Genomic DNA, 461,373 nt, shown 5'->3' with positions numbered 1-461,373 from the left:
GACTGAATGTACCACGTTCACTGTCTTGTCCAGTTAATCGTATTGGTTTACCATCTTGTGTTATTGTAGCGAAAGCTAATTGTTCTGCTTGCGCCCAATCTACTAAGCCTTCTTCTGATTCGAATGGCTCTCTACGTTTTTCTAAGACTTTATTTAACTTTTTCATTACATTGAAACCTGATGGATAATTTAACATCGCATCGTTGATTTCTTTTAAATGGTCAAAGCTAAATTCTTTGTCGTCACCTTTTAATGGATCTTGCAAGCTTTCTGGACGTTGCATTTCAGGGTTGTCCATTTTATCGCTTTTATCAATTTTATCGTGAGCCGAACGTAATGTTTTTTGCGCTTCATCCATAATTGAATTCATTTTATCTTCAGATAAAATTTGTTCTTCAACTAGTTGTTTTCCGTACAATACATCTACTGAATCGTGCTTGCGAATTTCTTGATACTGTATTGGATTGGTAATTGAAGGTTCATCCATTTCGTTATGACCATAACGACGATAACCAACTAAATCAATCACAACATCTTTATGGAATTCTTTTCTGAATGCCATTGCAATCTCAATAGCTTCGATAGTTGCTTCTACATTATCTGCATTAACATGCATGATTGGTACATCATAACCTTTAGCAATATCAGAAGAATAAGTAGTTGAACGACCATCTTCTGGTTCAGTCGTGAAACCGATACGGTTATTCGTGATGATATGCAAACTACCACCAGTAGAATAGCCATCTAAACCACCAAGGTTCATAGCTTCAAAGTTAATACCTTGACCTGGATATGCAGCGTCACCATGAATAAGAATTGGCATCGCATTGTGGAAATCTGTCGTTACAGAACCAGCTTGTTCAGTATCATCTTGACTCGCTCTTGTTTTACCTAAGACAACCGGTGCAACAATTTCTAAGTGACTTGGGTTGTTTGCTAATGATATACGTTGCTCGATACCATATGAGTCAGTTGTTTTAACACCACCTAAGTGATATTTAACGTCTCCTGACCAACCATTAGTAAGTTGCAGGCTGCCATCTTCTGGTAAATACTTCATTGGATCAGTGTGCATAAATTCGGAAATCATCATTTCATATGGCTTTTCTAGCACGTGTGTTAGAACGTTTAATCTACCACGGTGTGCCATACCAATTTGAATATTTTGAATTCCTTCATCGCTAGCTAATCTTAAAGTTTGTTGTAACATAGGTACTAGCGTATCAACGCCTTCGATAGAAAAACGTTTAGCACCTACAAAGTTTTTGTGTAAATATTTTTCAAAACCTTCAACATGTGCAAGATTTTTGAATAATTCAATTTTTTGGTTTTCATTTAGTGTGGCTTTATAAGGTGTCTCTATACGACGCTTTAACCAAACACGTTCTTTATTATTATTAATGTGCGTGTATTCAAAAGCTATTGGGCCTTTATAACGTCTTTCCATACGATCAATTGCTTCATATGCATTGTCATAAATATCTTTGAAATGTTCTGAAACAATACCGGCCGAGATAGATTCTAATGTTTCTCTGTCTAAATTAAAATCTTCAATGCTTAGCTTTGGTACATGTTTTCTTTCAGGACGATTAACAGGATAAATATCTGCCAATAAATGCCCGTATTGACGAATGTTATCAATTAATCTCATAACACGTTTAATCGTGCTGTCGCCTTTTGCATCGCCTCTATCGGCGTTTGCTTTCGTTACGATGTCTGCTTCACCGTTTTTAATAGTACTGAATAGGACTTGCAAATCTTCAGGAACTGCAGATGGATCTTCTAAATAGATGTCGTACAAATCAAGTACATAACCAAGATTTGTCCCGAAATTTACAGGTGCCTCGGAAACCTGTCTTTCGTTGCTCATTTTACACCCTCCACAAAATAGTTGAAACGCTTACAAACCAATAATAGCATTAAATCTATTCAAATAAAAGCACCAAAAGCCTGTAAAAGCTAAAAAAATAGTTTGAGATATTATTTTATAACGCCTATAAAATTATCATAAAAAATAAACCATTAAATATTAATAAATAATGGTTTATTTAACTTTTTAGGACATACAAGCTCAGTTCATTACTGGTGCACAATATTATATCTATATTGTAACAACTATTGACTAAACTAAAAAGTAATTTTGAAAGTAGTATATTGCCCTACTTCGCTATCAACTTGTATTGTACCGTTATAATATTCAATTATTTTTTGAGCGATTGATAAGCCTAATCCATTGCCGCCTAAGTTACGTGCACGTGATTTATCAACTCTGTAAAATCTATCGAATATAAATTCGATATCTTCCTTAGGAATCCCCATACCATGATCGGTAATCTCTATAGAAATTTGTTTATTTTTTAAATTAGTTTGAATTTGGATAAATTTATTGTTTTGATCATATTTAATGGCGTTATCAATAAAAATTATTAATATTTGTTCGAATTGGTAACGATTTATTTTAATATTTAATGGTTTGTCAAAAGGTTCAAATTTAAAAGTATATTCTGGGTGTAAGTGTTCCATTGATTTAATTCTTGAGTGAATCTCTTTGTTAATATCCACATTTTCAATTTCTCTATCATTAACAGAATTATTTTCTTTCGTTAATAATAATAATTCTTCTACTAATTTAGTAATTCGTGACATTTCTTCAAGCGAGATATCTAAAGACTCTTCTAAAATTGCAGGGTCTTTTTTGCCCCATCTTTGAATTAAATTTAAGTGACCTTGAATAATTTGTAGCGGCGTACGTAGTTCATGTGATGCATCTTCTACAAATTGACGCTGTTGATTAAATGATTCTTCTAATTGTGCCATCATCGCATTAAACGTATCGATGAGATGATCCGTTTCTTCATAGTTCGTCGGTAGTTCTAATTTTTCTTGGAAACCATCACGTCGTATTTGTCTCATTATGTTGGACATTGTTATGAGTGGTTTCGTGATTTGTGAAGAAACAATATAGCTAATCATAGCAGTTACAAGCGTTGCAATAACACCAAATGTCAATGCAACTAAATATAATGAATTTACTAACGCATTATAATTTTTTAAAGAATGAACAATGACACTATATCCACTAAATCCTTGCGCATCAATTTTATTAGTAATAATCAAATAATTTATTCCATGGTCTGTTTTTATTTCTTGGTGATGAAAATGATGTGCATCTAAATTGGGTGAAAAATTAATTGAATTATCATTAGATGTTTCTAATTTTAATTTTGCTTTATTATCATATAGCATTACTTTTTGATAATTTCCTAAAGATGCATTTAAATCTAACGGTGAAATATGGTCTATTGGTTTCGTTTCAAATAAATTATTAATGTCATTGGAACTGCGTTCAGCTTCACCGATTTCATTTTGTCTTAATGCATTACTGACATAAAAAATGATGATGATACTAAAGATCAATATAGTTGAAAATGTGATCGTCGTCGTTATTATCATCCATTGTGTTTTTAGTCTTCTTTTAGTCATCTTCTTATCACGTAACCTACTCCTCTTACCGTTTCAATATAGTTATCCATACCATAAGGTTTTAATTTATTACGCAAATAGCGAATATAGACATCTACGACATTTGTTTCAACTTCACTATCATATCCCCAAACGCCATCTAAGATTTGTTCACGCTGCATCACATGATTGATATTATTACCTAATAATAAAAGTAAGTCATATTCAGTTTTGGTTAAGCCCAATGTTTCACCATTTACTGTAACTTTAAATGCATCCTTATTAATAACCAACCCATTGATGTTTATTTCATTCTTTTTCGGTTGGCGTCTTAACATTGCACGTATGCGAGCAAGTAACTCTTCAATATCAAAAGGTTTTACAATATAATCATCAGCGCCATAATCCAAACCAGCTACTTTATCATAGGTATCACTCTTGGCAGTAATAATAATAATAGGTGTGCTTTGAGTTTGTCTAATTTGTCTACAAATTTCTAATCCATTTACATTAGGTAGCATTAAGTCTAATAAAATTAAATCATATGTATTACTTAAAGCTTTATCTAAACCTTGTTGTCCATCATATTCGATGTCAACGTCATAATTTTCGTGTTGTAGCTCTAATTCTATAAATCGTGCTAAATTTTGCTCATCTTCAACGATTAAAATTTTTGTCATACAACGAACTCCTTATCTATGTTATTAGGAAAATTGATAATTAATAATAGTTTATATCTATCATATATTATCAATTTATGTACGTAATTTGAAGTAACTTATTATTTTCAATGTGGCTTGATACCATACTTATCGTGGGTTGATAAAAAGTTTTAAAAAATTACTGAAATTTAATTGACAATGATTCTCAGTGTTGTATAATGTAATTGAAAATGATTATCAATTCCAAAAAGACATTCCCCCCACACATTTCGTTCTTTGATGGAATGATCATTTTCAGAAATATCCCCTTTTATATGCCCGTAAAAGACTAACGTTGCGAGTCAACGTAACATATCAAATCGGTTTTACTTCGGTAAAACCGGTTTTTTGTTTTTTATAGGTTCTTTATATTGTATATAGTTTTTACTAAAAAAACACGCAAACAGATTTTTAAAGACCTGCTTGCGTGTTAATAAGATATATATTTATATTTGTAGTTTATGTCGTAATATCAGTGTGCTTAATACGATACAAAAGGCGCCACCAATGATACCAGCTATTACATCTGTTGGATAATGAACACCTAGATAAACACGTGAAGCTGAAATCATAATTATAAATAATGCGCATAAACCAATTGTAAATGCTTTTGCTTTATCTTTCATGACGCGATTAGCAATATAAATTCCACTACCGAAAAAGGCAGTTGCTCCCATAGCGTGTCCGCTTGGGAAACTGAAACCAGAAATATCAATTAGGCGTAATAACGTTGGTCTTTCTCTGTCAAAAATATTTTTAAGAAGTGGGTTTAAAGTGCTAGATAAGCTCATTGCGATAACGAAAAATAGCGTTTCAATGTTGTAACGTTTTAACATTAAATATGCTACTAATAATAACGACAAGCATACCATAGCCCAAACTTCGCCAACTTTTGTAAATCCTAAAAATATAGTCGTTGTAATAAAACTCTCGGATGAATAAATGAATTCATATACTTCATTATCAATCCATTTACCCAGTCGTGATTCATGGAAAAATGCAATCACGCTAAATATTAAAGTGAAAATAATCAGTAATGAAATTCGTTTCCAGCGTGACATTGTTTATGCACCTTTCCTCTCTGAGTTATTGCAATGCATCTGTGATGATTTTATCAAATAAGTCGTGTCTTGTGTAACTTTCCTTGTAGGAATTCATTTGTTCTATAATTGTATCTCTATTATTTTCAATATCAATTAATTGTTTAGCTAATTTATCTTCTGTTAACTCATCTTCCATAATGTAGCTACCAAAACCTTTTTTAGCAAAGTTTTTCGCATTGTCGATTTGATCTCCACGAGATTGATCTAAGCCAAGTGGGATTAATAACATTGGTATTTTTAAACTTAAAAATTCATAAATCGCATTTGCTCCTGCACGACTAATGACAGTATCTGTGATAGCTAACAAATCAGTTAAATCGTCTTTCACGAATTCGAATTGACTATAACCTTCGCGATCTTGTAATTTTTCATCAAGTAAACCTTTACCAGTTAAATGAATAATTTGGTAAGTTTTTAATAAACCATCTAAATTGCCACGAATAATTTCATTTAACTTTCTACTACCTAAACTACCGCCCATAACAAGTAATACTTTTTTGTCATTCGAAAAGTTAGTTAATTGATAGCCTCTAGATTTATTTCCACTTTTTAAATCTTCTCGCACTGTTGCACCAACAAAATCTGCCTTATCTTGAGGTAAATATTTAACCGTATCCTCAAATGTTGTGTATATTTTCTTAGCAAATTTTAAAGCGATTTTATTCGCTAGTCCTGGTGTTAAATCTGATTCATGAATAATTGTAGGTATTTTAAGAGAACGCGCAGCAATTACAACAGGTACTGAGACGAAACCGCCTTTTGAGAATAATAAATCTGGCTTCTCTTTTTTTAATACTTTTCGAGCATCAAGAATACCTTTTAACACTTTGAAAACGTCTTTAATATTCTCTAAAGAAATATAACGTCTTAACTTACCACTAGAGATACTATGATAAGTAATATTAGGTAATTGTGATGCAATCATTTCCTTTTCGATACCGTTTTTCGAACCGATATAAAAAGCTTCATGACCTTGTTCAATTGCAGTTGGAATTAAACTTAAATTGACTGAAACATGTCCAACAGTACCGCCGCCGGTAAATGCAATTTTTGACATAATACAACCTCTATTCTTCTAATTTTTTATAATATGCATAAAATGGTTTACCTTTATTGAAAGGATGATAGTCCATTTCTGCTTCTCCAACTTTAGTAAAGCCAAATTTTGTGAATAAACTTTGAGCACGATAGTTTAATGCAAACGTATCAGTGATTAACATATGAACACCATGGTCTTCAGCTAAATTAACGGCAAAATCGAATAATTCAGTTGCGCCACCTTTATATTTAGGTGAGCTCGCCAATCTGTGTATTACATATGCATTGGTTCTATTTATTGGCCATTCAATTTTATCATACCATTCAGATTGATTTTGGTCGACCACAATAAAGCCGTATATTTTGCTATTTGATTCAAGGACGAACAATGATTCATTGTCAATATCATCAACGAAATGTTCGGATAAAGGATAGTGTTCATCCCACTGATTATTATTATCTTGTTGCATCACGGATTTCGCATCTTCTACGAGTAACATAATACTATCTAAGTCATGTTTTGTTGCAGTTCTAATCATTTTGTTACACCTCACCATTATATAGTTTATTTCAATTGTTTGATTACTTTATCTAACACAGATTCATCTTTATTAGCTTTTTGAACTAATTGCTGTGTGAACTTATCATTGGTTGTTTTATCAAACTTACCTGTCGTAGATAAATTATTTTTTTCTTGGAATGATTTAACAGCTTGTTGTAACTCAGAATCAAATTTTGTTGTTTTATTATCTACATTGTAACCTAATGCTTGTAGTCCTATTTTGATTGATTTTACATTTTTATTATCATCATTAAGTTGATAAGTTGTATTATTAGGAATTACAGTTAGTGATTGGTATGCAGGTTCTTTAATTTCAACATTAGGTTTTATACCTTTGCCATGTATATAGTGTTTATGAGGCGTTAACCATTTTAATTCTGTGTATTTGAGTAATGAACCATCTTTAAATTCTTTTGTCGTTTGAACAATACCTTTACCAAAGGTAGTAGTACCATAAACTTTGGCTTTATGGTAATCTTTCATCGCGCCGGTAAAGACTTCAGATGAACTAGCTGAGCCTTTATTCACTAATATAGCTACGTTCATATCTTTTGCCTCTTTTAGTGCATCGTTAGGTGCTTTGATGGATTCTGTATGTTTACCTTTTTCTAAAGAAACGACTGTTTTATTTTTGTCGATAAAGATATTTGCCATTTTAACAGCTTCGTTTAGTAAACCACCAGGATTATTTCTTAAATCCAACACGATATTTTTGACGCCTTGTTTATGTGCTTTAATGATTTGCGATTTAAGTTCAGCAGAAGTACCACTTTGGAATTTATTAATAGTAAACACGCCAACTTTTCCGTGTTTTTTATATTCTACACTTTTAACATGTATCGTATCACGTTTAATTTTAATATCATGTGATTGACCGTCACGTTCTACGGTTAGCGTTACGTTCGTACCTTTTTTACCACGTACTTTTTTCACCACATCTTCTAAAGGTTTACCTTTCACTGATTTGCCATCGACTTTCGTCACGACGTCCTTAGGTTTAATACCAGCCTTTTCTGCAGGTGAATCTTTCATCGGGCTCGTAATTTGTATTGTATTATGTTTCTTTTGCATTTCTGCGCCAATACCTACAAAGTCACCAGACACATCTTCATTGAATGATTTGGTTTGTTCTTTGGTCATATATTCAGAATATGGATCATGTAATTTGGTTACCATGCCTTTAATAGCAGCATCTGAAAGTTTTTTTGAATTTGTAGGTTTATAATATTCTTTATCTAATGTTTTATAAGCTTGTTCTATTTTTTTAACAGAAGTACGCTGCTCACTATTTAGGCCACTTGCCCAATGACTTATAGCAATAGTGGCAAAAACAGCGATAACTGCAGTAATTACGACAATGCCCACTAACATCAATATAAATGAACTTAATTTAAAATTAACTTGTTTCTTTTGTTTTTTAGCTGTTTGTTGATCTTCATTACTTTCTGACATTTCATCACTTCCTAATAGCTTATGTATATTAAACATAAATTTAATGACAATAAAAGTGGCTGGGATAGAACCTAAATAGATTTACCCCAGCCCCAATTATTCTACTGTAATATAATAATATAAATATAATGCAAATCTCAAATAATATCGTTATTTAGAAGCGTAACCATTCTAAATATTCTTCATATAAATCATCAAAAACAGACATAGATACAGTAAAATCACCGTGAGTTTCAATGTACTCAGAAAGCATATTGAAATCTTTTTCGTGTTTAGGAAAAGACAAATCATCAAATATTTGTTCTGCTAATTCACCTTTATCATTTTTACGTCCTCGTACTGTTAATGCAAATTGGTAAAATGAATAATTTTTCATTACTTCATTGTCACATCTACAATTTTAGTTTCGCCTTTTACTACGTTCGTAGCGTCTGCAAAAGTAACGGATGCTGTTTGATCTGAATTAGTAATAATAATTGGTGATGTTGTAGATTTAGCATTGTTTTGGATAAAGTCTTTATCGAATTTTAGAATTGGATCACCAACATTTACAGTTTCTCCACTTTCGACTAAAATCTCGAAACCTTCTCCATCTAATTGAACTGTATCTAAACCAATATGAACTAAAAGCTCTAAGCCATTTTCAGCTTTTAAACCGATTGCGTGTTTCGTTGGGAATACATTATCGATTTTACCATCGATTGGTGATACAACTTCACCTTCACTTGGTTTGACGCCGAAACCTTCACCCATCATTTTTTGTGCAAAAACAGGATCTGGAATATCGTCAATTTTTACGTATTCACCTGTAATAGGTGCATAAATTTCAATTTCTTTTTTCGCTTCTTGACCTTTACCAAATAATTTTTTAAACATAGTTAATTCGCTCCTTAATTTTTAAAATGTGGTATCAAATCTCCATAACCTAATTCTTCTAATTTATCATATGGGATAAATTGTACTGCTGCAGAATTAATGCAGTAACGTAAACCGCCAGATTCTTTAGGTCCGTCATTAAATACATGACCTAAATGACTATTTGAATCTTCTGATCTCACTTCAGTTCTAATCATGCCCATTGATTTGTCAACGAGTTCAATGATTTCTTCATCATCTAAAGCTTTAGAAAAACTTGGCCAGCCACAATCTGACTCGAATTTTTCTTCAGAAGTGAACAATGGTTTGCCAGATAGTTTATCTACATAAATCCCTTTATCAAAATGGTTCCAATATTCATTTTGAAATGGTGGTTCTGTACCATCTTCTTGTGTAACTAAATGTTCCATTTCTGTTAATTCATCTTTACTTTTCTTAATCATGTTGTTCCCCCCAATGCTTTTCTATAAACGCTTTTCTTCCTGAACCGCGTTGATATTGTTCATAATGTAACGGGTTCTTTTTATAATAATCTTGATGGTAATCTTCTGCTGGATAAAAGTTTTTATATGGTTTGATTGGTGTAATAACTGGTTTATCAAAAATTTGCTGCTCATTCAGTTGTTGTATTTTATGTTCGGCAGCTTTTTTCTGTTCTTCATCATGATAAAAAATAACAGGTTCATAATGTTCACCACGGTCGAAAAACTGACCCGTATTATCAGTTGGATCAAATGTTTTGAAATATATATCTAAAATATTTTCAAATGTTGTAACATCTGCATCATAAGTGATTTGCACTGCTTCTACATGACCAGTCTTATTTGTACTTACTTGTTCATAGGTAGGATTATCAATGTTTCCACCGCTGTATCCTGAGACTACATCTTTTATACCTGGATATGATGTAAATGGTTTAACTAAACACCAAAAACATCCTCCGGCTAATGTTGCATATGCCATAATAAGCCTCCTAAAATATATCTTGTCATAAAATTAACAATAAATTAAGAAATTTGCTATTAAAATGTTTGAAGTAATATTCATTTTTCAATATATAGCAGTTATGATTTCAATACGACTAAACCAATGGCACCTTGACCTGTATGTGCAGAAATAATAGGTGTAGTTGTATTTACATCAAAATCACTAAAATCGAATTCTTCAGAAAAATGTTTTTTTACTTTATCAACAAATTGCATAATATTAGCATGTGCTATACCAATTGCTTTAACATTATGATTTTCAATAAAGTGAGCAACTTCTTTTTTTAAAAATTGAATACTCGAATTTTGTGTGCGTGAATTGTGAACTAATTCAATTTTACCGTCTATTAATGTACCCACTGGTTTAATTTTAATCATATTTCCGATTAAACCTTTTGTTTTACTAATACGACCACCTTTTATGAGCTGATGTAACTGCCCAATGACCACATAGAGTTTAATATTTTTTTGTAACTCAATAACTTGTTTTTCAATATCTGCAACTGCTACTTGTTCGTTTTTCCATTCTACTATTTGTTTTATTTGATAACCAAGGCCATAAGAAATTGATTTAGAATCAATGACTGTAACTTTGCTGTCTGTCATTTGACTAGCTTGCACCGCTGTTTGATACGTGCCACTCAAACCGGAAGTCATATGAATACTAATTATTTCGGAACCATCTGCACCAAGTTTGTCATATAACTCAATGAATTTACCAATAGGAGGCTGACTTGTCTTAACATCGGCGTCAGCCTCTACCTTTTCTATAAATTCTTCGGAAGTAATATCAACTTGATCAATGTAAGATTCCCCATCAATCGTTAAATTAAGAGGAACTACATGTATATCATTATCTTGAAGGTATTGCTTAGATAAATCAGAAGTAGAATCTGTCACAATTTTCAATTCTGCCATAAGTTATCCTCCTTGTTGTCTCTTACGAACCAAATGTAAAAATGTGTGAGGTATTGTATTTTTATCGTCTAAAGTACCTGTTACAGATGATTCAACTTCCCAATCTTCAAAAGTATAAGGTGGGAAAAATGTATCGCCATTAAATTTATCTTCTATAACAGTAATATACATATCATCGACGACATCAATCATTTCTTCAAACAATGTTTGTCCCCCAAAAATGAATATATGACCAGTTAAATCATATATTTCATCAATTGAATGTATAACTTCAACACCTTCAGCTTTAAATGAAGTGTTTCTAGTCAATACAACGTTTTTTCTATTTGGCAATGGTTTACCTATAGATTCAAATGTTGCTCTCCCCATCACAAGCGTGTGACCAGTAGACAGTTTTTTAACGTGTTTTAAATCATTAGGTAAATGCCAAGGCAATTGATTGTCTATACCTATAACGCGTTGTTGGTCATGGGCGACCAATATTGAAAGTGTCATAATATCTTCCCCTAAAAATGTTTATTTATTATGGTTAAACCGCAATGGGAGCTTTTATTGCTGGATGCGATTCATAATTTTCAAGCGTCAAATCTTCATAATTTATATCGAAAAGTGATTTGTCGCTATTAATTTTAATAGTTGGTGCATTATAACTCTCGCGTTCGAGTTGTGTTTCAATTGCTTCCATATGATTGGAATAAATATGGGCATCACCAAAAGTATGAATAAATTCGCCTACTTCTAGACCACATTCGTTAGCAATTAAATGTGTTAATAAACTATAACTTGCTATATTAAATGGAACACCTAAGAAAATATCAGCACTGCGTTGATATAATTGGCAACTGAGTTTACCGTCTTGGACATAAAATTGGAACATTGTATGACATGGCGGTAATGCCATTGTATCAATTTCGGCAGGATTCCAAGCTGAAACGATATGTCTACGTGAATTAGGGTTTTGTTTGATTTGCTCGATAACATTAGCTAATTGATCAATATGATTGCCGTCTTTGTCTTGCCAATCTCGCCATTGTTTACCATAAACATTTCCTAAATCCCCGTATTTTTCAGCAAAAGCATCATCTTCTAATATTTGTTGTTTAAATTTAGCCATTTCTTCTTTATAGCGCGCGTTAAAGTTTTCGTCACTTTGAGCTCTATGTCCAAAATCTGTCATATCTGGGCCTTGATAGTCATCTGACTTAATATATTTTTCAAATGCCCACTCATTCCAAATATTGTTTTTATATTGTAATAAATATTTTATATTCGTATCACCTTTAATAAACCATAATAATTCGGTAGCAACTAATTTAAATGATACTTTTTTTGTTGTTAATAATGGGAAACCTTTGGATAGATCAAAACGTAATTGGTGTCCGAATTTAGAAATTGTACCTGTATGTGTTCGATCATCTTTTGATTTTCCTATTTCTAATACTTCTTCACATAAATCATGATAAGCTTTGTCAAAAGCATTTAACATTTAAATTCACACTCCTCTCAACAATAAAATACTTAGTATTAATAATATTGCATATTGTCATCGATTTAAAGTAATAATATAAAAAAACGCGATTGACTTAACTTGCCAATCGCGAAAAATGAATATAATAGTTAAATTTTTTTATTATTATGAACAATGTTCATCGAATGCATCTTTAATATCCATACAGATATCTTGTATGTCGCGACCTTCAATGTGTTCTCTAGGAATGAAATGTTTGAGTTCATTTCCTTTAAACAATGCATAAGAAGGACTTGAAGGGACTTGTTGTATATAATCTCTCATTTCTTGTGTAGCTTCTTTATCTTGCCCAGCAAAAACAGTAACCTTGTGTTGAGGTTTGTTGTCATTTTGTTCGGCAACAGTAACTGCTGCTGGACGTGCTAACCCGGCTGCGCAACCACAAGTTGAATTGATTACCACAAACGTCGTTTCGTCTTCTGATACATTATCCATATGTTCTTTGACTGCGTCAGGCGTTTCTAAACTAACAAAGTCGTGAGACGTTAATTCTTCTCGCATTTGTGTCGCTAATTCATTCATATATGCTTCATAAGCGTTCATATTAATACACTCCTAAGTTTTAAAATAATAATATTTGTGTGCTATTTATTGTTTCGATTGGCGATTTGTTTCCATACAGACCCTAGTGCTTCATCCCCATTTTCAATACGTGAAATTGCCATTTCTATCTGTAACTTAACTTCATATGCATCATCGTCAATATGTGCCTTCAAACTATCTAACTGTTCTGGTCCACCTTCATCAAATAAAAACATTGCCGCTCTCCAACGCACTATTTTCTGTGGATCGTCTAGTGCCTTTTCCATCTCTGGTAATGCTTGTTTAAAGCCTAAATCACTAAGACAATCACCTGCTGTGCGTCGTACGCCAGGACTTTTATCATTTAATCCTTTATATAAATAAGGTAACACTTGCTCATCTTCAAGCATACCTAAAAGCACTACCGCTTCACGTCTTAATGGTGCTTTTTCTTCGTCACTTAAAACACTGCCAAGCAATGGCAAATCTTCTAAAGTTGGTGTTGGAAATTGTTTTAATATTCGTAATCTGTCTTTCCAATTTTCAGCACTATTATACTCTTCCAAAGTGACATGGGTATATACTTTTTCAGGTACGACGATATCTGTATCTTGTGCATCTTTTACTAATTTATCTAGCTGCTCTTTTGGATACATCGCAGTAATTTCATCGCTGATTTCAGACATGATATCATCAAATTCACCGTATCTAATACCAAAGTCTTCCCACTTTCTCAAAAAGACAACATTATCATTTTCTTTTTGCGCAGCGAGCATACTATCTACGTATACTTCTGGTAATTGTTTACGCTTTTCCTCTTCGCTATTAGAAAGTTTAATTTGGTATGGGATTCCTTTAAACATTAAAACTTCAGCTTGTATTTCGCCAAAATGTTCGTCTGGTGTTGCTTCTTGGGTTTCGCCTATTTCATCATTTAAAGTAGAGGTAATTTGTGGTAACACTTCTTCCCAGTCGGCTTTAGGTTGTTTATCCACTGCTAAAAAGTCCATCACGTGAAAAATAGATTTTACATCGTCTAGAGCTAATAAATCATTTATAAATTGAGGTTGCCCTTCTTTAACAGCTGTATAAGTATTTGATTTATTATCTTCTCTTTTTTCACTTAACACTATTTTCATTGTATTTGGACTTGGTGTAGGTTCTACGCGTACTATTTCCATATATGTTACCTCCCTATTGTAAGTTATTTCCAATTTGTTTAATTTGTTTGCCAATTGAACATTCATTTATGCAAAAGTGATGTGCATACGTTTTACCATGTTCTTTTCTATTATGAGCCTTAAGCATACATTGATGGCAGTAAGTGTTCATTAAGTTATCAATTGCTGCAATAGCTTCTTTTTCAGAATAAGTTAGAATTGCTATTCACACTCCTATAGTTTAATAAATCAATATAGTATTGAGACATAATATTTAAAATGTGTAGCTATTTATTTCACTAATAATTTATTATTAGTTCAAAACAAGCAATTAACCACATTATAGCATTTGTAAGTTAGAATGTTGAATGCAAAAGGTTGTACATTGTAAAAGGTTAATATAAGTTGTAAAAAAATTAAAATAAGCTGTTCGGCTTTTTACGATATTGCATTTTACTTAGCAATCTATTAAAATTAATAAGTTGCATTTTGCGGTTTCTAAACACCCGCTTAATCAAAATTTAGGAGGAAATTAAATGTTTAACGAGTTATTTGGTATCTTTACTTTTATAGTTACCTTTGTATTATTAATTATTATGTACAGAATGTTTGGGAAACACGGATTACTTGCATGGGTAGCTATCGGGACAATTATAGCTAATATCCAAGTGATTAAAACGATTGATTTATTTTCTATCTCGGCTACTTTAGGCAATGTAATGTTCGCTTCGATTTATTTAGCCACAGATATACTTAATGATATTTATGGCCGAAAAGTAGCAAAGAGAGCCGTATGGTTAGGATTTAGTTCAACATTAGTAATGATTATTGTCATGCAACTATCATTACACTTTACCCCTTCACCAGTTGATACATCACAACACGCTTTAGAAACAATATTTAATGTTGTCCCACGAATCGCATTAGGTTCTATTATTGCCTATATTATTGGGCAACATCTTGATGTTATGATTTTCTCACTTATCAAAAAAGTATTTAGTTCAGATAGAACTTTTATTATAAGAGCTTACGGTAGTACTTTATTTAGTAATATTATAGATACAGCATTATTTGTCTTAATCGCATTTGCTGGTTCAATGCCTAACGCTGCAGTATTTGAAATTTTCATTACGACTTATGTATTGAAACTATTATCAACAATATTTAACGTACCTTTTGGTTATGTTGCAAAATCAATGTACCGTAGAGGCAAAATTACAAGTAAAGATGAAGGCTATTAAGCCGAAAAGAGATTGAAGTCATTCAATCTCTTTTTTTATTTAATAAATCAGTAATTTGTTTTAATAAAAATTCAAAGGTCGTATAACCTTCATTTTCTAAAAAGTGCCCTTCGTGCGGAACTTCTATAGTATCCATGTCTAATGAAGCAGACAATCTACGCGTCGCATCTATATTAACTATTGGATCAGCTGTTGCCCCTATTACTTTTATAGTTTGCGCGTTAATATTATCTAATGAAATATTTGTCTGTGAAATAAAGTCATCTAATTCTGGTATATTGGGTAATAATTCATTAAACCCAGAGATAAGGAATAAACCTTTTATAGTAGTTTCAGACGCATGATGTGATAAATAGTCTAGCGTAGTTATAACGCCTAGGCTATGTGCGACGATGATTGTTTCATTTGTTAATTTATGTGCTAAATAATCGTCTAGCGTTTGCGACCACGCTTTGTATTGTGGCTCTTCAGAGTTGGGAAGTGGTAGAATTTCTGTTGTGTAACCATATTCCAACATAGTGGTTTTTAACCATTGAAACCAATGGCTTTTAGTATTGGCTTTATAACCATGAATAATAAATAAGTTTTTCATTAGTATCTCCTTCACATTAAACAGTTATTAATTCAATTTATATATTACGATAGCATAATCTAAGATAATAACAGATGAACACGTCGTCAAGGCGAGTTAATTATTATCATATTTAGAAATTTGCTAAAATAAAGGTAATCTAAGTTAAGAGGTGTATATATTGGCTAAAATATATTTTGATGCAGCAACCGGAGGCAATCCTGGATTAAGTAGTTGTGCTGTCATAATCGTTACAGAAGAAGAACGATATATATTTGAAAATGATTTAGGTGTATTAGATAACCATAGCGCTGAATGGGCTGCATTTGAGTTTGCATTGCATTGTGCAATTGAGTTAAATATTGATAATGCTTTAGTCTTTACTGATTCGAAATTAATAGAAGATAGTGTTAATAGAGAGCAAGTAAAAAGTGATAAATTTAAACCTTATTTGAATAAAGCATTAAGCCTTGCAAATCATTTTGATTTAATGTTCGTTAAATGGGTTCCTCGTAATCAAAATAAAGAAGCAAATCACTATGCGCAACAAGCCTTATATAATAATACACGACAAACAAAGAAGCGGAAATGACAAGCTACGTCATCACCGCTTCTTTTTATTATTTGAAATGAGTGGCTAAATATTTACCGGATACATATAATTCGTGTTCTTTACAAACGTCTAAAGCATTTGTTAAAGATGTACCAAATTGCATAGCTGGTAATAATTGTGCGATATTTAATGGCACTTCTGTATGAATTTGAGCCAATGTTTTAGAGATTTTAAGATTAGTTAGATCTGCAGTGATTTTCTTTTGTTGCCCCGCAGTTAATTCATCAATGGCTTCAATGACATTTTCTACAGAACCATATTGCTGAATTAATTTAATTGCTGTTTTCTCACCAATACCTTTTACACCTGGGTAACCATCTGCACTATCTCCCATAAAGGCTTTAATGTCTATTAACTGTTTTGGTTCTACACCATACTCGTCAACGAAGCGGTCTAATGTATAGCGATTGTAAATATTAAAACCTTTCTTCGTTAACCATATTTCAACGTTTGAATTGATACATTGCAATATATCTCTATCGCCAGTTACGACATAAATTTCGTTGTCTTCAGATAAATGATGAGCCAATGTCCCTATCACATCATCCGCTTCATAATTTGTAACACCGACGTTAACAAAACCAAATTGTTCTGAAACTTCTTTGACAAAATCAAATTGCGGAATTAATTCTTCTGGCGGTGCAGGTCTATTTTGTTTGTATCCTTCAAACATTTCATTACGGAAAGTCTGTTGCCCCATATCCCAACAAACTGCTACGTGTGTAGGATTGATTTCATTTAAAGCTGTGAAAACGTGGCGTACAAAACCTTGAACCCCATTTGTAGGTATACCTTGAGAATTTTTCATAAATTGATTGTGTAAACTCGTTGCATAAAAGTGACGAAATAGTAAAGCCATGCCATCAACGAGTAAAACTTTATTAGACATTATAATAGCCTTCTTTCTTTATGTTACAAAATTTTTGCTAACTCATCATTTGTCGTTTTTAATGATTTAATTAAATCGTCATCAAGTTTAAATGATAGCAATGCTTGAATTTGAGATTGTATTTCTTGTTCTAATTGTTCGTTAAGGTCATCAACTTTGTTAGACATATCTGATACTACATGGTTAAGACCTTCTCTTAAATCAGCAATTTTGGGTTGTAATTGTGATATCGTGTTTTCGGTAATTTCTTCTTGTATTTGTTGTTGCACATTCGGTTGTATTAATTTCTTTTTCGTTAATGATTTTGGTAACGATGACAACATTTTATTGAAATCAACAGTTAAATACGGCTCATCTAAACGTAAAAATGTCGCATCCACTTCTGGTGTGATAAAGACGTGTAAATGTTCTAGTTTTTGTTTGAGTGGTGCCATCTCATTAATATATTGTTCTTCGAAATGATTCTTTATGCGTTCTACGAGTAACGATTGTTCTAAATAAAGACGTTGATGAATTTGATCTAAATAAATTTTTGTCGCTTTTTTCTTTTCTTCATTAAAATCATCGCATTTAGTCATTTGACTATTAAAGACTGAACGTACTTCATCTCGTAATTGAATTTTTAAGCGTTCTACCAGATGATAAAGTTGATCTTCAACTTCATTATCTGTACTGTTATTAACATTTTGCATTAATGAAGGTTGAATCACATTTTTACCATCATACTTACGTAATTTAGATGTTCTTTCTTCGATTTTAGATTTATTTGTTTCATATTCATCGATCATTTGCTCATATGCATTTGAAACATGATGCAATTGGTTAAGCATTTGATCCTGTAGAATATATTTTGATTCTACGACAGTGAAATGTTCTATATCATCACGTAATGATTTCATTTCGCCATCATTTCCTTTGAGCGATGCTCTACTTGATACAGAGTAAATTGTTGGGTCCATATTTACTTGAAGTAAGGCATTTCTCACATAATCATAGACTGCTGTTAAATCATCATTATTTTCTGCCAAATCAACCGCGTTAATTACCATCTTGAAAGCTTGATTAGAATTTAATTGATTCATATCTTTCATGTGTTCAATAAATTTCTTGTCATTATCTGTAAATGCATGGTTAAAGTAACTGACATATAAAATTAAATCTGATGAGGTTAAAACCTTTTCTGTTTCATTCGTATGTCGTTGGTTATTTGAGTGTAAGCCTAATGAATCGACAATAATCTTATCTTCTAGCCATGGCAGTGGTAATTTTAAGTGTACGGTATTAACGAATGTGGCATACTCGTCTTCTGCACTCCATTTTCTAATTTCATCTTTGGCAATTTTATGAGTTAAGCCTGACGCTATTTTTGTTTGATAGTCATTATAGTGTTTTTCAATTGCATTAACAAACGCAAGTTGATTTTTTTCTAATTGACCTTTTAATTTATCGTTAATAGATTCAATATACGATGGAATAGTTTCGAAAGATTGACCCGTAACCTCATAAACGCTATTAAGTTCTTCCAGTAATTGCGCTTCTGATTTTAGCGTAATTTCACTTTCTTCACCGTATGAAATTTCGGTCATGGCAGCGGTAGTAGGATTTGGCGAACTAACTAAGTAATTATCACCTAATAATGCATTAATTAAACTACTTTTACCTGCACTGAATGTGCCAAAGACACCAATTTTTACAACTTTGTTATCCATACGTTTAATGGTATTAGCAATATCTTGTTTTGTTTGTTCAAATAATGGTATTTGTTCGATTAATGATAAACCTTGTTTTATTTTACTTGTTTGATCTTCTTTAACTACTGTAGATTGTGCTTGAGCTTGTGCATGATTTTCTTGTTGTTCTTCTGTTTGAGATAAATCAAACGTAATTTCTTTTCGATCAATTAGTTTATCTAGAGAATCATCGATATGGATATAATAATGTCTGTAATTTCGAGTAGTTAAAGATTCTCTTAAGTTACGTAAAGCGATAAAATTCTCATAATCATTATAATCATCTTGAGATTCATCATTGATTTCAGACGCGTGAGATAAATTTATGGCTTTTTTAAATAGTGGATCAGATTCTTTTTTTATAAATTGTTGTATCGCTTTTAATACTTCATCACAAAATGTTAACACGTATTGATTAGTTATATTTATTTGTTCTTTATAAAGATTTTGTACAAGGCTTGGCTCTATTACATAATGTTGATTGAGAATGGCATCATTGACTTCTGAAGAGTTAATAAATCTTGTCAAAAATGACATATCTTCTCGTAATGGCTGTCTAATCTGTTGATTTACCTTATCTTGTAATTGTTCAATTACTAAATTTAGACGTTCTTCTTGAACTTCTAAAGTCTTTTTCTTTTTATTAAATAGTCCGCCTACTTTGAATTGTTTACTTAAACTTTCTAGATAGTCTCTGATTAATTCACGTGTGTCGTGAGTCATAATATAAGCATTTTCTAATATATCTTTTCTTTTTTGATATAAAAAGTTATATAACTTATCTGGATCATTTAATAATTGTGCTTCTTCACTAACTTCTTGATGTTGTTGGAAATTAATATATGCTTGGTCAAAATCTTCTTCTTCGATACCTAATTGCGTTAAAGTATCTTGAATTTCATTTTGAATATAAGATAATTGTTCGTCAGTAATAAATTTAACAATACGTTCAACATAATGTTCTAGTGTTTCTCTTTCATTATCTTTTGCGACAAGATAATCGGATAACGCATTAATTTCATTATTAGGATGTTCGTATTTTGAAACATAAAATATTTTATCTAAATTAATATCCCATTCATTGACTGATTTTTCTACGCGCTTTTTGAAGTCGTCAAAGTGCAATTCTTCATCATTATGTTTATCTATTTGATTTATAACAAAAACAATAGGTACGTTTGCTTGGTTCAGTTGCTTCATAAACTGGAAATTTAAAGCTGATTGAACATGGTTATAATCTACTGTATAAAAAATTACATTACTCGTGTACATAAATTGTTCTGTACTGGATTGGTGTGTTGAAACATTCGAGTCTACACCCGGTGTATCTTGCAAAGTGAACCCTTTATTGAATTTTGATGAAGGGAATTTAATTTCAATAGATTCTACGTCGACGTTTTGTCTGTTCATCTGTTTAACTTCATCGTATGAATCTAATTGTGTATATTGTTTATTACTTAAGTTCGCTATAAGACCCGGTTCGTCATCGACGGATACAATTGCCGTATTGCTCGTTGTAGGTACCGGAGAACTTGGTAAAATGCTTTGTTCTAATAGTAAGTTAATTAGCGTTGATTTACCTGCTGAAAAATGACCTACAAATGTGGCTGTATATTGATTTAAGTAAACTTTTTTAATTACTTGATTGATAATATGAATAAGTCTATCGTTACTAGATTTTTCTACTTCTTTTTTTAATTTATATAATATGTCGAGTTGCTCTGTGTTACCCATTTGCTGAAATCCCCTTTAATGCTTACTTATAATTATTTATATTGTATAACAAATTAACCTTTGTCTAAAGTATCACTTACATTATAGTTTATAATATTTGCTTACTTAGCGCTAATGTCTATTTAAACATAAAAAGTCCGTATATATAATCACTTTCGCATGATTACATTATACGGACTCATTTGACGGTATGACTTTTTACAGCCAAGATGGCTTATCACCTGTACTATTAGGTTTATTTATACCTATATTTTCATTGAGATATAGCTCAGGGTCTTTAGCAATATTTACAATCACTGCCGCAACACTTTTGCGTGAAACCTCAGTACCTTTGAAGGGTTCGTTTTTAGCAGTTGTTTCATAATCTATTTCATTTTTATGGCTTAGCCATGCTGGTCTTAAGATTGTGTAATCTAAACCAGAAGATTCAATAATATCAGCTGCTTCACGATAAACTTTTAATTTGTCGCTAACTTGGTCTTTGACCCATGCTCCAAAGTTACCTGGTACTTCGTCATAAATACCTAATGCAGTGACAAATACTAAACGTTTGACGTTCTTATTCGCCATAGCTTTTGCAATGACAGTAGCTTCTTTATCTAATTCTCCGGATAAACTTGCGACTACGAAATCTACATCGTCCATCGCATTTTCAACATCTTCGTAATTTGTTGCGTCCCCTTCACGAACTCTAATACGATCTGATGCATAGTCCGGTAATCTATTTGCATCTCTTAGAAATAGTCGTAAAGTATAGTTAGTGTTTTCTAAAAATGAATTTATTGCAGCTTTTGCTACTGCTCCGTTTGCCCCTAATATTAATACTCTTCTCATTATCTCACTCCTACTTAAAAAATTTAGTTAACTTTAAAGTTTGTAGCTAACGCTTAGTTTTAATATTTTAAAAATATATTTTGTAGATTGTGTGGTTTTAAGCACTATATTACTCATTACTTTTACCATAATATAGTTGAGTAAATTATTCTAGTATTAAACTCTATTTAAACGTTGTGTTTAAAGCGTTAACGATATGATGACATTATTATATTATTGTACAATTCTCATCATTAGTAAAATGAAACAACTCATAGGGCTAACGCTTAAACTATTTTAATTAAAAGAAATGTGGCATTATCTATCCTCTTGGAGCATTAATCAATGTAGTCATTGCTTAAATGACGAGGAACTTTATATCATAAAACAAGGCAATTACTACATGAATAGTAATTGCCTTGTTTTGATAGTTATATAAAATTATTGAATAACTGGATTTTTGCTTTTTTTGATTTTTAAGTATTGTGAAATGCTATAAACAATAATACCTAACCAAATAAAGATAAACGTGATAAATTGATGGATATCAAAAGGTTCTTTGAAAACAAAGACGCCTAATACAAACATCAGCGTAGGTCCAATGTATTGAAGAAAACCAGTTAAAGATAACGGGATACGTTTGGCACCTGCAGAAAATAATATGAGCGGTATTGCAGTTACGGCACCTGAGAATACAATCCATAATGTGGAAATATTCATGCCAAAACCACTATGCCCCTGTTGTGTGACATACCATAAATATATAATTCCAGCTGGTGCAGTCACGATACATTCAATTGTAATACTACTAATCGCATCAATTGGAACTAACTTTTTAATCAAGCCATATAAACCGAATGAAAAGGCTAATAATAATGAAACATATGGAAATACACCAATTTCAAATGTCATATATAAGACACCAATAAAGGCTAATGCAATGGCAATCCATTCAAATTTATTAAAACGTTCTTTTAAAAATATAAAGGCTAATAAAATACTGATTAGTGGGTTAATGTAATATCCTAAACTTGATTGTAAGACATGCCCGTTAGTTACGGCCCAAATAAAAGTCCCCCAGTTAATCGTAATCACGTACCCTGCGGCAATAATTGCGACAAGTTGTAAAGGTTGCTTAATGAGTTGATTGACGTTGTTAATAAACGGTTTCGTCTTATTAGATATAACGACTACTAATACCATAAAAATCATAGAGAATACAATTCTATATGCTAATATTTCAAAGGCACCAAATCCATGTATTAAGTCCCAATATATGGGTAAAACGCCCCATAAGAAATACGCTGCGAAGGCAAACAAAATCCCTCTTCTAAATTCATTATTCATGTAGACACCTCCGCTTTTATTTAATTAGTTTTTCGGTTTCTTTGCTCCCCAATATTGGAAGTATGTACATTCAATATAACCGTTAAATAATTTCCTTCTTTTTGTAGCTTTTTTATTTGTTAAGAACTCAAATTCTTTATTGCTTGTTAAGATATATGTCGATAGATATGGATGTTCATTCATTAGCTTACCTATATATCTATACATTTCCTCAACCTCGGCTCTATCACCTATACGTTCACCATAAGGAGGGTTACCTATTAAGGCAACAGGTTCTTCGGTATCAATTGTTAAAGTGTTAACGTCTTTAACGCTAAATTGAATAATATCACCTAAACCTACTTCTTCGGCGTTTCTTTTAGCGATTTCAATCATCTCTGGATCGATATCTGAAGCATAAATCTCGACATGACGGTCGTAATCAGCCATATTTTCAGCTTCGTTACGCATATCATCGTATAAATTGTCTGGAATAATATCCCACGATTCTGAAACGAAATCTCTATTAAAACCAGGTGCAATGTTTTGAGCGATCAGACAAGCTTCGATTGCTATCGTACCTGAACCACAAAATGGATCAATTAATGGTGTATCACCATTCCAATTAGCTAGTCTAATTAAACTTGCTGCTAAAGTTTCTTTAATTGGTGCTTCACCTTGTGCGAGTCTATATCCTCTTTTGTTTAATCCAGAACCAGAAGTATCTATCGTTAATAATGCCTTGTCTTTTAAAATAGATATCTCAATTGGATATTTAGCGCCAGTTTCATTTAACCAACCGCTTTCGTTATAAGCAGATTTTAGACGCTCAACAATTGCTTTTTTAACTATAGCTTGGCAATCTGGCACACTATACAATGTTGATTTAACGCTTTTACCTTGGACAGGAAAGCTACCATCTTGGTCTATAAAAGCTTCCCATGGTAACGATTTTGTTTGTTCAAACAAATGATCGAATGTTGTTGTAGTAAACTGGCCAACAACAATCTTGACTCTGTCTGCAGTTCTTAACCATAAATTACATTTAACTATTGCAGATTCGTCACCTTCGAAAAAGATTTTGCCATTTTCTACTGTCGTTTCATAACCTAATTCTTGTACTTCTTTAGCTACAATTGATTCAAGTCCCATTGGACATACAGCTAATAATTTATACATATTGTTTCTCCTTAAAAAAGTATATATTCTATCGTATCAAAAGTTGTTTTAAATAGATATAAGTTGAACTCCAATATTAAATATTGATTTTTCCTTTTTATAACATTAAAAAAGCTCTCCTACATGGGAGAGCTTTGCAACTAGTGATGATATTTTTGTAAGCCATGTTCTGTACCGTTGTACTCATAACGTGTTCTAGTTACACTGGTACGCAGGTGGTAACCATCTGTCTACACATTTTTAAATCGTAAAAAAATGTCTCGTTTATACGTTGAATTCCGCTAAACAAGTGCTCCTACCAAATTTGGATTGCTCACTCGAGGGGTTTACCGCGTTCCACCTTTTATATTTCTATAAAAGCTACGTCACTGTGGCACTTTCAAACTATTTTAACCATATTGAAACAACTTAGGTTATTTCGTTGCCGTCAAATTAATGCCTTGACTTATTGTTTCGTCAAGCACGAACACTACAATCATCTCAGACTGTGTGAGCATGGACTTTCCTCTATATCGCTATAGCGATTACCCAAAATACCATCTTTAGAATTGTATCACTTTATTTAAAGTTAAACAATAAAATAAAGTAGGTTTTGAAAAATTCAAAGCCTACTTTAATATGTACCGTAACGCATTGACTGCAGTTACATAGTAAGATTATTTACCAAATACTGCTTTTTCTAAGTTAGAAATACGTTTAAGAATATCTACGTTATTATTACTGTTGCTATTGTTGTTGTTACTGTTTGATGAGAAGTTTTTATTTTCTTGTGGTCTTGTTGTTGCAACGCGTAATCTTAAATCTTCAAGTTCTTTTTTAAGTTTACTATTTTCTTCGGATAGTTTTACTACCTCATTGTTTAAATCGGACATTTTTTGATAATCTGCAATGATATCATCTAAAAATGCGTCAACTTCTTCCCTTCTGTAACCACGAGTCATCGTTTTTTCGAAATCTTTTTCGTAAATATCTTTTGCTGATAGTTTTAATGAAACATCTGACATTTTTCTCTCCACCTCATTCAAAACTTTGTTCTTGAGACCATTGTAAATCGTTAATGAATTCTGTCAATTCATCAAACGTCACTATGTCACAAGTATAGTTTGTTTTATCTTTAAATTCAACTAACTTCGTTTTAAAAAACTTTGGGCTTGCCTCTTGCTCTTCGTCATAAATCAAAATTGTTTGATCTGTATGGTCTAACATAAACTGGTCAGTCTGTTGGAACTGATGTGGTCCTTCATAGTTAGTATGAAAAACACTATCCACAAAATCAGCCTGCTGTTCTATTTGCATATACTTACTTTTGTTAACATCATTCCATCTTTCTGTATGACCATAGAATGGCGTAATGATACCTAATTTCAACTCAGGATAAGTAGCTTTTAATGATAATACGACTTCGGCTGCCCATAGTTCTATACCAAGCTGACCCTGTACTAATACCCATTCTAAACCTTCGTCAATCAATTGTTTAAATTTATGTTCGATAAATTGTTTTAAATAATATACTTCAGGGGCGTCATCTTTAAAAATATTCAACTCAAAAGATTTATAACCAGTAATATAAATTGTTTTAATCATAGTGGCAACTCACTTCTCTGTATATAGCCTAAATCATATTGCACAGCCTTTAGTTTTTCCATAAACAATTTCCTACTTGTTCGTTTAAAATGACATTCAACCGACAAAGTTTCTATATTAGAAATTAAAATTTCAAACTTTTGATTGTTCATATAAGAAAGGCTTAATATTTCAGTTTTATGTGCTTTAATTTGAGTGATTAAATTATCGATATGAGTTGTAAAAGGTTTAACTACCTCATAAAAATCGTAATCCCCTTCTTCTTTGGCAATCTCATAACGCGTTTGCATAAGTTGTACATCATTTATTAAGTCATCAATAAATTGTGGCATGAGATAACCTCCTACACAATAAATTTACCATAAAAGGCATTTTGCGTCATTTATAATGTGGAATTATATTTAAATTAAAATTGTAATATTAGTTCTTAGAATGATTGTTTAATTTTAGAAAGAGCGTTAAAATATATAAGGATGTATGTAGTGCTAAACACATACATTTTTACCTTTCTCACGAGATAGTATAATCACTTAAGTTCATATACAATAGAAAAAAGTATTATGAATTTGAGACGAGTGTGGTGAAAAACATGAATTACCCTAATGGCAAACCATTTATAGATAGAAATAAGGCTCAAGTCGGACGTAAACAATCTAATCAATCTAGTAACATTGATTACGGTGGTAGAGGTATGTCACTGGAAGGTGATATTGAAAAAAGCAATACTTTTTATTTACACCATGGTGTTGCAGTGATACATAAGAAACCAACACCAGTTCAAATTGTTAACGTCGACTATCCAAGGCGTAGTAAAGCTGTGATTAATGAGGCTTATTTTAGGACACCATCTACAACCGATTATAATGGCTTGTATAGTGGACATTATGTAGACTTTGAAGCAAAAGAAACTAAAAATAAAACTTCCTTTCCACTTAGTAACATTCATGAACATCAGGTTAAGCACATGAAAGCTTGTTATAAACAAGGAGGCATCGTATTTTTATTAATACGTTTCAAATCGCTAGATGAGGTCTTTCTATTGCCCTATTCTAAATTTGAATTCTTTTGGAATAGATATAAAAATAACATTAAAAAGTCTATAACGGTTGAAGAATTTAGAAAAAATGGTTACTATATTCCTTATCAGTATCAACCACGATTGAATTATCTCAAAGCAGTTGATAAGTTGATATTAGATGAAAGTGAGGACCGCGTATGACGGAGAACAAGAGGACTTCCGATGCAAACAACAATGGAAAGTCCGAGAAAAAAAAGAATAGAAATATCAAGCGTACAGTCATTAAAATCATTGGTTTTCTAATAATTGCGTTTATCGTATTAGCGCTTGTAGGTATTTTGTTATTCGCTTATTATGCATGGAAAGCTCCTGCATTTACTGAGTCGAAATTACAAGATCCTATCCCAGCTAAGATTTATGATAAAGATGGCGATTTGATAAAAACAGTGGATAATGGCCAACGTCGTGCTCATGTGGATCTTGATGAAGTGCCAAAAAACATGAAAAATGCAGTATTGGCTACTGAAGATAATAGATTCTATGATCATGGTGCTTTAGACTATAAACGTCTATTTGGTGCTGTTGCGAAAAACCTTACAGGTGGTTTTGGTTCACAAGGTGCATCAACGTTAACACAACAAGTTGTAAAACGTTCATTCCTTACAGATCAAAAATCTATCGCACGTAAAGCACAAGAAGCATACTTATCTTACCGTTTAGAACAAGAGTATAGTAAGGATGAAATTTTCCAAATATACTTAAACAAAATTTATTACTCTGACGGTGTTTACGGTGTTAAAGCCGCAGCTAAGTATTATTTCAACAAAGATTTAAAAGATTTAAATCTAGCTGAATCAGCATATTTAGCAGGTTTACCTCAAGTACCAAATACTTACAACATCTATGATCATCCTAAAGAAGCGGAATCAAGAAAAGATACGGTACTTTATCTAATGAACTATCACCATAGAATAACTAAGAAACAAAAAGAAGAGGCGCAAAAAACGTCACTTCAAGATAACTTAGTTAAACGTACTGACAAGCAACGTGAAGTCACAGATAAGAATGAGCATCCAGAGTATGATTCGTACATTAACTTTGTTAAATCAGAATTAATGAATAATCCAGAATTTAAAAATAAAAATTTAGGTTCTGTATTAAACAGCGGCGTCAAGATTTATACAAACATGGATAAAGATGCTCAATCAACGTTACAAGATCGCATTAATAATGGTAGCTACTACAAAAATAGTGATCAACAAGTTGGTGCTTCAATCGTAGACAGTAAGTCAGGTTCACTAGCAGCAATTTCTGGTGGTCGTAACTATAAAGATATTGTAGATAGAAACCAAGCAACTGATGCACACCCTACTGGTTCTTCTTTAAAACCGTTCTTAGCATACGGTCCAGCGATTGAAAATATGAACTGGGCAACTAATCACGCGATTAAAGACGAAAGCTCTTATCAAGTAGACGGTGTAACATTTAGAAACTATGACACTAAAGGTCATGGTACAGTTAAAATTTATGATGCATTGAGAGAAAGTTTCAATATCCCAGCACTAAAAACTTGGCAAGATACAATCCAAGATGCAGGTAAAGACGCACCGAAGAAATTTGCTAAGAAAGTTGGCTTAGACTATAGTAGTGACATTGGTCCTTCTGAAGTACTTGGTGGTTCAGCTTCTGAATTCTCACCTACTCAATTAGCTTCAGCATTTGCTTCAATTGCAAATGGTGGTACTTATAACAATGCACACTCTATTAAAAAAGTTGTTAAAGAAGATGGCGACACGATCGAATACGATCATACTAGCCATAAAGCTATGAAAGATTCTACATCTTATATGCTTGCTGAAATCCTTAAAGGTACATTTGAAGCATATGGTTCAGCGTATGGACACGGTGTAGACGGCATTAACTTAGCTGCTAAAACTGGTACAGGTACTTATGGTCAGGAAACTTATCAACAGTACAACTTACCTGATGATGCAGCAAAAGATGTTTGGATTAATGGCTTTACGCCTAAGTACACTATGTCAGTGTGGATGGGCTTCAATAAAGTCAAACAAGGTGGTACTAATTCATTCGTTGGTCATACTGAACAAGAATATCCTCAATATCTATTAAAAGATGTAATGTCACAAATCAACCCTAAAAATGGTGAAGATTACAAAAAACCAGATTCAGTTGGTGGCGACAGTAAGGATAGCTTGTACATTAAAGGTCATAAGGATGATGACACTACTGATAACAAACCAACTGGACAAGGCGGAAGCAGTAGTTCAAACTCATCAAGTTCAAACAGTAGTTCAAACAGTAGTTCTAGCAATAGTTCAACTAATGCAAACAGTCAAAGTACTACAAATAGTCAAAGTACTAACAACGCAAGTCAACAATAAGACGACACTACTTCACATAGAAGTGCCAATGCGTTAACTTAGTTATTTACTTGTAACTAAACAAAAAAGGCTCCGGTCTCAATTACTGAGACCGGAGTTTTTTTGTCTTATTTGATAAGATGCGTTCATTTTTATTAATTCAGATTTTAACGTTTTCATTTGACGGTAACCCATAAAATGATATTTTCTTTGTTGCATATAGCGATAGCGTTCTAGAAAATTCATAGGAACGACTGGTAATTGTTCTAATTCATCTAAATTTAATGATTGAATGTTATTAATTTGCTTAAAATAATCGATAATTAAATCAAAGTATTTATCTAAGTATGTTTTTGCTTTATCAGATTTCAATTGCTTATGATGTGCAAAGTAATCTAACTCTGATTCTATATTATTAAAGTCATCTTTAGTAATCATATTTATCACGCTTCTTTCATTGTCGCCTTGTAACGTTTTTGGCCTTCTCTACAATCTTCAAAAAGTGGACAAATGTCACATTTAGGGCTACGTGACAGACAGTGGTATCTACCAAAAAATATTAATTGATGATGTGTTCTATTCCAACGTTCTCTTGGAACTACTTTACATAGCTTGTCTTCTACTTGTCTCACGTTATCTTTCCAACGACAGATACCCAGTCGTTTAGAAACTCTTTCGACATGTGTATCAACTGCTAATGAGGGTTCGCCAAAAGCAACACTCATAACTACGTTGGCTGTTTTTCTTCCTACACCCGCTAAGCTCTCTAATTCAGCATGTGTTTGCGGAATTTGCCCATCAAATTTGTCTAACAACGATTGGCAAAGCTTTTTAATATTTTTCGCTTTGTTTCTATATAGTCCAATAGTTCTAATATCATTTTCTAATTCCGAAATGTCTACTGCTAAATAATCCTCTGGACTTTTATATTTTTCAAAGAGTGGTTTAGTAATTTTATTAACTGCATTATCTGTCGTTTGAGCAGATAGCAAAACGGCAATTGTGAGTTCAAAAGGATTGTCATGCACAAGTTCACATTCTGCGTTTGGAAACATTTTCGCTATGACATCTATCATATTTAAAGCTTTTTTATTACTTACCATCAGGTGAACCTCCATTTAGCCAATCAACTTTCGGTATATTTTCCACAGTATGTTTCATTTTAGGTTGATTAAATTGTTGGGTAATTTTTTTAGAATCTTCAATCGTCTTCACATTATTTTTCTTCCAGTTTAATAAAATGCGGTCTAAATATTTAAACGATAATTTATTTTGACTCGACGCCTCATCTAAAGCAGCTTGAATAACATCTAAATCATGTTGATCGACATCAATCCATTGATTTAATGTTTCCATTTCAAATGGTGACAAAGGACGTCCGAAAGTTTGTTCAACATTTTGGAATAATTGATTAAAATCTAATTCATTTTGCTTAGTTTTTTGAGTAATGTCAGATTGTGTCAAAATTGAGCTTAGCTTATCGTAAAAAGGATCTAAATCCATATATTCAGTGAATTTCCCCTCTTCGTCTTTGCGTACATTAAGGTTCAATAAATCGCGTTGAATTAAGTTTTGAATAATTGCAGTAATTTGTCTGGCTTCTAAAGTTGTACCTTGTTGTAACGACTCGATCGATGGCTGCTTATTTGACGTCTCGCCGGCGTGGAGTAACTTAATCAAAATTACTAATTCAGTTTCATTAATGCCAAGTTCGTTGTAATGATAAAGGAGTTCTTTACGAATAACAACCGGTCTTGTTTTTAATTGATAGGCATTCATCCAGTTTCCCCCTTTTCAATATTAAATAAGTGATAAAAAAGTCCAGCCGTTATTATGATGACTGGACAATTTGCTTTATATTTTATGGATATAAACGATTTAGTAATCTTGGGAATGGTGATGTTTCTCTTACATGTTCTACGCCAGATATCCATGCCACTGCACGTTCTAAGCCTAGACCGAAACCACTGTGTGGTACACTACCATATTTACGTAAATCTAAATAATAGCTATAGCTTTCAGCGTCTAATTCGTGTTCGTTGATACGTTGTTCCATTAACGCTAAGTCATTGATACGTTCTGAGCCGCCAATAATTTCACCATAGCCTTCAGGTGCAATTAAATCAGCACATAGCACAGTGTCTTCATTTTCAGGGTTTGGTTGCATATAGAATGGTTTAATCTTAGTTGGATAGTTTGTAATAAATACTGGTAAATCATAATGATTAGCAATTGCAGTTTCATGAGGTGCACCAAAATCTTCGCCCCATTCAATGTCGTCGAATCCTTCTTCTTTTAAGAACGTAACGGCATCATCATAGCTAATTCTTGGGAATGGCGTTGCAACTTTAGCTAATTTTTCAGTATCACGCTCTAAAGTTTTAAGTTCGATTGTACAATTTTTTAATACTGACTGAACGATATGTGTCACGTATTGTTCTTGTACTTCTAAGCTATCATCATGGTTATAAAATGCCATTTCTGGTTCAATCATCCAAAACTCGATTAAATGACGACGTGTTTTAGATTTTTCAGCTCTGAACGTTGGTCCGAATGAAAAGACTTTACCGTGTGCCATTGCTGCAGCTTCCATATATAATTGTCCACTTTGAGATAAAAATGCATCTTCATCAAAATATTTAGTGTGGAAAAGTTCACTCGTACCTTCGGGTGCACTTGCCGTTAAAATCGGTGGATCAATTTTCGTGAATCCATTGTTATTGAAAAATTCGTACGTCGCACGAATAATTTCGTTTCTAATTTTCATAACAGCATGTTGCTTTTTAGAACGTAGCCATAAATGTCTATGGTCCATTAAAAATTCTGTACCATGGTTTTTTGGCGTGATAGGATAATCATGCGCTTCGTCTATTACCTCTATTGATTTAACTTGCATTTCGTAACCAAGATCTGAACGTGTATCCTCTGTAATAACGCCAGTAACAAAAAGTGAAGATTCTTGAGTAATATTTTTAGCTAACTGGAATGTGTCTTCTGAAACTTCTGCCTTCACTACGACACCTTGCATAAACCCAGTTCCATCTCTAAGTTGTAAGAAAGCTATTTTACCACTTGAACGTTTATTGTGTAGCCAACCACCAATTGTCACTTCTTGGTTAAGATAATTTTTTGCTTCTTTAATTGTTGTCTTCATAACCAGTCTCCTATAATTAATTTATCCTTATATATTTTAACAAAATCATTACATAACATCTAGTTAATTCAATGTAGCACGATGTTACTTTTTAATTTTATTTAACAAACGATGAAATTGTTTTATATCACCTTTGTTTTGTCTGAAATTTTCTAATGACTGTTCAAAGAAATGTTTGTAACTACTATTAATCAGTCTGTCATCAAAAGATACTAATATGCCTTTATCGTTTTCACTTCTGATTAAGCGACCAATACCTTGTCTGAAACGAGTTACTGCATCTGGTAATACATATTCTTTAAATGTAGATGTAAATTCAGATTCCATTAACCAGAATTTAGTATTATTTTGATTCATAAATGGTAGTTTGGCGATCATTACGCATTTAATACCATTTGACTGAAAATCAAAGCCTTCAAAGAATGTTCCCGTACCTAAAAGAATTGCTTTGTCAAAACTATTGAATTGTTGCACGATTTTATAATTTTGATTAGGTTGTTGCGTGAGAATGACATAGTCTTCAAATTCAGGTAGTTCATTTAATAGTTCTTGAACAAGATGCATCATTCTATAACTCGTAAAGAGTATTAAACATTTTGACTCTACTACATTGACGTATTCAGTCACATAATTAATTATCGAAGATACATAATCATTAATGTTTTTATAGTTGTATGATGCAACATCATTAGGGATAAACACCGTGGTTTGATTTGCATTATACGTGTTATTGTCAATCTCATACGTATTGAATGATACGTCTTCATTGAACCAATTTTTAAAGTTATCAAATGAATGGTTGAAAGTTAAAGTACCAGAGATAAATGTTAATGCATTAAACTTATTCAACACTTGGGACGTCAAGACATCTTTAACGTTATAATCTTTAACATGTAACTTAATAGTAGATTTTTGTGATAAGTTTTTTATAGATAAATAACTTGTATGATTATTTTTTAAACTTTGTTCAATAGCCTTAAAACGATTATTGATATATAACAGTTGCTTTCTAACTGATTTAATCATTTTGTGACTCATACCGTTGAAGAATTCTAAAGACATATTCAATTTATGAATAATTGTAGATAGGTCTTTAATGATAGGCTCACTATCAAAATGGTATACAAAATGAAGTTTGTGCATATCATCATCATGAACTTCTGAATTATGAATAGTTTTGAAAATTGTATCAAAAAGTTGTTCATTCAAATCATGTATTTCATTTATCGTAACTTTGAGACCAAAAACATCAATCGGTGGAATATCTAGCTTTTCTAAAATACGCTTTTGTTCAAGTGTATCAATAGATTTTAAAAGCTTTTCATTTTCTGTTTTACCAATTAAGCCAAGTTGATATTTTATATCTGAATAACTTAATTCATTTGTTACTTGATTTAAAGCGTAATCAGGTAAGCGATGTGCCTCATCAATGATACAATCATCAAATAATTGATAAATTGAATTATCTGGCGACGAATGTATTAAATGTGCATGGTTTGTTATACCTATTTGAATGTTATAAGCATTACGTTTAATAAAATTATAGTAATGAATATCATTTCGTACGGGTACATAAGTTTCTAATTTTTGGTCAAAATACATTTTTTGACCGCCTTTTAAATTCAGCTCTTGTATGTCACCGGTATCTGTTTCAGTAATCCATATTAATAATTGCATTTTTAATATACTTACTTCGTAATTACTCGATTCGTCTTTTAAAATTTGACTAATTAAACCTAGAGAAATATATTCATTTTTGCTTTTGATTAGCGTGGTATTCACTTTAAAGTTTAAAGCTTGCTTAATCATAGGTATATCTTTTTCTAATAATTGATTTTGTAGTAATTTCGTATTCGTTGAAATCATGACATGCTTGCCTGTTTCAATGTTATACATTAATGCTGCCAATAAATAAGCGAATGACTTTCCACTGCCTAATGGCGCCTCAATCATTGCTTTACTACTGTGCATTAATTGCTCTAATATAATTTCTGCTAGATACAGTTGTTGTGGTCTATACGTCATATCTAAACGCTCTATAATATTAGTATATAACTCTTTTAATGTGCCATTATATTCTAGGTGTGGCATTTTAAAATCTTTTTGCTTTTTATAAATGATTTGCTCAAATTTAGCAAAATGTTGTGGTAAATCCGTAGTGTGCTGCGCACGTATTAATTCAAACAGAATATCATGCAAATCATATTTAAGGTTTTTACTTAAATAATACAATTGCTTAAGCGTATCTAACGGTAATTCTGAAAATTTTTCAAAAGCTAGGATCATTAACTTAGCCGTAGTCGTTGCATCTTCGTCTGCCCTATGAGCGTTATCTAAAGGAATGTCATGCGCTTCTGCAAGTTCACTTAGTTGATAACTCTTATCTGTAGGAAAAGCCACTTTAAATAGTTCTAATGTATCTAAAACTTTGCGAGGTTTATATTTAATGCCGCAGTTTTTAAATGATTTACGGATAAAATTCAAATCAAATGCCACATTATGAGCGACAAAAATACAATCTTTGAGTTGGTTGTATATATCCTCAGCTATATCTTGAAAATATGGCGCCTGTGCCAACATATCTTCTTCTATTGATGTTAGTGCTTGAATAAATGGAGGAATTTCTAAATCTGTTTTTATCATAGAATGATACGTACCGATAATTTTGTTTTCACGCACGAAAGTAATACCGATTTGTATTATTTCATCGAAATCTAATTGGTTTCCTGTAGTTTCTAGGTCGACTACAGCGTAACACGGTTCGGTCATTATGTTTTCCTCCTTTCTGTGTTTATAATTCTATATCAGCACTCATTAGTTTTTTTATTTCGCCAGTACTGTCCTTTACAATTAAAAAGCCTTCGTTATCAATGTCTATTGCTTTACCGTTAAACTGAATATTATTCTCTGTAAATCTTAACTCTTTATTCCAGATGTTTGAAGCTTCTATGTATTCATCACGAATTGCTTCAAAGGATTTAGTATTAAATTGAGCATAACGATATTCTATATTAGTGATAAGTGATTTTAAAAATTGATAACGATTTATCTTTTCATTGCTGTGTAGTGCTATACTCGTTGCTTTTTGCTTTAATTCATCGACGAAATCTTCTGTGTGATGATTCATATTAATTCCTATACCACAAATAACCGCTTCTATACCATCACTGTTTGCGACCATTTCAGTTAAAAATCCACAAACTTTTTTGCCTTCAATGTATATATCGTTTGGCCACTTCACTTTAACTTCATCGTTGGAAAACTGTTGAATAGCGTCTCGAATACCTAAAGCTATAAATAAATTAAATTTAGTTATCATTGAAAAGGCTACCGCTGGTCGAAGCACAATTGACATCCATAACCCTTTACTTTTGGCAGAGGTCCAAGGTCTGTTGAAGCGGCCTTTACCTTGCGTTTGCTCATCGCTTAAAATTAAAAAAGATTCTTTATTCCCGACTAGTTGTTGCTTAGCTTGCAGTTGCGTAGAATTAATAGTTTCATGGACTTCTATATTATCAAAAAGGCGCTGCTCTTGAATTAATGGCACTACGATACCTTCATACCACTTGTCAGGTAACGTAATTAGTCGATGACCACGATGATTTATTGATTCAATATCGCACCCTTCATTTTTAAGTTGGTCGATAATTTTTTTGACTGAAGTTCGCGATATCTTAAGTTGTTCAGCGATATATTGTCCGGATACATATTCAAGTTGATGTTGATATAAAATATGAATGACACTTTGACTATATTTTGACATGTTCTTTCACCCATTCTAAAATTTTAGGTTTATAATTCGTTAATTGACCATCAATTATCGCAATTTCAATATTTCTCAATGCTTCTTTTATCCATGGGCCACTTCGTTGTTGAAGGCTGTCTATCAAGTCTTTACCAGAAATGTCTATATCGGATCTATCGTGAATAGGTATTTCATAAGCGACTTCACGTAAAAGTTGTTCGTTGAAAATGATTGGTGATGGCAGCGCGATATTATTTTGTTTAAATGTTTCACTGTAAGATAAAATTGTTAAGTTATAGTGTAACCCATAATCATAAATAAGTAATTTAAGTTGTTGTTTTGTATTAATAGTTTGAAGTGAAGTTAATAAATCATTATAAGTTTGGATTTCCTTCTTTTCGTTATTACTTATTTTTAATTGTCCTAGTTGGGCATTATCACTCGTTAATTTATTTTGTATTAATGCAATCAATAGATTAAATGGAAGTGGCTCGCTTATATTAATACGAGTCATATCGTATTGATTGAAGAAAGGAATATAAGCAAATGCGTTCAGTCTTATAAGATTGTGATAACTTACAGCCACATTTTTACCTGCGAATAATTTTTTAAATTCCACGATGATGCGTTCTATAGAAAGATATTCGATATTGTGAATTTGTGATTGCATACCTTCATAGGTTTTGTTGTCTAATGAAAAAGCTAATTGAGATTGAAATCTTAATCCTCTAATAATTCTAAGCGCATCTTCCTCGAACCGTTCTACTGAATGACCCACTGTTTTAATATTTTCTGCTTTGATATCTTCTTGACCATTAAAATAATCTATAACGTTATATGCTTCATCCATTGCAATGGCATTAATGGTAAAATCACGACGTTTAACATCTTCGTATAAATCACGTACAAAAATGACACCGTTAGGTTTACGATGATTTACATATTCATCTTCAGTTCTAAATGTAGTAATTTCATAACTACTATTATTAAATAATACATTTATCGTACCATGCTCTTTACCAATGGGTACGGTTTTAGGAAAAATACGTTCAATTTCATCTGGTGTAGCACTCGTAGTGATATCGATATCATGAATGTCTTTATTCATTAAATAATCTCGTACGGAGCCACCTACAAAATATGCTTCGAACCCGTGTTCTTTTAAATTTTTTATAATAGGTTTAGCATCTTCAAATAGTATATTAGTCATGATTACCCTCTAACATTTGTCTATAATAGTATTCATATTGATCAGTAATTAAATCAGATGAGAATCTTTGTTCAATGTCTTTGAGCATAGTTTGTTGAAACTTATTATACAATGTATCGTCAGTTAATAGTTTAAGCGCATATTCACTTGCTTGTGAACTATCTCCCACATCTACTAAATAACCAGTTTCGCCGTGTCTAATTACCTCTTTAATACCTCCAGCGGTAGACCCAACTGGTACTACGCCCGATTTCATCGCTTCTAAAAGCGTTAGACCAAAACTTTCTTTTTCGCTTAATAATAACACTAAATCGGCTAATTGATAAAACTCACTTACCCAATCTTGCTTGCCTAAAAAGATGATGTATTCTTCTATATCTAAGTCTTTTGCAAGTTGTTTCATGTCCATTAATTCGGGACCATCACCGATTAATAACAATTTAGATGCCATTTGCTTATGAATCTTGGCAAACGTTTCAATCACTGTGTCTATTCGTTTAACAGCTCTAAAGTTTGAGACGTGGATAATGACCTTTTCATCATCTTCAATACCATAATATTGTTTTAAATTAGTATTTCTTATTGTTGGGAACTCATTTTCCCTCACGAAATTATAAATAGGTACAATTTCTTTAGATGTTTCTATAATTTCTTGCGTTTGTTGCGCTAATGATTTACTTACACTCGTAACAATATCGCTTTCTTCGATGCCAAATTTAATTGCATTTTTTAAAGAATGGTCATAACCCAATACTGTGATATCTGTGCCGTGTAATGTCGTCATTATTTTAATATCTTTACCGGACATTTGTTTGGCTAAAATACCACATACAGCATGGGGTACAGCATAGTGCATATGTAGTAAGTCTAAATCATATTCATTTATCACTTCAGCAATTTTAGTACTAAGTGTTATGTCATATGGTGGATATTGAAATACAGCATATTGATTAACTTCTACTTGGTGGAATGTAATGTTGGGTAGAGGTTTACGAATCCTAAACGGGATATTAGAAGTAATAAAATGTATATCATGGCCTCTTTCGGCTAATTTTATACCTAATTCAGTAGCAATAATGCCTGATCCACCCATAGATGGATAGCACGTAATTCCAATTTTCATCAGGTGCTCACACCCTTTCTATCAGTCGTAACGATTTTTGTCGCGTTTGTTATATTTATCCATTGTTTCATTAAAACTCTCAGTCATATCTATATCTAGTGAATTTGCTATACATAGTAACACAAAAAGGTTGTCACCTAATTCTGCTTTAATCGTATTGTCATCTTCGCTATCTTTTTTCTTTTTTTCACCGTATAAGTGGTTAATTTCTCTAGATAACTCTCCAACTTCTTCTGTTAAGCGAGCTAAATTTGCTAAAGGTGAGAAATAGCCAGTGTTAAATTGACCAATAAACGCATCGACTTCTTTTTGCATTTCTGTCATTGATTTCAATTTAATCGCTCCTTTGTAATATCATGTCCTATTTAGTATAGACTAAATCAAAGTGCTATGCATTAATGATGCAACATCAATATCGTATTAAATTTAATGTTATAACATAAGAAAAAAGCACATCTTTTCAATTGAAAAGATGTGCTACTATAAAAATGATTAATCACTAGATCTAGCAATAAGAATAAATCTTACAAGTTCAGCTAAAGCAACTGCTGTAGATGCAACATATGTCATTGCTGCTGCAGATAATACTTTTTTAGCATGTTTGTATTCATTCTCATTAACAATATTTAGCTTAGTAATTTGTTTCATTGCTCGGCTACTGGCATTAAACTCTACTGGTAAAGTAACAATAGAGAATAACACTGCGAAAGCCATGAATGCAATACCAATCCATAATGCAGTAGTACCTATCGCACTTTGCATACTAGTTAATATGATACCAGCAATTATTGCGATGTAACCTACTGAATTACCAATAGATGCTAATGGTACTAATGCTGTTCTAAATCTTAAATAGAAATAGCCTTGTGCGTGTTGAATTGCATGTCCAACTTCGTGTGCCGCAATTGCTGTTCCAGCTACTGACGGTCTACTGAAGTTGGCTGGTGATAATACGACGACTTTTTTACGTGGGTCGTAATGGTCTGTTAAGAAACCTTCACCTTCAACAACGTCAACATCATAAATGCCATTCGCATGTAGGATTTCTAATGCAACTTCTTGACCTGTCTTACCACTCGTGGATCTAACTTGTGAATATTTTTCATAGTTTGATTTGACTTTGTGCTGCGCCCACAATGGCAGGAGCATTAAAATAACAATATATATAATATAAGATATTAAAGACAAAAATCCTCACTCCTTTATATCTTTATTTTACTGTCAACGTTAAAAATGGTCAAATGTTTTACTCTTAAAAACACGCCATAAATATAATAATAATGAGATTATGCTTAACCATATTGTTAAATAAGCTATTGCACTAAGGTGTTGTTCTATAAATGGGTAATATGGATATTGTTTAAAAACATAATCTATTACATCATTATGAAATACCCAAATCATTCCAATAACAAGCCCTACTATCGTCACTTTCATTCTAGGATAAAAAATGATAGCTTCTAATGCCATAATACCGTGAGAGATAATTAACATTAGGCCGTTTAAAAAGATTTGTCGCTCATCGATAAACATTATAATATTCATTAAAACAGCCCACACACCATATTTAAATAAAGATACGAAGGCTAAAGCTTCAATGACGGAGTTACTTTTATTAAAAATAAAAGCTAAGATAACAAAACATAAGAATAATGAAGCGGTTGGGCTATCCGGTACAAATGGGACAAACTGCCAATCAGTAACACTTAATTGTGTATCATACCAAATATAACCATAAATTGTACCTGCCAAGTTGCAAATTAATAATATCCATAATGCGACTTTATTATAAATTAAAGCGTTAATTATTGTTTTTATAGACATAGACCGTTCCTCTATGGATTTGAATTTCTAGATTTAAATAACTTTAAAATTTGAGATAATTGATAAAATTGTTCTGGTTGTCTAAATTGCAAACTTAAATCAATATTGTCTTGTAAATGTTGAATAATTGAAGATTCATGTTGTGTAGACAATGGAATTGTAAAGATATCATTCATATAAATAGCATAATATGGCGACTTTAATAATTGATATACTAATAATTCATCGAGGCGACGTTCTCTTTTACTGTTTTGAGCAAAATTAATTTTAATGTCTAGTGATAAATTAGAATTAGCAATGAACGTAAATATTTCATTGCTGTTGATAAGTATATGTTCTGTAGTTTTTAAAGTAATTGCTTCTTCATTGGCAGCTTTAGTTGAAATGTCCAATGTATTATGATCATTAATTGTTTCGTAGACGAAATGAACGTTATCAATATGTTGAGGTGAGCTTTTAATGTAGTTTAAAACCCAAACGCTTATTCTAGATTTAAATTCATATTGGAACAATAAATATTCAATAAAGTTAATTTTCATTTGGTTTAAACTTGTTGTCATTGGCGCTCACCTCACTTTACATTCATCTTATTGTATACGTTGAGCTTCTTCATGCCAAGTTTCGTTACTTGGCTCAATTTCTAATAATTGATTTAATATCGTTTTGGCAGTGTCTATTTGACCTATTTCAATTAAATAATAATAGTAATCGCTTAAAAATTCTGCCTGTGTTTGTAATGTTGGATAAGCGAGATTAAAGAAATGTTGCGCTTCTTTATCACGTTCTTCTTGTCCATAAGCATAGGCTAAATGCCACATAAATACAGGATCTAAATCTTCTTCGTCCACATACTGTAACAGTGAAATAAGAGATTCATAATCTTCTTCACTTCTAAATAAGTCACTAAGAATAAGTAATGGTTCTTGATAAGAATTATCTACATCCAATGCTTGTGTTAAAAGTGAAACACCTTCATTTGCATCGCCATGGTCTATTTCGAGTTTACCTGTCGTCACCATTAATTCTTTATAAAATTGGCTTAGACGTAAACCTTCTTTACCGATTTCGATAGCGTCCGCATAATTATGTTCTTGTTCATGTAGTTGTTGTAAGAAAAAGTACCCTTGTAAAAAGTCTGGGTCTTTAGATAATAACGTTTGAACTAATTTAATAGCCTCTTGTGTTAATTCGTTTTTATCGTACGCTATTGCTTTTTTAAAGTAATCTTCAGAGTTCATTTCATCGTCGTTTATTTCATCGAACATTTTAATAGCGTCACTGTAGTTACCACTTTGTAAACTACAATCGGCAATACGTGAAAATAAATTAACGCCATTAATTTCATATTCACCTGTTTCGAGTACTGTCTCATATTCTGAAGTTGCTCTTAAGTATTGGCCATCATAATATAATATTTCAGCCAAAGCGAAATGAATAATTGGATCGTTAGGTTGTAATTCACGTGCTTCAGTTAATTTATCAATTGCTACTTCTAACATGTTGAGTTGTTGATATAAATCAGCTTCTAACATTAACTTTTCTGGAGATACTTCTACTTCTGTTAAATATTCTAAAGCCTCATCAGTTTGGTCTTCGGCTATAAGGCCATCGATTAAATAAATTAATAATTCACTTTCGTCTGGATATTTATTATAAAGTGTTCTAAAGACCTCAATAGCTTGTGGTGTTAAACCAAAATTAAATAAAGTCTCACCTAAAATAAATAAAGCATCATCATTTGTAGAACTTAATGCATCATTAACACGAGTATCTAAATTATCCAATTTTTGTACATTGATATCGTCTATAAGTTTATAGATATCTTGCATATAGATTATCCCTCGTTTTCTAATTGTTTTAATGTTGATAAGAATCCTGGGAACGAAACATTAACTGCATTAAATTGTTCAATCGTAAGTGACTCAGTTGTTAATAATGAAGCGATTGCTAACATCATACCGATACGATGATCAGTAAAACTGTCGACAGTAGCTGTTTGTTCTAATTTAGAAGGATGAATAATTAAACCATCATTTGTTGGTTGTAATGTAAAACCTAATAAATTCAACATATTGGCAGTAGTATCAATACGGTTTGTTTCTTTAACCTTTAATTCTTCGGCATCTTTTATAACACTACTGTTTGCTGCTTGCGTACATAGTAAAGCAATAATTGGCATTTCATCAATTGCTCTAGGTACTAAGTCACCTTCGATGTGAATGCCTTTTAACTGTGGCGTGTATTGAACTCGGACTGATGCAGTGGGTTCTGGCCCTTCAGTGACATTAAATAATTCAATGTTCCCTTCCATTTTTTCAACGATATCTATAATACCTGAACGGGTCGGGTTAATGCCAACATTATGAATTGTAACATCACTTCCAGGAGTGATTAAACCTGCTACAATAAAATATGCTGCTGAAGAAATATCTCCTGGCACAGTGAAGTCAGCGGGTGTAATATGGCTGATGGCATTAGGTTGTGTATGGAGCGTATTGCCAACTACTTCTATAGGTATATTGAAATGTTTAAACATTGTTTCGGTATGGTTACGCGTAATATCTATTTCTTCAATCGTCGTAATTTCTTTTGAAAATAGACTAGCAAAAAGGATAGCACTTTTAACTTGCGCGCTTGCTACTTCCATTTGGTAATTTATGCCATATATTTGAGCTGGTTTAATAATTAATGGCGTGTAATTATCATCAATACCTGTTATATGAGCGCCCATTGAAGTTAAAGGCTTCATAATTCTATCCATAGGTCTCTTACCTATGGACTCATCACCGGATAATACAGATTCAATACCAAGGCCACAAAGCAATCCTGCAACTAGACGTGTCGTCGTACCAGAATTACCTGTATACAGTACTTGGTGTGGCGTTTGGAAGTGCGCATATCCTGGAGAATCTATAGAAATTGCATCATCAGTAACTGTAATATCAACGCCCAAGCGCTTGAAAATTTCTACAGTGCGTAAACAATCTTCACCTAATAAAGGTTTATATATCGTTGTTTTGCCCTTAGCTAATGATCCTAATATAATGCCTCTATGCGTCATGGATTTGTCTCCAGGCACTTCAATTTCGCCCACTAAAGGACCATTTATGTTTATTGTTTCACTGTTGCTCAATATAGTCACCTACTTAAAATATGATTGTAAAGTTTCGAAAGCTTGTTCATGTATTTGTTTATTAACATGTTGAACCACTGGTTTACCAAAATCTTCTAGTAATACCATTTGTACGCCCTCAAAGTCATTCTTTTTATCGTTCAACATCAAATCATATAAAATATCAAAATTAAACTCTGCAATAAGCTCTAATGGATAATGAAGCGCAGTTAGATAATTAATAAAATGTTGAATATCAAAATTAGTATTTAATTGCTTGTTTGAGACGATAAATTGATAAATTAAACCTATCATGATGGCATGACCATGCGGTATTTTATGGTTATACTCTACAGCATGACCAAAAGTATGACCAAGATTTAAAAATTTACGAACGTTACTTTCTTTTTCATCTTGAATAATAATATTTAATTTAGTTTCAATACCTTTATAAATATAATAATCTATGTTTGTTAGCTGATGTAGATTATCACTATTATCGTATTGTTCTTCTAAAGCAGTTACAGCATCTTTATCATTTAATAATGCATGTTTGTATACTTCAGCATAACCACTAATTACTTCGCTATAAGGCAAACTATCTAAAAAGTTCAAATCATAAATAACGGCTTTAGGTCGATAAAATGCACCGATCAGATTTTTACCGTGCTGAGAATTGATACCTACTTTGCCACCCACGCTTGAATCATGGGCCAAAATAGTCGTTGGTACTTGAATAAAATCTACACCACGTAATAAAGTTGCAGCTAAAAAGCCAGTAAAATCTCCAGTGGCACCTCCACCAACAGCAATTAGACATGTATCTCTTGTTAAATGTTTGCTCAGAAGAGACTCAATTGTTTCTTCGTAAAATGAAAACGTCTTTGTACTTTCTCCTGATGGTATGACAATTTTATGTGCATCATAATCTGTTGTTATAAAACTTAATACATCTTCCCACAATTGATTCACTTCGGCATCCACTATTAGTACTACGTCTTTATATGAATCAAGATATTGATGTAGTTGTTTTAATGCATTACGTTCTACGATAATAGGATAATTATTAGATTGATACGTAGTTTCTAGTTTCATATACTCACCTATTCTTGATTTAAATTAAATGATTAATATTAGTACTCAATATTTAGTAATCGACGTTCTTTAATTTGTTCTTGTAATTGTTCAATATGGTTTGATTGGAATTCTTCCAATAGTGCTTTAGCAATTTCAAATGCGACTACGTTTTCGACTACTACACTTGCGGCTGGTACGGCTGAACTATCAGAACGCTCTATAGAAGCTTTAAATGATTCTTTAGTATTTATGTCAACTGAGTTTAATGGTTTGTAAAGTGTTGGAATAGGTTTCATAACGCCGTTGACAATAATTGGCATGCCATTTGACATTCCACCTTCAAAACCACCTAAATGGTTTGTACCTCTGTAATAACCATTTGTTTCATCATATAAAATCTCGTCTTGAATTTGGCTACCAGGTTTTTCTGCAGCGTTAAAGCCTTCACCAAAACTAACACCTTTAAATGCATTGATACTCACAACGCCTTGTGCAATTCTGCCGTCTAACTTACGGTCATAGTGTACATAACTACCGATACCTACAGGTAAGCCTTCAACGACAACTTGTACTACGCCGCCCAAAGTATCGCCTGCTTTTTTCGCTTCATCGATTTTGTCACGCATATCTTGAGCAATATTTTCATCAATAACACGTACATCGTTTTTGTCTACACCATTTTTAATTGTTTCTAAATCGTAAAGACCTTGATCTTTAACGCCACCAATTTCAACGACACGACTATAAAATGTTATGTCTAATTGTTGTAAAAGAATTTTTGAAACTGCGCCTACTGCAACACGTGCAGCAGTTTCACGTGCAGAAGAACGTTCCAAGACGTTTCTTAAATCGCGATGATTATATTTCATACCGCCGATTAAATCTGCATGTCCAGGTCTCGGTTTAGTAATGACACGCTTCATATTTTCACGATGTTCGTCACTAATTGGATCTGCCCCCATGATATTTCTCCAGTGGGTAAAATCATCATTTTTCACGACTAAAGTAATTGGACTCCCTAATGTATAACCGTTACGTACACCAGATACAATTTCTACTGTGTCTTTTTCAATTTGCATACGACGACCGCGGCCATAGCCACCTTGTCTTTTGAACATTTGCTCATTTATATCTTCAACATTGATTTCTAAATTTGCTGGTACACCTTCAATTATAACTGTTAATTGTGGTCCATGTGACTCGCCCGATGTTAAATATCTCATTAATAACCTCTCCGTTCTTTAGTGCTTTAAATTATAATATGTTCTATATCTTATCATATAAATATAGTCATATTAATAGTATTTTTACGATTTGATAAGTTTTGTTAAAATCATAGTCAATCTTAAATCGACATTCATGTGTGACTAAGAATTTTTATTTGTGCTTAAATCTTTATGTAATGTGAAAATATTCTAACTATTACAACTTAAGTAAAACATGATTAAAGTGCATGAGTAAAATTAAAAGTATTTTATTATTAACTTTTAAACATTTATTTGATAAAGCTTTTGTATTGCTAAAATATAAAAAGGATGACCTCTACTCAAAAATCATTTCGAAGTCATCCTTATATATAATTAAATAATTATTATTTATTATTATTCATATAACCAAGGATTACGTGGCTGTTCGTAATCGCTTAATTCATCAGTGTTAAACCATAAATTGATTTCTTTAGTCGCAGCTTCTACAGAATCAGAACCGTGAATAATATTTCTGCCCACTGTTAAACCTAAGTCGCCTCTAATCGTACCTGGTGTAGCTTCTGATGGATTTGTAGAGCCGATAATATGACGTGCTACGCGAACAGCGTCTTCCCCTTCGACTACCATTGCAAATACTGGCGCAGAAGTAATAAATGATACTAAGTTGTTGTAAAATGGTTTATCAACATGCTCAGCATAATGTGTTTCTGCTAAAGATTTATCAACAGTCATTAGTTTACCACCGACAAGTTTTAGTCCTTTGCGTTCTATACGAGAAATAATTTCTCCAATTAAGTTACGTTGAACCGCGTCAGGTTTAATCATTAAAAATGTTCTTTCCATTGTGAGTAAATCCCCCTGTGTTTATGTATCAATATATTGTGTTAAAAATACTCGATTAGTATGTCATATTTAACAACACAATATTATAATACCAGTATGTAAAAACGCTTTCAATGCTTTTCACAAATGTTACACATTTCTTTTACTCATTTTTTGGATTAATTTGTTAAATAACGTTTGTGCTTCTTTATTATTAAGAGAATTTATAAGCGTTACTGCCTTGTTTAAATATTTATCGCTAACAGCTTGTGCTTCGCTAATACTTTCAGAATTTCTAATAACGTCGATACAATATTTAAAATCTTCTGTAGGACTGTTTGGTGTTAAAGCAGCAACACGCTTTTTAAACTCTGGGTTTTTTCTTATTTCTAATAATACTGGTAAGGTAATATGACCATTCATTAAGTCACTGCCCACTGGTTTACCTAACTTTTTCTCTGTACTAGTAAAATCTAAAATATCGTCAACAATTTGGAAACTCATGCCAATATAATGACCGATAAATTTTAAGCGATGAACAGTTTGTTCATCCGCGCCTGAAGAAATTGCCCCTACTTCCGTAGATAATTGAATAAGAAGCGCCGTTTTTCTATTTATGCGACGCAAATAATTAGTAATGGATTGTTGGCTATTAAATTGATCTTGGAATTGGAACAATTCCCCTTTGCATACATCGATAATCGCATTTGAAATAACACTATGGACGCGATGATCAGGAATGTATGAAATATGTTCCAAAGCTAATGCAAGTAAAAAATTCCCAGTTAGAATCGCCGTTTGTTGATCCCATTTTTTGGATATGGTTAAGCGTCCTCTACGCGTATCGCTTTTATCGATGACATCATCATGTACTAATGTCGCCATATGAATAAGCTCTAAGGCTACGGCTACACGATTAGTATAACTTTCATTTCCTTTACCAAATTGGCTACTTAGAATCACAAATGCTGGTCTAACGCGTTTGCCCCCTGATGATAGTAAGTGAAAAGCAGCATCTTCCAAAACTTTATCATTACTTTTTATCGCTTGTTGTAAGTACTTTTCAATTTTCTTGATTTCGTTGTTCATGTTTAACTTTGCCACGTTAATCACCTTTGGTTGTTTCGATTTATTTATAGCCAAGGTGCATTGCAGCAACGCCACCTGTATAGCTACGAACTTTTAAATTGCTAAAACCAGCTTGATTGAACAAGCGTCTTAATTTTTCTTTATCAGGGAAATTAAATGTTGATTGTTGTAACCACTCGTATTCATCTTTCGATTTGGCAAAAATTTTACCGAAAATAGGCATTACAAATTTAAAGTACATTTTATAGAACTGTTTAAACACGGGCATCGTAGGTTGGCTCGTTTCTAAACAAACAACCATACCTCCTGGTTTTAGTACTCTATTTAATTCTTTTAAAGTAGCTAGGTAATCTGGTACGTTACGCAAACCAAAGCCAATCGTTACATAATCGAATGTATTATCTTCAAAAGGAAGATTCATGGCATCACCATGCACTAATTTAATATTATTGTAACCTTTAATTTTTTCTTCACCGACAGCTAACATGTTTTCACTAAAGTCTACGCCAGTAACGTGACCGTTGTTGCCAACAGCTTTACTTAATGCGATAGTCCAATCTGCAGTGCCACAGCATACATCTAACGCTTTGCTACCAGGTTTGACATTCATTTCTTTCATTGTATGTTTTCTCCAAATGATATGTTGCTCGAAGCTAATAATATTGTTTAGGCGATCATATTTATTGGAGATGTTTTGAAATACTGTGTGAACTTGTTCTTTTTTAGCTTTGTTTTCAGTCATGTTTATTACCTCTTTTATATATAATGAGCTTCAATTTTAGTTTGCAGTTCAGTTAACCTATCGTGAGAAAAGTTATTTAAATAGATTGGGGGCTTCTCAGCGATTGATGGAATAAGTTGTTTAATTAGATCTGTTAATGATAATTCAACAGAAAAGTAATCCGCGGTAATATATGGGAAAATTGTTTCAATCTTCACAATAGCATCTACCAATTCCTCTATGTTCAATTGTTGCTGTTGTATAGATGATTTTAATTCATTTACAGTAACAATCGCTTTACTTATTTTATCTTGATATGCAGGTTCATTTAATTCCGCTAATAGCGTATAAAAATGAGCACTCAATAAATCACCAATTAAAATAGAGTGTCTCGATAAATGATTTGCTGAAGTTGTATCTAAATGGCGCATAGCCGTGTCAATTGTGAGGCAAGCTAATTTAGCTTTCATTGGCAATTGGTACGAATCTAAATAGCGACTTAAAGCTTGGTTAATATGTATAGGTTCGTAATTTTTAATACCAGCCAACCGTTGAGTAATTTGATTTTCTAATATTCTATATGTCGTTTCCATCTTTACACCTCACGTTGTAATCAATATTCATATTAACATTATATGTTAAAAAATAAAATGCAGGATGATTGAGTTAACAAGAAATATTGAAAGTTTACAATGAAATTATGTTTTCCACAGATATAAATTATAACATTAATAACACAATTCATTGTATATGTATGTATTAAAGTATTTGACTAATTAGTGAATGAAAGTATTTTGTATCATAATAATAAGTAATATATTGAATAAAGACAAAAAGAAAAGCCCTTTTAAAAAGGGCTTTTGTTAAGTAAAGAATTATTTAACTGCATCTTTAAGCGCTTTACCAGCTTTAAATGCTGGAACTTTGCTTGCAGGGATTTCAATTTCTTTACCAGTTTGAGGGTTACGTCCTTTACGTGCAGCACGTTCACGTACCTCAAAGTTACCGAATCCGATTAATTGAACTTTTTCACTTTTAGCAAGTGATGATTGAATAGATTCGAATACTGCGTCAACAGCTAAACCTGCTTGTTTTTTTGTTAAATCAGCTTGATCAGCAACTGAGTTGATTAAATCTGTTTTATTCATTACAAATTCACCTCCCCTAGGGTTAATAATGATAACTTAATATCATTATGGTATGACTTTAACACAACGATTATTGCCACTGCAATGATTTATATGCAAAAAACGCTGTAATTATAGGTTTTTTATCATAATTTAGCGAAATTAAGTACTATATTGTAAAAATACACCGTTATTCTGCTTTCTTCTCTCGTCCCATTAGGTATTTAACGCTTTCATTTACTGGCTTGTTTTCGAATAAAACGCCATATAAAGTAGCTGTAATCGGCATATCTACATGGTGATTTTCAGCTAAATGGTAAACAGATTCAGTTGTATAAATGCCTTCTACAACCATATTCATTTCATTTAAAGCCTCATCTACAGATTTACCTTCACCTAATTTGTATCCTAACGTGAAGTTTCTAGAGTGTGTAGAAGTACATGTAACAATTAAATCGCCAATGCCACCTAAACCAAGGAAAGTCATTGGATCAGCACCTAATGTGTCACCCAATCTACTAATTTCGGCTAATCCTCTAGTCATTAATGCCGCTTTAGCGTTATCGCCAAAGCCCATACCTGCTATAACGCCACTAGCCACTGCGATAATATTTTTTAAAGCGCCACCTAGTTCTACACCGATTAAATCATTATTCGTATATACACGTAAATAATCATTCATAAATAAGTCTTGTATTAAATTACTTATTTCTATGTTTTTAGATGATGCTGCAACTGTCGTTGGTTGTTTAATTACAACTTCTTCAGCATGGCTTGGACCAGATAAGACGCCAATACCACCATTGTGTGAAGCTGTTAATGAATCTTCTATCATTTCAGAAACACGTTTGAATGTCCCGTTTTCAATACCTTTAGCTACATGAATAAATACTTTAGACGATGATAAAAGTTGATCGATTTCAGAAACAACATCTCGTATCGCTTTGGTTGGTAGTGCTATTAAATAAATATCGGCATGTTCTACCGCTTGTTGTAGATTATTTGTAGCTAAGATTTTAGTGCTTAACTGAGCATTTTTTAAGTACTTTGTGTTGCTATGACTTGTGTTAATTTCGTTAATGGTACCTTCATTTTTACCCCACATTAAAACGTCATTGCCATTTTCAGCAAGAACGTTTGCTAAAGCCGTGCCAAAGCTTCCAGTACCAAATACAGTAATATTAGTCATCGATTTCCCCTCCGTGTTTAATTTCTCTTTCTAGCCACGATATGCACCGGTGTACCTTCAAATCCAAATGCATCACGGATTTGATTTTCTAAATAACGTTTGTAAGAAAAGTGCATTAGTTCAACATCATTAACAAAAACGATGAACGTTGGTGGTTCGATTGCTACTTGAGTAGCATAAAAAACATTAAGTCTGCGGCCTTTATCAGTAGGCGTTGGATTCATTGAAATGGCATCCGTAATAACCTCATTTAAAGTAGAGCTTTGGACACGTTTTTTATGATTTTCACTAGCCTGTTTAATGTAAGGGAATAGTGTTGTTAAACGTTGACGTTCAGTAGCAGAAACAAACGCGATTTCAGCATAGTCTAAAAATTGGAATTCACGACGCACTTTGTCTTTGAATTTTTTCATCGTGTTGGTTTCTTTTTCGACAGTGTCCCATTTATTTACGACGATTACGATAGCTTTACCTTCTTCATGGGCATAACCGGCTACACGTTTATCTTGCTCAATGATACCTTGTTCTGCATCAATCACGACTAAAACAACATTGGAACGTTCTATCGCTTTAAGCGCTCTTAATACTGAGTATTTCTCAGTAGATTCATAAACTTTACCTTTTTTACGCATACCAGCCGTATCGATAAGTACATAGTCTTGATCATCAAAAGAATATTCAGTATCTACTGCGTCACGCGTTGTACCCGCAACATTTGATACGATAACTCTTTCTTCGCCCAATATTGCGTTGACTAAGCTTGATTTACCTACGTTAGGTCTACCAATGATTGACAATCTAATAGTATCGTCATCGTAAGGATCTTCTTCTTCCTCTTTGAAATGTTCGACCACAGCATCTAATAAGTCACCTAAGCCAAGTCCGTGGGAACCTGAGATTGGATAAGGCTCACCAAAACCTAAAGCATAAAAGTCATAAATCTCATTACGCATTTCAGGATTATCTACTTTATTTACCGCTAAAACAACCGGTTTTTTGGATTTATATAACAATTGAGCGACCATCTCATCACTTTGTGTTAATCCTTCTCTAATGTTAACCATAAATACAATTACATCGGCTTCATCGATAGCAATTTCAGCTTGTGCTCTAATTTGTGTTTGGAAAGGCGCATCACTTATTTCAATACCGCCTGTATCAATAATATTAAATTCATGTGTTAACCATTCTCCAGTAGAATAAATACGGTCTCTAGTTACGCCCGGCGTATCTTCTACGATGGAAACACGTTCACCTACTACTCTATTAAAAATTGTAGATTTACCGACATTTGGCCTGCCTACAATTGCAACTATAGGTTTAGTCATAAACTAACTTCCTCTCTATTTTGAATCTCTATAATTTTATCATATGGCAAACATAAAGAAAAAGATATTTTGATAGCTATTATAAATTGCGTAAAAATTTTCACATAAATAAAAATCTTGCCTTAATAAATAAGGCAAGATTAAATATAGTAGTTATTAAAATTTAAAATCTTTTAGTTTATCTCCGAAAACGTCTCCTAAAGTTGGATTGTCTTCTTCTTCATCGTTTGAACTTAAATAAGCTTTTGTTGTTGCATCGTCACTTTCAGCTACATCTTCATTTGGTAGCGTAGCTTTGATAGAAAGTGAAATACGTTCATTTTCTATATCGATACCAAGAATTTTGACGCTTACATCGTCTCCAGGTGTTAATACTTCACCAGGTGTACCAATGTGTTGATGACTTATTTCAGAAATGTGTACTAAGCCTTGAACGCCTGGTTTAATTTCAACGAATGCACCAAAGTTAGCTAAACGTGCAACTTTACCTTCGATAACATCACCTTCGTTGAATTGTCCTTGAATAGATTCAAATGGGCTTGGTAAAGTATCTTTGATTGATAATGAGATTCTTTCGCTATCTTTATCTACAGATTTAACTTTGACTTTGACAGCGTCACCAATAGTTACAACATCTTCAGGTGATTTAACATGTTCATGTGCTAATTCAGATACGTGAACAAGTCCATCTACACCACCGATATCTATAAATGCACCAAAATTAGTTAAACGAGCAACCTTACCTTCAATGACATCACCTTCATTAAGTGATTGTAATAACTCGTCTTTTTTCTGAGCATTTGCCACTTCTTCTACAGCTTTACGACTAAGAATGACACGATTATTTTCAGAATCAAGTTCTTCAACTTTAAGTTTTAAGACTTGTCCTTCAAAATCAGAGAAATCTTCAATGAAATCAGTTGAAATTAATGATGCCGGAACAAAGCCACGTTGACCAACATCTACGACAAGTCCACCTTTAACTACCTCAGTTACTTTGGCCTCAATCGTTTCATTGTTATCTAATTGTTGTTGTAAAAATTCGTAAGATTTCTCTGTTTCAAGTTGGCGTTTAGATAAAATGTAAGTACCAGTTTCATTTTCTTCGTCTAATTCTATCTTAGTCACATAAGCACCAATTTCATCGCCTACTTTGACAGCGTCATTTGGGCTATCTATATGGTGTGTAGATAATTGACTGATTGGAATAATACCACTGAACTTACCACCGTTAACGTCTACAATGACTTGTTTGTCTTCAATAGAACGTACTTCGCCGGTAACTTTGTCACCTTCTTTAATGTCATTAATCATTGATTCATTGAATTCTTCCGTCATCTTGTCTGCCTCCTTATTACACTACATAATTATAACATCTTACAAAGTCACTAAATTGTCAAGAAATACCGCTTTAATTCAAACGGTATTTAAAATAGTTAAAATTTAAAATGGGCAATCATCTCAATTACTTAAATTCCAACAGAATAATAATAAATTTTAACCACTACAATTAAATATATTTGATAGATAGTTAACCTATACCCTACATCAAAGTATGACTAAACGTAGCATTCAATTTTTTAAAATAGTTATAATAACTCGGGCTGATTGAATTAATTTATTTGCTCTACCATAGCTAAAATTTCATTAGTTACAGTTTCAATAGATTTACCAGTTGTATCAAGCTCGACTGCATCTTGTGCTTTTTTTAAAGGTGAAATTTCACGATTCATATCATAATTATCTCTCGTTTCAATTTCTTCTTTGAGTTGTTCGATATTAGATTCAATACCTCTTAATTCGTTATCTTTTTGTCTACGTTCTGCACGTTCTTCGACTGATGCGATCATATATACTTTTAAATCAGCATTTGGTAATACTACGGTACCAATGTCACGACCGTCCATGACAATACCTTTTTTACTTGCTAGTTCTTGTTGTTTTTCAACTGCAAATGAACGCACTTGTTCTTTAGAAGCCACATAAGATACATGATTCGTCACATCATTTTCTCTTAAATAATCCGTAACGTCTTGCTCGTCTAAAATGATACGTTGTCCTTTTTCAGCATCATAAGTTAAAGATAAAGTAGTATTATTAATTAAATTAGTAAAATCTTCATCTTTATTATTTTGTAGATACTTATAAGTAATTGCACGATACATAGCGCCTGTATCGACATATATCATGGATAATTTTGCAGCAACTCGTTTAGCAATTGTACTTTTACCTGCCGCAGCTGGACCATCTAAAGCGATATTTATTAATTTCATTGTAAGAAACCCTTCCTTGTTGTTTTATGAATAATATTTTATCATAAATATGTATTTTAAAACTAGGAGGAAAGTATACATGAAAAAACTTCTTGTTATTCATACGGGCGGGACAATTAGTATGTCTCAAGATGAATCAAACAAAGTAATAACAAACGACGAAAACCCGATTACGAAACATGCGCAATTAATAGGCCAATATGCAGAAGTTACAGAAATAACACCCATTAATATTCCTTCTCCTCATATGCAAATTAGTGACGTTCAACATTTAAAACAAGTTATCGACAATGCAGAGGAAGAACAATTATATGATGGCTATGTCATTACTCATGGCACTGATACACTGGAAGAAACAGCCTATTTACTTGATTTGACAGTAAAAGTTTCTAAACCAATTGTAATTACAGGTGCGATGCGTTCTTCTAATGAAATAGGATCGGATGGATTATATAATTTTATTGCTGCCATTAGAGTTGCGACTACGAATGCAGCAGAAAATATGGGCGTTATGGTTGTTTTTAATGATGAAATACATACCGCACGTAACGTCACTAAAACACATACATCTAATACAAATACTTTCCAAAGTCCGAATCACGGCCCGTTAGGTGTTATTACTAAAAATAGTGTGCAATTTCATCATAGACCTTTCGATAAAAAAGTATTGTCTAATATAAATCACGAACTGAACATTCCGCTAGTAAAAGCATATATGGGAATGAATAGTGATGTTTTGAATTTTCATAGTCAAAACAAAGTAGATGGTATTATCATAGAAGCTTTAGGACAAGGGAATCTACCACCTACTTGTCTAGATGGTTTACAAGCTTGTTTAGATAAGAAAATACCTATTGTGCTCGTGTCTAGATCATTTAATGGTATTGTCGGTCCTATTTATGCTTATAAAGGCGGAGGCGTAACATTAGCAGAAAAAGGCGTCATCTTCTCAAATGGATTAAACGGACCTAAAGCGCGTTTAAAATTATTAGTAGGTTTAAGCAATGAATTATCTTCCCAACAGTTAAAAACATATTTTGAATCCCAACTATAAAAAAGAGATTGTGTCTCAATTAGACACAATCTCTTTTATTATGATTCGAGTGGTGTTTGTTTTTTTGAAAGTATACTTTGCGTAATAATACCGCCATGATATTTACCATTTTCAATAAATATAGTGTTAGCATCGTTACCTGCTGCGATAACACCTGCGATAAAGCAGTTTTCTACATTAGTTTCATATGTTTCTTTATTATAAACTGGCGCTGTGCCATATTCATTAGTATTAATATCGATACCAATTGATTGTAAGAAATCATAGTCTGGATGATAACCTATCATTGCGAATACATAATCGTTTGGAATTTCATATGTTTGTCCATTTTGTTCATATATAACTGTATCTTCGGTAATCTTAACGACATCTGTATCAAATAACATATCTATTTTTTCGTTACGTACTAAAGATTCAAAATTTGGTAAAATCCATGGTTTTATTGCTTTAGGATACTCATTACCACGATAAATAACAGTTACATGTGCACCAGCCTTTTCTAACTCTAATGCAGCGTCGACAGCTGAGTTTTTACCACCTATAATAACTACATCCTGATTAAAGTATGGATGGGCCTCTTTAAAATAGTGTTTAACTTTTGGTAATTCAGCACCTTCAACTTCTAATTGATTGTGTTGACCATAATAACCTGTCGCAACTGTTAAAAATCTACACTCATATACATCTTTTGTAGTTGTAATAGTAAAACGATTATTAATTTTCTTTACTGTTAGTACTTCTTCAAAGGCATTAATATTTAATTGGTGATGTTTAACTACTTCTCTATAATAAACCAATGCTTGGTTTCTACGCGGTTTACTTTCTTCAACGATAAACGGAATATCTCCGATACTTAATTTGTCGCTGGATGAAAAGAAAGTTTGATGTGTTGGATAATTATAAATAGCTTCAACAACATTCCCTTTTTCAATAACTAACGTTTCAATTCCCTTTTTCTTTTGTTCTATGGCAGCACTTAGACCACATGGTCCGCCACCAATGATGATACTTTCTACCGTTTGCATATGTTTATGCCTCCTTTAATCACCAATATATTATACCAATTATGCGATGAATTCCAAACATTAGATATTGAAAATTTATAAATTCACGATAATTCGTTTAGAAATTGTAACTTATGTTGGTAAATTAAAATGCTATACAGAAAAAAGGCCAATCATTTATAAAATGATTGGCCTTCTATAATGTGTTTAATTTTATTGTGGAATTACAAGGCGTTGGCCATTGTGAATGTCATTACCTTGAATGTTATTCGCTTTTCTAATTTTCTCAACGTTTTCAGGTGTACCTTCACCATAATATTGAATTGCAATTCTGTAAAGGTTTTGACCTTCTACTGTATGAGTACGTTGGCCTTGGCTATTACTTTGTGAATTACTATTGCTTGAAGCATTTTGGTTTGAATTAGAATTTTGTTGAGATTGACTACTTTGTTGACCTTGATTTTGGTCTTGTTGAGATTGACTAGCTTGTTGATCACTGTTTTGCTGGTCTTGACCACTGTTATCAGAGTTTGAGTTGTCGGCATCCGTAGATTGATTATCAGATGATGCATCATTACCAGATTGACTATCGCTATTGTCATTAGTTGCTTTATCATCGCTAGCATTTTTATCTTTGTCACTATCTGACTTTTTATCTTTATCGCTATCAGATTTTTTATCTTTACTAGCATCTTTATCTTTATCAGATTTTTGTGCAGTTTTATTATCGTCAGCTTTATCACTGCCGTTGTTGCCACCAGTTAAAGCCATACCAGCAAATATAGCAATAGCTGCTAATATTAATAATGCGGCTAGAATTGGTAACAATTTACCTAAGAAACCTTTTTTCTTGCCGTTATCATCATTGTTGTCGTCACCATTTCCGTTACCGTTACCGCCATTATTTCCAGTACCACCACTATTTGCACCGGAACCGCTACCTTTTGCTGCAGCAGCACCTCCAGCGGCAGCAGCACCAGTACCTGCTGCGGCAGTACCTAGACCAGCTTTTTTAGATTTACTAGAATGTTCGTCTGCCTGCTCTTTATCATTATCTTCGTTATCTTCTTTACTAGAATGATGATTTTCTTCATTATCATGTTTATTATCATGATGTTTTTTAGCAGCATAAGCGCCAGCGCCAGCAGCTGCGGCTCCACCGGCAACGGCAGCGCCTTTCTTGCCTTTGTTAGAATCCTTATCCTTATCTTCAGACTGAGTTTCATCATGCGCGTCTGAATTGTCATGATTATCTTTAGATGACTCATCTTTATGCGCATCTGGTTCATTATCATGATTTGAAGCTTTTGAGTCCTTAGAAGATTCAACGGCAGAACCAGCTAATGCACCACCAGCAACTCCTTTACCGGCATTGCTATGTGAGGATTCGTCCTGATGATTGTTTCCCTTATCTTCATGTTGTTCGTGAGCACTTGTTTCTTGTTCACTATGTGCTTCATCATTAGTGTCTTGTTCTTTTTCTGGCTGATTAGTAGCAGTATTTCTGCTGCGTTGTCTACGTTGTGCGTTTCTTGGAGGGAATTGTTCATTTGCTTTTTCGCTAGCTTTATCAGTATGTTGTTCTGAGTCTTGTTCAATAGATTCTTCTGATTTGTCGTTGTGATCAGATGGATCTATTGATTGACGATTTTTTTCGAAATCGTCTTTAAAATTATTATTAGACAAAATCATCATCCTTCCTGTTAAATTTTATACAAAGTTATACCCTACTCAGTGGTAAATATGTATGTGAAATAAATAAAAATGCAATAAATATCCTTTTATAGATTGTATTATAGCTTGTTTTAAAAAGTGAAGTAAAGTAATTGTGCATTAATTAAATAAATTCTGTAACTTTTCATTATAATTCATTTTACGTTTTACTTTTTTTCTATTATATATTGCTAAATTTTTTAATTCTGAATCATTATCACAACAATTTACAGGCTTTGTAATATCATGTTCCCCAAAATAATTAAGTAAAAATTGACGTCTACAAGAATCTAACATTTTATAGCCAATCATTTTTTTATAGGCTATTTGTTTCCTTTGATAGGCTGTGTTAAATATCGTGATCAATTCATTTAATGAATAATAATCATTGAGTATTGTTAACATTTCAAGTTTTATGGGATCAATTAAGTCGCCGGATTCAAATAGGGTTATATCATCTTCAGTTATGCTATCAGTAAAAAGTAACGTTTCTAATAGAAAACTATCATCAGGTTGATATAAACTAATTGCTTGGCTCATTTCCCCATCTCGCCCTGCTCTTCCTATTTCTTGCATATAACTTGAAGGGCTCGTAGGTAAATGAAAATGAATAATGGTTCTAATATCTTTCTTGTTAATCCCCATACCGAATGCACTTGTGGCAACGATAATTGGGATTTCATTATTTATAAATTGATGTTGTACAGTATGCCTTTCTTGATAAGTCAAATCACCATGATAAATACCAGTTAAGTAACCTTCTTTGTAAATTGCTTGAGCTAAAGTTAAACAGATTTTTTTAGAAGAGACATAGATAATCGTTGGTCCAGAATGTTGGATGAACTCTAGAAGCCAAGATAACTTTCCTTCGTCATTGTCGAAATTTAAATGTGACAGTGAAATATTATCTCTATTCATCGTTGTTTTAATTTCTGTAAATTTTGTATTCAACATGTGATTGATATCATTCAGTAAATAGGGTTGAGCAGTTGCTGTTAAAGCTAAAATAGTAGCCTGAGGAAACTGACGTGTTATCTTACCGATTAATGCATAATGCGGCCTAAAATCATAGCCCCATTCTGAGAGGCAATGTGCTTCATCTAAAACAATTAACCCTAAATCAAGGTGGTTTAACAATTTAATATTAAAAGGTTGTAATAAAAATTCAGGACTTAAAAAGATAAAACGACTAGACTTAATTTTAGATAAATTAAATTGTCTTTCTTGTTCATCCATGCCAGAATGAACACAACTTACTGATGTTTCACCATTTAGTTTCATTTGCATAACTTGATCATCCATTAATGAGATTAATGGCGACACGATTAAAGTTGGCTTTTGATTTATATAAGTGGGCAGTTGATAACACAAACTTTTACCGCTCCCTGTAGGTAAGATACCTAATGTATTGGTCTGATTTAAGACGCTTGATATGATTGCTTCTTGACCATCTTTGAAACTATCAAAACCAAACCATTTTTTTAGTGCATCATGTAACAACTAACTCACCTCTTTCTATGCCTACAATCATCAATTTAATTTGGAAGTAACTATACTTTGGAAATTGTTCCTTAAATAAACGTAAACGCTCATCTCTATGTGCCGTATAGTATGGAATAAATGTCTTAATATCATCTTCATTAAAATATAAGTAATAATCATGGAGATAACCTTTGATAAAAAGTTCTAACAAATGATCTTCTATCGTATTGATTTTAACGTTTTGCTGTTGTTGAATTTCTTCTATAGAGTGACCGTTAGTTAAACCATTTAATGTTATTTGTGTTTTGTTTAATAGTGGTGGTAAGATAATGAGTCTACTCAATAAGGCAAAATTTTTGTTATCTTCTATTAGATTTAATAGTGATATTAATTCTATATATTCTAATTCTAATAACTGATGTTGAGGTATATTTTCAATTAAACTTACTTGTTGTCTTGTATACATACTTTCTTCATAACCTTGTAGGTAATAATGCAAATATGTTGTGCCATGTTGTTGATAAAGTTTAGCAAATAATTGTGTTAATTCTTCTTTAAAGTCATTATATAGATTATACGTTTTAATATAAGCAAAAACTTCTTTGACACGTTGTTGAATAAATTGATGTTGAGAAGTTGGAATAAAATGGTTCTGTTGATGATTTAAATTTGAAACAGTCTGCGTCAATAATTGAATAGCACTAAAAGTATTGATTAAACTGTCATATGTATATCTTGCATGCGTAATTATTGCATAATCTTCATTTGAATTACTTTCATTATTAGAAAATCGCTCAAACGACTGATATTTTAAGTTAGGTAAGCTATGATATAATGATAGTAGATTTTGACTGGCAGCATCAAAAAAGGTTTGATGTGACTTTTTGCCTGTGATAATATTGTATATGCTTTTTTGTGATTTATAGTCGTGGGACTGTGCTTGCACAAAATTTATTATATTATACATGGGTAACTCCTTGTTATTTTGTAAACAGAAACATTTGAAAAATAGAAACTCGATGACTACAATATTAATTGTGATATTAGTGTAGCATTTTTGTCAAAGGAGGCGAAGAAATTGGCTAAATATACAATAGTTGATATGGATACATGTATAGCATGTGGAGCTTGTGGTGCCGCTGCCCCTGATATATATGACTACGATGATGAAGGTATAGCTTACGTTATACTTGACGACAACAAAGGAACGGCTGAAGTGCCTGAAGAGTTATATGAGGATATGGAAGATGCACTTGACGGTTGTCCAACAGACTCAATTAAAATTGAAGAGGAACCATTTGATGGTGATGCTTTAAAATTTGAATAAATGATTATAAAATCATTAACTTAATATATTAAGCGAGGGAGCGTAACGCGTAATGCGTTACGTTCTCTTTTTTTGTACGAAAAAAAGTAGTAGAAGTTAATCTACTACTTTGGAAATTCCCTATTAACTCAATACATTTTTTAATCTTTTATACAGTAAAATAAATATTAACGACACCACTATTCCTTTAATAATATTGAAAGGGATAATGCCTGAAACAACAATCACTTTTACATTATGAACTACGTCAGTTAAATTCATTATCATGCCATATAATGGTAAAAGTACAAAATAATTTAAAATACTTAAAACAATAGTCATGACGATAGTACCACTCGTTAGTCCAATAATTAATGACTTGGTAGACTGTTTATGTTTAGTTACAAAATATGCTACAAGTAATAACGAAGCAGCGGCAAAGAAGTTTGCCAATGGTCCGATTGGGTCTCCGATATTAAATAAAAATGTAAGTAAGTTTTTTATAAACTCAACTATTAATCCCGCTAATGGCCCTAACGTAAATGTTGCTAATAGTCCGGGTACGTCACTTATATCTAAAGTTAAGTATGGCGGTAAAAAAGGTATTGGAAACTTTAAAAAAGTTAAAATAAACGCAACCGCACTTAACATGCTAATAGTGATCAATTTCTTTTGATTGTTTTGCATATTCAATTTTCTCCTCCCAATTCAATATACATAGAATAAAAGGATAAAATTGATAACTATATCCTTATCTTCTTTTTTAAGTTAAATTATTGATTGAAATTTATATTAGCATGAAAACACTATTTATGTCACATTATTGGTTTATAAATAAATATAGTTTAGCACCTTATGTTAAAGCTTTTTAATTATATTATTTTAGTAATTATGTTTATGAAATATTTTATTTGCAAATTATGATAATAAATAACAACAACCCCGTATTAACATTTGTGAGTTAATATGGGGTTGCTTTACTGAGTATTAAAATTTAATTACTTTGGTAGTTTTATAATAAATGTGGTACCTTTGCCTAATTCACTTTTAACATCTATGCTACCACCATGTTCCTCGATAATCATTTTACAAATAAACAAGCCAAGACCCGTACCTTGCTTGCCTCTTTTTCTTGAAGCGTCAACTTTATAAAAACGATCAAATACTTGTTTTAAATGTTCTGGCGCAATACCAGTACCAGTATCTTGAATATATAAAATATCAGTATATTCATCGTCTCCATAATTGATAGTAATAGTGTCGTCTGGTTCGGTATAACGTGTCGCATTATCTATAAGATTTGTTAATACTTGTTCCATTCTATCAACATCATAATACCAATCATGGCCATCTGTCTGTGGATTCAAATGCATGTTTAGTTGTAAATCAGTAGCTAGTTGTTTATATTTTTGTTGCATTTTATTTAATAAGTGGTCTATAGGTTGATGTTCTTTATTTACAGAAAGCCCTTCTGCATCCATACGTGCTACATTTAATAATTCGTTAACTAAACGATTTAAACGTTTAGTTTCGTCTAACACGATGGACAGTGAATCTTTAATTTCTTCTGGTTCAGTAACAATACCATCTACAATTGATTCTGTATAACCTTGAAGTAAAGAAATTGGTGTACGTAGTTCGTGTGAAACGTTAGCGATAAAGTCCTTTTTCAATTGGTCAAGATTGTGTTCGTTAGTCATGTCACGAATGATAGCTACAATACCACTACGACCATCTGGTTGTATTTGTTTAATATAACTCATAATAATAACAAAATAACGCGTATTTATTTCATATTCTTCGAACTGTGTAATTTTTTTCTTAAATGTTAATTCATTTTGCGCATCTAATTTAGCTAACGAGTCTTTATCCATAGATTGGATGATATTTTGTGCCATCTCATTGGATAATATCACTTCTTTTTTGTCATTAAATCCTATTACACCCTCTACCATAGAATTGATTAAACTATCTCTAATGTTTTTGGAAGAAGAAAGTGCATCTACATGGCGTTGGATTTCATAACTCATTGTGTTAAACGCACGAGATAATTCGCCAATCTCATCTTTAGAAGTAATGGTTGAAGTTTGCTTATATTGCCCTTTCGAAACCTCAATAGCTTGAGATCTTAATTCTCGTAAAGGTTTAGTAATTCTCGATGATAAGAAGAAGGCAAACACTGTCGTAATAGCCAAGAAGATTACCGCGATAATTAATATAATTACTGTAATAACGTTGTTAGTTTCATCGACACTTTTTAAGTTTTGATAAATGAAAACGCCACTATATTTACTTTTCACGTTATTATCAATTGGTTTAGTGGGATAGCCAATTAATACATATGTTCGTTGTTCTCCATTAACTTTAACAGTAACGTGCTCAGAATTTTTCTGGCCTTTATCAAAAACTTTGTCGTAATTTGAATCCGACTTAATAGCTTGAAACATTTGTTTCTTAACATTATTATGTTTGGGTTCAGACATTTGTTTATCCGTTAATATGATTAGGCCAACGGGACCTTCGATTAATTTATGGCTGTATTCAATAGCAGTATCTTTATTTTTAGATTCATTGACTAATTGACTGACTTGTTTGGCATCTTGTAACAGTGATTTTTCAGTATCTTGGGTGAAATAAGATTGAATAAAAGTAATCAATGCAGCACTTAATAAAATTAAAACTGTCGTTACTATAAAGATTATAGTTAACCACAGTTTTATGACTACATTATTCAGTCGATTCATCATTTGTTTTTACCTCGAATTTATAGCCAACGCCCCATACAGTTTGAATCATTTGTGCTGCATCGCCAGACACACGATTTAGTTTTTCTCTTAATCTTTTTACGTGTGTATCTACCGTTCTTAAATCACCATAAAATTCATAATGCCATACTTCTTTTAATAATTGTTCGCGGTCAAATACCTTATTCGGTGTTTTAGCTAAGAAAATTAATAACTCGTATTCTTTAGGTGTTAAATTGACTTGCTTTTCGTCTGCTAATACGCGATGCGCATCATTATCAATAATTAAATGATCGAATTCTATTAAATCTTTAGCATGTGGCTCACTCTGTTCGCTAGTTGCTACTTGAGTACGTCTTAATAAAGCTTTTAAACGTAAAACGACTTCACGAGGTGAAAATGGTTTTACGATATAATCATCTGCACCAGTTTCAAATCCTTCTACTCTATTCGTTTCTTCGCCTTTAGCTGTTAACATTATAATAGGTGTTTCTTTATGCTCTCTCAGACGTGATGCAACTGTTATGCCATCCATTTCAGGCAACATTAAATCTAACAAGATACATGCATAATCATGATTCATTGCTTTATCATATGCTTCTTTACCATCTCTAGCTTCATCAATCTCAAAAGATTCTCTTTCAAGATATAATTTTAGTAATCTTCTAATTCTATCTTCATCGTCTACGACAAGAATTTGATTTGGCAATATAAATACCTCCCACACATGTTTACCATTCCTATTTATATTAATTATAGCATAGCAAATTTAGTATGCCTTATTAAAATACTCAATCTTTGTGAAGTTTTTCTCAATTTCTACAGTGCACAATGATTATTAACCATTTTCCGCTAAATGACGTAAAGTTTTTACTTCATGCGGTGTTAATACCCTGCCTTCCCCAGCATTTAGACCTGTTAAATTTAAAGGACCAAATTCTATTCTTTGTAACTTTGAAACTTCATGGCCGAAATATTCGAACATGCGACGCACTTGTCTATTACGACCTTCTGTTATGGTAATTTCTACAAGTGTAGTAGATTTTTCTTTATCTTGATTTTTAACTTTAACGGTTGCTGGTTGTGTCATACCATCTTCCAATTTAACACCTTTTTCCAATGCTTTTACTTCTTCTCGCATTAAATAACCTTTTAACTTTACGACATATTTCTTTTTGATTTTATAACGTGGATGCGTCATTAAATTTGTGAAATCACCATCGTTAGTTAATAACAATAAACCTGAAGTATCGTAATCTAATCTACCTACAGGGTAAATTCTTGTTTCAAGTTCTTTAAAATAGTCAGTTACCACTTTACGGCCCTTGTCATCTGAAACACTCGTAATTACTTGGGCTGGTTTATAGAATAAAATATATAGTTTGTCTTCTTGTTCTAACTTAATGCCTTCAACTTCAACAGTGTCTGAAGGTTTTACTTTGGTACCTAATTCTGTCACTGTTTCACCGTTTACTTTTACTTTTCCTTCTTCGATTAATACTTCTGCTTTACGTCTAGATGTATAACCACTATTGGCGATACGTTTTTGTAATCTTTCCATTTCGTTACTCATTGTTTTCTCCTTTTTGATTGACTAAATTACTGAAGAAAGCTTCAATTTCTTCATCTTCTTCGTCAGTAGTTGGTAAGTCATCGATACTTTCAATGCCAAATACATTTAAAAATAAATTTGTTGTATACAGTTGGTGGCTACGTGAAGCATCTTCTTCTTTGGCTTCCACTAACCCTTTGGCTATTAATGTCTTTACAGCACCATCTGAATTGATACCTCTAATCAGTTCAATATCACTTCTAGAAATGGGTTGATTATAAGCGATAATAGACAATGCTTCCATCGCTGCTTGTGATATTTTCATGTTTGCTTTTTGTTCAACTAATTTTTCTATATATTCGGAAGCTTCTTTTTTTGTCGTAAGGACATATGTCGTACCAAATTTTTGAATTATTAGACCGGGAGATTCGTAGTTTGAAATGAGTTCATGTAAAGTTGATTGATCATACTCTAGTATTTCAAGTAATTGCCGTTCTTCAATGCCTTCATCACCTGCGGTATACAGCAGTGCTTCTAAGATGCCGTTATGCATTAATGCCATAATTTACGCCCCTTATAATATTAATATCTTCAAAACTTTTTTGTTGTTCTATATTGATAACACCAGATTTAGACATTTCTAAAATTGCTAAAAAATGCGTGACTACCATTTCCACAGGCTCTGAAAAATTAAACAAACTAAAGAAATTAAAAGAATTTTCTTTTTCCAAACGATCCTGCACTTGAGAAGTAGCTTGTTGAATCGTAAAAGTTTCTTTATGTATGTTAACTGCCTTTGGTGTATTGAGTTCCATTCTATTTTTGACTCTTTGATACGCAATGATTAATTCAGTTAAATCTATGGTATTGTCAGGGTCCCAAGTCTCATTTTGTTCTAAATGAGATAAATCGGTCGGATGTTTTGCAAAATAATGCGCACGTTCTTCCTTTTTCTCATTTAAAGTTTCAGTGTATTCTTTATAATTTTGATATTCTATTAAACGACCTACTAAATTTTCACGTGGATCCTCTTCGAAATCTTCAGTTTCATCACTTTGAGGTAGCAACATTTTACTTTTAATCATTAATAGTTCAGAAGCCATCACTAAATAATCACTTGCCACATTAATTTCTAGTTGGTTCATCGTATGTATATATTGTAAATATTGTTCTGTGAGTGATTTCATAGGAATATCGTAAATATCAATTTCAAATTTTTGGATAAGATGCAACAATAAATCCAAAGGACCATTAAAAGCATCTAATTTTACTTCATACATTTTATCTACCTCATATTAGTTGCAAGTTAAGTGCGTTATTCACTAAAATATTATACCATGTTTGTATTAAACAATAAATTTTTGGAGCGGAAGTTTATGGATAATGCACTAAAATTATTTTATTATCAATTTCATACAGAACAGCACTACTTTTATTGTCATGACATTTTAGAAGAAGCTTGGAAAGAAAATCCATCTTTTAGTAAAAATGACCCTGTCGTCAGCTTAATTCTTTTTGCAACAGGCTGTTATCATTATCGTAGACATAATTACATCGGTGCTAAACGTTCGTTTCAACGTGCTTATAAAGTTATAACACAAGCTGCAAGCTCCCAATATTTAGGTCTAAACATTAATTATTACCAAAAGTTAATTGTTCAAATGATTAGCAATATCGAACAACAAAAAGCATTTGAACCGATTCAATTACCTATTACAGAAACGATGGAGCAACAAATATTACAAGATTATCCCAATTATATTTTGACACCATATGTGATTGATGATGAATATATCGTCCATCACCATATAAAAAGAGACCGTAGCGAAGTCATACAAGCCAGACAAGAAGCTATACAAAATAACAATCGACTTTCTAAATAATTTAAAAACCACATGTCTTAAATAAAGGCATGTGGTTTGTTTTATATGTGTACAATGACCATATTTAAGCTCTTGGGTGAAAGGCATTATACATTTTTCTAATTTGTGATTTGGATACGTGAGTATATAATTGCGTGGTAGAAATATCCGAATGACCTAACATTTCTTGCACGGCTCTTAAATCGGCACCATTTTCAAGTAAATGTGTCGCAAACGAATGTCTTAATGTGTGAGGTGTTAAAGTTTTATTAATATTAGCTTTAATACCAGTTTGCTTAATCATTTTCCATATACCTTGTCTCGACAAGGGTTTGCCATGTAAGTTTAAAAATAATGCATCAGTTGTTGTCTTTTTAAGTAACTGTGGGCGTACAGTTTCTATATATTTGGTCAAGAAATCAATCACTGTATCACCTAGCGGTACAATACGTTCCTTATTTCCTTTACCAAACACACGGACAAAGCCCATAATTAAATTGACATTTTCAACCTCTAATTGGATAAGTTCAGAAACACGCATACCCGTTGCATATAATAACTCTAACATCGTTCTATCTCTATAACCGTTGTTTTTACTTATGTCCGGTGTTTCAAGCAAAGCTACAATTTCATCAACTTCTAGAACGTCAGGCAATCTTCTCTCATACTTTGGTGTTTCAATTAACACCGTAGGATCTTTTGCTGCGTATTTTTCTCTTAAAGCAAATTGATGGAAACTACGCACAGTTGAAATAAATCGGGCCAAAGATTTTGCGGATGCACCTTGATCGTGTAAATAACCTAAACATTGTTGAATCGTTTGTCTATCTACGAAATCAATATGAGCTATTTTATGCTCATTTAAATAGTCGATATATTTATCTAAATCTCTACGATAAGCACCAATTGTATTCGAACTAAGCCCTTTTTCTATTTGAATAAATTTTAAGTATTCGTTTTTAATGGTTTCCAAAGTACCACCTCATAAACTTCACTCTGTCATTATTTACCTTTAGCCTGACAGGAAGAACAAACGCCATGGAACGTTAATCGATGGTCTAATATTCTAAAGTTAAAGTCTTGTTCAACTTTTTCTTCAACTTTAGGTAATAAGTCCTCTTCGATTTCTTCAACTTTGCCACATTCCATACAAACTAAATGGTGGTGGAAATGTTTTGCGCCTTCTTTACGTAAATCAAATCTAGCAACGCCATCGCCAAAATTAATTTTATCGACAACTTTTAATTCTGCTAATAATTCTAATGTTCTGTATACAGTTGCTAAACCGATTTCGGGTGCTTTATCTTTAACTTTCAAATATACATCTTCAGCGCTTAAATGGTCTTTTTCATTTTCAATTAAAACTCTTAAAGTTGCTTCTCTTTGTGGAGTTAATTTATATGATGATTGCTGTAATTGTTGCTTCACGCGATTTAATCGTTCTTCCACGGAAGCCTCACTCCCCTACTAATAATTATAATCATTTTAATTTACATTATGATATATATCTAAAATACCAATAATTGATAAAATTCGCAAGTTAATTCTATTATCTATTTAGAATGATTATAATTAAGTAATAGGTATTGAATTGCAATAATAGTTTTAGCATCGTTTATTTCGTTATTAGCGAGCTTTTCTTGAGCCTCGTTAATTGATAATTCGTGAATTTCTATAAATTCATCTTCGTCTAAATGTGTTTCACCAGGAAGTAATTCTGTAGCTAGGTAAATAGATATTTTTTCATTCGTAAACCCAGGTGAACCGTACATATCAGTAATAAGTTGCAGTGATTTTGCTTTGTAACCTGTTTCTTCTTCTAATTCTCTCATGGCCGCTTCTTCTCGTTCTTCCCCTATTTCTAATTTGCCTGCCGGTATTTCTAACATAGTATCATCCAGTGGTTTTCTAAATTGTTCGACCAATACGATTTTATTGTCAGGCGTTAAGGCGCATACAGCGACAGCCCCATTATGTAAAACTATTTCTCGTGAAGAAGTTTCGCCGTTTGGTAATTCAACATCGTGTACTTCTAAATCTATTATTTTTCCTTCATATATACTCGTTTTATTAGTAGTTTTTTCATATAAGTTCATAGTAATCACGTTCCTTTAATTATTTAATCGTTACTGTTAAGATTGATATATTGATAATAGAGGTGTAATACACAATTTTTTTATGAATGAATATTAACAGTTACAAACTAAGTTATTACTTTAATTTGTACGCCTCTTTATCTTATCTCATTAGTGTATCGAAAGGAGAAACAACATGCAAAAGAACATATTAAAAAGTGGCATTGAAATATCTGACGTAGGATTAGGTTGTATGAGTCTTGGTACTGAATATGACAAGGCTGAAACAATAATCGAAAGTGCAATTGATCAAGGTATCACTTATTTTGATACAGCTGATGTTTATGATAAAGGAATCAATGAAGAAATTGTCGGTAAGGCATTGAAAAAATATCAAAACCGAGATGATATCGTCATTGGTACAAAAGTAGGCAACCATTTAAAAGATGATGGTTCAACATTCTGGGATCCATCAAAGAAATATATTAAATCAGCAGTAAAAGATTCATTGAAGAATTTAGGTTTAGATGAATTAGATTTATATCAATTACATGGTGGTACGATAGATGATCCTTTAGATGAAACAATTAGTGCTTTTGATGAGTTAAAACAAGAAGGTATTGTTCGAGCGTATGGCATTTCTTCTATTAGACCTAATGTTATAAGATATTATTTAGAACATAGTCAAATAGAAACGTTAATGTCACAATTTAACCTTATTGATAACAGACCGGAAGATATAGTTGATGAAGTTAATGCGCACAACGTGAAAATGCTTGCGCGTGGACCAGTATTTAAAGGACTTCTTACTGCTAATAGTAGTAAGGCATTGGATAATAAATTTAGTGAAGGTATTTTTGATTACACTTATCAAGAATTAGGAGAAACAATTGCCTCAATTAAAGAAGTAGAAAATAATTTAACAGCTTTAACATTTAAATATTTGAAATCACAAGAAGCATTAGGCTCTATTATTGTAGGCGCTAGCAGCCCTGCTCAACTTGAAGAAAATATTAAAAATTATGAAGCGGCACAAAACATTAGTAACGAACAGTTAAAAGCAGCAAGAGAACGTGTGAAAAACTTACAATATACTCAGCACGTAAAATAAGTAATATAAAAAATCCCGACAATGTTAAATTGTTGGGATTTTTATATTAATACTTACTTTTTATTTTTAAACACAAATGGGAAAAGGCGCTCAAGCGTGCGTGGTGCTAAATTATAAAATTTGAGCATAACATGCATCCATTTCGGTTGATTAATCTCTATTTTACGCTTATTAATGCCTTCTATAATATCATGTGCTAAACGTGTAGGGTCTAGCATAATGCGTTGATATTTTTTGGCGTATTTTAAAGTTGGATCTGCATGATTGTGAAATGGCGTATTTACAGGTCCTGTATTAACCGTCATAACATGAAAAGAAGGATGTTCTAAGCGTAACGCATTCATTAATTGAATAAATGCCGCTTTACTTGCACCATAATGTGCTGCATAAGCTTGTGTTGTAAATGCTGCTTGGCTGCCGATTCCAACTATAGAAGCTTCATTAGTAAAATATGGCAGTAAAATCTTAAACAATACATTAAAATTAACGATATTTATTTGATATGTTTCTAATATTTCATCCGTATTATGTGCTTGTAACGATTTAAAATACCCTGTCCCCGAACTATATATTAAACCATCTATATGCGTGTTAGGTAGTTGTGAAGTAACGTTGTTTATATCATCAAGATTAAGTAAATCACATTGAATTATAGTTAACTGTTTAGCGTTAACAGAATGAGTTAATTGTGCAATTTTTTGAGGGTTACGTGCCAAAACAGTTACTTGTACGTGTTGTTGTAATAAAGATTTTAATAATGCTAATCCTAAGCCACTGGTTGCCCCTGTCATTATATAATGTTGCCCTTTCAAAATAACACCTCGCTACTAATTTAATATTTTTAATAGTATAAATTTATTCTTTACCTTTGTAAATAATTACATATAATTAGGAAAATAATACAACTATGTTAGTATGGAAACATCACATAATAAGGAAGTGTTGATTCTACATGAAACTAGTGTTTTACGGAGCAGGTAATATGGCACATGCCATTTTTACTGGGATAGTTAATTCAAATGTTATTGATTCAAACGATATCTATTTAACAAATAGATCGAATGAGCAAGCTTTAAAGGATTACGCAGAGCAACTCGGTGTTAATTATAGTTACGATGATGAAGCGTTGCTTGCCAAAGCTGATTACGTCTTCATTGGTACAAAACCATATGATTTTGAAACGTTAGCAGAAAGAATTAGACCCTATATTACTGATAAAAATAAATTTATCTCGATTATGGCTGGTTTGCCAATGGATTATATCAGAGAGCAATTAGATACTAAAAATCCTGTAGCGCGTATTATGCCTAATACAAATGCACATGTCGGTCATTCTGTAACAGGTATAAGCTTCTCAAGTAACTTTGGGGCTACTTCTAAGGATGAAGTTGATAATTTAATTAATGCTTTCGGTTCTGCTATTGAAGTACCGGAGGACAACTTACATCAAGTCACAGCAATAACAGGAAGCGGTCCTGCATTTTTATATCACGTATTTGAACAGTATGTTACAGCTGGTACGCGTTTAGGATTAGAAAAAGACCAAGTAGAAGAATCAATTAGAAACTTAATTATAGGTACGAGTAAAATGATTGAAAGATCAGAATTAAGCATGGGACAGTTACGTAAAAATATTACTTCTAAAGGTGGTACGACACAAGCTGGACTAAATGCCTTATCTGAATATGATATAGAAGGTATTTTCGAAGATTGTCTGCGTTCTGCTGTTAATAGAAGTATCGAATTATCTAATCAAGATGATGATTAAAAGTTTATAATAATATTTAAAGAAAGAGATAGACGTATAAATGACGTCTATCTCTTTCTTTAATGACTAATAATTAATTGTTAATACAATTACATAGATAAACTGAGTCAGTGCATATATCAATTAAAGGTCATATTTTTTCATTTGTTGCAATGTTGTGATTGCTGCTTTGATTACATAAAGAAACTGAGAATTATCTAAGTATTCTTCCATGACTGCTTTATGAACATTAAAGTTTAATAACTGATGGTCGGTATTAATGTCAAAAATATTGCATTAAGCTTGAAAACCAACTGGACCTCTATTTGTTAAGTTGAGTTTTTATAAGATATTTATATCTACAAAAATTAATACGTAAATGCTTCGAAGAATTTTTAAAGAAATTGATTGAAATATATTTTCGTAAAAATAATATTGGTTTTACTTTTGTTTGATTTATGTAAGTATTAATAGCAAAGAATAAATAAAGGAGAGTTTGCATGAATGATTGGAAATCCTATCAAATAATTTTGTTTATAGGAAGTGTAGTATTTTTTCTTGGGTTTTTATTAGATTTTATAAATGTGTTTTCATTCGGAGAAACATTTAGATTAGTCCTTTTATTCTTATTTACTCTTTCTACTTCAATATATCTCTTTGAACGAGAAAAAATTGCGTCGCTTTTATTTATCATTAGTTCAATTTTAATATTAGTATCATTAATTTTTTAATTAAAAAAGAGGGGAATTTATCCCCTCTTCTAATTTTAATTTAACTTCAACAATTTCATATCCTCTATCACAGAATAATGTGCTTCAAAAGATTATATGTAATTTAATATTAAAACTTATACGTGTCAAAATCACAGACGAATTTAAAGTTTGTTTGTCGGCGCTTTGAAACTAAATCATTATAAATATCTTCCACATCTTCAAAAGTATAACGATTACTAATATGTGTTATAAGTGCATATTTAACATCTGCCCGTGTCATTAGCTCAAAGACATCTTCAATATGACTATGATTATAATTATTAGCTAACGTTTTGTCGCCTTCTAAATAGGTACCCTCATGAACCATCACATCTGCATCGTTTGCAATTAAATATTCATTGGTACATGGTTTGGTATCACCGAATATAGCAATGATGGGGCCTCGTGTGGGCGCTCCTTTGAATTCATTTGAATCATATATCAAACCATCGTATTCAAATGTATCATTGGCTTTTATCTCTTGATACTTTGGCCCGGGTTCTAAGCCAATATTTTTTAAAGCTGCTACATCAATTTTGCCTGGTGTGTAAGGTGCTTCTATACGATAGCCATAAGAAGGAATCCCGTGATTTAATAAGTTAGCTGTAACTGTAAAACCATTATGTTGATATGCAAAATGATCGTCTATCTCGATAAATGTTAATGGGTAATTTAAACGCGATTCTGAAACTCTTAACGTTGTTTCGACATATTCTTTAATGCCTTTTGGTCCGATTATCGTCAACGGTTTACCTTCCCCACCTTGAAATGAACGTGTAGTTAAAATACCAGGAAGCCCAAAAATATGATCGCCATGCATATGAGTTATAAAGATGTGATTAACCTTACCTAATTTTATAGAGTGATGTAATATTTGATGTTGAGTTGCTTCTCCTACGTCGAATAACCATATATTATTTAAGTATGGTTCCAAATTAAGTGCAATTGCTTGAGTGTTACGCTCTTTTGTAGGTAAACCAGCACTGGTACCAAAAAAAGTTATTTCCATGCATGAGCCTCCTCTTCTTGAACATATTTTAGCATATATAAAGAATAATGTTATAATAAAGAAGAAATTGTTTTCGAGCAAAATTATATGAACTATGGTAATAATTGTTCTATAATTAAGTAAGATTTTAAAAAGAATTGAGGTTTTTATCTTGAGTACTAGAAATAAGAACATTCCTTGTTTAATTACTATATTCGGAGCGACTGGTGATTTGAGCCATAGAAAATTATTTCCATCGTTATTCCATTTATATCAACAAGAAAATTTAAATGAACAAATCGCAATTATAGGAATTGGTAGAAGAGACATTTCAAACGATGATTTCCGTAGTCAAGTGAAGTCGTCAATTCAAGAACATGTGAAAAACACTAAGCATTTAGATAAATTTATGGAACACATATTTTACCATAGACATGATGTTAGTGATGAAGCGAGTTATGAATCTTTATTAGAATTTAGTAATAATCTAGATAAAGAATTCAAACTTGAAGGTAATAGATTATTCTACTTAGCTATGGCACCAAAATTCTTTGGTGAAATTTCTGATTACTTAAAATCATCAGGTTTAACTGATACTGATGGCTTTAAACGATTAGTAATCGAAAAACCATTCGGCTCTGATCTTAAATCTGCAGAACAATTAAATGAACAATTACGTCGTTCATTTAAAGAAGAAGAAATATATCGTATCGACCACTATTTAGGTAAAGATATGGTCCAAAATATTGAAGTACTACGTTTTGCTAATGCAATGTTCGAACCTTTATGGAACAATAAATATATCTCAAATATTCAAATTACATCTTCTGAAATACTTGGTGTTGAAGATAGAGGCGGTTATTACGAATCAAGTGGTGCATTAAAAGATATGGTTCAAAACCATATGTTACAAATGGTAGCCTTATTAGCTATGGAAGCCCCTATTAGTTTACACAGTGAAGATATTCGTGCCGAAAAAGTAAAAGCATTAAAATCATTAAGAAAATTAGAATCAGATGAAGTTAGCCAAAACTTTGTTAGAGGTCAATATGATAAAGGTGTCATTGGTGATCAAGAAGTTAAAAAATATCGTGACGAAGACCGTGTAGCTGAAGATTCAAAAACCCCTACTTTTGTTTCAGGTAAATTAACTATCGATAACTTTAGATGGGCTGGCGTGCCATTCTATATTAGAACTGGTAAACGTATGAAGAGTAAAACAATTCAAGTTGTAGTTGAGTTTAAAGAAGTACCTATGAACTTGTATTACGAAACAGATAAAAAATTAGACTCAAATTTACTCGTTATCAATATTCAACCTAATGAAGGTGTTTCGTTACATCTAAATGCCAAAAAGAATGTTCAAGGTATTGAAACAGAACCTGTTCAATTGTCTTATGCGATGAGCGCTCAAGATAAAATGAACACTGTCGATGCGTATGAAAACTTACTATTCGATTGTCTAAATGGCGATGCAACAAACTTTACGCATTGGGAAGAATTAAAATCAACTTGGAAATTCGTCGATGCAATACAAGAATACTGGGATAAAACAAAACCAGACTTCCCTAACTATGAAGCGGGTACAAATGGTCCGTTAGAAAGTGATTTATTATTAAGTAGAGATGGCTTCCATTGGTGGGAAGATATCCATTAATTAGTAGTACTTGTTAATACGACAGCAATGGTGTGAAAGTACACTGTTGTTGTCGCTTTTTTATTGTATTTCACTTGTGTTATTATATAACTTAAATCATAAATAAGTGTAAAACTTTAAGAGATAGTAGCACTTTAGATGTCAGATGTGAAGAAATGGTGTAAACTATTAAGAAAACGGCAATATTAATATTAAATAGAGTGAAACATAAAGTATGCGTTGTTTAGTTTTCTTATGTTTTCATTGTTAGATTTTTAGGAGTGGAAGTTTTGGACGTTATCAAGCAAATACAACAAGCAATTGTTTATATCGAAGATCATTTGCTAGAGCAATTTAATATGCAACAACTTAGTGATTACGTTGGTCTTTCACCGTATCATTTAGATCAGAGTTTTAAAATGATCGTTGGGCAGTCACCTTCTGAATATGCACTCGCACGTAAAATGACTTTAGCGGCACAAGAGCTGATTTCAAGTTCTAACAGGATGGTAGATATTGCTAAAAAATATCATTATCCTACCGCAAATGATTTCGCTAATGAATTTAGTAAATACCATGGTATTTCTCCTTTACAAGCGAATGCTAAAAAAGAACAATTAAATATAAAAAACAGACAATATTTAAAAATTACTACTACCGAGAAATCACCATATTCGTATAGATTAGAAACAATTAGTGGTATAAACTTAGTTGGATATGCGGAATTCATCAATGCTGCTAATATAGATAACCCATTTAAAATACCTGATATTTTAGAAGACTTATTGGTCGATGGCAAGTTAAAAGAGTTAGAACGTTATAATAACGTTAGCCCACATGAACTTTTCGTTATTAGTTGTCCCTTAGAGTATGGCGTTGAGATTTTTGTTGGTGTTCCAAGTGATCGCTATCCAGAACATTTAGAAAGTCGTTATTTACCAGAGAGACAATATGCTAAATTTAATTTGCAAGGCGAGATTGATTATATTACGAATGAAGCATGGTATTATATCGAAACAAGCCTTCAAATGACATTGCCATATGAACGTGATAGTTTATACGTAGAAGTCTATCCTTTTGATATTTCTTTTGATGACAGTTTCACTAAAGTTCAATTATGGTTACCAATAAATCAAGATGACTATAATGATTTATAATATAATTAAAGCTAGAACGTAAACTTATTGGTTTATAATAAGATTATGTTCTAGCTTTTTATGTTTATTCATTTAAATAATTTTGTAATAACTGACCGTATACGCCACGATTGTTTTTAGTTAAAACATGATGAAATTTAGGGATAATATAACGTTTACTATCCCAACCTTGTTGACGATAAAATTCATATCCTTCTTTACTAAGTTTTAATGAGTTGAAATTATCGCTACTCGTCACACCATCGTCGTATTCACCTACAAGCCAAGTAAGTGGATATGGTTGTTTTATATATTTTTCTTTAGGTAAAGTACGCGATACGCCTTTGATTTTAGGAGAACCACCGCCACTAAAAATAATAGAGCCACCAGATGTAACGTCCATGCTTGGTAATTTTTCTAATAACCAATATGTAGTCATTTCGGCTCCACCTGAGAATCCACTTATCCATAAATGTTGATGAGTCGGTATACTTTTGATTAATTCAGTTAGATATATACTGTTTTGAGCGCCATTTGTCCACCAAGTTTCATCCTTCTTGGATGGTGTCTTAGGCACAACAAGGGTCAAATTGTGTTGTCGTGCGACTTCCTTAATGCCTAACGCTCCGCCTAAATATCTCTTTGAATTAGGATGTTTGAATTCAAATGCGCCATCACCATGAAGCCATAATAGTACGCCTTTAGGGTGTTTAGCCTGATATAAATGATAATACCCATATAATCCATTTGATGCCTCAAAATAACGTGTATTGTTATGTGAAGCAAAATTTGTTAGCGGAAATCGCTTTTCTATTAAAAAACTTATTACTGTAGCAATGCCCATACTCATAGCAATAAGTATAACTATGGCTAATTTTTTCATTAAATGTCCTACTTTCAATATCAATCAATATTTTATGCTATTTATTATATTAATATATTTTATGTTGTTGATAGTTATTAGTATAGTTATTCGATAATTTTTGTAAAGTGATAACATGACTTCAACTATAAAAGCCGTTATCTTATTCGATAACGGCTAATTAAAATCTATTTTGTTTAACTTAATTGAATTACAAATGCTTCATAAGGTTTTAAATGGCTAAAATCTATCGTGCTACTATAATTGTGTAATTTAATATTTGACTCATCAAACGTGATGTCTAAATTAAGTGAAGCAGTTTCATTTGATAGATTACCTACAATTAAAACACGCTTATTATCTAAAGTTCTAGTGTACGCAAAAACTTTAGGATTATCTGCATCAGCTAATTCAAAATTACCATAAGTATATAGATCATCGGATTTTTTTAATTTAATTAAATCTTTATAAAAAGATAAAATAGAATGTTTGTCTTCTTGTTGTTGTGCTACGTTTATTTTTTTGTAATTTGGATTTACCGGGAACCAAGGTTCCACTGTAGAAAATCCTGCATAAGATTCATCAGTCCACTGCATCGGTGTACGTGAATTATCTCTATTTTCCATCTTATGTTTGTTTAATAAGGCATTTACATCACCGCCCTGTGATTTAACGATATTATACTCATTTACAACGGCAATATCATTAAATGTTTCAATACTATCAAATGGATAATTGGTCATACCTATTTCTTGCCCTTGGTAAATAAACGGAGTGCCTTGTTGTAAAAAATATACAATAGCATGACTCGTAGCAGATTCATACCAGTATTGTTGGTCATCTCCCCATGTGGATACTCTACGTGGTTGATCATGGTTTTCGATAAATAAAGCATTCCATCCATTATTTGCAAGTCGCTGTTGCCAACGATTTAAAACTTGTTTATACGCTAAGACATCAAATTTAACATCTCCAGTATTCCACAAACCTAAATGTTCAAATTGGAAAATCATGTTAAATTTACCATTTTGTTCCCCGACCCATAAATCCGCATCATCTGGTGTCACGCCATTTGCTTCACCAACAGTCATGATGTCGTACTTAGATAAACTGTGTTCTTTTATTTCTTGTAACCAATCGTGGATACCTGGTTGATTCATTGCTACGTCAAAAGCCGGTACATATTGCTCATTGTTTTGTGCTGGTAGATCCCCATAATCGAAAGATTTTTTAATATGCGTAATTGCATCCACTCTAAAACCATCTATGCCTTTATCGAACCACCAATTCATCATAGAAATAATGGCTGCTCTCACTTTTGGATTTTCCCAATTTAGGTCGGGCTGCTTTTTACTAAATAAATGGAAATAATATTGGCCTGTTTTACTATCGTATTCCCAAGTAGAACCGTTAAAAATACTTTCCCAATTTGTCGGTTCACTACCATCTGCTTTAGGATCTTTCCATATATACCAGTCTCGTTTGGCACTGTCTTTGCTAGAACGAGATTCTATAAACCAAGGATGTTCATCAGAAGTATGATTTACCACTAAATCTAAAATTAATTTCATTCCTCTTTGATGAATGGACGTTAATAATTCATCAAAATCCTCCATCGTACCAAACTCATCCATAATGGCTTGATAGTCACTTATATCATAACCATTATCATCATTAGGTGATTTATACATCGGACTTAACCATATAACATCTATGCCTAGATCTTGTAGATAATCTAATTTATTAATGACACCTCGTAAATCTCCTATACCATCATCATTGGAATCATTAAAACTACGTGGGTACACTTGGTAAGCCACAGCTTCTTTCCACCATTGTTTACTTTGCATGATCATTCTCCTTCTAAGGGTTTTAACAACTATGTATCTATTATTATACTCTAGATTTTACCTTTACTAATACATTAATGTAAACGCTTGCTTTAAAATTGATAAAAAAACAAGGCATTCAAATTGAAAATGCCTTGTACTTTAATAAAGAATTAACTTTTATTCTTCAACCCATTGTGTATGGAACACGCCTTCGCGATCTTTACGTTCATAAGTATGAGCACCAAAGTAATCACGTTGCGCTTGGATTAAGTTTGCTGGTAGATTTTCTGAACGGTAACTATCATAATAGTTAACACTTGCAGAGAATCCTGGAGTTGGAACACCATTTTGTACACCAGTAGCCACTACATCACGTAGCGCATCTTGATAATTTGTAACAATGTCTTTGAAGTAAGGATCTAATAACAAGTTTTGTAAATTAGCATCGTTATCAAAAGCATCTTTAATTTTTTGTAAGAATTGCGCACGGATAATACAACCTTCTCTCCAAATCATAGCTAAGTCGCCTAATTTTAAGTTCCAGTCGTTATCTTCACTTGCTTTTTTCATTTGAGTAAATCCTTGTGCATATGAACAAATTTTACTCATATATAATGCTTTACGGATTTTTTCTAAGAATTCTTCTTTATCACCTTGGAAGTTTGCACTTGGTCCGTTTAATTGTTTTGAAGCATTCACGCGTTCTTCTTTAATTGAAGAAATAAATCTAGCGAATACAGATTCTGTAATAATAGTTAATGGAATGCCTAATTCTAAGGCGTTGATTGAAGTCCATTTACCTGTACCTTTTTGTCCAGCTGTATCTAAGATTTTTTCAACTAATGCTTCATCGCTACCTTCATCTAACTTAGTGAAGATATCACCAGTAATTTCAATTAAGTAACTAGAAAGTTCACCAGCATTCCAATCTTTAAATGTTTGAGAAATTTCTTCATGTGACATACCAAGTAAATCTTTCATCATTGCATAACTTTCTGCAATTAATTGCATGTCAGCATACTCGATACCGTTGTGGACCATTTTAACGTAATGTCCAGCGCCATTTGGTCCGATATAAGCAACACATGGTGCGCCATCGTCAGCTTTAGCCGAAATAGCTTCTAAAATATCGCTTACTTTATCGAATGCTTCTTTTTGTCCGCCTGGCATTAATGATGGTCCAGTTAATGCACCAACTTCTCCGCCTGAGACACCCATACCGATAAAGTTAACGCCACTTTCAGCAAGGGCTTTATTTCTTCTGATAGTGTTTTCGTAATTAGTATTACCACCATCGATTAAAATATCATCATTGTCTAACAATGGTAATAAGCTATCAATTGTAGCATCAGTTGCTGGTCCAGCTTTAACCATTAATAAGATTTTACGGGGTTTTTCTAATGAATTTACAAACTCTTCAATTGAGTATGTTGGGTGAATATTTTTACCTTCAGATTCTTTAACCATGTCATCTGTTTTTTCAGAAGAACGGTTGAATACAGAAACACTATAACCACGTGATTCAATATTCCAAGCAAGGTTTTTACCCATTACTGCTAAACCTACTACACCAATTTGTTGTGTCATATTACTAACCTCTCTTAATTAAAGTTTACAAATTAATTGTATCACAAAGCACTTACTACATCACTAAAACAGTTTTACTATATTAATGCGTTAATTCAACTATCTTTAATAATTGCTGTGTTAACAGTTGTAATGCTTTTATTTCCATTCTTTCATTTTTACTATGAATATTTTCATAACCTACCCCTAATATGACAGATGGAATACCGTAAGTATTAATAATACTAGCATCAGAACCACCACCACCAACTTTGGTTTGTGGGTCTAAATTTAAATGGTTGGCACTAAGTGCTGCAATTTTGGCAACTTTTGCTTCTGAATCAACTTTAAATCCTTTGTAGCTTTCTTTTACCGTAACAGAGGCAGTACAACCATATGATTCTGCAGTGTTTTCAAAAACTTGCTTCATGTGCGCCACTTGTTTATTAATTTTGTCGTCAGAATGTGAACGAGCTTCCGCTTGTAACGTTACTTCGTCGGCAACAACATTTGTAGCTGAGCCTCCCTCAAAACGACCAATATTTGCAGTGGTTTCATCATCAATACGTCCTAAAGACATCTCACTGATAGCTTTGGCTGCAATATTTATGGCACTTACACCCATATCTGGTGTGCTTGCATGTGCTTTTTTACCGTATATCGTTGCTGATAATTTCATTTGAGTAGGAGCACCAATAACAGTAGTTCCAACTGGAGAACTAGCATCTACAGCATAACCGTAGTCAGCATCTAATAAAGAAGCGTCTAAAACTTTTGCGCCTTCTAGACCTGACTCTTCTCCAACTGTTATAACAAATTGCACTTGACCATGTGGTAAATTTTGTTCATTAATGACTTGTATTGTTTCTAATATTGCGGCTAATCCAGCTTTATCATCGGCTCCTAGTACCGTAGTGCCATCTGAATAAATATAGCCATCGTCAGCTACAGTTGGTTTGACTCCTATACCCGGTGCTACTGTATCCATATGGCTAGTGAAATAAATTTTATCGCTATTTTCATAGCCTTCTGAGTTTGGGAAAGTACATATTAAATTATTAGCGCCTAAATAATCATATTTACCAGCATCGTCTTCTTCAACTTGAAGGTTTAGTTGCTCAAATTTTCTTTTTAAAATTGGTTGTATCTTTTCTTCACTACCTGTTTCAGAATCAATTTGTACTAATTCTAAAAATGTTGCTAATAATCTATCGTTATTTACCATCGTGACACTCCCATAAAAATATTATATTTCTAAAATTAACTTCAGAAATACGATTTATATTTGTTTCATTATATAAAGTGTAGCTAACTTTTTAGTCAAAAACAAACTTAGTGGATTGCTTTTATTCTTATTGCAATTATAATAAAATATGTAATATCATTAGTTGATATTGTGGTTTGATTAATAAAAATCATATGGAGGAATAGCAATTGAGTAATAAAGTGTTAAAAACAATTATTATTGTCATGTTAGTTGCCGTAGTTATTGCATTGATTTTATCAAGTCTTGCACCTGTTATGGGTTAAAACTTCGTCAATATTCACATTAGAAGTATAAATGATTATTTTATGTATAACGTCTTATTAAATTTTTATCTTTAAACTATGATAATCATAATATGTAATTAAAAATAAAATTAATACAGTTATTTAAAGCTATCGCTAAGTGTAAAACTTAACGATAGCTTTTGCTATTAAAAAGAACTAAACATCAGTTAAGACGTTTAGTTCTTTTAATTTAAGAAGCTTCACTATATGTTTTTAATGATCCAAAATCTGATTTAATCTGTAAATAATATTCTAATTCATTTAGCAACTGTATTAGACTTGCTCGTGTCCTTAGTGAAGCATAAGAATCCGGCAACTCTAGATTATCAAGTTGTAGTCTGATTTCATATAATGAATGTAATCTAAGCGCTGTATAATCATTACTGTTAACATTTTCAGCCACTTCTTTAAATAATTGAGCAAGTTTTGTCAGCAGTTCATCTTTAAATTCAACGTTTTCTAACATGAGTTCTATTCTATGAATTAACTCTAATTGTTGCTCTCGCATGTCGAAGTAATGATAGTATGAATTTTCATTACGACCAAAATGATTTTTAACATCTCTAAATGCTAAAGATTTTGCTTTTTCAATTGTCAATCGAATTTCCGAAAAATGAATGTCGAGTGGGTGTTGCAAATTATCACATTTTTCGCTAAAGCAAATAAATATTTTTGTGAAACTATCTTCTATGTTTTTCTTATAGGCTTTTAAATTTTTGTCGAGACTAGGCATGATTAAATTCATTAGAAAGGCAATGCCCAATCCAACAATGAGTAATTCTATTTCATTAACAAACAGATGGAAATCTATTGATGGTGCATTAAAGACATGAAGTAAAATAACACAACTTGTTACTATGCCTTCTTGAACTTTAAAGACCACGGTTAAAGGTATGAAAAATAAAACGATTATGCCTAATACGATGGCATGTTGACCTAATAAACTAAAGATAATAGAACCTAAGATTAAAATTAAAGTACAACTTACAAAACGTGAGACAATAGCCTGTAGTGAATGCACTTTAGTATGTTTAATACATAGTACTACTAAAATGGCACTAGATGCAAAATTATCAAGTCCTAATAGTTTAGCGATAATTATACCTAGTGCCATGCCAATTGCCGTTTTAATCGTTCTAAATCCTATACGGTATGGATTTAAACTCAACATGTTGGTATGCCTCTCTATCGTTCTTCACAATATTCTTCGAATAAATTTTGTAATTGAGTAATGACATCCATAACATCGTGTCCTTCGATTTGATGACGTTCGATCATTTGAGTTATTTTACCATCTTTCATTAGTGCAAATGATGGGCTTGATGGCGCATAACCTTCGAAATATTCTCTAGCTCTTTGTGTAGCTTCTTTATCTTGCCCTGCAAATACAGTTACAAGTCTGTCTGGTAGTTTATCGTAATGTAAACTATGTGCAGCTGCTGGTCTCGCCATACCGCCTGCACAACCACAAACTGAGTTAACCATTACTAAAGTAGTACCCTCTTGTTGTAATACTTCATCAACCTCATCAGCAGTAGTTAATTGTTCGTAACCAGCTTCTATCATTTCATTTCTAGCTTGATCCACAACATCATTCATATATAAATCAAAATTTAAATCCATATTAAGGTCACCTTTCATTTCTAAATTGGTATCTTCATTCTACTAATTTATTACTTATACTTCAACATGTTGATTTGTCGAAAAAAAGAGAGGCTAAAATCTAATTGTGTAAAAAGATTTTATAACCTCATTCTAAAATAGCAACAAACAACTATAACTTATTAAAAAAAGTTAGCTAGACGTTGTGAAAATATTAAACATTTTGCAATGTTTTAAAAAATACTTGTAGATTCAATAGCATATTGTTCTATACGTGTTTTAACATAATTCATAAATCTGCCAGCTTGTAAGCCATCTAAAATACGGTGATCGATAGATAAACATAAATTAACCATGTTACGTATCGCGATCATATCATCGATAACTACTGGTTTTTTGACAATTGATTCTATTTGTAAAATAGCAGCTTGTGGATGGTTGATAATACCCATTGAAGAAACAGAGCCAAACGTACCTGTATTGTTAACTGTAAATGTACCGCCTTGCATATCTTCAGAACGTAATTTTTTGTAACGTGCTTTTTGTGCTAGATCATTTATTTCACGTGCGATACCTTTGATAGATTTTTCATCGGCATTCTTAATCACTGGTACATAAAGTTTATCTTCATCAGCAACGGCAATTGAGATATTCACGTCTTTATGAATAACGATTTCGTCATTTTGCCAACTACTATTAAGTAATGGATAAGCTTTAAGTGATTCTGCCACTGCTTTCACGAAGAAAGCAAAGAACGTTAAGTTATAACCTTCTTTATTTTTAAAGCTATCTTTATGATGATTTCGTGTTTTAACTAGATTTGTTGCATCTGCTTCAATCATCATCCATGCATGTGGTATTTCATTTACGCTATTCACCATATTTTGTGCGATTTGTTTTCTAACACCATTTACCGGTATAGATGAACCAGGCTCTTGTGTGCCTTTAGTTGTTGGTGTGTTAACTGGTGGCGTTTTTGCGTTAACATAATGAGAAGATTCTTTTGCTGTACCTTCTTTAATTGCTTTTTCGATGTCTTTTTTCGTTACACGGCCTTCAAAGCCAGTTCCGACAACTTGTGATAAGTTGATTTCATTTTCTGATGCTAATTTGAATACTACAGGTGAATAACGACCATTGTTTTTAGGTGCATTTTCATCTTGTTTATTGTCTTGGCTGTTGTCTGTAACTTGTGTAGTATCATTTTGAGGTTGATCATCGTTACTGACTTCTTCACTAGTATTATCACTAGATTCGCCTTCAACATCCATGTGACAAATAACTTCACCGACAGATACTGTTTCACCTTCGTTGACTGTAATTTCTTTTATTGTACCTGTATAAGAAGAAGGTACTTCAGCAGTTACTTTATCTGTTATAACTTCACAAATTGGATCGTATTCTTCAACTGTATCACCTACAGATACTAGCCATTGTTCTATTGTTCCCTCATGGACACTTTCACCTAATTTAGGCATTTTTATTTCCATTGTTGGTGCCTCCTTAGAATTCTGCAAGCTCACGCATTTTTGTTTGAATCTTGTCAGGGTTAATCATAAACTCATCTTCCATTGTTGGCGCAAATGGCATTGATGGTACGTCTGGTCCTGCAAGACGCATAATTGGAGCGTCTAAATCGAACAGACAATTTTCTGCAATAATAGCGGCAACTTCAGACATGACACTGCCTTCTAAATTGTCTTCTGTCACTAATAGTACTTTACCTGTTTGTTTAGCACGATCAATAATTGTTTCTTTATCGAGTGGATAAACTGTTCTTAAATCGACAACTTCAACATTTATACCATCTTCCGCTAACATGTCTGCTGCTTGAATACAGTAATTAACACATAAGCCATAAGAAAATACTGTAATGTCATCGCCTTTACGTTTAACATCTGCTTTGCCAATCGGCACAGTGTAATAAGATTCAGGAACTTCTTCCTTTAATAAACGATAAGCTTTTTTATGTTCAAAATATAAGACTGGATCATTAGACTCAATTGAAGCCAATAATAATCCTTTTGCATCATAAGGCGAAGATGGAATGACGATTGTTAATCCAGGTGTTGAAGCAAAAATACTTTCTACACTTTGTGAATGATATAATGCGCCGTGTATGCCACCACCAAATGGAGCTCTAATTGTAATTGGACAATCCCAATCGTTGTTTGATCTATATCTAACTTTAGCAGCTTCGCTCATAATTTGGTTTGTTGCAGGTAAAATATATTCAGCAAATTGTATTTCTGCAATAGGTCTTTTTCCTAACATGGCTGCACCAACAGCTGTACCAACGATGTTTGACTCGGCTAACGGAGTGTCAATAACGCGTTCAATGCCATATTTTTGTTGTAAACCTAAAGTTACGCCAAATACGCCGCCTTTTTTACCTACGTCTTCACCAAGAATAAAAACGTTTTTGTCTTTTTCCATAGATTGATCTAAAGCATTGTGGATCGCATCTAAATAAGTTAACTTAGCCATTTAAAAAGCTCCCTTCTTCGTAAACATAGTTATAAGTTTCTTCTGGTGTTGGATAAGGTGCTTTTTCTGCTTCTTTAGTTGCTTTATTTACGATTTCTTTATGTTCTTGTTCGATTTGTGCCAACCATTCATCATCAATTATATTTTCAGATAGTAAAAATGTTTTAAATTTAACATTACAATCTTCGGATTTTAGTCCTTCACGTTCTTCTTGAGGACGGTAACCGCTATCGTCGTCATCTGATGAGTGTGCCGTCATACGAGTACACATCGCTTCTATTAGTGTAGAACCATCTCCATCCAATGCTCTTTCACGTGCCTCTTTCATTACTTTATACATAGCGATGGGATCATTTCCGTCTACATGTTCACCATGTATACCATAGCCAATAGCTCTATCTGATAATTTTTCGGCACCATATTGTAAATTATCTGGAACAGAAATTGCATATTTATTGTTTTCAATCACGCAAATAAAAGGTAATTTATGTACACCTGCAAAGTTTAAACCTTCATGAAAATCGCCTTGGTTAGAAGTCCCTTCACCTAATGTACACATAGCAATATTTTGCTTTTTATCCATTTTTAGTGATAACGCTGCACCGACACCTTGTAGTACCTGCGTACCTACTGGCGAACTTTGAGATAATATACCTAATTTTTTATTACTGAAGTGAGCTGGCATTTGTTTACCACCAGAATTTATATCGTCTCTTTTACCAAAAGCAGATAACATTGTGTCTAGAGGTGACATACCTAAATATGTCACTAATGCTAAATCTCTATAATAAGGAGCTGAAATATCGCCCTCGCGCATAGCAAATGCCATACCTATTTGAGCCGCCTCTTGTCCCTGACAGCTAATCACAAACGGAATTTTACCCGCTCTATTTAATAACCATAAACGTTCATCAAGTTTACGTCCTAAATCCATCCACTTAAACATTGTTTTTAAGTCGTCTTCATTAAGACCCACTGATTTATAATCAAACATGAAATTTCCTCCTTTATACGTGAATTGATCTATTTTCGACTTTAAGACCTAATTCCATTAATACTTCTGACAATGACGGATGTGCATGGGTAGTTAAACCAAGCTCAAGCGTTGAACCATCCATAAATTGTAATAACGATACTTCGTTTATTAATTCGGTAACATGTGGTCCAATCATATTAAGTCCTAAAACACTATCTTCATTTTGATCAATCACGATTTCACAAAAACCATTTTGGTTATTTGTATCTTCGATGACAGCTTTACCAATCGCTTTAAATGGAACTTTAAATGCTCTGGCTTTGTACCCTTGTTGTTTTGCTTCATCAATGTTTAAGCCTATTGAAGCAACTTCTGGTTGGGTATAAATGCAGCGTGGCATTTTATTATAGTCTAATGGTAATGGCTGTTGATCAGACATATGTTCAACTGCAATCATGCCTTCTTTAGATCCTACGTGTGCTAATTGTAATTTTCCTATACAATCTCCTGCTGCGTATATATGCTTATCATCAGTTTGTTGATGCTCATTCACAATAATGTGACCTTTATCAGTTGTTTTTATTTTAGTGTTATTTAAACCAATATCTTCTGTTCTAGGTTTTCGACCTATAGATACGAGTACTTTATCAACTGTTAGCTGCATATCTTCTATATCGAATGTCACTGCATCGTTTTCAACTGTGACGTTTTCTTCTGTTAATTGCGTATTTTCATGAAATTTAACGCCTTTAGTTGTCAATTCGGATTTTAAAGTATTGGCTATATTTTTACTTTCGGTAGGCAAAATTCGTTCGCCCGCCTCTATAACATTAACTTCTACACCGAAGTCATTCATTAGTGACGCAAATTCTAAACCAATTACGCCACCACCGATTATAGCTAAAGTGTCAGGAAGTTGTTCTAATGCTAAAATGTCACTACTAGATAATATAGTACTGTTATTAAATGGTAAGAATGGTAATGAGATAGGTTCAGAACCTGTACAAATAAGGACATTTGAATTAGGGATTAAATCCGACTCTCCATCCTCATATTCAACCGATATTGTTCCACTTTGAGGTGAAAATATAGAAGGTCCTAATATCCTTCCAGTGCCATTAAATACATCGATTTTATTATGATCCATTAAGTGATTTACGCCACCATGCATTTGATTAACGATATCGTTTTTACGTTGTTGAATGTTTTCAAAATTAAGTTTGAAATTATCAACATCTACACCAAATTCACTTGAGCGTTTAACTGTATCCATCACTTCTGCAGATTTTAGTAGTGCTTTAGTAGGAATACATCCTTTATGTAAACAAGTACCCCCTAGCAAATTATTTTCGACTAAGGCAACTTTTTTACCAAGTTGTGATGCGCGAATTGCTGAAACATAACCAGCTGTTCCGCCTCCTAAAATCACTAAATCATATTTTTCTTCTGACATTTTTGTGCTCCTAACTTAACGTTGTTGGCAAGATATCATTTATAAATTCAATGATATTAATATTATAAATTTTTAATATTTACAGTTCTAAATGAGCAACAACGGTTACTTAACTAATTTTAAAAAGTTTTATAATTTCATTTTAGTCCTACTATAGTTTAACTTATACGCGCATCATATAAAAATAATAACATTTAATTATATTTTTAAGATGAGCGGGATTATACGGTTTTCAGTTTTATTATAGCATGTGAGATGTAACATTTAGTGGAAAATTAGTACTAGGTACTAATTTAATTTCATAATATTCCTTATAAAACGTAAACGAGATGAATATAAAATTTACGTTTTATAAGGAGCATAAGATTCACTAATTAATTACTATTTTGTTCTAACATTTCTTTGGCATTTTGTCTCGTGATGTCTGTAACACTAGCGCCTGAAATCATTCGTGCAATTTCATCGATTCGCTCATCATCTAAAAGCTCTTTTACTTTTGTTGTCGTGCGGTCTTCGTTAGATGCTTTACTAATTAATAAATGATGATCGCTCATCGATGCAACTTGTGGTAAATGAGAAATACAAATAACTTGTATATGTTGAGCTATATCTTTCATTTTCTCAGCCATTTTTTGTGCAGCTTGACCTGACACGCCTGAATCTACTTCATCAAATAAAATTGCGGTTTGCCCTCTTGATTTAACAAAAATAGTCTTCAGCGCCAACATAATTCTTGAAAGTTCACCACCAGAAGCAATTTTGTTTAAACTTTTAAGCGGTTCGCCTTTATTTGGGCTAATAAGAAATTCAACAAATTCTATACCTTCGTTATTAGGTTCATCTAACGGTTTGAAAGAAATTTCCAAGTTTGCATCTTTCATTTGTAAATTTTGAATTTCTTCTACGATATGGTCACGTAAAGTTTGTGCCTCTTTGCGTCTTTCTGCAGAAAGCTTCTTACCTATAGTAAGAACGTCATTGTATAATGATTCAATGTCTTTACGTAATTGTGAAGTGCTTTCTTCATAATTTTCAATCTTATTAATTTCATGTTCTATCTTTTCTTGATATTTAATAAGTTCAGGTATATCTTTACCATATTTACGTTTTAAGTTGTTTAATAAGTTCATTCTAGATTCTAATTCATTTAAATACTGTTCATCAAATTCTGTATTAGTCAGCTCGTCATATAACTGATGTTTGGCATCGTCTAGGGTGTAATAAAATTGATCTACATTTTCTTTTAATTCTGTATATTTGCCAGGCAAGATTTCATCTATGGCGCTTAATTGATTACTTAAGTCATACAGTCTATCAGTGATAGCATGTTCGTCAGTTAATGTAACATGTGCATTATTTAATGCGAGACTTAGGTTTTCAGAATTTTGAATACGTTTAATATCTTGTTCTAGTTGTTCGGATTCACTTTCATCTAAATTTGCTTCTTTAAGTTCATCATTTTGGAATTTAAGTAAATCCAAACGCTGTAGCAATGCTTGATCAGCATTTTCTAAATCTTGTAATTCTTTTTTCTTAGTTTTATACGCTTGATACGTTTGCGTATAGTCAGTTAATAAATTTTCGTAACGACCTTCAGCATAATTATCCAATAATTGTAGATGATATTTTTGTTTTAGAAGTGTTTGCGTTTCGTGTTGGCCATGAATGTCTAACAATGCTTGCATTACTTTTCTTAAATCTTGTAGCGTCACAATTTGGTTGTTGATGCGACACATACTCTTACCAGTACTGAATATTTCACGTTTAACAATGAGAAAATCTTCCGTGGTATCAATTGATAAATCTTCAAGAATTGTAATTGCTTCTTTACTATTGTCTATATCAAATATGCCTTCTATAATTGCTTTTTTCTCACCATGTCTTACAAAATCTGAAGATGCTCTCATTCCAATAAGTTGACCTATCGCATCAATTATGATTGATTTACCTGCGCCTGTTTCACCACTAAGCACAGTTAAGCCATCACTAAAATTAATTTCAAGTTCGTCAATTATTGCAAACTGTTTAATTGATAAGGTCTGTAACATTGTTGTATCACTTCCTAAAACTATAATAAGTTAAAGATTCTAGTTTTGATATTTTCGCTTGCATCAGCATCGCGACATATAATTAGACAAGTGTCGTCGCCGCATATAGTACCTAAAACTTCTTCCCAAGCTATTTGGTCCAAAATTGCACCAATCGATTGCGCATTACCCGGTAAGGTTTTAAGTACGAGTAAGTTTTCAGTACCATCTATATTAACAAAAGAGTCCATTAAATAACGTCCTAATTTTTCTAAAGGATGATATTTTCTATCGTTAGGCAGACTATAAACATATTGACCTGTTGGTGTAGGAACTTTAATGAGTTGTAGTTCTTTAATATCACGAGAAACAGTTGCTTGAGTAACATTTAGTTCATAGTCATTCAGACGCTTTACTAATTCATCTTGTGTTTCTATCTTTTCATTTGAAATAATTTCTCTTATTTTTATATGCCTTACTGATTTTTTTGCCATAACAAACACCTCTAATTACGAATATTTATACATTTATTTTACCATAAGCATAGTTTATCTACTACTAAATTCATTAGTAGCTCACTTCTTATAGTATTTTATAGTTAATTGTGCTAGAGCATAATAAATGCAGTTTTTGACTATGTAAAATAATGTAGTACTAATGTGTAATATACAATGTAGATGAATATTGCATGTATAAAACGTTGTACCTTAAATGCAATGTCACACAAAAAGGTTAAGATTACATAGGCAAAACGACGTTTACTAGATTTTATTAGCACGCATAAATCTAATAATAAAACATTGCACACAAGAAATATAGTAAAAATAACATTTCTTGTGTAATCGCCTATAATCTCAACCTAAAATGCTATGATTCTCTATTGATAAATAATTCAATGATATATTTAAGAGCTGAAGTATCATACTGATCTGGTAATTGAGCTAAACAGTTGTATGCAGCATCAGTGTGATATTGTAATTTTTGTTCAGCACCTTCTAAACCTAATAACGAAACATAAGTGCTTTTATCATTTTCAATATCACTACCTACTGATTTACCTAACTTTTGTTCATCACCATAAACATCTAATAAATCGTCTTTAATTTGGAACATTAATCCAATATGGTCACTATAATCACTTAGTGCACGAGCAACTGTTTCGTCGGGTTGTGCTATATCTACTGCACCCATCACCGCGAAGGAAATAAGCGCTCCTGTTTTAGCGCGGTGAATTTGTTCTAAAGTTGTGACATCTATTGACGTATTCTCACTTTGCATATCTAGTGTTTGGCCGCCTACCATACCGATATGACCACTTGCAGATGATAAACGTTTGATTAATTTAATTTTGACGCTATCAGTTAATGAATCGTCGTGAGAAACTACTTCAAACGCTTTAGTCAATAATGCATCTCCAGCTAAAATTGCTTTCCATTCACCATATACTTTATGATTTGTTAATTTTCCTCGTCGGTAGTCATCATTATCCATAGCGGGTAAATCATCATGTATTAATGAATATGTATGAATCATTTCAACACCTAATGCTGGTGCAAGTCCTTTTTTGTAATCGTTTGTTAGCATATCTAAAGTTAATAATAATAAAACAGGTCTGATTCTTTTACCACCGGCAGTTAGGGAATATGTCATACTTTCTTCTAAGTTAGTGCCTAAATCGGATGTAGTGATAGCATGAGATATTGTAGCATCGACTTCAGAAATATATTTATCCATCAACTTTTTCATTATCTTGTTCCTCATCTGTGTCATTTTCTTCTTTTATTAACTCATTCACTTTATTTTCAGCATTTTTTAATGTTTCTTCACATGAAGCCGATAATTTCATTCCACGTTGATATAAATCTAAAGATTCTTCTAATGAGACATTTTCGTTATCTAACTTTTGAACGATTGATTCAAGTTCTTCCATCATTTCTTCAAAACTTTGCTTTTTATTTGTCATCTTCGCACCTAACTTTCTGTACTTTTGCATCTACAGTACCATCTTTCATCGTTAACACGATGTTATCATTTTCTGATAAATTTTTAGTACTCGTAACGACTTGTTGTTCTTTATTAACTATAGTATATCCTCTTAACATTGTATTCGTTGGGCTTAAAGTATTTAAGTTTTCCAATTTATTAGCGAGATTTTGCTGTCTTAAACTAATACTATTTTTTAAAATTTTAACTAACTCTTGTTGCTTCTGTGATGTAACTTTTTGATATCTTTCAATATCTAATTTGAATTTTTTTAAATTAAATTTACTATCCAGTAATTGCAAACGTTGTTGCGAACGATTAATCAACATTGTTATGGATGCATTTAATTGTTTTTCAAGGTCATCTCTTTTTTGAATTTGTTGATCATAAAGTAATGACGGTGTTTTAAATTTATAGTATGAAGACGTATGTTCTAATTGTTTACGCTGTTGTTGAATATACTGATTAATATTGCGCGTTAAAAATAATTTCACTTGTGCAATTTGTTGATACAATTCTTGTTGGTCAGGTGTAGCAATAACAGCAGCTTGTGTTGGTGTCGCTGCCCTTACATCTGCGACAAAATCACTTAATGTAAAATCGGTTTCGTGTCCAACGGCTGAAATCACAGGCTTCTCACAATTAAAAATGGCCTTAATTACTTCTTCTTCGTTAAAATTCCATAAATCTTCTATTGAGCCGCCACCACGCCCAATAATAATAGTATCTACATCTAATGTGTCGGCATATTGTAATTTTTCTATGATATCTTGTTTTGATTGTTCGCCTTGAACTAACGTATTAATTTGTACTTGTTCAACGAGTGGATAACGACTGTTGATAGTCGAATGAATATCTCTTATTGCTGCACCAGTGCCTGCAGTTAAAACAGCTATTTTTTTAGGGAATTTAGGTATTGTCTTTTTATGTTCTTGATTAAAGTAACCCGATTGAGTTAATTTTTTCTTAAGTGCTTCTAATTTTTGATAAAGATTTCCTATACCATCAATTTGCATCTTATTGACATATATTTGATAATTGCCTCTTCTCTCATAAACAGATACTCGTGCTTCAATAAGAACTTCGTCGCCTTCTTTAGGTTCGAAATCTAAGTTGCTTGCAGCACCTTTAAACATCATTGCATTGATTACACTGTTTTTATCTTTAACGTTAAAGTACATATGACCGCTTGAATGTTTCTTAAAGTTAGACAATTCGCCCTTTATAAGAACAGACTGAAGGTGTGGGTCTTGATCAAATTTATATTTTATATATTTAGTTAATGCAGAAACACTTAAATAATCGGCCATATTTTATCACTCTTTTATTCAATATTGCTTAAAACACCATTAATAAATTTATAATGGTCGTCGTCGCTAAATTGCTTTGCAAGTTCTACTGCTTCATTAATCACAACTTTTTGTGGCGTCTCGCTATTTAATAGTTCGAATGTTGCCATTCTTAAAATAATGCGATCAGTTTTTAATAATCTGTCTAATGTCCACTCTTTTAAATGTGGTTGGATTTTATCATCTAACACTGGTTCATGATCTTTTACACCTGTAACCAACCAATGAATAAATTCAAAATCTAAATCTTCGTTATCATCTTTAATGAAATTTATAGCTTCTTCAATAGATAATGAATTATCTTTTATTTCAATTTGAAATAATGTTTGGAAGGCTTGCATTCTTGATTCTTTTCTACTCATGTTATGCTCCTTAAGTCAAGTTAATGTCTAAGTTAAAACTAAGAAAGAAGTCTGGAAAGTATATAGGTTGAAGCATCAACTATATTACTTTCAATCAGACTTATTTTTATTTAACTGTTAACTATTATTTATTATTATTCACTTGCTTAGTAGCAATGTGTGAAATGTGTATGTTTATTTGTTCTGGTTCAATAGAAGTTAATGATTTTAAAGAGTTGTAAACGGTTTGTTGAATGTTTTTTGCAGTTTCTGCAATATTCACACCGTATTCAAAGGCGCAATAAATATCGATATATACTGAATTGTTGTCTATTGAAATTCGTAATCCTTTATTTAATTGTCTTGGCGTTATTGCATCAAAATCTGCATTTTTAAGCTCTTTAAAGTGCCCATGTAGCCCTTCAATTTGTGATGTTGCAATGCTCACTGTTCTTGCAATGACTTCTGTTGATATTTCTATTTCACCTAGATTGGTTTGAGCTTGTTCTGAAATCTTTACCATATACAGACCTCCTAGTTAGATTCATCTGTATCCATGATATTATGTTCTTCTAAAAACTTAGTATTAAATTCTCCACTTCTGAAGATATCATTCTTTAATAAACGAATATGGAAAGGAATCGTTGTATCTATACCTAAGACGACAAATTCTTCTAATGCACGAATGCCACTCATGATTGTTTCTTCTCTCGTAGGTTGATGTACAATAAGTTTCGCTACCATAGAGTCATAATAAGGTGGAATTGTATAATTAGTATAACAAGCTGACTCTATACGGACACCAAAGCCCCCAGGAGTTAAATATTGAGTTATTTTACCAGGTGACGGCATAAAGTTTTTATGTGGGTTTTCAGCGTTAATTCTAAATTCCATTGCGTGTCCATTGATCGTAATGTCTTCTTGTGTGTATGGAATTGCTTCACCCATTGCTACTTTTAATTGTAACTTAACTAAATCGATACCTGTTACCATTTCAGTTACTGGATGTTCCACTTGAATACGCGTGTTCATTTCCATAAAATAGAAGTTATTTGAATCTAAATCAAATATAAACTCTATAGTACCGGCATTTTCATAGTTAACAGCTTTAGCTGCTCTAACGGCTGCATTACCCATTTCTTCACGTTTATCCTCTGAAAGAATGGGTGAAGGAGCTTCTTCGACTAATTTTTGCATACGTCGTTGAATTGTACAGTCTCTTTCACCTAAATGAATAACGTTACCGTATTTATCACCAATGATTTGAATTTCTATGTGTCTAAAGTTTTCGATGAATTTTTCTAAGTATAATCCACCATTACCAAAAGCTGTTTCGGCTTCTTGCTGGGTCATTTTATAGCCGTTCTCTAATTCTTTTTCGTTACGCGCGACACGAATACCTTTACCACCACCACCGGCAGTAGCTTTAATAATTACTGGATAGCCAATGTCAGAAGCAATTTTTTTGGCATCGTCAATAGACTTAATAAGTCCCTCACTACCTGGTACTACGGGTACATTAGCTTTTTTCATTTCTTCTTTAGCAATATCTTTAATACCCATTTTTTGTATTGATTCATAACTTGGCCCAATAAATTGTAATTGGCAAGCTTCACATAACTCAGCAAAATCTCCGTTTTCAGCTAAAAAACCGTATCCGGGATGTACGCCATCACAACCAGTTGAAGTTGCGATAGAAAGAATGTTTGGTATGTTTAAATATGAATCTTTAGATTGAGTAGGACCAACACAGTATGCTTCATCTGCAATTTGAGTATGTAATGCATCTTTATCCCCTTCAGAATAAATAGCAACTGTTTGTAATCCCAATTCATGGCATGCGCGGATGATGCGAACAGCAATCTCTCCACGGTTAGCTATTAATATTTTCTTCATTATTTCACCTTAAATAACGGTTGGCCATACTCTACCATTTGACCGTCTTCTACTAAGATTTCAACAATTTCCCCGGTAACTTCGGCTTGGATTTCATTAAATAATTTCATAGCTTCTAAGATACATACAGTCGTGTCATTTGAAACAGCATCCCCGACTTGTACATATGCACCTTCTTCTGGTGATGGTGATTTATAAAATGTCCCAACCATCGGTGCGTTAATTGTTTTGCCACTCGTATCCGCAGCGCTGTTCGCAGCAGTGTCAGCATTATTAGACGCAGCTGGTGCAGTAGCAATTTCTTGTTGAGGAGCTACTTGTTGCATAGGTTGCTGTGATATTTGTGGTGTGATTATTTCAGTTTCTTTTTCTTTTTTTAAGTTAACGACGTTGCCTTTATCTTCAATGTTAATTTCAGTTAGACTCGATTGGTCTAAAATTTCTATTAATTCCTTTATCTCTTTAAAATTCATAAAAATAACTCCTTCAGAATGTTTTCATCTACTTTGTTTATTTTACTCGAGTGAAAATATCAATTCAAGTATATATAAGTACAGAACAATATTTTAAAGTAACTTTACCACTTTAAAATGATGCGTCTATGTATTTTTCACAAAATAAAACCTTTCCAACCTTCTAATTTCGATTGGAAAGGTTTTGATATTATATTAAGTAGTCTTATCCTCTTGAAATATAACTACCGTCACTTGTGTTAATTACTAGTACGTCACCTTCGTTAACGAATAAAGGCACGTTTAAAGTATAACCTGTTTCAACAGTTGCAGATTTAGTCGCGCCTGTTGCTGTATCACCTTTGATACCTGGTTCAGTTTCAGTTACTTGTAACTCAACTGTTTTAGGTAACTCAACACCAATTGTTTCGCCTTCATAACTTTGAATTTGAACTTCCATGTTAGCTTTTAAATATTTTAATTCGTCTGCTAAATAGTCAGCTGCTAGTTCAGTTTGTTCGAAAGTTTCATTATCCATAAATACGTGCATATCACCATCAGCATATAAATATTGCATACGACGGTTTTCGATCATAGCTTGTTCAACTTTTTCGCCTGCACGGAATGTTTTTTCTTGGATAGCTCCAGTTCTTAAGTTACGTAGTTTTGAACGTACGAACGCAGAACCTTTACCTGGTTTTACGTGTTGGAAATCAATAACTTTCCAAATACCGTTATCTACTGATATTGTTAAACCTGTTTTAAAATCATTAACCGAAATCATTCAGTTTCCTCCTCAACTTTACGCTCTTCTATAAAATAATAAGGTCTTTTGTGCATTTAGTAAAGAGTTCACAGCCATTTTCTGTGATTAAAATGTCATCTTCAATTCTAACGCCACCTAGACCATCAATATAAATGCCAGGTTCAATTGTAACACAATTATTTTTTTGCAATAAGCTGTCAGATTTCTTAGATAGTGCTGGGCCTTCATGAACGTCCAAGCCAATACCATGGCCTAGTGAATGTCCAAAAGCTTCACCATATCCTTGTTCAGTAATGTAGTCTCTTGCTACGGCGTCCAATTCTTTTCCTGTTATTCCAGCTTTAGCAGCTTCTATACCTTTTTGGTTAGCAGTTAACACGATTTGATAAATTTCTTTCATTTTTTCGTCTGGTTCACCAATAGCGAACGTACGAGTTATATCAGAAGAATATCCTTTATAATACGCACCAAAATCTAACGTAATTAATTCGCCTTGTTCAATTACTTTTTCGCTAGCTACGCCGTGTGGTAATGCACCACGGTAACCTGACGCAACGATGGTATCAAATGAAGTACCTTCTGCACCAAGTTCTAACAATTTGCTTTCTAATTTAGCTTTTAACTCTTGTTCAGTCATACCACTTTTAGCAATAGATAATACATAATCGTATGTTTCATCTACAATTTCAGCTGCTTTTTGAATGATCGCTATTTCATTATCGTCTTTAACTTCTCTAATTTTTTCAATAGCACCACTTATGCTAATTAGACTTACGCTAGATTTACTTAATTGCAAATAAGTATCATAGCTTACTAAATTTCCTTCAAAGCCAACGTTTTGTAATCCTAAATTTTTAAATTGGTGTTTGACTTCGTCAATTAAACCACTTGTTTGTTCGATGATTTCAAATTCTGTGGCTTGTGATGTGGCTTGCTCGATATATCTAAAGTCAGTGATTAAGTATTGATGGTCTCTGGTAATAACTAAAGCGCCACTTGTACCTGTGAATCCTGATAAGTAACGTCTATTAAAGTCTGATAGTACTACCACACCGTCTAAATGTTTTTCTTCAATGTATGTATTTAATTGATTTAATCTACTCATGGAACCTCCCCTTTATTCGATAAATTTGTACATTTTTTCTTTATACATTAAAATGATAGCATAAATACATACAATAATTATAGTTTTTGAACTAGGAGATAATAATGAAAAAGAAAATCATTGCAATCATCGCGGCTACATCGTTATTGGCAGGTTGTGGCAGTCAAAATTTAACCCCATTAGAGAAAAAATCAAGTAAATTACATGATGAAAATCATAAACTAAAAAGCGACATTCAAAATTTAAATCAACAAATATCTTCACAAAATGAAAAAATTAGCGCTTTGAAGAAAGATAAAGATAATATTAAAAAAGCTAAAAGTAATAAAAAGAAGGCATCTTACTTGAAAGCATCTTCTAAATATTATGATGATATTACTGAAGTTATTAGAAATTATAATAATATTGAAGATGATATCAACAAGAACAAAGGTGACAAAAAAGTTCAAGAGAAAATTGAAACTGTAACAAATGATGCAGATAAAGCTTATTCTAATTATTCAACAAGTATTGATAAAGATGAAATGTCATCTTCTGACAAATCTACCGATAAAAGCATTAAAAAGTTAGATAAAAAGCTTACAAATGCATTAGGAACTATTAAAGATGGTTATGCTGTGAAAGATAAGAAAAAAATTCAAAAAGGACAACGTTCTCTTTCAAATGTTAATATAAATAGTAATTAGCTTTTGAAGTAATTTGGGAGGAATTAAATGAAACGAGTATTATTTTATATAGTTATTGCGATAGCAGCTTTTGGACTAATTATGAATTTGGATGATTTTATATTTAGTTTTGTAAAAATGCTCGTCAGTTTAGCTATAATCGTTGCCATCATTTACGGCGTATATTATTTCTTTTTCTTAACTGAGGATCAAAGAAAATATAAAAAAGCAGTTCGTAAATCTAAAAAGCAACATAGAAAACATTAAAAGCATTATATTTAAATAAAAAAGAACTTTACAACGGCATTGTAAAGTTCTTTTTTAATGAAGTTATTTACGGTAATTCCATTCATCAGATTTATATTTTTCTATAAGTTCATCTATTTCATTTTGTTGTTCTGGCGTTAATGTTAAAGGTTTGAATTCTATATTTAATCCCTTTTTAAATCCAGCTTCGAATGCTGCTTCCATTTCCGGAATAGTGATGTGTTCAGTAGCGATATCATTGATTGCTACTGCTTTATCTACAAATGCTTGTTTCATCTTATCTTTTAATCTGGCATTTTTAAAGATGAACATATCAAATAAATCATCAATATCAACGTCTTGCAATAATGAACCGTGTTGCAAAATGACGCCCTTTTGTCTGACTTGTGCACTACCAGCAATTTTGCGCCCTTCAACAACTAACTCGTACCAACTTGGTGCATCGAAACATACAGCACTTCTTGGTTGCTTTAATTTTTCACGTTCTTCTTTAGAACGAGGAATGGCAAAATAAGTATCGAATCCTAATTGCTTGAACCCTTCTAAGAGTCCCTCTGAAATGACTCTGTATGCTTCTGTAACGGTCGATGGCATATTAGGATGTGATTCAGGCACTATCACACTATAAGTAAGTTCTTTGTCATGTAATACCCCTCTACCACCAGTTTGACGTCGAATTAGGCCATAACCCTTCTCATTAACCTTGTCGATGTCAATTTCTTTTGTTAACCTTTGGAAATAACCCACAGATAATGTGGCTGGGTTCCAGGTATAAAATCTAATTACTGGATCAATCTCTCCCCTTGAAACAAAATTCAACAATGCTTCATCCATTGCCATGTTGTAATATGGGTCGTTACTTCCAGTGTTAATAAAATGCCATGTTTCAGTCACTATAAAAACTCCAATCATATTAAAAAGTATAGGAACGGTTTAATGATATCGGTTACAAAACTTTAAAATTTTTAAAAAATATCTTTTGATAAATCGTTCTAACAGTCTTATAATATATATTATCGAGAAAATAGGGAGGATGCAAGATGAGTAACTTTTGGTTTATAGCTTTAGCATTAATTATTATTATCATCGCTTATATGTTAATCAACCAATTAATCAATAAAAGAGCAGTTACAGAACTAAATCAAAATGATTTTCATGACGGTTTAAGAAAAGCTCAAGTTATTGATGTAAGAGAAAAAGTTGATTATGAATATGGGCATATTGTTGGAGCTCGCAACATACCTATTACAATGTTTAAACAAAGATTTCAAGGTTTAAGAAAAGACCAACCTATTTACCTTTGTGATGCCAATGGAATAGCAAGTTATCGTGCCGCACGAATCTTGAAAAAGAATGGCTACACTGACATCTATATGTTAAAAGGTGGCTATAAAAAATGGTCAGGCAAAATTAAATCAAAAAAATAAACCACTTATATGGTTAATTTAAAAAAGATTAGATATAGTTTGAACATACTTTAGTTGAGACTGGGTTATATTATAATAACTCGGTCTTTTTTTGTTCCATTGTTTTTTCTTCACTAAGCTTTTTTACATATTAAAAACTTATAATAACAGCAAATGACGATTTCTATTATATTCAAATAGAAATCGTCATTATTAATTTATTTAGATTAAATATTACTTATTATTTTTCTTCTGCTAAGCGTTCGAATTTAAGTACTGGCTTACGTGCAGCTTTAGTTTCATCTAGACGATCAATAATTGTAGTGTGTGGTGCTTCCAACACAATGTCTGGATTATTTTCAACTTCTTCTGCAATTTGTATCATTGAGTCACAGAAATAATCTAATGTTTCTTTAGATTCTGTTTCTGTTGGTTCAATCATCATGCCTTCATCGACATTTAATGGGAAGTATATTGTTGGTGGATGTACACCAAAGTCTAACAACCTTTTAGCCATATCTAAAGTACGTACACCATGTTCTTTTTGCTTAGAACCACTTAAGACGAATTCATGTTTACAATATTGTTCGTAAGGAATTGCAAAGTGCTTACTAAGACGTGCTTTAATATAGTTAGCATTTAGAACGGCAGCTTCTGAAACTTCTTCTAAACCAATATTACCCATTGTTCTAATATAGGTATACGCTCTTAAATAAATACCAAAGTTACCATAAAATGGTTTAACTCGACCGATAGAATTTTTAATATCATTATCGTATTTGAAAGTATTATTTTCTTTAACGACCATTGGTTTAGGTAAAAAGCTGGCTAATTCTTTTTTAACCCCTATAGGTCCTGAGCCCGGACCGCCACCGCCATGTGGTCCTGTAAATGTTTTGTGTAAGTTTAAATGTACAGCGTCAAACCCCATATCACCAGGTCTTACTTTATCCATAATAGCGTTTAAATTTGCACCGTCATAATACAATAAGCCACCTGCTTCATGCACAATGTTTCTAATTTCTATTATGTTTTGTTCGAAAATTCCTAGCGTATTTGGGTTGGTTAACATAATTGCAGCCGTATTTTCATTTACAACGCGTTTTAAGTCTTCTACGTCGACTTCTCCACGTTCATTAGATTTAACTGTTACAGCTTTGAAACCAGCAAACGCCGCAGATGCTGGGTTTGTACCATGAGCTGAATCAGGAACAATAACTTCGTCTCTATGACCTTCATTATTTTTTAAATGGTATGCTTTGAAAATCATTAACGCAGTCCATTCTCCATGGGCACCAGCAGCTGGCTGTAAGGTTACTTCATCCATACCAGTAATCTCTTTTAATTCTTCTTGTAAGTTGTAAATTATTTCTAAAGAGCCTTGGACTTGTGATTCCTCTTGCAATGGATGTGCCTCAGCAAATCCAGGAATGCGCGCCACTTTTTCATTGATTTTTGGATTATATTTCATCGTACAAGAACCAAGAGGATAAAATCCAGAATCTACACCAAAGTTTTTATTTGATAGTTCTGTATAATGACGAACTAGATCTAATTCAGATACTTCCGGAAATTCAGCTTTGTCTTTACGAATAAATTTATCATCGAGTAACTGTTCAACAGCATTACTGTCTATTTCTTTTTTAGGTAATGTATATGCATAGCGATCTTTTTTAGAGCGTTCAAATATTAATGGAGTTGATTTACTTACTACCATTGATTTCACCTGCTTTCTCAACAAATGTATCTATCTCAGCTTTAGTTCTTAATTCAGTTACTGCTACTAACATATGTTGCTCTAGTTCTTCGTCAACTTCTTTTAAATCAAAGCCTCCTATAAAACCTTCATCAACTAATTTAGCATTGATATTAGCAATAGGTTGATCAAATTTAACGACAAATTCATTAAATGATGTACCTTCTAAAATGGTAAAACCATTATTCTTAAATTGATCTTTAGCATAATTTGCATTTTCAAAATTTCTAATTGCAATATCTTGTAAACCTTGTTTACCTAAAGCTGACATACATATTGATGACGCCAATGCATTGAGTGCTTGGTTTGAACAGATGTTAGAAGTAGCTTTGTCACGTCTAATATGCTGTTCACGTGCTTGTAGAGTTAATACAAATCCACGATTACCTTCTTCATCTTCAGTTTGCCCTACTAAACGACCTGGTGTTTTACGCATTAATTTCTTAGTCGTTGCAAAGAAACCACAATGAGGACCTCCAAATTGTGCAGGTATGCCAAATGGTTGAGTGTCTCCTACTACAATGTCAGCACCAAAATCACCAGGTGGCGTTAATAAGCCAAGAGAAATTGGATTTGTGTAAACGATAAATAATGCTTTTTTATCATTGATTAAGGATTGGATTTTTTCTAAATCTTCAATAGAGCCGTAAAAATTTGGATATTGAACTGCAACTGCAGCAGTGTCATCATCAATTGCTTCTTCTAATTTAGCTAAATCCGTTATTGTGCCATCTAAATCAATTTCCACTAGCTCAAATTCGGCACGTGTTTGAATATATGTTTTTAATACTTGAAGTGCTTGATAGTGTAATCCTTTGGATACTACGATTTTATTCTTTTTAGTTTGGCTAAATGCTAAAATACAAGCTTCTGCAAAACTAGTTATACCATCGTACATTGAAGAGTTAGCGATATCCATACCAGTTAATTCACAAATTAATGTTTGAAATTCGAATATTGCTTGTAATTCCCCTTGAGAGATTTCTGGTTGGTATGGTGTGTAAGCTGTATAGAATTCTGATCTAGAAATCATTGCATCTACGACTGCAGGAGCATAATGATCATATACACCAGCACCTAAAAAAGAAGTATGTGTTTCTTTAGTAACATTCTTTTTAGCAATGCCATTTAATTTTTTAAATAAAGAAGTTTCTGACTCCCCATCGTCAATTTTTAACTCTCTATTTAATAATATATCTTTTGGTACATCACCAAAAAGTTCATCTATAGACTTTGCGCCAATGACATCAAGCATTTCTTGTTTATCTTGTTCGGTTAATGGAATATAACGATGACTCACTGTGGACACCCCTTTTAGTTATTTAGAAATTTGATTTTTTTTGACAATTTTTGCTTTAACTTGACGTTTACGAACTTGTACTAATAATTCTTTTCCTAATTCGAATTCATCTCTGTTAATTATTGCTAACCCAATAGATTTACCACTTTGTGGCGATTGTGTTCCAGAAGTAACTTCACCGATTTGATTGCCATCAAGATCTAATACTTCGTATCCGGTACGAGGAATACCTTTATCAATCATTTCTATACCAATTGTTCTTCGTTTTGAGCCATTTTCTTTTTGCTCTTTTAAAACAGATTTTCCAATAAAATCAGCTTCAATAAGTGGTTTTGCTGCAAATGCTATGCCACCTTCATACGGTGTAATGGTTTCGCTTAAATCTTGGCCATGTAGTGGTAAACCTGCTTCTAAACGTAATGTATCTCGTGCACCTAAGCCACATGGTGTGACATCATGCTCGATAAAATGATTCCACAAAGCAACACAATCTTGTGCTTCACAGTAAATTTCAAAGCCATCTTCACCCGTATAGCCTGATTGAGAAAGCATAATCGTTTTTCCTAAATAAGAAACGTTGTGAGCGACATCAAAAGGTTTCATTGATGAAAGATCAAAATCTACATCCTGTTGTACTAATTTTCTAGCTTCAGGCCCTTGTACTGCTAGTTGACCAAATTGATTTGAAACATTATCTACTTCAACATCAAAATCTTTAGCATGTGATTTAATCCAATCAAAATCTTTGTCAGTATTCGCAGCGTTAACGACTAATAAAAATGTATCTTGATTAAGTTTATAAGTGATTAAATCATCGATGACACCACCATTTTCATTACATAAGGCAGTATATTGTGCTTTATCTGTTGTTATTTGGTCTGTATCATTAGATAAAATATATTGTATAAATTGTGCACTTTCATTACCTTTGATTTGTATTTCCCCCATATGACTGACATCGAAAATACCTACAGAAGTTCTTACTGCAATATGCTCATCTTTAATGCTTGAAAATTGTACAGGCATCGCCCATCCACCAAACTCTACTATTTTTGCATCACTATCAACAAAAGTTTGATAAAGTGGTGTTTTTTTTAAGTCATTCGTCATTATGCTACCTCCTAATATATGTATTAAAAAACAGGATAGCTAATTAAAGCTACCCTGTTTCTTCATCCAGGAATGCGTCACAGTGTTATCCTTTTGCCTGAGAGTTTCGTTAAACTTGCACCTTCGGCGATGACATCAAATCTTTGTCATTCTCTCCAACACTGATCAATCGCTTGTTAAGCGTTCTATTATTGTTGTTTGTAATTCATTTAAAGTCATATCACTGCTAACTTTGATGAATGCGATTTCATTATATCTTGAAACTCTAGTTAAATACAAGTCATTTAGTGAGGAAAGCGTTTTATTGTTAGCATTGGGACGATTTTGATCATTTTTAATACGTTCGTATAAAATATTAATATCGCAATCTAACCAAATTACGTTACTAACATTTTTTAATAGTTGATGAGAATCTTCGCCTTCTATAATGCCACCACCAGTAGAAATAATATCGTAATGATTTAAGCAGTCTTTTAGGTATTTAGCTTCTAGTTGACGAAAACCTTGTTCTCCTATCGCATCAAATATTTCGGGTATCGTTTTGTTTTCTTGTTGCACGATATAATGATCTAAATCTACAAAAGAAAGATGGTTTGATTCAGACATATACTGGCCAAGAGTTGTTTTACCTGTACCCATAAAGCCTATTAAAACAATTGGTGTTATACTGCTTTCCATGAAATTACTCTTCCTCCGCTAGTTGTCTTTGAATTTGATTATCGTAATAGTCATTTATATTCGATAGCGTCTTCAATTTCAAGCTATAATTTATAATATAAAATGATATTAAAAATAAATATAGCATAAAAAAGCTCATCACAAAAGGATAGAAATAACCATTACCTTTAAAAATACAATGTTTTCTCAATTGTTTCACCTTTGTCTTGGAGTTTAATATCTAGTAGGAAATTATCGTTGTTTAATTCGGTCACGTTAAATGTCATAACATTATATAGCATAGTTATATTACCGCTGTTATTAACTTCTTTTATAATTTTATTATTCTTGAACTTGTAATAGTATGCCTTATCTCCCCTTTGAAATTTAATAATATTATGGTTTATTACAGTAACTTTCTTAGTTTCCTTATAATCTTTTATCATGTCTCTAAGGAAAAACTCTAATTCAATGTCTGCAATACTTGTTATGCTAGTATTAAATATAAGTATTGTCTTTAACAAAAATGGTATTAATTGAACGAGTGTTAACATAATTAACATAGATAACATCATTTCAATCATTGTAAATGCTTTTACTTTGTTGTTGATAACATATTTTTTTATTAGTCGTCTCCTTTTGAACACAAATTATTTTGTCCCGCTTCGTTATTACGTATTGACCATAGTTAGTATTATCAGGCAATTTAGTCGTCTTAATAAGTTGATTGAATAAAACTCTTTTTAATTCTAAATCACTATGTTGATCATTTAACTTATTAGTAGAAATATTTAGTAGTGGTAATATCGAAATGCATATGATACTTAGCATCAAAAATGAAAATAAAGCATCTAGTAGAACAGAACCCTTATAATTTTTCATAACGGATTCTTCCTTTTTCAATATGAAATATAATTTTATAAATTGTATTATTTAGTTTGATATATAGAGAACCGAATTGATGATTATGACCATCTTTATCAAAAGTAATATATTTTAGGTTTGTATAAGGATGAATACTGCCATTTTTTATTGATAATGGAGGGTATTGGTTTTGTTGCTTATCGATAATTTTTATTGAATTATGATGTGGCCGAAATATTAATACTATTGATTGTTCCTCTTTAATTGCTTTAGATTTTAAATACTGAATTTCTGTAATTAACTGTTTGATTTGATTTTCCTCCGTATAAAAAGAAGAGGATTGTATTTTATTATTAAATTGCAAATAGAGCATGGTAGTCAAAATAAGCATAACAATTATTAATTCTAAATAAGAAAAAGCAGGTTTAGCTTGCAACAGCCTCACCGTTATTAATTGCTATTGTTTGGCCATTTTTACATGACTTTTGATCATCTTTTATGAATCCCTCACTTACTAAATTATCTATCGTATTTGGAGGCTGGCCAAATTTCAATGTATAAGCCTGTATTTGACTGTCTATAAGTTTTAACTGTGCTTTACAGCCTGTGGATTGTATATGTTTAGATTGTTTTGAAATGTTAGGAATTATTAATACCAATAGAAGACTAATTATAAGTAATACTAAAAGCATTTCTATTAAAGTAAATGCCTTGAAATGTTTTATTTTTTTCATTTCTAACCTCCTGTTACTTAATAGTTTGAATTAATTCAAACATAGGTAGCATGATTACTAAATAAAGTGCAATGATTAGAAAGGCTAATATGATAAAAGTTACAGGTTGTATAATTTTAATTTGACGCTTCATTTTTTGTTCGATTTTAGTTCTGATAATCGTACTATAAAATTGCAATTCTAAACCTAATTTTCCACTTTGTTCACCTTGAGTAATAAAAGTTATTAAGTCAGTTTGATAACAAGAAATATTTGATAAAATTACTCCTAACGTATCGCCTTGTTGTGTACCTTGAGCGATTTGTTTAGCTAGATATTTTAAGTAATGGTCATCTTCTTGCATGTTATATAACTTAACAATATTTTGTAATGTAACACCATGGCGATAAAATAATGATAATTCTGAAGCTAATCTGTATGTTTTGAAGAGACTAAAATAATGTTTAATAATTGGAATGAATTTCATGAATTTAATTTGTTGAGGAATTGTAAGTCGATGATAAATCGTCCAACAAATAGTTGTTAAAATGATAATAAATACAATTACATAGATGAATAAAATGGGCAATGTTGTGATAAATAGACTCATAAATTGTTGGAGCGGAGAGAGTTTGACCTCCATCGTCTGAAAGAGGTCATTGAATTGTGGGATAATCGTATAATTTATTGCTATAAGCATGATAATAAAAACTGTGATTAAGACGATTGGGTATTGTATTGTTTTAAGTAGCATTTTTTTAGCTTGATAATTTCGTTCTAAATAAGACTGTACGTGAATTAAACTACTAGATAAATCTCCAAACAGTTCGGCAAAGTAAATAAACATAACAATCGATTGAGGAAAGTTTAATGATTTTAATATTTGATGACAACTGGCACCTGAATTTATTGTTTTTAAGATCTTTTGTTTTATAGTATCTTTACGAAATGCCGTCTGTCTGACTAAAAATCTAAACGACTCAGAAATAGTAAAACCATGATTTATTAAATCATTTAATCTACTTATAAATTCTATTTGTGCTTGATTGGATATAATTTTTCTGTAATAAGGTCTAAATATACTTTTGGTAAGTATCCTCACAAATGACCCCCCCTTCTGACAAAGATTTTAATTCCTTTGGCAAGCTTTGAAAATTTGCGGGCAACTTATAGTCATGTTCAAAGAAATAATTAATATCATCATTATTCATATGCTCAGCTATTAAGAATCTTTGGTTATCATTAGAAGTGACAAGTCTTTGATTTGTAATGCAGAGTACAGATTGTGCTAATTCTTGTTTGGTTACACCCATTTCTAGCAATCTTAATAATGCGCCTTTACAATTATTTGCATGCATTGTCGTTAAAACTAAATGACCACTTAAACTTGCATGTAAGACTTCTTTTGCGATTAATTGGTTTCTAATTTCTCCAATTAATATCACATCAGGGTCACAACGTAGTATAGCTTTAAACGAATTTTGATAATTAATACCAGCTTTCTCATTTACTGAAACTTGAGTGATGCCATTAATAATACGTTCAACAGGATCCTCAATTGTAATAACATTCAAATTGAGTCGTTCTTTTGCGTACATCGACATATTATACATACTTGTGCTTTTGCCAGAACCTGTTGGACCAGTGAACAGTAATAAACCTTGTTTTTTACTCATGAAATCATATAAATAAGGCAAATTTAAAGGTTGTTGCTGGGGATTAAAGTAGTGTGGCACAATACGAATAACACAACTTTCTAAACCAAGTGATAGAGGTAATGTTGAGATGCGTAGATAATATAACTCTTTATGTTTATAAATATATCTACCACTTTGTGCTTTATGACTTGTCGATACATCTAAATTGGCTTGATATTTCATAAAAGTTAAGAGTTTTAAGTATAAACTCTTTGTTATCGTTTGATGCTGAAGTAACTCATCTTGCACTCGCAATTTAATTAACACTTTTTTATCAGTCGGAATAAAATGTATGTCAGAACTATTCTGAGTAATAGCTTTATTAAGTATTTCGTTGAACAATAATTTCAAAAAAGTCACCTCCTACTTTATTAAACGTAAGAGGTGACTAAATTACTTCTAGCCATGTAAAAATGGATTAAGTTGTTCATCGTCAACGGTTGTATAAGGGCCGTGGCCAGGGAATAAAGGTAAGTCGCCTTCTAGCTCAAATAATTTATCTTGTATTGAGTCGACTAATGTTTCGTAGTCCCCTTTATATAAATCAGTACGGCCAATACCTTGTTTGAATAAGGTGTCACCGACTACTGCAAAGTCATTGAAAACGAAAGTTAAACTACCAGGTGAATGTCCTGGCGTGTGTAACACTTCAAATTCAAATCCTTCTATACTAACTTTACCTTCTTCTATCGGTTGTGGTTTAGCGTCACTTATTACTTCAGGTAAGCCAAACTGTTTAAATTTTGCTGAACCGTTCTTTTCGGTATTATTTAAAAAATCAAATTCAATAGCACTCATATAAACCGGGACTTGATATTTGTCGACAATATCATCCAATGCTGCTATGTGGTCAAAGTGAGCATGAGTTAATAATACTGCTTTGACTGTTTTATTAAGTTGGTTTACTTTTTTAATAATTTGTCCACTTTCGCCTGCAGGGTCGACAATTATTATGCCGTCTTCGTTCTCTATAAAATAACAGTTAGTTTCAACTGGACCTAGAGTTAAACTAGATATTCTCATTGTTATCACCGTTAGAATTTAAATATTTTTCTACAGATGTTAATTTGTCATTCATCTTTCTTGATTTATCACGTCTGTCATCTATTCTAATATTTGTACAAACTCTATCTAGCCCTTTATCAAAAGGTAGTTCGTGAATTGCTTGCACGACTTCTAATAAATCGGCTAATTCGCCTTCTATTAAAGTGTTCATCGGTGTAAGTTGGTAATCTATTTTACCAGCTTGTTTATATTCTTTTAATTTAGTTTGGATTTCTGCAATATATTTACTTACGCTTGGTCCCTCAGTACCTACTGGAATTACAACAACATCAACAATTGCCATTATTTAATACCTTCCTTCTCTATCACATACGTATAAATTAATCCTGCAGCTCCTGTAATACCGGCATCATTACCTAATTCGGCCTGAACAATTTCAGTGCCTTGTTGCGCAGGTGTAAAAGTTAAATTATAGTATTCGGTTTTAATATTTTCGATTAAAATTAAACCAGCTGTAGACATACCGCCACCTAAAACAATATATTTAGGGTTGCTCGTCACACTAATAATACTGCATAAGTAAGCGACATAATTAGCAACTCTTTCTGTGATGAAAATACAGAACTGATCGCCTTCTTTAGCGGCATTAAATACTGCTTTTGCTGTGACTTTATTAGCTTTAATTAATTCTAGTATAGATGATTTAAAAGTTAATTTAGGATAATAGAAATTTACTAAATTAACGACTCCTGTTGCTGAAGCGACTGTTTCGACACAACCAGACTTACCACAATTACATTTGAAACGTTGATCATGATCAACTCTGAAATGGCCTATCTCAGCGCCTGAACCGTTGTGACCATGTACGATTTCTCCATTTGAAATAATACCGCCACCTAAGCCAGTACCTAAAGTAATAGTTACAACATCATCTGCACCTTTACCTGCGCCTTTATGTTTTTCACCTAATGCTGCAACATTGGCATCATTATCTACGTAAACAGGACATGAAACGAATTGTTGGAATATTTCTCTAACATTCACACGATCATCCCAATATAAGTTGACAGCACCATATACTATCCCAGTTTCAAATTCTATTGGACCTGGTACGCCAATACCTACACCGATAACGTCTTCAAATTTATAACCGAATTCCGCTACTTTTTCTTCAAATGAATCATAAACGCCTTTTAATAACTTATATCCTGTTGAATCAGTAGTATCAGTATCAATTGACCATTTTTCTAATCTTTCTAGATTTTCATCAAATAAACCTAATTTACAAGTTGTACCGCCAATATCTGCAGCTAATATGATTTTCTTCATTTATCTATTCATCCTTCTCTGCTTTATAATTAATTTGCATTTAATATAATCGTCTTTTGATATTAATTCATATTGGAATAATTGAGAAATTTCTTGTTCAATCATTTCATACATATCGTCTTTATCTTTAAAATAAATAATAAAACCGTATTGTTTTAACAATTGCAAAACATCATAAAAGTTATTAAGATTTTGTTTCATTTAATCTTTCAACTCTTTTGTTAAATTTAAATAATCATGGTTATGAGGATCGGCTTTTAGTGCCTTTTTAGCATACTTGCGTGCTTTACTTTTATCATCCAATGCACGATTTGCTATAGCAAGTTCATAGTTTAAAATACCTGAATTTGGATAATATCTTAAACCTCGCTCCCAGTCAGCCATACCTTCAGCTCTAGAATTTAACGTCGTAGTAATTAAACCGTTTAAATAATATGTTTCGTCATCCGCATAATTCTTTTTGATAGTATGTTTTACCATACTTTGAGCTTCTTTGTAGTTACCTTGAGTCATTTCGTTGGTGATGATTGTATTGTAGATATTATCTTCTTTAATAGTGAAAATTCGAATTTGAGCAGCTACGAAAAGAACTAACAAGAGTACGACTACAATCCAAAACTTGTTTTTATCACTAACGAAGTAATGACCTAATAAACAAATTAAGAAACCACCGATTAAACCGCCGATATGAGCATAAACGTTAATATTACTCATAAATAACGAAATTACGATTAATATAACTAATACAATGAGTAATTGACCAATTAATTTTTTATTAAAGCTTTTGCTAATAAACATAAAAGCAAACAATGCGCCAATCAATCCAAATATTGCACCACTGGCACCGGCGGAGACCGTAGTAATACTAAATGATAAAGATGCAAAGTTAGCAAATATCCCTGCAAACAAATATATTACAAGCATACGCCAATGACCCACTATCGACTCTACTATTTTACCAAAAATAAAGAGGCTTAGCATGTTCATTAAAATATGTTCAAAGTTGTAATGTAAAAATATAGACGTAACTAAACGATACCATTCACCATGAATAACATTAAAATGAACCAAACCACCTGCGTCTAATAAACTTAGTTGTGTAAAATGATTGAAAAATAAAATCATCGATAACCAAACAATGATATTAATGATAACTAAGCTATATGTAATAGGTGCAAATTTTAACATATGTTTTTCAATAGGATTAGTGTTTAAAACACGCTTCTTAAAATATGATAATGTATGCTTTTTATTATCTTGTTTAAATATAGTTTTAATAAATAAGTTAGGCATAATCCGTTCAAGGGATTGCTCGTTTCTTAATATTTTGATGTTATAATTCGTTTTACCCGATTCGTTTAAATGTTCATCTGTAAAGTTGTGCTCTGTTATAAAATAGAACGTTACTTTCTTAGGTTCAAAAGTTAAAAATTCAGACACATCTTGTTTATGTTCTTTTATTTTATCTTTAGTAAAACGAATTTCTTGAGCGGATTTAATATTGTAATTAAATATGACGAGCTCGCTTTTCTTTTTATGAGCAAGCCATACTTCTTGGTTATTTTCATCATGATGAACTAACTCAAAATTAAAGTATTTTATCCAAAAATAACTGCATTTCCAAAAATGCTTTTCTGTAACCATTTGTGCCTCCATTATTAAGTTGTAGCGATTATTAAAGTATCTACAGGTTGATCATGGTCCTCAATTTCAAATGAATCAATTTGAAAATCATAAACCAAGCTTATTGTATCCTGTTTATGACTTGCTAAAAATTTGTCGAAATATCCACCACCATAGCCAATCCGATATCCTTGATGGTTAAACACAACACCAGGTACGATTAATAAATCTAAATTCTCTGTAGTTTCATTATCGGCAATCACATGATTAATCCCTTTGCTATCTAATTCAATTTCAGCAAAATCAGTGATTTCTTTAAAAATCATTGCGTGAAGTTTGTAATTTGTTTCCGGAACAAAAACCTGTTTCTTATCTTCGAACATATGTTTAATTATATTGTATGTATCCACTTCGTGAGGCATCGATAACACAATACCAACAGTTTGTGCATTTTGATAAGTCTCCGTATCAAATAATTGATTGGCTAAGGAACTATCTGCAGATTGCTTATTTGTGCTAGAAAATGATTTCATTTTATTTAGCATCTGTTTGCGCATCTCAACTTTAGTCAAATGCTCACCCTCTTCGTAACCATACTGACATTATTATAACGTTTCTCAATTATAATGTCATTCAACGGCTACATATTTTAAGCAAAATAAAAAACTAGGTTCATAAGAACCTAGTTTTATAGACGAATTATTTTGTTTCACGGTGCATAGTGTGTTTGTTGTCACGAGCACAGTGTTTTTTCATTTCGATTCGTTCAGGATTAGTACGTTTATTTTTAGTTGTAATGTAGTTTCTTTCTCCACATTCTGTGCAAGCTAATGTTACGTTTACGCGCATGCTAATTCCTCCTTACCTTTTCAAAATACGACCTATTAATCATACCACTTACTTGAAAAATTGAAAAGTATTTATTTTTAATTAAAATGCTTTATATCGCTCTTTTATATCTAAAATATCCATATATTAATATTAACGGTATTATTTTTCTTTATTTTTAAAATAGTCGTTAATAATATCTTTACCGACGTCACCGCCATTTAACCATGGTTCTGGTACTGGCTGGTTAGTGTAAACAATTGAAAATGCTAATTTAGGATTGTTTATTGGTGCATAGCCGATATAAGTGGAGTTAACTCTAGGTTTACCATCTTGGAACACTTCGGCTGTACCTGTTTTACCAGCTGATGGCACATCAGTGTTATGGAAACTTTCATAACCTGTTCCAGGTACTTCATTAAATACCATTTTGAAACCTTGTTGCACTTCATTGATTTGTGCTTTTGTGTTATTAACTTTGTTCAAGACATTGCCTTTAATTTTTTGTTTAACTGGGCCAAGCGTATCTTGATTTGTAGCATTTCTAATTTCTAATCCAATATGAGGTTGTATTCTATAGCCATTATTGGCAATTGTAGAGACATATTGTGACAGTTGCATTGGCGTATAAGTATCATACTGTCCAATTGCTAAGTCTAAATAATTACCCGGATTATTGTTTAGTGGTTCAATTTGACCACTTGTTTCGTTCGGTAAATCGATACCTGTTTTAACACCAAGTCCTACTTGGTTTAGCCCTTTACGTAATTTTTGACCAGCTACTGTTATATCTGATGGTAAATTCATGTTAGGCATATAAGGATGACCTGCAATTTTTAGTGCAGTTTTAAACATATATACGTTTGATGAATGCATCAATGCTTGTTTGTCATTAATTGTAACTTTACCATCTTGGTTAAAGTAAGAATGTTTCTGTAGACCACCAGCAAATTTCAATGGTTCATCGACCATTTTTTCGCCAACTTTTATAGCATTATTTTGATAACCTGCTAATAAAGTACCACCTTTAACTGATGAACCTACAGCGTATTGGGAAGTGAATGTACCGATATCGTAGTCAGTCATACTACCATCTTTATGGATTTGTTTACCCACCATAGCTAAGATATCACCGTTATTAGGGTTTTGGACAACCATCAATGCATTATCCATATTTTTAGCGCCTTCGCCACGTAACTTACTAATTTGCTCTTTTAGATATTTTTCTGTTTTACGTTGTAAATCAATATCAATACTTAAAACTAAATCATCACCACGAGAACCTGGGTTTACAACTTTAGAATTGATTATATCTCCAGATTTATCTGTCGTATATTTCATTTCTTTTTTCTTACCTTTTAAAATGTCTTCGTATTGATATTCTAAATATGATTTACCGACACGATCGTTACGAGAGTATCCTTTAGATAAATATTTATCTGTTAATTCTTTAGGGATACCTTCTTTAGATGTAGAAACATCACCTAAAACGCCTCTTAAAGTATCACCATAAGGATATTTTCTATCCCAATCCATACTCGTATTTACGCCCGGTAACTGTGTTAATTTTTGCGAAACAGCAGCGTATTCTTTCTTCGTTACACCGTCGTTTTTAATGGTTTGTGGATTCAAAGTAGAACCGGACATCATTTCACGATAAATTGCCAGTACTTGTAAATCTTTATCAGTTAAACTATTTAATTGTTTTGATGTTATTTTTTTATGTAAAGTAGCATCATATTGTTCTTGTGAGATACTGCCATCATCTAATAGACTTTGCTCATGTTTCATCATGGCTTTAGATTTATTTGGATGTTTCTGTATCCAATAATCTTGCTTATCTCTATCAGTGATTTGATCCGTTTTCATGTGAATAAGTTTAGATAACTTTCGTGCCGTGGTTAATACTTCATCTTGTGACGTTTTTTTACCACGAGTGTATGTAATAGACATTTTTGATGCATTATCTACGATAACTTTACCATTTCTATCAAGAATCCTACCCCTTGGTACTGACTCATTTACAGTTATGTTTTCGCTATTTTTAATTTGCTGTTTGTAATGAGAACCTTGGGCAATTTGTAAATAACCTAATCTGAGTACGACAATAGCAAAGATAAAAACAATCAGCCCAAAAACAAAGCTAACTCTTTTATTCATTGTATTTCTTATTTTTTCATCATTTGATTTTTCTTTTAAACGTTTTAACAAATCAACCTACCTCTATTCAATAGTTCTCTATTCAAATGATATATTAAATCACCTTATATTTCTATAATTTTAATAAAAAAAATGACAGCCTCGTTAAAGGCTGTCATCAACTAAATAAAATTATTTAGCTGCATTGTATAATTCGTCAACTTTTTCCCAGTTAACTACGTTCCAGAAAGCACTGATGTAATCTGGACGTTTGTTTTGATATTTAAGGTAATAAGCATGTTCCCAAACATCTAAACCTAAGATAGGTGTTTTACCTTCAGTTAATGGGTTGTCTTGGTTAGGTGTAGTAACGATTTCTAAGTTACCGTTATTTACTACTAACCATGCCCAACCTGAACCGAAACGGCCTGCAGCTTTATCAGCAAATTCTTCTTTAAATGCATCTAAAGAACCCCATTGTTCTTTAATTTTATCTACTACAGTACCTTTTTCTTCAGAGTTAGGAGTTAATAATTCCCAGAATAATGAGTGGTTAATATGTCCCCCACCATTATTACGAACAGCTGTTTGAATGTTTTCAGGAACGCTGTCTAAGTTTGCGATAATTTCTTCGATAGACTTAGATTCTAACTCAGTTCCTTCAACTGCTGCGTTTAATTTTGTTACATAAGTGTTATGGTGCTTATCATGGTGAATTTCCATAGTTTCTTTATCAATATGTGGTTCTAACGCATCAAACTCATAAGGTAATTTTGGTAATTCAAAAGCCATAAATAATCATCCTCCTAATTAATGTTAAGTAAAGCATAACAATTATTATATATGACAACAATTAAAATGCTTATCATTTTAATCAGACATGTAATTAATAAGTTGTCATCTTTGTTACTCTTCTAGTATATCTCAAATTAGCAATTTTTAAACATATATTCATTATAAAATGTTTGTTTAATAGTAATTCAGACTAATGGACTATATTTAAAATAAAATTAATGAGCATTTTCATACCTTTAGTTAATAATTACATCAACATATGTACGAAAATGATATGCCATACTAAATAAAAAAAGGACTCATCTTTTAAAAAATGAGTCCTTTTTTATGACAACTAAATGTATTGACTTATTGTTTATAGACACTTCTCACAAATTCCATAAACTTCTAATTTATGTGTATTTATTGCGACATTCGGTAAACGTTGTTGAATGTCATCCATTGGGCAAAATTCAATTACTTTAGTATCTCCACAACATTCACAAATAAAATGATGATGGTGATGATCTGTACATGCAATTCTAAATTTCATTTCGCCATCTAGTTCAGTACCTTCAATAATACTTAATTCCTTAAATAAATGTAAGTTTCTATAAATGGTATCAAATGATATACCTGGATAATTTGTATCCATTTGTTGTTGTATGTGTTTTGCATTAATATATTTATCTTCTTCTACAAAAATATTAAGCATGTCACGACGTTTGTCTGTATATTTATGACCATCTTGCTTAAGAATTTGAATGGCTTCTTCAGTTTTCATCCTCATTAACTCCTTTTTTTTGTCGAAGATTTAATTTTTGATACATCATTGTACAAGCTAACATTAGCACTAATAAAACAACGATAACGCCACCTGGTGATATATTAATGTAAAAAGCTAATGTTAATCCGACAATGACGGCTATTTCACCGATAATTATACTAAATGCTATAAGTTGTTTAAATCCTTTTGTAATTCTCATTGAAATTGCTACAGGCAATGTAATTAATGCACTTACCAATAATATCCCGACTACGCGCATTGACGCAGAAATAACCATAGCTACAATGGCTATAAATAAAAACTGTATCCATTTTGGAATGCCTATAACTTTACTATATTCTTCATCAAAAGATAATATAAATAGTTCTTTATAAAATGCTAATACAAATAATAAGACAATCACTACAATTGCAACGATTGTTAATAAATCACTTAATGAAACTGCACTAATTGATCCGAATAACAGACCTACAATTTCTTGGTTGAAACCATCAGCTAATGAGATAAATATAGCACTTAACGCTATACCAGCACTCATAATGATAGGGATAGCAATTTCTTGATAATTACTATAAGAAGTTCTCAGCTTTTCAATTAATATGGCACCTATAATAGCAAATAAAATACCGCACCACATAGGATTAATAAAAGTTAATGCAGGTAATACAGTAATTAAAAACATTCCAAATGAGATGCCCCCAAGCGTCACATGGCTTAGTGCATCAGCAATTAATGATAACCTTCGTACTACAATAAAAGCACCTATCAGTGGCGCTATAAAACCAACAAGTAAACCACTTAATAGAGAATACCTCATAAAGTCAAAATTTAATAACGCATCAATCATTTGTACAACACTCCCTATCATGTTGATGATCTACGAATTTAATTGGATGCCCATAGATTTTAGAAATTTGTACTTCATCTAGGGATTTAAATTCTTCAGTAGAGCCGTGGAAATGTAAATGTTTATTCAGACATGCTACTTCAGTAGCAGTATCTGCAACTACACCAATATCGTGTGTTACTAATATGATTGTTACGCCTTCTTGTTTTAGTTGGTTTAAAGTATTGTAAAAATCATTAACATGTTTTGCATCTATGCCGTTTGTAGGCTCATCTAATATTAAAACTGTCGGATCGCTGATTAAAGCTCTAGCGATAAGAATTCTTTGTTGTTGCCCGCCTGATAATTCGGCAATGTTTGCATTACTCAAATGCGCAATATTTAAGCGCTTTAAAACTGCGTCTACCTTTTGTTCATCATTTCGATTGAACCAACGTACTAATTTTTTACGTTTAGTTAGCCCGCTAAGCACGACTTCTTTCACACTGGCAGGAAAACCAGATTTAAAAGCAAGTGCCTTCTGCGATACATAACTAATTTTTAACATAGATTGTTTTCCTTTATAATCTTTACCATCTACAAATATTTTGCCACTTTGCATCGGTAATAGACCTAAAATTAACTTTAACAGCGTCGATTTCCCAGCACCATTTGGGCCAACGACTGCTAAAAACTCGCCTCGATTAATTTTAATATTAATATTATCGAGTACCTTTTTGTTATCAAAAGCATAATTTAAATTTTGTAATTCGAATACTGGCGTAGTCATGATTTCACCTCGACTAATACTATACAATGTGAAAACCATTATGTAAATAGTAATGTTTACGACTTGAGTAAAAAAAGTAGTCGCATTTTGTAATTAGCTGTTGTCCAATTACTTTAAATACGACTACCTTTTGTTTAATTGCTATTATTGCTGTAATATTTTTTCTTTTAAGTCTGGATCAAATTTTTGGTTTTTGATCATTTCTATTTCATATTTATAAGGTGGTTTTTTGTTCTTTTTATCTTCACCAACATACGGTGTTTCTAATATTTTTGGAATATCTTTAAATGTGTCATGATGAATGATGTAGTTTAACGCATCGAAACCAATGTGACCGAAGCCAATGTTCTCATGGCGGTCTTTATGTGCACCAATTGGATTTTTACTATCATTAACGTGTAAAACCTTAATTCTATCGATACCAACAATTTTATCAAATTCATTAATAACGCCATCAAAATCTTCTTTGACATTATAACCTGCATCATTAGTATGACAAGTATCGAAACATACGGATAAGCGTTCGTTATGGTGTACGCCATCAATAATTTGAGCTATCTCTTCAAAGCTACGCCCAATTTCTGATCCTTTACCTGCCATTGTTTCTAAAGCAATACGTACATCGTTATCTTGAGTTAATACTTCATTTAAACCTTCAATGATTTTTTTAATACCAACATCAGCCCCCGCTCCTACGTGTGAGCCTGGATGTAGTACGATATCTTTAGCACCGATAGCTTCAGTACGTGCAATTTCATTCTGTAAAAATTCTACACCAAGATTAAAAACATGTGGTTTTTCTGTATTGGCAATATTAATAATGTAAGGCGCGTGTACGATTATATTAGACAGGCCATATTTTTCCATTGCTTCATGACCTTTGGTAATATTTAAATCTTCAATTGGTTTTCTACGCGTATTCTGAGGCGCACCTGTATAAATCATAAATGTTGATTCACCAAATTTATGTGCTTCTTCTGCAGAACCTTCTAGCATTTTCTTACCACTCATTGAAACATGAGAGCCTAATAGCATAATAATCACCTATCCTTTTTTATTTTTGCGGGCTAGTCTATTTTGACGTTTACTATATTGTTTACGCTCTTGACGTTTTAAGTTTTCAACTTCTTGTTTAAATTTCTTCTTGTAACCAGGTTTAACTTTGTTCTTGTTATTTCGCTTAACTTTGTTTTTAATTTGATTCGTTAAGTGATCATCTTGTTTCTTTCTCACTTTACGTTTGTTATGAGCCTTAATAGCTTTAAGTTCATCGTCTTTTATATCAACATCGTTAAATTTATATCCACGTTCTTCAATTAAACCAATGTTTTCTTCTTCATCTGGACTGTATAATGTGATGGCTACACCGTGATATTGTCCACGTCCTGTACGTCCAACGCGGTGAGTAAAGAAATCAATATCGTTAGGAACATCGAAGTTAATAACATGGCTGACACCTGGAATATCAATGCCTCTTGAAGCTAAATCACTGGCAATAACATACTGAAACTCTAGGTTTCTAATACGTTTCATTTGTTGTTTTCTCTCACGTGGCGTTAAACCACCATGAATCATGCCTACTTTGACGCCTGCCTCATTAATTTGCTTCGCTAACTCATTCGCACTATCACGACTATTACAAAATATAATACCTAGATACGGATTAATAACGTTCATTAATTTTAAAGTCTTATCTACTTTATCTTCACTTTTAGTCGGTATTAAATAAAATTCTATATTTTCTTTATTTTGAGATGGTTTTTCAATCTCAATAAACTCTGGATGTTCTAAATATTTGTTTAAAAATGGGTGTAATGATTTTGGTATAGTTGCACTAAAAACAGCAATACTCGCATTTTCTTCTAAGCGTGCTGCGATTAGATCCACATCTTCGATAAGACCTAAATCAATCATTAAATCAGCTTCATCAATGACTAAATAAGATGCAAGATGAACATGCAATTCCCCATTTTTTGCTAAATCATTAATTCTTGTAGGTGTACCAATTACTAAGTGTGGTTGATTTTTCGCACGTTGACGATCTTTTTCAAAATCTGTTCCACCAATAAATAATTTAACAGATATGTCTTGCTTAAATTTAGCTAGATGGCTTGCTGCATCGAATAATTGTTGCGCTAATTCACGTGTTGGTGCCACAATTATTGCTTGCGGTTCGTTAATTGTGCTGTCGATACGTTGCATTAATGGTAGTAAGAAAGCATGTGATTTACCAGTACCTGTTTGAGATTGCCCGATTATACTTGTACCTTTAATGATTTTAGGTATAACGCGGCTTTGAATCTCTGTCGGTTTGTTAAAGTTTAAATCTTTTATTGCTGTTATAAGTTCTGATTCTAAATTAAAATTTTCAAATGGATGGTTAGCCATGTTTTGGCCCTCCTTAAAGTTCATCTTATTCATTATAAAACAACTGTTATTAAATTTGAATAAGTTTATTCGTAGTTCGTATATTAAAGATATTCAAAAGGATTAGTATTTATAGTTGATGCTTTAATACTAAAAGTAATCTCTTCTTCGCTCAACCAAGTATGCAATAGTTGTAATAATCCTTCTTTCATAACATATTCGCTATAATGATCAATGTCTAAAATGTTGACGCCATTGATTTTAGCGTCTAAAGCATCGTGATGTTTTACGTCCCCGGTAATAAATATATCTGCACCACTATTTTTAGCTTTGTATTCAAATCCTATACCAGAACCACCTATTATGGCTACACGTTGCACAGTTGTATCTATATCACCTGTAAAACGAACGCTTGGGATTGATAAATTTGATTTTACTGATTGTGCAAATTGTTTAGCACTTAAAGGTTTATCTAATTCACCAATTATACCTAAACCGTGTGATGCAACTTTTGTCATAGTTATAAAATCATATACCGGTGTCTCATATGGATGATATTGTTCTATTAATTGTTGTGCTAAAGCTTTTTGCTGAGATTTAATCATGAATTCTACTTTTACTTCTTGAACAGCTTCTATTTCATCAATATTTCCAATATGAGGGTTTGCATCGCCAACAGGTTTGAAATTACCAACACCATTACTTTCAAAGAAGCAATGTTCATAGTCACCTTCTGAAGCTAAACCATGTTCGCTCAGTTTACTTTTTAATGCTTCTTTATTTTCTTCGGGTACGAAAACTTGTACTTTGTAGTATTGATAAGTTTCTTCATTTAAAAAGGACAAATGAGTTAACCCAATTTTATCAGCAAGCATTTTATTTACGCCGTATTTATAAACATCTAAATTCGTATGTAAGGCAATTAAATTAATACTATTTTTAATTAATTTATGGATAATAGCGCCATAGCCATCATTTTCAACGATATTGTTAACGCCTTTAAAAATAAGTGGGTGATGACAAATAATTGTATTAATGTCGTTGGCTATCGCTTCATCTACTACTGCTTCGGTACAGTCTAAAGCTGTTAATATACCAGTAACGTCATTTTGCTTATTTCCTATTAATAAACCAACGTTATCCCAGTCTTCTGCAGTGTTTAGTGGCACATGTTTATTAATAATAGTTAAAAGTGTATTAATTTTCATAATTAAGCACCTCGCTAATTAATTTAATTTCTGTGTCTACTTCTGCTAATCTGTTGTGGTGTATCGATGGATCTAATTGCTGTGCAATTGCTTTTAATGATTGTAATTCATGTGTCCACTTTCTATTGAAGTATTCATTTCTTTGTTGTAATAGTAATGGACCGAATTTACGCTCTTGCTCAGTAAGTACCATATCACAATCTAGTTTGTCTGCGACAATAATTTCATATATATGCTTTTTTTCTTCCATTATTTCTTCGTTTGTAATGGTGTAACCAGCTTCTTCGAGCCATAATCTGATAGGATATGATTGAATATTACTTTGTAAGATTAGTCTCGGATGGTTAGTTAATTTATTTTGTCCCTCTGCCAAGATTTTAGCAATTAAAGGTCCGCCCATACCACATATTGTAATAGAATCTACTTTATTATTATGGTCCAATACAGTTAATCCATCGCCTAGTTTAACATTTATCGCATCATCAAGTTGATAATATTGAACGTTTTGAATAGACGCTTCGTACGGGCCTTTTATTACTTCACCCGCAATTGCTTTGCTAACTATTTTATTTGTAATTGCATAAATTGGTAAGTAAGCGTGATCTGAACCAATATCAGCCAGATAATCGCCTTTAATAAATTCACTCACTTTTTGTAATCGTTTATTTATAGTGATCATTGCTTAACTCCTCTAATATATGTAAAAAAGACTCTTTTGCACGTAGTTGTACAAAAGAGCCCAATAATTAATCCATAAAGTCTTTAAGACGTTTACTTCTACTTGGATGTCTCAATTTTCTCAATGCTTTAGCCTCGATTTGTCTGATACGTTCTCTAGTAACGCCAAAGACTTTACCTACTTCTTCAAGTGTGCGAGTTCTACCATCATCAAGACCAAAACGTAATCTCAAGACGTTCTCTTCACGGTCTGTCAATGTATCAAGTACATCTTCTAATTGCTCTTTTAATAGTTCGTAAGCTGCATGGTCTGATGGACTTTGTGCTTCTTGGTCTTCAATGAAATCCCCTAAATGACTGTCATCTTCTTCACCGATTGGTGTTTCTAATGATACAGGTTCTTGTGCAATTTTTAGGATTTCACGTACTTTTTCAGGTGGTAAATCCATTTCTTCACCAATTTCTTCTGGTGCTGGGTCCCTACCTAAATCTTGTAGTAATTGTCTTTGTACACGGATAAGTTTATTAATCGTTTCAACCATATGAACTGGTATACGAATCGTTCTAGCTTGGTCAGCTATAGCACGAGTAATCGCTTGTCGAATCCACCATGTAGCGTAAGTTGAAAACTTGAAGCCTTTGCTAAAGTCGAATTTTTCTACTGCTTTGATAAGTCCCATGTTACCTTCTTGAATTAAGTCTAAGAATAACATGCCACGGCCTACATATCTTTTAGCAATACTAACAACAAGACGCAAGTTAGCTTCTGCTAATCTTGATTTAGCGATTTCATCGCCTTCCTCAATTTTTTTAGCCAATTCAATTTCTTCTTGTGCGCTTAATAAATTAACGCGCCCTATTTCTTTTAAGTACATACGCACTGGGTCGTTAATTTTAACACCTGGAGGCGCACTTAAATCGTTTGGGTTAATTTTATCATCAGTATCTGAACTATCTTTTTCATTAACTAAACTAATATCGTTATCGTTTAGTTGATCAAAGAAGTCATCCATGTGGTCTGGGTCCATTTCAAAGTTTTGCAGTTTTTCTGCAATTTCTTCATGGCTAAGATGACCTTCTTTTTTACCTTTTTCGATCAATTGTTTTTTAACATCTTCTAAAGTTAGAGATGGGTCGATGGTTTGTTTTTTTACTTTAACTTTATTGTCAGACATGAAAAGGCCTCCCGAATATAATATCAACTAGTAATAATAACCATTACGCACACTTATTATTACTACTCATTTCCAAATAAGACACATATTAAACATTGTCAATCCCGTAATAGTCAAATATGCAATGTAGTTTAACTATCATATTTAATTCATTCTATTTTTATTGAAGTTTACTATTTGTTCTAAATATTGTTTTTGTAACGCTTGATCCCCTAATCTAGTAGCCTCTATTAATTTATTGTTAAGAGACTCTAATGTTTCAGAAGTTCTGTATTTTGTTATGGTATTAATATAGTCATCAATTTCGTTTTCAAACGGTTCTTCATTTATCATAAAATTATCTAATGATATAAATGCTTCTTTAATTTCCGAAATTTCGATGTACTGTAATACGTCACTTATACTAAACGAATCATTTTCTGCGTAAAACTCGCGTAAAGTAATAAATATACGCTTAAAATACTCATTTGTAAAGTCCTCAGGCTCAATTAACTGATGATAATTTAAAAATGTATCTTTATCATTCATAAAATGTTTTAGTAAAGCGCGCTCAGCTTTTTGCTCTTTAGATAAATTGGCAAATTGAGGTACTGATGGTGCTTGATATGATGGTGTTTGATGATAAGATTGTTGGCTATCTATTTCATTGTTTAGACTATCTAAATTGACTTTAAACACTTCAGATACATCTTGGATAACTTTTTTTCTCAAAATAGTAGAAGACATATAAGCAATATCGTTTGTAATTTCTTTTAAATATTTTTCATAAGCTAAGTCATTATTCTCTATTTCTTCTTGATGCATGTTTACTTTGTATAAAATAAATGCCTTTTTCTCATGTTCAACATAATGATTGAAAGCATCTTCACCATGTTTGCCAATATATTCATCTGGGTCCATATCTTTAGGTAGTTGAATAACAAAAACATTGAAACCTTGTTTAAGTAAATTGTTTCCCGTTTTTAAGGTTGCCTCACTTCCGGCAAAGTCACCATCAAACATTAAAGTGATATTGTTTGTAAGCTTTTTTAAAAATGTAATATGATCTTGCGAAATTTGAGTTCCCATACTAGCAATAACTTGTTTAAGTCCAGCTTGGTCTGCCTTAATGACATCCATAAAACCTTCTAATAATATTGCTTCATCATTTTTACGAATTGCTTTACGTGCCAAATCAACGTTATATAATAACCTTCTTTTTTGAAAGATAGGTGTTTCAGGCGAATTTAAATACTTGGGTTCTTGGTTTGTGTAAGTACGTCCAGAGTATCCTACTGTTCTACCTTGAGAATTATTTAGCGGGAACATAATTCTGTCTCTAAATCTATCATAATAACTAAAATTTTCTTCGTTTCTAGAGAGTAAACCCGCTTCATATGCAAGTTGAATATCATATCCTTTTTTCTCTAAAAAATCATGACAAAAGTGAGAATTATTAGGTGCATAACCTATTTTACGTGCATCGATAAGTTCATCGGTAAATCCTCTATCTTTTAAATATGCTAATGCCGCTTCACCCTCAACGGATTTTTTAAGGGCATAATGATAATATTGTTGCATTAATTCATGCATTTCTATCATCTTCAAATCATCTGACGCTATTTGATGGCCATTGTTTGGAGATTGATTATCCTGTTGTGTATCAACGGCAATATTAACACGTACGCCTAATTCTTGAACGGCTTCTGTAAAAGAAATATCTTTAATTTCTTGAGTGAATTGAAAAACGTTACCACCTTTTTTACAACCAAAACAATGACAAATTTGTTTGTCTTCAGAAACGGTAAATGAAGGTGTTTTTTCATCATGAAAAGGACACAAACCAATGTAATTGCGCCCTCTTTTTTCTAATTTCACATATTCACTGACTAAGTCTAAAATGTCAGTCTTATTTTTAATTTCATCAATAACAGATTGTTCGATTCGCAAAGTTTATCACCTTATTAAACATTAATTATATTATTATAAATGTTTTTAGTCCTTTTTGAAATTATTTTGCTCAATGATGCTGATTATATCATTTGCAGTTTCTTCAATTGCTTTGTCAGAAACATCGATAACTGGGCATCCAATTCTATCAGTTAAATCATGGAAATATTCCAACTCTTCTTTAATGCGTTGTTCAGTGGCATATCTAGCACTATCACCTAAACCTAATTGACGCAAACGTTCTTTACGAATTCTATTTAATTTTTCTTCACTTATCTTCAGTGCAATACATTTGGAAGGATCTGTTTCGAATAAATTGTCAGGCGGTGTAACTTCAGGGACAATTGGAATATTCATCACCTTATAACTTTTATGCGCTAAATATTGGGAAAGTGGTGTTTTAGAAGTTCTAGAAATGCCTAAAAGAACGATATCAGCTTTTGCTAAACCTTTAGGATCTTTTCCGTCATCATATTTAACTGCAAATTCTATTGCGTCAATTTTTTTGAAATATGCTTCGTCTAATCTATGAACTAAACCGGGTTCGAAATAAGGTTGTTCGTCTATTCTATCTAATAATATGTTCATAAGTGGCCCCATAATATCGACAGATTGGATATTTAATTCATTTACTTTAGCTTCCATATATTTTCTGATTTCAGGTTTAACAAGTGTATATATTACGATTGCTTGCGTATCTAGTGCTACTTGTATAACCTCATCAACGTTTTCTAAAGCTTCTATATAAGGATAACGTATAATTTCATTTTCGCATTGGTTAGGATTGAATTGCGATATGCAGGCTCTTGCTACTAATTCAGCTGTTTCACCTACAGAGTCAGAAGCAACGATTAAATTAATTTTTTCCATGTTAAATACCACCTATTCGTTAAATAATGACACAAATATTTTAGTAATCGTAGTTTTAGAAATTCTACCTTTTACTTCAAAATTACCATTGTCTTTTTTACTAACAATAGGTAATGAATCTATTTCTTTCTCAATCATTAAATTTGCCGCGTATATAACGCGTTCGTTTTCTAATATATAATTTAAATTTGGCATTCGTGTCATAATGATATTGACTGGCATTGTATGTATGTCTTGACCTATCATAGACGCTCTTAATAAATCTTTTCTTGAACACACACCGATAAAATCACCATGTTCATTAATAACAAATAATGTACTTACATCTTCAAGGAATATTGTACAAATAGCGTCATAAACAGTCATTTCACTTTTAACAACAACTGGATGTGATGAGTAATCTTTGACGACATATTTCTTTAATTGTTCAGATATTAATTTATTTTTAGGCTTTCCAGGATAATAATAACCAACACGTGGTCTTGCTTCTAATATGCCTGACATTGTCAATATAGCTAAATCAGGTCTTAGTGTAGCTCGAGTTAAATCTAAACGTTCTGCGATATGTTCACCCGTAATTGGGCCATTGTTTTTAACAATCTCAACTATTTGTTGTTGCCTTTTACTCAGTTCTATAGTGATTCACCCCTTTATTCATACACTTCAATTATACATTGATTTATCTCATGCTACAAATACATATAATTACTTGCTAATAGAGTATCTATAGATTAAAATATAGATTGTAAGCGAGTTAAGGACAGTGAGAGCTTAGCGACTATATAATGGCAAATATAAATAAAAATTAATGAATCAAATTAAAAGCGAGTGACTACACTAATTTGGGTGGAACCGCGGGTTAAAAATTACAATATTAAACACATTTAATGTGATTAAATTATAACTCGTCCCAAGACAATGATGAAATATGTTTATTTTCCGTTGTCTTGGGGCGTTTTTATGTTAAAAAGGAGTGCAATTTTAAATGGCAAAAGATATGGATACTGTAGTTCAATTAGCAAAGCATAGAGGCTTTGTATTTCCAGGTAGTGAAATTTACGGAGGTCTATCAAATACATGGGACTATGGACCACTTGGTGTAGAATTAAAAAATAACGTTAAAAAAGCATGGTGGCAAAAATTTATTACGCAATCACCATATAACGTCGGCATCGACGCAGCTATTTTAATGAATCCTAAAACTTGGGAAGCATCAGGACATTTAGGTAATTTTAATGACCCAATGATAGATAACAAAGACAGTAAAATTAGATATCGTGCGGATAAAATCATTGAAGATTATATGTTAAATGAAAAAGGCGACGAAAATTTCGTTGCAGATGGTTTAAGCTTTGATGAAATGAAACGTATTATTGATGAAGAAGGTATTGTATGTCCTGTAAGTGGAACTGCTAACTGGACTGATATTCGTCAATTCAACTTAATGTTTAAAACTTTCCAAGGTGTTACTGAAGATTCAACTAATGAATTATTCTTACGCCCTGAAACTGCACAAGGTATTTTCGTTAACTACAAAAATGTACAACGTACAATGCGTAAAAAATTACCATTTGGTATCGGTCAAATTGGTAAATCTTTCCGTAACGAAATTACACCAGGTAACTTCATTTTCCGTACGCGTGAATTCGAACAAATGGAATTAGAATTTTTCTGTAAACCTGGTGAAGAAATTGAATGGCAAAACTATTGGAAAACTTTTGCTAGTGAATGGTTAAAAGACCTTGGTTTAAGTGAAGCAAATACGCGTTTAAGAGACCATGATGAAGACGAATTATCTCATTATTCAAATGCTACGACAGATATTGAATATCGTTTCCCATTTGGTTGGGGTGAACTATGGGGTATTGCAAGCCGTACTGACTTTGACTTGAAAAAACATAGTGAGCATTCTGGTGAAGACTTTACTTACCATGATCAAGAAACAAACGAAAGATACATTCCTTATTGTATAGAACCATCATTGGGTGCTGACCGTGTTACATTAGCATTCTTATGTGATGCATATGATGAAGAAGGCGTAGAAGGAAGTAAAGATGCTAGAACAGTATTACATTTCCACCCTGCCCTAGCACCATATAAAGCAGCAGTATTACCATTAAGTAAAAAATTATCTAGCGAAGCAATTAAAATCTTTGAACAATTAAGCACTAAGTTCTCAATTGATTTCGATGAATCACAATCAATTGGTAAACGTTACCGTCGTCAAGATGAAATTGGTACACCATATTGTATTACTTTCGATTTTGATTCATTAGAAGATCAAAAAGTTACTGTAAGAGATAGAGATTCAATGGAACAAGTTCGTATGCCAATCGAAGAATTAGAATCATTCTTAGCTGAAAAAGTTCAATTTTAATAATTACGATTAGCCTATGTTTCATTACGAATAGTCAATCAAGCGTTTAACTAACGCTGATTGGCTATTTTTTATTTAGATTTTAATAATGTATGTCTGATAGAAAATTAATATTTAATTTGTACTGCGATATAAAGTATCTATTGTCATATAGTCATAAAAAAGAAGCTAACTGAAGATTAATATAGTTAGCTTTTATTAACGTTGATCATCAAGTCGATGCAATTGATTTATTAACTTTTGACTCTTGAAAAACATACCGGCGTATTCTCGATATAACATGATAAGTAACTCAGACATTTCGTCTACAATAGTAGCATTGATATTTAAAGCATTCATTTTAGAAATTGGCATTTGTTGTAAAAGGGTTAATAAGTATAATGTTTTATTAGAGATTCTGAGTGCATGTGGATCTCTATCCAATACATATGTTGAAATAGCCCCATCAAATTTGAAACTATAAGCAGCCAGCTTAGATTGGTCTTTGTTATCCGTGACAACACATCTATCAAAAATAGCATTAAAACCAAAGTGAGTCATATTTTTCAATAATACGATAACCGACATTAGTTGTGCGGAAACACCTTCATTAATTTTGGATAAGACGAAGTGCAAAAGCTCATAATTTTCTTTCGAAACATCTTCGGGTTCTATAGCACGGTCTATCACTTCAGTGCATAGACTTGCAAAACTACTTTCATAAATATCTAATCTAAGATTGTAATTTTGATCTATGACATCTATAGAACTAATTGTCCCCATGCCTTTCCATTTTGAATAAACAAACAACCCATACACAAATAATTGTGTATGAGCTTGTAGTCCACTTTTACTTTTTTTAACTCTGCGGGCCATTAATGGTACTTTAGCACCATGTTCATTTAAGATTGTAATAATTTTATCGGATTCGCCATAATCTACTGATTTAATAACTATTCCCTTTTGCTTGATTAACAAGTTAACTCACAATCCTTATATTAATCTTGGTCTTCTACATAACCCATTTGACGAATAAAATTCACTTTATTACGCCAATCTTTTTGCACTTTTACCCATAATTCTAAATATACTTTCGACCCAAGTAATCGTTCAATATCTTGACGTGCACGTTTACCAACTTCTTTAAGTTTTTTGCCACCCTTACCGATGACGATACCTTTTTGTGAATCACGTTCAACGAATATCGTAGCTTCAATACGCACTCTATCTTCATCTTCTTTAACCATACGGTCGACATTAACGCCGATTGCGTGTGGAATTTCTTCACTGGTAAGATGTAAGATTTTCTCTCTAATCAGCTCACCAACTACAAACTGTTCGGGATGGTCAGAGATTTGATCGTCAGGATAATATTTTGGTCCTTCAGGTAAATATGATTTAAGTACACTTAAAAAGTGGTCGACGTTATGTCCTTCTAAAGCAGACATAGGTACAATTTCAGTAAAATCCATATATGTTTGATATTCTTCGATTATTGGCATCAATTTATCTGGGTGCACTAAATCGATTTTATTTAACACTAAAAAGACTGGTGTCTTTACTGAATTTAACATTTCCATTATAAATTCATCGCCACGTCCAATGCCTTCATCTACATTAACCATAAACATGATAGCATCAATTTCTGACAATGTATTCTTAGCGACACGCATCATGTAATCGCCTAATTTGTGTTTTGGTTTATGAATACCTGGTGTATCTAAAAAGATAATTTGCGCATCTTCTTCAGTCATAACACCTTGTATTTTATTACGTGTTGTTTGTGCTTTATCAGACATTATTGCAATTTTATGTCCGATAACTCTATTTACGAATGTAGATTTACCTACATTCGGTCTACCTATAATTGATACAAATCCTGATTTATGTTCCATTAATTATTTAAATCCTTTCCTGAAAAACCAAGTGGTAATAATTTGTCTACAGTAGATTCAATCATTTCGCCATTGTGATTTGTCATATAGACGGGCATATCATCATCGCATAATTCTTTTAATACTTGTCTGCATGCACCACATGGTGATGATGGTTCTGAAGCATCTACAGTTATCGTAATTGATTCAAAATCTCCTGGTTTATAGCCGTTTGAAATAGCGGCTACTAAACTAGAACGTTCTGCACATATAGCCATAGGATATGCTGCGTTTTCTACATTTGCTCCATAAAAAACATTTCCGTCTTTTGTTCGTAAGTAGGCACCTACTTTAAAGTTACTATATGGAACGTACGCATTGCGTTGTGCTTTTCTTACTTCATTAAAATAATCATTATTATATGTCATAAAATAGCATCCCCCTCAAAATATTGCCCTAATTACTTTAAGTATAATACAAATTAAACAATTACTGTATTAAATTTAAAATATGAGGGATAAAAATTATCAAACCAAGCACTAGTGCGACAATTGAAGCGATTAATACGGCAAAAGCGGCGATATCTTTTGCATATTTTGCATATGTAGCATAAGAATCTGTAACCAAGTCTACGACAAATTCTATTGCAGTATTTATAGATTCACATATAAACACTGTGCCAATAGCGATAATAATAATTGTCCATTCTATGGCTGAAAGACGTAATATAAAACTTAAGATAATGACTAACAATGCACAAATAATATGAATGAGAAAGTTATGATCCTTTTTTAACAGGGTTATCAAACCTGCGAATGCATGTTTAAATCTGCCCATAATATCACTTATCTCTTGTTAAACCATAAGCATTTAAAATTTCATCTTGTCGGCCAAACATGACTTTTTCGTCATCTTGTTCAATATGGTCATATCCTAATAAATGTAAAAAGCCATGAAGTGCTAGAAAGCCAAGTTCTCTCTCAAATGAGTGTCCATATTGTTCCGCTTGTTCTTTAGCGACATCAGTACAAATAATAATGTCGCCAAGTACTCTAGGGATATCTGCGCCTACAATTTCGGCATCCTCTTCTTCAAATGCAAATGAAATAACATCGGTTACTTTGTCTTTATCACGATACATTTTATTAATATCTTGAATTTCACTTTTATCGACAAATGTCACCGATAATTCTGCTTCATCATTAATATTTTCTTGCTCTTTAGCAAAAGTTAATAAATCATCAATTTGAGCAAACCATGCATCGTCAACTTCTGAAGTATGATCGCTAAAATCTATAGTGAACAATGGCTATTCATCTCCTTCGTATTTATCTATAATTTTATTGACTAATGGGTGACGTACAACATCACTGGTATCAAGTTTTAATATACTTATGCCTTTAACGTCATTTAATTTTTTAGTTGCTTCTTTTAAACCAGTTTTAACGCCTGGCGGTAAATCAACTTGAGTTGGGTCTCCGGTAACGACCATTTTTGAGCCAAATCCTAATCTAGTTAAAAACATCTTCATTTGAGCATGAGTAGTGTTTTGTGCCTCATCTAATATGACAAAGGCATCGTCTAAAGTTCTACCTCTCATATAGGCTAAAGGTGCAATTTCAATAATGCCACGTTCAATAAATCGTGCAGATTGTTCTCGACCTAAAACTGTATTTAAACCATCATATAAGGGTCTTAAATATGGATCTACTTTTTCTTTTAAGTCACCAGGTAAGAAACCAAGAGATTCACCAGCTTCAACGGCAGGTCTTGTTAAGACGATTCGTTTAACATTCCCTTTACGCAATTGTTTTGCTGCGTAAACTACCGCTAAAAATGTTTTACCAGTTCCAGCTGGTCCGATACCGAAGACTAAATCATTTCTATTCATCGCGTTAATGTATAGTCTTTGTCCCATCGTTTTTGCTCTAATAGACTTACCAAATGCGTCTTTAGTAATTTCATCTTCATACAAATCTATTAATTGATCAATTGTTTTATTATGAGCCATCTTTATAGCTGACTCAACATCTTTTAGAGATATATTAATGCCTTGTTGAATCACTTTCAATAAATTAATTAATACTGATTCAGCTTGTTCTACATGCTCCAATACATTTCCTTTAACAGCAATTTCTTGACCTCGAGCATGTACGACGACATCAAATCCATCTTCAATAGCTTTCAAATGTTCATCGTTATTTCCGATGAGAGCTTGTGCTTCATTGATATCGTCAATATAAATAATTCCAGGCATATAGGCGCTCCTTTGCAAATGAATTTTCTTTTAATTAGTAATTAATTCACTTAAATTTTAAAATAATAAACATAAAATGTCTATAAATAATAAGGCTGTCTTTTCATAAGGTGTCTCTACATATTAGTTACCTTTTTATTATAACATGTAACCTTAATAAGTTATTTTAATGTGCATTATAATGAATTGTTACATTGAGCATTCTATACTGCGACATAAAAAAACACTCTATCAAGTATTTCACGTTGATAGAGTGTTTTTTTGTTACACGCGTTTAGGTTTACTTAAAATTTCTGACCATATAATACCATTAACGACTTCATCGTCATCAAAACGTAAATTGTCACTAGTGCCATTGACATGCATAGCATTGGCATTGATAAGTTGCTTCAAGCGAAAACGTTTTGTTCTTTCAGATAAGTATTTATCATTTATGATTGCACGTGCACGTTTTTCCATTAATTGTAGTTGTTTTTCTTTTTCACGATCAATTTCATTACGTACATTTTCTAAATCATTAAAAACACTATCTTCAAGTTCTTTTTGAAGTGCTTCATCCTGTTTTCTTTGACGCACCTTTTCTTTGTCTGCAGCACTTTCTTCAGTGGATTGTTTAGGCGCTGTTGGTGTTTCCATCTTTTCAGCACGTGTTTCAGTCACTGGCTCTGGTTCGACTTCTGATGTTTGACGTTCTCGTGTTGTTTGACTAGGAGGTTTACCTTCCATCTGTTCTTCTAACTCATTAAAAGTTTCTTCGATTTTTTCAAGAAAACTTTTACCACGTGGTTGTTGTGTATCTTGTTGCTTCTTTGGAGTTTGGTGACGTTGTCTTTCTTTATGACTATTATCTTTAATTGCACCTATAATAGTAGCTATCACAGATATAGCAAAAATGATAATACCGATACTCATTTAATCACCCCTTATTCTTCTGGTGATTCGTCTTCGTTGTTGTTCGTACGTTTATTAATTGCGTTACGCATTCCTGTATCAGCTTCAATATTTTTTAGATTGTAGTAATCTCCAACACCGATGTTGCCTGAACGTAATGCTTCAGCCATTGCAAGTGGAACTTCTGCTTCGGCTTCAACAACTTTAGAACGCATTTCTTGAACTTTGGCTTTCATTTCTTGTTCTTGAGCTACTGCCATTGCTCTACGTTCTTCCGCTTTAGCTTGTGCAATATTTTTATCAGCAAGTGCTTGTTCAGTTTGTAAGTCGGCACCAATGTTTTTACTAATATCAACGTCAGCAATATCAATTGATAGTATTTCAAATGCAGTACCTGAGTCTAAACCTTTACTTAGTACAGTTTTTGAAATGTTGTCAGGGTTTTCTAATACTTCAGTGTGATGTTGGCTTGAACCAATCGTTGAAACGATACCTTCACCAACACGTGCGATGATTGTTTCTTCACCAGCACCACCTACTAGTCTAGCAATATTTGCACGTACCGTAATTCTAGCTTTTGCTTTAACCTCGATACCGTTCATTGCAACACCAGCAATAAATGGTGTTTCGATTACTTTTGGATTTACTGACATTTGAACGGCTTCAAGCACGTCACGGCCTGCTAAGTCAATAGCCGCACCACGTTCAAATGGTAAATTAATATCTGCTCTTTGAGCGGCAATATTAGCATCAACTACTCTATCAACATTACCACCTGCAAGATAGTGTGACTCTAATTGATTCGTAGTTAAATTTAAACCTGCTTTATGTGCTTTAATCAATGGTGCAATAACTTTTCTCGGTGATACCCTTCTTAATCTCATACCTACTAGCGTACCGATTCCTACTTTAACACCGGCAGCTATGGCTGAGATCCATAAACCGACAGGTACAAATGAAAACAATATTAATAATGCAATAATAACTATTACTACGATAATACCTATACTAATTAGCATATGCTTTCTCCTTTAAATTTTAAATTTCTCTAACAACAACACGCGTACCTTCAACTTCAAGAATTTTCACACTTTTATTGCGTAAAATAAATGAGCCATCTGAAACTGCATCAATACGTTCGTTATTGATTGAGATAATACCAGCTGGTCGTAAATCAGTCATTGTTAATGCTGTTTCGCCAACTAAATAAGAGCGGTCATCATGAGATGTGTAACCAGATTCAGCATTAGTAGAATCTTTTAATACAACTTTATCTAAAAATGGTATGTTACGTTTGAAAATTTTCACTAATATCACCCACTCGACGATTGCTAAAATTAATGCTATTACAACATTACCTATCATGAAAACCAAATTATCGCCCAATGTAATAATACTAAATATTATTAATGTTAAACCAATGATGCCGATTACTGCGCCTACAATAAATAGTTCGATAATGACGAATAATACACCGATACTAAATAAAATCACAGTGATTAAATTAACATCACCTTTAATTAAGAAGCCTAAAAAGAAAATTAACATTGCTAAAGTAGCAATAATACCAATGATATTAATCCTTTTAGAATATAATTGATATAGAAGACCTAAAAATATAACACAAGTTAATATTAAAGCTATTACTGGACTTACGATAAAATTAGCCAAGTTATCTAACCAACTATGGCTTTGGATTGAGGTCATAAAACTCAACGTATGTATATTAGATAATAAGTTCACGATTTCACCCCGCTCTCATATTAATTATACAATAAACAGGCGGTCATTAATACAGTTATGGGGAATTCAACTACTACAATTGTAATAATGCTTATTCGTTTTAAAAGCCAGAGTAAAATAAAAAACCATAGTTGAATATATCAACTATGGTTATTATATATAATTAATATTGTTGAGGGAGTCAACGAAACTATTAATTATTTGAATTTACGTTTACGTGCAGCTTCTGATTTCTTTTTACGTTTAACACTTGGTTTTTCGTAAAATTCGCGTTTACGCACTTCTTGAATAGTACCGCTTTTAGAAACAGAGCGTTTGAATCGACGTAACGCATCTTCAAGTGATTCGTTTTTTTTGACTACTGTTTTAGACATCTGTATTTCCCTCCCTCCAAATATCAACGAAACTTTTACTTTTAATACATAGTTTAACTATGTATAAATTAGTATAATATATCTAACTTTAACGGTCAATTAGTAAAATTTACAAATTTATACTAAAACTTTATGTTCTGACTTATTTGTAGCATGATCAATTACACGGAGTAATTCCCCTTCATTGATTGGGTAATCAGCTTTAACGATTTTGACTTTTACGAGTTGTCCAATTAATGATTCATCACCTTTAAATTGAATCTTCATGTAATTATCTGCATAACCGACTAAAGTACCTTCTTCGCTACCTACTTCTTCAGGAATCACTTCTAAAACATCGTCTTCAAAGTTAGAAGCGTATGTTTTAGCCAATTGATCACTTAAATTGATTAGACGATGTACACGCTCGTTTTTAATGTCTTCATCTATTTGATCATCCATTCTGGCTGCAGGTGTACCAATTCTAGGAGAATATGGGAAGACGTGTAATTCTGAGAAATGATGATCAACAATGAAATCATATGTTTCTTGGAATTCTTCTTCAGTTTCGCCAGGGAATCCAACTATGACATCACTTGTTACAGCTAAACCTGGTAATGCAGCGTGTAATTTCGTTAATCTCTCAGAAAAATGCGCCATAGAATATTTACGTCTCATTCTTTTTAACACTGAGTCAGACCCTGATTGTAATGGTATGTGCAAGTGTCTAACGACTTTGTTTGACGCTGCAATAACATCGATAACTTCGTCAGTTAACTGACTTGCTTCTATAGATGAAATACGTATACGTTCTAAACCATCAATCGTTTCTAAATCACGTAATAATTGAGCTAGATTATAATTTTTTAAGTCTTGACCGTAGCCACCAGTGTGGATACCAGTTAATACTATTTCTTTATAACCAGAATCAACGAGTTGTGTTGCTTGTTCTACAACTTTTTCAGGATCACGTGAACGCATTAACCCTCTTGCCCATGGAATAATACAGAAAGTGCAGAAATTATTACAACCTTCTTGTATCTTCAATGAAGCACGTGTACGGTCTGTAAAATAAGGTACTTCTAATTCTTCATAAGTACGATTTTTCATAATATTACCCACACCGTTAATTGGTTGTCGTTCTTGTTTATATTGTTCTATGTAACCAATTAATTTAGTACGATCTTGAGTACCAACGACAATATCTACACCAGGTATTTCCATTATTTCTGCCGGTGAAGTTTGTGCGTAACAACCTGTTACACATACAACCGCGTCTGGATTTTGTCTTATTGCACGACGTATAACTTGTCTGCTTTTTTTATCTCCAGTATTAGTTACTGTACATGTATTAATAACAAACACGTCAGCATTTGTTTCAAAATCTACTCTGTCGTAATCAGCTTCTTTGAATAATTGCCAAATTGCTTCTGTCTCATAGTGATTTACTTTGCAACCTAAAGTATGAAATGCAACTGTGGACATAAATATCACCCCAATAGTTCTTTTTGATAACTTATCGCACTCAACACATATAATGGTGCAGTTTCTGCCCGTAAAATTCTTGGTCCTAAACCAATTTGTTTGCCTACTTTATCTAACAATTTAATCTCTGTTTCGGAAAAGCCACCCTCTGGTCCGAAAATTACTAATACGCTTGTATTAGGTTCGAAATGTTGTAATAAAGTTTTGAAATTATTGGTTTCACCATTCTTCGCTGCATCTTCATATGCTACAAGTACATAATCATATTTATCTATATTATCACATAAAACTTGTAAATTCGACACATATTCAACGTTAGGTATGATTAATCTATAACTTTGTTCTGCTGCTTCTTTGGCAATTTTTTGCCATCTTTCTAATTTTTTTTCTACTTTTGAAGCATTTAATTTAGCGACAGAACGATCCATTGTCGTTGCGATAAAATGATGTGCACCTAATTCAGTTGCTTTTTGTAATAACCACTCATATTTATCAGCTTTAATAAGTCCACTACAAATCGTCACAGCTTGTGGTAATTCGGTATTAATGTCTAATTGTTGTACAGTTATAATCTCTATACGTTCATTTTCAATGTTGGTAATTTCACATTGATAAGCTACTTGCTCATTAAAGGTAACTATAATTTCGTCACCAATCTGATGTCGCATAACCTTAGTAATATGATGAATATCATCACTTTGTGTAATAAAAAAACGCTGATTAAAATCAGCGTTTTGGTTTAAAAAATATCTTTGCAAAATTATTCGCTCTCTTTCTGTCCCACAATACAGACCCAACTATTATCGTGGTTTACTGAAATGATTTTAAATCCTGTACGCTTCATATGTTCGATTATTTCTTCGTGCTTTTCTTCTATTATACCAGAAGTAATAAAATAACCATCTTTATTTAAAGTATTATAAGCATCATCAATCATTTCATCAATAATATGAGCTAAAATATTTGCTATAACCACATCAAATTTTTCAGTTTCCTCAGTTAATAAGTTACCAGGTACAGCTTCGATTGAATCTTCACAGTTATTCTTTTTAAAATTATCAACCGCTACTTTAACAGCCATTTCATCGAGATCTAAAGCTTTGATACGTTTTACACCTAGTAAATGTGCAGCGATACTCAATATACCTGACCCAGTCCCTACATCTATGACACTGTCGTTAGCATCGACGTATTTTTCAATAGCTTTTAAACACATATTAGTAGTTGGATGGTCGCCCGTACCAAAGGCCATGCCAGGATCTAGTTCAATACATAATTCATCTGAATCTGTTTTTTGATAATTTTCCCAACTTGGAACAATAGTAAATCGTTCAGACGCTCTAAATGGATGAAAATAATTTTTCCATTCATTTTCCCAGTCTTGTTCTTGAATGTTAGTTTCTTGATAATCAAAAACATCATGGTTTAAGGATTCAAGCGACTTGATTGATTCGATAATGTTAGACTTTAAATCATTGGTGAATTTTATCTCATTAAAATATGCTTTAAGTCTTACACCAGTATCTGGATATGCATCTTTACTTAAATCATAAATTTCACCAAATTTATCTTCGAAATCGTGGTTCAAATCATTTGAGTCTTCAATAACAACTCCGTTAGAGCCATAATCTTCTAATATGTTACTAACTAAAGAAGCTACGTCGTGATTAACTGTTATGGAAACTTCGGTCCACTGCATAATAATTTATTCTCCTTTAAAGAAGCGTTTAGCTTTGTCTCTAAAATTTGATGGTTGTTCAGATAATTCTTCGCCATTAATCTCGGCAAATTCTCTTAAAAGTTCTCTTTGTCGATCATTGATTTTAGTTGGCGTTACTACATTTACATTTACGAATAAATCGCCGTAACCATAGCCATGTACGTTTTTAATACCTTTATCTTTTAAGCGGAATTGCTTACCAGTTTGCGTTCCGGCAGGTACGGTTAACATTACGCTACTTTTAAGCGTTGGTACTTTGATTTCATCACCTAAAGCGGCTTGTGGGAATGTGATATCTAGGCTGTAATAAATATCATCGCCCATTCTTTCGAATTTTTCTGAAGGTTTAACTCTGAATACAACATATAAATCTCCGTGAGGGCCACCATTTTCGCCTGGTGTACCTTCACCTGCTAATCTAATTTGTTGTTCATTGTCTACGCCTTCTGGCACAGTAACTTTAATTTTAACAGTTTTATTTTCTGTACCTTTACCATGACAAGTTTCACAAGGTTCTTCAAATTCTTGTCCTGAACCATCACAGACTGGACAAACTTTTTCTGTTCTAACTCTGCCTAAGATGGTATTTTGTTCAACTGAAACATGACCAGCACCATTACAATAGTTACAAGTCTTTTTCTTAGAACCAGGTTTAGCACCTTCACCATCACAAGTATGACAAGTGACGTCTTTTCTGATAGAAATTTCTTTTTCAGTACCAAATACAGCTTCATCAAAGGTAACTGTCATTGTATATTGTAAATCGTCACCTTTTCTAGGTCCATTAGGGTCACGTTGACGGCCGCCACCGAAGAATGAACTAAAGATGTCTTCAAATCCGCCACCGCCGAAACCACTAAAGTCTTGACCGCCGAATCCTTGACCACCAAAGCCACCTTGTGGTCCACTATGACCGAATTGATCATAGTTAGCTCTTTTATTTTCATCGCCTAGTACTTCATAAGCTTCTGAAATCTCTTTGAACTTTTCGTCTGCACCTTCTTCGCTATTAATATCCGGATGATATTTTTTAGAAAGTTTACGGTAAGCTTTTTTAATTTCGTCTTTTGATGCGTCTTTGCTTACACCTAAGACCTCATAGTAATCTCGTTTGGCCACAGTTTATCTCTCCTTCTAGTTATTATTTGAATTGCAACTAATTAAAAAGAAAAGTCAAAGCCAATGTGCAATTGACTTTGACTTATTTTGGCTAAGCAATTGGATTTCTTATTTAATTAACTACGACTCGTGCTGCATCATTCAAATTATTTTTTTTGTTCGTCGTCATCGTTAACTTCTTTAAAATCAGCATCTTCAACGTTATCGTCTTGTGCTTGTCCTTGTTCACCTTGTTGAGCTTGCGCTTGTTCTTGAGCTTGTTGATATACTTTAGCTGATAAGTCTTGAACTACTTGTTCTAATTCTTCTTTTTTAGCTTTAATATCGTCAAGGTCTGAACCTTCAAGTGCTGATTTTAATGCTTCTTTTTTCTCTTCAGCATTTGATTTATCTTCTTCAGATACATTTTCGCCTAAGTCAGTGATTGTTTTTTCAACTTGGAATACTAAGCTGTCAGCTTCGTTTCTAAGATCACTTTCTTCACGACGTTTTTCGTCTGCTTCTGCATTTTCTTCAGCATCTTTAACCATACGATCGATTTCATCATCAGATAAAGTATTGCTTGATTGGATAGTGATATTTTGTTCTTTGTTAGTACCTAAGTCTTTCGCAGTAACGTTAACAATACCATTTTTATCGATATCGAATGTTACTTCGATTTGTGGCACACCACGTGGAGCTGGTGGAATATCAGTTAATTGGAATCTACCCAATGTTTTGTTATCTGATGCCATTGGACGTTCACCTTGTAATACGTGAATATCAACGGCTGGTTGGTTATCTGCAGCTGTAGAGTAAACTTGTGATTTAGATGTTGGGATAGTAGTATTTCTTTCAATTAGAGTATTCATACGTCCACCCATGATTTCGATACCTAATGAAAGTGGAGTTACGTCTAATAATACTACGTCTTTAACATCACCAGTGATTACGCCACCTTGGATTGCAGCACCCATAGCTACAACTTCGTCTGGGTTAACACCTTTGTGTGGGTCTTTATTGATTTCTTTTTTAACAGCTTCTTGAACTGCAGGGATTCTTGTAGAACCACCAACTAGAATTACTTCATCAATGTCAGAGCTAGATAAACCAGCATCTTTCATAGCTTGACGAGTTGGTTCCATAGTTCTTCTGATTAAGCTATCAGCTAACTCTTCAAATTTAGAACGAGTTAAGTTAATTTCTAAGTGTAATGGACCACTTTCTCCTGCTGAAATGAATGGTAGAGAAATTTGTGTTTGAGATACACCAGATAAGTCTTTTTTAGCTTTTTCAGCAGCGTCTTTAAGACGTTGTAATGCCATTTTGTCTTGGCTTAAGTCTACGCCATTTTCTTTTTTGAATTCAGATACTAGATAATCGATGATAACTTGGTCAAAGTCATCCCCACCTAGTTTGTTGTCACCTGATGTTGATAGTACTTCAAATACGCCGTCACCTAATTCTAAGATAGAAACGTCAAAAGTACCGCCACCAAGGTCAAATACTAATACTTTTTGGTCGCTTTCAGTTTTGTCTAAACCATAAGCTAAAGCAGCTGCAGTTGGTTCGTTAATGATACGTTCTACTTCTAAACCAGCAATTTTACCAGCGTCTTTAGTAGCTTGACGTTCAGCATCATTGAAATAAGCTGGAACAGTTACAACAGCTTTATCTACTGTGTCACCTAAATAATCTTCAGCTGTTTTTTTAAGGTTTTGTAAAATCATTGCTGAAATTTCTTGAGGTGTATAAGATTTTCCTTCGATATCAACTTTATAGTCAGTACCCATATGACGTTTAATTGATTGGATAGTGTTAGCATTAGTGATTGCTTGTCTTTTAGCAACTTCACCAACTTGTGTTTCACCGTTTTTGAATGCAACTACTGATGGTGTAGTTCTTGCACCTTCAGGGTTTTGAATAACTTTAGGTTCGTCACCTTCTAATACAGCAACACATGAATTTGTAGTACCTAAATCAATACCTATTACTTTACTCATAAAAATATTCCTCCTGTTAGTTATATAATAAGTTTATTGTGAAATTAATTTTTATTCATTTACTTTAACCATTGAAGGTCTAAGTACACGATCTTTTAATTTGTATCCTGTTTGTAATTCTTGAGTAACTTGACCTGTTTCAAACTCATCATTATTATCTTGCATCACTGCTTGATGGAAATTTGGATCAAATTGTTGACCTTCTGATTCAATTCTTTCTAGGCCATTGTCTTGAAGTGCTTTTAAAAGGCTATCATAAACCATTTGCACACCTTTTTTAAGTGAAACAAATTGTTCATCTTCCCCATCTATTTGTAAAGCACGTTCAATATTATCAATTGTTGGTAAAATATCATTTAACACACTTTGTGCTTGATATTCTTTCATTGTTTGATTTTCTTTTTGAATACGACGTTTATAGTTTTCAAATTCTGCATATAAACGTAAATATTTTTCTTCATTTTGCTGAACTTCTTGTTGAAGTTTTTCAATTTCTGCGTCTTTAGGATCAACCTGTTCTGCTTCATTTTCAGTTGTTTCTGTTTCGTTGTCTTGCAGGTTATCGTTCGCATCTTGTGTTTGTTCTTCAGCAACACTAGCGGCAGAATCATTTTCATGATTTTGGTTAGCCGTTTGAGATGTCTCTGCTTCTGTTTCTTGATTGTTGCTTACTGATTCGTTGTTCTCAGTCATTTCCTGCCCTCCAATACAAATATTAATTACCAAATCTTATTTAGTAAATGTATTACATTTTGATAGTTCATTGCAGTAGGTCCAATTACCGCAATCTTACCTTTTAATCTATCATCAATATGATAATCACTTGAAACGATAGAAATATCACTTAAGCTATCGTCAATTTCATGTCCTATTTTGACATTAATGGACGAACCTGACATTTCATTGAGTAAGTCATTTATTTTATTAGACTCAATATATTGTAAAATAGGTTGTATTGATGAGACGTTGGTTTCATTCAACGCATCAATTAGTTTAACCTTTCCACCCATAAAAATGCCATTACTTTGATTATCAAAATGTAATTGTAATGTCTCTAGCATATCTCGAATAAATTTACGTTCATTCACAGACTGTGTAAATGAATTTAAATCATTTTCGAAGTGGTATGTGGACAACTCATTGTATTTAGCAGTGACAAAATTTGAAATTTTGTTTAACTCATCATTGTCTAAACGACTTTGAGTAGCTAAATGTAAGTGTTCAACATGCCCTGAAGTAAACACAACAACCATTACTACTAAATAATCATTAGCACGGACTAAGTGAATATTACTTATAATATCTTGTTTATGATTCGGACGCATAACCAACGTAGTATACTGTGAAGCGATAGATAATTCATTTGCGAAAGCATCTAAAGCAGTCGAAATATTATATTGATGTTCAATTAATATTTCTCTAATACGTTGGAATTTTTGTTGTTGTTGATGAGATGTTTGATTTAATAATTGATCTACATAATATCTAAACCCTAGTTCGGAAGGTGATCTTCCAGAAGACGTATGTGTCTTTTCTATTAGGTTTAGAGATTCTAACTGTTTCATCTCATTTCTAATAGTAGCAGGGCTAACATTTAAATTATGTCGCTCTATCAAAGACTTTGAACCGACTGGTTGGTCAGTATCGACATAATCTTCAACAATGGCATTTAAAATGCTCAATTGTCTATGAGTAATCATGTTTTCACCTCATTAGCACTCATTTGTTTCAAGTGCTAATTATAATTTATCAAATTGGTCAAAGTAAGTCAATGTTAAAGCATTGAAAATTATTAAAAATTTACACGCTTAATAAAAAAGCTTCGAAAACCTCGTTACCAATGACTTTCCCACGTTCAGTTAATGAAAAATAATCATCGCTTTGTTTGATCAATCCTCTTTCTAATAAATCAGAAAGTGTTTGACCAAAGATTTCATTTATAGAAATATCGAACTTCTCATGGAAACGTGAAATGCTAACGCCTTGATTCATTCTTAAACCTAAAAACATTTCCTCTTCCATTTGTTCAGTTCTAGTAGGTTGAGTGGCATGTAAAATTGGGCGTTCATTATTTTCGATTTTTTTAATATAGTGATTTACTGGGTTAACATTAGTGTAACGTTCCCCATCTACATAGCCACTTGCGCCAGCACCAAAGCCATAATAACCCTCGTTCTTCCAATATACTTTATTATGTTCTGACTCATGACCAACTTTACCAAAATTGGATAATTCATATTGGTGCATTTCACTACTGTGCATTCTTGTTATTAAATATTCATACATTGCTTCACCAACATCCTCATTGGGCATAGACAATTTTCCTTTTCTATACATATTATAAAATTGAGTTTGTGGTTCTAAAATCAGACCATAACTAGAAATATGATCAATATCTAGTGCTAATGCTAAATCTAAACTTTCTTTAAAATCTTCTAATGATTGTTGCGGTAGTTGATACATTAAATCTAAACTAATAGATTCAAAGCCCACAGTTCTTGCATTTTCGACTGCCGAATATATATCTTCAGTTTTATGACTCCTACCTAATACCTCTAACAGTTTAGGATTAAACGTTTGTACGCCCATCGATAAACGATTTACACCATAACGTTTTAATAACTGTAACTTTTCAATGGTTAGCTCGTCAGGATTAGCTTCAAAACTATATTCACCAGTAATTGTAAATAAGTTATTGATAGCTATTAATAACTTTTCTAACTGATGTACATCTAAAGCGGTAGGTGTCCCTCCACCGACAAACATCGTTTGTAACTCTCTTGTTTCGCTCATTTCCATTTCTTTGATCAGACAATCCAAATAATGATCAACAGGTTGGTTTTGAATAAAATACTTATTAAAGTCACAATAAGTACAAATTTTAACGCAAAATGGAATATGGATATATGCACTCTTCACTTTCATGTGGAACACCTCCTATCATAATAATCACTAACATAAATTAAGGAGTGGGACAGAAAACAGTCCCACCCCCGCACAGATGACTAAAGTTAAAACACGCCGGTTCAACTTTAGTCAGCCATTACTATTCATTTTATTCGGGCAAAGTCATTTACTGAACCTTTGCTTCATTTTTCACATTGCTTAGAGGAACCTAAGTCGAATAATAATTGTTTTATTCTTCATCCATTTTGAGTACGGCTAAGAAAGCGTCTTGAGGAATTTCAACATTTCCTACTGCTTTCATTTTAGCTTTACCTGCTTTTTGTTTTTCTAATAATTTACGTTTACGGCTAATATCGCCACCATAACATTTAGATAACACGTTTTTACCCATAGATTTAATATTCGTACGTGCAACAATTTTTTGGCCAATTGCTGCTTGCACAGGCACTTCGAATTGTTGTCGTGGTATTAATGTTTTTAATTTTTCTACTAAAGCTTTGCCTCGTTCATATGCAAAATCTTTATGTACAATAAAACTTAATGCGTCTACCTTTTCGCCATTTAGTAAAATATCCATCTTAACCAAGTCACTTTCTTGGTTTTCGATAAATTCATAATCAAATGAAGCGTACCCTTTAGTATTTGATTTTAATTGGTCGAAGAAGTCGAATACAACTTCAGCTAATGGAATTTCATAAACAATATTAACGCGAATATCGTCTAAATAGTCCATATTTACAAAGTTACCACGCTTACGTTGACATAATTCCATTACAGCACCCACATAATCATTTGGTACCATCATCGTAGCTTTAACATAAGGTTCAAAGATTTTTTCAATACGATCACGTTCAGGCATTTGCGCTGGGTTATCTACTGATACAGATTCACCATTTTTTAAATCACATTCGTAAATTACTGAAGGTGCAGTTGCAATTAAATCAATGCCGAATTCTCTTTCGATACGTTCTTGAATAATCTCCATATGTAACATACCTAAGAAACCAGTTCTATACCCAAATCCTAAGGCTTGAGATGATTCCGGTTCGAATTCTAATGACGCATCATTTAATTGCAGCTTTTCTAACGCTTCTCTTAAATCATTATAATCTTTGTTATCTATTGGGAATAATCCACAATAAACCATTGGATTCATTTTTTTATAACCTTTTAATGGTTTTTCTGCAGGGCGGTTTTCGTGAGTAATCGTATCCCCAACACGTGAGTCATCCACATTTTTAATACTCGCTATAATGTAACCCACATCGCCGACTGTTAATTCGTCGATAGGCAATTGTTTAGGTGTGTTAATACCTACTTCTGTAACTTCGAAAGTTTTACCCGTTGCCATCATTTTGATGCGATCTCCTGCTTTGACGACACCTTCAACGACTCTAATTGATGAAATGACGCCTCGATAAGGATCATATTCAGAGTCAAAAATAAGTGCTTTTAAAGGTGCTTCAGGGTCACCTTCTGGAGGTGGCACAGTTTCCACAATTTGCTCTAGTATTTCTTCGATACCTATATTTGATTTAGCACTCGCTAATACGACATCATCTTGGTCGATGCCGATAACATCTTCTAATTCCTGTTTTACTCTTTCTGGTTCAGCAGCTGGTAAGTCTATTTTATTTACTACTGGTAACAACTCTAAGTCATTATCTAGAGCTAAATAAACATTAGCTAACGTTTGCGCCTCAATACCTTGTGCTGCATCTACAACAAGTATTGCACCTTCACATGCGGCTAATGATCTAGATACTTCATATGTAAAATCGACATGTCCTGGCGTATCAATCAAATGAAATGTATATGTTTCCCCATCTTTAGCATCATATTTTAAACGTACAGCATTTAATTTAATCGTTATACCGCGTTCTCTTTCTAAGTCCATTGAATCTAATAACTGATTTTGCATATCTCTTGTTTCTACAGATTTTGTATTTTCAAGAATTCTATCTGCTAATGTAGATTTCCCATGGTCGATATGTGCGATAATAGAAAAGTTTCTAATATTTTTTCGTCTATTGAATCTTTCTTGTTTATCCATGTATTATCATTCTCACTTTCATAATTCTAACCCGTATATTATGTAAGACATCTTTGTCAGAATAACGTTTTTACATTATAAATGCAAACCTCATTGAAAAACTTGTATTTATAATGATATTATATGTAACATATCCATTATAAAGATATTTGTCATAGTTTCCAATTATTATTTTTAAATCAAAAATAAAGTCGCTATCATTAAATAAATGATTGCACAAAGGTTACTGATTTGATAAAATATTTTTTGTTGTAATCAAATAAAATTTGATAGCTAAGCTCACTTTTAGGAGGTGACACTCATGCCAAACATTAAATCTGCAGTTAAACGTGTTAAAACAACACAATCTGCTGAAACACAAAACGTGACTCAAAAATCAGAAATGCGTACAGCAGTTAAAAGAGCAAAATCAGCAATTGAAGCTAATGCTGATAACAAATCAGAATTAGTAAACTTCGCAATTAAAAAAGTAGATAAAGCTGCGCAACGCAACTTAATCCACTCAAACAAAGCTGATCGCATTAAATCATCATTAATGACAGCTGCTAAATAATCAAAAGTTCAAGCACATGCTTGAACTTTTTTTATACCCTTTTTTATTAAAGTGATAAGATAAATAATTCTAATATGAGTTCTTTATCCATATAAGAAGACTTTAATTTGTAATCCGTTTCAGCACAACTATCAATAATATTTAATAAATCATCGATATTATATTGGCGAGCATGGTTCAGCGCTAATTTAACTCGATATGGGTGTACATTTATTGTTTTAGCTATCTGTTGACCACTGTACCCTTTTTGGCTCAATATTTTACTTTGATAATATAGTCTGTAATTGCTCGTAATTAAAGCTAGTAATTTAATTGGTTCTTCCTTCATAACTATTAAATCTTTAACCAATTGAACAGCTTTTTCTTTTTGATTTTTTTGAATATACTCTGTTAACAAGAACACATTTTGCTCTAAACTTCTATTGACGATTTGAGAAATGTCTTGTCTATTTATCGTCGGTCTATCCCCTAAAAATAATATGAGCTTGCCTAATTCTTGTTTTACTACATTAAAATTTACACCTGTCAGTTCGATAAATAAATTTAATGCATCCTGTTTAATATCTTTATATTCTTCATGAAGGTATTGTTTAATCCAATTTTTAATATCTTCTTCCGACATTTGTTCAATTTTTATAAGTTTGGTGTTTGCTTTAAGCTGTTTAACTAATTTTTTACGTTCATCAAGTTTAGATTGATAAACTTCAAAAATAACTAGGCTCTCTCCATCATATTTATTAATAAATTCAAGTAATTGATCCACATTATGATTAATATCTTTAGGTGGTTTTTCACCTGTAAAAACATACGCATTTTGTACTAATACTACTTTTTTATCAGAAAATAATGGCATTGTTAATGATTCTTCAATTATTGGTGCTATATCAGTTTCATATAAATTAAACTTGATAAAATTGAAGTCATCTTTGGGTTCATTTAGATATTTAGCTATAATTTCATTACTTTTTTTCTCTATAAGTTCAGGTGCTTCACCATATATAGTAATAATATTCTCGCTCATTAAAATAGCATCCTTTCACGTCTAAAAACACTACTAATTATATCATTTGTCAGTGCTACACTCTAGAAAGTTTCATTATTTTTCAGTGCTTATTGCTAATTCTTTATTTAAAGTAATTGTAACTTGGCCATGTTGTGCAGTGTCATAAACTGTTGAATTAACTATTTTTAAATTGTTTAATACTTGAATGTCTGGTAACTGGAATCTGTTATGTTGACCGTTGGATATTAAACTAATTCGTGGTTGAGTGATTTTTATAAATGATTCACTGCTACTCGTTTTACTACCATGGTGCCCTATTTTTAGAATATCAATATTTGAAAGGTCATATTTAGACAACAATAACTGCTCGTTATCGGTGGTCGCATCTCCCATAAATAGTAATTTATAGCCTTTATATTTTATTAAAGTAATAATAGACTGCTTATTTTGATCATCTGCATGCGGAATTGTAGCGTCTAAGAGTTCTATAAAAAGTTGATCTATATAGATTTTGTTTATTGATAGAAAATCAATGACCTTAAAATGGTGAATTGCGGCTAACGTATTTATATATGCTTGTTGTTGCTTTGTAAATGATTGTTTATTAATAACGACATTGGTAAATACTATGTCTCGGCATAAAAATTCTAATTCGCCCATGTGATCGTTATGAGGATGTGTAATAATAAGATAATCTATTTTTTTAATACCTTTTTTCTTTAGCGTAGGTAAAATCTTATATTTTGATAAAGTCCCATTATATTGTGTTTTATTATTTTTAGATTTGCCCCCTGTATCTATCATCACAGTCCTATTTTTTGTTGTTTTAAGTAAGAATGCATCTCCATGTCCAACATCAAACATAGTAAGTTGAGTGGTGTAATCTCTAGTTAGATAAGTAATAGCTAAAGAAAATAAGGTAAACAATACCACTGTTTGTACAACTTTCTTCAAAACAAATGCCCTTAAAATTATAAATATAATTAGTAAGAACAGTGCTACTTCAAAATGATTTAATTCAGGAACAAACCAACGAAGTTTCTTAAATATCATAAAATCTTTAACCAAATTATCATGAAATAAAAATAAATTATCGACTATTAATGGTACCCATTGAGAATGTATTGGTAAGTGAACGTAAAATAAGTAAAATATTGCTAAAGGAAAAAATATAAAAGTATATAACGGGATAAAAAGACTATTTGAAATGAGACCAATCCATTGAATTTGATTAAAGTGCACACTACTAATCATGAAACTGCCTAAAAATGTTATAACATTTAACAATAGCAGCGCAATCACTTTATTATGCTGAATTAATAATGGCGTGGATAGTAAGATAAAAAGTGTTATTAGGAAAGAAAATTGGAAGCCAATATCATAGACAAATTGAGGATTTATTGTAGAGATTAAGATAAATGTGCTACCTAACACATCCAGTGCTCTATATAATAAAAAGCGAGGTAATAAGGTGACTGTAAGTACCGTTGCAATAGCTCTAAGTGCACTTGGAGCGAAGTCTGTATAACATGCGTAAATAGGAAGAATAGTACAAATAATTAACTTTATGATTGGAATTGGCAGACCCAATCTAATACAAATAAAATAAACCATTGATACGATTGCTATAATATGTGAGCCACTCACCGCCATTAAATGATAAATTCCTATATCTTTAACATCATCTAATAGATTTTTAGGTAAGAAACTAACGTCTCCAAATAATAAGGCAATTATCTTGTCGTACTGTTGAAGGCCTGAATTTTTAATTTTATCGTATAAATGATATTTATGATTTGTAAATATAGTTAAAATCGTTTGGTGCGTACGCTGACAGTCGTTACTATCGATATGCTTGATAGTGACTGTTAAAGGCCGAAATATAGATGAACTCATAGTCTTAAAAGAACCATTAACAGGACAAAGATGATTACTAATTGCGTCTATGTTCAATGGTTCTTTACTAAAGTAATAAAATCTATATTTTTCATTATCAATTTGGATAATACCGGTAATGTTATTATCGTTGGATTGGCGAACAGCGAGAAACGTTACATATTCGTTTATATTTGGATGTTGTAATATATAAGTACGCTTTTGTAATGTTTGTGCAAGATGCTTTTCAAAAATGGTAAAACTTATTATTGGTGTGATGATTACGATGATTATCATTAACCAACTACATTTTTTTCTGTACATGCTAAACATAATAATTACAATTAGAGATATTGCTAATAGTTGATTATGTAACCACAGTAAGCCAACCAAAAATGCTAAAGCAACATAAAACATGTGCTATTTATTTAATAAATATTGAGCCACGTGTTCGGGGTTAAATGGAATTTTTTTATATTCAATATTTTGTTGATTTAATAATTTTAATGCATATTCATGGTTATGATAATCTTCGGCGTAGTAAATTGTTGTAATACCTGCTTGAATAATAGATTTAGTGCAGTTTAAGCAAGGGAAATGCGTAACATAAATAGTTGCGCCTTCTGTAGAAACACCCTGTTTAGCACATTGTAAAAGGGCATTCATCTCTGCATGAATTGTTCTAATACAATGTCCATCTTCAACTAAACAGCCTTCATCTATACAATGTACTTCTCCAGTAACAGAGCCATTATAACCACCTGCGATTATTCTATTGTCTTTTACAATTGTAGCCCCTACCGATAATCGTTCACAAGTTGAACGTAATGCTAATAGTTGGCTTTGAGCCATAAAGTATTCATCCCATTTAATTCTATCCATTTTGAAGCCTCCATTTACATTTAATAACTAATAATAAAATTTTAATACAGCGTCTTTATATTGTGAATTCTGCCTGTAATTTTTCAAACGTTTTAGTACCTATACCTTTGACTTCTTTTAGTTTTTCAATACTATCAAACGAGCCATGTTGTTCTCTATAGTTAATAATAGCTTGTGCTTTAGATTCACCGATACCATTGATTGTTTTTAGTTCATCAACGGTGGCTGTATTTAAATTAACTGGTGATTTCGAGATTTTATTTGGCATTTGATGAGCAGAAGTTAAATTAGTATTTAATGCATTTACTTTATCATTTTTGTTAGGTATTATCACTAATTTTTGATCTAATAATTTCTCGGCAAGGTTAACTGTAGATAATTCAGCATCATCAGTTGGTTGAGCTTTCTCTAAAAGTTGTTTTACCCTATCGGTTGATTTCATTTGATAAACATTTGGATATTTAACTGCGCCTTTAATATCTACATATATATTATCGGGCTGTTTGATTTTAGTATTAACTTTCGCGGAACTAAATGTATGATCTTTAACATTATCACTCTGATGCCCCATCTCTACTTTAGAAAAATGAGATGAATCAGTTTTTCCAAAGCTTGAGAAAGCTAATATCACGATTGCCATACCTACAAAGAAAGATATGAGGATTAAATTTCGCTTCTTTAATATTAATGACCTTAGTTGTGCTAACCAATAAGACATAAAAAAATCACTCCTTTACAGATAGACACGTGTAAAGAAGTGTAGTTACTCTATTTATTTACTATGAAAAATAATCTATTTCCATTTTCATCATGGTTCGAAGTATCGAAATCAACAAAAGTAGTAATATTAGTAAAACCAATATCTGTTAACGCTTTTTTATAAGTTTCTTCGGTAAATGTTCTTTGGTAATGGCTTTCATCGAATCTTTGATACAAGTCATTAGGTTGTTTCATAAAGAAAGACATTTCGTGCCACACACTATAAGGTTCTTCGCCTCTAATAGCATCCCAACCTAAAAATACTTCATCAGTTTCGTCGATATAACTTTGATTATTAAATAATGTGTCGAATTTATTTGTCGTATGCACATCAAACATTAATACACCGTTATCTTCTAAATGTTGATAAACATTTGAGAATGTTGCCTTAACATCATCTAAATCAGCTAAATAATTTAATGAATCACAAAAAATTGTAATCACATCAAATTTTGAATTTAGTGTGAAATCAGTCATATCTCCTTCAACCCAATTAATATGATGTGCCTTATTGGCTGCTAAAGCTAACATATCCACACTTAAATCCATGCCTGTTACATTATCAAACTGCGTCAATAAAGTAGTTAAGTTTCCTGTACCACAGCCAATATCTAATAAAGAATGGTGTTGTGGCGCATATTGTTCAACTATTTTCAACCAAGACTCATAAGGTTGGTCAAAAGTTAATTGGTCATAAAATAAACTTAAACCTTCATATTGTGACATAATTAATAAACTGCCTGTCTATAAGTTTCGATTGGTGCGTCTTGATATAATTTTTCAATATTATAATAATCGCGTTCGTCTTTATGGAAAACATGGATAACGACGTTTGCTAAATCTATTAATACCCAACGCGCTTCGTTATATCCTTCCATACGTTTAACTTCAATTTCAGCTTCATGTGCAGCGTCTTTTACTGCTTTGGCTATAGCCTGAACTTGACGATCATTATTTCCATGACAAACGACGAAATAATCAGTCATATCACTGATTCCTTGCATATCAATTGAAATAATATCTTCTGCTTTTTTATCTTCCGCAGCTTGAATAGCTAATTTTAATAATTGATCTGAATTCATTTAATCATCCTTTATTCTTTCATCACTGTAATTGTAATAATTTAAGCAAGCAATTGTTGCATCATACACGTTTATATCTTTACTAATTAAATGTAGTACTGTGCGTTTAGATATTTCATAAATTGTTTTATCTAAACTACCTTGATTGTATGCTAAATCTCTTATTTCTTCAACGCCAGGGGTTTGTCGACCTGGTTCTATATAATCCGCAATAAAAACAAGTTTTTCGGTTTTAGTCATTTGCGCACGGCCCGTAGTATGGTTTTTGATGGCTAATAACACTTCCTCATCGTTGATACCATACTCTTTATTCATGATAACAGCCGCTACTGGCCCGTGTAATATTTCCGAACCGTAACTTAATAAATCGCTGTCTAAGCCATTTTGAGTAACGATTTGATACATTGTACCTAAATCATCATATTTACAATAGTCGTGTAAAACACCAGCAATTTCAGCTTTCTGCGCATCACCATCGTATATTTCTGCAAGCTTAACAGCAGTTTTAGCCACGTTCATTGAGTGTATAAAACGTTTTTCAGGTAACTTTTCTTTAACTAACTCAACAGCATTATCAATTTTCATACAATCGTTCCTCTCTAATATATTGTTCAACACTTTGAGGGACAAGAATTTGAATAGATTGTTTATTTTTAACACGGTCTCTAATCATTGTAGAACTAATATCCATGCGTGGGATATTAATGGCTATCATATTATCTTCTACCTCTTGTGTTTTCTTATATCTATTCACAATGACAAATGTAATATATTGCATTAGTTCATCAATTTTGTACCATTTATCTAATTGTTCATACTGGTCGGTGCCGATAACGACGTAAATTTTACTATTTGGATTGTTATTAACAATACGAATGATAGTATCATACGTATAACTTTGGCCTTCTCTTTCGATTTCATCTAAGCAAAGTTCACCAAAACCAAGTTCTTCAATTGATTTTTCAATCATTTTAACTCTATAACGTGCATCAAGATAATCTTCATGTGATTTTAGTGGTGACATATGGCTTGGCATAAAATAAAATTTGTTTGGTGTTAATAAGTTATACACTTCACTTGCGACTAGCAAATGTGCAGTGTGTATCGGGTTAAATTGGCCACCATAAATAACAATAGAATGAGTCATTATGGTAATTCTATTGTTTTATTATCTTGTGATTCTTTGTAAAGAACAATCATTGACCCGATAACTTGTACGATTTCGCTATTCGTTTTTTGACTTACTTCTTGCGCTAAATCATTTTTGTCTTCAAAATTATTTTGTAATACGTGAATTTTAATTAATTCTCTGTTTTCTAAAATATCTACTAATTGGTCGACCATATTGTCATTAACGCCAGCTTTACCAATTTGGAAAGTTGGATCTACATTATGCGCCTTACTTCTTAAAAATCTCTTTTGTTTACCCGTTAACATATAATATCTCCTTTATAAATGGTTTAAAACCGTATCCTTCATTACTTCATAATTTGGTGTTAAATCTGTCCAGATTTTAAAGCTTTCCGCTCCTTGATTCACGAACATGTCTAAGCCGTTTTGTATAGGATTTCCTTTTCCTTCGGCTGCTTTTAAAATGGGTGTTTTAAATGGAATATAAACGATATCACTCACTAATGTATGTGGTGCTAAATTATCCAAATTTATTACTAAATCTTTATTGTTATTCATACCTACAGGTGTTGTATTAATTATGATATCAAATTCAGATAATGCTTTTTCAGCTTCTTCTAAACCGATTTTATTAATATCCATTTGCCAGTTATCAAATCTACTTAGTGTTCGATTGGCTACTGTAATTTTAGGATTAACATGTTTCATCAATTCATTAGTAATACCTTTACTTGCACCACCTGCACCTAATATTAAAATATATGCATTTGCTAGGTCAGGATATACTGTCTTTAATCCTTCGACATAACCAATACCATCCGTGTTATAACCAATCCACTTATTATCGCTAATTAAAACTGTATTTACCGCACCGACTGTTTTTGATTGTTCATCTATGTCATCGAGAAAAGGTATAATATGCTCTTTATGTGGAATTGTCACATTAAAACCTGAGAGGTTTTTCTCATTAATGATTTCTTTTATTGAATCAAAATTACTGGGATCAACATTTAGGGCCTCATAGTCGTGTTCTAATCCAAGCGCTTTAAAATTGGCATTATGCATTACTGGAGATAGTGAATGATCTATTGGGCTACCTATTACTGCATATTTCATACTTAACACACCTTACATAATTGAATTCCTTAACACTACATCTACATTTTTCGGTACTCTAACGATAACTTTTGCGCCTGCCTCTATTGTAATAAAACCAAGGCCGGAAATCATAACATCTCGTTTTTCTTTACCAGTTTCTAATCTAACAGCTTTTATATTCGCCAAATCAAAATTTTGACTATCTTTTGGTGGTGATAATACTGCGCCAAGTTGTTTGCGCCATAAATCATTGGCATTTTCGGTTTTGGTTCTATGAATATTTAGATCATTTGAAAAGTAACAAACGAGCGGTCTTTTACCACCACTTACGTAATCAATACGTGCTAAACCGCCAAAGAATAAAGTTTGCCCTTCATTCAGTTGGTAAACACGTTGTTTAATTTCATTTTTAGGCATAATCGTTTTGAGTTCTTTATCACTAACATAATGGGTCATTTGATGTTCTTGTATAATACCTGGTGTATCGTACATAAATGTTGTTTCATCTAAAGGAATATCAATCATATCTAACGTTGTCCCTGGGAAACGAGAAGTTGTAACAATATCTTTCTCTCCTACACTTTGTTCTATTAATTTGTTAATAAGCGTAGATTTTCCGACGTTAGTTGTCCCTACAATGTAAACATCTTGCTGATTACGTTTTTGCTCAATTGTCGACATTAATTCTTCTATGCCCCAACCTTTATCTGCAGAAATTAGAGTTACTTCTTCTGCTTCTAAACCGTATTTTCTTGCAGTTTTTTTCAGCCATTCTTTAACTCTTCTTTTATTAATTTGTTTTGGCAATAAATCCAACTTATTAGCAGCTAATATAACTTTCTTATTACCAACGATACGTTTTAAGGCATTAATAAATGAACCTTCAAAATCAAAAATATCGACTACATTGACAACGATACCTTTTTTATCAGCTAAACCATTTAATAAATCTAAAAAGTCTTCGCTGTTCATTCCTACATCTTGCACTTCATTATAATTTTTGAGTCTAAAGCATCTTTTACAAACAACGTCTTCTCTAAATAAATTATGTTCTGGCACATAACCTGCCGCATTTGGATCTTCTGATTGCAATGTTGCACCGCAACCGATACATTTTAGTTCTTCAGTTTCTGACAATCAATTTTCCTCCCATGTGATATAGCCTTTTTTTCTAAAGTGTTGAAGTAATCTACGTTCAATTATTCTATTAAATTTAGTAATAAATCCATCAGTTTGTTTTACTGGTACTACCATAATAGTAAATAGTCCTCTTCTTTTGCCACCGAATACATCAGTAAGCATTTGATCGCCTATTACTACGATTTCTTCAGGTTGTAATTGCATATGATTTGTCGCTTTTATAAATGCTTTACCCATTGGTTTGCGCGCTTTAAAAATAAAATCTACATCTAGTGATTGTGAAAAACTACCCACGCGTTGTTCGTTGTTGTTAGACACTATAGTAATTGTAATGCCTAATTCGTTGGCTTTTTTAAACCATGCTCTAACTTCTTCTGTCGGTGCGTCAACATCCCAACCAACTAAAGTATTATCTAAATCAGTAATAATGCCTTTAACACCAGAAGCAGCAAGTTTTTCTATATCTATTTGAAATATAGATTGCACATATTCATTTGGCATAAAATATTTCTTAAAAATTCCCATTTTTGATAATCACCTTTTTAAATTGTTTTAATTAATCTTTCAACTATTTTACTTGAAGAACGTGCAGCAGTTTTTAAAAATTCATCAAAACTCATTTCTGCTTCTCCATTTGCTAAATCAGAAATTGCTCTAGTCACAACGAAAGGTACATTAAATTGATAACACGTTTGAGCAATTGCCGTTGCTTCCATCTCTACAGCTAATGCATTATTAAAATTTTGTTTGATTTGCATACGTTGCTCATTAGAGCCAATAAAACTATCACCACTCACAATAAGACCCGTTTTGGCTGGCAAATGAGTCGCTTTAATTGCTTCGATTGATTGTGTTAATAATGTTTTGTCTGCCTCAAAAACGGCAGGCATTTGTGGTATTTGCCCATATTGATAGCCAAATGCAGTTGCATCTGCATCATGATATGCCAAAGCTTCGCTAACGACGACGTCACCGACTTTAAGTTCTTCATCTAAAGCTCCCGCTGAGCCAGTATTTATTATTTTAGATGGTCGGAAATGTTCAATTAATAGCGTCGTTGACATCGCTACATTTACTTTGCCAATACCACTTTGAGTTAAGACGACAGGTGTATCATTTAAATTTCCTTTATAAAACTTAACATGTGCTATCGTCACTTCTTCTAAGTTAGTTAATTTATCTTTTAATATTGCAACTTCTTCTTCCATTGCTCCTATTATACCTATCATTATAGTTCACCTCGATGTAATTTCATAGCCTTTGCCATTTTATCATATTTAACAACATAGCTCGATTATAGAACTAAATAATTATAAATTTATATCGGTTAATTGGCAACAATTATTATATGGTACGCTTTGCAAGTACATATTCACATAAATTCATTACGAACAAAAAATAGGAGTGCAACCATTTGATGAAATGATTCCACTCCTATTAACAATGACTGTTATATGCAATTTAACTTATGAACCAAATAAACTACCTAAACTTTGCAGTGAGAAAATACCTGTAACAATCGTTACAATTACCGCTATAATACCGAACCATAACATCCAATTTGGATGTTTATAGTCACCAACGATAGACTTACGTTTACTAGCAATTAAAATAGTACCTAAAGTGATTGGCAAAATTAAGCCGTTCAATGCGCCCGCAATAATTAATAACGAGACTGGTTTTCCAACAAATAAGAATATGATGGTAGATACTACTATAAATGCAATAACCATTAAATTAGCTTTATTAAATAATGATTTATGCAACGTTTTTAAGAATGTTGAACTTGTGTATGCTGATCCAATTACTGATGACATAGCAGCAGCAAATAAAACTACACCAAAAATATTTTTCCCTATAGGTCCCAAAACGTGTTCGAACACCGATGCAGGAGGGTTGTCAGAACTTAATGTGGCACCTGTAACTACGACACCTAGAACACCAAGGAATAATAATGTACGCAAAACGCCAGTTGTTAAAATACCTGCAATGGCAGCTTTATTTACGAAAGGTAAAAAGGATTTCCCTTGAATACCTGAATCTAATATTCTATGGGCGCCGGCAAATGTGATGTAACCGCCGACAGTTCCACCCACTAATGTAATAATTGGTAACACTAACGCGATTGGATGTTCTGGCATCACCACATGCTTTAATGCGTCTCCATATGGAGGATTTGCTTTAAACATGACAAAGGCAACAACAACGATCATTAGAGCACCTAAGACCATAGAAACGACATCCATAATCTTTTGACCACTTTTACTTATGAATATAGCGATTGATAGTACAGCCGTAATAGCTGCGCCCCATTTGACGTCTAGACCGAATATTGCATTTAAACCCAATCCAGCACCTGCGATATTACCAATGTTAAAAGCGAGTCCACCTATTGCAATTAATATCGAAATAAAAGTACCCAAGCCTTTAACAATATCATTTGCTACTTCTTGACCTCTTTTACCAGTAACAACTAATACACGCCAAATATTAATTTGAGCACCGATATCAATAAGTATTGATAAGAGTATTGCAAAAGCAAAACTTGCAGCAAATTGTGCTGTGAATACAGCCGTTTGTGTTAGAAACGCTGGCCCTATCGCTGAAGTAGCCATTAAAAATACTGATCCTAATAATAGCCGTTTATGGCTTTTTGTGAACTGAAAATCGCCGTCTTTTTTTGCTAATTTCTTCCCCATTGTTTTATCCTCCTAATGTCGAAATAGAAATACCTTCTTTCGATAATCTTTCTCTTATTTGTGATACAAATTCAAAAGCATGCGCCCCATCACCATGCACACAAATAGTATCAGCTTGTATTGAAATTTTTTCACCATTTTTTGCGGTTACTTGCTGATTTTTAACCATTGAAACAACTTGACTAATAGCTTCTTCTGTATCAGTAATTAAAGCATCAGATTCTTTTCTGCTCACTAATTGGCCATTTGCTTCATAACGTCTATCCGCAAAAACTTCAGATGCAGTTTGTAATCCAATTTCTTGCGCTTTAGAAATTAATAATGTGTTTGATAAACCAACAAATATTAAAGAAGGGTCAAAGTCATGGACTGCTTGTGCAATCGCATGTGCAATTTCTTCATCTCTTGCGCCCATTTGATAAAGCGCGCCATGAGGTTTAACATGATTTAATTTTGCATTATGAATCGCACAAAAACCATTGATTGCACCGAGTTGATATACAACAATATCATAAATTTCTTGTGGTGATAAATCCATATTACGTCTACCAAAACCTTGTAAATCAGGCAGGCCAGGATGAGCGCCAATACCAATATTATTTTCTTGTGCCAACTTAACTGTATTTTTCATGACTTGAGCATCACCTGCATGGAATCCACAAGCAATATTCGCCGAAGTAATTACTGGTATGATGTTTTCATCATTACCTATCTTGTAATTACCAAATGATTCACCTAAATCACAATTTAAATCTACTTTCATGATTAAGCCTCCTTAATGATGTTATGTCTATCTAAGAATTTAATATCCACATCTCTTGCATCTCCATGTGCATATGGTGGGTAATTTAATACTGCAAATAAGAAATCGGCTGTAGTCGTAAATCCATCAATGACCATTTCGTCTAAAGTAACTTTAAGTTTATCTATGGCTAATTGTCTATTTGATGCTTTAACGATTACTTTAGCTACCAAAGAGTCATAATATGGAGAAACCATATAGCCTGTATAAAGTAATGAATCTACTCTGACATTAAAGCCATGTGGTAAATGTAATCCTTTAACTTTACCAGGTGAAGGTTGAAACCCTTTTTCTGGATCTTCGGCATTAATACGTGCTTCTATTACATGCCCATCAAATGCAATTTCGTCCTGAGTAAAAGGTAATTCATTATACATCATTAAATATAATTGAGCTTGTAATAAATCTCTATTTGCTCTCATTTCTGTAACGGTGTGTTCTACTTGAATTCTGGCATTCATCTCGATGAAATAATAAGCATCTTCGGTAACTAAAAATTCTATCGTACCTGCACTTCTATAATTAGAAGCGCGCGCTACTTTAACGGCATCATTACATATTTGCGTTCTTTTTTCATCAGATAATGCAGAACATGGTGATTCTTCTATTAGCTTTTGATTTTTACGTTGTACAGAACAATCTCTTTCACCTAAATGAACAAAGTTGTCCTTGCCGTCTCCTACAACCTGTACTTCAACATGCTTAGCTACTGGTATAAATGCTTCGACATAAACTCTATCGTCATCAAAGTATTTTGCGCCTTCACTTTTTGCTTCTTTCAATGCTTTGCTAAGCTCTTCTTTACTTTTAACGATACGAATACCTTTACCGCCTCCACCACTAGCTGCTTTTAACACTAATGGGTAGCCAGTATCTTTTGCAATTTCCTCTACTTCTTCAATAGATTCTACTGCACCCGTTGAACCCGGTATGATGGGTACGTCAGCACCATGAACAGTTTGTCTTGCTGTTATTTTATCTCCCATCATTTCCATAGTACGGTATGTAGGTCCAATAAAATAAATGTCATTTTCTTCGACTTTACGAGCGAAAGAAGCACTTTCTGATAAAAAACCATAACCAGGATGGATAGCTGTTGCGCCTGTATTAATTGCAGCACTTATAATTCTATCTTGGTTTAAATAACTATCTAAAGCGTTTGCTTCGCCAATACAAACCGATTGATCTGCTAAGCTGACGTGTAAACTATTTTCGTCTCCTAAAGCGTAGACAGCAACCGTTTCAATATTGAGTTCACGACAAGCTCTTATAATACGTATTGCAATTTCTCCTCTGTTTGCGATTAGACATCGATCCATTAACTTAACCCCCTTAAATTACGCTTAGTCCACTTTAATTAGCGTTTGGTTATATTCCACTTGCGTACCATGATCCACAACGATTTCACTTACCGTTCCTTCAACATCGCTTACGACTTCATTTAATACTTTCATTGCTTCGATATAACCAATTACATCACCTTTGTTAACCGTTGAACCAACTTCAATAATTGGATTAGTCAATTCTTTTTCATCTTGTAGGAAAAATGTACCGACCATAGATGCATTTATTGATTTAGTGTTGTCTGCTTCAGTACTTTCCTCATCATGAGCAGAGTTATTCCCACTCCCTGTTGAAGATACGTTTGCAGAAGGTTGAACCGCATTACCACCACTATGTGGCTCTGTAAAATCAATATCGATTTCACTACTATGATCCTTATAGCTAAATTTTTTAACCTCATTGTCCTTAACTAATGTAATTAACTTTTCTATTTGTTCTAAATTCATTGTTATTCCCCTTTTAATAATTTTGCTATTTTTGAAGCTGTATTTCTCATTTCACTCATTTCAAATTGTGGCATTTCATTAATAGCTGTTAACGTTTTTGCAAATGCTTGCTGTTGTTTAATTAATTTATCAGTAGCTTCTTCTATAGTTATCCATTTGAATTGTATTTTATTACCAGGCTTCAATTGAGCCAAAACATTTAAATCAGCCTGGCAAACATTTGCAATCTTTGTATAACCGCCCACCGTTTGCTTATCATTTAATAAAATGATTGGATTACCATCATTAGGCACTTGAATACTTCCTAATGCAACTGGTTCTGATATTATATCTGCAGAACTGTCAGGACTAATAGTTGGCCCTTTTAAACGGTAACCCATGCGATCGGAACTATCAGAAATTGTAAAAGTATTTGCAGTAAGATCACTTTGCGCAGATGCAGAAAAAGCATCAATTTGTGGTCCTTCTACAATATGAATAGTTACTTGCTCATCTAAATTAAGTTGACCATTAAAACTTTGTCCTAATGTATGATTAGGATACTCATTTTCAATACAATTTATGTAATCACCTGATTTTAATGTACGTCCATTAAATCCTCCAATTTGGCTACGAGTATGAGTTGCATAACTATTAGCTACTTTTGGGATATCTAGTGGTTTTCCAAATAGTATGTAACATCTAGCACCCTCTATAACATTATTTAATTTTAAAATGTCACCTTTATTCGCTTTCACAACGGTCTGATGTGGAACTGATATTTCGTTAAGTTGTGCATTAAAAGGTGCGCCTGTAATTACGAATGTATTATTATCTTTAAACTCGATTGTCGGACCCATAATAGTACATTCTAAAGCCGGTCCATTATTGCCAATGAGTTGTTGGCCAATTTTAAATGCGTATTGATCTAATGCACCTGCAATTGAAAAACCTAAATTTTGAAAACCGATACGGCCTTCATCTTGTACAGTAGTGAATAATCCAGGTTGTTTAATTTTAATTGCCATTTTCTATCGTCACCAACCTTTCATAATCAAATGTATTATTTTGTTGTTGTTCTTTAAAATCTTCAAATTCTTCATGCGTAATACTATAAAATTTTATGTAATCACCTGGTTGATATAGACACATTGGCTCTCTATTGATATTAAATACATCAATCGGTGTTTGACCTATAATTTGCCAACCTCCTGGTGATTGCTTTGGATAAAGACCTGTTTGATTGTTAGCAATGCCAACAGACCCTGCAGGTATCTTAGTCCTAGGTTCACTTCTTCTAGGTGTATGTATTTTTTCACTTAGACCACCTAAAAATGGAAAACCAGGCATAAATCCAAGTAGATAAATCAAATATGAATTAGAACTATGTATGTTTACTACTTCGTCTATACTTAAATGATTATGCTGCGCAACTTCTACTAAATCCGGTCCATACTCATCACCATAGAGAACTGGTATGTTTATAATGCGTGTTTGCTTAATTTCAGTTGATATTGAATTTAAATCTAGCGCTTCAATATTTAACTGAGTAATTACATTTTTGGGCACGTCAACCGTTGTATCAATCGTTAACATAATAGAACGATAAGAAGGCACAATTTCTAAAATTGCACTAAGTTGTTGCTTTTCGATATATGTAACTACATGTTGTACTTTATTAAATGTTGGTCGAGAAATTTCATTCTCGAAGTAATATATAATTGTTTGTTCATTTAATATTTTGGTTTCCAAAATATTACTCCCCTTTAAATAAATTAAATTATCAGATAATTTAATTTAGTATATTTCTATTAAAGTAAAATTAAAGTCTGACTTTTATATTTACCCCAACTAAACTAAATTTATCAAACTTTCGTGAATTAGTATATCATTTTTTAACGCAAAATATAAAACCCCTTAATATCATTATGATATCAAGGGGTTTTAAAGTATAACTTATTTAATATCAACAATTTTAACGTTGATTTCTCCCCCATTTGGAAGAGGAACGCGAACTTCGTCATTTAATCCTTTACCAATTAAGTTTTTCGCCATAGGAGATTCATTAGAAATTTTACCGTTAAATGCGTCAGCTTCTGCTGAACCAACGATTTGGTAACTTTCTTCTTCGTCACCAGGTAATTCAACGAAAGTTACAGTTTTACCGATTTGTACGACGTTATTATCACCAGTATCTTCAATGATTAGAGCATTTCTTATCATATTTTCAATACGTTGGATGTCTTGTTCAATAAAGCCTTGTTCGTCTTTAGCTGCATCGTACTCTGAGTTCTCAGATAAGTCACCGAATGAACGAGCAACTTTTATTTTTTCGACAACTTCTGGTCGTTTTACAGTCTTTAATTCTTCTAATTCATGTTCTAATTTCTCATAACCCTCTTGAGTCATTGGATATTGTTTTTGATTTTCCATAATGTCATCTTCCTTTACTATAAAATTACTATTGCTTACTTACTAATGTCTGGATTTTAGTTGTCATTATGTCGATTGCGACTTTATTACTGCCACCTTCTGGAATTATGATATCGGCATACTTTTTAGTAGGTTCAATAAATTGATTGTGCATTGGACGCACTACATTAAGATATTGATTTACTACCGATTCCATTGTACGACCACGTTCTTCAGTGTCGCGCATTAAACGACGTAATATTCTTAAGTCTGCATCTGTATCAACATATATTTTAACGTCCATTAAATCTCTTAATGTTTTATTTTCCAGTGCAAATATACCTTCTACGATAATAACATCTTTTGGTTCAAATGCAATCGTTTCATCGCTTCTAGTATGGTTCTTATAATCATAAGTTGGTACTTCGACAACCTTATCATTTCTCAAATCATTTAAATTAGCGATTAATAAATCATTATCAAATGCAAAAGGATGATCATAATTGGTTTCTAATCGCTCTTCAAAAGATAAATGCGATTGGTCTTTATAGTAATAGTCTTGCGCTAAAAGTGCAACACTATGTCCTTCTAAATTTTTCATAATTTCATCAGTAACCGTTGTTTTCCCTGAACCTGATCCACCAGCAATTCCTATAATGGTCGTACTTTTCATTATCCAATTTCCTTTCTTATCATGTTGTTTGCATATAGAAGCTTATCGACTTTAATTTGAATAATTTGAAGTGGATGGCGCGCAGCATCTAATTCGTTACCTTCTTCGTCATAAATATGCTCTACAACTTGTTTAAATGTATCGATTTCTGGACCGAAAAATTCTATTTCTTCACCTGGTGCAAATTTATTACGTTGTTGAATTGTCGCAATTTGAGTTGTGTCATCATAATCTAATACTAGACCACAAAAATCATAAGACGATTGATTTTTTTCACCTACCGAGCCAAACATTTGCTCTTCATAACCTGGTGTGCCTTCAAAAAATGCTGGTGCAGTTGCTCTGTTCGCACATTTATTTAATTCAACTAACCAGTTCGGATTAATTTTAAAGTTTTCAGGATCAACAGCATAGGCATCGATGACTTTACGATACACAGATACAACTGTTGCTATATAATGAATCGACTTCATTCGACCTTCAATCTTAAGTGAATCGATACCAATATCCATCATGTTAGGAATAGATTCAATTAATTTTAAATCTTTGGGACTCATTGCAAATGGCACGACATCATTTTCATTATATAATAAATCCAATTCACCATCGTCATCAACTGCTAGTAAATCGTAGTCCCATCTACAACTTTGACAACAACCTCCACGGTTGGAATCACGGGCTGTCATATGATTACTTAGCGTACATCGACCTGAATATGCAATACACATAGCTCCGTGAATAAATGCTTCAATTTCTATATCAATTTTATCTTTCATCTCTTGCATTTCCATAGCACCTGTTTCACGGGCTAAAACGACACGGTCTAATCCTTCTTCTTTCCAAAATTCAACTGCTTTATAATTTGATAAAGATTGTTGAGTGGATAAATGAATTTCAAGTGATGGCGCAACTCTTTTGCATGTCTCTATTATTAAAGGATCGGCAACGATGATACCCGTGGCACCTGTTGCTTCAAGGTCTTTTAAATATGCATCTAATCCTTCAATGTTTTCATCATGGGCAATAATATTCGTTGTTACATATATTTTTGCGCCATATTTGCGTGCAAAATTTACGCCTTCTTCAATTTCAGCCATTGTAAAATTACCGGCATTTGATCTTAAACCGTACTCTTGTCCACCTAGAAAGACAGCGTCAGCACCATAATGAACTGCAATTTTTAGTTTTTCTAAATTTCCAGCTGGTGCAAGTAATTCAGGTTTTTTTATTTTAGGAGTAATAGAAGTATTTGCTTTCTCTAAAATTTTCACTTAATTTTCCTCCTTTAATATACTGTTTGTTTGAATAAAAATCCTTCATCAAATGGTCGATGTTCTGGCTGGATTTCTTCAATCGGATCTACGAGCATGAATTTCTCATCTTCGTAAGATTCTGGGTCCTCATTAAATAAATCGATAGCTTCTCTATATTGAGCTGTACAAACATTAATATATTCTTCTGATTGTAAAACACCATCGATTTTAAAAGCATCTATACCGGCTTCTAAAAGCGCATCTAATTCTTCTATTAAACAAATATCATTTGGAGACATAATATGCGTACCATTATAGTCTTCATACACCGGATATTTGTTATCACGTTCTTCGTCATATAATAACAACTGATTTGATATATCATTACGTTCGATTTTCATTTGACGTTGTTGGAAAGTATAGTAATTTCCTAATAACATACGTTTTGATTGGAACATACACGTCATACCATGTACTTGAACTTCAATTTCTACATTTGCATGTTGTTTGATATTTAATATTTCTTCTAAATTTAATTCTCTAGCTAATACCGCTCTGTTAGCACCTTTGTTGCCCCAATAATTACACTGGAAATAGTTTGTAACTAAAGTTTCTGCGTCCCAGTTTAATGGGATTGGATGTGCTTGCTGTTTGACGAACATCACTACAGCAGGATCACCAAAAATTATTCGATCTACATTTATTTCATGTAAATATGAAATATAATCTTCAAGCGCATTTAAATGATAATTATGGAAAATGCCATTTACAGCGACGTACGCTTTTTTATCGTGCTGATGTATTAATTCAACGGCTTCTTTCAAAGCAACGCGATCAAATTCACCGGCAAGTCTTAACCCAAATTTTTGTTCTCCAAGAACAAAAGCATCTGCACCTTTTTCGATGAGTGTTGCAATATGAGCAACAGATTTGGGTGTCACTAATAATTCAGTCATACTTACTCTCCTTTAATTGAAATAGCTAAACCATCATCAATATTTAAAAAATTAGTAGTAAACGCATCATTTTGTATTAACCACTCATTATATTTCTGTATTTTTTTGACCATTTGTTTTACATTTCTATTTCTAACTACATCAATATCAGCTACAAAATCATGATATAAGACGTTGTCTGTAATAACGACACCATTATGTTTTAATAAAGGGGTATATAATTCAAAAAATTTCTTTGATTGCGCTTTGGCAGCATCTATAAAAATCATATCAAAAGACTGATTTTTTATAGAATCAAATTGTTCTAATGCATCGCCTTTAATCATATGAATTTGCTTTTGGAAATTAAAGTGTTCAAAGTTATGCATTGCTTGTTCTTGCATTTGTTCATTTCGTTCGATTGTCGTTACTTGGATTTGTGGATCAATTGCAGCAAATTGCATTGAACTATATCCTATTGCAGTACCAATTTCAAGAATCCTAGTAGGTTTATGTATTCTAATAATTTGTTTAATCATTTCAAGTGTCATGCGATCAACAATAGGCACTTCATTTTCTTCTGCGTATGCTCTTAATTCTTCTATATTATTAGAATTATAGTCTAGTAAATTTAATAAATAAGCTTGATTTTTTTCCAAATTATAACTTCCTTTATATTATCTTTAAACAATTTCTTAAAGTGTATATCATAATGATTTTTAAATGACAAAATACAGTTATGTTTATACTTTTTATAGACATACGGTAAATATAAATTAACTTTAAATATTTTACCATATTTTGTTAAGAAAGATAAGATTGAAAAGGCAATGACTGCTTTTCTAGTTCTATAAATTACCGTGTTACGTTAATTTTTATACTTAACTATAAAAAAAGAATAAATTCTATTACTTTCTAATAGAATTTATTCTTTAAAGTGTTAATTATTCATGATCGTGATCATGGTCGTGCGTGTCATCCATTTCTGTATTAACAACTTCTTCAATCATATCCCATTCTTCGTCAGTTTCTACTGGTAAGAATTTACCACCTTCACCGTTTTCATCAGGGTCATTAATCATTGGGACTAATTCAATTAAATCGTCGTCATCAGCTTCTGCGCCTTCTTCAGCTAAAATGACATATTCTTTTTTAAATTCAGGATGATAGAATTCTAAAACTTTGCGGTAAAGAACTTCATTTCCTTCTTCGTCATAAAGTGTTAATAATTCTTCCTCATTATTAATTTGTAATTCTGCATTGTTATGTTCTGTCATCTTAAATTTCTCCTTTTTATTGAATTGAATCCAAGTAACCTTGCAAGATAAATACTGCAGCCATCTTATCGATAACTTTTTTTCTTTTTTGCCTAGATACATCAGCCTCTAGCAAAGAACGTTCTGCAGCCATTGTGCTAAGACGTTCATCCCACATGATTATTTCAAGTGAGGGTAAAGCTTCTTGAAGCTGTTCTTTGTATTGTAACGAAGCTTCCCCTCGAAATCCAATAGAATTATTCATATTTTTTGGTAATCCAATAACAACTGTGCCTACGTTTTCTTTTTTTACTATTTGTACAAGCTTATCAATTCCAAGCTCATTTTCATTTTCATTGATTCGGAGTGTGTCTAAGCCTTGTGCAGTCCAACCCATTAAATCACTAATGGCAATACCAACAGTTTTACTTCCTACATCAAGACCCATTATTTTTTTTGTTAGCATAATTATTCTTTCGTACTATCTTGAAGATAATTTGAGACTAATTCTTCCATAATGTCATCTCTATCGATATGTCTAATTTGGTTTCTCGCATCGTTGTGTCTTGGGATGTATGCAGGATCACCTGAAAGTAAATATCCTACGATTTGGTTTACAGGATTGTAACCACGTTCTTCTAATGTGTTATATACATTTAATAACACTGTTCTGACATCTTTCTTAGGCACTTCATCATAATTAAACTTCATAGTTTTATCTAAGTTTTCCACATCAAACACTCCTTCAAATATAGTAAAAAATGTACAATACTATTTTAACTTACTCTTTCTTCAAGTTACAATGATTTAATGTAATTTTTAATAAAACGTAAAGATTCTGTTATGTTTTCAGGTTGTGTACCGCCACCTTGAGCCATGTCAGGTCGGCCGCCACCTTTACCACCAACCACTGGAGCCATTTCTTTTATAATATCTCCAGCTTTTACTTTATCAGTTAATGATTTTGGTACTGTAGCAATAAGTGATACTTTATCTCCTACTTTGCTGATTAAAATAATAACAGTATCTTGTAATTTTGATTTGAAATCATCCATTGTTTCACGGATCGCATTAGCATTATCTACTTCTACTTCAGTAGCTAAGACATTTAAGCCATTAATTTCTTCGACTTGGTCTTTAATGTCGCCCATTTTCAGTGCTGTAATTTCTTTACTTCGTTGTTCTAACTGTCTGTTTAATGATTTCTCATCATTTTGCATTTGTACAACTTTATCTAATACTTGATCATCATCTTTTACTTTAATTTGCTTTTTCAATTGTTTGAAATGATTCTGAATTGTTTCTAAGTATAGTAATGCTGATTTACCAGTTAGCGCTTCAATTCTACGTACACCAGCACCTGTACCTGATTCACTTACAATTTTGAATAAACCGATTTCTGAAGTATTGTTTACATGGATACCACCACATAATTCTATTGAATATGGAGACATGTCGACAACTCTTACAACATCACCGTATTTTTCACCAAATAGTGCCATAGCACCCATTTTTTTAGCTTCGTCAATAGACATCTCTTTTATAGAGACTGAAATATTATTCCATATTTCTTCATTTACACGACGTTCAACAATTTCGATTTCCTCTTCAGATAATGGACCAAAATGTGAAAAGTCAAAACGTAATCTGTCTGGTTCTACTAATGAACCTGCTTGGTTAACATGATCTCCTAAGATTTCTTTCAATGCGGCATGCAATAAATGTGTCGCACTGTGATTTTTCTTAATTGATTGTCGTTCATTTTGATTTACTACGGCTGTAACTTCAGCGCCTGTAGTTACCTTACCAAATTGTACTTTTCCTGTGTGTAAGTTTTGACCGTTTGGTGCTTTAGTTACTTCTTCTACATAGATTTCAAAGCTATCATTACTAATTGTACCCTTATCGGCAACTTGTCCACCACTAACAGCATAGAAAGGTGTTTCTTTTAGGATAAGGCTAATTTCGTCTCCAGCTTCTACTGTAGTAACTAGCTCACCATCTTTAATAATATCAGTTATTGTAGAATCAGCTGACATTTGGTCATATCCAACAAACGTACTGTCAGTATTAATTTGTTTTAAGACATCACTTTGGATTTGCATAGATTGTCCACTTTGACGAGCTTGACGTGCACGATCTCTTTGCTTTTGCATTTCTACTTCGAATGTTTCCATATCTATTGATAACCCTTCTTGTTGAGCAAATTCTTCAGTTAACTCGACTGGGAAACCATAAGTATCGTAAAGCTTAAATGCATCTTCACCAGCAATAGTTTTATCGCCATCTTTAGCTTTTTGTATCAGTGTATTTAAAATAGCTAATCCTTCTTGTAATGTTTCATGGAATCTTTCTTCTTCTGATTTAATTACACGTTGTATAAACTGTGCTTTTTCTTTGACGTTTGGGTAGTATGGTTCCATAATTTCCGCAACGATATCAACTAATTGATATAAGAAAGGTTCATTAATGTCTAATGACTGGCTAAAACGTACGGCTCTACGTAATAATCTACGTAATACATAGCCACGCCCTTCGTTTGCTGGCAATGCGCCATCAGCAATAGCAAATGAGATTGTTCTAATATGGTCTGAAATAACTTTAAACGCAACATCGTATTCATTATTAGTTAAATATTTTTTGCCAGAAATTTTTTCTACTTCTTCAATAATAGGCATAAATAAATCTGTCTCATAGTTAGTACGTACATCTTGCGCAACGGACGCCATTCTTTCAAGACCCATGCCTGTATCAATATTTTTATTTGGTAGTGGCGTATAAGTATGGTCTTTATTATGATTAAATTCACTAAACACTAAGTTCCATACTTCTAAATAACGTTCGTTTTCACCGCCTGGATACATTTCTTCTGGTGGGTCTTCTTGACCATATTCGTCTCCGCGATCATAAAATATTTCAGTGTTTGGCCCAGAAGGTCCCTCACCTATATCCCAAAAGTTACCTTCAATTCGAATAATGCGACTTTCTTCAAGTCCAATATCTTCATGCCATAATTTATAAGCCTCAGTATCCTCAGGATGTATCGTTACATATAGTTTGCTTGGTTCCATACCCATCCATTTATCACTAGTTAAAAATTCCCAAGCATATTCAATTGCTTCTTTTTTGAAATAGTCACCGATAGAAAAATTACCTAACATTTCGAAGAATGTGTGGTGACGTGCAGTGAAACCAACATTTTCAATGTCATTCGTACGAATAGCTTTTTGTGAATTTACAATTCTAGGTTTTCTTGGCGTTTCACGACCATCGAAATATTTTTTTAATGTTGCAACTCCAGAGTTAATCCATAATAATGAATCATCATCGATAGGAACGAGTGGTGCAGAAGGCTCTACCATATGTCCTTTTTCTACGAAGAAATCTATAAAACCTTGTCTAATCTCACTTGCTTTTAAATTTTTCATTAATAACCCTCCAATTTAATACATACATCATTTATAAATAATTTTGCGCACAAAAAAAGTTCATCCTCTATATAAGGGACGAACAATTCGCGGTACCACCCTAGTTATAAACAAAACAATAATGTTATACCTAAACATTCTATCTTGTTTATCACTCAATTAAGTATTTATTAATAATGACACGAAGTAGCGTTCAATAGCTCAAGCTGTACTTTTCACCAACCAGTACATCTCTTTATGTCCTGAGATATTTACTCATCTTCTTTTAAACTTTAAATATATTGTATTTATTTTCTAACTCCGTGTCAATCATTAACGAAGTCATAAGGTGACATTTGCCCCATATTAATCATGGGGTCTATTTTGTAAATTGTAGTTTCGCTTAATTCTATTGAAGCATCAAAACTACTATTAATCTGTTCTTCGTTCGTTTGCAAATCAGTTTCGTCATTTTTAAAGTATGCTTGTAATAAAGCACAGAGTTGAGTCATTCTAACTTGCCCATTCGTTTTCAAACCTAAATCAAAGGCTTGTGGATCGCCTAAAAATACTAAAGACTGTTTGGCTCGTGTTAAACCAGTATATAGGATAGGCTTCTGTAACATTCTATAATATTGTTTGACCATAGGCATAATGACAATCGGAAATTCCGAACCTTGAGATTTATGGATAGACGTGCAATAGGCATGTGTGAGTTCCATTAAATCTTGTCTAGTAAAGGTGATTTCATTGCCTTCAAAATCTACAATTACGACATCTTTGTCTAAAGCATTTTCTTTTGCCCAAAATATGCCAACTATAACGCCAATATCACCATTAAAGATATTATCGTTAGGGCGATTGACCAGTTGTAAAACTTTATCGCCTTTACGAAATAATACTTCACCAAATTCGATTTCCCTTGTATCTTTTTCCTTAGGATTCAAGATACCTTGTAATACAGAATTTAATTTTTTTATGCCTGCTGACCCTTTATACATAGGTGCTAATACTTGGATATCACTCATATCATACCCTTTTGAAACTGCACTATTAACTACTTTGTCAACGACTTCAGGAATTTGTTCCGTAGAACAATTTATAAAGTTTCTATCATGAAAACGTTGCGTAATGTCGACCTTTTGATTTAATTTAATGCGATGTGCCAACTCTATAATACTAGAACCTTCTTGTTGACGATAAACTTCAGTAAGATTAACTCTTGGAATTACTTTAGAATCAATTAAATCTTTAAAAACTTGTCCAGGACCCACTGAAGGTAATTGGTCTTCATCTCCAACTAAAATAACTTGTGCATCTATAGGAACGGCACTCATAAATTGATGGAATAACCACGTATCTACCATAGACATCTCATCTATAATGATTAATTTTGCATTAATTTCATTATCTAATATATCTTCTGGTTGTGTATCTTGATTCCACCCAATTAACCGATGAATCGTCATTGCTTCTAAGTCTGTTGATTCAGATAATCTTTTAGAAGCTCTACCTGTTGGTGCGCCTAATACAATTGGGTAATCATCTTCCTTATAATCATCGTAATCTAAAGATAAACCATGAATTTCAGCATATAATTCTACAATGCCTTTAATAACAGTGGTTTTACCAGTACCAGGTCCTCCAGTTAATAACATCACTTTAGAATTCATCGCTGTTTGTAAAGCTTCTCTTTGTGATTCGGCATAGCTGACGTTGTTTTTATCTTCAATATCTCCAATTTCTAACAATAGTTCCGAAGTTTCCATATCTTTTAATTTCTTCGTATACGTAAAATTACGATAGAGATTTTGTACACTTTTAATTTCTGAGTAATACAAACTTGGAATTGCAAACTGGTCCTCTTTTTGTATTAATTTAGTATCATTAACGAGTTGCTCAATTTGTGCTTCAATTTGATTTCTTTCTATTTCTTCTGCTGGTGGATTTGATAACATATCTTGTACATTATCTATTAAAAATTGACTTGGCAAATAAGTATGTCCTTGTTTAATACACTCTTCTTCTAATTGATATAAAATACCTGCTTTAATACGTTCTGGATCATTATATTGAATGCCTATATTTTTAGCTAATATGTCTGCTTTATTAAAACCAATACCTTTTACATCATAAACAAGTTGATACGGACTTTTTTCAATTACATTTAACGTTTCGCCAAGATATGTTTGATAAATATTCATGGCTAATTTAGGACCAAAGCCTAAATCATGTAATCGAATAATAATACGTTCAGTTTCTTGATTACTCGCGATTTGTTCGGCAATTTGTTGTTGCTTTTTCTTAGGTAATCCAGGCACTTTTTCAAGTACTGTAGCATCGTTTAAAATATCTGAAATTGTATTTTCACCTAAGGTGTTGACGATACTTTGTGCAGTCTTTTTACCTATACCTTTAAATAAACCGCTAGAAAGATAACTGACGATGGCTTCTTTTGTTTGCGGCAATTCTTTTTCGAATGTTTCGGCCTTTAATTGTTTCCCATACTTCGGATGGGTAGCAACTTGTCCTTTGAAAGTATATACATCACCTTCAACAACTTCAGGGAAAAATCCTACGACTGTTGGCATACTATCAAAGGTTTCATTTGATTCAATTGTATCGACTTTTAACACGGTATAGAAGTTGTCTTTATTTTGAAAAAGTATTGCATCAACCGTGCCTTTAACCATTGAATAGTTAAACAGTGTAGAATCAGCCATGTCGTTATTCCTCCTCTTGAATAGATTTAAAAGTTGCTATAGCATGTTGACTCATATGGTGTTCTGGATTGATAGCTACCGCTTTATTAAAGTAATATAAAGCATCGTCAACATTTTCAGTACTCATATATGTAGCTAAACCTAAATTATAAAGCGCATCAACATGTTCCTTATCCAATGTTAATACATAATTTAATTGCTCAATAGCTTGGTCATACATTTCTAAATGACATAATACCAACCCGTATTGGAATTGAACTTCTACATCTTGTCGGTCATCCGCTTCAGCTGCCGTCATTAAAAATGGCATCGCTTGTTTAAATGATTCGAGTTGATTAAATGACATCCCTATCATATAATTTGCGTCAATTTTATCAACTAAACCATCTTTGGCATGTTGTAACGCAGTTTGATATAACTTTATTGCCTCATTAAAACGTCCTTCATTATAATAAACATTTGCTAAATTATAATAAACTGCACCGTTTTCGGCATCAATTGTTAACGCTTTTTGGAAAAATGTTTCTGCGTGTTCAATTTCGCCTGCTTCTGCTATTAAAATACCAGAATTTATGTAATTTTCAATTTCTTGGGGGTTATTTTCTATATTATCAAATAAAGCTTGTAATGCCTTATCATTTTGCCCTTGTTTTATATAATTATAAATTTCTTCTTGTTCCATGCTCAATACCTCATTTCTAATAGCTTAGTATAACATTATATTAAAAAAGTAATGTAGTTTAAACAAAAAAAGAGAATGAGAAATAATATGTTTCATTCAAATAATGGGTGCATATTACAAGCATTACTTGAATGAATTTAGTAAACATTTACTTCTCAATCTCTATTTTGGAATTTTCTATTATACTACGTAACTTAATTGACCAGAATTTTTATATACATCGTCAATTGTTGCGCCACCTAAACAAACTTCACCGTCATAAAATACGACTGCTTGACCTGGTGTAATTGCACGTACTGGCACATCAAAAGTAACACGAATTGCATTATCTGCTTCTCTTTGTACAAATACTTTTGTATCTTTTTGTCGATATCTAAATTTAGCAGTACATTCAAAGCCATTTGTTAAATCTACGTCGTTAACGAATGAGATGTCTGAAGCAATTAAATAATCACTATATAATGCATCATGGTCAAAACCTTGTTCAACATACAGTTCATTATCTTCTAAATTTTTACCAACTACGAACCATGGATCACCATCGCCGCCTATACCAAGACCGTGACGTTGTCCAATCGTATAATACATCAAACCACCATGTTCACCTTTTACTTCACCATTTAGTGTAACCATTTTACCCGATTGAGCAGGTAAATATTGTGATAAAAATGTTTTGAAGTTTCTTTCACCAATAAAACAAATACCAGTTGAATCTTTTTTCTTAGCAGTGGCTAAGTTTTGTTCTTCGGCTATTTTTCTAACTTCTTTTTTATCAATATCTCCTATAGGGAACATAACTTTTGATAATTGCTCTTGTGATAGTTGATTTAAGAAATATGTTTGATCTTTGTTGTTATCTACGCCTCTTAACATTTCTACATGACCATCTTCATGACGTTTTATACGTGCATAATGTCCAGTCGCTACATAATCAGCACCTAGTTTAAGTGCATGTTCTAAAAATGCTTTAAATTTAATTTCTTTGTTACACATTACATCCGGATTTGGCGTTCTACCTTTTTTATATTCATCTAGGAAATATGTGAATACTTTATCCCAGTATTGTTGTTCAAAATTTACCGCATAATACGGTATACCGATTTGGTTACAAACTGCAATAACATCATTATAATCTTCTGTTGCAGTACAAACGCCATTTTCGTCTGTGTCGTCCCAATTTTTCATAAAGATACCAATGACATCGTAACCTTGCTCTTTTAATAAATGAGCTGTAACAGAACTATCTACACCACCTGACATTCCAACAACTACACGTGTATTTTCATTGCCCAACTATTATTCCTCCTTAAATTTATGATAGATTTTGTGAATTTCCATCGCTATATATTTAATCTCTGCCTCAGTATTTAATTCATTAAAACTAAATCTTACTGAATGTTTTGCTCTTTCATCGTCATCGTACATTGCCGCTAATACATGTGAAGGTGTCGTAGAACCTGCAGTACATGCTGAACCTGAAGAAACATATATATTAGACAAATCTAATAAAGTTAACATGGTCTCAACATCTATAAACGGAAAATATAAATTTACTACGTGACCTGTCGTATCTACCATCGAACCATTCACTTCAAATGGCACTGATCTTTCTTGTAATTTAACTATAAACAAATTTTTTAAAGACATTAAGTGTACGTTATTATCGTCCAAATTATTTGTAGCTAGCTTCAATGCTTCTGTTAATCCTGCAATTTGAGGTATATTCTCTGTACCAGCACGACGCTTGGTTTCTTGTTCTCCACCGAGTTGCATATAACGCATTAATGTACCTTCTTTAACCAATAGTACGCCAATGCCTTTAGGTCCACCAAATTTATGTGCCGTAATGCTCATAGAATCGATACTAAATTCGTTAAAATCTATATCCAAATGGCCTATCGCCTGTACAGCGTCCACATGAAATAATGCGTTTGAGTGTTTGACGATATCATCTATTTCATACATAGGTTGCACAGTACCCACTTCGTTATTAACAAACATAATTGATACTAAAATTGTGTCATCGCTTATAGCATTTTTCAATTGTTCAATGTCGATAATTCCTTGAGCATCTACATCAAGATAAGTTACAGTGAATCCTTCGTTTTCAAGTTGTTCAAAGACATGCAATACAGAATGATGTTCTATTTTTGATGTAATAAGATGTTTGCCTTTATGCTGATGTTTATAAGCAATACCTTTAATCGCCGTATTATTAGACTCTGTGGCACCGCTTGTAAAAATAACTTCGTTTGTCTTAGCACCTAACATTTGAGCAATAGCCCTGCGTGATTCGTCTAAATATTTACGTGCATCTCTACCAATACTATGAATTGAAGATGGATTCCCAAAATGTAAAGTATAGAGTTCCATCATCTTATCAATTACTGGTTGTTTAACTGGTGTGGTTGCAGCATTATCTGCATATACTTCCATGACTTTTCGACACTCCTCACAATTTTATCAATGGTCCAATGATAGCACCATGTTTATAATTTTTCTAGTCGTCTGTTTGATAATGACCGAATTCATCTATATGTTTAAAATCTTCTAATAGAGACAATGTACTGTCCACATCGTCATCTAATTTGGGCTTTAGTGCTGAATTTATTATTTTACGATTTTTAATATACCACTGAGTCGCATCAAATTTACTTTTTAAATATTCATCATGCGTAATTAATAATACTTGCCCACCAAACTCTTTTAGCATCTCCATAATTAACTCTTGCGTGTGGATATCAAAATAATTTGTTGGTTCATCTAATATAAGCAAATGCGGTTGTGCAAAATATAGTAATACAAATTGTAATCTACTCTTTTCACCCATTGACAGATTACTTATTTTATTAAATAAACTATCATGGTCAAAATTAAATGCATTGAGAATTGTTTGTGCACTACTACGTGTCATATTAGGTAGCTCTAATAACATTTCCATTGGTGTGAGTTCAAAATTCAAATTATAATTTTGTTGGTCAAAATAAGCGATTTCTAATGACGGTGAAATGTTGATTTTACCGCTTGTTGGTTGGACAAGACCTGTGATTAATTTTACTAACATAGATTTACCACTACCATTTGGGCCTGTTAATAAGACATTTTCGCCCTTTTTCATTGTAATATCGACATGATCAAATATAGTTCCTTGTTCATTTTGATAACACACTTGTTGAAATTGGAAAAGATTTCTATTATTGAATTGTTGACCATTATTGAGTTTAATTTGTGCAATATTATTAGAAGTAGGCTTTGTTACATTTTTATTTTCTATAAGATGCTGTGTTTGTGTTTCTTTAGTTTTAGCACGTTTAATAAGTTTACTTAATTTTTTCTGTCCTATTGGATCTCTAACACTAGTCTGTGCACTAGATGATGCATGCCATTGTTTTACGCGTTGAATATTTTTTTCTAACTGTTTAATTTGTTGTTGTTGCTTAATATAAGCATTGTTCTGAGATTTAATAGCTAAATCTGAAATTGCTTTATAATCATCATAACTACCTTCATATTTTGTTGTGCCTTTGTTATTGACGTCTATAATATGTGTAGCAACATTGTTAATAAAGCCACGGTGATGTGAAATCATAATAATGGTTTGAGTAGAGTTATTAATAAAGCGGCATAAATCATTTACCATATTATCGTCTAAGTGATTTGTCGGCTCATCGAGTAATAACATTGTCTGTCGCGATAATATAGCTCTTATAATAGCTATTCTTGTTTGCTCGCCCCCGCTTAATTGTTTAAGTGGTTTAGCTAAACTATCTTCAGTAATTTTAAATTGTTTTGCTTGAGTCACTATTTTTTGTTCAAAACCATAACCATCAAGTTCTATATATTTGGCTAAAGCATTTAAGTCATCTGACATTTTCGTTCTTATTTGATACAAAACAGGATTTAGTGAAATGATATAGTCCATTGCAGTTAACTCTCTATAGTTGGTTAAATCTTGTTCCATATAATAAGCTTCGTCGCTATAAGTTGCATAGATTTTTTCTAATAATGAGGTCTTTCCTACACCATTATTACCAATAATAACGACATGTTCACCATCTTCTATACTTATATTCACATGCTCGATAAGTACTTTCCCATAAGGTTCAAATGGTTTTTGTGCATAATAAAAAGACATAACATATTCCTCGCTTTCTAAGAGGTATGCATGTCTTTTTCAAATAAATATAACAGCCTATATTAAAAATAAGTTGGACAATGGCATACCTCATGCGTTATTTATTAAAGTTTGAGTTGAAATTTGCTTATGAGATTTATCCATTGTCTTATTAAGGCCACCTAACGTTAAAATTTACTACATTATACCAGTGAGCAATTTTTTACGCAAGTTAACAGTCGCCTGTTATACTTTCAATTATTAGTTATTACTAAGGAGGATACTAAAATGACAGAAATAAAGTTATCCGCGCTAAATCTTGCACCTGTTAGAGAAGGACAGACAGATAAAGACGCAATTGATGATATGGTTAAATTGGCTCAAAACCTTGAAAAACTTGATTTTGAAAGATATTGGATTGCCGAACACCACAATGCGCCTAATTTAGTTAGCTCGGCCACAGCATTATTGATTCAACATACACTAGAACATACACAATCTATTAAAGTTGGATCTGGAGGTATTATGTTGCCTAATCATGCGCCATTAATCGTTGCAGAGCAATTTGGTACAATGGCAACCGTATTCCCAAATCGTGTGGATTTAGGACTTGGTAGAGCACCTGGTACAGACATGATGACTGCTAGCGCTTTACGACGCGATCAACATAATGGTGTATACGAATTTCCAGAAGAAGTTGAGCAACTTGCGACTTATTTTGGACCAGCCAATCAACAAGGCTATGTTCGTGCTTATCCAGCAGTAGATAAAAATGTACCACTTTATATTTTAGGTTCTTCAACTGATTCGGCTCATTTAGCAGCTCGTAAAGGCTTACCATATGTATTTGCTGGTCATTTTGCTCCTCAACAGATGCAAGATGCCATGGAAATATATAAATCATTATTCGAACCCTCTGATGTTTTAGATAAACCTTATATGATAGTTTGTTTAAATGCGATCGTGGCCGACACAGATGCACAAGCCGAATATTTAGCTTCAACTCAGGCCCAAGTCATGGTGAGTATTACACGTGGCAGAATGCAACCCGTTCAACCACCAACAGATGATTTACAAGGATTGCTTACTCCTAGAGAATTTGAATTAGCAAAACAACGTATGTCACAATCACTTATTGGTTCTGAAGCAACAGTCAAAGATAAGCTTAAATCATTTATTGCAGAAAATGGCGATATAGATGAATTAATGGCTATTAGTTATATTTATGATCAAGAAGCTCAATTAGATTCATACAAGAGATTAAATAACTTAGTTTCAGAAATGAATAACCAATAAAAAAATTCCTACAGCACTTATTATGCTGTAGGAATTTTTTTATTGGTTATTTTTTATCGTCGTCTTTGTTGTCATTTTCTTCTTTGTCACTACCACCAGTGAATTTATCAATTTGTTCACTAGCTTGTTTTGCTTTTTCGTTATCAGTTTCTTTTAATTTGTCTGATACGTTTTTTGCTGCTTCTTTTGCTTTATCGAAGAAATTCTCTGCCATAATAATCTGCTCCTTTGTTGTTCAATCTAATAATTATTTTTTAAATTTATCGATTACATCGTTAGCTTTATCTTTTGCATTTTCTACAACTTCTTTAGCTTTACCTGAACTTTTGTCTTTCTTACCTTCTTGTTCAAGTTTATCATCATCAGTAACGTTTCCTATTGTTTCTTTAACGTTACCTTTAGCTTGTTCGAATTTGTTTTCATCAGCCATTAATATAACCTCCTTAATGTGTACATAATATATAATTACCACATTAATTAAGATATAAACATTATAATTTTAATTATTTTAAATATAGAACATGTAGCCATCTAAATTGTCTGTTTCTTTATATTCTGCTAAATACTTAAGCGTAGTATTATCAAGCACATCTCTTACTGCATCGCGCATTCTAATCCATAATTGTTTTTGTGCTGGTGGCTCAGATTCGATGCTTTCAACGAAAGTGATGGGGCCTTCTAACAGTCGAATAATATCCCCTGCACTTATTTCTTCAGCTGGTACTCTTAATTGGTAACCACCTTTAGCGCCACGTACACTACGTATTAATCCAGCATTTCTTAGCGGACCAACAAGTTGTTCTAAATATAAATCACTTAGACTATTTTCTTCTGCTATAGATTTTAATGAAACGCAACCTTGCCCTTCTTTTTTGGCTAAGGAAATCATTAAAGTTAGTCCGTATCTTCCTTTAGTAGAAATCTTCATAATATAACCTCACTTAATCGAATACTTATATATTCCCATAGTATCATTTTTTGCGTTAATATAGAATTAGAAAGGTGTGAAACAACGTGACTAATGAACCATTAGCTGCAAGAATGCGTCCAGAAAATATAGACGAAATTATTTCCCAACAACATTTAGTCGGTCCAACTGGAATTATTAGAAGAATGGTAGACACTAAGCGATTATCATCAATGATTTTTTATGGACCACCAGGCATAGGTAAAACGAGCATTGCTAAAGCAATTGCTGGGAGTACGCAATATAAATTCAGACAGTTAAATGCTGTTTCTAATACAAAAAAAGATATGCAACTTATAGTTGAAGAAGCTAAAATGTCTGGCCAAGTCATTTTATTATTAGATGAGATTCATCGATTAGATAAAACTAAGCAAGACTTTTTACTTCCCCATTTAGAAAACGGCAAAATAGTATTGATTGGTGCGACAACTTCAAACCCTTATCATGCAATAAATCCAGCAATACGTTCAAGAGCACAAATATTCGAATTATATCCATTAACAGACGAAGATGTCAATTTAGCGCTTAAACGAGCGTTAGAGGACGATAAAAGAGGATTAAAAAGCTATAATGCTCAAGTCGACGACGATGCTATGGAATATTTCTCAACACAAAGCCAAGGAGACGTTAGAAGTGCCTTGAACGCCTTAGAATTAGCTGTCTTAAGTTCAAAGGTAGATGAAGACGTACGCCATATTACATTACAAGACGCAAAAGATTGCTTGCAACGTGGTGCTTTTCTAAGCGATAAAGATGGGGATATGCATTATGACGTAATGAGTGCGTTTCAGAAATCAATTCGTGGTAGTGACGTGAATGCTGCGTTGCACTATCTTGCACGATTAATCGAAGCTGGCGATTTACCGACGATTGCGCGTCGCTTACTTGTTATAAGTTTCGAAGATATTGGTTTAGCTTCTCCTAATGCAGGTCAACGCACATTAGCTGCAATTGATGCGGCCGAAAGACTTGGATTCCCTGAAGCACGTATCCCATTAAGTCAGGCTGTGATTGAGTTATGCTTATCACCTAAATCAAACTCTGCGATATCCTCTATTGATAATGCACTTTCAGATATTAGAAAAGGCAATGTTGGACAAATACCTGACCATTTAAAAGATGGTCACTATGCAGGAGCTAAAGAATTAGGTCGAGCTATAGGTTATCAGTATCCTCATAGTCACGAAAGTGGATTTATAGCACAGCAATATTTACCAGATAAACTTAAAAATAAAATTTATTATGAACCAAAAACAACTTCGAAATCTGAACAACAATTTAAGTCGATTTATGAAAATATTACTAAAGCACAACAACAAAATTCAAAATAACACAAAAAAACCGTTACTACCTTTTTGAGGAGCAGTAACGGTTTTTTTAATTAGTAATTGGCGTTAGCCTTTGTCTTTTATTCTTGTAACCGGAATATCTTTCAAAATATCATTTATTACAAAACTTGCACATATCAAGCCGACAACGCTTGGCACAAATGCATTGGAAGATGGTGGTATTTGCGCTTTTCTAGTCGGCGCATTTTCATCACCTACTGTCGCCTTTACATCTTCTCTAATAATGATTGGACTTTCATCCGAAAATACTACAGGTATCCCTTTGCGAATGCCCTTCTTTTTTAATTTCTGACGAATTATTCTAGCCATTCTGTCGGTGTGTGTTTTAGAAATATCTTCAATTTGAAATCTTGTAGGATCTGTTTTATTGGCTGCACCCATACTTGAAATCACTTTAATACCTCTATTTAAACACTGTTCCATTAAATGTACTTTATACATTATAGTGTCACTCGCATCTATAAAGTAATCTATATCGTATTGTTCGAATAATTCTTCGTAAGTATCTTCTGTATAGAACATGTGCAATGAAGTTACTTTACAGTCCGGGTTTATTAATTTTATACGTTCTTCCATTAATGTCACTTTGCTTTGACCTATTGTAGACGTTAAAGCATGTAACTGACGGTTTACGTTTGTAATATCAACATCATCTTTATCAATCAGTATAATATGACCTATGTTAGTTCGTGCTAAAGCTTCAGCAGCAAATGAACCTACACCGCCAACCCCTAGTACAACTACGGTTTGTTCTTTTAATAAATCCAAACCTTCTTGACCATAAGCCAATTCATTTCTTGAAAATTGATGCTTCATAAAAATGCTCCTCTTTTTCTCTATTTTAATAGTTAAGATTATACATGAAATTCACTAATATTTTTACTCATAATTTTAATTTAGACAAAAAAATACGCAAGACCTAAGTCTTGCGTACCGATAGAGTCCGTAAATGCCGTAGTTATAAGTAGCTTGATCATTCGGCCTGCTATATACAGGTGGGTGCCCTGTTTCTTGTTTTGCAAGTCCTCCTTGAGAGGCGTTTGCGCTACAAGAAAACCCATTGGGCTCCCTGATCAAAGAGTGTTAGGCCCAAATTAAAAAGCAAACATACGAACATTACAGATGACTATCTTATGAATACATCATACCACATTTTTTTGTAATGGCAAGAATTTAAACTTACATTTAATTAATGTCTAATGCGTAATGATAATTCTTCTAGTTGCTTGTCAGATACTTCGCTTGGTGCATCAGTTAGTAAACATGTAGCCGATGCAGTTTTAGGGAATGCAATTGTATCTCTAAGATTAGTTCTATTAGTTAATAGCATTACTAATCTATCAAGACCTAAAGCTATTCCGCCGTGTGGTGGTGCACCATATTTGAATGCATCTAATAAGAAACCAAATTGTTCTCTTGTTTGTTCTTCTGTGAAACCTAAAGCTTCGAACATTTTAGCTTGTAAGTCACCATCATGAATTCTTATTGAACCGCCACCAAGCTCATAACCATTTAACACAATGTCATATGCTTTAGCTTGAACATTTTCAGGTTCAGTAGATAATTTATCTATGTGGTCATCTTTTGGTGCTGTGAATGGATGATGTGCTGCTGCATATCTTTTAGCATCTTCATCGTATTCTAATAATGGCCAATCAGTCACCCATAAGAAGTTTAATTTACTTTCATCAATTAATCCTAATTCTCTAGCTAATTTCACACGTAACGCACCTAAACTTTGCGCTACAACACTTTGTGAATCTGCTACGAATAATACCAAGTCGCCTGCTTCAGCACCAGTTAAATTTTGCAATGTAGCAATATGATCATCTTCAAAGAAGCGTCCGATTGGCCCGCTTACACCATCTTCTACAACTTTAACCCATGCTAAACCTTTTGCACCATAAATATTCACAAATTCAGTTAATCCATCTATATCTTTACGTGTGTATTGATCAGCAGCACCTTTAGCAACGATGGCTTTAACTTGTCCGCCACTTTCAACTGCACTATTAAATACTTTAAAGTCCATCACTTTTCCTAGTTCAGAAACATCGATTAATTCCATATCGAAACGTGTATCTGGTTTATCTGAACCAAATCTTCTCATCGCTTCATCGTAAGTCATTCGTGGGAATTGTTCTTGTAAGTCTACGCCTTTGACGTCTTTTACGACTTTCTTCAACATTTCTTCGCCCATCTCAATAACGTCTTCTTGATCGACAAAGCTCATTTCAATATCGATTTGAGTAAATTCTGGTTGTCTATCAGCACGTAAGTCTTCGTCTCTGAAACATTTAACAATTTGGTAGTATTTGTCAAAACCACTTATCATCAATAACTGTTTAAATATTTGTGGTGATTGTGGTAATGCATAAAATTCACCGTCATGTACACGTGAAGGAACTAAGTAGTCACGTGCGCCTTCAGGTGTTGATTTTGTTAATACAGGTGTTTCGATATCATAAAAACCAGCATCGTCTAAGTAATTACGCACTGCTTTAGTTGTTTGATGACGCATCTTGAAAGTTTGAGCTAATTCTTGTCTTCTTAAGTCTAAATATCTGTATTTCAATCGAATATTTTCGTCTACATTTTGATTTTCTTCATTTAAAGAAAATGGTGGCGTTTCTGCTTTATTAATAACATTAATATCAGAAACTTGCACTTCAACTTGACCCGTAGCAATCTTAGGATTTACCGTTTCTGGGTCTCTTTTTTTCACAAGACCTGTTACTTCCACAACATATTCTGAACGTATTGATTCAGCTATTTGTAATGCTTCTTCCGAGAATGATGGGTTGAAGACAATTTGTACATAACCTTCACGGTCTCTTAAATCAATAAATATTAATCCACCTAAGTCTCTACGGTTATGAACCCAACCTTTTAATGTCACTTCTTGATCTAATAATGATTCTGTAACTAATCCGCAGTATGTTGTTCGTTTACTCATATAATATTCTCCTTATTTATTAAAGTATGATGCTACACTATCTAATTGAATTGACTCACTTTCACCTGTCGTCATGTCCTTAATGGCTACTTCATTATTTTCTAACTCTTGGTCACCAATAACGATAGTATAATCTGCATTTAAGCGGTCCGCTTGTTTCATTTGACCTTTAATTTTACGATCCATGTAATCTTTGTCTGCTTTTATACCTTGTTTACGTAAATCGTTTAATAATTTAACGGCATAATCATCAGCTTCTTTGCCCATAGTAACAATAAATAAATCAAAATCATTATCTACATCTAATTCGATATTTTCTTCTTCAAGAGCTAATAATAATCTTTCAATACTTAATGCGAAACCAATACCCGTTTGATTTGGTCCGTCTAATAATTCTAGTAATCCATTGTAGCGTCCACCACCACAAAGTGTCGTGATTGCGCCGTCATAATTAGGATTATCAATCATTAGCTCAAAGGCAGTATGCGTATAGTAATCTAAACCTCTAACTAAATTAGGATCTTCTTCATAACGAATACCAAGACGATCTAAGTGTTGTTTTACTTCATTGTAATATTTCGTAGATGCTTCATTTAAATATTCGGTAATGCGTGGCGCATTTTTCACTGCTTCTTTATCTTTATCTACTTTACAATCAAGTATTCTCATTGGATTTGTGTGTAATCTTGATTGACAATCGCTACAAAAGTCGCCTATTACAGGTTCAAAATGTTTAACTAAAGCATCATTATATTCTTTTCGAGATTCGATATCTCCGATACTGTTAATAACTAGTTTTAAGTGTTGTAAACCAAATGACTCATAAATGTGTACTGCCATTGCTAAAACTTCTGCATCTATACTTGGGTTTTCAGCTCCGATTGCTTCAACACCAAATTGAGTGAATTGACGATAACGCCCTTTTTGTTTACGTTCATAACGGAACATAGGCCCTAAGTAATAAAGTTTAATTGGTTGGTTAGCATAACCCTGCATTTTATTTTCAATATAAGATCTAACTACAGCAGCAGTTCCTTCTGGTCGTAACGTGATACTGCGATCGCCTTTATCTTTGAATGTGTACATTTCTTTTTGTACCACGTCAGTAGAATCCCCTACACCACGCGCGAATAATTCAGTGCTTTCAAAGATAGGTGTGCGTAATTCCTCATAATTATATAAAGTCATTAATTCTTCTAAACGACGTTCGATATAACGCCATTTTTTAGATTCAGTTGGTAGTATATCTTGGGTTCCTCTTGGAATATTTATCATACTCATCTCTCCTTGTCTGAAATAAAAAAAGACCCTTGCATGATGATTAATCATACAAGGGACGAAATGCCGTGTTGCCACCCTAATTGGTCAAATTGTTGTATAAAATGACCCACTTTAACACGAATAACGCTCGTAAAACGGCTCCTTTTAATGGGAGCACCTGTTCTTGTGTTCATTCATTTTAAATAACTAAGTATAATTTTTCAGCCTAGAATTATATCTCTTCACATTTTATATGCTACCTTGTCATTTAAAACATTCAAGAATCGTAACGGTTAATTTATAAAATTCACTAATAATCATAACCACTTTATAATTATTTTGCAACCTTTTTATTTAGAAAAATATGCACGTAAACCATCTATTATTGCATGTTCTACAATATGTCGATGTAATTTATCGGTCAACATTGTTTCGTCTGTTGGATTGCTTATATAGCCTAATTCTAACAATACAGCTGGTACATTTGTTTGTCTCAATACTTGATAATTTTCCTGTCTCGCGCCTCTATTCGACAACAGTGCCTTCTTTTGAATACTACTATTTAATGTTTCTGCTAATGCTTTTTGACTATCTTTAAACCAATAGACTGTGCCTCCATTTGCTTTGGAGGATTTTAATGAATCATTATGTATACTAATAAAAGCATCACCTTTTAAATTACGATCATCTAACGATACATATTTATCATTAGTTCTCGTCATTTTGACCTTAGCACCCTCTTTTTCTAATAAAACTTTGAGTTCTTTTGCGGTCTTTAAAGTGTATACTTTTTCTAAACTTTTTTTATGTGTTCTACTTGAAGCTCCCTGATCACTTCCACCGTGACCAGGGTCAAGTACAATTGTTTTATCTTTTAAAGGTTTAGCGTCTGCTGTTTTATCTGGCTTTATGTTTAAATTCGTATGCCAACCAGCAACCCAACCTTTTTCTTTGCCGTTTCTAGATTCGACTTCAATCCATTTACCGACTTTTTTAACTTTATGGAAATTTTGTCCTCTATACAGCGCTTTAATTTGTGGATAAGTAGCATTGGGACCTGTAAGTAATTTTGCATCTTCAGTCATATAAACTGTACTACTATTTTCATCATTGTGATTTAAGAAAGCAATTAACATCACAACAAAGATTATAAAAGCTACTGCGACAATAAATGTGGGAATATTTTTTAAATGATGTTTAGTTAACCAAGTATTGAGTCTCTTCATATAACTTTGCCATCCTGACTCTCATAAATTATAGTGACAGGTCCATCATTTGCAATATCGACCAACATATCAGTACCAAATTCACCAGTTAATACTTCTACGCCATAACTGCGTAAAACATCATTGAATTTGTCGAAATATTGAGCGGCTTGTTCAGGTGACATAGATTTACTAAATCCTGGTCGATTACCTTTACGCACATCTCCATATAACGTAAATTGCGAAATCGATAATATTTGTCCACCTATGTCTAATAAACTTAAATTTAATTTACCATCATCATCACCAAAAAGACGTGCATTCACAATCTTTTTAGCTAGTACGTCGATATCTGCTTCTGTTGAATCTCGACCTAATCCAACTAGCAAGCAGTAACCTTGCCCAATTGAATGCTTAATTGAATCGTTGGTTACCGTTGCTTCTTTTACCCTTTGTAAAACTATTTTCATATTTAGTGGCACCTCTAATTCCAAACTCTGGTTACAGTATATACGTCACCCAGTTGTTTGATTCTATCTACAACTTTATATACTTCATTGACATTTTTTACCATAACACTAATATTAATCACGGCATTTTTATCAATATCAGAACGTCCTGAAACTTTAACTAAATTGCTACTCGTAGAATTAACTGCTTGTAATACTTCGTTTAATAATCCATTTCTATCATAAGCATTAACTTCTAAGTCTACTTGATATTTTTGAGTAGCATCTTTTGATTTTACCCAATCAACATCAATTAGTCTATCAGTTTCATTTTTAATATTTGGACAATCTGTTCTATGTACTTTTATACCATGACCTTTAGTGATATATCCAACGATATCATCGCCCGGGATTGGATTACAACATTTTGATAATTTAATTAATACATTTTCAATACCTTCAACGTAAATACCACTATCAGTGATAATATCTTCTTTAATAGGTACTGATTTTGTAACTTCTTGTGCCTGATTGAGCGCCTTCTGTTTATTTAAAACGCGTTGCTTTTCAGTTAATTTATTAACGATTTGTAACGCTGTAACGCCACCAAATCCAACTGCGGCAAACAAATCATCGTCATTTGAAAAGTTATATTTATCGTTTACAATAGCTATATTTTCGTCAGTAAGTACATCATCAACTCTATAGCCTTGGTCTTTGATTTCCGCTTCGACCATAAATTTACCTTTTTCAATGTTAGAAGAACGATCTTGCTTTTTGAAGAAACTACGAATTTTACTTTTCGCACTAGATGATTTAACAATTTTTAACCAGTCACGACTTGGGCCATATGAATGTTTACTTGTACGAACTTCTACGATATCACCTGTTTGTAATACATAATCGATAGGTTCTATTTTGCCATTAACCTTTGCACCTATCATTTTATTACCAACTTCACTATGAATAGCATAAGCAAAGTCTATAGGATTGGCACCATAAGGTAATTCTATAACATCACTTTCAGGAGTGAACGCATAAACTTTATCACTTTGTAAATCAAATTTTAATGATTCCATAAACTCTTCGGCATCAGACGTCGTATTATCAGTTTCAGCTAATTCTTTTAACCAATTGAGTTTATTATAATAATCATCAGTTTTATTTTTAACTTGTTTACCTTCTTTATATGCCCAATGCGCAGCAACCCCGTGTTCTGCAATTTCATGCATCTCATATGTTCTAATTTGTATTTCTAACGGGTCTCCATTGGGTCCTACCACGGTCGTGTGTAAAGATTGATACATATTTTGTTTCGGCATAGCAATATAATCTTTAAATCTACCAGGCATTGGTTTCCACAATGTGTGTACTAATCCTAATATCGCATAACAATCATTAATCGAGTTAACAATGACACGTACTGCAAGTAAATCAAAGATTTGATCAAATTGTTTCTTTTGTTTTACCATTTTGCGATAAATACTATAAATATGCTTAGGGCGCCCATTAATTTCTCCGACGATAGACATATTATCCATTTCCGTACTAATTTTATTAATCGCTTTATGGATATAATCTTCCCTATCACTACGCTTTTTCTTCATTAAATTAACAATTCTGAAATATTGGACACTATCTATATATCTAAGCGCAGTATCTTCCAATTCCCATTTAATCGTATTGATACCTAAACGATGGGCTAACGGCGCATAGATTTCTAGTGTTTCTTTAGAAGTCCTGATTTGTTTATCTCTACGCATCGCCTTTAGCGTACGCATATTATGTAATCTATCCGCAAGTTTTACTAATATAACTCGAACGTCTTTTGCAATAGCTATAAACAGCTTTCTATGGTTTTCTGCTTGTTGTTCTTCTTTAGAACGATACTTAACTTTTTTAAGTTTGGTTACACCATCGACAATGATTGCCACTTCTTCATTGAACATTGATTTAACGTCATCAAATGTATATGGAGTATCTTCAATAACATCATGAAGAAAACCAGCAACAATGGTTGGACCATCTAAGTGCATTTCAGTTAATATACCAGCTACTTGTATAGGATGCATAATATACGGCAAGCCATTTTGACGGAATTGTCCCTCATGTGCTTCGTAAGCAATATGATAACTTTTTAATACATATTCATATTGATCTTTTGATAAATATGATTTTGCTTTATATAGTACTTCGTCAGCACTGTATGGATATTCATTATTCACTCAAGACACCCCACACCTAATTTTAATTACCTATAAATGTTCATGATTTTTGATTATATGTATACAAATTTTCAATGTAATTTATGTATGTATAAAATTTCAAATAATAGTTATATGATACTACATGTTTGCAAATAAATAAACGCGTTATGACGTTCTAATACAATCTAATTATAATAAATTTAATCTAGCATAATTGATATGTCATGAAAAGACAATTATTTTGCTATGTCAAATACTGTTATTCCGCATAATTACATTTGAAATCCATCGTTAATAAAAAGAAATAATAACACTACTGACATAATGTCTAGTAATATTATTATTTCCATCACAAAAAGTGTATTAAACATTCAATTTATTCATCGTAAGCAATTAAACTCATTACATCATAGTCTTTAATTTTTTCAATCCCATTTAAATATTTTAATTCAATAATAAATGCAATACCTACCACGATACCACCAAGCTTTTCGACTAATTTGATAGCCGCTTCTATCGTGCCACCTGTTGCTAATAAATCATCTGTAATTAACACACGTTGCCCAGGTATAATCGCATCCTTATGCATCGTCAAAACATTCGTACCATATTCTAAATCATATTCATACTTGATAACTTCGCGAGGTAACTTACCTTCCTTACGTACTGGCGCGAAACCAATCCCCATAGAATAAGCAACGGGACAACCTATAATAAAGCCTCTCGCTTCAGGTCCAACTACTACATCAACATCTTTTTCTTTTGCATACTCAACAATTTGATCTGTGGCATAACCATAGGCTTCACCATTGTCCATGATTGTAGTGATATCTTTAAAATTGACGCCTTCTTTCGGCCAATTTTGTACCTCTGATACATATTTCTTTAAATCCATTATAAACTCCTCCTAATTTAACCAATCAATTTAGTTGTTAACCATTGCTTTAATTGCTTTATATCTTGATACAATAAAACTTTTTCTACTTCTATTCTATTTAAACGTGCTTGATAAAATTTACTCGTATCGATAGGCTGTTTTTGCGTTTGATTATTAACAGTTATTACACCATTTTCATCATTGATAAAGTTTAAATCTAAAAATACCTTTAAAATAAACTTTAGCATATTGGGTTTTATATTTAAGTAATCACATAGATACATACCATCTTGCGCTAAATTTGTTTCACCTTTTGTAGCTAATGCCTTAAAACATTGCTTAAAGCTTTCCATTTTAGGCATACCTTCAAAATATATAGACTGCTGATGATTTAACATTAAATAAATCTGTGAAGCTTTTATACTTGTTAAGCTTTGATTGAGATCCTCTATTGTTGATGGTAAATCTCTAAAGACATATTTTTCATAATGATGTTGTATTGTCTCCCCATAGAAATAATAATTATCACCTAATTTTTCATTATGAGGATGTATGAGAAAGGCTGTAGCATTATCATTATCATCAATTTCTGCTAACTTATTTTTACTACGATAATCTAATATCTGTAATTTATTACTAGCTAAGTCTTGAATCATAAATTGCGGCGATTTATGGCCATTCCATTCATTTATTTGTAAGGTACCAATAATATTAATGGGTTGTTCAGTATTTAATTGGTTGCTTAAATGTCCATTTTGCCAATACAAAGCTTGTAAATTACTATCTCCTAATGATAGCTTCAAATGTTTTTTATCTTGTCCAATACCTTTAGACTGACGTACCATAACATCTGATAATTCAAAACATGGACTCTCAAAATCAGTACCAAATGGTCTTAATTTATGAATATCTTGAATATTTTCAACACTAATATCTGCTTCATTTACTTTTACATCAACCTTTTTTGAAGGTTCTAATGAGGTTGTATTCGCTAACTCTTCCATCCATAAATTTAAGCCTTGTGTTAAATTTTCAATATTTTCTATTGGCATCGTGACGCCGGCAGCCATATGGTGTCCACCAAATTTTGAAATTAAATCAGAATGTGCGGTTAAGATTTCAAACATTGAAACTTGTTCAATACTTCGAGCCGAACCTTTTGCATGGTTTTGTGCTTCATCTATATTTAATATAAGTGTAGGTAAACTATATGTTTCAACAATTTTAGAAGCCACTATACCTAACACACCTTCATGCCAATCTTCTTTAGCTAAAAGTAAAAACTTAGCTTGTTGTTGCACTTGTTCTTCTGCCATTGCTAAGGCTTCTTCAGTGATATTAGCTACAATGTCTTTACGTTCTTGGTTAAAGAACTCGACTTGTTCAGCTAAAAATGCAGCTTCTTCTTGTTCATCAGTCATCAGTAATTCAGCGGCTAAACCTGCATCTTCCAATCTACCTACAGCATTCAATCTTGGCCCTATAATAAACCCAATTGTTTCTTCATTAATGTCATCTGTATAACTGGCTTGGTTTAATAATGCCTTTATAGATACCGGACATTGATCATTTAATACACCAAGCCCTTGTTTAACTAGGGAACGATTTTCGTCAGTCAGGGAAACCAAATCTGCTATAGTACCAATTGCGACTAATCCTAAAAATTGTTGTGGTGGTTGAGATAATAAGGCTTGAGCTAATTTATAAGCTACGCCAGCTCCACATAAATATTGAAATGGATAGTCAAACTCTGGGTGCATCGGATGTACAATTGCATAGGCATCTGGCATTGTTCTTCCTATTTCGTGATGATCTGTGATAATTACATCAACACCCAATGATTGAACACTTTCTACTTCTTTGTGACCTTGTATACCATTATCGACAGTAATGATAAGCGAAATGCCTTCATCGTAAGCGTTCTTAAATGCCATTTCATTTGGGCCATAACCTTCTGAAAATCGGTTAGGTATATACCAACCAACGTGCGCCCCTAATTCTCTTAAAGTTGATACTAGAATAGTCGTTGACGTCACACCATCTGCATCATAGTCACCATAAACAAGAATTTTTTCATTTTTATCGATTGCTAAATTAATTCTGTCAACTGCCTTTTTCATATCACTTAACAACCAAGGATCATGATTAATAACCTTATTATTAAATAACGCTTCGACTTCATCATAGTCGACAATATCTTTACTCTCTAAAATTTGTTTAACAATAGGAGTTAATTTTAATTTCTTAGCATTTTCAGCTGAAATTTCATTTTCCGGTGTATTAAAATCCCAATTATACTTTGGTTTAATCATACGAGCCTCCCTCATTTCCACAAGCCATTATACAAAATATTATATAAAATAAAAAGCGCTGACCATTAATATGACAATAATAATTACGCAAATAGATAAAAAAATAAAAATACCACTGCGTTTTACGAACGCAGTGGTAATAAAATCATATTATTTACACTAAGATTTTTTCGTCGTTTGAGCGTTTTTCTTTATAAACGACTAATTTATGATCATCTGATTTTTTAAGTTGTCGTTTTTTCATAATACCCCATAAAGGCACTGCAATAAATACAGAAGAGAATACACCTGTAATTAAACCAATTAGCAGCGCTAATGAGAATGTGAAAATACTTGATGCACCAAAGATTAATAGTGCAATAACTACGACAACAACAGTTAATACTGTATTGATTGAACGCGTCATCGTTTGTCTTATTGATCTATTAACGATATCGTCAATTTGTTCTGACTTAGTAATGACTTTCACTTTATGCAAGTTTTCACGTACTCTGTCAAACGTCACAATCGTATCGTTAATGGAATAACCAATGATGGTTAATACTGCTGCTATAAATGTAATATCTACTTCTAGTCTGAATAAACTAAACACGGCTACAATCATAAATGCATCATGCAGTAGAGCAAGCACAGACGAAAGTCCCATTCGCCATTCAAAACGGAAACTTATATAAATTATAATACCGATTGCTGCATATATTAGTGCCATAATCGCGTTTTTAGCTAATTCTTGACCGATAACTGGCGACACTGTATTTACAGTTGGATCATTTCCAAAGTTATCATTTACCGTGTCTTTAATTTTTGCGACTTGGTCTTTGTTTAAGTCTTTTTTAAATTGAACACTTACATTTTTACCATTTTGACCAATTGATATTTGATCTGGTTTGAAGTTTTTATCTTCAAGTGTTTGTGTTACTTTATTTTGCGATACTTTATTTTCAGCGTCAAAGTCGACACGTGTACCACTTGTGAAATCAATACCTAAATTTAATTTAAAGATAAATAGAATGATTGCACCGACAATAATGATTAATACACTTAAAGATAATAATGGTTTAGCTAGTTTCATAAAGTCCCATTTTTCATAAGGTGTTTTCAAATCATGTACGTCTACACCTTCATTAATGTCATGAATTTGTTTTTTACTTACACCAAACAAGCCAAAGGATTTTTTAAAGAAGTTTGATGAAACTAATAATGATAACAGCAATCTAGATAAGAATACTGCCGTCACGAAAATCATTAAAATACCTAATAATAGCATAGTTGCGAAACCTTTTACTGAACTTTCACCGAAGAAGAACAGTACAGCCGCTGCAATAACAGTTGTTAAGTTGGCATCGACAATGGTTAAGAATGAACTTTTATTAGCTTTTTTATAAGCTTGTTTTAGGGTTCGACCCACTTTCAATTCGTCTTTTATCCGTTCATACATTATGATATTGGCGTCGACTGCCATACCTACACCTAGCACGAGTGCCGCTAATCCAGGTAGTGTTAACACACCTGAAATTAAGTTAAAGGCAAATAGTGTTAAATAAATGTATGTTGTTAGTGCGATTACAGCTACAAGTCCAGGTAAACGGTAGAAACCTAGCATAAATAAATAGATAACTGCTACACCTAACATAGACGCAAAAATCGTTTTATCTAATGCATCTTGGCCGAATTGAGCCCCTACAGAATTTGAATATATTTCTTTAAGATCGACCGGTAGTGAACCAGCGTTTAATAAGTCTGCAATTTGTTTTGCTTTTTGAACGCCTTTTTCACCGTTAAAGCCACCTGAAATTTCTACGCTGTCTGAATTAATCGGTTTATCCACATTAGCCGCAGAAACATATTTAGGGTCTTTCTTATTTTTTTCTTTGTGGTATGAATCACCTTTTTCGTAATCTAACCACACGACCATAACATTTTCTTTTTTCTTAGAAATTTCTTCTGTTACTTTTTTGAATTTGTCACTATCTTTAAGTTTAAAAGTAACTGCGGGTTGGTTCGTATTTTGTTTGAATTCTTGTTTAGCTGTACCTTGTTTAAGGTCCTTACCAGTTAATTTAACTTTGTCGTTTGCATCACGAATCGTTAAATTAGCTTGAGAGGATAACATTTTCCTCGCTTGAGATTGGTTTTTAACACCGGCAAGTTGTACACGAATACGGTTATTGTCTTCTACTTGTATCTTAGGTTCAGAAACCCCAAGTTTATTGACACGATTCTCTAATGTTTTAGAAGTAGCTTTTACCGCATCTTTACCAACCTTATCACCATGTTGTAATGGGTTAACTTGATAAAGGACTTCAAATCCACCTTGCAAGTCTAAACCTAAGTTAACATTTTTAACTACGCTCTTATATGTAAGTCCCATTCCCGCGAATAACAGAACCACAAGTAATATAAACGCAACTATTCTACTACTTTTTTTCACATGAACACCTCATTGTAAACTTATGATTTAAGGATACTTTAAATATTAATATTTGTGCAAGTCATTACGTAAACTACTATAACTTGTTTAAGCGACCTATATATCTTAACATATTACAACTCATACACAAACTAACATTTATTACGTTCAATTAATTTCTCGTTGTTTATTTAAATATAAAAAATTGGCAGGAATATATAATCCCTGCCAATTTGCGTTTTATTATGATGGGTCTACCTGTTTGATTGCAGGTTTTTCAAGTGTAATTTCTGTGCCATTACCATTTAAAGTAAGTACTACCGTTGTTTCGTCTACACTTCTTACAGTACCTTTAATACCTCCGATAGTTGTAACACGTTGACCTGAACGGATTTGTTGCACCATTTCACGATGCTCTTTCGCTTTCTTTTGTTGTGGTCTAATTAAAAAGAACCACATTAATGCTAATAATAAAATTGGTAAAATTAAAGATGTTAATTGCATTAGTTTATTTCTCCTTTAAAAGTTTTTAGGGTTATCTACATTAAGTCCGTATTGTTCAAAAAATTCTTCTTTAAAATCTAACAGACGGTCTTCACGAATTGCTTGTCTAATTTGTTCCATTAATTTAAGCAGAAATTGCAAATTATGGTATGTAGTAAGACGTATTCCAAAAGTTTCCTCTGCTTTAATGAGATGTCTTAAGTAAGCTCTAGAGTAATTTTTACATGTATAACAATCGCAATTTGGGTCTAATGGACCAAAATCTTCAGCGTATTTAGCATTTTTAATCACTACGCGTCCTTCAGAAGTCATGCATGTACCATTTCTAGCAATACGTGTCGGTAATACACAATCAAACATATCCATGCCACGAATGCTACATTCTATTAATGCATCTGGAGAACCAACTCCCATTAAATATCTTGGTTTATCCTTTGGCATAAATTGTTCGGTATGTTCAACCATATCATACATTACTGGCTTAGGCTCACCTACTGATAAACCACCAATAGCATAACCGGGAAAATCTAAAGCAACGAGTTCTTCAGCACTTTGCTGTCTCAAATCCTTATATTCTCCGCCTTGAATGATACCGAATAAAGCTTGATCTTCTTTACGATTATGCGCTTGCAAACATCTTTCTGCCCAACGTGTAGTACGTTCGATAGAATCTTTAACGTATTTATATTCTGAAGGCATTGGCGGACATTCATCGAATGCCATCATAATGTCAGAACCTAAATCATTTTGAATTTGCATCGCTTTTTCAGGACTTAAAAATAATTTCGAACCATTTGTATGGTGTCTAAATTCCACGCCTTCTTCAGATATTTTTCTCAAATTGCTTAAACTAAATACTTGAAAACCACCTGAGTCAGTAAGAATCGGACCATCCCAATTCATGAATTGATGTAATCCCCCACTCTTACGAATAATATCATTTCCTGGTTGTAACCACAAATGATACGTGTTTCCTAAAATGATTTTAGCTTCCATCTGATGAAGTTCCTCTGGGCTCATCGTCTTAACTGTAGCTTTTGTTCCAACTGGCATAAACATCGGTGTTTCGAATGAACCGTGTGGCGTGTGGACAATTCCTAAACGCGCACCAGATTGCTTACAAGTTTTTATATGTTCATATGTAACTGCAGGCATGTTTGATACTCCTCTCAATTCCCTAAATAATTAACATTGCATCGCCAAAACTGAAAAATCTATATTGTTCAGCTACTGCTTGGTTATAAGCATTTAAAATATTTTCTCTTGAACTAAATGCTGATACTAACATTACGAGCGTCGATTTTGGTAGGTGGAAATTTGTTATTAAACCATCCACACCTTTAAAATCAAATCCTGGATAGATAAATATATCCGTCCATCCACTTTCCGCTACAAACTGACTATTGTTTTGACGAATAGTTTCTAAAGTTCTAGTTGAGGTAGTCCCTACAGAAATGATACGACCGCCATTCTCTTTCGTAGCATTTAATAAGTCAGCAGTTTCCTGTGTCATTTGGTAATATTCGCTATGCATTTCATGCTCATCTATATTGTCTACACTTACGGGCCTAAATGTTCCCAATCCTACATGTAAAGTAATAAACGCAACATTTACACCTTTTTGCTTTATTTGTGATAATAATTCATCGGTAAAATGAAGACCGGCAGTAGGTGCTGCAGCCGAACCAATTTCTTTGGCATAAACAGTTTGATAACGTTCTGGGTCATCGAGTCGTTCTTTTATATATGGTGGTAAAGGCATTTCGCCTAATTCATCTAAACGCTCTTGTAATATACCTTCAAAATGAAGACGCATAATACGTCCGCCTTGGTTCAATGTTTCGATACATTCTGCAATGATTTTACCCTCGCCAAAGTTTAATTTATCACCTATTTGAATTCTTTTGGCAGGTTTCAACAATACTTCCCAATCATTTCCTTCTAATTGAGTAAGCATTAACATTTCTACTTTAGCACCAGTTTCTTCTTTAATACCGAATAATCGGGCAGGCATCACTCTTGTATCGTTTAGTACTAAAGTATCACCTTGTTTAAAGTAATCTATAACGTCTTTAAAGTGACGGTGATCAATCTCACCCGACTTTTTACCCAGTACTAATAAACGACTTTGGTCTCTATCTTTCAACGGTGTTTGTGCAATCAACTCTTCAGGCAAATGATAATCAAAATCTTCAATATCCAATGTTACTACCTCTTTCCTTTATTTCTAAAGTGTTCGTGAGCATAAGGTGTTGCTTTACGTCCTCTAGGAGTACGCTCGATAAAGCCTTTTTGAATAAGGAAAGGTTCATATACATCTTCTATCGTCACGCGTTCTTCGCCAATAGAAACTGCAATAGTGTCTAACCCAACCGGGCCACCATTATATTGATCTAAAATACATTGCATCATTTTATGGTCAATATAATCTAAACCTTCTTCATCAACTTGTAAAAGTTTCAATGCTTGTTTCGTAGTTTCAATATATATATGCTCATCTTCATTAACTTGTTGAAAATCACGAACACGTTTTAACAATCTATTCGCAACACGCGGTGTACCACGACTTCTTTTAGCTAACTCTATCGCACTATCTTCATCTATAGAAGTACCTAAAACTTCAGCCGTTCTAACTATAATTTCTTTAAGTTCTGTATCTTTATAATATTCCAAACGTAATTGCACACCAAAGCGATCTCTTAATGGCGCAGTTAAACTACCTGCTCTCGTAGTCGCGCCTACTAAAGTGAAAGGTGGCAAATCAATTCTAATACTTCTAGCTTCATCGCCTTTACCAATTACTATATCTAAAAAGAAATCTTCCATTGCTGAATATAAAACTTCTTCAACTACACTACTTAGTCTGTGAATTTCATCAATAAATAATACATCACCCGGTTGTAACCCAGATAATATTGCTGCTAGATCTCCTGGTCTATCGATAGACGGGCCAGAAATTGTTCTAATATTAACTTCCATTTCATTGGCAATAATATTAGACAAAGTTGTTTTTCCTAAACCTGGGGGGCCGAAAAGTAATACATGATCTAAAGGTTCTTCTCTTAACTTAGCAGCTTTAATAAATACTTCTAAATTATTTTTAATTGAAGATTGGCCAATATATTGACGTATTCTTTTTGGTCGTAACGATAATTCAAATGATGTTTCATCTTCATGTAATGATTGATCAACCATTCTGTCATCCACTTTTGTTCACCCCAATTTATTAAGAAACTAACAATTGCAAACCTCTTTTTACTGCTTCATCGACTGATTCACAAGTTTCTTTACTTAATGATTTTTCAACTTTATTAAGTTCACGTTTGGAATAACCTAACGCTTCAAGTGCTAAAATTGCTTCTTTAACTACGCCATCATTTGTGTCATTAACATTATCGTGTGTTAATAGATTTTCTGCTTTCTCTTCAGTTACTTGCACTTTACCTTTTAAATCTAACACAATTTGACGTGCAGTTTTTTTACCGATGCCCGGAAATTTAGTTAAATAAGTATCATTTTCATTCTCGATTGCTTGGATAACTTCTGAAGGCGTACTTGTAGCTAAAATAGCAAGTGCAGATTTAGGACCGATGCCTGTTACTTTTATTAAGTTAAGGAACATATCCTTTTCCTCTTCGTTAATAAAACCATATAACAGTTGAGCATCTTCCCTTACTATAAATGAAGTAAATACCTTCACTTCTTGATCTAAATATCGTTGGAAGCGATATGAATTCGGTGTTTGTATTTCGTAACCAATTCCTGCCGTTTCAACAACTAAATGGGTTGGAAATAATTGAGTTAAATTACCTTTTATATATGCGTACAAATTTACACTTCCTTATATTGTCATACTTATTAATTCTACTTTAGATACATGTTCAATCGTTTGTAATGACGCAACGACGTCATCAATTTCTAAGTCAGTTCCTTTGGCATCTAAAGAGACAGTAATCGTTGCTCTTTGATCCATAGGAATACTTTGATGAATAGTCAATACCGATAAACTTAATCTAGACAGGGTATTTAAAACTTCTGCTAACATACCCACGATATCATTAACATATAAGATTAATGTAAATTCTTTCGTACTCTCCATCTTTTCGTCCACTGGAAAAATAGTATCTCTATATTTATAAAATGCACTTCTTGATAGATCATACTTTTTCACTGCTTCAAATATGGATAGCTTAGGATCACTTTTTAAAGCATCTTTAATTTTTATTGTTTTCACAACAGATTCTGGCAATACATCTTCTCTAATTAAATAAAACTTTTTATAATCTTTACTATCCATCTTTGAGCACCTCTATTCTACGAATTCAAATTCTCCACCAAGAATTCTAACAATATCTCCGTTTTCACAGCCTCTATCTCGTAACGCATCATCAATGCCCATTGAACGCATTTGTCTAGCAAATCTACGTACAGCTGGGTCACTATTGAAGTCAGTCATCTTGAACATGCGTTCAATTGATTTACCACGTACGACATAAGCACCATCATCATCTCTTGAGATAGTGAAATTATCTTGATTAGGCGTATGTTTATAAACAACCCTATTTATTCCAAGATCTTCTTCTTCTTCGTTGAAGTCTATGTCTTTAACTTCTTCTAATTTATTAGCTACTAAATAAAGTAATTTATCTATATTTTCACGCGTAAAAGTAGATAATGGAATAATATCCACTGCTTCATCTTTTAATGCATCTTTAAATAAAGCTAAATTGTCCTCCGAATTAGGCATATCCATTTTATTCGCAACGACAATTTGTGGTCTTTCTTCTAGTCGGTGTTCATAAGCTTTTAGTTCTTTATTGATTATTTGATAATCTTCTAATGGATCTCGTCCTTCAGAACCACTCATATCAATCATATGCACAATAACTTTTGTACGTTCGACGTGACGTAAAAATTGATGGCCTAGACCAACGCCGTCTGAAGCGCCTTCTATTAAACCTGGTAAGTCAGCCATAACAAAACTTCTATTATCTGGTGTCGCTACAACACCGAGATTTGGTTTGATTGTAGTGAAGTGATATGCGCCAATTTTTGGTTTTGCTTTTGATACAATAGAAAGTAAAGTTGATTTACCCACACTAGGGAAACCTACTAATCCTACGTCTGCTAATAATTTTAATTCTAATGTTACTTCGATTTCTTCACCGGGTTCACCGTTTTCACTAAAATCAGGTGCAGGGTTACGTGGAGATGCAAAGCGTGAATTACCTCTACCACCGCGACCACCTTTAGCAACGGTAGCACGTTGTCCATGTTCAACTAAATCTGCTAACACTTCACCCGTTTCAACACTTCTAACAATTGTGCCTGGTGGTACTTGCAAAATTAAATGCTCAGCATTTTTACCATGCATATTACTGCTTTGACCACCTTCACCTCTTTTAGCTTTAAAATGGCTTTGGTATCTAAAGTCTAATAAAGTTCTTAGCCCTTCATCCACTTCAAAAATAACCGAAGCACCATCGCCACCATCACCACCGGCTGGGCCTCCAAACGGTACATATTTTTCTCGTCTATATGCTGTAATCCCGTTACCACCATCACCAGCTTTTAGTGAAATTTTCACTTGATCGACAAACATATTTTCACCTCTTTTTCTATAATTTTACAATATCTACATCATTATATCATTAAGTCGTTTTATATAAAATAAAACAAAAAATAAACACCAGAAGTTAAAACTTCTGGTGTTAGTAAAGACAAATTACTCAGCAGCTGAATAAACAGATACTTGTTTTTTGTCGCGACCTTTACGTTCGAATTTAACAACGCCGTCGATTTTAGCGAATAATGTATCGTCACCACCGCGACCTACATTTTCACCAGGGTAAATTTTAGTACCACGTTGACGGAATAAAATAGAACCGCCAGTAACGTATTGACCGTCAGCACGTTTAGCACCTAAACGTTTTGATTCAGAGTCACGTCCGTTTTTAGTAGAACTTACCCCTTTTTTCGATGCGAAAAACTGTAAGTTTAATTTTAACATTGAATTGCACCTCACTTGTAATTTAATCTAATATTCTCATGATATTCTTCTTCTATTGTTTGTAATGATACTAACATAGCTTGAAGAATTAACTGTGCCTGTTCATTATTTGTATCAACACTGCGTATATGAAAATGACCACCGTCTTCTTCATAATCTATATCCGGTTTCTCAGATGTTAACCCCATAATAGCATTAACACTGCCGAATAGCACGGCTGAAGCACCTGCACATACTATGTCATGACCATAGTCGCCATGATCTGCATGGCCGTCCATAATTACGTCTGTTACTTGACCTTCGCTATTTAAAGCTACATCAACAGTAATCATAATTACGCGTTAATTTTATCAATTGTTAGTTTTGTGTAAGGTTGACGATGTCCTTTTTTACGTTTTGAGTCTTTACGACGTTTGTAAGTGAAGACTGTGATTTTTTTACCACGACCGTGCTTACTTACTGTAGCGTTAACTGTAGCACCTTCAACTGTTGGCGCACCAACTTTAACTGAGTCGCCACCTACAAATAATACTTTATCAAATGTGAAAGCTTCACCTTCATTAACGTCTAATTTTTCAACGAAAATTTCTTGGCCTTCTTCTACTTTGATTTGTTTTCCACCTGTTTCAATAATAGCAAACATACTTTGCACCTCCTATATTATAAGTCACGCCAAAATCAGGTGACATAAGCGTACTTAAACCTGAATTCGAGCGGTTGTATGTAGCCAGAAACTACTCAACTACTGCATTTTAGCATTAGCGCTGATTGGTGTCAATCTTCAATTGTGTTTTTCTAAAAAATTTAGTTATTAATGGATATAACATTATTAATAATATTAAATTTAAAATAATCGTTGGTATTAATCTTAATAAAATAAAATCAATAAACATGAATTGTACGAGTCCTAAAACCGAATATATTAATGCTACATAAACTTCCATCACTACTGTACTCAACAATATAATTAAAAAGAGCATTGAATTATCTCGGTAAAAGACTTTGAAAAAGAAGTCCATGATTACGACTAATAAAATGTAACCAAACAAATACAATCCATAAAAACTACCAAAATAAAGATCTGTTATTGCACCTAGCACTATTGCTAATATAATCGAAACGCCAAAACTTCGAAATACACATATTATTAATAAGTACATTAACGTTAAATGTGGGACAAATATAATGTCTTTGTTTCCGATATGCATTGGAATAATTAAGCCAATGACAGTGTCAATATAAAATAAAATAACGCCAATTAAAAAGTAGTAAAATACTCTCATTAATTAACACCACTTTCGTTATCAGGTACGGATTGGGCATCTCTCTTTGCTACATAAACATGATTCAAGTCTGAAAGTGATGCTGCCGGTTTAACTTTAACTTCTTTAGAAAGTCCGTATTTATCATTTTCAACTTTAGTAACTTCACCTATGTATAAATTACTTGGTAATTGATCAGCTAAACCACTTGTAACGACTTTATCGCCTTTTTTAACTTTATCTTTATTATTAATATCAGAAATCACTAACTCTTGATTTTTGGCGTCATATTGATCTACTAGGCCAAATACATTATTACCATCATGCTGGATATTTACAGACAAACGATTTGAACGTGTATTCGTAGAAACTAAGTCAACTTGTGAAGAAAATTGGTTTACCTTCGAAATTCTACCTACTAATCCTTCAGACGTCATAACCGCCATATTACTTTTAACACCGTTTTTTGAACCTTTATTAATAACCAAAGTATTCATCCATTGATCTGGATTTCTAGAAATAACGGTACTTGAGATAGGATCGTACTTTGAAATATCCTCAACATCCAATTCTTTTTTATATTTTTTATTTTCTGCTTTCAAACGCTCATTTTCTGCCTGTAATTGCTTTTCTTTATTCGACGGCTTTTTATCATTATTGCTCATGAATAAATCATCAATATAGCCAGTAACGAATTGGACAGGATAACTAACTACGCGTTGACCAAATGAAACTGAATCTCCAACATACTGTTCAGCATGCGATTGAGATTGAGACCTTAATGATATTCCAATTAAGGATATGAATATAATTATTGCACATAAAATAACAACCAATTTGTTATTTTTAAAAAACTTCGACAAACTAAACACCTCAATTAGCACACTATAATTTTATAATCACTTATCATTTTATATTACTCATGATGCGAAATAAAGTGTTACTTTAATATTCACAAATACTTTCTTTAACCGACAATATTTTAGTTAATGTCATTGGACCACTTCATTGAATAAAATGATTACTTTTATTATAACAACATTCAAAAATAAAAGCGCAGTAAAGTAGTTAATGTTTAGTAAATTTTTATAAAAATAAAAAAGAACTTGGGTTACCAAGTCCTTTTAATCATTAATCTTCATTCTTCTTATCAGTGTTCGCTTCGTCGTTATCGTTATCTTGTGAATCTTTCTCGTCTTCTTTATACAACGTTTCTTCTTTACGCCAACGTGCGAATAAGTTTTGTGCTTTAGCTTGTTCGTCAGCTTTTTTCTCTTTAGATTCTTCACTCATATTTAGACACCAACCTTTTTTCTATTTACACTATAAAGGTAACGCATTTGTTTTTTAAATTCAAACGCATTACTCATATGATTGTCGTGGTTTTAATGTGATGTGTTGTCCTAGTTTAGCTAAATCTTGTTCCATTTCTATCTCGGTAGTATATACGCGCATAGAATCCGAACCAAATTTATAGATTACAAATTTGTCTTGCCTTTGTCCTGCAATATACTTATCATTATATCCCATACGTTCTAATCCTGAGACAGACATAAACTCTTTTTTATCAATCCAATCAAAAACCTTTTTACTTTGACTTGGTGGCACATTATTTAATAGATCATTACTTTCTAGCGAGTAACGCTTGCCATTACTCATTTGTGGGTCGGCAGGGCTATCTTTAAATGTAGGCCTATTTTCATGAAGAGGATTCCATTCTTGCTCTTTTAAGAACGGCGCATATTTCAAAGCAAAAAAGACGATAGCTATTATAGCAACTACTGCTATAATATTTTTTATAACACCGAAAATAAACCTCATTCAATAACCTCCTTTTCAAATGAATTATAATTTATTATATTTATATTTGTAATCAGACCGTAGGCTTATTTAAATCCTAACTTGAGACCGATGTTAGCGTAGCTATAAAATAGTAAAATATTACTAAAGGGAGTGAACAAGATGAGCATTCTATCGATTATATTAATCGCGTTATTAGTCATTTTATTTTTTAAAGTTGGCTTATCAATATTACGTTTCCTAATCTCAGTTGGTATTATCATACTATGTATTTATTTAGGATACCAAGGAGTATTATGGATTATGGACCATTTCCATCAATATTTCAATTTAATTCAGTTTTAAACTATTAACAACGTTTCCTCTTAACATTTTCGGAAACGTTGTTATTTTATTATATATTCTTTTTCTTATCATTAAATGTACGATTTAATTTTTGATAACAATAGCAGCATCCACATAAAATAATCCCCCATATGACGCCCACAAAAAAACTAGCTACAATATAATAAGATAAATGCATTGTCTTATTAATAACTACTATGGCAATTGTTGACAACAACATACCCATCATAGCAATTACCAAAGTATTTATTATGATTTTTTTATTTATAAATGTATCCGCTACGACTTTTACCATTAAGTATATAACAGGCGCCAATACACCTAATAAGATGACTAAATTCATGATGTAACCTCCTAAATGAAATACTACATTATTATATAATAATTTCAAAAACGATTGAAGAGAAACAAAACGTGAGTATCAAATGTATAAGTAATAAAAAACCAAATGTTATGCTAACATTTGGTTTAAATATAACTATTTACAATTTATTTTTAATAGTACGCACAATAAAATCTATAACCACTAAAAATGAAACAACAGCGGTAATGAGTGCCATAGTATAATTATTAGTTAAAATTGAGCACACAATTGTGATAACTGCAATAATTATAAATATCAACAAAAATAATGATTTTAAATTTAACATCTAAAGCTTCCTTTTATAATACTTAAAGATAGGTTTTCACTAAACCACAATGTAGGTCAGTGATTATCGTGCAATTTGATCTACATTTTCTATACCAGTAACTTTATCATTTTTATTAGTAAACACTTTAACTGTAAAACTATTATTTGGATTACTGTCATATACCTTACCACTTTGGTTATATGAAATCGTAGCTTGACCATAGTAATTTTCGAATTTTTGAATCGTCACATTTTGAGGGACTACAAAGATGCGTTCGACTTTATCATCTTTATTGTAATATGTAGCGATACTTCCATATTTATGCGCTTTAATGCTCGAAATTGGAACTATATGATTCGTATGCCCTAATTTCTTTTCAACTTCTTTTTTAGTCATCCCTTTTGTAATGCCATGATAACCATTGCGTTGATCGGTATGCATAAAATCATTGCTAAATTCAGACGATAGCACATTGATTTTAGGTGCATCTTTAGGTTCGCTATTATCTTTATCCCTGTCATTTGTTGAATGTGAATGATGAGTATTGAAATTTACATTATTTTTTATAAAACTATAAGTGCCAAAGAATAACGCAAAAACTAATGCTAAAAATACAAGGATGATTACCACAATCATAATTATATTCCATTTTGATTTTTTAGCGTTATTGTTATGCTGATAATTTGCCATTTAATTGTTGTTCTCCCCTCGCATTTATAAATCAATTCACTACCTATATTAACTTATAATTCACTTTCATGCTATTGAATATTTTATAATTTAGCACCTTTAATATTTTATAAATAGTAACCATTCTATGTTTATTAAATGTTAACTATTAATTTTTTTACACTAAAATTCAATAACACAATAAACATTAAATGAGCAATTATCCAAACAATGTGTGCGCCAATATCATAATGAAAAAACTGGCGTTTAGATAATAAAATTAATAGAGGATATAGCATAATAAAAATTATCATTAAACAGGATAAATACAAGAACTTTAATTTATAAAAATTAAGGTAGACGACAGTAGTAAAACAAACAATAGTTAATGTGATTAGAAAGTGAATAACTAGTTCTTCGAATATGTTAATAAATTTGTAATTTACTAAAAAATCTATATTTAGTAATAATGGTGCATTAGAAAATCCCGTAATTAAATCGGTGATTACAAAAATTACATATAGTAACATAGTTAAGATTAAACTCGTTGCAAATATTGTTACAGGAAATTTCAAACAGTTTTGCATATATTATTCACCAACCAACAGTAATCTTGAAGCTTTTTCTTTCTTTTATACTTCAAAATATATTTACCCTACCAACATAAATATTACTCAGTACCCAGAAATTTGTCGTTCGTTCATGGTTCACCTAGTTATAACTTCTTAAATATGTGCCACTATAAAATCAGTGTATATCCCCTTTATGTAAAATTAGAATATTGCTGAATTACTTATAAATTAGCTATTAAAACTTTATAACTGCAAAAAAATAATGATAATTGCTTTATAAAATTTATAGCAATTACCATTATTGTTATTTATACCTAAATTTTGTTACTTTAGATTATTTTTATAAGCCTTAATTTTATTTGTAAGGTCTGTTTTGTCAGGTTCAAAATACCAAATGCCATCAGATTCAATTAAATTTTGACCATTAATTGATATTTTTTCAATCGACCGTGCACTATATTTGTAATCAGTATAAATGGTTTTTAAATCATTAAGACTCAGATCAGTTTTTACATTTTGCTCACTAACCTTTAACACTTTATTTAATTTAAAAATATTGAAAGAATCACTTGCAGATTTAGCTAAAGCATCGATAATTTGACGTTGCCTTGCAGTACGTCCTTCATCTCCACCTGCACCAACTTGTTCTCTACTTCTAACATAATTTAATGCTTTTTCTCCTTTTAGCGTCACACTCTTACCTTTTTTAAAACTTGAACCGTTATAACTAAAAGTTGCATTACTTTTTACGGTAACGCCATCGAATATATTAATCATTTTTTCAAAACCATCCATATCGACAGTAATATACCCATCAATTGGTACATTTAATTGTTGCTTAAGTGTTGAAATAGCTTTTTGTGGTCCGCCAAAAGCATAAGCATGTGCTATTTTCTGCTTTCCTTTTACTCCTGGTACCTGTACGTCCATGTCACGTGGTACTGAAATAAGTTTTGTTTTCTTAGTTTTGGGATTTATTGATGCGATTAAAATAGTATCCGTTCGTTGACCCATATTTTCTTTCGCGCGATTAGCATCGGAATCGACGCCAAATATTGCTATAGAGAGTGGCTTGCTATTTTTAATTTTTTCTTTAGTCGCTTTTGTTTCTACACGATTATCATTCGAATCATGTATCGCCGCATTTAAATGAATAATTTTAAATGCAGCGTAACCTACAATAATGATTAGAATAATACCAGCAATAATAAAAAACTTACCTTTTCTTGTTAGTTTCATAACGTTACTCCTTTTATTTTGTTGCTTCTAAGCTACTAACTTCAAATTTTATCTTTTAGCTCATCTTTTTTTATTTCTCTAATAACAGCTAACATGCTTCCTATAGCTAGACTGACGCTTAACATTGATGATCCACCGTAACTAAGTAATGGTAACGTCACCCCTGTTAATGGAATTAAGCCAGAAACGCCGCCAGTGTTAATAAATATTTGCATAAATAAATAACTAATTACGCCAATACAAATTAGCTTATAAAAATTATTATTTGTTTTATTTGCGTAAAAAAATCCTTTATATATGATAAATGCATATAATAGCAAAACAAATATTACGCCTGCTAAACCCAATTCTTCTGCAATTACTGTAAATATAAAATCTGTATGAGGCTCAGGTAAATATCCAAGTTTTAAAATACCATTACCTAATCCACGTCCAAATACACCACCATTACTGATTGATATAAGTGCATTTGTCAGTTGATAACCATCGCCATTTTCATATTTGAAAGGATCTAACACGACTTTTATACGCTTCATTCGATATAACGTATTAGCATCGAATACTAAAGTATAAAATATGTAAATTATCGTTGGTATTGCAGTAATTGAAATAATTTGAAGCTTTATTTTATTTTTAATATCTGAATACGATAGAATCGATGCAATAATGCCTACTGTTAGTAAAGTTCCGCCTAAATCGCCCTGCATTAGAACAAACACTAAGCCTATTCCTAATAAACCAAGTGGTGGAATCAAGTTTACCAATTTGTAGTTTTTATTATTTTTTAATAATTTATCAAGAATGAAAGCAAGATAAAAAATGGCAGCCAATTTGAGGAATTCCGAGGATTGCAAACTAAATATTCCTAAATTAATCCAGTTTTTTGAACCATTTACGTCTTTACCTATCAATTGCGTTAGAAATAATAGAAATAGGGTTCCTAATACTATTAATTTTTGATTATTACTTTTTTTAAAAGCATTAATATTAAAATAAACACTTATAAATATAATTAATAAAAAGCCAAGTACCGCAAAAATAAATTGTCTTTTCATAAAAAAATTAGCTTCGATAGGCACGCCACCTGTTAATGCACCTTTTGAAGCTGAAACCATACTTGCACTGTAAACCATTACTATGCCAATAATACTCAAGATTATAAAGCAACAAATAATGCCTAAGTCTAAATATTTCAAAGATGTCTTAAGTTTTTTGTATATTTTCAACATTTTATTGCCTTTCCTATTTCTTTTTGATTTTCAAATTATCGCATATTTTTATATTTTCTACAAATATTTTTAGGTAAACCTAAAAATATTTAACGGAATGTAAAATCAAAATATTAAGATGAGTAAAACATAATTAACTTAGTTATTTATCACCATCAACTATTCAATATAACCGTTCTCTACTAAACTTAAATAGCTATTATGTCCAATAATAATATGATCTAATAGCCCTATTCCTATAATTTCACCACATTCAATTAATCGCTGAGTTGTTTTTATATCTTCAGTTGAAGGTGTCACATCTCCAGATGGATGGTTATGGGCTACTATAATTGCATGACTTGACCATTTTATAGCTTCACAAAATATTTCACGTGGATGGATGATTGAAGAATTTAAAGTTCCTTTAAATATTGTTTTCTGTTTAATGATAATATTTTTAGAGTTTAAAAATAACGCTACAAAATGCTCTTGTGGTAGATGTTGCATTTCCCCCATTAAATAGTTTGCTACGTCCGCAGGTTTTTTAACTTTCACTTGTGACTCTATACTTCCAGAGTGCATTCTAATTCCAAGTTCAAATGCCGCTTTCAGTACAATCGCTTTGTATAAACCGATACCTTTTATTGCTTTTAAATCGAATATAGACATTTGTTGTAAATGTTTTATATGAGTTACTTTATTTAACAATTCATTTGCAATATCTAAACTTGAACTTCCCTTTCTACCTGTATTCAGTAGAATTGCTATAAGTTCAGCATTTGATAAATATTTTTCTCCTTTTTCTAATAACCTTTCTCTAGGTTTTTCAGAATTGGCTAAATCTTTAATATTCAATAATATCGCCCCCCATGTTTAAAAATGGATAACATAACGCAACAATGTTAAATGCGCAAAAAATAAATGGCACTAGTGGTATTCTCAATTTAAATGACCGTTTTAAAACGATATAAAAAATTGAAAAGCAACCACCTGTTAAAAAGGTCAACCATAGTATTAAGAAAAAAATAGTGAATGGTAATATAAAAGATAATAATGCGAAGATTAGAATATCTCCATAACCGATACGATTTTTACAACAATAAAACATCAGGTGTAAAAATAATGTTATGAAACATCCTTGTAGAAAATAAAAGGAGCCTAAAATAAAGGTAGTTATCAGTACAATGATAGGTATATGTATAGGAATTGAATAAGTTTCTATATCATAGAGGGCTAAAACTAATAAACTAAAATATATTAATAATAAAACTGCACTTTTAACTGGTAACGCAGTAAAGTTTAAAATAATTAATGAACCACAAGATAATAACTCCCCTATAACATAACTATTACTTAGTTTACGATTACAACACTGTGTTTTTCCTCGTAACATTATAAAGTTGAATATTGGAATTAATTGTAGCCATGATATTGTTTTTTGACAAAAATCACATTTTGAACGCATCAATAAAAATTTAAATGTAAGAGCTTTAATGTTTGTAATTTGGTATAAAAAACTAAATAAAATTGGACATAAAATAAGTTGTATTAACATTTATCACACCCCAATATCATTTTAAGTTGATTAAGTATTCAAAATTATAGCACCATAGCATATACATAAGAAGATAATTCTCACTAAATAAATTATGGAGACTGATTATTTTAACAATATAAAAACCCGTTTAATTAAAAGTAGCTAATTAAACGGGTTAATCTATTAAAAATTCACTTTTGCTTTTACTTCGCTTATAAAATACAAGCTTCCGGTAATAATCAATGCATGACCGCTATAGTTTTCAATAAAGGATGCGTAATCATCAACAAGTTCTTTCTGTTCAAAATTAATTTCATTGCTTATGTCTTCTTTAGTCATAGCTTTCGGGAAATCGAATTCTGTAATGTAAAGATTTTGAGTAATTGGCATCAGTTGTTCTAACATTTCGTTTACTGGTTTACCTTTTACCGCTGAAAATAGTATATCAACCTGCTCAAGATGATAATAATCTTTAATTGTATCTATTAAAGCCTCTACACTTTCATTATTATGTGCGCCATCAATTATCATTAATGGTTGGTCTTTAACACGTTCGATACGTCCACTCCAAGTTACACTTTCAATGCCATCAATCATTTTATTGAAGTCTAAATCGACACTTCCTGCTTCATTTAGTTCAAGTAATGCTGTAATAGCCAAAGCAGCATTTTCTTTTTGGTGTTCACCTAACATGTTTAACACTAAAGTTTCTAATTCATAATTTTTGTAACGATAAGTAAATTCATCACCTTCAGAAACTACTGTAATATCTCTATCTAATTCAATAGCTTTGGCGTCATTCATTTTCGCATTGTGTCGAATCACTTTTAATGCTTCATCATTTTTAACAGCGTAAATTATTGGTGTATTGGGTTTAACTATTGCCCCTTTATCTTTAGCAATGTCTACATAACTATCTCCTAAAATGTCTGTATGATCTAAGCCAATACTTGTTAATATTGTAAGTATAGGATTGAAGACATTAGTCGAATCATTCTTCACGCCTAAGCCCGCTTCAACAATCACAAAATCAACAGGATTTATTTCACCAAAATAAACAAACATCATCGTTGTGATAATTTCAAACTCAGTAGCAGTTCCTAAATCAGTTTCTACTTCTAAAGCCTCACTTACTGGCTTGACGATTTGCACCAAATTCACAAGTTCATCATCACTGATAGGATGCCCATTTAAACTTATACGTTCGTTAAATGTTTCAATAAAAGGTGAAGTAAAAGTACCAACTTGATAGTCATTATTTACTAAAGCCGAACGGATATATGCAACTGTAGATCCTTTACCATTTGTTCCACCTACATGAATGCCATTAATTTTAAATTGTGGATTGTTTAATTTGGCTAGCATCCATTGCATTCGTTTAACGCCTGGTTTGATTCCAAATTTATTACGCTCATGTATCCAATATAAGCTGTCTAGGTAATTCATGTTAAAGGCTCCTATGCTTTCAATTGATTTATTCTTAATTTTACACCATCATACTTCTCTTGATAAGTTTGTTTTTTCTCACGTTCTTCGTTAATAACTTTTTCAGGTGCTTTATTGACGAAGTTTTCATTAGCTAATTTTTTGTTTACTCTATCTAACTCTTTTTGCCATTTCTCTAATTCTTTTTCTAAACGAGCAATTTCTTTATCCATATCGATTAAACCTTCAAGTGGTAATACTACTTCACCTGCAGACGTCACAGAAGTCATGGCTTTTTCAGGAATAGTAATATCAGTATCAATAACTAATTCGCTTGGATGACAGAAACGATCAATATAATTCGCATTCGTTTCTAAAGTCGACTTAATATGATTGTTTTTAGCTTTTATAAAGATAGGAATAGCTTTAGATAGTGGTGTATCAACTTCTAGACGTGATTGACGTACTGATTTAATAATTTCTACTAATTGTTCCATCGTTTCTTTACTTTCACCAAATGAAAACTCTTCACGTACAGTTGGCCATGAAGCGTGCACGATTGTTTCCCCTACGTGAGGTAAGTTTTGCCAAATTTGTTCAGTTACGAATGGCATAAATGGATGTAACATTCTCATTGTATTATCCAATACATAAGTTAACACAGAACGTGTTGTTTGTTTTTGAGCTTCATTATCACCATTCATAGGGATTTTACTCATTTCTATATACCAATCACAGAAATCATCCCAAATAAAGTTATATAGCGCTCTGCCTACTTCACCAAATTCATATTTATCACTTAAATTCGTTACGGTTTCAATTGTCTCGTTTAATCTTGTTAGTATCCATTTATCCGCGAGTGATAAGTTACCAGATAAATCTACTTGGTCTACAGTAAATTCATCGCCAATATTCATAATACTGAAACGTGCAGCATTCCAAATTTTATTGATAAAGTTCCACACTGATTCAACTTTTTCAGTAGAATAACGTAAATCATGACCTGGCGAAGAACCTGTTGCAAGGAAATAACGTAAACTATCTGCACCATATTGGTCGATAACGTCCATTGGGTCAACGCCGTTACCTAATGATTTACTCATTTTACGGCCATCTTCTGCACGTACTAATCCATGAAGTAATACGTCATTAAATGGTCTGTTTCCAGTAAACTCTAATCCTTGGAAAATCATACGAGCAACCCAGAAGAAAATAATATCATAACCCGTTACTAGCGCATTTGTTGGGAAGTAACGATTGAAATCTTCTGACTCAGTGTTTGGCCAACCTAACGTTGAAAATGGCCATAAAGCACTTGAGAACCAAGTGTCCAATACATCTTCATCTTGCTCCCAATTTTCAATATCAGTTGGTGGTGTTTCAGAAACTAACAATTCTCCAGTTTCTTTGTGATAATATGCTGGTATTTGATGACCCCACCATAACTGACGAGAAATTGTCCAATCTCTTATTTCTTCCATCCAACGGTTGAATGTATTTTCAAATCTGGAAGGTACAAATTCAATACGATTGTCAGTTTCTTGATTATTTAAGGCTTGTTCAGCCAATGGTTTCATTTTAACGAACCATTGTGTAGATAAATAAGGTTCTACAACGGCACCAGAACGTTCAGAATGACCTACTGAATGTTCATGTTCTTCAATTTTGATTACTAAATCTTGTTCAGTTAAGTCTTTGACGAGTTGTTCACGGCATTCAAAACGATCTAAACCAGCATATTTACCAGCTAATTCATTCATTTTACCTTCTTCGTCCATAACATTAATACGTTCTAAATTATGTCTATTGCCAATTTCAAAGTCGTTAGGATCATGTGCTGGCGTTACTTTCATTGCCCCACTACCAAATTCCATATCTACATACTCATCTGCCAAAATAGGTAATGTTTTGCCAACGATTGGTAGCGTTACATTTTTGCCTATTACATCTTTATAGCGTTCGTCATTTGGATTAACAACGATAGCTGTATCACCCAGCATAGTTTCTGGACGAGTTGTTGCTATTTCAATATAGCCATCTTGGTCAGCATACGGATATTTGAAATGATAAAACTTACCTTGTACATCCTCATGAATAACTTCGATATCAGATAATGCAGTTTTTGCCACTGGATCCCAGTTAATAATATATTCACCACGATAGATTAATCCTTTGTTATACATATCAACAAAAACTTTTTTAACTGCTTGGCTTAAACCATCATCAAGCGTAAAACGCTCTCTACTATAATCTAAACCTAAACCTAATTTAGACCATTGTTGTCTAATGAAGTTTGCATATTCTTCTTTCCAGTCCCACGCTTTTTCTAAAAATTTCTCACGACCTAAATCATGTCTAGACATACCTTGTTCATTTAATTTAGCTTCTACTTTAGCTTGCGTAGCAATACCTGCATGGTCCATACCAGGTAAATATAACGTGTCGTATCCTTGCATACGTTTCATACGCGTTAATATATCTTGTAACGTCGTATCCCAAGCATGACCTAAATGTAATTTACCAGTTACATTAGGAGGTGGAATAACGATTGTATATGTTTCTTTAGTATCATCTTCTTGTGCTTTAAAATATCCATTTTTTACCCATTCATCATAACGACCCGCTTCTACTTCTTGCGGATTGTATTTAGGTTTCATTTCCATATAATTGCCTCCTTAAAATAAAAACACCCACCCTATAAATATAGGACGGATGTTCCGTGGTACCACCTAAATTCAAGAAATTTATCGTTTCTTGCACTTAATTTCGATTAACGCTCAAACACGCTTTAACCTAGTCACATTAATAATGAGTTCAGTTAAAGTTCAATGTGGGCTACCTTCAACACTAGAAAATATACACTCTCACCATACGTGTACTCTCTAAAATTTTCTTTGCATTTACTCTTCCCAATGACTAATTTAATTTACTTAATTATAGTATAATGTAAACAGTAATAAGTCAATGAAATGGAGTGAAATTTATGAATCCTTGTGCATTCGGCACTAAAGATCCTATTTACCTAGAATACCACGATACTGTTTGGGGCCAACCAATGTATGATAGCTTGCAATTATTTAAATTAATGGCATTAGAATCACAACATGCCGGTCTTTCATGGCTCACAATATTAAAAAAGAAAGCATCTTATGAACAAGCATTTTATGATTTTGACCCAGTTAAAATTGCAAAGATGACAGAACAGGATATTGATTCATTAATGGAATTTCCTAACATTGTACATAATAGAAAAAAATTAGAAGCAATAGTGAATCAGGCTAAAGGATATTTTGACATTGAAAAAGATTATGGGAGTTTCAGTGAATTTTTATGGTCATACGTAAATCATAAACCGTATGATTTACAATATGAAGAACCTAGTGAACGTATCACCGTAGATGAAACGGCGACGCAATTGTCAAAAAAACTAAAACAGTATGGTTTTAAATTTTTAGGACCAGTCACTGTATTTTCTTTTTTGGAAGCCGCCGGTTTATACAATGCACATTTACAATCATGCCCTAGCAATCCGAAGAACTTAACATAAATAAAATTAAAACCAAGGATAATCATTGCTAATGATTATCCTTGGTTTTTTGACGCACGATAGCGTAAATAATAATTTAATAATGGGGCGATTAAAAATAGTATAAAAAATATTCTAAAGATGTGATAGCTTGAAATCATTGGTACATCTGCCCCTGTTTCAATAGCTACCAGTACAATTTGGTTCATTCCTCCGGGAGCTGCACCTAAAAACAGATCATTTATCATATTATTAGTAAATAGTGAAATGACATAAACCATTACAAGTGCGAGCAATATTAATAGCACATTTTGTACTGCTATTGCGACCGCTATTCGCCCTTTCATTTGGTCTAATAATTTCGCTATTTGATTACCAATTCTTATCATATAGATGATTTGTGCCCCTGCAATAATATAATTATCTAACGTAAAAGTTACACCTGTAATTAAATTCCATCCAATTAAAACGACAATAGGTGCTAACATTTGCTTTGTTGGAAAATTGATTTTTCCCATTACATAATAAACTAAGGCAATTAAAATAATCAACGTAAGTATGTTAGTCAAAGTCAACGCTTGCGTTAAGTTATGATGTACTTCAGTCCCACTAGAATGACTGCCTCCTGGCGTTTTAAAGAAATAAGAAATAAATGGCACTAATACAACAACAAATATAATTCGAGAAGTCTGTGTTAGACTTACAACCATAATATTCGCTTTTTTATCTTCTTCAGCCATGACTAACATTTGACTTAAAGCACCCGGAATGACGCTTAATATGGCAGTTTCTGTATTGACCTGCGCTATTTTTTTAAATAATAAGGCAATTAATAATGACAGTAATAATAATAAAACTGTTACTAAAATAATAGTAAACCAATCATCTTTAATGTCATAAATAACACTTTTAGTAAAAGTGGAACCTATTTGAACCCCTAATAAAATTAGGCCGAGTTCGCTAAGCCAAAAAGGCCATTTTATTTCTAAACGTAATATTTTAACGACGATAATAGTTGCTATAATTGGACCAAACATAAATGGCAATAACACATGTGCTACGTGTAACAACAAACTCAATATAATCGCTAAAGCTAAAACTATGAGATTATTACGAAAATACTTTGTCATATCTCTTCTCAACTTTCATTGTAATACCGTAATTTTCAATCGATTAAGTTGATTGTATCATACTATGAGATTCATAAAATAGCTTAAAATATTTTATAATAAAAGCATCCAAATAGTACTTCTACTATATGGATACTTAGTTATTATATTTAAACAATTCTACTTAGTGCGGTATCAAAAGCTTGCACTGTTTTATTAATATCTTCTTCAGTATGTGCAAGAGATAAAAATGTACCTTCAAATTGTGAAGGTGGTAAGAACACGCCTTCGTTAGCCATTTCTCTATACATCTGACTAAATAACTCTAAGTCACTTGCATTTGCTTCATCAAAGTTTGTAACTGGGCCTTCGTTTAAGAAGTAACCAATCATAGATCCTGCACGATTAACTGTTATTGGAACATTATGTTTAGCAAAAACTTCTTTTAATCCATTTTCTAATATATCGCCTAGATGATTAAAGTAATCATAAGATTCCGGCGTTAATTGACTTAATGTTTCATAACCACTTGTCATTGCTAATGGATTTCCAGATAATGTACCAGCTTGATAAATATCACCTGCTGGGGCTATTTGATTCATAATTTCTTTTTTACCACCGAAAGCACCTACTGGTAAACCGCCACCAATAACTTTACCTAAGCAAGTTAAATCAGGTGTTACATTAAAGTAACCTTGTGCACAATTATAACCTACTCTGAAACCTGTCATCACTTCATCAAAAATTAATAGTGAGCCATATTCAGTCGTAATGTCTCTTAAACCTTGTAAAAAGCCTTCTTGTGGAGGTACTACACCCATGTTACCCGCAACAGGTTCTACAATTACACCTGCAATGTCATCGCCAAATTGTTCGAAAGCTGTACGTATTGCATCTAAGTCATTATAAGGTACTGTAATCGTATTTTTAGCAGTGCCTTCAGGTACCCCAGGAGAATCAGGCAAACCTAAAGTAGCCACTCCAGAGCCTGCTTTGATTAATAATGAATCACTATGGCCATGATAACAACCTTCAAACTTAACTATTTTATTACGACCAGTGTAACCACGTGCTAATCTTAAAGTGTCAAGCGTAGCTTCAGTACCTGATGAAACCATTCTTACTTTTTCAATAGAAGGCACTCTATCAATAACAAGTTGCGCTAAGTCATTTTCTTTTATTGTAGAAGCACCAAAACTCGTACCCTTATCCACAGCAGCGTGTAATTGATCGATAACTTGCTTATTTTTATGTCCTAAAATTAAAGGTCCCCAACTTAATACATAATCAATATACTCATTTCCGTCTATATCATATATTTTTGAACCTTCACCATGGTCCATAAATATGGCAGGCGTATCAACAGATTTAAAAGCTCTAACCGGGCTATTAACGCCACCAGGCATTAAATCTTTTGCAATGTCCATTGCTTGTTCGGATTTTTCGTAACGCATTAAAATTCCTCCTTATTGTTCATCTAAATAACGGCAAATATCTTTTGCAAAGTAAGTAATGATTAGATCCGCGCCAGCACGCTTCATTGAAATCATTTGTTCCATTACTACTGCTTTTTCGTCTATCCATCCGTTTAAGGCAGCTGCTTTAGTCATACTATATTCACCACTTACATTATATGCAACAACTGGTACGTTTGTTGCATTTCGTACATCGCGAATAATATCTAAAAAGCTTAATGATGGTTTTACTATCATCATATCTGCACCCTCAGCTAAATCACTGTCTAATTCTCTTAATGCCTCACGTCTGTTTGCAGGGTCCATTTGATACGTTTTACGATCACCAAATTGTGGTGTAGATTCTGCAGCATCTCGGAATGGGCCGAAGAAACTAGATGCATATTTAATACCGTAACTCATAATAGGTACATTTTCATAACCAGCTTCATCAAGACCATGTCTAATTGCTGTAACAAACCCATCCATCATATTACTAGGTGCAATAATATCTGCGCCTGCTTCTACTTGAGAAATAGCAGTTTTAACTAATAAAGGAAGCGATTCATCATTATCGACATCATGTGTATGTTCATTAATCACACCACAATGACCATGATCAGTGTATTCACATAAACAAGTATCAGCTACGATTAATAAATCACTGTACATAGATTTAGCTTTTCTAGTAGCTTCTTGTACAATTCCATTATGGTCATAAGCACCTGTACCTTCAGCATCTTTTTCATTAGGAACACCGAAGAACATAATCGCTCTAACGCCTAAGTCATATGCTGCTTTTATTTCTTCGCCAACTAAATTCAAACTTAATTGATAAACGCCTGGCATTGATGGGATTTCTTCCTTAACATCATCACGTTCTACAACAAAGATTGGATATATTAAATCATCTTTTCTCACATGTGTTTCACTGACTAAATTTCTCATAGTTTTTGATGAGCGTAATCTTCTATGTCTATCAAATTCCATTTTACTCCCTACTTTCTAATACTTTATCTACTAATGCGTCCAACGTTTGAATGTCCGCAATGGGCGCATTGATTCCAAATTGTTCAATCGTTTTAAATGTTTGTCGTCCTATCACAAAATAGTTATTTTTTGAGTTATTAATTTTTGCTTCATTAAAAAAATACCTTATTGCGGAAGAACTCGCAAACGTTACGGCATCTATTTTTTCACCATTTATTAACTGTTGCAATTTATAAATATTTTCGGTGAAAGGTACCGGTCGATATAAATCTATTTTGACGACATGTGCGCCTCGTTCATTTAATTCAGTGTGTAAATTAGGTCGTGCGTATGCACTTGAAGGGATAATAATATTTAAGCCTCTGATGTTTTGGAAATATGTTAACAAACCTTCTTGTGAATAATCTTCAGGACAATAGTCTACGTGTATACCTAATTGCTGACAATACGCTTTGGTTTTCTCACCTATTACTGCAACGTTATCGACTTGTATAGCATCTATATGTTTATAAAAATGTGTAACTGCATTTTTAGACGAAAAAATAAGCCAGTCAAAATGTGAATCGAGAATAGAGTAATCAAATGACATAGGTTCAATTTTAATCATCGGTAAATGGATAGTATCAACCTTATCATTCGTATAATTACTCGTTTGCGTCATCACAATAACTGGTTTCATATTTTCACCTCAAAAGGTTAATTTTCTTCGTTTAATGCCTTAATAATTTCGTATGCCCCTTGCTCGTTCAACACTTCACTTACTTGCTTACCTAATGCAACGGGATCTTTACCATGCACTGTGTGTTCATATCTTTCAGAACCATCTGGTGTCATGATTAAACCTGTAAATTCAATCGTGCCGTCTTGTTCAATTGTAGCATACCCACCAATTGGAACTTGGCAACTACCATTCATTTCTTTTAAAAATGTGCGCTCTGCCGCAACACAATTAGCTACTTCTTCATTGTGTACTTTAGCTAAAAGGTCTAACAATTCTGTATCGTCAGCACGACATTCAATACCTAAAGCGCCTTGTCCTATCGCCGGTACTAAAGTATCTTTGTCTAAATAAGTTGTGACGATATCATCAGACCAACCCATACGTTTTAATCCAGCAGCAGCTAAAATTATAGCGTCATAATCTTCATTGTATAACTTATTTAACCTCGTATCTATGTTACCTCTTATCCATTTAATTTCTAAATTAGGATATTTTGCTAAAATTTGCGCACCACGTCTAAGTGAACTCGTACCAACGATACTACCATCAGGTAAATCTTCTAAGGTTACGTGGTTTTTTGCAATGTAAGCATCAAATGGTATTTCTCTATCAGGAATACAACCTAACGTTAAACCCTCTGGAATTACACTAGGAACGTCTTTTAAAGAATGAATCGCCATGTCAATTTCGTGATCAAATAGTTCTTGCTGAATTTCTTTAACAAACAATCCTTTACCGCCAACTTTAGATAATTGTCTATCAACAATTTTATCTCCTTTAGTGACTATCTCTTTTATTTCAATTTCTAAGTCAGGATTAACTGCTTTAAGTTTATCTATAAATTGTTGACTTTGCGTTAAAGCTAGTTTACTTCTACGTGAACCGACGACTAATTTTCGCATTTTATCTGTTCCACCTTTTCTATATCAACATGTATTTCCAATGAATTTATTAGTGAAAACTTGAAATACTTGGACCGAATAATAAATTAATTATGCATAAACAAAATAAGACAATATTAAAATATATTAGCTTATGTTTTGATTGAAGTTGTTTTACTCTAAATAAAATATATAGCGCATATAAAATAGCGATAATAAACGAAAAAATCACTTTCTTATCAATTAAGGTAGTAAAACCAATTGTATTTAGACCCCATTGTGCGCCCAAAATAAGACTTAAAATTAATAAAATAAAACCTACTAATGAGCTGTAAAATACAATTTGCTCTAAAGTAGCAACGCTGCCTAACCGGAAATATTTTTGAGTAAACCGTTTTTGTTTCAAATTATTATACTGAATTAAATATAGAATACAATTAACGAAAGCTAAAGTGAAAAGTGCATAACTGACTGTAGCAAAACTTATATGCACTATTAATAGTTCGTTAATAACAGTCATTTTCTCGCCTTTTGCCAAATAATTCATTGGTTGGAAAGTATTTAATGCAATTAATACAAAACCAACCAGATTAAATAAAAATATGGAAAAGTCGATAGGTCTAATGACATTAATGACTATTGATATTGAAATAATTAACCATGTAATGATAAATAAAACATCAAAAATATTACTTAACGGTACTGATCGCGTTTGATTGATAAATAAAGACAAAGAGATTGTTTGTAATACCCAAACAATCCCTAAAGAAATAAACCCTAATCGTCTTATCTTAAAATTCTTCCTGAAAAAATCATAAAAATAACAAGAAATACTGACAAAATAAATGAATAAAATAATTTCATGAAATCTTATAAATAAACTATCTTGCATAGCATCACCATTTAAAGGGCTTATTCAAAACTTAGAATTCGACTTAATCTATCCTCAGTTTTAGTATTTTTACTTTTTTCTGGATATGGATTTTCAGCCTCAATATCAAATATATTTTGAAATAGCTCTAATTTTTCATTACTTTTCTTATCATTACTTAACTCTTTAGCCTGCTTTATAGGGTCTTTTAACATTTGATTAATAATACTTTTTGTATGTTTAGAAACGATTTTGCGCTCATGTTCTGATAGGTTTGGTAGTTTTCTATCGATACTATCCATCGTATCAGATTGAATTGTCATTGCTTTTTCTCTTAAAGCTCTAATGACAGGTACTACGCCTAGCATATTAACCCATTCATTGTGGCTAGCAATTTCATTTGGAATGTTTTGCGCAATTGCATCAGCAGACATTTGTCTTTCTTTTAAATTCGCATCGACTAAACCTTTCAAATCATCTACATCATAACTAAATACTTCTGATAGCTGACTTACTTCAGGATCAATATCTCTAGGAACCGCGATATCAATCATCACTAATGAATCTAATTTTCTTTGCGTGTTAATCTCCGACATCATTTCGCTCGTAATCATATAATCTTCTGAGCTAGTAGAACTGATTACAATATCAGTTTGTGATAATAAGTCGGGTAGCTGTTCAATATCAGCATAGTTAACAGCATGCTTACTTGCAAGTTTTTCAGCATTTTCAACCGTTCTATTCACTACTGTTATATCGTTAACATTTGAACCTAGTAAATTTAATAAAGACAATTCGCTCATTTCTCCAGCGCCTACGACTACAGCTTTTTTATTTGCTAATTTGCCAAATACTTTTTTAGCTAATTCAACTGCAGCATAAGATACGCTTACTGCATTATCTGCTATATCCGTTTCGTTATGTGATTTTTTAGCAAAAGTAATTGCTTGTTTAAATAAATGATTGAAAATAGTCCCCGTAGTTGCTTCCTCTTGGGCAATAAAGAACGCGTCTCTAACTTGACCAAGAATTTGTGTTTCTCCTAAAACGATAGAATCTAATCCTGAAGCTACACGCATTAAATGATTTACTGCATCGTCCCCAATGTGTACTTCAGTCATATCTTTGATTTCTTCGACATCAAAACCGAAAGAACGCGCTAAAAATCTTTGCATATAATAGCGACCCGTATGAATTTGGTCAACAATAGCGTACACTTCTGTACGATTGCATGTGGAAACTATTACATTTTCTAAAATAGATTTTGTTTCAAATAAATCAACATTAGCTACGTGTATGGTATTGTCTTTGAAAGCAACTTTTTCTCTTAATGCTACATCTGCTGTGCGATGGTTTATACTAATCGCAATAAAATGCATTTATAACGCCCTCCATACATATTACAATAAGTAAATTATAACATAACTATGACATGAGTTAAGCAAGTTGCCCATGTAAATTAGAAGAATTATTATTAAATTCAAATATTTGTCAAATTTAGTCTTATGTACATATTATTTAGAATAATGATTATCAGTTAATAATAATTATAAATAATTTTCTATAGCTTGCCAAATTAATTTTTGCTTATTATTTTTTACCGATGAATAACTAATAATACTGTCTGAAGGTTCCATTTGTAGCTTTTGTTGAATATTATCGAGATGTTTTTGTACTTTACCTTTGGCAATTTTGTCTTCTTTAGTCGCTATTACAAGTGTCGGTATTTCATAATACTTTAAAAAGTCATACATTAAAATATCGTCTTCAGTAGGATTATGTCTTAAATCGACAAGTTGAATTACGAGTTTTAGTGAATCACGTTGGGTAATGTACTGTTCGATCATTTTACCAAATGCTGCACGTTGTTTTTTACTCACCTTCGCATAACCATAACCCGGCACATCCACAAATACGAGCTGATTATCGATATTATAAAAATTTAACGTTTGTGTTTTTCCTGGTTGCTGTGAAGTACGTGCCATATTTTTTCTACCTATCATACTATTAATAAAAGAAGATTTACCAACATTAGAACGACCACTTAAGGCAACTTCACTTAAACCCGTTTCAGGATATTGCGATTGGTTTACTGCGCTTATTAATATTTCAATTTCATTAGGATTAATATTCATTATTGACCCACTTTCTACTTGTTTAACTCATTCATTATAGTATAGAATGTCATATTTTGCGATGTGTTTAACAAAAATTTAACCACTTATGTAAAAAGACCGAGACAAAAATATTGTCCCGGTCTTTTAAAAATATATTTACTGCGTTATGCAGAAGTTGGTTCATTATTTACTAAATTACCGTCTTTATCATATAATTCAGGGTTCTTTTCTTCATTGATAGTGTCTTCAGTAATGACAACTTTAACGACACCGTCAGAAGATGGAACATCATACATGATATCAATCAATGCTTCTTCAATAATTGAGCGTAAACCACGCGCACCAGTTTTTCTTTCAATTGCTTTATTACTAATCGCCGCTAACGCGCCTTCAGTAAATTCTAATTCAACATCATCTAATTCAAGCATTTTAACATATTGTTTAACTAACGCATTTTTAGGTTGCGTTAAAATATTTTTCAATGCTTCAACGTCTAATGTTTCTAGATTTGCTACGATTGGTACACGACCAATAAACTCTGGAATTAAACCGTAAGATTGTAAATCTTCAGGTCTAATTTGTTCTAAAATAGCATCTTCATCATATTTAGAAGCCTCACTACTAGAGAATCCAATTACTTTTTCACCAAGTCTTCTCTTGATAACTTCATCAATACCGTCGAAGGCGCCGCCTAAAACGAATAAGATATTAGTTGTGTCAATTTGAATTAACTCTTGGTTTGGATGTTTACGTCCACCTTGTGGAGGAACGCTTGCAGTTGTACCTTCTAATATTTTAAGCAATGCTTGTTGTACACCTTCACCAGAAACATCTCTTGTAATAGAAGTGTTTTCTGATTTACGCGCAATTTTATCGATTTCATCGACATAAATAATACCTTTTTCTGCTTTATCAATATCAAAATCAGCAGCTTGTATTAAACGTAATAAGATATTTTCTACATCGTCACCTACATAACCAGCTTCAGTTAAACTTGTAGCATCTGCAATTGCAAATGGTACATTTAATGTTTTTGCTAAAGTTTGTGCTAAAAGTGTTTTACCACTACCAGTTGGTCCAATTAAAGCAATATTACTTTTTTGTAATTCAACGTCATCTTCATTTGGTCCCAACTGTTGAATACGTTTATAATGATTATATACTGCAACTGCTAAAGATTTTTTAGCTTTATCTTGTCCAATTACATAATCATTTAATTGATCCATAATTTCTTTTGGTGTAGGTAATTCAGTTAAGCCCTCTGGTTCTGCTTGAGCTAATTCTTCTTCTACGATTTCTGAACATAATTCAATACATTCATTACATATATATACGCCACTACCAGCGACTAATTTCTTAACTTGATCTTGATCTTTACCACAGAAAGAACATTTTAAATTTTCTTCATCTTCATTGAACTTGAACATTCTATTTACACCCCTATTCCCTAAAGACTATACTAGATAGCATTTTAATATGCAAATAGTTAATTTTACAAGATATTTGCATAAAAATAGTGAAGCAGATACATCAATGATTAATGCATCTGCCACTCAATATTTTTATATTATACAGCTTTACATTTGAAGCAAAAAATAATTTGCTCAATATATTAACCTTATGCTTCTTTGTCTTCTTTAGCAGGTTCTACTAATTTTGCTTCGTCAACAAGTAAGTCGATAACTTTTTGGATACGCACGTCATTTTTAACAATGTCAGTGTTACCTAATGTTTGTTTAATATCTTCAACTGAGATATTAAATTGACCACTCATTTTTTCTAATTCTTTATCGATATCTTCATCAGATACTTCAACATTTTCAGCGTCAGCGATTGCAGTTAATGTTAAGTTTGTTTTAACACGTTCTTGTGCATCGTCTTTCATTTGTTCTCTTAATTGAGACTCGTCTTGACCTGAAATTTGGAAATAAGTTTCTAAATTTAAACCTTGTTGTTGCATACGTTGTCCAAATTCTTGAACCATGCGGTCTAATTCAGTATTAACCATTGCTTCTGGAATATCGATAGTTGCATTGTTAGCAGCTTTATTAATTGCTTCTTCTTTTTGTGCATTTTCTGCATCAGTTTCTTTTTGTTCAGCTAAACGTTTACGAGTATTTTCTTTAAACTCATCAACTGAATTTGCTTCTGAATCTAATTCGTTAGCAATTTCGTCAGTTAATTCAGGAACTTCTTTAGCTTTAATTTCGTTTACTTTAGTTTTGAATGTAGCTTCTTTTCCAGCTAATTCTTCTGCATGATACTCTTCTGGGAAAGTAACTGTAACGTCTTTTTCTTCTCCAGTTTTAGCACCGATTAATTGTTCTTCAAATCCAGGGATAAACATACCTGAACCAATTTCTAAGTCATAACCTTCAGCTTGTCCGCCTTCGAATTGTTCGCCATCTACATAACCATCGAAGTCGATATTTACTGTGTCGCCATCTTCAACGGCACCGTCTTCTTTAACAACCATTTCAGCTAAATGACCTAATTGATGATCGATTGATTCTTGAACTTCTTCATCAGTTAACTCAGCATTTTGTTTTTCAATTTCAAGACCTTTATAGTCTCCTAATTGAACTTCTGGTTCAACTACAACTGTAGCATCAAATTTGAAGTCTTGACCTTTTTCGATTTGTTGAACATCGATTTCAGGTTGGTCAACTGGTTTAATGCCAGTTTCTTCGATAGCTTCACCATATGCTTCTGGTAATAAAATGTCAGCCGCATCTTGATAAAGTGCTTCTACACCAAAACGTTGTTCAAAGATTTGACGTGGTACTTTACCTTTACGGAAACCAGGTACATTAATTTGTTTTACTACTTTTTTGAAAGCTTGATCTAATGCTTTGTCTAATTTTTCTGCAGGAACTGTAACTGATAATACGCCTTCGTTACCTTCCTTTTTTTCCCAAGTTGCTGTCATGTATAAAAACCTCCATGATTATCCTATTTTAATTTTTCAACTTCATTAGTATACCATACGACAAGTGGGTATACAAACCCAGATGTTTTACAGCTCAAATAAATTGTTAAGAATTAATACTATGTTGTTTGTTTACCCACAATATAAGTTATTAATTATGTTAAATGATCTAGTTTTAAAATTAAGTTTTTAACTTCACTGTGTGCTTGCCCTTTATCGATACCCAACATTGACTTAAAGTAATTTTCATATGTCTCAATCCATTGTTCAGAAGAAGCTATAGCATTTATATCAAGTGGATATAATAGAACAGCATGGTTATTCATAACGTGTGCTGCCTCATTAATTAATTGTGTGGCGTCTTCTTCCATTAACTGAATAACATTTGGAATAATATACTGTTTAAGTTCGGTATGTTCTAAACCTTCTAAGTTACTCGGGACGACATCAATGTCATAACCAAACTTTGTTAAATGAATACGAGATTCATATTGTGCGAACCTCAAGTATTCTAGCATAATGCTCACTACATTAGGCTGCAAAGATAAAGCAGTCATTAAGTGTGCCACCGAGTCTTTGTAATTGTATTGGTTATTATCAATTAAAGTTAAAATTGTATTGATTTGTTCTCTTAAAGATAAAGCATCAAATTGCTGTAACTTTTCACCTGCAACTTTGTTATATTGCTCGAGTTGACTAAGTGCAAATTCTTTTAATGGAAATAGTTCCATTCTCGTTTGATGATTCTGAACTTCGTCTATAATTTGATTAATTACTTCAACAACTTCAACATACTGCTTTAAATTATTTAAGCTTTTAACATAATACAATACAAGTTCATCATAATTATTAAACCCTTGTTTTAATAAAATTATAGTTTCTTCTCTAAGTTCTAAATAATAACCTAATTCGTGTAATGTTGCGCATTTTAATAATGATAAAGTTTCATCTAATTCAAAATGTTGTTCAAATTCTTCGAAAAGTTCATAGACCTGTTCTAAATTATTTTGGTTAAATTCAACCTTAATATCTCTTATTAACTTTTCTCTTGAACGCGGAAAAGGAATGATGTCTGACATGGTTATTCACCTCTATTGTAAAGCTTCTAAAATTAAAGCACTCCATGTTTCAAAGTCATCGTAATTATCGATACTTCCTTGTTCAACCCATTTAATTTTTAAAGTATCAGTCTCTTGTACCTCTACATCATTTGAATTCACTTTGATTTTGAACACAACACCTAGATGTACTTCGCCCACTTCATTCGTGTCATCATTAATAAAGCCTATGTATTGTAAATTTTGTGATTCTTCTGATGCTAGCCCAACTTCTTCTTCTAATTCACGTTGCGCATTCGTTCTTAATACCTCATTAATAGTATCTGCACCTACGATATCGTTCATATGACCACCTACTCCAATAGATGATTGACCATGTAAGCGATCTTCGCCTCCACCAGATAGTCTCTCATAGACTAAAAGTTGATCATTTTCATTTTCTAACAAACAGTATGAAATTAATTGCTTGTAGTTAGGATCTTCTTCCATATCGCCTCTACGTTTAACTTCGTATTGACTAAGTGTATCGAATATTTCTTGACCTTTTGTACTATCGTTAGCTAAAAAGCCATTAAATTGATTATTTTCTTCATCAAATAATATGTTACGTGGCACTACTATAATGCGTTCATCGAATTTAGACATATGTATCTCCTTTTGTTTGACTTCGTAGTTATTTTATCAAATCTATAATGTATCTCAAAATAAAAAAGAGATGTAGCACACGCCACATCTCTTTTTACTAATTATTTTAAAGCATCTTTTGCTTTAGTTACTAATTCACCGAAAGCTTTGTCGTCTGAAATAGCAATTTCAGATAACATTTTACGGTTAATATCAATTTCAGCTTTTTTCAAGCCGTTCATTAATCTAGAGTAGCTGATGTCATGTTGACGTGCAGCTGCATTAATACGTGTAATCCATAATTTACGGAAATCACGTTTTCTTTGACGACGGTCACGGAAAGCGTATTGACCTGATTTCATAACTTGTTGTTTTGCTACTTTATATAAAGTACGTTTAGCACCGAAGTAACCTTTTGCTAATTTGATCGTCTTTTTACGACGAGCTCTTGTTACTGTTCCACCTTTTACTCGTGGCATAATAAATTCCTCCTCAAAATATGTTAATGCTTTATAATGTTAATGATAAATAAACGTTGTTTAATTATTTTTTGTAAGCTAATAATTGTTTTACGCGTTTTACGTCTGATTTATGAACTAACTTAGCTTTACGTAATTGACGTTTTTGTTTAGTGTTTTTGTTTGCAAATAAGTGAGATGTGAAAGCTCTTGAACGTTTTAATTGTCCTGAACCAGTTCTTTTAACACGTTTAGCTGCTCCACGGTGTGTTTTCATTTTAGGCATGATAAATTTCCTCCTGTGATTTAAATATTATTTTTCAGCTGTAGGGCTTAACATAATGAACATTTGACGACCTTCCATTTTAGGTTTCTGTTCAACTGAAGCGATATCTTTACATTCTTCAGCGAATTTTTCTAAAACTCTTTGTCCAATTTCTTTATGTGTAATTGCTCTACCTCTAAAACGAATAGAAACTTTACATTTGTCCCCTTTTGATAAGAACTTACGACCATTTTTTAATTTTGTTTGGAAGTCATGTTCTTCAATAGTTGGACTTAAACGTATTTCTTTTACGTTTATTGTTTTTTGTTTCTTCTTCATTTCTTTTTCTTTTTTCTGTTGTTCGAATTTGTATTTACCGTAATCCATAATTCTACCAACAGGCGGCTTAGCGTTTGGTGCTACGACTACAACGTCTAAACCTACACGATCGGCCATTTCTAATGCTTCACTTTTTGGTTTAACACCAATTTGTTCACCATCTTGACCAATTAATCTTAATTCTTTCGCACGAATCTTATCGTTTACTTGAGTTTGATCTTTAGCTATGATTGACACCTCCATGAAATTTACGAAATTATGCCAAGTAAAAAAAGCAGAGCGAGTATAAATTACACCCGCTCTGCTCTACACATGTTTACTACATGTATTATTGACCTGCCAACTGCCTTCGCGTCGCTACAGGTGAGAAGCGGGAGCTTCTACTTGGTTCGTTTCGTATTCAACGTTATTAATCATAGCAACGATTAAGACATAAGTCAACAGCTATTTAATTATTTATGTGATTTTATTTCTTCCATATCAACATCTTGTCTAAGATCTACTTTTTCTAATGGTATCATCTTAGTTTTGTAACGTAATTTATGATAGATAAAGAATGCTAAAAATACTGGAATCCCCATATAAGTAATGACAAAACGATTAAGGTTAAAATGGCCAGTTTGAATAAAATCTACATCTTGACCAATGATTACAATCACACATAAAATACCAGCAAAAATCGGACCAAATGGGAACAATTTAGCTTTATATTTTAATACAGATTTATCATAGTGTTGTTTATCAAAAGCTTTTCTAAAACGATAGTGACTTATTGCAATACCTACCCAAGCAATAAATCCAGTCATACCACTAGCAGCTACGATATATTCATACGCATCTCCACTAATATGTTGTAGCGCAAAGATAGCAATTACAATAAGCGCAGTTACTAATAACGAAAGATATGGTACGCCGCTTTTATTAGTCTTAGAAAAAATTGGAAAGGCTAATTTATCTTTACTCATAGAATAAAGCATACGCGTTGAAGCATACATACCAGAGTTACCTGCTGACAATACTGAAGTTAATATAACTGCATTCATAAATGATGCAGCAAATGCTAATCCTGCATTTTTAAATACAAGCGTAAACGGAGAAGTTGCAACGTCGCTATCTCCACCCATCAATGCTGGGCTATTATATGGAATAATCATACCAATTACGAAAATCGCTAAAATGTAAAATAGTAAGATACGCCAAAACACTTGTTTTATAGCTTTTGGTACTGCACGTTCTGGATTCTCTGACTCTCCTGCAGTAATACCTATCAATTCTGTTCCTTGGAATGAGAAACCAGCAACTAAGAATACACCGAGTATAGTCAACAAGCTACCACCTAATCCGTCTCCTAAGATAGGTCCTTGGCCTGCTGTAAAGGTTTCAAATCCTACAAATTTTCCACCCATGATACCTACGATTGTTAATAAGCCGATAATAATAAAGATAATGACTGTAACAACTTTAATTAACGCAAACCAATATTCGCTCTCACCATAAACACGTACAGATAACGCATTTAATCCAAAGATAATGATTAAGAAAATACTACTCCATATCCAAGCCGGTAATGATTGTAACGGCGTCCAATATTCAATAACTTGTGCCGCTATCGTGACATCGGCAGCAACAGTTATAACCCAGTTAAACCAATAATTCCAACCTAAGGCAAACCCTAAAGAAGGATCTACGAATCTAGTAGCGTATGTGCTGAATGAGCCAGATACTGGTAAATATGTTGCCATTTCCCCTAACGATGTCATCAAGAAAAACACCATTGCGCCGATAATTGCATAAGCTAGTAAAGCACCTAATGCGCCAGCATCATGAATGGCACCGCCTGATGTCATAAACAAACCAGTACCGATACAGCCGCCTATTGCAATCATTGAAATATGGCGGTCTTTTAGTCCTCTTTTAACCCCATCATGTTGATTTTTTTCCATAGTAGCTTCCTTTCTGTCTTGCTTAGAGGTTTACTATTTAAAAGAAACAAATTAAAAATTTCTTATAGTAAATGTCAACCTATGTAATTTTACAAAAAATAAAAATGGTTGCATACCTTCCGATATGCAACCGCTGTGTTATCAATCATACTAGGTAGCACATCACATATGTGACAGTCCAGCATCTTATCGATGTCTGACCCAACACGCAATAATAATGGTTATTTTGTGTTTCGGCATTTTTACCTTTCGCTGTTTCAATATAGGCTCCATTAAGCCATTGAAAAGTTACTAATTAAAAATGCAACCTCTAACTCAAAGTTTATTTAAATTTTAGTTATTTACTATTTCACTACTCATCAATATACATGAATAAACAATTTGTTTCAATACTATCTTTGCTTTTTCAGGCGAATCTCATCTACTAAATTCCAAATAAAGTCATCTTTTTCTACAGTTTCTTGATCTTGAGAACCATATTTACGTACATTAACTTCATTATTTTCCATTTCTTTATCGCCTACAACGAGTTGATATGGAATTTTTTGCATTTGAGCTTCACGTATTTTATAGCCCATTTTTTCATTACGATCATCAATTTCTACTCTTACACCTTGAGATTTTAACTCATCTTGTAAATTTCGAGCATAATCATAGTGTAAATCAACATTTACTGGAATGATTTCAACTTGCATTGGCGCTAACCATGTTGGGAAAGCACCTTTAGTTTCTTCAGTTAAGAAGGCAACAAATCTTTCCATTGTTGATACAACACCTCTATGGATTACTACAGGACGATGTTGTTCGCCATCATTACCAATATAAGTTAAATCAAATTTTTGTGGTAGTAAGAAATCTAATTGAGCAGTACTTAAAGTTTCTTCTTTGCCCATTGCAGTTTGCACTTGAACGTCAAGTTTTGGACCGTAGAATGCCGCTTCACCAATGGCTTCCACATAATCTAGACCTAACTCGTCTACTGCTTCTTTTAACATGCTCTCAGCTTTTACCCACATCTCATCGTCATCATAATATTTTTCTTTGTCTTCAGGATCTCTGTAACTTAATCTAAAGTTATAATTTTCAAAGCCAAAATCTTCATAAACATCTATGATTAAATTAACGACGCGCTTAAATTCTTCTTTAATTTGATCTGGTCGTACGAAAATATGCGCATCATTTAAAGTCATACCACGTACACGTTGTAATCCTGAAACTGCACCACTTGCTTCGTAACGATGCATTGTACCTAATTCAGCTATACGAATTGGTAATTCACGGTAAGAATGTGGTTTGTTCGCATAAATCATCATGTGATGAGGACAATTCATTGGTCTTAAAACCATTTCTTCTTGCTCATCTAATTTCATTGTTGGGAACATGTCGTCGTTGTAGTGATCCCAATGACCCGATTTTTTATATAAATCAGTGTTTGCCATTACTGGAGTATAAACATGGTCATAACCCATACTTACTTCTTTATCAACGATGTAACGTTCGATTTCACGGCGAATTGTAGCACCATTTGGTAACCACAATGGCAATCCGGCACCAACAAGTTGGTTATTAGCAAATAATTCTAAATCTTTACCGATACGTCTATGGTCACGTTCTTTACGTTCTTCTAACATTTTCAAATGCGCTTTTAAATCTTTTTTATCGAAGAAGGCAGTACCATAGATACGTTGTAACATTCTATTATTACTGTCGCCTCGCCAGTATGCACCTGCCGTAGATAACAATTTGAACTCTTTAATTTTCGAAGTAGATGGGACATGTACACCACGACATAAATCAGTAAATTCACCTTGTGTGTATAATGTAACATTCTCATCAGCTGGGATTGCTTCGATTAATTCTAATTTATAAGGGTCGTCACTGAAGAATGCTTTCGCTTCATCACGAGAAACTACTTTGCGTTCAATTTTGTGATTTTCATCAACAATTTGTTTCATAGTTTTTTCAATTTTTTCGAAATCATCCGATGAAATAGATTCATCCATATCGAAGTCATAATAGAAACCACCTTCGATAACGGGACCTACACCAAATTTAACATCTCCATATAAGCGTTTTAATGCTTGTGCCATTAAATGCGCTGTTGAGTGTCTCAATACTTCTAAAGCTTCTTCACTACCTGGAGTTACGATTTCAATAGCTCCATCTGATTCTAATGGTCTTGTTAAATCTACTAATTTGTCATTAAATTTACCTGCGACTGCTTTTTTACGTAATCCAGGACTAATAGATTGCGCTATATCTTCTGTAGTAGTGCCTTTATCGAATTCCTTTGAATTTCCATCTGGAAATTGTATATTTATTTGCTCCATAGATAAACCCTCCTATTTTGAACTTACTCTGCATAAAACGAAATAAAAAAACCCCGTCCCCTAAAAAGGGACGAGGTCTTCGTGGTACCACCCTAAAATAATATATTAAACGGTATGCTCATCGTCTAATATAAACTCTACTTAAGATAACGGTCTTGAGCCGAGTGTTCATTACAAACACTGTACTTGAGGGAGTAATAAAAATATTATGATAGTCATATTCGCATCAACTAATGACTTTCTGGATATCAGTGAATAAATTATCTTATCCTCAATTTATTTCGCTTTAATTTAGATTTGAATTTATTATACAACATTTATTTAATTTTTCAAACATCACGATAATTTTTTCCTTCTAAATAATAAGGCGTCGATAATGTTTTAATACGTTCTAAAATTCGTGCAGCTTTTGTTTTTTCGGTTCCATCACGTGTTACAGATAAATGGTGTTCTAATTCTTTGAAATTTAAATTAGAACTAAAGAATGTTGGTAATTCATGTACCATTCTATAATGTAAAATAGGTCCAATTACTTCATCCCTAACCCAAGGGGTGATTTCTTCTGCACCAATGTCATCAAGCATTAGAATATTCGCTTCACGTACAGTAGCCAATTTTGATTCAAAACTGCCGTCTTTAAATCCACTTTTTAAGGTACGAATGAATTCAGGGAGGTAAATAATCGTAGATGGTATTTTTTTTGTTTTTAGCTGATTAGCAATAGCACCTAAAATAAATGATTTACCTGTACCAAATTGACCGTATAAATATAGGCCTTTGATATTTGCTTTTTCATTTGCTATATCATTACAAATCTCATCGGCTTTCATAGCCGCTTCTAGTCTTTTACCATCCATATGGATGTCTTTTAACTTCGCATTTAAAGTATCACGTTGCATATGATGGGAGGTAATTAAATGCGCATTAAATTTCTCTTCATCGTGTTTAATCTTACATGGGCATTGTAAGTATCTTATCTTAATATGATTATGCTCGATATATAATTCTGGTACGTGACCTTTTACAAAGTTAGGGCAATCTTCAAAACGATGACCGTCATAATGTTTTTGTTGGTCTTTGTATTCTTGTAAGACGTTTAAATCTTCATCAACCATTGCATTAGTAAGTTCAGACTGATGTTCGGTTAAAAATGCTTTGACATCTTTATCATTAACGACCTCTTGTTTGATTTTAGCTATACGTTTTGTTAAATCATTTGACTCGCCCATTATATTTTCAAAGCTTTTCATTAGTCATCATCCCCCCATCTTTCTTTTAAATGTTGTAAAAACGCGGCACGTTCTTTTTCATGTTCAGAATCATCTTCTGTTGACGTCTCATTATCTGGTTGATTTTGTTCGTTATTGTTGGCATTATCTCTCTCTAATAACCATTTAGGTGTCATTTCTTTTGAAACTAAATTTGCTCTTGGTTGTTTGAAATTACGTTGAGATTTTTGTTGTTGCTCTTCTTCATTTATTTTCTTAGCAAATGGTTCTGCTTCTTGCGCAGTTTTTAATCCTTTACGTTTCCAATGCGCTGCAATTGTTAACGTATATTTTTTAGGTAACCGCATATCTCTTTTTAGCATAACAAATTGCAACAATATATTAATCACGCCAAAAGGTAACTGTTCCCTTTCGACTAACTCTTCGACTAATTTCTTTTCATCTAAACTAATTTCAGAGCCTTTCCATGCGGTTAACATTTCAATAGGACTTACACGATTCAATTGTTCTAGACGATCTTCCTCTTCAGTATGACTATTGTCTTCAGGTTTAGGTATGTTTTGTTGTTTTAATTGTAATGAAGGCAAACTTTGTTCGTGTTCCATTTGGTAATAAGTACGTGCATATTTACGCATATCTTCAAACGATAATTGTTGTGCGCTTGTGATTGATTTTAAAATCACACTTTTCATTGCTTCTGGCGTTATGCCATATAAAATAGCAAGTTGCGTAATTAATGCTTTAGCATCAGCATTAATAATTTCAGCACTTATAAAATGTGATTGTAGTAAGTCATAAAGCGCCTCGAAATCAAAGTCAACTTTAGCTAAATTCAAACCTTCATAGCCTTGTTCACGTTTAATGTTTGAAACATCACTTTGAAAATTTTTATTAGGTACTGAAAATACATCGGTAAACTTACGTGTTATTTCCTGATAACCTTCAAGATTAAACGATGTATTAGACTCAAAATAATCTTTTAGGTGATGGTAACGTTCTTTCCCTACAGCTGTAAATAAAAATATCGACAACATAGGATCGCTAAAAAACTGATAGGCAGTTGGTGGTTGGATAAGTTTATAGGCAAAAGATGATGTATTACTATCATGATGTACATAACTTTTGACTAAACCTATAGCCTCTAGTGAATCCATGTGTGTTCTGAATTCACTTAAATTGATTTGTAATTCACTCATTATTACATAATGTGTGGTCACTATTTCAGCCTCTTGTGTTACAAATTGCTCTAAATAGTAATAAAGTCCCATTGCATTGGGACCTACTAATGGAGTGAATAGCCTATTTAATATATCTAAATGTTGTTCATTAATGGAAAAATCGCGGATAACGTAAAAGTTATCTTGAGGTCTCAATCCAAAATCTGAAGATTGCAAACCCATTATGAATCACTCCGTTTATTTTCTGATAAGATACCTTGCATCGATTGTAATAATTGGTCTACATCTTTAAATTCTTTATAGACTGATGCAAAGCGCACGTATGATACTTGGTCTACATGCATTAATAAATTCATGACATATTCGCCAATATCTCTTGAAGAGATTTCAGCACGCCCTTCATCTCTAAGACGCCATTCGACTTTATTAGTGATTTCTTCTAATTGTTCATATCTAACTGGTCTTTTTTCACATGAACGAACTAAACCATTTAAGATTTTTTCACTTAAAAATTGTTCACGTGTGCCATCTTTTTTCACTACGATTAATGGTCTTTTTTCAATATGTTCAAATGTTGTAAACCTAGTATTACAAACTTCACATTCTCTACGACGGCGAATCGCGTTAACTTCATCAGCGTGACGAGAATCTACGACACGTGAATGCGTTGAATTACATTTTGGACATTTCATTGTGCTATCACCTTCTTCAGTTGATTCGAATTTATTATACTATAAATCACTAGACGACAAAAGAATGAGGTCATAGTTAGAAGTACATCTCTATTATTTGAGAAATACAATATATTATAACAAAAAAGACCCTGAGATATAAATCCCAGAGAAATAGCACTCAGATGCTTTAATTCAATGCATCTGAGTGCTTCTTATTTATATTACTCGTTTTATCTTATTTTTAGCTAATCAACACGTCAGCTTCAGAATTTAATAATTGTCCTAATTGCGCAGCTACTTCAACGACTCTATTTGAATAGCCCCATTCATTATCATACCAAGCAATTACTTTCACTTTATTGTCACCCATCACCATCGTACTTTGCGTATCTACAATTGCTGAATGTGGGTTTGTATTAAAGTCTACAGAGACTAGCGGTGCATCTTCTGTAGCTAAAACACCTTGTAAATCATTTTCTTTAAATGCATTATTTACTTCTTCTGCCGTTACGTTTTGTTCTAAGTCAACGACTAAATCAACTAATGATACATTTTTTGTTGGGACTCTAAGTGCCATACCATGAAGCTTACCTTCTAATTCAGGCAAAACTTCTTTTAATGCTTTTGCTGCACCAGTAGACGTTGGTATGATACTTTCGCTACATGAACGTGCACGTCTTAAATCTTTATGCGGGTTATCTATATTATTTTGATCGTTAGTAATTGAATGAACTGTCGTCATTAATCCATTTACGATACCAAATTTATCATTTAATACTTTTGCAACTGGGCCAATGCAATTAGTCGTACAAGAAGCATTACTAAATATGTCATACTTATTAACATCTAAGTTATCATTATTAACACCTTTTACAATCATTTGTACGTCTCCACCTTTAGATGGCCCTGTAAGTAAAACTTTTTTAGCTCCAGCATTGATATGACCTACCGCTTTATCTCCATGGTTAAATTTACCAGTGGCTTCTATTACGATATCAATATCAAGTGATGCCCAAGGTAAGTTTTCAGGATTTCTATCTGATACTAATTTAATTTCATGATTTTCTACTTTAATACCATTTTCAGTCGGTTCAACTTTTAAATCATATGTACCATGAGTAGTATCATAATTTATTAAATGAGCTATCGTTTCTGGTGAATAACTAGCGTTAATAGCTACCACGTTTAAATTGTCATTTTTAAGTGCGATACGTAATGCCATTCGCCCTATTCTACCCATTCCATTAATTGCTATATTAGTCGTCATCGAAAGCACCTCTCAAATTTGTGTTATACTTTTATAGAATTAGTATAACATATTACTTAAAAAATGAAAGCGTTTGCTTTAAAATTTTAAAAATTACCATTAACGTTTCTAAGCAAAACGCTAATGGTGAATGAATTAAAGATGTTCAGCTTCATCAATATAGCCTTGTTCTATTAAAAAGCTTTCTAAATTCTGTTTTAAATCAAGCTTAGAATCTCTATTATCGATGACGTGATCTGCCATTCTACGTTTTTTATCGATAGAGATTTGGCTTAGCACACGGGCTTTTGCATCTTCAAGTGATAAATTATTTCGTTCCATTAATCGATCAATTTGAATACTTTCTGAAGTATAGACTAACCATACTTCATCGACAGTATCTTGCAATTCATTTTCAAATAATAATGGAATATCCATAATGACGTTATACCCTTCGTTGAGGTAGTCATTTTTTTCTTTTTCCATAATATCATGGACGATTGGATGGACAATTTCATTTAATTCTAATCGCTTTTCCGGTTGATTAAATACAACATCACCGACATATGCGCGGTCCATTTCCCCATTTTCGTCAATAGCATCGTCTCCAAAAGCAGCTTTTACATTTGCTAATCCTTCACTACCTTTTTCAACTGCTTTACGAGAAGCTACATCTGCATCTACAATTTTGAAACCATGAACAGATAAAACTTCTGATACTGTAGATTTACCAGTGGCAATTCCACCGGTAAGTCCTATTACTTTTGGCATATATTTCACTCTTCCTTTATTTTTGACAAGTAGGACAGTAATGACTGTTACGCGTTGCAATAACTTGTGTTTCGATATCACTGCCACATACTTTGCATGTTTTTTGTTTATATACATTAAGGTGTAGTTGCATTGTTCCTGTCTTACCATCAGCATGTCGATAATCAGAAACACTAGTCCCACCATATTTTATACCCTCGGATAGCACTTCTCGAACATAATAAAATAACATTTCTCTTTCTTGGTTATTCAAACTATGCGTAGTTCTATTCGGGTGAATGCCGGCTCTAAATAACGCCTCGCAAGCATATATATTACCACATCCCGCAATCACTCTGTGATCTAATATCATTTGTTTTATTGGTTTTTTTAAATAACTTTTACGATCAAACCAAGACAGATAATGATTTAAGGCTATATCTTCAAAAGGTTCTGGAGCTATCTCTAAAAATGATGGGTAAGCTTCTAAAGAAGGTACATTTCTAATTTCTCCAAATCTTCTTATATCAGAATAAACGAGTAACATATCATTATCTAATGTAAAAATGACATGCCAATGATTACGATAATTTTTAACCGTAATATCATCTAAAGCTCTAACGATAAAGAAACCACCTGCCATACCTAGATGACTTATTAAAATTCTATGTTCATTGTCATTAGCTAAATGAAAGACGATGTACTTACTACGTCTTTCAATTTCTTCTATAACAAAATTTTCCGTGAAAGTTTTAAAGGTTTCCAGTGACATTCCTTTTATTATTGTTTCTCGTCCGTCAGCTTTGCCTTCTTTCACTTTATCAGAAAAAATAACAGAGCTTATCTTTTGTCCTTTAGCATATGGCTCAATGCCTCTTTTAACATGTTCAACTTCTGGTAGTTCCGGCATGATAATCCAACTTTCTTATTTCGCATCGTACCATGTATCACCATAGTTACATTCAACTAATAGTGGCACGTCTAATGGTAATGCGTTATCCATAATATTTTCTATAAATTTACTAAAATCAGCTACTTCGCCTTTTGGTACTTCGAATATTAATTCATCGTGTACTTGAAGCAATAATTTTACATTGAACGATTCATTTTTAACAGCATTATCAAAATTTACCATCGCTAGCTTAATAATATCAGCTGCACTACCTTGAATAGGTGTATTCATAGCAGTACGTTCGGCAAAACTACGTAAATTAAAATTACGACTCGTGATATCTGGGATATAACGACGGCGATGCATAAGTGTTTCAACAAATCCTTGCGCTTTTGCATCTTTAACAATATCTGTCATATATTGTTTCACGCCAGGAAAGCTATCTAAATAATCATCGATAAATTGTTTAGCTTGTTTACGCGTTATACCTAAGTTTTGACTTAAACCATAGTCGCTAATCCCATAAACAATCCCAAAGTTTACAGCTTTTGCTTGTCTACGCATTAAACTATCGACTTCGTCAGCACTCACACCAAACACTTTAACTGCCGTTGCAGTATGAATATCTTCATTATTTTTGAATGCTTGTATCATACTTTCGTCTTGTGTGATATGCGCCAATACACGTAATTCAATTTGTGAATAATCGGCCGAAAAGATAACGGTATCTTCATCAGAAGATTTAAACGCTTTTCTAATTTTACGACCTTCTTCAAGTCGTACTGGAATATTTTGTAGATTTGGATCTACTGACGATAATCTACCTGTCTGTGCTAAAGTTTGATTAAACCTTGAGTGTATTCTATTATCATCACTAATTACTTTTTGAAGACCTTCAACATAAGTTGATTGTAATTTAGATAATTGACGATACTCTAGTATATAATCAATTATTGGATGTTCACCTTGTAATTGTTCTAGCACATCAACAGCAGTAGAATAACCAGTCTTTGTCTTTTTAATAACAGGTAGTTTTAATGTTTCGAATAATACAACACCTAATTGTTTTGGAGAATTAATATTAAATTCCTCTCCAGCTGAGTCATATATATTTGCAACTAATTTATCTAGTTTGTTTTGTATTTCAATTTCCATTTCTTTTAATTCGCTAGCTTCGGTATAAATACCAGTTTCTTCCATCTTGCTTAAAATTTTAGCTAATGGTAATTCCAAGTCTTTTAAGAGCTCAACTTGGTTATATTCTTCCAATTGTGTTTCCATTTTAGCTGTCGCATTGTGAATGGCATGTACAATATTAGCAACGTAGTCATTTAAAACTTCATCTTCTGGTATTTGGCGCTTTTTCCCTTTTCCAAATACACTTACATTAGTTTTTAAATATGTTTGTCCATAATAACTAACAACAGAGTGTACATCATCGATAGTTCTTGATGGATCTATAATATAACTCGCTAACATAGCATCGAAAACTATTTCATTAATATCAATATTCAACCTATGCGCTACCACATACGTTTTTTTAGCATCATAAACAACCTTTTGCGAATCGCTACTTTCTAGCCATTGTACTAGTTCTTTATAGTCATTTATGTTTTGAGCATCAATAACGACGTGATGCGTACCATCAAAAAGCCCGAATTTTAAAATTTGATCTTTTAAATAATTCGTATCTTCTAATTCAAAATGTATTGTCGCTTGTTGTAAATTAGCAAAATCTATATTTGCAAAATCTTGTTCCACAGTTAATTCTAGCGCTTCATCACTCTCACTCGTGCCGTCCACATTTAATTGTTCTAATAGTTGTTTGAATTCTAGTTTTTTAAATAATTCAATTTTTTCTGTTTCATCATTATTTGTTGGCATTTCAGTATCTTTTAATGACACTGCTATCGGACTCTCACGGTTTATAGTGGCAAGCTGTTTACTCATTAATGCATCGTCTTTACTATTTTCCAGTTTTTCTTTTAACTTTTTACCAGAAACGCTATCGATGTTGTCATAAACACTTTCTACAGTTTGAAATTGATTTAACAATTTAATGGCTGTTTTTTCCCCAACGCCAGCTACACCAGGAATATTATCGGAAGCGTCACCCATTAAACCTTTCATATCAATAATTTGATCTGGCGTTAGTCCATTATATTTTTCCGCAATAAATTCAGGCGTGTAATGATCTACATCTGTAACACCTTTTTTAGTATAGTATATCGTCACATTATCACTAGCTAACTGTGTTAAGTCACGGTCACCTGTAACAATAATTGTTTCATACCCTGCTGAATGCGCTTCTTTACTAAGCGTACCTATAATATCATCGGCTTCATAATTATCTAATTCATATCTTTTAATGCCATATGCATCTAATAATTGACGGACGTATGGTAATTGTTCACTTAATTCTGGAGGCGTCTTTTGACGGCCACCTTTATATTCACTATAAGTGTCATGTCGAAAAGTTGTTTTACCCGCGTCAAATGCTACTAAAAAGTTCGTAGGTTGTTCTTCTTTAATTATTTTTTCTAATAACATCGCAAAACCATATACCGCATTTGTGTGGATGCCTGCCTTGTTTTGCAATAACGGTAAAGCATAAAATGCTCTAAAGCTTAAACTATTACCATCTATTAAAATTAATTTATTCACTTTAATTAACCTCCAGAACTAATTTAGTTATTATTTTATCATAATCTATCATTATACCGTACTTTTTACGCTAAATTTAGTAACCAAAAAAGCTCCTACAATTACAATAAATTGTAGGAACTTTGTTATAAAGTATCATCAAAAAATATAACTTTGAATGTTGACCCTTCGTTAGGTTTTGACGAAACGCTAATACGCCCTTTATGCGCTTCGATTATATGTTTCGCTATAGATAAACCTAGACCTGTACCACCAGAATCTCTACTTCTAGCTTTATCAACTCTATAAAATCGTTCAAAGATATGCTGTTGGTCTTCTTCTTTTATACCAATACCAAAGTCTTTTACGACTAAGATCGATTTTTGATTTTCTTCATACACTTTAACAATAATTTCACTGTTTTCCGGCGAATAATTAATCGCGTTAGAAACCAAGTTAATAACAACTTGTGAAACTTTATCTTTATTTGCTTCAATATAAACATTTGAATCAAGACTTGCGTTTATAGAAATTGATTTACTTTCTGCAATCGTTTGTAAACTATCGATATTACTTTGCACCACCTCAGCAAAGTTAAGTCTCGTCGTTTCAATTTCAGTCTGTTGTTCAACATGAGATAAATCTAATAGATCAAAAACAAGCGATTCAATACGTTCAGATTCTTTTAAAATAATATCTAAAAAGGCATTTAATGACTGTGGATCGTCTTTTGCACCATCTAGCAATGTTTCAGCAAAACCTTTGATAGATGTTATTGGTGTTTTTAGCTCGTGAGACACGTTAGCAACAAATTCTCGTCGTAAATTTTCTAATTTTTTAAGATTTGTTATATCGTGCAATACGATAACCATGCCGTATAAATTCTTTTTAGACTTCGATAGAATCGGGACACATGCTGTATCAAAATATTTTTCATGTACTTGACTCACGTTTAATTTCAACTGCTGATAAAGTGCCTTTTCCATTTTAAAAGCGTCCGTAATTAATGGTTGAACGTCATCGTCTAATATTTCTGTATAACTATGATGCTCTATCTCTATATCAGGTGTGAATACTTCGTAATAAGTTCTATTAGCTATTACAATTTCACCATACTTATCAATCATTAAAATTGAACTTGGGATATTTTCCAAAGTTGTTTTTAAACGATTAGATTGTAACTTTTGTTGATTATTTAATTTTTGTAATCTTCTTGCTAATTCATTTGTAGTAACAAATAATTCCCTTGTTTCTTTAACATTACTCTCTGGAACTCTAACATGGTAATATCCTTCTGCAAGTAATTGTGTTGCATATGTTACTTCTTTTATTGGCATAATATATGTACGGTTAATCATTCTAACTACTAAAAACATGACTAACAAGACTACAATAATTGTTAATAACAAATAGTACCAAATTTTCATTTGTAAATCATGTAGATTATTGTTAACGCCACTAATAAGTATCGTGTAATTACTCTTAGACGTTTCATAAGTATAACGATGTTGGCCTTTATATTTATCATAGCGTAATGACGTATCAGTCGTCATTTTTAAGATAGAAGAATTTATTGGGACCTTTGTCGTTTGAGAATATGTTTTTTTATCATCATCTTTGATTTCTATCGATAGTTGCTCATTTTTCATTAATTTAGTTAGTTCATTTTGCTTATTTTGATTTAACAAACTCACAAAATGCGTTGTTTTATGTTCGAGTAGTTGCTGTTGATTTTGCACTACTGTAGTATAAATCACGTGTGTAACAATAAACCCTAAGGCAAGAAAACTCACTATTGTTATCGTACATAAAATTATTAATAAACGTTGATGAAATTTCAACATTAATTTTTAGGTCTCTCTAACTTGTAACCTAATCCACGCACAGTTTTAATCAATTTAGGCTGTTTGGGATTGTCTTCTAATTTATCTCTTAAATGACTTATATGTACATCAACAATTCGAGAATCACCAGCAAATTCATAATTCCACACAGAATTCAACATGTGTTCACGTGTAATTACTCTGCCTTGTCTGTCTATTAAATATAATAATAACTCAAATTCTTTAGGTGTTAATTCTAACAATTCTCCATTACGGTAAACTTCAAAAAAGTCAGGTTTTATTTTAATAGACCCAATATGAATGTCCTCAGAACTATCTGCATTTTCATTTAACTCTGTTAACATTGCAGATCGTCTTAATATTGCTTTAACACGTGCAACAACTTCTCTCGGTGAAAATGGTTTCGTCATATAATCATCTGCGCCTAATTCTAAGCCCAATACGCGATCAAATTCATCATCTTTCGCAGTCAACATTAAAATCGGCACTAAATTTTTATCTGCACGAATTTGCTTACACACTTCAATACCGTCTTTTTTAGGTAACATAACATCTAATACAATTACTTCCGGTTTAACTGCATCAACTTTCGCCAATGCTTCTTCGCCATCATAGGCTACCTCTATATTGTAACCAGCTTGTTCTAAATTATATTTAAGCAATGTTACAATTGATTGTTCGTCATCAACTACAAGTACTGTTTGAGACATAACGTACCTCCAATAATATATTTACATCGTAATTATAACGTAAATTGTCAAAAAAATAATACAATTGACATTCATTTACATAATCTTAACATTTTCTTAATTTTTATAATATAAAAGTTTGTAAAATAAAAATAAGCACCCATTGAATCATCAAGGAGTGCTTATCACAAAACAAACTATTTCTAGTCTTTTATTTCACTTAAACAATTATTAGCTTAAGTTTTTAATTAATTCATCTGCGAATTGTGAAGTTGAAACTTCTTCTGCACCGTCCATTAAACGTGCAAAGTCGTAAGTAACAACTTTGGACGCGATTGTTTTTTCGATTGAATCTGTAATTTTATCAGCTGCTTCTTGCCAACCTAAGTGTTCTAACATTAATACAGCACTTAAGATTTCAGAAGATGGGTTTACTTTGTCTTGGTCAGCATATTTAGGCGCAGTACCATGAGTAGCTTCGAAAATTGCATGTCCACTTTCATAGTTAATGTTAGCTCCTGGAGCGATACCAATACCACCAACTTGTGCAGCTAATGCATCTGATACATAGTCACCGTTTAAGTTCATTGTAGCAACTACGTCGTGATCTGCTGGACGAGTAAGAATTTGTTGTAAGAAGATATCAGCAATTGAGTCTTTAATGATAATTTTGCCTTCTTTTTCAGCTTTTTCTTGAGCAGCGTTAGCTTCGTCTTTACCTTGTTCTTCAACAATTTGATCATATTGTTGCCAAGTAAATACTTTGTCAGCAAATTCATTATGAGCAACATCATAACCCCATTGTTTGAATGCACCTTCAGTAAATTTCATGATATTACCTTTGTGTACTAAAGTAACAGACTTACGGTTGTTATCTAACGCATATTGGATAGCTGCACGTACTAAACGTTCAGTACCTTCTTTAGATACTGGTTTAATACCGATACCTGAAGTTTCTGGGAAGCGAATGTTTTTAGCGCCCATTTCGTTTTGTAAGAAATCAACTACTTTTTTCACTTCTGATGAACCTTCTTTAAATTCAATACCAGCATAAATATCTTCAGTATTTTCACGGAAAATAACCATGTCAGTTTCTTCTGGTCTTTTAACAGGTGAAGGAACACCTTTGAACCAACGAACTGGTCTTAAACAAGTGAATAAGTCTAATTCTTGACGTAAAGCTACGTTTAATGAACGAATACCGCCACCGATTGGTGTAGTTAAAGGTCCTTTAATCGCAATTAAATATTCATCAATTGCTTCTAATGTTTCTTTAGGCAACCATTCGCCAGTTTCATCGTAAGCTTTTTGACCAGCTAATACTTCTTTCCAGTCAATTTTCTTTTCGCCGTTATAAGCTTTTTCTACGGCAGCATCGATAACTCTGCTTGCTGCTTTCCAGATATCTGGGCCAATTCCGTCACCAATAATATATGGAATTGTTGGTTCGTTTGGTACTGATAAACCGTCGTTGCTTTTTACAATTTTATTTACTGCCATCTCAAAAAACCTCCGAATATTTTTGTCTATAATAAATATTTATTATCTTTCTTCAATTGGTACATAAGTTCTGTTAACTTCGCCCACATAATGAGCTCTTGGACGCATGATTCTATTATCTTCATATTGTTCAAGAATATGTGCAATCCAACCTGAAGTTCTACTTACAGCAAAAATTGGTGTGAATAAATCATGTTCAATATTAAGGCTGTGATATACAGTAGCACTATAAAAGTCTACATTTGCAATTAAACCTTTTTCTTTTTTCATTTTGTCTGCAATTTTCACAGAAATATCAAATAATTGACTTTGCCCAGTTTCATTAGTGATTTTTCTGCTCATTTCTTTTAAGAACTTCGCTCTTGGGTCACCATCTTTATATACACGGTGTCCGAAGCCCATGATTTTTTCTTTGTTTTTAATTTTGTTATCGATATATTCATCAACTTCATCTTCTGATTTAACTTCAGCTAACATGCTCATTACACGTTCATTTGCCCCGCCGTGTAATGGTCCTTTTAATGAACCGACTGCAGCCACAATACCTGAATACATATCAGATAATGATGACACAGCACATCTTGCTGTAAATGTAGATGCATTAAATTCGTGGTCAGCATGTAATACTAACGCTTTGTTAAATGCTTCAACTTCGATATCAGTAGGTAATTCACCTCTTAACATATACAAGAAGTTTCCTGCATAATTTAAGTCTTTATTAGGTTTAACTGGATCTTTACCTTCTCTTACGCGTGCAAAAGCAGTTACTAATGAAGCAATCTTCGCTTGAATACGAATGCCTCGTTCTAACGTTTCTGCATCATCTTCAGTTTCAGCTTTAGAATCAAAGTGAGCAATGTAAGATACTGAAGTTCTTAAAGCAGTCATAGGGTGTACATTATCTGTCGCATATTCCTTGAAGTGACTGTACACTCTAGGATTTAACTCCATATAACTTAATAGTTTTTCTTTTAAAGTTTTAAGTTCTTCAGCGTTTGGTAATCTATAATGCCATAATAAAAAGATAATTTCTTCAAATTCAGCATTATTCGCTAAATCATCTATGTCATAGCCCGCATATGTTAATTGACTGTCGATGATTGAACTAACTTTAGTTTCGGCAGCTAGAACCCCTTCTAAGCCTTTTTGTACGTTTGCCATATTTAATTCCCCTTTTCTATTTCGTTATGAAATGGCTTACAAAAACTATTATATCCAATCAGAGATGATTTGTGAATATATAAAGCCATAATTCTTATTATCCTCATAAGAAATTTATTAAACTTAAATAGTGCTTTAAATCATTCACAAATACATTGTTTGCTATATCTACATTCTAATATTTATAAGCTATTACTTCAATTTATCTAAGAATTTAATTTAATTATCGTATATGATAACTAAATATGAATTAACACCTGTAAAATTACATATTAAATTTTAAAAATAGTTGTAAAATCTTTAATTGGATTGCATAATTAATACTAGATAAACAAAGGAGAAATGTAGATGAAAAAACAAGTATTAGACAGAGAACTTAGTAATCGTCATGTTCAACTAATTGCTATTGGGGGAGCAATTGGTACTGGATTATTCTTGGGAGCAGGACAAACGATTGCATTAACGGGTCCTTCCATTTTACTTACCTATATTATTATAGGGTTTATGTTATTTATGTTTATGAGAGGTTTAGGGGAAATTCTGGTTTCCAACACAGGATTTAAATCTTTCGCAGATGTAACGAATGAATATATAGGCCCATTTGCAGGTTTTGTTACTGGTTGGACATATTGGTTATGTTGGATTATAACTGGTATGGCAGAAGTTACTGCCGTTGCAAAATACATAAGTTTTTGGTTCCCACAAATACCCAATTGGATTAGCGCATTATTTTGCGTACTTATCTTAATGTCATTCAATTTATTAAGTGCCAAATTATTTGGTGAATTAGAATTTTGGTTCGCAATCATTAAAATCGTCACAATTATTGCTTTAATTGTCGTTGGTGCAATTATGATTATTATGGCCTACAAAACACAATTTGGTCATGCATCACTGACTAATTTATATAATAATGGTATTTTCCCTAAAGGCGTAAGTGGCTTTATGATGTCATTCCAAATGGCATTATTCTCATTTGTTGGTATCGAATTAATTGGTGTTACAGCAGGTGAAACTAAGGATCCTAAAGTAACAATTCCAAGAGCTATCAACAGCGTACCGATTCGTATCATTATTTTCTATGTCGGTTCATTAGCAGTGATTATGTCTATCGTTCCTTGGGCACAAGTAAATCCAGAAGAAAGCCCATTTGTTAGATTATTTGCACTCATCGGCATACCATTTGCCGCTGGATTAATTAACTTCGTAGTGTTGACTGCGGCAGCATCGTCTTGTAACAGTGGTATCTTTTCAAATAGTAGAATGCTTTTTGGTTTATCTAACCAAGATCAAGCACCACCTATGTTCAAAAGTAAAAACAAAAATGGTGTACCACATATAGCGATTATCGCATCATCATTTTTATTATTAATCGCAGCTTTATTAAACTATATTATTCCGAATGCAACACAAGTGTTTACTTATGTCACAACGTTATCAACGGTATTGTTCCTTGTAGTATGGGGGCTGATAACAGTTGCATATATTAATTATCACAAGCGCAATCCGGAAAAACACAAAAATGCAAACTACAAATTATTTGGTGGTAAATATATGGCTTATGCTATCTTAGTATTTTTCTTCTTAGTATTCTGCTTATTATTTGTTAACGTAGATACTAGAAGAGCCGTGTATATAACGCCAATCTGGCTTGTTATTTTAGGCCTGATGTATCTTAGATATAAAAATGCGATTAACAGAACTCAAAAATAATTAACTTACTAATGTAACTGTTAGCAATAATCGTTCAAACATAAAAGCAACTCATTGCACTGATTTAGTCAGTACAAAATGAGTTGTTTTTTTTATGCTTTTTGCAGTTTTGTTTACAGTTGACTACCCTGTTATAGAATGTCTAAGACCACTCCTATTATAGTTTCACGTGCCAAATATTTTATAAGATTAACTCACTTTTCATACTAAAAAACGTCAATCTCTATATTTACTATAGAAATTGACGTTTTTTTTTAGTAAAGCTTATTTACATATTAAAGCACGTTAGCGTAACCTTCGAATACTTTACCTTGGTTAGCATCGACAGTTACTAAGTTATCGCTTTGGATTTCAGTTGTAGCATTTTCAACACCAACAATTGTCGGAATACCTTTTTCTAATCCAACGATTGCGCTTGGTGAAGTAATACCATTTTCTTCTGTTATTAAACCTAATGCTTGTTCAATATATGGTATTAAAGTTTCATCAACTGATGTAGTAACGATTACTTTATCTGATAAGTCTACACCTTCTAAATCACTAGCACTGTTAGCTACTAATGTTTTACCTACTACTGAGTTACGCCCAACACCTTGGCCATTTGCGATTTCATCGCCTACTAAGTGTAATTTCATCATGTTAGTAGTACCTTTTTCACCTGTTGGCACACCAGCAGTAATAATGATTAAATCACCATTTTGTACTCTTTCAGTTTCAACAGCTGTTGCAACTGCGTTATTTAACAATGCATCTGTCGTTTTACGACCTTGTTTAACTACAGGATAAACGCCCCATACTAAAGCACATTGGCGTGCAGTTTCAGCACTTGGCGTAACGGCAATAATGTCTGATTTTGGTCTATATTTAGAAATTGTACGAGCAGTAGAACCACTTTCTGTAGCTGCGACAATAGCTTTAACACTTAAGTTTAATGCAGTGTGTGCAACTGATACACCAATTGCATTAACTAATGATGTTTCTACTAATTTTGTACGGTCAGATAATAATTGTTTATAATCTTGTGCAGCTTCAGCTGAAACAGCAATATTTCTCATTGTTTTAACAGCTTCTTCTGGATATGATCCTGCTGCAGTTTCACCTGATAACATTACTGCATCTGTACCATCATAAATAGCGTTAGCAACGTCACTTGCTTCTGCACGCGTTGCACGTGGATTACGTTGCATAGAATCTAACATTTGAGTTGCAGTAATAACTGGCTTACCTAGTTTGTTACATTTTCTAATTAAATCTTTTTGTACCATTGGCACAGATTCTGGTGGGATTTCAACACCCATGTCACCACGTGCTACCATTAAACCATCAGATACTTCTAAAATTTCTTCAATGTTGTCGATACCCTCTTGGTTTTCAATTTTAGGAATAATACTAATTGTGTCGTTTTTGTTTTCTTCTAATAATTTACGAATGTCTAATACGTCACTTGGACGACGTACGAAACTTGCTGCAATAAAGTCTACACCTTGTCTAATACCAAATTTAATATCTTCAGCATCTTTATCAGTAATACCAGGTAAGTTAACTTTTACGCCAGGTAAGTTAACTCCTTTTTTATTTTTAAGTTCACCAGTATTTAATACGTCACAAAGCACTTCGCCTTTTTCTTTATCTATTTGTTTAACTTGTAATTCAATTAAACCATCATCTAATAAGATATAAGAACCTTCACCTACGTCATTAATAAGGTTGTCATAAGTTACAGAGAATTTTTCTGGAGTACCTTCAACTTCAGTCATGCTAACGATAACTTCTGTACCTTTTTCTAATTCAATAGCACCGTCTTTCATATTATGAGTACGGATTTCTGGTCCTTTAGTATCAAGTAAGATAGCTACAGTTTTACCTAAACGTTTAGAAACTTTTCTGATAGTGTCAATACGTGCTTGATGCTCATCAAAGTCACCGTGTGAAAAGTTCAATCTGGCAACGTTCATACCAGCTTTCATTAATTTTTCTAACATTTCTTCAGATTCTGATGCTGGTCCAATCGTACATACAATTTTTGTTTTTCTCATTGTAATTGCCTCCCGAATAATTAAATAGATAGTTCTTTAGTTAAATTGTAAATATTGTGATCAAATTTATGCGTTTCTGCTATAAAAATTTCATCAAATGGTGTGCTTGTTAAATCGTTGTTTTTAATGCCGACACCTCTTGCTGTCTCACCATTCATCAATAATTCAACAGCATAACCTCCTAAACGCGATGCTAAAACTCTATCTGCGCCTGTTGGGCTTCCTCCACGTTGAATGTGTCCCAATACTGAAACACGAGCATCAACGTTAATGTATTTCGCTAATTCTTGGGCACATGATTCACCTGACATTACGCCTTCTGCAACCATAACGATAGAGTGTTTTTTACCACGCCTGATACCATGATCAATACGTTCTGCTACTTCTTTTATTTCAGTTTTAACTTCTGGAATAATGATAGTTTCAGCACCGACTGACATACCAGCCCATAGCGCTAGGTCACCACAGTCACGACCCATAACTTCGATAATAAAAGTTCTAGCGTGACTAGAAGCAGTGTCCCTAATTTTATCTACAGATTCAATTATAGTATTTAAAGCCGTATCAAATCCAATAGTAAAATCAGTACCATTAATATCATTATCTATTGTGCCTGGCACACCGATAGTTTGAATTTCTGAACATTCTTCACTAATGCGTTGAGCACCTCTGTAGCTACCATCTCCACCAATAACTACTAGGCCTTCAATGCCTCTTTTACGTAAATTTTCTATACCTTTTTTACGTACTTCTGCTTCTTTAAATTCTGGACATCTTGCAGAATATAAAAATGTACCACCACGTTGAATCGTATCACCAACTGAACCTAGTTCAAGTTTTTTAATATCATCGTTTAATAACCCTTGATATCCCTGATATACGCCGTAAACTTCAATATCATTATATATCGCTTTACGAACAACAGCTCTTACTGCCGCATTCATTCCAGGTGAGTCTCCACCACTAGTTAAAACCGCAATTTTTTTCATGACGACATACCTTTCTGCCTTGTATTTCTTACTTTAAAAATACCATAAATTCACATATGGTGCCATAAATATAAGGTTTATTAATTTATGTAAACGTTTTAATTATCAATATTTTTATAGAATTTAATAGGAAAGCGTTTTAATTATTTATCATTTTATTCAGCTAATTAAAAAATATAATTATAAAGTAAACTTCAAAAAAACCTCTCTAGTTTTTAGAGAGGTTCACTTTATTTTATTCATGAAATGACCCGATATTTCTGAATTTTTCATAACGATCTTCAACGAGTTCTTCAGCATTCATCTTATTCAATTCAGCTAAATATTGTTCAAATTTTGCTTTAATATTTTGTGCCTGTAATTCAACATCATGATGCGCACCACCTAGTGGTTCTTCAACAACATCATCAGCAACTTTTAGTTCTTGTAAATCTTTTGCTGTTATTTTCATTGTTTCTGCAGCTATTTTAGCTAAATTACTATCTTTCCATAATAATGCCGATGCCCCTTCAGGGGAAATAACAGAATAAGTACTGTTTTCAAGCATTAAAATTTTGTTAGTAATACCGAGACCAAGTGCGCCACCACTTCCACCTTCACCAATAACTATTGAAATAACAGGTACTGTTAACGATGCCATTTCTACTAAGTTTCTTGCGATAGATTCACTTTGACCACGTTCTTCAGCTGCTTTACCTGGATACGCACCTTTTGTATCAATAAATGTAAAAATAGGTCTATTAAATTTTTCAGCCTGCTTCATTAAACGAAGCGCTTTTCTATAACCTTCTGGATGCGCCATCCCAAAGTTACGATAAATATTATCTTTCGTATCTTTACCTCTTTGTTGTCCTACTACTGTTACGGCTTGGCCATTTAAATAACCAATACCACCAATCATAGCGGGATCGTCTCTAAAATTACGATCTCCATGTAATTCAATGAAAGAATCAAAAATTAATGGGATGTAGTCTAATGACGTTGGTCTTTCTTGTAACCTAGCTAATTGCACACGGTCCCAAGGTTTTAAATTTGTATAAACTTTATGAGTTTCTCTATCTAATGATGCTTCTAACATATCAATTTCTTCTTGTAAGTCTACATCATTTTTTTCTTGAGATTCTTTTAATGATTCTATTTTATTTTTAATTTCATAAAGTGGCTTCTCAAAATCAAGCATTGTTTTTCACCTCTTGGTGCATTTTTAAAATATTAGCTAAAGTTTCTTTCATTTCTTTTCTATGAACGACTTTATCTAATTGACCATGTTCTAATAGAAATTCTGCAGTTTGGAAATCGTCCGGTAATTTTTCATTAATTGTTTGTTCGATGACACGTCTACCAGCAAAACCAATTAATGCTTTAGGTTCACTAATATTTATATCACCCACTGAAGCAAAGCTTGCAGATACACCACCGGTAGTTGGGTTAGTTAAGTATGAAATATACAATAAACCTGCATTAGCATGTTTTTTTAATGACACACTTGTCTTACCCATTTGCATTAATGAGATAATACCTTCCTGCATTCTAGCACCACCACTAGCTGAAAACAGAATAAATGGTAAACGATGTTCAGTACAATATTCTATAATACGGCAAATTTTTTCACCGACTACTGCACCCATACTTCCCATTCTAAATCTCGCATCCATAACTGCTACACCATAATCAATACCGTCTAACTTAGCGGTACCTGTAACAACTGCTTCGTTAAGTTCAGTCTTTTGCTGATCTTTTTGAACTTTTTCTTCATAACTTGGAAAATCTAATGGATTTGCAGAAGTCATACCTTTGTCAAATTCCTCAAATGTATTTTCATCTGAAATAGCTTCGATTCTTTTATAAGCAGTAAGTGCGATATGGTGGTCACAATTGAAACATACATTTAAATTCTCGGATAATTCTTTTGTATACATTATTTTTTTACATTTTGGGCACTTCGTCATGATACCCGCTGGTACATCACTCTGTTTCGAATCCGATACAGTTACATACTTTTTCTTTTTACTACTACGATTAAAAAAATCTTTAAACATGAGTAAACCTCCACTTAACCACCGACAATGATTACTATCATCCTACGTTTATAGCACAATATTATTTTGAGTTTAATTCGGTTAATTTTATTGTTTTATTATAAATTTCTTCAGGGTCAACTTCAGTTCTAGCAACACCTGATTCCATCGCAGCTTTAGCAACTTCTCTAGCTACTGATGGCGCAACTCTATTATCGAAAGGCGCTGGGATACAATAATCTGGATTTAACTCTTCTGGTTTTATTAAATCAGCAATTGCTTCAACAGCAGCTCTTTTCATTTGTTCATTAATGTGAGTAGCTTCTACATCTAAGGCTCCTCTGAAAATGCCAGGGAACGCTAACACATTGTTAATTTGGTTTGGAAAATCTGAACGACCAGTACCGATAACTTTTGCACCAGCTTCTTTTGCGTCATTAGGGTTAATTTCTGGGTTAGGATTAGCCATTGCAAAAATAATTGGATCATCAGCCATTGACTCAACCATTTCTTTTGATAATAAGTCAGCTACAGAAACACCGATAAAGACATCGGCGTCTTTAATCACATCTTCAAGCTTACCATCTATTTTATCTCTATTTGTCCATTTAGCTACATATTCTTTCGTGTCATTCATACCAGCTGGACGACCTTCATAAATCGCTCCTCTTGAATCACACATTACCATGTCATGTACACCATATGAATAAAGTAATTTAACGATAGCGATACCTGCCGCTCCGGCTCCGTTTAATACTACTTTAATATCTGATAAATCTTTATCAACAATTCTAAGCGCATTAATTAAACCTGCTACTGTAACAATAGCAGTACCGTGTTGGTCATCATGGAATACTGGAATTTTAGTTTCTTTTTTCAAACGTTCTTCAATTTCAAAACAACGTGGCGCAGAAATATCTTCTAAGTTAATGCCACCATAGTTTGGTTCAATTAGTTTTACAGTTCTAATAATTTCTTCAGTATCTTTAGTATCTAATGCTAATGGAATACCATCTATGCCTGAAAAACTTTTAAATAATACGGCTTTACCTTCCATTACAGGTATACTCGCTTCAGCACCAATATCACCTAATCCTAAAACAGCAGAGCCATCAGTGACTACTGCAACGGTATTACTTTTCATTGTATAATCAAATACTTTTCTTTTATCTTCGTGAATTTCTTTACAAGGTTCGGCTACACCTGGTGAATAAGCTAAACTTAATTCTTCTTTATTTGTAACTTTTACTTTAGCATTGACTTCAAGTTTACCTTTATTTTTTCTGTGCATTTCTAATGCTTCATCTCTTAATGACATGCTTACGTCGCCCCCAGACAAATATATTGAGTAATTATATATATTTTTATTACACCATTAACTATATAACAATTATTAGACGAGATAAATAAATGTGTGTAACAAATTTCTAATTAAAATAGCTTAATAAAAATATACACTAAATTTCATAAGAAAACTGATGGTAAATGTTCAATAACCATCAGTTAACTATATCATAATTTATAATAGTGTAAAAGTTATATAATTCTAATGTCTGCTGGGTCAAAGTGCAAAATAAATTGCGAAATATCATCATTATTTATATAACCTATAAAATTCATTTTATTAGTTGTTTCATCATAAAACTCGACAGGTAAACTATGCGTAGTTTCCTCATTAGAAAGTTGTGCTATTTCGTCAATGTCTTTATCTTGTCGAATAACAATTTGTCGTGCATTTTGAATGATTGCTTGTTCAAACTCTTCTAAACTGCTTATTTGAGAAATTATCAGTTGTAATTTATTATTTCTACGCTCAAATTTACCTCTTACAGTTAACATGCTTTCTTGTGATAATAATTGTTCATACTTTTTATACACATCAGGAAATACGACGCCATCCATAGTATTGTTGCCATCATTTATAGTGATAAAAGCCATATTTTGACCATTTTTAGTTCGAATTTTTTTTATTTGCTCAAGTTGTATAAAGATTGGCTTATGATTAACAGCATTAGTTAATTTATAAATACCTAAATATTGTTTTTTATTAAAAGCTTTTTCTACCGGATGCGTCGAAATATAAAATCCTAAGTATTCTTTTTCATAATCACTCAACACTTTATCCGGCAACTCTTCTTTCTCTTCATACGTCGTTTTTGGCGTTAAGACGTCAAAAATTAAATCATCTTGTTCAATACTGGAAACATCATCTAATACTTGATCTATAGATTGTAGTAACGTGGCACGATTTTGTCCTAGCTGATCAAAGGCTCCTACTAGAATCAATGCCTCTAACAATTTACGTGTTTTAATTCTTTTAGGTATACGACGAGCAAAATCGAAAAAGTCTTTGAAATTACCATCCGCTTGGCGCGTTTCGATGATTAATTTTACGCTTTGATAACCTACGCCTTTGATTGCCCCAAGAGATAAGTAAATACCATTCCGCGTTGCTTTATAAAACCAATGACTATAATTAATGTGTGGCGGTAAAATATCAATGTGTTGGTGTTTAGCTTCATCGATAATAGCCGCTGTCTTTTGTTCACTGCCTATAATATTACTTAATATATTGGCGTAAAAATAATTGGGGTAATGTACTTTTAAATAAGTCATAATATAAGCTATTTTTGAATAACTTACCGCATGCGCTCTCGCAAAACCATAGTCTGCGAATTTTAAAACTAAATCAAAAATTTGTTTGCTTAGCTGTTCGTCATATCCATTTTCCACTGCACCTTTTACAAAATGCTGTCGCTCATTTTCGAGAACAGCCCTATTTTTTTTACTCATCGCACGTCTTAGAATATCCGCTTCACCATAACTAAACCCAGCGAATTTACTAGCTATTTGCATAATTTGTTCTTGATAAATGATAACGCCGTAAGTCTTTTTTAAAATAGGTGCTAAATCCTCATGTAAATATTCAACTTTTGAAGGCTCGTGTCTACGTGTAATATAAGTAGGAATTTCCTCCATTGGTCCTGGTCTATATAAAGATGTAACGGCTACGATATCTTCAAAATGCTCTGGTTGCAATTTTTTTAAAACATTGCGTATACCGTCGCTTTCTAATTGGAATATCCCTGTTGTATCACCAGAAGATAATAAGCGAAATACTTCGTTATCATCGAAAGGAATTTGTTCTATATCTATTGTTATATTTAAATCGTATTTAACTTGTTTAACTATTTGATGGATAATTGATAAGTTTCTAAGCCCTAAAAAGTCGATTTTTAATAATCCAATTCTTTCGGCTTCGGTCATCGTCCACTGCGTTAAGACGCCATTATCACCTAGTGTAAGTGGTGCATAGTCATATATTGGTTGGTCGTTTATTATTATGCCAGCTGCGTGTGTAGATGTATGACGTGGGAGACCTTCTAATTTTTTGCAAATTTCGAACCATCTTTCGTTACGATGATTACGATGAACGAAATCTTTAAATGCCTCATCCTTATATGCCTCATCTAATGTGATGCCTAACTTATAAGGGATTAATTTGGATACTTCATTAAGCGTTACGTCATCAAAACCGATTATTCGCCCTACATCTCGTGCAACTGCTCTAGCTAATAAATGACCAAACGTTACAATTCCTGCCACATGATTATCACCATATTTTTCTTGGACATATTGAATGACTTTGTCTCTTTTTGTATCTTCAAAATCAATATCAATATCTGGCATTGTGACACGTTCCGGGTTTAAAAATCGTTCGAATAGTAAATCATATTTAATTGGATCGATAGTAGTAATATCTAACAGAAAACTAACTAATGAGCCGGCCGAAGAGCCCCTACCAGGACCTACTAAGACATCATTCGTTTTTGCATAATGAATCAAATCACTCACTATTAAGAAATAATCTTCAAATCCCATATCGGTAATGATTTTAAACTCATAATTTAAACGTTGACGATAACTATCATTGTGGTTTAATCCTTTTTGCTCTAGCTGTTGCTTGAGCACTTGCATTAAATAATTTTTCGACGTTAAATTATCTGGCGTTGGAAATTTAGGTAAAAGATTTTGATGATAATTCAGTTCAGCCGTGCATAAATGTGCTATACGTTCTGTATTTTCAAATGCTTCTTTAGGCACGTCCAAATCAAACAACTCATCTTCACTTAATACATGTGTATGATAATCAATAGGTTCATTAACTAAATCTAATTTTTTATTGTCTCGAATCGCATTCAAGGCTGTAATTGTATTTGCATCTTCTCTATTTAAATAGTTTGCATTCTGCAACCATACCATTGGCGCATCAATAATCGATTCACTTAAATGATTAATGTAAAGATCGGAATGAGATTTAAATTGTTCCACAATGTTCTGATGTGATTCACTAACATTTTTAAAAATGATAATTAGCTCATCAGCATATTTTGCTAACCATTCGTAACTTGTTTCAACCTTATCTTTCATTTTAATCGCCGATGATAATTTTATTAAATCTGTTAAGCCTTGATTATTTTTAGCCAACACTACTGTTTCTAGTGATGTTAAACCGTCAGTTAACCATAATGTCATGCCAAAAATAGGTTTAATATTTGCACTTATACACGCATCATAGAATTGAGGATAACTATACAGCACATTCGTATCGGTAATGGCTAAAGCTGTATAGCCTTCATTAGTTGCTTTTGTCACGACATCATGAATCTTTAAACTTGAATTTAGTAAGTCATATGCCGAATGTATATTTAAATATGCAACCAATGTTATCACCTCTTATCCTTATAATTTATTATTTAGCGCTGTAGCTAACTGTTCAAATGTTTCCCAACTATCAACTGATACACCTGAGGCATTTGGATGGCCTCCACCACCAAAGTCACTTGCGACATCATTAATAACAATGCCTTTAGAACGAATACGACATCTAATTTCATTACCTTCATCCACAGCAAACAGCCAAATTTTCAAACCTTTAATGTCAGCTATTGTATTCACAAATAATGATGCTTCGTTTGCGGCGATATTAAATTGTTCTAAAACTTCCGTAGTTATAATCACCTTACAAAAGCCTTGTTCATTCAAATCAAAGTTTTGTAAAACATAACCTTGGAATGGTAACAATTTAGGATCTTTTTCCGCTAAATTATTTAATTCCTCGTTATGATTAAAATCATAAGTTAACAACTGGCTAGCGACTTCCATCGTGTGTGGAGTAGTGTTATTAAATAAAAATCTTCCAGTATCTCCAACGATACCAATGTACAATAACCTTGCGATGGATCCATCAATAATTGAATAGTCATTAAAATAATTAATAAAATCACTTATAATTTCACTCGTTGAAGAAGCTTCAGTGTTAACGTAATTAATATCTCCATACTGATCGACTGCTGGGTGGTGGTCAATTTTAATTAGCTTTTGACCTAAGTTATATCTTGAATCGCTCACTCTTGGCGCATTCGCAGTGTCACAAACAATAACAAGTGCTTCTTGATATACTTCGTCCTTAATATCATTAAACGTTCCGATAAAATCTAAAGAAGGTTCACGTTCTCCTACAGCAAAGATGTTTTTATGAGGAAATTTAGCTTTTAAATAACCTTGCAAACCTAACTGTGAACCATAAGCATCTGGATCTGGACGTACATGCCTATGTATAATTATCGTCTCATATTGTTCTATTTCTTCCATAATTTCATTAAATATCTCTGTCATCTTTCATCGTGTCCTTTCGGTTTTATCATTTTATGTCACAGTTACTTAGTTTATTATTTGACACATAATCATTGCTTTAGCTACGTTTTGTGTGCCTGTTTTCATTGTTACTTCCAATTTAGCAAAATTTCGACCTACATTTAACATATCATAATGAACATCTATCTCTGATTCAATTTGTACTGTATTTAAATAAAAAATATTTAAGTTTTCAATCATAACTTCTATTTTTTTATATCTACGCATTTCATATCGTACAGTCTCCTCAATGATGGCCACAAAGACTGCCTTACTCAACATGCCAAATTGATCAGTTAACAATGGTGTTGTCTGTACTTGGATTGTATCATTTGAGATATGTATATGTTTGGCGATTTGATCGTTAATCGTGTCGCCTACTTGGGGCTGACGACCAATTAATTGCATCGACTTTAACACATCTTCTCTTGATATAACGCCAATTAATTTTTTACTTAAATTAGTTACTGGCAATAACTCTATACCTTCCCAAATCATAATGTGTGCGCAATTTGCTATTGTAGTTGAAAGTTGTACATCAATTGGAGAACGCGTCATAACTTGGGCAATCATTTCATCGTCGTCCATATTAATAATTTCTTTGCTTGTTACAATGCCAACCAATTTCCAATTGTCATCAAGAACAGGAAATCTAGAATGTCCTGTTGCTTTTGCCTTATCTTTATAATCATTGAGATTCATATCTTCAAACACGACAGTTGAATCATCAATCGGTTTAACTATATCTTCAACAATTAATATCTCTTTACGTATCATTTGATTATACATGGCTCTGTTTATGATGTTCGCTACTAAGTACGTATCATAATTTGAAGAAATAATTGGTAAATCATGTGCGTCTGCATATTCGATAATGTCTTCTGACGTAGAAAAACCACCCGTTATCAATACAGCGCTACCTCTCTTTAATGCTTCTAATTGAACATCTTTACGATTACCAACGATTAATAAAGTATGCGCACTTAAATATTTAACTAAATCATTAAGTTCCATCGCACCGATAGCGAATTTTGTTAATGTTTTAATTAAACCATTACGTCCACCCAATACTTGACCATCAATAATTTTAACGATTTCATTAAAAGTTAACTGTTCGATTTGTTCACGTGTTTTCTTTTCGATTCTAACTGTACCTACACGGTCTATCGTAGCAACGAGCCCTATTTGTCCCGCATCTTTTATCGCGCGATATGCAGTACCTTCAGAAACTTCTAACACTTTGGCAATTTTTCTAACGGATATTTTTTGACCCACAGATAATGATTCGATATATGATAATATTTGTTCATGCTTTGTCATATAATGGACCTCTTTTAATTTGTTAGTTACTTATATATTATAACTTTTTATAGCTTAAATTGCGATGCAACAACACAAAATTGTACTTTACTGCTAATGATTAAGATATTCAACCTGTGTATAGAAAAATATTTCAATAAAATAAATTTATTTTATTGCACTAATTCTCATTTATTTATTAAAATAAAAATTAAGGAGGGATAAACTATGTATAAAAAAATATTACTAGGTGTAGATACTACGCTTAAAAATGAACAAGCTTTACAACAAGTCGCTAATATTGCTGGTAAAGATACAGTAGTGACAATTTTCAATTCTATTAATGAACAAGATGCTCAAGCTTCTATCAAAGCAGGTGTTCATTTAGACAAGCTAATTGAAAAACGTAGTGAAGGCTTAGAACCTACGCGCCAAGCGTTAGATGAATACGGTATTAAACATGATGAAATTATCGTACGCGGTAGAGCAAAAGTTGAGTTAGTTAAATATGCTAATAGTGGCGATTATGAGATTGTGGTGTTAAGTAATAGAAAAGCCGACGACAAGAAAAAGATGGTTTTAGGTAGTGTAAGTCACAAAGTGGCAAAACGTGCGAAAATCCCTGTACTTATCGTTAAATAATTAGATTTTAAGCATGAATAAAAATTAATCACACAAAAAACGTTATCACCCCAATCGATGATAACGTTTATTTTTATTTATAGACTAACTGATTCGCCTGGTTTTAGTATTTGTACTTCACCAGTGTTCACAGCTTGTTTAAATTCTTCTGGATTTTGTTTGATTAAATCAAAAGTATTGTAATGAATAGGCACTGTTATTTTTGGTTGGATAAATTCATTAATCGCATAACTTGCGTCATCAATACCCATTGTAAAATTATCTCCAATTGGCACGAAACAAATGTCTACTGGATGTCTATCGGCAATTAGTTTCATATCACTGAATAAACCAGTATCACCTGTATGATAAATTGTTTTGCCTTCCAGTTCTAAGATTACACCCATAGGCATACCTAGATATACAGGAATACCATTATCATCAGTTAAACTTGAACTATGGAACGCTTGAACAAATTTTAATGAACCAAAGTCAAATTCTACTTTACCACCGATATTCATTGGTCTAACATTATCGTAATCTTTATTTGTAGTTAGATAATCTCCTAATTCGGCAGAACCGATAACAGTCGCATTATTTTTCTTCGCGATTTCGATTGTATCTCCAAAATGATCTCCATGACCATGCGTTAAAATCACGTAATCTACTTCCAAATTATTTGGATCTAAATCAGATAATTCATTTCCACTGATAAATGGGTCTATAATACCCTTTTTACCGTTAGCCTCAAAATAAACAGTTGATTGTCCATGAAAAGATAATTTCATTTTGTTGTTCCTCCCATTTATAGTATTTACTCTACTTCTATACCACGTATATAACGTTTATAACAATATATTCATAAGTTACTATGGCATAATACTTATAATTTAATAGTTTTATTGCAATTTTAATAGCTTATTTTTGAATTACTTAACTAACTAACATAAAATTAATTAGAAGAGTAAAAATAGGAGGAAATTACATATGAAAATAAACCAAATTATGAATGAGATTGACATACAACAAGCTGATGCCGCATGGATTACTACCCCACTAAACATCTTTTATTTTACTGGCTATTTAAGTGAACCTCATGAAAGATTGCTAGCACTATTAGTTACTGCTCAAGGTGAACAAGTCTTATTCTGTCCTCAGTTAGAAGTGGACGAAGTGAAAGCATCACCATTTGAAGGTACGGTAATTGGCTATCTTGATACGGAAAGCCCTTATTCAAAATATAGTTTTTCTGCACAAAAATTATTAGTTGAAGCAGAACATTTAACACTTAAACGCCAACGTGAATTAATACAAGCATTTGGCGTAGAAACGTTTGGCGATATTGACCTTACAATCAAAGCATTGCGTAATGTTAAAACAAGTGATGAAATCGCTAAAATCCAAGAAGCTTGTAAACTTGCAGATAAATGTATTGAAATCGGTGTAGATTTCTTATCTGTTGGCGTGACTGAACGACAAGTCGTTAACCATATTGAAAATGAAATTAAAAAGTATGGTGTCAATGAAATGAGTTTTGACACAATGGTATTATTTGGAGATCACGCTGCCTCACCTCATGGTACTCCCGGAGAGCGTCAGTTACAAAATGATGAATATGTGCTATTTGATTTAGGTGTTATCTATGAAAATTATTGTAGCGATATGACGCGTACAGTTAAATTCGGCACACCTAGTGAAGATGCACAAAAAATATACAACATTGTACTGAAAGCTGAAACTGAAGCTATAGCTGCAATCAAACCTGGCGTTAAAATTAAAGAGATCGATAATATAGCTAGAGGCATTATTGAAGATGCAGGATATGGTGAATACTTCCCTCACAGACTTGGACATGGTTTAGGACTTGAAGAACATGAATATCAAGATGTATCAAGCAGTAACGATAATACCTTTGAAGCAGGCATGGTTGTTACCGTTGAACCTGGTATATATGTCCCAGGTGTAGCTGGTGTACGAATAGAGGATGATATTCTTGTTACTGACGAAGGTACAACTATTTTAACTGGGTACGAAAAATGATTAAAGAAGCGGTTGTAGAAACAATTCAACAGGTTGAATACGCAATTGCTCAAGGCGCAGACAGATTAGAACTATGTGATAACTTATCAGTTGGAGGAACGACGCCTAGTTATGGAATGACTGCAATCGTTTCCGAAATGTGTGCAGCTAATAACGTCGAACTAGCCGTTATGATACGACCACGTGGTGGCAATTTTGTTTATGAATTGTATGATTTTGAAATTATGCAAAAAGACATTCAAACATTTAAGCAACTTGATATCGATTACTTTGTCTTTGGTTGTTTAACTGCGGATAATATTTTAAATGAATGGCAAATGAAAACATTACGACGTTTAGCTTACCCTACCAACGTTGTATGTCATATGGCGTTTGATCAAATACACATTCACGGTCAAATCAAAGCACTTCAACAATTAATTGATATGGGCTTTTGTAGGTTATTAACACATGGTGGTACTTCAGATACTAATATTTTCGATAATTTAAATCATTTAGGTAAACTAGTAGTCAATTCTGGAGGTAACATCGAGATAATGCCAGGTGGAGGATTGACGAAAGACAACGTTGCTGAATTAATTGCGGCTTTCCCTTTCCAAGAAGTACATGGTACAAAGATCGTATAATGCTATATATTTAAATTAATGTGGTTGCTCAACGAGCTACCACATTTTTTTATTAAAAAAACTGCCACCATCGCACTATGACGATGATGGCAGTTAATAAAATGATTAAGCCAACTTCCTAACACTTAACTTTTTATTTAAGTGCTTCTGAAATAGCTGCAGAAGGAATATTTAATGCTTCTCCAACACTACTATTAGTTAATTGTCCATTTATTGTGTTTAAGCCTAATGATAATGCTTCATTATCTTGTAATGCTTTTAAGTAGCCTTTATTAGCTAGTTGTAATGCATAAGGTAACGTTGCATTATTTAGTGCAATTGTTGAAGTTCTTGGTACTGCACCAGGCATATTTGCTACTGCATAATGTACAACGCCATGTTTCTTGTACGTTGGGTCATCATGTGTAGAAATTCTGTCTGTAGTTTCAAAGATACCACCTTGGTCAATCGCGATATCAACAATAACGGCACCGCTTCTCATTTGTTTAACCATTTCCTCTGAAACTAAGTTAGGTGCTTTAGCGCCTGGGATAAGTACTGCACCAATAACTAAATCACTTTCTTTTACTGCTCTTTCGATATTTAATGGGTTAGACATAATCGTGTGAACACGTCCACCAAATAAATCATCTAATTGTTGTAAACGACGAGGGTTAACGTCTAGGATTGTAACATCAGCACCTAATCCAAGTGCAATTTTAGCAGCGTTTGTTCCTGCTTGGCCGCCACCAATAATGGTAACTTGTCCTTTAGATACACCAGGCACGCCACCTAGTAAAATACCCATGCCGCCTTTATATTTTTGTAAAAACTCAGCACCAATTTGTGTCGCCATACGTCCAGCCACTTCGCTCATTGGTGTTAATAATGGTAATGAACGATCAGGTAATTGAACAGTTTCATATGCGATACTGATTACCTTGTTTTCCATTAATGCTTCTGTTAATTTACGTTCATTTGCTAAATGTAGGTAAGTAAATAAAATGAGTCCTTCACTAAAGAATTTGAATTCTTCTTCAAGTGGTTCCTTAACTTTCATGACCATGTCCACATTCCAAACTTCTTCCTGTGTCATGACAATTTTAGCACCAGCTTGCTCATAGTCTACATCTTCAAAATATGAGCCTAGTCCTGCAGAAGTTTCAACATAAACTTCATGTCCTTGTTCTACTAATGCGTGAACACCACTTGGTGATAAACTTACTCGATTTTCATTATTTTTTATCTCTTTTGGGATACCTATATTCAATTCGCCCACCTCCATAAATATAGTAACGTGAATGCATTGAAAGCGCAATCATTAAATTCAAGAAAATTATTATTTAATTTGATTTAAAATTCTGACAATGTGGTATACTATAAATAAGAAAACGAAGGAGGTAATTGCGATGCTAACATATAAAAATATTTTAATCGCAGTTGATGGATCACTTGAAGCAGAATGGGCATTTAACAAAGCGGTTGACGTTGCTAAACGTAACGAAGCTCAATTGACTGTTGTGAATGTTATCGACTCTAGAACGTATTCTTCATATGAAGTTTATGACGCACAATTCACAGAGAAATCTAAAAACTTCTCTGAAGATTTACTTAGTGGCTATAAAGAAGTAGCTACTAATGCAGGTGTTTCTGATGTTATAACACGACTTGAATTTGGTTCTCCTAAAGCTATTATTCCTAAAAAATTAGCTACAGATGTAGGTGCAGATTTAATTATGTGTGGTACATCAGGCTTAAACGCAGTAGAACGTTTTATCGTGGGTTCTGTTTCAGAGGCTATCGTACGCCATTCACCTTGTGACGTCTTAGTCGTTCGTACAGAAGAATTACCAGAAGATTTCCAACCTCAAGTTGCTACTGATGAATTTAGATCACAGTATCAAACTCATTAAACTTATAAAAAGACACCACTCTTAGGAGTGGTGTCTTTTTTATTAATCTAATTCGCCAAATATTACTACGTCTCTAGCGATCATTACTTCTTCATTTGTTGGAATAACTAACACTTTAACTGGTGAATGTGGGTAGTTAATAAATCCTTCTTCACCATGAATGCTTTCATTTTTCTTAGCGTCCCAATAAACGCCCATGAATTCTAAACCTTCTAAAACTTTAGCTCTAACTGGATCAGAGTTTTCACCTACACCGGCAGTAAATACGATTACATCAACACCGTGCATACGTGTTGCATAAGAACCGATATATTTATGGATTCTTGAAGCAAATACGTCTAATGCTAGTTGCGCTCTTTCTTTACCTTCTTTACTATCTTCTATAATATCTCTTAAGTCACTTGAACTACCAGAGATACCTAATAAACCTGATTCTTTATTTAGTGTATCTAATACTTCTTCTGCAGTTTTATGTGTTTTTTCCATTAAAAATGGAATTAAAGCTGGGTCAATGTTACCTGAACGTGTACCCATTGTTACACCTGCTAATGGTGTGAAGCCCATTGAAGTATCTACTGATTCGCCACCATCGATAGCAGCAATAGAAGCACCATTACCGATATGACATGAGATGATTCTTAATTCTTCAATTGGTTTACCTAATATTTCTGCCGCACGTTGAGATACATATTTATGGCTAGTACCATGGAAACCATATTTACGGATGCCATAATCTTCATAGTATTGGTAAGGTAAACTATATAGGAATGATTTTTCAGGCATTGTTTGGTGGAATGATGTATCAAATACAGCAACATGTGGAATTTCTGGTAATAATTTACGGAAAGCACGAATACCCATTAAGTTTGCAGGGTTGTGTAGCGGTGCTAATTCACTTAAACTTTCAATTTGTTTTTCTACTTCATCTGTAACATATACAGAACTTGGGAATAATTCGCCTCCATGTACTACACGGTGACCAGTTCCTTCAATATCATAAATACTTTCAATAATACCATGCTTTTTAAAGCTTTCTAACATAATATTTACTGCATCTTCATGGTTTTTAATGTCAGTTACGTCTTTTATTTTTTCTCCATTTACTTCAACAGTAAATATAGAATCTTTTAAACCAATTCTTTCAATTAAACCTTTAGTTATAATTTTTTCTTCAGGCATTTCAATAAGTTGAAATTTCAAAGAAGAACTACCAGCGTTTATCGCCAAAATTAATTTTGACATGAGCATAATGCCTCCATTTTCAATTAAGTTATAATATCCATATTCATTTAACCATTAATACAGTTGAAATTCAATAGTATTACAGTTTATTTTTCAGGATGGTTTGTTTTCATCCACTCAGTTAAATCAGCTAAAAATCCTTGGAATTGTTGCGGATTTTTGAAATCAGGAATATTTGCTAACAGAACTTCAACAGGCTTAGTAACGTTAGTCTCTTTCTTTTGTAAAATCAATATTGATTTACGTGCATTTTCATTTTTAAACAACGTAGCTGGTAAATTTAAAAAGGCTTGCATTTCTGATTCTGTTGCAATGAAATTTTGTAACTGTTTTACTTTATCGCCTTCAAAAATATTGCTTGGAACTACTAAAAATGCATAACCAGAAGGTTCAAGTGCTGCTAGTGCTTGTTCTATTAGTAAGTAATGTGAATAACTATGACCTTCTTTAAAACCTAATTCCATTTCGTGACTGCGTTCATCTGCTGGATAGTAACCAATCGGTAAATCACCAATCACCACATTAGCATCTTCAAAAGTAAGTGGCATTATTGCATCTTGAGGATAAACATCGAAAGGAATTTCTAAAAAGTTTGCTAAATGAACACTCACTCTAGATAATACAGGATCCACTTCTACTAAATGATGCATTAGAGTAACATCTGTCATTACTTCGTGTACAGAGGCACTTAAATGACCTGCACCACTTGCTAAGTCTGCTATATGCAAAGCTTCACTATCCGACATAAATTGCTTTACAAGAAAACCTAGAATTAATCCAATTGAATCAGGTGTAATTTGATGATTTGCTTGAATCTCTTCGTTTTGTAATAAACTTAAATAAGCGAATTGAAATGCCTTTCTTCTGTCTTGTAAAGTAGCCTGTTCTAATAAATCTCTGTCATTTTTATAAATGTCTTCCATTGCTAAACCAAGATTTTCAATAAAACTTTGGCCATTTTCGTCATTTAATGCTTTCGCTTTGCTATCCAATGTTTGGAATAGTCGCTCCATAATTGTTTGCTCTTCAGCCATGTTAAATAGTCCTTTCTAAAAAAACTGCCCATAATTTTTGTCTAAAGATACTACGTTATCTTAGATTACCAAATAATTATGGACAGTATGGTTTATAATGTCAATAAAACTGTTTAATAACTAACTTAAAAAATTAAATTAATTATATATTACGATATGCTTCTAAAGCACTATCGAAATCTGGGAAATCAGTACCTTCTGAAACAATTTCAGAATATACAACTTTGTTGTTTTGGTCCAATACGAATACTGAACGTGCTAATAAACGTAATGCTTCCATAACAACGCCGTAATTTTTACCAAATGATAAATCTTTATGATCGCTTAATGTTAATACATTATCTAATCCGTTAGCCGCACACCATCTTTTTTGAGCAAATGGTAAATCTGCAGATATAGTTAACACAACGCCATCTTCTTGCGCAGCTTCTTCATTAAACTTACGTGTTTGTTGATCACAAACACCAGTATCTATTGATGGAACAACACTTATTAATTTCTTTTGACCTTCGTAGTTCGCTAATGTAACTTCATTTAGATCGTTATCTAAAACTGAAAAGTCTGGTGCCGTTTGTCCTACTTTAACTTGTTCACCAACTAAAGTAATTGGTTCTTGCTTAAATGTAATTTGTGTCATTTAATGTTCCTCCTTGTTATCTAGCTTACGATAAAATTATAACTGTTTATTTAGTAGAAATAAACAGTTACAACTTGTCCTAGTATAGAAATTATTTTAAATAAAATAATTTTTCAAATTTATTTTTAATTACAACGGTTCCTGCGAAATAATCATGAATTCCTTTGTGCTTTTTAGTGAAAATAGTTACCAAATATAATAGATTGCCAAAAACACCACAGACAATGCGACCGACCCATTCTCTAAAAAGTATGTCTGACCAAGTTAGTGTCTGTCGATCATCTCGTTCAACTCTAATGTTGCATATCATTTTTCCTAAAGTTTGTTGGAAGAAACGTGTTAACAATACAAAATATAAATAAAAAACAATAGCATCTAGTATATGGCCAACACTAAAATAGTTTATCCATAATTTCATATCATCTATGTTAGTAAAATGATAAATAGGCTTTAAAATTAGACTATGAACGCCAAATATAACGAGTAAATCAATGAGAAAACTCCAGAAACGAATACCAAAGCCTGCATATATTGATTTGGTCATTTGTTCATGTATTAATTCTTCGGAAACAGCTTCATTGGAGGCAGATTGTGCATTATATCTTTCTTGAGAGCCGTTACCTTCATATTGTGTAGCCAATTTAACCACCTACCCTTCATATAAATACATTGGTTTAGCTTTTGAATCGTTAGTAATAACCGATTTAATACCTTTTATATCACTATTAAACTGTTTAATCGTCGATTTAGCACTGAATAAGGTAGAGAAAATATTAACGCTATCACTATATTCAAAGACTTCTGCGTTTTTAGCATGAATATCTTTTTTCAATGCTGTTAATGCTTCATTTTGATAACCAATATTATCGATTAAGCCATTTTCTTTTGCTTGTTGCGCACTATAGACACGACCATCTGCTAATTTCCTTACTTTTTTCTCAGACATATGTCTTCCATTTTTTACAATATTAATAAAACGATCAAAGCTATCGTTTAACATTGATTGTAAAATGTTTTTTTCATCGCTCGTCATAGGGCGAGAGCTACTCAATATATCTTTATGTGCACCCGATTTAATCACATTTTCTTTAATGCCTAGTTTTTTCTGTAAACCTGAATAATCTACATTAGACATGATGACACCTATTGAACCCACCATTGACTGTGGTCCTGCGTATATTTTATCTGCAGGTGCGGAAACATAATAGCCACCAGATGCAGCTAAACTTTCCATATGTACGTAAACTTTTTTACCTTTTTTCTTTATTTGTTTAATCTTGTTGTAAATTTCATCACTAGGATACGTGCCACCACCGGGAGAATTAACCGTTAATAAGACGCCCTTAACAGATTTGTCTTTTTTAACATTATCTAATTGCTTCATAAAAGCGTCGTGATCATAACCACTACCACCGAATAATCCACCGCCTGATTCATCAGAAATTTCACCATTTAGCGTTAAATGAGCGATTCGCTTTGATGCACTACCTTGCTGTTCCGTTTCTTCAGTGAACGGGTCGACATTACTTGAACTACTATTTGAAATAAAAGAACTAACAATAGCGCTTATTGAACTTACAGTAATACCGCCCAATATGACAACTACTGCTAAAATGATGGCAATCACTCTTTTTTTAGACATTACGATACACCTCAAAAATCAAAAATTTGTTATTTCTTTGTTAACATATTCCTACTATAACAAACAATAAACTAAAACATGATGTAAAAAAAGAACTTATTATAAAAAATAAGTTCTTTTATTTCGTATTAAATTAAAACGTCTGCGTTATATAATCGTACGCATTTTTCAAAATTAATATTGCTGTTACGACAACAAATAACACTTTTACGTATCCTACGCCTTTATTAATAGCAAACATCGCCCCAACATATGACCCTGCAATCATACTCAGCGCCATGATAATACCTATAAAGTAATCTACATGTCCTAAACAAATGAATAATAATAAAGCGCCTAAATTCGAGCCAAAATTTAATACCTTGGCGTTGCCAGCTGCACTTAAAAAGTCAAAACCAAACATCAATAAAATAAACAGTAAGAACGAACCTGTTCCACCACCTAAAAAGCCATCATAAAAGCCAATGATGCTTATTAAAGCGGTAAACAAAATCGCTTTACCTAGCGTTAATTTATTAAATGTGCGAATACCACCCCAATCCTTACGAATCAAAGTATATATCAGCACGATAGTAAGTATGACAATGACTATAGGTTTTAATAAATCTGCCGGCAAGAAGGTTGCTAGACTAGAACCAATTATTGAGAAGATAAAGACGAATGGCAATAATTTTCCAACTATCGCTAAATCCACTTTTCTTGCTCTAATAAATCTAATGGCACTCGTCATCGTGCCAAATACACTAGCTAATTTATTAGTACCTAATGCAATTGAAGGCGGTAATCCTATCGCTAATAAAGTTGGAATAGAAATTAATCCCCCTCCACCAACAACTGCATCGATAAATGCTGCTAAAAACCCTAACGCTATTACAATTAATATAATTGATATGTCCCAATCCATAGTTGTCGACCCCTTTGTTTATTATATATGTGTATTCAGGTTAAAATAAATCTTCAATTATTGCGCTAGTTTCAGCTTCTTTTTCACTCTGATAATCTTTAGTTATTGTCAGTGTTTCAATATTTGCTACTGCATTATCTATCATGTCTTCAAAATCAAAGACACTTTCATATTTCACAACTTTTTCAAAATCAGGTTCAGTAACCGGATTTTTAGGTGTGAAAATCGTGCAACAGTCTTCGTATGGTTGAATCGAAACGTCAAACGTTCCTATACTTTTTGCTTTTTTCACTATTTCTTCTTTATCTAAAGTTAAGAGTGGACGTAACACTGGCGTTGAAGTGACATTATTGATTGCATACATACTTTTTAGCGTTTGACTTGCTACTTGTCCTAAATTCTCACCGTTAACAATTGCATGTGCACCGATTTTGTGAACTAATTTGTCAGCCACTTGCATCATCATACGACGTGTAGATGTCATCGTATAACGCTCATGTACGACTTTATTAATTTGTTTTTGTAATTCTGTAAAAGGTACGATGTGTAATTTGATTGGCCCCACATGCTGAGATAAAATGCGCGTCAGTTCAATCACTTTATCTTTTGCTTTTTCACTCGTAAATGGCGGACTATGAAAATGAATCGCTTCTATAGTAACGCCTCGTCGCATTACTTCCATACCAGCAACTGGAGAATCAATACCACCAGAGAGCATTAATAGTGTTTTACCACCTGTACCAACTGGTAAGCCACCTGCACCTTCAATCGTTTGGTCATAAATGTAGATAGCATCTATTCTAACTTCTACTTTAATTTCATGGTCAGGTTGCTTTACATTAACACTAATATGCTCGTTATTATTTAATACAGCACCACCAACTTGGCGTTGTAATTCATAAGTGTCATACGGGAAATTTTTATCCGCACGTTTAACGTCGATTTTAAATGTGTCCCCACTTGCGTAATCTTTTGCAAATGCACTTGCCTGTTGTTCCACGGCTTCAACAGTTTTCTCTAATTTCATCACTGGACTAATTGAATAGATACCAAATATTTTAGACAATCGTTCAATTATTGCATCTATTTCAGCTGTTTCTTCTAGTTCGATATACATTCTATCTCTGTTTGCTTTTATTTTAATACCGTCAAATGATTTTAATGCTTTTTGTACATTTGTGCGTAATTGGTTTACGAACATTTTACGGTTAGCACCTTTAAGCGTTAACTCGCCATATCTAACTAACAAATGATCATACGTCATTTTAACAACTCCTTAACTTCTTCATATACTTGTATAAATACTTCTTTAAATTTTGCAATATCTTCAGACGTAGTATTAACTCCAAGAGACAATCTGATACTACCTTCTATGTTACTTTTAGATACCCCCATGCCTAACAGTACTTCGTTTAATTCAGCTTTTTTAGAAGCACAAGCACTTGTCGTTGATAACAGCACATTGTGTTTTGAAAAAGCATTTACCAGTACCTCACCTTTAACACCGGGAAAAGCAATATTGAGTACGTGTGGCGCAGCGTCTTTTGGTGAGTTGATATAAACACCTTTAAAATCTTTCACAAACGTTCTTAACTCACTATTTAGCGACGCTAACTTTTCATGTAATAGCGCTTGATTTTGAATGGCATATTTAATAGCTTTCACTATACTTATATTAATAGGTAAATTTATCGTTCCACTTCTAATACCTAACTCTTGTCCGCCACCTTGCATAATAGGCTCTATTTGATGTACATTTTCAACAAGCAGTACGCCTTGTCCTTTCAAACCATTAAATTTATGACCACTCATACTTAAACTATGAACGCCTTCAAACTCCAATGGCACTTTACCAATTGCTTGCACTGCATCGACATGAAAATGCGCTTTCGGATATGCTTTGACGATACGACCAATCTCAGCAATCGGTTGCACTTGCCCCATAATGTTATTAACGTGCATACATGTCACTAGTCCTACTTTATCAGACATTAAACTTTTTAGATGTTCTAAATCTATTCTTCCATCTGAATTGATATCAACAAATTTAATGTCAAATCCTTGCTTACCTAGCGCACGTACTACTTCTAATACCGAAGGATGTTCTAATACAGAAGTGATAATTTCAGGAGCGAACGCTTTTTTCTTTTTGGCTATACCTTGCAGCGCAATATTATTAGATTCAGTAGCACCACTTGTAAATACGATATCGTATTTATTATTTAATTCTAGCAACTCGTTAATCTGTTGCTTGGCCTGTACTAAGAGTTGTTCTGCTTGTACACCTGCTTTATGGGGGCTACTAGGATTAAAATAAAATGTTTGATTCACCTTTAAAAAAGTATCCAACACATCTTGATTTGGCTTAGTTGTAGCAGCATTATCGAGGTAAATCACCTTGTTCACTCCCTTAAAAATTATTATTATTAACTATTAAATATATATAATTCTACATCGAATGACATAGTTTAATCTTGTTATTCCTATATAAAAAGTCTACTAGAGCATTATACTATTTTTTGAAAAAATTAAAAGACACGAAATCGAAGTTTTCGATTCGTGTCTTTTAATTTAATTTATTAATTATTAAGCATGCTCATCTGCGACTTGATCTTCAATTTGTTTGGCAATGCCTGGTTCAACACTCTCTAACGCTTGTTCAGCAATTTCAATTGAACGTTTGTATCTATTGTTTTTAAACAAACGTTCCGCTTCATTTAAGCTCTTATCAACATTAGTGTTATCTTTTCTATAGCGGTTACCATATTGAATTAATTTTTCAGCATGAACAGCATTTACTAAGACGTCATTGGCTTCGTCTTCAAATTTATTCATCTGTAAAACAACTTTAGAAACTTTATCTTTTAAATGTTTAACATGAATCGGACGTACACTGAATTTTTTATTTACTTCGCGTACTTCATTATCAATTTCATTTTTCATGATAATAAAACGTTCTGGAACACTTGGTAAATTAGAAGCTAATAAGCGACGATAAACTTCTTCTTTTTTCCCTTGTACACGTAAAATATTGTCTTCAGCTTCAGCCTCATCTTCACGCAATTGGATAAGGTGATTCTGTAATTTTTCTTGTTTTTCATTAATTACATCAACATGTTTTTCAATATATTTTAAGTTATCTTCTACTTCGCTGTAACGAACAGCAGATTTTGAAGTTTCACGTAAAATATCATCATAAACAGCGATAAGATTTTGAATTTCATTTTCAAACTGTCTGACATTTTGTACGTCAGTTTCGTTAATATAATAATTTTCTCTTACATATTCGATTTCAGTTTGAAGCGTGTAATTCATGTCTTTTGCTTTAAATAAGTTATCTGTAATAATTTCTTTAGTTTCTTCGACATTGTTTTTAGATTTTACTTCATGTTCGATTAAATCATACATCTCATCTAAACGATCATTTATATTTACTAATTTGTCATTCGCTTCATCAAGTTCCAATTTACTAATTAATGGTTCAACGAAACTTAATTCTGTTTTCAACGTTTGTAATGTACTATCAATTTTCACATGATCTAAGTCATAGCCTTCGACTTTCAAATCGCGACATCCGTATTTTAAGTCTTGGAATTGACCAGGTAATTCTTTTTGAGCCTCTCTAATTAAATCAGGAATTTCAGCCATATCTGTTTTAAGATAATTCATATCTTCATTTAAAGTTTTGATATGTTCGTGGGCTTGTTTATAATTCCCCTCTTCTTTTAACGACTCATATGTTTTAATTTCAGGTTCGAAAGATTCAATTTCATTTTCTAAAGGTCCTGCAGCTTCACCAAATTGGTGACGATTTGCAAGCACATCTCTTTTCATTTCACGATAATCATTTTTACATTCTTCATATAGTTTATGACTATATTTATGTTGTTCTACTATTTCATCAATTTCTTGATCAGTCTTCTTATACTGTTCTTCATATTGATCCATTAATTCATGTGATTCATCCACTTCATCTTGAGCTTGAGAAAATTTAAATTTCTCTAACAGACTTTCAGCATTATGAAGTTTTTCATCAACTGGTGTTAAATATTGTTCGTGGCTGTCGTTCGCTTGTTTTTTATAATTATCGTATGTATCTTTCGTTTCCCCTGCGAATTTTAATTCTGTTAATTTAGACAAGCTATCTTCATAAGGAAGTTCTTCAACCTTCACTCTTCTTTCTTCAGCTTGTTCAACAACGCGACTCTTATTTGAGCGCATATAAAACAATATACCGACGACAATCAGTATAATGACAATAATTGCTAAAATAATATATAGTACCATATATTTTCTCCTCCTATTTTATCATTTTCAATTATAACGTAAGTTACCCATTCATTAAAATAGAAAATAGATGAATTCCACAGAATATTTTATATTTATTGCAAAAGTGAGTTTTAACTATACATTTTAAGTTTAACTGCTTGAATCATTCTATTATATAATATACTATTTGAAACTATATTAACCATTATATGTAAAGTGAGGTCTCTTAATATGACTGAAATAAAAACAACCAACTATAGTATGTTACAAAAGCAGTTAGCTGCTTTAATCGAAGACGAGTCAAACCTCATCGCTATTTTAAGTAATAGTTCTGCTTTATTAAATGATAATCTAGATCAAATCAATTGGGTAGGATTTTATTTAATAGAACATGGCGAACTTATTCTAGGTCCTTTCCAAGGCCATCCTGCATGTGTACATATAGCAATTGGTAGTGGCGTATGCGGAACTGCAGTTGAACAAGATGAAACCCAAGTTGTTGCTGATGTCAATGCATTCCCAGGTCATATTGCGTGTGATGCCAACAGTAAATCTGAAATAGTCGTTCCTATTCATTTTAACAATGAAGTCATTGGTGTATTAGACATCGACGCACCTATTCTTAATCGCTTTGACGATAACGATAAGCAACAATTAGAACAAGTTGTAACTATTATTGAAGACCAATTAAATAAGAAGTAAACAGTTAATCAATATTTTGTATTGACACTTTCTAATAAACTGGTACAATGTACTTTGTGTGAATAAACGAAATTAGCAGTTGTATATTATTTGGCTCTATGTTGTTCCCAAGGCGGACGTATCGTGTAACCATAGCTATGAGGTGAAGATACATAAAACAATATATCTAAATAAGCATACAACACTCTTTTTTGTTTTTTCATAACTACAAAAAAGAAGGAGGAGTCTTATTATGGCTCGATTCAGAGGTTCAAATTGGAAAAAATCTCGTCGCTTAGGTATCTCTTTAAGTGGCACAGGTAAAGAATTAGAAAAACGCCCTTACGCACCAGGACAACACGGTCCTAACCAACGTAAAAAATTATCAGAATATGGTTTACAATTACGTGAAAAACAAAAATTACGTTACTTATATGGAATTACTGAAAGACAATTCCGTAACACATTCGACGCTGCTGCTAAGCAACACGGTGTACACGGTGAAAACTTCATGCAATTATTAGCTGCTCGTTTAGACGCAGTTGTATATTCATTAGGTTTAGCTCGTACTCGTCGTCAAGCACGTCAATTAGTTGGACATGGTCACGTAGAAGTTGATGGCAAACGTGTTGACATCCCTTCTTACACTTTAAAACCAGGTCAAACTATCTCTATCCGTGAAAAATCACAAAACTTAAACATCATTGCTGAGTCAGTTGAAATCAATAACTTTGTACCAGATTACTTAGAATTTGATGCTGACAACTTACAAGGTAAATATATCCGCGTTCCAGAACGTAGTGAATTACCTGCTGAAATCAATGAACAACTTATCGTTGAGTACTACTCAAGATAATAACTTCAACACGAAAGCCGAGAAAATCTTTATTAGATTTTCTCGGCTTTTTACATATCGAGAGAAATTGAGTATCCTAAAAGTAAAGGAGTGTTAAAAATGATTATTAGAGCATTAGAAGAAACCGACTTGCAGTTTGTTCATCATTTAAACAATGAGTATTCTATAATGTCATATTGGTTTGAAGAACCCTATCAATCACTGAGCGAATTACAAACCTTATATAAAAAGCATATTTTAGATGAATCAGAACGTCGCTTCATTATAGAAGAAGATAATATTCGTTTTGGTGTCGTAGAACTTGTAGAAATTAATTTCATTCACCGTAATTGCGAAATTCAAATAATAATTGATCCTCAATATAGCGGCAAAGGCTACGCTAAAAGTGCGTTTAAAATGGCCATAGACTATGCGTTTCTAGTATTAAATTTAAATAAAATATATCTATTTGTGGATGTTAATAATTCGAAAGCCGTACATATATACGAAAGTAACAACTTTAAAATTGAAGGTACACTAAAAGAACATTTTTATACTAGAGGTTCTTACAGTGATTGCCATGTCATGGGTTTATTGAAAAAAGATTGGCATAAATCCGAAAATGACTTATCACATATTAAATAGCTCGTACTTATATAGTTCAATAAATGCACCAGACATAATCGACTAGCAGTCGCAAAATATGTCTGGTGCATCTGTGATAATGCCATCAATGTTTGATTTTATTAATTTAGCGCTTATTACTTTATCATTTACTGTGTAAGGCATTACTTTAAGATTATATTTATGTGCCGTAGCTACAAATTTTGTAGTTACTAATTTATAGTTCGGATTTAAAAAGTGTGCAAAAGTAGCAATCTTTTTAAAATTAGGACGACGATACCAATATTTTTTGGCACTAATTAATACCCCTAATTTATAATTAACGCCAGTCGCGTAAATTTTTTTTATGCTTTCCATATCAAATGATTGAATAACAATGTTTGAGTGTTGCACTTGAGCTTCTTTTAATTGTTTAAGTAAAAGCTGTTCAATTCCGGGATATTGTTCGGGTTTTTTAATTTCAATTAATAATTTCTTATTATATTGCTTCACAAGTTTTAATACATCTTTGAATTCTAAAATAGTTTGGCCTCTAAAAGACTCCCCTTTCCATAGACCGTAATCTAATTGCTGTAATTGTTCCATCGTATAGTCTTTTATTTTACCCGTACCATTTGAAGTTCTATCTACCGAATCATCATGGATTACCACTAGCTTATTATCAGCCGTTTTATGTATATCAATTTCTAAATAGTCGATATTTAATTGTAAAGCAGCCTCATAAGCTATTAATGTATTTTCTGGATATTTTGATGACAGCCCTCTATGAGCTACAACTTTAATTTGGCTATTTGTCACTTTTCAGGCCTCTCTTCTTTCTTTCTTATACCTTGTACTCTAAAATAAAAATAACATAATTTTTTACAAAGGAGCTATGATTATGGTTAAGCATGATTTTAAAGTCACAACAAAATGGCAAGGTGGTCGAGAGGAAGTTGGTGAGGTTAATGGTGACGTAATCAATGAACAAATTTCAATTCCTTCAGAGTTAGGTGGTAATGGACACGGTACAAACCCTGATGAACTGTTGGTAAGTGCTGCTTCTTCTTGTTATATTATTTCTCTTGCTGCTGTATTAGAACGCGCTGGTTTCAACAATATATCTATCGATCAACAGTCTGTCGGTACAGCCGTCTTTGAAAATAGTAAATTTAAAATGGAAGCTATTACTCATTTTCCAAATATTAAAGTAGACAACGCTGAACAATTAGAAACTAAGTTGCCAAAATTATTAAAAATCGCAGACAATAATTGTATGATTTCCAATTCCATCCGAGGCAATGTTCAAATAAATATACAACCAAATATACTTAAACAATAAAATTTTTAAAAAATTCTTTTAATTTATAGAAGACCTAGTTAATAACAATGTAAACCCTTTCAAAACCGAAATTAATCAATTTTTCCCTGTTTAATATTCGATTTTCACTTTTATATTGTCAGAAAATTTGCTAAACTAAGAAAATCTTGAGTAACGGGGGGAAAAGTAATGAAGTATTATCATCCTTTATTGTTAACACCAGGTCCAACACCTGTACCTGACGAAATTTTACACGCAACACAACAACCAATGGTAGGTCATCGTTCAAGTGATTTTGAAGCTATTGCTAAAGAAGCGTTCCAAGCTATCAAACCTGTATTTGGTACAGAAAACGAAGTAATCGTATTAACTTCTAGTGGTACGAGTGCTTTAGAAGCAAGTATGTTAAATATTGCAAATACCGATGATCATATAGTCATTATTGTTTCTGGTGCATTTGGTAACCGTTTCAAACAAATCGCAGAAACCTATTATAATAACGTACATATTTTTGAAGTTGAATGGGGTAAAGCAGTCAACGTACCTGATTTTATAGACTACTTAAAATCAATTAATGGAGATGTTACAGCTGTATATTGCCAATATTGTGAAACTTCAACAGCAGTCGTTCATCCAGTTGGTGAGCTTGGATCAGCCTTAAAACAATTTAAAGACGATATTTATTTTGTGGTTGATGGCGTTAGTTGTATCGGTGCAGTTGATGCAAATATGCAACGAGACAACATCGATGTTTTAGTTTCCGGAAGTCAAAAAGCCATTATGTTACCACCTGGATTAGCATTTGTTGCATATAATGATCGTGCAAAAGAAAGATTTAGTACTGTAACAACGCCTAGATTTTATTTAGATTTAAATAAATATTTAAAATCAGTTGCCGAAAACTCTACACCGTTCACGCCTAACGTAGCGCTGTTTAGAGGCGTTAATGCATATGCCAACTTAGTAAAAGAAGAAGGATTTGAAAATGTTATTAATCGTCACTACGCAATTAGAGACGGTTTAAGAGCAGCCTTAAAAGCATTAAATTTAGATTTATTAGTCGAAGATGAATTCGCTTCACCTACTGTTACAGCCTTTGTACCAAACGATAAAGAAGAGTTAGATTACATTAAAAATCAACTCAAACAACGTTTCAGTATTACTATCGCCGGTGGTCAAGGCCATCTAAAAGGACATATTTTACGAATTGGTCATATGGGTCAAATTTCCCCATTCGATATTTTACAAGTCGTATCAGCTTTAGAACTTATCCTGACTGAACATCGTGGAGAGTCATTCGTTGGTAAAGCAATTAGTCAATATATGGAGGTAGTAAAAGCTTATGTATAAAATTTTAGTATCAGATCCAATTTCTGCAGAGGGTTTATCAAGCCTTTATGAACATCCCAAATTTGATGTTACAAACAATACGGATTTATCAGAAACTCAATTAATAGATGAAATTGCAAATTACGAAGGTCTTATAGTACGTAGTCAAACTCAAGTAACCGAAGACGTTATTAAAGCTGCTACAAATTTAAAAGTAATCGCGCGCGCAGGTGTTGGCGTAGACAACATTGATGTAGATGCAGCAACTAAAAATGGTATTATCGTGATCAATGCCCCAGATGGCAATACTATCTCTGCTACTGAACATTCAATGGCAATGATTTTATCAATGGCAAGAAACATCCCTCAAGCTCACAAATCATTGCAAGAAGGAAAATGGGACCGTAAAACCTATAGAGGTACAGAGTTATATAACAAAACACTTGGTGTTATTGGTGCAGGTCGTATCGGACTTGGCGTTGCAAAAAGAGCGCAAAGTTTTGGTATGAAAATTTTAGCTTTTGACCCCTATTTGTCTGAAGATAAAGCTAAAGAACTAGAAGTTACACGTGCTAGCGTAGATGAAATTGCTGAACAAGCTGACTTTGTTACAGTACATACACCACTTACCCCTAAAACTAAAGGTATAGTTGGTGCAGAGTTCTTTAGTAAAGCTAAACCAAACTTACAAATTATTAACGTAGCTCGTGGCGGTATTATCGATGAAGAAGCACTATTAGATGCTTTAAATCATGATAAGATTCAAAGCGCAGCAATTGACGTATTCGAAACTGAACCCGCTACTGAATCTCCATTAGCAAATCATGAAAAAGTGATTGTAACGCCTCACCTAGGAGCTTCTACTGTTGAAGCTCAAGAAAAAGTAGCGATTTCTGTCGCAAACGAAATTATCGATATTTTCGAAAATGGTAATGTGTTACATGCCGTAAACGCGCCTAAGATGAGTTTCGACGATGCCAATGCAGAACTTAAACCTTATATCGAATTAAGTAAATTAACTGGTGAAGTTGGTATTCAATTATTACAAAAAGCACCTAGAGAATTACACATAAAATACGAAGGTGATTTGGCTATTGATGACACTAGTTTAATCACACGTACACTCGTAAGTGCTGTTTTAAGCCAAGACCTAGCAGAACGAGTAAACTTAATTAATGCACTTGTGTTATTAAATGAACAAGGCGTTTCTTATAATATTGAAAAAAATGCTAAAAATCGCGGATTTAGTAACTACATCGAATTAACTTTAATCAATAAAGATAAACAAATAAAAATCGGTGCAACTGTTTTAAATGGCTATGGTCCTAGAATTGTTAGAATAAATGAGTACCATGTCGATTTCAAACCTGAAAAAAATCAAATTGTGGTTAATCATACAGATAGACCTGGTATTGTTGGTAAAACAGGACAAGTTCTTGGTGAATTTAATATTAATATCGCATCTATGCATTTAGGTCGTACCAATCAAGGCGGTAATGCGCTGATGATTTTATCTGTAGATCACCCTGTAACTGATGAAGTCATCGAAGCTTTATATAAAATCGATGGTTTCCATTTAATCAGAAGTGTTCAATTAGATTTGCCTTCACAAAAAGAATACGATATTTAATTGATAAGCATACAGTAAATTTACTGTATGCTTTTTACTTATTAACAATTAATTACATCGATCCTTCACCTATTATTGTTAGGTAAATTATATGTATGCAACATGAAAAGACCATTCACTATAGTGAATGGTCTTTTTAAATAGGAACTAATGCTCTGAATCATATACTTCTTTTATAATAATATACTTCTAATTTCCCCTACATGGTCAACTATATAGTCGGCATCATAAGATTCTAGTTCTGCCCTTGCATCTTGACCTTTCAAACCAGTTAAAGGTCCTATAAATGTTGCGCCTATCGTCTTAGCACTTAATAAGTCTGCCAAAGAGTCACCAACGATAAACACCTCGTCTTTGTTTACACGATTTTCTTGATTAGTCGCAAATTTTTCATAATTTAATTGTTCGTTACCATCTAATGTTGCTAAATAACTAAATGGATTTGGCTTTCCTAATGGTTTTAAATCTGGATATAAATCTTCGGCAATTAATACTTCGCTTGCAGTGACAATGTGTTCATCTTCAAACAGTTCTTTGATATTTATAGTTTCAAAAGGCACTATCGTTTCCGTTCTAGGACGACCCGTAGCAATTGCTATTTGATAACCTGCATCTTTTAAATCACTTAATAATTGCTTGATTTCATCCACTGGCCTTAAAACTACCTCGTCATATATATAACCTTGTTTATAAGTAGCTCTATTTTCTTTTTGTTCTACTTCTTTAAATAATTTACAGCCTAAATACCATTCTTGATAAACTTCTTGAGTTAATAACCAAAAAGGACTCTTTAATTCAAATAGCTCAGTATGTGATGTATTTAAGACCTTTTGAGCATAAGCAATCAGTGCTTGATATACATGATCTTTGCCAGGTTTTACATCAGCTAGAAATGTTAAAGGGGCTTTAAAATCTAACTGAATATCTGACACACTTGTGCCAACTTCCTGTAACCTTTGTTGACTAAATGTTTCCGCATTTAAAACTGTATCTAATTGAGCTGGTGACAACTGTTTACAGACTTCAATAAAATGTAATGCCGTAACAATAAATAACATGTCCCAGTTTGAATTTAATCCTAATGATTTTAACTTAACTAAAATTTTATCGTGATCAAATACGGTGGCTCTTATTTTTTGAATGTCTTCATCATTTAAACTTTGAAAGTCAATGGAAGCATCAAGCCCTAGATAAGACTTGTCCATTAAAATTTCATATGTAGTTAAAGCTGATACATCAAAGCATCTTTCCTCACTTAAAAAGACACCATCAACATCAAACAATACCGACTTCATTTACGTTCACTCTCCTATTCAGAAAATTCTGATACTATTTAATTCTACAATTTGAAGTAAAAAAGAGCAAATGAATATTGCACATTTGCTCTTTAAATATTAATTATTGGTTATTCATTTGATTTTCTATTTCATCTGCTACTTGTTGGACGTGTGTCCCTATAATAACTTGTGTATTATGCTTACCACTTTTTGTAACGCCAACTGCCCCAGCAGCTTTAATTTTTGCTTCATCGATAATACTATTATCAGCTAATTCCATACGTAATCGAGTCGCACAGTTTGTTAGTGACGTAATATTATCTTTACCACCTAAACCGGTCAATATTTCTGAAGCGCTATGTGAGTATTTATTACCATTTTTAGATTGAGCGTCATCTGTTGTTGTATTTTCTTCTGCAGGGTCTGGTACTAAGTTGTCTCCACGACCAGGTGTATTTAATTTCAATACTTTAATTGCTATTCTGAAGACCACATAATAAATCACAAAGAATACAACACCTTGAACGAGTAACATCAACGGATGGTTTGCATTTGGATTAATTAGCGACAATAAATAGTCAATGAGCCCTGCGCTGAAAGTAAATCCGGCCGTCCAATGGAATAATGCTGCAATAAATAATGATAATCCTGTTAAAAATGCGTGGATAACAAACAGTACGGGAGCCACAAACATAAATGCAAATTCAATCGGTTCTGTTACTCCTACGAAAAATGCTGAAATCGCACCCGCTAGCATTAAACCATAAACACGTTTTTTCTGTTTTGATTCAGCAGTATGATACATTGCTAAAGCAGCTGCAGGAACACCAAACATCATTACTGGGAAGAAACCAGCCATATATCTTCCTGTAACACCTTTCACTGCACCATCGCCAGTTTGGAATTTTGCAATATCATCAACACCGGCAAGGTTAAGCCAAAATACAGAATTTAATGCGTGATGCAGTCCTGTTGGTATTAACAAACGGTTAAAGAAACCATATAAGAAAGCACCAAATGGACCAAAGTCAATAATCCATTTACCAAAAGCTACAATGCCTCCATATACATACGGCCATACAAACAGTAATGCGACAGTTAAAAATAAACTGAAAAACGCAGTTAATATAGGCACTAATCGTTTACCACTAAAGAAAGATAAAGCCATAGGTAATTCCGTCTCGCTAAATTTATTATAGGAAAAAGCGGCGATTAAACCGATTAACATACCGACGAAAACATTTGAATTATCCATATGCGTGAATGCATCATTAACGTTTGCCGTCTTGACACCTAATAATGGTGCCAATTTTTCTGGGCTTAGCACAGTTGTTGTTAAAAAGTACCCTACAACAGCAGCTAACGCCACGGAACCATCATTCTTCTTAGCCATACCCAATGCGACCCCAACCGCAAATAGTACACCGAGTTGATCTAAAATACTCGTACCAGCATTCATGAAAAATGTAGCGACGACTGGCCAAAGTTTTAATGCGTTTAATGTATTCCCAATACCAACAATAATTGCTGCAGCTGGAAGTACAGCAATTGGTAACATCAACGATCTCCCTAATCGTTGTAAGAAATTAAACATAAAAATTCCCCCTTTTTATAATCGTACAAAAAACTACCACGTATACAAAATATACGTGGTAGCCTTTGTTTACAGTACGTTCTTGTACAATTACATAATAACATAACTTATTTTAAATTCGTATAATTATTTTTATTTATATAATTTCTACTTTGAAAAATCGTTATTATTTGTTATTAAAAGCTTCATTTAATTCTAATTGTAATTGACGCGTACTATTTTCTAATTGTTTTGTTAAATATTCTAATTTTTCATTTCTCTTCATAGATTTTGGTAAATCTTTTGTCTCTATTGGTTCACCAAATTTAATATGCGCATGACCTGTAATTAATCCTAAAATATTTTTAGGACCAACATATGCAGCAGGTAAAATAGGCGCACCACCCATCATTGCGATTGTCACGGCACCTCTTTTTAACGGTGCATCTTCAGTTAGTTGCTTACGTTGTCCTGTTGGGAAAATACCTACCGTTTTATTTTCTTTTAATAACTTAATTGGTCTTTTTAAAGTACTTGGACCTGGGTTTTCACGGTCTACAGGAAATGCGTTTAATGACAGTAAAAATTTCCCAAAGAATTTATTCTTAAACAATTCTTTCTTTGCCATGTAATGTATTGGCGTTGGGAAAATAGACATCCCTAACATGATTACTTCGTTGTAACTTTCATGTGTACATGTGGCAACATATTTATTCAATTGTGGAATGTTTTCTTTACCATGTACCGTTAACGATTTACTTACTTTTACTATTATAAAATATAAAATAGAACTTATTACTTTATACATGAGTTCACCTACTTTTTTAGCCTTTTGTTACCTTTTAGATTTTATCACTTAGTGTCTTCTCAAACAAGAAAATTAAGCAACAGTAATCAGACTAAAGTACTACTGCAAGTTACTAGCAATACATTGTAAAAACTATATAATATAGACATAGCGTATAGATTGGGAGGCAAATCATGTCAGAATATAATAAAGATGATCAACAAACAAATTTATCAAACAGCATAGAACAAAATAGCAAGAGCTATGAACAACCTCGGCATAGATACAAACCAAAATTCCCTTGGTTCAAAACAATTATAGTAGCGTTAATTGCTGGCATTATTGGGGCTATGATTGTATTAGGTGTCGGAAAATTACTGAATAATATGGGCTCAGACCATAATGGCTCGTCAGTACAAGAAGCATCTAATAGTAAAGGTGGTAATACTTTAGATGGCAAAAATGACCAACATTCATCAGTTAATAAAATGATTAACAATGTATCCCCTGCAATTGTTGGCGTCATCAATATGCAAAAAGCACAAAACTTAAATGACTTACTTGAAGGTAAATCTTCAAAATCACAAGAAGCCGGCGTTGGTTCAGGCGTAATCTATCAGAAAAATGATAATTCTGCTTACATCGTAACGAATAATCATGTTATTGATGGTGCGAGTGATATCAAAGTACAATTACATAATAACAAACAAGTGAGTGCAAAATTAGTTGGTAAAGATGCATTAACAGATATTGCAGTGTTAAAAATTAATCATACAGAAGGTACTAAAGCTATTAAATTTGCAAACTCATCAAAAGTTAAAACTGGAGATAGCGTATTCGCAATGGGTAATCCATTAGGCTTAGAATTTGCTAATTCAGTAACCTCAGGTATTATTTCGGCAAGTGAACGTACGATTGATACACAGACGGCTGCAGGAGCAAACAAAGTAAATGTATTGCAAACTGACGCTGCAATTAACCCAGGTAATTCTGGTGGTGCGCTAGTTGATATCAACGGTAACCTCGTAGGTATTAACTCAATGAAAATTTCCAATGAACAAGTTGAAGGTATTGGATTTGCTATACCAAGTAATGAAGTTAAAGTTACAATTAAAGAACTTGTTGAAAATGGTAAAATTGAGCGTCCATCCATTGGTATTGGTCTATTAAATCTAAGTGAAATTCCTGATAATTATAAATCAAAATTAGATACTAACCGTAAAGATGGTGTCTACGTGGCTAAAGTTGATAGTGATAACGGACTCAAAGAAGGCGACATTATCACAAAAATCGATAACAAAACTGTCAAAGAAGATACCGATTTAAAATCTTATCTATATCAACACAAAAAGCCTGGTGAACAAGTAAAACTTACGATCCAACGTAAAGGTGAAACAAAACAAGTTAACGTCACATTGAAAAAACTTAAATCAACATCTAAATCTACGCAATCAAGTTACGATGACAATCATGCAAACCCTTTTGAATAGATAATATCAATAATACAAAAGCACAACATTCAACTGAGTTACAGTTTGAACGTTGTGCTTTTTGTGTTTCCCGTCTATTTACTTTTATTTAAAGTTGACCATAAAGTATTTCTTTTTACCACGTCTTATTATTGCAAACGTATTGTCAATTTTATCTTCTGTTGTTAATTCATAATTTACATCTTGTTGACGCTCACCATTAATATAAATAGCGCCATTTGTTACATCTTCACGTGCTTGACGTTTAGAAGAAGAAATACCACTTTCTACGATTGCTTCAACAATATTAGTTGTCTCATGGCTAAGTTCAACTTGTGGTACATCTTTAAAGCCTTCTTTTAATTCTTGAGCTGATAAAGCTTTTAAATCACCACTAAATAATGCTGTGGAGATACGTTGAGCATCTTCTAAAGCAGCCTTACCGTGAATGAATTCCGTTACATTTTCAGCTAAAGCCTTTTGTGCTTCACGTAAGTGTGGTGCTTCTTCTAGAGATTGTTGTAACTTTTCGATTTCTTCTTTGTTTAAGAAAGTGAAGTATTTTAAGAATTTAATAACATCGTCGTCTTTTGTATTAATCCAAAATTGGTAGAATTCATACGGGCTCGTTTTATCTTCATCTAACCATACTGCGCCGCCTTCTGATTTACCAAATTTTTTACCGTCTGCTTTAACTACTAATGGGATTGTTAGACCATATGACTCACGATCACCATACATACGACGCATTAATTCTATACCGCTCGTAATATTACCCCATTGGTCTGAACCACCAATTTGTAATTTACAATCATACGTCTTGTTCAAATGACCAAAATCGATTGCTTGTAGTATTGTGTAAGTAAACTCAGTAAATGAAATACCATTTTCTAATCTCGTTTGAATAGAATCTTTACCTAATAAGTAATTAATACCGACATGTTTACCATAATCTCTCAAGAAGCTAATTAAAGATATTTGTTCTAGCCAATCTTTGTTATTGACTAAAATTGCGCCCTGTTCTGTACCAAATTCAAATAGTTTATGCATTTGTTTACTAATACCTTGCACATTTTTTTCTACTTGCTCTTCAGTTTGTAAAACACGTTCTTCAGATTTACCAGATGGGTCCCCTACCATTCCTGTGCCTCCACCAATTAGAACAATTGGACGATGTCCGTATTCTTGGAAACGACGTAAAGTTAACATCGGCAATAAGTGGCCAATATGTAAACTATCCGCAGTTGGGTCAGCACCACAGTATAAAGAAACTTGCTCTTTATTTAATAATGTTTCTAGACCTTCTTCATCAGTTTGTTGATAAATAAGTCCTCTCCATTTTAAATCTTCTAATAATGCACTTGTCATACTATCAACCTCCTATTTTCTGTAGATATTATTTTAGTATTAAATGAAAATCTATCGATAAACAAAAAACGCCCTTACATCAAAATGTAAGGGCGCTCGCGCACGGTACCACCAAACTCTAAGTCTATCAACTTTATTAATGATACGTTCATTAACTTAAACGTTGGATTATGTTTAAAACATTAATAAGGTGTATTCGCTTTAATTTAATTAATAGTTCGCACCAACCACTATTTCTCTGAAAATTAATATTAAAGTTACTTTTCCTTTAACCCAAAATAATATCGAATTGAATTTAATTATAAGTAAAGCTATTTTAAAAGTCAATATAGAAATGTGTTATAATAATTTCGTCGACAGGAGGTGCAGTCAAACATGGAAAACAATCAATACAAAGTAGGTACTTTAGCTAAATTTGAAGTTATTTATAAAAAAATCAAACATATATTCGTTGCTTTATTCGTAATAGTGGCATCTATAAGTATTATTTTGTTGGCTGCCTCCATATTATATTTTAGCCATCTAACGAAAGACGCGACCCATATGTCTGATAAAGAATTAAAATCAGAACTTCTGGATTTCCCTGGGAGCGATGCGTTACAAGATCGAAATCACGATATTTTAACAGCTTTCGACCGGTCAAATAATACATTAATCGTTGGACCTAAGAATGTAAACAATACGGTCATTAAAGCTCTGACTTCATCCGAAGATAGTTTATACTTTAAACATAACGGTATATTACCTAAAGCTTTATTGAGGGCAGTATTTCAGGATGTCTTTAATACACAAATATCATCTGGTGGCAGCACGATTACCCAACAATTAGTCAAAAATCAAATTTTAACGAATAAGAAAACATATTCACGTAAGGCAAATGAATTAGTATTAGCGATGCGTACTGAACAGCTATTTACCAAAAAAGAAATTTTATATATATACTTGAACATAGTCCCTTTTGGTAGAGATGATAATGGTGCTAATATTACAGGTATTGCATCCGCTTCATTTAGTTTATTTGGTAAATCTCCAAATAATCTTACCGTTGCCGAATCTGCATACATTGTTGGTTTATTACAAAGCCCCTACTATTATACGCCTTATAATTCTGATGGCTCTTTAAAATCACAAGAGCAACTATCTATCGGGTTAAATCGACAACATTATGTATTAAGACGTATGTTAGTTGAAGATAAAATTACGCATAAACAATTTGAAACGGCAGAAAAAGAAAATATTAAAGATACATTAAGAACGAATACTCAATAAAAAGCACACGGCTCATAATAATTTTGAGTCGTGTGTTTTTTTAAATATTAATTAGACCTTAGAATAGGCCTTTCGCATGTCCGTCATCTGTAACGTCCATGTTAAGTGCTGCAGGTTTTTTCGGTAATCCAGGCATCGTCATTATTGCACCAGTAAGTGCCACGATAAAGCCTGCGCCTGTTTTCGCTTCTAGTTCACGAATTGTAATTTCAAAATCACTTGGCGCACCAAGTTGTGTTTGATCATCTGAGAATGAATATTGTGTTTTAGCCATACAAACGGGATATTTGTCCCAGCCATTTTCTTTAAACGATGCAAGTTGTTTTTGCGCTTTATTAGTGAATGATACGCTTTTACCGCCATATATTTCTTTTACTATCGTTTCAATTTTGTCTTCTAATGGTAAATCTAAGTCATATAAATGTTTAAATGATTGTGGTTCATCTATGACTTCTAATACATTTTGTGCTAATACTTCACCACCGGCGCCACCTTTTTCCCAAACTTCTGTTAATGCTAGTCTTACGCCTTTATCTTTTGCCCACTGTTGAACAAATTCAGTTTCAGCATCTGTATCGTGAATAAAAGCATTTAAGGCAACAACAGGTTCAACGCCATATTTCTTTACATTGTCTACATGGCGTTCTAGATTTACAATACCTTGTTTAAGTGCTTCGACATTTTCTGTTTGCAAATCATCTTTAGGCACGCCGCCATGCATTTTTAACGCTCGAATTGTAGCTACTACAACCACAGCAGAAGGTTCAAACCCTGCTTCACGCGCTTTGATATTCATGAATTTTTCCGCACCTAAATCTGAACCGAACCCTGCTTCAGTTACTACAATGTCAGCTAAGTCACGTGCAGTTTCTGTTGCCAAAATAGAATTACAGCCATGGGCGATATTGGCAAATGGACCACCATGTACCAATGCTGGTGTACCTTCAATCGTTTGTACAAGATTAGGTTTAATGGCATCTTTTAAAATCATCGTTAATGCGCCCTCAACTTGTAAATCTGCTACTGTTACTGGTTTACGTGATTTTGTATAACCAATCGTAATTTCACTAATTTTAGTTCTTAAATCGTTAATACCCGTTGCTAAACATAAAATAGCCATTATTTCCGAAGCTACTGTAATGTTAAAACCATCTTCTCGCGGAATACCTTGTGTTGGACCTCCAAGTCCTACGTTTATTTGTCTTAAGGCACGGTCATTCATATCTAACACACGTTTCCATTCAATTCGGCGTTGATCAATATCTAATTCATTACCATGGTGCATATGATTATCTATAAACGCTGATAAAGCGTTATTAGCCGTAGTGATTGCATGGAAATCTCCATTGAAATGTAAATTAATGTCTTCCATTGGTAAAACTTGTGCATAGCCACCACCCGTTGCACCACCTTTAATACCGAAAGTTGGTCCAAGCGCTGGTTCACGTAAAGCGACCATTACTTTTTTCTTTAATCCATTGAGTGCATCAGCTAAACCAACAGTCACTGTCGATTTACCTTCCCCTGCTGGTGTCGGACTCATTGCTGTCACTAAAACGACCTTGCCTTTTTCTTTATTCTTGTTGATTTTATTAATATCAACTTTTGCTTTATATTTTCCATATTGCTCTAGTGCATCTTCTTCGATATTTACCTTTTGAGCAATCTCAGTAATAGGTTTTAATGTTGCATTATTCGCGATCTCTAAATCAGATAAATGTGCCACTTTAAATCCCCCTTAGTTTGGTTGTAATAAACAGAAACAAAAATAGAGACTTAGTCTTCTATATTTATATTATCGGACTCCCCTTAATTTGTCGACGTTTTAGGTAACGCTTACATAAAATATTCATTTTATCTATTAAAGTACATAAAAAAACGCTACCTTTTCAGATAGCGTTTTTATTTATGGTTTCAATAGCCATAACATTCTACATTTAATCTTCCATTGTACTTAAATCGCCTTCTGGCAAGTCAAGTTCCCAAGCTTTAAGTACACGTCTCATGATTTTACCTGAACGTGTTTTTGGAAGTTTGTCTTTAAATTCAATTTCTCTCGGTGCAGCATGGGCTGCTAAACCTTCTTTAACAAAGACACGAATTTCTTCTTTTAAATCATCCGTAGGTTCATAGCCCGGTTTTAAAGCTACGAATGCTTTAATAATTTCACCACGAACTGAATCAGGTTTACCAATTACCCCAGCCTCAGCTACTGCTTCATGCTCAACTAATTTTGATTCTACTTCGAATGGACCTACACGTTCACCTGCAGTCATAATTACATCATCGACACGACCTTGGAACCAGAAATATCCTTCTTCATCTTTGTAAGCAGAATCGCCTGAAACATACCAATCACCGATAAAGTATGAATCATATTTTTCAGGGTTTTTCCAAATTGAATGCATCATTGAAGGCCAACCTTTTTTCAATGCCAAGTTACCCATTCTATTTGGTGGTAATTCATTACCTTGGTCATCTACAATAGATGCCTCAACGCCTGGTAGTGGTTTACCCATTGAACCTAATTTAACATCCATTGAAGGATAGTTAACGATCATATGGCCACCTGTTTCAGTCATCCACCATGTATCTAATACACGTTTGCCAAATACTTCATAAGCCCATTTGATTACTTCTGGGTTTAATGGTTCACCTACCGATAAAATACTTTTTAGAGATGATAAATCATATTTTTTAATGACATCATCACCAGCACTCATTAACATACGCAATGCTGTAGGTGCAGTGTACCAAATTGTTACTTTAAATTCGTCTATCATTTTATACCAAGCTTCTGGTGAGAAACGACCACCAGCGATACAGTTAGTCGCACCATTTAACCATGGACTAAATACCCCATAAGAAGTACCAGTTACCCATCCAGGATCGGCTGTACACCAATAAACATCGTCATCAGTTAAATCTAATACATATTTACCTGAAATATAATGTACTAACATCGCTTTTTGTACATGTAATACACCTTTAGGTTGGCCAGTTGAACCTGAAGTATAATGTAAAATTAATCCATCATCTTCATTTAACCATTCAGTATCAAATTCCTTGCTAGCCGCTTCCATTTCTTTATTAAAATCAACGTAGTCACTCTCTACATTGTCATCTACAACTATAATTTTTTCTAAGTTAGGCAATTTATCTTGTGGAATTCTAGGTAATAAATCATTAGTTGTTACAATCACCTTAGCGTCACTGTTGTCTAATCTATCACCTACCGCTTTTTCCATAAATGCTTCAAATAATGGTCCAACTATAGCACCAATTTTTAAAATACCTAAAAAGGCAAAATATAATTCAGGTGTTCTAGGCATAAAAATAAATACTCTATCACCTTTTTCTACATTTGCCTTATCTTTAAGGACGTTAGCCGCCTTATTAGAATAATCTTTCATTTCACTGAAAGTATAACTTTCTTTACGTTCATCATCTTTATAATATAAAGCGACTTTATCTCCTTTGCCATCATCAACATGACGATCAATACATTCGTGTGCCATGTTCATTTTGCCTGTTTGATACCAAGAAAATGCTTTCTCCACCTTTTTCCAATCGAAGTTATTATACACTTCTTCGTAATTTGGTAGATTGAAGTTTCCTTGTTCCCCTTTATACACATCAACTTTCATTATGATATCCCCCTTAAAGTGAAATCGCTTTCTCAAAATCTATTATATCTAAAATATACCCAATTTTCAAAAAATTAAAAGTTAACTTTATTGTGTTAATTTACAATATTATCAATTATAATAATCATTAATAATAATAGTTATAATAAATATAAAGGTGGTGTATAAAGATTATGGAACATAAAAAAACATATGTGAAACAAACATATGAAATTGATAATAAGCAATATGTCATTGAAGGACCAGTGCCTGCGCAAGATTTAGAACATATGACATTTGATGAAGGCTTACATTCATTTAGATATCCAAATGAACAATTTGAAGCCATCAAAGAAATTAGCGAATTACCAGAAGGAAGAATTTACGTTTTAAAACATGAACATCATATTATTGGCTATGTCACTTATCATTATCCTGATCCATTAGAACGCTGGTCTAGTGGCAAGTTACCCTACCTAATCGAACTTGGCGCTATCGAAATTAGTTTACCTTATCGTTATTTACATTTAGGTACAGAATTAATTAAGTTAAGCCTATCGCAAGACGAAATCGAAGATTATATTATTATAACTACTGAATATTATTGGCATTGGGACTTGAAGAACTCTGGGTTAGATGTTTATGAATATAAAAAATTAATGCAAAAATTAATGGGATATGGGGGCCTTGAAGTTTTTGCAACTGACGATCCAGAAATAACAAGTCATCCTGCAAATTGTTTAATGGCTAGGATTGGTTCACGCATTACGATTAAACAATTACAAGCCTTCGATGATATTCGCTATATGAATCGCTTTTTCTTTTAAAGGGGAGAAAATTTATGAGTAACAATGAAACAACGGGTTATGTTTATGCGAATGCATTACTTCAATATCGTTTCGCAAATGATCATCCATTCAATCAAATGCGATTGAAACTAACAACTGAATTGTTGCAAGATTTAGGCTATCTCAAGACAAGTCATATAGTGAAACCACGTATTGCTACCGAAGAAGAACTATTGCTAATTCATTCATATGATTATATCCAAGCCATGAAACATGCTTCACACGGTATTTTAAGCGAGACAGAAGCCAAAAAATATGGCATAGATGGTGAAGATACCGTTCAGTTTAAACACATGCATAAGCACAGTGCTAGAATAGTTGGTGGCGCGTTAAATTTAGCAGATGAGATTATGTCGAACAAACGGAGAAATGGCTGTCATTTAGGTGGCGGTTTGCACCACGCTTTACCTGGACGCGCTAACGGTTTTTGTATATATAATGATGTTGCCATTACTATCGCCTATTTAATTAAACACTATCATTGCAAAGTATTATGTATAGACACAGATGCGCATCATGGAGACGGTACACAATGGAGCTTTTATACGAATGAAGATGTACTAACCTACTCAATTCACGAAACTGGGAAGTTTTTGTTTCCTGGTTCAGGTCATTACACAGAACGTGGTGATGAAAAAGGCTATGGTTGTACAGTTAACGTTCCACTCGAGCCTTTTACAGAAAATGAATCTTATTTAGAATCTTTTAAAAACACTATTACACCAATCATACAATCATACAAACCCGATATAATCGTTAGTGTACATGGCGTCGACATTCACTATTTAGACCCTTTGACTCACATGAGTTGCACATTAGATGCACTATATGAAATACCCTATATCATTAAAGCATTAGCAGATGAATATACAGACGGCAAAGTTTTAATGTTTGGTGGCGGTGGTTATAATATATGGGAGGTCGTGCCTCGCGCTTGGTCACACGTATTTTTAGCACTTTTAGGAGAAACTAAACAACAAGGACACCTACCACAAAAGTGGTTAGATAAATGGCAAAATTATGCTCCTTGTAAGTTATCTACCACTTGGAAAGATGAATTAGCAGATTATCCTTATATACCAAGAACAGCAGAAATCAGCGCAAGCAATTTAAAAGTCGCTAATTTAGTAAAATCTTGGTTTTAACAATAACATAGCCAAATACTATACAACTGACAACTTATCTAGAAGTTGCCAGTTTTTTCTCATTAACGGTACATGCTAAACTTCTAAGTCTTGCATACCATAACTAAAAAAGAAAATGAATTTCATTCATAAATTACCTTATTCTTAAATATATTTATAATTTATTCAACTATGCATAAATCCCCTTTTATTTTGAGCAAGACTCCTGACGGAACAGAAAGTGTCTCGAGACCACAGACTCGAGCCTTTCCCGTAGTAAACGTAACTCAAAATAGATAAATCTTATTTGCATTTCATAACTAAAAAAGAAAATGAATTTCATTCATAAATTACCTTATTCTTAAATATATTTATAATTTATTCAACTATGCATAAATCCCCTTTTATTTTGAGCAAGACTCCTGACGGAATAGAAAGTGTCTCGAGACCACAGGCTCGAGCCTTTCCCGTAGGAAAGCGTAGCTCAAAATAAATATATAATTACACTTCAGCTAATCAAACAACATAGTCGATAATAATGAAAAAACCAATCAATATATTTAAATTATCGATTGGTTTCTTTTGCTTATATTATTTTGTTGTACCACGATATTCAATTCTGTGTGGTAATATAACATTTGGTTCTTCAATTTCTTCTTCATTCATGTATTTTGTTAACAATCTCATGCCTACCGCACCGATGTCATATAATGGTTGAATAACACTAGATAATTGTGGTCTTACCATTTCTACCAATCTAGTATTATTAAAACTTACGATTTGAACATCATCAGGGATGTTAACACCTTCGTCTTGTGCACTATGTACAAGTCCGATAGCTTGTTCATCACTAATAGATAAAATTGCATCTAATTTTGATTTATCCAATGCTTCAAATGCACGAATACCATCTTTATACGTTTCATTACCATTAAATACTTGGTTTTCATTCAATGATAAATTGTGTTTAGATAATACATTTTTTAAACCAATTAACACTTCATCTTGCGCTTTTTTAGAATAATTGCCACCAACAAAACCAAATTCTTTGGCACCATTGTTAATCAATTCTTCCGTTACTTCTTCAGCAGCAGTTTTAAAATCAATATTTACTGAAGCAATACCATCATCTTTGCCATTTGTACCAGAAACTACTACAGGTACAGACGATTTGTTAATTAAATCTTTGATTTCTTCTGAAATCGTACCACCTAAAAAGATAATGCCATCAACTTGTTTACTTAATAAGTTATTAAAAATTTCTTTTTCCTTAACAGGATCATTATCAGAGTTAGAAATAATTGAATGATATTTGTACATCGTAGCAATATCTTCTAACCCTCTTGCTAATTGAGAGTAATAAACATTCGAAATATCTGGGATTATTACACCAACCGTTGTTGTTCTTTTACTTGCTAAGCCTCTTGCTACAGCATTTGGACGGTAATTTAATTTTTCAATTACTGCATTTACTTTGTCTCTTGTTTCAGGTTTAACATTTTGGTTTCCATTAACTACGCGTGAAACTGTCGCCATTGAAACTCTTGCTTCGCGCGCTACGTCATAAATTGTAACAGTCATAACTTCCTCCTTGTAAGCGTTTTATTTATTATTATATCCTGTTTTCATCACATTTTCAAAGTTTACCACATTTTAGATTCTACGCAAATAAATTTGTTTTAATGTCACAATACTGTCAAAGCTATCATGGCACCTTTTACCACAAAAATACCCTTATTAATCTGCCAAAAATAAATTTAGCATTTAATAAGGGTATATGATGAATAATTTAAGAAAAATTATTTAATTTTTTTACTATTATACATATCTGCTAATGGCTTAATTTCGTTATAGAAATTATCAAATTCTTTTAAGTCCATTTGCTGACCGCTATCACTTAAAGCAACAGATGGATCAGGGTGAACCTCAGCCATGATACCGTCTGCACCAACAGCTAAGCCTGCTTTGGCAGTTGGTAACATAATGTCTTTACGACCAGTACTGTGCGTAACATCGACCATAACAGGTAAATGTGTGCCTTGTTTTAATACAGGTACTGCAGAAATATCTAATGTATTTCTTGTCGCTTTTTCGTAAGTACGGATACCACGTTCACATAAGATAATGTTGTTGTTACCTTGTGCTGCAATGTATTCAGCTGCGAAAATAAATTCTTCAACTGTAGCTGACATACCACGTTTTAAAAGAATCGGTTTCTTAGTGCGTCCTGCTTCTTTTAATAATTCAAAGTTTTGCATGTTACGCGCACCAATTTGGAATACGTCTAAATATTCATCAGCGATTTCAAAGTCTGCCGGATTTACGATTTCACTTACCACGTTTAAATCGTATTTATCTTTAGTGTTTTTAAGTATTTTCAATCCTTCTACGCCTAAGCCTTGGAAATCGTAAGGTGAAGTACGTGGTTTAAATGCGCCACCTCTAATAAATTTCTCACCTTTTGCATGTAAATCTGCTGCTACAGCATCCACTTGTTCTTGTGACTCAACTGAACATGGGCCAAAGACGAATGATTTATTACCGTCACCGATGATACCACCGTTATCAAATTGAACGATTGTATCTTCTGGTTTTAATTTTCTTGATACATATAAATGTTTTTCATTTTCTGATTTTTGTAGATCAGTAGAGGCTTTAAAAATTTCTTTAAATAATTGTTTAATCACATTATCATTAAACGGTCCCTCATTATTATCTAAAAGTACATTAATCATTTCTTTTTCACGTTGAGGGTCATATACAAGTGTACCTTGTTTACGTTTTTCTTCCCCTATTTTTTGAGCGATTTTCCCTCTTTTAGATAATAGTTTTAGAATTTCATCATTAATTTCAACAATTTCATCTCTGTATTCTTTTAATTTATCTGACATTTTATTCACCTCTATGAAAATATTTAAACTGTATATATTATTCTGCTTTAAAGCAGTAAAATATATGTTGGAAATTATTGTAACAATATCTTATCCGAAGTTCAAGTATAGAATTTATATTTTGACTTCTAAAATAGAATAACTCTTATGATAACTGAATTTTCTGTCATTTGCTAGAGAAAATTATACACCTTATGCAACAATTTATATTATTGTTTTTCACATATATTAACACCATATGCACTTATTCTTTTTGTACTTAAATAAAAAGACAAACCCAACTTAACGTTTAAGTTAGGCTTGTCTTTATTACCACAACTTATATTTCAATCTGTCGTATTAATAACATATACTTACGCATTAATCATTAAATGTCTTTTTATCTATTTTACTTGAAGCTTTTTCACCTGAATTTTTATGAGTAGGTCTATTCTTTTTATAATTTGTTTCTTTTGATGACTCTACATTACTATCTGATGCTTCAACCTTGCTATTATTAGCTAAGTTATTAGATGCTTTGTCGTGCACGATATGACCATTTTTGAAAACTACTGTTTCATGCGTTTGTTCAACGCGTTTTTCTGCTGAGTCTGATGCAACACTACCAGAATTATTATTTTCTTTAGTTGTTGCATTAGCATTATTTGATGTTTTTTCATTATCAGAAGTGACTGAGGCAGTACCGGCTGCTCCCCCTACTGTTGCAGTTCCAGCCGCTGCAGCTGCTGCACCTTTTGAATCAGTTAATTTAAAGTCGTCTTCTTTAACATTAATGCTTTTTGTAACTAAATTAGGAACGTCTCCGTCGAATTTACCTTGAGTTGGTTGTTCAGGTTGTAATAATTGTTTAGTATTTTGTGCAACAACGCTGTCGTTATACATTGCTTCATGCTTTTCTTTTGCAGCAAGCGCTAATTTGTTTGCACTTACTTTATTAGACTCTTCTGTTGAAGCTACTGTATCATCATCTTGTTGTGTGCTGTCAGTTGCAGCCTTATTGTCATTAGCATTACTTGCTACTGCTCCAGCACCAACTGCTGCCGTTTTATTATCATCATTTGATACAGATGGATCTGCTAAATCATTTTGTGAAGATTCTTTTTGGATTGCATTTTGTTGCGCATTTAATTCTTTATTAGAAGGCGTGCCTTCAGTTGGCTGTTGTTGTTTGTCAGTATTGTCTTTATTTGCAGCTAAACCTGCTGTAGTACCTGCAGTGGCACCAACAGCTACACCGCCTACAGTCGCTGCTGAATTAGATGAGTTATCTGTTGGTTCATGTTTTGCAGGGTTAGATAAATTATTTTCAGAAGCTTCTTCTTGAATAGCAGCTTTTTGTGCTGAGATTTCTGAATCACTTACTGTAGATTTAATATTATTAACTTCATTTTCTGCTTGTTGACGTTGTTCTTCTGATTGTTTAATAATACTAGATCTAAATTCACTCGTACTTTGTTCAAAACCTTTATTACGTTTTGATTTTGTAGTAACTAACCCGATTGCTGTACCGATAACTGCACCGATTACAAAGCCATAGACAAAGTTACTTCTATCTTCATTATTATACTCTTCAGGAACTTCATAACGCTCTAGATTTCTTTCATAATTATCACGGTTATAATATGTCATAATGATTTCCTCCTATAGCAAATGCACTTAAATAAAGTAACAACCTCATTTAAGTGCATTTGTTTGTGTAAGTATATAAGTTATTTATTCTCTACACGAGTAGTATAGCTATGATTTGCATCATTTGCTACGCTACTTGTTTTGTAGTTAGCACTTTCTCTACGAGTTCTTCTATTTTGCCATTTGTCTGCAATTTCCATTGCAACGTTTGACCATTGAACAACTTGAGAAATTTTATCTTCATTTTGAGAAATATTGTGCGTAATAGAATTAGTTACGCGGTCAACTGACCCGTTTAATGTTTGAACTGAGTCACCGATACCTTTCACAGCATCAACTACTGAGTTCAATCTTTCTGATTTACCTTGAATATCTTCAGTTAAACGATTAGCTTTATGAAGTAAATCAGTTGATTCACGTGTAATACCTTGAACTTGACCTTCTACTCCATCAAGTGTCTTAGCTACGTGATCTAAGTTTTTCTTAACTGAAATTAACACTACAACAATTCCAATTACTAAAATTAGAAAAGCTATTGCCGCGATAATTCCAGCAATGGGTAAAATCCATTCCATCAAAAACGCCTCCTAATAAACATATGTTGTTATTTTATTTTAATACCCAACTCATTTTAACATAAACATATTAAAATTCATTAACAACATCGAGATTTTCCATATATGCACGCTGAATTTTTTGTATATCACCAGCACCCATAAATAATACCACAGCATCATTATATTGTTCTAATAAATTAACACTAACTTCGTCAATTAATTGCGCACCGTCTATGCGTTTCAGTAAATCTTGTATCGTTAGATTGCCTGAATTTTCTCTAATAGAACCAAATATTTCACATAAGAAAGTGTGGTCAGCTTTACTTAAACAATCAGCAAACTCTTGTAAAAACGCTTTCGTTCTACTAAAAGTATGTGGTTGGAAAACTGCGATGACTTCTTTGTTTGGATATTTTTTTCTTGCTGTTTCAATTGTAGCACTAATTTCTCTTGGATGATGTGCATAATCATCAACAAGTACTTGATTAACTACTTTTGTTTCGTTAAATCTTCTTTTTACACCACCAAATGTTTCTAAAGCTTCTTTAATGTTATCAATATCAAGTTCTTCAAGATAACTAATAGTAATAACTGATAAAGCATTTAAAATATTATGGTCCCCATATTGAGGTGATAGGAATGTATCGAAAAATTTATTATTGATATAAACATCAAATTGTGTACCTTTTTCACTAATTTGGATATTGTCCGCATAGACATCATCATTAGTTGAAAAACCATAATAGTAAACAGGTACATTGGCTTGAATACCACGTAAATAAGGATCATCGCCCCATGCAATGATAGCTTTTTTCACATTATGAGACATCTCTTGAAAGGCGCTTACCACATCGTCTATGTCTTTGAAATAATCCGGATGGTCAAAATCAATATTTGTCATAATTGCATAATCTGGATGATAGCTTAAGAAGTGACGTTTATATTCACATGCTTCAAAAGCAAAATATTCACTCGCAGGAATGCCTAATCCTGTACCGTCACCAATGAGGAATGACGTTTTTTTATCGCCATTCATAACATGTGATAATAAGCCAGTAGTTGACGTTTTACCGTGTGCACCAGTAACAGCAACTGAAGTATATTGATTAATAACATGACCTAAGAAATCATGATATCGTATTACATCTAATTTTAATTCATGCGCTCTAACAATTTCTTCATGTACGTCAGGGAATGCATTACCTTGGACTACTACCATATCTTCTTCGATGTTATTCGCATCAAAAGGTAGAATCTTAATTCCTTTATTTCTAAGTGCCACTTCTGTGAAGACATAGCTTTCAATGTCAGAACCTTGAACTTCATTTCCAAGATCGTGCATGATTTGTGCTAATGAACTCATACCAGCACCTTTTATACCGACAAAATGATAATGTGTCATATAAACACTCCCTTTTTTATTTATTTAATTCATTTAAATCAGTTTCAGTTAGATAAACATCTCTAGGTTTAGAACCGTTTGATTCTGAAATATAACCGAGTTGTTCTAATTGATCGACGATTCTTGCTGCACGATTATAACCTATTTGGAAATGTCTTTGGATTAACGATGTTGAAATATGTCCTTCTTGAACCATAAAATTACAAACATCATTAAATAAATCATCTTGTGGCGCACTTTCAGTTTTTTTCAGTAATTCTTTTTCCTCAAAAAGATACTCAGGGTCTCGTTGTTGCTTAACAAAATCAACAACATCATCTATTTCTTCATCAGAAACAAATGTACCTTGAACACGAATTGGTTTATTCATACCACTTCCTAAGTAAAGCATATCACCATAACCTAGTAAACGTTCTGCACCACCACTATCTAAAATCGTTCTAGAATCCACGCTAGATGATACCATAAAGGCAATTCTTGTTGGAATATTAGCTTTAATAAGGCCAGTAATAACGTTAACTGATGGTCGTTGTGTTGCTACTAACATATGGATACCACAAGCACGCGCTTTTTGCGCAATACGAGCGATAGATTGTTCCACATCTTGTGGGGCCATCATCATTAAATCAGCTAATTCATCAATAACTATAACAATTTTAGGCATTCTATCCTCATAATTTGCTTTTTTATTGAACGCTGTAATATTACGGACATGATATTTGGCAAATAGCTTATAACGACGTTCCATTTCTTCAACAGCCCATTTTAAACTTTGTGTTGCTGCTTTAACGTCAGTAATTACTGGCGAAACTAAATGAGGCAAATCATTATATGGTGCTAATTCTACCATTTTAGGATCGATAAGTAATAATTTTAACTCTTCTGGATGATTTTTATAAATAAGTGATAACAAGATACTATTTATACAAACAGATTTACCAGAACCTGTAGCACCAGCAATAAGCGCATGCGGTGTTTTGGCAATATCCATTAATAATGGTTTATTATTAATTCGATAACCCATAGCTACAGTTAATTTGGATTCAGCACTTCTAAACTCTTCTGTGTCAATGATTGATCTAATATTTACTTTTGTAGAAGATTGATTTGGCACTTCTATACCTACTAAACTTGTGCCAGGTATTGGTGCTTCAATTCGTATATCTTTAGCGGCAAGTGCCATTTTAATATCGTCTTGTAAAGCAGTGATTCTAGACACTTTCACACCTTTTTCTACAGACAATTCAAAGCGTGTAACACTTGGGCCTTCAGTAACAGATTGGACCTCTGCAGGTACGTTGAAATAGTAAAATGCATCATTTAATTCTTGTTTCTTTTCTTCAATCCAACTATTATCAATTTCATGTTCTTCAGGACGTTCTAATAAAGACACGTCAGGCAATTTCAAGCTTGGACCTCTTCGAATCGTTCTCGTTTCATAATTTTGTTGTTCACTGTCGTTATTTAACTGATCTTGGTTATTGTCAGTGTTATTTTGAACTTCACTCATATCATTTGAAGCATCATTATTTAATGATTCGACACCCTGATTATCTTCAGTTGTTTCATTTGTTATAGCGTCTTCATTTAAGGTCGAACCATCATTGTATCCTTCATTAATTGAATCGCTATTTTTTACATCTTCTTGCTTATTTTCATTTGTAGATGTCGATGATACTTCAGGTTCCAGATTAGGAACATTCACACTTTTTGCCTTACGTGCATCCATCATACGTTTTTTATCTGAAGGTGTCATAACTACATTAAATGGTTTAGCTGATTTTTTTACTGCTGTATTTTTATTACTTGATGTATTTTGGGATTGTTGTGTCGTATTTTGATTCTGTTTATTCACATCACGATAGGCAGACTTATCCATATTAGAAGTAGTCGCACGCATTGCCTTATCTTCAACAGAATTATTTGTAGCGTTATTTTCGACAGACTGTTGCTCACTTAACGTTGTATTGTCTTCGTCTGACTCTACACTATCATCTTCTAGGTTTTGCGGTTCAGTAATCTCATTAGTTAACTCTTCTTGAGACTCTCCTATTTCACGATATTCGGCATCTGACACATTATGTTCTGACACACTGTCATCATGCTGATGATTAACGTCTGCAGTTTCTGCAGTTTCTGCAATTTCTTCTATATCGTCACTATTTTCTTCTGAAGTTTGAGGTGATTCTATCGTATTAGACGCTTCAGAGTCACTTGAATTTACTTCTACATCCTCATCTTGAACAGTATGTACATCGCTTACGTTACTTAAGTCAACTTCTTCATACTTGAAATGATTTTCTTCATCAGCAATATGAAGCGAGTCGTTCTCTCCATTATTCTGCGTTTCCTGTTCTACTGTTGTGTCATCATTTTGTGTTTGCTTATCATTATCAACTAATGAACTATCACCAATATATTGTTGTGCTTGCTTAGCATACATTTCGTCAATTGCTTTTTGGATACTATCTTTTTCAGCATCATCTTGCTCTTGTCTTTTTTGTTGTAATGCTTTTTTAAATTGACGTTTCTTTAATACTTTACGTTCTCTTTCTCTTCTTATTTCTTCAACTATTTGAGAAGCATAAAAATTATTAATATTAATAGTATTATCTTTTTTCGTCGTTTTAGGTGTTGTATTAGTTGAGTCAGTATTTATTTCTATGTCATCAGCTTGTATATCATTTTCAAAATTGTCAGTTGCTATATCAGCGTCATACTGATTTGATGATGTATTGTTCTCAGTAGCTTCAGAGTTTGCTGTTGTTTGGAATTGACTTGATTCAGTTTCTTGTTGCATTTCATTTTGTTGGTCACTGTCATCCTTCGTATCCGCTTCATCTTCTGAAGGAATAACACCATTCTTTAATTGACGTCTTTTTTTAGTACCAAATATCGCAGAAGGCACCTCAGAAGCTCTAAAATCAGAATGTCTTGAGCTGTGCTCCGTATTTTTTGAAGATGATTGCGCTCTTAATACTTCTGTTTGTATGCTTATATGTGATTTCTTAGCATTAGATTTATAATCATGCTTTTGTGCATCGCCATTTTTAGTTTGGCGTTGTTGTTCATTACTCACGTCCTCACGACGTCTTCTGTGTCGTTTATTATCGACCTGTTTATGCGTTTGAGATTCATCTCGATAATTATGTGTATCTCCACTAGAATGATTAGCAGTGTGGTCTATATCGGCATCTTGATGCTTTGCTTCTTCAACGACACGCATTGGGAATCTAAATTTACCTCTAGGGCGATCATATACATCATTATTCTGAGGAAGTAATGTGTCTTGCTCATCACTTTGATTAGCTTTTTGACGACGTTTATTTCTGTTATTTAGATAGTCTTCATTTGAGTCATTCTCTTCTCCAAATAATTTGTCGAACCAGCTCATATTGACATTACCTCCTAATTTTATTCAAAAAACGGTTGCCCTACTTCATACTCATCAGACAAGACCATTATACCTTTCTCTTGTGGCGCGTTAGGTAAATTAAGTTCTTTCATTGAACATACCATACCACTAGATGCAACGCCTCTTAATTCAGCATCTTTTATAACCATACCACTTGGCATAACAGCTCCAACCTTTGCTATTACGACTTTTTGTCCAGCTTCCACATTAGGTGCGCCACATACAATTTGAAGTTTGTCGTTTCCAACATCCACTGATAATACGCTTAATTTATCGGCATCTGGGTGCTTATCTTTTGTTGCAACATATCCTACTACAAATTTTGGTGATAAATCTGCATCTAATTCATTAGTAAATCCTGCATTTTTGATTGCTTGATTGAATTTGTTTACTATGTCATCCGTTAATTTAATATGTCCGTTACCATCAATATTTACGATATGTGACGCATTAAAAATGTTATACCCTACTACGTCATCGTTTTTAGTAATTTGTACAATATCCCCTTTAGTTACATAATTAAAAGGGCCCTCTTGTGGGTCAATTTGTACAAAGGCAACGTCGCCTACTTTTTCTTTATTATAAAAAAGGTTCATAAACTATATTCTCCTTATTTTTTATCTTTATTTTCATATTCTTTACGTGTTGCTTCTAATCGTTGAATAACATTAGGATCTCTTTTTTGTTTATTATTTTTACCTAGAATAAAAATAGGTTCTAAATGGCCACTGTCATAGCCAAATGATAATGATGTTATAGGTACTAAACCTTTAGTGAAAAATTCCATTGTTAAATGTGCCATAACATCATAACCCGTTTTATTTCTAATGTCCGCAACAATTAAGACGTCTTGATGTGGAATTGCCACTAACATTTCGCCCTCACATTGTTTTTCAAAATCATTCAAATAACTCGTGTTTAATATTCTACTCGCATCATAACCGTCATTAGAATTTATAAAGTAAAAAATATTGCCTTTTACTTCATCAGTAGTATACGAATTCGTTAACTTTCTAACGTTAAATAATGCCATTTCTTTCAATTGTTGTTGAGTGAAATTAAGTTGTTCTAGCATCGTTTCATCAATTAAACGATAAGATTTACCTAAATCTAATGCGTAATAAATGTTAGTTTCAGCTGTATGTTCATCAATTACAAATTTATTTCCGTCTTTATCTTCTTTATCAAAACTTGGAGAACGTAATACGGGCATAACTTGAATATCATCTAGTTCTGATACGTTAGTATCTTTCATCTGCCCAATTGCTTCTTCTACATAATACACAATTTCATCTATAATTTTGTCATTTTGTTGTTTGTATTTGGCTACAATTGAATTAAGCTTAATCGTAACGCCTTTACCATTATCTGTTCTATAAATACGTAAAGTTTCATCTTCACGATTAAAATTAAATTTAACATCTAAATGTTCTAAACGTGATTTTAACTTATCTCTCATTAGAAATACATTCATAAGTTAACACTCCTAATTTAATGCCTTTATATATTTTACAATAAATATACCCTTAGGAACAGAAAAAATATGTGTTCTAAGGGTATAGTTTTATAACTTTTATAGTCTAACATACATCTACTTCGTTTTATAATGAAGCTAAGAAATCATCTATTTGTGCAATTGATTTTCGTTCTTTTCCAATATAGCTACCTAACTGTTCACCATTTTTATATACTAAAAAGCTAGGAATACCCATAATACCATGGTCAATGCAAATATCCATAAATTGATCTCTATCGACTGAAATAAATTGATAGTTATTATATTTCTCTTCTAATTGCGGTAAATCTGGTTCGATCACTTTACAATCTGGACACCAACCTGCAGTAAATAAAAATACTGTTTGTTGTTGTTTTAACTCTTCAAATTGTTGTTCATTTTCTAAATTTTTCATTGTTCCACCTCAACATTTATTGGTATTGTAATGCTTCGATTTGAGTATCGTTTAGATTTTCGATGCTTTTTGATAATAAAGCTCTTGCCGCTTCATAATCTCGATAATCAAATATTGAATTTGTACTATGAATATAGCGTGCACATACGCCGATAACCGCTGTTGGTATACCTTCATTTGCTTTATGAATTTCACCGCCGTCTGTACCACCTGGCGAAATATAATATTGATGATTAATATTATTCGTTGTCGCTACTTCTAATAAAAAATCTCTGAACGTTGGTTTTAAAATCATCGTTCCGTCTTTTATTCTAATTAAAGTCCCCTTACCTAATACACCAGACAATTCATTTTTACCTTTCATGTCATTAGCAGGTGAACAATCTACAACGAAGGCTACATCAGGCTTGATTAATTCAGCCGCAGCTCTAGCTCCTCGTAATCCTACTTCCTCTTGTACGTTTGCGCCAACATATAAGTCGACATCTAATTCAACATCCTTTAACAATTCTAATAATTCTATACCTATAAGACAACCATAACGATTATCCCATGCTTTACTATTAAATCTATGTTCTGAAAGTTGAGTAAAAGGTGTATCTGGAACGATAGAATCACCAATTTCGATATTTCTAGCTCTGACTTCTTCTGCTGATTCGCAACCAATATCTAGCATTAAGTCTTCAATTTTAGGTGCACCTTCTGAACCTGTTCTAAAGTGTTTTGGGATGTTAGAAACAATACCTGAAATTTCTTCACCGTTTCTTGACTTAACCTTTAATCTTTGCGCTTGCCAAATATCAGAAGCGACGCCACCTAAGTTTGTAAATTTAAGCATCCCATTGTCAGTAATTTGCGTTATCATAAATCCAACTTCATCCATATGTGCGGCGACCATCACACGTTTACTATCACTTTTTTTGGATTTTTTAACACCATATATGCCACCCATGCGATCATATACAAATTCGTCTACATAAGGCGCGAGTTGTTCTTTAATATATGATTTGACATCATTTTCAAAACCAGGCGCTCCATGTAATTCAGTTAATGCTTTCATTCGTTCTAAAGTCTTATTTTTATCAATTTGCACTCTCATTCACTCCTTAATAGTTATTATATCATTTGCATTATGATAAACTAATATTATGATTATTTGGGGGTAGTTAAATATGTTAAGCAAAAAATCATGGCTTATTATTATACCTGTTCTCGGTATTATTCTTGTTAGTAGTCTTGCTATAAGCAAAAAATTATTAACGCATAACTTTAAAAATCCAAACAAAGTTATCAATGAAGTTAAGACATACTTTATGCATGTTGTTGGTTCTTATATTTTAGAAGAACCTACTACTTATGAAAAAGACAATACAGTTTATACCGTATACCGTGGTGGTATCACAACTTTTAATAATGACCGTTTTACTTATTACGATTTTTACGTTGATGCTACGACAGGTACAGTTATAGATATTATCGAAAACGAATTTGAGGTAATGACTTAGTCATTACCTCATTTTTTTATTTGCGTTCTATTGAGTCAACGATAGTTTGTTTATCTTCTTTATCGTACTTAATCGCGAAATAATTTTCATCATGATAGAATAAAAACCAAAAATCATGCTGAATAAAATAGGGAGTTAACCTTTCTTTTTCCCTTATAGACTGCATAGGATAGTCATCATATGCAGTTACCCATAAAGGATTGGTATGTGCATTGGTTGGCATGATATCTCCCATATGAACAGCATTTTCCCCTTCACTTTCAATTGTAACAATTGAATGGCCAAAACTATGTCCCCCCGTATGGCATACCTTCACTCCTGGATAAACTTCGATTTCTTTGTCGAATAAAATTAACCTATTGCGAAAGTTACCATTGTTTTTCTCCCAATAAGTAGATTTACTTCTAATATTTGGACTTTGGAATTCATGCCATTCGTCTTGTTGGATATAATGTGTGGCATTTTTAAATACTGCATCACCCTCTTTTGTCGTTAAACCGCTAGCATGGTCAAAATGCATATGCGTCATAATAACTATATCTATATCCTCTAGCGTAAAATTAAGCTCTGCCAAATCCGAAGCAATATTACTTTCATAGTCCACGCCGAAATTTCTCTTTTGCTTGTCTGTTAATTTGTCGTTTCCCATACCAGTATCGATTAATATAAGTTTATCGTTAGTTTGAATCAAAATTGGATATGTAGGTAATGCTATTTGGTTTTTGTCATTCACGTTGTATTTTCTTGTCCATAACGGTTTAGGTACCACGCCAAACATAGCCCCACCATCGATATTTGTAATGCCGCCATTCAACTGGTGAATATTAAAACGACCCAATTTCATAATTAGCCTCCTATCCTATTTCCTTATAATTTTATTATACGCATTTATCTATACAATTTACATTTTTTGACATTAAAAAACGTTGTTCAATTATATGAACAACGCTACTGCTTACTTATGAAATTTAGCTTCCATTCGATAAATACGTGATCCTTTGTCTGAGAATTTTCTTTCATACTCAGTTTCTATATTATCTTCGGTATCCTCTTGGTGTAAGTTTAAATTTATTTTCGTAAAGTACATGCCAAATTGAGACATGCTCTCTAAACTGTAAGCAAACAAGCCTCTGTTATCAGTTTTAAAATGTATTTCGCCATCTTCAATTAGAATAATCTTATACAGATTTAGAAATGTAGCATAAGTTAATCTTCTTTTTGCATGACGTCTTTTAGGCCACGGATCTGAAAAATTTAAAAAGATACGTGTAACCTCATTTGGTGCAAAAAAGTCTGTCAGTTCGCCTGCATCGTTACAAATAAGCTTGATGTTATTAAGTTCTTGTTCTAAAACTTTATCTAGTATTTTGACCATTACATTTTTTTCTCGCTCAATAGCAACAAAATTTATGTCAGGATTATTTATAGCCATAGTCGTAATAAATTGGCCCATACCTGAACCTACTTCGATATATATTGGTTGTTCTTTATCGAACCACTGGGTCATTTTACCGTTGTGACTGCCGTCAATATCAACAATATTGGGATGAGATTTTAAGTAATCTTCTGCCCAAGGCTTATATCGCATTCTCATTAATAATACTCCTTAAATAAACGCGTTATGTTCCATAACTTCGTTAAGAAACTTAAGCCACGTATTCATATCTTTATATCTTTTTTGTTCTTCATACCATTGAATCATACCAATTGACTGAATAACGGTATACCATTTCATTCGTTTTTGTAAATTAAATGTATCTTTAACTCCATATGTGTCAAGCCATTTAGGCCATTGGCTTTCGGCTACGTAGTTATAGAGCAACATGCCTAAATCAATAGCAGGATCTGCAATCATTGCACCTTCCCAATCCACTAGATACAATTCATCGTGATCTGATAGTAACCAATTGTTATGATTAACGTCACCATGGACTACTGTAAAGAAACGTGCATCTAAATTAGGTATATGTTCTTCTAAATACGTTAGTGCTTTTCTAACTACGTGGTGTGTTAATACTTCTCTAGATAATGAAGCATTAATTTTACGAAGCATAATGTCTGGCGTAATCGGTTCCATTTCCATTCTTTTCAACATATTTAGTAAAGTCTTTGAATTATGTATTTTATTTAATAAGTGCGCAACTCTTTTTTGATGCATTTCTTTAAACGAAAGTTCTCTGCCATTTTTCCAATGTTGTGCAGTTACAACTTCGCCTGTTTCGATACGTTTCGTCCATACTAATTTCGGTACAATTCCTTCGGCAGATAATGCTGCTATAAATGGGTTGGAATTACGTTTCAAGAATAATTTTTGCCCATCTTGTTCAGCCATATAAGCTTCTCCTGAAGCACCGCCCGCTGAATCAAGTGTCCACCCTAATTGATAAAACTGCTCCACTACGTTCACCTCACTTTCAAAAAGAAAAAGACTCTAGAAAATCCTTTTTCAAGAGCCATATAATAATTGTGAAACAAAAATATAAGTTTAATAATTGTAAAATTAAATCTTGTACTAGATTTAATTGCCCCTTTACAATTGAGTAATTCAAAACATCACGATACTAATACACAGTTAATATGGTGATGTTTTAAATCACTTTGTCTAAAATGAACGCTACATTTTTGTAATTTTAAGTTTGCGACACTTAATTGGAATTTTAAGCTCAATAAAGATTTTATAATGATTACGACTTTATTTCAACCAAAAATCATAAACAAATAGTCACATTTTACTTTTGATGTATTAATTGAATCATAAAATATCGTCAGTTGAAATTATACCACAATTTCAACTGACATTTTATACTTTTATCGATTTATTTCTTGAGCAATTTCTTCATTGTTTTCAATATAATTTGTAAAGCCTTCTTGTAATTTCTTAGTGATTGGGCCTACTTGACCATCCCCGACATTATCACCATCTAATTTAACAACAGGCATTACTTCAATTGAAGTACTAGAAACGATTACTTCATCTGCTTGTTTTAAGAAATCAACAGAAAATGCTTCTTCTTTAAATGGAATGTCATTTGATTCAGCAATATCTTTAATTACTTTACGTGTAATACCATTTAAAATTAGGTTATTAGTTGGATGTGTATAGATTACGCCATCTTTAATTGCGTAAGCATTACTAGAAGATCCTTCTGTAACTGTATCTCCTCTATGTTGAATTGCTTCCTGTGCATTGTATTTTGTTGCATATTCTTTAGCTAACACGTTACCTAATAAATTCAAACTTTTAATATCACATCTTAACCAACGAATATCTTCGGTAGTAACAGCGTTAATACCTTCTTCTAAATTCTTATAAGGTCTGTCATATGATTTTGTAAAACCTGTAATCATAGTTTGAACTGAAGGTGTAGGGAATGCATGATCTCTATGTGCTACGCCTCTTGTAACTTGGATGTATACGCCACCAGTAACAACTTTGTTTGCCGAAATTAGTTCTTGTACAAGTTCAATTAATCCGTCGACTGTATAATTTAATTCTAGACCAATTTCATTTGCGCTTCTTAATAGTCTTTCAAAGTGAGCACGTGCAGTAAATAATCTATTATTATAGACACGTACATATTCATAGATTCCGTCACCAAAGTTATATCCTCTATCGTTATAAGGTACATTAGCTTCATTTTCTTCTACAAGTTTTTCATTAATTAATACTTTTGTCATAATTTATCCCTCCACACAAAGTGTATATAAGGCTTCTAAATAAATACTAGTAGCATTTAATAATTGCTTTTTAGTGATATATTCATTTTTTTGATGCATTAAATCTTCAGAGTCTTCAAACATAGCCCCAAAAGCTACACCTTTATCAAGGTTACGGGCATAAGTTCCTCCTCCGATTGTGTATGGTTCAGTTTTGTCTCCAGTTTGGTTTCTATATGCTTGAACCAATTTTTGAACAAATGGATCGTTTTTATCTACGTAATGAGGTACTTGGTTCTTACCTAAATTTAATTTGAATCCGAGCGCTTTAACTTCTTCATCAAATCTATTCATTGCTTTATCATATTCAAAACCTTCTGGATAACGTAAGTTAATGCCATATTTACCACCATTTTGGTTGTCGTATTTAATAACACCAATATTAGTAGTTACATCACCCATACTATCTGTATGGAATTTCATGCCCATTTTTTCGCCAAAGTGTGAGTTAAATAAATATTGTTCACTAAACTTCACAAAATTAGCCGCCGTTTTGTCTAATTTCAGTTGAGATAAGAAGTGGAGCAAATATAAACCGGCATTTACACCGATTGATGGGTCCATACCGTGAACAGCCTTACCTTTAACATTAAGTTCTAATATGCCGCTATCAACTGTACTGCCACCTTCTAAATTATGATCCACTAGGAATTGTTCAAAGTTTTGGATAACATCAGTCATGTTTTCTTTAACTAAAACTTTAGCTGATGCGTCGTCTGGCACCATGTTATATCTTTGCCCAGATTCAAAAGCATGTAATTCATAATCTGGTTCATCAATATCTTCGGCTTGTTCTTCTTGAACTACATGAAAGACACTAATACCTTTTTCCCCATGTATTGCAGGAAACTCTGCATCTGGTGCAATACCTAACGTCGGCATTTCTTCAGTTTTGAAATAACGTTCTGTACATAACCAATCAGATTCTTCATCTGTACCAACAATTATATGTATTCTTTTTTTCCAATCGACATTCATTTCATTTAATATTTTAACTGCATAATAAGCTGCAATGGTTGGGCCTTTATCATCTAACGTTCCGCGAGCAACAATTTTATCAGATGTTACAACTGGGTCAAACGGGTCAGAATCCCATCCATCTCCTGCCGGTACTACATCGACGTGACATAATATGCCGAATACTTCATCACCTTGTCCAGCTTCAATACGTCCAGCGATGTGATCAACATCATGTGTGCTAAAACCATCACGTTCAGCAATAGTATACATGTAATTTAAAGCTTCTCTAGGGCCTGGTCCTACTGGATAATCTTCAGAAGCTTTGTTATCATCTCTTACACTTTCTATTGATAATAATCCTTTTAAATCATCAATGATTTGATTTTCATACTCGAGTACTTTTTCTTTCCACATACATGATCACTTCTTTCTATAAATCTAATTAAACTCCATTTTACATGATGTTACCACTAAACTACAGTAAGATGACAGAATTTATCAAAAAATAATCTGTTGTATTTCATCAAAAAACAGTTACTTAGCTACACAAATATATTTTTAGTCACTGTCATAATGCAAAAGAAAAATAGGCTTAATTTGATCTACATCAAATTAAGCCTATAAAAATCAACGTTTATTTATTGTTGTTGTTGTTTAATTCTTTTTCAGTAACTACGTGTAAGTTGTTACTTGGATCACTTGGACCCTCATCGTCGAAACGTCCTTCTTGAATTTCTTCAGAAGTATCGCCTTTTTCACCTTTGAAGTGAGCTTTCTGCTCGTTTAAGAAACCTTTAGGGTCTTCTTTTACTTTGTTTGCATAACCTTTAGGGTCTTCTTTCACTTCGTTAATAGTTTCGCTAGCTTTATCACTTATTTGGCTAGCAAATTCTTTTGCGTTTTGCTTATATGATTCAGGGTTAGACTTGTATTTATTATATTCTTTTTTAAGTTTGTCTCTATTATCTTTATTAGATAATACGATAGCTGCTATAGCTCCCCCGATTCCTAATACTGCTTTAAATAATTTTGCCATATCTACTTCACACCTCTTTATTTATTTTAGCCCCAATAATTTAAAATCTTGTGGGGTCAATTGACGATAGTCACCAGACTCTAATTGTCTATCAAGTGCTAAGTCGCCAATTTTTATCCTTTTAAGCGCAAGAACCTCGTTATTAATCGCATGAAACATGCGCTTAACTTGATGATACCTTCCTTCATAAATTGTTACAAATGATTTATATTCATCATCCGTAACTTCTAACAATGCAGGTTGGGTTAATCCATCATGTAATTCAATACCCGTTTTAAATGATTCTATATCATTTTTTGTAATAGAATTTTTAGAAATCACTTCATAAGTTTTAGGTACATGCTTAGATGGATTCATCAATTGATGGTTAAAATTACCATCATTAGTAATTAATAACAAACCTTCAGTATCTTTGTCCAATCTTCCGACCGGAAAAAGCTTTAAATGTTCAAAGTCACTAATTAAGTCAATAACCGTCGAATGTTGATTATCTACCGTTGCAGAAACATAACCTTTAGGTTTATTAAGCATAAAATATACTTTATCTATATATTCAATTAGCTTATCTTCACAACAAATTTCATCAGAATCAGGGTTAACATTTGTTTTAGGCGATTTTTCAACTTTGTTATTTACGGTTACTTTGCCTTTTTTTAGCAAAGTTTTAACTTCAGTTCGTGTACCTAAACCCATGTTTGCTAAAAATTTATCTAATCTCATTTTATAATTCCTAACTTACGACGTATTTTATTAGGCAACTCACCTAAAAATTCATCGGCTAGACGTGTTTTCATTGTGATCACGCCATAAACTAACATACCTACAGCCACACTAATAATTACAATAATAAGCGCACCTATTTTAGATTGAGGCGAAATTACAAGTTGTATTAAAAAGTATGAAATTTCTACCGCAATCATCATAATAAAGCCGTATAAGAATATTTTACTAAAGTGTAACCAAGTTTCTGTGAAATTAAAATGTGCATATTTTTTCAAAATAATAAAGTTACATATAATAGCAAACAACAATGCAATAGCAGTACTTAATATTGCGCCTGCAGTATGCAATGCATAAATTAACGGTGTATTTAAAATAATTTTTATTACAACCGCAGAAACGATTACAAAAACAGTTAGCTTTTGCTTATCAATCCCTTGTAACATTGAAGCTGTCACACTCAGTAACGAAATAAGAATAGCTACTGGAGCATAATAGAACAATAACTGACTACCATCTGTATTATACTTATAAAATACAGTATATAACGGTAAAGATAATGCCATAATACCTAAACTGGCTGGCACAGTTATAAACATTAATACGCCTAGAGAAGCACGAATTTGTCTTTGCATCTCATTTCTTTGGCCGGCTTCAAAGGTTTTTGTAATATATGGAATTAAACTGACAGCAAAACCAGATGCTAACGATGTTGGAATCATAACAATTTTATTTGTTGTCATATTTAATATTGAGAAGAAATAGTCATGCATTTTCTGTGGCACGCCAGCCAAATCCAATGCATTATTGTGTGTAAACTGGTCAACCATATTAAATAATGGAAAGTTTAAACTCACAATAACAAATGGAATACTATACGAAAGAATTTCTTTGTACATTTTCCCGTATGGCACATCGATATTTGTTGTATCTGATGCTACCATTTTTTCAATATTTGGTTTCCTTTTAGCCCAGTAGTACCATAATGTAATAATACCAGTGATTGCACCAATTGCAGCTGCGAATGTTGCTACACCATTGGCTAATAATACTGAACCTCCAAAAACATTTAATACTAAATAACTTCCTATTAAAATAAATAGAACTCTTGCAACTTGTTCCGTAACTTCTGAAACCGCAGTTGGTCCCATTGATTTGTAGCCTTGGAATACCCCTCTCCATGTTGCTAACAATGGAATAAAGATAACAACTACACTTATAATACGTATAATCCAAGTAATATCTGCTACTGACCATCCACCTTTAACACCATCTTCACGCGCTAATGTTATTGTCGCTATATTGGGTGCTAAGAAGTACAATATGCCAAAGCCTATGATACCCATTATCGTCATAACGATAAAACTTGATTTATATAATTTCTGACTTACTTTATATGCACCTAAAGCATTATACTTTGATACATATTTTGAAGCTGCTAAAGGCACTCCAGCTGTTGCTACAGCTATTGCAATGTTGTATGGTTGATAAGCGTAGTTAAACGGCGCTAAATTTTCTTCTCCACCAACAATTGCGTAGAATGGAATGATAAATAGGACACCTAACACCTTGGTAATTAATATACTAAGCGTAATTAGGAAGGTGCCTCGGACCATCTCTTTACTTTCACTCATTTGTATCTTCCTATCTCGTATTAAATTTAATAATCGTAAACTTCATCATAACGTGTTGTTAATATTTTTTCAAAACAATAATAATATAACATAACAAAAAAATAGTCTTATCAATATATATTACACTAAGCGTCACTATGGTACATGCATGAGTTTAATAATTTCTTGAAATTTCACGTTTTTCACTATGAACCTTAAAAATTTTAATTAAAAGTTGGCAATAAGTAAAGATATATTATAATTTATATGATGTTACTGATGTAAAAATTAGACAATGTACTTACATCTTTCCTTAAATTTAGACCTGAAATAATTTGTATTTTATTATCCATATATATAATAAAGAACAATTCTAATGGAGGCATATCAATGTATCAAACTATTATTATTGGTGGAGGACCTAGCGGATTAATGGCAGCAGTTGCCGCCAGCCAAGAAAACACTAATATTTTATTAATTGAAAAGAAAAAGGGCTTAGGACGTAAATTAAAAATTTCGGGTGGTGGTCGTTGTAATGTGACAAACAGACTACCCTATGCAGAAATCATTAAAAATATACCAGGCAATGGTAAGTTTTTATATAGCCCTTTTTCACTCTTTGATAATGAATCAATTATCAATTTCTTTGAAAGTCGAGAAGTTAAATTAAAAGAAGAAGATCATGGCAGAATGTTCCCTATTTCTAACAAAGCACAAGACGTCGTCGATGCACTCGTTAATACATTGAATAACAACAAAGTGGATGTATTAGAAGAAACGACCGTAACGGCTATTACTGCAGAACAAGATGGTAGCTATACTGTTGCGTTAGATAATCAAAAATCATATCAAACACAATCTGTCGTTATTGCGACTGGTGGTACGAGTGTTCCTCAAACTGGTTCTACGGGTGACGGCTATAAATTTGCCGAGGCATTAGGTCACACCATCACAGAATTGTTCCCAACTGAAGTACCTATTACTTCACCAGAACCCTTTATTAAATCAAAAGAGTTAAAAGGTTTAAGTTTAAAAGATGTAGCACTGAGTGTGTTAAAGAAAAATAGTAAAACACGCATTACGCATCAAATGGATATGATATTCACACATTTTGGTGTTAGTGGTCCAGCCGCATTAAGATGTAGTCAATTTGTTTATAAAGAACAAAAAAACCAAAAGAAACAAGATATATACATGGAATTAGATGTTTTTCCGGAATTGAACCACGATCAAGTCGAACAACAAATACGCGGTTTACTAAAAGAAGCGCCTGATAAAGTAATAAAAAATAGTTTACATGGCCTTATCGAAGAACGTTATTTACTCTTTATGTTAAAACAAGCCGGAATAGATGATAATTTGACTTCACATCATCTATCTAATGCCAAAATCACTGACTTAGTAAATCTATTCAAAGGTTTTAAATTTGTAGTAAATGGCACTTTACCATTAGACAAAGCATTTGTTACAGGTGGAGGCGTTTCATTAAAAGAAATACATCCTAAATCTATGATGTCAAAAATAAGTGAAGGCTTATTTTTATGTGGAGAAGTACTCGACATTCATGGTTATACGGGCGGCTATAATATTACCAGTGCCCTTGTGACAGGACATGTTGCAGGTACTTCAGCCGGCCAATATAAGCAAGACCAATAGTAATAATAAATCCAACTACATTGTGAAAGTAAAATAAGCTTATTTATAGCGTCTAGTGTTGAACAACAAATTTAATTTCTAAATAACAAAAACCGGTTAACGTGATGTAATCTCACACATTAACCGGTTTTTTATACTTTGAATTGCTATTAAATACTGTCGACCTCTAAGCCATCATCGCCCCATGCGTCCATACCGCCTTCGACGTTGACTACATTAATACCATTTTCTTCTAAATATTGTCCTGTACGTTCACTTCTCATACCAGCTTTACATACGAGGTAATACGTTTCATTATCATTAAAATAATTAAGATTTGATGGAATTTCGTTCATTGGTATTGTCTTAGCACCTGGAATAATTCCCATAGCCGTTTCTTCCCTAGTTCTAACATCAACGATATTTACTGGGTTAGAATCGACAATTTTCTCTTTCAATTCATCTACTGTAATAGATTCCATTAATAAAACTCCAATCTAAATTTATTTGGCTACTATATTAACAAGTTTTTGCGGAACTGCAATGACTTTTTTAATATCTTTGCCTTCAATTTCGCTCTTAATACTATCGTTATCTAAAGCGATTGCTTCCATATCTTCTTTAGACGTATCTTTAGCGATATTAAGCTTCGCTCTTACTTTACCATTAACTTGTACTACTATTTCTACTTCATTATCGACAAGTAGCGTTTCATCATAAGTTGGCCATGGTTGATACGTAATTGTGCCTTCGTGGCCTAATATATTCCAAAGTTCTTCACTAATATGTGGAGCAATCGGAGCAAGCATTGTAACGAAACCTTCAATATAAGAACGATACAACGTATCCGCTTTATAACAGTCATTTATAAATACCATCAACTGACTGATTGCAGTATTAAAGTTTAGCGAATCAAAGTCTTCGGATACTTTTTTGACAGTTTGATGATAAGACTTATCTAATGAGCCATCATTATCTTCTACCACACGGTCAGATAACGTTCCATCTTCGTTTACCAACAATCTCCAAACTCTATCTAAGAATCTGCGAGAACCGTCAAGTCCATTATCGCTCCAAGCAATTGCTGCATCCAATGGTCCCATAAACATTTCGTATAGTCTTAATGTATCGGCACCATGACTCTTAATAATGTCGTCAGGGTTAATGACATTACCTTTGGATTTACTCATTTTTTCGTTACCTTCACCAAGAATCATTCCTTGATTATATAATTTTTGGAATGGTTCTTTTGTAGGAACGACGCCTAAATCATATAATACTTTGTGCCAAAATCTTGCATACAATAAGTGTAACACTGCATGTTCTACGCCGCCAATATATAAATCAACTGGTAACCAATGTTTAAGTTTTTCAGGGTCGGCTAACATTTGGTCATTATTAGGATCGATATATCTTAAATAATACCAACAACTTCCAGCCCATTGAGGCATCGTATTTGTCTCACGTCGACCTTTCATACCCGTTTCTTCGTCAACTACATTAACAAATTCAGGAATATTAGCCAATGGTGATTCACCCGTACCTGATGGTTTGATTTCATTAGTTTCAGGCAACAATACAGGTAGTTCATCTTCTGGAACTGTAGTCATTGTGCCATCTTCCCAATGAATAACAGGGATTGGTTCGCCCCAATATCTTTGTCTACTAAATAGCCAGTCGCGTAGTTTGTAGTTTACTTTGCGTGTACCAGCATTTTTTTCTTCTAATAAGTCAATCGCTTTTGTAATTGCGCCTTCGTTATATAAGCCATTTAATTCACCAGAATTAACGTGTGGACCATCGCCTGTGTAGGCTTCTTTACTTAAGTCTCCACCTTCGATTACTTCTACTATAGGTAAGTCAAATGCTTGAGCAAATTCATAGTCACGTTGATCACCACTTGGTACTGCCATCACTGCACCTGTACCATAAGTTGATAATACATAGTCAGCTATCCAAACTGGGACTTGTTCACCTGATAATGGATTTGTAGCATAGGCACCCGTAAATACGCCTGATTTTTCTTTAGATAAACCTGTACGTTCTAAGTCTGACTTTTTAGCCGCTTCTTCTTGATAAGCTTTAATAGCTTCTTCTTTATCAGGTGTCGTAATTTCATTTACTAATTCATGTTCTGGACTTAGCACTAAGAAAGTCGCACCATAAATTGTATCTGGTCTTGTAGTAAAGACTTCTATATTGTCTTGTGTACTTTCAACATTAAATGTAACAGCAGCACCTTCTGAACGACCTATCCAGTTACGTTGCATGTCTTTAATTGATTCTGGCCAGTCTAAGTCATCTAAATCCTCTAACAATCTATCAGCATAAGCAGTAATCTTTAACACCCATTGTTTCATAGGTCGTCTGTATACTGGGTGACCACCACGTTCTGATACGCCATCGATTACTTCTTCATTTGATAAAACCGTTCCTAATGCCGGACACCAGTTAACTGCAACTTCATCCACATATGCTAAACCTTTGTTATAAAGTTGAATAAAAATCCATTGCGTCCATTTATAATACTCTGGATCAGTCGTATTGATTTCTCTATCCCAATCGTAACTAAAGCCTAGTTCTTTAATTTGTCGCTTGAATGTATTCACATTTTTTTGAGTAAAGGCTCTTGGATTATTACCAGTGTCTAATGCATACTGTTCAGCTGGCAAACCAAATGCATCCCAGCCCATAGGGTGTAACACATTATAACCTTGCATTCTTTTATAACGAGAAACGATGTCAGTTGCTGTATAACCTTCTGGGTGTCCTACGTGTAAACCAGCACCAGATGGATACGGGAACATATCTAGCGCATAAAATTTCTTTTGACCGAAATTATCGCTCGTTTTAAATGTTTTATTTTCTTCCCAATATTGTTGCCACTTTCTTTCAATATCATTATGATTATAATTCACAATGTTTCCTCCTATTCATAAAAAGAACACCTCAAACTATTTAGCATATTAAAGGGACGACATTAGCCGCGGTACCACCCTCGTTCACTTTAAAAGTGCACTCACTTAATTAAATAGTTAGAGATGTTATTTATAAAATCAATTTTTACGATTGGTAAGTTCACTTAAAACTTAACACTAGTTCACACCAACCTAGCTCTCTGCAGAAAAGTTTGATAAGTTACTACTCCTATACTCTATTAATAATATTGTAAAACCTGACGATTTTCAAGTAGAAAAATTAACCTTAATTGTTATGATAACAATTAAGAAGCACCATCTTTTCGATAGAAACTTTTGCCAAAAACATAAAGAAATATTAGCGCTATAAATAGCAATACTATCATGCCAATAAACATCGCACTGATATTGAAAGTATCAACGATGACACCACCTAGTAAAGGCCCTAATGCTTTCCCTACCGTGGAAGCTGAATTGACATAGCCTTGGAAGGATCCCTCTTTACCGTGTGGCGCCAATTTATTTGCGATTGTCGGTACTGCTGGCCAGACAAACATTTCGCCTAGACTAAGGATGACCATGCCAATCATCATAATTGAAAATTGCTCGGCAAAGCTTGTAACGAAAAAGCACAACATAAATATGACTATGCCGACGAACATTTGGTGAACTAAGTTTCCTTTTAACAGTCGAATAATTGGGGCAATAAATGGTTGTGCGACTAATATTAATATGCCATTTACTGTCCATAATAAACTGTATTGTCTCATCGAAATATTTAAGTGTTGTGTAAATGACGCAATTGTACTTTCCCATTGAATATATGCAATCCAACAAATGATAAACATCGAACATAACAACAATAACGAGATAAACTGTGGTCTATATTGTTTTGAAAATATTTTAAATGTTTCATTTGGTTTAACTTTAACTTCTAGCTCAATATTGAAGTTAAACACAGCTACAAATGCGAATAATACATACATAATTAAGTTTGCAATAAAAATATAATTAAAACTAATTTCTGCAACGAAACCACCTAATGCAGCACCAAGTGCTACACCTATGTTTTGAGCTAAATAAATAGCATTAAATGTTTGTCTACCACCATTAGGCCAAACTGCCCCGGCCATAGCGTAAATTGCAGGAATTATTAAGCCACCACCAAAGCCTAGACAAACTAACCAAACCGCATACCATGGCCAACCATGAAAGAAATTCAGTAATGTGGTACTGATCAAACAGATGACTGTCCCCGTCATAATTGTTCGATAGCCTCCGTATTTATCGAAAAACGTACCACCTAATAAATTTCCAATTACCATACCAAACGAATTAATAAGTAGCACAAAACCTGCTACTGTTAAACTTTTATGTAATTCGTGATTCATGTAAATTGTGTTTAATGGCCATAGAAAACTTGAGCCAGTTATATTTAATGCCATACCAATAACTAACCACCATACTGATCTAGGCATATTCATATTAAAAGCCCCTCTACTTTTAATTTTTCTAAAACTACAGTAAACAATATAACACAAAATATGTTAAAATCTTTAACTATAATGATTTTAGAAAGGAAAATGTTAAATGGGTAATTTTTTCCCTTACGCATTCGAAGATAAAAGATATCATACATGGAATTACCACTTAAAAAATAAATTTGGACAAAAAATATTTAAAGTCGCTATAGATGGTGGTTTTGATTGCCCAAATAGAGACGGTACTGTTGCTCACGGTGGCTGTACATTTTGTTCTGCAGCAGGTAGTGGCGACTTTGCTGGTAATCGTGCTGATCCAATCGAAGTGCAATTTAGACAAATTAAAGACAGAATGCATGAAAAATGGAGTGACGGACAATATATTGCATATTTCCAAGCTTTTACAAATACACATGCCCCAGTCGAAGTTTTACGTGAAAAATATGAAGCTGCATTGAAAGAAGAAGGCGTCGTAGGATTATCTATTGCTACTCGACCAGACTGTTTACCTGATGATGTAGTAGAATATTTAGCCGAATTAAATGAACGTACTTATTTATGGGTAGAATTAGGCTTACAGACAGTACACCAAAAAACGTCTGATTTAATTAATCGTGCTCATGACATGCAGACGTATTATGAAGGTATCGCTAAATTAAGAAAATATAATATAAATATTTGTACACATATTATTAATGGATTACCTGGCGAAGACTATGACATGATGATGGAAACTGCTAGAGAAGTAGCTCAAATGGATGTACAAGGTATTAAAATACATTTACTACACCTATTAAAAGGTACACCAATGGTTAAACAATACGACAAAGGTATGCTTGAGTTTATGTCTCAAGAAGAATATACAAATCTAGTATGTGATCAATTAGAATTAATACCACCTGAAATGATTGTACATAGAATCACTGGTGATGGTCCGATTGATTTAATGGTTGGACCTATGTGGAGTGTCAACAAATGGGAAGTATTAAATGAAATTGATAATGAACTTGCACGTCGTAATTCTTATCAAGGTAAACACTTTGAAAGTGTACACCACGTATGAAACTAACAAGAATCTTACCTTATGCTAAAACTTTATTATCAGAACATATAACCGATCAAAGTATTGTTATAGATGCTACTTGCGGTAATGGACATGACACTTTATTTTTAGCGCAACAAGTACCAAACGGTAAAGTATATGCGTTTGACATACAACAACAAGCCATTGAGAATACTTCTGCTAAAATCAAAGACTTTGACAATGTTACACTTATACATGACAGTCATGATAATGCCCAAGCGTATATTCCTAATTCTTACCATGGGTATGTAGATGCAGCAATCTTTAATCTAGGCTACCTCCCTAAAGGCGACAAACAAATTGTTACTCAACCGGCAAGTACAATTTCCGCCATAGAGCGTATTTTTAAGTTATTAGCAACGGAAGGCATAATTATTTTAGTTATTTATCCCGGACATGATGAGGGGAAAATTGAACGTGACCAAGTGCTTAATTTCTTAACTTCAATGGATCAACAAGTTGCGCATGTACTGCAATACCAATTTATTAACCAACAAAATGACCCGCCTTTTATTTGTGCAATAGAAAAACGTTAAATAAACAGAAAAAGATTGTAATCACTTCATGTGATAACAATCTTTTTATTTATGACTTTATGCATAAATAGGCTGTTATGTTTAATTCTTCGTTACAAAATCGCTTATTTTCCTATAAGTTTAAAATGGCAGTTAAACTTTCCTGAAAACTTGCTTTTCTCGAATTAATTTCACCAATGATAAAGTTTAAAAGATGTTCCCTTTCATCTTCTAACTTGTCGTTAAAATGAATAATAACTGTACGTTCATCGTTTTGAGGTCTCTCTTTTATAATCCACTTCTTCTCAACTAAATCATTATACGTACGTGTACGTTTATATGATTTGATGTGTACAAATTCATCCATTTGCTTTAAAGTCATTGAACCTTCTTTCCAGAGCGTAAGTAAGATTAAAATCTCTTCTTTAGACATTTTATATTCTTTCTTAATGCTTTTGAAAATAGCTTCAATTTCCTCTAAAATTTGGTTCAAATTCAAGACATTTGCAACCTTATTATCTATCGCCTTCCCCATAACAATTCCCCCATATAAAAAATATATAGTAAAACATGTAAAATTAATTTTAAATCAATGCACAAATTTTTAATAGACGTAAACTTAACATTTATTAAAAATTACATTTTTTATTAAAATTAATCTTATACACATTTTAAAATTATTTTAAGGATTATGCAATAAAGTAATTACTTAATTTTTTAAGAGTATCTTTTAAAATTAATATGGAATCTTTAAATTGTTGTTCTTCCATACTATTCAACACAACTTCATATATTTGCATTGCGCCATTTCTATTTATTAACGTTGGCACCCCGATATATACATCATTATTTTCTAAATAGCTTGAAACTGTCAAAACTTTATTTTGATTACTTAAAATGGCAACTGTGATTTCTGTTAAGGCCATGGCAATACCATAACATGTCGCGCCTTTTGCTTTAATAATATGATATGCAGCTTCTTTAGTATTAATATATGCTTGGTTTAATTCATTTTCAGTTAGTGGATAATGTGTTCTATATTTATCTAAAGATTGTCCAGCAATTTGTACGTTGGACCATACAGCCAATTCAGAATCACCATGTTCACCAATAATTTGTGCATCTATATTAGTAGGAGCAATACCAGTTAATAGCGCTAATTCATGTCTAAAACGTGCACTATCAAGCACCGTGCCTGAACCCATCACTTTTTCTTTAGGAAAACCAGAAAGTTTCTTTGTCACATAAGTCATAATATCTACAGGATTAGTTGCTATGATAAATATACCTGAAAAATTATGTGCCATAATATTAGAGATAATATCTTTATATATTTCGGTATTTTTTGTCACCAAATCTAATCTCGTTTCATGAGGTTTTTGATTAACGCCAGCTGTAATCACTACGATGTCAGCATCAGCACAATCTTCATAAGTGCCAACTTTTAAATTGGTCTTTTTAGCACATAATGCAGAGGCATGCGCTAAATCTTGAATATCACCCGCAACTCTTTCTTCATTTACATCTATAATTGATAATTCGTCTACAATCCCTTGAGTTACTAATGTATAAGCATAACTGGAACCTACCGCTCCGTCACCTATTAAAACTATTTTGTTACTTTTTGTATATTCCATAAGATCACACCTATCATTTTATTTGTGATTTTTTTCACAATGTTAATTTAGCACTTTCTCAAACAGAACACAATAGTTTTTGTGATTTTTTTCACATAATATTTTATTAAAAAAGATTGAACATTAAAATAAGCAATAATAATATCACAGCTATTTAATGTTCAATCTACAATGCAACTAGTTATTCACGTTATTTTCGTCATCTATAATAAAGCCCATTGCACTAGAACTATTATTTAAAAATGACAGTATATAACGCATTACTTCATCTCTTTCGGGTTCGTTGTGCACTTCGTGATATAAACCTTCCCATGCTTTAAAGTATAGTTCATCAGACTTCACTTTTGCTTTAATTTCTTCCATAAGTTTAGTATCAGCAACTTTATCTTCAGTACCATACATTAATAATAATGGTATTTTATCGATATCTGTTAGGTGTGTTACGGTTTCTTTCATTACTTCACAGACTTGTTTATACCAATGATAGGTTACCTTAGTTAACATTAATTGGTCTTCTAAAGTTTCTTCGATTACTTCTGCATTACGCGTTAGATCATTGGCATCGATGCCTACTTTAAAACGTGTATCTTTTGCAATATTACTAACGTTAGCGACTATTTTATCTTTACGTGATTTTCCACTTTTTTTGAATTCTAATATCGGAGAAATTAATGCTAAGCCTTCTATTGGAACTTCCACACGTTCGAGTAGATTTAGCATAATTAACCCACCTAAACCGACACCAATAACATACGTTGGAATTTTATATTCGTTTGCAATCTTTATCCATTCCAAGACATTTTCATGATATACATCAAAGTTTTTAATTTGACCTTTATTGGAACGTGAAGTTTGGCCTTGGCCTGGTAAATCACCCATAATTACGTGATATCCATTACGACGAAGCATAGTTATTAAATAGGCATATCTACCAGTATGTTCTAACATGTTATGTACGATTACAATTACACCTTTGGCTTCGTTTTCAGTTTCCCACTTCCACATATCGTATACTTCTCCTTCTCGTAATATTTCATTATCTTAATTGTATCAAATAATTACTCTAAATTACCATTTTTTATCCCGTAATCAAGGCAATCATTTCTGTTATAGTCAAATTATCCAATATTGTGTAATATGTTATATAATTAGTATAATAAATATTTGTGAACGTTTTCTTCCCTATTAAATTCATGATACACTATTATAAATAGAGTTATTGTTAGGAGGAATGAAAATGCCAATCGTGAAAGATTTCTTTATTGCTTTATCTAATAGTCAATTTTTAAACGCTACTGCGAAAAAATTAGGACCCATGTTTGGTGCAAAAAAAGTAGTAGCTGGCAACACAATTCCAATGTTATTGGAAACGATACGACGACTCAACGACAAGGGAATCGTTGTTACAGTAGATAATTTAGGTGAATATGTTGCTAATGAAGGTGAAGCAATTCAAGCTAAAGATCGAATTTTAGAAGTTATGTATGCTATTTATGACCATAATTTAGATGCACATATGTCTATTAAAATTAGTCAATTAGGTGCAGAGTTCGATTTAGACCTCGCTTATAAAAATTTAAGAGAAATATTATTAAAAGCAAATGAATTTAATAATATGCATATAAACATAGATACCGAAAAATATGAATCATTATTTGGAGTAATCCAAACCGTTGACCGTTTAAAAGGTGAATTTAAAAATGTAGGAACAGTAATTCAAGCCTATTTATTTAGGGCTGAAGCTTTAATAGATAAATATCCTGATTTACGTTTACGTTTAGTCAAAGGCGCTTATAAAGAAAATGAATTTATTGCCTACCAAACCAAAGAAGAAATAGACAAAAATTACATAGATATAATCGAAAAGCGATTATTAAATTGTAACCATGTAACTTCTATCGCAACACATGATGACGCTATTATAAATCACGTTAAACAATTCGTTAAAGACAATCATATCGAAAAAGAACAATATGAATTCCAAATGTTATATGGTTTTAGATCAGAACTAGCGGAAGAAATTGCCAAAGAAGGTTATAACTTCTGTATATATGTACCTTTTGGTGATGATTGGTTTAGCTATTTCATGCGTAGATTAGCAGAAAGACCTCAAAACTTAGTCTTAGCTTATAAAGAATTTACTAGTCCTCAAATGCTTAAAAAATTAGGACTAATTTTAGGTGGTACATTGGCAGTAGTTAGCAGTATTGTAGCATTATTTAAATTTAGCAAAAAATAACAATAGCTATTACAGCATATCTGAAAAATAAGTCTATAATTTTGATTGCTATTTATGAAATAAGAGAGCGCATCCAAAATGGTTGCGCTCTCTGTTTTTTATCATTCCAAAATTTTGCCGTGTATTTTTCACAAGTCATAGCAAAATTTTTGGCTATCTCTTGATATCACTAAATATAAAAAACCGTCAATTTCTACAAAATTTCAATAGAAATTGACGTTCATTTTGCTTATCAGCCAATTTGTCTTCTCGGCATTATCTTTTAATTATGCATTAATCGTTTTTAATAAGTTTGCCATTTCAATTGCACTTACTGCCGCTTCAGAACCTTTGTTACCTGCTTTAGTTCCTGCTCTTTCAACAGCTTGTTCGATATTGTCAGTTGTTAAAATACCGAAAATAACTGGAATATCCGCTACGTCATTTGCTTTCGATACACCTTTTGATACTTCATTACAAACATAGTCGTAATGAGATGTAGATCCTTTGATAACACAGCCTAAAGTAATGACTGCATCATATTCACCTTTTTGTGCTAACTTTTTAGCAACTAATGGAATTTCAAATGCACCTGGCACATATGCAACGTCTATATTACCCTCTGGTACTTCGTGTCTAACTAACGTGTCTTTAGCACCATCTAATAATCTATTCGTAATAAAATCGTTAAAACGACTTACTACAATCGCAACTTTCAAATCTGTTCCTATTAATTTACCTTCAAAATTCATAATTTTTCCTCCTATAGTAAATGACCCATTTTATTTTTCTTAGTTGTCATATAGTCATGATTGTGTTCATTTTCAGGCACAATCAATTCTATTCTTTTAGTGATATTAATGCCGTATTTTTCTAGGCTTTGAAATTTAGTTGGATTATTACTCAATAGATTAACATTTTCAACGCCTAGATATTTTAATATTGCTGCCGCATCTTTATAATCACGTAAATCTTCATCAAAGCCTAATGCGATATTCGCAGAAACCGTATCATATCCTTGCTCAATTAATTCGTATGCTCTTAATTTATTTATTAAGCCAATACCTCTACCCTCTTGAGGAAGGTAAATAATCATACCACCATGTTCTTCGATATACTTCATTGATTCAGCTAATTGTTCACCACAATCACAACGTTGACTATGGAAAATATCACCAGTTAAACATGATGAATGAATACGTACATTTTCGGTTGTTCTTGGTTTATCTTTAATTACAGCAACTAATTCATCTCTCGAGCTAGAAGTTGTAAAACCAATCATTTTGAAATCGCCATATTCTGTTGGCATTGCCACTTCAGCTTTAGCTTCGATATGAGTTTCTTGAGCTTTTCTATATTCGACTAAATCAGCAATTGAAATCATTACTAAATCATGTTGTTCACGAAAAGCTTGTAATGAATCACCTTTAGCCATTGTGCCGTCTTCATTCATAATTTCACAAATTAAAGCAGCAGGTTTGGCACCAGTTAACTTTGCTAAATCAACAGAAGCTTCAGTATGTCCAATTCTCTCCATGACACCATTATCTTTAGCTATAAGTGGGAATAAATGCCCAGGTCTGTTAAATGAAGTTGGTTGTGATTGTTCGTCTATTAATGCACGTGCAGTTAACATTCTTTCTGGTGCACTAATACCTGTAGTGGTATCTACATGATCAATACTGACAGTAAAATCAGTACCGTAAACATCTGAGTTATTTTTAACCATGGCATCTAGTTCTAAATGATGTGCAATATCTTTACTGACTGGTGCACAGATTAAACCTCTGCCATATTTCGCCATAAAATTTACTGTATTATCTTGCATCCATTCTGTTACAGCTACTAAATCTCCTTCGTTCTCTCTATCTTCATCATCTACAACGATAATGCTTTTACCACGTTTAAGTTCGCTTAAAGCCTGTTCTATATCATCTAAATGCATAAGACCCCTCCTAAAAGCCAAAAGCTTTTAATTTATCTTCAGTTAGTGTGGCATTATTGCTATTCATTATACGATTAACATATTTAAACAACATATCTGTTTCTAAATGCACAGCATCTCCAACACGTTTATCATTTAAAATTGTTGATTTTCTTGTTTCTGGAATTAAATGAATATCAAAACTTTGCTCATTTAATTGAAATATAGATAAACTTACACCATCAACAGCAATCGATCCTTGTTGTACCATTTCACCTATTGCTTTTGATGTTGTCTTTATTGACACAATTTTTGAATTATCAGTAGCTTTTATATTTGTAATAGTGCCAACTTCATCAACATGTCCTAATACAAAGTGTCCTCCAAAACGGCCGTTACCACTCATGGCACGCTCTAAGTTAACTTCAGCACCCTGATTTAATTTATTCAAATATGTCTTAGCTTCTGTGCCTTTTATAACTTGAACAGTAAAGCTATCCTTAGTAAATGCCGTTACTGTTAAACACGCGCCGTTGACACTAATTGAATCTCCAATATGCACATCTTCCAATATTTTATGACATGCAATCGTTAACTCTACAATCGTACTTTTACTATTACTTTGCTTAATCGTACCGACTTCTTCAACGATTCCTGTAAACATGTTAATTCACTTCTTTCGCAGTTCTAATTTTAAGTTGTTCTCAAGCATTCGAGAATTAACAATTTCAAAGTTTTGCACTTCTGATAATTCAAAAACATTGTCTGTTGAATAAAATTGATATTTACCAGAACCACCTATCACTTTCGGGGCATAGTAGATGATGAGTTTATTAAATTCTTTTGTTTCTATAAATGTAGACGTAATGGTTGGACCTGCTTCAACAAGTAATTTTCCAACACCACGTAAATATAAGTCTTCCAATATATTTGCAATATTACTGTTTTCCATATAAATAATTTTCACTTGTGGAAGCGTAGACGTTAGCGCCTTATTTTCTGTATATATTAATATAGGCGTGGTCATATCGCTAAATATTTTTAAATCAAAATCGATATCGCCTGTTTTAGTTAATATCACTTTGACAGGGTTTTTGCCATTTTCTATACGCGTTGTATATTGAGGATCATCAGCTATTAAAGTTTCTCTGCCAGTTAATACAGCATCATGTTTATGTCTTAAATTAAACACGTCTTGCTTAACTGATCTATTGGTAATCCACTGGCTTTGGCCATTATCATTCGCCTGTTTACCATCTAAGCTACAAGAAACTTTTACAGTTACCTCTGGTTTACCATTCTTTTTAGCTTTGAAAAAGTCATTACATAGTTGTGCAGCTTCTTCGTTATAGCTAAATTCTACTTCAATACCTGCTTCATTTAATATATCGTCACTATCCGACATTAAAGTTGTATCTTTAACAGCATAAACAACTTTGCTAATGCCATATTCAATTATTTTCTCTACGCAAGGTGGCGTAGTACCGTAATGTGAACATGGTTCTAGCGAAACGTAAATTGTAGCATCCTTAGCTTTTTCTTGCGCCATTTCCAACGCTTGTACTTCTGCATGTTTGTCTCCTCGCTGTAAGTGGGCGCCTAGGCCAACGATACGACCTTCTTTAACTACGATTGCACCTACAGGTGGGTTGACTCCAGTTTGACCTTCAACCATTTTGGCCAAGTCAACTGCATGTTTTAAAAATTGACTCAAAATAAATCACCTCAATAAAAATAAAAAAACACACCTGAAAAAGATAAACTTCAGGTGTGGGAATTTTTATAACTTTAAATAAGCATACTTATCCAATTTGATAGTAGCTCAAAATAAACACTACGAGAGTGTTTGTTATATATCATTCTTTCTCCCATCCAGACTTTAACTGTCGGCTCTAGAATCTAACTAGATCAGCCATAAATACAAGTATTTATGGGTCGCAGGCTTATATACTGCCGGTTAGGAATTTCACCTTGCCCCGAAAGAATTTACTATGAAATTATAATTAACGATTGAGTCAGGTAACCTACTGCTAAGTTACAAAATTATAATACTATATTTATGTCACAATTACAATACATATAAACTAAGTCGGGATTAAAACATAGAATTTTCACACAGTAGCATCTTAAATTCACTTAGCAAAATCGTGTCATATTATGATTTAAACAATTGGCTTACAACGCCAACAGCTTGTTTAACAATCATCATAACTCCATTTCTTGATTGGTTAATCCCATTAGTCAATTGACCTAATGCATAGACGTCATTTAACGTACCAAACCTCGGACTAATTACTTGGTTCGTTTCCGGTACTATTTGAATACCTCCAAGCGGATGCGCTTGTATCAGTTGTCTATTTTCCAAATTAATTACAAGCTGATCATCCGCATCTAAATCTGCTAAATGTGTTTTAGAACCAGTGGCATTAATAACGACATCATATTGTTCATGTGTATCTTTACCAACATCATATTGTTCATGTGTATCTTTACCATCATCATATTGGAAATTAAATTTATTGCTATCATAAGTTACATTTTTTAAATTCGGTTTAATTTTTACAAGATTATTTTTGATACCATGAATAATTAACTCTGCCGTTCTCGGTGGCATCGGATTAGAATTCGCTTTTAAAATGCGTTGGTATCTATTCAAAAATTCAATTTGATCCGTTCTTGAAAAACTATTCCAAATCCAATTCATATTTTCTTTAATACCTTCTAATAAACTTTGAAAACTTCCTAATTCGTCTGGGTGATTCAAATCAAATTCCAATTGCTCTATGTGGTTTTCCATATTAACATCTAACATTTTGTTGACTTGAATATTATAATATTCACACTCTAAATCAAATAACTTCATCGCCTCTTCAAGTGGTACAGTTCCAAAATGTTGTCGTTTTAATTCATTAAAATTCTCTGGCGTAAGATATTTAAATTCAAGGTCAGGCATATTCCCTCTTACACGAGGTAACGCCCCTTTTCTACTTGTAACGGTAATTGGTAAATTTGGATGATGTTCCGTCACATATCTGATTACATCTAAACTTGCTAAACCTGTACCAATAACTGCGATACTATCTGTGTCATCTACCTCATCTAAAGTATTATAGGTTGGGTAAGGTGACTGTATGTATCCTTTAGTACCTTTAAGATTATATGGATCGTGATAAGATAATGTCCCTATTGTTAAAAAGACACAATCATAAGTACGACATGAGTCTATATCATCAGAGGTACAAATGTTATATTTTAATGCTGTATCACCGATATTCGACTCAATAAAAATTTCCTGAACTTCTTCTGAAATCAATGAAACATTGTTATATTCATCATTGTACTTATTAAGATATGACTTCATATAATGTCCAAAAATGAATCGCGGTAAATATTCTGGATTCATATATTTAAATTCTTTTTGCTCTTCATACCATTCAAAAAATTCTTCTGGCTTATCTAAATTAATAGACATTTGTCTTGCTGGTAGATTGATTAATAATTGATCACTGTCATTTTGGAATGGCACGCCTTGACCCATATTGACTTTATTATCATAAATATCTACGCTTACGTCATTAAACTCATCATATTTGACCATCTCTTTTAATAACGTTACGCCTGCCGTTCCAGCGCCTACTATTGCTATTTTCATGCATACACCTCATAACAATGTTAATTACTTACTATTAAGATACTATATCTATAATAGCATTTACTAACAGAATGATTTATTAAAAGTTAAAAAAATTTATAATGTATGATATTCTATAAAAGTGTTTAAATTAATTTTTACACTATTTCAACAAAAATTTATTAGTTAAGAGGTTGAATTATGAAGTTTTTAAAATGTTTCACTTTATTTCTAATATTTTGCGCAATATTTTTGACGGGTTGTGATCTCCCAGGATTAAATGGTGGTCAGTCAAAAAAAGATATTAAAATTACTGCCCTAGCGACTAGTGAGTCTCAAATAATGGCTTATATGCTAAAAGATAAAATCGAACACGATTCGCATGGTAAATATACTGCCTCTATAATTAATAACTTAGGTTCAGCATCTATCGAACATAATGCAATAATTAATGGCGATGCCGAAATATCGAGTACGCGTTATACAGGTACAGATTTAATAGGCGCATTGAATCATAAGCCTGTGAGAGACTCTCAAAAGGCAATGTCGATAACGCAATCATTGTTTAAAAAGAAATTTAATCAAACTTTCTTTAACTCATATGGTTTTGAAAATACATTTGCCTTTATGGTAACGCAGGAAACTGCAAAAAAGTATAACTTACATAAAGTTTCTGATTTGAGAAAAATTAAAGACAAAGTTAAAGTTGGTACAGATACCACTTGGATTAAACGTGGCGGCGATGGTTACGCACCGTTTAAATCGTTTTATGGATTTGGTTTTAAACAATTAAAGCCAATGCAAATTGGCTTGGTATATGATGCCTTAAAAAATAAAAAACTTGATGTTGCATTAGGTTATACTACTGATGGTAGAATTGCAGCATATCATTTAAAAGTACTAAAAGATGATAGAAAATTTTTCCCACCATACGATGCAAGTCCACTAGCAACGAATAAATTATTGAACAAACATCCAGGTGTGAAAAAATCTATGAAAGCATTGGAAGACAAAGTTTCGACAGAAGAAATGCAAAAGTTAAACTATAAAGCTGATGGCAAAGGAATTGAACCAGCTGTAGTCGCACAACAGTATTTACAAAAACATCATTACTTTGATAAACAACAATAGTAAACATATATTAAGGATGTGAATATATGAAATTTATATTTAAAGTATTTATTTCTACCTTATTAGTTTTTGCATTATTAAACAGTAAAAATAAAGCTAAATAGTTTATTAGAGATTGATTATGCTGCAACAGCATAATCAATCTTTTTTTATAAAAAAGAGGATAACCATTCTAAATGGTTATCCTCTTATTAACGAATAAATTCGCTGTTATTTGTCTTCGTCACGATGTTTTTTATCATCTTTATAAACGAAATATTTATAATATTTACCTTCAGTCTTCATATCTTTATAAAAATCAGCCATTAACCTCGCATTACTTTCTGCCCATTTAATATCTGTAGCATATTGGTGTTCACCAGGATTTTGTGGATTCCATCTCATGCTATATAAAGTATTTTGATCTTTCTTGGATAAGAAATGACCATGAATAAAATCTGCGCCACCTTCTATGGCTTTTCTAGGTGAATCCCAACCGTGTTTCTTGGCATATTCAGAACCAGTTTTCACTGGATCTTTGTCTAGCGCGCCTACACCGAAGAAATTATAATATTTCTTACCATCAATTTCCACACCACTTGCTAATTCACTTTTAGCCGAACCAGTTTCTAAAATAGCGTGAGAAATTAAATATACTTCGTTTACATGTTTATGTTTAGCTGCCTTGATAAAATCATTTGTATGATTTAATAACATTGGGTTATCAATTAACATACGTTTAATTCTATTTGCATCGATGCCTTGATACTTATCTAATTCTAAAAATTGATATTTTTGTGTATCACTATCGATTAATTTTTTACTGTCCATAGCGCTTTTTATTTCTGTTGATGACGCATCTCGCCAAGATTTATTATCCTTACTAGATACTTGCTGACTTGTATAATTATGTATTTGTTTTTTTGATGCCTTTTCTAATGATACTTTTAAATTTTCAACTTTTTCTTGTTGATTTACTTCTTTGAAAAATATTTGATCTGAAATCATTGAAAAGACGATACATGCAACAATACCTAAGATTATCAATAGTCCTATTATTGATAATACAGCGCCTTTTTTATGCTTTTTCATGTCTACACCTCTTAGGTTTGAAATTGATTTTTAAATTTCTACATCTGCTAATTGAGTTTAACACTTATGATAGCAATGCACAATTCAATCCAATTGTTGTTACATATTCATAAAAAAAGTAATGAAATTTTAATTTCATTACTCTTGACTTTTATTGTAGTCCATCATTATAAAACTTACCGCTTGTGATCTATTCTTATAATAATAACGATTTAAATCGATTGAACCTTCAACTTCGCCATCTCGGTAAAACATTTCGTTAGTCATATTATTAATCATTACAAAATCCGATTTATCTTTAATAATATCTAAGTCGTCGTGTCTAGAGAAAAAATGCTCTAAATTTAAATGTGCATAATCCATATTTACCCTCCTCTGTAGTACAAACAAACTTTGACAAAGTTATATATGTTTAAGTTAAGCAATTAATTTTTGTGTATATCAACATTATATTACATCTATTACTAATATTTAACACTTATTATGTCAATTTAGCAAATGAAAATTTCTCTTTTTTGAAATAAAATAGCTATATCCGGAAATAAATGTTGTAATTACAATAATTGAGGTTCAAAATGTTAAAAAAGGCTGATCTTGAACAACATCTATATATTATTCATCATTTGCTTCATCGTTACAATATCACTTATGACTATGACGAATTTTTCCAATTATTATTAATACGTATGTGGCAACTCATACTACAATACAACCCTACTTTATCAAAATCATTATCCTCATACTTATACATCCGTTTACGCTACTATCTATTCGATTTACTACGCTCTGCCACACGTCAAATGACGACGACTGATATTACCCATATCCATTTACAATCCTCAGATGCAATGCGAATTACAGAAAATCAGTTAATTCTAGAACATTTTTTAACTAAATTATCCCCTAATGAACAACGATGGATACAATTAGCTTATCAAGGCTACAAACAATACGAAATTGCACATTATATGAATCGTTCACTATCTTCAGTAAAGTTATATAAAAAATCAGTTAAAGACAAATTCTTTTCTTTTTTAAATTATGGAAAGGAGTAACAATATGACAGACTATAAAGATTTACTATTTATCAAAACTCATGAAAGTAAAGATGGCCAAACTTTATGCCACTATAAAACACACGACTATGTTTATCCTACAGTAATCAAAAATGTTTTATCCTATTATTTAGAACTTCACAATAAATCCTTAGCTACACAAACAAAGGTAGCAAAACGATTATTAGATATTAACAAGTTAGTTCCTATTTATATTCATAAGGAACTTGTATTATTCCCAATAAAACAAAAGCGCGCACCAATACAATATTATATTAATGCGCACTTTATCATCGGAATCAAAAGTAAACGTAATTTATCTACGATTCAATTCGAAGATGGTCATTACCTCATGGTCGATGAACACTTTTATTTAGTTTTAAAAAAATGGAAAGAAAGTTGTGCTTTGAAATATCTATTGACTAAAAATTAGTGTAACCTTACAAATTTCTATTATGTCTATATTCCAATAACTTTTTAGTGAAAAATGCAGTAGCTTTTTGGAAACAATATAAACTAATTATAATTAGTAATACTGAACCCACAAACGTAAGTATGACGGTCGTCGTTGTTAGTTGTACTTCAGGTTTTATAAAATATTGAACCGAAGATAAACTTGCTAAAAAGCCGAAAATAAACACGCCGATTAGTAATATATAGGTAAACAACATGCCTAATAATAACGGTAATAAACTTGCAAATGATACGACTTTCTCTTTAAAGATATACTCTTTTAAAAACTGATTTGAAAACCTTATTGGTTTACGCGTATCTATTTGATTGTCCTCACGCGTTACCTTCTCTAACACTTCATTAAGTTCTTTCTTTTCTTTTTTGTTCAAAAACCACAATTGTTTTCTGACTTTTTGCTTAAAAATATTTACGCTCATTTTTGTTACCTCTCTATGTTTGGTGAAACTTTTATTCTATTAAATCATATATTAAAACAATTTGCGATACAATCTATGCATAAACAACTTTTTTGAATATTAATAATTTTCACTATTTTAAAGTTATAAAAATTAACTTATTAATTCTTGATAATAAGTGTTTATAATTTCATAAATATTATTATCACTTTCGTTAACAGTGTATTGACGGTATTTTTGATTTATTAAAAAATCAGAGGGCGTCGTACCCATAATGTTTTTAAAATCATTGAGAAAAGTTTTATATGAAGTATAACCATATTCACGCCAAGCTGAATCTGGCGATCTATTTTCTAATAATTCTCGTGAGACATTATAGATTTTCACTTTCTTTATATATTTCATCAACGTCATATTCATTTTACGCGAAAATTCACGTGATAAATAACTTCTATTAACAAAAAACACTTGGGCTAGCGATGACAATGTTAAAGGTCGCTTATAGTTTTCATTTATAAATTGCACGATGTTTTTAATAAGCTCACTCGATTGAGAATTATTTTTCATTTCTTTTTGTTCATGGGTTAATATAGCCATTGCACAGTTGATTAGTTTAACTACGCCTATATCACTATTGAAATAGTCTTTTTCTAATATTGCTTTTAACGTTTCTAAGTATGTCTTAATAATCATTGTATCCGCATTATCAATTTCGAATAATGCTTTACGATTAGCCAACGAAAATCTATTATAACTTTGATTATTAATAGAGATACACGCTAAAATACCGTTTCTATTAACAATATAGTTATCTTCATAATCAAAGACGACAATGACTTGCCCTTTCTCAAAAGCCTTTTCCCCATAATATTTATTTATTCTAATTTGTCCTTCTAAAACTAAAAAAATATTAACACAGTGTGGCGTGTTCAACGTATGTAACTCATCGCTGTTCATATAAATTTGGCTTAAATAATTCATTCTCTTCACCTCCACTAAAATAATTAAAGAAATCAATATTTTTATATATGATTATGTACTAAATCATTAATCTTAACAAATATAAAAGTCTTGTATGATACTTTTTATGTATTAAAAAAGCGCTAACTTTTGAAGTTAGCGCTAAATCTTTATTGTGTAGTTCATAGCTACTGAGTATTTCAATTTATCAACTAAACATCAAAGTAATTAATGCATTAATGCTGCTTAGATTTACATAGGATAGTTAGTTTACAAGATTGATAATCCAGAAGCTTTAATATCTTTCGCAAAACCTTCTACTGTATCAACAGAAAGTTCATTAATGTCACGACCTAAGTTATTGTTTACTTTTTTAACAACGTCACCAGGGCAAGTGATAATATCAGCGCCAACTTCGTCAGCTTGAATAACATTGATTACTTCTCTACAGCTAGCCCATAGTAATTTAACGCCTTCTTTGCTGTGAGCAATTTCAACAGCTTCTTTAACCATTGGAATTGGATCAACACCAGTATCAGCGATACGTCCAGCAAATACTGAAATATATGTTGGTACGCCTTCAGTTACTGCTTCAGTAATTTCTTTTACTTGGTCTAAAGTGTAAACTGCAGTAATGTTTAAACGTACATTATCAGCTGATAATTTTTTAATTAAAGAAATAGTTGATTCACCTTTAGTGTTCACAACTGGAATTTTAACAAAAACATTATCACCATATTGTTTTAAGATTTCTGCTTCTTTTTCCATAGTTTCTAAATCGTCTGCAAAGACTTCAAAAGAAATTGAAGCATCAGGAATTTCTTTAACAGCTTCTTCAGCGAAAGCTTTATAATCTGTTACGCCTGCTTTAGCCATTAAGCTTGGGTTTGTAGTAAAACCATCAACCTCTTTATTTTTGTAAGCTGCTTTCATTTGTTCGATATCTGCACCATCTGCAAACACTTCAACATTTAATTTTGCCATTACTTATTCCTCCTGACTAAAATGATAATTTAATAATAAATTATCTCAACGGTTTACTAACCATTCATTTTATTTATACCACTAATAAGCTTAAAATTCTAATTTTTTGCTTATCTAATATCAAATTTATAATACAATTTTCTCGATTATTATTACTTATATACACTACAGTTCAGTTTAACAAAACTACTAAGATGTTGCTTAGTATATGATTATTACTATTCAATTTTAAGATTTTTGTGTTATTATTAGCTAATGATATATAGTAGGAGGTAAATATGGCACGTTCAAAACTATATTTTTATTTATCTGCTGTGTTAATTATTATTAGTTTCTATTTCAATACACGTGACCCACTTTTAGGTCAATTATTTAATTCAATGATCAAATTAATTTTTGTTTGTAGTATTATTAATGCAATCATCTTGATTATTGCAATTATTTTAGCAGATAAAGCAATAAAACATTCAAAAGATAGAACGGATTGGGTCAATAAACTTAGTAAATTACTGCCTTATATATTATTAATTGTTATAATCATACATATTATAGCTGCATTAACTACATTTGGCATTATTTTCTAATAGGCACTACAAAAGTATACTTGCTTTTGTAGTGTTTATTTTTAAGTGGAGGTATTAAAATGCAATATGTCTATATCTTTTTCGGTGGTGCCATCGGTGCACTGTTAAGGTATTTATTATCATTTATCAATCATGAAGGTACAACTTTACCTATCGGAACTTTTATAGCTAATCTTATAGGTGCTTTGTTGATGGGTTTTCTAGGTACATTGGCAGTCACATATTTCGGTAATAATCCACAACTCAAAAAAGGTATTACAACGGGTTTCGTTGGCGCATTAACTACATTTTCTACGTTTCAGTTTGAAATGGTGTCTATGTTCAACGCACAAGCTTTCACCACGCTATTCATTTACGGCATTAGTAGTTATATTCTAGGTATTTGTTTCTGCTATATTGGCGTTAAAATAGGAGGTAAATTATAATGTTAACTTTACTATTAGTCTGTGTAGGCGGTGGCATTGGTGCTGTAATTCGTGGTGGCATAACTGAAATATGCATAAACAAGTTTCCAAGTCAGTTTCCAATAGCAACATTTATCGCAAATATTATTGGTAGCCTACTAATTGGCATTACTCTAGGACACGCCCTACAAATCAGTTGGATTAATCCGTTTTTAGTAACAGGTATATTAGGCGGTTTAACTACGTTTTCAACTTTATCATCCGAATTAGTGAAAATGATTGAGTCCAAAACCAATTTACCTTTATTTATTAGTTATTCAATTTTACAATACGGTGGTTGCTTCGTCGCTTGTTTAATAGGATACAAGTTATTTTAAAAAGCTAGTAAACTTATAGCGTAAATACGCTATAGTTACTAGCTTTTTTTGAATCATCTTTTATTGACCTGTAAACTCGTTTGGATCTGGTCCAATACGTTTATCTTCGTTTAAATTGTTTAATTTAGTAATTTGTTCTTCAGTTAATTCAAAATCAAAGACAGCTAAGTTCTCTTCGATTCTTGAAGGCGTAACTGATTTTGGAATAACAACGACATCATTTTGAATGTTCCATCGAATAATAACTTGTGCTGGCGTTTTACCTACTTCTGTTGCAATTTCTTTTACTAACTCATCTTCTAAAATTTGGGCATTCATTAACGGTGACCAAGACTCAGCCACTATACCTTGAACTTCTAAATATCTTCTTAATTCATTTTGAGTTAAGTATGGGTGAAATTCTACCTGATTAATGACTGGTTTTATGGATACTTGAGCTAATAATGCTTCCAAATGTTGTGGCGTAAAGTTGCTCACGCCAATGTTTTTCACTTTGTCAGCTTTATATAAATCTTCCATGCCTTTCCACGTATCTATCATTAATGCTTCATCAGTCCCCGGCCAATGCATTAAATATAAATCTAGATAATCTAATCCTAATTTTTCTAGACTTGTTTCATATGCTTGTTCCACATTATTTCGACCATAGTCAGCTAACCATAATTTTGAAGTCACAAATAAATCACTGCGATCTAACCCAGTAGCTGCTAGACCTTCGGCAATACCTTCGCCTACTTTGGCTTCGTTTTCGTAAATCATCGCTGTATCTATACTTCTGTAGCCACTTATAATGGCATGTTTCACCGCTTCTTTACATTCATCGCTATTCTCAACTCTAAATGTTCCTAAACCAAGTACTGGCATTTCATTTCCATTATAAAATTTAGTTGTTTGCATTATAATAACTCCTTCCAAGTTAACTTAATCATATGATAATAAATTAAGCGTCATTATCATATTAAAATGCTTAAAAAAATAACTGAGCGTTATGCACGCTCAGTTAAAATATTAATTAAATGATTCAATTTTATCCATAATGTTCTGTAAATCTTCTACATTGTATTGAATTCTACCGTGGAACACAAATTTGTTAAAGAATTCATCAAGCTGTTCTGGGCCTACTAAAACTTTGCTACTTGAAGATTGCGCATAATTAGATATTGTCACTGCACCTTCATTCTTAGGATTGAAATAAAGAATAGTTGTAGGTGTATATTTTAAGTCTAATTGACGTTGTAAATCTCCAGCTAATTTTTCAACCGCTTCTAAGTGTGTTGAATAATTTACAAATGATAGCGAACTTTTATCATCATTTTGGTCTAAAACTAACGTTTGTGGTTCATTTTTATCTAAATCAAGTGTGTCAAATACTTGTGACATCATTGGTTGTTCTTCAAATTGTTGACCACTAATGCCACTAAATACGTGGCCTTTTAATAATTGTGAATCTATAAGGTATAAACCAGTACGTGTTAATACTAAATGACTAATACGTTGTGCATCATTGAATTCATTTCTTGGTAAAAAGATATTTGCCATAATGTGCATATCTTCAGGACGAATTCGTTTTTCGTTTACTAAACGTTCACGTATACCGATAAGTCTCATATCAGTAACATATTCACTATGATTTTTAGAGAATAATTTTAATGCATCAATTTCTCTATCTTTAGAATTAACTGTTGCCTCATATTCTTCTTGTTGTTTCGTAACAGTCTTCTTATTTTTTATTCTTTCTTTTTCTAATTCCTCTGCGTGTTCATCATTCAATTTTTGTTGTTTTGATTGGTATTGTTCTTCTATTTTTTGTTGTGCTTTTTTCTTACTTTTTAAAGCTATTAAAAATAGTATGAAACAAACAATTGCTATCACGATAGCTACAATCAAACCAATTTGAATTGGTCCAAATGAATTCATAACAATTTCGCTCCTTTATATATCATTATCTCCATTATAATAAAAATTGTTTAATCATTCGATAAAAATACTAATAAAGTTATCACAAAGTGATTATAAACTAACTGCATCTTTTAAGACGTTAACTTTATCTAATTTTTCCCAAGGTAATAATACATCAGTACGACCAAAATGACCGTATGCTGCTGTTTGTTTATAAATGGGTTGTTTTAAGTCTAACATTTTAATAATGCCTGCAGGTCGTAAGTCAAAATGAGTTCTTACCGCTTCGACTAATTCCGTTTCGCTTACTTTACCAGTACCAAATGTATCAATTGAAATAGATACTGGTTCAGCAACACCAATTGCATATGCAAGTTGTACTTCACATTTATCTGCTAAATCAGCTGCAACGATATTTTTAGCAACGTATCTCGCTGCATATGCCGCTGATCTGTCTACTTTTGTTGGGTCCTTACCACTAAAGCATCCTCCACCATGACGTGCATATCCACCGTATGTATCTACGATAATCTTTCTACCTGTTAAACCTGCATCGCCTTGAGGTCCACCTATAACAAAACGACCCGTTGGATTAATATAAAATTTCGTATTTTCATCTAATAATTCTTTAGGAACAGTTGGATAAATAACATGTTCTTTAATATCATCTTGTATTTGAGAAAGTTCTGTGTCATCAGCGTGTTGTGTAGAAACTACAATTGTATCAATGCGGTGAGGTTGATCATTTTCATCATACTCAACTGTAACTTGCACTTTGCCATCTGGACGTAGATATTTAATGATGTCATCTTTACGGACATCAGATAAACGTTTAGCTAATTGATGTGATAAGAAAATTGGTAAAGGCATATAAGTATCTGTTTCTTTCGTTGCATAACCAAACATTAAACCTTGATCTCCAGCACCTGTAGCTTCAATTTCCTCTTCAGAAATATCATTTCTGTATTCTAAAGCGGTATCTACCCCTTGTGCGATGTCTGCAGATTGTTCATCAATAGCAGTTAAAACAGCCATTGTTTGACTGTCATAACCATATTTAGCACGTGTATAACCAATGTTTTTAATCGTTTCACGAACTACTTTTGGAATGTCTACATAAGTCTTAGTCGAAATTTCACCTGAAATAAGCGCCATACCTGTAGTAACTGTCGTCTCACACGCCACCCTAGCATTCGGGTCGTCTTTTAATATTTCGTCTAAAATTGCATCAGAAACTTGGTCCGCAATTTTGTCTGGGTGTCCTTCTGTAACTGATTCTGAAGTGAATAATCTTCTATTGTATGTCATAATTTGCTCCTTTAGTTATTAAATTACGAAAATTCTCTTTTGTGAGCTTAATAAAAAAAGAGCCTTCATCACTACAAAAATAGAGAGAAGGCTCAATACGTCCATTCGCTCTTATCGTTCAGACGGTATTTGTCTGCAAACGGTTTGGCACCTTCCTTCTTTAAATGAATAAAGAAGAGGTTGCTGGGCTTCACTGGGTCCATGTCCCTCCGCCTCTCAGGATAAGAGAATCCGTTAGTAACTATACTACCTAAACTACATAGTAATGTCAATTTTACAAAATCCCAAATTTTATAATAATTTTTATGGCATAATAGAGTGATTATGTTATACTCGTTTATTGTAAAGGCTTACATAAAAATAGCGTTGGAGGGATTAAGTATGGCGATAGATACGTATACTTACACTAGTAAACTGGAAAACATTTTAAATAAAACAACTTCTTTATTTCAATTATCAACAACAGAATTGTACTACAAGATGTTGGAAAACAACGAAGGCGAATTGACTGAACTTGGTGCCATTAATGCCAGAACCGGCAAATATACTGGTCGTTCACCGAAAGATAAATTTATAGTCAGCGAACCTTCTTATAAAGATGATATTGATTGGGGTAATATCAACCAACCTATTGATGAAACAACGTTTTTAAATCTATATAACAAAGTATTAGATTATTTAGAAGAACGTGACGAATTATACATTTTTAATGGTTACGCAGGTAGTGACGAGGATTCACAATTAAACCTTACAGTTGTCAATGAATTATCTTGGCATAACTTATTTGCACAAAATATGTTTATTAAACCTGATACTAAAGAAGAAGCTGAAGAAATCAAAGCAGATTTCACAATTGTTTCTGCACCTAGATTCAAAGCAGATCCAGCAGTTGATGGAACTCATTCTGAAACATTTATTATTACTTCGTTTAAACATAAAGTTATCTTAATCGGTGGTACTGAATACGCTGGTGAAATGAAAAAAGGTATTTTCTCAGTTATGAATTACCTATTACCTAAAGATAAGATTATGAGTATGCATTGTTCAGCCAATGTAGGTGAAAAAGGTGATGTAGCATTATTCTTCGGTTTATCTGGCACTGGTAAAACGACTTTATCTGCAGACCCTACACGTAAATTAATTGGTGATGATGAACACGGTTGGAATGATAATGGTATCTTTAATATCGAAGGCGGATGTTACGCTAAAGCCATTAATCTTTCTAAGAAAAAAGAACCTCAAATATACGACGCGATTAAATATGGTACTATTTTAGAAAATGTTGTAGTCGATAACGATGGCGACATCGATTTTGATGACAATTACTACACAGAAAACACACGTGCAGCATATCCCATCGATCATATTGATAACATTGTTAAACCATCTAAAGCTGCACACCCAAATACCATTATCTTCTTAACTGCAGATGCTTTTGGTGTATTACCACCTATTTCAAAATTAACTAAAGATCAAGCAATGTATCATTTCTTAAGTGGTTTCACTGCTAAACTTGCAGGTACTGAACGTGGTATTACAGAACCGGAACCGTCATTCTCAACATGTTTTGGCTCACCTTTCTTACCATTAGATGCTAAAGTTTATTCTGACATCTTAGGTGAATTGATTGATAAACATGAAGTTGATGTTTACTTAGTTAATACTGGTTGGACTGGCGGTAAATACGGCGTTGGTCGTCGTATTAGTCTATCTTATACGCGTCAAATGGTTAATCAAGCTATTACTGGAGAATTAACTGAAGCTGAATATACTACAGATGACACATTTGGTTTAAACATTCCAGTTAGTATTGAAGGTGTCCCTCAAACACTTTTAAATCCTATGAATGCATGGGACGATCAACAAGCTTATAAAGAACAAGCTAACGATTTAATCGAACGTTTCAATCAAAACTTTGAAAAATTCGGTGAAGAAACAGCTGAACTTGCTAAAAAAGGCGGCTTTAAAAAATAATATCTATTTAAAAACAAGGCTATGAGTAATCTCATAGCCTTGTTTTAATTTTATTCAACATCGTAATTATCTTTTAGTTGATTATTTTCGATATCCGTCATCCATTGCTTCAGTTGATTTAATACTTTTGTTAATGCAAAAGGTCTCGGCACATGCCCTTCTCGTTGTTGATAAACTGTGCGATGCACAGCACCGATTTCTGTTAAAGATTGTGCTAAAAATTGTGCTTGTTGAATACCAACTTGTTGATCTTGATAACCATGAATAATTAATATAGCTGGTGCATCATGCGTGATATGCTTAATAGCATCTCTTTTATCATAAGCCTCAATATCTTTTTTCGGATGCCCTACCATTCTACGCAACATGCCTCTTAAATCAACTCGTTCTTGATACATCAAATGAATATCAGAAACTCCCCCCCATATAATATAACTATGTACAGGTAAATCTTGAAAAGTTAATAAACCTTGTAAACCTCCACGTGAAAAACCAATCATATGGACAAAAGCATGCGGATATTGATGAGTCAAAATTGACAGTAACTGTGTAACATCATTTAAATCATCGCCATAAAAATCATCTTTTCCTTCACTACCATTATTGCCTCGATAATATGGCGCAATGACTAAAGTGTGCGGATCAACAAACTGCAATAAGCGAGCCGCTCTTACTTTACCTACTTGACCTTTTCCACCTCGCAAATACATAACTATGCGTGTAACTTCATCCTTTGGTATTCCCATAAGGCCTTTAACATGTAAACCATCTACCTCGTAAGTTATTTCGTCAAATACATGTGTCGTTACATCAATTGGCATACGCTTTTTACTTATAATATCCAAGTTCAATCACCCGTTCTAAACATTTTAAGATTGCTGTGTCTTTAATTAAGAAACTTTGTTGTTGTTCAGGTATATCTGTAACTTTGCGATAAAGCTTTGGTCCATTTGTCTCTAAATAATCTCCCTTATTTTCCAAATAATCAATGTGAGCAACATATACATCTTTATAAAAACTAGGCAAATTTTGTCTAGCAACATAATATTGTGCTATGTAATGAAGTTCAGTCGCAACTGCACCTGTCTCTTCATTTAGTTCTCGCTCGGCAGCAGCTAAAGAACTTTCATTTTGCTCAATTTTACCCCCAGGGAACTCTATGCCTCTAATGTCATGTTGGGTAAATAATAATTTATCGTTATAAATTGGTATAATTAAAACATGCTGACCATTAGCCTCTTCTTTATCTGTTGTATAGTTAAGAAATACTTCGTTATTATCTTTATCTAAATACTTAATAGTCATCAGACACCTCAAAATATGTTAAAATATTAATGTTTAAAGCTCCATTGGAGGTCACATTATGAAAAAAGTTTTATTATTTATTATTTATATTTATCAAAAATTCATCTCGCCTTTAACGCCTGCAACTTGTCGTTTCTATCCTACTTGTTCAGCATATACTAAAGAAGCAATAGAAGTCTATGGTCCATTTAAAGGTGGATGGTTAGGATTAAAACGTATTTTGAAATGTCATCCATTTCACAAAAGTGGTTTTGATCCAGTTCCTTTAAAAAAAGAACACAAAGATACTAATAAATAGGCGATAATTTTGCCACATCGACTACTGGAGGGTTAAACACTAACCTTCCATTTTTTAATATGCCCATATCTTCAACGACATCATTTTCAAAATAAAATCCTGAAGGTGTGATATCACTCGTGTAAGTAGCATATTGAGCAAGCATAGCTGTAAAATATCTACTTAATCCATATTCATACATGCCACCTATTACAGTTTTTACATTTAACTGTTCTAAGCTGTTGATAATATCCATTACTTTATCAATGCCACCTAAGCGAAACGGTTTAAGGATAACCACTTTAATATTATGTTTATTTATCGCATTTTCAATATTGTTGAGCGCTATAGCTTTTTCATCTAAAGCAATATCCAACTGAGCAGTAATCCCCGATGCATCTAAAGTTTGCAAAGCTTTAAATGGTTCCTCAACATAAATAACATTATATTGTGCTATTTGTTCAAGTAAATCAACATCATTTAATGATAAAGATTCATTAGCATCAATCGCAATATTAAAATCGAATGGTAACGTTGCTAACTTATCTAAATCATGCAAAATGTGCGTTGACCATTTTAACTTTATTCGTTCGGGTTTTGTATCAACAAGTTGTCTATATTTATGATTATTTAAACCACTAACGGTTGCACCATAGCCTACTGTCAGAGTCTGTAGATTGTTAAACATTTGATAGCAAGCCATGATTATCGTACTTCTAGCTGCTGGATAATGTTCAAATTGCGTTAAAGTTTGTTTAATCTCGTCAAAAGAGTTTACTGTCAGACCTCGTACTTCTTCATACCACTCTTTTATTTTACTTATAACAACATCTATCGTTTCATCAAAATACCAATCTGTTTCAAAGGCGTTACATTCCCCATAATAACTTTCATTGTTGTCCGTCGTCAGTTTAATAATTAACGCCTTACGTTCAGACAAAGTAATTTTAGGCGTAATAATGGGTTGTTTAAAGTTTTCATTATAATCATAAAACTCTAAATTAATAATTTTCAATTGAGTAGCTCCTTAATAACCAGTAATTTTACCTCTTTGTAATTTACCTGTAGATGTATATGGCAACTGTTCTACGCGTTCAAAATTTTTCGGTACTTTGTATTTAGCTAAATTATCCATTAGGAAATGATGTAAAAGATTATGATCTACATCTCTATCAGCCACATAGTATAAATAAGGCACATGGCCCCATGTAGCATCTTCAATGCCAATACACATTGCGTCTTTAATGCCAGCATAATATTTTGCTTTCGACTCAATTTCATATGGATAGATATTTTCTCCACCGCTTATTATTAAGTCTTTTCTACGGTCATAAACCATTACGTAACCTTGTTCATCAATCTCTGCTATGTCACCAGTGTTGAAAAATCCATCTTCAAAAACATGCGCTAGATTACTAGGATAAAGATAACCGTTCATCACATTGTTGCCTTTGATTAATAGTTCCCCGTGACCGTTATTATCAGGTTTTGTTATAGCGACTTGCACATTATCACTAGGCTTCCCAACAGTATCATATCGTTCGGCTAACATATCGGGTGAAGCCGTTAAAAATTGCGAACAAGTTTCCGTCATACCAAAGGAATTATATATTGGTAAGTTACATTGTAATGACTTATCAATCAGCTGACGTGATAATTTCGCCCCGCCAAGTAAGATTTTTTCAATATTATATGGTTGAGACAAACCTGCATCAAGTAACCATTGTAATGTTTGCGGTACAAGTGATAGATGTGTAGGCCGTTCTTCACGGATTATGTCTAACATACGTTGCGTATCAAATTTTTGTTCGATACGTACTGTAAATCCTTGTATAATTGCCCTTAAAATAACACTCAATCCTGAAATATGATATATAGGTAACACAGATAACCATACAGTATGATTGTCAAAACCTAAACTTTGTTTGCAACCTTGTGCACTCGCTAAATGGTTAGCAAAAGTTTGAGGCACTGCTTTTTGAGGTCCAGTCGTACCAGACGTGAACATAATGGAAGCGATGTGATTTAAATTAAAATCGGCCTTTTGTGTACCATGATTATTACTTTCTTTAGCAATAATTGCTTGCCCATCTATTATCGTTATGCCTTCTAAGTCTAGTTCTAGCGTTGCAACAATTGTGTCGACATCGATTGAGTCCATTTGATTTAAAATTTCTTGTTTGGTTAGTCTAGTGTTGACCATTGCTAATTCAATTCCAGCTATCCATGCAGCATTAATTAATATGATAGCATCTATACTATTGTTAATATATAACCCGATTCTAGTTCTGTTCAGTTCAACTAAATTATTAGCTACTTTTAAAGCCCTGTTATAACATGCTTTAAAAGTTAATTGTGTATTCCCATCATCGATGAAAATTTTATCGCCTTTGTTTTTAGCTTGTTGTTCTAACCAAAATTCCACTTTAACATTCCTCCATATCACTTATATTATAACTGTTTTAAATATAATGCGCAGTGGTTAAATTTTTATAATTTTATGTCCGTTGACACAAAAAAAGCACTCTAACTACTGGTATATCGTCAATAGTTAGAGTGCTTTAACTTAGGTTTATTTATAAGTAATCGTTTATCAATAAACACTAAATAGTTGAGCGTGGTAGTTTGGAAGGTTAACTACCATAACATATGCTAGTTTAATACAATGCGCTACAATTGTAATGAACTATAAAAAATATTAATAAAAATAGCTTAGGAGAAAGCGAATAAAAAAGAGATAAGCACATGTATTCTAGTTGTGTAAAATCCAGCATGCTACTGAAAGTTATCATGATGTTTATGTTCTTACCTCACATTCAATATAGCTTGTATTTGTTCAAATGTATATATGTACAAGCCTATAGGTAAAAAAGAACAATTAAATAGTAAAAAATAAGAAAGAATAATCAAAAAAAGAGAAGCAAGAACATTCTGTTGCTAAATCAAAGTCGCTAATTTGATCTAGCATCTAAGAAAATACTTGCTCCTCCTTCTTACTAGGGAATATATTTTATGAAAATATTTATGTGTTCACCACACAAAATTATTGTAGCATGATTATTCATAGTTTAGTGTCTAAACACAAACTTAGTAAAGAATTGAAATGATAAAGTAAAATTTATATGAATAGCACTAAAAATATAGTTACATGGAAAAAGGACAAAAGACATGATAATAAAATTACGATCACTCTTTGCCCTAATTTCCAAAAAATTATTAGTAGAGGTAAAATGGTGTATCAACACCATAAGCGTATTATACTGTTATTATATCTAAAATGGTTAAATACTTTGAAATAAGTAAAATATGCACTATATATTGTAAAAAACAAGTATTAAATTATGTGTCAGTATGAATTAGACAATTACTACTATTTAAATTTTACATTAGTTAGATTACTCTAGTTGGTTAATAAATATATTCTTATTTTTTACTTAAATGTTATATATTTTTACTAATCACTATATTATATATAAAACCTTAAATTCATTTGCTATACTTCTAACTGTCTTCTATTTATTGTTTTAGGAAGACAAAATGGTTTTTAGTACTATGCTTTCATAATTAAAAATAAACAACATCTGAACTTTTATTGGCTTATTCATACATTCATCTCAGTTCTACCATTAACACCAATAAGCCACTCAGATTATTATTTTTACACTAATCTTTTGATTAGTGTTTTTTTTTCGCTCTTCTCTTCTATTTTTTACTATATATTGTCAATTTTTTTCTAACTTAATGAGTGATATAGCTAAATAGTTAGTAAATTGCTATACTTTATTTAGCTACTTTAATTAACTAGAGTAGTAGTCATTTACTCTATGATATCTTACAGGGATGTTTTTATTCTCTTTAAACTTTTGAATATTCAATTCATATCTCCAAGTGAGCGCTAATTTAATCAATTAGCGCTTTTTTATTAACAATCGAATTTTGCGTACACCATTTACCTTCATGTCTAATATGCATTACAGCCATTAGACGTGTCTGATTTTTACCACTTTAAGTAAATAATTTACAACTTATTGTAAATTTCATAACCTACAAACATGCTATGCTTATATTGTAAAATTATTTTATTATGAAAAGAGAGATACTATGGATTACAATTATCAAATTCACGATTCTGATATTAATATAAAAGATAGCTTCAATAATATTCATATATTTTTTGTATTGTCTGGACATGTATCGTTTTATGACAAAGCTTATCTAGGTAAATTTCAAAAACATGAATTTTTTATACTCGAACCCTATACCTCTCCAAATTTACTTATAAATTCAGGTAAAGTTATAGCTCTAACCATTAATAAATTAAGTTTTAATAGATTTTCACTTTTCGGATGGGATCAACTTTATCTAGATAAATCTAAAATAGAACATTTTATTAAAAGAGAATTTCTCGAAACGGTAATCGCTATTTATGAAAAGGATCAGTTCAATGCTGATATTTGTATTATTAAATTGATTAACTATATACGTTTAGGACAGTATTTTAAAGAAAACACGTTAGAGAACGCAAATCCACTTGTAAAAAAAGTGTTAGATTACGTCAACAATCATTATAAAGAAGATTTATCATTAGCTGAAATTGCAGATAATTTTTTTGTGAATGCAAGCTATCTATCTAGAGTGTTTTCAGAATCAATGAATATCTCTCTAATTAAATATATCAGAAAAATCAAAATATATAGATTAGCTGTCGAAATGTTAACTTCTAATTATAATGACAAATGGAAAGAATACGGTTACCGTTCACATTCTACTTTTTTGAAAAATTTCCACCGTGTTTTTAACATGTCTCCAGATGAATTTATAAAAAAATATAAAACAACACAACCATATAAAGAATCTTTCCCTAACGAACTATACCTTCATTTAAAAGAATTAGCAGCGCAATATGCGATAGATTAAAACAGCCAAAAGTCAAAAGACTTTTGGCTGTTATTTATTAAAGTTAATTATTTTTATATGTTTCAACTACATCTTTTAAAATTTCAATGACTTTGTCTTGTTGTGCTTTTGTTAAATCAGAACTTGAAGGTAAACACACGCCACGTTCAAAAATAGCTTTTGCATTGTCTATATCTACAGAAACATAATCATAGTCACTATACAATGGCTGCATATGCATAGGCTTCCACACCCTTCTGGCTTCAATATCATGCTCTGCTAATTTTTTAATGATAGTCATAGGTGTTATTGTATTGTCTTTATTTGTTAATACAAATGCCGTCAACCATCGATTTGATACTGTATTATTAAGTTCAATTTGGAATTTAACTTTAGTAGATTGTAAGGCTTGTTCATACCTATCGAATATAGTACGTCGTTGTTTTACTCTTTTTTCAAGTACTTCTAATTGTCCTAATCCGATTCCAGCACAAATATTACTCAATCGATAATTAAATCCTAACTCACTATGTTGATAATGAGACGCATCATCTCTCGCTTGCGTTGCTAAAAATAAAGCGTGTTTTATCGCGTTAGTATTGTGAGACAGCAACATTCCGCCGCCGCTCGTCGTTATAATTTTATTACCATTAAACGAAAATATACCGAAATCTCCGATTGTACCGCTCATCTCACCTCTGAAGCTTGATCCTAGGGACTCTGCAGCATCTTCTATTAAAGTAACATTATATTCATTACATAACGCTATGATTTTATCAAATTGTGCTGTCTGTCCGTATAAGTTCACTACAATTATAGCTTTAGGTTTTTGACCTATTGCCGTATATTGTTGTAATGCTTTTTCCAAAGCTCTTGGACACATATTCCAAGTATCTAGTTCAGAATCTATAAATACCGGACGTGCTTGTAAATATAATATAGGATTTGCGGTTGCACAAAATGTTAGTGACGAACAAAATACAACATCATTTTGTTTTACGTCACTTTCTATAAGTGCGAGATGGATAGCCGCTGTGCCACTACTTAATGCTAAAGTTGATTTTGCACCCGTATAACTTCGCATCTTTTTCTCAAAATTGTTTACATTATCACCTAAAGGCGCTATCCAGTTTTTCTTAAATGCATCATTAATATATAGTTGCTCACTACCACCCATGTGTGGTCGAGATAAAAAAATTCTGTCGTTACTCATGATGTTGTCACCTCTTATTTTTCGCTGGCGAGCCATAGACTGTATTATTATCTGCTATGTCGTTTATAACAGTAGATCCTGCGCCCACGATAACATTTTTACCGATAGTGATATTTGGAATAATCGTGGCACCTGCACCAATAAATGACCCTTGATTAATAACTACACTCCCTGTCAACGTGACATGGGGCGCAATATGTACATAATCATAAATCTTATTATCATGTTCAATACAACTCATTGTATTAATGATACAATGCTTACCAATCGCAGTATCTGTATTAATAGTAATATTTGCCATGATAACACTGCCTTTGTCTATTTTTACATTTGAACCGATAGTGGCTGTTGGATGAATGAGCGTTGCATAATTTAACTTGATATGAGCAAATCGCTGAACAATTTGTTGTCGTATTATATTATTACCAATAGCTATGATAAAGTGATGATCACGATAATAATGTCCAATATTCGTTAAATTATCAAATACAATTTCATTATGATAACTTCTTCGTGTAATTGCATCGTCAAGATAACCAGATAATTGATAGTTCTTTGATTGCTTCACGATGTCACTGATTACTTTGGCATGCCCACCGTTACCTATTAATATTATTTTTTTCATTATTTTGTACCCTTAAATTTATACATAGTCGCATGATTGTGGGCGTTTACGTTTTTACGTAATAGTACTTTTATGACAGTCATTAAAATAATATATAAATCCAATTTCATAGTTTGATTATTGACGTACCACACATCATATTTAAATTTCTTTTCCCAGGATAATGCATTTCTACCTTTTATTTGAGCAAGGCCAGTTATCCCTGGCTTTACAGCGTGGCGTGTTCTTTGCTTCGCATTATATAATTTTAAATACTCCATTAATAATGGACGCGGTCCAACTATACTCAAGTCACCTTTTAATACATTAAATAGCTGTGGTAATTCATCAATACTAGTACTGCGTATAAAAGAACCTAATCTCGTTTTACGTAATTCATCAGGTAACAGCACACCGTTGAGATCTTGTTGATTCGTCATAGTTCTAAACTTGAATAAAGTAAAAGGTACTTCGTCTTTACCAGGACGCATTTGTTTATAAAATACTGGTTTCCCCATATTCAACCTAATTAGCACCGCACATATGATGATTATTGGTAAGGTTAACGTTAAACCTAGCACACTGATTATGATATCCAATACTCTCTTTTTCATAAGTTCACTCACCTTTTTGAAGCTGTTCAAAAACTTCTATCTGTTGTTGTACGACTTGGTGTTCATCATAGTATTTGTGCGCAAATTCATGACTTCTGTCTTTAAATTCAGCTAATAGTTTGGGGTTGTTTGCTAACGCATCAATTTTAGTTGCTATATATTGAGGTGCACTTATCGGCACAATATATCCATTAACATTGTCTACGACTTCTTCTCTACATCCTCTTATATTTGTAGCAATAATTGCATTTTTCATCGCCATTGCTTCAATAATTGATCTAGGCATCCCCTCCCTATAAGAAGGTAAACAGAATATATCACTTAAATATAAATAGTCATTTATATTGTCTATAGAACCAGTGAAAATAATGTTATGTTGCTTTTGCTTTTTATATTTTTCTAAAGTATTTACAGTCGTTGTGTCACGTTCACTTTGATGCGTGTCCCCGATAATAAAAACTTTAATATTTTGATGCTTTACTTTCTCAATCGCTCCAAGCAAATCAATAATGCCTTTTTCCTCTACTAAACGACCGATAAATGTAATGATTAACTCACCTTTTTTAATATTATGCTGTTGTTTTAAACGCTTAATATCTTGTTGATTTACTTTGTCATAATTAAATTTATCTTTTAAATCAATGCCGTTACTAATCCATCGATAATGATGTGCATTTTTATGTGATAAAAAGTTGTGACGTATCGCTACTTCATAATCTTCTTTACTTTGTGTAAATAAATAATCCGTAAACAATCTAGCCATTAACTTTTCAATAAAAAAATAAAAGTAATAACGACTTCTAGGCATACCATCATGAAAATAAAAGCCGTGTGCCGTATAAATAACCGTAGGGATTTTTGCTATTTTAGCGGCTAATCTACCCAAAACTGCTGCCACTGGTGTATGTACGTGAACGATATTGGGTTTTTCTTGTTTCATTAATTTTACAAGATGGAACACTGTTTTTATATTATTAAAAACCTTAATATCTCGATCGATATTGATATTGTGATAAACAATACCTTCTTTCGATACCATGTCAAAATGATGTTCCATTTTACTAACACAATGAACGTCGAATCCTTTTCTCGCACAAGTTTCATTTAAATTTCTCAATAACTTTTTGTGTGTCATTTCTATAGCGGCAATTTGCATAATTCTCATAGTTATAACCTCCAAAAATATTGGGTTACTTTAACATCGTCGTCAGCAATTATAGCTTTAACATCGCAAATAACACCGTTATCTTTTATGAGATTTAAATAACTTTGCTTTTGTTGTAAGTATAAATCATGAGCTACCGCAAAAATTGCTACATCAGCTTGTGGCAGACTTTCAAAATCTTGTAATTTAATGCCATAAATTTTTGCAGCTTCTAACTTATCAGCAACAGGATCATGACTATATATATCTAGGCCATATTCTTTAAGTTCTTGAATCACTTGAATCACTTTTGTATTTCTTAAATCTGGACAATTTTCTTTAAAAGTAAGCCCATAAACGTTTACTTTGGCACCATGAATAGTTATACCTTGCTTAATCAATGCCTTAATAATATTTAAAGCGATAAATTTAGCAATATTGTCGTTTATCCTTCTACCAGACAAAATAACTTCTGGATGATAGCCGATAGATTCCGCCTTGTAAGTTAAATAATATGGATCGACACCAATACAATGTCCACCGACAAGCCCAGGTTTGAAGTTTAAAAAATTCCATTTTGTGCCTGCTGCTTTTAACACTTCTGAAGTATCTATGTTTAATTGGTTAAAAATAATTGCCAATTCATTCATTAAGGCAATATTGACATCGCGTTGTGTATTCTCTATTACTTTAGCCGCTTCGGCTACTTTAATAGATGAAGCTTTATAAACGCCCGCTTCAATTACAGAACCATATACCTCGGCCATCTCATCTGTGATTTTCTCATTCTGTCCGGCAACAATTTTCGTAATAGTTGTAAATCGATGTGTTGTATCTCCAGGATTAATTCGTTCTGGAGAGTATCCAACAAAAAAGTCTTGTCCGTATAACAGTTTCGATTCTTGTTCTAAAATCGGCACACAGACTTCTTCGGTTGCACCAGGATAGACAGTAGATTCAAAAACGACAATTGTTCCTTTCTGTAACGCTGATCCTACAGTTTCACTTGCTTTAATCAAAGGTGTTAAGTCCGGTTGATTATGTTCATCTATAGGCGTAGGAACAGCTACTATTATAAAATCTGCCTCAGTTAATTCCTTCTTGTTATTGGTAAATTTAATATTTGCTTCTTTTAAATCTTTTGTAGTTACTTCGTTCGTGCAGTCAATATTGTTTTTTAATTCTTCAATACGTTGTGTATTTATATCAAAACCTATTACGTCATTTTCTTTGCCAAATGCGACAGCTACTGGTAGTCCAACATAACCTAAACCCACTACTGCAATATTCTTTTTCACTGACAACATTCCTTTTCTTTATTTATAGTAATCAACATACCAATCGATGAATTGCCCTACACCTTCATTAACACTGACTTGTGGTTTGAAATTAATATCTCGATATAAGTCATCTACATTTGCGTATGTTTCGGGAACGTCTCCCGGTTGTAATTCCATATAATTTTTAATTGCTTGTTTATTTAACTTACGTTCTATGGCTTCAACAAAGTCCATTAACTTAACTGGTTGACTATTACCGATGTTATAAATTTTATATGGCGCAAAAGAAGTTGCAGGGTCCGGTTCTACCCCATCCCAATTGCTATTGTGACTTGCAGGTTGATGAACAAGTTTAGCAATGGCTTCAACGATATCTGATACATAAGTAAAATCGCGCATCATGTTGCCATAATTATAAACATCAATTTTTTCTTCATTTATAATAGCCTTCGTAAATTTAAATAGCGCCATATCTGGTCGACCCCACGGCCCATATACAGTAAAAAATCTTAATCCGGTCGTCGGCAAATGATAAAGAGAACTATATGTATGGGCCATCAATTCATTCGCTTTTTTCGTCGCGGCATAAATACTGAGTGGATGATCAACGCTATCATGAACGTTGAAAGGTTGTTTTTTATTTGCGCCATAAACTGAACTTGATGAGGCGTATATCAAATGTTCAATTTGATAATGTCGACAACATTCTAATATGTTCATAAAACCTTTAACGTTTGCATCAATGTATGTATGAGGGTTAGACAAACTATATCTCACACCAGCTTGCGCAGCTAAATTAATAACAACTGAAGGTCGTTCTTCTTTAAAAATCACTTCCAATTGTTCGTAATCAGCTATATCTTGGCGATAAAACTTGAAATTATTTGTTCCAATCAGTTCTAAACGTCGTTCTTTTAAGCCGACGTCATAATAATCATTTAAATTATCTATACCAATGACGTTCAGATTTTTATCTATGAGTTTGCGTGCTAAATGTGAACCAATAAAACCTGCGACGCCAGTAATCAAAACTTTCATATTAGCTTTCCTCCAATTTCTTTTTAATTTGCATTGGTACGCCAGCACCTAAATGATTTGTTATTAAGTTTTTATTAGCGACCGTTCCAGCTGCAACAACCGTCCTATCTTCGATTGTTACATTGCTTAAAATCCTAGCTCCACACCCTATCCATACATCATTACCGATAATTACAGGTCCCTTAATAACGTCATTATATTTAATAGGTAAAGCGCTATCTTGCCACGTATGTGACGAACTTAATATTGAAGTAGCATGTGCTATTGAAACATCGTTTCCTATTTTTATACCGCCATAGCCATCGATGTAGCACATATCATGTATATTCACGTTGTTGCCGATTTCAACATGATGTATATTTTTCAAAGAAACGTGTTTACCAATATAAATATTGTTACCTGTCCGTTCGCATATGCTCGCCACAATACAATATCTAAGCGCAATTTGTATTTTTAAATTTGTTGTTGTATTTAATTCATATAATAAATAGCGCAATTTAAGAGGTAATAATTTGAGCAATTTACTTAAATACTTGAGTAATTTATAAATCACATGTCTTACCTCCTTCTTTTGTAAAATATATAGTAGTTTATAAACATCGTGAGTACCATTGCTACCTTATCCCTATGTCTTAAAGCAGTTCCGTATTTGTAAGTCCCAATTGCGAAAGTAAAAAACATACCGTATACGGTGATTAAGACAATTAGAATACGTTTATTTTTAGTTTTTTTATATAAACGTAATGCTAGAAATGTAGCTAACAAAATGACGCAAATATCAAACAATCCTATGACGTCAGCAAACGTTCTAACTTCCCATGGAAATGGTTTTAACAAAAAGAAAGTTATTTGTTTTAACTTAGTCTGCAAACCATTAGACTCATTTACGGACAAATAATCTGCCCTAGAATTCAAATCTAAAGCTTTAGTATGATCTTCAGTATTAATAGTATTTTGCACTTTAGCATCATTAGTATTGGCAATAAATATAATAAAACTAGAGATAAATAATATTGAAAGCATAACTCTAAATGGCAGTTGTAAGTTTGAAGCCATAATAAAATAGCATGCCAACACTATAAACAACCCTAATAGGCCGATATGAAAGACCGAACCAACTATCAAAGCACTTAGGCAAATGAAAAAATACATAATGTTTTTCGTTAAATGTAACTTCAGCAATGCATAAAGAAATAACATAATGAACATAATGATAAACATTTCTCTTAGCGTAATAACAGTTGTGAAAATATAAATCGGGTATAACGTATATAACGTGACAGTTATAATCGATACGCGAGAGTTGTTTAAGACATGCATACATATTTTATAAAATAATATTACCGTTATCGTATGAACTGTAATATTTACTAAGCCTGGAATCAAAACGTGTGGGCGACCTAAAAAATATAGCATCGCTAAAAATTGAGAATATGCTCTAGAGTTTTGGAATAAATCCACATTAGTTGAAAAAAGATAATGATAATAATAATTGCTTGCTAGTTTTTCAAAGCGTAAGTCATCATTACCAGATCCTGGTAATACATGTACATATTGATGAATAATTAAAAAGACTACATATAATATCCACTGCATACATACAAGTATGATTAACTTCACATCGTACTTTTTTATTAACATATAAGATAAAACTACTAAATTGACAAAAATGAGAATAAAAAAATTACTATAACCCTGCCATAGAGAAACTATAAGTAAAGCAAGCAATATTAAAGTGAAAATGATTGATTTAATCCCCATGGCTAACTCCTCTAATAATGTATATTGATAAAAGCAGCTTCAAACTAAAAACTGTAATGGCAAATAGTACGAATACAAGCGTTGCACCAAATACTGAATAAATCGGTATAAGACTTACGCTACCAATAAGCACTACTAAGACACTGATAATTTGTGTAACTGTGTTATACACATATTTTTGAAATGTATTTATAAATAAATCCAGTAAGATACTGCTATAAACAGCAAAACTGCTATATATAATAAGCAGAAATTCATTTTTAAAACTTACATAGTGTTTATTGAAAAGTGTCTGTATAAGGTGATCTACATTAAAGGGTAATAAAATAAGTAATGACAATACTACTACGACATTGCCCCCTAATATTGTGAAAAGTAAACGTTGTAAAAACCGTTTATTGTGCTTTTGATTAACAACACGTGGCAATAAAAAGTTATATAGTGAATAATAAAAAATGTTACCTGCAGAATAAATAATAATTAAACTACTAAAGATACCTACATCGATTAATGAATTATTATTTTCCAATATGTATTTAGGTATATTTGTATTTAAAGATGATAAAAATAATGCTATCGATAATGGCATACCAATTTTTATTAGTACGTATAATTGTTGCCAATTTAAGTGTTTTATTGTTAAGTATCTTCTATTTTTGTAAGTTGCAAAAATAATGACGCTAAGACTATAAATTAATAGTGCAAGAAATAAATTAGTGAAAACATAATATCCTATGACTATTAAACTAAATTGGAAGATAGAAAATATAATTTTATAAAGACCAACTTTCCAATGCTGATTTGCCTTTATATAATAGCTATAATCTATCTCTATTAGACTATCGGCAAGCTTACTTAGTGCAATCACAATCATTAGCTTATACAAATGAGTTTCTATCGTTGAAAAGAAATAAATGAATAAACTATAAATTATTAATGCAATGATCATATTGAGCCATCTTGTAAAATATAGCATCGACTTATATAATTCTGGCTTTGTCACTATTAACGTGTTATAACCAAATGACATGAGTAATAAGATTGGTGCAATTACGGCTAGGCCATATGTATACGCCCCAAGTTCAACTTTTGTACCTAATTTTATGATTAGAACTATAACTGACCACTGCATAATTCCATAGGCTATATTTCCGACTAAATAGACCAAAAAATTTTTATTCAAGATATTTTTCACTTCTTCTAGCGAAATCAATAATATCTATTTCACCTAAGCCAATTTGAGTTATACACTGATAAAGTTTAGAAGATTCATATACCTTCGATTTTCCAATATATATTTTGTCGTATATTTGTTGTGGATGGATTTCATCTTCTTTTAATAATTCTTCAAATAATTTTTCGCCTGGACGAATACCAGAGTATTCAATGCGAATATCATTACTATTTTTACCGCTTAATTTAATTAAATTCTTGGCTAAATCGACTATTTTTACAGGTTCACCCATATCTAATACAAATATTTCTCCCCCTTTAGCCAGAGCTCCAGCTTGCAACACTAATCGAGCCGCTTCTGGTATCGTCATAAAGTAGCGCGTCATATCAGGATGAGTCACCGTTACCGGTCCACCTTGTTCTATTTGCTTTTTAAATAATGGAATGACCGATCCTCTTGATCCAAGTACGTTTCCAAATCTCACAGCAACAAATTGCGTGTTACTGTTGTTATCGTTAAGACTTTGCACTATCATTTCAGCTATACGTTTACTTGAACCCATGACATTAGTTGGATTTACAGCTTTATCTGTCGAAATCATTACAAACTTTTTAACATCTTCTGCTTTTGCTACTTCAGCAATATTCTTAGTTCCAATTACGTTGTTTTTAAAAGCTGCATCTGCATTGACTTCCATTAATGGCACGTGTTTATGTGCTGCTGCATGATAAATAGCATGTGGTTTATATTGGTTAATGATAGAAGCTATTTGCATTTTATTCTGTATATCAGCTATAACAGGTATGATTTCTATCGTTTGTGCGTATTTATTAATTAACTCCTGATTAATTAAATAAATGCTATTTTCTCCATGACCTAGTAAAATAACTTTTTGAGGTCGAAAATTGCATATTTGGCGACATATTTCTGATCCTATTGAACCACCTGCGCCTGTCACTAAGACAGTTTGATTCGTTATCCCTTTTGCTATTTGAGCCATATCCAATTCTACAGGCTCTCTACCTAATAAATCTTCAACGTCTATTTTCTTCAGTTGATTTACTTCAAGTTCACCTGACAATACGTCATTAATGTTAGGCATTTTAAAAAGGTCTACGCCTGCTTCATTACACATTTCATTAATACTAGCTAATTTAGATTGTTCCAACGAAGGTATAGCAACAACTAACTTTTGAATTTTATATTTTTCAATTAACTCAGGAATTTGTTCAATCGTGCCTTGTACCTTCACATCGTCTATGATTACCATCTTTTGTTTATTCGGATTATCATCTACGGCCAGCAACGGTTCCATAGCCATATTGTTCATTTGTCTTAATAATAATGAAGCGCTTTGCCCTGCGCCAACTATCAATGTAGGTTTTTTCTTTAATGGTTGCCCAATTACTTTTCTTCTATAAATTCTCCAAAACATACGAGAACCGCCAATAAAAATTAAATGCAGCATCCAAGTAATAAAGTACAATCTAATAAATAGATGCGTCCACGAAATTAAAGACACAATCGTTGCAGTAATTAATATTGATGTTGAAATAGATCTCACTATAATCATTAGTTCACTTATGCTCGCGTACTCCCAAGCTCTATGATATAATCCGAAAAAATATGCCGTCCCAAAATGGGAAATAAGCAAAATAATAGAGCTTAATATTAATAATTTAATGGGATAAAATTCATAAAATGGTTTTAAAATAAAATACCCTAAAAATATTGAGAATGAAACGATGAGAGAATCTATTGCAGTAAGAATGAATAAGCGTTGTCTAGTATTGAAATGTGTCATTCTATTCACCTCTACTTTGTGTTAATTTATCTCTTGTTGGTAAAATTAATAGGTTGCTGCTTATCTATAGTTGAATTTCTGATTATTAATTGCGAGTGGTTAAACATCGTTTCAATTTTGGTATTTAACTTTTTTAATTTCCTATTTTTAAATAATTTTGCTATTTCAAAAGGTCTTGATACGCTATGATGCGCATCAGACGCTACGAAGTGTGTTAATTCATAATCAATCATTTTGAGTGAGATTTTTTGAATTTTCTTTCCTAAATTTCCTAAAAGCGAACTAGCGGTCAATTGACTCAAGGCTCCCATATTAATTAAGTCAAATAGTACACTTAAATCATTTGCTAATATTTTATTTCTTTCAGGATGTGCAATAATTGGAATAAAACCCATAATTTGTAAATCATAAAACAATTGCTTTGTATAAAGTGGCACTTCATTTGATGGGAACTCAATCAATATATATTTAGAGTCATTTAACCCAGTAATATTCCCTTGTGCAATTTCATCTACAATTTGATCAGTTAACCTCACTTCTTGGCCATGATAAATAGTTATACCTATATTTCTAATCGCTGGAATTTGCATGATTTCATTAATTAACGCCTTTACATTTTGAATATTATTCGTGAATCTTGGACTTAAATGATGTGGCGTAGCTATAATACCTGTTATACCTTGTAACTTAGCTTGTTGTAACAAATCAATAGTCTGTGCTATATCTTTCGGACCATCATCTATACCAGGCAAAATATGGTTATGTATATCTATCATTTTTCATCGTTTCCATAATAATAGTAATAGTTTAAAGTATTATCTAATGGTACTTTATTAAGTATGGCACCTATAATTTTTGCTCCTGCAGCATCTAATAAATCCTTAGCTTTTTTTACTTCATCTCTATCATTTCTTTGGACATCTATAACTAAAATGCTATGCTTTGCTACTTGTGCAAATAATTGAGCATCAGTAACAGCATTGATGGGTGGCGTATCAATAATTATAAAATCATAAATTTCTTCTAGCTTTTTAAAAATTTCAACAAATCTCTTTGATCCTATTAATTCAGACGGATTCGGAGGTACGATGCCAGACGTTAAGACATATAAATTTTCTATTTCAGTAGATTTAATAGCATCTTCGTAGTTTGCTTTATTAATAATTAAATTCGACAACCCTTCAGAATTCGATAAATTAAAAACATAATGTTGTGACGGTTTGCGCATATCACCATCTATAATTAACGTTTTATAACCTGCTTGCGCGTAGGTAACTCCAATATTTGAAGAAATTGTCGTTTTTCCAGATAAAGGTTTTTCAGACGTAATTAAAATACATTTTGTAGCATTCGAAAACATAATGTTAGATCGAATCGTTTTAAACTTTTCACTTATCACCGATTTAGGATTATGATGTACAAATAATTTTGCTGTATTCGTTGCATTTCTTTTAAACATTTTTGCCCTCTTCTCATTCATATTTTTGAATTAATCCAAGTACAGGAATATCTAAGTTTTCTTTTACATCTGTTTCATTTTTAATACGCTTATCTGTTAAATGTCTAAATATCATTATAATAATCGCTAACACTAAACCACTTGTAAAACCAATAGCTGCATTGATCAATATTTTTGGTGATACTTGTACTGCAGTATTATTTGCATTTGATAATATAGATACATTATTTACATCCATAATCTTCGGTATTTCTTTTTGGAAAGTTTTAGCTACATTATTTGCAATACGTTCCGCTTCTTTAGCATCCTTACTTTGAATCGCAATATTTAAAATTTGAGTGTCCGTCTGATTAGTTACAGTTAACATTTTTGCTAATGCATCTGCCTCATATTTTACGTTGCTCTCTTTCGCAACTTTTTCTAAAATTCTAGGACTTTTAATAATTTCTGAATACGTATTTACGAGTTGTAAATTTGATTGAATTTCTTGTACTTTATTATTAAAGTTTAGAGGCTGTGTCTTTTTTTCATATACTAATATTTGTGTTTTCGCTACATATTTATCATCAATAAAGTAATTTGTTATTACAATACTAATAATTAAGAAAATCAGTGGCATAGTTATGAACAAAACGATGTTCTTTCTCACTATTTTCTTAATTTCTAATAAATTTAAATTACTATTCATATTGCCTCCTATAACTACTATTTAATGGTCATATTTGATTTCTAATTTTATGTCTCCAAACATGTCACGCTCCTAACTCTCTTTCTATTTTCATTCTCGAGAAAATCAAACAGGCTTATTTAATTTCTATTTTAATTAATAAGAAATTAAATAGTAAATATAAACATAATATATTTTTATGTTTATATACATTGGCATTATAGCACCATTTAAACTGTGATATTGATTTTTGCAAAGCAAAGTAAAATTAAGTTAATAAAAAGTAAAAAGAAGTCTCGCGCAATGGCATCGTTTAATATTTGTAGTCATTTTAAAAATGTGCGCGATTTTTTAATAATCATGATAATATTTGTGAAGTATTAAAGTAGGAAGTTTTATTACTCGAGAAAAAAGGTTGTTGTTATATATTTAAATAAAAAAAGACAATCGCTATTGCGATTGTCCCTTAACCCTATATGTTACTAATGGAGATAAATGGTGTCATAACACCTACAATGATTATATCAACAATTATTTGTTAAATGTTAACTCCTATAATCTAAGTAAATTTTATATACATATAAGTAAAATATATAAATATGAAATTGCTATTTGTAATTTATTTAATACTTATAACTTTCAAAACTCATCTATTGCGCTATTATTTGTTATTTAAAATCGACACTATATCGTCAGGCTTTTTACCAATAAGTTCTTCTAATAAAGGAGAAGTTTTATCAAAATCTCCTTCTACACTTGCATGGAAGATATTAATAAACATTTTTTCTGTTCTTCTGGTAAATTAGGAATTGCATTAAGTTGCTCATAAAATTCCTCATCACTAATCACTACTCTTGTTAAAGTTTCTTGAGTATATTCTTGAGCAATTTCTTCCATAGTTAATGCACGTGCACTCGTTAAAACAGGAAGTTGTTGATCGAATGATTCATCTTGTAATATTGCTACCAAACCTTGAGCTAAATCTTCATGTGTCGTCCAATTTATCGGCCCATTTTTAGGTAAACGTAATGCGCCGTCTTTTATACCAATCGAGAAGAAAAATTGCCCACTTGCAGAATAAAAGCCATGACGTAAAGATACAAAGTTTAGTCCACTTTGATCTAGTAATTCTTCAGTTTTAAAATGGTCTACCATTGGTTGAAAATAGGACGCTGGTGAGCTACCAATTTGGCTAGTATAAAGCAATCTTGACACACCTGCTTCTTTCGCCGCATTGATGACGTTATTATGGGCTTGAACTAATTCGTCACCTTGTCCATTGCCCGAAATAACCACTAATTGATCTGCGCCGTTAAATGCTGTTGTTAGCGTCTCAGGCTTTTTAAAGTCTCCTTCCCTTACACTTACACCTTGAGCCGCTAAATGTGCAGCCTTAGACGTGTCTCTTACGCTAACGCCTATTTCACTAGCAGGGAATACTTTTAATGCTTCTTCCACAACTAATTGCCCTAATGTACCTGTTGCGCCAGTTATAACTATCATAATGTATTACCTCTTTTTTAAATTTATTATGTAAAATGTAGTATTGATTAAAATTTACAGCAATGTATTCGAAATATTTTAACTTACACTAAACACAAAAGACAACTCATGACGAGTTGCCTTTCTTATATTATGCTTCAGTTACTTTTTTCGGTAAAACAAATACACCTTGAATAATCGTATCAGAAGTACCTGTACGGTTATCTAATCTTAGGGCTATGGCTTGCACACCTTGAGGTACAGTAACATTTTCTATTCTATATTTACCTTCTTCCGTTTTAGTAATCGCCGTCACTGTTTTATTTAAATTATTATTTTGGTCTTGGAAGCCATATTCTAACTTCGTATTTGGATCAATCTGGCTTGTCATGACTAAAATGTTAAATTGTTTTCCTGGAGCAAGTTGACCTTGTGCTTTAAGGTTATAGAATAAGTAACCTTTTGGTTTAAGTGTTAATGAACCATCTGGATTAAATGAATTAATAGGTGTTGTATTTAAAGCTTGGAAGCTTAAAAATTGTTCATCCTTCATATATTCAGCGAATTTCCCTAAGTGTTGTAAGTTGTCTGGAATGACTAATAAGTTTTCGACTTTATCTTGTTTACTTTCTGCAGTCACCAACTTAAAGAATTTGACGTGCGTATTTGTCGTACCTTCACGGTTATCTAAACGTAACGCAAATTTCTTCGCACCTTGAGGAATCGTGAAATTTTGTAATTGATATTGACCGTCAGCAGTTTTAGGTATTGGGCTAATTTCAACAATATATTGCTCATTATCACCTTGAACAGCATATTCAAACTTAGCGTTCTCTGCTACTTGTGGAGCTAAAATTGTTAAATTAACTCGCTTACCTGGTGCTAAGTCATTTTCAGTTTTAAAGTTATAGAATAAGTAACCATTAGGTTTTAATGTGACTGATCCATCTGCATTCAGCGAGTTAACAGGATCAGTATTTAATGATTGGAATCCATATATATAACCATCACCACTTGATTGAGCATATTGGTTTAAACGTTCTTTGTTACCCGGAACGACTACTAAATTATTTTTCAGTGCAGCTTGTGCAACTTCTTTTGTTAAAGCTTCTAATTTTGATTTAACTGCTTCGAATTGTCCTTCAGCTAAGTCATTAGTACCTACCGCTTCAACTTTTGTTTTTAGTGCCTCCGCATCTTGTTTAGTCGCTGTTATAATTGGTTTTAATGTTTCAATATTACTTAGTAATTCTTGTTTTAATGAAGAAACTGTTTGACTATTGAACGTGCTTATTACAGGTGTTAAATCAAGTTTTCCGAAACCTACGTTAGACCCTGCTCTAGTTTCTAATTCTTTAGAATCACTAAGAACATAACCCCATAACTTATCACTATCTTTATCAATTACTGCGTCTTTCTTAAATGTTATTAAGAAATCAACATTTCCACCAACTTTAGCTTTACCTTCAGTGTGTATTTCATCTTCTTTGAGCCAGTAAAAACCTTTGTTGTCTCTTTCTAAAACAGCTACTTTATCTTTAGTATTCCAACTGTATTTGGCAACGACTTTATCAATCTTTCTATTTAATGCTTCATTAGTTCTTAAGCCCCATTGTGCAAAACGCTGTTTCCAATTCCACCAGTTATATGTTTGAGATGAAGAAAATTGTAAAGTTTGTTTTGCTACATTAACTTTTAATGTTTGTTGACCATTATCTTTAGTCACGTTGTTATCTAACGTATAAGTATTCGTTAGGTTATTACTTGCACTATCATTTGTTAACTCTTTGTATAATTGATCGTTATCTCGTCCTTCAATTAAGTCATACATTGCAGTTAGTAATTTATTAATTTCTGTGACGTTACTTGCACCAATTGTTCTCGTGTTTACACTTTCAGAGATAGCATCATAATTTTTGTCATAAATATTGTTCCAATCTTGTGCTACGAAACCGGAATGACGCGTTACTTGTCGCAAGAAGAATTTACGCTCTTCATCAGATAAATTTTTACTATGCTCTTCAATATATTTCAATACATTAACGTCTTTAGTATTTGCATTCACTGTTCGTTTTTTAGGAGTAGTAGGTCTAACTTCTTTTAAAGCACTCGTAACACGTTGATCGATATTTGCTAATTTAGCCGTAGCTTCTGCATATTGCTCAGCCGTCGTAGTTGTTGCTGTAGCTTTAGTTACTAATCCTAAGTAGTAATCTTTATGTGCATCTTGATCAGAAAAACCACGTTTAGCATCATTAATTTTACTCATTACACTTTGTTTTAAAGTATTTAATGCGCTGTCATTGAATTTTTTCTCGAAATTTTGTTGACCTAAGTTAATTTTTTTAAAGCCATAATTCACGACTGTCGAAGGATTTTTCATATCTGAATCACTTAAAATATAACCCCAAAGCGCATCCTTTGTTTTGTCTAATACAGCATTCTTTTTAAATTTAACAACGAAGTTTACGGCTCCACCTAAATGACCTTTATAGCCGTGTTTTTCATTGTCTTTAAACCAGTAGAATCCATCTTTATCCCTTGTTACTACATCATCATGCTGTTTGCCATTCCATCTGTATTTTAATCTTACTTCATCTATTTTATTATGAATTGACTGATTTGTACGTAAACCCCAATGTTCAAATCTATGCTTCCAAGGAATCCACTTTCCACCTTGTTGAAATGTAAGAGGTACAATGTTTTTACTTAATTGTAAGTTAAGTGATTGCTTGCCATCTTTGTCTTTATTGATTGTGTTACTAAGTGTGTACTGATTTGTACGCGGTGCTTTATTGTCTGATCTTAAATCTGTATAAAATTCATCTTTATCTCTGTCTGTCACTAATTTTTGTAAGGCATCCGTTATAATTTTTACGTTTTGTACTTTTTCATTTTTTATTGTACGTTTATCAACATTCATGCTTTTAGCATTGTAATTTTTATCATATAAGTTTTGCCATTGACGTGCATGTAATGGCGTTTCGCGTGCTATAGAACGAAGGAAAAATTTACGTTCATTTTCTGTTAAATGTTGGCTATTTTCATCTACATATTTGAAAGCATCTACTTCTTTAGTTTTCGTGTTAATATCTTTTTTCTCAATTTGTGCTTGTTTTAAAACCGGCTTAACGGGTTGTTGTCTTTGTTGAGCCACATTTTGCTGTGCTTGCGCTTGAACTTTTGGCTGAACAGGTGCTTGTACAGCTTGTGGCTTGCTTGTATTCGAAGTAGTTTGTGCATTAGGTTGTTGTACTTTAGCATTTGAACTACTAGCTTCAGCACTGTTATCAGCAGTTACTACTTGCGCATTTACTCTATTATCGCTTTGTGAGGGTGCTTGGGCAGCTGATGAATCTGCTACAGCACTTCCATCGTCACCTTGTCGACTTGATACATCACTTTGTTGTTCTTCAGCCGCTTGCGCATTCTGTCCATAAAAAAAGATACTACCTACAAGTATCGATGCAAGACCTACACTAAATTTTCTAATTGAATATTTGTTGTGTCTTCTAGCTGAAAATTCTTCATTATATTTCAATTTAGATCTACTCCCATTATTAAATTTTTGCCTAACATTACCCTATAATTTATTTACTATAAATATAATAGAGCTGGTTAGAATTGAATTATATAAACATTTATCCATCATTAAAAGATACTTAGTGATTATAGTAAAAGAACATAGGTAATTAGGTAAAAAACATATAAGAAAGTTGAGTTTATTTAACTTTTATTAGTATTTGTTGAAATGTTTTCTCAATAATTAAATAAAAAGCCCACTATTTAAAGTGGACTTAAAAAGAAATTAATTATTGTAAGGTAATTTAAAAATATACTTTTAAAATTATTTGTATATGCAGAATTGTTTAAGTTTTCGCTCCGTAAATATACTACTATATTCAGCAGCAAACTTTTTTACTAACTTTACCTTATAATTTACTCATCTTCCTTATATAGAAAACTTCGCTATACTATAAAACAGTATAACGAAATTTCTTTCTATCTTGATTTATAACTGAAAACTTAAATTATTATAATCTTTCGTATAATAAGGTTTTACCTTTCTAGTTGCTAATTGTTCAATATTAAAATTCTCCCTATAGTTACCTATTCTAATTTTGTGATATTGAGATTGCTCACTCACTTCTAATGACAAATCATAGATTTCTTTTTTCTTAAATTTTTCTGCATGGAATGGAATTTCAAGTTTGAACAAATCATCTTCTAAAGTAGTCACTTTAGGTTCAACCACCTCACATTTTGAAGTTTCTTTATTTTCTAAAGTAGAACGATGGTAAAACATCCCTTTGAATTGTGGTTCGAGGTTACCTTCAGTATTTAATTTTACTTTCACATCAATTTTGAAATTATTTTTATTTAGCTTTTTCTGTGTGATATTTAACAGTTTAGCTTCTGGATTAAAAGCTTTTTCACGCGTTGTTGTGCTTTCAAACAAATTCATCCAAGCCTTTGCAAAGTTTTCATCAGAATATTGTTGTGCTTTTGTTATCGCAGCTGAAGAAAATTGTTGTTGCTCTGTTGAAGATTTTTCCAAGTATTGAATCAATGATGTAGCTAAACCATCGATATCACCGTTATTCACCAAGAATCCATTAACGCCATCATCAATCATATCTGAAGGGCCATATTTAATATCGTATGCAATTACAGGTGTACCATTGGCAATACTCTCTTGTATAACTAAGGCAAAACCTTCATATTGAGACGTTAATAATGAACAAGTTGCACTTTGTAAAATTTGGTTAACGTTATTTGTATACCCCATCAATTTTACATGTTCTTGTAAATTTAAGTTATTAATTAAATTCTGAAGTTTTATACTTTCTTCACCATCACCATAAATATAAAGTTTGGCCTCTGGTTTTACCGTTACCACTTGCTTAAATGCTTTAATTGCATGATCTAACCTCTTCTCTTCATGTAAACGAGAAATCAAAACAACTTTATTCTCTTCTTTAGTTTCAGAAATTTCAGAAGTTTTAATTGAGTGTGGTATCACGTAATAGTTATTTCTAAAACCAAAGCGTTTAACTATATCTTGCTTTTGTTGATTCGTTAATAATACAAGCGCGTCAATATCATTCAAATTATTTAATACTGTTCTATTTCCCAATCTAATTACATCTGTACCTGGTCGCAAATGAATACTATGCGTCATAAAAATCTTTCTCACTCTATCGTCATCAATATTCATTATATTTGGATCTTGTGCTCTAGCTTCCCCTACTAGATAAGTACAATCATCAGTTATAAATTGTTTTATAAAATATTCTTTAAATTCATCAAAAGACTTAAATCTTATCGGTTCTTTGTCTAGTAGAACTACATTTTTTATTTTTTGCTTATTACTCGTAGCATCATATTCTCTAGTCGTAATAGGCGTATTATCAAGTTTAAAAAACACCTGTCTCGACAACTTATTATTAAAATAGTAACTCGACCAATATAGATAACCCTCTGCATCAATAATATCTTTTTGCATACAAATACTATTGTCACTAAAATGCTTAACTTCGTGAATTAAATTATTTTTATAAATAATTTCATGTTTTTTTATACCCCCATCGTAAAATTCCCTTATGTTTTCATTTACATTAACAGTTAATAAATGATCAGTATTAATTTGATATTTAATAGTATCAACTTTTGCACACTGTTTTCTAAAATACTCATTCAAATTTAGAATTTCAACTTTACCTTCTAAATTATATCTTTGCATAATTTCTGCACGCGTTTGATCAAAATCATGTGCAGCATGAAAAGTGAGTATTTTAGATTTAACCCCTTCATAGTCATACAAAATTCGAACTTTGTTAAGCAATGAAGCAGTTAATCCACCATGATCTTTGTCTAACCTACTTGTTATAAAAATTATATTTTTCAAGTATAACTCCCCTTTAAAAAACATTCTTGTATTAAACATTATCACAATTAATAACAAATATATAGTATATTATTAATATTTATACATTATTATTTAAAAATTACACATTACTAATTATTAATTATTGATTATTTAAAAATATTATTTCTAGTAATATTGCACTTCAACAAATTTTTTCATCAATTTTCAGTACCTTTTATTTGCTAATTTTATAAATTGCAATATAATGTGAGTGATTCACATTTTTCAATATTTAATAGTATGAAATTTCTATTTAGCTATATTTAATAAAGAACAATTTTTCAGTTGAATAGAATTAAAAGCAAGGAGTAAAATCCAATATGGACTATGAAAAGCAAATTAAAAAAATGGGATGGACAAGAAGAGAGGTTAAAAATCGTATTGAGGGACTTACCGATGAAAAAATCAATGACGATGATCTTCAACAAAAAAGTAGCAAAAATGATTCTCGTGAGAATGTTGCAGATACAGTAGCTTCCTTTTTTAATAACGATAATAACAACAATTAACGTAAGCATACTTTGATGTTGTTAAAAATAAATATTTACGCTGATTTAAGTGAAAATTACTTTTATATATGGTAAATTAAATCGAGCAGTAATTAGTTTAAAGATTCAAAGCAAAAAACCCCTCCATTAATTAATGGAGGGGTTTTCGCTTTTTTAATTAATCCACTACATTAAGTCCCATTAAACTTGCAAATTGAATAGCTTGCTGACTTGAGACTTTACAACCAACCAAATCCTTCTTATCTATCGTTATATGTTCAAACGTTGATTTACTAATATCACTATTTTTAAGTGACGTTTCAAATATTTCTAAATTATTCAAGTTGCTACCTACAAATTCAGCACTTTTCAAATTGCATTGAAAAAATTGTGTGTTTTCCATCGTACCTTTATTAGTTATAAATGCTTCAAATTTTGATTCTATAAAATTTAACAAATACCCTTTACATTCATTAAATTCTACATTGCCAAAGCTCGTATTTTTAAAATTTGTTCCTGTCATACGACAATTATTAAAAACTACTCTATGAATTGAACCACGATCCAAAATAGCATTAGAAAAATCGCAATTTTCGAATATGACATCCATAAAGTCTACATTGACTAAATCAGTATTTGCGAAGGAACAATCCTTAACACGTGCTTCATAAATCCTAAGTTTATCTAAAGTTTCATTAGTCAATGCTGAACCAGCTACTTCACAAGCATTCAAAACAAAATCATCAGCTTCAAATACATCTCGCAGTTGCATTGGTTGTAAGTCGTTTATAAGTTGAGGCCCTTTTATCTTCAAATTTAGTAACTCCTATCTATGGTTAAACAAATAATATGTATTGAAAATATTTAACTTTAATTATATAAATCCTAACTGCTAATTACAAAGATTATTTATATTCAAAAATATCTTTATCTATATTTATAAGTAAGTTGCAAGTTCTAATATAAAACTGTTGTTTTCAGATTAAAATTAAGGGAATTTACAAAATAAAATACTAGAAGGGACGTTTTCATATGCTAAGAAATATAGATGAAGTAACAATTCCAGATAGTAACATAGTCCAAGATGCACAAAGCATTGTTCATGAATATGGTAATGAATTAATTTGGAATCATTCAAACCGAGTTTATTTATTCGGAGAAATTAAAGGACATCAAGATAATTTAAAATATGATAAGGAGTTACTCTATATCACTGCCCTATTTCATGACCTAGGTCTTACCAATCAATATAGTAGTGACGATTTAAGATTTGAAGTAGACGGCGCTAATGCAGTGAGACAATTTTTAGATACTTATAATTACGATGAACGAGATTTACAATTAGCATGGGATGCTATTGCTTTACATACTACACTTGGCGTAGCTGAACATAAAGAAAACAACGTAGCATTGTTATATCATGGTGTAGGTATGGACGTTATGGGCGACAACTGGAATCAGTATTCTGATGAAATTAGAAAAGCCATCGTTACTAAATTTCCACGCGGTAATTTTAAAAAAGACGTAATAAAAGCATTTTATGAAGGATTTAAACATAAACCAGAAACAACATTTGGTAATATTAAATCAGATGTAATCAAATATTTTGAACCTGAATACCCACAAAATAACTTTTGTTCATGCATTTTAAGATCCAAGTGGGAGCAATAACATTAAACCCATCGCCGAAGCGATGGGTTATTTTTGTATATAAACTGGATGCTGATCAAGTTTATACAATCTTTGAACTTAGTGACAAAATAATTAAATAACCATTATTATAAATCCAGTAAATAGTATCAATTCTTGTGGTTATGTGGTTGAAGACAATAACAATATTATCGTAATGTTTAATGCTGAACGTAATTATTTAGGATGGTAATGATAATTTAACTATTAATAAAAACCAAAAATTCTACCAGCCATGCCCCCTATTGCTATTATGGAAATTATAAACCACTTATTTTGTGTGTATTTCATTTTAATAATACTAGCTTCAATTTTGTCATCTACTGTATCTAAGACTTCTAATTTATCGCTATTTACTTTTTTGCACAAATCTCTACTAGTAATTCGCAATAAAGTCTTAATTTCATTTATATTGTTATCAATGTTATCGAAACGAGTGTCTATATGTTTTTGGTATTGTTCAAATTCTGGGTGTGTGACTTTATCCATTTTCATAGGTTCACCTACTTCTTCATTTAATAATTAATAGCTACACATATGAAGCACATTCAGATAATATAGAAACTTTGACTTCAATGTATTTAATATCATTGTGCTCTCGTTGGTTTCAATTTATTTGTTAATATAATACGAAACTAATTTTGAAAAGTACAGAAAAAATTCAAAAACTAAAAAATCTCCTGCCTCTAACAAATTTCAATAGCACAATTCTTATTCGTGAACTTAAATAATATGAAAATCACACTCCTATATCCAAACTATTTTATTGGCATAAAAACACCCACCTATTTATTTAGGTGGGTTTTGACTATTTTAATTGTAACAAATATCTATAATATGCCACTCTTACTTCTGCATCCTCTGCATAAAAAAACTGTTGTCCTGGATAAGTATTTACCTCGAATAATCCAATATTCCCCTTTGAATCGACACCTAAGTCAATACCTAATGCATCTAAATTATAGTTATATAAACTTTCAAATCTATTTGGAAATGATTTACATAAATGTTCAAGTTTATCTTTTATTTTTCTCCATTCTTCTCCAAAATTACTTTGAAGAAATGGCACTATTGGTGATATACCTCCACCTTGACTTATGTTAGAAGTAATATTTTTCCCCAAACCAATACGAGGATATATTTTAACCTTTTGCCACTTACCGTTTTCATTTTTTCTTACATGTAGCCTAATGTCAAAAGGACTTCCATCTTTCGTTTTTGTTTCTATAAAAGGTTGACATATGTATGTGGGTTTTAAATAATTCGATTTCATTATGCTTATTAATTCTTCATATGAATAGTCAGTAGCTATACTATCATTCATTAACCTGTATACATCCCCCAATTGTTCAATAACAATTATATTTCTCCCTTGACTACTAAAAACAGGCTTCAATAATATTTTATTATATTTATTTAAAAATAATAATACATCATCTGGTTTTTCTACTAAAACATATGGAATTAGGACATCTTCAAATAAATGACTATTTTCTAACAATCTAAAAACCTTACTTTTGCCACCTATAGGATTTGTTGTTAGTATAGCTTTTTCTTTAAGAGAAGCATATAGTTCTTTATTTACTGATTTCATAGGTTCATTATCAACAACACATGGATAATCTACTGTTTTCCTAATCCATTTACCTTTTTCAAAAAATTGAGCATTTATTTTCTTGTTCTTTATATCAACATCCTCTGGGCTAAAATAAAAAAAGTCAATTTGATAGTGTTGACACACATATGCAACTGACCTAGCTAATATAAGTGGATTCTTGTTTGTTCTTAACATTCCGACCGAATTCATTTTTTACTCCTTATTGTATAATCTCTAATAACATCCGCTATCCCTGACTTAACCGCTTTAGTATTAGTTAACCACCCAACTACGTGTAGGTTTTCCTTATCAGGTGCATCAATCTTTTTTTAAATTCATATTGTCATTTTCTATTTTCTGCGATAGCTTAAATACTTCCTCACTACCATTTTTATTAAATGCTTATTAGACGTAAGTAAAACCAACAAGCTAAGTAATTCTAATGTGACTTTAAGATTTTTAAAATTTTTTATTTAATAAATCTATCTTTCACAATATAATTATAACTAAATAATATATTGTTATTCAATACATTTTTACACAAAATCAAAGTATAAATAGATGACTTTAAATTCTTTAATTCACTTGCAGTTAAATGGACATATATTCTCACCTACTAGATGAAACGGCAGAAATCGAAAAAGATAAAGCTATGACTGCATTAGAAGCTATGCCAACATCGTTGGCGTAACAGACTAAAATGAAAGCCAATATTGGCGTAGCGTTGGCGTAAAAGTATTTTTACTGTATTTAATTAAGATTATGGAGATATAATAAAACCCTCGTTACTTTAACGTTTTACTAACGCAAAATAACGAGGGATTACGACTTAACGGAGAGTGAGGGATTCGAACCCTCGAGACGCTTGTGGCGCCTACACACTTTCCAGGCGTGCTCCTTCGGCCAACTCGGACAACTCTCCATATATAAATATAAAAAAACAGAAGCGATTTTTCACTTCTGTTTGTATGACCCCGACGGGACTCGAACCCGTGTTACCGCCGTGAAAGGGCGGTGTCTTAACCGCTTGACCACGGGGCCATGGCTCCACAGGTAGGACTCGAACCTACGACCGATCGGTTAACAGCCGATAGCTCTACCACTGAGCTACTGTGGAATAATATTAGATGGAGCGGGTGATGGGAATCGAACCCACAACATCAGCTTGGAAGGCTGAGGTTTTGCCATTAAACTACACCCGCTTGTTAACGATTATGGGGCGGTTGATGGGAATCGAACCCACGAATGTCGGAACCACAATCCGATGCGTTAACCACTTCGCCACAACCGCCAAAGTTAAAAGTAATGGTTCAGGACAGAGTCGAACTGCCGACACATGGAGCTTCAATCCATTGCTCTACCAACTGAGCTACTGAACCATAATGGCGGTCTCGACGGGAATCGAACCCGCGATCTCCTGCGTGACAGGCAGGCGTGTTAACCGCTACACTACGAGACCAAAAAATATGTAATTGCGGGAGGCGGATTTGAACCACCGACCTTCGGGTTATGAGCCCGACGAGCTACCGAACTGCTCCATCCCGCGCTAATAATATTAATTACTTACGATTGGCTTACCAAATAATCATACCATATTTATTAATATCAAGTCAATAAATATTTGTTATAAATATATATTTCTTTAACTTGGCCTTAACAAAGTTAAGCTGTTTTTTAAGCCTTTTTAAGTATATTAATTTTTCTTAAAGCCGTCAATAACTTGCTCGAACTTTTTAGTGTAAAAAAGGATTATAACAATAATATTTTAATTTTAGTGATGAATTTATATTAAATTTATTACTGAAAAATCATTTTAAGGTTAAAACCTCACAAAATGACTTCATTTTTTAAGAGTTTCAGCATTCCCCTTTCTTTATTTAGACATTATTTTTTGAATGTTTTCTTGTAATGTAATAAATGTTGTAAAACCATCTTCATCTATAAAGTGGCCACCATGTGATTTAATTTTGCAAGTGCCCTTCAATATTTCCATTAAACGTTCTGTTTCTTTATATGAAACATATTTATCGTCTTTTGCACATAAACCATAAAATTGGCGTGCTTTTTTTCTAATATTTTCATAATCCAGCGACTCGGTATCTAAAGATAAATTGTCATCTAAATCTTTAGCATCTTCTTTAAATCCGGAAATGATAAATACCCCCTCAATAGGATCGATATCTTGTAACTCCAAATATTTAAGTCCTGCTAAAGCACCATAACCATGTGTTATAACATATGTATCATTTTTACTAATATTGACTTGTTCATCCAACGTCTTAACCCATGCTTCTAGAGGTTTAGAATATGCGTCTGCCATATCAAACAAAGTAACGTTGTATCCTTCTAACTGTAAATTGTTGCGTAACCAGTCATACCAATGATTCGTTGCATCCCCTAATTTTGAATGAATAATAACGATGTCTGTCATATCTTCCACTCCGTTTATATTTTTATTTATATTAAAAAGTTGAAGTTACATATTGCCGTCTAGCATATATGCACACCTCAACTATATTATTTATAATTCAACTAAAATACTTTTAGCAGCTTCTTCTGCTTGAGCAACACAGTCTGGTAATCCAACAGCTTCAAATGGAGCACCAGTAATACGTAATCTTGGATAAGTCGTAGCTATGTGTTCTTGTATTTCTTTAATCTTATTTATATGGCCAACATGATATTGAGGCATACTTTGTGGCAACCTATTAACGATACTAAAATCCGGATCACCGTAAAATTTCATCATCTTGCTTAAATCATCTCTAACTATGTTGACGATTTCAGAATCAGTGTGGTCTTCGACAACGGTATCTCCAGGTTTACCAACATATGCACGTATAAGCACTTTGCCTGTTGGCGTAGTAAATGGCCATTTTTTACTTGTCCAAGTACATGCTGTGATATTTGTATTACTTGTTCGTGCTATAACAAACCCTGTACCTTCATACGTATTTTCAATGTTTTGCTCATCAAATGCCATTACAACCGTTGCTACCGTCGTAGATTGCATCGTTTTGAAATAGTCTAAGGCCGGATCTTCTTTAAACCAGTTCATGAATACTTCATGTGGTGTTGCAATAATAATGCCATCATAAGTTTTGTCGTTCTCACCAATAACCAATTCATACTTTTGTTGCGACACGATAACATCATCAATCGGTGTATTATATTGAATGTTAACACCTAACTTTTCAACATATTCGACTAAAGCTTCAATAAAAGAACTTAAGCCATGTCGAAATTGTTTAAATTGTCCTTTTGGTGCGCCAGGGTACAATTGACGTTGTTTCATACGTTGTTCTTTCTCATGTTTCATACCTTTGATTAAACTACCAAATTGTTCTTCGCGTTCTTTAAACTGTGGAAATGTACTCATCAAACTTAAATCATCAATGTTAGTACCATAAATACCACCCATTAATGGTTCGATTAAGTTTTCCAATACTTCATCACCTAATCTATCTCTAAAAAAAGCACCAACGGAAATATCTTCATCCATTTTTGTAGGCTTTTTAATTAAATCTAGACCTGCTCTCAGCTTACCTTTTAAAGATATAAGTTTCGTAGAAATAAAAGGTTTAATATCTGTAGGGATACCCATGATAGAGCCACCCGGGATTGGATAAAGTTTATTTTTGGCGTAAATATAAGATTGTCCAGTCTGGTTAGTTATCAAGTCATCTTTTAATCCTATATCTTCTGCTACATCAGTCATAATCTTTTTACGACCTAAATAAGATTCTGGACCCAATTCAATTGTATAGCCATCTTTTCTATATGTTTGAATCTTTCCTCCAGCTCTATCTGTAGCTTCATATATAGTTACATCAATGTTAGGATTTTGTTTTTTTATAAAATATGCACTTGATAAACCGGTAATACCCGCTCCAATTATTGCAACACTTTTTGCCACTAAAAATCACTCTACCTCTTAAAATAATTTTTTGATTTCATCTACGATAGCACCAATAAACAATGGATCAGTATCTGGCATTGCTGGTCGATAATAATTAGCACCAATTTCATCACAAACCACTTTACACTCGTAATCATTATCATATAAAACTTCTAAATGTTCACACACAAAACCTACTGGTGTATAGATAAAGTTTTTATATCCATATTCTTTAAATAATTCACGAGTTAAATCTTGGACGTCAGGTCCTAACCATGGTGTACCCGTATTCCCTTCAGATTGCCAACCTTCTGCTACGTGTTTAATGTTAGATTGTGCAGATAAAATCTTTGCAGTTTCGTGCAATTCATTAGGATATGGGTCGTTTGATTTTTCTATCATACCTTTTGGTAAACTGTGAGCTGAAACTACTAATACAGTTTCATCATGTTCACTTTCAGGAATATCATTTAATGTGTCATTAATTTTTTGAGTCCAATATTGTATAAATTTCTCTTGATGATAATAATGTTCTACATGCGTTAAAGTAATTCCATATTTGTCCGCTTCTTCTTTAGCTCTTTTGTTATATGAGCCTACTGAGAAATTAGAAAAGTGTGGTGCTAAAACGACAGTAACAGCCTCTTCAATACCATCTTCGTGCATTTGCTTAACGCCTTCTTCAATATAAGGCGTAATGTGTTTTAGCCCAAGATATAGTTTGAATTCTACATCATTATATGTGTCATTTAACGCATCAAGTAGTGATTCTGCTTGTCTATCAGTCGTTCCTGCTAAAGGAGATAATCCTCCAATAAATTCATATCTATCTTTTAAATCCTGTAATTCAGCATCTGTTGGTCTTTTACCATGTCTAATATCTGTATAATAATCTTCAATATCGCTTTCTTTATATGGAGTCCCATAAGCCATAACCAATAGTCCTACTGTTTTTACCATGCTTTATCATCCTTTGTATTAAACTAAAAATTCGTTTACCACTGCTCATTAATTATGATTATACTCTTATCGTTGAGTATAGTTGTGTACAAATTCTGTCACTTTTCGTAAAGTTTCAGGTTTTACTTCAGGAAAAACACCATGACCTAAGTTGAAAATGTGTTGCCCGTAATTCATCCCTTGATCTAAAATATCTTTTAATCTACCTTCTATTACATCCCATGGCGCAAGTAATAAAGATGGATCTAGATTGCCTTGCAACGTTTTTGTGATATTTAAGTCGCTTGCCTCTTTAATTGATAATCTCCAGTCTAGCCCTAAAACATCTATTGGTAAGCTATTCCATTGATTTACTAAATGACTAGCACCAACGCCAAACAAAATAACAGGGACGTTATACTGTGTCTTAATACCAGAAATTAATTTATTCATCGCAGGTTTTATATAGTATTCATAGTCTTGTTCATTTAATGCGCCTACCCATGAATCAAACACTTGAATTAATTCAGCACCTGCTTCTATTTGAGCTGCTACATATGAAATAGAAATATTAACTAAATGATCCATTAAAGCAAACCAAGTTTCTTCATCACTATACATCATAGCTTTTGTGAAATTATAATTTTTTGAAGGTCCCCCTTCAATCATATAACTAGCTAATGTAAATGGCGCACCAGTAAAACCTATTAATGGTACGTTTAATTTTTCAGTTGTTAATAATTTAATGGTATTCAAAACGTAAGGTACGTCTCTTTTAGGGTCTATATCTTGTAACTTTTCAACATCACTTAGTGACTTAATAGGATTATGAATTACTGGACCTATGCCAGATTTAATTTCTACATCTACACCAATGGGTTGTAATGGTGTCATAATGTCTTTATACAATACTGCAGCGTCCGTATTATAATTATCGACAGGTAAATGTGTAACATACGCACATAACTCAGGTTGATGTGTAATCTCAAATAAAGAATATTTTTCTTTTAGTTTTCTATACTCAGGTTGCGACCTGCCTGCCTGACGCATAAACCAAACCGGTGTGTGGTCAACGGGTTGACCCTTAATCATATTAAGTATTGTTTTATTTTTATTATGCACCGTTAAATCCTCCTACATTATAATCATTCTTATTTATAATATCATATTGCGCTGCTTTCCGTATTTTATTCTGCTTAAATGTCATAAAAATGCCATACTGTTTAAATTGTATAAATACAATTGTTTTGACTATTGTTTTCTTTTTTAAATCTATTATAATATTGACAAAGCATAATTTTTAAAATAATTAAATAAGTGTATTGTGCATATACCTTTTTTGTTATAATCTTTAACACATGCTTATTAACTAAGGGGGATAAAGAAATTATGAAAATGTATGCATCCTATGGTACTTTTGGTTATTTAAATCAAATTAGACTAAATAATCCAGACCATAATTTATTGCAGTTTTCAACTTCTGATTCATCAGTAATAATAGAAGAAACTGATGGTACAACAGTTTTAAAAGAACCTATTGTTTATGATGTTATAGAATCTGAAGGCGAATTAGATAAAGATGATTTTTATGCAGTTTTATTCATACCAACTACTGACGATCATGCATATCAATTAGAAAAAACGATATTAGGTATATCTGCAGATTTCTCACAATTTGCTGGATTTAAGTCTTACCGATTCTTAAAACCTATAGAAGGATTAACTTATAAAATTTATTTTGGTTTCAGTTCAAGAAGTGCTTATGAAACTTTTAAAAATTCCACTCTATTTAACAATCATTTTGACAAAATATCATTGAGTCAATTTTTCGGTTCTAGTGGTCAATTTTCAAGTTACTTCGAACGCTTCTTGTATCCAATTGATGACAATTAATAATAATAAAAAGTGGTTATTCATGATTTCGGCGTCACTCGCTAAAATCAGAATAACCACTTTTTTAGTCTCTAAGTAATGTTTCTTGATATTTTAACTTTTTAATCACACTATTTATTGTTAACCATCCAACAATAAAGAATAAAAGCGCAAAATAAAACTGAGTAGGCTGTATTATAATGTAAACAATACTAAAGATTATGCCTAAAACTAACATCAGTCTGTATAAAAACTGTTCATACCCTTTTATAACTTTACTATCTGCTACTGGCCAGACTTGCGGCCATAATCCATATGCTTGCTGTGTATAAAATTGAGCCATTTGTAAAATAATAATATACATAAATAACGCACCAATAATTGCTGAGATAAACATTTGATTTAACCAAATCATCAATACTAAAGATATGACAACCAATCTGATGATTATATTAAATGCATCCTTTCCTCTCATAAAGCTTCTATAGAATAAAAATAGATACATATAATTATCATTGAAATTTTTATCCTTTGGAATACGTAATAATGGATCTAGATAACTTCTTCTCACTGCAGTTTCTTTTAAATGCTTAACATCTGTAAACATATTTACAAATTTATAATAGTTCATACGATGCTGCGCTTCAGAAGTAATCATTTTCTCCCATGGATAAAGTTCCTTTTTATTACAATAACGGAGAATGTATATGAGTGCGATTAAAATAACAATCGTCGTTACTGCTATAATACTTTTTACTTCTAATACTACATAATAACCAGAAAGATAAATTATAAATAGTAATAAATGAATAGACCAACTCTCAAGCTTATATTTGTACCATTCCCACTTTAATATTAAACCAATAAAGGGATTAACGATTGCTAATATGGCAAACATAATATAAAACATATAGGATTGATTGTTCAATACGTAAAATAAAGGAAAGAATATAAGTAACATTAATATTTGAATAGGTAATCGTAGCAAATAACTATAAACTAGACTTCTTTTCATATATTCTTCCATATGTTTTTCAAATGGTAATAAGAACAACCTATCCGCATCTTTTAATAATGTTCTAATTGGAAATAGCGATGTAAGAGCTAAAATCACACCGACTATCAACGGGAAGTTCAAATTCGATGGAATAGACTTAAGAAATTGTCCGTATCCTAAAATAAAAGCTCCGAGTAATATAAGTAAAAATATACCGAAATGACCGTTAAATATAAATTTATTATAGTACTGCTTCTCTTTGGCAATTTCTAGTTTTCTAGATTTAAAGAGCGCTTGTGCTGAATAATTCATGATTGTTCCCCACCTTGGGTTACATGAATATAAATTTCGTCTAATGTTTTATCATGTAGACCTGTTTGTTTTCTCAAGGTATCTAAATCACCCATGGCTACAATTTTACCTTTATCTAAAATAATAAAACGATCGCAATATTTTTCTGCAGTAGCCAGAATATGCGTACTCATTAAAACTGTTCTGTCTTCATTTTTCTTCTCAACCATTAAATCAAGCATTGATTGAATACCTAATGGATCTAAACCTAAAAATGGTTCATCGATAATGTATAAATCTGGATTAACTATAAATGCACATATAATCATTACTTTTTGCTTCATACCTTTAGAGAAATGACTCGGAAAGATATTTAACTCGTCTTCTAAGCGAAAAGTTTTCAGTAATGGGCGTGCACGTTCCATTGCCGTTTCTTTACTTATATTATATGCCATTGCAGTCATATAAATATGTTCTTCTAGTGTTAATTCATCATATATTACTGGCGATTCTGGTATATAAGATAATTTGCGTCTATATTGTTCAACATCTTCATTAATGTTGATATCAGAAATTGTTAATTTTCCATCCATTGGAGTTAATAAACCAAGCATGTGCTTAATTGTCGTACTTTTACCAGCGCCGTTTAATCCTATTAAGCCGACAATTTCCCCTGCTTGTAATTCAAAATTGATATCATTAATTATTGGTTTTTTACCATAACCACCTGTTAAATTTTCAACTTTTACTGTCATTTGGCACCTCCATGCACTATATTGTATCAAAAATCACGACTTAGTGATAAACAAATAGATGATATATGACGTAGTTTACTATAGAATGCTATAATAGTTCATAAGATGAATATAAGGAGTGTAGATTTTATGACTGAAACAATTTTTAGTAAAATCATTACAGGAGAAATACCAAGTTTCAAAGTATATGAAGATGACTATGTTTATGCTTTTTTAGATATTTCACAAGTGACTAAAGGTCATACTTTACTAATACCTAAAAAAGCTTCTCCTAATATTTTTGAAACAGATGCTGAAACAATGCAACATATTGGCGCAGCTTTACCTAAAGTTGCTAATGCAATTAAAAAAGCTTTTAATCCAGACGGTTTAAATATCATTCAAAATAACGGAGAATTTGCAGATCAATCTGTATTCCATCTCCACTTCCACTTCTTACCTCGTTATGAAAATGATACTGATGGTTTTGGTTATAAATGGGAAACACATGAAGATTCAATCGATGATGAGCAAAAAGCTCAAATTGCAAAAGAAATAGCTGCACAATTTGACTAATTATGCTTACTTCCTATAATTTAAGGGTAAGGAAAAATATTAATAATTGAGATATTAGAAATGAGGAGAATTTATATGAAAGCAACTCAAATTTTATTAGGCCTAGGTGCGGGTGTTGCTACTGGTGTTGGCGTTGTACTAATGAATAGAGAAAAACAAAACCATCAACAACTTGCTGGCAGAACTGGCCAACCTACTGGTGCAGAATCTGAGCTTAACCGTGAAGTAAATACTATTAAGCAAAATGTTAATGATATTATTAACTATGTATCTCAAATTAAATCTGAAAGTACAGAGTTTAGTAGTTCAATTGGTGACGAAGTTAAAGAACTTATCGGCAACTTCCAATCTGATATCAATCCAAACATCGAACGTTTACAATCACACATTGAGAACTTACAAAATCGTGGCGAAGAAATCAGCCATGCATTTGATAAAGAAGAAAAGTAATATTTGCTTATTTTCAATAGAGTTGAAGATATTGTCTAATAAGATTTTAACTGTCCTAAAGTCTTATTATTCCAATGTTTCTCGACTCTATTTTTTTGTCCTAAAATTAGCTTGACGCAATGTTTAAATAGGTAGATAATACGGAAGTATATTGAAACAGTAAATGAATGCAAGGAGATAATGAGGTATGTATTTATGTTCACGACAAATTGATATTAATGCACGTTTTGGGTTACCTAGAATTGCATTCCTAAGTTTCGTAACTACTATTATTACATTTTTAGTTAGTTTCGAAATTATGCATTATTTTACAGATACTAAATTAACTGATCGTTATTTTTTAATATTTTTGATTTTCGTGTTAATTTTATATCCGATTCATAAAGCTATACATTTAATCTTTTTATCGCCCTATTACAAATCATTTAAAAAATATAAACTATTAAGACATAAGCGAATACCATTTTATAATACTTATGTTAATACACCGGTTAATAAATATTATTTTTGTCTAGACTTAATTATGCCATTCATTATAATCACTATAACTTGTGCATATCTTACATCGTTATTCCCACAATTCGGCCATTATCTTATGTTTATATTGGCACTGAATATTGGATACTCAGTGATGGATTTTCTGTATTTAAAAATTATTATTTTTTCAAATGAGGGTTCTTATATTGAAGAACATCAAACTGGTATTAATGTTTTAAATTGGGTAGATTCTCGCCAAACATTAAAAGATAGAATTTAAATTCAATAAAAACGAGCAAACTAAAGATATTATGCCACTTAACCTTAATTAAGTTGTATAATGTCTTTATTTTTATTTGCTAAATTTAGATTATCCCCTAATACTATAGTCCTATATCTTACCTTTCTAATTGGTCATTGCGCTATATTATGTTATATTTACGTTGTTATTATTACAAAAGGAGTTTCCAACTATGAAATCATTTAAAAAGATATTAATTCCTGTTGCTGCTAGTACTGTCTTATTAGGAGCATGCGGTAATCATGCTACAGATTCAAAAGAAAATACACTTATTTCATCTAAAGCTGGTGACGTTAAAGTATCAGATGTTATGAATAAACTAGGAGATGAACAAATCGCTAACAGTTCATTCCAAATTTTACTTAACAAATTATTAGCTGATAAATATAAAGACAAAGTAAACACTCAAGACATTGATAAAGATATTAACAAAGAAGAAAAACAATATGGTGGAAAAGACCAATTTGAGAGCATGCTTAAACAACAAAACATGACGCTAGATGACTATAAAGAGCAGAAAAAATTACAAGCATATCAAAAAGAACTTCTTGCTGATAAAGTAAACTTATCAGATAAAGAAATTAAAGAGGATACTAAAAAAGGTTCTCATATTTTAATTAAAGTTAAAGAGAACAAAGACGATAAACAAGGTTTATCTGATAAAGATGCGAAGAAAAAAGCTGAAGATATTCAAAAGCAAGTTGAAAAAGACCCAGACAAATTTAGCGAAATTGCGAAAAAAGAATCTCAAGACAAGGCATCAGCTAAAAAAGGCGGTAGCTTAGGCTACGTTATCAAAGGTCAAATGGATAGCAAGTTTGAAAAAGCCCTCTTCAAACTTAAAGAAGGTCATGTTTCTAAAATTGTAAAAACTGATTATGGTTACCATATTATTAAAGCAGATAAAGAATCTGACTTTGATAAAGAAAAAGGTAAACTTAAATCTAAATTAATTCAAGAAAAAGTACAAAAAGACCCTAAATTACTAACAGATGCTTATAAATCATTACTTAAAGAATACAAAGTTGACTATAAAGACAGAGATATTAAAAAAGCAATTGAAGGTTCTATTTTAGATCCACAAAAAATTAAACAACAACAGCAGCAACAACAGCAACAACAATCAGCAGGTGGCACTTCAGGTGGTAACGCAACAATGTCTACTGGACAATAATATAATTCATTCAAATAAGGCTACTTACTTTATGCAAAAAGTAAGTAGCCTTTTATTAAAAAAAAGTGGAGCAAATAGCATCATGCTATGCCCCACTTCACTTGATTTTAAATTTAGTCTAACGATGTCGGTTTATAAAATTGACGACCTTCTAAACCAAAAATACGTTCAGTAAACTGACCTTTTTCAGTCTTTTTAAATGCTTTATCAAACATATTCATTTTCGCATCAATATTATCAATGAAAAATAATATTTCCGCTTCTTTTAAATGAGGTAATTTTGGTGAACCGTATTCCATTTTTCCGTGATGCGCCAAAATCATATGTCTTAATAACATCACTTCTTCGCCTTCTATTTTAAGCTCTCTTGCTGCCTCTGCAACTTCTTCGCTAGCAATAGAAATATGACCTAATAAATTTCCTTCTACTGTATAAGTCGTTGCTACAGGGCCACTCAATTCTTTAACTTTACCTAAATCATGCAAAATAATAGAACTATATAATAAACTGCGATTTAGCGTAGGATAAATATCACAAATTGATTTAGCAACTTTTAGCATCGTTAACACGTGATAACTTAAGCCACTGGCAAAATTATGGTGATGTGAACTTGCTGCTGGAAATGTGAAAAATGACTCTTGATATTTACGTATTAAATGTCTTGTAATACGTTGTAAACTCGCATTTTCAATATCTAACATATAATGAGAGATTTCTTCTTGAATTTCGTCCGGTGTTAAAGGCGCCCCATCGACAAAGTCTTGTGTCTTAACATTATCTTCTTCCGTAGCTAATTTAAATTTATTAATTTTCATTTGCTTACGTCCTCGATAGTTAATAACGTCTCCAGTAACATGAACTATTTTTTCTGGTTGTAATAGGTTCATATCTTCTTTACTGACCGTCCATAATTTGGCTTCTATATCACCACTTTTATCTTGCAAATACAATGTCATATAATCTTTACCTTGCGCTGTTACACCTTGTGTTGCTTTGTGAATAAGGAAGAAATGATCGACTGAATCTCCAGGATTTAATTTTTCTACATTACGCATTATTTACCGCCTTCCTCTAATTTATTTAATGTAACGATTTGTTTAGATGGTACGCTTGAATCTTTAACGCAAGTAAAGTATAAAATTTGATAACTTTGCGAAAGTTTACGTAAGTAATCCATCATGCGTTCTTTACGTTTCTTATCAAAGTGCACAAATGCATCATCAATGATAATTGGGAACGGATAATATGGTTTTAATGTCATAATTAAGCTGAATCGTAACGCAATATAAAGTAATTCTCGCGTAGATTGACTAAGTTCAACTGGTAAGTACATTTGACCATTTTGGTGTTTCACCATTAAATCATCATTAGCATATGTGACCTGAACATAACTTCCATTAGTTAATTGATTAAAAATACTTGTTGCTTCATTAATAACTTGTGGCAATCTTTTATCTTTAATTTGTTGAATATGCTCATCCACTAATGTTTGTAAATAACTTAAACTAGCCCAGTCTTTCGCAGCATTATTCAATTTATTTTTTAGAATATGATATCTATGTCTTAAATGAGCTAAAGTGCTATCTGTTTCCATATGTGAAATTTTTGAATTTAGATCACTAACTTCTGATTGCATGTTTAAATACTGATCATTGTAGTCATCAACTTGTTTAGATAGCACTTCGTCTTCGTGTGCTAATTGAGCTGTCGTTTTTTGACTTAATTTTGAATTATCTTCATAACTGTAATTTTGGTTTTCTAGATATTTAGTTAAATCATTAAAACGGTTTAATTGTTGATGATAAATTTTATGATGCTCATGTTGTCTATAATAAGCTTCTTCATCTTCAACATTCACAAACGCAAACAACTCTGTAATAACGTTTTGATTTTCTTCTAAACGATGATTCAATTGTTTAATTTCGTTGGAAATCAAATTAATTTGATCTTTGTTTCTGTTGTATTTTTCAACATTCGTTCTAGCGCTACTCAACCATTGTCTAATGTCATGGAAGAACGATAATGTATTGAACTGTGCTAACTGATTTTTCGTAACTTCTTGCCCATGATTATAAAACGTATCTAATTCTTGCTTTAATTGCTGTTGTTGTTGTTTTAGTTCTTCAACATGGTTATCATACTCTTTTATTTTATTCATTGTATTGATACTATCAATGATTAATTCATCAGAAATTTTATCTGATAAATATAAATTAGCTTTGACATTATCGATATTTTGTTGAGCGTCTTCAAATGATTGTCTAGCTTGGTCAATACTATTTTTTAAATAGTATTCTTTTTTCTCTAGTGCTTCTTTATTTTTCACACCATTATGCCATTGTTCTCTGATTCTAAATTGGTCATCTAAATCAAAATCTAAATCATAGTTATTTTCTAAATGGTTAATTTGGTATTCTAAATCTTCTATTTCTTTCGTGAATGTTTCAGTATGGCCAATCGTTCTTTGTTTAACAAAGAAAATGCCTACGACAAACACAACTGCTAAAATCGCAAATATCACACCAAAAATTACGTTGGCAGATACAAATGAAAAGATAGTTAAACCGACACTGATTAATGCTAAAACAATTAAACTTATTCTTAACATATTTTGCTTTCTTTGATTTTCTTGTTGCTCGACTTCAAAAGCATCTCTCATCTTTTGGAAAAGATTATTTTTTTCTTGTAGCTCAAATACTTGTTGGCTATGTTGTTTTTTCTTTTCAAAAGTTTCGTCAGGCACAATATCTGACTCTAATGCTGTTAATTCAGAATTGTTTGTTTCAGTATCAATTTTATTTTCTTCTAAACTACGTTCTAATTGTTGCAAATAAGCAGATTGTTCTTGTTTTATCTTGATTTGATCATTCACATGGCTTTTCATAGCTTCTGAGCTATCAACATCATGATAAACATCTTGCCAACCTATATTAGATTTCAAGCCAATCTTTTCACGCTCTTTGTCTTGAATCTCTTTTTCTATTGATTTTAATTCCATTTCTTTTTGTTTTATTTCATTCTCTTGTTGATAAAGGCTGTTAATCGCATCAATATCTGATTGTTTAGCTACAGCAATATTTTCATTTTCATGTTCAAGTTGTGATAATTTTTCTTGCCTTAAGCCAATGTCTCTTTTTAAATTTTGAGTTTGAATTTTTGCAGCTTCGTAACGATCAATACCTTGTTCAGGAAACTGAACGGGTTCTATATTTAGTGATGACTCTAAATATTTCCATTCTTGTGTTTGCTCATGCAATGCTACTTCTTTTTGCTTTTGACTATGCAACTTAGATAATTGCGCCAAATTTTGTTTCAAATTGTCTAAGCGACGTGATGCTTTATCTTTATCATCTACATATCTTTTATATTCTGTTAATTTCGATTCTTCATCACGAATTTGTTGTTCTAAGTCATTTAACTGTTCAATTTGTTGATTTATTAAAGGATTACGTCCGTTCTTTTTGTATATTTCATCTTTTTTCTGGTTCAATGATTCTCTCATACTTGTAAATTCAGTTGAACCAAGCGCTCCTGCTTGTAATAAATAATCCTGAAGTTGCGTTTCATTCATATTACGATGAATATCTTGTAAGCCTAAAACATTAAATGAAAAGATGCCTTGATATGTACGTTTTGAAATATAATTTAATTGGTTTTTCAACCATTCTTCATCTCTAATTGCGCCATTTGGCAAGTATACCTTAACATCACCAGTAGCACTGCCTTTAATTCTTTCGACTTCTATTTCTGAACCATCAGATTGAATTAATGTTAATTTCCCGCCATATTGATTACCTAATCTAGGTTCTAAACGTGGTTCGTTTTCTTTTTTAGTTGGAAAACCAAATAAGATTGAATGTATAAATGCTTGGATCGTTGATTTACCCGATTCGTTTTCACCATATATTTCTGTTAACGTATCATTAAAATCAATCTTACTCTCAATAAACTTACCATAGCCATATATTTCTAATGATTTTATTTTCAACTTATTCACCTCTCATATCAGTCTTTAACAGGTTCTCTGCATGTTCCACTAAAGACCTTCTATCGAATTCAGTATAATTATCTAGATATTTTGAAGCTTTAGGGCTTAAATATAAATCTGACATGGCTTTTTCAAATACTGTATTATCGTCAATTAATTCTGTTGAAAATTCATTAACTAACGGATGTTTTTCTTCATAATTGTAATTAACTTTAAAATCTTCAACAAACACAAAATTGTGTTCATTTTTTTCATAATCAGTAATCATTTCTTTAATTTGAACAAGGTCTTGTGTAGGTATAGGCGTATCTGAATTAACATTCAGCGTTAAGCGATAAATAGACTTACCTTGTTTTCTCACTGAATCTTTAAACGTTTGGATCACTTCGTATAAAGCCTGTTTTGAAGTTTTATCAGTATCAATAGTAGCTTCTTCAAATCTAATAAACTGAGTAGGGATAAATTTAGAATCTAATCTAACATTATCTCCTTCTACTAAAAGAAAACCTTTCTCTCCAAGTTCTTTAAAATGTCTCCCTTGGATGTTTCCTGGATATTGAATTTGAGGCATATCACTTAACTCTTGGCGTTCGTGAATATGTCCTAATGCCCAATATTGATACAATTTACTATTTAAATCTTCTAATATAAATTCAGTGTATCGGTCGCTTGTATTAGTCTTACTATAAGTACCGTGTAAGATACCAATGTGAATACCTTTTTGACCTTGGCTAGTAGGATAAGCATCAATTTTATTTTCGTAACTAGCATCATTTTGATAACTAAAACCGTGTAGGAAAATTTCTTCACCATTTTTAGTAATAGTTTGATATGTTTCTACATTTTCCGAAAATACAGAGACATTTCCTGGCCATTCTGTACCAATATTACTAGATAACGGATCGTGATTCCCATGACATATGTAAACAAAAATTTGTTCTTTTTCTAATCTTTCAAATTGTTCTTTTAAAAAAACTTCAGCTCTTAATGTTCTATTTTCGTTATCAAACAAATCTCCGGCAATGATCATAAAATCTACCGCTTCGTTTAAAGCATAGTCGACAATCTTTCTAAAACTTTCATAAGCACTGTTCTGCATATCTTCAAATATTGACTGACTTAAGTAACTTCTTGATTTAAATGGGCTATCTAAATGTAAGTCAGCACAATGAATAAATTTAACCATATATTACAGTTCTCCTTTGTTCAAAGAGTGTATTTAAAGGTAACGTGTCAACAATGATATGTCGTTTAGTTATGCTCATAATTTGTTTTATCACGTACTTTTATCTTTACATTTTATCACATTATTTTCATTTCAGTCGACACACAAAAAGCTACAATACACAAAAGTGCATTGTAGCTTTGAATTAAATATAATTTAACACTTAGTCAGCGTAAATTTCATCTAAAGGTTTAACGATGATTTGGTTAATTTCTTGGAAAATTTGGCTCATGTTTTGTTCTGCAGACATTAATTCAGAAATGTTTGAGTCATTTTCGATTTGTTGAGCTTGTTCTTGTGCTTTTTGTAGCTCTTCTTCACCGATTTCTTCACCTTGCATTTGTTTTTGTTGGAAACTTAGTTGAGTTTCACGGAATTCATCGAATAATTTTTTAGATTCTTCATTTTCTTTAACTTTAGCGTAAGCATTTTGGATTGCTTGGTATTCATCACTTTCTCTTAATGCTTGTTCTAATTGATTTGCATGATCGTATAAATTTACTGCCATTGATCTTCACTCCTTTTATATATATGTGTTTAAACCACATCGTTAATAACAATAACATACTTTATGACGTTATACAAAAATAGCAATCACACCTTGTAATGCGCCTATAATACCACCTAAAATAAAGCCTAATAACATAATTAATTTCAATTCTTTATTGGCTATATCGATGATTAATCTTTCAATATAATCTAAGTCGAACGTATTGATTTGTTGTTCAACCATACCACTTAAATTAATTTTTTGCATGATTGGCGTAATATGACGACAAATATTATCTATAATAACGTTCGTCAATTTAGCTGATACGCTATGTTCTAAATAATTTATGAAGTCAGGCATAAGTTGATGAATTGGTGTATTGACTTGTTTATCAATATTAAGGTAATTCACAATTAGCGTAGACACTGAACTTTGCATACCTTCGAATTTATCGTCATCAAGCACTTCATTTAACTGCTGTTGTTTTAAGTTATCATATTCATTATTTATGATTTTGCTAGCAATTGCTTTCGCTTTCGGATGACCTGTTAATCTAATCAGTTCACTTTGAATACGCTCAGCTATACTTTCTTTAGACATAAACATTTGTAGCATACCTACAATTTTTCCTTTTTCATTAAAGAATGTTTCTAACATTGAAGATATATCTTGACTTCCCTTTTCAGAATTCAAATAAATATATGCACGTTCGAATAATAGTTCATGTAAATGTGCAACTTTGTCATCGAGTAGTTGCTCCACTTCAGTAGGTAATAAATCTACTAATTTTTCATTGTAATTAGATTGATAATATTGATTAAGTTTTGTTGAAATTAAATCCACAGCTTTATCATTAATCAATTGCGTATCTTTAATATCTAATCTTGTCAAAATATCCTGAATCGTTAAATTATCGCTTTTTAATTTATAGATTTGTTCTTTGATTAATGCTTCAATTGCTGTTCTAGATGTAGGTGCATTCAATTTAGCATAAATAACCTCTTCAGTTAACAAGTGCTCTTCTATCACTTGCCCTATTTTAGAAGCTATCTCTTCTCTACGTTTAGGAATTAAACCTGGCGTAAATGGCACTCTTTTTCCAAATATATAATATGTTTTGAACGGGTGAAATAACATTCTTACAGCAATGACGTTCGTGACACCACCGATGAGTGCCCCAATGACCATCATAAATAGAATGATTAATAGTGCATGCATAAGTAATCTCCTTTATATTTTCTTTCATTTTGCAATTAGTCCTAATATTTGTATCATATTTTCAAAGTATTAAAAAACGTTACCACTTCATTTGCAAGTTGTGGTAACGTCATTTTTACTAAATCATATTAAATGTCATTTAGTCATATAAGATAAACTGTGATTAAATTATTTAACATGGGAGTTCGCAATATTGAATAATTCTTCTATCACAATTTTAGTTTTATACGTGCATTAATTCCTCTTTAGAAATTTTTCCAAAATATGTTTCAGCTTCTCTTAATTTAGATGTACCGAATATTGGTTGCGTTTCTTGATTTAATACACGGTAAATGTCACTTACTTTGTTACTTTGTAAAATATAACCATTTCTGCTATCAACAGTATTCCAATAAATATCACTTGTAGTAGAATGATTTGGATATGCACAATGACCTCTAGATATTGTTTGAACCATCTCTAAAGGATCACAACCAAAAGCACTATTTAGTACGTCTGAATCTCTAAATAGCGCACAAATTGATACGCAAGTTGTCCAGTTTGGTAAAACACGTTCTTTTTCAATTTGAACTAATGTCTTTTTTGAAAGTCCGATTGTTTGGGCCATTGTATCTTGAGTATAGCCCGCCTCAATACGTACCATTTTGAATTTTGTTTGAATTAAATCTGTAAAACTCTGTCTATCCATTACTTTAATCTACCTTTCATAAAAGAATAATTTTATCCGGACACAAGAAATTGCAATAATACACGCTTCTTGAAACACAAATTACATCTTAATACATTATGAAACAAAATAAAAGAGAGAAATTTAATTTTCATTATATTTTACTAATGTTTGTGACATATGTGTCGTATAATCAAAATTTTAAGAAATGTGCAATAATTCCAAAATATCTATAGTCCTCTTTATCATTTCAATTTTATAGTATCCATCTCTTTACTTTTTACTCATTTTAACTAAAATAACTATTTCTATATTATAGCGCATTATACGATACTTATCATGCAAAAATTTAAATTCATCTATTTTTCATAACGAAGTGATATAATTTTACAGTTAGTATATTTTTACTTATAATTTTAATTACTTTGTAAATAAGGAGTGAAAGCTTTTGAATAGCAAATATATTTTATTAGCAACATGTAAAGATAAAGTTGGTATCACTTCATTAATAGCAAACTTAATTGCTAAATATGATGCTAATATATTACATCTCGATCATTTTACTGAATATAATAATAATGATGAGAATGATGGGAAATTATATCTAAGATTTGAATTTGATAAAGTACCGGAATTAAAACCAGTATTAGAAGAAGAATTACATAAACACGATATTTCATTCGAATTATTTGATAGTTCAGTGAATACAAGAATTGCCCTGTTTGTATCGAAAGAAGATCATGCTTTTAATGAAGTATTATTAAGAATTGAACGCGGAGAAATCCCAGCCGAAGTTGTTTGCATTGTAAGTAATCATGAAAATAACCGTCGTTTTGCTGAAAATCTTAATATTCCATTTTACTACGTGCCTAATAATGAAGAAAAATCAGTTGTCGAGGATAAAATACTTAAAATAGTGGCCGAACATAATACCGATTTAATTGTATTAGCAAAATATATGCAAATTCTAACAGACAATTTTGTAAGTCACCACAAACATAAAATCATTAACATACACCACTCATTTTTACCTTCATTCATTGGTGCCAATCCATATAAACAAGCTTGGGAACGTGGCGTTAAATTTGTAGGTGCAACGAGTCATTATGTTACTTCTGATTTAGATGAAGGCCCAATTATCGAACAAGACGTTACTAGAGTTAATCACCGTTATAGCGTCCAAGATTTAAGAAAAATTGGTCGTCATGTAGAATCAACTGTATTAGCTCAAGCAGTTGAATACCATGTACTTCATAAAGTCATTGTTACAAATAACAACAAAACAGTTGTATTCTCATAAAACGAGATATGAAAAAGCCTAACAGTAAAAATGTTAGGCTTTTATTTTTCAGTATATTCAATCAACTATGTGCATGTTGAACTTGTGCATTTTCAATTTTTTTATCTTCTGCTTTAGAAATAATTAAGGCACAAGCGGCATCACCAGTAATGTTCACGGAAGTTCTTGTCATATCTAATAATCTATCTATACCAAGTATGATACCAATAGCAGCCGGATTTAAACCAACAGCATTTAAGACCATTGCTAACATGATCAGTCCTACACCTGGCACCCCTGCTGTACCAATCGAAGCAACCACTGCAATAACCACAACCGTAATTAATTGTAGTATTGATAAATGTGCGCCTGAAATTTGTGCAATAAATATTGTAGCAACCCCTTGCATTATTGCCGTGCCGTCCATGTTTATTGTGGCACCTAATGGTTGAACAAAACTAGCTATTTCTGGTCTAACCCCCATTTTCTTAGTACAGTTCATAGAGACAGGCAACGCTGCATTTGAACTCGAAGCACTAAATCCAAGTGTTATAGCAGGTAAAAATCCTTTAAAGAATGCTAACGGACTATGTTTGCCTAAGACTTTTACTGCAGTCCCATAAACAATGAAGAAGTGAATTACTAGTGCGGCTAAGACGAGAACGAAATATAATCCCAACTGTTTAATCGCACCAAATCCAGCACCAGTAAAGGCATGAGCAACTAATCCAAACGTCCCAATTGGTGCAAATAAATTCATAATCATAGTAATAATGTACATGAGTACTTCATTAAATTGTTCAAAGAACCTATGAACGACTTGGGCTTTGGACCCTACCATTATAATACCTACACCGATAAAAATTGCGAAGGTAATGATTTGTAACATATTCCCTTCAGACATAGCTTGTAATGGGTTTTTAGGGAACAAATTAATTAATGTCTGATCAAAAGTTTGTTTAGCTGCAGAATCTTGACCTTCATTTTGCTTATTTAAAGTTTGCTGATACTTTGTTACATCCTTACTATTGAGTAAGTCTGAATGTCCAGCACCCGGTTTAAATATTAAAGCTAATGCAATCCCTATACATATAGCAATAGCAGTTGTTGATAAAAAGAACGCAAGCGTCTTTGCACCTATGCCACCAAGTAACTTTGGGTCTCCTACACCTACAACTCCTAAGACAATAGATACAAATACAACAGGTACAACTAACATAAATATTAGATTTAAGAATATTTGTCCCACTACGTTAAATGCATACTTATCAATACTAGTTACAAAATTAGAATGTGCATAAATATTACATATTGATCCCACGGTAATCCCTAAAACAAGAGCAATAACAATTTTAATACTAAGATTCTTTGTTTTCATTTCCATCCCTCCTTGTTATTACTATTTATTATATAGTAATTTTACATTTTTGGAAGAATAAATATACAAAGAACAAAAAAACCATGCATTAAAATATCAATCCATGGTTACGTTAATTTAAATTAATTTATTTTCCATTGCATAGATCGCAGCTTTAGTTCGGTCAGTAACTTGCAATTTATTAAAGATATGACTGACATGTGTTTTAACAGTTTTTTCTGACACAAATAAGGTTGCTGCTATCTCTTTATTTGTTTTACCTTTAACCATTTCCGTCAACACTTCAATTTCCCTCTTAGATAATTTATTCGTCATATGAGGCTTTTTATTAACACTTTCTATGACGTTTTGAGCTTGAGGATGAATAATTTTTTCTCCATTTAAAACTCTATTAATGGAATCTATAAGTTGCTCAGGCTCAACATCTTTCATTTCGTATCCGTCCGCACCTTTATCGATAGCAGAAATTACATGCTCATCATCAATATAACTTGTTAACACTAATATTTTAATTTGAGGATATGTCGTTTTTAACTTTTCAGTAATTTCAATACCATTCATATTAGGCATAACTAAATCCAACAGTACAATATCAGGTAATTCATTTTCAGCTATGTAATTTAAAAATGATTCACCATCTGAAAATCCTTCGATAACTTCTAAATTTTCTACTGTAGATAGTAAAAATTCTAGTCCTTGCCTAACGATATGATGATCATCTACAAGTATGATTCGCTGCATTTTAATCTTCCTTTCAATCAATCTTAGATTGGAATAGTTAACGCTATTTTTGTGCCGTGCCCATAGCTAGACTGAATATTAATTTTACCGTTTATCATTTTTATTCGTTGTCTCATATTATTCAATCCATGTGACACTTGGTTAGAATTGTGTTGAATATTAAATCCTGTACCATAATCAGCAATTTCAATATTTAAATATTGATCATGTTGATGTAAAGTCAACTCTATTTCATTTGTATTTGCATGCTTTTTCACATTATTAATTGCTTCTTGCAAAATACGGTATACATTTTCCTCGATTAAACTTGGTACATTAATTAAGCCTTCGACTTGGACATTTAAATTTAATTGTAGCATCTCACAATAACTCGTTAATGCATTAACTAAGCCTTGTTCTAATCCTATCGGTTTTAATTGCCAAATTAACGCACGCATTTCATTTACAGCTTGCTGACTCGTTTCTTCAATAGTCTGAAATGCATTTTTTGACATTTCCTCTTTAGACATTGCTTTGGCAGCATGCGCAGTCAGTTTTACTGAAAATAACATTTGATTAACCGAATCATGTAAATCACGCGCTAATCTATTTCGTTCACTTATTCGTGCCGCTTCCTTTTCTTGATCAGTTAGTAAAATACGTTTAATTGCAGAACCTATTTGAAATGCCACAGATTCTAATAACTCTAAATCTTCTTCACTATAACTTGTTGTATAAGGCGTGGCAACATTTAACAGCCCAAACTGCTCTTGTCCTGATCTGAGTGGTACTGTAGCATGATGTGTGATGCCATCTGTTTCTTCGTAATGTTCCTTTGTAGCTAAATTAATACGTGAACAATTAATTATATTAGAAGCCTTCGTTAATTTTTCGTTATTATATGCTTGTACACACCAACATGTACCTTCTTGCATATACTGGCAATTATTTTTAGTCAAAGCGCCTGGAAGATTGGTATCAGAAACAAGTTCGTGATTACCTTCATCATCAATAAAAAATATCCAACCTGTACTAAAATCACTACCATTAATTAAAAATTTAAGTGCGCCTTGCATCATATCATATGTTTCTGTCTCTTCATTTAAAAACTCTGCTATTTCTTTTAGCAATGCTAAACGCGTTGGTTTTTCCATTTTACCGCCCCAGTCTCGAACACTTTTCAATTAATTTATATTATACATTGTTAATTTTGTGATTGAAAATAGTCCGTTAACTTTCTTATATATTTCTTAAAGTTAATTTTTTAAACGATATGAATATGGTATGATAATAAAGAATATTGAGGAGGAAATTATGAAATTTACAATCCCACAAAACTATGATAGCAAAACATTACGAGAGATTTTTCAAGAATTAACGTTACCAAAAAAAGATTTGCATTTATTGAATATGTCGAAGGAAATTTCAATAAACGGTGAAATTAGCAAGTTTACCACTAAGGTATATGCTGGAGATGCGGTCTATATTCCAACACCAGATGAAAAAAGTAATTATCTACCAAGTTATAGATATGCACAAATTTATTATGAAGATGATGATATTGCGGTTATTATGAAACCAAAAGGCGTCAAAACACACCCGAATGACTTGAAAGAAAGCAACACATTAATGAACCATGTCATTTATACTATTGATAGTGATTACGTCGAACCCATACATCGACTTGACCAAGAAACAGTAGGTTTACTGATCGTAGCTAAAAATCCAATAATGAAAAAAATATTAGATAAAATGCTAGAAGAAAATAAAATAGAACGTATATATAAAGCTCATGTTCATAGTTTATTACCTATCAAACCTCAAACTATTGATATGCCAATTGGCAAAGATAAATTCCATCCAAACCGTAGAAGAATTTCTACTACAGGTCAACGAGCGATTACGCATATAATCGATTCAGAAATGATAGAAGAAAATGTGTGTGAATTAGATTTAAAATTAGATACAGGACGTACACATCAAATCCGAGTGCATTTAGCAGAAATTGGACATCCAGTTATAGGCGACCCACTGTATGGAAATTCTACTTTACGTCAATTGAAACTAAACAGTCACCAAATCGAATTTACGCATCCACTTACCCAAGAACATATTTCTGTATCATTAGATGACAAATAATATTTAAAAAAACGTTACCGCATAATCGCGATAACGTTTTTTATTACTTAAATTTATGTTATTTAGGGTCTACCATGTCTTCTGGTTTAATCCACGCTTCAAATTGTTCTTCAGTTACGTGGCCTGATTGAATTGCAGATTCTTTTAATGTTAATCCTTCTTTGTGTGCTTTTTTAGCAATTTGTGCAGCTTTTTCATATCCAATATGTGGATTTAAAGCCGTTACTAACATTAATGATTGATTTAAATAATTATCAATGTTTTCAGAGATAGGTTCGATGCCTATTGCACAATTATCATTAAAGGTTTGCATACCATCTGCTAATAAATAAATAGATTGTAACGTATTATGCATAATCACTGGTTTATAAACATTTAATTCGAAGTTACCTTGTGAACTTGCGATACCTACTGCTGCATCATTTCCCATAACTTGAACGCCAACCATTGTTAACATTTCACATTGCGTTGGATTCACTTTACCAGGCATAATTGATGATCCTGGTTCATTCTCAGGTATAGAGATTTCGGCTAAACCAGCACGTGGTCCAGATGCTAACCATCTAACGTCGTTAGCAATCTTAGTTAAATCAGCTGCCAATGCTTTTAAAGTACCATGTAATTGCACAACTTCATCGTGAGAAGTTAAAGCATGGAATTTATTTTCTGATGACACGAAAGGATATCCAGTATTTTCAGAAATAAATTTCGCTACTTTATCACCAAATTCAGGGTGTGCATTGATTCCTGTACCTACAGCTGTGCCACCGATAGCAAGGTTTAAAATATGGGCTTTAGATTCATGTAATAACGTTTCACATTTATCTAACATATATCTCCAACCACTAATTTCTTGTCCTAGTCTAATTGGTGTCGCATCTTGTAAGTGCGTACGTCCAATTTTAATAATGTCTTGGAATTGTTGTTCTTTATCTTTAAATGTATCTCTTAAAGATTTTAGTGCTGGTTCTAGTTTAGTTTCTATTTCAGTATAAAGCGCAACATGCATTGCTGTAGGGAATGTGTCGTTTGAGCTTTGTGATTTGTTTACATCATCATTAGGATGAATATCTGCTTTTTCGTTTTGTTGTTCTAAGTATTGATTTGCTACATAACTTACGACTTCATTTACGTTCATGTTACTTTGTGTACCACTACCTGTTTGCCAAACAACTAATGGGAAATGCTCGTCTAACTCTTTATTTAAAATGCGATCACAAGCATGCACAATTGCATCTTTTCTAACATCGGATAATTTGCCTAATTCATGGTTAGCTAGTGCTGCACCTCTTTTTAATTGAGCGAAACCATAAACAACTTCGATAGGCATACGTTCTTTGCCGACAGGGAAATTTCTTTTACTACGCTCAGTTTGAGCTCCCCAGTATTTATCGGCTGGTACTTCTATTTCTCCAAATGTATCATGTTCAATTCTTACTGACATAATGTGTCTCTCCCCCTGTGATTATCTTTGTTCAACTTTAGTATATCATTATTTAATTTGCTCGGGCAATCACATAATATAGCGTTTTCATAATAAGAGTCAAATTATTTTATTCTAATAAAAAACTAGAACAAGTTAGTCAAAATATAATCTTGAAAAATTGTTCTAGTTAATTACTTCTATTTAATTGTTCTCAGTTATTGCAGTATTAGCATAGAAATTTTTAGCGGCTTGAATAACACCAATAGCTGTTAGTATTAGTAATATAGCCCCTATTATCATTGTTAAAGGACTAATTGTTATTAATGCACCTAAAATGCCATCTAAGTTACTATAGAAATTATTTAATGGTTTCATCAATAACACAGATATTACGATACAACATATAACACTTATAACCACACCCGTTTGGTTTGATTTAATAAATGTTTTTGGATTTACATTATCTACTAACCCTTTAGATAAATTAATTTGCATTTTTATTACTTTGAATAAAATAGGTAAATAAATCGCTCCAATTGCCATTGGGAAACCTTTGATTGAAATTAAATTAATAACGACAGCCGCGATCATTATGTATTTCCAATTTTTTGCTATCATTCTTATTTTCTCCTTAACCAATATAATGTCTTAATCATAACATATGCATAGCAAAATGATGACTGCTTTTGTTAATAAAAAAACACTATTGATACGTAATCAATAGTGTTAATCGTCTTTAGTCTAGGTCGGAACGCGTTTCTGAATCATGCGTTTTATTAAGTTTATCTTCATCGTTTTCTTCAGAAATTTGTTCCATTTCTTTGCCTAATTCGACTATATCTGAGTAATCATCAACCATTTCATTTTCGATGTTTTCCTCATCTTCATGTCGTTGATGTTTATTTTCATGAGTCATTATAATTCACCTCTCATAACTAACTCATTGCGCTAATTTATGCAAATTTTGCTGTGAAATAATGACGTACGTCTTCAGGTAAACCTTCAGCAGCAGCTTCATCTAAGATAACATTAACCATTCTATGCGCTTTTAAATCAGCTGGTTCATAACTTGTTTTACCGTTTTCTTCATATAGTTTATGCACAGCTTCTTTTTTATCGCTACCCGTAACGACTAAAAATACTTCACGCGCATTTAATAATCCTTGGCGAATACTAACGTCTAAATTACCAGAGCTATCGATTGAACCTACTTGTAAAATTAATTTACCTTTATTCTCTTTAGTTTTGATTTTATCACCTATAAATGACTCTGTATCTTCACTAAATGGAATATTATAAATTTGACCTTCAGGTACGCCTAATGCTTCATAATATGATTTATTTTCATCATAATCTAAAATATTAATTTGGCTGAAATCTACAGCGTGAGTATCAACATTTTTCTTTAATTCATCTAATACAGGCGCGTTATCTTTCGCAAGATGTACCCCAGCAATAGTTGTTGGATTATTATTAAATTGTTTTCTTAAAATATCAGCTACATATTCTGCTACGATATTTTCATTTTCTAAAACTTTAAAGTTCATTGCCATAGTGTTTACACTCCTTGTTATCCATTAAATATAGACATTTACATTGCTATATTACTACCCTAGTTTGTAAGCTAATAAACGCAATGTTTATACCATTATTAATATCATTGTATATTTTATCATTCTAGATAGCTTCATTATACAAGTCTTTATCTTTCATTTCACTATTTTAATTGCATCAATTACGTTAAGTTTGGAAAATCTTGTTGTCTTAAAGCTTCATAAATTAAAATCGATGCAGTATTCGATAGGTTTAACGATCTGATGTTGTCATTCATTGGCATTCTTAAGGCAGTATCTTGATACTTTTCTTTTACCCAATCAGGCAAGCCAGTCGTTTCACGTCCGAAAATAAAATAATGCTCTTCTGCACTATTAGAAAAATCAAAATTGGAATAAGTCTTTTTCCCAAATTTTGTTAATAAGTAATAATGTCCTTCAGTTGATTCAAAAAATGCTTCAATACTTTCATGATAAGTGATGTTTACACTATCCCAATAATCAAGGCCAGCACGTTTTAACATTTTATCATCAGTACTAAAGCCTAAAGGTTTTATTAAGTGTAAATGTGTGTATGTGCCAGCACAAGTTCTAGCAATACTACCTGTATTACCTGGTATTTCAGGTTGAAATAATACGATGTGATTCGTCATAAGGTTAACTCTCCTGTTCTAATCCTTTAATCATTTCTTGTTGTACTTCTTCAATTTCAGAAGTATAATGTTCATTTATAAATTCAGTTGCTTCCTCACCCAATATCTGACCAATCGCCCAATAAGCCGTACCTCTAATCATTGGTCTAGGGTCGTTTAGCGCAACGTCTTTCAAATCAGGTATAGCTGTAGTTTCTTTAAAATGTGCTAAAGCTAAAATTGCATTTCTTTGGATTGGCTTTTTACCTCTCCAAGCTCCTGCTAGATGACCATAAGTATTTTTAAATTCTTTATTACTCATTTTTAGTAATGGTACTAACCTTGGTTTTAGGATTTCAGGTTCTAGCACGATATCGTCATGTTGCGTATTAATCCCTTTATTTTTAGGACAAACTTGTTGACAAGTGTCGCAACCATATAGTCTATTGCCAATTTTATATCGATATTCGTCTTTCATATATCCTTTAGTTTGGGTTAAGAAACTAATACATTTTTGGCTATTTAGCTGTCCGTCGCCTACTAATGCACCTGTGGGACATCTATCCACACAAATAGTACAATCGCCACAACTGTCCATAAGTGGATCATCAGGTTCAAATGGCACGCTAACTAGCATTTCACCTAAATAGGTCCAAGTACCTAAATCAGGATTAATAACAAAACCGTTTCTTCCCGCAAAACCAAGCCCAGCGCGTTCAGCTACGGCACGGTCAGATAACACACCTGTATCAACCATTGATTGTACTTCGATGTCAGGCACTCTTGTTTTTAAATACTCAGCTAATTTATCTAGTCTATTTCTCATTATCGTATGATAATCTTGTCCCCACGAAGCACGCGCAAACATGCCTCTTCTATCACCTTTTACGCTTTTAGGAGCACCTTTTAATTTATTAGGATATCCTACTGCGATAGCTATTATGGATCTAGCTGTAGGCAATGAAAGCTTAGGTTCAGTACGCAAAGAAATATCTGATTCTTCAAATCCAGAAGCATAACCTTTTTCATGATAATCTATAAGTTTTTGTTTCAATTCATCAAATGGATCTGCAGTTGTAAAACCTATACTATCTATACCAATCGAATGTGCGTATGTAATAACATCTTGTTTTAATTGCTTAATATCCATTCACTCACTCCATATAAAAAACATACATATAATAGTGTAACACATCGCAAATATATATAGAATCATTGAATATCATTACAAAAGCATAAAAAAACAAGACAGCAATATCTTATAATTAATATAACAAGATATTACTGCCTTACTTGAACTTGTCTATAATACTCTAGCTAAGAATGACTTAGTTCTTTCATGTGTTCTGTTGTCGAATACTTCAGTTGGTGTACCTGATTCAACAACTACGCCATCTGCCATAAAGACAACTTTGTCACTTACGTCTCTAGCAAATGACATCTCATGTGTAACGACGACCATAGTCATGCCCTCTTTAGCTAAATCCTTCATTACCGCTAAAACATCTCCCACAACTTCTGGGTCTAAAGCTGATGTAGGTTCATCAAATAACAATACTTTGGGATTCATAGCTAAGGCACGCGCAATAGCTACCCTTTGTTTTTGACCACCAGACAATTGAGCAGGATATGCATCGGCCTTATCACCTAATCCTACTTTTTCCAATAGTTTCAAGCCTTCGTTACGTAAATCATTGGCATTACCTTTTTTTAATAATGTTGGTGCTAATAATACATTATCGATAACTTTTTTATGTGGAAAAAGATTAAAGTTTTGGAATACCATACCCATTTGTTGACGCAATTGTTCAAGTTGAGTATTTTTATCCATTAGGTTATTGCCTTCAAAGATTACGTCTCCACTAGTCGGAGTTTCTAATAAATTCATACATCTTAATAAAGTACTTTTACCACTTCCTGAAGGTCCAATAATTGCTACTACTTCACCACGTTCTACTATTAAGTCTATTCCTTTTAACACTTCGTTTTGACCAAAGTTTTTAGTTAAATTTTTAATATCAATCACTGACTTTTAATCTCCCTTCGAAGAAATACATGACACGAGATAACGTGAATGTAAGTACAAAGTATAAAATTGCTGCAACTAATAATGGTGTGAATGGATCAAATGATGCACCTTGAACTACTTGTGCATTAAACATAATTTCACTTACGCCAATAACTGAAATTATGGAAGATTCTTTGATTACCGTTACAAACTCATTACCTAGTGCTGGTAATATATTTTTAATTGCCTGCGGTAAAATGACCGTTTTCATCGTTTGACCATAAGATAATCCTAAACTACGCGCCGCTTCCATTTGACCTTTATCAACAGCGTTAATTCCAGCTCTAATAATTTCTGCTATGTAAGCTGAACAATTAATTACGAGTGCAATCATACCGCAAATCAACGCTGAAATATCAAGACCTAAAACTGCTGTAGATCCAAAATAAACTAAAAATACTTGTACCAGTAATGGTGTTCCTCTTAAAAATTCTATATATGCAGAAGCTAACCATCTTAGTGGTTTAAATTTACTTAATTTAAACAATGCAATAATTGCTCCAAATAAAGCACCCAACACTACGCCAACAATAGATACAAGAATTGTATTTCCTATACCTTTCAAGAAGAAGCTACCATATTTAGTAAAGAAGTTTCCGTCATCTTTTTTCATAGCTTCAGCTGCTTTATCTTTATATTTATCAATCAGATTTTTATCTTTTACTTCTTTAATCGTCGTGTTTAATTGTTTCATTAAGATTGGTGAATGTTTTGGTAGTGCAATAGCAGTTTGTTTTTCACCCTCTTTAAACTTAACTCCATTCGCAAATTTTAAATCCGGATTTTGTTTTAAATATGCTTCAGCAACTGGACCTTCGATAACCATGCCGTCAACTTTACCACTTTTTAATGACATGATGACTTCAGGAACTCTCGTTAAAGATTGTACTTGTGCATTTTTTATTTCTTCATTAGCAATCGTTTCTTGTTGTGTTTGTTTTTGTACACCTATTCTTTTATTGGTAAAGTCATCTAAAGTTTTTAACTTATCTTTATTGGCATTTTTTATAATCATTTTTTGTGTCACTGTCATATATGGATTCGAAAAGTCAACTTCCTTTTCACGTTCAGGAGTCGGGGTCATACCAGATATAATTAAATCAATCTTTCCAGTTTTTATAGCTCCCAATAAACTATCAAATTGCATATTAACAATTTTCAACTTCAAATTATTGTCTTTAGCTATTTTTTTAGCTAATTGAATGTCAATGCCTGCGTATTTCGTCTTGCCATTAACATTATGTTCAAATTCATAGGGTGCATAGTCTGCAGATAAACCTACTCTTAATTCGCCTCTTTTTTTAATTTTTTCCCACTGTTTATCTTCAGCAGCATGTGTTGTTGGCTTAATATAAAGGCTAATTGAACTTAAAATAATAATAGTTGCCAACAAAATTTTCCCAAATACTTTCATAAACCATGACCCCTTTCTCAATTATTTTATTATTATACATAATTACGTAAGTATATGCAATATGATTTGACGTAACTTTTAAAAGAAATCATAATAAATATATAAAAAAACTAGGAAAGTTTATGCCTTGAAGCTATAACCTTCCTAGTTTTAATATTATTGTTCTGGTATTTCAAATTTATATAGTTCATCACTATAACGGTTTATAAATTTTTTGCATAATTCATGTACAAAGAAACCTGCAACAAATGGAATAATAAAGTAACCAAAAACGAGCAGTATAATGTTCGTAGTAGGATCACCAGACATTCTGTTGAAAGCATTGATAGGTCCTACTAGACCTGTATAACCAAACCCAGCTGACATCGGTGTTCCTTGTATATTTATAAAATATGCGACTAATCCACATATAATACCATTAATTGCTAAAGGTACTGCTATAATAAGATTTTTTAAATATACTGGTATCATCATTTTAGCAGCACCAATAATTAATACTAAATTCACACCTGCAGAATTGACTCTTATTGAACCAAATAAAAAAGTTACACAAGACGCAACGATACCCATATTAGCAGCACCACTGCCTAATCCACTTAAACCAATTGCAGTTGCGATAGCTACTAATGAAATTGGCGTCACCATTAATAATGCATATGCCACACATATGAGCACTGACATTAACATTGGGTTGAATTCTGTAAATGAATTAATGATATGTCCTATCCCTTTAGTGACTTTAGACACATATGGTAATGTGTATAAGCCTATAATGCCACTAACTACAGGAATTAATACTGGTAAAATTATCATTTCCAATGAACCTAATTTATTTTGTAAAATTAAAAATAAAAAGCTCGCTATCATAACGACAATAATGATATTGATAATATCGCCAATACCATTTAATGTGACGCCATTTCCTGATAATTTTATCGCGCCACTACCAATCATTGCAGAAACACCAACCATCGTAGCACCAGCGCCACTAAATTTAAATTGATGGGCAGTTAAAACACCAATGATGAATGCCATGAACGATTGTATTACTACGACAATTTCATATGTAGTTTGTAATAAATCATTGCCTTCTTTGAAAAATTTTAATAGTTCACCCAATAAGGCATTTGGAAGTAATGCTATAACAACGCCAGCACCTACTGCATTTAAAATATTCATAAAAAATTGCTGTGGGGCAACTTTTGTTTTACTCATAAGACTATCTCCTCTTTATGTATCTTAAAACTAATAATATTATATAACTTATCAAACTACAATATTGAATTAATAAAGAATTTCAGAATATCGAAAGACAAAAAAGCTCAAAACCATCAAAAGATGTTTTGAGCTTTTATATATTAGAATGATAAGCTTGGTGGTGCTTTTGAGAAGCATTTTGTAATACATAGTAAATAAACAAAACCTACACAAGTCCATATCGAACCTAGTATAAGCGCATGTTTATCTAGACTTACGAATAGACTAATGTCTAAAATAACACCAATGACTGGAACGATTAAGTATGGAATTAATTTTACGCCGCTACGTTGTCGTTGTCTGACAAAATAGTGAATGATAACTGCTAAGTTAACGAACGTAAATGAGATAAATGCCCCAAAGTTAATAAACGAAGTGGATGTACTAATACTCATTAAAATACCAACAAGTCCAACTACACCGATAAACATTAAGTTAAATAATGGTGTTTGGCTTCTTTTACCGACAAAACCGAATATTTTCTTATTTAATACACCATCTCTTCCCATTGCATACAATAACCTCGCACCACTTGTTTGCGCAGATAGACCAGAAGCAAATTGAGCTAGTATTAAGCCGCTTAGGAATAATGCAGATAAGAAATTACCACCGACTATTTTAGCGATTTCAAATGCAGCTGAATCTGTATTTTCAATGGCATCGAAATTAGGTATCGTAATTGACAGTACATAAGCCACTGCTATAAATAAAAATCCACCGATTAATGTTATTAACATTATTGCTTTTGGAATTGTTTTCTCAGGATTTTTTGTTTCTTCTGCTAAAGTCGTTACCGCATCAAAACCTAAGAATGAATAACATGCAATGGACGCCCCGGCTAAAACAGGTGTGATATTACTTTGTGGTAATACGAAGACATTTTTACTAACTAAATGACCTTCACCCATACCATGTAATACACTCCAAACACATAAGATTATAAAAATAACGATTACTAATATTTGAAATACCATGATAAGTAAGTTCATCGTTGTCGTGGTATTTATACCAATAATATTTATTAATGTAGTAACAATGATAAATATGACTATCCAACACCAGTTAGGCACAATTGGAAATGCAGTGCTTAAATACTCAGCACCAATTAACCAAATAACGAGTGGTAAAAATAAATAATCCAGTAAAATGGTCCACCCAATCATAAATCCTAAAGAACGATTCATACTTTTTGAAACAAATGTATATGCCGATCCAGCTGAAGGAAAAGCTTTTGCCATCTGACCATAACTATATGCTGTAAATAACATGGCGATTGTTGCAAATAAGTATGCATATGGTACAAAGCCATTTGTCGTTTCAAATAAAGTCCCGTATGTACCGAATACAATCATAGGCGCCATATACGCTAGACCAAACATAATAACTTGATAGAGTGATAAAGACTGTTGTAATTTACCTTGTTCCATATTACACGCTCTCCTTTGCCGAAGAGAGTTTTTGATAAATACTAGCATGTAAATTATTTACGTAATCTAAATCAGCATCTCTTTCAATATTTAAATTGACATTAACTTGTTGTGATTGGGCAACACTATCAAGTTTCAGTAAAAATTCACCATTATGATCGACTACAGCACTGTGACCAAAAAAGTGATGTGGCTCATTAATTCCTACTTGATTCGCAATTGCTACTGGCAATTCATTTTCTAGCGCTCTACTCATTAAATACACATCTTGATGATGTTCATATGGTTGCATGTTTGCTGTAGAAATTAAAATCATTTCCGCCCCTTGAAGTTTTAATAATCGAGCAACTTCTGGAAATTCTAAATCATAACAAATCATCATACCTAATTTACCAAATTGAGTATTAAAAACTGGATAATCTTCACCTTTAGTAAATAATTTTTGTTCATCAGCAAATAGATGTGTTTTACGATACTTAGCTAAAACTTCACCATTGTAGTCTATGTATAACGACGTAATATAAAAATACTGTTCAACTCGTTCAGGAAACGAGATAACTGCATCAATATTATTTTTATTACAAGCCTGAATGATTTCTATAATTAAATCATCATCAGCGTTAATCGCTGTCTTTTCAAGAGTTTGATGATTCGTCACATATCCAGATAATGATAATTCTGGAAATAAGACAAGTTCACTGTGGTGCCTACTTTCCTCGGCTAATAAGTTACAAATATTATTAGCGTTAGTAGTTAAACCCCCAACGTCAGGCTGCATTTGTGCTAACGTTATTTTCATGTTATTTCTCCCCTTTGTTTAAAAATAAAACTACCAATAACTAATTCAAACAAATACTTACAATTAATTTAGTAATTAAAGTTTTTCTTTAATTAACATATTAATAATTGTCTGAATTTTACTATAATTATTGGTAGTTTAAAAAGAACCAGTTTTCTAAAAGTTAAGGCACCAGTTCTCTATATTTTATTTTTAATAACGTCTTATTTAATTTCTAGCCCAAATTTTTCTCGTAATGTTCCTGCATTATAAGATTTTTGTACTAAGCCTCTTTCTTGTAAAATAGGAACTACTTTTTCCACAAATAAATCAAACTGAGTAGGTATCAATGGCGGCATGATATTAAAACCATCTGCTGCACCTTTCGTAAACCACTCTTCCATATTATCTGCTATTTTTTCTGGTGTCCCTACTATTATATGATGGCCTCTAGCTCCAGCAACAGATTTCATAACATCATCTAATGTCAAATTATGTTTTCGTGCATGTTCTTGAATGATTTCTATACGACTTTGAATACCATTACCAGAGTCTAAGTTGATTTGTTCAAAAGGTGTATTTAAATCATAGCCACTTAAATCAATATCACCTAAATATGAAGATAATAATTCTAAGCCAATTTCTGGTAATATTAATGCTTGCAACTCTTCGTAATTCGCTTTAGCTTCTTCGTCTGTATCTCCTATCACTGGAAAAATACCAGGCATAATTACAACTTCTTGTTCTTTACCTCTTTCTTGATGTACCTTCTCTTTGACATCATCAGCAAATTTAGTTGCTGCATCTATATCCGTTTGTGCAGTGAAAATAACTTCAGCTACTTTTGAAGCAAATGCTACGCCCTTTTTCGAAGAACCTGCTTGTATCATAAGCGGATGACCTTGAGGAGAACGTTCCACATTTAGTGGGCCTTTAACTTGAAAGAAGTCTCCTTTATGATTAATCGCTTCTGGTTCTTCCTCACTTATAAACTCACCTTTTTGTTGATTCCTATTAAAAGTTACATTATCCCAAGAATGCCATAGTTTATGTGTGACATCGACAAATTCAGCAGCTTGGTCATAACGTAAATCATGCTCCATATTTTGCGCGCCATTAAAGTTTTGAGCCGTATCATTCACACCAGATGTGACAATATTCCAACCTGCTCTACCATTACTTATATGATCTAAGGTTGCGAAATCACGTGCAAGTAAAAATGGTTGTGAATATGTAGTAGAAGCTGTAACTATTAGCCCAATATCTTTCGTTTCTCTAGAAATGACTGACATTAGATTAATAGGTTCAAATCTAGTCATTAAATCAGGGTGTGTCTTTTTATCAACAAACAATGCATCTGAAATAAATACAAAATCAAAATGAGCACGTTCTGCAGTTTTTACATTTTCTATAATACTATTGATGTCCATCGTCCCTTTTTTTGCTACGTCTGGGTGTCTCCAACTAGCAACATGATGCCCATAACCAGCCATAAAAAAGCCTAATTTCATTCTTTTCAACACTATTCCCCCTAAAACCTTACTATTCCGAGTTATTTAATAAACTTTAAGTTACCATTTTCTGAGCAATCAGTCAATTTATTATTTAAGAGGAAGTAAAAATTCTTGTTAAAATAATAAAAAAGACAGCAAAAATGGCTACCTTTAATACTATATTTAAATTCATACTTATTTCTGTCTTTTGACTAATTAAGAGAAAGTTATTGCTAAACTATTAAAATTGTAACTAAAATCATGTATTGACATGCTGGATTTATAAATGTAATATGTTTTAATATAAATTCAGAAAATTCTAATATATATTTTAAAAGAGATCAGAACTCAACTAATAATAAAGTTGTGTTCAAATTTTTTAGACTTAATCCCTAGTATTCTGATAAGAATATTTAAAAACGATTGAAGGAGTGTTTTAATGCAAAAAATTATTATATTCGCTTTGGCTGGTTTTCTTGCTGAATTAGTAGACGGATCATTAGGTATGGGATATGGTGCATCTGCATCATCTATTTTATTAACATTTGGCATTACCCCTGCTATAGCCTCGGCAACAGTACATTTTTCAGAAATACTAACGACGGCTGCAGCTGGCACATCACATTTGAAATTCAATAATGTACATAAACCATCAGTATTAAAACTTGCAATACCTGGTTCAATTGCTGCATTTGTAGGCGCAATGTTTTTAAGTAATGTTAATGGAGACTATATGAAACCAATAATATCAATCTTCCTACTACTATTAGGAATTTATATTATTTACCAATTTCTATTCAAAAGTGATAAAAAAATAAATAATAATGCTGGTTTCAAAAAAGTATCCAATTTTGTGTTATTACCTCAAGCTGCAATTGCAGGCTTTTTAGATTCTATAGGTGGCGGTGGCTGGGGACCTGTTAACACCCCATTGTTACTTTCAAGTAAGAAAATAGAACCTCGTTATGTAATCGGCACAGTATCGGCAAGTGAATTTTTCGTCACAATATCTTCTTCACTTAGTTTTTTAATATTCTTAAACTGGGCTTCAATAAACTGGATCTTAGTTCTAGTTTTAGGAATCGGTGGTGTCATAGCAGCACCAATATCAGCATGGTTAGTAAAATCATTACCGATAAATATACTTGCTATAGGTGTTGGAGGATTGATTGTGTATACAAATGTCAGCTCTTTAACATCTATAGTTACAACTAATGTAAGCGCAATAATCACAGTAAAAATTATCGTCGTACTCACTTGGCTAGCATTAGTATTAACTACAGCCTTAAGAAATAAAACAAAAGTATCAACAACGAATTAATGAAATAATTAATAACAAAAAAAGCCTCTATAAAGAGGCTTTTAATATATATTATTATAGAATAAATAAAAAACCCCACTTCGAGTGAGGTAAACAAAGTAATATAAAATACCGGTGGTCGGGTTCGAACCGACACTCCAGTGAAGGAACGGGATTTTGAGTCCCGCGCGTCTGCCAATTCCGCCACACCGGCCTAATAGATAAATAAAAAACTTCCCTTTGGAAGCAATAATGGAGCGGAAGATAGGACTTACACCTATACCTTGTTCCGGGAAGGAACCTGTTCTAAGAGTTAAACTACTCCCGCATAGTTATTAAATTAAATGGAGCGGAAGATAGGACTCACACCTATACCTTGTTCCGGGAAGGAACCTGTTCTAAGAGTTAAACTACTCCCGCATATAATTATTAAATTGAATGGAGCGGAAGATAGGACTTACACCTATACCTTGTTCCGGGAAGGAACCTGTTCTAAGAGTTAAACTACTCCCGCATATAATTATTAAATTGAATGGAGCGGAAGATAGGATTTGCACCTATACCTTGTTCCGGGAAGGAACCTGTTCTAAGTGTTGAACTACTCCCGCATATCACATGGAGGCGGCAACCGGATTTGAACCGGTGATAAAGGTTTTGCAGACCTCTGCCTTACCACTTGGCTATGCCGCCAATTAACTGGGCTAGCTGGATTCGAACCAGCGCGTGACGGAGTCAAAGTCCGTTGCCTTACCGCTTGGCTATAGCCCATTAATACTAAGGGCGGCTGATGGGAATCGAACCCACGAATGTCGGAACCACAATCCGATGCGTTAACCACTTCGCCACAGCCGCCATGGCAGGGGCAGTAGGAATCGAACCCACATCAAAGGTTTTGGAGACCTCTATTCTACCGTTGAACTATGCCCCTATTAAATTATAAATGGTGGAGGGGGGCAGATTCGAACTGCCGAACCCGAAGGAGCGGATTTACAGTCCGCCGCGTTTAGCCACTTCGCTACCCCTCCATGTGATGCCGGCCAGAGGACTTGAACCCCCAACCTACTGATTACAAGTCAGTTGCTCTACCAGTTGAGCTAGGCCGGCTTGCATGAAATGGTTCAGGACAGAGTCGAACTGCCGACACATGGAGCTTCAATCCATTGCTCTACCAACTGAGCTACTGAACCATAATGGCGGTCTCGACGGGAATCGAACCCGCGATCTCCTGCGTGACAGGCAGGCGTGTTAACCGCTACACTACGAGACCAAAAAATATGTAATTGCGGGAGGCGGATTTGAACCACCGACCTTCGGGTTATGAGCCCGACGAGCTACCGAACTGCTCCATCCCGCGGTAATAATATTAATAAATGGCGGAGGAAGAGGGATTCGAACCCCCGCGGGCCGTTAAGCCCCTGTCGGTTTTCAAGACCGATCCCTTCAGCCGGACTTGGGTATTCCTCCGTATTAATAAATAATTTTATTGAATTATATTGCTGAAAAATAAATGGCGGAGGAAGAGGGATTCGAACCCCCGCGGGCCGTTAAGCCCCTGTCGGTTTTCAAGACCGATCCCTTCAGCCGGACTTGGGTATTCCTCCGTATTTAATGGACCTTGCAGGATTCGAACCTGCGACCGAACGGTTATGAGCCGTTAGCTCTGACCAACTGAGCTAAAGGTCCTAAATATAATTCAAAATAAAATTTAGTGGCGGTGGAGGGGATCGAACCCCCGACCTCACGGGTATGAACCGTACGCTCTAGCCAGCTGAGCTACACCGCCGTTAAATATGTCTTATATGGTGGAGACTAGCGGGATCGAACCGCTGACCTCCTGCGTGCAAAGCAGGCGCTCTCCCATCTGAGCTAAGCCCCCATATAGGTATTTTAATCGGGAAGACAGGATTCGAACCTACGACCCCTTGGTCCCAAACCAAGTGCTCTACCAAGCTGAGCTACTTCCCGTAAAATATATAAACGCGCCCGATAGGAGTCGAACCCATAGCCTCTTGATCCGTAGTCAAACGCTCTATCCAATTGAGCTACGGGCGCATATTTTACAAAAGATGGTGCCGAGGACCGGAATCGAACCGGTACGGTAATTACTTACCGCAGGATTTTAAGTCCTGTGCGTCTGCCAGTTCCGCCACCCCGGCACAAAAAAATAAAATGGAGCAGAAGACGGGATTCGAACCCGCGACCCCGACCTTGGCAAGGTCGTATTCTACCGCTGAACTACTTCTGCAAATGCGGGTGAAGGGAGTCGAACCCCCACGCCGTAAGGCGCTAGATCCTAAGTCTAGTGCGTCTGCCAATTCCGCCACACCCGCATGTAATGGTGAGCCATAGAGGATTCGAACCTCTGACCCTCTGATTAAAAGTCAGATGCTCTACCAACTGAGCTAATGGCTCTTACATGGTGCCGGCCAGAGGACTTGAACCCCCAACCTACTGATTACAAGTCAGTTGCTCTACCAGTTGAGCTAGGCCGGCTAATTATGTATTTAAGTAAAATGGTGGAGAATGACGGGTTCGAACCGCCGACCCTCTGCTTGTAAGGCAGATGCTCTCCCAGCTGAGCTAATTCTCCTTTATAAATTGCCTGGCAACGTCCTACTCTAGCGGGATGTAAATCCGACTACCATCGGCGCTAAGGAGCTTAACTTCTGTGTTCGGCATGGGAACAGGTGTGACCTCCTTGCCATTGTCACCAGACAATGATGTATAAAAGTTATACATTCAAAACTAGATAGTAAGTAAATATCATTTTACCAATCAAAACATTTAAAATTGATTAAGTCTTCGATCGATTAGTATTCGTCAGCTCCACATGTCGCCATGCTTCCACCTCGAACCTATTAACCTCATCATCTTTGAGGGATCTTATAACCGAAGTTGGGAAATCTCATCTTGAGGGGGGCTTCATGCTTAGATGCTTTCAGCACTTATCCCGTCCATACATAGCTACCCAGCGATGCCGTTGGCACGACAACTGGTACACCAGAGGTATGTCCATCCCGGTCCTCTCGTACTAAGGACAGCTCCTCTCAAATTTCCTACGCCCACGACGGATAGGGACCGAACTGTCTCACGACGTTCTGAACCCAGCTCGCGTACCGCTTTAATGGGCGAACAGCCCAACCCTTGGGACCGACTACAGCCCCAGGATGCGATGAGCCGACATCGAGGTGCCAAACCTCCCCGTCGATGTGAACTCTTGGGGGAGATAAGCCTGTTATCCCCGGGGTAGCTTTTATCCGTTGAGCGATGGCCCTTCCATGCGGAACCACCGGATCACTAAGTCCGTCTTTCGACCCTGCTCGACTTGTAAGTCTCGCAGTCAAGCTCCCTTATGCCTTTACACTCTGTGAATGATTTCCAACCATTCTGAGGGAACCTTTGAGCGCCTCCGTTACTCTTTAGGAGGCGACCGCCCCAGTCAAACTGCCCATCTGACACTGTCTCCCACCATGATTAATGGTGCGGGTTAGAAATCCAACACAGCGAGGGTAGTATCCCACCAACGCCTCCACGTAAACTAGCGTTCACGCTTCTAAGGCTCCTACCTATCCTGTACAAACTGTGCCGAATTTCAATATCAGACTGCAGTAAAGCTCCACGGGGTCTTTCCGTCCTGTCGCGGGTAACCTGCATCTTCACAGGTACTATGATTTCACCGAGTCTCTCGTTGAGACAGTGCCCAAATCGTTACGCCTTTCGTGCGGGTCGGAACTTACCCGACAAGGAATTTCGCTACCTTAGGACCGTTATAGTTACGGCCGCCGTTTACTGGGGCTTCGATTCGTAGCTTCGCAGAAGCTAACCACTCCTCTTAACCTTCCAGCACCGGGCAGGCGTCAGCCCCTATACATCACCTTACGGTTTAGCAGAGACCTGTGTTTTTGATAAACAGTCGCTTGGGCCTATTCACTGCGGCTCTCCCGGGCGTTAACCCTAGAGAGCACCCCTTCTCCCGAAGTTACGGGGTCATTTTGCCGAGTTCCTTAACGAGAGTTCGCTCGCTCACCTTAGAATTCTCATCTTGACTACCTGTGTCGGTTTGCGGTACGGGCACCTAATATTCTAGCTAGAGGCTTTTCTTGGCAGTGTGAAATCAACGACTCGAGGAAACAATTTCCTCTCCCCATCACAGCTTGACCTTATGAGTGCCGGATTTGCCTAACACTCAGTCTTACTGCTTGGACGTGCACTCCAACAGCACGCTTCGCCTATCCTACTGCGTCCCCCCATCGCTTAAAACGAATTTAGGTGGTACAGGAATATCAACCTGTTATCCATCGCCTACGCCTATCGGCCTCAGCTTAGGTCCCGACTAACCCAGAGCGGACGAGCCTTCCTCTGGAAACCTTAGTCAATCGGTGGACGGGATTCTCACCCGTCTTTCGCTACTCACACCGGCATTCTCACTTCTAAGCGCTCCACATGTCCTTGCGATCATGCTTCAACGCCCTTAGAACGCTCTCCTACCATTGTCCTACGGACAATCCACAGCTTCGGTAATATGTTTAGCCCCGGTACATTTTCGGCGCAGTGTCACTCGACTAGTGAGCTATTACGCACTCTTTAAATGATGGCTGCTTCTAAGCCAACATCCTAGTTGTCTGGGCAACGCCACATCCTTTTCCACTTAACATATATTTTGGGACCTTAGCTGGTGGTCTGGGCTGTTTCCCTTTCGAACACGGACCTTATCACCCATGTTCTGACTCCCAAGTTAAATTGATTGGCATTCGGAGTTTGTCTGAATTCGGTAACCCGAGAAGGGCCCCTCGTCCAAACAGTGCTCTACCTCCAATAATCATCACTTGAGGCTAGCCCTAAAGCTATTTCGGAGAGAACCAGCTATCTCCAGGTTCGATTGGAATTTCTCCGCTACCCACAACTCATCCGCTCACTTTTCAACGTAAGTCGGTTCGGTCCTCCATTCAGTGTTACCTGAACTTCAACCTGGTCATGGGTAGATCACCTGGTTTCGGGTCTACGACCAAATACTCAACGCCCTATTCAGACTCGCTTTCGCTACGGCTCCACATTTCCTGCTTAACCTTGCATCAAATCGTAACTCGCCGGTTCATTCTACAAAAGGCACGCCATCACCCATTAACGGGCTCTGACTACTTGTAAGCACACGGTTTCAAGTTCTCTTTCACTCCCCTTCCGGGGTACTTTTCACCTTTCCCTCACGGTACTGGTTCACTATCGGTCACTAGAGAGTATTTAGCCTTGGGAGATGGTCCTCCCAGATTCCGACGGAATTTCACGTGCTCCGTCGTACTCAGGATCCACTCAAGAGGGTTATCGTTTTCGACTACAGGATTATTACCTTCTTTGATGTATCTTTCCAGATACTTCGTCTAACAATAACTTTTGTAACTCCGTATAGAGTGTCCTACAACCCCAACAAGCAAGCTTGTTGGTTTGGGCTGTTCCCGTTTCGCTCGCCGCTACTCAGGGAATCGATTTTTCTTTCTCTTCCTCCGGGTACTAAGATGTTTCAGTTCTCCGGGTATGCCTTCAAACATGCTATGTATTCACATGTTGATAACACGACATGACTCGTGCTGGGTTTCCCCATTCGGAAATCTCTGGATCAAAGCTTACTTACAGCTCCCCAAAGCATATCGTCGTTAGTAACGTCCTTCTTCGGCTTCTAGTGCCAAGGCATCCACCGTGCGCCCTTAATAACTTAATCTTTTTGTTTTTAAGTCAAACGCTCGCATTCTGCTTTGTTGTGTCGTCTGATTGTCAGTTGTTTACAGAAGTAAACGCCTTAAATCATCCTCACAACGCATTGACTGACAAACGTTTTCTTTTGAAAACATCTATCAAATGCAATGTCTAACTCAAAACCCAAAATGTTATTAATCTGTGAGTGTTCTTTCGAACACTAGCGATTATTTTAGTTTGAATTCAAGCTTTTTAAAACTCTAATTCACTCGGTTTTGCTTGGTAAAATCTATATTTTACTTACTTATCTAGTTTTCAATGTACAATTTAATAAATGGTGGAGACTAGCGGGATCGAACCGCTGACCTCCTGCGTGCAAAGCAGGCGCTCTCCCATCTGAGCTAAGCCCCCAAATATTTGATGTTGGAACTATAATGGTGGGCCTAAGTGGACTCGAACCACCGACCTCACGCTTATCAGGCGTGCGCTCTAACCAGCTGAGCTATAGGCCCATTCTCGTGTTGAACGCTCTATGAGCATTCAAAACTGAATACAATATGTCTACGCTATTCCTTTCATCTTCGTAGAAGATGTTCCGAATATATCCTTAGAAAGGAGGTGATCCAGCCGCACCTTCCGATACGGCTACCTTGTTACGACTTCACCCCAATCATTTGTCCCACCTTCGACGGCTAGCTCCATAATGGTTACTCCACCGGCTTCGGGTGTTACAAACTCTCGTGGTGTGACGGGCGGTGTGTACAAGACCCGGGAACGTATTCACCGTAGCATGCTGATCTACGATTACTAGCGATTCCAGCTTCATGTAGTCGAGTTGCAGACTACAATCCGAACTGAGAACAACTTTATGGGATTTGCATGACCTCGCGGTTTAGCTGCCCTTTGTATTGTCCATTGTAGCACGTGTGTAGCCCAAATCATAAGGGGCATGATGATTTGACGTCATCCCCACCTTCCTCCGGTTTGTCACCGGCAGTCAACTTAGAGTGCCCAACTTAATGATGGCAACTAAGCTTAAGGGTTGCGCTCGTTGCGGGACTTAACCCAACATCTCACGACACGAGCTGACGACAACCATGCACCACCTGTCACTTTGTCCCCCGAAGGGGAAAACTCTGTCTCCAGAGTGGTCAAAGGATGTCAAGATTTGGTAAGGTTCTTCGCGTTGCTTCGAATTAAACCACATGCTCCACCGCTTGTGCGGGTCCCCGTCAATTCCTTTGAGTTTCAACCTTGCGGTCGTACTCCCCAGGCGGAGTGCTTAATGCGTTAGCTGCAGCACTAAGGGGCGGAAACCCCCTAACACTTAGCACTCATCGTTTACGGCGTGGACTACCAGGGTATCTAATCCTGTTTGATCCCCACGCTTTCGCACATCAGCGTCAGTTACAGACCAGAAAGTCGCCTTCGCCACTGGTGTTCCTCCATATCTCTGCGCATTTCACCGCTACACATGGAATTCCACTTTCCTCTTCTGCACTCAAGTCTCCCAGTTTCCAATGACCCTCCACGGTTGAGCCGTGGGCTTTCACATCAGACTTAAGAAACCGCCTACGCGCGCTTTACGCCCAATAATTCCGGATAACGCTTGCCACCTACGTATTACCGCGGCTGCTGGCACGTAGTTAGCCGTGGCTTTCTGATTAGGTACCGTCAAGGTGCGCACAGTTACTTACGCACTTGTTCTTCCCTAATAACAGAGCTTTACGATCCGAAGACCTTCATCACTCACGCGGCGTTGCTCCGTCAGGCTTTCGCCCATTGCGGAAGATTCCCTACTGCTGCCTCCCGTAGGAGTCTGGACCGTGTCTCAGTTCCAGTGTGGCCGATCACCCTCTCAGGTCGGCTACGTATCGTTGCCTTGGTAAGCCGTTACCTTACCAACTAGCTAATACGGCGCGGGTCCATCTATAAGTGATAGCAAGGCCATCTTTCACTGTAGAACCATGCGGTTCTACATGTTATCCGGCATTAGCTTCGGTTTCCCGAAGTTATTCCAGTCTTATAGGTAGGTTACCCACGTGTTACTCACCCGTCCGCCGCTAACGTCAAAGGAGCAAGCTCCTTATCTGTTCGCTCGACTTGCATGTATTAGGCACGCCGCCAGCGTTCATCCTGAGCCAGGATCAAACTCTCCATAAAAAATTATGATGTTTGATTAGCTCATAAAATACTAATTGTGTGTTATCTCTAACACGTTTAAACCAACGATTGTATCGTTGCGTTTGGAATTAACGTTGACATATTGCAATTCAGTTTTCAATGTTCATTTGTTGCGTTACAAGAAATTATTGTAACATTATTACTTCGTTAAGTCAATATTAAATTTATTAATTATTTTAAGAAATTTTGTTTTGTCCTTAACTCAACATTTACAATTCTATATTGAATTTGTCTGTTATACAAGTACCAAATTTACACTAACAAACATTTTCTTTTCGAAAAGTTAAGTCGTTATTCGGTGCTCGTTTTGACGACTTTTATATAGTATCAAGTTTATAAATTAACGTCAATAAAAATATGGAATAAATTTAGTTTATATTTACTTAATCATTAACCTATTGTCGTTTATATGTATTAAAAGTGATTTTTGTGTAATTATATTATCGTTAATTACGCATTTTATGTATAAAAAAAGAGAGGATCACTCTCCCCTCTTTAAATCTTATTCATGTGCTTTATCTTGACACTCTTTACAGACACCATAAATTTCCATGCGGTGGTGTGATACATTAAATTCAGTTACGTGCTGAGCTAGTTGTTCTACTTCATCTAATTGTGGATAATGGAAGTCAACAATCTTGCCGCAGTTTTCACAAATCACATGATAATGGTTGTGCGTATTAAAATCGAATCTACTTGATGAATCTCCATAAGTTAATTCTTTTACAATACCTTTATCTTTAAAAACACGTAAATTATTATAAATTGTAGCAACACTTATATTAGGAAAATCTGGTGACAGTGCTTGATAAATTTCGTCAGCTGTTGGATGCGACTCTGCAGCTATTAAGTATTTTAAAATAGCTTGTCGTTGCGGAGTTATTCTAATGCCAGCTGTTCTTAATGAAGCAATTGAATCTTCAAGTTGATGTTCAATGCTTTCCATTTCTGCACTCATTTCCCTCACCATCTTTCTATATAATAATTATTATTACTTAATACTAATATAACTGTTACAAGAGTAAAATGTCAATATTATTAGACCAATAAAGGTTAATAACCCTTACTTGTATCAACTCTATTCTCAATTACTTCATTCTTATTGAGAAAGGATTTCAAATTTTCGATAAATGTATCAGTTACTACATCACTAAATTCAGTATTGTTACCAGAAATATGTGCTGTTATAGAGATATTATTTAAATCATAAAATGCACTATCTTCAGTTAAAGGTTCATTTTCAAAAACATCTAAATACGCATGTCTTATTATATTATTTTTCAACACGTCTATTATTACATCATTCTTCACTATAGAACCACGACCTACATTTATAAATAATGCAGTATCCTTCATTAATTCAAAATGCTGTTTAGTTAATAGATGTATCGTACTTGATGTTTGTGGCAATGTATTAATAATAATATCTGCAGAACCTATTATATTTTTAAGTTCTTCTATATTATATGTTTCATCAAAATATTTAACTTCTTTACCTGTAGTATTTACACCAATTATTTTAACACCAAAGGCATTAGCTAGTTGTGCAGTACTTTGTGCTATACTACCTGTTCCTAAAAATAGAATACTTTGCCCTTTTAAATCTTTGCTTATCAATCTACCATCATAATGTCTATTTACTTGGTTTTTATATGAAGTACGCATATTTTTATAATCTGCTAATATATAACCGATTATAAATTCGGACATTTGTACTACATGTGCATCTCTATTATTTGTTAGGATTATGTTTCTTTGTTGTAAGTACGCTAATGGTAATTTGTCTACACCTGTGGCATACCAAGCTATCCATTTTAAATTAGGACATTGTTCTAAAAATGATTCTGTTAATTTATCTACGCCAAATAATATATCTAAATCTTGTTTGTCTTGATCATTAATTTCATCCATGCCACTTGTGAATACAAATTCAACATTAGGCAAAGCTTCTTTCAATCTTTCTTCTTTTTCACCTAATCTTATTAAGCTTACTGCCTTCATACATTCACCCCAGTATGCTTTTTAATTCTTCTATCTGCGTTTTCACTTTAACTTTCTCAATTACATCTATAATTTCGCCTTTTTCATCTATAACAAAAGTAGTTCTAACAATACCCATTGATTCTTTACCAAATGATTTCTTCAATTGGTATACACCTGTAGCTTTTGAAAGTTCAAAATCATCATCTACTAACAAATCAAAATTCAAATCATGCTTTGCCTTGAAATTTTGATGTTTCTTTTTAGAATCTCCACTTATACCAAAGACTTGTACATCTAAATCATTAAATGCTTCTATATTATCTCTAAAATCACAAGCTTCTGTAGTACAAGTCGGCGTGTTATCACGAGGATAAAAATATAATATCGCTTTTTTACCTGCTAAATCTTGCTTTGAAATTGTAGTTCCATCTTGATTTTCTAATTTAAAGTCTGGAAATTGTTGTCCTTTTTGTAACATTGTCTCACCTATTTCTTTTAATAGTTAGTTTTATGATACGATAATAGTTGAAAATATTAAATTAAAAGAGGTTGATAGACATGAAATTCACAGAAAGCGAAAGACTTCAAAAATTCTCTGATGAATATATTTTAGGTGGTGTTAATTCACCTTCCCGTTCTTATAAAGCAGTGGGCGGCGGAGCCCCAGTTATGATGAAAGAAGGTAAAGGCGCTTACTTATTTGATGAAGATGGTAATAAATATATAGATTACCTACAAGCTTATGGTCCAATCATTACTGGTCAAGCTCATCCACACATCACTAAAGCAATACAGGAACAAGCAGCTAAAGGTGTGTTATACGGTACACCTACTCGATTAGAAATTGATTTCGCCAAAAAATTACGCGATGCAATTCCTTCATTAGAAAAAATCCGTTTTGTTAATTCAGGTACGGAAGCAGTAATGACTACCATTCGTGTAGCACGTGCTTATACTAAAAGAAATAAAATCATTAAATTTTCTGGTCAATATCATGGTCATTCTGACTTAGTACTTGTTGCAGCAGGAAGTGGTCCATCACAATTGGGATCTCCTGATTCAGCCGGTGTCCCTGAAAGTGTTGCACAAGAAGTGATTACTGTACCATACAATGACTTAGAAGCTTATAAAGAAGCAATTGATTATTGGGGAGATCAAATCGCATGTGTTTTAGTCGAACCAATTGTTGGTAACTTCGGTATGGTTGAACCACAACCAGGCTTCTTAGAAGGCGTCAACCAACTCTCACATGATAATGGTACATTAGTAATCTATGATGAAGTTATTACAGCATTCCGTTTCCATTATGGTGCTGCCCAAGATTTATATAAGGTTTACCCAGATTTAACAGCTTTCGGCAAAATTGTCGGTGGTGGTTTACCAATTGGTGGATATGGCGGCAGACAAGATATTATGGAACACGTTGCTCCACTTGGCCCTGCCTATCAAGCAGGTACGATGGCAGGTAATCCACTTTCTATGAAAGCAGGTATTGCTTTATTAGAAGTTTTAGAACAAGACGGTGTTTATGAACAACTAGATAAATTAGGCCAACGATTAGAAGAAGGTTTATTAAAATTAATTGAAAAGCATAATATCACAGCTACGATTAATAGAGTTTATGGTGCTTTAACTTTATATTTCACGAATGAAAAAGTAACGCATTACGATCAAGCTGAAAATTCAGATGGCGAAGCCTTTGCAAAATTCTTTAAATTAATGCTACATCAAGGAATTAACCTAGCCCCTTCTAAATTTGAAGCATGGTTCTTAACAACTGAACACACAGAAGAAGATATAGACGCGACTTTAGAAGCTGCCGATAATGCATTTAGCCAAATGAAATAAACTTGAATTTTATTGTTAATCATTGTATAACAATAATAATAGATTTATTTAAATATACTCCGAAGGAGCGGTACTTTTGAAGTTAGGAGCTCGTGTTATAAAAACAGGTATAGCAGTTATACTTGCTTTGGCTATCGCTTCTCTTTTACCTAAAGAGGCAGGTTTGAAAGCCATTGCTGCTGTCAGTGCTGTTGTTGCTATGCAACCAAGTGTTTACAGATCGATAAAAACAATTGCTGACCGAGCTAATGGGAATATAATAGGTGCTGTTTTGGCAGTCTTAATGGTTACAGCTTTTGGTAATCATTTTGTCATTATGGGTGTTACCGTTATATTATTGATAGCTATTTTATTCAGATTTAATTTAGCCCATGTAGCTACTTTGGCTAGTGTAACTGCATTGATCATTATGGGACAGCACACCGGTAACTTTTACGTATCTGCATTTTTTAGATTTATACTAGTGATGATTGGGGTACTTAGTTCCTCAATCGTTAACTTAATATTTTTACCACCGAAATTCGAGTCCAAGCTATATTACAATGCCCTCAATATTTCAACCGATATATTCGTGTGGTTTAAATTAGTATTAAATGACACCTCTGAATATCATCAAATAAAAGAAGATAGAGGGTTAATCAGCAAGCGTGTATTAAAACTTGAACAAATATATGAGTATTACGAAGAGGAACGACCTTTTACCAAAAAGCAACTCTACGCTCAAAATCGTAAAAAGATACTGTTCAAAGAGATTGTGCTCGTCACGCGACAAGCTTATGCGGTATTAAAACGTATGAATCGTTACCAAAACGACTTACACAGTTTAAATAATGAATTATTATTACAAATTAAATTAGATATCGATTCATTAACAGCATTTCATGAACAAATATTTATAAGTTTATCTAAGAAAGCAAAGTATGATGTCGATTTTGATGATACTACGGTAGATAATCCACAAAAGAAAGACTTAATGGACGCTTTCCAAAAAGAGTTAATTCAAAATCCTTATCAAACAGAATATTCTTACGCAAACATCATGCAAATCATTTCAGCCATTGAAGAATATCGCTATACTTTACGTCATTTAGATAGACTACGTATTAGTTTCTTCTCATATCATCAAGATGACAATAAGCTTGAATTGCTAGAAGAAGATTTCGATTTATAAATAAAAAGACTTCGATTTATAATAAATCGAAGTCTTTTTTCTATAGGTCTTGAATTTTATAAAGATGTTCGTATGCACCACGTTTAGCGATTAATTCTTTATGTGTGCCCGTCTCTACAATTTCACCATTTTGCATTACAACAATTTTATCGGCATGTGTAATAGTAGAAAGTCTATGAGCTACAATTAATGTAGTTCTATTTTCACTTAATACATTCAATGCATCTTGTATAATTGCTTCACTTTCTAAATCAAGCGCACTTGTAGCTTCATCTAAAATTATTATTGGTGGGTTATTTAGGAAAATTCGAGCGATAGAAACACGTTGTTTTTGTCCACCCGATAATTTAACACCACGTTCACCAACCTCGGTATCATAACCTTCGGATAAATTCATAATAAAGTCGTGCGCATTTGCCATTTTAGCCGCTTCTATTACTTCTTCATCTGTTGCGTCAGGTCTGCCAAGTAATATATTTTCTTTAATAGTATCTGAGAATAAAATATTATCTTGTTGCACTAAGCCAATTTGGTTTCTTAAACTTCCTGTTAAGTAATGTTTAATGTTAGTTCCATCTATATCAATAGAACCTTCCGTTGCATCATAAAAACGTGGAATTAAGTTGATAAGTGTGGATTTACCTCCCCCACTCATACCAACAAAGGCAACAGTTTGTCCTTGGTTTATATCTAAATTAATATCCTTCAATACTTTTTCTTCATCAGAGTTATATTTGAAACTTACATTATTTAAACTTATATTACCACGTTTAATTTCTATTGGCTGTGCACCTTTTTTATTTTTAATATCATAGTCTTCATCCATTAATTGAAAGACACGGTCCATAGACGCAAAACTTTGCGTTAAAGTTGTAAATGACGAAACCAATCTTCTTAATGGACCAAATAGTTGTTCTAAATAGCCAACGAAAGCTGCTAAAGTACCTACAGTTATTGAACCGGTAATGGCTAAATAAGCACCAACACCAATAACAATAAGTGGTCCGATATCCGTAACAGTATTAATAGCTGCAAACGAATTAGCATTCCATCTTGTATGTTTAAATGCTCTATTTAAGAAGTGTTTATTGCGCTTATCGAAATTTTCCGCTTCATTATCTTCTATTGCAAAACTTTTTATCACAGACATACCCTGTACACGTTCATGTAAAAAGCCTTGAACTTCTGCTAATGCTTGAGATCTTTTACGAGTCAATTTTCTCAAACGACCAAAGAAGAAATAAACAGTTAATATATAGAATGGGAATATAAATACTGCTGCAAGCGTTAATTTAAAGTCCAATACAAACATAATTGATAGTGCAATAATAATAGTTACACAGTCCAACCAAATATTCATCAATCCGGTTAAAATAAAATCTTTAGTTTGCTCAACGTCATTAATAACTCTTGAAATAACTTGCCCTACTTGGTTGTTGGCATAAAAACGTGCACTTAATGCTTGTAGATGATTATATAATTGCTTTCTAATATCATATAATATTTTGTTACTTGTCCATTGCGCTAAATACTGTCTTAAATACTCGATTGGTGGTCTAACAATGACAAAGATAAATATCGCTATGCCCATAGCTATGCCCAAGCGCATGAATTTCTCATCATTCGTGATTGCAGAGTTGTTGATAACATAGTCAATCACGTATTTAATAAGTAACGGTATCAACATTGGAATACCAAATTTTAGAATACCTATTAAAATAGTAGCAATGATTCGCCATTTATATGGTTTCACAAAAGTTAAATATCTGCGAATCATGTGACATTCTCCCCCTTTATAATTACGTAACAAATGAAAAAGCCTCAGTTGAATAACTCAACTAGGCTGATTCTAAATTTATAGTGCTATAAGTTTAGCTTTGTAAATTTTAATAAACAAAAAGATTATATCAAACTTTGTTTTGTAAAATTAATAAACCCATAAAACACTATAAAGGATATTAAGATTTAATACATTAATTATGCTTAATAATTTCTTACTTTCTTGTAACGTTCACGCCAAACCTTTATAAAGTCTGGAGCAAAAGGTCCCTTTTTTTGCTCAATCCATTGCTGTAAGATATCGACGTTACGGCGTAAAATCTTATCGATATCTGATGAATAATTCATTTGATTCATATGTTGCTCATATTCATCTTCATCTAATAAATGATATTTTCCATTTGGATAAACTTTAATATCTAAATCATAATCGATATATTTTAGCGCTTCTTCATCGCAAACAAAAGGTGAAGATAAATTGCAATAATAATAAACGCCATCTTCTCTAAACATGCAAATTACGTTAAACCAAAATTCCGAATGAAAATAGACAATTGCTGGTTCACGAGTAATCCAAGTGCGACCATCACTTTCTGTAACTAAAGTATGATCGTTGCCACCAATTATCACATGATCCGTACCTTTTAATATAGTAGTTTCAGACCAAACACGGTGTATATTACCATCGTGTTTATAACTTTGTATTTTTATCGTCTGACCTTCTTTAGGTATGGACTCTTTAACCATGCTCCACACCACCTTATCTTAATTTCACATTTCTGATTATAACATAAGTCCTTGCGTATCTCCGAATTTATCAATGTTCTTTTAAAAATTTATAAATCTTTGTCATACTTACAGGAAAATTATATTGTTCTTTATCTTTAAAGTTCATCCACTGCATGCGTTCTGGCAACTCAACCTGTTGTTTATCAATTGCTTCATTAGCCATATAAACCTCTATATCCCATTGTAAATGGGTAAACTGATGTTTTAATTTGTATACGGGCTTATCTGAAAATGAAATATTCATTTCTAGTTCTGTATTAATGTTCTTTTTGCTTGTTGCTTCATACATAGGAAATTCCCACATATTATTTAATAATTTCTCCGTTCGTTGTTCGATAAGATATTCATTTTTATTATTTTTGACGATATAAACATGTTGTTTGATTATTTTTTTGGAAACCTTTGTAGTTTTGACCGGTAAATCATTTACCGTACCTTTTTCAAATGCTTCACAATTATCTTGTACTGGGCAAAACAGACATAAAGGAGATTTCGGCGTACATATCATCGCTCCAAGTTCCATCATTGCCTGATTAAAATCACCAGCTTGCGATTCAACATAGGGTTGCAATTCTTGCTCAAATGCTTTTCTAGTGGATTGTAGCTTAGTATCCCTGTCATCATTATTTAAGCGCGACCATACTCTAAACACATTGCCGTCAACAGTTGCTAATGGTTTATTAAATGCAATACTCATAACCGCAGCCTTTGTATACGGTCCTACACCTTTTAAGTTACCAAACTGTTCAGGTTCACTAGGGACTATACTATTATGATTTTGGTAAACATCTTTAATAGCTGTATGAAAATTACGTGCCCTACTATAATAGCCTAATCCTTCCCATAGTTTTAACACTTCATCTTCTTGAGCATTATTTAAAGATTCAATTGTAGGGAAACGTTCTATAAATCTTAAATAATAATCTATCACTGTTGCAACTTGAGTTTGTTGTAACATAATTTCACTTAACCAAATGTAATATGGATTTTTCGTTTCTCTCCAAGGCATTTCACGTTGTTCAACGTTAAACCAACGTAATAGGTTGTCCTTAAAATTCTCTTTTTTGTACATTCATACACAACACTTTCTTTATTCTAATCGTCAGATTTTCGATAATTCTATAAATCTGTTATTTTTAATAGTGGTAAACATTAACAATAGTATATAATAAAATTAAATCAGACACGAAATGAGTGACTTTTATGGATACAGGAACACATATCGTTATGGGGATAGGTTTAACTGCTCTCGCAACGCAAGACCCTGCAATGTCGGCCTCATTTGTTGCGACCGCTTCAACATTAGTGGTGGGTTCATTGATACCGGATAGTGATACTGTTTTTAAATTAAAAGATAATGCCACTTATATATCAAATCATAGAGGTATTACTCATTCAATACCTTTTACAATATTATGGCCATTATTAATAACTTTAATTATATTTACTTTCTTTAAACATTTAGATGTTACCCATATATGGATGTGGGCACAGTTAGCCGTATTTTTACATGTCTTTGTCGATATTTTTAATTCATATGGTACACAGGCTTTAAGACCCATAACAAATAAGTGGATACAACTTAGTGTTATCAACACATTCGATCCTATCATATTTATATTATGGTGTATCGGCATCGCCTTATGGATTTTTGGATTACACCCATACGTCGTTTTCTTCCCAATCTTCATAATATTATTTATATATTATGTTATTAGGTTTAAGATGCAAAAGATTATCAAAGAAACTGCATTAAGACAAATAAAGCAATCTCATAAACCAGTTAAAATCTTTGTTGCTCCTACGATGAAATTTATGGAGTGGCGCGTTGCTATACAAACTGAAAACCATGATTATGTGGGTAGAAGCTATGGTAGAAACGTAGTATTTAGTGATAAATCTGAACATCATTCCCTACCAAGCGATGAATTAATGCATTACGTCGAAAATGATAAAAATATCAAAACATTTTTAAACTTCTCTTCTATCTATAGATGGAAAGCGCAAAAGCTTGATGACGGAGCAATGGAAATTAGATTAATTGATTTACGTTATTTAAAAAATGGTCATTACTCATTTGTGGCTATTGTTCATTTAGATAAAGATATGCTTATTGATCACTCATACATCGGTTGGGTATTCAGCGAAGAAAAACTACAAAAAAAATTATTTGCTAAATAATCACGTATAAAAGCCACTTTAGTTATATGACTAAAGTGGCTTTATTTTTACTGTTCTACTATTTGATTATTTTGTTGTGTCTCTTCTTTATCATTTTCTACTGTCGATTGGGTAGTTATATTATATTTTGAATACGTAACTTTTCTTTTTAATGCAAAAAGGATTACGCCTATAATACCTAAGATACAAAAGAAATATAGATGATACGGAATATTATTTAAACTCAAAGCACCAAATACGACTGATTGAGATAATCCTTGGACTACGTAAAATATAGGATTTAACATTAATAAATGTGTGAAAACAGATGTTTCGGACGATGGTATATAAATTATAGGTAATAATAACAATACGATTATTGCTAACCCTATAAAAATATTTCTCACTTGCAGCTTGAGTATCGTCATCTGTCCAAGTAATTTACCAATTAAAACCATTAATATACCTAACATAATAACGTAATAAAGCGTAGCAAATATAGAACTTACTATATTTACTGGCGTACTAAAAATACAGATGAGTAAGATTATAAATAAGGCTACAACGTAACTGAACGTAATACAAACGGTGTCAATTAACACAGGTGTATTGAACATTTTACCTGTGTAATAGCTGTCATAGTAACGTTGATATATCACATAAATACCAGTAAATAAAAAGCCAAATGAAATGAACGATACCAATCTAATATACCATCGCGCTTGGACTAAGTCTGGTGTCTTATTAAATTGAAACACCAAAATCATAATAACTAATAGTAACAAACTGGCAATGATTGGTGCCGCTAACCATTTCCACAGCGACTTCAAATGTGCAAATGAATGTTGAATTAATTTTGGAAAATTTTTAAATAAGTAAATTAAATTATCTATCATTCTTCACACCTACAATTCTATATATATCCATTTATTATTTTTAAAATCAGCCATGTAGTATCCATCTCCTGATTTAGCTATCCAAAAATTACCGTTTATATCAAATTCTTTTTTCAACTTATCTTCTTTTTTCATTGGGTAAACAAAACCTGTTAATTCATTACTGTCATTAAAAATCATCGAAATAGGTTGTGACGTAATTGGAACTACAAAACGATTATCTTTACCAGTTTCAGGCACTAATGTATCCGTTACTTTATCATGCTTTTTGTGTAAATTACTATTAAAGTATTCATAATAATTTATATAATTATGCTGCATATAAGGCGCCAATTTTTTGCCACTATGTTGTTCAAAAAGACCTGCAGGTTCAAAGTAACGTACATTACTTTTAGCAGTTTTATATGCTTTACCATCGACGACAATACGGTAATTATTATTATTTTCACCCGTAATTGTCACAAATGAATATTGCTTTAAGTTTAAATGAGCTTTGTGCTTGAGACCATCTAATTGAATTTTATTGTTTAAAACAATACCATAAGCTAATTTGTCTTCGTATGGATTTGTTTGTTTGTTTTGAATGTTCGCTTGGTCTACATTTTGGGCTAGTTGTAACTTCCCTAAATCATTAAACATAAATAAAGCCAATATAATTGCACCAAAAACAAGTGTAAGTAATAGTGCCCAAAAGCGTCCTATAATAGCTGGTGCTTTGGCATGTTTATATCTTTCTATACGTTTAAAGTTGTATGTCAACTCAGGGATTTTTGAACGGCTCTTTTTCCAATCGACATCAAAATGTTCTTGTTCTTCAACAGTTTCTAGTGTATTTCTATCTTTTTCATGGTCTTTAAATATAGGAATAACTTGATTGATTGAACCTTCTTTTCTTAATTGACCATGCGAAATCCACGCAATATAATTGCTTGCCTTTTGAATCTTGCTAATATCATCATCAATCATTACTATCGTTTGGTTATTGTTTATGTATTCATCTGCTAGTTCAATGGCCTTATTAACAAATTCTTCATTTAGATAGTTTAAGATTTGATTATAAATTAAGATATTTGCTTTAGAAAATCGTGATAAAGTAAATAGCAATTGTGCATATTCTTCTTCAGCTAAATCTGCAACTTTAGTTTGTTCTTTTTCTTTCAATTGAGCCTGTTCGAGAATACTTGAAGTCGTTACTGCCGAATCTTTATTATGAAACATAGTGATACGATGCTTAATAAAGTTGCCCACATTTTCTTGTATAAGCGCCTTATCAGTAACATCTGCATAAAATATGTCAGTCTTACTTATACGTTTACCTTTATCCGGCTTTACTTCCCCACTAAGTATCCTTCCCACCAATGCTTTTGATGATTGCGATTCACCAATGATACCTAATGCTTCACCTTGATATATATGAAGACTAATATTGTTTAGTTCTATATCATCTGCACCATAATTAAAGGGCAAATACCATTTTTTATTTTGTTTTGTTCTATAGTAATGTGTCACGTTAAGTAACTTTAAAATAATTGCACTGCCCATACTATCGTCATCCTTCTACAATTTTAATAATGCCAGAGGTAAACCTTCTTCTGGTTGTGAGCTATTTATACGGAACCCCCATGCAAAAATCCCTTTCAATCTTTCTACTTTAAAATAGTCATCTGAGCCATCTGCTAATTTGTATATTTTACCCATTTCAATTTTTGAGCGATCTACGATATAACTTTCTGCGACAATAACTTTACTTTGATAAACATCATATTCATTTAATATGCCATTCATCTCTGCTTTTCTCATTTTTTCTTTATATATTTGAATTTCATGGCGTAACTCTTGTTCGCTCATTTCACTCAATTTCTTCTGTTCCATCTGAAATTCCACTCTCTTCTAATTTGTCTTTAATTTTATCATAGTTATGACCTTTTCTCATAAGTGCTTCTATGGTTTTCATTACAACAGTACGACCCTCATATTTACGTCGATTTTTATTATAAACTTTTTCTAAATCCGCTTGCAATAATTGGTCTAATTCATCGTCAGATTGTGAAAAATCCATACTTTTCATAACTTCATTTATGACATCGAAAGTATACCCTTTTTGTAATAATGATTGCTTCAATTTATCCTGTTGTTTAATAATTGGACCTTTTTTCTGTCGTAATATTTTTTCAGCTGTTTTTGTTATTTGTTCAATGGATTGTTGTTGTTTGAATTTTTCTGTGTAGCGTTCAATAATATCTTGTTCTATACCTAATTGGTATAGTTTTTGTTTGTAAACTTCGGGGCCTTTGTCTGTAGTCTGTATCATCGTATTTTTAAGACTTTCTGCATAATCAACATGATCAATCAATTTCTCTTTGTAACAATAATCAATCACATCGGCGATGACCGCTTCGGTAAATTCATTATCTTGTAAATATTTAACGATTTCTTGTTCAGTGCGTTTGCGATATGAAATATATTGAATCGTTTTATTTAATGCTTGTCGATATTGCTCGTATTTCTGAATTTGCTCCATATCAGACGGTTCTAAAACTTGATCTTTTTTCAAATTAAAATGAACAAAAGTATCAATATCTATGCCCATTTCAAATTGTTCGTCTAAGTATAAATTAAATCGTTCTTTATTTTTTTTCTGAACTTCTATTTTAGTTATCTTTGGCATTGATTTCACTCCACTATATTAGCATACCTTAAATTGTAGTGATTTAGAATAATTGTACTATAAAAGATTTATTAACATAAGTACTTTGATGGCTATAAACATTAAAAAGATACGGCTAATTGCAAAATAAAAAAGTGTTACTAAAAAGTAGGAAAAGCCTCTCTTCAGTAACACTTATCAAATCTATTTTTTATTAAACACCAAGTTGTTGTAACGCTTCTTGATATTGATTATTTGAAATATAATCCTGTTGTTTCATTTTTTCTAAAGTAACTTTCACTCTATTTTTAAAATTATCTGACATATCATTTATATCATAAACGCTTGGCGCATTTATTTTACTTGCTAACATAGCACTTTGTAGCACTGTTATCCTTGGTAGGTTTTGGTTATTAGTATTTGTCGTTGTACCAAAATAATGATTTGCAGCACTTTCTACTGTGTATTCATTATTACCATAAAAAATATTATTGACGTAGAAACTTAATATTTGGTCTTTATCATAAGTTTGTTCTACACGATGTGCGATAAATAATTCTTTAAACTTTCTTGTTATACTTCTCTCATTATCAAAATAATAGTTTTTAACGACTTGTTGCGTAATTGTACTACCACCTTGAATGCTTCGATCACTTAACGTTGAAAATAAAGCTCTTGAAGTACCTTTTAAATCAAATCCTTTATGCTTATAAAACCTTTCATCTTCTAATGCTATAAATGCCCCTCTTGTATAATTGGGCATATCTGTTACTGAAACGTAACTATCTTTATCTTTAATAGACTTTAGATCATCCACATTGGAATTTAACGATAATGCATACATAACGCCAATAAAAATACCTATGATGATTAATATTGTGAATGTTAATGTTAAAAACAAACTATTACTTTTTTTCTTTTTCTTCTTTTTATTTACGGGTTCATAATAAGTGTTATGGTATGGCGTATTAGAAACTGGTTGTCTTGAACGCTTCATACTATTTTTATTCCGTTCGCTTCTTTTCATGCGCGGTCTCCTTTATTCATCTCACTCTATTATAAGTGAGTTTACCAATACTTTACATCTTTAGCTATACTAATTTTAAAAAATCAGTCCAAGGGTGTATAAATATACCTGACTATAAATGTAGAAAAACTTAAAGAACATTTTTATAAAGTTATAATGACTAAAAATATAATACACATGTACTTAAATTTTTTCACTTATCTCTCCTTGTATTTATGCACAATACTTGGGATATATTAGTATTTCATCATAGAAAAAAGCAACCGAAATTTGCTAATTTCGGTTGCTTTCTTATTTATAAAATATCAACTTTTGATATTTCTAGACTTATTTAAGTTGATTAACAATTGCTTTATTGAAGTCATCTAAATCATCTGGTGTACGGCTAGTTACGATATTTTTATCAACTACTACTGATTCGTCAACGACTTGTGCACCAGCATTTGATAAATCTTTACGTACGTTTAATACTGCAGTTAACGTACGCCCTTTTAAATCATCTGTATCGATTAAAATTTGAGGTCCATGGCAAATTGCGAATGTAGGTACATCATTTTTAGTAAAGTATTTAGCGAAAGTACCATATCTTCCTTCTTCGTCACCTCTTAGGTGGTCAGGTGAAAATCCACCAGGAAGTAATAAGCCATCATAATCTTCAGGTTTTGCATCTGCAATGCTTACGTCTACGGTAACTTTTTCACCATGTTTACCAACAACTTCGCTATTCGCAGTGTCGCCAATAACTACTACTTCGTTACCTGACTCTTCAATTGCCTCTTTAGGGCTTGTATATTCAATATCTTCAAATTCATTTGTTAAAAGGACTGCTATTTTTTTAGCCATTAATAATCACCTTTCTCATTTGTATGATATTCATTTTATTACCAAGTAAAAAGAGTTTTAAACGTAATATTGTCGTTTATTTTTATTAATTTGATACTGATTTTACTTTCTCTTCAAGTTGATCTAATAAACCAATCCACTCATCAATGTCTTCAACCTTAACTTCATTAGGATTAACGTGGTCAATATCTTCCATAAATTTTTCAAGTCTTGCTTTAATTTGATCAATTGTTTGATTTTCATCCATGTTTAATTACTCCTTTATCACTAATAAATATATACTAACATGTGTTTGACAAATAAAGATATACTCTTAATAATATTAAGAGTATATTTTACTGTTGAATCAATCTAAAGTGCATAAAATATCTCGTTTTATTAATGTATACTATTTTATGCCCAATTTTCATACCAATAAACAACTGTTAATCTTAAGTACAAAGTGTAATCTCAGCACACTATTAACCCATTAAATATAAAGAAAGAAGGATTTAAATGTCTACATACTCTATCAATAAGAAATGTCCTATTGATATTTCTAATGACCCATGGGAGCCGTATAACGATATTAATATGCATAACCAATTAACGTTAAGTAATATTGAATTCACAACTACAAATTTGTGTAATATGCGTTGTAGTCATTGTGCAGTTGGTTATACCCTTCAAACACAAGACCCAGAACCGTTACCTATGGATTTAATTTATCGTAGATTAGATGAAATACCGGATTTAAAAACATTATCTATTACTGGCGGAGAGCCTATGTTCTCAAAAAAATCAATTAAACAAGTCGTCAAGCCATTATTAAAATACGCATACGATCGCGGTATATACGTCCAAATGAATTCTAATTTAACGTTGCCTCAAGACCGTTATTTGGATATAGCTGAATATATCGATGTCATGCATATTTCGCATAATTGGGGAACAATAGAAGAGTTTACGGATGTGGGCTTTGGTGCTATGACAAAACAACCACCGCTCAAAGCCAAACTAAAATTATATGAGCAAATGTTAGATAATGCTTCAACTTTATCAAAACAAGGCATGTTTGTTTCAGCTGAAACAATGTTAAACCAAAGCACATTACCACATTTAGATAAAATACATAACGAAGTTGTTAAAGATATGCATTGTAGTCGTCATGAAATACACCCGATGTACCCTGCAGATTTTGCTAGTCAACTTAATGTATTATCTTTACAAGACATGAAACATGCTATCAACCATTTACTTGATATAAGGGATGAAGATATTTGGATGTTATTTGGCACATTACCTATCTATCCTTGTTTAAATGATGAAGATGATCAAGCTTTACTTCAACGCTTAAGAAATGCTAAAAATGTCACGACGCGTAATGACCCAGATGGACGTAATAGGCTTAACGTTAATGTCTTTACAGGAAACGTGATTGTAACTGATTTCGGTGATGAAAATGGCACGATTTCAAATATTAAAACCGATAAATTGCCAGATGTCTTTAATCAATGGATAAATTCTTCATTAGCTCAATCGCTAAATTGTCATTGTGCTGAATTTAATTGTTTAGGTCCTAACGTGTTAGTTAAAAATATGTATTATCCTCATACCGACTTTAAAGAGAAAGAAAAAATGATGCATCGCATTTATCAAACAAACTAAAAAAGCCGAGACTTTAAAAGTCTCGGCTTTTTTAGTTTGACATTCCCCACGAATATCATTCGCTATTAATTTATTCTTTATTACGTGCACTAGCTAGAAATTCGATAGATTGTTTACTTTCTACTCTTCGTTCTTTGCGTCTATTCACTCTTGCCGGCGCAGTTTCATGGAACCATGTTTCAGTCGGTGTTTCAGGGTACACACTAGGTATAGTTGTAGGTTTGCCCTCTTTATCCAATGCAACAAATGTTAAAAAGCTTAATGCGGCTAATTGTTTTTCTTCTTTTATCACATCTTCAATAATAATTTGTACGCAAACTTCCATCGATGTTGTACCAGCATGTGATACCATCGCCTCATACGATAAAATGTCTCCCGATTTAATGGGTTGTAAAAAATCAACTGAATCGGTAGAAGCTGTAACTACTGTCGTATTTGAATGCTTCATTGCACATATAGCAGCGATTTCATCTACATTAGCCATTAAAGTACCACCGAACATTGTATTTAAATGGTTTGTATCTTGTGGAAAAACTTGTCTCGCTTTAATACTTTTAGCGGCGGACATCGCTTTACTTTTTCTAGATTCCATAAATATATCCCCTTGTACTAACTATTTATTTTACTTAGCCCAGTTACCGTTTTCGAAAACGAGTTCTTCTTCACCATTTTCTTTCACTCCATAAATAGTTAAGTCATTACTACCTATCATGAAATCAACGTGGACTAAAGAATCATTTAAACCACTAGCTATTTTTTCTTCAGTGCTCATTTCAGTACCATTTTCAATATTGAAGCCATAAGCTGAACCTAATGCGATGTGGCAAGAAGCATTTTCATCAAACAACGTATTATAAAAAATCGTGTTTCTATTAGAAATTGGAGAATCATCTGGTACTAATGCGACTTCTCCTAATCTTTTAGCTCCCTCATCAGTCTCTAATAAGTTACGTAACACATCTTCACCTTTTTCCGCTTTATAATCAACGACTGCGCCATCTTTGAAAGTTAACGTAAAGCCATCGATAATATTACCATTATGGCTAAGTGGCAATTTATTCGTTACATAACCATCTACTCGGTTGCGATCTGGGGCAGTAAAAACTTCTTCAGTTGGAATATTAGCAACAAAAGCTTGTCCTTTACTTGTGTAGCTTGTCGCATCAACCCATAAATGACCTTTAGGAAGTCCAATAGTTAAATCTGTGCCTTCAGATTCGTATCGCAATGCACTATATTCTTTTTCTTGTAATCGTTCCGCATGTTTACTTAATTCTGCAACATGCTGTTTCCAGTTTTCGACTGGGTCATTACCGTCTACTCTAACAATATTTAATACTTCATCAATAAGTTTTTCATATGCTTCATCTTCAGATAAATCAGGATAAACTTTTTGAGCCCAAGTTCTAGATGGATAGGCTGCAACAACCCAAGGATATTCATTTTTTTGTGTTGCTTCCATTACACCTTTTAATGCTTGAGAGTTTTTTAATTGGAAGGTAGATATTTTATTCTCATCAATACCATTTAACAACTCTGGGTCTTGAGTAATTAATGCTAAATTAGCGGCATTTCTATTAACATAATCTTTTCTTGCTTCAACTTCATAAGATTTAACTTCATTATTTTCGAAGTGTTCTACAGATTCGTATTCAAACTTAAGTCGTGTTAATTTTTCGTCGCTATAGTTCACCTTCACGTCAGAAGCACCACGCTGATAAGCAGCTTCAACTATGTATCGTGTCAATTCAACAGCGTCTACACTTGAACGAATATAAACTGGTTGACCTTCTTGAACATTCATCCCCACTTCAACAAGTAATCGTGCATATTGTTGTAATTTATTCTGTAAGTCAGACATTAAATTCACTCCCTATTTTCTAATTTGACCAAGTGCATCAGCGATTGCTGTTGCTTCGCTTGGTGTAAACGATGATTTAGAAGTTACATATGAATGTATCTCTTTCACTTCATTTTCATCTGCATCTTTAAATTGAGCAGGTTCAATTACACTTTGATTTACTAAATTTAATCTTTCTCTTATTTCTGATATCATTTGTTCATTATTTGATGCCATTTATTTCACCTCTTTTTCAATTTATTTTATCAAAATATAGCACCTTGTAAAATTATTGGTATATTAGGACTTTAGAAATACATTAAAAACAGCTAAAATAATAATGAGAAGTAATTCTATGGAGGGAAATATATGGTTACAGTTGCATTTGTCTGTTTAGGCAATATTTGTCGCTCACCGATGGCAGAAGCCATTATGAGGCAAAGGTTAAAGGACAGAAATATCGAAGGCGTACGAGTAAAATCTCGTGGAACGGGTAAATGGAATTTAGGTGAGCCACCTCATGAAGGGACTCAACAAATTTTAGCAAGCCAAAATATTTCAGTTGATGGAATGATAAGTGAATTATTTACACACAACGACGACTTTGATTACATTATTGCTATGGACCAAAATAATGTAGATGACATCAAAAGAATCAACCCTAATATCCAAGGACAGTTGTTCAAATTACTAGAATTTAGTAATATGGAAGAAACGGATGTGCCAGACCCATACTACACTAATAATTTTGAAGGTGTATTTGAAATGGTACAATCTGCGTGTGATAATTTAATTGATTATATCGTTAAAGACGCTAACTTAAGAGAGGGGTAACTCACAATGAATAATAAATTAATACCAGGAATTTTAATTGGTGCGTTTATCGGCGGAGCAGCAACATTAGCTGATAAATCAACGCGTCAATCTTTAAAACAATCAATCCAAGATGCTAAAGAAGGAAAACGTTCTAACGAACCTTCAGTAATCAGTAAAGTAAAAGATGAAGTCCTTTATTGGAAAGATGCTGTCGAAGAAATTAGAAATAACAATCCTGAATTAGAACGTTCGTTAAAAGATGCTAAAGATACTTTTGTAGAACGTAAAAACAAACGCTTAAACTAATTGACTATATTTTATCAATCTATGCCTAATTGATATTTAGACATAATAGTAACTGACGTTACCACATAAATAACTATTTAAGTGGTAACGTTTTATTATATGATTAAAGATTTCAGCTCTTATCATATACATATTAACCGTCATAATTAGTATCTTTTATTTTTAGGCGATTAAAATATGACTTTTACATATTTACCTCAATTTATTTTTAAAGTATATTATTAATTACAAAGCAATTTTAAAGGAGATTAGATATGTCAAAGAAAAAAGAAACCGCTTCTAATTTTTTGAACTCTGTTAAAGAAAAAGAGGACAATAAAAATTCAGAAGAAAAATCTAAAAGTAAAAAATTAGATAAAGATCGTACATATATTGCACCAACAGAATTTCAATCAAAAGATACAAAGAAAGATGATCAAGCATTTTTTGTATCACGTATAAACAAACCGGCTAAGTATACTAAAAACCCAAATTTCTTTTCTTATTTGGTTTATCGTATAGGTAAAGATGACGCATCGGGATTATCTGCACAACTGTCATATTATTTCATGCTGTCACTCTTCCCTATGCTTATCTTCTTATTATCTATTGTACCTGTCGTAGGTGTTAAACAAAAGACAATACAAACGATGATTAGTGAACATATACCTTATGGCTATAAGGGGGAAGCATCATCACTAATCACTGACATCATGGGTAATGCCAGTGGCGGCTTACTGTCTATCGGTTTGATTTTAGCGCTTTGGTCAGCGTCTAATGGTATGACTGCACTAATGAATTCTTTCAACGTCGCTTATGATGTTGAAGATAGTCGTAATTTTATTGTATCTAAATTATTAAGTGTTTTATTCACTTTAGTATTAGCAATCGTTTTCCCACTTGCGATGGTATTACCAGCATTTGGCGAACAAATTGGTTCATTACTTTTCGGACCATTAGGATTAACTGATGAAATACAATGGCTTTTTGAGACACTGCGCATCATATTACCGTTCATCATCGTCTTTGTTGCATTTATGTTGTTATATACGTTAGCGCCTAACGTTAAAATTAAAATGTTATCTGTTATTCCAGGTTCAATCTTTGCTACTATTGTGTTCTTAGTAGGTTCATATTTATTTGGTATTTACGTCTCTAACTTCAGTAACTATTCTAAAACTTATGGTAGTATCGCAGGTATTATTATTTTAATGTTTTGGTTATACATTACTGGTTTCATTATAATTATAGGTGCCGAAATTAATGCTATTATTCATCAACGTAAAGTCATTCGCGGTATGACACCTGAAGAACGCTCTATGAAAGAAATCGAAAAAAATAATAATGGTAATACTACAGAGTAATACTGATAACGCATCAACCACAATACAAAACACCTCAAGCAGCGCTAAAGCTGTTTGAGGTGTTTTTATATTCTTATTGAATTAAATTATGTTGGAAAGCGTATATAACAGCTTGTGTTCTATCTTGAACTTCTAATTTACTTAATATATTACTAACATGCGTTTTTACTGTCTTGATGGTAATGTGAGAGGCGCTAGCAATTTCTTGGTTAGAATAGCCTTTAGCAATGAGTAATAAAATTTCCATTTCTCTTTCAGTTAACATCTCATATAATTCTGCACGTTGTTTCATACGATTTCGCATTTTCACTAAAACTTCTGCTTCAAAAACAGATTCATCATTTTGTGTTTTACGTATTGCTTCTGCAATGTCTTTTGCACTCGTTGTTTTTAAGATATAACTATCAACACCAGAGTCTAAAGCACGATACACTTCATTATCCTCAATGTAACTTGTTAACATTACAACTTTGATATGTGGTAAATCTTTTTTTACTTGAGCAGTAGCGTCTACCCCATCCATATCATCCATCAATAAGTCCATTAAAATTAAATCGGGTTTTAATTCATGCGCTAATTCAATCGCTTCTTTACCTGACTTTCCTTCTCCTACTACTTCAATATCTGGTTGTGTTGATAAATAACTTGATATCCCAATACGTACCATTTCATGATCATCAACAAATAAAACTTTAATTGGCATCCAATTCCTCCTTGTCTAATGGCGCTTTCACTTCTATTCTTGTACCTGAATCGGGTAGAGAAACAATATGGAATGTTGCACCTATTTCTAATGCACGTTCACGCATATTTTTTAAACCATAACTTTGTTCAGTATTTTCATCTACATTAAAACCTATACCATTATCTTGTACACGTAGTAATAAGTAATCGGCTTGATTAAATAGCTCTATTGTAACTTTAGTTCCTTTTGAATGACGTAATGTATTAGAAATCGCTTCTTGCGTTATTCTAAACAGATGATCTTCTATACCTTTTGGTACTGAAAAATCTTCAATATCATGTACGACTTTCATCGGTACTTTTTTCTGTAAATCTGTTACTAAGTCTTTAATCCCTTCACCTAATGACTTATCTTTTAGGCCAATAGGTCTTAAATGTAAGAGTAAAGCTCTCATTTCTAATTGAGAATCTTGCACCATTTTTTCTAAAGTTGGTATTTGTTGATCTAATGGCGGTGCGAGTTCGGTTTCTTTTATAGCGGACAACATCATACTAGCAGCAAATAATTGCTGACTCACGGAATCATGTAATTCTCTGGCTAGTCTTTGACGTTCGTCTTCAATAATTTTCTTAACTTTTACGTCATTTATATTATATGATTCATTCGTTAAGTTTTGTGTCTTCATTCTAAGTTTATGTACTTCTTGATTTAAAGGTACAAGTGTATGGTATAACTCAATAGTTTCGTTGTACAGTTCTATGTCTTGATCATTTACACCGACCGTTTGCCCTTCTATTGAGCGTTCTATTTGGCGCTGTAGCCAATGATTTTGTTGATTAATCTTATAAGCTAACACCGAACCCACTATAATACACAAAAATATGATCAATAAATTTAAAAATAGAAACACTGGTATCCCAAATATTTGTGTATAAAACATACCTTGGAAGTACATGATATTAACAAATACTTTGTCTATAAAAAAAAATGCAATTAACGTACTGTATACTAATATCAACATTGAACCTATAGCTCTTATGTAGTGATTCATTTATAAATCACCTCGACATCCCCTATAAACGTTGAAAGATAAATATTTACAGTATAATTTTCTTCTTTTGTCTTTTCCACAATTTTAATGTTTGTATTTTCAACTTTATAAGATTGTTCGTTTATATAAGCATTCCCATATAAAGCAGTAAAGTGAAAATTAATATTATAGTTTAAAGGAACGACTATTTGTGTACGCCCTATAAGATGTCTCACGACGATCGTGTTGTTTTCTTTAATGTTGGCTGCTTTGGTCATGTCAATGTATACATCACCAATGCCATGTTGAATTTGTAAGTCTTCCCATTTATAAACATATACCGGCGTACGTTGTTCTCCAAACCACTTTTGTTTAATGAATTCTGGAGATTCAACTTCTTCCTCTGAAGCAATAATCTTGAATGGTTTAAATTTATAAATTAAATATCTAATAATCAAGACGATTAAAAAGATAAATAAAATGATAATCGTATATTTATTTGATAGTAGGGTAAATGCTATGAGCAAAGCCCCTATCCAGAAAGATAACAAACCTCTTACTTTATGAAAATATACATATCCTATATAAACCAATATGCACCCAAGTAATAGCACAAGTAGAAAGCCAATTTTCTCAAAAAATATGTAGTAAAAATTGGCTATAATCATTAATGCTGTAAAAATTATTAACATTTCTGTCGATATATATTTGTGTGTCATGATTCGCCACCCTTCTTTAAGCGACTAAACTTATGCGTTCGATAAAATCACATTCAGTTTCTGTATTGATTTTTTCTTCGGCTTGTTGTGATAGATCTGCTTCAATACGTGCATAGTCTGCTTCCATTTTATTAAGCATTGCTTTGATTGAATCGATTTCATTGTTTTTAATTTCTTGAGCACAATTCACGTGTGTGTAATCTATCATATCGATGTATTTATTTTCTAATTTTAGTGTCAAGCTGTCAATCATATTACGAATTCGTTCTTTTTTCTCGATTAGATAAGCTATATAATTTTCGATGCTTTCTAATTTTAAATCTAATTTTTCTTTGTATGATTTTAAACCTATTTCATATGTGTTTTTACAAATGTCATTTAAATATGTCGTTATATAGTTCATGAAACCACCTCATCATTGATTAGGTTTCATTATAAAAAATTACCGGAACCATTTTAATAGGCTCCGGAACCATTTTATATTAGGACTTTAGACCTAACATTGAAAGTTAATCAATTTTGGTAGTTAATAATGGGCCGTCTTTTGTAACGATAACTGTATGTTCAATTTGTGCAACAAAACTTTTATCTTTCGTTTCAAATGCCCATTCATTTTTACCTTCTGATACATATGTAGCATTTGATGAAATAAATGGTTCAACAGCTAATACTGTACCTTCTTTAAGTAAAGTTTTATCTTTAGGGTCAAAATAATTCATTACATGGCTTGGTGCTTCGTGTAATGATTGACCGACGCCGTGCCCAGTTAAATTTTTAATAACTGTAAGATTATTTTTGCGTGCTGTTGCATGGACTGCTCTACCAATCTGGCTTAATTTAGTGCCTGGTTTAACTTTTGTCATTGCAGCTTCGAATGCTTCTAATGCAACATCACACACTTTTTGTTTTAATGGATTATCAGCTTCGCCGACTACAAATGAAATACCTGTATCAGCATAATAGCCATTTTTAAGTGCAGATACGTCAATATTAACTAAGTCGCCCTCGCGAATTACTCTTTTACCAGGTATGCCGTGAGCCACTTCTTCATTTACGCTAATACAAGTTTGTCCTGGAAAGTTTTCATCATGTATTGGGGCAGAAATGGCACCATGTTGTTCAAATAAATCTTTAGCAATATCATCAAGCTCTTTTGTAGTAATTCCTACAACTGTAGCTTCTTGCATTTTGTCTCTAACGAGCGCACAAATATAACCAATATCTTTCAAAGCTGCTAATTCTTCTTCTGTTTTAACAATCATTTTATCCCGTTCCTTTTTAAATAATTTATCTTAATTATTATTATAGCAGATTTTTTTGTTATAATAATAGACAGTATTTAAGCATATATAGTTTAACATTATCGTATTTTAAATTACACACATTAACAATAACTTAATTACAAAATGGAGATTTTCTTATGAATGATAAATGGTATAAAAGAATAGTCGGTGCTCGGACTTTAAAAACTGGCTTAGCAACATTTTTAACGGCCTTATTTTGTATGCTGTTAAATCTCAACCCCATATTCGCTATATTAACCGCGGTTGTTACAATAGAACCTACTGCAAAAGCCTCCATAAAAAAAGGATATAGACGGTTACCTGCAACTGTAATTGGCGCATTATTCGCAGTATTATTTACATTTCTTTTTGGAGATCAATCTCCATTCTCTTATGCATTTGCTACCACATTTACAATTTTAGTTTGTACTAAATTAAACTTACATGCGGGTACAACAGTAGCAACATTAACTGCCATGGCTATGATTCCCGGTATACATGAAGCATATATCTTCAATTTCTTTTCACGACTATTAACGGCAGTAATAGGTTTAGGCACAGCAGCATTAGTTAATTTCATAATTTTACCGCCTAAATATTATGAACAAATCGAAAATTTATTACGTGATACTGAAGAAAAAATGTATGCTTTATATAGCGAAAGAATGCAAGAATTATTATTAAGTCAATTTAAATCAGAATCTTCGATAAAAAAATATAATAAATTAATAATAGCGACACAAAAAATCGAAGCCTTATTATCTTATCAATCCGACGAATTATCTTACCACAAATATGACGAAACAGATTGGATTAAATTTAAAAAATTTCAAACTTTAGCAACTACAGACAGATTATTTATTTCGCATCTATCGAACATTATTTATTTACCTAAAAAAACAGTTGTTTATTTTGATAACAATGAAAAATTGGCAATACTTAAAATAGCTAATAATATTAATCAAATTATTGCGACTGGTCATTTCGAAAGAGAAAAGAAAAGTGCCTCAATATTGAAAAACTCCGTTAAATATCTAGATGAATTTGACGCACATCAACTTAAAAGTCATATCATATATGAGATATTATTAATTTATCGTATTCTAGATGATAGATACGCTTAATTACTATATTAATTAACTAAAAAGCCAATCAACGTATTTAATATTGTTGATTGGCTTTTTTATATTTATTTACTTTTTAACTCGGTCTACGATTACTTGTTTAGCCGCTTCTTCGATTTCGTTATCGACTTTTACAGGTTCAAATGGTATACCCTTACGTTCGCAAGCTTTAGTTAATAGATAATCAGTAAGCTCATGGTTTTTCGGTAAAATTGGACCATGTAAATAAGTACCCAATAAGTTTTTGTAATGAATACCTTCTTTGGCATCATTATCATTATTACCAAAACCGTGAGTAACATTTCCTAATGTACCAAAATCATGATACGTTCTTCCACCATGATTTTCAAATCCTACTATAGTACCGAATGTTTCGCTTTCAATAACGATGTCTCCAGTCAATCTATCTTTTTGTGACTTAGTATAAAAGTCTAAAATATTTAGCCCTTCTAACTCTGTACCATCTGGCGTAATATATTTACTACCTAAAAATTGGTAACCACCACAAATAGTTAAACCAGGCATACCATCTTCTATCGCATCTTTTAAAATTGTTTTAATTTTACTTAATTCTTTAGTAGCAAGTGATTGTTCTCTATCACTTCCACCGCCGATAAAGAAGATATCGCAATCATCTAGTGTAATTCCTTCGGTTTCATTAATATCAATAACATTAACTTTTATATTTCTAAGTTTAGCTCTTTGACGGAGGGCAATGATATTACCTATATCACTATATAAGTTTAGTTTATCTGGCATAAAATGATAGATATTTAATTCATTCATACTATTTGTCCTCCTTAAATGAGCGGTTTAATTGATCTAACATTGGCGATAAAGAGGTATAGTTTGGTATTGCTACAGTGAAGCTATTATAGTTCATTGATAGTGCAGTTGCCTTATAAATATCTTTCTCGACAATAACTGGCACTTCTACTTCGGCTAATTTTAATCGTAAATGTAGTTCTTCAGCTCTTGTACCTGTAACAATAATGGCTTCTATAGATTGTCTAGAAAGCTTTTCAAAATCGGCATCATAAATCCAAGAAGTGTCACGTCCATCAGCAGCATTGTCATTTAAGCTTAAGACATAGACCTTATTGCCTTCAATTTGTTCACCAACTGATAGGCTTGAATTCATACCAGCAGGATTTTTAGCGAGATTTATCATGGCTTCTTTTTGGCTATTTTTGAAGTACTGCATTCTTCCATTATGTGAAGTATAAGATTCAAAGCCTTTACGAATGGATTCATCAGATAACCCTAATTCTTTTAATACTGAATATGCCGCTAAGGCATTATAAGCATTAAAATCACCGGCTATTTTCATATCAAATTTGGCGTTATTAACTTCCATATCTATGAATGGTGATAAATTAAAGTTCGTGACTTCGTATTTAGGTTGTTCTCTTTTGAATCCACATTCACAATGATAATGTCCTATTTGATTATAGTGAATATAATCATAATGTAATAAGCGACCACAGTTAGGGCAATATTTACTTTCATTCATCGTACTTTGCTCGAATTCATGTACATGCTTTTGCATTCCATAGTATAAAACATGCTCACTAGCTATTTTTAATCTACTAACAAACGGATCATCAGCATTTAATAACAGCTTTATGCCTTTATTACTAATAGCTTGAGCGATATTATTTACCATAATATCAATTTCGCCAAAACGGTCCATTTGGTCTCTAAAGAAGTTAGTAAACACCATCATGGTAGGTGTTACTTCGTTTAATACTCTAGGGATACTCCCCTCATCTATCTCGATGATTGCTATTTTTGTATTCTTGTTATTTTGAACAATAAATGCTGATGTAATACCAGCAGCCATATTGGCACCTTCATTATTATGTATAATATCAATATTATTTTCTTTTAATGTGTAGCCAATTAAATTTGATGTGGTTGTCTTCCCGTTGGTACCACTTATAAATACTATTTCATCTACAGTCGTAGCTAAATTTCTTAATATATTTTTATCTAATTTTCTTGCAACTTGGCCAGGTAAATCAGTACCTTTTTTACCTGCTGCTCTACTAGCTTTACGTGCTAGCTTTGCCAAAGTTTTAGCTGTCCAATGTCTCATAATTAACCTCCCTAAATTACTCGCACAAAATATTATAACACGTCTTTTTTTCTTTCTATAGCATTCTCAATTAAAAATATTGAATCTATTCCAGATTATAATAATTATTATTTACTAATGAGAATAGATTTGCTATACTTATATCAACCAAGTATAGGAGGCCTGTTACTAATGTTAAATAAAGAATTATTAAATGCATTAAATGAACAAATGAATCATGAATACTATGCAGCGCATGCATACATGGCTATGGCAGCTTACTGTGATAACCAATCTTACGAAGGTTTTGCTAATTTCTATATTCAACAAGCTAAAGAAGAACGTTTCCACGGTAAGAAAATCTATGACTATATCAATGACCGCGGTGAACACGCTGAATTTTCAGCAATATCTGCACCTAAATCAGAATTTAGCAGTATTTTAGAAACGTTTGAAGATGGCTTAGCTCAAGAACAAGATGTTACACGTAGATTTTATAATTTATCTGATATTGCAAATAAAGATAAAGATTATGCTACAATTTCATTCTTAAACTGGTTCTTAGACGAACAAGTAGAAGAAGAATCTATGTTTGAAACACACATCGACTATTTAAATCGTATTGGCGATGATCATAATACTTTATATTTATATGAAAAAGAGCTTGCTGCACGCTCATTTGATGAAGAATAAATTTAATACATGCTTTAGTTAGTAATATTTATTAAGGTTGAACTTAGGTTATAGATTACGCTTATATCTCTATATAAGTATTTTATCTTGCCTATGGTCATCCTTATTTTTTATTATATAATAAAAGTACTTGATGCACTCGAAATATGGTAAAACAATATTTGTTTTATCATCTATTTTTATGAAGGGAAGTATTGTAATGTCTGAAAATGCATTTGTAGCATTGGACTTCGAAACAGCTAACGGTAAGAGAACAAGTATTTGTTCTGTAGGAATGGTAAAAGTAGTAGACCATGAAATTGTCGAAACTTTTTATACGTTAGTTAATCCTAATGATTATTTTTCACAACAAAATATAGCCGTTCACGGCATCCATCCACAAGATGTAGAAGCATCCCCTACTTTTACAGAAGTTTATCCATACATGTTAGATTTTATTGATAGCTTGCCTGTAGTAGCTCATAATGCTGCTTTCGATATGAACGTACTTCATGAGAGTATCAAATCATGTGGTCAAGAGACGCCGAGTATGACTTATTTTTGTTCGCTTCAATTAGCACGTCGTACTATAAACAATCACCGTTATGGCTTAAATCATATGATGCAATTTTATAATTTAGATTTTCACGGGCATCACGATGCTTTAAATGATGCAAAAGCTTGCGCGATGATAACATTTCGCTTGTTAAAGCATTACGATAATTTAGCAACGATGCTTAACGTATATGGAAAACAACTGAAAGACAAAGATTAGCCGTTTACAAGTAATCATATATTGTCATGTTTTCATAAGTGGATTTTTCCAAATTCCCTACCGTTACGCCTACTAATCTTATTGGAATCTCTGGTTCTTTAAGGTCTGTATATAATGCATATGCAATATTATAAATATCCGTTTCTGAACGTACAGTTTCTCTTAAACTTTTTTGTTTTGAAAAAGTTTCAAATTTGTACGTTTTTATTTTTACTGTGACTGTTTTTCCTGATTTTTGTAAATTAGCGAGTCTAGTCGCAGTCTTTTCACTTAATTCCCAAATTTTTTGTAATATTTGCTCGTCGTCATTAACATCAGTAGCAAATGTACGCTCTGTCCCTACCGACTTACGTATGCGCGTTTGCTTAACTGGATTATGATCAATCCCACGCGCTTTATTGTATAAGCCATGCCCTCTTTTCCCAAATAATCTAATTAATTCTCGTTCACTTTGATTGTACAAATCTTGGCCGGTGAATATGTTATTATCATGCATTTTTTGTTTTGACGCCTTACCGACGCCGGGAAATTCCCCTATATCTAAATTCATTAAAATATCATGGACATTATTGTAGTCAATAACAGTTAACGCATTGGGTTTATTCATGCCACTCGCTAATTTAGCTAGAAACTTATTATACGATACACCTGCAGAGGCAGTTAATCCAGTTTGCTCAGTTATATCACGACGTATATATTGTGCAATATGCGAAGCTGGCAAATCTTGTCGCACGAGGTGTGTAATATCTAAATAGGCTTCATCCAAGGATAATGGCTCTACAATCTCTGTATAGCTTTTGAAAATTTCCATTATGATATTTGAGGCTTCCTTATAAGCTTCAAATCTTGGTGTGACATAATAACCATCAGGACACAATTTATGGGCTTGTACCATTGGCATAGCTGAATGCACGCCATATTTTCTCGCTTCATAAGACGCTGTTGAAACTACACCTCTACCGCTGGCCTTACCGCCAACAATAACAGGTTTTCCTTGCAACTTTGGATTGTCTCTCATTTCTACTTGTGCAAAAAAATAATCCATATCAATATGAATAATACGTCTCTCTCCCATTTAGATTCACCTCCCTCAGATAAATTTTCATTTAACTTAAGTATACTACTGCCTTTTATAGTTCTAAACAAAAAATCTCCAAAATGTGTTAACGACACTTTGGAGTTTCTTTATATTTTAATGTTTTACGTTATTTAGATTCTGTGTGCATTTCGACAGGCGATTGTGTGTAATAATAAATACCCTGTTCAGTATTTTCCACGTATTTAACATTATTATTTAGTAGTCCAATCGTAAAATATAAATCAAATAGACAATATCCAATATGGAAACTACTGATAAAAATAATTGATGAATAAGATAAAAACGTAAAGGCTACAATTAATAAAAATGTTAAGACAACTAGTGGCGCTAACATAACGAGTATATACTGCCATTTTTTATAATACGTCTCGGGCATATGTGTTGAAATTAATCCATAATGGTAACGATATGAAGGTTTTGCTGAATTTTTCGCAAAAACTCTAAACAATATATTGTGTATTAATTCATGTATAATAACGACACCAACCAGACCTAAAATGCCATAAATGACATTAAACAATATATCTTGTTCAATGATATCTGTATATAAGTAAGCTATTTTATACGAAATTAAAATCGTCATCATTACAATAGCTATTTGTAATATCACAAAACGTTCCATCATTTTTTTATTATCAAACAAACTAATTTTAAACACAATATATCCCTCCTAACGTATTTATCAACTATTTATACTTTGATTATAGATAGTGGAGAAATAAAATTCAATCGAATATATTGCCTGTAATCCAATTTTAATAAACCTAGTTATTCTGCAATATTTTACATACTTTGAAATATTTCATTATTTCAATTCAAACAAGGCAACTGTTTCAACGTGTGTTGTTTGTGGGAACATATCGACTGGTGTAATCTCAATCAACTTATATTTTTCTTGTAACATTGCAGCATCTCGTTGTTGAGTTGCAGGGTTACAAGAAATGTACACTATCTTTTGTGGCGTTAAAGTAAGTAAAGTTTGAATAAAGGATTCATCGCACCCTTTTCTAGGTGGATCCACCATGACAACATCTGGCTGAATTCCTTCTTGTTGCCATTTTAATATAGTATCCTCAGCCTTGCCACAGACAAAAGTAGTATTTTCTAATTGGTTTAAAGTCGCATTTTGCTGCGCATCTGCAATCGCTTCGGGAACAACTTCTACACCGTATACGTGTTTAACTTGTGAAGCCATTGATAAACTAATCGTGCCAATCCCACAATAAGTATCTAAAACGATTTCGTCACCTGATAATTGAGCATAATCAATTGCAAGTTGATACAATTTTTCTGTTTGTGCAGAGTTGATTTGATAAAATGAACGATCACTAATTTTAAAAGTAACTTCAGACAAGCTATCTTCTATCTTATCTTTACCATATAACGTGATTGATTCATCTCCCATAATTACATTTGAATGCGTTTTATTTATGTTTTGTTTAATGTTTGTTACGTTAGGAAATGCTTTTAACAATTTTTCAATAATTGTTGGAGCTTGTTTGAATTTTTTACCGTTTGTTACAAAAATTATCATTAAATCATCACTGTGATAGCCAGTACGAATGACAACGTGACGCATAAGCCCTTGCTTTGAACGTTCGTTATAAATACTTACTTTTAAGTCATTAAATAATTGTTTTACGACATTCATCACTTGTTGATGTTGGTCATCTTGTATCAAACATTCATCCATATCAATAATGTCATGACTACGTTGTCGATAAAAACCCATTTTTACATTTTTGTCGTGACTTAAACCTACCGGGATTTGAGATTTATTTCTATAACGCCAAGGATTATCCATACCTACCGTATCGTTAATCGTTGTTTCTTTAAAATCACCTTTACGATGAAACAAATTAACGACTTGTTCTTTCTTCATTGCGAGTTGCGCAGGATAACTCATATGTTGTAATTGGCATCCCCCACACTTTGTGTAATAAACACAAGGCGGTTCAATTCGTTCCTTACTCTCTTGTTTTACATTCATTAATTTACCAATTGCAAAATTCTTTTTAACTTTGATAATTTTATATTCAATTTTCTCGTCTATTAATGCATTAGGTACAAAAATTGGATAGTTATCAATTTTGACGACGCCATGGCCTTCATGCGTTAAATCAATAACTTCACCGTCTTTTATGTCATTTTTTTGAATCGTATTCAACTCATTCACTCCAAATTAAAAGAGGTTAGGTTGCAATGATGTTGTGACCTAACCTCAAATGATGATAATTTTTACTTATTGCTCCGTTAATTCTTCATTTTTAACATCTTTCGGTGTAAATACTTCTATATGTTGTTTCAAGTTTAAGAAATTACCTGGTAGCTTTCCGCCATATTCTCCATCTACGTTCAATTGCATATCTGTAAAAGAAGATATATTTATTGAGCTTGCTTTCTCATAATGTACTTTAGGATGCTTTGTATGTTCCCCACGAGATGCCAATGTCATAATATGACCTAATTCAGCTAGATTTGCTTTTTCCACTATGATTAATGTGAATTTACCGTCATCTAATTTAGCATCAGGAACTAGCTTTTCAAATCCAGCCATTGAATTTGTTAAACCTAATAAAAACAACATTGCTTCCCCTTGAAAGACTTCATCATCATATTCAATTCGAATATCGACGGCCTTCATTTGGGGTAACATTTCAAAACCTTTAATGTAATATGCAAAAGGTCCGACAATTGATTTTAATTTACTAGGCGTCTCATAAGAGACTTGTGTTAATTGACCACCTGCAGCCAAATTAATAAAATAGCGACTGTTCATTTTACCTATATCTACCTTCGTAGTGTGTTGATCAATTATTACATCAATAGCACTCATAATGTCGCTAGGTAAATGTAAGGCACGACCAAAATCATTAACTGTTCCCATTGGTATAATACCTAATTTAGGTCTGTTAGGTTGCTCTGCAATACCATTCACAACTTCATTCAACGTACCATCGCCACCTGCAGCGATTAATACATCATATTGAGCTTCAAGAGAACGTTGCGCCTCAATTGTAGCGTCACCTATTTTTTCTGTTGCATATGCACTTGTTTCAAATCCTGCTTTTTCTAATTTTATTAGTACATCTGGTAACGTACGTTTAAATAGCTCTTTACCAGAAGTTGGATTATAAATTATTCTAGCTCTTTTTCTCATAGTTTATCCCTCAACTTAGTATACTCATAATCTATATTAAAGTATTTGTAGTTCAGTTGAAAGCATTTAAATTATTCAATTTAATAATGCGCTAACTTTTTAATACAATAAGTAACCTGCAAGCAACATAAATTGCTTACAGGCATAAGATTTAAACTTTAATAATGTTAAATAACGCACTTAATGTTTAGCGTTTGTCTAACTCTTGTTTTAATAGTTGATTAACTAGTTGTGGATTGGCTTGACCTTTTGAGGCTTTCATAATTTGACCAACTAAGAAGCCCATTGCTTTGCCTTTACCATTTTTATAGTCTTCTACTGATTGTGGATTATTATCTAAAGCTTCATTAACAAATTTTAGTAATGTAGCTTCATCAGAGATTTGTACTAAACCTTTATCTTCCATAATTTGTTTAGCGTCTCCACCGTTTTCAGCAAGTTCTGGGAATACTTTTTTCGCGATTTTACTACTCATCGTACCGTCTTCAATCAATTTAATCATACCTGCTAAGTTTTCAGGTGTTAATTTTGTATCTTGAAGTTCGATTTGATTTTTATTTAAATACTCGTTAACGCCACCCATTAACCAGTTTGATGTTAATTTAATATCAGCGCCTTCTTTAACTGCGCCTTCGAAGAAATCAGACATTTCTTTCGTAAGTGTTAATACGTGAGCATCATATGCTGGTAAGCCATATTGCGAAACGTATTTTTCTTTTCTTTCGTCTGGTAATTCTGGAATTGTTTGACGTACACGTTCTTTCCATTCTTCATCAACGTAAAGTGGTACGATGTCTGGCTCTGGGAAGTAACGGTAGTCGTCAGAACCTTCTTTGACACGCATTAAGATTGTTTTACCGTTTGATTCATCGAAACGACGTGTTTCTTGTAAGATTTCCCCACCATTTAAAAGTTCTTCTTCTTGTCGTTTTTCTTCATACTCTAAACCTTTACGTACATAAGTAAATGAGTTCAAGTTTTTCAATTCAGCTTTAGTTCCGAATTCTTCTTGTCCATATGGACGTAATGAAATGTTGGCATCACAACGTAATGAGCCTTCTTCCATTTTACAATCAGAAACACCAGTATATTGAATAATAGAACGTAATTTTTCTAAATAAGCATACGCTTCTTGTGGAGAACGGATATCGGGTTCAGAAACAATTTCAATTAATGGTGTACCTTGTCTATTTAAGTCTACGAGTGAATAACCATCTTTGTGCGTTGATTTACCCGCATCCTCTTCCATATGCAAGCGTGTGATACCAATACGTTTTGTTTCACCGTCTACTTCTATATCTATATAACCATTTTCACCAATC

General features: G+C 32.7%; 443 protein-coding genes, 37 tRNA genes, 3 rRNA genes, 2 other RNA genes, 4 riboswitches and 3 other annotated features (2 of these 492 running past the window's edge). Of the genes, 70 read left to right on the top strand and 415 right to left on the bottom strand.

Translation table 11 applies throughout. The features are described from left to right. The 17 genes from ISP08_RS07075 to ISP08_RS06995 form a co-directional block, all read right to left on the bottom strand. Positions 1 to 1,870, bottom strand: partial view of a 2-oxoglutarate dehydrogenase E1 component gene (locus ISP08_RS07075; protein WP_195718160.1) — the 5' portion only. The gene continues 932 nt to the left of window position 1, outside the view; only the first 1,870 of its 2,802 coding nucleotides appear in the window; the start codon lies at positions 1,868 to 1,870; its stop codon lies off the left edge, out of view. Positions 1,871 to 2,127: 257 nt separating this feature from the next. Further along, the gene (locus tag ISP08_RS07070) at positions 2,128 to 3,483 is read right to left on the bottom strand and encodes a HAMP domain-containing sensor histidine kinase (RefSeq protein WP_195718159.1); all 1,356 of its coding nucleotides are present in this window, start codon (positions 3,481 to 3,483) and stop codon (positions 2,128 to 2,130) included. Then, positions 3,480 to 4,142 carry a response regulator transcription factor gene (locus ISP08_RS07065; RefSeq protein WP_195718158.1) on the bottom strand — a complete coding sequence of 221 codons (663 nt, stop codon included), beginning with the start codon at positions 4,140 to 4,142 and terminating at the stop codon, positions 3,480 to 3,482. Before ISP08_RS07065 ends, ISP08_RS07070 begins: the two co-directional genes overlap by 4 nt. Positions 4,143 to 4,609: 467 nt before the next feature. Beyond that, positions 4,610 to 5,224 carry a phosphatase PAP2 family protein gene (locus tag ISP08_RS07060; RefSeq protein WP_195718157.1) on the bottom strand — a complete coding sequence of 205 codons (615 nt, stop codon included), beginning with the start codon at positions 5,222 to 5,224 and terminating at the stop codon, positions 4,610 to 4,612. 25 nt (positions 5,225 to 5,249) lie between these two features. After that, positions 5,250 to 6,323: an undecaprenyldiphospho-muramoylpentapeptide beta-N-acetylglucosaminyltransferase gene (locus ISP08_RS07055; RefSeq protein ID WP_195718156.1), complete on the bottom strand. Its 1,074-nt coding sequence runs from the start codon at positions 6,321 to 6,323 to the stop codon at positions 5,250 to 5,252. A 10-nt stretch (positions 6,324 to 6,333) separates the two neighbouring features. Continuing rightward, on the bottom strand, positions 6,334 to 6,843 hold the full coding sequence (locus tag ISP08_RS07050; protein ID WP_195718155.1) for a GNAT family N-acetyltransferase: 510 nt from the start codon (positions 6,841 to 6,843) through the stop codon (positions 6,334 to 6,336). A 26-nt stretch (positions 6,844 to 6,869) separates the two neighbouring features. Continuing rightward, positions 6,870 to 8,318: a S41 family peptidase gene (locus tag ISP08_RS07045; protein WP_195718154.1), complete on the bottom strand. Its 1,449-nt coding sequence runs from the start codon at positions 8,316 to 8,318 to the stop codon at positions 6,870 to 6,872. Positions 8,319 to 8,472: 154 nt separating this feature from the next. Further along, positions 8,473 to 8,694 carry a YozE family protein gene (locus ISP08_RS07040; RefSeq protein ID WP_048793198.1) on the bottom strand — a complete coding sequence of 74 codons (222 nt, stop codon included), beginning with the start codon at positions 8,692 to 8,694 and terminating at the stop codon, positions 8,473 to 8,475. Next, entirely contained in the window at positions 8,694 to 9,194 is a 501-nt protein-coding gene (locus ISP08_RS07035) for a PTS sugar transporter subunit IIA (protein ID WP_048793197.1), read from the bottom strand. The genes ISP08_RS07040 and ISP08_RS07035 overlap by 1 nt, the downstream gene beginning before the upstream one ends. Positions 9,195 to 9,208: 14 nt before the next feature. Next, positions 9,209 to 9,637 (bottom strand): peptide-methionine (R)-S-oxide reductase MsrB, encoded by a 429-nt coding sequence (gene msrB / locus ISP08_RS07030; protein ID WP_048793196.1) that lies wholly within the window; start codon positions 9,635 to 9,637, stop codon positions 9,209 to 9,211. Beyond that, on the bottom strand, positions 9,630 to 10,157 hold the full coding sequence (gene msrA, locus ISP08_RS07025; protein WP_195718153.1) for a peptide-methionine (S)-S-oxide reductase MsrA: 528 nt from the start codon (positions 10,155 to 10,157) through the stop codon (positions 9,630 to 9,632). Before msrA ends, msrB begins: the two co-directional genes overlap by 8 nt. Positions 10,158 to 10,258: 101 nt before the next feature. Further along, complete coding sequence (locus tag ISP08_RS07020; RefSeq protein ID WP_195718152.1) at positions 10,259 to 11,098, bottom strand: DegV family protein; 840 nt, start codon at positions 11,096 to 11,098, stop codon at positions 10,259 to 10,261. A gap of 3 nt (positions 11,099 to 11,101) precedes the next feature. Further along, entirely contained in the window at positions 11,102 to 11,593 is a 492-nt protein-coding gene (locus tag ISP08_RS07015; RefSeq protein WP_048793193.1) for a dihydrofolate reductase, read from the bottom strand. Between the two features lie 34 nt (positions 11,594 to 11,627). Beyond that, complete coding sequence (locus ISP08_RS07010) at positions 11,628 to 12,584, bottom strand: thymidylate synthase (RefSeq protein ID WP_195718151.1); 957 nt, start codon at positions 12,582 to 12,584, stop codon at positions 11,628 to 11,630. Positions 12,585 to 12,731: 147 nt separating this feature from the next. Then, positions 12,732 to 13,169, bottom strand: coding sequence for a bacilliredoxin BrxA (brxA, locus tag ISP08_RS07005; protein WP_048793191.1), 438 nt, complete (start codon positions 13,167 to 13,169; stop codon positions 12,732 to 12,734). Between the two features lie 41 nt (positions 13,170 to 13,210). Continuing rightward, positions 13,211 to 14,329 (bottom strand): conserved virulence factor C family protein, encoded by a 1,119-nt coding sequence (locus tag ISP08_RS07000; RefSeq protein ID WP_195718150.1) that lies wholly within the window; start codon positions 14,327 to 14,329, stop codon positions 13,211 to 13,213. Between the two features lie 13 nt (positions 14,330 to 14,342). After that, entirely contained in the window at positions 14,343 to 14,534 is a 192-nt protein-coding gene (locus ISP08_RS06995) for a zinc-finger domain-containing protein (protein WP_232136061.1), read from the bottom strand. Positions 14,535 to 14,844: 310 nt separating this feature from the next. Between ISP08_RS06995 and ISP08_RS06990 the strand changes: the two genes are divergently transcribed. Beyond that, the gene (locus ISP08_RS06990) at positions 14,845 to 15,549 is read left to right on the top strand and encodes a queuosine precursor transporter (protein WP_048793189.1); all 705 of its coding nucleotides are present in this window, start codon (positions 14,845 to 14,847) and stop codon (positions 15,547 to 15,549) included. A 22-nt stretch (positions 15,550 to 15,571) separates the two neighbouring features. On the opposite strand, the gene ISP08_RS06985 is transcribed toward ISP08_RS06990, so the two are convergent. Then, on the bottom strand, positions 15,572 to 16,141 hold the full coding sequence (locus tag ISP08_RS06985) for an RBBP9/YdeN family alpha/beta hydrolase (protein WP_195718149.1): 570 nt from the start codon (positions 16,139 to 16,141) through the stop codon (positions 15,572 to 15,574). Positions 16,142 to 16,301: 160 nt separating this feature from the next. Here ISP08_RS06985 and ISP08_RS06980 point away from each other — a divergent pair, with 160 nt between their 5' ends. Next, positions 16,302 to 16,712, top strand: a complete 411-nt coding sequence (locus ISP08_RS06980; RefSeq protein ID WP_195718148.1) for a ribonuclease HI family protein — start codon at positions 16,302 to 16,304, stop codon at positions 16,710 to 16,712. A 28-nt stretch (positions 16,713 to 16,740) separates the two neighbouring features. Here ISP08_RS06980 and ISP08_RS06975 read toward each other — a convergent pair whose 3' ends face one another. The 9 genes from ISP08_RS06975 to ISP08_RS06935 all read right to left on the bottom strand — a co-directional run bounded on the left by ISP08_RS06975 (position 16,741) and on the right by ISP08_RS06935 (position 26,320). Further along, the gene (locus ISP08_RS06975; protein ID WP_195718147.1) at positions 16,741 to 17,622 is read right to left on the bottom strand and encodes a 5'-3' exonuclease; all 882 of its coding nucleotides are present in this window, start codon (positions 17,620 to 17,622) and stop codon (positions 16,741 to 16,743) included. A 23-nt stretch (positions 17,623 to 17,645) separates the two neighbouring features. Continuing rightward, the gene (locus ISP08_RS06970; protein ID WP_195718146.1) at positions 17,646 to 21,086 is read right to left on the bottom strand and encodes a dynamin family protein; all 3,441 of its coding nucleotides are present in this window, start codon (positions 21,084 to 21,086) and stop codon (positions 17,646 to 17,648) included. 198 nt (positions 21,087 to 21,284) lie between these two features. Then, entirely contained in the window at positions 21,285 to 21,920 is a 636-nt protein-coding gene (locus ISP08_RS06965; protein WP_048793184.1) for an SDR family oxidoreductase, read from the bottom strand. 420 nt (positions 21,921 to 22,340) lie between these two features. Then, on the bottom strand, positions 22,341 to 23,246 hold the full coding sequence (gene rarD, locus ISP08_RS06960) for an EamA family transporter RarD (RefSeq protein WP_048793183.1): 906 nt from the start codon (positions 23,244 to 23,246) through the stop codon (positions 22,341 to 22,343). Between the two features lie 24 nt (positions 23,247 to 23,270). Beyond that, positions 23,271 to 24,404 carry a THUMP domain-containing class I SAM-dependent RNA methyltransferase gene (locus ISP08_RS06955; protein WP_195718145.1) on the bottom strand — a complete coding sequence of 378 codons (1,134 nt, stop codon included), beginning with the start codon at positions 24,402 to 24,404 and terminating at the stop codon, positions 23,271 to 23,273. 153 nt (positions 24,405 to 24,557) lie between these two features. After that, positions 24,558 to 24,940, bottom strand: an RNA gene (rnpB, locus tag ISP08_RS06950) — RNase P RNA component class B. A 120-nt stretch (positions 24,941 to 25,060) separates the two neighbouring features. Beyond that, on the bottom strand, positions 25,061 to 25,408 hold the full coding sequence (gpsB, locus tag ISP08_RS06945; RefSeq protein WP_048793181.1) for a cell division regulator GpsB: 348 nt from the start codon (positions 25,406 to 25,408) through the stop codon (positions 25,061 to 25,063). A gap of 13 nt (positions 25,409 to 25,421) precedes the next feature. Continuing rightward, positions 25,422 to 25,988, bottom strand: a complete 567-nt coding sequence (locus ISP08_RS06940) for an SLOG family protein (RefSeq protein ID WP_048793180.1) — start codon at positions 25,986 to 25,988, stop codon at positions 25,422 to 25,424. Further along, complete coding sequence (locus ISP08_RS06935) at positions 25,985 to 26,320, bottom strand: DUF1798 family protein (protein ID WP_048793179.1); 336 nt, start codon at positions 26,318 to 26,320, stop codon at positions 25,985 to 25,987. The genes ISP08_RS06940 and ISP08_RS06935 overlap by 4 nt, the downstream gene beginning before the upstream one ends. Positions 26,321 to 26,577: 257 nt before the next feature. Between ISP08_RS06935 and recU the strand changes: the two genes are divergently transcribed. Continuing rightward, on the top strand, positions 26,578 to 27,207 hold the full coding sequence (gene recU / locus ISP08_RS06930) for a Holliday junction resolvase RecU (RefSeq protein WP_195718144.1): 630 nt from the start codon (positions 26,578 to 26,580) through the stop codon (positions 27,205 to 27,207). Further along, positions 27,204 to 29,408 carry a transglycosylase domain-containing protein gene (locus ISP08_RS06925; protein WP_195718143.1) on the top strand — a complete coding sequence of 735 codons (2,205 nt, stop codon included), beginning with the start codon at positions 27,204 to 27,206 and terminating at the stop codon, positions 29,406 to 29,408. Before recU ends, ISP08_RS06925 begins: the two co-directional genes overlap by 4 nt. Positions 29,409 to 29,486: 78 nt before the next feature. Here ISP08_RS06925 and ISP08_RS06920 read toward each other — a convergent pair whose 3' ends face one another. From ISP08_RS06920 to cmk, 25 genes are all read right to left on the bottom strand, one after another. Beyond that, entirely contained in the window at positions 29,487 to 29,825 is a 339-nt protein-coding gene (locus tag ISP08_RS06920) for a YpoC family protein (RefSeq protein ID WP_195718142.1), read from the bottom strand. Between the two features lie 5 nt (positions 29,826 to 29,830). Continuing rightward, complete coding sequence (gene nth / locus ISP08_RS06915; RefSeq protein ID WP_048793175.1) at positions 29,831 to 30,490, bottom strand: endonuclease III; 660 nt, start codon at positions 30,488 to 30,490, stop codon at positions 29,831 to 29,833. Next, entirely contained in the window at positions 30,480 to 31,166 is a 687-nt protein-coding gene (locus tag ISP08_RS06910) for a DnaD domain-containing protein (protein WP_195718141.1), read from the bottom strand. Before ISP08_RS06910 ends, nth begins: the two co-directional genes overlap by 11 nt. Positions 31,167 to 31,248: 82 nt before the next feature. After that, on the bottom strand, positions 31,249 to 32,541 hold the full coding sequence (gene asnS, locus ISP08_RS06905) for an asparagine--tRNA ligase (protein WP_048793173.1): 1,293 nt from the start codon (positions 32,539 to 32,541) through the stop codon (positions 31,249 to 31,251). 84 nt (positions 32,542 to 32,625) lie between these two features. Then, positions 32,626 to 35,310, bottom strand: a complete 2,685-nt coding sequence (locus tag ISP08_RS06900; protein WP_195718140.1) for a helicase C-terminal domain-containing protein — start codon at positions 35,308 to 35,310, stop codon at positions 32,626 to 32,628. Positions 35,311 to 35,332: 22 nt separating this feature from the next. Continuing rightward, on the bottom strand, positions 35,333 to 36,304 hold the full coding sequence (locus ISP08_RS06895) for a biotin--[acetyl-CoA-carboxylase] ligase (RefSeq protein WP_195718139.1): 972 nt from the start codon (positions 36,302 to 36,304) through the stop codon (positions 35,333 to 35,335). Continuing rightward, positions 36,291 to 37,496, bottom strand: coding sequence for a CCA tRNA nucleotidyltransferase (locus tag ISP08_RS06890; protein WP_195718138.1), 1,206 nt, complete (start codon positions 37,494 to 37,496; stop codon positions 36,291 to 36,293). Before ISP08_RS06890 ends, ISP08_RS06895 begins: the two co-directional genes overlap by 14 nt. Then, positions 37,489 to 38,619 (bottom strand): N-acetyl-alpha-D-glucosaminyl L-malate synthase BshA, encoded by a 1,131-nt coding sequence (bshA, locus tag ISP08_RS06885; protein ID WP_048793665.1) that lies wholly within the window; start codon positions 38,617 to 38,619, stop codon positions 37,489 to 37,491. The genes ISP08_RS06890 and bshA overlap by 8 nt, the downstream gene beginning before the upstream one ends. Before the next feature lie 21 nt (positions 38,620 to 38,640). Beyond that, on the bottom strand, positions 38,641 to 38,952 hold the full coding sequence (locus ISP08_RS06880; protein WP_048793664.1) for a nucleotide pyrophosphohydrolase: 312 nt from the start codon (positions 38,950 to 38,952) through the stop codon (positions 38,641 to 38,643). 159 nt (positions 38,953 to 39,111) lie between these two features. Beyond that, positions 39,112 to 39,807 carry a zinc metallopeptidase gene (locus ISP08_RS06875; RefSeq protein ID WP_048793663.1) on the bottom strand — a complete coding sequence of 232 codons (696 nt, stop codon included), beginning with the start codon at positions 39,805 to 39,807 and terminating at the stop codon, positions 39,112 to 39,114. 39 nt (positions 39,808 to 39,846) lie between these two features. Next, positions 39,847 to 40,443, bottom strand: coding sequence for a DUF1405 domain-containing protein (locus tag ISP08_RS06870; RefSeq protein ID WP_195718137.1), 597 nt, complete (start codon positions 40,441 to 40,443; stop codon positions 39,847 to 39,849). An 11-nt stretch (positions 40,444 to 40,454) separates the two neighbouring features. After that, entirely contained in the window at positions 40,455 to 41,003 is a 549-nt protein-coding gene (locus ISP08_RS06865) for a YpiB family protein (protein ID WP_195718136.1), read from the bottom strand. A 27-nt stretch (positions 41,004 to 41,030) separates the two neighbouring features. Further along, positions 41,031 to 42,272, bottom strand: a complete 1,242-nt coding sequence (locus ISP08_RS06860; RefSeq protein ID WP_195718135.1) for a tetratricopeptide repeat protein — start codon at positions 42,270 to 42,272, stop codon at positions 41,031 to 41,033. Between the two features lie 5 nt (positions 42,273 to 42,277). Next, the gene (gene aroA / locus ISP08_RS06855; protein ID WP_195718134.1) at positions 42,278 to 43,576 is read right to left on the bottom strand and encodes a 3-phosphoshikimate 1-carboxyvinyltransferase; all 1,299 of its coding nucleotides are present in this window, start codon (positions 43,574 to 43,576) and stop codon (positions 42,278 to 42,280) included. A 9-nt stretch (positions 43,577 to 43,585) separates the two neighbouring features. Next, positions 43,586 to 44,650 (bottom strand): 3-dehydroquinate synthase, encoded by a 1,065-nt coding sequence (aroB, locus tag ISP08_RS06850; RefSeq protein ID WP_195718133.1) that lies wholly within the window; start codon positions 44,648 to 44,650, stop codon positions 43,586 to 43,588. 38 nt (positions 44,651 to 44,688) lie between these two features. After that, positions 44,689 to 45,855: a chorismate synthase gene (gene aroC / locus ISP08_RS06845; protein WP_195718132.1), complete on the bottom strand. Its 1,167-nt coding sequence runs from the start codon at positions 45,853 to 45,855 to the stop codon at positions 44,689 to 44,691. 378 nt (positions 45,856 to 46,233) lie between these two features. After that, on the bottom strand, positions 46,234 to 46,683 hold the full coding sequence (ndk, locus tag ISP08_RS06840; RefSeq protein ID WP_048793656.1) for a nucleoside-diphosphate kinase: 450 nt from the start codon (positions 46,681 to 46,683) through the stop codon (positions 46,234 to 46,236). Between the two features lie 129 nt (positions 46,684 to 46,812). Then, positions 46,813 to 47,766: a polyprenyl synthetase family protein gene (locus ISP08_RS06835; protein ID WP_048793674.1), complete on the bottom strand. Its 954-nt coding sequence runs from the start codon at positions 47,764 to 47,766 to the stop codon at positions 46,813 to 46,815. Between the two features lie 25 nt (positions 47,767 to 47,791). Beyond that, entirely contained in the window at positions 47,792 to 48,493 is a 702-nt protein-coding gene (locus tag ISP08_RS06830) for a demethylmenaquinone methyltransferase (RefSeq protein ID WP_048793655.1), read from the bottom strand. Positions 48,494 to 48,507: 14 nt separating this feature from the next. Further along, positions 48,508 to 49,065, bottom strand: coding sequence for a heptaprenyl diphosphate synthase component 1 (locus ISP08_RS06825; protein ID WP_195718131.1), 558 nt, complete (start codon positions 49,063 to 49,065; stop codon positions 48,508 to 48,510). 282 nt (positions 49,066 to 49,347) lie between these two features. Then, on the bottom strand, positions 49,348 to 49,620 hold the full coding sequence (locus ISP08_RS06820; RefSeq protein ID WP_048793653.1) for an HU family DNA-binding protein: 273 nt from the start codon (positions 49,618 to 49,620) through the stop codon (positions 49,348 to 49,350). A 169-nt stretch (positions 49,621 to 49,789) separates the two neighbouring features. Continuing rightward, positions 49,790 to 50,788, bottom strand: a complete 999-nt coding sequence (locus ISP08_RS06815) for an NAD(P)H-dependent glycerol-3-phosphate dehydrogenase (RefSeq protein WP_195718130.1) — start codon at positions 50,786 to 50,788, stop codon at positions 49,790 to 49,792. Positions 50,789 to 50,805: 17 nt separating this feature from the next. Further along, on the bottom strand, positions 50,806 to 52,116 hold the full coding sequence (gene der, locus ISP08_RS06810) for a ribosome biogenesis GTPase Der (protein ID WP_048793651.1): 1,311 nt from the start codon (positions 52,114 to 52,116) through the stop codon (positions 50,806 to 50,808). A gap of 156 nt (positions 52,117 to 52,272) precedes the next feature. Further along, positions 52,273 to 53,454: a 30S ribosomal protein S1 gene (gene rpsA / locus ISP08_RS06805; protein ID WP_195718129.1), complete on the bottom strand. Its 1,182-nt coding sequence runs from the start codon at positions 53,452 to 53,454 to the stop codon at positions 52,273 to 52,275. Positions 53,455 to 53,729: 275 nt separating this feature from the next. Beyond that, positions 53,730 to 54,389 carry a (d)CMP kinase gene (cmk, locus tag ISP08_RS06800; RefSeq protein WP_048793649.1) on the bottom strand — a complete coding sequence of 220 codons (660 nt, stop codon included), beginning with the start codon at positions 54,387 to 54,389 and terminating at the stop codon, positions 53,730 to 53,732. A gap of 79 nt (positions 54,390 to 54,468) precedes the next feature. Between cmk and ISP08_RS06795 the strand changes: the two genes are divergently transcribed. Next, entirely contained in the window at positions 54,469 to 55,443 is a 975-nt protein-coding gene (locus tag ISP08_RS06795) for an asparaginase (RefSeq protein WP_195718128.1), read from the top strand. Positions 55,444 to 55,481: 38 nt separating this feature from the next. On the opposite strand, the gene ypdA is transcribed toward ISP08_RS06795, so the two are convergent. The 4 genes from ypdA to ISP08_RS06775 all read right to left on the bottom strand — a co-directional run bounded on the left by ypdA (position 55,482) and on the right by ISP08_RS06775 (position 60,609). Beyond that, entirely contained in the window at positions 55,482 to 56,468 is a 987-nt protein-coding gene (ypdA, locus tag ISP08_RS06790; protein ID WP_048793647.1) for a bacillithiol disulfide reductase YpdA, read from the bottom strand. 192 nt (positions 56,469 to 56,660) lie between these two features. Further along, positions 56,661 to 58,139 carry an elastin-binding protein EbpS gene (ebpS, locus tag ISP08_RS06785; RefSeq protein ID WP_195718127.1) on the bottom strand — a complete coding sequence of 493 codons (1,479 nt, stop codon included), beginning with the start codon at positions 58,137 to 58,139 and terminating at the stop codon, positions 56,661 to 56,663. 141 nt (positions 58,140 to 58,280) lie between these two features. Further along, positions 58,281 to 59,660, bottom strand: coding sequence for a RecQ family ATP-dependent DNA helicase (locus tag ISP08_RS06780; protein ID WP_195718126.1), 1,380 nt, complete (start codon positions 59,658 to 59,660; stop codon positions 58,281 to 58,283). Then, the gene (locus ISP08_RS06775; protein WP_195718125.1) at positions 59,650 to 60,609 is read right to left on the bottom strand and encodes a helix-turn-helix domain-containing protein; all 960 of its coding nucleotides are present in this window, start codon (positions 60,607 to 60,609) and stop codon (positions 59,650 to 59,652) included. Before ISP08_RS06775 ends, ISP08_RS06780 begins: the two co-directional genes overlap by 11 nt. A 111-nt stretch (positions 60,610 to 60,720) precedes the next feature. Between ISP08_RS06775 and ISP08_RS06770 the strand changes: the two genes are divergently transcribed. After that, a complete protein-coding gene (locus tag ISP08_RS06770) occupies positions 60,721 to 60,969 on the top strand; it encodes a ferredoxin (protein WP_048793643.1) in 249 nt (82 codons plus the stop codon). 123 nt (positions 60,970 to 61,092) lie between these two features. Here ISP08_RS06770 and ISP08_RS06765 read toward each other — a convergent pair whose 3' ends face one another. The 6 genes from ISP08_RS06765 to ISP08_RS06740 all read right to left on the bottom strand — a co-directional run bounded on the left by ISP08_RS06765 (position 61,093) and on the right by ISP08_RS06740 (position 66,524). Next, positions 61,093 to 61,635 (bottom strand): ECF transporter S component, encoded by a 543-nt coding sequence (locus ISP08_RS06765; protein WP_048793642.1) that lies wholly within the window; start codon positions 61,633 to 61,635, stop codon positions 61,093 to 61,095. A gap of 311 nt (positions 61,636 to 61,946) precedes the next feature. Beyond that, complete coding sequence (locus tag ISP08_RS06760; RefSeq protein WP_279610851.1) at positions 61,947 to 63,692, bottom strand: ATP-binding protein; 1,746 nt, start codon at positions 63,690 to 63,692, stop codon at positions 61,947 to 61,949. Further along, positions 63,676 to 64,401 (bottom strand): response regulator, encoded by a 726-nt coding sequence (locus ISP08_RS06755; RefSeq protein WP_048793640.1) that lies wholly within the window; start codon positions 64,399 to 64,401, stop codon positions 63,676 to 63,678. Before ISP08_RS06755 ends, ISP08_RS06760 begins: the two co-directional genes overlap by 17 nt. A gap of 129 nt (positions 64,402 to 64,530) precedes the next feature. Further along, complete coding sequence (locus ISP08_RS06750) at positions 64,531 to 65,265, bottom strand: pseudouridine synthase (RefSeq protein WP_195718123.1); 735 nt, start codon at positions 65,263 to 65,265, stop codon at positions 64,531 to 64,533. Then, a complete protein-coding gene (gene scpB / locus ISP08_RS06745) occupies positions 65,258 to 65,806 on the bottom strand; it encodes an SMC-Scp complex subunit ScpB (protein WP_195718122.1) in 549 nt (182 codons plus the stop codon). The genes ISP08_RS06750 and scpB overlap by 8 nt, the downstream gene beginning before the upstream one ends. Continuing rightward, positions 65,790 to 66,524, bottom strand: a complete 735-nt coding sequence (locus ISP08_RS06740) for a segregation and condensation protein A (RefSeq protein ID WP_195718121.1) — start codon at positions 66,522 to 66,524, stop codon at positions 65,790 to 65,792. The genes scpB and ISP08_RS06740 overlap by 17 nt, the downstream gene beginning before the upstream one ends. A 96-nt stretch (positions 66,525 to 66,620) precedes the next feature. Here ISP08_RS06740 and ISP08_RS06735 point away from each other — a divergent pair, with 96 nt between their 5' ends. Continuing rightward, complete coding sequence (locus ISP08_RS06735) at positions 66,621 to 67,127, top strand: DUF309 domain-containing protein (protein WP_195718120.1); 507 nt, start codon at positions 66,621 to 66,623, stop codon at positions 67,125 to 67,127. A gap of 64 nt (positions 67,128 to 67,191) precedes the next feature. Here the strand turns inward: ISP08_RS06735 and xerD are convergent, their stop codons facing one another. The 3 genes from xerD to ISP08_RS06720 form a co-directional block, all read right to left on the bottom strand. Next, complete coding sequence (xerD, locus tag ISP08_RS06730; protein ID WP_048793635.1) at positions 67,192 to 68,079, bottom strand: site-specific tyrosine recombinase XerD; 888 nt, start codon at positions 68,077 to 68,079, stop codon at positions 67,192 to 67,194. Positions 68,080 to 68,108: 29 nt separating this feature from the next. Beyond that, a complete protein-coding gene (gene fur, locus ISP08_RS06725; RefSeq protein ID WP_048793634.1) occupies positions 68,109 to 68,555 on the bottom strand; it encodes a ferric iron uptake transcriptional regulator in 447 nt (148 codons plus the stop codon). 104 nt (positions 68,556 to 68,659) lie between these two features. Further along, positions 68,660 to 69,202: an NUDIX hydrolase gene (locus ISP08_RS06720; RefSeq protein ID WP_195718119.1), complete on the bottom strand. Its 543-nt coding sequence runs from the start codon at positions 69,200 to 69,202 to the stop codon at positions 68,660 to 68,662. A 175-nt stretch (positions 69,203 to 69,377) separates the two neighbouring features. Here ISP08_RS06720 and ISP08_RS06715 point away from each other — a divergent pair, with 175 nt between their 5' ends. After that, on the top strand, positions 69,378 to 70,292 hold the full coding sequence (locus ISP08_RS06715; RefSeq protein WP_195718118.1) for an aldo/keto reductase: 915 nt from the start codon (positions 69,378 to 69,380) through the stop codon (positions 70,290 to 70,292). Between the two features lie 53 nt (positions 70,293 to 70,345). Here ISP08_RS06715 and ISP08_RS06710 read toward each other — a convergent pair whose 3' ends face one another. Further along, a complete protein-coding gene (locus ISP08_RS06710; protein WP_195718117.1) occupies positions 70,346 to 71,104 on the bottom strand; it encodes an SDR family NAD(P)-dependent oxidoreductase in 759 nt (252 codons plus the stop codon). A 140-nt stretch (positions 71,105 to 71,244) separates the two neighbouring features. Here ISP08_RS06710 and proC point away from each other — a divergent pair, with 140 nt between their 5' ends. Continuing rightward, the gene (gene proC / locus ISP08_RS06705) at positions 71,245 to 72,060 is read left to right on the top strand and encodes a pyrroline-5-carboxylate reductase (RefSeq protein WP_048793630.1); all 816 of its coding nucleotides are present in this window, start codon (positions 71,245 to 71,247) and stop codon (positions 72,058 to 72,060) included. 819 nt (positions 72,061 to 72,879) lie between these two features. Here the strand turns inward: proC and rnz are convergent. Then, a complete protein-coding gene (gene rnz, locus ISP08_RS06700) occupies positions 72,880 to 73,800 on the bottom strand; it encodes a ribonuclease Z (protein WP_195718116.1) in 921 nt (306 codons plus the stop codon). Positions 73,801 to 73,951: 151 nt separating this feature from the next. Here rnz and zwf point away from each other — a divergent pair, with 151 nt between their 5' ends. Together zwf and ISP08_RS06690 are read left to right on the top strand one after the other, a co-directional pair. Beyond that, positions 73,952 to 75,436: a glucose-6-phosphate dehydrogenase gene (gene zwf / locus ISP08_RS06695; RefSeq protein WP_195718115.1), complete on the top strand. Its 1,485-nt coding sequence runs from the start codon at positions 73,952 to 73,954 to the stop codon at positions 75,434 to 75,436. A gap of 269 nt (positions 75,437 to 75,705) precedes the next feature. Then, positions 75,706 to 76,572: an AraC family transcriptional regulator gene (locus ISP08_RS06690; RefSeq protein WP_195718114.1), complete on the top strand. Its 867-nt coding sequence runs from the start codon at positions 75,706 to 75,708 to the stop codon at positions 76,570 to 76,572. Between the two features lie 64 nt (positions 76,573 to 76,636). Here ISP08_RS06690 and ISP08_RS06685 read toward each other — a convergent pair whose 3' ends face one another. From ISP08_RS06685 to ISP08_RS06670, 4 genes are all read right to left on the bottom strand, one after another. Further along, the gene (locus ISP08_RS06685) at positions 76,637 to 77,434 is read right to left on the bottom strand and encodes a hypothetical protein (protein ID WP_195718113.1); all 798 of its coding nucleotides are present in this window, start codon (positions 77,432 to 77,434) and stop codon (positions 76,637 to 76,639) included. A gap of 176 nt (positions 77,435 to 77,610) precedes the next feature. After that, positions 77,611 to 79,263, bottom strand: a complete 1,653-nt coding sequence (locus ISP08_RS06680; RefSeq protein WP_195718112.1) for a glycoside hydrolase family 13 protein — start codon at positions 79,261 to 79,263, stop codon at positions 77,611 to 77,613. A gap of 159 nt (positions 79,264 to 79,422) precedes the next feature. Next, positions 79,423 to 80,832: an NADP-dependent phosphogluconate dehydrogenase gene (gndA, locus tag ISP08_RS06675; protein WP_048793624.1), complete on the bottom strand. Its 1,410-nt coding sequence runs from the start codon at positions 80,830 to 80,832 to the stop codon at positions 79,423 to 79,425. An 82-nt stretch (positions 80,833 to 80,914) separates the two neighbouring features. Continuing rightward, complete coding sequence (locus ISP08_RS06670; protein WP_195718111.1) at positions 80,915 to 82,036, bottom strand: M20/M25/M40 family metallo-hydrolase; 1,122 nt, start codon at positions 82,034 to 82,036, stop codon at positions 80,915 to 80,917. A 209-nt stretch (positions 82,037 to 82,245) separates the two neighbouring features. On the opposite strand from ISP08_RS06670, the gene prli42 reads away from it, so the two are divergent. Beyond that, positions 82,246 to 82,341: a stressosome-associated protein Prli42 gene (gene prli42, locus ISP08_RS06665; protein ID WP_152906109.1), complete on the top strand. Its 96-nt coding sequence runs from the start codon at positions 82,246 to 82,248 to the stop codon at positions 82,339 to 82,341. A gap of 211 nt (positions 82,342 to 82,552) precedes the next feature. On the opposite strand, the gene ISP08_RS06660 is transcribed toward prli42, so the two are convergent. The 17 genes from ISP08_RS06660 to ISP08_RS06580 all read right to left on the bottom strand — a co-directional run bounded on the left by ISP08_RS06660 (position 82,553) and on the right by ISP08_RS06580 (position 98,799). Then, positions 82,553 to 83,533 carry an aromatic acid exporter family protein gene (locus ISP08_RS06660; RefSeq protein WP_195718110.1) on the bottom strand — a complete coding sequence of 327 codons (981 nt, stop codon included), beginning with the start codon at positions 83,531 to 83,533 and terminating at the stop codon, positions 82,553 to 82,555. 14 nt (positions 83,534 to 83,547) lie between these two features. Then, entirely contained in the window at positions 83,548 to 83,985 is a 438-nt protein-coding gene (brxB, locus tag ISP08_RS06655; RefSeq protein ID WP_195718109.1) for a bacilliredoxin BrxB, read from the bottom strand. A 212-nt stretch (positions 83,986 to 84,197) separates the two neighbouring features. Then, complete coding sequence (locus ISP08_RS06650; RefSeq protein ID WP_195718108.1) at positions 84,198 to 85,454, bottom strand: dihydrolipoamide acetyltransferase family protein; 1,257 nt, start codon at positions 85,452 to 85,454, stop codon at positions 84,198 to 84,200. A gap of 13 nt (positions 85,455 to 85,467) precedes the next feature. After that, positions 85,468 to 86,451, bottom strand: a complete 984-nt coding sequence (locus ISP08_RS06645) for an alpha-ketoacid dehydrogenase subunit beta (RefSeq protein WP_195718107.1) — start codon at positions 86,449 to 86,451, stop codon at positions 85,468 to 85,470. Then, positions 86,444 to 87,445: a thiamine pyrophosphate-dependent dehydrogenase E1 component subunit alpha gene (locus ISP08_RS06640; RefSeq protein ID WP_048793618.1), complete on the bottom strand. Its 1,002-nt coding sequence runs from the start codon at positions 87,443 to 87,445 to the stop codon at positions 86,444 to 86,446. The genes ISP08_RS06645 and ISP08_RS06640 overlap by 8 nt, the downstream gene beginning before the upstream one ends. Before the next feature lie 13 nt (positions 87,446 to 87,458). Then, entirely contained in the window at positions 87,459 to 88,880 is a 1,422-nt protein-coding gene (gene lpdA, locus ISP08_RS06635) for a dihydrolipoyl dehydrogenase (RefSeq protein ID WP_195718106.1), read from the bottom strand. A 374-nt stretch (positions 88,881 to 89,254) separates the two neighbouring features. Next, positions 89,255 to 90,928, bottom strand: a complete 1,674-nt coding sequence (gene recN, locus ISP08_RS06630) for a DNA repair protein RecN (protein ID WP_195718105.1) — start codon at positions 90,926 to 90,928, stop codon at positions 89,255 to 89,257. A 20-nt stretch (positions 90,929 to 90,948) separates the two neighbouring features. Then, positions 90,949 to 91,401 (bottom strand): transcriptional regulator AhrC/ArgR, encoded by a 453-nt coding sequence (gene ahrC / locus ISP08_RS06625; RefSeq protein WP_048793615.1) that lies wholly within the window; start codon positions 91,399 to 91,401, stop codon positions 90,949 to 90,951. Positions 91,402 to 91,774: 373 nt separating this feature from the next. After that, entirely contained in the window at positions 91,775 to 92,653 is an 879-nt protein-coding gene (locus tag ISP08_RS06620) for a polyprenyl synthetase family protein (RefSeq protein ID WP_195718104.1), read from the bottom strand. Further along, positions 92,634 to 92,870 (bottom strand): exodeoxyribonuclease VII small subunit, encoded by a 237-nt coding sequence (locus ISP08_RS06615; RefSeq protein ID WP_195718103.1) that lies wholly within the window; start codon positions 92,868 to 92,870, stop codon positions 92,634 to 92,636. Before ISP08_RS06615 ends, ISP08_RS06620 begins: the two co-directional genes overlap by 20 nt. Beyond that, on the bottom strand, positions 92,860 to 94,200 hold the full coding sequence (xseA, locus tag ISP08_RS06610) for an exodeoxyribonuclease VII large subunit (protein ID WP_195718102.1): 1,341 nt from the start codon (positions 94,198 to 94,200) through the stop codon (positions 92,860 to 92,862). Before xseA ends, ISP08_RS06615 begins: the two co-directional genes overlap by 11 nt. A 14-nt stretch (positions 94,201 to 94,214) precedes the next feature. After that, the gene (gene nusB / locus ISP08_RS06605) at positions 94,215 to 94,601 is read right to left on the bottom strand and encodes a transcription antitermination factor NusB (RefSeq protein ID WP_048793611.1); all 387 of its coding nucleotides are present in this window, start codon (positions 94,599 to 94,601) and stop codon (positions 94,215 to 94,217) included. 124 nt (positions 94,602 to 94,725) lie between these two features. Next, positions 94,726 to 95,103: an Asp23/Gls24 family envelope stress response protein gene (locus tag ISP08_RS06600; protein WP_048793610.1), complete on the bottom strand. Its 378-nt coding sequence runs from the start codon at positions 95,101 to 95,103 to the stop codon at positions 94,726 to 94,728. An 11-nt stretch (positions 95,104 to 95,114) separates the two neighbouring features. Beyond that, complete coding sequence (gene accC / locus ISP08_RS06595) at positions 95,115 to 96,476, bottom strand: acetyl-CoA carboxylase biotin carboxylase subunit (RefSeq protein ID WP_048793609.1); 1,362 nt, start codon at positions 96,474 to 96,476, stop codon at positions 95,115 to 95,117. Continuing rightward, positions 96,476 to 96,949: an acetyl-CoA carboxylase biotin carboxyl carrier protein gene (gene accB / locus ISP08_RS06590; RefSeq protein ID WP_048793608.1), complete on the bottom strand. Its 474-nt coding sequence runs from the start codon at positions 96,947 to 96,949 to the stop codon at positions 96,476 to 96,478. The genes accC and accB overlap by 1 nt, the downstream gene beginning before the upstream one ends. Positions 96,950 to 97,154: 205 nt before the next feature. Continuing rightward, positions 97,155 to 97,712, bottom strand: a complete 558-nt coding sequence (efp, locus tag ISP08_RS06585) for an elongation factor P (RefSeq protein ID WP_195718101.1) — start codon at positions 97,710 to 97,712, stop codon at positions 97,155 to 97,157. Positions 97,713 to 97,740: 28 nt separating this feature from the next. Next, the gene (locus tag ISP08_RS06580; RefSeq protein WP_195718100.1) at positions 97,741 to 98,799 is read right to left on the bottom strand and encodes a M24 family metallopeptidase; all 1,059 of its coding nucleotides are present in this window, start codon (positions 98,797 to 98,799) and stop codon (positions 97,741 to 97,743) included. A gap of 104 nt (positions 98,800 to 98,903) precedes the next feature. Here ISP08_RS06580 and ISP08_RS06575 point away from each other — a divergent pair, with 104 nt between their 5' ends. Together ISP08_RS06575 and ISP08_RS06570 are read left to right on the top strand one after the other, a co-directional pair. Beyond that, positions 98,904 to 99,485: a hypothetical protein gene (locus ISP08_RS06575; protein WP_048793605.1), complete on the top strand. Its 582-nt coding sequence runs from the start codon at positions 98,904 to 98,906 to the stop codon at positions 99,483 to 99,485. A gap of 27 nt (positions 99,486 to 99,512) precedes the next feature. Next, complete coding sequence (locus ISP08_RS06570; protein WP_048793604.1) at positions 99,513 to 99,731, top strand: SA1362 family protein; 219 nt, start codon at positions 99,513 to 99,515, stop codon at positions 99,729 to 99,731. A gap of 63 nt (positions 99,732 to 99,794) precedes the next feature. Here ISP08_RS06570 and ISP08_RS06565 read toward each other — a convergent pair whose 3' ends face one another. After that, the gene (locus ISP08_RS06565) at positions 99,795 to 100,625 is read right to left on the bottom strand and encodes a lipoate--protein ligase family protein (RefSeq protein ID WP_195718099.1); all 831 of its coding nucleotides are present in this window, start codon (positions 100,623 to 100,625) and stop codon (positions 99,795 to 99,797) included. A 146-nt stretch (positions 100,626 to 100,771) separates the two neighbouring features. Here ISP08_RS06565 and ISP08_RS06560 point away from each other — a divergent pair, with 146 nt between their 5' ends. Next, positions 100,772 to 101,158, top strand: a complete 387-nt coding sequence (locus ISP08_RS06560) for a rhodanese-like domain-containing protein (protein ID WP_048793602.1) — start codon at positions 100,772 to 100,774, stop codon at positions 101,156 to 101,158. Between the two features lie 220 nt (positions 101,159 to 101,378). Here the strand turns inward: ISP08_RS06560 and gcvPB are convergent, their stop codons facing one another. The 30 genes from gcvPB to ccpN form a co-directional block, all read right to left on the bottom strand. Beyond that, positions 101,379 to 102,854, bottom strand: coding sequence for an aminomethyl-transferring glycine dehydrogenase subunit GcvPB (gene gcvPB / locus ISP08_RS06555; protein WP_195718098.1), 1,476 nt, complete (start codon positions 102,852 to 102,854; stop codon positions 101,379 to 101,381). Then, a complete protein-coding gene (gene gcvPA, locus ISP08_RS06550) occupies positions 102,841 to 104,193 on the bottom strand; it encodes an aminomethyl-transferring glycine dehydrogenase subunit GcvPA (RefSeq protein ID WP_195718097.1) in 1,353 nt (450 codons plus the stop codon). Before gcvPA ends, gcvPB begins: the two co-directional genes overlap by 14 nt. An 18-nt stretch (positions 104,194 to 104,211) precedes the next feature. Then, positions 104,212 to 105,303 (bottom strand): glycine cleavage system aminomethyltransferase GcvT, encoded by a 1,092-nt coding sequence (gcvT, locus tag ISP08_RS06545; protein ID WP_195718096.1) that lies wholly within the window; start codon positions 105,301 to 105,303, stop codon positions 104,212 to 104,214. 75 nt (positions 105,304 to 105,378) lie between these two features. Further along, a riboswitch (glycine riboswitch) is annotated at positions 105,379 to 105,472 on the bottom strand. Further along, positions 105,469 to 105,981 (bottom strand): shikimate kinase, encoded by a 513-nt coding sequence (locus tag ISP08_RS06540; RefSeq protein ID WP_195718095.1) that lies wholly within the window; start codon positions 105,979 to 105,981, stop codon positions 105,469 to 105,471. (Overlaps the previous riboswitch by 4 nt.) 167 nt (positions 105,982 to 106,148) lie before the next feature. After that, on the bottom strand, positions 106,149 to 106,544 hold the full coding sequence (locus ISP08_RS06535; protein ID WP_195718094.1) for a ComGF family competence protein: 396 nt from the start codon (positions 106,542 to 106,544) through the stop codon (positions 106,149 to 106,151). Beyond that, entirely contained in the window at positions 106,537 to 106,842 is a 306-nt protein-coding gene (locus tag ISP08_RS06530) for a hypothetical protein (RefSeq protein WP_195718093.1), read from the bottom strand. Before ISP08_RS06530 ends, ISP08_RS06535 begins: the two co-directional genes overlap by 8 nt. Then, positions 106,829 to 107,269, bottom strand: a complete 441-nt coding sequence (comGD, locus tag ISP08_RS06525; RefSeq protein WP_244138695.1) for a competence type IV pilus minor pilin ComGD — start codon at positions 107,267 to 107,269, stop codon at positions 106,829 to 106,831. Before comGD ends, ISP08_RS06530 begins: the two co-directional genes overlap by 14 nt. Next, positions 107,250 to 107,558: a competence type IV pilus major pilin ComGC gene (gene comGC, locus ISP08_RS06520; protein ID WP_195718091.1), complete on the bottom strand. Its 309-nt coding sequence runs from the start codon at positions 107,556 to 107,558 to the stop codon at positions 107,250 to 107,252. The genes comGD and comGC overlap by 20 nt, the downstream gene beginning before the upstream one ends. 13 nt (positions 107,559 to 107,571) lie before the next feature. Then, positions 107,572 to 108,639, bottom strand: a complete 1,068-nt coding sequence (gene comGB / locus ISP08_RS06515) for a competence type IV pilus assembly protein ComGB (RefSeq protein ID WP_244138694.1) — start codon at positions 108,637 to 108,639, stop codon at positions 107,572 to 107,574. After that, a complete protein-coding gene (comGA, locus tag ISP08_RS06510; RefSeq protein ID WP_195718090.1) occupies positions 108,611 to 109,585 on the bottom strand; it encodes a competence type IV pilus ATPase ComGA in 975 nt (324 codons plus the stop codon). Before comGA ends, comGB begins: the two co-directional genes overlap by 29 nt. 48 nt (positions 109,586 to 109,633) lie before the next feature. Then, positions 109,634 to 110,257 carry an MBL fold metallo-hydrolase gene (locus tag ISP08_RS06505; protein ID WP_195718089.1) on the bottom strand — a complete coding sequence of 208 codons (624 nt, stop codon included), beginning with the start codon at positions 110,255 to 110,257 and terminating at the stop codon, positions 109,634 to 109,636. Beyond that, positions 110,244 to 110,582, bottom strand: coding sequence for an MTH1187 family thiamine-binding protein (locus ISP08_RS06500; protein WP_195718088.1), 339 nt, complete (start codon positions 110,580 to 110,582; stop codon positions 110,244 to 110,246). Before ISP08_RS06500 ends, ISP08_RS06505 begins: the two co-directional genes overlap by 14 nt. Continuing rightward, positions 110,582 to 111,568: a glucokinase gene (locus ISP08_RS06495; protein WP_195718087.1), complete on the bottom strand. Its 987-nt coding sequence runs from the start codon at positions 111,566 to 111,568 to the stop codon at positions 110,582 to 110,584. The genes ISP08_RS06500 and ISP08_RS06495 overlap by 1 nt, the downstream gene beginning before the upstream one ends. Next, on the bottom strand, positions 111,569 to 111,769 hold the full coding sequence (locus tag ISP08_RS06490) for a YqgQ family protein (protein ID WP_195718086.1): 201 nt from the start codon (positions 111,767 to 111,769) through the stop codon (positions 111,569 to 111,571). It lies immediately after the preceding gene. After that, positions 111,770 to 113,212 carry a rhomboid family intramembrane serine protease gene (locus ISP08_RS06485; protein WP_195718085.1) on the bottom strand — a complete coding sequence of 481 codons (1,443 nt, stop codon included), beginning with the start codon at positions 113,210 to 113,212 and terminating at the stop codon, positions 111,770 to 111,772. Positions 113,213 to 113,226: 14 nt separating this feature from the next. Then, positions 113,227 to 113,763, bottom strand: coding sequence for a 5-formyltetrahydrofolate cyclo-ligase (locus ISP08_RS06480; RefSeq protein ID WP_195718084.1), 537 nt, complete (start codon positions 113,761 to 113,763; stop codon positions 113,227 to 113,229). Positions 113,764 to 113,890: 127 nt separating this feature from the next. Further along, positions 113,891 to 114,040, bottom strand: a complete 150-nt coding sequence (gene rpmG, locus ISP08_RS06475) for a 50S ribosomal protein L33 (protein WP_002483181.1) — start codon at positions 114,038 to 114,040, stop codon at positions 113,891 to 113,893. 141 nt (positions 114,041 to 114,181) lie between these two features. Further along, positions 114,182 to 116,230 (bottom strand): peptidoglycan D,D-transpeptidase FtsI family protein, encoded by a 2,049-nt coding sequence (locus tag ISP08_RS06470; protein ID WP_048793586.1) that lies wholly within the window; start codon positions 116,228 to 116,230, stop codon positions 114,182 to 114,184. A gap of 120 nt (positions 116,231 to 116,350) precedes the next feature. Next, positions 116,351 to 116,950 (bottom strand): superoxide dismutase, encoded by a 600-nt coding sequence (locus ISP08_RS06465; RefSeq protein ID WP_048793585.1) that lies wholly within the window; start codon positions 116,948 to 116,950, stop codon positions 116,351 to 116,353. A gap of 358 nt (positions 116,951 to 117,308) precedes the next feature. Further along, entirely contained in the window at positions 117,309 to 117,716 is a 408-nt protein-coding gene (locus ISP08_RS06460; RefSeq protein ID WP_048793584.1) for a Fur family transcriptional regulator, read from the bottom strand. Then, positions 117,706 to 118,566: a metal ABC transporter permease gene (locus ISP08_RS06455; RefSeq protein ID WP_195718083.1), complete on the bottom strand. Its 861-nt coding sequence runs from the start codon at positions 118,564 to 118,566 to the stop codon at positions 117,706 to 117,708. The genes ISP08_RS06460 and ISP08_RS06455 overlap by 11 nt, the downstream gene beginning before the upstream one ends. Beyond that, a complete protein-coding gene (locus ISP08_RS06450) occupies positions 118,559 to 119,335 on the bottom strand; it encodes a metal ABC transporter ATP-binding protein (protein ID WP_048793582.1) in 777 nt (258 codons plus the stop codon). Before ISP08_RS06450 ends, ISP08_RS06455 begins: the two co-directional genes overlap by 8 nt. A 144-nt stretch (positions 119,336 to 119,479) precedes the next feature. Then, the gene (locus ISP08_RS06445) at positions 119,480 to 120,370 is read right to left on the bottom strand and encodes a deoxyribonuclease IV (protein ID WP_048793581.1); all 891 of its coding nucleotides are present in this window, start codon (positions 120,368 to 120,370) and stop codon (positions 119,480 to 119,482) included. Positions 120,371 to 120,379: 9 nt separating this feature from the next. Then, a complete protein-coding gene (locus ISP08_RS06440) occupies positions 120,380 to 121,723 on the bottom strand; it encodes a DEAD/DEAH box helicase (RefSeq protein WP_048793580.1) in 1,344 nt (447 codons plus the stop codon). Between the two features lie 83 nt (positions 121,724 to 121,806). Further along, the gene (locus ISP08_RS06435) at positions 121,807 to 122,910 is read right to left on the bottom strand and encodes a Nif3-like dinuclear metal center hexameric protein (RefSeq protein ID WP_195718082.1); all 1,104 of its coding nucleotides are present in this window, start codon (positions 122,908 to 122,910) and stop codon (positions 121,807 to 121,809) included. Further along, a complete protein-coding gene (locus ISP08_RS06430; protein WP_195718081.1) occupies positions 122,900 to 123,589 on the bottom strand; it encodes a tRNA (adenine(22)-N(1))-methyltransferase in 690 nt (229 codons plus the stop codon). Before ISP08_RS06430 ends, ISP08_RS06435 begins: the two co-directional genes overlap by 11 nt. A 67-nt stretch (positions 123,590 to 123,656) precedes the next feature. Next, a complete protein-coding gene (gene rpoD / locus ISP08_RS06425; RefSeq protein WP_048793577.1) occupies positions 123,657 to 124,763 on the bottom strand; it encodes an RNA polymerase sigma factor RpoD in 1,107 nt (368 codons plus the stop codon). Positions 124,764 to 124,907: 144 nt separating this feature from the next. Further along, positions 124,908 to 126,692 carry a DNA primase gene (gene dnaG / locus ISP08_RS06420; protein ID WP_195718080.1) on the bottom strand — a complete coding sequence of 595 codons (1,785 nt, stop codon included), beginning with the start codon at positions 126,690 to 126,692 and terminating at the stop codon, positions 124,908 to 124,910. Positions 126,693 to 126,737: 45 nt separating this feature from the next. Next, the gene (locus ISP08_RS06415; protein WP_195718079.1) at positions 126,738 to 127,562 is read right to left on the bottom strand and encodes a pyruvate, water dikinase regulatory protein; all 825 of its coding nucleotides are present in this window, start codon (positions 127,560 to 127,562) and stop codon (positions 126,738 to 126,740) included. A gap of 12 nt (positions 127,563 to 127,574) precedes the next feature. Then, positions 127,575 to 128,198 carry a transcriptional regulator CcpN gene (ccpN, locus tag ISP08_RS06410; RefSeq protein WP_152906108.1) on the bottom strand — a complete coding sequence of 208 codons (624 nt, stop codon included), beginning with the start codon at positions 128,196 to 128,198 and terminating at the stop codon, positions 127,575 to 127,577. A gap of 349 nt (positions 128,199 to 128,547) precedes the next feature. Here ccpN and ISP08_RS06405 point away from each other — a divergent pair, with 349 nt between their 5' ends. Continuing rightward, positions 128,548 to 129,939 (top strand): glycine--tRNA ligase, encoded by a 1,392-nt coding sequence (locus ISP08_RS06405; protein WP_195718078.1) that lies wholly within the window; start codon positions 128,548 to 128,550, stop codon positions 129,937 to 129,939. 198 nt (positions 129,940 to 130,137) lie between these two features. On the opposite strand, the gene recO is transcribed toward ISP08_RS06405, so the two are convergent. The 19 genes from recO to lepA all read right to left on the bottom strand — a co-directional run bounded on the left by recO (position 130,138) and on the right by lepA (position 148,302). Beyond that, positions 130,138 to 130,896, bottom strand: coding sequence for a DNA repair protein RecO (gene recO / locus ISP08_RS06400; protein WP_195718077.1), 759 nt, complete (start codon positions 130,894 to 130,896; stop codon positions 130,138 to 130,140). 20 nt (positions 130,897 to 130,916) lie between these two features. Continuing rightward, complete coding sequence (era, locus tag ISP08_RS06395; protein ID WP_048793571.1) at positions 130,917 to 131,813, bottom strand: GTPase Era; 897 nt, start codon at positions 131,811 to 131,813, stop codon at positions 130,917 to 130,919. After that, positions 131,813 to 132,220, bottom strand: a complete 408-nt coding sequence (gene cdd / locus ISP08_RS06390) for a cytidine deaminase (RefSeq protein ID WP_048793570.1) — start codon at positions 132,218 to 132,220, stop codon at positions 131,813 to 131,815. Before cdd ends, era begins: the two co-directional genes overlap by 1 nt. A gap of 61 nt (positions 132,221 to 132,281) precedes the next feature. After that, complete coding sequence (locus tag ISP08_RS06385) at positions 132,282 to 132,629, bottom strand: diacylglycerol kinase family protein (protein WP_195718076.1); 348 nt, start codon at positions 132,627 to 132,629, stop codon at positions 132,282 to 132,284. 4 nt (positions 132,630 to 132,633) lie between these two features. Continuing rightward, entirely contained in the window at positions 132,634 to 133,098 is a 465-nt protein-coding gene (ybeY, locus tag ISP08_RS06380; RefSeq protein WP_048793568.1) for an rRNA maturation RNase YbeY, read from the bottom strand. A 3-nt stretch (positions 133,099 to 133,101) separates the two neighbouring features. After that, positions 133,102 to 134,049: a PhoH family protein gene (locus ISP08_RS06375; protein WP_195718075.1), complete on the bottom strand. Its 948-nt coding sequence runs from the start codon at positions 134,047 to 134,049 to the stop codon at positions 133,102 to 133,104. Positions 134,050 to 134,313: 264 nt separating this feature from the next. Then, the gene (locus ISP08_RS06370) at positions 134,314 to 134,961 is read right to left on the bottom strand and encodes a hypothetical protein (protein ID WP_048793566.1); all 648 of its coding nucleotides are present in this window, start codon (positions 134,959 to 134,961) and stop codon (positions 134,314 to 134,316) included. 11 nt (positions 134,962 to 134,972) lie between these two features. Then, positions 134,973 to 135,959 carry a flotillin-like protein FloA gene (gene floA, locus ISP08_RS06365; protein ID WP_048793565.1) on the bottom strand — a complete coding sequence of 329 codons (987 nt, stop codon included), beginning with the start codon at positions 135,957 to 135,959 and terminating at the stop codon, positions 134,973 to 134,975. A 19-nt stretch (positions 135,960 to 135,978) separates the two neighbouring features. Continuing rightward, on the bottom strand, positions 135,979 to 136,647 hold the full coding sequence (locus ISP08_RS06360) for an NfeD family protein (RefSeq protein WP_195718685.1): 669 nt from the start codon (positions 136,645 to 136,647) through the stop codon (positions 135,979 to 135,981). Positions 136,648 to 136,880: 233 nt separating this feature from the next. Beyond that, positions 136,881 to 137,057: a 30S ribosomal protein S21 gene (gene rpsU, locus ISP08_RS06355; protein WP_048793564.1), complete on the bottom strand. Its 177-nt coding sequence runs from the start codon at positions 137,055 to 137,057 to the stop codon at positions 136,881 to 136,883. 117 nt (positions 137,058 to 137,174) lie between these two features. Beyond that, entirely contained in the window at positions 137,175 to 138,521 is a 1,347-nt protein-coding gene (gene mtaB / locus ISP08_RS06350) for a tRNA (N(6)-L-threonylcarbamoyladenosine(37)-C(2))-methylthiotransferase MtaB (RefSeq protein ID WP_195718074.1), read from the bottom strand. 5 nt (positions 138,522 to 138,526) lie between these two features. Then, positions 138,527 to 139,279: a 16S rRNA (uracil(1498)-N(3))-methyltransferase gene (locus ISP08_RS06345; RefSeq protein WP_195718073.1), complete on the bottom strand. Its 753-nt coding sequence runs from the start codon at positions 139,277 to 139,279 to the stop codon at positions 138,527 to 138,529. A 2-nt stretch (positions 139,280 to 139,281) separates the two neighbouring features. After that, positions 139,282 to 140,220, bottom strand: a complete 939-nt coding sequence (gene prmA, locus ISP08_RS06340) for a 50S ribosomal protein L11 methyltransferase (RefSeq protein WP_195718072.1) — start codon at positions 140,218 to 140,220, stop codon at positions 139,282 to 139,284. Positions 140,221 to 140,226: 6 nt separating this feature from the next. Next, on the bottom strand, positions 140,227 to 141,360 hold the full coding sequence (dnaJ, locus tag ISP08_RS06335) for a molecular chaperone DnaJ (RefSeq protein ID WP_195718071.1): 1,134 nt from the start codon (positions 141,358 to 141,360) through the stop codon (positions 140,227 to 140,229). A 146-nt stretch (positions 141,361 to 141,506) separates the two neighbouring features. Then, entirely contained in the window at positions 141,507 to 143,342 is a 1,836-nt protein-coding gene (dnaK, locus tag ISP08_RS06330) for a molecular chaperone DnaK (protein WP_048793559.1), read from the bottom strand. Positions 143,343 to 143,393: 51 nt separating this feature from the next. After that, positions 143,394 to 144,035 carry a nucleotide exchange factor GrpE gene (grpE, locus tag ISP08_RS06325; RefSeq protein WP_195718070.1) on the bottom strand — a complete coding sequence of 214 codons (642 nt, stop codon included), beginning with the start codon at positions 144,033 to 144,035 and terminating at the stop codon, positions 143,394 to 143,396. Between the two features lie 26 nt (positions 144,036 to 144,061). Next, entirely contained in the window at positions 144,062 to 145,042 is a 981-nt protein-coding gene (hrcA, locus tag ISP08_RS06320) for a heat-inducible transcriptional repressor HrcA (protein ID WP_195718069.1), read from the bottom strand. Between the two features lie 100 nt (positions 145,043 to 145,142). Continuing rightward, on the bottom strand, positions 145,143 to 146,267 hold the full coding sequence (gene hemW, locus ISP08_RS06315) for a radical SAM family heme chaperone HemW (RefSeq protein ID WP_195718068.1): 1,125 nt from the start codon (positions 146,265 to 146,267) through the stop codon (positions 145,143 to 145,145). 211 nt (positions 146,268 to 146,478) lie between these two features. Continuing rightward, positions 146,479 to 148,302, bottom strand: coding sequence for a translation elongation factor 4 (gene lepA / locus ISP08_RS06310; protein WP_048793555.1), 1,824 nt, complete (start codon positions 148,300 to 148,302; stop codon positions 146,479 to 146,481). A gap of 301 nt (positions 148,303 to 148,603) precedes the next feature. Between lepA and rpsT the strand changes: the two genes are divergently transcribed. Further along, a complete protein-coding gene (gene rpsT / locus ISP08_RS06305) occupies positions 148,604 to 148,855 on the top strand; it encodes a 30S ribosomal protein S20 (RefSeq protein ID WP_048793554.1) in 252 nt (83 codons plus the stop codon). A gap of 46 nt (positions 148,856 to 148,901) precedes the next feature. On the opposite strand, the gene holA is transcribed toward rpsT, so the two are convergent. The 33 genes from holA to sal all read right to left on the bottom strand — a co-directional run bounded on the left by holA (position 148,902) and on the right by sal (position 180,571). Then, positions 148,902 to 149,876: a DNA polymerase III subunit delta gene (holA, locus tag ISP08_RS06300; protein WP_195718067.1), complete on the bottom strand. Its 975-nt coding sequence runs from the start codon at positions 149,874 to 149,876 to the stop codon at positions 148,902 to 148,904. A gap of 75 nt (positions 149,877 to 149,951) precedes the next feature. Beyond that, positions 149,952 to 152,057 (bottom strand): DNA internalization-related competence protein ComEC/Rec2, encoded by a 2,106-nt coding sequence (locus ISP08_RS06295; RefSeq protein WP_196931160.1) that lies wholly within the window; start codon positions 152,055 to 152,057, stop codon positions 149,952 to 149,954. 96 nt (positions 152,058 to 152,153) lie between these two features. Continuing rightward, a complete protein-coding gene (locus tag ISP08_RS06290) occupies positions 152,154 to 152,615 on the bottom strand; it encodes a ComE operon protein 2 (protein ID WP_195718065.1) in 462 nt (153 codons plus the stop codon). A gap of 55 nt (positions 152,616 to 152,670) precedes the next feature. Continuing rightward, positions 152,671 to 153,333 (bottom strand): ComEA family DNA-binding protein, encoded by a 663-nt coding sequence (locus ISP08_RS06285; protein ID WP_195718064.1) that lies wholly within the window; start codon positions 153,331 to 153,333, stop codon positions 152,671 to 152,673. Between the two features lie 50 nt (positions 153,334 to 153,383). Continuing rightward, entirely contained in the window at positions 153,384 to 154,100 is a 717-nt protein-coding gene (locus ISP08_RS06280; protein ID WP_195718063.1) for a class I SAM-dependent DNA methyltransferase, read from the bottom strand. A gap of 2 nt (positions 154,101 to 154,102) precedes the next feature. After that, positions 154,103 to 154,456, bottom strand: a complete 354-nt coding sequence (gene rsfS, locus ISP08_RS06275) for a ribosome silencing factor (protein ID WP_048793549.1) — start codon at positions 154,454 to 154,456, stop codon at positions 154,103 to 154,105. Continuing rightward, complete coding sequence (gene yqeK, locus ISP08_RS06270) at positions 154,457 to 155,041, bottom strand: bis(5'-nucleosyl)-tetraphosphatase (symmetrical) YqeK (RefSeq protein ID WP_048793548.1); 585 nt, start codon at positions 155,039 to 155,041, stop codon at positions 154,457 to 154,459. Continuing rightward, positions 155,031 to 155,603, bottom strand: coding sequence for a nicotinate-nucleotide adenylyltransferase (locus ISP08_RS06265; protein WP_195718062.1), 573 nt, complete (start codon positions 155,601 to 155,603; stop codon positions 155,031 to 155,033). Before ISP08_RS06265 ends, yqeK begins: the two co-directional genes overlap by 11 nt. Further along, complete coding sequence (yhbY, locus tag ISP08_RS06260; RefSeq protein WP_048793546.1) at positions 155,603 to 155,893, bottom strand: ribosome assembly RNA-binding protein YhbY; 291 nt, start codon at positions 155,891 to 155,893, stop codon at positions 155,603 to 155,605. The genes ISP08_RS06265 and yhbY overlap by 1 nt, the downstream gene beginning before the upstream one ends. Before the next feature lie 12 nt (positions 155,894 to 155,905). Then, positions 155,906 to 156,703, bottom strand: coding sequence for a shikimate dehydrogenase (gene aroE / locus ISP08_RS06255; protein ID WP_195718061.1), 798 nt, complete (start codon positions 156,701 to 156,703; stop codon positions 155,906 to 155,908). A gap of 12 nt (positions 156,704 to 156,715) precedes the next feature. Then, entirely contained in the window at positions 156,716 to 157,822 is a 1,107-nt protein-coding gene (gene yqeH / locus ISP08_RS06250) for a ribosome biogenesis GTPase YqeH (RefSeq protein ID WP_195718060.1), read from the bottom strand. Next, positions 157,823 to 158,350, bottom strand: a complete 528-nt coding sequence (locus ISP08_RS06245; RefSeq protein WP_048793543.1) for a YqeG family HAD IIIA-type phosphatase — start codon at positions 158,348 to 158,350, stop codon at positions 157,823 to 157,825. A gap of 17 nt (positions 158,351 to 158,367) precedes the next feature. Further along, complete coding sequence (locus tag ISP08_RS06240; RefSeq protein WP_195718059.1) at positions 158,368 to 159,054, bottom strand: 5'-methylthioadenosine/adenosylhomocysteine nucleosidase; 687 nt, start codon at positions 159,052 to 159,054, stop codon at positions 158,368 to 158,370. Positions 159,055 to 159,291: 237 nt separating this feature from the next. After that, positions 159,292 to 160,524: an NRAMP family divalent metal transporter gene (locus ISP08_RS06235; protein WP_195718058.1), complete on the bottom strand. Its 1,233-nt coding sequence runs from the start codon at positions 160,522 to 160,524 to the stop codon at positions 159,292 to 159,294. A gap of 4 nt (positions 160,525 to 160,528) precedes the next feature. After that, positions 160,529 to 161,287: a 5-oxoprolinase subunit PxpA gene (gene pxpA, locus ISP08_RS06230; RefSeq protein ID WP_195718057.1), complete on the bottom strand. Its 759-nt coding sequence runs from the start codon at positions 161,285 to 161,287 to the stop codon at positions 160,529 to 160,531. 2 nt (positions 161,288 to 161,289) lie between these two features. Next, a complete protein-coding gene (locus ISP08_RS06225) occupies positions 161,290 to 162,645 on the bottom strand; it encodes an acetyl-CoA carboxylase biotin carboxylase subunit (protein ID WP_048793539.1) in 1,356 nt (451 codons plus the stop codon). A 24-nt stretch (positions 162,646 to 162,669) separates the two neighbouring features. Next, on the bottom strand, positions 162,670 to 163,116 hold the full coding sequence (locus tag ISP08_RS06220) for an acetyl-CoA carboxylase biotin carboxyl carrier protein (protein WP_195718056.1): 447 nt from the start codon (positions 163,114 to 163,116) through the stop codon (positions 162,670 to 162,672). A 2-nt stretch (positions 163,117 to 163,118) separates the two neighbouring features. Next, a complete protein-coding gene (locus ISP08_RS06215; protein WP_195718055.1) occupies positions 163,119 to 164,123 on the bottom strand; it encodes a 5-oxoprolinase subunit C family protein in 1,005 nt (334 codons plus the stop codon). Beyond that, entirely contained in the window at positions 164,113 to 164,847 is a 735-nt protein-coding gene (pxpB, locus tag ISP08_RS06210; protein ID WP_195718054.1) for a 5-oxoprolinase subunit PxpB, read from the bottom strand. The genes ISP08_RS06215 and pxpB overlap by 11 nt, the downstream gene beginning before the upstream one ends. 204 nt (positions 164,848 to 165,051) lie before the next feature. Beyond that, the gene (gene greA / locus ISP08_RS06205) at positions 165,052 to 165,528 is read right to left on the bottom strand and encodes a transcription elongation factor GreA (RefSeq protein WP_048793535.1); all 477 of its coding nucleotides are present in this window, start codon (positions 165,526 to 165,528) and stop codon (positions 165,052 to 165,054) included. 28 nt (positions 165,529 to 165,556) lie between these two features. Further along, positions 165,557 to 166,180 carry a uridine kinase gene (gene udk, locus ISP08_RS06200; RefSeq protein WP_048793534.1) on the bottom strand — a complete coding sequence of 208 codons (624 nt, stop codon included), beginning with the start codon at positions 166,178 to 166,180 and terminating at the stop codon, positions 165,557 to 165,559. Continuing rightward, complete coding sequence (locus tag ISP08_RS06195) at positions 166,180 to 167,451, bottom strand: peptidase U32 family protein (protein ID WP_195718053.1); 1,272 nt, start codon at positions 167,449 to 167,451, stop codon at positions 166,180 to 166,182. Before ISP08_RS06195 ends, udk begins: the two co-directional genes overlap by 1 nt. Positions 167,452 to 167,465: 14 nt before the next feature. Further along, complete coding sequence (locus ISP08_RS06190; protein ID WP_195718052.1) at positions 167,466 to 168,389, bottom strand: peptidase U32 family protein; 924 nt, start codon at positions 168,387 to 168,389, stop codon at positions 167,466 to 167,468. 2 nt (positions 168,390 to 168,391) lie between these two features. Beyond that, positions 168,392 to 169,027, bottom strand: coding sequence for an O-methyltransferase (locus ISP08_RS06185; RefSeq protein WP_195718051.1), 636 nt, complete (start codon positions 169,025 to 169,027; stop codon positions 168,392 to 168,394). A gap of 285 nt (positions 169,028 to 169,312) precedes the next feature. Next, on the bottom strand, positions 169,313 to 169,645 hold the full coding sequence (locus ISP08_RS06180; protein ID WP_195718050.1) for a DUF1292 domain-containing protein: 333 nt from the start codon (positions 169,643 to 169,645) through the stop codon (positions 169,313 to 169,315). 16 nt (positions 169,646 to 169,661) lie between these two features. After that, positions 169,662 to 170,090 (bottom strand): Holliday junction resolvase RuvX, encoded by a 429-nt coding sequence (gene ruvX, locus ISP08_RS06175; RefSeq protein ID WP_048793529.1) that lies wholly within the window; start codon positions 170,088 to 170,090, stop codon positions 169,662 to 169,664. 2 nt (positions 170,091 to 170,092) lie between these two features. Further along, positions 170,093 to 170,356, bottom strand: coding sequence for an IreB family regulatory phosphoprotein (locus ISP08_RS06170; RefSeq protein WP_048793528.1), 264 nt, complete (start codon positions 170,354 to 170,356; stop codon positions 170,093 to 170,095). Between the two features lie 65 nt (positions 170,357 to 170,421). Next, positions 170,422 to 173,052, bottom strand: a complete 2,631-nt coding sequence (gene alaS, locus ISP08_RS06165; RefSeq protein ID WP_195718049.1) for an alanine--tRNA ligase — start codon at positions 173,050 to 173,052, stop codon at positions 170,422 to 170,424. Between the two features lie 305 nt (positions 173,053 to 173,357). Beyond that, the gene (recD2, locus tag ISP08_RS06160; protein ID WP_195718048.1) at positions 173,358 to 175,754 is read right to left on the bottom strand and encodes an SF1B family DNA helicase RecD2; all 2,397 of its coding nucleotides are present in this window, start codon (positions 175,752 to 175,754) and stop codon (positions 173,358 to 173,360) included. A gap of 4 nt (positions 175,755 to 175,758) precedes the next feature. Beyond that, positions 175,759 to 176,436 carry a tetratricopeptide repeat protein gene (locus ISP08_RS06155; RefSeq protein ID WP_195718047.1) on the bottom strand — a complete coding sequence of 226 codons (678 nt, stop codon included), beginning with the start codon at positions 176,434 to 176,436 and terminating at the stop codon, positions 175,759 to 175,761. A 180-nt stretch (positions 176,437 to 176,616) separates the two neighbouring features. After that, on the bottom strand, positions 176,617 to 177,729 hold the full coding sequence (mnmA, locus tag ISP08_RS06150) for a tRNA 2-thiouridine(34) synthase MnmA (RefSeq protein ID WP_048793524.1): 1,113 nt from the start codon (positions 177,727 to 177,729) through the stop codon (positions 176,617 to 176,619). A 3-nt stretch (positions 177,730 to 177,732) separates the two neighbouring features. Beyond that, entirely contained in the window at positions 177,733 to 178,872 is a 1,140-nt protein-coding gene (locus ISP08_RS06145; protein WP_195718046.1) for a cysteine desulfurase family protein, read from the bottom strand. A gap of 64 nt (positions 178,873 to 178,936) precedes the next feature. Beyond that, entirely contained in the window at positions 178,937 to 180,571 is a 1,635-nt protein-coding gene (gene sal / locus ISP08_RS06140) for a Sal family ABC-F type ribosomal protection protein (RefSeq protein WP_195718045.1), read from the bottom strand. A gap of 267 nt (positions 180,572 to 180,838) precedes the next feature. Here sal and ISP08_RS06135 point away from each other — a divergent pair, with 267 nt between their 5' ends. Continuing rightward, positions 180,839 to 181,846 (top strand): LLM class flavin-dependent oxidoreductase, encoded by a 1,008-nt coding sequence (locus ISP08_RS06135; protein WP_195718044.1) that lies wholly within the window; start codon positions 180,839 to 180,841, stop codon positions 181,844 to 181,846. A 46-nt stretch (positions 181,847 to 181,892) separates the two neighbouring features. On the opposite strand, the gene ISP08_RS06130 is transcribed toward ISP08_RS06135, so the two are convergent. The 3 genes from ISP08_RS06130 to cymR form a co-directional block, all read right to left on the bottom strand. Then, positions 181,893 to 182,060, bottom strand: a complete 168-nt coding sequence (locus tag ISP08_RS06130) for a hypothetical protein (RefSeq protein WP_195718043.1) — start codon at positions 182,058 to 182,060, stop codon at positions 181,893 to 181,895. 33 nt (positions 182,061 to 182,093) lie between these two features. After that, positions 182,094 to 182,276 carry a CsbD family protein gene (locus ISP08_RS06125; RefSeq protein WP_048793520.1) on the bottom strand — a complete coding sequence of 61 codons (183 nt, stop codon included), beginning with the start codon at positions 182,274 to 182,276 and terminating at the stop codon, positions 182,094 to 182,096. A 78-nt stretch (positions 182,277 to 182,354) separates the two neighbouring features. After that, the gene (gene cymR, locus ISP08_RS06120) at positions 182,355 to 182,774 is read right to left on the bottom strand and encodes a cysteine metabolism transcriptional regulator CymR (protein ID WP_048793519.1); all 420 of its coding nucleotides are present in this window, start codon (positions 182,772 to 182,774) and stop codon (positions 182,355 to 182,357) included. Between the two features lie 86 nt (positions 182,775 to 182,860). On the opposite strand from cymR, the gene ISP08_RS06115 reads away from it, so the two are divergent. Then, positions 182,861 to 184,144, top strand: coding sequence for a replication-associated recombination protein A (locus tag ISP08_RS06115; protein ID WP_195718042.1), 1,284 nt, complete (start codon positions 182,861 to 182,863; stop codon positions 184,142 to 184,144). Between the two features lie 63 nt (positions 184,145 to 184,207). Here the strand turns inward: ISP08_RS06115 and ISP08_RS06110 are convergent, their stop codons facing one another. The 24 genes from ISP08_RS06110 to ISP08_RS05995 form a co-directional block, all read right to left on the bottom strand. Next, complete coding sequence (locus tag ISP08_RS06110; protein WP_048793517.1) at positions 184,208 to 184,978, bottom strand: tRNA threonylcarbamoyladenosine dehydratase; 771 nt, start codon at positions 184,976 to 184,978, stop codon at positions 184,208 to 184,210. Positions 184,979 to 185,098: 120 nt separating this feature from the next. After that, positions 185,099 to 185,290: non-coding RNA, 6S RNA (ssrS, locus tag ISP08_RS06105), on the bottom strand. 61 nt (positions 185,291 to 185,351) lie between these two features. After that, entirely contained in the window at positions 185,352 to 187,118 is a 1,767-nt protein-coding gene (gene aspS / locus ISP08_RS06100; RefSeq protein ID WP_048793516.1) for an aspartate--tRNA ligase, read from the bottom strand. A gap of 12 nt (positions 187,119 to 187,130) precedes the next feature. Continuing rightward, on the bottom strand, positions 187,131 to 188,393 hold the full coding sequence (hisS, locus tag ISP08_RS06095; RefSeq protein ID WP_048793515.1) for a histidine--tRNA ligase: 1,263 nt from the start codon (positions 188,391 to 188,393) through the stop codon (positions 187,131 to 187,133). Between the two features lie 335 nt (positions 188,394 to 188,728). Then, the gene (locus ISP08_RS06090) at positions 188,729 to 189,604 is read right to left on the bottom strand and encodes an N-acetylmuramoyl-L-alanine amidase (protein WP_048793514.1); all 876 of its coding nucleotides are present in this window, start codon (positions 189,602 to 189,604) and stop codon (positions 188,729 to 188,731) included. Further along, complete coding sequence (gene dtd / locus ISP08_RS06085; RefSeq protein WP_048793513.1) at positions 189,601 to 190,053, bottom strand: D-aminoacyl-tRNA deacylase; 453 nt, start codon at positions 190,051 to 190,053, stop codon at positions 189,601 to 189,603. Before dtd ends, ISP08_RS06090 begins: the two co-directional genes overlap by 4 nt. A gap of 14 nt (positions 190,054 to 190,067) precedes the next feature. Beyond that, positions 190,068 to 192,257, bottom strand: coding sequence for a RelA/SpoT family protein (locus ISP08_RS06080; protein ID WP_048793512.1), 2,190 nt, complete (start codon positions 192,255 to 192,257; stop codon positions 190,068 to 190,070). 358 nt (positions 192,258 to 192,615) lie between these two features. Beyond that, entirely contained in the window at positions 192,616 to 193,134 is a 519-nt protein-coding gene (locus ISP08_RS06075) for an adenine phosphoribosyltransferase (RefSeq protein WP_195718041.1), read from the bottom strand. A gap of 17 nt (positions 193,135 to 193,151) precedes the next feature. Then, on the bottom strand, positions 193,152 to 195,428 hold the full coding sequence (recJ, locus tag ISP08_RS06070) for a single-stranded-DNA-specific exonuclease RecJ (RefSeq protein WP_195718040.1): 2,277 nt from the start codon (positions 195,426 to 195,428) through the stop codon (positions 193,152 to 193,154). 154 nt (positions 195,429 to 195,582) lie between these two features. Next, a complete protein-coding gene (gene secDF, locus ISP08_RS06065) occupies positions 195,583 to 197,859 on the bottom strand; it encodes a protein translocase subunit SecDF (protein WP_048793509.1) in 2,277 nt (758 codons plus the stop codon). Positions 197,860 to 198,081: 222 nt separating this feature from the next. Continuing rightward, on the bottom strand, positions 198,082 to 198,342 hold the full coding sequence (yajC, locus tag ISP08_RS06060) for a preprotein translocase subunit YajC (RefSeq protein ID WP_048793508.1): 261 nt from the start codon (positions 198,340 to 198,342) through the stop codon (positions 198,082 to 198,084). A gap of 15 nt (positions 198,343 to 198,357) precedes the next feature. Beyond that, on the bottom strand, positions 198,358 to 199,497 hold the full coding sequence (tgt, locus tag ISP08_RS06055; protein ID WP_195718039.1) for a tRNA guanosine(34) transglycosylase Tgt: 1,140 nt from the start codon (positions 199,495 to 199,497) through the stop codon (positions 198,358 to 198,360). Positions 199,498 to 199,519: 22 nt separating this feature from the next. After that, positions 199,520 to 200,545, bottom strand: a complete 1,026-nt coding sequence (queA, locus tag ISP08_RS06050; protein ID WP_195718038.1) for a tRNA preQ1(34) S-adenosylmethionine ribosyltransferase-isomerase QueA — start codon at positions 200,543 to 200,545, stop codon at positions 199,520 to 199,522. Positions 200,546 to 200,550: 5 nt separating this feature from the next. Continuing rightward, positions 200,551 to 201,549, bottom strand: a complete 999-nt coding sequence (ruvB, locus tag ISP08_RS06045; protein WP_048793505.1) for a Holliday junction branch migration DNA helicase RuvB — start codon at positions 201,547 to 201,549, stop codon at positions 200,551 to 200,553. A 19-nt stretch (positions 201,550 to 201,568) separates the two neighbouring features. Continuing rightward, the gene (ruvA, locus tag ISP08_RS06040; protein ID WP_048793504.1) at positions 201,569 to 202,171 is read right to left on the bottom strand and encodes a Holliday junction branch migration protein RuvA; all 603 of its coding nucleotides are present in this window, start codon (positions 202,169 to 202,171) and stop codon (positions 201,569 to 201,571) included. Positions 202,172 to 202,183: 12 nt separating this feature from the next. After that, entirely contained in the window at positions 202,184 to 202,639 is a 456-nt protein-coding gene (locus tag ISP08_RS06035) for an ACT domain-containing protein (protein ID WP_048793503.1), read from the bottom strand. Between the two features lie 12 nt (positions 202,640 to 202,651). Continuing rightward, a complete protein-coding gene (gene obgE, locus ISP08_RS06030; protein ID WP_195718037.1) occupies positions 202,652 to 203,944 on the bottom strand; it encodes a GTPase ObgE in 1,293 nt (430 codons plus the stop codon). A gap of 123 nt (positions 203,945 to 204,067) precedes the next feature. Next, the gene (gene rpmA / locus ISP08_RS06025) at positions 204,068 to 204,352 is read right to left on the bottom strand and encodes a 50S ribosomal protein L27 (protein WP_002510438.1); all 285 of its coding nucleotides are present in this window, start codon (positions 204,350 to 204,352) and stop codon (positions 204,068 to 204,070) included. Between the two features lie 11 nt (positions 204,353 to 204,363). Then, a complete protein-coding gene (locus tag ISP08_RS06020) occupies positions 204,364 to 204,684 on the bottom strand; it encodes a ribosomal-processing cysteine protease Prp (protein WP_048793501.1) in 321 nt (106 codons plus the stop codon). 2 nt (positions 204,685 to 204,686) lie between these two features. Next, positions 204,687 to 204,995 carry a 50S ribosomal protein L21 gene (rplU, locus tag ISP08_RS06015; RefSeq protein WP_048793500.1) on the bottom strand — a complete coding sequence of 103 codons (309 nt, stop codon included), beginning with the start codon at positions 204,993 to 204,995 and terminating at the stop codon, positions 204,687 to 204,689. Positions 204,996 to 205,007: 12 nt separating this feature from the next. Then, positions 205,008 to 205,081 (bottom strand) — a sequence feature (ribosomal protein L21 leader region). Positions 205,082 to 205,110: 29 nt separating this feature from the next. Continuing rightward, positions 205,111 to 205,635, bottom strand: coding sequence for a rod shape-determining protein MreD (mreD, locus tag ISP08_RS06010; protein WP_195718036.1), 525 nt, complete (start codon positions 205,633 to 205,635; stop codon positions 205,111 to 205,113). Further along, positions 205,635 to 206,477, bottom strand: coding sequence for a rod shape-determining protein MreC (gene mreC, locus ISP08_RS06005; RefSeq protein ID WP_195718035.1), 843 nt, complete (start codon positions 206,475 to 206,477; stop codon positions 205,635 to 205,637). Before mreC ends, mreD begins: the two co-directional genes overlap by 1 nt. 268 nt (positions 206,478 to 206,745) lie before the next feature. Beyond that, positions 206,746 to 206,907 carry a hypothetical protein gene (locus tag ISP08_RS06000; RefSeq protein WP_195718034.1) on the bottom strand — a complete coding sequence of 54 codons (162 nt, stop codon included), beginning with the start codon at positions 206,905 to 206,907 and terminating at the stop codon, positions 206,746 to 206,748. 69 nt (positions 206,908 to 206,976) lie between these two features. Next, positions 206,977 to 207,435: a DUF4930 family protein gene (locus ISP08_RS05995; RefSeq protein WP_048793497.1), complete on the bottom strand. Its 459-nt coding sequence runs from the start codon at positions 207,433 to 207,435 to the stop codon at positions 206,977 to 206,979. 141 nt (positions 207,436 to 207,576) lie between these two features. Here ISP08_RS05995 and ISP08_RS05990 point away from each other — a divergent pair, with 141 nt between their 5' ends. Beyond that, positions 207,577 to 207,759 carry a hypothetical protein gene (locus ISP08_RS05990; protein WP_080985256.1) on the top strand — a complete coding sequence of 61 codons (183 nt, stop codon included), beginning with the start codon at positions 207,577 to 207,579 and terminating at the stop codon, positions 207,757 to 207,759. 49 nt (positions 207,760 to 207,808) lie between these two features. Here the strand turns inward: ISP08_RS05990 and ISP08_RS05985 are convergent, their stop codons facing one another. The 8 genes from ISP08_RS05985 to ISP08_RS05950 form a co-directional block, all read right to left on the bottom strand. Then, positions 207,809 to 208,102 carry a hypothetical protein gene (locus tag ISP08_RS05985; protein WP_195718033.1) on the bottom strand — a complete coding sequence of 98 codons (294 nt, stop codon included), beginning with the start codon at positions 208,100 to 208,102 and terminating at the stop codon, positions 207,809 to 207,811. A gap of 370 nt (positions 208,103 to 208,472) precedes the next feature. Further along, complete coding sequence (locus ISP08_RS05980) at positions 208,473 to 209,081, bottom strand: hypothetical protein (RefSeq protein WP_195718032.1); 609 nt, start codon at positions 209,079 to 209,081, stop codon at positions 208,473 to 208,475. A gap of 875 nt (positions 209,082 to 209,956) precedes the next feature. Then, positions 209,957 to 210,871: an LCP family protein gene (locus ISP08_RS05975; RefSeq protein WP_195718031.1), complete on the bottom strand. Its 915-nt coding sequence runs from the start codon at positions 210,869 to 210,871 to the stop codon at positions 209,957 to 209,959. A 41-nt stretch (positions 210,872 to 210,912) separates the two neighbouring features. Then, a complete protein-coding gene (locus ISP08_RS05970; RefSeq protein WP_195718030.1) occupies positions 210,913 to 212,100 on the bottom strand; it encodes an FtsW/RodA/SpoVE family cell cycle protein in 1,188 nt (395 codons plus the stop codon). A gap of 159 nt (positions 212,101 to 212,259) precedes the next feature. Beyond that, complete coding sequence (radC, locus tag ISP08_RS05965; RefSeq protein WP_195718029.1) at positions 212,260 to 212,937, bottom strand: RadC family protein; 678 nt, start codon at positions 212,935 to 212,937, stop codon at positions 212,260 to 212,262. Further along, positions 212,927 to 213,637 (bottom strand): prepilin peptidase, encoded by a 711-nt coding sequence (locus ISP08_RS13025; protein ID WP_195718028.1) that lies wholly within the window; start codon positions 213,635 to 213,637, stop codon positions 212,927 to 212,929. Before ISP08_RS13025 ends, radC begins: the two co-directional genes overlap by 11 nt. A gap of 165 nt (positions 213,638 to 213,802) precedes the next feature. Beyond that, on the bottom strand, positions 213,803 to 215,065 hold the full coding sequence (locus ISP08_RS05955) for a bifunctional folylpolyglutamate synthase/dihydrofolate synthase (protein WP_195718027.1): 1,263 nt from the start codon (positions 215,063 to 215,065) through the stop codon (positions 213,803 to 213,805). An 11-nt stretch (positions 215,066 to 215,076) separates the two neighbouring features. Next, the gene (locus ISP08_RS05950) at positions 215,077 to 217,707 is read right to left on the bottom strand and encodes a valine--tRNA ligase (protein ID WP_195718026.1); all 2,631 of its coding nucleotides are present in this window, start codon (positions 217,705 to 217,707) and stop codon (positions 215,077 to 215,079) included. A 38-nt stretch (positions 217,708 to 217,745) separates the two neighbouring features. After that, positions 217,746 to 217,970: a binding site (T-box leader), on the bottom strand. 57 nt (positions 217,971 to 218,027) lie between these two features. Between ISP08_RS05950 and ISP08_RS05945 the strand changes: the two genes are divergently transcribed. After that, complete coding sequence (locus tag ISP08_RS05945) at positions 218,028 to 218,591, top strand: DNA-3-methyladenine glycosylase I (RefSeq protein ID WP_195718025.1); 564 nt, start codon at positions 218,028 to 218,030, stop codon at positions 218,589 to 218,591. Positions 218,592 to 218,626: 35 nt separating this feature from the next. On the opposite strand, the gene ISP08_RS05940 is transcribed toward ISP08_RS05945, so the two are convergent. The 28 genes from ISP08_RS05940 to ISP08_RS05805 form a co-directional block, all read right to left on the bottom strand. Then, positions 218,627 to 219,700 carry an AbrB family transcriptional regulator gene (locus ISP08_RS05940; RefSeq protein WP_195718024.1) on the bottom strand — a complete coding sequence of 358 codons (1,074 nt, stop codon included), beginning with the start codon at positions 219,698 to 219,700 and terminating at the stop codon, positions 218,627 to 218,629. A 149-nt stretch (positions 219,701 to 219,849) separates the two neighbouring features. Next, positions 219,850 to 221,133 carry a glutamate-1-semialdehyde 2,1-aminomutase gene (hemL, locus tag ISP08_RS05935; RefSeq protein WP_195718023.1) on the bottom strand — a complete coding sequence of 428 codons (1,284 nt, stop codon included), beginning with the start codon at positions 221,131 to 221,133 and terminating at the stop codon, positions 219,850 to 219,852. 12 nt (positions 221,134 to 221,145) lie between these two features. Continuing rightward, on the bottom strand, positions 221,146 to 222,123 hold the full coding sequence (hemB, locus tag ISP08_RS05930) for a porphobilinogen synthase (RefSeq protein ID WP_195718022.1): 978 nt from the start codon (positions 222,121 to 222,123) through the stop codon (positions 221,146 to 221,148). Position 222,124: 1 nt separating this feature from the next. Beyond that, complete coding sequence (locus ISP08_RS05925; RefSeq protein ID WP_195718021.1) at positions 222,125 to 222,802, bottom strand: uroporphyrinogen-III synthase; 678 nt, start codon at positions 222,800 to 222,802, stop codon at positions 222,125 to 222,127. 17 nt (positions 222,803 to 222,819) lie between these two features. Continuing rightward, complete coding sequence (gene hemC, locus ISP08_RS05920) at positions 222,820 to 223,746, bottom strand: hydroxymethylbilane synthase (RefSeq protein ID WP_195718020.1); 927 nt, start codon at positions 223,744 to 223,746, stop codon at positions 222,820 to 222,822. Between the two features lie 49 nt (positions 223,747 to 223,795). Next, entirely contained in the window at positions 223,796 to 224,617 is an 822-nt protein-coding gene (gene ccsA / locus ISP08_RS05915; protein ID WP_195718019.1) for a cytochrome c biogenesis protein, read from the bottom strand. Between the two features lie 20 nt (positions 224,618 to 224,637). Then, positions 224,638 to 225,975 carry a glutamyl-tRNA reductase gene (gene hemA / locus ISP08_RS05910; RefSeq protein WP_195718018.1) on the bottom strand — a complete coding sequence of 446 codons (1,338 nt, stop codon included), beginning with the start codon at positions 225,973 to 225,975 and terminating at the stop codon, positions 224,638 to 224,640. A 168-nt stretch (positions 225,976 to 226,143) separates the two neighbouring features. Further along, positions 226,144 to 226,731, bottom strand: coding sequence for a ribosome biogenesis GTP-binding protein YihA/YsxC (gene yihA, locus ISP08_RS05905; RefSeq protein ID WP_048793481.1), 588 nt, complete (start codon positions 226,729 to 226,731; stop codon positions 226,144 to 226,146). A 146-nt stretch (positions 226,732 to 226,877) separates the two neighbouring features. Next, complete coding sequence (clpX, locus tag ISP08_RS05900) at positions 226,878 to 228,140, bottom strand: ATP-dependent Clp protease ATP-binding subunit ClpX (RefSeq protein ID WP_195718017.1); 1,263 nt, start codon at positions 228,138 to 228,140, stop codon at positions 226,878 to 226,880. 191 nt (positions 228,141 to 228,331) lie between these two features. Beyond that, complete coding sequence (tig, locus tag ISP08_RS05895) at positions 228,332 to 229,642, bottom strand: trigger factor (RefSeq protein WP_195718016.1); 1,311 nt, start codon at positions 229,640 to 229,642, stop codon at positions 228,332 to 228,334. Between the two features lie 155 nt (positions 229,643 to 229,797). After that, complete coding sequence (locus ISP08_RS05890; protein WP_195718015.1) at positions 229,798 to 230,721, bottom strand: hypothetical protein; 924 nt, start codon at positions 230,719 to 230,721, stop codon at positions 229,798 to 229,800. A 12-nt stretch (positions 230,722 to 230,733) separates the two neighbouring features. Further along, positions 230,734 to 231,345: an NUDIX domain-containing protein gene (locus ISP08_RS05885; protein ID WP_195718014.1), complete on the bottom strand. Its 612-nt coding sequence runs from the start codon at positions 231,343 to 231,345 to the stop codon at positions 230,734 to 230,736. Between the two features lie 101 nt (positions 231,346 to 231,446). Then, the gene (rplT, locus tag ISP08_RS05880; RefSeq protein ID WP_048793476.1) at positions 231,447 to 231,803 is read right to left on the bottom strand and encodes a 50S ribosomal protein L20; all 357 of its coding nucleotides are present in this window, start codon (positions 231,801 to 231,803) and stop codon (positions 231,447 to 231,449) included. 64 nt (positions 231,804 to 231,867) lie between these two features. Beyond that, entirely contained in the window at positions 231,868 to 232,068 is a 201-nt protein-coding gene (rpmI, locus tag ISP08_RS05875; RefSeq protein ID WP_048793475.1) for a 50S ribosomal protein L35, read from the bottom strand. Between the two features lie 27 nt (positions 232,069 to 232,095). Then, entirely contained in the window at positions 232,096 to 232,623 is a 528-nt protein-coding gene (gene infC / locus ISP08_RS05870; protein WP_195718684.1) for a translation initiation factor IF-3, read from the bottom strand. Positions 232,624 to 232,651: 28 nt separating this feature from the next. Next, positions 232,652 to 232,778 (bottom strand) — a sequence feature (ribosomal protein L20 leader region). Positions 232,779 to 232,838: 60 nt separating this feature from the next. Next, the gene (locus tag ISP08_RS05865; protein ID WP_195718013.1) at positions 232,839 to 234,329 is read right to left on the bottom strand and encodes an amino acid permease; all 1,491 of its coding nucleotides are present in this window, start codon (positions 234,327 to 234,329) and stop codon (positions 232,839 to 232,841) included. 147 nt (positions 234,330 to 234,476) lie between these two features. Next, a riboswitch (Lysine riboswitch) is annotated at positions 234,477 to 234,650 on the bottom strand. A gap of 71 nt (positions 234,651 to 234,721) precedes the next feature. Beyond that, the gene (gene thrS / locus ISP08_RS05860; protein WP_195718012.1) at positions 234,722 to 236,659 is read right to left on the bottom strand and encodes a threonine--tRNA ligase; all 1,938 of its coding nucleotides are present in this window, start codon (positions 236,657 to 236,659) and stop codon (positions 234,722 to 234,724) included. Positions 236,660 to 236,988: 329 nt separating this feature from the next. Continuing rightward, positions 236,989 to 237,909 (bottom strand): primosomal protein DnaI, encoded by a 921-nt coding sequence (dnaI, locus tag ISP08_RS05855; protein ID WP_195718011.1) that lies wholly within the window; start codon positions 237,907 to 237,909, stop codon positions 236,989 to 236,991. Beyond that, entirely contained in the window at positions 237,909 to 239,288 is a 1,380-nt protein-coding gene (locus tag ISP08_RS05850) for a replicative helicase loading/DNA remodeling protein DnaB (protein ID WP_195718010.1), read from the bottom strand. The genes dnaI and ISP08_RS05850 overlap by 1 nt, the downstream gene beginning before the upstream one ends. Next, entirely contained in the window at positions 239,288 to 239,758 is a 471-nt protein-coding gene (gene nrdR / locus ISP08_RS05845) for a transcriptional regulator NrdR (RefSeq protein WP_048793470.1), read from the bottom strand. The genes ISP08_RS05850 and nrdR overlap by 1 nt, the downstream gene beginning before the upstream one ends. A 223-nt stretch (positions 239,759 to 239,981) precedes the next feature. Further along, positions 239,982 to 241,007 (bottom strand): type I glyceraldehyde-3-phosphate dehydrogenase, encoded by a 1,026-nt coding sequence (gene gap, locus ISP08_RS05840; RefSeq protein ID WP_195718009.1) that lies wholly within the window; start codon positions 241,005 to 241,007, stop codon positions 239,982 to 239,984. 135 nt (positions 241,008 to 241,142) lie between these two features. After that, the gene (gene coaE, locus ISP08_RS05835; RefSeq protein ID WP_195718008.1) at positions 241,143 to 241,757 is read right to left on the bottom strand and encodes a dephospho-CoA kinase; all 615 of its coding nucleotides are present in this window, start codon (positions 241,755 to 241,757) and stop codon (positions 241,143 to 241,145) included. Positions 241,758 to 241,773: 16 nt separating this feature from the next. Next, positions 241,774 to 242,646 carry a bifunctional DNA-formamidopyrimidine glycosylase/DNA-(apurinic or apyrimidinic site) lyase gene (gene mutM, locus ISP08_RS05830; RefSeq protein ID WP_048793467.1) on the bottom strand — a complete coding sequence of 291 codons (873 nt, stop codon included), beginning with the start codon at positions 242,644 to 242,646 and terminating at the stop codon, positions 241,774 to 241,776. Positions 242,647 to 242,661: 15 nt separating this feature from the next. Further along, positions 242,662 to 245,292 (bottom strand): DNA polymerase I, encoded by a 2,631-nt coding sequence (gene polA / locus ISP08_RS05825; protein WP_195718007.1) that lies wholly within the window; start codon positions 245,290 to 245,292, stop codon positions 242,662 to 242,664. 125 nt (positions 245,293 to 245,417) lie between these two features. Further along, the gene (gene pnpS, locus ISP08_RS05820; protein ID WP_195718006.1) at positions 245,418 to 247,115 is read right to left on the bottom strand and encodes a two-component system histidine kinase PnpS; all 1,698 of its coding nucleotides are present in this window, start codon (positions 247,113 to 247,115) and stop codon (positions 245,418 to 245,420) included. Continuing rightward, positions 247,115 to 247,825 carry a response regulator transcription factor gene (locus tag ISP08_RS05815; protein ID WP_048793464.1) on the bottom strand — a complete coding sequence of 237 codons (711 nt, stop codon included), beginning with the start codon at positions 247,823 to 247,825 and terminating at the stop codon, positions 247,115 to 247,117. Before ISP08_RS05815 ends, pnpS begins: the two co-directional genes overlap by 1 nt. A gap of 210 nt (positions 247,826 to 248,035) precedes the next feature. Further along, positions 248,036 to 249,304: an NADP-dependent isocitrate dehydrogenase gene (gene icd / locus ISP08_RS05810; RefSeq protein WP_048793463.1), complete on the bottom strand. Its 1,269-nt coding sequence runs from the start codon at positions 249,302 to 249,304 to the stop codon at positions 248,036 to 248,038. 42 nt (positions 249,305 to 249,346) lie between these two features. Further along, the gene (locus ISP08_RS05805; protein WP_048793462.1) at positions 249,347 to 250,465 is read right to left on the bottom strand and encodes a citrate synthase; all 1,119 of its coding nucleotides are present in this window, start codon (positions 250,463 to 250,465) and stop codon (positions 249,347 to 249,349) included. Between the two features lie 348 nt (positions 250,466 to 250,813). Here ISP08_RS05805 and ISP08_RS05800 point away from each other — a divergent pair, with 348 nt between their 5' ends. Then, complete coding sequence (locus ISP08_RS05800; RefSeq protein ID WP_048793461.1) at positions 250,814 to 252,178, top strand: amino acid permease; 1,365 nt, start codon at positions 250,814 to 250,816, stop codon at positions 252,176 to 252,178. Positions 252,179 to 252,453: 275 nt separating this feature from the next. On the opposite strand, the gene pyk is transcribed toward ISP08_RS05800, so the two are convergent. The 8 genes from pyk to ISP08_RS05760 form a co-directional block, all read right to left on the bottom strand. Continuing rightward, positions 252,454 to 254,214 (bottom strand): pyruvate kinase, encoded by a 1,761-nt coding sequence (gene pyk, locus ISP08_RS05795; protein WP_195718005.1) that lies wholly within the window; start codon positions 254,212 to 254,214, stop codon positions 252,454 to 252,456. 20 nt (positions 254,215 to 254,234) lie between these two features. After that, positions 254,235 to 255,203: a 6-phosphofructokinase gene (gene pfkA / locus ISP08_RS05790; RefSeq protein WP_048793459.1), complete on the bottom strand. Its 969-nt coding sequence runs from the start codon at positions 255,201 to 255,203 to the stop codon at positions 254,235 to 254,237. A 235-nt stretch (positions 255,204 to 255,438) separates the two neighbouring features. Further along, positions 255,439 to 256,383: an acetyl-CoA carboxylase carboxyltransferase subunit alpha gene (locus ISP08_RS05785; RefSeq protein WP_048793458.1), complete on the bottom strand. Its 945-nt coding sequence runs from the start codon at positions 256,381 to 256,383 to the stop codon at positions 255,439 to 255,441. Beyond that, the gene (gene accD / locus ISP08_RS05780; RefSeq protein ID WP_048793457.1) at positions 256,376 to 257,242 is read right to left on the bottom strand and encodes an acetyl-CoA carboxylase, carboxyltransferase subunit beta; all 867 of its coding nucleotides are present in this window, start codon (positions 257,240 to 257,242) and stop codon (positions 256,376 to 256,378) included. Before accD ends, ISP08_RS05785 begins: the two co-directional genes overlap by 8 nt. A 61-nt stretch (positions 257,243 to 257,303) precedes the next feature. Beyond that, positions 257,304 to 258,539 carry an NADP-dependent malic enzyme gene (gene ystJ, locus ISP08_RS05775; RefSeq protein ID WP_195718004.1) on the bottom strand — a complete coding sequence of 412 codons (1,236 nt, stop codon included), beginning with the start codon at positions 258,537 to 258,539 and terminating at the stop codon, positions 257,304 to 257,306. 218 nt (positions 258,540 to 258,757) lie between these two features. After that, the gene (locus tag ISP08_RS05770) at positions 258,758 to 261,946 is read right to left on the bottom strand and encodes a DNA polymerase III subunit alpha (RefSeq protein WP_195718003.1); all 3,189 of its coding nucleotides are present in this window, start codon (positions 261,944 to 261,946) and stop codon (positions 258,758 to 258,760) included. An 18-nt stretch (positions 261,947 to 261,964) separates the two neighbouring features. Then, a complete protein-coding gene (locus tag ISP08_RS05765) occupies positions 261,965 to 262,900 on the bottom strand; it encodes a DHH family phosphoesterase (RefSeq protein WP_195718002.1) in 936 nt (311 codons plus the stop codon). A 45-nt stretch (positions 262,901 to 262,945) separates the two neighbouring features. Further along, positions 262,946 to 264,238 (bottom strand): DRTGG domain-containing protein, encoded by a 1,293-nt coding sequence (locus ISP08_RS05760; RefSeq protein WP_048793453.1) that lies wholly within the window; start codon positions 264,236 to 264,238, stop codon positions 262,946 to 262,948. 207 nt (positions 264,239 to 264,445) lie between these two features. Between ISP08_RS05760 and ISP08_RS05755 the strand changes: the two genes are divergently transcribed. Further along, complete coding sequence (locus ISP08_RS05755; RefSeq protein WP_048793452.1) at positions 264,446 to 264,859, top strand: universal stress protein; 414 nt, start codon at positions 264,446 to 264,448, stop codon at positions 264,857 to 264,859. Between the two features lie 77 nt (positions 264,860 to 264,936). Here the strand turns inward: ISP08_RS05755 and ISP08_RS05750 are convergent, their stop codons facing one another. Continuing rightward, positions 264,937 to 265,626 (bottom strand): metal-dependent hydrolase, encoded by a 690-nt coding sequence (locus tag ISP08_RS05750; RefSeq protein WP_048793451.1) that lies wholly within the window; start codon positions 265,624 to 265,626, stop codon positions 264,937 to 264,939. 199 nt (positions 265,627 to 265,825) lie between these two features. Here ISP08_RS05750 and ISP08_RS05745 point away from each other — a divergent pair, with 199 nt between their 5' ends. Both ISP08_RS05745 and ISP08_RS05740 read left to right on the top strand, forming a co-directional pair. Then, positions 265,826 to 266,878, top strand: a complete 1,053-nt coding sequence (locus ISP08_RS05745; protein ID WP_195718001.1) for a M24 family metallopeptidase — start codon at positions 265,826 to 265,828, stop codon at positions 266,876 to 266,878. Continuing rightward, on the top strand, positions 266,875 to 267,504 hold the full coding sequence (locus tag ISP08_RS05740) for a copper homeostasis protein CutC (RefSeq protein WP_195718000.1): 630 nt from the start codon (positions 266,875 to 266,877) through the stop codon (positions 267,502 to 267,504). Before ISP08_RS05745 ends, ISP08_RS05740 begins: the two co-directional genes overlap by 4 nt. 133 nt (positions 267,505 to 267,637) lie before the next feature. Here ISP08_RS05740 and ald read toward each other — a convergent pair whose 3' ends face one another. Next, positions 267,638 to 268,753 (bottom strand): alanine dehydrogenase, encoded by a 1,116-nt coding sequence (gene ald / locus ISP08_RS05735; RefSeq protein ID WP_195717999.1) that lies wholly within the window; start codon positions 268,751 to 268,753, stop codon positions 267,638 to 267,640. 139 nt (positions 268,754 to 268,892) lie between these two features. On the opposite strand from ald, the gene ISP08_RS05730 reads away from it, so the two are divergent. Next, complete coding sequence (locus ISP08_RS05730) at positions 268,893 to 269,396, top strand: universal stress protein (RefSeq protein ID WP_048793447.1); 504 nt, start codon at positions 268,893 to 268,895, stop codon at positions 269,394 to 269,396. A gap of 42 nt (positions 269,397 to 269,438) precedes the next feature. Here the strand turns inward: ISP08_RS05730 and ISP08_RS05725 are convergent, their stop codons facing one another. The 9 genes from ISP08_RS05725 to ezrA all read right to left on the bottom strand — a co-directional run bounded on the left by ISP08_RS05725 (position 269,439) and on the right by ezrA (position 279,142). Then, positions 269,439 to 270,638: an acetate kinase gene (locus tag ISP08_RS05725; protein ID WP_195717998.1), complete on the bottom strand. Its 1,200-nt coding sequence runs from the start codon at positions 270,636 to 270,638 to the stop codon at positions 269,439 to 269,441. 86 nt (positions 270,639 to 270,724) lie between these two features. Beyond that, complete coding sequence (locus tag ISP08_RS05720; protein ID WP_195717997.1) at positions 270,725 to 271,672, bottom strand: class I SAM-dependent methyltransferase; 948 nt, start codon at positions 271,670 to 271,672, stop codon at positions 270,725 to 270,727. Positions 271,673 to 271,814: 142 nt separating this feature from the next. Beyond that, positions 271,815 to 272,309 carry a thiol peroxidase gene (tpx, locus tag ISP08_RS05715; RefSeq protein WP_048793444.1) on the bottom strand — a complete coding sequence of 165 codons (495 nt, stop codon included), beginning with the start codon at positions 272,307 to 272,309 and terminating at the stop codon, positions 271,815 to 271,817. Between the two features lie 91 nt (positions 272,310 to 272,400). Further along, positions 272,401 to 272,949 (bottom strand): RDD family protein, encoded by a 549-nt coding sequence (locus ISP08_RS05710; RefSeq protein ID WP_229294058.1) that lies wholly within the window; start codon positions 272,947 to 272,949, stop codon positions 272,401 to 272,403. A gap of 9 nt (positions 272,950 to 272,958) precedes the next feature. Then, a complete protein-coding gene (gene sppA / locus ISP08_RS05705; protein ID WP_195717996.1) occupies positions 272,959 to 273,951 on the bottom strand; it encodes a signal peptide peptidase SppA in 993 nt (330 codons plus the stop codon). 133 nt (positions 273,952 to 274,084) lie between these two features. Next, positions 274,085 to 274,855: a TSUP family transporter gene (locus ISP08_RS05700; protein ID WP_195717995.1), complete on the bottom strand. Its 771-nt coding sequence runs from the start codon at positions 274,853 to 274,855 to the stop codon at positions 274,085 to 274,087. A gap of 40 nt (positions 274,856 to 274,895) precedes the next feature. Further along, positions 274,896 to 276,119: a tRNA uracil 4-sulfurtransferase ThiI gene (gene thiI / locus ISP08_RS05695; protein ID WP_048793440.1), complete on the bottom strand. Its 1,224-nt coding sequence runs from the start codon at positions 276,117 to 276,119 to the stop codon at positions 274,896 to 274,898. After that, on the bottom strand, positions 276,116 to 277,252 hold the full coding sequence (locus ISP08_RS05690; protein WP_195717994.1) for a cysteine desulfurase family protein: 1,137 nt from the start codon (positions 277,250 to 277,252) through the stop codon (positions 276,116 to 276,118). The genes thiI and ISP08_RS05690 overlap by 4 nt, the downstream gene beginning before the upstream one ends. Before the next feature lie 189 nt (positions 277,253 to 277,441). Next, a complete protein-coding gene (ezrA, locus tag ISP08_RS05685) occupies positions 277,442 to 279,142 on the bottom strand; it encodes a septation ring formation regulator EzrA (protein WP_195717993.1) in 1,701 nt (566 codons plus the stop codon). Positions 279,143 to 279,355: 213 nt separating this feature from the next. Between ezrA and ISP08_RS05680 the strand changes: the two genes are divergently transcribed. From ISP08_RS05680 to ISP08_RS05670, 3 genes are all read left to right on the top strand, one after another. After that, positions 279,356 to 279,826 (top strand): GAF domain-containing protein, encoded by a 471-nt coding sequence (locus ISP08_RS05680; RefSeq protein ID WP_195717992.1) that lies wholly within the window; start codon positions 279,356 to 279,358, stop codon positions 279,824 to 279,826. Positions 279,827 to 280,058: 232 nt separating this feature from the next. Continuing rightward, complete coding sequence (gene rpsD, locus ISP08_RS05675) at positions 280,059 to 280,661, top strand: 30S ribosomal protein S4 (RefSeq protein WP_048793436.1); 603 nt, start codon at positions 280,059 to 280,061, stop codon at positions 280,659 to 280,661. 99 nt (positions 280,662 to 280,760) lie between these two features. Then, positions 280,761 to 281,285, top strand: coding sequence for a GNAT family N-acetyltransferase (locus ISP08_RS05670; protein WP_048793435.1), 525 nt, complete (start codon positions 280,761 to 280,763; stop codon positions 281,283 to 281,285). 42 nt (positions 281,286 to 281,327) lie between these two features. Here ISP08_RS05670 and ISP08_RS05665 read toward each other — a convergent pair whose 3' ends face one another. Beyond that, positions 281,328 to 282,062 (bottom strand): glycerophosphodiester phosphodiesterase, encoded by a 735-nt coding sequence (locus tag ISP08_RS05665; protein WP_195717991.1) that lies wholly within the window; start codon positions 282,060 to 282,062, stop codon positions 281,328 to 281,330. 82 nt (positions 282,063 to 282,144) lie between these two features. Between ISP08_RS05665 and ISP08_RS05660 the strand changes: the two genes are divergently transcribed. The 3 genes from ISP08_RS05660 (at position 282,145) to serA (ending at position 285,523) form a co-directional block, all read left to right on the top strand. Continuing rightward, complete coding sequence (locus ISP08_RS05660; RefSeq protein ID WP_195717990.1) at positions 282,145 to 282,585, top strand: SACOL1771 family peroxiredoxin; 441 nt, start codon at positions 282,145 to 282,147, stop codon at positions 282,583 to 282,585. A 168-nt stretch (positions 282,586 to 282,753) separates the two neighbouring features. After that, positions 282,754 to 283,914 carry a pyridoxal-phosphate-dependent aminotransferase family protein gene (locus ISP08_RS05655; RefSeq protein ID WP_048793432.1) on the top strand — a complete coding sequence of 387 codons (1,161 nt, stop codon included), beginning with the start codon at positions 282,754 to 282,756 and terminating at the stop codon, positions 283,912 to 283,914. After that, a complete protein-coding gene (gene serA / locus ISP08_RS05650) occupies positions 283,907 to 285,523 on the top strand; it encodes a phosphoglycerate dehydrogenase (protein WP_195717989.1) in 1,617 nt (538 codons plus the stop codon). Before ISP08_RS05655 ends, serA begins: the two co-directional genes overlap by 8 nt. Positions 285,524 to 285,696: 173 nt before the next feature. On the opposite strand, the gene ISP08_RS05645 is transcribed toward serA, so the two are convergent. The 3 genes from ISP08_RS05645 to ISP08_RS05635 form a co-directional block, all read right to left on the bottom strand. Beyond that, complete coding sequence (locus ISP08_RS05645) at positions 285,697 to 286,818, bottom strand: HAD family hydrolase (protein WP_195717988.1); 1,122 nt, start codon at positions 286,816 to 286,818, stop codon at positions 285,697 to 285,699. A gap of 103 nt (positions 286,819 to 286,921) precedes the next feature. Then, entirely contained in the window at positions 286,922 to 288,394 is a 1,473-nt protein-coding gene (nagE, locus tag ISP08_RS05640; RefSeq protein WP_195717987.1) for an N-acetylglucosamine-specific PTS transporter subunit IIBC, read from the bottom strand. Positions 288,395 to 288,560: 166 nt separating this feature from the next. Beyond that, positions 288,561 to 289,181, bottom strand: a complete 621-nt coding sequence (locus tag ISP08_RS05635; RefSeq protein WP_048793428.1) for a lysophospholipid acyltransferase family protein — start codon at positions 289,179 to 289,181, stop codon at positions 288,561 to 288,563. 173 nt (positions 289,182 to 289,354) lie between these two features. On the opposite strand from ISP08_RS05635, the gene ISP08_RS05630 reads away from it, so the two are divergent. Further along, positions 289,355 to 290,650, top strand: coding sequence for a S1C family serine protease (locus tag ISP08_RS05630; RefSeq protein WP_195717986.1), 1,296 nt, complete (start codon positions 289,355 to 289,357; stop codon positions 290,648 to 290,650). A gap of 84 nt (positions 290,651 to 290,734) precedes the next feature. Here the strand turns inward: ISP08_RS05630 and tyrS are convergent, their stop codons facing one another. Then, complete coding sequence (tyrS, locus tag ISP08_RS05625) at positions 290,735 to 291,997, bottom strand: tyrosine--tRNA ligase (RefSeq protein ID WP_195717985.1); 1,263 nt, start codon at positions 291,995 to 291,997, stop codon at positions 290,735 to 290,737. A gap of 375 nt (positions 291,998 to 292,372) precedes the next feature. Here tyrS and ISP08_RS05620 point away from each other — a divergent pair, with 375 nt between their 5' ends. Then, entirely contained in the window at positions 292,373 to 293,266 is an 894-nt protein-coding gene (locus ISP08_RS05620; RefSeq protein ID WP_195717984.1) for a biosynthetic peptidoglycan transglycosylase, read from the top strand. Positions 293,267 to 293,324: 58 nt separating this feature from the next. On the opposite strand, the gene ISP08_RS05615 is transcribed toward ISP08_RS05620, so the two are convergent. Further along, entirely contained in the window at positions 293,325 to 294,992 is a 1,668-nt protein-coding gene (locus ISP08_RS05615; protein ID WP_195717983.1) for a formate--tetrahydrofolate ligase, read from the bottom strand. A 211-nt stretch (positions 294,993 to 295,203) separates the two neighbouring features. After that, on the bottom strand, positions 295,204 to 296,913 hold the full coding sequence (gene acsA, locus ISP08_RS05610) for an acetate--CoA ligase (RefSeq protein WP_195717982.1): 1,710 nt from the start codon (positions 296,911 to 296,913) through the stop codon (positions 295,204 to 295,206). 173 nt (positions 296,914 to 297,086) lie between these two features. On the opposite strand from acsA, the gene ISP08_RS05605 reads away from it, so the two are divergent. Both ISP08_RS05605 and ISP08_RS05600 read left to right on the top strand, forming a co-directional pair. Then, complete coding sequence (locus tag ISP08_RS05605) at positions 297,087 to 297,719, top strand: N-acetyltransferase (RefSeq protein WP_195717981.1); 633 nt, start codon at positions 297,087 to 297,089, stop codon at positions 297,717 to 297,719. A gap of 14 nt (positions 297,720 to 297,733) precedes the next feature. Next, positions 297,734 to 298,885 carry an acetoin utilization protein AcuC gene (locus ISP08_RS05600; RefSeq protein ID WP_195717980.1) on the top strand — a complete coding sequence of 384 codons (1,152 nt, stop codon included), beginning with the start codon at positions 297,734 to 297,736 and terminating at the stop codon, positions 298,883 to 298,885. 570 nt (positions 298,886 to 299,455) lie between these two features. Here ISP08_RS05600 and ccpA read toward each other — a convergent pair. From ccpA to ISP08_RS05550, 10 genes are all read right to left on the bottom strand, one after another. After that, positions 299,456 to 300,445 carry a catabolite control protein A gene (gene ccpA / locus ISP08_RS05595; RefSeq protein ID WP_048794406.1) on the bottom strand — a complete coding sequence of 330 codons (990 nt, stop codon included), beginning with the start codon at positions 300,443 to 300,445 and terminating at the stop codon, positions 299,456 to 299,458. 218 nt (positions 300,446 to 300,663) lie between these two features. Continuing rightward, positions 300,664 to 301,755 (bottom strand): bifunctional 3-deoxy-7-phosphoheptulonate synthase/chorismate mutase, encoded by a 1,092-nt coding sequence (locus ISP08_RS05590; protein ID WP_195716354.1) that lies wholly within the window; start codon positions 301,753 to 301,755, stop codon positions 300,664 to 300,666. A gap of 360 nt (positions 301,756 to 302,115) precedes the next feature. Next, positions 302,116 to 303,384, bottom strand: a complete 1,269-nt coding sequence (locus ISP08_RS05585) for a YtxH domain-containing protein (protein WP_195717979.1) — start codon at positions 303,382 to 303,384, stop codon at positions 302,116 to 302,118. Between the two features lie 80 nt (positions 303,385 to 303,464). After that, complete coding sequence (locus ISP08_RS05580) at positions 303,465 to 303,959, bottom strand: DUF948 domain-containing protein (RefSeq protein ID WP_048794409.1); 495 nt, start codon at positions 303,957 to 303,959, stop codon at positions 303,465 to 303,467. Positions 303,960 to 304,029: 70 nt separating this feature from the next. Next, entirely contained in the window at positions 304,030 to 305,343 is a 1,314-nt protein-coding gene (gene murC / locus ISP08_RS05575) for a UDP-N-acetylmuramate--L-alanine ligase (RefSeq protein WP_195717978.1), read from the bottom strand. 16 nt (positions 305,344 to 305,359) lie between these two features. Next, positions 305,360 to 308,737 (bottom strand): DNA translocase FtsK, encoded by a 3,378-nt coding sequence (locus ISP08_RS05570; RefSeq protein ID WP_195717977.1) that lies wholly within the window; start codon positions 308,735 to 308,737, stop codon positions 305,360 to 305,362. A 20-nt stretch (positions 308,738 to 308,757) separates the two neighbouring features. Further along, positions 308,758 to 309,354 (bottom strand): YtpR family tRNA-binding protein, encoded by a 597-nt coding sequence (gene ytpR / locus ISP08_RS05565; RefSeq protein ID WP_195717976.1) that lies wholly within the window; start codon positions 309,352 to 309,354, stop codon positions 308,758 to 308,760. A gap of 14 nt (positions 309,355 to 309,368) precedes the next feature. Beyond that, entirely contained in the window at positions 309,369 to 310,232 is an 864-nt protein-coding gene (locus ISP08_RS05560) for a DUF1444 domain-containing protein (RefSeq protein ID WP_048794413.1), read from the bottom strand. Between the two features lie 127 nt (positions 310,233 to 310,359). Continuing rightward, positions 310,360 to 310,668 (bottom strand): thioredoxin family protein, encoded by a 309-nt coding sequence (locus ISP08_RS05555; protein ID WP_048794414.1) that lies wholly within the window; start codon positions 310,666 to 310,668, stop codon positions 310,360 to 310,362. 16 nt (positions 310,669 to 310,684) lie between these two features. Then, positions 310,685 to 311,761 (bottom strand): M42 family metallopeptidase, encoded by a 1,077-nt coding sequence (locus tag ISP08_RS05550; RefSeq protein WP_195717975.1) that lies wholly within the window; start codon positions 311,759 to 311,761, stop codon positions 310,685 to 310,687. Between the two features lie 79 nt (positions 311,762 to 311,840). Here ISP08_RS05550 and ISP08_RS05545 point away from each other — a divergent pair, with 79 nt between their 5' ends. Further along, a complete protein-coding gene (locus ISP08_RS05545; protein ID WP_195717974.1) occupies positions 311,841 to 312,173 on the top strand; it encodes a PepSY domain-containing protein in 333 nt (110 codons plus the stop codon). Positions 312,174 to 312,189: 16 nt separating this feature from the next. Here ISP08_RS05545 and ISP08_RS05540 read toward each other — a convergent pair whose 3' ends face one another. The 8 genes from ISP08_RS05540 to ISP08_RS05505 form a co-directional block, all read right to left on the bottom strand. Further along, a complete protein-coding gene (locus ISP08_RS05540) occupies positions 312,190 to 313,017 on the bottom strand; it encodes a YtnP family quorum-quenching lactonase (RefSeq protein ID WP_195717973.1) in 828 nt (275 codons plus the stop codon). A gap of 111 nt (positions 313,018 to 313,128) precedes the next feature. After that, positions 313,129 to 313,767 (bottom strand): tRNA (guanosine(46)-N7)-methyltransferase TrmB, encoded by a 639-nt coding sequence (trmB, locus tag ISP08_RS05535; RefSeq protein WP_195717972.1) that lies wholly within the window; start codon positions 313,765 to 313,767, stop codon positions 313,129 to 313,131. Positions 313,768 to 313,779: 12 nt separating this feature from the next. After that, positions 313,780 to 314,571, bottom strand: a complete 792-nt coding sequence (locus ISP08_RS05530) for a phosphotransferase family protein (RefSeq protein ID WP_048794419.1) — start codon at positions 314,569 to 314,571, stop codon at positions 313,780 to 313,782. 410 nt (positions 314,572 to 314,981) lie between these two features. Next, positions 314,982 to 315,851 (bottom strand): D-amino-acid transaminase, encoded by an 870-nt coding sequence (gene dat / locus ISP08_RS05525; protein WP_195717971.1) that lies wholly within the window; start codon positions 315,849 to 315,851, stop codon positions 314,982 to 314,984. A gap of 3 nt (positions 315,852 to 315,854) precedes the next feature. Continuing rightward, entirely contained in the window at positions 315,855 to 317,264 is a 1,410-nt protein-coding gene (gene pepV / locus ISP08_RS05520; protein WP_195717970.1) for a dipeptidase PepV, read from the bottom strand. Between the two features lie 220 nt (positions 317,265 to 317,484). Beyond that, the gene (locus tag ISP08_RS05515) at positions 317,485 to 317,886 is read right to left on the bottom strand and encodes a YtxH domain-containing protein (protein WP_048794422.1); all 402 of its coding nucleotides are present in this window, start codon (positions 317,884 to 317,886) and stop codon (positions 317,485 to 317,487) included. A 21-nt stretch (positions 317,887 to 317,907) separates the two neighbouring features. Continuing rightward, positions 317,908 to 318,606, bottom strand: a complete 699-nt coding sequence (locus ISP08_RS05510) for a pseudouridine synthase (protein ID WP_195717969.1) — start codon at positions 318,604 to 318,606, stop codon at positions 317,908 to 317,910. Next, the gene (locus ISP08_RS05505; protein WP_195717968.1) at positions 318,603 to 320,240 is read right to left on the bottom strand and encodes a putative polysaccharide biosynthesis protein; all 1,638 of its coding nucleotides are present in this window, start codon (positions 320,238 to 320,240) and stop codon (positions 318,603 to 318,605) included. Before ISP08_RS05505 ends, ISP08_RS05510 begins: the two co-directional genes overlap by 4 nt. Positions 320,241 to 320,609: 369 nt before the next feature. Here ISP08_RS05505 and ISP08_RS05500 point away from each other — a divergent pair, with 369 nt between their 5' ends. Further along, positions 320,610 to 321,875 (top strand): BaiN/RdsA family NAD(P)/FAD-dependent oxidoreductase, encoded by a 1,266-nt coding sequence (locus ISP08_RS05500; protein ID WP_195717967.1) that lies wholly within the window; start codon positions 320,610 to 320,612, stop codon positions 321,873 to 321,875. Positions 321,876 to 322,024: 149 nt separating this feature from the next. Here ISP08_RS05500 and ISP08_RS05495 read toward each other — a convergent pair whose 3' ends face one another. The 3 genes from ISP08_RS05495 to ISP08_RS05485 form a co-directional block, all read right to left on the bottom strand. Further along, complete coding sequence (locus ISP08_RS05495) at positions 322,025 to 322,336, bottom strand: rhodanese-like domain-containing protein (RefSeq protein WP_048794426.1); 312 nt, start codon at positions 322,334 to 322,336, stop codon at positions 322,025 to 322,027. 21 nt (positions 322,337 to 322,357) lie between these two features. Next, a complete protein-coding gene (gene leuS, locus ISP08_RS05490) occupies positions 322,358 to 324,775 on the bottom strand; it encodes a leucine--tRNA ligase (RefSeq protein ID WP_195718682.1) in 2,418 nt (805 codons plus the stop codon). 302 nt (positions 324,776 to 325,077) lie between these two features. Beyond that, entirely contained in the window at positions 325,078 to 326,256 is a 1,179-nt protein-coding gene (locus ISP08_RS05485; protein WP_195717966.1) for an MDR family MFS transporter, read from the bottom strand. Positions 326,257 to 326,362: 106 nt separating this feature from the next. On the opposite strand from ISP08_RS05485, the gene mnmL reads away from it, so the two are divergent. Next, positions 326,363 to 327,316 carry a tRNA modification radical SAM protein MnmL/YtqA gene (gene mnmL / locus ISP08_RS05480; RefSeq protein ID WP_195717965.1) on the top strand — a complete coding sequence of 318 codons (954 nt, stop codon included), beginning with the start codon at positions 326,363 to 326,365 and terminating at the stop codon, positions 327,314 to 327,316. Beyond that, positions 327,313 to 327,873 carry a tRNA 5-(aminomethyl)-2-thiouridylate-methyltransferase MnmM gene (gene mnmM, locus ISP08_RS05475; RefSeq protein ID WP_195717964.1) on the top strand — a complete coding sequence of 187 codons (561 nt, stop codon included), beginning with the start codon at positions 327,313 to 327,315 and terminating at the stop codon, positions 327,871 to 327,873. The genes mnmL and mnmM overlap by 4 nt, the downstream gene beginning before the upstream one ends. Before the next feature lie 112 nt (positions 327,874 to 327,985). Here the strand turns inward: mnmM and ISP08_RS05470 are convergent, their stop codons facing one another. From ISP08_RS05470 to ISP08_RS05460, 3 genes are all read right to left on the bottom strand, one after another. Next, positions 327,986 to 328,387, bottom strand: coding sequence for a transcriptional regulator, SarA/Rot family (locus tag ISP08_RS05470; protein WP_048794431.1), 402 nt, complete (start codon positions 328,385 to 328,387; stop codon positions 327,986 to 327,988). A 154-nt stretch (positions 328,388 to 328,541) separates the two neighbouring features. Then, on the bottom strand, positions 328,542 to 329,489 hold the full coding sequence (locus tag ISP08_RS05465; RefSeq protein ID WP_195717963.1) for an L-lactate dehydrogenase: 948 nt from the start codon (positions 329,487 to 329,489) through the stop codon (positions 328,542 to 328,544). A gap of 177 nt (positions 329,490 to 329,666) precedes the next feature. Beyond that, positions 329,667 to 330,494 carry an alpha/beta fold hydrolase gene (locus ISP08_RS05460; protein ID WP_195717962.1) on the bottom strand — a complete coding sequence of 276 codons (828 nt, stop codon included), beginning with the start codon at positions 330,492 to 330,494 and terminating at the stop codon, positions 329,667 to 329,669. A gap of 232 nt (positions 330,495 to 330,726) precedes the next feature. Between ISP08_RS05460 and ISP08_RS05455 the strand changes: the two genes are divergently transcribed. Beyond that, on the top strand, positions 330,727 to 331,728 hold the full coding sequence (locus ISP08_RS05455; RefSeq protein WP_195717961.1) for a proline dehydrogenase family protein: 1,002 nt from the start codon (positions 330,727 to 330,729) through the stop codon (positions 331,726 to 331,728). A gap of 266 nt (positions 331,729 to 331,994) precedes the next feature. Here the strand turns inward: ISP08_RS05455 and ribH are convergent, their stop codons facing one another. The 5 genes from ribH to ISP08_RS05430 form a co-directional block, all read right to left on the bottom strand. After that, the gene (ribH, locus tag ISP08_RS05450) at positions 331,995 to 332,459 is read right to left on the bottom strand and encodes a 6,7-dimethyl-8-ribityllumazine synthase (RefSeq protein WP_195717960.1); all 465 of its coding nucleotides are present in this window, start codon (positions 332,457 to 332,459) and stop codon (positions 331,995 to 331,997) included. 11 nt (positions 332,460 to 332,470) lie between these two features. After that, complete coding sequence (gene ribB / locus ISP08_RS05445; protein ID WP_195717959.1) at positions 332,471 to 333,652, bottom strand: 3,4-dihydroxy-2-butanone-4-phosphate synthase; 1,182 nt, start codon at positions 333,650 to 333,652, stop codon at positions 332,471 to 332,473. 10 nt (positions 333,653 to 333,662) lie between these two features. Then, the gene (ribE, locus tag ISP08_RS05440) at positions 333,663 to 334,295 is read right to left on the bottom strand and encodes a riboflavin synthase (protein ID WP_195717958.1); all 633 of its coding nucleotides are present in this window, start codon (positions 334,293 to 334,295) and stop codon (positions 333,663 to 333,665) included. Positions 334,296 to 334,301: 6 nt separating this feature from the next. Further along, positions 334,302 to 335,345 (bottom strand): bifunctional diaminohydroxyphosphoribosylaminopyrimidine deaminase/5-amino-6-(5-phosphoribosylamino)uracil reductase RibD, encoded by a 1,044-nt coding sequence (ribD, locus tag ISP08_RS05435; protein WP_195717957.1) that lies wholly within the window; start codon positions 335,343 to 335,345, stop codon positions 334,302 to 334,304. Between the two features lie 142 nt (positions 335,346 to 335,487). Further along, a riboswitch (FMN riboswitch) is annotated at positions 335,488 to 335,619 on the bottom strand. Between the two features lie 167 nt (positions 335,620 to 335,786). Continuing rightward, positions 335,787 to 337,283, bottom strand: coding sequence for an FAD/NAD(P)-binding protein (locus tag ISP08_RS05430; protein WP_195717956.1), 1,497 nt, complete (start codon positions 337,281 to 337,283; stop codon positions 335,787 to 335,789). A 180-nt stretch (positions 337,284 to 337,463) separates the two neighbouring features. On the opposite strand from ISP08_RS05430, the gene ISP08_RS05425 reads away from it, so the two are divergent. Then, positions 337,464 to 338,393 carry an osmoprotectant ABC transporter substrate-binding protein gene (locus ISP08_RS05425; RefSeq protein ID WP_195717955.1) on the top strand — a complete coding sequence of 310 codons (930 nt, stop codon included), beginning with the start codon at positions 337,464 to 337,466 and terminating at the stop codon, positions 338,391 to 338,393. Positions 338,394 to 338,603: 210 nt separating this feature from the next. Here ISP08_RS05425 and sagB read toward each other — a convergent pair whose 3' ends face one another. Beyond that, positions 338,604 to 339,464: a peptidoglycan release complex glucosaminidase SagB gene (gene sagB / locus ISP08_RS05420; protein ID WP_195717954.1), complete on the bottom strand. Its 861-nt coding sequence runs from the start codon at positions 339,462 to 339,464 to the stop codon at positions 338,604 to 338,606. Positions 339,465 to 339,602: 138 nt separating this feature from the next. Beyond that, positions 339,603 to 339,827, bottom strand: coding sequence for a hypothetical protein (locus ISP08_RS05415; protein ID WP_048794442.1), 225 nt, complete (start codon positions 339,825 to 339,827; stop codon positions 339,603 to 339,605). Positions 339,828 to 340,039: 212 nt separating this feature from the next. Here ISP08_RS05415 and ISP08_RS05410 point away from each other — a divergent pair, with 212 nt between their 5' ends. Further along, positions 340,040 to 340,519 (top strand): sigma-70 family RNA polymerase sigma factor, encoded by a 480-nt coding sequence (locus ISP08_RS05410; protein WP_195717953.1) that lies wholly within the window; start codon positions 340,040 to 340,042, stop codon positions 340,517 to 340,519. Positions 340,520 to 340,523: 4 nt separating this feature from the next. Continuing rightward, positions 340,524 to 340,952, top strand: coding sequence for a competence protein ComK (locus tag ISP08_RS05405; RefSeq protein WP_195717952.1), 429 nt, complete (start codon positions 340,524 to 340,526; stop codon positions 340,950 to 340,952). 7 nt (positions 340,953 to 340,959) lie between these two features. On the opposite strand, the gene ISP08_RS05400 is transcribed toward ISP08_RS05405, so the two are convergent. From ISP08_RS05400 to ISP08_RS05390, 3 genes are all read right to left on the bottom strand, one after another. After that, on the bottom strand, positions 340,960 to 341,409 hold the full coding sequence (locus tag ISP08_RS05400; RefSeq protein ID WP_195717951.1) for a hypothetical protein: 450 nt from the start codon (positions 341,407 to 341,409) through the stop codon (positions 340,960 to 340,962). Positions 341,410 to 341,541: 132 nt separating this feature from the next. After that, positions 341,542 to 342,369: a helix-turn-helix transcriptional regulator gene (locus ISP08_RS05395; protein WP_195717950.1), complete on the bottom strand. Its 828-nt coding sequence runs from the start codon at positions 342,367 to 342,369 to the stop codon at positions 341,542 to 341,544. A 249-nt stretch (positions 342,370 to 342,618) separates the two neighbouring features. Further along, complete coding sequence (locus tag ISP08_RS05390; protein ID WP_048794448.1) at positions 342,619 to 343,332, bottom strand: transaldolase; 714 nt, start codon at positions 343,330 to 343,332, stop codon at positions 342,619 to 342,621. Between the two features lie 278 nt (positions 343,333 to 343,610). Between ISP08_RS05390 and ISP08_RS05385 the strand changes: the two genes are divergently transcribed. From ISP08_RS05385 to ISP08_RS05375, 3 genes are read left to right on the top strand one after another with little or no spacing between them, the layout of a single operon-like run. After that, complete coding sequence (locus tag ISP08_RS05385; RefSeq protein ID WP_048794449.1) at positions 343,611 to 343,916, top strand: hypothetical protein; 306 nt, start codon at positions 343,611 to 343,613, stop codon at positions 343,914 to 343,916. Between the two features lie 59 nt (positions 343,917 to 343,975). Continuing rightward, positions 343,976 to 344,341, top strand: a complete 366-nt coding sequence (crcB, locus tag ISP08_RS05380) for a fluoride efflux transporter CrcB (RefSeq protein WP_048794450.1) — start codon at positions 343,976 to 343,978, stop codon at positions 344,339 to 344,341. Beyond that, complete coding sequence (locus ISP08_RS05375; protein WP_195717949.1) at positions 344,341 to 344,697, top strand: fluoride efflux transporter FluC; 357 nt, start codon at positions 344,341 to 344,343, stop codon at positions 344,695 to 344,697. Before crcB ends, ISP08_RS05375 begins: the two co-directional genes overlap by 1 nt. Positions 344,698 to 344,757: 60 nt before the next feature. On the opposite strand, the gene ISP08_RS05370 is transcribed toward ISP08_RS05375, so the two are convergent. The 3 genes from ISP08_RS05370 to metK all read right to left on the bottom strand — a co-directional run bounded on the left by ISP08_RS05370 (position 344,758) and on the right by metK (position 347,904). After that, on the bottom strand, positions 344,758 to 345,594 hold the full coding sequence (locus ISP08_RS05370; protein WP_195717948.1) for an aldo/keto reductase: 837 nt from the start codon (positions 345,592 to 345,594) through the stop codon (positions 344,758 to 344,760). A gap of 111 nt (positions 345,595 to 345,705) precedes the next feature. Next, positions 345,706 to 346,614 (bottom strand): nuclease-related domain-containing protein, encoded by a 909-nt coding sequence (locus ISP08_RS05365; protein WP_195717947.1) that lies wholly within the window; start codon positions 346,612 to 346,614, stop codon positions 345,706 to 345,708. 93 nt (positions 346,615 to 346,707) lie between these two features. Then, entirely contained in the window at positions 346,708 to 347,904 is a 1,197-nt protein-coding gene (gene metK / locus ISP08_RS05360; RefSeq protein ID WP_195717946.1) for a methionine adenosyltransferase, read from the bottom strand. 108 nt (positions 347,905 to 348,012) lie between these two features. Further along, a riboswitch (SAM riboswitch) is annotated at positions 348,013 to 348,132 on the bottom strand. A gap of 153 nt (positions 348,133 to 348,285) precedes the next feature. Between metK and pckA the strand changes: the two genes are divergently transcribed. Beyond that, a complete protein-coding gene (gene pckA, locus ISP08_RS05355) occupies positions 348,286 to 349,878 on the top strand; it encodes a phosphoenolpyruvate carboxykinase (ATP) (RefSeq protein WP_048794455.1) in 1,593 nt (530 codons plus the stop codon). Between the two features lie 50 nt (positions 349,879 to 349,928). On the opposite strand, the gene ISP08_RS05350 is transcribed toward pckA, so the two are convergent. Both ISP08_RS05350 and ytkD read right to left on the bottom strand, forming a co-directional pair. Continuing rightward, on the bottom strand, positions 349,929 to 350,723 hold the full coding sequence (locus ISP08_RS05350) for an alpha/beta hydrolase family protein (RefSeq protein ID WP_195717945.1): 795 nt from the start codon (positions 350,721 to 350,723) through the stop codon (positions 349,929 to 349,931). Then, complete coding sequence (gene ytkD / locus ISP08_RS05345; protein WP_195717944.1) at positions 350,707 to 351,183, bottom strand: RNA deprotection pyrophosphohydrolase; 477 nt, start codon at positions 351,181 to 351,183, stop codon at positions 350,707 to 350,709. The genes ISP08_RS05350 and ytkD overlap by 17 nt, the downstream gene beginning before the upstream one ends. A gap of 55 nt (positions 351,184 to 351,238) precedes the next feature. On the opposite strand from ytkD, the gene yidD reads away from it, so the two are divergent. Continuing rightward, positions 351,239 to 351,481, top strand: coding sequence for a membrane protein insertion efficiency factor YidD (gene yidD / locus ISP08_RS05340; protein ID WP_193391004.1), 243 nt, complete (start codon positions 351,239 to 351,241; stop codon positions 351,479 to 351,481). Here yidD and menC read toward each other — a convergent pair. Beyond that, entirely contained in the window at positions 351,471 to 352,475 is a 1,005-nt protein-coding gene (gene menC / locus ISP08_RS05335; RefSeq protein ID WP_195717943.1) for an o-succinylbenzoate synthase, read from the bottom strand. The genes yidD and menC overlap by 11 nt on opposite strands. A gap of 12 nt (positions 352,476 to 352,487) precedes the next feature. Continuing rightward, entirely contained in the window at positions 352,488 to 353,885 is a 1,398-nt protein-coding gene (gene menE, locus ISP08_RS05330) for an o-succinylbenzoate--CoA ligase (RefSeq protein WP_195717942.1), read from the bottom strand. Between the two features lie 1,676 nt (positions 353,886 to 355,561). On the opposite strand from menE, the gene ISP08_RS05325 reads away from it, so the two are divergent. Further along, positions 355,562 to 356,377 (top strand): helix-turn-helix transcriptional regulator, encoded by an 816-nt coding sequence (locus ISP08_RS05325; RefSeq protein ID WP_195717941.1) that lies wholly within the window; start codon positions 355,562 to 355,564, stop codon positions 356,375 to 356,377. Positions 356,378 to 356,420: 43 nt separating this feature from the next. On the opposite strand, the gene ISP08_RS05320 is transcribed toward ISP08_RS05325, so the two are convergent. The 16 genes from ISP08_RS05320 to ISP08_RS05245 all read right to left on the bottom strand — a co-directional run bounded on the left by ISP08_RS05320 (position 356,421) and on the right by ISP08_RS05245 (position 376,504). Further along, complete coding sequence (locus tag ISP08_RS05320) at positions 356,421 to 357,569, bottom strand: DegT/DnrJ/EryC1/StrS family aminotransferase (protein WP_195717940.1); 1,149 nt, start codon at positions 357,567 to 357,569, stop codon at positions 356,421 to 356,423. Between the two features lie 7 nt (positions 357,570 to 357,576). Continuing rightward, positions 357,577 to 358,194: an acetyltransferase gene (locus ISP08_RS05315; RefSeq protein ID WP_195717939.1), complete on the bottom strand. Its 618-nt coding sequence runs from the start codon at positions 358,192 to 358,194 to the stop codon at positions 357,577 to 357,579. After that, positions 358,194 to 358,787, bottom strand: a complete 594-nt coding sequence (locus tag ISP08_RS05310) for a sugar transferase (RefSeq protein WP_195717938.1) — start codon at positions 358,785 to 358,787, stop codon at positions 358,194 to 358,196. Before ISP08_RS05310 ends, ISP08_RS05315 begins: the two co-directional genes overlap by 1 nt. Positions 358,788 to 358,791: 4 nt before the next feature. Next, on the bottom strand, positions 358,792 to 359,952 hold the full coding sequence (locus ISP08_RS05305; protein ID WP_195717937.1) for a glycosyltransferase family 4 protein: 1,161 nt from the start codon (positions 359,950 to 359,952) through the stop codon (positions 358,792 to 358,794). A 2-nt stretch (positions 359,953 to 359,954) separates the two neighbouring features. Beyond that, the gene (locus ISP08_RS05300) at positions 359,955 to 361,229 is read right to left on the bottom strand and encodes a nucleotide sugar dehydrogenase (RefSeq protein WP_279610849.1); all 1,275 of its coding nucleotides are present in this window, start codon (positions 361,227 to 361,229) and stop codon (positions 359,955 to 359,957) included. A gap of 18 nt (positions 361,230 to 361,247) precedes the next feature. After that, complete coding sequence (locus ISP08_RS05295; protein WP_195717935.1) at positions 361,248 to 362,249, bottom strand: NAD-dependent epimerase; 1,002 nt, start codon at positions 362,247 to 362,249, stop codon at positions 361,248 to 361,250. A gap of 1 nt (position 362,250) precedes the next feature. Further along, positions 362,251 to 362,802, bottom strand: a complete 552-nt coding sequence (locus ISP08_RS05290) for an acyltransferase (RefSeq protein WP_195717934.1) — start codon at positions 362,800 to 362,802, stop codon at positions 362,251 to 362,253. 5 nt (positions 362,803 to 362,807) lie between these two features. Further along, positions 362,808 to 363,845: a hypothetical protein gene (locus ISP08_RS05285; RefSeq protein WP_196931190.1), complete on the bottom strand. Its 1,038-nt coding sequence runs from the start codon at positions 363,843 to 363,845 to the stop codon at positions 362,808 to 362,810. A 154-nt stretch (positions 363,846 to 363,999) separates the two neighbouring features. Then, positions 364,000 to 365,142 carry an MATE family efflux transporter gene (locus ISP08_RS05280; protein WP_196931189.1) on the bottom strand — a complete coding sequence of 381 codons (1,143 nt, stop codon included), beginning with the start codon at positions 365,140 to 365,142 and terminating at the stop codon, positions 364,000 to 364,002. A 43-nt stretch (positions 365,143 to 365,185) separates the two neighbouring features. Continuing rightward, positions 365,186 to 366,988, bottom strand: coding sequence for a polysaccharide biosynthesis protein (locus ISP08_RS05275; protein WP_195717931.1), 1,803 nt, complete (start codon positions 366,986 to 366,988; stop codon positions 365,186 to 365,188). A gap of 26 nt (positions 366,989 to 367,014) precedes the next feature. Then, entirely contained in the window at positions 367,015 to 367,764 is a 750-nt protein-coding gene (locus tag ISP08_RS05270; RefSeq protein WP_195717930.1) for a tyrosine-protein phosphatase, read from the bottom strand. After that, positions 367,761 to 368,447, bottom strand: a complete 687-nt coding sequence (locus tag ISP08_RS05265; RefSeq protein ID WP_195717929.1) for a polysaccharide biosynthesis tyrosine autokinase — start codon at positions 368,445 to 368,447, stop codon at positions 367,761 to 367,763. Before ISP08_RS05265 ends, ISP08_RS05270 begins: the two co-directional genes overlap by 4 nt. 13 nt (positions 368,448 to 368,460) lie before the next feature. Continuing rightward, positions 368,461 to 369,135, bottom strand: coding sequence for a Wzz/FepE/Etk N-terminal domain-containing protein (locus tag ISP08_RS05260; protein ID WP_195717928.1), 675 nt, complete (start codon positions 369,133 to 369,135; stop codon positions 368,461 to 368,463). A gap of 729 nt (positions 369,136 to 369,864) precedes the next feature. Continuing rightward, positions 369,865 to 370,617 carry an NAD(P)H-binding protein gene (locus ISP08_RS05255; RefSeq protein ID WP_229294056.1) on the bottom strand — a complete coding sequence of 251 codons (753 nt, stop codon included), beginning with the start codon at positions 370,615 to 370,617 and terminating at the stop codon, positions 369,865 to 369,867. 130 nt (positions 370,618 to 370,747) lie between these two features. Further along, complete coding sequence (locus ISP08_RS05250) at positions 370,748 to 374,137, bottom strand: YSIRK-type signal peptide-containing protein (protein WP_195717927.1); 3,390 nt, start codon at positions 374,135 to 374,137, stop codon at positions 370,748 to 370,750. 471 nt (positions 374,138 to 374,608) lie between these two features. Next, positions 374,609 to 376,504 carry a glycosyltransferase gene (locus ISP08_RS05245; protein ID WP_195717926.1) on the bottom strand — a complete coding sequence of 632 codons (1,896 nt, stop codon included), beginning with the start codon at positions 376,502 to 376,504 and terminating at the stop codon, positions 374,609 to 374,611. 341 nt (positions 376,505 to 376,845) lie between these two features. Between ISP08_RS05245 and ISP08_RS05240 the strand changes: the two genes are divergently transcribed. Continuing rightward, a complete protein-coding gene (locus ISP08_RS05240) occupies positions 376,846 to 377,034 on the top strand; it encodes a hypothetical protein (protein WP_195717925.1) in 189 nt (62 codons plus the stop codon). A gap of 157 nt (positions 377,035 to 377,191) precedes the next feature. Here the strand turns inward: ISP08_RS05240 and ISP08_RS05235 are convergent, their stop codons facing one another. Beyond that, positions 377,192 to 377,827, bottom strand: coding sequence for a pentapeptide repeat-containing protein (locus ISP08_RS05235; protein WP_195717924.1), 636 nt, complete (start codon positions 377,825 to 377,827; stop codon positions 377,192 to 377,194). A 218-nt stretch (positions 377,828 to 378,045) separates the two neighbouring features. Here ISP08_RS05235 and ISP08_RS05230 point away from each other — a divergent pair, with 218 nt between their 5' ends. Beyond that, positions 378,046 to 378,684 (top strand): HD domain-containing protein, encoded by a 639-nt coding sequence (locus tag ISP08_RS05230; protein WP_195717923.1) that lies wholly within the window; start codon positions 378,046 to 378,048, stop codon positions 378,682 to 378,684. A gap of 225 nt (positions 378,685 to 378,909) precedes the next feature. On the opposite strand, the gene ISP08_RS05225 is transcribed toward ISP08_RS05230, so the two are convergent. From ISP08_RS05225 to hemE, 14 genes are all read right to left on the bottom strand, one after another. Further along, complete coding sequence (locus ISP08_RS05225; RefSeq protein WP_195717922.1) at positions 378,910 to 379,191, bottom strand: hypothetical protein; 282 nt, start codon at positions 379,189 to 379,191, stop codon at positions 378,910 to 378,912. A gap of 319 nt (positions 379,192 to 379,510) precedes the next feature. Further along, positions 379,511 to 380,509, bottom strand: coding sequence for a YheC/YheD family protein (locus ISP08_RS05220; RefSeq protein ID WP_195717921.1), 999 nt, complete (start codon positions 380,507 to 380,509; stop codon positions 379,511 to 379,513). Between the two features lie 623 nt (positions 380,510 to 381,132). Continuing rightward, a tRNA-Ser gene (locus ISP08_RS05215) sits at positions 381,133 to 381,221 on the bottom strand. Between the two features lie 47 nt (positions 381,222 to 381,268). Further along, positions 381,269 to 381,340 (bottom strand) — tRNA-Glu (locus ISP08_RS05210). A 1-nt stretch (position 381,341) separates the two neighbouring features. After that, a tRNA-Asn gene (locus ISP08_RS05205) sits at positions 381,342 to 381,416 on the bottom strand. An 11-nt stretch (positions 381,417 to 381,427) separates the two neighbouring features. Then, positions 381,428 to 381,501: transfer RNA gene (locus ISP08_RS05200), tRNA-Gly, on the bottom strand. 13 nt (positions 381,502 to 381,514) lie between these two features. Continuing rightward, positions 381,515 to 381,590, bottom strand: a tRNA-His gene (locus ISP08_RS05195). A 15-nt stretch (positions 381,591 to 381,605) separates the two neighbouring features. After that, a tRNA-Phe gene (locus ISP08_RS05190) sits at positions 381,606 to 381,678 on the bottom strand. 4 nt (positions 381,679 to 381,682) lie between these two features. Further along, positions 381,683 to 381,758: transfer RNA gene (locus tag ISP08_RS05185), tRNA-Asp, on the bottom strand. A 13-nt stretch (positions 381,759 to 381,771) separates the two neighbouring features. Continuing rightward, positions 381,772 to 381,845, bottom strand: a tRNA-Met gene (locus ISP08_RS05180). Positions 381,846 to 382,172: 327 nt separating this feature from the next. After that, positions 382,173 to 382,730, bottom strand: a complete 558-nt coding sequence (locus ISP08_RS05175) for an RBBP9/YdeN family alpha/beta hydrolase (protein ID WP_195717920.1) — start codon at positions 382,728 to 382,730, stop codon at positions 382,173 to 382,175. Positions 382,731 to 382,820: 90 nt separating this feature from the next. Then, entirely contained in the window at positions 382,821 to 384,215 is a 1,395-nt protein-coding gene (hemY, locus tag ISP08_RS05170) for a protoporphyrinogen oxidase (protein WP_195717919.1), read from the bottom strand. A gap of 18 nt (positions 384,216 to 384,233) precedes the next feature. Beyond that, positions 384,234 to 385,157, bottom strand: coding sequence for a ferrochelatase (gene hemH, locus ISP08_RS05165; RefSeq protein WP_195717918.1), 924 nt, complete (start codon positions 385,155 to 385,157; stop codon positions 384,234 to 384,236). A gap of 66 nt (positions 385,158 to 385,223) precedes the next feature. Next, entirely contained in the window at positions 385,224 to 386,258 is a 1,035-nt protein-coding gene (gene hemE, locus ISP08_RS05160) for a uroporphyrinogen decarboxylase (RefSeq protein WP_195717917.1), read from the bottom strand. Between the two features lie 267 nt (positions 386,259 to 386,525). On the opposite strand from hemE, the gene ISP08_RS05155 reads away from it, so the two are divergent. Continuing rightward, entirely contained in the window at positions 386,526 to 387,029 is a 504-nt protein-coding gene (locus tag ISP08_RS05155; protein ID WP_195717916.1) for a signal transduction protein TRAP, read from the top strand. A gap of 64 nt (positions 387,030 to 387,093) precedes the next feature. Here the strand turns inward: ISP08_RS05155 and ecsB are convergent, their stop codons facing one another. Both ecsB and ecsA read right to left on the bottom strand, forming a co-directional pair. Further along, positions 387,094 to 388,317 (bottom strand): ABC transporter permease EcsB, encoded by a 1,224-nt coding sequence (gene ecsB, locus ISP08_RS05150; RefSeq protein WP_195717915.1) that lies wholly within the window; start codon positions 388,315 to 388,317, stop codon positions 387,094 to 387,096. Beyond that, the gene (gene ecsA, locus ISP08_RS05145) at positions 388,314 to 389,051 is read right to left on the bottom strand and encodes an ABC transporter ATP-binding protein EcsA (RefSeq protein ID WP_195717914.1); all 738 of its coding nucleotides are present in this window, start codon (positions 389,049 to 389,051) and stop codon (positions 388,314 to 388,316) included. Before ecsA ends, ecsB begins: the two co-directional genes overlap by 4 nt. A 129-nt stretch (positions 389,052 to 389,180) precedes the next feature. Between ecsA and ISP08_RS05140 the strand changes: the two genes are divergently transcribed. From ISP08_RS05140 to prsA, 4 genes are all read left to right on the top strand, one after another. Further along, entirely contained in the window at positions 389,181 to 389,606 is a 426-nt protein-coding gene (locus ISP08_RS05140; protein ID WP_048792927.1) for an HIT family protein, read from the top strand. 75 nt (positions 389,607 to 389,681) lie between these two features. After that, positions 389,682 to 390,056, top strand: coding sequence for a YtxH domain-containing protein (locus ISP08_RS05135; protein ID WP_195717913.1), 375 nt, complete (start codon positions 389,682 to 389,684; stop codon positions 390,054 to 390,056). Positions 390,057 to 390,243: 187 nt separating this feature from the next. Beyond that, on the top strand, positions 390,244 to 390,813 hold the full coding sequence (locus ISP08_RS05130; RefSeq protein WP_048792925.1) for a DUF3267 domain-containing protein: 570 nt from the start codon (positions 390,244 to 390,246) through the stop codon (positions 390,811 to 390,813). 193 nt (positions 390,814 to 391,006) lie between these two features. Continuing rightward, positions 391,007 to 392,008 (top strand): peptidylprolyl isomerase PrsA, encoded by a 1,002-nt coding sequence (prsA, locus tag ISP08_RS05125; RefSeq protein ID WP_195717912.1) that lies wholly within the window; start codon positions 391,007 to 391,009, stop codon positions 392,006 to 392,008. Positions 392,009 to 392,121: 113 nt separating this feature from the next. Here the strand turns inward: prsA and yhaM are convergent, their stop codons facing one another. From yhaM to xdrA, 6 genes are all read right to left on the bottom strand, one after another. Next, entirely contained in the window at positions 392,122 to 393,063 is a 942-nt protein-coding gene (gene yhaM, locus ISP08_RS05120; RefSeq protein WP_048792923.1) for a 3'-5' exoribonuclease YhaM, read from the bottom strand. After that, the gene (locus ISP08_RS05115) at positions 393,063 to 395,996 is read right to left on the bottom strand and encodes an ATP-binding protein (protein ID WP_195717911.1); all 2,934 of its coding nucleotides are present in this window, start codon (positions 395,994 to 395,996) and stop codon (positions 393,063 to 393,065) included. The genes yhaM and ISP08_RS05115 overlap by 1 nt, the downstream gene beginning before the upstream one ends. Before the next feature lies 1 nt (position 395,997). After that, entirely contained in the window at positions 395,998 to 397,182 is a 1,185-nt protein-coding gene (locus ISP08_RS05110; RefSeq protein ID WP_195717910.1) for a metallophosphoesterase family protein, read from the bottom strand. A 202-nt stretch (positions 397,183 to 397,384) separates the two neighbouring features. After that, positions 397,385 to 397,729 carry a YlbF/YmcA family competence regulator gene (locus ISP08_RS05105; protein WP_048792920.1) on the bottom strand — a complete coding sequence of 115 codons (345 nt, stop codon included), beginning with the start codon at positions 397,727 to 397,729 and terminating at the stop codon, positions 397,385 to 397,387. A gap of 69 nt (positions 397,730 to 397,798) precedes the next feature. Continuing rightward, a complete protein-coding gene (locus ISP08_RS05100; protein ID WP_195717909.1) occupies positions 397,799 to 398,929 on the bottom strand; it encodes a DUF445 domain-containing protein in 1,131 nt (376 codons plus the stop codon). 223 nt (positions 398,930 to 399,152) lie between these two features. Beyond that, a complete protein-coding gene (gene xdrA, locus ISP08_RS05095; RefSeq protein ID WP_048792918.1) occupies positions 399,153 to 399,617 on the bottom strand; it encodes an XRE family transcriptional regulator XdrA in 465 nt (154 codons plus the stop codon). 427 nt (positions 399,618 to 400,044) lie between these two features. On the opposite strand from xdrA, the gene purU reads away from it, so the two are divergent. Beyond that, the gene (gene purU, locus ISP08_RS05090; protein ID WP_195717908.1) at positions 400,045 to 400,896 is read left to right on the top strand and encodes a formyltetrahydrofolate deformylase; all 852 of its coding nucleotides are present in this window, start codon (positions 400,045 to 400,047) and stop codon (positions 400,894 to 400,896) included. Positions 400,897 to 400,957: 61 nt separating this feature from the next. On the opposite strand, the gene ISP08_RS05085 is transcribed toward purU, so the two are convergent. The 3 genes from ISP08_RS05085 to ISP08_RS05075 form a co-directional block, all read right to left on the bottom strand. Then, the gene (locus tag ISP08_RS05085) at positions 400,958 to 402,253 is read right to left on the bottom strand and encodes a dicarboxylate/amino acid:cation symporter (protein ID WP_195717907.1); all 1,296 of its coding nucleotides are present in this window, start codon (positions 402,251 to 402,253) and stop codon (positions 400,958 to 400,960) included. A gap of 117 nt (positions 402,254 to 402,370) precedes the next feature. Beyond that, positions 402,371 to 402,994 (bottom strand): response regulator, encoded by a 624-nt coding sequence (locus tag ISP08_RS05080; RefSeq protein ID WP_195717906.1) that lies wholly within the window; start codon positions 402,992 to 402,994, stop codon positions 402,371 to 402,373. Between the two features lie 23 nt (positions 402,995 to 403,017). After that, positions 403,018 to 404,127: a GAF domain-containing sensor histidine kinase gene (locus tag ISP08_RS05075; protein ID WP_195717905.1), complete on the bottom strand. Its 1,110-nt coding sequence runs from the start codon at positions 404,125 to 404,127 to the stop codon at positions 403,018 to 403,020. 160 nt (positions 404,128 to 404,287) lie between these two features. On the opposite strand from ISP08_RS05075, the gene ISP08_RS05070 reads away from it, so the two are divergent. After that, positions 404,288 to 405,112 carry an RluA family pseudouridine synthase gene (locus tag ISP08_RS05070; protein WP_195717904.1) on the top strand — a complete coding sequence of 275 codons (825 nt, stop codon included), beginning with the start codon at positions 404,288 to 404,290 and terminating at the stop codon, positions 405,110 to 405,112. Positions 405,113 to 405,170: 58 nt separating this feature from the next. On the opposite strand, the gene fumC is transcribed toward ISP08_RS05070, so the two are convergent. From fumC to ISP08_RS05010, 12 genes are all read right to left on the bottom strand, one after another. Further along, the gene (fumC, locus tag ISP08_RS05065) at positions 405,171 to 406,556 is read right to left on the bottom strand and encodes a class II fumarate hydratase (protein WP_048792913.1); all 1,386 of its coding nucleotides are present in this window, start codon (positions 406,554 to 406,556) and stop codon (positions 405,171 to 405,173) included. Positions 406,557 to 406,739: 183 nt separating this feature from the next. Then, positions 406,740 to 407,156, bottom strand: a complete 417-nt coding sequence (locus ISP08_RS05060) for a hypothetical protein (RefSeq protein ID WP_048792912.1) — start codon at positions 407,154 to 407,156, stop codon at positions 406,740 to 406,742. A 118-nt stretch (positions 407,157 to 407,274) separates the two neighbouring features. After that, entirely contained in the window at positions 407,275 to 407,454 is a 180-nt protein-coding gene (locus ISP08_RS05055) for an SAS053 family DNA gyrase inhibitor (RefSeq protein ID WP_048792911.1), read from the bottom strand. A gap of 37 nt (positions 407,455 to 407,491) precedes the next feature. Next, entirely contained in the window at positions 407,492 to 408,091 is a 600-nt protein-coding gene (locus ISP08_RS05050) for a 6-phosphogluconolactonase (RefSeq protein ID WP_195717903.1), read from the bottom strand. A 182-nt stretch (positions 408,092 to 408,273) separates the two neighbouring features. After that, positions 408,274 to 408,744: a tRNA (uridine(34)/cytosine(34)/5-carboxymethylaminomethyluridine(34)-2'-O)-methyltransferase TrmL gene (trmL, locus tag ISP08_RS05045; protein WP_195717902.1), complete on the bottom strand. Its 471-nt coding sequence runs from the start codon at positions 408,742 to 408,744 to the stop codon at positions 408,274 to 408,276. Between the two features lie 4 nt (positions 408,745 to 408,748). Further along, positions 408,749 to 409,873 carry a tRNA epoxyqueuosine(34) reductase QueG gene (gene queG, locus ISP08_RS05040; protein ID WP_195717901.1) on the bottom strand — a complete coding sequence of 375 codons (1,125 nt, stop codon included), beginning with the start codon at positions 409,871 to 409,873 and terminating at the stop codon, positions 408,749 to 408,751. 153 nt (positions 409,874 to 410,026) lie between these two features. Next, entirely contained in the window at positions 410,027 to 410,749 is a 723-nt protein-coding gene (locus ISP08_RS05035) for an amino acid ABC transporter ATP-binding protein (protein WP_195717900.1), read from the bottom strand. Next, positions 410,742 to 412,205 carry an ABC transporter substrate-binding protein/permease gene (locus tag ISP08_RS05030; protein ID WP_195717899.1) on the bottom strand — a complete coding sequence of 488 codons (1,464 nt, stop codon included), beginning with the start codon at positions 412,203 to 412,205 and terminating at the stop codon, positions 410,742 to 410,744. The genes ISP08_RS05035 and ISP08_RS05030 overlap by 8 nt, the downstream gene beginning before the upstream one ends. Before the next feature lie 156 nt (positions 412,206 to 412,361). Further along, positions 412,362 to 413,420, bottom strand: a complete 1,059-nt coding sequence (locus tag ISP08_RS05025) for a PTS sugar transporter subunit IIC (RefSeq protein ID WP_195717898.1) — start codon at positions 413,418 to 413,420, stop codon at positions 412,362 to 412,364. Positions 413,421 to 413,563: 143 nt separating this feature from the next. Beyond that, positions 413,564 to 414,889, bottom strand: a complete 1,326-nt coding sequence (locus ISP08_RS05020; RefSeq protein ID WP_195717897.1) for an APC family permease — start codon at positions 414,887 to 414,889, stop codon at positions 413,564 to 413,566. 1 nt (position 414,890) lies between these two features. Beyond that, positions 414,891 to 415,688 carry a carbon-nitrogen hydrolase family protein gene (locus ISP08_RS05015; protein WP_195717896.1) on the bottom strand — a complete coding sequence of 266 codons (798 nt, stop codon included), beginning with the start codon at positions 415,686 to 415,688 and terminating at the stop codon, positions 414,891 to 414,893. Between the two features lie 203 nt (positions 415,689 to 415,891). Next, positions 415,892 to 417,178 carry an LLM class flavin-dependent oxidoreductase gene (locus ISP08_RS05010; RefSeq protein ID WP_195718681.1) on the bottom strand — a complete coding sequence of 429 codons (1,287 nt, stop codon included), beginning with the start codon at positions 417,176 to 417,178 and terminating at the stop codon, positions 415,892 to 415,894. A gap of 421 nt (positions 417,179 to 417,599) precedes the next feature. On the opposite strand from ISP08_RS05010, the gene ISP08_RS05005 reads away from it, so the two are divergent. Next, a complete protein-coding gene (locus ISP08_RS05005) occupies positions 417,600 to 418,481 on the top strand; it encodes a sulfite exporter TauE/SafE family protein (protein WP_195717895.1) in 882 nt (293 codons plus the stop codon). A 109-nt stretch (positions 418,482 to 418,590) separates the two neighbouring features. On the opposite strand, the gene ISP08_RS05000 is transcribed toward ISP08_RS05005, so the two are convergent. The 35 genes from ISP08_RS05000 to bcp all read right to left on the bottom strand — a co-directional run bounded on the left by ISP08_RS05000 (position 418,591) and on the right by bcp (position 428,793). Beyond that, positions 418,591 to 418,674 (bottom strand) — tRNA-Leu (locus ISP08_RS05000). A gap of 39 nt (positions 418,675 to 418,713) precedes the next feature. Next, a tRNA-Gly gene (locus ISP08_RS04995) sits at positions 418,714 to 418,788 on the bottom strand. Positions 418,789 to 418,805: 17 nt separating this feature from the next. Beyond that, a tRNA-Gly gene (locus ISP08_RS04990) sits at positions 418,806 to 418,880 on the bottom strand. 19 nt (positions 418,881 to 418,899) lie between these two features. Beyond that, positions 418,900 to 418,974 (bottom strand) — tRNA-Gly (locus tag ISP08_RS04985). Positions 418,975 to 418,993: 19 nt separating this feature from the next. Further along, positions 418,994 to 419,068: transfer RNA gene (locus ISP08_RS04980), tRNA-Gly, on the bottom strand. Positions 419,069 to 419,076: 8 nt separating this feature from the next. Beyond that, a tRNA-Cys gene (locus tag ISP08_RS04975) sits at positions 419,077 to 419,150 on the bottom strand. Positions 419,151 to 419,156: 6 nt separating this feature from the next. After that, positions 419,157 to 419,228: transfer RNA gene (locus ISP08_RS04970), tRNA-Gln, on the bottom strand. A gap of 11 nt (positions 419,229 to 419,239) precedes the next feature. Then, positions 419,240 to 419,312, bottom strand: a tRNA-His gene (locus ISP08_RS04965). 2 nt (positions 419,313 to 419,314) lie between these two features. Next, a tRNA-Trp gene (locus tag ISP08_RS04960) sits at positions 419,315 to 419,388 on the bottom strand. Positions 419,389 to 419,401: 13 nt separating this feature from the next. Then, positions 419,402 to 419,485 (bottom strand) — tRNA-Tyr (locus ISP08_RS04955). A gap of 6 nt (positions 419,486 to 419,491) precedes the next feature. After that, positions 419,492 to 419,564 (bottom strand) — tRNA-Thr (locus tag ISP08_RS04950). 10 nt (positions 419,565 to 419,574) lie between these two features. Continuing rightward, a tRNA-Phe gene (locus ISP08_RS04945) sits at positions 419,575 to 419,647 on the bottom strand. Positions 419,648 to 419,651: 4 nt separating this feature from the next. After that, positions 419,652 to 419,727 (bottom strand) — tRNA-Asp (locus ISP08_RS04940). 13 nt (positions 419,728 to 419,740) lie between these two features. Continuing rightward, a tRNA-Met gene (locus tag ISP08_RS04935) sits at positions 419,741 to 419,814 on the bottom strand. A 17-nt stretch (positions 419,815 to 419,831) separates the two neighbouring features. Further along, positions 419,832 to 419,924: transfer RNA gene (locus ISP08_RS04930), tRNA-Ser, on the bottom strand. A gap of 44 nt (positions 419,925 to 419,968) precedes the next feature. Continuing rightward, a tRNA-Ser gene (locus tag ISP08_RS04925) sits at positions 419,969 to 420,061 on the bottom strand. A gap of 8 nt (positions 420,062 to 420,069) precedes the next feature. Next, positions 420,070 to 420,143: transfer RNA gene (locus ISP08_RS04920), tRNA-Ile, on the bottom strand. A gap of 26 nt (positions 420,144 to 420,169) precedes the next feature. Beyond that, positions 420,170 to 420,243 (bottom strand) — tRNA-Met (locus ISP08_RS04915). Positions 420,244 to 420,260: 17 nt separating this feature from the next. Further along, positions 420,261 to 420,336, bottom strand: a tRNA-Ala gene (locus tag ISP08_RS04910). A 15-nt stretch (positions 420,337 to 420,351) separates the two neighbouring features. Beyond that, positions 420,352 to 420,425 (bottom strand) — tRNA-Pro (locus tag ISP08_RS04905). 13 nt (positions 420,426 to 420,438) lie between these two features. Then, positions 420,439 to 420,512 (bottom strand) — tRNA-Arg (locus ISP08_RS04900). A gap of 15 nt (positions 420,513 to 420,527) precedes the next feature. Next, positions 420,528 to 420,616: transfer RNA gene (locus ISP08_RS04895), tRNA-Leu, on the bottom strand. Between the two features lie 14 nt (positions 420,617 to 420,630). Continuing rightward, positions 420,631 to 420,705: transfer RNA gene (locus tag ISP08_RS04890), tRNA-Gly, on the bottom strand. A gap of 3 nt (positions 420,706 to 420,708) precedes the next feature. Beyond that, positions 420,709 to 420,790, bottom strand: a tRNA-Leu gene (locus tag ISP08_RS04885). A 6-nt stretch (positions 420,791 to 420,796) separates the two neighbouring features. Further along, positions 420,797 to 420,872: transfer RNA gene (locus ISP08_RS04880), tRNA-Lys, on the bottom strand. 5 nt (positions 420,873 to 420,877) lie between these two features. Continuing rightward, positions 420,878 to 420,953 (bottom strand) — tRNA-Thr (locus ISP08_RS04875). Between the two features lie 21 nt (positions 420,954 to 420,974). Next, a tRNA-Val gene (locus ISP08_RS04870) sits at positions 420,975 to 421,050 on the bottom strand. Positions 421,051 to 421,060: 10 nt separating this feature from the next. Continuing rightward, positions 421,061 to 421,175 (bottom strand): 5S ribosomal RNA (gene rrf / locus ISP08_RS04865). 75 nt (positions 421,176 to 421,250) lie between these two features. After that, positions 421,251 to 424,173, bottom strand: a 23S ribosomal RNA gene (locus tag ISP08_RS04860). Positions 424,174 to 424,483: 310 nt separating this feature from the next. After that, positions 424,484 to 424,559: transfer RNA gene (locus ISP08_RS04855), tRNA-Ala, on the bottom strand. Between the two features lie 24 nt (positions 424,560 to 424,583). Then, positions 424,584 to 424,660, bottom strand: a tRNA-Ile gene (locus ISP08_RS04850). 99 nt (positions 424,661 to 424,759) lie between these two features. Beyond that, positions 424,760 to 426,311: ribosomal RNA gene (locus ISP08_RS04845) — 16S ribosomal RNA — on the bottom strand. The 16S, 23S and 5S rRNA genes sit together here with 29 tRNA genes alongside, the layout of an rRNA operon. A gap of 523 nt (positions 426,312 to 426,834) precedes the next feature. Then, positions 426,835 to 427,290, bottom strand: a complete 456-nt coding sequence (gene perR / locus ISP08_RS04840) for a peroxide-responsive transcriptional repressor PerR (RefSeq protein WP_048793220.1) — start codon at positions 427,288 to 427,290, stop codon at positions 426,835 to 426,837. Positions 427,291 to 427,385: 95 nt separating this feature from the next. After that, on the bottom strand, positions 427,386 to 428,333 hold the full coding sequence (locus ISP08_RS04835) for a phosphoglycerate dehydrogenase (RefSeq protein WP_195719448.1): 948 nt from the start codon (positions 428,331 to 428,333) through the stop codon (positions 427,386 to 427,388). Positions 428,334 to 428,337: 4 nt separating this feature from the next. Next, positions 428,338 to 428,793 (bottom strand): thioredoxin-dependent thiol peroxidase, encoded by a 456-nt coding sequence (gene bcp, locus ISP08_RS04830; protein WP_048793222.1) that lies wholly within the window; start codon positions 428,791 to 428,793, stop codon positions 428,338 to 428,340. A gap of 80 nt (positions 428,794 to 428,873) precedes the next feature. On the opposite strand from bcp, the gene ISP08_RS04825 reads away from it, so the two are divergent. Further along, a complete protein-coding gene (locus tag ISP08_RS04825) occupies positions 428,874 to 430,163 on the top strand; it encodes a glutamate-1-semialdehyde 2,1-aminomutase (protein WP_195719449.1) in 1,290 nt (429 codons plus the stop codon). A gap of 76 nt (positions 430,164 to 430,239) precedes the next feature. Beyond that, positions 430,240 to 431,334 carry an FUSC family protein gene (locus tag ISP08_RS04820; RefSeq protein ID WP_048793224.1) on the top strand — a complete coding sequence of 365 codons (1,095 nt, stop codon included), beginning with the start codon at positions 430,240 to 430,242 and terminating at the stop codon, positions 431,332 to 431,334. 40 nt (positions 431,335 to 431,374) lie between these two features. On the opposite strand, the gene ISP08_RS04815 is transcribed toward ISP08_RS04820, so the two are convergent. The 3 genes from ISP08_RS04815 to mutY form a co-directional block, all read right to left on the bottom strand. After that, entirely contained in the window at positions 431,375 to 433,111 is a 1,737-nt protein-coding gene (locus ISP08_RS04815; RefSeq protein ID WP_195719450.1) for an ABC transporter ATP-binding protein, read from the bottom strand. 206 nt (positions 433,112 to 433,317) lie between these two features. After that, positions 433,318 to 433,860: a nucleoside tri-diphosphate phosphatase gene (gene ntdP / locus ISP08_RS04810; protein ID WP_048793226.1), complete on the bottom strand. Its 543-nt coding sequence runs from the start codon at positions 433,858 to 433,860 to the stop codon at positions 433,318 to 433,320. A gap of 70 nt (positions 433,861 to 433,930) precedes the next feature. Continuing rightward, positions 433,931 to 434,974 (bottom strand): A/G-specific adenine glycosylase, encoded by a 1,044-nt coding sequence (gene mutY, locus ISP08_RS04805; protein ID WP_195719451.1) that lies wholly within the window; start codon positions 434,972 to 434,974, stop codon positions 433,931 to 433,933. A gap of 131 nt (positions 434,975 to 435,105) precedes the next feature. Between mutY and ISP08_RS04800 the strand changes: the two genes are divergently transcribed. Then, a complete protein-coding gene (locus tag ISP08_RS04800) occupies positions 435,106 to 436,083 on the top strand; it encodes a metal-dependent hydrolase (RefSeq protein WP_195719452.1) in 978 nt (325 codons plus the stop codon). Positions 436,084 to 436,130: 47 nt separating this feature from the next. Here ISP08_RS04800 and ISP08_RS04795 read toward each other — a convergent pair whose 3' ends face one another. From ISP08_RS04795 to ISP08_RS04765, 7 genes are all read right to left on the bottom strand, one after another. Beyond that, positions 436,131 to 436,958 carry a sugar ABC transporter permease gene (locus ISP08_RS04795; protein ID WP_195719453.1) on the bottom strand — a complete coding sequence of 276 codons (828 nt, stop codon included), beginning with the start codon at positions 436,956 to 436,958 and terminating at the stop codon, positions 436,131 to 436,133. A 9-nt stretch (positions 436,959 to 436,967) separates the two neighbouring features. Next, positions 436,968 to 438,500, bottom strand: a complete 1,533-nt coding sequence (locus ISP08_RS04790; RefSeq protein WP_195719454.1) for an ATP-binding cassette domain-containing protein — start codon at positions 438,498 to 438,500, stop codon at positions 436,968 to 436,970. A gap of 15 nt (positions 438,501 to 438,515) precedes the next feature. After that, entirely contained in the window at positions 438,516 to 438,830 is a 315-nt protein-coding gene (locus tag ISP08_RS04785) for a YfhH family protein (RefSeq protein WP_048793231.1), read from the bottom strand. Continuing rightward, positions 438,808 to 439,626, bottom strand: a complete 819-nt coding sequence (gene recX / locus ISP08_RS04780; RefSeq protein ID WP_195719455.1) for a recombination regulator RecX — start codon at positions 439,624 to 439,626, stop codon at positions 438,808 to 438,810. The genes ISP08_RS04785 and recX overlap by 23 nt, the downstream gene beginning before the upstream one ends. 193 nt (positions 439,627 to 439,819) lie before the next feature. Then, entirely contained in the window at positions 439,820 to 440,632 is an 813-nt protein-coding gene (sgtB, locus tag ISP08_RS04775; protein WP_195719456.1) for a monofunctional peptidoglycan glycosyltransferase SgtB, read from the bottom strand. Positions 440,633 to 440,959: 327 nt separating this feature from the next. Next, positions 440,960 to 441,475 carry a type 1 glutamine amidotransferase domain-containing protein gene (locus ISP08_RS04770; protein ID WP_195719457.1) on the bottom strand — a complete coding sequence of 172 codons (516 nt, stop codon included), beginning with the start codon at positions 441,473 to 441,475 and terminating at the stop codon, positions 440,960 to 440,962. Between the two features lie 85 nt (positions 441,476 to 441,560). Continuing rightward, the gene (locus ISP08_RS04765) at positions 441,561 to 441,722 is read right to left on the bottom strand and encodes an SE1561 family protein (protein ID WP_152906104.1); all 162 of its coding nucleotides are present in this window, start codon (positions 441,720 to 441,722) and stop codon (positions 441,561 to 441,563) included. Between the two features lie 248 nt (positions 441,723 to 441,970). On the opposite strand from ISP08_RS04765, the gene yfkAB reads away from it, so the two are divergent. After that, positions 441,971 to 443,122, top strand: a complete 1,152-nt coding sequence (gene yfkAB / locus ISP08_RS04760; RefSeq protein WP_195719458.1) for a radical SAM/CxCxxxxC motif protein YfkAB — start codon at positions 441,971 to 441,973, stop codon at positions 443,120 to 443,122. A gap of 70 nt (positions 443,123 to 443,192) precedes the next feature. On the opposite strand, the gene ISP08_RS04755 is transcribed toward yfkAB, so the two are convergent. From ISP08_RS04755 to ISP08_RS04745, 3 genes are read right to left on the bottom strand one after another with little or no spacing between them, the layout of a single operon-like run. Next, positions 443,193 to 443,714 carry an acyl-CoA thioesterase gene (locus ISP08_RS04755; RefSeq protein ID WP_229294192.1) on the bottom strand — a complete coding sequence of 174 codons (522 nt, stop codon included), beginning with the start codon at positions 443,712 to 443,714 and terminating at the stop codon, positions 443,193 to 443,195. 30 nt (positions 443,715 to 443,744) lie between these two features. Beyond that, a complete protein-coding gene (locus ISP08_RS04750; protein WP_195719459.1) occupies positions 443,745 to 444,983 on the bottom strand; it encodes an aminopeptidase in 1,239 nt (412 codons plus the stop codon). A 12-nt stretch (positions 444,984 to 444,995) separates the two neighbouring features. Then, positions 444,996 to 445,199, bottom strand: coding sequence for a DUF1128 family protein (locus ISP08_RS04745; RefSeq protein ID WP_048793238.1), 204 nt, complete (start codon positions 445,197 to 445,199; stop codon positions 444,996 to 444,998). A gap of 132 nt (positions 445,200 to 445,331) precedes the next feature. Here ISP08_RS04745 and ISP08_RS04740 point away from each other — a divergent pair, with 132 nt between their 5' ends. The 3 genes from ISP08_RS04740 (at position 445,332) to ISP08_RS04730 (ending at position 447,427) form a co-directional block, all read left to right on the top strand. Further along, entirely contained in the window at positions 445,332 to 445,796 is a 465-nt protein-coding gene (locus tag ISP08_RS04740) for a low molecular weight protein-tyrosine-phosphatase (RefSeq protein WP_048793239.1), read from the top strand. A 6-nt stretch (positions 445,797 to 445,802) separates the two neighbouring features. After that, positions 445,803 to 446,084, top strand: coding sequence for a hypothetical protein (locus ISP08_RS04735; RefSeq protein ID WP_048793240.1), 282 nt, complete (start codon positions 445,803 to 445,805; stop codon positions 446,082 to 446,084). A gap of 254 nt (positions 446,085 to 446,338) precedes the next feature. Then, entirely contained in the window at positions 446,339 to 447,427 is a 1,089-nt protein-coding gene (locus ISP08_RS04730) for a YihY/virulence factor BrkB family protein (RefSeq protein WP_195719460.1), read from the top strand. Positions 447,428 to 447,500: 73 nt separating this feature from the next. Here the strand turns inward: ISP08_RS04730 and vraR are convergent, their stop codons facing one another. From vraR to map, 5 genes are all read right to left on the bottom strand, one after another. Then, on the bottom strand, positions 447,501 to 448,130 hold the full coding sequence (vraR, locus tag ISP08_RS04725; protein ID WP_048793242.1) for a response regulator transcription factor VraR: 630 nt from the start codon (positions 448,128 to 448,130) through the stop codon (positions 447,501 to 447,503). Further along, complete coding sequence (vraS, locus tag ISP08_RS04720) at positions 448,120 to 449,163, bottom strand: sensor histidine kinase VraS (RefSeq protein ID WP_061855636.1); 1,044 nt, start codon at positions 449,161 to 449,163, stop codon at positions 448,120 to 448,122. The genes vraR and vraS overlap by 11 nt, the downstream gene beginning before the upstream one ends. Then, positions 449,160 to 449,861 (bottom strand): cell wall-active antibiotics response protein VraT, encoded by a 702-nt coding sequence (gene vraT / locus ISP08_RS04715; protein WP_048793244.1) that lies wholly within the window; start codon positions 449,859 to 449,861, stop codon positions 449,160 to 449,162. Before vraT ends, vraS begins: the two co-directional genes overlap by 4 nt. A 16-nt stretch (positions 449,862 to 449,877) precedes the next feature. Further along, positions 449,878 to 450,264, bottom strand: a complete 387-nt coding sequence (locus tag ISP08_RS04710) for a hypothetical protein (protein ID WP_048793245.1) — start codon at positions 450,262 to 450,264, stop codon at positions 449,878 to 449,880. A gap of 106 nt (positions 450,265 to 450,370) precedes the next feature. Then, complete coding sequence (gene map / locus ISP08_RS04705; RefSeq protein ID WP_195719461.1) at positions 450,371 to 451,123, bottom strand: type I methionyl aminopeptidase; 753 nt, start codon at positions 451,121 to 451,123, stop codon at positions 450,371 to 450,373. A gap of 158 nt (positions 451,124 to 451,281) precedes the next feature. Between map and ISP08_RS04700 the strand changes: the two genes are divergently transcribed. Then, complete coding sequence (locus ISP08_RS04700) at positions 451,282 to 452,268, top strand: FUSC family protein (protein ID WP_195719462.1); 987 nt, start codon at positions 451,282 to 451,284, stop codon at positions 452,266 to 452,268. A 69-nt stretch (positions 452,269 to 452,337) separates the two neighbouring features. On the opposite strand, the gene gatD is transcribed toward ISP08_RS04700, so the two are convergent. Both gatD and murT read right to left on the bottom strand, forming a co-directional pair. Next, complete coding sequence (gatD, locus tag ISP08_RS04695) at positions 452,338 to 453,054, bottom strand: lipid II isoglutaminyl synthase subunit GatD (RefSeq protein ID WP_195719463.1); 717 nt, start codon at positions 453,052 to 453,054, stop codon at positions 452,338 to 452,340. A gap of 1 nt (position 453,055) precedes the next feature. Continuing rightward, positions 453,056 to 454,366, bottom strand: a complete 1,311-nt coding sequence (gene murT / locus ISP08_RS04690) for a lipid II isoglutaminyl synthase subunit MurT (RefSeq protein WP_195719464.1) — start codon at positions 454,364 to 454,366, stop codon at positions 453,056 to 453,058. A 171-nt stretch (positions 454,367 to 454,537) separates the two neighbouring features. Between murT and ftnA the strand changes: the two genes are divergently transcribed. Together ftnA and ISP08_RS04680 are read left to right on the top strand one after the other, a co-directional pair. After that, positions 454,538 to 455,038 carry an H-type ferritin FtnA gene (ftnA, locus tag ISP08_RS04685; RefSeq protein WP_048793250.1) on the top strand — a complete coding sequence of 167 codons (501 nt, stop codon included), beginning with the start codon at positions 454,538 to 454,540 and terminating at the stop codon, positions 455,036 to 455,038. Between the two features lie 199 nt (positions 455,039 to 455,237). Then, positions 455,238 to 455,792, top strand: coding sequence for a 3'-5' exonuclease (locus ISP08_RS04680; protein WP_048793251.1), 555 nt, complete (start codon positions 455,238 to 455,240; stop codon positions 455,790 to 455,792). A gap of 4 nt (positions 455,793 to 455,796) precedes the next feature. On the opposite strand, the gene dinB is transcribed toward ISP08_RS04680, so the two are convergent. From dinB to gatB, 5 genes are all read right to left on the bottom strand, one after another. Continuing rightward, entirely contained in the window at positions 455,797 to 456,867 is a 1,071-nt protein-coding gene (gene dinB, locus ISP08_RS04675; protein ID WP_195719465.1) for a DNA polymerase IV, read from the bottom strand. Positions 456,868 to 456,997: 130 nt separating this feature from the next. Beyond that, a complete protein-coding gene (locus ISP08_RS04670) occupies positions 456,998 to 457,549 on the bottom strand; it encodes a DUF3267 domain-containing protein (RefSeq protein WP_195719466.1) in 552 nt (183 codons plus the stop codon). A gap of 147 nt (positions 457,550 to 457,696) precedes the next feature. Further along, positions 457,697 to 459,058: a 23S rRNA (uracil(1939)-C(5))-methyltransferase RlmD gene (gene rlmD, locus ISP08_RS04665; protein ID WP_195719467.1), complete on the bottom strand. Its 1,362-nt coding sequence runs from the start codon at positions 459,056 to 459,058 to the stop codon at positions 457,697 to 457,699. Positions 459,059 to 459,133: 75 nt separating this feature from the next. Beyond that, positions 459,134 to 460,051: a diacylglycerol kinase gene (locus ISP08_RS04660; protein ID WP_195719468.1), complete on the bottom strand. Its 918-nt coding sequence runs from the start codon at positions 460,049 to 460,051 to the stop codon at positions 459,134 to 459,136. A 187-nt stretch (positions 460,052 to 460,238) separates the two neighbouring features. After that, on the bottom strand, positions 460,239 to 461,373 hold the 3' portion of the coding sequence (gene gatB / locus ISP08_RS04655) for an Asp-tRNA(Asn)/Glu-tRNA(Gln) amidotransferase subunit GatB (protein ID WP_048793256.1). 293 nt of this gene lie beyond the right edge of the window; only the last 1,135 of its 1,428 coding nucleotides appear in the window; its start codon lies beyond the right edge, outside the window; its stop codon occupies positions 460,239 to 460,241.

This window comes from Staphylococcus lloydii, assembly GCF_015775975.1.
GTDB lineage: Bacteria > Bacillota > Bacilli > Staphylococcales > Staphylococcaceae > Staphylococcus > Staphylococcus lloydii.
The sequence above is the reverse complement of the archived record's forward strand: the minus strand, read 5'-3'. Positions and strand labels throughout refer to the sequence as shown.

Excerpts from the sequence above, each read along its gene's own strand:
- ISP08_RS07070 (WP_195718159.1), bottom strand. The coding sequence starts at position 3,483 with ATGACTAAAAGAAGACTAAAAACACAATGGATGATAATAACGACGACG.
- ISP08_RS07065 (WP_195718158.1), bottom strand. The coding sequence starts at position 4,142 with ATGACAAAAATTTTAATCGTTGAAGATGAGCAAAATTTAGCACGATTT.
- ISP08_RS07060 (WP_195718157.1), bottom strand. The coding sequence starts at position 5,224 with ATGTCACGCTGGAAACGAATTTCATTACTGATTATTTTCACTTTAATA.
- ISP08_RS07055 (WP_195718156.1), bottom strand. The coding sequence starts at position 6,323 with ATGTCAAAAATTGCATTTACCGGCGGCGGTACTGTTGGACATGTTTCA.
- ISP08_RS07050 (WP_195718155.1), bottom strand. The coding sequence starts at position 6,843 with ATGATTAGAACTGCAACAAAACATGACTTAGATAGTATTATGTTACTC.
- ISP08_RS07045 (WP_195718154.1), bottom strand. The coding sequence starts at position 8,318 with ATGTCAGAAAGTAATGAAGATCAACAAACAGCTAAAAAACAAAAGAAA.
- ISP08_RS07040 (WP_048793198.1), bottom strand. The coding sequence starts at position 8,694 with ATGAAAAATTATTCATTTTACCAATTTGCATTAACAGTACGAGGACGT.
- ISP08_RS07035 (WP_048793197.1), bottom strand. The coding sequence starts at position 9,194 with ATGTTTAAAAAATTATTTGGTAAAGGTCAAGAAGCGAAAAAAGAAATT.
- msrB (WP_048793196.1), bottom strand. The coding sequence starts at position 9,637 with ATGATTAAGAAAAGTAAAGATGAATTAACAGAAATGGAACATTTAGTT.
- msrA (WP_195718153.1), bottom strand. The coding sequence starts at position 10,157 with ATGGCATATGCAACATTAGCCGGAGGATGTTTTTGGTGTTTAGTTAAA.
- ISP08_RS07020 (WP_195718152.1), bottom strand. The coding sequence starts at position 11,098 with ATGGCAGAATTGAAAATTGTGACAGATTCTACTTCTGATTTATCTAAG.
- ISP08_RS07015 (WP_048793193.1), bottom strand. The coding sequence starts at position 11,593 with ATGACACTTTCAATATTGGTCGCCCATGACCAACAACGCGTTATAGGT.
- ISP08_RS07010 (WP_195718151.1), bottom strand. The coding sequence starts at position 12,584 with ATGTTAAATGCTTTTGACAAAGCTTATCATGATTTATGTGAAGAAGTA.
- brxA (WP_048793191.1), bottom strand. The coding sequence starts at position 13,169 with ATGAACGCTTATGAAGCATATATGAATGAATTAGCGACACAAATGCGA.
- ISP08_RS07000 (WP_195718150.1), bottom strand. The coding sequence starts at position 14,329 with ATGGAAATAGTACGCGTAGAACCTACACCAAGTCCAAATACAATGAAA.
- ISP08_RS06990 (WP_048793189.1), top strand. The coding sequence starts at position 14,845 with ATGTTTAACGAGTTATTTGGTATCTTTACTTTTATAGTTACCTTTGTA.
- ISP08_RS06985 (WP_195718149.1), bottom strand. The coding sequence starts at position 16,141 with ATGAAAAACTTATTTATTATTCATGGTTATAAAGCCAATACTAAAAGC.
- ISP08_RS06975 (WP_195718147.1), bottom strand. The coding sequence starts at position 17,622 with ATGTCTAATAAAGTTTTACTCGTTGATGGCATGGCTTTACTATTTCGT.
- ISP08_RS06970 (WP_195718146.1), bottom strand. The coding sequence starts at position 21,086 with ATGGGTAACACAGAGCAACTCGACATATTATATAAATTAAAAAAAGAA.
- ISP08_RS06965 (WP_048793184.1), bottom strand. The coding sequence starts at position 21,920 with ATGAGAAGAGTATTAATATTAGGGGCAAACGGAGCAGTAGCAAAAGCT.
- rarD (WP_048793183.1), bottom strand. The coding sequence starts at position 23,246 with ATGAATAATGAATTTAGAAGAGGGATTTTGTTTGCCTTCGCAGCGTAT.
- ISP08_RS06955 (WP_195718145.1), bottom strand. The coding sequence starts at position 24,404 with ATGTATAAATTATTAGCTGTATGTCCAATGGGACTTGAATCAATTGTA.
- gpsB (WP_048793181.1), bottom strand. The coding sequence starts at position 25,408 with ATGTCAGATGTTTCATTAAAACTATCAGCAAAAGATATTTACGAAAAA.
- ISP08_RS06940 (WP_048793180.1), bottom strand. The coding sequence starts at position 25,988 with ATGATTAAAACAATTTATATTACTGGTTATAAATCTTTTGAGTTGAAT.
- ISP08_RS06935 (WP_048793179.1), bottom strand. The coding sequence starts at position 26,320 with ATGCCACAATTTATTGATGACTTAATAAATGATGTACAACTTATGCAA.
- recU (WP_195718144.1), top strand. The coding sequence starts at position 26,578 with ATGAATTACCCTAATGGCAAACCATTTATAGATAGAAATAAGGCTCAA.
- ISP08_RS06925 (WP_195718143.1), top strand. The coding sequence starts at position 27,204 with ATGACGGAGAACAAGAGGACTTCCGATGCAAACAACAATGGAAAGTCC.
- ISP08_RS06920 (WP_195718142.1), bottom strand. The coding sequence starts at position 29,825 with ATGATTACTAAAGATGACTTTAATAATATAGAATCAGAGTTAGATTAC.
- nth (WP_048793175.1), bottom strand. The coding sequence starts at position 30,490 with ATGGTAAGTAATAAAAAAGCTTTAAATATGATAGATGTCATAGCGAAA.
- ISP08_RS06910 (WP_195718141.1), bottom strand. The coding sequence starts at position 31,166 with ATGAATGCCTATCAATTAAAAACAAGACCGGTTGTTATTCGTAAAGAA.
- asnS (WP_048793173.1), bottom strand. The coding sequence starts at position 32,541 with ATGAAGACAACAATTAAAGAAGCAAAAAATTATCTTAACCAAGAAGTG.
- ISP08_RS06900 (WP_195718140.1), bottom strand. The coding sequence starts at position 35,310 with ATGACCGAACCGTGTTACGCTGTAGTCGACCTAGAAACTACAGGAAAC.
- ISP08_RS06895 (WP_195718139.1), bottom strand. The coding sequence starts at position 36,304 with ATGTCAAAATATAGTCAAAGTGTCATTCATATTTTATATCAACATCAA.
- ISP08_RS06890 (WP_195718138.1), bottom strand. The coding sequence starts at position 37,496 with ATGACTAATATACTATTTGAAGATGCTAAACCTATTATAAAAAATTTA.
- bshA (WP_048793665.1), bottom strand. The coding sequence starts at position 38,619 with ATGAAAATTGGAATTACGTGCTATCCATCTATGGGTGGATCAGGCATT.
- ISP08_RS06870 (WP_195718137.1), bottom strand. The coding sequence starts at position 40,443 with ATGTCTATAAAAACAATAATTAACGCTTTAATTTATAATAAAGTCGCA.
- ISP08_RS06865 (WP_195718136.1), bottom strand. The coding sequence starts at position 41,003 with ATGACAACAAGTTTAAACCAAATGAAAATTAACTTTATTGAATATTTA.
- ISP08_RS06860 (WP_195718135.1), bottom strand. The coding sequence starts at position 42,272 with ATGCAAGATATCTATAAACTTATAGACGATATCAATGTACAAAAATTG.
- aroB (WP_195718133.1), bottom strand. The coding sequence starts at position 44,650 with ATGAAACTAGAAACTACGTATCAATCTAATAATTATCCTATTATCGTA.
- aroC (WP_195718132.1), bottom strand. The coding sequence starts at position 45,855 with ATGAGATATTTAACATCGGGCGAGTCACATGGACCACAATTAACAGTT.
- ndk (WP_048793656.1), bottom strand. The coding sequence starts at position 46,683 with ATGGAAAGAACATTTTTAATGATTAAACCTGACGCGGTTCAACGTAAC.
- ISP08_RS06830 (WP_048793655.1), bottom strand. The coding sequence starts at position 48,493 with ATGACTGAAAACAAAGCTAAAAAAGAACAAGTTCACACAGTATTTCAA.
- ISP08_RS06825 (WP_195718131.1), bottom strand. The coding sequence starts at position 49,065 with ATGGAAACGACATATAGAATATTAGAAAATCAAATTACTCAACGGTTG.
- ISP08_RS06820 (WP_048793653.1), bottom strand. The coding sequence starts at position 49,620 with ATGAATAAAACAGATTTAATCAACTCAGTTGCTGATCAAGCTGATTTA.
- ISP08_RS06815 (WP_195718130.1), bottom strand. The coding sequence starts at position 50,788 with ATGACTAATATTACTGTATTTGGTACTGGAAGCTTTGGCACGGCTTTA.
- der (WP_048793651.1), bottom strand. The coding sequence starts at position 52,116 with ATGACTAAACCTATAGTTGCAATTGTAGGCAGGCCAAATGTCGGTAAA.
- rpsA (WP_195718129.1), bottom strand. The coding sequence starts at position 53,454 with ATGACGGAAGAATTCAATGAATCAATGATTAATGACATTAAAGAAGGT.
- cmk (WP_048793649.1), bottom strand. The coding sequence starts at position 54,389 with ATGAAATTAATAAATATCGCTTTAGATGGTCCAGCTGCGGCAGGTAAA.
- ISP08_RS06795 (WP_195718128.1), top strand. The coding sequence starts at position 54,469 with ATGAAAAAACTTCTTGTTATTCATACGGGCGGGACAATTAGTATGTCT.
- ypdA (WP_048793647.1), bottom strand. The coding sequence starts at position 56,468 with ATGCAAACGGTAGAAAGTATCATCATTGGTGGCGGACCATGTGGTCTA.
- ebpS (WP_195718127.1), bottom strand. The coding sequence starts at position 58,139 with ATGATTTTGTCTAATAATAATTTTAAAGACGATTTCGAAAAAAATCGT.
- ISP08_RS06775 (WP_195718125.1), bottom strand. The coding sequence starts at position 60,609 with ATGTATAATATAATAAATTTTGTGCAAGCACAGTCCCACGACTATAAA.
- ISP08_RS06765 (WP_048793642.1), bottom strand. The coding sequence starts at position 61,635 with ATGCAAAACAATCAAAAGAAATTGATCACTATTAGCATGTTAAGTGCG.
- ISP08_RS06760 (WP_279610851.1), bottom strand. The coding sequence starts at position 63,692 with ATGAATCGACTGAATAATGTAGTCATAAAACTGTGGTTAACTATAATC.
- ISP08_RS06750 (WP_195718123.1), bottom strand. The coding sequence starts at position 65,265 with ATGAGTAACGAAATGGAAAGATTACAAAAACGTATCGCCAATAGTGGT.
- scpB (WP_195718122.1), bottom strand. The coding sequence starts at position 65,806 with ATGGCATTAATGCATAACGGCATCTTAGAAGCACTGCTGTATACCGCA.
- ISP08_RS06740 (WP_195718121.1), bottom strand. The coding sequence starts at position 66,524 with ATGTATGAAGTAAAATTAGATGCTTTTAATGGTCCTTTGGATTTATTG.
- ISP08_RS06735 (WP_195718120.1), top strand. The coding sequence starts at position 66,621 with ATGGATAATGCACTAAAATTATTTTATTATCAATTTCATACAGAACAG.
- ISP08_RS06720 (WP_195718119.1), bottom strand. The coding sequence starts at position 69,202 with ATGAACTTATATGAAAAAACTACTAATAAAACGAGTATATATGAAGGA.
- ISP08_RS06715 (WP_195718118.1), top strand. The coding sequence starts at position 69,378 with ATGCAAAAGAACATATTAAAAAGTGGCATTGAAATATCTGACGTAGGA.
- proC (WP_048793630.1), top strand. The coding sequence starts at position 71,245 with ATGAAACTAGTGTTTTACGGAGCAGGTAATATGGCACATGCCATTTTT.
- rnz (WP_195718116.1), bottom strand. The coding sequence starts at position 73,800 with ATGGAAATAACTTTTTTTGGTACCAGTGCTGGTTTACCTACAAAAGAG.
- ISP08_RS06685 (WP_195718113.1), bottom strand. The coding sequence starts at position 77,434 with ATGAAAAAATTAGCCATAGTTATACTTATTGCTATGAGTATGGGCATT.
- ISP08_RS06680 (WP_195718112.1), bottom strand. The coding sequence starts at position 79,263 with ATGCAAAGTAAACAATGGTGGAAAGAAGCTGTGGCTTACCAAGTGTAC.
- gndA (WP_048793624.1), bottom strand. The coding sequence starts at position 80,832 with ATGACACAACAAATTGGTGTAGTAGGTTTAGCAGTAATGGGTAAAAAC.
- ISP08_RS06670 (WP_195718111.1), bottom strand. The coding sequence starts at position 82,036 with ATGGTAAATAACGATAGATTATTAGCAACATTTTTAGAATTAGTACAA.
- ISP08_RS06660 (WP_195718110.1), bottom strand. The coding sequence starts at position 83,533 with ATGTTGAGTTTAAATCCATACCGTATAGGATTTAGAACGATTAAAACG.
- brxB (WP_195718109.1), bottom strand. The coding sequence starts at position 83,985 with ATGGATTTAAATTTTGATTTATATATGAATGATGTTGTGGATCAAGCT.
- ISP08_RS06650 (WP_195718108.1), bottom strand. The coding sequence starts at position 85,454 with ATGGAAATAAAAATGCCTAAATTAGGTGAAAGTGTCCATGAGGGAACA.
- ISP08_RS06645 (WP_195718107.1), bottom strand. The coding sequence starts at position 86,451 with ATGGCTAAGTTAACTTATTTAGATGCGATCCACAATGCTTTAGATCAA.
- ISP08_RS06640 (WP_048793618.1), bottom strand. The coding sequence starts at position 87,445 with ATGTTTGATTATAAATCAGTGGGTCTTAATGAAGACGACTTAAAAACA.
- lpdA (WP_195718106.1), bottom strand. The coding sequence starts at position 88,880 with ATGTCAGAAGAAAAATATGATTTAGTGATTTTAGGAGGCGGAACAGCT.
- recN (WP_195718105.1), bottom strand. The coding sequence starts at position 90,928 with ATGTTACAGACCTTATCAATTAAACAGTTTGCAATAATTGACGAACTT.
- ahrC (WP_048793615.1), bottom strand. The coding sequence starts at position 91,401 with ATGGCAAAAAAATCAGTAAGGCATATAAAAATAAGAGAAATTATTTCA.
- ISP08_RS06620 (WP_195718104.1), bottom strand. The coding sequence starts at position 92,653 with ATGAAAAAGTTGATGGATAAATATATTTCTGAAGTCGATGCTACAATA.
- ISP08_RS06615 (WP_195718103.1), bottom strand. The coding sequence starts at position 92,870 with ATGACAAATAAAAAGCAAAGTTTTGAAGAAATGATGGAAGAACTTGAA.
- xseA (WP_195718102.1), bottom strand. The coding sequence starts at position 94,200 with ATGGCCGATTATTTAAGTGTTTCTGCATTAACTAAATATATAAAATAT.
- nusB (WP_048793611.1), bottom strand. The coding sequence starts at position 94,601 with ATGAGTAGAAAAGAATCAAGAATGCAAGCCTTCCAAACATTATTTCAA.
- ISP08_RS06600 (WP_048793610.1), bottom strand. The coding sequence starts at position 95,103 with ATGGTAAAGATTTCAGAACAAGCTCAAACCAATCTAGGTGAAATAGAA.
- accC (WP_048793609.1), bottom strand. The coding sequence starts at position 96,476 with ATGAAGAAAATATTAATAGCTAACCGTGGAGAGATTGCTGTTCGCATC.
- accB (WP_048793608.1), bottom strand. The coding sequence starts at position 96,949 with ATGAATTTTAAAGAGATAAAGGAATTAATAGAAATTTTAGACCAATCG.
- efp (WP_195718101.1), bottom strand. The coding sequence starts at position 97,712 with ATGATTTCGGTTAATGATTTTAAAACAGGTTTAACAATATCAGTAGAT.
- ISP08_RS06580 (WP_195718100.1), bottom strand. The coding sequence starts at position 98,799 with ATGAGTAGATTAAATCAATTAAATACATACATTGAAGAAAAACATTTA.
- ISP08_RS06575 (WP_048793605.1), top strand. The coding sequence starts at position 98,904 with ATGAAAAAGAAAATCATTGCAATCATCGCGGCTACATCGTTATTGGCA.
- ISP08_RS06570 (WP_048793604.1), top strand. The coding sequence starts at position 99,513 with ATGAAACGAGTATTATTTTATATAGTTATTGCGATAGCAGCTTTTGGA.
- ISP08_RS06560 (WP_048793602.1), top strand. The coding sequence starts at position 100,772 with ATGAGTAACTTTTGGTTTATAGCTTTAGCATTAATTATTATTATCATC.
- gcvPB (WP_195718098.1), bottom strand. The coding sequence starts at position 102,854 with ATGGTAGTAAGTAAATCAACTCCATTAATATTTGAACGCTCTAAAAAA.
- gcvT (WP_195718096.1), bottom strand. The coding sequence starts at position 105,303 with ATGACGAATGACTTAAAAAAAACACCACTTTATCAAACTTTTGTTGAT.
- ISP08_RS06540 (WP_195718095.1), bottom strand. The coding sequence starts at position 105,981 with ATGGAAAGCAGTATAACACCAATTGTTTTAATAGGCTTTATGGGTACA.
- ISP08_RS06535 (WP_195718094.1), bottom strand. The coding sequence starts at position 106,544 with ATGATTGAAATGATGTTATCTATGTTAATTATGTTAACACTCGTTCAA.
- ISP08_RS06530 (WP_195718093.1), bottom strand. The coding sequence starts at position 106,842 with ATGAAAAATTATAAGGGTTCTGTTCTACTAGATGCTTTATTTTCATTT.
- comGC (WP_195718091.1), bottom strand. The coding sequence starts at position 107,558 with ATGAAAAAAATAAAACATTTCAAGGCATTTACTTTAATAGAAATGCTT.
- ISP08_RS06505 (WP_195718089.1), bottom strand. The coding sequence starts at position 110,257 with ATGAGAATATCTAGTTTAACTCTAGGTCCAGTTGAAACTAACTGTTAT.
- ISP08_RS06500 (WP_195718088.1), bottom strand. The coding sequence starts at position 110,582 with ATGGCAATTGTTGATGTTGTTGTAATTCCAGTAGGTACTGAGGGACCA.
- ISP08_RS06495 (WP_195718087.1), bottom strand. The coding sequence starts at position 111,568 with ATGAAGAAAATCATATTAGCTGCAGATATTGGCGGTACAACTTGTAAA.
- ISP08_RS06490 (WP_195718086.1), bottom strand. The coding sequence starts at position 111,769 with ATGAAACAAAATCTTAATAACTTTTATGATGTTTTGCAATTGTTAAAA.
- ISP08_RS06485 (WP_195718085.1), bottom strand. The coding sequence starts at position 113,212 with ATGGTTACAGAAAAGCATTTTTGGAAATGCAGTTATTTTTGGATAAAA.
- rpmG (WP_002483181.1), bottom strand. The coding sequence starts at position 114,040 with ATGCGCGTAAACGTAACATTAGCTTGCACAGAATGTGGAGAAAGAAAC.
- ISP08_RS06465 (WP_048793585.1), bottom strand. The coding sequence starts at position 116,950 with ATGGCTTTTGAATTACCAAAATTACCTTATGAGTTTGATGCGTTAGAA.
- ISP08_RS06460 (WP_048793584.1), bottom strand. The coding sequence starts at position 117,716 with ATGAAAACTGAAGAAGCCATTCAAATTCTTAAGCAAGATGGTCATAAA.
- ISP08_RS06455 (WP_195718083.1), bottom strand. The coding sequence starts at position 118,566 with ATGATTGATGCGTTATTAAATTTTGACTTTATGAGGTATTCTCTATTA.
- ISP08_RS06450 (WP_048793582.1), bottom strand. The coding sequence starts at position 119,335 with ATGACTACGCCAGTATTCGAATTACAAAATTTAAATTATGCTTTTGAT.
- ISP08_RS06445 (WP_048793581.1), bottom strand. The coding sequence starts at position 120,370 with ATGCTATTAGGCTCTCATGTTTCAATGAGTGGTAAGAAAATGCTAGAA.
- ISP08_RS06440 (WP_048793580.1), bottom strand. The coding sequence starts at position 121,723 with ATGGCTAACCATCCATTTGAAAATTTTAATTTAGAATCAGAACTTATA.
- ISP08_RS06435 (WP_195718082.1), bottom strand. The coding sequence starts at position 122,910 with ATGAAAATTAATACACTTTTAACTATTATTAATAAACATGTGCCACTA.
- ISP08_RS06430 (WP_195718081.1), bottom strand. The coding sequence starts at position 123,589 with ATGATCACTATAAATAAACGATTACAAAAAGTGAGTGAATTTATTAAA.
- rpoD (WP_048793577.1), bottom strand. The coding sequence starts at position 124,763 with ATGTCTGACAATAAAGTTAAAGTAAAAAAACAAACCATCGACCCATCT.
- ISP08_RS06415 (WP_195718079.1), bottom strand. The coding sequence starts at position 127,562 with ATGGAAAAAATTAATTTAATCGTTGCTTCTGACTCTGTAGGTGAAACA.
- ISP08_RS06405 (WP_195718078.1), top strand. The coding sequence starts at position 128,548 with ATGGCAAAAGATATGGATACTGTAGTTCAATTAGCAAAGCATAGAGGC.
- era (WP_048793571.1), bottom strand. The coding sequence starts at position 131,813 with ATGGAACATAAATCAGGATTTGTATCAATTATAGGTAGACCGAATGTA.
- cdd (WP_048793570.1), bottom strand. The coding sequence starts at position 132,220 with ATGACATATAATAATGATTATTTTAATGAAGTAAGAAAAGCACAACGC.
- ISP08_RS06385 (WP_195718076.1), bottom strand. The coding sequence starts at position 132,629 with ATGGGCAGATTTAAACATGCATTCGCAGGTTTGATAACCCTGTTAAAA.
- ISP08_RS06375 (WP_195718075.1), bottom strand. The coding sequence starts at position 134,049 with ATGCCTGGAATTATTTATATTGACGATATCAATGAAGCACAAGCTCTC.
- ISP08_RS06370 (WP_048793566.1), bottom strand. The coding sequence starts at position 134,961 with ATGAGTATCGGTATTATCATTTTTGCTATATCTGTGATAGCTACTATT.
- floA (WP_048793565.1), bottom strand. The coding sequence starts at position 135,959 with ATGCTAATTAGTATAGGTATTATCGTAGTAATAGTTATTATTGCATTA.
- ISP08_RS06360 (WP_195718685.1), bottom strand. The coding sequence starts at position 136,647 with ATGACCTCAATCCAAAGCCATAGTTGGTTAGATAACTTGGCTAATTTT.
- rpsU (WP_048793564.1), bottom strand. The coding sequence starts at position 137,057 with ATGTCTAAAACAGTAGTCAAAAAAAACGAATCACTTGAAGATGCGTTA.
- mtaB (WP_195718074.1), bottom strand. The coding sequence starts at position 138,521 with ATGTCCACAGTTGCATTTCATACTTTAGGTTGCAAAGTAAATCACTAT.
- prmA (WP_195718072.1), bottom strand. The coding sequence starts at position 140,220 with ATGCAGTGGACCGAAGTTTCCATAACAGTTAATCACGACGTAGCTTCT.
- dnaK (WP_048793559.1), bottom strand. The coding sequence starts at position 143,342 with ATGAGTAAAGTAATAGGTATTGATTTAGGTACTACAAATTCATGTGTT.
- grpE (WP_195718070.1), bottom strand. The coding sequence starts at position 144,035 with ATGACTGAGAACAACGAATCAGTAAGCAACAATCAAGAAACAGAAGCA.
- hrcA (WP_195718069.1), bottom strand. The coding sequence starts at position 145,042 with ATGATTACTCATAGACAATTGAGCATTTTAAATGCCATTGTTGAAGAT.
- hemW (WP_195718068.1), bottom strand. The coding sequence starts at position 146,267 with ATGAAAGTGAAGAGTGCATATATCCATATTCCATTTTGCGTTAAAATT.
- lepA (WP_048793555.1), bottom strand. The coding sequence starts at position 148,302 with ATGGATAAACAAGAAAGATTCAATAGACGAAAAAATATTAGAAACTTT.
- rpsT (WP_048793554.1), top strand. The coding sequence starts at position 148,604 with ATGCCAAACATTAAATCTGCAGTTAAACGTGTTAAAACAACACAATCT.
- holA (WP_195718067.1), bottom strand. The coding sequence starts at position 149,876 with ATGAGCGAGAATATTATTACTATATATGGTGAAGCACCTGAACTTATA.
- ISP08_RS06295 (WP_196931160.1), bottom strand. The coding sequence starts at position 152,057 with ATGTACAGAAAAAAATGTAGTTGGTTAATGATAATCATCGTAATCATC.
- ISP08_RS06290 (WP_195718065.1), bottom strand. The coding sequence starts at position 152,615 with ATGGATAGAATTAAATGGGATGAATACTTTATGGCTCAAAGCCAACTA.
- ISP08_RS06285 (WP_195718064.1), bottom strand. The coding sequence starts at position 153,333 with ATGTCTTATTGGTTAGCACAACTAAGGTCATTAATATTAAAGAAGCGA.
- ISP08_RS06280 (WP_195718063.1), bottom strand. The coding sequence starts at position 154,100 with ATGTCACAATATGAAGGTTTAAGTTTATTTTATGACCAATTAACTTTT.
- rsfS (WP_048793549.1), bottom strand. The coding sequence starts at position 154,456 with ATGAATTCAGATCAATTATTAAAATTAGCTATTCAAGCTGCGGAAGAT.
- yqeK (WP_048793548.1), bottom strand. The coding sequence starts at position 155,041 with ATGAAAATTGATAATGCTGTTGAGTTAGTTAAAGAAAAGTTACCTGAA.
- ISP08_RS06265 (WP_195718062.1), bottom strand. The coding sequence starts at position 155,603 with ATGACTCATTCTATTGTTATTTATGGTGGCCAATTTAACCCGATACAC.
- yhbY (WP_048793546.1), bottom strand. The coding sequence starts at position 155,893 with ATGTTAACGGGTAAACAAAAGAGATTTTTAAGAAGTAAGGCGCATAAT.
- aroE (WP_195718061.1), bottom strand. The coding sequence starts at position 156,703 with ATGAAATATGCAGTAATAGGTAGCCCAATAGATCATTCACTATCTCCA.
- ISP08_RS06245 (WP_048793543.1), bottom strand. The coding sequence starts at position 158,350 with ATGGGAATTTTTAAGAAATATTTTATGCCAAATGAATATGTGCAATCT.
- ISP08_RS06240 (WP_195718059.1), bottom strand. The coding sequence starts at position 159,054 with ATGATAGGTATAATAGGAGCAATGGAAGAAGAAGTTGCAATATTAAAA.
- ISP08_RS06235 (WP_195718058.1), bottom strand. The coding sequence starts at position 160,524 with ATGGGGAAGAAATTAGCAAAAAAAGACGGCGATTTTCAGTTCACAAAA.
- pxpA (WP_195718057.1), bottom strand. The coding sequence starts at position 161,287 with ATGAAAGTAGATTTAAATTGTGATTTAGGTGAATCATTTGGTAATTAC.
- ISP08_RS06225 (WP_048793539.1), bottom strand. The coding sequence starts at position 162,645 with ATGGATCGATGTCTAATCGCAAACAGAGGAGAAATTGCAATACGTATT.
- ISP08_RS06220 (WP_195718056.1), bottom strand. The coding sequence starts at position 163,116 with ATGAATTTAGAACAAATAGAAAAGTTAATTACATTAGTTAAGGACAAT.
- ISP08_RS06215 (WP_195718055.1), bottom strand. The coding sequence starts at position 164,123 with ATGGCAATTAAAATTAAACAACCTGGATTATTCACTACTGTACAAGAT.
- greA (WP_048793535.1), bottom strand. The coding sequence starts at position 165,528 with ATGGAAAATCAAAAACAATATCCAATGACTCAAGAGGGTTATGAGAAA.
- udk (WP_048793534.1), bottom strand. The coding sequence starts at position 166,180 with ATGAAAAGTACGACCATTATAGGAATTGCTGGTGGATCAGGTTCAGGG.
- ISP08_RS06190 (WP_195718052.1), bottom strand. The coding sequence starts at position 168,389 with ATGACTGAATTATTAGTGACACCCAAATCTGTTGCTCATATTGCAACA.
- ISP08_RS06180 (WP_195718050.1), bottom strand. The coding sequence starts at position 169,645 with ATGACAGAACATAACAATGCAGAATTACAAATTAATAATGAGGAAGAA.
- ruvX (WP_048793529.1), bottom strand. The coding sequence starts at position 170,090 with ATGCTAACAAAAAAAATAATGGGTCTTGATGTAGGAAGTAAAACTGTT.
- alaS (WP_195718049.1), bottom strand. The coding sequence starts at position 173,052 with ATGAAAAATTTAAAAGCAAGTGAGATTAGACAAGGTTTTATAGATTTC.
- recD2 (WP_195718048.1), bottom strand. The coding sequence starts at position 175,754 with ATGGCTGATTCTACACTGTTTAACTATTCAATGGTTAAAGGCACGGTT.
- ISP08_RS06155 (WP_195718047.1), bottom strand. The coding sequence starts at position 176,436 with ATGGAACAAGAAGAAATTTATAATTATATAAAACAAGGGCAAAATGAT.
- ISP08_RS06145 (WP_195718046.1), bottom strand. The coding sequence starts at position 178,872 with ATGGAAGTATATGCAGATAATGCTGCAACCACACCAGTTAAACAACCA.
- sal (WP_195718045.1), bottom strand. The coding sequence starts at position 180,571 with ATGTCTTTTTATTATGCACAAAAACCATTTGAACCTTATGGGAAAGTA.
- ISP08_RS06135 (WP_195718044.1), top strand. The coding sequence starts at position 180,839 with ATGACAGAAATAAAGTTATCCGCGCTAAATCTTGCACCTGTTAGAGAA.
- ISP08_RS06130 (WP_195718043.1), bottom strand. The coding sequence starts at position 182,060 with ATGGCAGAGAATTTCTTCGATAAAGCAAAAGAAGCAGCAAAAAACGTA.
- ISP08_RS06125 (WP_048793520.1), bottom strand. The coding sequence starts at position 182,276 with ATGGCTGATGAAAACAAATTCGAACAAGCTAAAGGTAACGTTAAAGAA.
- cymR (WP_048793519.1), bottom strand. The coding sequence starts at position 182,774 with ATGAAGATTTCTACTAAAGGAAGATACGGACTAACTTTAATGATTTCC.
- ISP08_RS06110 (WP_048793517.1), bottom strand. The coding sequence starts at position 184,978 with ATGAAGCATCAATTTTCAAGAAATGAATTGGCTTATGGTCAAGAAGGT.
- aspS (WP_048793516.1), bottom strand. The coding sequence starts at position 187,118 with ATGAGTAAACGAACAACATACTGCGGATTAGTTACAGAATCATTATTA.
- hisS (WP_048793515.1), bottom strand. The coding sequence starts at position 188,393 with ATGATAAATATTCCAAGAGGAACCCAAGATATACTACCAACTGAATCT.
- ISP08_RS06090 (WP_048793514.1), bottom strand. The coding sequence starts at position 189,604 with ATGAAGAGACTCAATACTTGGTTAACTAAACATCATTTAAAAAATATT.
- dtd (WP_048793513.1), bottom strand. The coding sequence starts at position 190,053 with ATGAAAATAGTTTTACAAAGGGTAAAAGAAGCAACGGTAACCAACGAT.
- ISP08_RS06075 (WP_195718041.1), bottom strand. The coding sequence starts at position 193,134 with ATGGATTTAAAGAAATATGTATCAGAGGTACAAAATTGGCCGAAAGAA.
- recJ (WP_195718040.1), bottom strand. The coding sequence starts at position 195,428 with ATGATTAAACCAAAGTATAATTGGGATTTTAATACACCGGAAAATGAA.
- yajC (WP_048793508.1), bottom strand. The coding sequence starts at position 198,342 with ATGCAATTAACATCTTTAATTTTACCAATTTTATTATTAGCATTAATG.
- tgt (WP_195718039.1), bottom strand. The coding sequence starts at position 199,497 with ATGCCTGCAGTTACATATGAACATATAAAAACTTGTAAGCAATCTGGT.
- ISP08_RS06035 (WP_048793503.1), bottom strand. The coding sequence starts at position 202,639 with ATGGATAGTAAAGATTATAAAAAGTTTTATTTAATTAGAGAAGATGTA.
- obgE (WP_195718037.1), bottom strand. The coding sequence starts at position 203,944 with ATGTTTGTCGATCAAGTGAAAATTTCACTAAAAGCTGGTGATGGTGGT.
- rpmA (WP_002510438.1), bottom strand. The coding sequence starts at position 204,352 with ATGTTAAAATTAAACTTACAGTTTTTCGCATCGAAAAAAGGGGTAAGT.
- ISP08_RS06020 (WP_048793501.1), bottom strand. The coding sequence starts at position 204,684 with ATGATTACTGTTGATGTAGCTTTAAATAGCGAAGGTCAAGTAACAGAC.
- rplU (WP_048793500.1), bottom strand. The coding sequence starts at position 204,995 with ATGTTTGCTATTATTGAAACAGGTGGAAAACAAATCAAAGTAGAAGAA.
- mreD (WP_195718036.1), bottom strand. The coding sequence starts at position 205,635 with ATGAGAGTATTTTACTACTTTTTAATTGGCGTTATTTTATTTTATATT.
- ISP08_RS06000 (WP_195718034.1), bottom strand. The coding sequence starts at position 206,907 with ATGAGTGAAGAATCTAAAGAGAAAAAAGCTGACGAACAAGCTAAAGCA.
- ISP08_RS05995 (WP_048793497.1), bottom strand. The coding sequence starts at position 207,435 with ATGAGGTTTATTTTCGGTGTTATAAAAAATATTATAGCAGTAGTTGCT.
- ISP08_RS05990 (WP_080985256.1), top strand. The coding sequence starts at position 207,577 with ATGAGCATTCTATCGATTATATTAATCGCGTTATTAGTCATTTTATTT.
- ISP08_RS05985 (WP_195718033.1), bottom strand. The coding sequence starts at position 208,102 with ATGAATTTAGTCATCTTATTAGGTGTATTGGCGCCTGTTATATACTTA.
- ISP08_RS05980 (WP_195718032.1), bottom strand. The coding sequence starts at position 209,081 with ATGGCAAATTATCAGCATAACAATAACGCTAAAAAATCAAAATGGAAT.
- ISP08_RS05975 (WP_195718031.1), bottom strand. The coding sequence starts at position 210,871 with ATGAAACTAACAAGAAAAGGTAAGTTTTTTATTATTGCTGGTATTATT.
- ISP08_RS05970 (WP_195718030.1), bottom strand. The coding sequence starts at position 212,100 with ATGTTGAAAATATACAAAAAACTTAAGACATCTTTGAAATATTTAGAC.
- ISP08_RS13025 (WP_195718028.1), bottom strand. The coding sequence starts at position 213,637 with ATGTTAATACAACTTATTTTATGTCCAATTTTATTTAGTTTTTTATAC.
- ISP08_RS05955 (WP_195718027.1), bottom strand. The coding sequence starts at position 215,065 with ATGAATTACCTAGACAGCTTATATTGGATACATGAGCGTAATAAATTT.
- ISP08_RS05950 (WP_195718026.1), bottom strand. The coding sequence starts at position 217,707 with ATGGAAATGAAACCTAAATACAATCCGCAAGAAGTAGAAGCGGGTCGT.
- ISP08_RS05945 (WP_195718025.1), top strand. The coding sequence starts at position 218,028 with ATGAATCCTTGTGCATTCGGCACTAAAGATCCTATTTACCTAGAATAC.
- ISP08_RS05940 (WP_195718024.1), bottom strand. The coding sequence starts at position 219,700 with ATGACAAAGTATTTTCGTAATAATCTCATAGTTTTAGCTTTAGCGATT.
- hemL (WP_195718023.1), bottom strand. The coding sequence starts at position 221,133 with ATGCGTTACGAAAAATCCGAACAAGCAATGGACATTGCAAAAGATTTA.
- hemB (WP_195718022.1), bottom strand. The coding sequence starts at position 222,123 with ATGGAATTTGATAGACATAGAAGATTACGCTCATCAAAAACTATGAGA.
- ISP08_RS05925 (WP_195718021.1), bottom strand. The coding sequence starts at position 222,802 with ATGAAACCAGTTATTGTGATGACGCAAACGAGTAATTATACGAATGAT.
- hemC (WP_195718020.1), bottom strand. The coding sequence starts at position 223,746 with ATGCGAAAATTAGTCGTCGGTTCACGTAGAAGTAAACTAGCTTTAACG.
- ccsA (WP_195718019.1), bottom strand. The coding sequence starts at position 224,617 with ATGCAAGATAGTTTATTTATAAGATTTCATGAAATTATTTTATTCATT.
- hemA (WP_195718018.1), bottom strand. The coding sequence starts at position 225,975 with ATGCATTTTATTGCGATTAGTATAAACCATCGCACAGCAGATGTAGCA.
- yihA (WP_048793481.1), bottom strand. The coding sequence starts at position 226,731 with ATGAATATTAATCCTAATGAAATTGAAATATTAATAAGCGCAGTAAAC.
- clpX (WP_195718017.1), bottom strand. The coding sequence starts at position 228,140 with ATGTTCAAGTTCAATGAAGATGAAGAAAATTTAAAATGTTCTTTCTGT.
- tig (WP_195718016.1), bottom strand. The coding sequence starts at position 229,642 with ATGACAGCAACTTGGGAAAAAAAGGAAGGTAACGAAGGCGTATTATCA.
- ISP08_RS05890 (WP_195718015.1), bottom strand. The coding sequence starts at position 230,721 with ATGTCAGACATCATTCCTTTTCCGCGTTCAAGAGAAAAGTTAATAAGA.
- ISP08_RS05885 (WP_195718014.1), bottom strand. The coding sequence starts at position 231,345 with ATGTCTAAATTCGATGAACGCATTATAGTAGTGCCACGTAACATATTA.
- rplT (WP_048793476.1), bottom strand. The coding sequence starts at position 231,803 with ATGCCACGAGTAAAAGGTGGAACAGTAACAAGAGCTCGTCGTAAAAAG.
- rpmI (WP_048793475.1), bottom strand. The coding sequence starts at position 232,068 with ATGCCTAAAATGAAAACACACCGTGGAGCAGCTAAACGTGTTAAAAGA.
- ISP08_RS05865 (WP_195718013.1), bottom strand. The coding sequence starts at position 234,329 with ATGGAAAAAAATCAACATGATGGGGTTAAAAGAGGACTAAAAGACCGC.
- thrS (WP_195718012.1), bottom strand. The coding sequence starts at position 236,659 with ATGGAGCAAATAAATATACAATTTCCAGATGGAAATTCAAAGGAATTC.
- dnaI (WP_195718011.1), bottom strand. The coding sequence starts at position 237,909 with ATGAAAAGCTTTGAAAATATAATGGGCGAGTCAAATGATTTAACAAAA.
- ISP08_RS05850 (WP_195718010.1), bottom strand. The coding sequence starts at position 239,288 with ATGGGTTTGCAATCTTCAGATTTTGGATTGAGACCTCAAGATAACTTT.
- nrdR (WP_048793470.1), bottom strand. The coding sequence starts at position 239,758 with ATGAAATGTCCAAAATGTAATTCAACGCATTCACGTGTCGTAGATTCT.
- gap (WP_195718009.1), bottom strand. The coding sequence starts at position 241,007 with ATGACGACTAATATAGCAATTAATGGAATGGGTAGAATAGGGCGAATG.
- coaE (WP_195718008.1), bottom strand. The coding sequence starts at position 241,757 with ATGCCAAAAGTAATAGGACTTACCGGTGGAATTGCCACTGGTAAATCT.
- mutM (WP_048793467.1), bottom strand. The coding sequence starts at position 242,646 with ATGCCGGAACTACCAGAAGTTGAACATGTTAAAAGAGGCATTGAGCCA.
- pnpS (WP_195718006.1), bottom strand. The coding sequence starts at position 247,115 with ATGTTGAAATTTCATCAACGTTTATTAATAATTTTATGTACGATAACA.
- ISP08_RS05815 (WP_048793464.1), bottom strand. The coding sequence starts at position 247,825 with ATGTCTCAAACAGTACTTGTAGTTGATGACGAACAATCAATTGTAACA.
- icd (WP_048793463.1), bottom strand. The coding sequence starts at position 249,304 with ATGGCAGTAAATAAAATTGTAAAAAGCAACGACGGTTTATCAGTACCA.
- ISP08_RS05805 (WP_048793462.1), bottom strand. The coding sequence starts at position 250,465 with ATGGCAAACGTACAAAAAGGCTTAGAAGGGGTTCTAGCTGCCGAAACT.
- ISP08_RS05800 (WP_048793461.1), top strand. The coding sequence starts at position 250,814 with ATGAAAAAACAAGTATTAGACAGAGAACTTAGTAATCGTCATGTTCAA.
- pyk (WP_195718005.1), bottom strand. The coding sequence starts at position 254,214 with ATGAGAAAAACAAAAATTGTATGTACGATTGGACCAGCATCAGAATCT.
- pfkA (WP_048793459.1), bottom strand. The coding sequence starts at position 255,203 with ATGAAAAAAATTGCGGTTTTAACTAGTGGTGGAGACTCACCTGGAATG.
- ISP08_RS05785 (WP_048793458.1), bottom strand. The coding sequence starts at position 256,383 with ATGCTTGATTTTGAGAAGCCACTTTATGAAATTAAAAATAAAATAGAA.
- accD (WP_048793457.1), bottom strand. The coding sequence starts at position 257,242 with ATGTTTAAAGATTTTTTTAATCGTAGTAGTAAAAAGAAAAAGTATGTA.
- ystJ (WP_195718004.1), bottom strand. The coding sequence starts at position 258,539 with ATGTCATTAAGAGATGAAGCATTAGAAATGCACAGAAAAAATAAAGGT.
- ISP08_RS05765 (WP_195718002.1), bottom strand. The coding sequence starts at position 262,900 with ATGACAGAGATATTTAATGAAATTATGGAAGAAATAGAACAATATGAG.
- ISP08_RS05760 (WP_048793453.1), bottom strand. The coding sequence starts at position 264,238 with ATGACAAAGCATGAACAAATATTATCATATATCGAATCATTATCTGTG.
- ISP08_RS05755 (WP_048793452.1), top strand. The coding sequence starts at position 264,446 with ATGTATAAAAAAATATTACTAGGTGTAGATACTACGCTTAAAAATGAA.
- ISP08_RS05750 (WP_048793451.1), bottom strand. The coding sequence starts at position 265,626 with ATGAAATTATCTTTTCATGGACAATCAACTGTTTATTTTGAGGCTAAC.
- ISP08_RS05745 (WP_195718001.1), top strand. The coding sequence starts at position 265,826 with ATGAAAATAAACCAAATTATGAATGAGATTGACATACAACAAGCTGAT.
- ISP08_RS05740 (WP_195718000.1), top strand. The coding sequence starts at position 266,875 with ATGATTAAAGAAGCGGTTGTAGAAACAATTCAACAGGTTGAATACGCA.
- ISP08_RS05730 (WP_048793447.1), top strand. The coding sequence starts at position 268,893 with ATGCTAACATATAAAAATATTTTAATCGCAGTTGATGGATCACTTGAA.
- ISP08_RS05725 (WP_195717998.1), bottom strand. The coding sequence starts at position 270,638 with ATGTCAAAATTAATTTTGGCGATAAACGCTGGTAGTTCTTCTTTGAAA.
- ISP08_RS05720 (WP_195717997.1), bottom strand. The coding sequence starts at position 271,672 with ATGGCTGAAGAGCAAACAATTATGGAGCGACTATTCCAAACATTGGAT.
- tpx (WP_048793444.1), bottom strand. The coding sequence starts at position 272,309 with ATGACACAAATTACATTTAAGCAAGAACCAATTACTTTAGTTGGTGAA.
- sppA (WP_195717996.1), bottom strand. The coding sequence starts at position 273,951 with ATGTCTAAAAAAAGAGTGATTGCCATCATTTTAGCAGTAGTTGTCATA.
- ISP08_RS05700 (WP_195717995.1), bottom strand. The coding sequence starts at position 274,855 with ATGGATTGGGACATATCAATTATATTAATTGTAATAGCGTTAGGGTTT.
- thiI (WP_048793440.1), bottom strand. The coding sequence starts at position 276,119 with ATGACGTATGATCATTTGTTAGTTAGATATGGCGAGTTAACGCTTAAA.
- ezrA (WP_195717993.1), bottom strand. The coding sequence starts at position 279,142 with ATGGTACTATATATTATTTTAGCAATTATTGTCATTATACTGATTGTC.
- ISP08_RS05680 (WP_195717992.1), top strand. The coding sequence starts at position 279,356 with ATGACTGAAATAAAAACAACCAACTATAGTATGTTACAAAAGCAGTTA.
- rpsD (WP_048793436.1), top strand. The coding sequence starts at position 280,059 with ATGGCTCGATTCAGAGGTTCAAATTGGAAAAAATCTCGTCGCTTAGGT.
- ISP08_RS05670 (WP_048793435.1), top strand. The coding sequence starts at position 280,761 with ATGATTATTAGAGCATTAGAAGAAACCGACTTGCAGTTTGTTCATCAT.
- ISP08_RS05660 (WP_195717990.1), top strand. The coding sequence starts at position 282,145 with ATGGTTAAGCATGATTTTAAAGTCACAACAAAATGGCAAGGTGGTCGA.
- ISP08_RS05655 (WP_048793432.1), top strand. The coding sequence starts at position 282,754 with ATGAAGTATTATCATCCTTTATTGTTAACACCAGGTCCAACACCTGTA.
- serA (WP_195717989.1), top strand. The coding sequence starts at position 283,907 with ATGTATAAAATTTTAGTATCAGATCCAATTTCTGCAGAGGGTTTATCA.
- ISP08_RS05645 (WP_195717988.1), bottom strand. The coding sequence starts at position 286,818 with ATGAAGTCGGTATTGTTTGATGTTGATGGTGTCTTTTTAAGTGAGGAA.
- nagE (WP_195717987.1), bottom strand. The coding sequence starts at position 288,394 with ATGTTTAATTTCTTACAACGATTAGGGAGATCGTTGATGTTACCAATT.
- ISP08_RS05635 (WP_048793428.1), bottom strand. The coding sequence starts at position 289,181 with ATGTATAAAGTAATAAGTTCTATTTTATATTTTATAATAGTAAAAGTA.
- ISP08_RS05630 (WP_195717986.1), top strand. The coding sequence starts at position 289,355 with ATGTCAGAATATAATAAAGATGATCAACAAACAAATTTATCAAACAGC.
- tyrS (WP_195717985.1), bottom strand. The coding sequence starts at position 291,997 with ATGACAAGTGCATTATTAGAAGATTTAAAATGGAGAGGACTTATTTAT.
- ISP08_RS05620 (WP_195717984.1), top strand. The coding sequence starts at position 292,373 with ATGGAAAACAATCAATACAAAGTAGGTACTTTAGCTAAATTTGAAGTT.
- acsA (WP_195717982.1), bottom strand. The coding sequence starts at position 296,913 with ATGAAAGTTGATGTGTATAAAGGGGAACAAGGAAACTTCAATCTACCA.
- ISP08_RS05605 (WP_195717981.1), top strand. The coding sequence starts at position 297,087 with ATGGAACATAAAAAAACATATGTGAAACAAACATATGAAATTGATAAT.
- ISP08_RS05600 (WP_195717980.1), top strand. The coding sequence starts at position 297,734 with ATGAGTAACAATGAAACAACGGGTTATGTTTATGCGAATGCATTACTT.
- ccpA (WP_048794406.1), bottom strand. The coding sequence starts at position 300,445 with ATGACTGTTACAATTTATGACGTAGCGCGCGAAGCAAGAGTTTCAATG.
- ISP08_RS05590 (WP_195716354.1), bottom strand. The coding sequence starts at position 301,755 with ATGTCAGATAAATTAAAAGAATACAGAGATGAAATTGTTGAAATTAAT.
- ISP08_RS05585 (WP_195717979.1), bottom strand. The coding sequence starts at position 303,384 with ATGACATATTATAACCGTGATAATTATGAAAGAAATCTAGAGCGTTAT.
- ISP08_RS05580 (WP_048794409.1), bottom strand. The coding sequence starts at position 303,959 with ATGGAATGGATTTTACCCATTGCTGGAATTATCGCGGCAATAGCTTTT.
- murC (WP_195717978.1), bottom strand. The coding sequence starts at position 305,343 with ATGACACATTATCATTTTGTCGGTATAAAAGGTGCTGGTATGAGTTCA.
- ISP08_RS05570 (WP_195717977.1), bottom strand. The coding sequence starts at position 308,737 with ATGAGCTGGTTCGACAAATTATTTGGAGAAGAGAATGACTCAAATGAA.
- ytpR (WP_195717976.1), bottom strand. The coding sequence starts at position 309,354 with ATGAACCTTTTTTATAATAAAGAAAAAGTAGGCGACGTTGCCTTTGTA.
- ISP08_RS05560 (WP_048794413.1), bottom strand. The coding sequence starts at position 310,232 with ATGAATGTATTTCTAATGAGAGATAAGTTAAAATCACGTTTAGAACAT.
- ISP08_RS05555 (WP_048794414.1), bottom strand. The coding sequence starts at position 310,668 with ATGAAAAATTTAGAAAATGAACAACAATTTGAAGAGTTAAAACAACAA.
- ISP08_RS05545 (WP_195717974.1), top strand. The coding sequence starts at position 311,841 with ATGTTAAGCAAAAAATCATGGCTTATTATTATACCTGTTCTCGGTATT.
- ISP08_RS05540 (WP_195717973.1), bottom strand. The coding sequence starts at position 313,017 with ATGAAATTGGGTCGTTTTAATATTCACCAGTTGAATGGCGGCATTACA.
- trmB (WP_195717972.1), bottom strand. The coding sequence starts at position 313,767 with ATGAGAATGCGATATAAGCCTTGGGCAGAAGATTACTTAAAATCTCAT.
- dat (WP_195717971.1), bottom strand. The coding sequence starts at position 315,851 with ATGACAAAAGTATTAATTAATGAAAAACTTGTAGAAGAAAATGAAGCT.
- pepV (WP_195717970.1), bottom strand. The coding sequence starts at position 317,264 with ATGTGGAAAGAAAAAGTACTCGAGTATGAAAATCAAATCATTGATGAT.
- ISP08_RS05515 (WP_048794422.1), bottom strand. The coding sequence starts at position 317,886 with ATGGCAAAATTATTTAAAGCAGTATTAGGAATCGGGGGAGCTATAGCA.
- ISP08_RS05510 (WP_195717969.1), bottom strand. The coding sequence starts at position 318,606 with ATGAGATTAGATAAATTTTTAGCAAACATGGGTTTAGGTACACGAACT.
- ISP08_RS05505 (WP_195717968.1), bottom strand. The coding sequence starts at position 320,240 with ATGAGTGAAAGTAAAGAGATGGTCCGAGGCACCTTCCTAATTACGCTT.
- ISP08_RS05500 (WP_195717967.1), top strand. The coding sequence starts at position 320,610 with ATGTATCAAACTATTATTATTGGTGGAGGACCTAGCGGATTAATGGCA.
- ISP08_RS05495 (WP_048794426.1), bottom strand. The coding sequence starts at position 322,336 with ATGGAATCTATTACAGTAGATGAATTGAAAGAGAAAATTGTCGATTCT.
- ISP08_RS05485 (WP_195717966.1), bottom strand. The coding sequence starts at position 326,256 with ATGAATATGCCTAGATCAGTATGGTGGTTAGTTATTGGTATGGCATTA.
- mnmL (WP_195717965.1), top strand. The coding sequence starts at position 326,363 with ATGGGTAATTTTTTCCCTTACGCATTCGAAGATAAAAGATATCATACA.
- mnmM (WP_195717964.1), top strand. The coding sequence starts at position 327,313 with ATGAAACTAACAAGAATCTTACCTTATGCTAAAACTTTATTATCAGAA.
- ISP08_RS05470 (WP_048794431.1), bottom strand. The coding sequence starts at position 328,387 with ATGGGGAAGGCGATAGATAATAAGGTTGCAAATGTCTTGAATTTGAAC.
- ISP08_RS05465 (WP_195717963.1), bottom strand. The coding sequence starts at position 329,489 with ATGGAATATACAAAAAGTAACAAAATAGTTTTAATAGGTGACGGAGCG.
- ISP08_RS05460 (WP_195717962.1), bottom strand. The coding sequence starts at position 330,494 with ATGTGGAAGTGGGAAACTGAAAACGAAGCCAAAGGTGTAATTGTAATC.
- ISP08_RS05455 (WP_195717961.1), top strand. The coding sequence starts at position 330,727 with ATGCCAATCGTGAAAGATTTCTTTATTGCTTTATCTAATAGTCAATTT.
- ribH (WP_195717960.1), bottom strand. The coding sequence starts at position 332,459 with ATGAATTTTGAAGGTAAATTAATAGGAACAGATTTGAAAGTTGCGATT.
- ribB (WP_195717959.1), bottom strand. The coding sequence starts at position 333,652 with ATGCATTTAGATGATATAGAACAGGCTTTAAGCGAACTTAAACGTGGT.
- ribE (WP_195717958.1), bottom strand. The coding sequence starts at position 334,295 with ATGTTTACAGGAATCGTTGAAGAAGTCGGTACGATTAAGCAAAGTAAT.
- ISP08_RS05430 (WP_195717956.1), bottom strand. The coding sequence starts at position 337,283 with ATGAAAATAGCAATAGTAGGCGCTGGAACGGCAGGCGTAACGTTATTA.
- ISP08_RS05425 (WP_195717955.1), top strand. The coding sequence starts at position 337,464 with ATGAAGTTTTTAAAATGTTTCACTTTATTTCTAATATTTTGCGCAATA.
- sagB (WP_195717954.1), bottom strand. The coding sequence starts at position 339,464 with ATGAAAAAGCATAAAAAAGGCGCTGTATTATCAATAATAGGACTATTG.
- ISP08_RS05415 (WP_048794442.1), bottom strand. The coding sequence starts at position 339,827 with ATGGATTATGCACATTTAAATTTAGAGCATTTTTTCTCTAGACACGAC.
- ISP08_RS05410 (WP_195717953.1), top strand. The coding sequence starts at position 340,040 with ATGTTAAAAAAGGCTGATCTTGAACAACATCTATATATTATTCATCAT.
- ISP08_RS05405 (WP_195717952.1), top strand. The coding sequence starts at position 340,524 with ATGACAGACTATAAAGATTTACTATTTATCAAAACTCATGAAAGTAAA.
- ISP08_RS05400 (WP_195717951.1), bottom strand. The coding sequence starts at position 341,409 with ATGAGCGTAAATATTTTTAAGCAAAAAGTCAGAAAACAATTGTGGTTT.
- ISP08_RS05395 (WP_195717950.1), bottom strand. The coding sequence starts at position 342,369 with ATGAATTATTTAAGCCAAATTTATATGAACAGCGATGAGTTACATACG.
- ISP08_RS05390 (WP_048794448.1), bottom strand. The coding sequence starts at position 343,332 with ATGGCAAAATTAAATGTTGAAGTGTTTGCAGATGGTGCAGATATCGAA.
- ISP08_RS05385 (WP_048794449.1), top strand. The coding sequence starts at position 343,611 with ATGGCACGTTCAAAACTATATTTTTATTTATCTGCTGTGTTAATTATT.
- crcB (WP_048794450.1), top strand. The coding sequence starts at position 343,976 with ATGCAATATGTCTATATCTTTTTCGGTGGTGCCATCGGTGCACTGTTA.
- ISP08_RS05375 (WP_195717949.1), top strand. The coding sequence starts at position 344,341 with ATGTTAACTTTACTATTAGTCTGTGTAGGCGGTGGCATTGGTGCTGTA.
- ISP08_RS05370 (WP_195717948.1), bottom strand. The coding sequence starts at position 345,594 with ATGCAAACAACTAAATTTTATAATGGAAATGAAATGCCAGTACTTGGT.
- ISP08_RS05365 (WP_195717947.1), bottom strand. The coding sequence starts at position 346,614 with ATGAATTCATTTGGACCAATTCAAATTGGTTTGATTGTAGCTATCGTG.
- metK (WP_195717946.1), bottom strand. The coding sequence starts at position 347,904 with ATGACATACAATAGAAGATTATTCACTTCAGAATCAGTTACAGAAGGA.
- pckA (WP_048794455.1), top strand. The coding sequence starts at position 348,286 with ATGGCGATAGATACGTATACTTACACTAGTAAACTGGAAAACATTTTA.
- ytkD (WP_195717944.1), bottom strand. The coding sequence starts at position 351,183 with ATGACTATTAAGTATTTAGATAAAGATAATAACGAAGTATTTCTTAAC.
- ISP08_RS05325 (WP_195717941.1), top strand. The coding sequence starts at position 355,562 with ATGGATTACAATTATCAAATTCACGATTCTGATATTAATATAAAAGAT.
- ISP08_RS05320 (WP_195717940.1), bottom strand. The coding sequence starts at position 357,569 with ATGAGTAACGACAGAATTTTTTTATCTCGACCACACATGGGTGGTAGT.
- ISP08_RS05315 (WP_195717939.1), bottom strand. The coding sequence starts at position 358,194 with ATGAAAAAAATAATATTAATAGGTAACGGTGGGCATGCCAAAGTAATC.
- ISP08_RS05310 (WP_195717938.1), bottom strand. The coding sequence starts at position 358,787 with ATGAAAAAGAGAGTATTGGATATCATAATCAGTGTGCTAGGTTTAACG.
- ISP08_RS05305 (WP_195717937.1), bottom strand. The coding sequence starts at position 359,952 with ATGAGAATTATGCAAATTGCCGCTATAGAAATGACACACAAAAAGTTA.
- ISP08_RS05295 (WP_195717935.1), bottom strand. The coding sequence starts at position 362,249 with ATGAAAGTTTTGATTACTGGCGTCGCAGGTTTTATTGGTTCACATTTA.
- ISP08_RS05285 (WP_196931190.1), bottom strand. The coding sequence starts at position 363,845 with ATGCAGTGGATATTATATGTAGTCTTTTTAATTATTCATCAATATGTA.
- ISP08_RS05280 (WP_196931189.1), bottom strand. The coding sequence starts at position 365,142 with ATGCAGTGGTCAGTTATAGTTCTAATCATAAAATTAGGTACAAAAGTT.
- ISP08_RS05275 (WP_195717931.1), bottom strand. The coding sequence starts at position 366,988 with ATGACACATTTCAATACTAGACAACGCTTATTCATTCTTACTGCAATA.
- ISP08_RS05270 (WP_195717930.1), bottom strand. The coding sequence starts at position 367,764 with ATGATAGATATACATAACCATATTTTGCCTGGTATAGATGATGGTCCG.
- ISP08_RS05265 (WP_195717929.1), bottom strand. The coding sequence starts at position 368,447 with ATGTTTAAAAGAAATGCAACGAATACAGCAAAATTATTTGTACATCAT.
- ISP08_RS05260 (WP_195717928.1), bottom strand. The coding sequence starts at position 369,135 with ATGAATAGTAATTTAAATTTATTAGAAATTAAGAAAATAGTGAGAAAG.
- ISP08_RS05255 (WP_229294056.1), bottom strand. The coding sequence starts at position 370,617 with ATGATAGTTATAACTGGCGCAACAGGTACATTAGGGCAATTAGTTGTG.
- ISP08_RS05240 (WP_195717925.1), top strand. The coding sequence starts at position 376,846 with ATGGACTATGAAAAGCAAATTAAAAAAATGGGATGGACAAGAAGAGAG.
- ISP08_RS05230 (WP_195717923.1), top strand. The coding sequence starts at position 378,046 with ATGCTAAGAAATATAGATGAAGTAACAATTCCAGATAGTAACATAGTC.
- ISP08_RS05225 (WP_195717922.1), bottom strand. The coding sequence starts at position 379,191 with ATGGATAAAGTCACACACCCAGAATTTGAACAATACCAAAAACATATA.
- ISP08_RS05220 (WP_195717921.1), bottom strand. The coding sequence starts at position 380,509 with ATGAATTCGGTCGGAATGTTAAGAACAAACAAGAATCCACTTATATTA.
- ISP08_RS05175 (WP_195717920.1), bottom strand. The coding sequence starts at position 382,730 with ATGACAGACATCGTTATTATTCATTCAAAATTAGGGGATGCAACGAAT.
- hemH (WP_195717918.1), bottom strand. The coding sequence starts at position 385,157 with ATGGTAAAAACAGTAGGACTATTGGTTATGGCTTATGGGACTCCATAT.
- ISP08_RS05155 (WP_195717916.1), top strand. The coding sequence starts at position 386,526 with ATGAAAATGTATGCATCCTATGGTACTTTTGGTTATTTAAATCAAATT.
- ecsB (WP_195717915.1), bottom strand. The coding sequence starts at position 388,317 with ATGAATTATTCAGCACAAGCGCTCTTTAAATCTAGAAAACTAGAAATT.
- ecsA (WP_195717914.1), bottom strand. The coding sequence starts at position 389,051 with ATGACAGTAAAAGTTGAAAATTTAACAGGTGGTTATGGTAAAAAACCA.
- ISP08_RS05140 (WP_048792927.1), top strand. The coding sequence starts at position 389,181 with ATGACTGAAACAATTTTTAGTAAAATCATTACAGGAGAAATACCAAGT.
- ISP08_RS05135 (WP_195717913.1), top strand. The coding sequence starts at position 389,682 with ATGAAAGCAACTCAAATTTTATTAGGCCTAGGTGCGGGTGTTGCTACT.
- ISP08_RS05130 (WP_048792925.1), top strand. The coding sequence starts at position 390,244 with ATGTATTTATGTTCACGACAAATTGATATTAATGCACGTTTTGGGTTA.
- prsA (WP_195717912.1), top strand. The coding sequence starts at position 391,007 with ATGAAATCATTTAAAAAGATATTAATTCCTGTTGCTGCTAGTACTGTC.
- yhaM (WP_048792923.1), bottom strand. The coding sequence starts at position 393,063 with ATGCGTAATGTAGAAAAATTAAATCCTGGAGATTCAGTCGATCATTTC.
- ISP08_RS05110 (WP_195717910.1), bottom strand. The coding sequence starts at position 397,182 with ATGGTTAAATTTATTCATTGTGCTGACTTACATTTAGATAGCCCATTT.
- ISP08_RS05105 (WP_048792920.1), bottom strand. The coding sequence starts at position 397,729 with ATGGCAGTAAATTTATACGATCATGCAAATCAATTAGAACAAGCATTA.
- ISP08_RS05100 (WP_195717909.1), bottom strand. The coding sequence starts at position 398,929 with ATGCATGCACTATTAATCATTCTATTTATGATGGTCATTGGGGCACTC.
- xdrA (WP_048792918.1), bottom strand. The coding sequence starts at position 399,617 with ATGGATAGACAGAGTTTTACAGATTTAATTCAAACAAAATTCAAAATG.
- ISP08_RS05085 (WP_195717907.1), bottom strand. The coding sequence starts at position 402,253 with ATGAAAACAAAGAATCTTAGTATTAAAATTGTTATTGCTCTTGTTTTA.
- ISP08_RS05080 (WP_195717906.1), bottom strand. The coding sequence starts at position 402,994 with ATGCAGCGAATCATACTTGTAGATGATCATCATATCGTTAGGCAAGGA.
- ISP08_RS05075 (WP_195717905.1), bottom strand. The coding sequence starts at position 404,127 with ATGGAAAAACCAACGCGTTTAGCATTGCTAAAAGAAATAGCAGAGTTT.
- ISP08_RS05070 (WP_195717904.1), top strand. The coding sequence starts at position 404,288 with ATGAAATTTACAATCCCACAAAACTATGATAGCAAAACATTACGAGAG.
- fumC (WP_048792913.1), bottom strand. The coding sequence starts at position 406,556 with ATGTCAGTAAGAATTGAACATGATACATTTGGAGAAATAGAAGTACCA.
- ISP08_RS05060 (WP_048792912.1), bottom strand. The coding sequence starts at position 407,156 with ATGATAGCAAAAAATTGGAAATACATAATGATCGCGGCTGTCGTTATT.
- ISP08_RS05055 (WP_048792911.1), bottom strand. The coding sequence starts at position 407,454 with ATGACTCATGAAAATAAACATCAACGACATGAAGATGAGGAAAACATC.
- ISP08_RS05050 (WP_195717903.1), bottom strand. The coding sequence starts at position 408,091 with ATGGCAATGAACTTTAAAGTTTTAGAAAATGAAAATATCGTAGCAGAA.
- trmL (WP_195717902.1), bottom strand. The coding sequence starts at position 408,744 with ATGACGAATCACATCGTATTATTTCAACCTGAAATACCAGGTAATACA.
- queG (WP_195717901.1), bottom strand. The coding sequence starts at position 409,873 with ATGGATATTAAGCAATTAAAACAAGATGTTATTACATACGCACATTCG.
- ISP08_RS05030 (WP_195717899.1), bottom strand. The coding sequence starts at position 412,205 with ATGAAAGTATTTGGGAAAATTTTGTTGGCAACTATTATTATTTTAAGT.
- ISP08_RS05025 (WP_195717898.1), bottom strand. The coding sequence starts at position 413,420 with ATGAGTAAAACAAAAGTTGCCCCACAGCAATTTTTTATGAATATTTTA.
- ISP08_RS05020 (WP_195717897.1), bottom strand. The coding sequence starts at position 414,889 with ATGGAACAAGGTAAATTACAACAGTCTTTATCACTCTATCAAGTTATT.
- ISP08_RS05015 (WP_195717896.1), bottom strand. The coding sequence starts at position 415,688 with ATGAAAATAACGTTAGCACAAATGCAGCCTGACGTTGGGGGTTTAACT.
- ISP08_RS05010 (WP_195718681.1), bottom strand. The coding sequence starts at position 417,178 with ATGAAATTAGGCTTTTTTATGGCTGGTTATGGGCATCATGTTGCTAGT.
- ISP08_RS05005 (WP_195717895.1), top strand. The coding sequence starts at position 417,600 with ATGCAAAAAATTATTATATTCGCTTTGGCTGGTTTTCTTGCTGAATTA.
- perR (WP_048793220.1), bottom strand. The coding sequence starts at position 427,290 with ATGAGTGCAGAAATGGAAAGCATTGAACATCAACTTGAAGATTCAATT.
- ISP08_RS04835 (WP_195719448.1), bottom strand. The coding sequence starts at position 428,333 with ATGAAGGCAGTAAGCTTAATAAGATTAGGTGAAAAAGAAGAAAGATTG.
- bcp (WP_048793222.1), bottom strand. The coding sequence starts at position 428,793 with ATGTTACAAAAAGGACAACAATTTCCAGACTTTAAATTAGAAAATCAA.
- ISP08_RS04825 (WP_195719449.1), top strand. The coding sequence starts at position 428,874 with ATGAAATTCACAGAAAGCGAAAGACTTCAAAAATTCTCTGATGAATAT.
- ISP08_RS04815 (WP_195719450.1), bottom strand. The coding sequence starts at position 433,111 with ATGATTCGCAGATATTTAACTTTTGTGAAACCATATAAATGGCGAATC.
- ntdP (WP_048793226.1), bottom strand. The coding sequence starts at position 433,860 with ATGGTTAAAGAGTCCATACCTAAAGAAGGTCAGACGATAAAAATACAA.
- mutY (WP_195719451.1), bottom strand. The coding sequence starts at position 434,974 with ATGTACAAAAAAGAGAATTTTAAGGACAACCTATTACGTTGGTTTAAC.
- ISP08_RS04800 (WP_195719452.1), top strand. The coding sequence starts at position 435,106 with ATGGATACAGGAACACATATCGTTATGGGGATAGGTTTAACTGCTCTC.
- ISP08_RS04795 (WP_195719453.1), bottom strand. The coding sequence starts at position 436,958 with ATGATAGATAATTTAATTTACTTATTTAAAAATTTTCCAAAATTAATT.
- ISP08_RS04790 (WP_195719454.1), bottom strand. The coding sequence starts at position 438,500 with ATGGGCAGTGCAATTATTTTAAAGTTACTTAACGTGACACATTACTAT.
- ISP08_RS04785 (WP_048793231.1), bottom strand. The coding sequence starts at position 438,830 with ATGGAACAGAAGAAATTGAGTGAAATGAGCGAACAAGAGTTACGCCAT.
- recX (WP_195719455.1), bottom strand. The coding sequence starts at position 439,626 with ATGCCAAAGATAACTAAAATAGAAGTTCAGAAAAAAAATAAAGAACGA.
- sgtB (WP_195719456.1), bottom strand. The coding sequence starts at position 440,632 with ATGAAAAGAAGCGAACGGAATAAAAATAGTATGAAGCGTTCAAGACAA.
- ISP08_RS04770 (WP_195719457.1), bottom strand. The coding sequence starts at position 441,475 with ATGGCTAAAAAAATAGCAGTCCTTTTAACAAATGAATTTGAAGATATT.
- ISP08_RS04765 (WP_152906104.1), bottom strand. The coding sequence starts at position 441,722 with ATGGATGAAAATCAAACAATTGATCAAATTAAAGCAAGACTTGAAAAA.
- yfkAB (WP_195719458.1), top strand. The coding sequence starts at position 441,971 with ATGTCTACATACTCTATCAATAAGAAATGTCCTATTGATATTTCTAAT.
- ISP08_RS04755 (WP_229294192.1), bottom strand. The coding sequence starts at position 443,714 with ATGGAATCTAGAAAAAGTAAAGCGATGTCCGCCGCTAAAAGTATTAAA.
- ISP08_RS04750 (WP_195719459.1), bottom strand. The coding sequence starts at position 444,983 with ATGTCTGACTTACAGAATAAATTACAACAATATGCACGATTACTTGTT.
- ISP08_RS04745 (WP_048793238.1), bottom strand. The coding sequence starts at position 445,199 with ATGGCATCAAATAATGAACAAATGATATCAGAAATAAGAGAAAGATTA.
- ISP08_RS04740 (WP_048793239.1), top strand. The coding sequence starts at position 445,332 with ATGGTTACAGTTGCATTTGTCTGTTTAGGCAATATTTGTCGCTCACCG.
- ISP08_RS04735 (WP_048793240.1), top strand. The coding sequence starts at position 445,803 with ATGAATAATAAATTAATACCAGGAATTTTAATTGGTGCGTTTATCGGC.
- ISP08_RS04730 (WP_195719460.1), top strand. The coding sequence starts at position 446,339 with ATGTCAAAGAAAAAAGAAACCGCTTCTAATTTTTTGAACTCTGTTAAA.
- vraR (WP_048793242.1), bottom strand. The coding sequence starts at position 448,130 with ATGCCAATTAAAGTTTTATTTGTTGATGATCATGAAATGGTACGTATT.
- vraS (WP_061855636.1), bottom strand. The coding sequence starts at position 449,163 with ATGAATCACTACATAAGAGCTATAGGTTCAATGTTGATATTAGTATAC.
- vraT (WP_048793244.1), bottom strand. The coding sequence starts at position 449,861 with ATGACACACAAATATATATCGACAGAAATGTTAATAATTTTTACAGCA.
- ISP08_RS04710 (WP_048793245.1), bottom strand. The coding sequence starts at position 450,264 with ATGAACTATATAACGACATATTTAAATGACATTTGTAAAAACACATAT.
- map (WP_195719461.1), bottom strand. The coding sequence starts at position 451,123 with ATGATTGTTAAAACAGAAGAAGAATTAGCAGCTTTGAAAGATATTGGT.
- ISP08_RS04700 (WP_195719462.1), top strand. The coding sequence starts at position 451,282 with ATGAATGATAAATGGTATAAAAGAATAGTCGGTGCTCGGACTTTAAAA.
- gatD (WP_195719463.1), bottom strand. The coding sequence starts at position 453,054 with ATGAATGAATTAAATATCTATCATTTTATGCCAGATAAACTAAACTTA.
- murT (WP_195719464.1), bottom strand. The coding sequence starts at position 454,366 with ATGAGACATTGGACAGCTAAAACTTTGGCAAAGCTAGCACGTAAAGCT.
- ftnA (WP_048793250.1), top strand. The coding sequence starts at position 454,538 with ATGTTAAATAAAGAATTATTAAATGCATTAAATGAACAAATGAATCAT.
- ISP08_RS04680 (WP_048793251.1), top strand. The coding sequence starts at position 455,238 with ATGTCTGAAAATGCATTTGTAGCATTGGACTTCGAAACAGCTAACGGT.
- dinB (WP_195719465.1), bottom strand. The coding sequence starts at position 456,867 with ATGGGAGAGAGACGTATTATTCATATTGATATGGATTATTTTTTTGCA.
- ISP08_RS04660 (WP_195719468.1), bottom strand. The coding sequence starts at position 460,051 with ATGAGAAAAAGAGCTAGAATAATTTATAATCCAACTTCTGGTAAAGAG.